At 49.5% G+C, this 461373-nt stretch carries 424 protein-coding genes, 13 tRNA genes and 2 other RNA genes (2 of these 439 only partly in view); 185 read left to right on the forward strand and 254 right to left on the reverse strand.

Annotation, left to right across the window (positions count from 1 at the left end):
* Together gltB and AC5SV9_RS04610 are read left to right on the forward strand one after the other, a co-directional pair.
* Positions 1-4398, forward strand: the 3' portion of a protein-coding gene (gltB, locus tag AC5SV9_RS04605; RefSeq protein ID WP_475146682.1) for a glutamate synthase large subunit. The gene continues 63 nt to the left of window position 1, outside the view; only the last 4398 of its 4461 coding nucleotides appear in the window; its start codon lies off the left edge, out of view; it ends in the stop codon at positions 4396-4398.
* A 9-nt stretch (positions 4399-4407) separates the two neighbouring features.
* The gene (locus tag AC5SV9_RS04610; protein WP_475146684.1) at positions 4408-5820 is read left to right on the forward strand and encodes an FAD-dependent oxidoreductase; all 1413 of its coding nucleotides are present in this window, start codon (positions 4408-4410) and stop codon (positions 5818-5820) included.
* An 85-nt stretch (positions 5821-5905) separates the two neighbouring features.
* Here the strand turns inward: AC5SV9_RS04610 and AC5SV9_RS04615 are convergent, their stop codons facing one another.
* The gene (locus tag AC5SV9_RS04615) at positions 5906-7414 is read right to left on the reverse strand and encodes an alpha/beta hydrolase family protein (RefSeq protein WP_475146686.1); all 1509 of its coding nucleotides are present in this window, start codon (positions 7412-7414) and stop codon (positions 5906-5908) included.
* A complete protein-coding gene (locus AC5SV9_RS04620) occupies positions 7411-7626 on the reverse strand; it encodes a hypothetical protein (protein ID WP_475146688.1) in 216 nt (71 codons plus the stop codon). Before AC5SV9_RS04620 ends, AC5SV9_RS04615 begins: the two co-directional genes overlap by 4 nt.
* 182 nt (positions 7627-7808) lie before the next feature.
* Here AC5SV9_RS04620 and AC5SV9_RS04625 point away from each other — a divergent pair, with 182 nt between their 5' ends.
* From AC5SV9_RS04625 to rraA, 3 genes are read left to right on the forward strand one after another with little or no spacing between them, the layout of a single operon-like run.
* Positions 7809-8201 carry a GntR family transcriptional regulator gene (locus AC5SV9_RS04625; RefSeq protein ID WP_475146690.1) on the forward strand — a complete coding sequence of 131 codons (393 nt, stop codon included), beginning with the start codon at positions 7809-7811 and terminating at the stop codon, positions 8199-8201.
* On the forward strand, positions 8198-8944 hold the full coding sequence (locus AC5SV9_RS04630) for a hypothetical protein (protein ID WP_475146692.1): 747 nt from the start codon (positions 8198-8200) through the stop codon (positions 8942-8944). Before AC5SV9_RS04625 ends, AC5SV9_RS04630 begins: the two co-directional genes overlap by 4 nt.
* Before the next feature lie 54 nt (positions 8945-8998).
* On the forward strand, positions 8999-9481 hold the full coding sequence (gene rraA / locus AC5SV9_RS04635) for a ribonuclease E activity regulator RraA (protein WP_475148319.1): 483 nt from the start codon (positions 8999-9001) through the stop codon (positions 9479-9481).
* A gap of 41 nt (positions 9482-9522) precedes the next feature.
* Here the strand turns inward: rraA and AC5SV9_RS04640 are convergent, their stop codons facing one another.
* Together AC5SV9_RS04640 and AC5SV9_RS04645 are read right to left on the reverse strand one after the other, a co-directional pair.
* On the reverse strand, positions 9523-10068 hold the full coding sequence (locus tag AC5SV9_RS04640; RefSeq protein ID WP_475146694.1) for a redoxin domain-containing protein: 546 nt from the start codon (positions 10066-10068) through the stop codon (positions 9523-9525).
* Positions 10069-10079: 11 nt separating this feature from the next.
* Positions 10080-10661 (reverse strand): NAD(P)H-dependent oxidoreductase, encoded by a 582-nt coding sequence (locus tag AC5SV9_RS04645; protein ID WP_475146696.1) that lies wholly within the window; start codon positions 10659-10661, stop codon positions 10080-10082.
* A gap of 209 nt (positions 10662-10870) precedes the next feature.
* On the opposite strand from AC5SV9_RS04645, the gene AC5SV9_RS04650 reads away from it, so the two are divergent.
* A complete protein-coding gene (locus AC5SV9_RS04650; RefSeq protein ID WP_475146698.1) occupies positions 10871-11152 on the forward strand; it encodes a winged helix-turn-helix transcriptional regulator in 282 nt (93 codons plus the stop codon).
* Positions 11153-11186: 34 nt separating this feature from the next.
* Here AC5SV9_RS04650 and ccoG read toward each other — a convergent pair whose 3' ends face one another.
* Positions 11187-12548 (reverse strand): cytochrome c oxidase accessory protein CcoG, encoded by a 1362-nt coding sequence (ccoG, locus tag AC5SV9_RS04655; protein WP_475146700.1) that lies wholly within the window; start codon positions 12546-12548, stop codon positions 11187-11189.
* Between the two features lie 162 nt (positions 12549-12710).
* Here ccoG and AC5SV9_RS04660 point away from each other — a divergent pair, with 162 nt between their 5' ends.
* The gene (locus AC5SV9_RS04660) at positions 12711-14114 is read left to right on the forward strand and encodes an aminotransferase-like domain-containing protein (RefSeq protein WP_475146702.1); all 1404 of its coding nucleotides are present in this window, start codon (positions 12711-12713) and stop codon (positions 14112-14114) included.
* A 138-nt stretch (positions 14115-14252) separates the two neighbouring features.
* Here AC5SV9_RS04660 and AC5SV9_RS04665 read toward each other — a convergent pair whose 3' ends face one another.
* Positions 14253-15023: an SDR family oxidoreductase gene (locus tag AC5SV9_RS04665; protein WP_475146704.1), complete on the reverse strand. Its 771-nt coding sequence runs from the start codon at positions 15021-15023 to the stop codon at positions 14253-14255.
* Between the two features lie 94 nt (positions 15024-15117).
* Here AC5SV9_RS04665 and AC5SV9_RS04670 point away from each other — a divergent pair, with 94 nt between their 5' ends.
* Positions 15118-16029 carry an AraC family transcriptional regulator gene (locus AC5SV9_RS04670; RefSeq protein WP_475146706.1) on the forward strand — a complete coding sequence of 304 codons (912 nt, stop codon included), beginning with the start codon at positions 15118-15120 and terminating at the stop codon, positions 16027-16029.
* 45 nt (positions 16030-16074) lie between these two features.
* On the opposite strand, the gene AC5SV9_RS04675 is transcribed toward AC5SV9_RS04670, so the two are convergent.
* Complete coding sequence (locus tag AC5SV9_RS04675) at positions 16075-16449, reverse strand: nuclear transport factor 2 family protein (protein WP_475146708.1); 375 nt, start codon at positions 16447-16449, stop codon at positions 16075-16077.
* Positions 16450-16586: 137 nt separating this feature from the next.
* Here AC5SV9_RS04675 and AC5SV9_RS04680 point away from each other — a divergent pair, with 137 nt between their 5' ends.
* From AC5SV9_RS04680 to AC5SV9_RS04695, 4 genes are all read left to right on the forward strand, one after another.
* Positions 16587-16808, forward strand: coding sequence for an addiction module protein (locus AC5SV9_RS04680; protein WP_348685885.1), 222 nt, complete (start codon positions 16587-16589; stop codon positions 16806-16808).
* Complete coding sequence (locus AC5SV9_RS04685) at positions 16805-17101, forward strand: type II toxin-antitoxin system RelE/ParE family toxin (protein ID WP_475146710.1); 297 nt, start codon at positions 16805-16807, stop codon at positions 17099-17101. The genes AC5SV9_RS04680 and AC5SV9_RS04685 overlap by 4 nt, the downstream gene beginning before the upstream one ends.
* Positions 17102-17540: 439 nt before the next feature.
* Positions 17541-19154, forward strand: a complete 1614-nt coding sequence (gene gapS1, locus AC5SV9_RS04690; RefSeq protein WP_475146712.1) for a GapS1 family protein — start codon at positions 17541-17543, stop codon at positions 19152-19154.
* A gap of 119 nt (positions 19155-19273) precedes the next feature.
* Positions 19274-19993, forward strand: coding sequence for a hypothetical protein (locus AC5SV9_RS04695; protein ID WP_475146714.1), 720 nt, complete (start codon positions 19274-19276; stop codon positions 19991-19993).
* A gap of 32 nt (positions 19994-20025) precedes the next feature.
* Here AC5SV9_RS04695 and AC5SV9_RS04700 read toward each other — a convergent pair whose 3' ends face one another.
* On the reverse strand, positions 20026-20679 hold the full coding sequence (locus AC5SV9_RS04700; protein ID WP_475146716.1) for an RES family NAD+ phosphorylase: 654 nt from the start codon (positions 20677-20679) through the stop codon (positions 20026-20028).
* Between the two features lie 755 nt (positions 20680-21434).
* Here AC5SV9_RS04700 and AC5SV9_RS04705 point away from each other — a divergent pair.
* Positions 21435-22190: an alpha/beta hydrolase gene (locus AC5SV9_RS04705; RefSeq protein WP_475146718.1), complete on the forward strand. Its 756-nt coding sequence runs from the start codon at positions 21435-21437 to the stop codon at positions 22188-22190.
* A gap of 149 nt (positions 22191-22339) precedes the next feature.
* Here the strand turns inward: AC5SV9_RS04705 and AC5SV9_RS04710 are convergent, their stop codons facing one another.
* The 6 genes from AC5SV9_RS04710 to AC5SV9_RS04735 form a co-directional block, all read right to left on the reverse strand.
* Positions 22340-23245 carry an acyl-CoA thioester hydrolase/BAAT C-terminal domain-containing protein gene (locus AC5SV9_RS04710; protein ID WP_475146720.1) on the reverse strand — a complete coding sequence of 302 codons (906 nt, stop codon included), beginning with the start codon at positions 23243-23245 and terminating at the stop codon, positions 22340-22342.
* A gap of 348 nt (positions 23246-23593) precedes the next feature.
* On the reverse strand, positions 23594-23908 hold the full coding sequence (locus AC5SV9_RS04715; protein WP_475146722.1) for a helix-turn-helix transcriptional regulator: 315 nt from the start codon (positions 23906-23908) through the stop codon (positions 23594-23596).
* Positions 23909-23962: 54 nt separating this feature from the next.
* Positions 23963-24241, reverse strand: a complete 279-nt coding sequence (locus AC5SV9_RS04720; RefSeq protein ID WP_475146724.1) for a hypothetical protein — start codon at positions 24239-24241, stop codon at positions 23963-23965.
* Positions 24242-24340: 99 nt separating this feature from the next.
* Positions 24341-24889 carry a hypothetical protein gene (locus AC5SV9_RS04725; protein WP_475146726.1) on the reverse strand — a complete coding sequence of 183 codons (549 nt, stop codon included), beginning with the start codon at positions 24887-24889 and terminating at the stop codon, positions 24341-24343.
* The gene (locus AC5SV9_RS04730) at positions 24886-25590 is read right to left on the reverse strand and encodes a DUF4386 domain-containing protein (protein ID WP_475146728.1); all 705 of its coding nucleotides are present in this window, start codon (positions 25588-25590) and stop codon (positions 24886-24888) included. The genes AC5SV9_RS04725 and AC5SV9_RS04730 overlap by 4 nt, the downstream gene beginning before the upstream one ends.
* 180 nt (positions 25591-25770) lie before the next feature.
* Entirely contained in the window at positions 25771-26706 is a 936-nt protein-coding gene (locus AC5SV9_RS04735; RefSeq protein WP_475146730.1) for a helix-turn-helix domain-containing protein, read from the reverse strand.
* 122 nt (positions 26707-26828) lie between these two features.
* On the opposite strand from AC5SV9_RS04735, the gene AC5SV9_RS04740 reads away from it, so the two are divergent.
* Positions 26829-27227 carry a rhodanese-like domain-containing protein gene (locus AC5SV9_RS04740; RefSeq protein ID WP_475146732.1) on the forward strand — a complete coding sequence of 133 codons (399 nt, stop codon included), beginning with the start codon at positions 26829-26831 and terminating at the stop codon, positions 27225-27227.
* Between the two features lie 8 nt (positions 27228-27235).
* Here the strand turns inward: AC5SV9_RS04740 and AC5SV9_RS04745 are convergent, their stop codons facing one another.
* From AC5SV9_RS04745 to AC5SV9_RS04760, 4 genes are all read right to left on the reverse strand, one after another.
* Entirely contained in the window at positions 27236-27811 is a 576-nt protein-coding gene (locus tag AC5SV9_RS04745; RefSeq protein ID WP_475146734.1) for a dienelactone hydrolase family protein, read from the reverse strand.
* A gap of 102 nt (positions 27812-27913) precedes the next feature.
* Positions 27914-29371, reverse strand: a complete 1458-nt coding sequence (locus tag AC5SV9_RS04750; RefSeq protein ID WP_475146736.1) for a serine hydrolase domain-containing protein — start codon at positions 29369-29371, stop codon at positions 27914-27916.
* Between the two features lie 96 nt (positions 29372-29467).
* A complete protein-coding gene (locus tag AC5SV9_RS04755) occupies positions 29468-30385 on the reverse strand; it encodes a winged helix-turn-helix domain-containing protein (RefSeq protein ID WP_475146738.1) in 918 nt (305 codons plus the stop codon).
* Between the two features lie 106 nt (positions 30386-30491).
* On the reverse strand, positions 30492-31022 hold the full coding sequence (locus AC5SV9_RS04760) for a hypothetical protein (protein WP_475146739.1): 531 nt from the start codon (positions 31020-31022) through the stop codon (positions 30492-30494).
* A gap of 218 nt (positions 31023-31240) precedes the next feature.
* On the opposite strand from AC5SV9_RS04760, the gene AC5SV9_RS04765 reads away from it, so the two are divergent.
* On the forward strand, positions 31241-32662 hold the full coding sequence (locus AC5SV9_RS04765) for a hypothetical protein (protein WP_475146741.1): 1422 nt from the start codon (positions 31241-31243) through the stop codon (positions 32660-32662).
* 18 nt (positions 32663-32680) lie between these two features.
* Here AC5SV9_RS04765 and AC5SV9_RS04770 read toward each other — a convergent pair whose 3' ends face one another.
* Positions 32681-33466 (reverse strand): substrate-binding periplasmic protein, encoded by a 786-nt coding sequence (locus AC5SV9_RS04770; protein WP_475146743.1) that lies wholly within the window; start codon positions 33464-33466, stop codon positions 32681-32683.
* Positions 33467-33788: 322 nt separating this feature from the next.
* On the opposite strand from AC5SV9_RS04770, the gene AC5SV9_RS04775 reads away from it, so the two are divergent.
* The 3 genes from AC5SV9_RS04775 to AC5SV9_RS04785 all read left to right on the forward strand — a co-directional run bounded on the left by AC5SV9_RS04775 (position 33789) and on the right by AC5SV9_RS04785 (position 35256).
* A complete protein-coding gene (locus AC5SV9_RS04775; RefSeq protein ID WP_475146745.1) occupies positions 33789-34322 on the forward strand; it encodes a lipocalin family protein in 534 nt (177 codons plus the stop codon).
* A 214-nt stretch (positions 34323-34536) separates the two neighbouring features.
* Complete coding sequence (locus AC5SV9_RS04780; protein ID WP_475146747.1) at positions 34537-34974, forward strand: OsmC family protein; 438 nt, start codon at positions 34537-34539, stop codon at positions 34972-34974.
* 63 nt (positions 34975-35037) lie between these two features.
* Positions 35038-35256 (forward strand): hypothetical protein, encoded by a 219-nt coding sequence (locus AC5SV9_RS04785; RefSeq protein ID WP_475146749.1) that lies wholly within the window; start codon positions 35038-35040, stop codon positions 35254-35256.
* 15 nt (positions 35257-35271) lie between these two features.
* Here the strand turns inward: AC5SV9_RS04785 and AC5SV9_RS04790 are convergent, their stop codons facing one another.
* Positions 35272-35709 carry a MarR family winged helix-turn-helix transcriptional regulator gene (locus tag AC5SV9_RS04790; RefSeq protein WP_475146751.1) on the reverse strand — a complete coding sequence of 146 codons (438 nt, stop codon included), beginning with the start codon at positions 35707-35709 and terminating at the stop codon, positions 35272-35274.
* A gap of 102 nt (positions 35710-35811) precedes the next feature.
* Here AC5SV9_RS04790 and AC5SV9_RS04795 point away from each other — a divergent pair, with 102 nt between their 5' ends.
* Positions 35812-36027, forward strand: coding sequence for a hypothetical protein (locus AC5SV9_RS04795; protein WP_475146753.1), 216 nt, complete (start codon positions 35812-35814; stop codon positions 36025-36027).
* Here AC5SV9_RS04795 and AC5SV9_RS04800 read toward each other — a convergent pair.
* Complete coding sequence (locus AC5SV9_RS04800) at positions 36020-36187, reverse strand: hypothetical protein (protein WP_475146755.1); 168 nt, start codon at positions 36185-36187, stop codon at positions 36020-36022. The two genes, AC5SV9_RS04795 and AC5SV9_RS04800, sit on opposite strands and share 8 nt — an antisense overlap.
* A gap of 202 nt (positions 36188-36389) precedes the next feature.
* Here AC5SV9_RS04800 and AC5SV9_RS04805 point away from each other — a divergent pair, with 202 nt between their 5' ends.
* Positions 36390-37406, forward strand: a complete 1017-nt coding sequence (locus tag AC5SV9_RS04805) for an RDD family protein (protein WP_475146757.1) — start codon at positions 36390-36392, stop codon at positions 37404-37406.
* A gap of 246 nt (positions 37407-37652) precedes the next feature.
* Complete coding sequence (gene putA / locus AC5SV9_RS04810; RefSeq protein ID WP_475146759.1) at positions 37653-41468, forward strand: bifunctional proline dehydrogenase/L-glutamate gamma-semialdehyde dehydrogenase PutA; 3816 nt, start codon at positions 37653-37655, stop codon at positions 41466-41468.
* Between the two features lie 59 nt (positions 41469-41527).
* Here putA and AC5SV9_RS04815 read toward each other — a convergent pair whose 3' ends face one another.
* Positions 41528-43552, reverse strand: coding sequence for a spermidine synthase (locus AC5SV9_RS04815; protein WP_475146761.1), 2025 nt, complete (start codon positions 43550-43552; stop codon positions 41528-41530).
* A gap of 183 nt (positions 43553-43735) precedes the next feature.
* On the opposite strand from AC5SV9_RS04815, the gene aceK reads away from it, so the two are divergent.
* The 3 genes from aceK to AC5SV9_RS04830 are packed head-to-tail and all read left to right on the forward strand — an operon-like array spanning position 43736 to position 46824.
* Positions 43736-45487, forward strand: a complete 1752-nt coding sequence (gene aceK / locus AC5SV9_RS04820) for a bifunctional isocitrate dehydrogenase kinase/phosphatase (RefSeq protein ID WP_475146762.1) — start codon at positions 43736-43738, stop codon at positions 45485-45487.
* A gap of 38 nt (positions 45488-45525) precedes the next feature.
* Complete coding sequence (locus AC5SV9_RS04825) at positions 45526-46368, forward strand: NAD(P)H-hydrate dehydratase (RefSeq protein ID WP_475146764.1); 843 nt, start codon at positions 45526-45528, stop codon at positions 46366-46368.
* Between the two features lie 3 nt (positions 46369-46371).
* Positions 46372-46824 (forward strand): YaiI/YqxD family protein, encoded by a 453-nt coding sequence (locus AC5SV9_RS04830; RefSeq protein WP_475146768.1) that lies wholly within the window; start codon positions 46372-46374, stop codon positions 46822-46824.
* Here the strand turns inward: AC5SV9_RS04830 and AC5SV9_RS04835 are convergent.
* Complete coding sequence (locus tag AC5SV9_RS04835) at positions 46814-48454, reverse strand: methyl-accepting chemotaxis protein (RefSeq protein WP_475146770.1); 1641 nt, start codon at positions 48452-48454, stop codon at positions 46814-46816. The genes AC5SV9_RS04830 and AC5SV9_RS04835 overlap by 11 nt on opposite strands.
* A 219-nt stretch (positions 48455-48673) precedes the next feature.
* Positions 48674-49585: a pseudouridine synthase gene (locus tag AC5SV9_RS04840; RefSeq protein ID WP_475146773.1), complete on the reverse strand. Its 912-nt coding sequence runs from the start codon at positions 49583-49585 to the stop codon at positions 48674-48676.
* Between the two features lie 176 nt (positions 49586-49761).
* On the opposite strand from AC5SV9_RS04840, the gene AC5SV9_RS04845 reads away from it, so the two are divergent.
* The 3 genes from AC5SV9_RS04845 (at position 49762) to hxpB (ending at position 51965) form a co-directional block, all read left to right on the forward strand.
* Positions 49762-50496 (forward strand): methyltransferase domain-containing protein, encoded by a 735-nt coding sequence (locus AC5SV9_RS04845; RefSeq protein WP_475146774.1) that lies wholly within the window; start codon positions 49762-49764, stop codon positions 50494-50496.
* A gap of 68 nt (positions 50497-50564) precedes the next feature.
* Positions 50565-51254, forward strand: coding sequence for a tRNA-uridine aminocarboxypropyltransferase (locus tag AC5SV9_RS04850; protein WP_475146777.1), 690 nt, complete (start codon positions 50565-50567; stop codon positions 51252-51254).
* Between the two features lie 27 nt (positions 51255-51281).
* Positions 51282-51965 (forward strand): hexitol phosphatase HxpB, encoded by a 684-nt coding sequence (gene hxpB, locus AC5SV9_RS04855; RefSeq protein WP_475146778.1) that lies wholly within the window; start codon positions 51282-51284, stop codon positions 51963-51965.
* Here the strand turns inward: hxpB and AC5SV9_RS04860 are convergent.
* A complete protein-coding gene (locus AC5SV9_RS04860) occupies positions 51917-52699 on the reverse strand; it encodes an alpha/beta fold hydrolase (RefSeq protein WP_475146779.1) in 783 nt (260 codons plus the stop codon). The genes hxpB and AC5SV9_RS04860 overlap by 49 nt on opposite strands.
* An 18-nt stretch (positions 52700-52717) precedes the next feature.
* A complete protein-coding gene (locus AC5SV9_RS04865) occupies positions 52718-53731 on the reverse strand; it encodes a M14 family zinc carboxypeptidase (protein ID WP_475146781.1) in 1014 nt (337 codons plus the stop codon).
* Between the two features lie 182 nt (positions 53732-53913).
* Here AC5SV9_RS04865 and AC5SV9_RS04870 point away from each other — a divergent pair, with 182 nt between their 5' ends.
* The 4 genes from AC5SV9_RS04870 (at position 53914) to AC5SV9_RS04885 (ending at position 57255) form a co-directional block, all read left to right on the forward strand.
* Entirely contained in the window at positions 53914-54963 is a 1050-nt protein-coding gene (locus AC5SV9_RS04870; RefSeq protein ID WP_475146783.1) for a sensor histidine kinase, read from the forward strand.
* Positions 54963-56045 (forward strand): sensor histidine kinase, encoded by a 1083-nt coding sequence (locus AC5SV9_RS04875; protein WP_475146785.1) that lies wholly within the window; start codon positions 54963-54965, stop codon positions 56043-56045. Before AC5SV9_RS04870 ends, AC5SV9_RS04875 begins: the two co-directional genes overlap by 1 nt.
* Positions 56032-56766, forward strand: a complete 735-nt coding sequence (locus AC5SV9_RS04880) for a LytR/AlgR family response regulator transcription factor (protein WP_134056903.1) — start codon at positions 56032-56034, stop codon at positions 56764-56766. Before AC5SV9_RS04875 ends, AC5SV9_RS04880 begins: the two co-directional genes overlap by 14 nt.
* A 147-nt stretch (positions 56767-56913) precedes the next feature.
* Positions 56914-57255 (forward strand): DUF3718 domain-containing protein, encoded by a 342-nt coding sequence (locus AC5SV9_RS04885; RefSeq protein WP_475146787.1) that lies wholly within the window; start codon positions 56914-56916, stop codon positions 57253-57255.
* Between the two features lie 44 nt (positions 57256-57299).
* Here the strand turns inward: AC5SV9_RS04885 and kdsA are convergent, their stop codons facing one another.
* The 6 genes from kdsA to hemA form a co-directional block, all read right to left on the reverse strand.
* Positions 57300-58148 (reverse strand): 3-deoxy-8-phosphooctulonate synthase, encoded by an 849-nt coding sequence (kdsA, locus tag AC5SV9_RS04890; RefSeq protein WP_475146789.1) that lies wholly within the window; start codon positions 58146-58148, stop codon positions 57300-57302.
* Positions 58149-58190: 42 nt separating this feature from the next.
* Positions 58191-58571, reverse strand: a complete 381-nt coding sequence (locus AC5SV9_RS04895; RefSeq protein ID WP_475146790.1) for a SirB2 family protein — start codon at positions 58569-58571, stop codon at positions 58191-58193.
* A 51-nt stretch (positions 58572-58622) separates the two neighbouring features.
* Positions 58623-60182 carry a DUF3369 domain-containing protein gene (locus AC5SV9_RS04900; protein WP_475146793.1) on the reverse strand — a complete coding sequence of 520 codons (1560 nt, stop codon included), beginning with the start codon at positions 60180-60182 and terminating at the stop codon, positions 58623-58625.
* A 95-nt stretch (positions 60183-60277) separates the two neighbouring features.
* Entirely contained in the window at positions 60278-61111 is an 834-nt protein-coding gene (gene prmC / locus AC5SV9_RS04905; RefSeq protein WP_475146795.1) for a peptide chain release factor N(5)-glutamine methyltransferase, read from the reverse strand.
* Positions 61112-62203: a peptide chain release factor 1 gene (gene prfA, locus AC5SV9_RS04910; protein WP_134056913.1), complete on the reverse strand. Its 1092-nt coding sequence runs from the start codon at positions 62201-62203 to the stop codon at positions 61112-61114.
* A gap of 18 nt (positions 62204-62221) precedes the next feature.
* Positions 62222-63469 (reverse strand): glutamyl-tRNA reductase, encoded by a 1248-nt coding sequence (gene hemA, locus AC5SV9_RS04915; protein WP_475146798.1) that lies wholly within the window; start codon positions 63467-63469, stop codon positions 62222-62224.
* A gap of 89 nt (positions 63470-63558) precedes the next feature.
* Here hemA and lolB point away from each other — a divergent pair, with 89 nt between their 5' ends.
* The 6 genes from lolB (at position 63559) to ychF (ending at position 68529) form a co-directional block, all read left to right on the forward strand.
* A complete protein-coding gene (gene lolB, locus AC5SV9_RS04920; RefSeq protein WP_475146800.1) occupies positions 63559-64167 on the forward strand; it encodes a lipoprotein insertase outer membrane protein LolB in 609 nt (202 codons plus the stop codon).
* Positions 64164-65009 carry a 4-(cytidine 5'-diphospho)-2-C-methyl-D-erythritol kinase gene (gene ispE / locus AC5SV9_RS04925; RefSeq protein WP_475146802.1) on the forward strand — a complete coding sequence of 282 codons (846 nt, stop codon included), beginning with the start codon at positions 64164-64166 and terminating at the stop codon, positions 65007-65009. Before lolB ends, ispE begins: the two co-directional genes overlap by 4 nt.
* Positions 65010-65088: 79 nt before the next feature.
* Positions 65089-66024 (forward strand): ribose-phosphate pyrophosphokinase, encoded by a 936-nt coding sequence (locus AC5SV9_RS04930; RefSeq protein WP_240783744.1) that lies wholly within the window; start codon positions 65089-65091, stop codon positions 66022-66024.
* Positions 66025-66188: 164 nt separating this feature from the next.
* Positions 66189-66794, forward strand: coding sequence for a 50S ribosomal protein L25/general stress protein Ctc (locus AC5SV9_RS04935; protein ID WP_331924134.1), 606 nt, complete (start codon positions 66189-66191; stop codon positions 66792-66794).
* Positions 66794-67396 (forward strand): aminoacyl-tRNA hydrolase, encoded by a 603-nt coding sequence (gene pth / locus AC5SV9_RS04940; RefSeq protein WP_475146804.1) that lies wholly within the window; start codon positions 66794-66796, stop codon positions 67394-67396. The genes AC5SV9_RS04935 and pth overlap by 1 nt, the downstream gene beginning before the upstream one ends.
* A 41-nt stretch (positions 67397-67437) precedes the next feature.
* On the forward strand, positions 67438-68529 hold the full coding sequence (gene ychF / locus AC5SV9_RS04945) for a redox-regulated ATPase YchF (RefSeq protein WP_475146806.1): 1092 nt from the start codon (positions 67438-67440) through the stop codon (positions 68527-68529).
* Between the two features lie 73 nt (positions 68530-68602).
* On the opposite strand, the gene AC5SV9_RS04950 is transcribed toward ychF, so the two are convergent.
* Positions 68603-69928, reverse strand: a complete 1326-nt coding sequence (locus AC5SV9_RS04950) for a methyl-accepting chemotaxis protein (protein ID WP_475146808.1) — start codon at positions 69926-69928, stop codon at positions 68603-68605.
* Positions 69929-70225: 297 nt separating this feature from the next.
* Between AC5SV9_RS04950 and AC5SV9_RS04955 the strand changes: the two genes are divergently transcribed.
* From AC5SV9_RS04955 to AC5SV9_RS04970, 4 genes are all read left to right on the forward strand, one after another.
* A tRNA-Met gene (locus AC5SV9_RS04955) sits at positions 70226-70302 on the forward strand.
* 20 nt (positions 70303-70322) lie between these two features.
* Positions 70323-70407: transfer RNA gene (locus AC5SV9_RS04960), tRNA-Leu, on the forward strand.
* Positions 70408-70437: 30 nt separating this feature from the next.
* Positions 70438-70512 (forward strand) — tRNA-Gln (locus AC5SV9_RS04965).
* A gap of 51 nt (positions 70513-70563) precedes the next feature.
* Positions 70564-70638, forward strand: a tRNA-Gln gene (locus AC5SV9_RS04970).
* Positions 70639-70952: 314 nt separating this feature from the next.
* Here AC5SV9_RS04970 and AC5SV9_RS04975 read toward each other — a convergent pair.
* Positions 70953-72131 carry an FAD-dependent oxidoreductase gene (locus AC5SV9_RS04975; protein WP_475146809.1) on the reverse strand — a complete coding sequence of 393 codons (1179 nt, stop codon included), beginning with the start codon at positions 72129-72131 and terminating at the stop codon, positions 70953-70955.
* Between the two features lie 159 nt (positions 72132-72290).
* Between AC5SV9_RS04975 and AC5SV9_RS04980 the strand changes: the two genes are divergently transcribed.
* The 4 genes from AC5SV9_RS04980 to ppiC all read left to right on the forward strand — a co-directional run bounded on the left by AC5SV9_RS04980 (position 72291) and on the right by ppiC (position 75748).
* Positions 72291-72923 carry a peroxiredoxin-like family protein gene (locus AC5SV9_RS04980; RefSeq protein WP_475146812.1) on the forward strand — a complete coding sequence of 211 codons (633 nt, stop codon included), beginning with the start codon at positions 72291-72293 and terminating at the stop codon, positions 72921-72923.
* 185 nt (positions 72924-73108) lie between these two features.
* Complete coding sequence (gene aguB, locus AC5SV9_RS04985) at positions 73109-74005, forward strand: N-carbamoylputrescine amidase (protein WP_134056938.1); 897 nt, start codon at positions 73109-73111, stop codon at positions 74003-74005.
* On the forward strand, positions 74006-75127 hold the full coding sequence (aguA, locus tag AC5SV9_RS04990; RefSeq protein WP_475146814.1) for an agmatine deiminase: 1122 nt from the start codon (positions 74006-74008) through the stop codon (positions 75125-75127). It abuts the gene before it with no gap.
* Positions 75128-75469: 342 nt separating this feature from the next.
* The gene (ppiC, locus tag AC5SV9_RS04995) at positions 75470-75748 is read left to right on the forward strand and encodes a peptidylprolyl isomerase PpiC (RefSeq protein WP_475146817.1); all 279 of its coding nucleotides are present in this window, start codon (positions 75470-75472) and stop codon (positions 75746-75748) included.
* A 9-nt stretch (positions 75749-75757) separates the two neighbouring features.
* Here ppiC and AC5SV9_RS05000 read toward each other — a convergent pair whose 3' ends face one another.
* The 3 genes from AC5SV9_RS05000 to AC5SV9_RS05010 form a co-directional block, all read right to left on the reverse strand.
* A complete protein-coding gene (locus tag AC5SV9_RS05000) occupies positions 75758-76459 on the reverse strand; it encodes an RES family NAD+ phosphorylase (RefSeq protein ID WP_475146819.1) in 702 nt (233 codons plus the stop codon).
* A gap of 8 nt (positions 76460-76467) precedes the next feature.
* On the reverse strand, positions 76468-76866 hold the full coding sequence (locus AC5SV9_RS05005) for an MbcA/ParS/Xre antitoxin family protein (protein WP_475146821.1): 399 nt from the start codon (positions 76864-76866) through the stop codon (positions 76468-76470).
* Between the two features lie 137 nt (positions 76867-77003).
* Positions 77004-78254: a DEAD/DEAH box helicase gene (locus AC5SV9_RS05010; protein WP_475146824.1), complete on the reverse strand. Its 1251-nt coding sequence runs from the start codon at positions 78252-78254 to the stop codon at positions 77004-77006.
* Here AC5SV9_RS05010 and AC5SV9_RS05015 point away from each other — a divergent pair.
* From AC5SV9_RS05015 to AC5SV9_RS05025, 3 genes are read left to right on the forward strand one after another with little or no spacing between them, the layout of a single operon-like run.
* Positions 78248-78370, forward strand: coding sequence for a hypothetical protein (locus AC5SV9_RS05015; protein WP_475146825.1), 123 nt, complete (start codon positions 78248-78250; stop codon positions 78368-78370). The genes AC5SV9_RS05010 and AC5SV9_RS05015 overlap by 7 nt on opposite strands.
* Positions 78367-78642, forward strand: coding sequence for a GIY-YIG nuclease family protein (locus AC5SV9_RS05020; RefSeq protein ID WP_475146827.1), 276 nt, complete (start codon positions 78367-78369; stop codon positions 78640-78642). Before AC5SV9_RS05015 ends, AC5SV9_RS05020 begins: the two co-directional genes overlap by 4 nt.
* Positions 78635-79537 carry an AEC family transporter gene (locus tag AC5SV9_RS05025; protein WP_475146829.1) on the forward strand — a complete coding sequence of 301 codons (903 nt, stop codon included), beginning with the start codon at positions 78635-78637 and terminating at the stop codon, positions 79535-79537. Before AC5SV9_RS05020 ends, AC5SV9_RS05025 begins: the two co-directional genes overlap by 8 nt.
* Here the strand turns inward: AC5SV9_RS05025 and AC5SV9_RS05030 are convergent.
* Together AC5SV9_RS05030 and AC5SV9_RS05035 are read right to left on the reverse strand one after the other, a co-directional pair.
* The gene (locus AC5SV9_RS05030; protein ID WP_475146831.1) at positions 79534-79710 is read right to left on the reverse strand and encodes a type II toxin-antitoxin system antitoxin; all 177 of its coding nucleotides are present in this window, start codon (positions 79708-79710) and stop codon (positions 79534-79536) included. The genes AC5SV9_RS05025 and AC5SV9_RS05030 overlap by 4 nt on opposite strands.
* 8 nt (positions 79711-79718) lie before the next feature.
* The gene (locus AC5SV9_RS05035) at positions 79719-80576 is read right to left on the reverse strand and encodes an SPFH domain-containing protein (RefSeq protein WP_475146833.1); all 858 of its coding nucleotides are present in this window, start codon (positions 80574-80576) and stop codon (positions 79719-79721) included.
* Positions 80577-80725: 149 nt separating this feature from the next.
* Here AC5SV9_RS05035 and AC5SV9_RS05040 point away from each other — a divergent pair, with 149 nt between their 5' ends.
* Positions 80726-82000 carry a mechanosensitive ion channel family protein gene (locus AC5SV9_RS05040; RefSeq protein ID WP_475146835.1) on the forward strand — a complete coding sequence of 425 codons (1275 nt, stop codon included), beginning with the start codon at positions 80726-80728 and terminating at the stop codon, positions 81998-82000.
* 38 nt (positions 82001-82038) lie between these two features.
* Here the strand turns inward: AC5SV9_RS05040 and acnA are convergent, their stop codons facing one another.
* Entirely contained in the window at positions 82039-84756 is a 2718-nt protein-coding gene (acnA, locus tag AC5SV9_RS05045; RefSeq protein WP_475146838.1) for an aconitate hydratase AcnA, read from the reverse strand.
* A 143-nt stretch (positions 84757-84899) separates the two neighbouring features.
* A complete protein-coding gene (tyrS, locus tag AC5SV9_RS05050; RefSeq protein WP_475146841.1) occupies positions 84900-86102 on the reverse strand; it encodes a tyrosine--tRNA ligase in 1203 nt (400 codons plus the stop codon).
* A gap of 148 nt (positions 86103-86250) precedes the next feature.
* Here tyrS and AC5SV9_RS05055 point away from each other — a divergent pair, with 148 nt between their 5' ends.
* Entirely contained in the window at positions 86251-87603 is a 1353-nt protein-coding gene (locus AC5SV9_RS05055; protein ID WP_475146842.1) for a peptidoglycan DD-metalloendopeptidase family protein, read from the forward strand.
* A gap of 61 nt (positions 87604-87664) precedes the next feature.
* Here the strand turns inward: AC5SV9_RS05055 and AC5SV9_RS05060 are convergent, their stop codons facing one another.
* The 7 genes from AC5SV9_RS05060 to AC5SV9_RS05090 form a co-directional block, all read right to left on the reverse strand.
* On the reverse strand, positions 87665-88795 hold the full coding sequence (locus AC5SV9_RS05060) for a sodium ion-translocating decarboxylase subunit beta (RefSeq protein ID WP_475146845.1): 1131 nt from the start codon (positions 88793-88795) through the stop codon (positions 87665-87667).
* Between the two features lie 19 nt (positions 88796-88814).
* On the reverse strand, positions 88815-90599 hold the full coding sequence (gene oadA / locus AC5SV9_RS05065) for a sodium-extruding oxaloacetate decarboxylase subunit alpha (RefSeq protein ID WP_475146847.1): 1785 nt from the start codon (positions 90597-90599) through the stop codon (positions 88815-88817).
* 12 nt (positions 90600-90611) lie between these two features.
* A complete protein-coding gene (locus tag AC5SV9_RS05070) occupies positions 90612-90854 on the reverse strand; it encodes an OadG family protein (protein ID WP_475146849.1) in 243 nt (80 codons plus the stop codon).
* A gap of 268 nt (positions 90855-91122) precedes the next feature.
* Positions 91123-91668 carry a PqiC family protein gene (locus AC5SV9_RS05075; protein WP_475146850.1) on the reverse strand — a complete coding sequence of 182 codons (546 nt, stop codon included), beginning with the start codon at positions 91666-91668 and terminating at the stop codon, positions 91123-91125.
* Positions 91665-93332 carry an intermembrane transport protein PqiB gene (pqiB, locus tag AC5SV9_RS05080; protein WP_475146852.1) on the reverse strand — a complete coding sequence of 556 codons (1668 nt, stop codon included), beginning with the start codon at positions 93330-93332 and terminating at the stop codon, positions 91665-91667. Before pqiB ends, AC5SV9_RS05075 begins: the two co-directional genes overlap by 4 nt.
* Positions 93310-94611: a PqiA/YebS family transporter subunit gene (locus tag AC5SV9_RS05085; protein WP_475146854.1), complete on the reverse strand. Its 1302-nt coding sequence runs from the start codon at positions 94609-94611 to the stop codon at positions 93310-93312. Before AC5SV9_RS05085 ends, pqiB begins: the two co-directional genes overlap by 23 nt.
* Before the next feature lie 149 nt (positions 94612-94760).
* Positions 94761-95990 carry a glycerophosphodiester phosphodiesterase family protein gene (locus tag AC5SV9_RS05090; RefSeq protein ID WP_475146856.1) on the reverse strand — a complete coding sequence of 410 codons (1230 nt, stop codon included), beginning with the start codon at positions 95988-95990 and terminating at the stop codon, positions 94761-94763.
* Positions 95991-96212: 222 nt separating this feature from the next.
* Here AC5SV9_RS05090 and AC5SV9_RS05095 point away from each other — a divergent pair, with 222 nt between their 5' ends.
* Entirely contained in the window at positions 96213-98507 is a 2295-nt protein-coding gene (locus tag AC5SV9_RS05095) for a TonB-dependent receptor domain-containing protein (RefSeq protein WP_475146858.1), read from the forward strand.
* Positions 98508-98632: 125 nt separating this feature from the next.
* On the opposite strand, the gene AC5SV9_RS05100 is transcribed toward AC5SV9_RS05095, so the two are convergent.
* The 8 genes from AC5SV9_RS05100 to AC5SV9_RS05135 form a co-directional block, all read right to left on the reverse strand.
* Positions 98633-98709: transfer RNA gene (locus AC5SV9_RS05100), tRNA-Arg, on the reverse strand.
* Between the two features lie 62 nt (positions 98710-98771).
* A tRNA-Arg gene (locus tag AC5SV9_RS05105) sits at positions 98772-98848 on the reverse strand.
* A 10-nt stretch (positions 98849-98858) separates the two neighbouring features.
* Positions 98859-98948: transfer RNA gene (locus tag AC5SV9_RS05110), tRNA-Ser, on the reverse strand.
* A 165-nt stretch (positions 98949-99113) separates the two neighbouring features.
* Positions 99114-99314 (reverse strand): carbon storage regulator CsrA, encoded by a 201-nt coding sequence (gene csrA, locus AC5SV9_RS05115; RefSeq protein WP_475146861.1) that lies wholly within the window; start codon positions 99312-99314, stop codon positions 99114-99116.
* Positions 99315-99618: 304 nt separating this feature from the next.
* Complete coding sequence (gene alaS, locus AC5SV9_RS05120) at positions 99619-102237, reverse strand: alanine--tRNA ligase (protein WP_475148321.1); 2619 nt, start codon at positions 102235-102237, stop codon at positions 99619-99621.
* A 31-nt stretch (positions 102238-102268) separates the two neighbouring features.
* Positions 102269-102706: a regulatory protein RecX gene (locus AC5SV9_RS05125; protein ID WP_475146862.1), complete on the reverse strand. Its 438-nt coding sequence runs from the start codon at positions 102704-102706 to the stop codon at positions 102269-102271.
* Positions 102707-102717: 11 nt separating this feature from the next.
* The gene (locus tag AC5SV9_RS05130; RefSeq protein WP_475146865.1) at positions 102718-103440 is read right to left on the reverse strand and encodes a DUF2189 domain-containing protein; all 723 of its coding nucleotides are present in this window, start codon (positions 103438-103440) and stop codon (positions 102718-102720) included.
* A gap of 113 nt (positions 103441-103553) precedes the next feature.
* Positions 103554-105596, reverse strand: coding sequence for a S46 family peptidase (locus AC5SV9_RS05135; RefSeq protein WP_475146866.1), 2043 nt, complete (start codon positions 105594-105596; stop codon positions 103554-103556).
* Positions 105597-105784: 188 nt separating this feature from the next.
* On the opposite strand from AC5SV9_RS05135, the gene AC5SV9_RS05140 reads away from it, so the two are divergent.
* Both AC5SV9_RS05140 and AC5SV9_RS05145 read left to right on the forward strand, forming a co-directional pair.
* Complete coding sequence (locus tag AC5SV9_RS05140) at positions 105785-106273, forward strand: TIGR00645 family protein (RefSeq protein ID WP_475146869.1); 489 nt, start codon at positions 105785-105787, stop codon at positions 106271-106273.
* A gap of 32 nt (positions 106274-106305) precedes the next feature.
* Positions 106306-109896: a hybrid sensor histidine kinase/response regulator gene (locus AC5SV9_RS05145; protein WP_475146871.1), complete on the forward strand. Its 3591-nt coding sequence runs from the start codon at positions 106306-106308 to the stop codon at positions 109894-109896.
* A gap of 21 nt (positions 109897-109917) precedes the next feature.
* Here AC5SV9_RS05145 and AC5SV9_RS05150 read toward each other — a convergent pair whose 3' ends face one another.
* The 13 genes from AC5SV9_RS05150 to AC5SV9_RS05210 form a co-directional block, all read right to left on the reverse strand.
* Positions 109918-110676, reverse strand: a complete 759-nt coding sequence (locus AC5SV9_RS05150; RefSeq protein ID WP_475146874.1) for a substrate-binding periplasmic protein — start codon at positions 110674-110676, stop codon at positions 109918-109920.
* A 128-nt stretch (positions 110677-110804) separates the two neighbouring features.
* The gene (gene metH, locus AC5SV9_RS05155) at positions 110805-113426 is read right to left on the reverse strand and encodes a methionine synthase (protein ID WP_475146877.1); all 2622 of its coding nucleotides are present in this window, start codon (positions 113424-113426) and stop codon (positions 110805-110807) included.
* Positions 113426-114490, reverse strand: coding sequence for a homocysteine S-methyltransferase family protein (locus AC5SV9_RS05160; RefSeq protein WP_475146879.1), 1065 nt, complete (start codon positions 114488-114490; stop codon positions 113426-113428). The genes metH and AC5SV9_RS05160 overlap by 1 nt, the downstream gene beginning before the upstream one ends.
* Before the next feature lie 15 nt (positions 114491-114505).
* Positions 114506-115432: a homoserine O-succinyltransferase gene (locus AC5SV9_RS05165; protein WP_475146881.1), complete on the reverse strand. Its 927-nt coding sequence runs from the start codon at positions 115430-115432 to the stop codon at positions 114506-114508.
* A 123-nt stretch (positions 115433-115555) separates the two neighbouring features.
* Complete coding sequence (locus tag AC5SV9_RS05170; protein WP_475146884.1) at positions 115556-116479, reverse strand: DUF2167 domain-containing protein; 924 nt, start codon at positions 116477-116479, stop codon at positions 115556-115558.
* 272 nt (positions 116480-116751) lie between these two features.
* Positions 116752-117303 (reverse strand): glutathione peroxidase, encoded by a 552-nt coding sequence (locus AC5SV9_RS05175; protein ID WP_475146885.1) that lies wholly within the window; start codon positions 117301-117303, stop codon positions 116752-116754.
* Positions 117304-117388: 85 nt separating this feature from the next.
* Complete coding sequence (locus AC5SV9_RS05180; RefSeq protein ID WP_475146888.1) at positions 117389-119440, reverse strand: TonB-dependent receptor; 2052 nt, start codon at positions 119438-119440, stop codon at positions 117389-117391.
* 10 nt (positions 119441-119450) lie between these two features.
* Positions 119451-119963 (reverse strand): hypothetical protein, encoded by a 513-nt coding sequence (locus AC5SV9_RS05185; RefSeq protein WP_475146891.1) that lies wholly within the window; start codon positions 119961-119963, stop codon positions 119451-119453.
* A complete protein-coding gene (locus AC5SV9_RS05190) occupies positions 119963-121021 on the reverse strand; it encodes a hypothetical protein (protein WP_475146893.1) in 1059 nt (352 codons plus the stop codon). The genes AC5SV9_RS05185 and AC5SV9_RS05190 overlap by 1 nt, the downstream gene beginning before the upstream one ends.
* A gap of 56 nt (positions 121022-121077) precedes the next feature.
* Positions 121078-121560, reverse strand: a complete 483-nt coding sequence (locus AC5SV9_RS05195) for a cadherin-like domain-containing protein (protein ID WP_475146896.1) — start codon at positions 121558-121560, stop codon at positions 121078-121080.
* A 10-nt stretch (positions 121561-121570) separates the two neighbouring features.
* Complete coding sequence (locus AC5SV9_RS05200) at positions 121571-123151, reverse strand: DUF4331 domain-containing protein (protein ID WP_475146898.1); 1581 nt, start codon at positions 123149-123151, stop codon at positions 121571-121573.
* Between the two features lie 112 nt (positions 123152-123263).
* Positions 123264-123941: an anti-sigma factor gene (locus AC5SV9_RS05205; RefSeq protein WP_475146900.1), complete on the reverse strand. Its 678-nt coding sequence runs from the start codon at positions 123939-123941 to the stop codon at positions 123264-123266.
* Entirely contained in the window at positions 123938-124492 is a 555-nt protein-coding gene (locus AC5SV9_RS05210; RefSeq protein WP_475146901.1) for a sigma-70 family RNA polymerase sigma factor, read from the reverse strand. The genes AC5SV9_RS05205 and AC5SV9_RS05210 overlap by 4 nt, the downstream gene beginning before the upstream one ends.
* A gap of 175 nt (positions 124493-124667) precedes the next feature.
* Here AC5SV9_RS05210 and AC5SV9_RS05215 point away from each other — a divergent pair, with 175 nt between their 5' ends.
* Together AC5SV9_RS05215 and AC5SV9_RS05220 are read left to right on the forward strand one after the other, a co-directional pair.
* Positions 124668-125708, forward strand: coding sequence for a glutathione synthetase (locus tag AC5SV9_RS05215; RefSeq protein ID WP_226767656.1), 1041 nt, complete (start codon positions 124668-124670; stop codon positions 125706-125708).
* Positions 125709-125793: 85 nt separating this feature from the next.
* On the forward strand, positions 125794-125988 hold the full coding sequence (locus AC5SV9_RS05220; RefSeq protein ID WP_134057028.1) for a PA3496 family putative envelope integrity protein: 195 nt from the start codon (positions 125794-125796) through the stop codon (positions 125986-125988).
* Between the two features lie 51 nt (positions 125989-126039).
* Here the strand turns inward: AC5SV9_RS05220 and fabB are convergent, their stop codons facing one another.
* Positions 126040-127254, reverse strand: coding sequence for a beta-ketoacyl-ACP synthase I (fabB, locus tag AC5SV9_RS05225; RefSeq protein WP_475146906.1), 1215 nt, complete (start codon positions 127252-127254; stop codon positions 126040-126042).
* Between the two features lie 174 nt (positions 127255-127428).
* Here fabB and mnmC point away from each other — a divergent pair, with 174 nt between their 5' ends.
* From mnmC to AC5SV9_RS05245, 4 genes are all read left to right on the forward strand, one after another.
* Complete coding sequence (gene mnmC / locus AC5SV9_RS05230) at positions 127429-129276, forward strand: bifunctional tRNA (5-methylaminomethyl-2-thiouridine)(34)-methyltransferase MnmC2/FAD-dependent 5-carboxymethylaminomethyl-2-thiouridine(34) oxidoreductase MnmC1 (protein WP_475146909.1); 1848 nt, start codon at positions 127429-127431, stop codon at positions 129274-129276.
* 33 nt (positions 129277-129309) lie between these two features.
* Complete coding sequence (locus tag AC5SV9_RS05235) at positions 129310-129945, forward strand: response regulator (RefSeq protein ID WP_475146911.1); 636 nt, start codon at positions 129310-129312, stop codon at positions 129943-129945.
* Positions 129938-130363: a response regulator gene (locus AC5SV9_RS05240; protein WP_475146914.1), complete on the forward strand. Its 426-nt coding sequence runs from the start codon at positions 129938-129940 to the stop codon at positions 130361-130363. The genes AC5SV9_RS05235 and AC5SV9_RS05240 overlap by 8 nt, the downstream gene beginning before the upstream one ends.
* 69 nt (positions 130364-130432) lie before the next feature.
* A complete protein-coding gene (locus tag AC5SV9_RS05245) occupies positions 130433-130765 on the forward strand; it encodes a hypothetical protein (RefSeq protein ID WP_475146915.1) in 333 nt (110 codons plus the stop codon).
* 13 nt (positions 130766-130778) lie between these two features.
* Here AC5SV9_RS05245 and AC5SV9_RS05250 read toward each other — a convergent pair whose 3' ends face one another.
* Positions 130779-131648 (reverse strand): flagellar protein MotY, encoded by an 870-nt coding sequence (locus AC5SV9_RS05250; RefSeq protein ID WP_475146918.1) that lies wholly within the window; start codon positions 131646-131648, stop codon positions 130779-130781.
* Positions 131649-131777: 129 nt separating this feature from the next.
* On the opposite strand from AC5SV9_RS05250, the gene rnt reads away from it, so the two are divergent.
* Positions 131778-132458: a ribonuclease T gene (gene rnt, locus AC5SV9_RS05255; RefSeq protein WP_475146921.1), complete on the forward strand. Its 681-nt coding sequence runs from the start codon at positions 131778-131780 to the stop codon at positions 132456-132458.
* A 61-nt stretch (positions 132459-132519) separates the two neighbouring features.
* Here the strand turns inward: rnt and AC5SV9_RS05260 are convergent, their stop codons facing one another.
* Positions 132520-132861, reverse strand: coding sequence for a Grx4 family monothiol glutaredoxin (locus AC5SV9_RS05260; RefSeq protein ID WP_475146924.1), 342 nt, complete (start codon positions 132859-132861; stop codon positions 132520-132522).
* A 240-nt stretch (positions 132862-133101) separates the two neighbouring features.
* Between AC5SV9_RS05260 and sodB the strand changes: the two genes are divergently transcribed.
* The 4 genes from sodB (at position 133102) to AC5SV9_RS05280 (ending at position 138676) form a co-directional block, all read left to right on the forward strand.
* Positions 133102-133686, forward strand: coding sequence for a superoxide dismutase [Fe] (gene sodB, locus AC5SV9_RS05265; protein WP_226767649.1), 585 nt, complete (start codon positions 133102-133104; stop codon positions 133684-133686).
* Positions 133687-133912: 226 nt separating this feature from the next.
* A complete protein-coding gene (locus AC5SV9_RS05270; RefSeq protein ID WP_475146927.1) occupies positions 133913-135835 on the forward strand; it encodes a PrkA family serine protein kinase in 1923 nt (640 codons plus the stop codon).
* 21 nt (positions 135836-135856) lie between these two features.
* Positions 135857-137125 (forward strand): YeaH/YhbH family protein, encoded by a 1269-nt coding sequence (locus AC5SV9_RS05275; RefSeq protein WP_475146929.1) that lies wholly within the window; start codon positions 135857-135859, stop codon positions 137123-137125.
* 30 nt (positions 137126-137155) lie between these two features.
* Positions 137156-138676, forward strand: a complete 1521-nt coding sequence (locus AC5SV9_RS05280; RefSeq protein ID WP_475146931.1) for a SpoVR family protein — start codon at positions 137156-137158, stop codon at positions 138674-138676.
* 2 nt (positions 138677-138678) lie between these two features.
* On the opposite strand, the gene AC5SV9_RS05285 is transcribed toward AC5SV9_RS05280, so the two are convergent.
* On the reverse strand, positions 138679-139644 hold the full coding sequence (locus AC5SV9_RS05285; protein ID WP_475146932.1) for a sensor domain-containing diguanylate cyclase: 966 nt from the start codon (positions 139642-139644) through the stop codon (positions 138679-138681).
* Between the two features lie 2 nt (positions 139645-139646).
* Positions 139647-140663, reverse strand: coding sequence for a response regulator (locus AC5SV9_RS05290; protein WP_475146934.1), 1017 nt, complete (start codon positions 140661-140663; stop codon positions 139647-139649).
* 130 nt (positions 140664-140793) lie between these two features.
* On the opposite strand from AC5SV9_RS05290, the gene tpx reads away from it, so the two are divergent.
* On the forward strand, positions 140794-141414 hold the full coding sequence (gene tpx, locus AC5SV9_RS05295) for a thiol peroxidase (protein WP_475146936.1): 621 nt from the start codon (positions 140794-140796) through the stop codon (positions 141412-141414).
* A gap of 165 nt (positions 141415-141579) precedes the next feature.
* Positions 141580-142047 carry an Hsp20 family protein gene (locus tag AC5SV9_RS05300; protein ID WP_475146939.1) on the forward strand — a complete coding sequence of 156 codons (468 nt, stop codon included), beginning with the start codon at positions 141580-141582 and terminating at the stop codon, positions 142045-142047.
* A gap of 78 nt (positions 142048-142125) precedes the next feature.
* On the opposite strand, the gene adk is transcribed toward AC5SV9_RS05300, so the two are convergent.
* The 10 genes from adk to AC5SV9_RS05350 all read right to left on the reverse strand — a co-directional run bounded on the left by adk (position 142126) and on the right by AC5SV9_RS05350 (position 154388).
* On the reverse strand, positions 142126-142770 hold the full coding sequence (gene adk, locus AC5SV9_RS05305) for an adenylate kinase (protein WP_134057060.1): 645 nt from the start codon (positions 142768-142770) through the stop codon (positions 142126-142128).
* 507 nt (positions 142771-143277) lie between these two features.
* Positions 143278-145212: a molecular chaperone HtpG gene (gene htpG / locus AC5SV9_RS05310; RefSeq protein WP_475146941.1), complete on the reverse strand. Its 1935-nt coding sequence runs from the start codon at positions 145210-145212 to the stop codon at positions 143278-143280.
* Between the two features lie 117 nt (positions 145213-145329).
* Positions 145330-145932 (reverse strand): recombination mediator RecR, encoded by a 603-nt coding sequence (recR, locus tag AC5SV9_RS05315; protein WP_475146943.1) that lies wholly within the window; start codon positions 145930-145932, stop codon positions 145330-145332.
* Entirely contained in the window at positions 145932-146258 is a 327-nt protein-coding gene (locus AC5SV9_RS05320; RefSeq protein ID WP_134057066.1) for a YbaB/EbfC family nucleoid-associated protein, read from the reverse strand. The genes recR and AC5SV9_RS05320 overlap by 1 nt, the downstream gene beginning before the upstream one ends.
* Before the next feature lie 113 nt (positions 146259-146371).
* Positions 146372-148495: a DNA polymerase III subunit gamma/tau gene (dnaX, locus tag AC5SV9_RS05325; RefSeq protein WP_475146946.1), complete on the reverse strand. Its 2124-nt coding sequence runs from the start codon at positions 148493-148495 to the stop codon at positions 146372-146374.
* A 46-nt stretch (positions 148496-148541) separates the two neighbouring features.
* Positions 148542-149090: an adenine phosphoribosyltransferase gene (gene apt / locus AC5SV9_RS05330; RefSeq protein ID WP_475146948.1), complete on the reverse strand. Its 549-nt coding sequence runs from the start codon at positions 149088-149090 to the stop codon at positions 148542-148544.
* 236 nt (positions 149091-149326) lie between these two features.
* Complete coding sequence (locus AC5SV9_RS05335; RefSeq protein WP_475146950.1) at positions 149327-150088, reverse strand: HvfC family RiPP maturation protein; 762 nt, start codon at positions 150086-150088, stop codon at positions 149327-149329.
* A 4-nt stretch (positions 150089-150092) separates the two neighbouring features.
* Positions 150093-150944 (reverse strand): HvfB family MNIO-type RiPP peptide maturase, encoded by an 852-nt coding sequence (locus tag AC5SV9_RS05340; RefSeq protein ID WP_475146953.1) that lies wholly within the window; start codon positions 150942-150944, stop codon positions 150093-150095.
* Between the two features lie 56 nt (positions 150945-151000).
* Positions 151001-151372, reverse strand: coding sequence for an HvfA family oxazolone/thioamide-modified RiPP metallophore (locus AC5SV9_RS05345; RefSeq protein WP_475146954.1), 372 nt, complete (start codon positions 151370-151372; stop codon positions 151001-151003).
* Positions 151373-151577: 205 nt separating this feature from the next.
* Positions 151578-154388 (reverse strand): TonB-dependent receptor, encoded by a 2811-nt coding sequence (locus AC5SV9_RS05350; protein ID WP_475146956.1) that lies wholly within the window; start codon positions 154386-154388, stop codon positions 151578-151580.
* A gap of 451 nt (positions 154389-154839) precedes the next feature.
* Between AC5SV9_RS05350 and dinG the strand changes: the two genes are divergently transcribed.
* From dinG to AC5SV9_RS05370, 4 genes are read left to right on the forward strand one after another with little or no spacing between them, the layout of a single operon-like run.
* On the forward strand, positions 154840-156879 hold the full coding sequence (gene dinG / locus AC5SV9_RS05355) for an ATP-dependent DNA helicase DinG (protein ID WP_475146957.1): 2040 nt from the start codon (positions 154840-154842) through the stop codon (positions 156877-156879).
* A gap of 12 nt (positions 156880-156891) precedes the next feature.
* On the forward strand, positions 156892-157674 hold the full coding sequence (locus AC5SV9_RS05360; protein WP_273023819.1) for a sulfite exporter TauE/SafE family protein: 783 nt from the start codon (positions 156892-156894) through the stop codon (positions 157672-157674).
* A complete protein-coding gene (gene priC, locus AC5SV9_RS05365; protein ID WP_475146959.1) occupies positions 157674-158213 on the forward strand; it encodes a primosomal replication protein PriC in 540 nt (179 codons plus the stop codon). Before AC5SV9_RS05360 ends, priC begins: the two co-directional genes overlap by 1 nt.
* 4 nt (positions 158214-158217) lie before the next feature.
* On the forward strand, positions 158218-159156 hold the full coding sequence (locus AC5SV9_RS05370; protein WP_475146962.1) for a histone deacetylase family protein: 939 nt from the start codon (positions 158218-158220) through the stop codon (positions 159154-159156).
* Here AC5SV9_RS05370 and AC5SV9_RS05375 read toward each other — a convergent pair.
* Positions 159127-160224 (reverse strand): tryptophan 2,3-dioxygenase family protein, encoded by a 1098-nt coding sequence (locus AC5SV9_RS05375; RefSeq protein WP_475146964.1) that lies wholly within the window; start codon positions 160222-160224, stop codon positions 159127-159129. The two genes, AC5SV9_RS05370 and AC5SV9_RS05375, sit on opposite strands and share 30 nt — an antisense overlap.
* A gap of 126 nt (positions 160225-160350) precedes the next feature.
* Here AC5SV9_RS05375 and AC5SV9_RS05380 point away from each other — a divergent pair, with 126 nt between their 5' ends.
* The 5 genes from AC5SV9_RS05380 to AC5SV9_RS05400 all read left to right on the forward strand — a co-directional run bounded on the left by AC5SV9_RS05380 (position 160351) and on the right by AC5SV9_RS05400 (position 165051).
* On the forward strand, positions 160351-160611 hold the full coding sequence (locus AC5SV9_RS05380; protein ID WP_134057092.1) for a late competence development ComFB family protein: 261 nt from the start codon (positions 160351-160353) through the stop codon (positions 160609-160611).
* On the forward strand, positions 160608-160784 hold the full coding sequence (locus AC5SV9_RS05385) for a YbaM family protein (protein ID WP_475146966.1): 177 nt from the start codon (positions 160608-160610) through the stop codon (positions 160782-160784). Before AC5SV9_RS05380 ends, AC5SV9_RS05385 begins: the two co-directional genes overlap by 4 nt.
* 141 nt (positions 160785-160925) lie before the next feature.
* On the forward strand, positions 160926-162278 hold the full coding sequence (locus AC5SV9_RS05390) for a site-specific integrase (protein ID WP_475146968.1): 1353 nt from the start codon (positions 160926-160928) through the stop codon (positions 162276-162278).
* A gap of 785 nt (positions 162279-163063) precedes the next feature.
* Positions 163064-164503, forward strand: coding sequence for a hypothetical protein (locus AC5SV9_RS05395; RefSeq protein ID WP_475146970.1), 1440 nt, complete (start codon positions 163064-163066; stop codon positions 164501-164503).
* 128 nt (positions 164504-164631) lie between these two features.
* Positions 164632-165051, forward strand: coding sequence for a hypothetical protein (locus AC5SV9_RS05400; RefSeq protein ID WP_475146973.1), 420 nt, complete (start codon positions 164632-164634; stop codon positions 165049-165051).
* A gap of 536 nt (positions 165052-165587) precedes the next feature.
* On the opposite strand, the gene ffs is transcribed toward AC5SV9_RS05400, so the two are convergent.
* From ffs to AC5SV9_RS05415, 3 genes are all read right to left on the reverse strand, one after another.
* An RNA gene (ffs, locus tag AC5SV9_RS05405) (signal recognition particle sRNA small type) lies at positions 165588-165684 on the reverse strand.
* 79 nt (positions 165685-165763) lie between these two features.
* Positions 165764-167389, reverse strand: coding sequence for a methyl-accepting chemotaxis protein (locus tag AC5SV9_RS05410; protein ID WP_475146975.1), 1626 nt, complete (start codon positions 167387-167389; stop codon positions 165764-165766).
* A 125-nt stretch (positions 167390-167514) separates the two neighbouring features.
* Complete coding sequence (locus tag AC5SV9_RS05415) at positions 167515-168420, reverse strand: DUF3014 domain-containing protein (protein ID WP_475146977.1); 906 nt, start codon at positions 168418-168420, stop codon at positions 167515-167517.
* A gap of 64 nt (positions 168421-168484) precedes the next feature.
* Here AC5SV9_RS05415 and AC5SV9_RS05420 point away from each other — a divergent pair, with 64 nt between their 5' ends.
* Both AC5SV9_RS05420 and AC5SV9_RS05425 read left to right on the forward strand, forming a co-directional pair.
* A complete protein-coding gene (locus AC5SV9_RS05420; RefSeq protein ID WP_475146980.1) occupies positions 168485-169639 on the forward strand; it encodes a patatin-like phospholipase family protein in 1155 nt (384 codons plus the stop codon).
* A gap of 122 nt (positions 169640-169761) precedes the next feature.
* A complete protein-coding gene (locus AC5SV9_RS05425; protein WP_417703320.1) occupies positions 169762-170661 on the forward strand; it encodes a GGDEF domain-containing protein in 900 nt (299 codons plus the stop codon).
* A gap of 2 nt (positions 170662-170663) precedes the next feature.
* Here AC5SV9_RS05425 and tilS read toward each other — a convergent pair whose 3' ends face one another.
* From tilS to rpsB, 18 genes are all read right to left on the reverse strand, one after another.
* Positions 170664-171959, reverse strand: coding sequence for a tRNA lysidine(34) synthetase TilS (gene tilS / locus AC5SV9_RS05430; protein ID WP_475146983.1), 1296 nt, complete (start codon positions 171957-171959; stop codon positions 170664-170666).
* Positions 171960-172061: 102 nt separating this feature from the next.
* Positions 172062-173018: an acetyl-CoA carboxylase carboxyl transferase subunit alpha gene (gene accA, locus AC5SV9_RS05435; RefSeq protein WP_475146986.1), complete on the reverse strand. Its 957-nt coding sequence runs from the start codon at positions 173016-173018 to the stop codon at positions 172062-172064.
* Between the two features lie 17 nt (positions 173019-173035).
* Positions 173036-176506 carry a DNA polymerase III subunit alpha gene (gene dnaE / locus AC5SV9_RS05440; RefSeq protein ID WP_475146989.1) on the reverse strand — a complete coding sequence of 1157 codons (3471 nt, stop codon included), beginning with the start codon at positions 176504-176506 and terminating at the stop codon, positions 173036-173038.
* Positions 176503-177102, reverse strand: a complete 600-nt coding sequence (gene rnhB / locus AC5SV9_RS05445; protein ID WP_475146991.1) for a ribonuclease HII — start codon at positions 177100-177102, stop codon at positions 176503-176505. The genes dnaE and rnhB overlap by 4 nt, the downstream gene beginning before the upstream one ends.
* On the reverse strand, positions 177080-178243 hold the full coding sequence (gene lpxB / locus AC5SV9_RS05450) for a lipid-A-disaccharide synthase (RefSeq protein WP_475146993.1): 1164 nt from the start codon (positions 178241-178243) through the stop codon (positions 177080-177082). The genes rnhB and lpxB overlap by 23 nt, the downstream gene beginning before the upstream one ends.
* Complete coding sequence (gene lpxA / locus AC5SV9_RS05455; protein WP_475146995.1) at positions 178243-179034, reverse strand: acyl-ACP--UDP-N-acetylglucosamine O-acyltransferase; 792 nt, start codon at positions 179032-179034, stop codon at positions 178243-178245. Before lpxA ends, lpxB begins: the two co-directional genes overlap by 1 nt.
* Complete coding sequence (fabZ, locus tag AC5SV9_RS05460) at positions 179015-179467, reverse strand: 3-hydroxyacyl-ACP dehydratase FabZ (protein ID WP_475146996.1); 453 nt, start codon at positions 179465-179467, stop codon at positions 179015-179017. The genes lpxA and fabZ overlap by 20 nt, the downstream gene beginning before the upstream one ends.
* Before the next feature lie 2 nt (positions 179468-179469).
* Positions 179470-180534: a UDP-3-O-(3-hydroxymyristoyl)glucosamine N-acyltransferase gene (gene lpxD / locus AC5SV9_RS05465; protein WP_475146998.1), complete on the reverse strand. Its 1065-nt coding sequence runs from the start codon at positions 180532-180534 to the stop codon at positions 179470-179472.
* Positions 180534-181052 carry an OmpH/Skp family outer membrane protein gene (locus AC5SV9_RS05470; RefSeq protein ID WP_134057115.1) on the reverse strand — a complete coding sequence of 173 codons (519 nt, stop codon included), beginning with the start codon at positions 181050-181052 and terminating at the stop codon, positions 180534-180536. Before AC5SV9_RS05470 ends, lpxD begins: the two co-directional genes overlap by 1 nt.
* A gap of 24 nt (positions 181053-181076) precedes the next feature.
* The gene (bamA, locus tag AC5SV9_RS05475) at positions 181077-183566 is read right to left on the reverse strand and encodes an outer membrane protein assembly factor BamA (protein ID WP_134057117.1); all 2490 of its coding nucleotides are present in this window, start codon (positions 183564-183566) and stop codon (positions 181077-181079) included.
* 26 nt (positions 183567-183592) lie between these two features.
* Positions 183593-184948 carry a sigma E protease regulator RseP gene (gene rseP, locus AC5SV9_RS05480; RefSeq protein ID WP_475147001.1) on the reverse strand — a complete coding sequence of 452 codons (1356 nt, stop codon included), beginning with the start codon at positions 184946-184948 and terminating at the stop codon, positions 183593-183595.
* On the reverse strand, positions 184948-186141 hold the full coding sequence (gene ispC / locus AC5SV9_RS05485) for a 1-deoxy-D-xylulose-5-phosphate reductoisomerase (RefSeq protein WP_475147002.1): 1194 nt from the start codon (positions 186139-186141) through the stop codon (positions 184948-184950). The genes rseP and ispC overlap by 1 nt, the downstream gene beginning before the upstream one ends.
* Positions 186141-187004: a phosphatidate cytidylyltransferase gene (locus tag AC5SV9_RS05490; RefSeq protein ID WP_475147004.1), complete on the reverse strand. Its 864-nt coding sequence runs from the start codon at positions 187002-187004 to the stop codon at positions 186141-186143. The genes ispC and AC5SV9_RS05490 overlap by 1 nt, the downstream gene beginning before the upstream one ends.
* Positions 187005-187009: 5 nt before the next feature.
* A complete protein-coding gene (uppS, locus tag AC5SV9_RS05495) occupies positions 187010-187774 on the reverse strand; it encodes a polyprenyl diphosphate synthase (protein WP_475147006.1) in 765 nt (254 codons plus the stop codon).
* Positions 187775-187913: 139 nt separating this feature from the next.
* The gene (gene frr / locus AC5SV9_RS05500) at positions 187914-188471 is read right to left on the reverse strand and encodes a ribosome recycling factor (RefSeq protein WP_475147007.1); all 558 of its coding nucleotides are present in this window, start codon (positions 188469-188471) and stop codon (positions 187914-187916) included.
* A 60-nt stretch (positions 188472-188531) separates the two neighbouring features.
* On the reverse strand, positions 188532-189272 hold the full coding sequence (gene pyrH / locus AC5SV9_RS05505; RefSeq protein ID WP_226767624.1) for a UMP kinase: 741 nt from the start codon (positions 189270-189272) through the stop codon (positions 188532-188534).
* 120 nt (positions 189273-189392) lie between these two features.
* Positions 189393-190265 carry a translation elongation factor Ts gene (tsf, locus tag AC5SV9_RS05510; RefSeq protein WP_475147008.1) on the reverse strand — a complete coding sequence of 291 codons (873 nt, stop codon included), beginning with the start codon at positions 190263-190265 and terminating at the stop codon, positions 189393-189395.
* A gap of 105 nt (positions 190266-190370) precedes the next feature.
* Positions 190371-191099, reverse strand: a complete 729-nt coding sequence (rpsB, locus tag AC5SV9_RS05515) for a 30S ribosomal protein S2 (RefSeq protein WP_134057133.1) — start codon at positions 191097-191099, stop codon at positions 190371-190373.
* 321 nt (positions 191100-191420) lie between these two features.
* On the opposite strand from rpsB, the gene map reads away from it, so the two are divergent.
* From map to dapD, 3 genes are read left to right on the forward strand one after another with little or no spacing between them, the layout of a single operon-like run.
* A complete protein-coding gene (gene map / locus AC5SV9_RS05520) occupies positions 191421-192209 on the forward strand; it encodes a type I methionyl aminopeptidase (RefSeq protein WP_475147010.1) in 789 nt (262 codons plus the stop codon).
* 15 nt (positions 192210-192224) lie between these two features.
* A complete protein-coding gene (gene glnD, locus AC5SV9_RS05525) occupies positions 192225-194852 on the forward strand; it encodes a bifunctional uridylyltransferase/uridylyl-removing protein GlnD (protein WP_475147012.1) in 2628 nt (875 codons plus the stop codon).
* A 6-nt stretch (positions 194853-194858) separates the two neighbouring features.
* A complete protein-coding gene (gene dapD / locus AC5SV9_RS05530) occupies positions 194859-195683 on the forward strand; it encodes a 2,3,4,5-tetrahydropyridine-2,6-dicarboxylate N-succinyltransferase (RefSeq protein ID WP_475147014.1) in 825 nt (274 codons plus the stop codon).
* A gap of 83 nt (positions 195684-195766) precedes the next feature.
* Here dapD and AC5SV9_RS05535 read toward each other — a convergent pair whose 3' ends face one another.
* Positions 195767-195961: a hypothetical protein gene (locus AC5SV9_RS05535; RefSeq protein ID WP_134057141.1), complete on the reverse strand. Its 195-nt coding sequence runs from the start codon at positions 195959-195961 to the stop codon at positions 195767-195769.
* A gap of 212 nt (positions 195962-196173) precedes the next feature.
* Here AC5SV9_RS05535 and cysZ point away from each other — a divergent pair, with 212 nt between their 5' ends.
* Positions 196174-196935, forward strand: a complete 762-nt coding sequence (gene cysZ, locus AC5SV9_RS05540; RefSeq protein WP_475147016.1) for a sulfate transporter CysZ — start codon at positions 196174-196176, stop codon at positions 196933-196935.
* On the opposite strand, the gene AC5SV9_RS05545 is transcribed toward cysZ, so the two are convergent.
* From AC5SV9_RS05545 to AC5SV9_RS05555, 3 genes are read right to left on the reverse strand one after another with little or no spacing between them, the layout of a single operon-like run.
* Complete coding sequence (locus AC5SV9_RS05545) at positions 196932-197381, reverse strand: flavodoxin (protein ID WP_475147018.1); 450 nt, start codon at positions 197379-197381, stop codon at positions 196932-196934. The two genes, cysZ and AC5SV9_RS05545, sit on opposite strands and share 4 nt — an antisense overlap.
* The gene (truC, locus tag AC5SV9_RS05550) at positions 197378-198175 is read right to left on the reverse strand and encodes a tRNA pseudouridine(65) synthase TruC (RefSeq protein WP_475147021.1); all 798 of its coding nucleotides are present in this window, start codon (positions 198173-198175) and stop codon (positions 197378-197380) included. Before truC ends, AC5SV9_RS05545 begins: the two co-directional genes overlap by 4 nt.
* Complete coding sequence (locus tag AC5SV9_RS05555; RefSeq protein WP_475147022.1) at positions 198172-198492, reverse strand: YqcC family protein; 321 nt, start codon at positions 198490-198492, stop codon at positions 198172-198174. The genes truC and AC5SV9_RS05555 overlap by 4 nt, the downstream gene beginning before the upstream one ends.
* Before the next feature lie 110 nt (positions 198493-198602).
* Here AC5SV9_RS05555 and AC5SV9_RS05560 point away from each other — a divergent pair, with 110 nt between their 5' ends.
* Positions 198603-198902, forward strand: coding sequence for a DUF3301 domain-containing protein (locus AC5SV9_RS05560; RefSeq protein WP_475147024.1), 300 nt, complete (start codon positions 198603-198605; stop codon positions 198900-198902).
* Here the strand turns inward: AC5SV9_RS05560 and AC5SV9_RS05565 are convergent.
* The gene (locus tag AC5SV9_RS05565; protein WP_475147026.1) at positions 198895-199212 is read right to left on the reverse strand and encodes an Mpo1-like protein; all 318 of its coding nucleotides are present in this window, start codon (positions 199210-199212) and stop codon (positions 198895-198897) included. The genes AC5SV9_RS05560 and AC5SV9_RS05565 overlap by 8 nt on opposite strands.
* 20 nt (positions 199213-199232) lie before the next feature.
* Positions 199233-199883 (reverse strand): GNAT family N-acetyltransferase, encoded by a 651-nt coding sequence (locus AC5SV9_RS05570; protein ID WP_475147028.1) that lies wholly within the window; start codon positions 199881-199883, stop codon positions 199233-199235.
* A gap of 136 nt (positions 199884-200019) precedes the next feature.
* Here AC5SV9_RS05570 and AC5SV9_RS05575 point away from each other — a divergent pair, with 136 nt between their 5' ends.
* Positions 200020-200247, forward strand: a complete 228-nt coding sequence (locus AC5SV9_RS05575) for a DUF2789 domain-containing protein (RefSeq protein WP_226767617.1) — start codon at positions 200020-200022, stop codon at positions 200245-200247.
* Positions 200248-200291: 44 nt separating this feature from the next.
* Here the strand turns inward: AC5SV9_RS05575 and AC5SV9_RS05580 are convergent, their stop codons facing one another.
* Positions 200292-200654 (reverse strand): DUF3192 domain-containing protein, encoded by a 363-nt coding sequence (locus tag AC5SV9_RS05580; RefSeq protein WP_134057161.1) that lies wholly within the window; start codon positions 200652-200654, stop codon positions 200292-200294.
* A gap of 176 nt (positions 200655-200830) precedes the next feature.
* Here AC5SV9_RS05580 and AC5SV9_RS05585 point away from each other — a divergent pair, with 176 nt between their 5' ends.
* Both AC5SV9_RS05585 and AC5SV9_RS05590 read left to right on the forward strand, forming a co-directional pair.
* Positions 200831-201118: a hypothetical protein gene (locus tag AC5SV9_RS05585; RefSeq protein ID WP_475147030.1), complete on the forward strand. Its 288-nt coding sequence runs from the start codon at positions 200831-200833 to the stop codon at positions 201116-201118.
* Between the two features lie 4 nt (positions 201119-201122).
* Positions 201123-201902 carry a Zn-ribbon-containing protein gene (locus AC5SV9_RS05590; RefSeq protein ID WP_475147032.1) on the forward strand — a complete coding sequence of 260 codons (780 nt, stop codon included), beginning with the start codon at positions 201123-201125 and terminating at the stop codon, positions 201900-201902.
* Here the strand turns inward: AC5SV9_RS05590 and syd are convergent.
* A complete protein-coding gene (gene syd / locus AC5SV9_RS05595; RefSeq protein WP_475147034.1) occupies positions 201887-202438 on the reverse strand; it encodes a SecY-interacting protein in 552 nt (183 codons plus the stop codon). The genes AC5SV9_RS05590 and syd overlap by 16 nt on opposite strands.
* Positions 202439-202496: 58 nt before the next feature.
* Between syd and queF the strand changes: the two genes are divergently transcribed.
* The 8 genes from queF (at position 202497) to AC5SV9_RS05635 (ending at position 210819) form a co-directional block, all read left to right on the forward strand.
* On the forward strand, positions 202497-203354 hold the full coding sequence (gene queF / locus AC5SV9_RS05600; RefSeq protein WP_475147036.1) for an NADPH-dependent 7-cyano-7-deazaguanine reductase QueF: 858 nt from the start codon (positions 202497-202499) through the stop codon (positions 203352-203354).
* A 432-nt stretch (positions 203355-203786) separates the two neighbouring features.
* Positions 203787-205343, forward strand: a complete 1557-nt coding sequence (locus tag AC5SV9_RS05605; RefSeq protein WP_475147039.1) for a GGDEF domain-containing protein — start codon at positions 203787-203789, stop codon at positions 205341-205343.
* A 29-nt stretch (positions 205344-205372) separates the two neighbouring features.
* A complete protein-coding gene (gene ppnN, locus AC5SV9_RS05610) occupies positions 205373-206731 on the forward strand; it encodes a nucleotide 5'-monophosphate nucleosidase PpnN (RefSeq protein WP_475147041.1) in 1359 nt (452 codons plus the stop codon).
* Positions 206732-207541, forward strand: coding sequence for a flap endonuclease Xni (gene xni / locus AC5SV9_RS05615; RefSeq protein WP_475147044.1), 810 nt, complete (start codon positions 206732-206734; stop codon positions 207539-207541).
* Between the two features lie 2 nt (positions 207542-207543).
* Positions 207544-207972 (forward strand): DUF3192 domain-containing protein, encoded by a 429-nt coding sequence (locus AC5SV9_RS05620; protein WP_475147047.1) that lies wholly within the window; start codon positions 207544-207546, stop codon positions 207970-207972.
* The gene (locus tag AC5SV9_RS05625; protein WP_475147049.1) at positions 207956-209317 is read left to right on the forward strand and encodes a hypothetical protein; all 1362 of its coding nucleotides are present in this window, start codon (positions 207956-207958) and stop codon (positions 209315-209317) included. The genes AC5SV9_RS05620 and AC5SV9_RS05625 overlap by 17 nt, the downstream gene beginning before the upstream one ends.
* 202 nt (positions 209318-209519) lie before the next feature.
* Positions 209520-210527, forward strand: a complete 1008-nt coding sequence (locus AC5SV9_RS05630) for an isocitrate dehydrogenase (RefSeq protein WP_475147051.1) — start codon at positions 209520-209522, stop codon at positions 210525-210527.
* 67 nt (positions 210528-210594) lie between these two features.
* Positions 210595-210819: a VF530 family protein gene (locus AC5SV9_RS05635; RefSeq protein WP_475147053.1), complete on the forward strand. Its 225-nt coding sequence runs from the start codon at positions 210595-210597 to the stop codon at positions 210817-210819.
* A 17-nt stretch (positions 210820-210836) separates the two neighbouring features.
* Here AC5SV9_RS05635 and AC5SV9_RS05640 read toward each other — a convergent pair whose 3' ends face one another.
* The 8 genes from AC5SV9_RS05640 to AC5SV9_RS05675 form a co-directional block, all read right to left on the reverse strand.
* Positions 210837-211403, reverse strand: coding sequence for a nucleoside deaminase (locus AC5SV9_RS05640; RefSeq protein ID WP_475147055.1), 567 nt, complete (start codon positions 211401-211403; stop codon positions 210837-210839).
* A 47-nt stretch (positions 211404-211450) separates the two neighbouring features.
* A complete protein-coding gene (gene gpt, locus AC5SV9_RS05645; protein WP_475147056.1) occupies positions 211451-211921 on the reverse strand; it encodes a xanthine phosphoribosyltransferase in 471 nt (156 codons plus the stop codon).
* Between the two features lie 33 nt (positions 211922-211954).
* Positions 211955-212656, reverse strand: a complete 702-nt coding sequence (gene deoD / locus AC5SV9_RS05650) for a purine-nucleoside phosphorylase (protein WP_475147059.1) — start codon at positions 212654-212656, stop codon at positions 211955-211957.
* A gap of 9 nt (positions 212657-212665) precedes the next feature.
* Positions 212666-213880, reverse strand: coding sequence for a phosphopentomutase (locus AC5SV9_RS05655; RefSeq protein WP_475147061.1), 1215 nt, complete (start codon positions 213878-213880; stop codon positions 212666-212668).
* A gap of 235 nt (positions 213881-214115) precedes the next feature.
* Positions 214116-216281 (reverse strand): prolyl oligopeptidase family serine peptidase, encoded by a 2166-nt coding sequence (locus AC5SV9_RS05660; protein WP_475147063.1) that lies wholly within the window; start codon positions 216279-216281, stop codon positions 214116-214118.
* Positions 216282-216424: 143 nt separating this feature from the next.
* Positions 216425-216500, reverse strand: a tRNA-Phe gene (locus AC5SV9_RS05665).
* A gap of 19 nt (positions 216501-216519) precedes the next feature.
* A tRNA-Thr gene (locus tag AC5SV9_RS05670) sits at positions 216520-216595 on the reverse strand.
* A gap of 65 nt (positions 216596-216660) precedes the next feature.
* Positions 216661-216736: transfer RNA gene (locus AC5SV9_RS05675), tRNA-Phe, on the reverse strand.
* Positions 216737-216965: 229 nt separating this feature from the next.
* On the opposite strand from AC5SV9_RS05675, the gene AC5SV9_RS05680 reads away from it, so the two are divergent.
* Complete coding sequence (locus tag AC5SV9_RS05680; protein ID WP_475147065.1) at positions 216966-219728, forward strand: hybrid sensor histidine kinase/response regulator; 2763 nt, start codon at positions 216966-216968, stop codon at positions 219726-219728.
* Positions 219729-219928: 200 nt separating this feature from the next.
* Here the strand turns inward: AC5SV9_RS05680 and AC5SV9_RS05685 are convergent, their stop codons facing one another.
* Both AC5SV9_RS05685 and AC5SV9_RS05690 read right to left on the reverse strand, forming a co-directional pair.
* Positions 219929-221536 (reverse strand): endonuclease, encoded by a 1608-nt coding sequence (locus tag AC5SV9_RS05685; protein WP_475147067.1) that lies wholly within the window; start codon positions 221534-221536, stop codon positions 219929-219931.
* Positions 221537-221712: 176 nt separating this feature from the next.
* The gene (locus AC5SV9_RS05690; protein WP_475147070.1) at positions 221713-223308 is read right to left on the reverse strand and encodes an isocitrate lyase; all 1596 of its coding nucleotides are present in this window, start codon (positions 223306-223308) and stop codon (positions 221713-221715) included.
* Between the two features lie 228 nt (positions 223309-223536).
* Here AC5SV9_RS05690 and AC5SV9_RS05695 point away from each other — a divergent pair, with 228 nt between their 5' ends.
* Positions 223537-224475, forward strand: a complete 939-nt coding sequence (locus AC5SV9_RS05695; protein WP_475147072.1) for a LysR family transcriptional regulator — start codon at positions 223537-223539, stop codon at positions 224473-224475.
* A gap of 300 nt (positions 224476-224775) precedes the next feature.
* Here AC5SV9_RS05695 and aceB read toward each other — a convergent pair whose 3' ends face one another.
* Positions 224776-226380 (reverse strand): malate synthase A, encoded by a 1605-nt coding sequence (gene aceB / locus AC5SV9_RS05700; protein WP_475147073.1) that lies wholly within the window; start codon positions 226378-226380, stop codon positions 224776-224778.
* A 239-nt stretch (positions 226381-226619) separates the two neighbouring features.
* Here aceB and AC5SV9_RS05705 point away from each other — a divergent pair, with 239 nt between their 5' ends.
* Together AC5SV9_RS05705 and AC5SV9_RS05710 are read left to right on the forward strand one after the other, a co-directional pair.
* The gene (locus tag AC5SV9_RS05705) at positions 226620-227273 is read left to right on the forward strand and encodes a DUF2726 domain-containing protein (RefSeq protein WP_475147076.1); all 654 of its coding nucleotides are present in this window, start codon (positions 226620-226622) and stop codon (positions 227271-227273) included.
* A gap of 212 nt (positions 227274-227485) precedes the next feature.
* Positions 227486-227680, forward strand: coding sequence for a hypothetical protein (locus tag AC5SV9_RS05710; protein ID WP_134057204.1), 195 nt, complete (start codon positions 227486-227488; stop codon positions 227678-227680).
* An 81-nt stretch (positions 227681-227761) separates the two neighbouring features.
* Here AC5SV9_RS05710 and AC5SV9_RS05715 read toward each other — a convergent pair whose 3' ends face one another.
* Entirely contained in the window at positions 227762-229315 is a 1554-nt protein-coding gene (locus AC5SV9_RS05715) for a methyl-accepting chemotaxis protein (protein WP_475147079.1), read from the reverse strand.
* Positions 229316-229536: 221 nt separating this feature from the next.
* On the opposite strand from AC5SV9_RS05715, the gene AC5SV9_RS05720 reads away from it, so the two are divergent.
* The 4 genes from AC5SV9_RS05720 to AC5SV9_RS05735 all read left to right on the forward strand — a co-directional run bounded on the left by AC5SV9_RS05720 (position 229537) and on the right by AC5SV9_RS05735 (position 233159).
* Complete coding sequence (locus tag AC5SV9_RS05720) at positions 229537-230874, forward strand: DUF4397 domain-containing protein (RefSeq protein ID WP_475147083.1); 1338 nt, start codon at positions 229537-229539, stop codon at positions 230872-230874.
* Positions 230875-230891: 17 nt separating this feature from the next.
* Entirely contained in the window at positions 230892-231578 is a 687-nt protein-coding gene (locus AC5SV9_RS05725) for a response regulator (RefSeq protein ID WP_475147086.1), read from the forward strand.
* Positions 231579-231589: 11 nt separating this feature from the next.
* Positions 231590-232687 carry a sensor histidine kinase gene (locus tag AC5SV9_RS05730; protein ID WP_475147089.1) on the forward strand — a complete coding sequence of 366 codons (1098 nt, stop codon included), beginning with the start codon at positions 231590-231592 and terminating at the stop codon, positions 232685-232687.
* An 88-nt stretch (positions 232688-232775) separates the two neighbouring features.
* Positions 232776-233159, forward strand: a complete 384-nt coding sequence (locus AC5SV9_RS05735) for a response regulator (protein ID WP_134057214.1) — start codon at positions 232776-232778, stop codon at positions 233157-233159.
* Between the two features lie 61 nt (positions 233160-233220).
* On the opposite strand, the gene AC5SV9_RS05740 is transcribed toward AC5SV9_RS05735, so the two are convergent.
* On the reverse strand, positions 233221-235143 hold the full coding sequence (locus tag AC5SV9_RS05740; protein WP_475147091.1) for a phytase: 1923 nt from the start codon (positions 235141-235143) through the stop codon (positions 233221-233223).
* Positions 235144-235156: 13 nt separating this feature from the next.
* Positions 235157-237940: a TonB-dependent receptor gene (locus AC5SV9_RS05745; RefSeq protein WP_475147094.1), complete on the reverse strand. Its 2784-nt coding sequence runs from the start codon at positions 237938-237940 to the stop codon at positions 235157-235159.
* A 205-nt stretch (positions 237941-238145) separates the two neighbouring features.
* Between AC5SV9_RS05745 and AC5SV9_RS05750 the strand changes: the two genes are divergently transcribed.
* From AC5SV9_RS05750 to AC5SV9_RS05765, 4 genes are all read left to right on the forward strand, one after another.
* Positions 238146-239042, forward strand: a complete 897-nt coding sequence (locus tag AC5SV9_RS05750; protein ID WP_475147096.1) for a GGDEF domain-containing protein — start codon at positions 238146-238148, stop codon at positions 239040-239042.
* Positions 239042-240073 (forward strand): helix-turn-helix transcriptional regulator, encoded by a 1032-nt coding sequence (locus AC5SV9_RS05755; RefSeq protein ID WP_475147098.1) that lies wholly within the window; start codon positions 239042-239044, stop codon positions 240071-240073. Before AC5SV9_RS05750 ends, AC5SV9_RS05755 begins: the two co-directional genes overlap by 1 nt.
* A 26-nt stretch (positions 240074-240099) precedes the next feature.
* Entirely contained in the window at positions 240100-240975 is an 876-nt protein-coding gene (locus tag AC5SV9_RS05760; RefSeq protein WP_475147100.1) for a metallophosphoesterase family protein, read from the forward strand.
* A gap of 110 nt (positions 240976-241085) precedes the next feature.
* Entirely contained in the window at positions 241086-242123 is a 1038-nt protein-coding gene (locus AC5SV9_RS05765; protein ID WP_475147103.1) for an SPM autocatalytic domain-containing protein, read from the forward strand.
* A 19-nt stretch (positions 242124-242142) separates the two neighbouring features.
* On the opposite strand, the gene AC5SV9_RS05770 is transcribed toward AC5SV9_RS05765, so the two are convergent.
* The 3 genes from AC5SV9_RS05770 to AC5SV9_RS05780 form a co-directional block, all read right to left on the reverse strand.
* A complete protein-coding gene (locus AC5SV9_RS05770) occupies positions 242143-243225 on the reverse strand; it encodes an AI-2E family transporter (protein ID WP_475147106.1) in 1083 nt (360 codons plus the stop codon).
* A 69-nt stretch (positions 243226-243294) separates the two neighbouring features.
* On the reverse strand, positions 243295-244533 hold the full coding sequence (locus tag AC5SV9_RS05775) for a DUF819 family protein (protein WP_475147108.1): 1239 nt from the start codon (positions 244531-244533) through the stop codon (positions 243295-243297).
* A gap of 117 nt (positions 244534-244650) precedes the next feature.
* Positions 244651-245001, reverse strand: a complete 351-nt coding sequence (locus AC5SV9_RS05780; protein WP_397470951.1) for a HopJ type III effector protein — start codon at positions 244999-245001, stop codon at positions 244651-244653.
* A 180-nt stretch (positions 245002-245181) separates the two neighbouring features.
* Between AC5SV9_RS05780 and AC5SV9_RS05785 the strand changes: the two genes are divergently transcribed.
* Together AC5SV9_RS05785 and AC5SV9_RS05790 are read left to right on the forward strand one after the other, a co-directional pair.
* Complete coding sequence (locus tag AC5SV9_RS05785; RefSeq protein WP_475147111.1) at positions 245182-246561, forward strand: AlkA N-terminal domain-containing protein; 1380 nt, start codon at positions 245182-245184, stop codon at positions 246559-246561.
* 3 nt (positions 246562-246564) lie between these two features.
* Entirely contained in the window at positions 246565-247014 is a 450-nt protein-coding gene (locus AC5SV9_RS05790; RefSeq protein ID WP_475147113.1) for a methylated-DNA--[protein]-cysteine S-methyltransferase, read from the forward strand.
* Positions 247015-247042: 28 nt separating this feature from the next.
* Here AC5SV9_RS05790 and AC5SV9_RS05795 read toward each other — a convergent pair whose 3' ends face one another.
* Positions 247043-247579, reverse strand: a complete 537-nt coding sequence (locus AC5SV9_RS05795) for an outer membrane beta-barrel protein (RefSeq protein ID WP_134057235.1) — start codon at positions 247577-247579, stop codon at positions 247043-247045.
* A gap of 223 nt (positions 247580-247802) precedes the next feature.
* Between AC5SV9_RS05795 and AC5SV9_RS05800 the strand changes: the two genes are divergently transcribed.
* The 11 genes from AC5SV9_RS05800 to AC5SV9_RS05850 all read left to right on the forward strand — a co-directional run bounded on the left by AC5SV9_RS05800 (position 247803) and on the right by AC5SV9_RS05850 (position 262196).
* Entirely contained in the window at positions 247803-248690 is an 888-nt protein-coding gene (locus AC5SV9_RS05800; protein WP_475147116.1) for a pirin family protein, read from the forward strand.
* A gap of 81 nt (positions 248691-248771) precedes the next feature.
* Positions 248772-249482 carry a 5'-methylthioadenosine/S-adenosylhomocysteine nucleosidase gene (gene mtnN / locus AC5SV9_RS05805; protein WP_475147119.1) on the forward strand — a complete coding sequence of 237 codons (711 nt, stop codon included), beginning with the start codon at positions 248772-248774 and terminating at the stop codon, positions 249480-249482.
* Between the two features lies 1 nt (position 249483).
* The gene (locus AC5SV9_RS05810; protein WP_475147121.1) at positions 249484-250461 is read left to right on the forward strand and encodes a cobalamin biosynthesis protein; all 978 of its coding nucleotides are present in this window, start codon (positions 249484-249486) and stop codon (positions 250459-250461) included.
* Between the two features lie 144 nt (positions 250462-250605).
* Positions 250606-255087 carry an EAL domain-containing protein gene (locus AC5SV9_RS05815; RefSeq protein WP_475147124.1) on the forward strand — a complete coding sequence of 1494 codons (4482 nt, stop codon included), beginning with the start codon at positions 250606-250608 and terminating at the stop codon, positions 255085-255087.
* Between the two features lie 110 nt (positions 255088-255197).
* Positions 255198-256046 carry a DMT family transporter gene (locus AC5SV9_RS05820; RefSeq protein WP_475147127.1) on the forward strand — a complete coding sequence of 283 codons (849 nt, stop codon included), beginning with the start codon at positions 255198-255200 and terminating at the stop codon, positions 256044-256046.
* An 88-nt stretch (positions 256047-256134) separates the two neighbouring features.
* Entirely contained in the window at positions 256135-257568 is a 1434-nt protein-coding gene (gene miaB / locus AC5SV9_RS05825; RefSeq protein ID WP_475147130.1) for a tRNA (N6-isopentenyl adenosine(37)-C2)-methylthiotransferase MiaB, read from the forward strand.
* A gap of 45 nt (positions 257569-257613) precedes the next feature.
* A complete protein-coding gene (locus AC5SV9_RS05830; protein WP_475147132.1) occupies positions 257614-258615 on the forward strand; it encodes a PhoH family protein in 1002 nt (333 codons plus the stop codon).
* The gene (gene ybeY / locus AC5SV9_RS05835; RefSeq protein WP_475147133.1) at positions 258615-259076 is read left to right on the forward strand and encodes an rRNA maturation RNase YbeY; all 462 of its coding nucleotides are present in this window, start codon (positions 258615-258617) and stop codon (positions 259074-259076) included. The genes AC5SV9_RS05830 and ybeY overlap by 1 nt, the downstream gene beginning before the upstream one ends.
* A 32-nt stretch (positions 259077-259108) precedes the next feature.
* Positions 259109-259981: a CorC family transporter gene (locus AC5SV9_RS05840; protein WP_134057251.1), complete on the forward strand. Its 873-nt coding sequence runs from the start codon at positions 259109-259111 to the stop codon at positions 259979-259981.
* Between the two features lie 4 nt (positions 259982-259985).
* Entirely contained in the window at positions 259986-261542 is a 1557-nt protein-coding gene (gene lnt / locus AC5SV9_RS05845; protein ID WP_475147136.1) for an apolipoprotein N-acyltransferase, read from the forward strand.
* Positions 261543-261617: 75 nt separating this feature from the next.
* Positions 261618-262196, forward strand: coding sequence for a GNAT family N-acetyltransferase (locus tag AC5SV9_RS05850; RefSeq protein ID WP_475147138.1), 579 nt, complete (start codon positions 261618-261620; stop codon positions 262194-262196).
* A 16-nt stretch (positions 262197-262212) separates the two neighbouring features.
* Here AC5SV9_RS05850 and AC5SV9_RS05855 read toward each other — a convergent pair whose 3' ends face one another.
* Positions 262213-264606, reverse strand: a complete 2394-nt coding sequence (locus AC5SV9_RS05855) for a Lon protease family protein (protein WP_475147141.1) — start codon at positions 264604-264606, stop codon at positions 262213-262215.
* A gap of 147 nt (positions 264607-264753) precedes the next feature.
* On the opposite strand from AC5SV9_RS05855, the gene AC5SV9_RS05860 reads away from it, so the two are divergent.
* From AC5SV9_RS05860 to AC5SV9_RS05875, 4 genes are all read left to right on the forward strand, one after another.
* Positions 264754-265029 carry a hypothetical protein gene (locus AC5SV9_RS05860; RefSeq protein WP_475147144.1) on the forward strand — a complete coding sequence of 92 codons (276 nt, stop codon included), beginning with the start codon at positions 264754-264756 and terminating at the stop codon, positions 265027-265029.
* Between the two features lie 107 nt (positions 265030-265136).
* Complete coding sequence (locus AC5SV9_RS05865; protein WP_475147146.1) at positions 265137-265760, forward strand: HvfX family Cu-binding RiPP maturation protein; 624 nt, start codon at positions 265137-265139, stop codon at positions 265758-265760.
* Complete coding sequence (locus AC5SV9_RS05870; RefSeq protein WP_475147148.1) at positions 265753-266403, forward strand: sigma-70 family RNA polymerase sigma factor; 651 nt, start codon at positions 265753-265755, stop codon at positions 266401-266403. Before AC5SV9_RS05865 ends, AC5SV9_RS05870 begins: the two co-directional genes overlap by 8 nt.
* Positions 266396-267097 (forward strand): DUF3379 family protein, encoded by a 702-nt coding sequence (locus AC5SV9_RS05875; RefSeq protein WP_475147151.1) that lies wholly within the window; start codon positions 266396-266398, stop codon positions 267095-267097. Before AC5SV9_RS05870 ends, AC5SV9_RS05875 begins: the two co-directional genes overlap by 8 nt.
* Positions 267098-267102: 5 nt before the next feature.
* Here AC5SV9_RS05875 and pnuC read toward each other — a convergent pair whose 3' ends face one another.
* On the reverse strand, positions 267103-267672 hold the full coding sequence (pnuC, locus tag AC5SV9_RS05880) for a nicotinamide riboside transporter PnuC (protein WP_475147153.1): 570 nt from the start codon (positions 267670-267672) through the stop codon (positions 267103-267105).
* Between the two features lie 42 nt (positions 267673-267714).
* A complete protein-coding gene (locus AC5SV9_RS05885) occupies positions 267715-268416 on the reverse strand; it encodes a ZIP family metal transporter (RefSeq protein ID WP_475147155.1) in 702 nt (233 codons plus the stop codon).
* Between the two features lie 307 nt (positions 268417-268723).
* Between AC5SV9_RS05885 and AC5SV9_RS05890 the strand changes: the two genes are divergently transcribed.
* The gene (locus AC5SV9_RS05890) at positions 268724-269455 is read left to right on the forward strand and encodes a PEP-CTERM sorting domain-containing protein (RefSeq protein ID WP_475147157.1); all 732 of its coding nucleotides are present in this window, start codon (positions 268724-268726) and stop codon (positions 269453-269455) included.
* 54 nt (positions 269456-269509) lie between these two features.
* On the opposite strand, the gene AC5SV9_RS05895 is transcribed toward AC5SV9_RS05890, so the two are convergent.
* The 7 genes from AC5SV9_RS05895 to AC5SV9_RS05925 all read right to left on the reverse strand — a co-directional run bounded on the left by AC5SV9_RS05895 (position 269510) and on the right by AC5SV9_RS05925 (position 276721).
* Entirely contained in the window at positions 269510-270205 is a 696-nt protein-coding gene (locus tag AC5SV9_RS05895; protein WP_475147160.1) for an aspartate/glutamate racemase family protein, read from the reverse strand.
* Between the two features lie 99 nt (positions 270206-270304).
* Complete coding sequence (locus AC5SV9_RS05900; RefSeq protein WP_475147162.1) at positions 270305-270655, reverse strand: putative quinol monooxygenase; 351 nt, start codon at positions 270653-270655, stop codon at positions 270305-270307.
* A gap of 47 nt (positions 270656-270702) precedes the next feature.
* Positions 270703-272157, reverse strand: coding sequence for a sodium:proton antiporter NhaD (gene nhaD / locus AC5SV9_RS05905; RefSeq protein ID WP_475148324.1), 1455 nt, complete (start codon positions 272155-272157; stop codon positions 270703-270705).
* An 80-nt stretch (positions 272158-272237) separates the two neighbouring features.
* Entirely contained in the window at positions 272238-273692 is a 1455-nt protein-coding gene (gene nhaD / locus AC5SV9_RS05910) for a sodium:proton antiporter NhaD (protein ID WP_475147164.1), read from the reverse strand.
* 62 nt (positions 273693-273754) lie between these two features.
* Positions 273755-274609, reverse strand: a complete 855-nt coding sequence (locus AC5SV9_RS05915) for a universal stress protein (RefSeq protein ID WP_475147167.1) — start codon at positions 274607-274609, stop codon at positions 273755-273757.
* 45 nt (positions 274610-274654) lie between these two features.
* Complete coding sequence (locus AC5SV9_RS05920; RefSeq protein ID WP_475147169.1) at positions 274655-276139, reverse strand: SulP family inorganic anion transporter; 1485 nt, start codon at positions 276137-276139, stop codon at positions 274655-274657.
* A 99-nt stretch (positions 276140-276238) separates the two neighbouring features.
* Positions 276239-276721, reverse strand: a complete 483-nt coding sequence (locus tag AC5SV9_RS05925; RefSeq protein ID WP_475147172.1) for a zinc ribbon-containing protein — start codon at positions 276719-276721, stop codon at positions 276239-276241.
* A gap of 135 nt (positions 276722-276856) precedes the next feature.
* Between AC5SV9_RS05925 and leuS the strand changes: the two genes are divergently transcribed.
* From leuS to AC5SV9_RS05995, 14 genes are all read left to right on the forward strand, one after another.
* Positions 276857-279448: a leucine--tRNA ligase gene (leuS, locus tag AC5SV9_RS05930; protein ID WP_475147174.1), complete on the forward strand. Its 2592-nt coding sequence runs from the start codon at positions 276857-276859 to the stop codon at positions 279446-279448.
* A 1-nt stretch (position 279449) separates the two neighbouring features.
* A complete protein-coding gene (locus AC5SV9_RS05935) occupies positions 279450-279929 on the forward strand; it encodes an LPS-assembly lipoprotein LptE (protein ID WP_475147176.1) in 480 nt (159 codons plus the stop codon).
* A 16-nt stretch (positions 279930-279945) separates the two neighbouring features.
* Positions 279946-280995 (forward strand): DNA polymerase III subunit delta, encoded by a 1050-nt coding sequence (gene holA, locus AC5SV9_RS05940; RefSeq protein ID WP_475147178.1) that lies wholly within the window; start codon positions 279946-279948, stop codon positions 280993-280995.
* Entirely contained in the window at positions 280988-281623 is a 636-nt protein-coding gene (gene nadD, locus AC5SV9_RS05945) for a nicotinate-nucleotide adenylyltransferase (protein ID WP_475147180.1), read from the forward strand. The genes holA and nadD overlap by 8 nt, the downstream gene beginning before the upstream one ends.
* Positions 281624-281685: 62 nt before the next feature.
* Positions 281686-282006 carry a ribosome silencing factor gene (gene rsfS, locus AC5SV9_RS05950; protein ID WP_134057294.1) on the forward strand — a complete coding sequence of 107 codons (321 nt, stop codon included), beginning with the start codon at positions 281686-281688 and terminating at the stop codon, positions 282004-282006.
* Between the two features lie 6 nt (positions 282007-282012).
* Positions 282013-282483 carry a 23S rRNA (pseudouridine(1915)-N(3))-methyltransferase RlmH gene (gene rlmH, locus AC5SV9_RS05955; protein ID WP_134057296.1) on the forward strand — a complete coding sequence of 157 codons (471 nt, stop codon included), beginning with the start codon at positions 282013-282015 and terminating at the stop codon, positions 282481-282483.
* Positions 282484-282485: 2 nt separating this feature from the next.
* On the forward strand, positions 282486-284354 hold the full coding sequence (mrdA, locus tag AC5SV9_RS05960) for a penicillin-binding protein 2 (protein WP_475147182.1): 1869 nt from the start codon (positions 282486-282488) through the stop codon (positions 284352-284354).
* Positions 284347-285465 carry a rod shape-determining protein RodA gene (gene rodA / locus AC5SV9_RS05965; protein WP_475147185.1) on the forward strand — a complete coding sequence of 373 codons (1119 nt, stop codon included), beginning with the start codon at positions 284347-284349 and terminating at the stop codon, positions 285463-285465. The genes mrdA and rodA overlap by 8 nt, the downstream gene beginning before the upstream one ends.
* The gene (locus tag AC5SV9_RS05970) at positions 285465-286283 is read left to right on the forward strand and encodes a septal ring lytic transglycosylase RlpA family protein (RefSeq protein WP_475147187.1); all 819 of its coding nucleotides are present in this window, start codon (positions 285465-285467) and stop codon (positions 286281-286283) included. The genes rodA and AC5SV9_RS05970 overlap by 1 nt, the downstream gene beginning before the upstream one ends.
* Positions 286284-286327: 44 nt before the next feature.
* Positions 286328-287485, forward strand: coding sequence for a serine hydrolase (locus tag AC5SV9_RS05975; RefSeq protein WP_475147189.1), 1158 nt, complete (start codon positions 286328-286330; stop codon positions 287483-287485).
* Between the two features lie 112 nt (positions 287486-287597).
* Positions 287598-287879 carry a DUF493 family protein YbeD gene (gene ybeD / locus AC5SV9_RS05980; RefSeq protein WP_134057305.1) on the forward strand — a complete coding sequence of 94 codons (282 nt, stop codon included), beginning with the start codon at positions 287598-287600 and terminating at the stop codon, positions 287877-287879.
* Between the two features lie 49 nt (positions 287880-287928).
* On the forward strand, positions 287929-288636 hold the full coding sequence (gene lipB / locus AC5SV9_RS05985) for a lipoyl(octanoyl) transferase LipB (protein WP_475147192.1): 708 nt from the start codon (positions 287929-287931) through the stop codon (positions 288634-288636).
* A complete protein-coding gene (gene lipA, locus AC5SV9_RS05990; protein WP_226767564.1) occupies positions 288629-289594 on the forward strand; it encodes a lipoyl synthase in 966 nt (321 codons plus the stop codon). Before lipB ends, lipA begins: the two co-directional genes overlap by 8 nt.
* An 82-nt stretch (positions 289595-289676) precedes the next feature.
* Positions 289677-290033: a PilZ domain-containing protein gene (locus AC5SV9_RS05995; RefSeq protein WP_226767563.1), complete on the forward strand. Its 357-nt coding sequence runs from the start codon at positions 289677-289679 to the stop codon at positions 290031-290033.
* Positions 290034-290050: 17 nt separating this feature from the next.
* Here AC5SV9_RS05995 and AC5SV9_RS06000 read toward each other — a convergent pair whose 3' ends face one another.
* The 17 genes from AC5SV9_RS06000 to rlmE form a co-directional block, all read right to left on the reverse strand.
* Entirely contained in the window at positions 290051-291223 is a 1173-nt protein-coding gene (locus tag AC5SV9_RS06000; protein ID WP_475147195.1) for a hypothetical protein, read from the reverse strand.
* A complete protein-coding gene (gene nlpI, locus AC5SV9_RS06005) occupies positions 291210-292115 on the reverse strand; it encodes a lipoprotein NlpI (protein WP_475147196.1) in 906 nt (301 codons plus the stop codon). The genes AC5SV9_RS06000 and nlpI overlap by 14 nt, the downstream gene beginning before the upstream one ends.
* Positions 292096-294225 carry a polyribonucleotide nucleotidyltransferase gene (gene pnp, locus AC5SV9_RS06010; RefSeq protein WP_226767560.1) on the reverse strand — a complete coding sequence of 710 codons (2130 nt, stop codon included), beginning with the start codon at positions 294223-294225 and terminating at the stop codon, positions 292096-292098. The genes nlpI and pnp overlap by 20 nt, the downstream gene beginning before the upstream one ends.
* Positions 294226-294402: 177 nt before the next feature.
* Positions 294403-294672 (reverse strand): 30S ribosomal protein S15, encoded by a 270-nt coding sequence (gene rpsO, locus AC5SV9_RS06015; RefSeq protein ID WP_134057319.1) that lies wholly within the window; start codon positions 294670-294672, stop codon positions 294403-294405.
* Between the two features lie 109 nt (positions 294673-294781).
* Positions 294782-295714: a tRNA pseudouridine(55) synthase TruB gene (truB, locus tag AC5SV9_RS06020; protein ID WP_475147199.1), complete on the reverse strand. Its 933-nt coding sequence runs from the start codon at positions 295712-295714 to the stop codon at positions 294782-294784.
* The gene (rbfA, locus tag AC5SV9_RS06025) at positions 295714-296145 is read right to left on the reverse strand and encodes a 30S ribosome-binding factor RbfA (protein WP_134057323.1); all 432 of its coding nucleotides are present in this window, start codon (positions 296143-296145) and stop codon (positions 295714-295716) included. The genes truB and rbfA overlap by 1 nt, the downstream gene beginning before the upstream one ends.
* 68 nt (positions 296146-296213) lie before the next feature.
* A complete protein-coding gene (infB, locus tag AC5SV9_RS06030; protein ID WP_475147200.1) occupies positions 296214-298898 on the reverse strand; it encodes a translation initiation factor IF-2 in 2685 nt (894 codons plus the stop codon).
* A gap of 25 nt (positions 298899-298923) precedes the next feature.
* Positions 298924-300420 carry a transcription termination factor NusA gene (nusA, locus tag AC5SV9_RS06035; RefSeq protein ID WP_475147202.1) on the reverse strand — a complete coding sequence of 499 codons (1497 nt, stop codon included), beginning with the start codon at positions 300418-300420 and terminating at the stop codon, positions 298924-298926.
* Positions 300421-300451: 31 nt separating this feature from the next.
* On the reverse strand, positions 300452-300907 hold the full coding sequence (gene rimP, locus AC5SV9_RS06040; protein ID WP_417703458.1) for a ribosome maturation factor RimP: 456 nt from the start codon (positions 300905-300907) through the stop codon (positions 300452-300454).
* Positions 300908-301182: 275 nt separating this feature from the next.
* Positions 301183-301259 (reverse strand) — tRNA-Met (locus tag AC5SV9_RS06045).
* A gap of 74 nt (positions 301260-301333) precedes the next feature.
* A tRNA-Leu gene (locus AC5SV9_RS06050) sits at positions 301334-301418 on the reverse strand.
* Between the two features lie 14 nt (positions 301419-301432).
* Complete coding sequence (secG, locus tag AC5SV9_RS06055) at positions 301433-301762, reverse strand: preprotein translocase subunit SecG (protein WP_134057331.1); 330 nt, start codon at positions 301760-301762, stop codon at positions 301433-301435.
* Positions 301763-301764: 2 nt separating this feature from the next.
* Entirely contained in the window at positions 301765-302517 is a 753-nt protein-coding gene (tpiA, locus tag AC5SV9_RS06060) for a triose-phosphate isomerase (RefSeq protein WP_475147204.1), read from the reverse strand.
* Between the two features lie 82 nt (positions 302518-302599).
* Positions 302600-303934 carry a phosphoglucosamine mutase gene (glmM, locus tag AC5SV9_RS06065; RefSeq protein WP_475147206.1) on the reverse strand — a complete coding sequence of 445 codons (1335 nt, stop codon included), beginning with the start codon at positions 303932-303934 and terminating at the stop codon, positions 302600-302602.
* A gap of 3 nt (positions 303935-303937) precedes the next feature.
* Positions 303938-304771: a dihydropteroate synthase gene (gene folP, locus AC5SV9_RS06070; RefSeq protein WP_475147207.1), complete on the reverse strand. Its 834-nt coding sequence runs from the start codon at positions 304769-304771 to the stop codon at positions 303938-303940.
* Positions 304772-304860: 89 nt separating this feature from the next.
* The gene (gene ftsH / locus AC5SV9_RS06075; protein WP_475147209.1) at positions 304861-306780 is read right to left on the reverse strand and encodes an ATP-dependent zinc metalloprotease FtsH; all 1920 of its coding nucleotides are present in this window, start codon (positions 306778-306780) and stop codon (positions 304861-304863) included.
* Positions 306781-306838: 58 nt separating this feature from the next.
* Positions 306839-307468, reverse strand: a complete 630-nt coding sequence (gene rlmE, locus AC5SV9_RS06080) for a 23S rRNA (uridine(2552)-2'-O)-methyltransferase RlmE (RefSeq protein WP_134057341.1) — start codon at positions 307466-307468, stop codon at positions 306839-306841.
* An 83-nt stretch (positions 307469-307551) separates the two neighbouring features.
* On the opposite strand from rlmE, the gene yhbY reads away from it, so the two are divergent.
* Positions 307552-307848, forward strand: a complete 297-nt coding sequence (gene yhbY, locus AC5SV9_RS06085) for a ribosome assembly RNA-binding protein YhbY (RefSeq protein WP_134057343.1) — start codon at positions 307552-307554, stop codon at positions 307846-307848.
* On the opposite strand, the gene AC5SV9_RS06090 is transcribed toward yhbY, so the two are convergent.
* The 6 genes from AC5SV9_RS06090 to AC5SV9_RS06115 form a co-directional block, all read right to left on the reverse strand.
* Positions 307845-308240 carry a hypothetical protein gene (locus tag AC5SV9_RS06090; RefSeq protein WP_475147210.1) on the reverse strand — a complete coding sequence of 132 codons (396 nt, stop codon included), beginning with the start codon at positions 308238-308240 and terminating at the stop codon, positions 307845-307847. The genes yhbY and AC5SV9_RS06090 overlap by 4 nt on opposite strands.
* A 163-nt stretch (positions 308241-308403) precedes the next feature.
* Complete coding sequence (gene greA, locus AC5SV9_RS06095) at positions 308404-308880, reverse strand: transcription elongation factor GreA (protein WP_134057348.1); 477 nt, start codon at positions 308878-308880, stop codon at positions 308404-308406.
* On the reverse strand, positions 308877-312098 hold the full coding sequence (gene carB / locus AC5SV9_RS06100; RefSeq protein ID WP_475147213.1) for a carbamoyl-phosphate synthase large subunit: 3222 nt from the start codon (positions 312096-312098) through the stop codon (positions 308877-308879). The genes greA and carB overlap by 4 nt, the downstream gene beginning before the upstream one ends.
* Before the next feature lie 30 nt (positions 312099-312128).
* Positions 312129-313259 (reverse strand): glutamine-hydrolyzing carbamoyl-phosphate synthase small subunit, encoded by a 1131-nt coding sequence (gene carA, locus AC5SV9_RS06105; RefSeq protein ID WP_475147215.1) that lies wholly within the window; start codon positions 313257-313259, stop codon positions 312129-312131.
* Between the two features lie 196 nt (positions 313260-313455).
* Positions 313456-314265 (reverse strand): 4-hydroxy-tetrahydrodipicolinate reductase, encoded by an 810-nt coding sequence (gene dapB, locus AC5SV9_RS06110; protein WP_475147217.1) that lies wholly within the window; start codon positions 314263-314265, stop codon positions 313456-313458.
* A gap of 100 nt (positions 314266-314365) precedes the next feature.
* Complete coding sequence (locus AC5SV9_RS06115; RefSeq protein WP_475147220.1) at positions 314366-316237, reverse strand: MFS transporter; 1872 nt, start codon at positions 316235-316237, stop codon at positions 314366-314368.
* Positions 316238-316405: 168 nt separating this feature from the next.
* On the opposite strand from AC5SV9_RS06115, the gene AC5SV9_RS06120 reads away from it, so the two are divergent.
* Positions 316406-317728: a Na+/H+ antiporter NhaC family protein gene (locus tag AC5SV9_RS06120; RefSeq protein ID WP_475147222.1), complete on the forward strand. Its 1323-nt coding sequence runs from the start codon at positions 316406-316408 to the stop codon at positions 317726-317728.
* Between the two features lie 58 nt (positions 317729-317786).
* On the opposite strand, the gene AC5SV9_RS06125 is transcribed toward AC5SV9_RS06120, so the two are convergent.
* The 3 genes from AC5SV9_RS06125 to dnaK form a co-directional block, all read right to left on the reverse strand.
* The gene (locus tag AC5SV9_RS06125; RefSeq protein WP_475147223.1) at positions 317787-318587 is read right to left on the reverse strand and encodes a M48 family metallopeptidase; all 801 of its coding nucleotides are present in this window, start codon (positions 318585-318587) and stop codon (positions 317787-317789) included.
* Positions 318588-318690: 103 nt separating this feature from the next.
* Positions 318691-319833, reverse strand: a complete 1143-nt coding sequence (gene dnaJ, locus AC5SV9_RS06130) for a molecular chaperone DnaJ (protein ID WP_134057362.1) — start codon at positions 319831-319833, stop codon at positions 318691-318693.
* Positions 319834-319896: 63 nt separating this feature from the next.
* Entirely contained in the window at positions 319897-321810 is a 1914-nt protein-coding gene (gene dnaK, locus AC5SV9_RS06135; RefSeq protein WP_475147225.1) for a molecular chaperone DnaK, read from the reverse strand.
* Positions 321811-322036: 226 nt separating this feature from the next.
* Here dnaK and luxS point away from each other — a divergent pair, with 226 nt between their 5' ends.
* Positions 322037-322546, forward strand: coding sequence for an S-ribosylhomocysteine lyase (gene luxS / locus AC5SV9_RS06140; protein ID WP_475147227.1), 510 nt, complete (start codon positions 322037-322039; stop codon positions 322544-322546).
* A 26-nt stretch (positions 322547-322572) separates the two neighbouring features.
* Here luxS and AC5SV9_RS06145 read toward each other — a convergent pair whose 3' ends face one another.
* From AC5SV9_RS06145 to kduD, 20 genes are all read right to left on the reverse strand, one after another.
* A complete protein-coding gene (locus tag AC5SV9_RS06145) occupies positions 322573-324207 on the reverse strand; it encodes a diguanylate cyclase (protein WP_475147229.1) in 1635 nt (544 codons plus the stop codon).
* Positions 324191-326590, reverse strand: coding sequence for a PAS domain-containing protein (locus tag AC5SV9_RS06150; protein WP_475147231.1), 2400 nt, complete (start codon positions 326588-326590; stop codon positions 324191-324193). Before AC5SV9_RS06150 ends, AC5SV9_RS06145 begins: the two co-directional genes overlap by 17 nt.
* Before the next feature lie 117 nt (positions 326591-326707).
* Entirely contained in the window at positions 326708-329443 is a 2736-nt protein-coding gene (locus AC5SV9_RS06155) for an FAD-binding and (Fe-S)-binding domain-containing protein (protein WP_475147232.1), read from the reverse strand.
* Positions 329444-329572: 129 nt separating this feature from the next.
* Positions 329573-329953: a VOC family protein gene (locus tag AC5SV9_RS06160; protein WP_475147233.1), complete on the reverse strand. Its 381-nt coding sequence runs from the start codon at positions 329951-329953 to the stop codon at positions 329573-329575.
* Between the two features lie 3 nt (positions 329954-329956).
* Complete coding sequence (pelA, locus tag AC5SV9_RS06165) at positions 329957-332317, reverse strand: pectate lyase (RefSeq protein ID WP_475147235.1); 2361 nt, start codon at positions 332315-332317, stop codon at positions 329957-329959.
* The gene (locus AC5SV9_RS06170) at positions 332317-335346 is read right to left on the reverse strand and encodes a TonB-dependent receptor (protein ID WP_475147237.1); all 3030 of its coding nucleotides are present in this window, start codon (positions 335344-335346) and stop codon (positions 332317-332319) included. Before AC5SV9_RS06170 ends, pelA begins: the two co-directional genes overlap by 1 nt.
* Positions 335347-335506: 160 nt before the next feature.
* Positions 335507-337126, reverse strand: coding sequence for an NADP-dependent glyceraldehyde-3-phosphate dehydrogenase (locus AC5SV9_RS06175; RefSeq protein WP_475147239.1), 1620 nt, complete (start codon positions 337124-337126; stop codon positions 335507-335509).
* A 478-nt stretch (positions 337127-337604) separates the two neighbouring features.
* Positions 337605-338561, reverse strand: coding sequence for a sugar kinase (locus AC5SV9_RS06180; protein ID WP_475147241.1), 957 nt, complete (start codon positions 338559-338561; stop codon positions 337605-337607).
* 11 nt (positions 338562-338572) lie between these two features.
* Positions 338573-339229, reverse strand: a complete 657-nt coding sequence (eda, locus tag AC5SV9_RS06185; protein WP_475147243.1) for a bifunctional 4-hydroxy-2-oxoglutarate aldolase/2-dehydro-3-deoxy-phosphogluconate aldolase — start codon at positions 339227-339229, stop codon at positions 338573-338575.
* Complete coding sequence (locus tag AC5SV9_RS06190) at positions 339229-340698, reverse strand: mannitol dehydrogenase family protein (protein WP_475147245.1); 1470 nt, start codon at positions 340696-340698, stop codon at positions 339229-339231. The genes eda and AC5SV9_RS06190 overlap by 1 nt, the downstream gene beginning before the upstream one ends.
* 169 nt (positions 340699-340867) lie before the next feature.
* The gene (uxaC, locus tag AC5SV9_RS06195) at positions 340868-342292 is read right to left on the reverse strand and encodes a glucuronate isomerase (protein ID WP_475147246.1); all 1425 of its coding nucleotides are present in this window, start codon (positions 342290-342292) and stop codon (positions 340868-340870) included.
* Positions 342293-342339: 47 nt separating this feature from the next.
* A complete protein-coding gene (locus AC5SV9_RS06200) occupies positions 342340-343896 on the reverse strand; it encodes a UxaA family hydrolase (protein ID WP_475147248.1) in 1557 nt (518 codons plus the stop codon).
* A gap of 198 nt (positions 343897-344094) precedes the next feature.
* Positions 344095-345540: a glycoside hydrolase family 28 protein gene (locus tag AC5SV9_RS06205; RefSeq protein ID WP_475147249.1), complete on the reverse strand. Its 1446-nt coding sequence runs from the start codon at positions 345538-345540 to the stop codon at positions 344095-344097.
* A gap of 168 nt (positions 345541-345708) precedes the next feature.
* Positions 345709-346743 carry a LacI family DNA-binding transcriptional regulator gene (locus tag AC5SV9_RS06210; protein ID WP_134057392.1) on the reverse strand — a complete coding sequence of 345 codons (1035 nt, stop codon included), beginning with the start codon at positions 346741-346743 and terminating at the stop codon, positions 345709-345711.
* A gap of 10 nt (positions 346744-346753) precedes the next feature.
* Complete coding sequence (locus tag AC5SV9_RS06215) at positions 346754-347539, reverse strand: IclR family transcriptional regulator (protein ID WP_134057394.1); 786 nt, start codon at positions 347537-347539, stop codon at positions 346754-346756.
* Positions 347540-347565: 26 nt separating this feature from the next.
* Positions 347566-348861, reverse strand: a complete 1296-nt coding sequence (locus AC5SV9_RS06220) for a TRAP transporter large permease (RefSeq protein ID WP_475147251.1) — start codon at positions 348859-348861, stop codon at positions 347566-347568.
* Positions 348861-349361, reverse strand: a complete 501-nt coding sequence (locus tag AC5SV9_RS06225) for a TRAP transporter small permease (protein WP_475147252.1) — start codon at positions 349359-349361, stop codon at positions 348861-348863. The genes AC5SV9_RS06220 and AC5SV9_RS06225 overlap by 1 nt, the downstream gene beginning before the upstream one ends.
* Entirely contained in the window at positions 349354-350361 is a 1008-nt protein-coding gene (locus AC5SV9_RS06230; protein WP_475147255.1) for a TRAP transporter substrate-binding protein, read from the reverse strand. The genes AC5SV9_RS06225 and AC5SV9_RS06230 overlap by 8 nt, the downstream gene beginning before the upstream one ends.
* A 98-nt stretch (positions 350362-350459) precedes the next feature.
* Positions 350460-351302: a 5-dehydro-4-deoxy-D-glucuronate isomerase gene (gene kduI, locus AC5SV9_RS06235; RefSeq protein ID WP_134057402.1), complete on the reverse strand. Its 843-nt coding sequence runs from the start codon at positions 351300-351302 to the stop codon at positions 350460-350462.
* Positions 351303-351328: 26 nt separating this feature from the next.
* A complete protein-coding gene (gene kduD / locus AC5SV9_RS06240; protein ID WP_226767531.1) occupies positions 351329-352087 on the reverse strand; it encodes a 2-dehydro-3-deoxy-D-gluconate 5-dehydrogenase KduD in 759 nt (252 codons plus the stop codon).
* A gap of 372 nt (positions 352088-352459) precedes the next feature.
* On the opposite strand from kduD, the gene AC5SV9_RS06245 reads away from it, so the two are divergent.
* The 3 genes from AC5SV9_RS06245 to AC5SV9_RS06255 all read left to right on the forward strand — a co-directional run bounded on the left by AC5SV9_RS06245 (position 352460) and on the right by AC5SV9_RS06255 (position 358616).
* Complete coding sequence (locus AC5SV9_RS06245) at positions 352460-355222, forward strand: TonB-dependent receptor (protein ID WP_475147257.1); 2763 nt, start codon at positions 352460-352462, stop codon at positions 355220-355222.
* Between the two features lie 115 nt (positions 355223-355337).
* Positions 355338-357803 carry a DUF4861 family protein gene (locus tag AC5SV9_RS06250; protein ID WP_475147259.1) on the forward strand — a complete coding sequence of 822 codons (2466 nt, stop codon included), beginning with the start codon at positions 355338-355340 and terminating at the stop codon, positions 357801-357803.
* Between the two features lie 54 nt (positions 357804-357857).
* Entirely contained in the window at positions 357858-358616 is a 759-nt protein-coding gene (locus AC5SV9_RS06255; protein ID WP_475147260.1) for a rhamnogalacturonan acetylesterase, read from the forward strand.
* A 255-nt stretch (positions 358617-358871) separates the two neighbouring features.
* On the opposite strand, the gene grpE is transcribed toward AC5SV9_RS06255, so the two are convergent.
* Positions 358872-359444, reverse strand: a complete 573-nt coding sequence (gene grpE / locus AC5SV9_RS06260; protein ID WP_348686473.1) for a nucleotide exchange factor GrpE — start codon at positions 359442-359444, stop codon at positions 358872-358874.
* Positions 359445-359474: 30 nt separating this feature from the next.
* Entirely contained in the window at positions 359475-360506 is a 1032-nt protein-coding gene (gene hrcA / locus AC5SV9_RS06265) for a heat-inducible transcriptional repressor HrcA (protein WP_475147262.1), read from the reverse strand.
* 127 nt (positions 360507-360633) lie between these two features.
* Here hrcA and nadK point away from each other — a divergent pair, with 127 nt between their 5' ends.
* The 3 genes from nadK to AC5SV9_RS06280 all read left to right on the forward strand — a co-directional run bounded on the left by nadK (position 360634) and on the right by AC5SV9_RS06280 (position 363703).
* The gene (nadK, locus tag AC5SV9_RS06270) at positions 360634-361515 is read left to right on the forward strand and encodes an NAD(+) kinase (protein WP_348686469.1); all 882 of its coding nucleotides are present in this window, start codon (positions 360634-360636) and stop codon (positions 361513-361515) included.
* Positions 361516-361611: 96 nt separating this feature from the next.
* Positions 361612-363285, forward strand: coding sequence for a DNA repair protein RecN (gene recN / locus AC5SV9_RS06275; protein WP_475147265.1), 1674 nt, complete (start codon positions 361612-361614; stop codon positions 363283-363285).
* 67 nt (positions 363286-363352) lie between these two features.
* On the forward strand, positions 363353-363703 hold the full coding sequence (locus AC5SV9_RS06280; protein ID WP_273022988.1) for an outer membrane protein assembly factor BamE: 351 nt from the start codon (positions 363353-363355) through the stop codon (positions 363701-363703).
* 59 nt (positions 363704-363762) lie between these two features.
* On the opposite strand, the gene AC5SV9_RS06285 is transcribed toward AC5SV9_RS06280, so the two are convergent.
* Together AC5SV9_RS06285 and AC5SV9_RS06290 are read right to left on the reverse strand one after the other, a co-directional pair.
* A complete protein-coding gene (locus AC5SV9_RS06285; protein ID WP_273022986.1) occupies positions 363763-364110 on the reverse strand; it encodes an RnfH family protein in 348 nt (115 codons plus the stop codon).
* Positions 364103-364546 carry a type II toxin-antitoxin system RatA family toxin gene (locus tag AC5SV9_RS06290; RefSeq protein ID WP_475147268.1) on the reverse strand — a complete coding sequence of 148 codons (444 nt, stop codon included), beginning with the start codon at positions 364544-364546 and terminating at the stop codon, positions 364103-364105. The genes AC5SV9_RS06285 and AC5SV9_RS06290 overlap by 8 nt, the downstream gene beginning before the upstream one ends.
* Before the next feature lie 106 nt (positions 364547-364652).
* Between AC5SV9_RS06290 and smpB the strand changes: the two genes are divergently transcribed.
* The 5 genes from smpB (at position 364653) to AC5SV9_RS06315 (ending at position 370363) form a co-directional block, all read left to right on the forward strand.
* Positions 364653-365135 carry an SsrA-binding protein SmpB gene (gene smpB, locus AC5SV9_RS06295; RefSeq protein ID WP_134057427.1) on the forward strand — a complete coding sequence of 161 codons (483 nt, stop codon included), beginning with the start codon at positions 364653-364655 and terminating at the stop codon, positions 365133-365135.
* Between the two features lie 142 nt (positions 365136-365277).
* Positions 365278-365638, forward strand: a transfer-messenger RNA (tmRNA) gene (ssrA, locus tag AC5SV9_RS06300).
* Positions 365639-365888: 250 nt separating this feature from the next.
* Positions 365889-367046, forward strand: coding sequence for a hypothetical protein (locus tag AC5SV9_RS06305; RefSeq protein ID WP_475147271.1), 1158 nt, complete (start codon positions 365889-365891; stop codon positions 367044-367046).
* Positions 367047-367077: 31 nt separating this feature from the next.
* Complete coding sequence (locus tag AC5SV9_RS06310) at positions 367078-367962, forward strand: MlaA family lipoprotein (RefSeq protein WP_475147272.1); 885 nt, start codon at positions 367078-367080, stop codon at positions 367960-367962.
* Positions 367934-370363: an efflux RND transporter permease subunit gene (locus AC5SV9_RS06315; protein ID WP_475147273.1), complete on the forward strand. Its 2430-nt coding sequence runs from the start codon at positions 367934-367936 to the stop codon at positions 370361-370363. Before AC5SV9_RS06310 ends, AC5SV9_RS06315 begins: the two co-directional genes overlap by 29 nt.
* Positions 370364-370423: 60 nt before the next feature.
* On the opposite strand, the gene AC5SV9_RS06320 is transcribed toward AC5SV9_RS06315, so the two are convergent.
* The gene (locus AC5SV9_RS06320; protein ID WP_475147275.1) at positions 370424-370843 is read right to left on the reverse strand and encodes an organic hydroperoxide resistance protein; all 420 of its coding nucleotides are present in this window, start codon (positions 370841-370843) and stop codon (positions 370424-370426) included.
* A gap of 184 nt (positions 370844-371027) precedes the next feature.
* Here AC5SV9_RS06320 and AC5SV9_RS06325 point away from each other — a divergent pair, with 184 nt between their 5' ends.
* Together AC5SV9_RS06325 and AC5SV9_RS06330 are read left to right on the forward strand one after the other, a co-directional pair.
* On the forward strand, positions 371028-371516 hold the full coding sequence (locus AC5SV9_RS06325; protein ID WP_397471703.1) for a MarR family winged helix-turn-helix transcriptional regulator: 489 nt from the start codon (positions 371028-371030) through the stop codon (positions 371514-371516).
* 276 nt (positions 371517-371792) lie between these two features.
* A complete protein-coding gene (locus tag AC5SV9_RS06330; RefSeq protein WP_475147277.1) occupies positions 371793-372605 on the forward strand; it encodes a PEP-CTERM/exosortase system-associated acyltransferase in 813 nt (270 codons plus the stop codon).
* On the opposite strand, the gene AC5SV9_RS06335 is transcribed toward AC5SV9_RS06330, so the two are convergent.
* Positions 372602-373102, reverse strand: coding sequence for a DUF1543 domain-containing protein (locus tag AC5SV9_RS06335; protein WP_475147279.1), 501 nt, complete (start codon positions 373100-373102; stop codon positions 372602-372604). The genes AC5SV9_RS06330 and AC5SV9_RS06335 overlap by 4 nt on opposite strands.
* A 168-nt stretch (positions 373103-373270) precedes the next feature.
* Here AC5SV9_RS06335 and AC5SV9_RS06340 point away from each other — a divergent pair, with 168 nt between their 5' ends.
* Complete coding sequence (locus AC5SV9_RS06340) at positions 373271-374638, forward strand: sensor histidine kinase (protein ID WP_475147280.1); 1368 nt, start codon at positions 373271-373273, stop codon at positions 374636-374638.
* Here AC5SV9_RS06340 and AC5SV9_RS06345 read toward each other — a convergent pair.
* On the reverse strand, positions 374628-375884 hold the full coding sequence (locus AC5SV9_RS06345; RefSeq protein ID WP_475147283.1) for an ABC transporter permease: 1257 nt from the start codon (positions 375882-375884) through the stop codon (positions 374628-374630). The genes AC5SV9_RS06340 and AC5SV9_RS06345 overlap by 11 nt on opposite strands.
* Positions 375878-376570 carry an ABC transporter ATP-binding protein gene (locus AC5SV9_RS06350; protein WP_475147284.1) on the reverse strand — a complete coding sequence of 231 codons (693 nt, stop codon included), beginning with the start codon at positions 376568-376570 and terminating at the stop codon, positions 375878-375880. Before AC5SV9_RS06350 ends, AC5SV9_RS06345 begins: the two co-directional genes overlap by 7 nt.
* Positions 376571-376641: 71 nt before the next feature.
* Here AC5SV9_RS06350 and AC5SV9_RS06355 point away from each other — a divergent pair, with 71 nt between their 5' ends.
* Positions 376642-377202: a DUF3299 domain-containing protein gene (locus AC5SV9_RS06355; RefSeq protein ID WP_273022968.1), complete on the forward strand. Its 561-nt coding sequence runs from the start codon at positions 376642-376644 to the stop codon at positions 377200-377202.
* Positions 377203-377247: 45 nt separating this feature from the next.
* Here the strand turns inward: AC5SV9_RS06355 and AC5SV9_RS06360 are convergent, their stop codons facing one another.
* A complete protein-coding gene (locus AC5SV9_RS06360; RefSeq protein ID WP_475147286.1) occupies positions 377248-377805 on the reverse strand; it encodes a ZrgA family zinc uptake protein in 558 nt (185 codons plus the stop codon).
* Between the two features lie 128 nt (positions 377806-377933).
* Here AC5SV9_RS06360 and AC5SV9_RS06365 point away from each other — a divergent pair, with 128 nt between their 5' ends.
* The 3 genes from AC5SV9_RS06365 to AC5SV9_RS06375 are packed head-to-tail and all read left to right on the forward strand — an operon-like array spanning position 377934 to position 382251.
* Positions 377934-379463 carry a cryptochrome/photolyase family protein gene (locus AC5SV9_RS06365; protein ID WP_475147289.1) on the forward strand — a complete coding sequence of 510 codons (1530 nt, stop codon included), beginning with the start codon at positions 377934-377936 and terminating at the stop codon, positions 379461-379463.
* Entirely contained in the window at positions 379460-380743 is a 1284-nt protein-coding gene (locus tag AC5SV9_RS06370; protein WP_475147290.1) for a DASH family cryptochrome, read from the forward strand. The genes AC5SV9_RS06365 and AC5SV9_RS06370 overlap by 4 nt, the downstream gene beginning before the upstream one ends.
* A complete protein-coding gene (locus AC5SV9_RS06375) occupies positions 380740-382251 on the forward strand; it encodes an FAD-binding domain-containing protein (protein WP_475147292.1) in 1512 nt (503 codons plus the stop codon). Before AC5SV9_RS06370 ends, AC5SV9_RS06375 begins: the two co-directional genes overlap by 4 nt.
* Before the next feature lie 6 nt (positions 382252-382257).
* Here the strand turns inward: AC5SV9_RS06375 and AC5SV9_RS06380 are convergent, their stop codons facing one another.
* Together AC5SV9_RS06380 and glnB are read right to left on the reverse strand one after the other, a co-directional pair.
* On the reverse strand, positions 382258-383154 hold the full coding sequence (locus AC5SV9_RS06380; RefSeq protein WP_475147294.1) for a M28 family peptidase: 897 nt from the start codon (positions 383152-383154) through the stop codon (positions 382258-382260).
* A gap of 110 nt (positions 383155-383264) precedes the next feature.
* Positions 383265-383603 (reverse strand): nitrogen regulatory protein P-II, encoded by a 339-nt coding sequence (glnB, locus tag AC5SV9_RS06385; protein WP_226767508.1) that lies wholly within the window; start codon positions 383601-383603, stop codon positions 383265-383267.
* Between the two features lie 149 nt (positions 383604-383752).
* On the opposite strand from glnB, the gene nadE reads away from it, so the two are divergent.
* On the forward strand, positions 383753-384580 hold the full coding sequence (nadE, locus tag AC5SV9_RS06390) for an NAD(+) synthase (protein ID WP_475147297.1): 828 nt from the start codon (positions 383753-383755) through the stop codon (positions 384578-384580).
* Between the two features lie 83 nt (positions 384581-384663).
* Positions 384664-385167: a GspH/FimT family pseudopilin gene (locus AC5SV9_RS06395; protein WP_475147300.1), complete on the forward strand. Its 504-nt coding sequence runs from the start codon at positions 384664-384666 to the stop codon at positions 385165-385167.
* Here the strand turns inward: AC5SV9_RS06395 and AC5SV9_RS06400 are convergent, their stop codons facing one another.
* The 19 genes from AC5SV9_RS06400 to murJ form a co-directional block, all read right to left on the reverse strand.
* The gene (locus AC5SV9_RS06400; protein WP_475147302.1) at positions 385168-385572 is read right to left on the reverse strand and encodes a type IV pilin protein; all 405 of its coding nucleotides are present in this window, start codon (positions 385570-385572) and stop codon (positions 385168-385170) included. It lies immediately after the preceding gene.
* Positions 385573-386646, reverse strand: coding sequence for a hypothetical protein (locus AC5SV9_RS06405; protein WP_475147303.1), 1074 nt, complete (start codon positions 386644-386646; stop codon positions 385573-385575).
* Position 386647: 1 nt separating this feature from the next.
* Positions 386648-387019: a hypothetical protein gene (locus AC5SV9_RS06410; protein ID WP_331922478.1), complete on the reverse strand. Its 372-nt coding sequence runs from the start codon at positions 387017-387019 to the stop codon at positions 386648-386650.
* A 9-nt stretch (positions 387020-387028) separates the two neighbouring features.
* Positions 387029-387982: a PilW family protein gene (locus tag AC5SV9_RS06415; RefSeq protein WP_475147306.1), complete on the reverse strand. Its 954-nt coding sequence runs from the start codon at positions 387980-387982 to the stop codon at positions 387029-387031.
* A gap of 2 nt (positions 387983-387984) precedes the next feature.
* Complete coding sequence (pilV, locus tag AC5SV9_RS06420; RefSeq protein WP_475147308.1) at positions 387985-388476, reverse strand: type IV pilus modification protein PilV; 492 nt, start codon at positions 388474-388476, stop codon at positions 387985-387987.
* Between the two features lie 75 nt (positions 388477-388551).
* Positions 388552-388965 (reverse strand): type IV pilin protein, encoded by a 414-nt coding sequence (locus AC5SV9_RS06425; RefSeq protein ID WP_475147309.1) that lies wholly within the window; start codon positions 388963-388965, stop codon positions 388552-388554.
* A gap of 8 nt (positions 388966-388973) precedes the next feature.
* A complete protein-coding gene (locus AC5SV9_RS06430) occupies positions 388974-392414 on the reverse strand; it encodes a pilus assembly protein (RefSeq protein WP_475147310.1) in 3441 nt (1146 codons plus the stop codon).
* Positions 392415-392424: 10 nt separating this feature from the next.
* Complete coding sequence (locus AC5SV9_RS06435) at positions 392425-392940, reverse strand: pilus assembly PilX family protein (RefSeq protein WP_475147312.1); 516 nt, start codon at positions 392938-392940, stop codon at positions 392425-392427.
* Between the two features lie 2 nt (positions 392941-392942).
* Positions 392943-393911: a PilW family protein gene (locus AC5SV9_RS06440; protein ID WP_475147314.1), complete on the reverse strand. Its 969-nt coding sequence runs from the start codon at positions 393909-393911 to the stop codon at positions 392943-392945.
* Entirely contained in the window at positions 393908-394324 is a 417-nt protein-coding gene (pilV, locus tag AC5SV9_RS06445; protein ID WP_475147317.1) for a type IV pilus modification protein PilV, read from the reverse strand. The genes AC5SV9_RS06440 and pilV (AC5SV9_RS06445) overlap by 4 nt, the downstream gene beginning before the upstream one ends.
* Before the next feature lie 9 nt (positions 394325-394333).
* On the reverse strand, positions 394334-394936 hold the full coding sequence (locus AC5SV9_RS06450) for a GspH/FimT family pseudopilin (RefSeq protein ID WP_475147319.1): 603 nt from the start codon (positions 394934-394936) through the stop codon (positions 394334-394336).
* A gap of 123 nt (positions 394937-395059) precedes the next feature.
* The gene (locus tag AC5SV9_RS06455) at positions 395060-395767 is read right to left on the reverse strand and encodes a LytR/AlgR family response regulator transcription factor (protein ID WP_475147322.1); all 708 of its coding nucleotides are present in this window, start codon (positions 395765-395767) and stop codon (positions 395060-395062) included.
* On the reverse strand, positions 395764-396798 hold the full coding sequence (locus tag AC5SV9_RS06460; RefSeq protein ID WP_475147324.1) for a sensor histidine kinase: 1035 nt from the start codon (positions 396796-396798) through the stop codon (positions 395764-395766). The genes AC5SV9_RS06455 and AC5SV9_RS06460 overlap by 4 nt, the downstream gene beginning before the upstream one ends.
* A gap of 92 nt (positions 396799-396890) precedes the next feature.
* Positions 396891-397820 carry a 4-hydroxy-3-methylbut-2-enyl diphosphate reductase gene (ispH, locus tag AC5SV9_RS06465; protein ID WP_475147325.1) on the reverse strand — a complete coding sequence of 310 codons (930 nt, stop codon included), beginning with the start codon at positions 397818-397820 and terminating at the stop codon, positions 396891-396893.
* A gap of 3 nt (positions 397821-397823) precedes the next feature.
* Positions 397824-398261: an FKBP-type peptidyl-prolyl cis-trans isomerase gene (gene fkpB, locus AC5SV9_RS06470; protein ID WP_475147326.1), complete on the reverse strand. Its 438-nt coding sequence runs from the start codon at positions 398259-398261 to the stop codon at positions 397824-397826.
* Positions 398258-398746 (reverse strand): signal peptidase II, encoded by a 489-nt coding sequence (lspA, locus tag AC5SV9_RS06475; RefSeq protein ID WP_134057499.1) that lies wholly within the window; start codon positions 398744-398746, stop codon positions 398258-398260. Before lspA ends, fkpB begins: the two co-directional genes overlap by 4 nt.
* Entirely contained in the window at positions 398746-401574 is a 2829-nt protein-coding gene (ileS, locus tag AC5SV9_RS06480) for an isoleucine--tRNA ligase (protein ID WP_475147327.1), read from the reverse strand. The genes lspA and ileS overlap by 1 nt, the downstream gene beginning before the upstream one ends.
* Positions 401571-402542 carry a bifunctional riboflavin kinase/FAD synthetase gene (gene ribF, locus AC5SV9_RS06485; protein ID WP_475147329.1) on the reverse strand — a complete coding sequence of 324 codons (972 nt, stop codon included), beginning with the start codon at positions 402540-402542 and terminating at the stop codon, positions 401571-401573. Before ribF ends, ileS begins: the two co-directional genes overlap by 4 nt.
* Positions 402543-402591: 49 nt before the next feature.
* Positions 402592-404166, reverse strand: coding sequence for a murein biosynthesis integral membrane protein MurJ (gene murJ / locus AC5SV9_RS06490; RefSeq protein WP_475147331.1), 1575 nt, complete (start codon positions 404164-404166; stop codon positions 402592-402594).
* Positions 404167-404341: 175 nt separating this feature from the next.
* Between murJ and rpsT the strand changes: the two genes are divergently transcribed.
* Positions 404342-404611, forward strand: coding sequence for a 30S ribosomal protein S20 (gene rpsT / locus AC5SV9_RS06495; protein WP_040551604.1), 270 nt, complete (start codon positions 404342-404344; stop codon positions 404609-404611).
* A gap of 49 nt (positions 404612-404660) precedes the next feature.
* Here the strand turns inward: rpsT and AC5SV9_RS06500 are convergent, their stop codons facing one another.
* Together AC5SV9_RS06500 and AC5SV9_RS06505 are read right to left on the reverse strand one after the other, a co-directional pair.
* Complete coding sequence (locus tag AC5SV9_RS06500) at positions 404661-404966, reverse strand: ArsR/SmtB family transcription factor (RefSeq protein WP_475147334.1); 306 nt, start codon at positions 404964-404966, stop codon at positions 404661-404663.
* A 120-nt stretch (positions 404967-405086) separates the two neighbouring features.
* A complete protein-coding gene (locus tag AC5SV9_RS06505; protein ID WP_475147337.1) occupies positions 405087-405458 on the reverse strand; it encodes a response regulator transcription factor in 372 nt (123 codons plus the stop codon).
* Between the two features lie 130 nt (positions 405459-405588).
* Here AC5SV9_RS06505 and AC5SV9_RS06510 point away from each other — a divergent pair, with 130 nt between their 5' ends.
* The gene (locus AC5SV9_RS06510) at positions 405589-406920 is read left to right on the forward strand and encodes a M20/M25/M40 family metallo-hydrolase (protein ID WP_475147338.1); all 1332 of its coding nucleotides are present in this window, start codon (positions 405589-405591) and stop codon (positions 406918-406920) included.
* Between the two features lies 1 nt (position 406921).
* On the opposite strand, the gene AC5SV9_RS06515 is transcribed toward AC5SV9_RS06510, so the two are convergent.
* Positions 406922-407326: a hypothetical protein gene (locus AC5SV9_RS06515; protein WP_475147340.1), complete on the reverse strand. Its 405-nt coding sequence runs from the start codon at positions 407324-407326 to the stop codon at positions 406922-406924.
* A gap of 141 nt (positions 407327-407467) precedes the next feature.
* Here AC5SV9_RS06515 and AC5SV9_RS06520 point away from each other — a divergent pair, with 141 nt between their 5' ends.
* Entirely contained in the window at positions 407468-407818 is a 351-nt protein-coding gene (locus tag AC5SV9_RS06520; protein ID WP_475147343.1) for a hypothetical protein, read from the forward strand.
* Between the two features lie 73 nt (positions 407819-407891).
* Positions 407892-408470 (forward strand): DNA endonuclease SmrA, encoded by a 579-nt coding sequence (gene smrA / locus AC5SV9_RS06525; protein WP_134057513.1) that lies wholly within the window; start codon positions 407892-407894, stop codon positions 408468-408470.
* 299 nt (positions 408471-408769) lie between these two features.
* On the opposite strand, the gene AC5SV9_RS06530 is transcribed toward smrA, so the two are convergent.
* Both AC5SV9_RS06530 and AC5SV9_RS06535 read right to left on the reverse strand, forming a co-directional pair.
* A complete protein-coding gene (locus AC5SV9_RS06530) occupies positions 408770-409360 on the reverse strand; it encodes a GNAT family N-acetyltransferase (RefSeq protein WP_475147344.1) in 591 nt (196 codons plus the stop codon).
* A complete protein-coding gene (locus AC5SV9_RS06535; protein ID WP_475147346.1) occupies positions 409361-410281 on the reverse strand; it encodes a 2-hydroxyacid dehydrogenase in 921 nt (306 codons plus the stop codon).
* An 89-nt stretch (positions 410282-410370) separates the two neighbouring features.
* Here AC5SV9_RS06535 and AC5SV9_RS06540 point away from each other — a divergent pair, with 89 nt between their 5' ends.
* From AC5SV9_RS06540 to AC5SV9_RS06565, 6 genes are all read left to right on the forward strand, one after another.
* Positions 410371-411156 carry a UDP-2,3-diacylglucosamine diphosphatase gene (locus AC5SV9_RS06540; protein ID WP_475147348.1) on the forward strand — a complete coding sequence of 262 codons (786 nt, stop codon included), beginning with the start codon at positions 410371-410373 and terminating at the stop codon, positions 411154-411156.
* A gap of 93 nt (positions 411157-411249) precedes the next feature.
* Complete coding sequence (gene olsF, locus AC5SV9_RS06545) at positions 411250-412956, forward strand: bifunctional ornithine lipid synthase OlsF (RefSeq protein ID WP_475147349.1); 1707 nt, start codon at positions 411250-411252, stop codon at positions 412954-412956.
* A 178-nt stretch (positions 412957-413134) separates the two neighbouring features.
* The gene (locus AC5SV9_RS06550; RefSeq protein WP_475147351.1) at positions 413135-414526 is read left to right on the forward strand and encodes a DUF3300 domain-containing protein; all 1392 of its coding nucleotides are present in this window, start codon (positions 413135-413137) and stop codon (positions 414524-414526) included.
* Positions 414527-414657: 131 nt separating this feature from the next.
* Positions 414658-415356 (forward strand): OmpW/AlkL family protein, encoded by a 699-nt coding sequence (locus AC5SV9_RS06555; RefSeq protein ID WP_475147353.1) that lies wholly within the window; start codon positions 414658-414660, stop codon positions 415354-415356.
* Positions 415357-415451: 95 nt separating this feature from the next.
* Positions 415452-417308 (forward strand): GNAT family N-acetyltransferase, encoded by a 1857-nt coding sequence (locus AC5SV9_RS06560; protein WP_475147355.1) that lies wholly within the window; start codon positions 415452-415454, stop codon positions 417306-417308.
* Positions 417308-418225: a histone deacetylase family protein gene (locus tag AC5SV9_RS06565; RefSeq protein ID WP_475147357.1), complete on the forward strand. Its 918-nt coding sequence runs from the start codon at positions 417308-417310 to the stop codon at positions 418223-418225. Before AC5SV9_RS06560 ends, AC5SV9_RS06565 begins: the two co-directional genes overlap by 1 nt.
* Positions 418226-418235: 10 nt before the next feature.
* Here the strand turns inward: AC5SV9_RS06565 and AC5SV9_RS06570 are convergent, their stop codons facing one another.
* Entirely contained in the window at positions 418236-419036 is an 801-nt protein-coding gene (locus AC5SV9_RS06570; RefSeq protein WP_475147359.1) for a M15 family peptidase, read from the reverse strand.
* Positions 419037-419173: 137 nt separating this feature from the next.
* Positions 419174-423067, reverse strand: coding sequence for a phosphoribosylformylglycinamidine synthase (gene purL / locus AC5SV9_RS06575; RefSeq protein WP_475147360.1), 3894 nt, complete (start codon positions 423065-423067; stop codon positions 419174-419176).
* A gap of 153 nt (positions 423068-423220) precedes the next feature.
* On the opposite strand from purL, the gene mltF reads away from it, so the two are divergent.
* The gene (mltF, locus tag AC5SV9_RS06580; protein ID WP_475147362.1) at positions 423221-424651 is read left to right on the forward strand and encodes a membrane-bound lytic murein transglycosylase MltF; all 1431 of its coding nucleotides are present in this window, start codon (positions 423221-423223) and stop codon (positions 424649-424651) included.
* A 201-nt stretch (positions 424652-424852) separates the two neighbouring features.
* Here mltF and tadA read toward each other — a convergent pair whose 3' ends face one another.
* Positions 424853-425341, reverse strand: a complete 489-nt coding sequence (gene tadA, locus AC5SV9_RS06585; RefSeq protein ID WP_475147364.1) for a tRNA adenosine(34) deaminase TadA — start codon at positions 425339-425341, stop codon at positions 424853-424855.
* A gap of 195 nt (positions 425342-425536) precedes the next feature.
* On the opposite strand from tadA, the gene AC5SV9_RS06590 reads away from it, so the two are divergent.
* The 4 genes from AC5SV9_RS06590 (at position 425537) to AC5SV9_RS06605 (ending at position 427070) form a co-directional block, all read left to right on the forward strand.
* The gene (locus tag AC5SV9_RS06590) at positions 425537-425767 is read left to right on the forward strand and encodes a hypothetical protein (RefSeq protein WP_475147366.1); all 231 of its coding nucleotides are present in this window, start codon (positions 425537-425539) and stop codon (positions 425765-425767) included.
* A 3-nt stretch (positions 425768-425770) separates the two neighbouring features.
* Positions 425771-425986 (forward strand): phage shock protein B, encoded by a 216-nt coding sequence (locus AC5SV9_RS06595; RefSeq protein ID WP_230819320.1) that lies wholly within the window; start codon positions 425771-425773, stop codon positions 425984-425986.
* Between the two features lie 80 nt (positions 425987-426066).
* Positions 426067-426507: a zinc uptake transcriptional repressor Zur gene (gene zur / locus AC5SV9_RS06600; protein WP_134057545.1), complete on the forward strand. Its 441-nt coding sequence runs from the start codon at positions 426067-426069 to the stop codon at positions 426505-426507.
* A gap of 98 nt (positions 426508-426605) precedes the next feature.
* Complete coding sequence (locus AC5SV9_RS06605; protein ID WP_475147367.1) at positions 426606-427070, forward strand: chemotaxis protein CheX; 465 nt, start codon at positions 426606-426608, stop codon at positions 427068-427070.
* Between the two features lie 14 nt (positions 427071-427084).
* Here AC5SV9_RS06605 and AC5SV9_RS06610 read toward each other — a convergent pair whose 3' ends face one another.
* The 21 genes from AC5SV9_RS06610 to tsaE form a co-directional block, all read right to left on the reverse strand.
* Positions 427085-427597, reverse strand: coding sequence for a hypothetical protein (locus AC5SV9_RS06610; protein ID WP_475147368.1), 513 nt, complete (start codon positions 427595-427597; stop codon positions 427085-427087).
* 74 nt (positions 427598-427671) lie between these two features.
* The gene (gene alr / locus AC5SV9_RS06615) at positions 427672-428751 is read right to left on the reverse strand and encodes an alanine racemase (protein ID WP_475147370.1); all 1080 of its coding nucleotides are present in this window, start codon (positions 428749-428751) and stop codon (positions 427672-427674) included.
* A complete protein-coding gene (gene dnaB / locus AC5SV9_RS06620; RefSeq protein WP_134057553.1) occupies positions 428751-430133 on the reverse strand; it encodes a replicative DNA helicase in 1383 nt (460 codons plus the stop codon). Before dnaB ends, alr begins: the two co-directional genes overlap by 1 nt.
* Before the next feature lie 177 nt (positions 430134-430310).
* Complete coding sequence (rplI, locus tag AC5SV9_RS06625) at positions 430311-430763, reverse strand: 50S ribosomal protein L9 (RefSeq protein ID WP_475147371.1); 453 nt, start codon at positions 430761-430763, stop codon at positions 430311-430313.
* Between the two features lie 19 nt (positions 430764-430782).
* Positions 430783-431010 carry a 30S ribosomal protein S18 gene (gene rpsR, locus AC5SV9_RS06630; RefSeq protein ID WP_008218940.1) on the reverse strand — a complete coding sequence of 76 codons (228 nt, stop codon included), beginning with the start codon at positions 431008-431010 and terminating at the stop codon, positions 430783-430785.
* Between the two features lie 11 nt (positions 431011-431021).
* Positions 431022-431327, reverse strand: coding sequence for a primosomal replication protein N (gene priB / locus AC5SV9_RS06635; protein ID WP_475147373.1), 306 nt, complete (start codon positions 431325-431327; stop codon positions 431022-431024).
* A 10-nt stretch (positions 431328-431337) separates the two neighbouring features.
* Entirely contained in the window at positions 431338-431715 is a 378-nt protein-coding gene (gene rpsF, locus AC5SV9_RS06640) for a 30S ribosomal protein S6 (protein ID WP_134057559.1), read from the reverse strand.
* A 133-nt stretch (positions 431716-431848) separates the two neighbouring features.
* Positions 431849-432580: a 23S rRNA (guanosine(2251)-2'-O)-methyltransferase RlmB gene (rlmB, locus tag AC5SV9_RS06645; protein WP_475147375.1), complete on the reverse strand. Its 732-nt coding sequence runs from the start codon at positions 432578-432580 to the stop codon at positions 431849-431851.
* Positions 432581-432760: 180 nt separating this feature from the next.
* Complete coding sequence (gene rnr / locus AC5SV9_RS06650; protein ID WP_475147377.1) at positions 432761-435127, reverse strand: ribonuclease R; 2367 nt, start codon at positions 435125-435127, stop codon at positions 432761-432763.
* A gap of 66 nt (positions 435128-435193) precedes the next feature.
* Positions 435194-435814: a tetratricopeptide repeat protein gene (locus AC5SV9_RS06655; RefSeq protein WP_230819325.1), complete on the reverse strand. Its 621-nt coding sequence runs from the start codon at positions 435812-435814 to the stop codon at positions 435194-435196.
* A gap of 68 nt (positions 435815-435882) precedes the next feature.
* Positions 435883-437217 carry a S41 family peptidase gene (locus AC5SV9_RS06660; protein ID WP_475147379.1) on the reverse strand — a complete coding sequence of 445 codons (1335 nt, stop codon included), beginning with the start codon at positions 437215-437217 and terminating at the stop codon, positions 435883-435885.
* Positions 437218-437314: 97 nt separating this feature from the next.
* Positions 437315-438610, reverse strand: a complete 1296-nt coding sequence (locus AC5SV9_RS06665) for an adenylosuccinate synthase (RefSeq protein ID WP_475147381.1) — start codon at positions 438608-438610, stop codon at positions 437315-437317.
* A 130-nt stretch (positions 438611-438740) separates the two neighbouring features.
* The gene (locus AC5SV9_RS06670) at positions 438741-439904 is read right to left on the reverse strand and encodes an aminotransferase class V-fold PLP-dependent enzyme (protein ID WP_230819328.1); all 1164 of its coding nucleotides are present in this window, start codon (positions 439902-439904) and stop codon (positions 438741-438743) included.
* A 65-nt stretch (positions 439905-439969) separates the two neighbouring features.
* A complete protein-coding gene (gene hflC, locus AC5SV9_RS06675) occupies positions 439970-440851 on the reverse strand; it encodes a protease modulator HflC (RefSeq protein WP_134057574.1) in 882 nt (293 codons plus the stop codon).
* Between the two features lie 3 nt (positions 440852-440854).
* Positions 440855-442003 carry an FtsH protease activity modulator HflK gene (gene hflK / locus AC5SV9_RS06680; protein ID WP_230819330.1) on the reverse strand — a complete coding sequence of 383 codons (1149 nt, stop codon included), beginning with the start codon at positions 442001-442003 and terminating at the stop codon, positions 440855-440857.
* 40 nt (positions 442004-442043) lie between these two features.
* Entirely contained in the window at positions 442044-443339 is a 1296-nt protein-coding gene (gene hflX, locus AC5SV9_RS06685) for a ribosome rescue GTPase HflX (protein ID WP_475147382.1), read from the reverse strand.
* 17 nt (positions 443340-443356) lie between these two features.
* Positions 443357-443614: an RNA chaperone Hfq gene (gene hfq / locus AC5SV9_RS06690; protein WP_134057579.1), complete on the reverse strand. Its 258-nt coding sequence runs from the start codon at positions 443612-443614 to the stop codon at positions 443357-443359.
* Between the two features lie 90 nt (positions 443615-443704).
* Positions 443705-444634 (reverse strand): tRNA (adenosine(37)-N6)-dimethylallyltransferase MiaA, encoded by a 930-nt coding sequence (gene miaA, locus AC5SV9_RS06695; protein WP_475147385.1) that lies wholly within the window; start codon positions 444632-444634, stop codon positions 443705-443707.
* Positions 444631-446340: a DNA mismatch repair endonuclease MutL gene (gene mutL / locus AC5SV9_RS06700; protein ID WP_475147387.1), complete on the reverse strand. Its 1710-nt coding sequence runs from the start codon at positions 446338-446340 to the stop codon at positions 444631-444633. Before mutL ends, miaA begins: the two co-directional genes overlap by 4 nt.
* 2 nt (positions 446341-446342) lie before the next feature.
* The gene (locus AC5SV9_RS06705) at positions 446343-447653 is read right to left on the reverse strand and encodes an N-acetylmuramoyl-L-alanine amidase (protein WP_475147389.1); all 1311 of its coding nucleotides are present in this window, start codon (positions 447651-447653) and stop codon (positions 446343-446345) included.
* Positions 447640-448110 carry a tRNA (adenosine(37)-N6)-threonylcarbamoyltransferase complex ATPase subunit type 1 TsaE gene (gene tsaE, locus AC5SV9_RS06710; RefSeq protein WP_475147392.1) on the reverse strand — a complete coding sequence of 157 codons (471 nt, stop codon included), beginning with the start codon at positions 448108-448110 and terminating at the stop codon, positions 447640-447642. The genes AC5SV9_RS06705 and tsaE overlap by 14 nt, the downstream gene beginning before the upstream one ends.
* Before the next feature lie 187 nt (positions 448111-448297).
* Here tsaE and queG point away from each other — a divergent pair, with 187 nt between their 5' ends.
* Entirely contained in the window at positions 448298-449425 is a 1128-nt protein-coding gene (gene queG, locus AC5SV9_RS06715) for a tRNA epoxyqueuosine(34) reductase QueG (RefSeq protein ID WP_475147394.1), read from the forward strand.
* On the opposite strand, the gene AC5SV9_RS06720 is transcribed toward queG, so the two are convergent.
* The 3 genes from AC5SV9_RS06720 to orn form a co-directional block, all read right to left on the reverse strand.
* Complete coding sequence (locus tag AC5SV9_RS06720; RefSeq protein ID WP_475147396.1) at positions 449394-449600, reverse strand: DUF1289 domain-containing protein; 207 nt, start codon at positions 449598-449600, stop codon at positions 449394-449396. The genes queG and AC5SV9_RS06720 overlap by 32 nt on opposite strands.
* Positions 449601-449721: 121 nt before the next feature.
* Positions 449722-449797: transfer RNA gene (locus tag AC5SV9_RS06725), tRNA-Gly, on the reverse strand.
* 66 nt (positions 449798-449863) lie between these two features.
* Positions 449864-450415, reverse strand: a complete 552-nt coding sequence (orn, locus tag AC5SV9_RS06730) for an oligoribonuclease (RefSeq protein WP_134057592.1) — start codon at positions 450413-450415, stop codon at positions 449864-449866.
* Between the two features lie 111 nt (positions 450416-450526).
* Between orn and rsgA the strand changes: the two genes are divergently transcribed.
* Genes rsgA through AC5SV9_RS06745 form a run of 3 tightly spaced genes read left to right on the forward strand, consistent with a single transcriptional unit; the run spans position 450527 to position 453154 of the window.
* Positions 450527-451561, forward strand: a complete 1035-nt coding sequence (rsgA, locus tag AC5SV9_RS06735; RefSeq protein ID WP_134057594.1) for a small ribosomal subunit biogenesis GTPase RsgA — start codon at positions 450527-450529, stop codon at positions 451559-451561.
* A 32-nt stretch (positions 451562-451593) separates the two neighbouring features.
* The gene (gene asd / locus AC5SV9_RS06740) at positions 451594-452451 is read left to right on the forward strand and encodes an archaetidylserine decarboxylase (RefSeq protein ID WP_475147400.1); all 858 of its coding nucleotides are present in this window, start codon (positions 451594-451596) and stop codon (positions 452449-452451) included.
* Position 452452: 1 nt separating this feature from the next.
* A complete protein-coding gene (locus AC5SV9_RS06745) occupies positions 452453-453154 on the forward strand; it encodes a glycerophosphodiester phosphodiesterase (protein WP_475147402.1) in 702 nt (233 codons plus the stop codon).
* A 60-nt stretch (positions 453155-453214) separates the two neighbouring features.
* Here AC5SV9_RS06745 and AC5SV9_RS06750 read toward each other — a convergent pair whose 3' ends face one another.
* Positions 453215-453607, reverse strand: coding sequence for a MerC domain-containing protein (locus AC5SV9_RS06750; RefSeq protein ID WP_226767461.1), 393 nt, complete (start codon positions 453605-453607; stop codon positions 453215-453217).
* A 172-nt stretch (positions 453608-453779) separates the two neighbouring features.
* On the opposite strand from AC5SV9_RS06750, the gene AC5SV9_RS06755 reads away from it, so the two are divergent.
* Together AC5SV9_RS06755 and AC5SV9_RS06760 are read left to right on the forward strand one after the other, a co-directional pair.
* On the forward strand, positions 453780-454088 hold the full coding sequence (locus AC5SV9_RS06755; RefSeq protein WP_134057601.1) for a primosomal replication protein PriC: 309 nt from the start codon (positions 453780-453782) through the stop codon (positions 454086-454088).
* Positions 454089-454170: 82 nt separating this feature from the next.
* Entirely contained in the window at positions 454171-454422 is a 252-nt protein-coding gene (locus AC5SV9_RS06760; protein WP_134057603.1) for a hypothetical protein, read from the forward strand.
* On the opposite strand, the gene AC5SV9_RS06765 is transcribed toward AC5SV9_RS06760, so the two are convergent.
* The 3 genes from AC5SV9_RS06765 to AC5SV9_RS06775 all read right to left on the reverse strand — a co-directional run bounded on the left by AC5SV9_RS06765 (position 454423) and on the right by AC5SV9_RS06775 (position 457154).
* Complete coding sequence (locus AC5SV9_RS06765) at positions 454423-454953, reverse strand: DUF3016 domain-containing protein (protein WP_134057605.1); 531 nt, start codon at positions 454951-454953, stop codon at positions 454423-454425.
* Positions 454954-455175: 222 nt separating this feature from the next.
* Complete coding sequence (gene groL, locus AC5SV9_RS06770; protein WP_134057607.1) at positions 455176-456813, reverse strand: chaperonin GroEL; 1638 nt, start codon at positions 456811-456813, stop codon at positions 455176-455178.
* Positions 456814-456863: 50 nt separating this feature from the next.
* On the reverse strand, positions 456864-457154 hold the full coding sequence (locus AC5SV9_RS06775) for a co-chaperone GroES (protein ID WP_331922611.1): 291 nt from the start codon (positions 457152-457154) through the stop codon (positions 456864-456866).
* 292 nt (positions 457155-457446) lie between these two features.
* Between AC5SV9_RS06775 and AC5SV9_RS06780 the strand changes: the two genes are divergently transcribed.
* The 4 genes from AC5SV9_RS06780 to accC form a co-directional block, all read left to right on the forward strand.
* Positions 457447-459216 (forward strand): protein-disulfide reductase DsbD, encoded by a 1770-nt coding sequence (locus AC5SV9_RS06780; protein WP_475147405.1) that lies wholly within the window; start codon positions 457447-457449, stop codon positions 459214-459216.
* A 222-nt stretch (positions 459217-459438) separates the two neighbouring features.
* Positions 459439-459897, forward strand: a complete 459-nt coding sequence (gene aroQ / locus AC5SV9_RS06785) for a type II 3-dehydroquinate dehydratase (RefSeq protein WP_475147407.1) — start codon at positions 459439-459441, stop codon at positions 459895-459897.
* Positions 459898-459917: 20 nt separating this feature from the next.
* A complete protein-coding gene (accB, locus tag AC5SV9_RS06790; protein WP_134057615.1) occupies positions 459918-460373 on the forward strand; it encodes an acetyl-CoA carboxylase biotin carboxyl carrier protein in 456 nt (151 codons plus the stop codon).
* Between the two features lie 16 nt (positions 460374-460389).
* A protein-coding gene (accC, locus tag AC5SV9_RS06795) for an acetyl-CoA carboxylase biotin carboxylase subunit (RefSeq protein WP_417707042.1) crosses the window boundary here: on the forward strand, positions 460390-461373 show its 5' portion. Its footprint extends 360 nt past the window's final position; only the first 984 of its 1344 coding nucleotides appear in the window; its start codon is at positions 460390-460392; the stop codon falls past the right edge of the window.

Raw genomic sequence — 461373 nt, forward strand, 5'->3', positions numbered from 1 at the left:
GAGGGCGCGGCCAGCCACAGGATAGTCAGAACAGCGATAAATGGTCTGGATCGGATGCAACATCGCGGCGGTATTTCTGCCGATGGTAAAACCGGTGACGGCTGTGGCCTATTAATGCAAAAACCCGACAGTTTCTTCCGCGCTATCGCAGAAGAGAACGGCTGGAATCTGGCGAAGAAATACGGCGTCGGTATGATTTTCTTCAGCCAGGACCCGGTAAAAGCAGCGCTGGCAAAGAAAATTATCGAGCAGGAAATTGCCCGTGAAACCTTAACACTGGTTGCCTGGCGTGCAGTGCCTATAGATAGCAGTGTATTGGGCCCGCTGGCACTTAGCTCTATGCCGGCTATTTCACAGGTTATTGTCAATGCGCCACATGGCTGGGGCGATCACGATTTAGAGCGCCGCCTATACATGGTGCGCCGCCGCATTGAAAAACAGCTTGCTGACGATGCCGACTTTTATATTCCGAGCTTCTCATCACTGGTTACCGTATTTAAAGGCCTGATGATGCCGGCCGATTTGCCGCGCTATTATCTCGATTTAGCCGACATCCGCATGGAAACGGCCATTTGCGTATTCCACCAACGGTTTTCAACCAATACTATGCCGCGCTGGCAGCTGGCACAGCCGTTTCGCTTTTTAGCTCATAACGGCGAGATCAATACTATTACCGGTAACCGGCAGTGGGCGCGCGCGCGCCAGTACAAGTTTGCCTCGCCGCTGCTGAGCGACTTACAGGATGCCGCACCTTTTGTCAGCCAAAGCGGCTCAGATTCCAGCTCGCTGGACAACATGCTGGAGCTGTTATTAGCCGGTGGTATGGATTTATTCCGTGCTATGCGTTTATTAGTGCCGCCTGCCTGGCAAGGCAACCGCGTAATGGACGACAACTTAAAAGCCTTCTACGAATTTAACTCCATGCATATGGAGCCGTGGGACGGCCCGGCTGGTATCGTGATGACTAACGGTCAGCATGTAGCCTGTAACCTTGACCGCAATGGCCTGCGTCCTGCGCGCTTTGTGATTACGCGCGATAAGTTAATTACGCTGGCCTCCGAAGTGGGCATCTGGGATTACACGCCGGATGAAGTGGTTGAAAAAGGCCGCGTTGGCCCGGGTGAAATGCTGGCGGTGGATACTACCAGCGGTGAGATCTGGCGCTCAGATAAAATCGACGCCGATTTAATGGCGCGCCACCCATACCGTGACTGGCTGAACAACAATGTGCAACGGCTGGTACCGTACGAGCAGTACGAAACCGACCTTATCGGTAAGCGGGTGTTTACTGACAACGAAATGCTGACTTATCACAAGCTGTTTAACTACAGCTATGAAGAAATCGATCAGGTAATGACAGTACTGGCCAAAGACGGCCAGGAAGCCGTCGGCTCTATGGGTGATGACACGCCAATGGCGGTGTTATCACGTAAACCACGCACCTTATATGATTACTTCCGTCAGCAGTTTGCGCAGGTAACTAACCCACCGATTGACCCTTTGCGCGAAGCGCATGTTATGTCACTGGCCACCAGTATCGGCCGCGAACACAACGTATTTAAAGAAACCGCCGGTTACGCCCGTCGTATTCAGTTTGAATCGCCGGTGATGATGTATTCCGACTTAAAACAGCTCAAGCAAGCCGATGAGAAGTATTACAAACATCAGATCTTCTCACTGAACTTCGACCCGGCAAGTTTCAGCCTGGAACAAGCCGTCAGCAAACTATGCGAAGACGTTATCAGCGCCGTGCGCGACAACAACGTGGTGCTGGTGATGCTAACCGATCGGCGTATCGAGCAAGGCAAACTGCCAATACCGGCTGCGATGGCCGTTGGTGCCGTGCAGCATGCGCTGGTGAATGCCCAGCTGCGCTGCGACTCAAACATCATTGTTGAAACCGCTACCGCGCGCGATCCGCATCACTTTGCCGTGCTGATTGGCCTTGGCGCCACCGGTATTTACCCGTTCCTGGCCTATGAAACAGTTGAGCAACTGGTAGAAAAAGGCGTTATTACCCTAAGTGCGCGCCAGGCTGTACTGAATTACCGTAAAGGCATTAACAAAGGCCTGTACAAAATTATGTCGAAAATGGGCATTTCAACAGTGGCCAGCTACCGCTGTTCTAACCTGTTTGAAGCCGTCGGCATCGACAAAGCCGTGATGCGCCAGTGTTTTGCCGATATCCCATCGCGCCTCGGTGGTGCCGGTTTTGAAGATTTCCAGCAGGATATTCAGCAGCTGGCTAACGTGGCCTGGCTTAAGCGCAAGCCGCTGAATCACGGTGGTTTGCTTAAATACGTGCACGACGGCGAGTACCATGCCTATAACCCGGACGTGGTGCAAACGCTGCAAAAAGCCGTGCGCTCAGGTAAATACGAGGATTATCAGCAGTATAGCCGCATTGTGAACCAGCGCCCGGTAGCACACCTGCGCGACTTGTTTAAGTTAAACACCGTCGCAGCAATACCGCTGGAGCAGGTTGAAACTGAAGATAAACTTTACCCGCGCTTTGACAGTGCCGCTATGTCCATCGGTGCGCTTAGCCCCGAGGCGCATGAGGCCTTAGCCATTGCGATGAACCGCTTGGGCGGGCGTTCTAACTCGGGCGAAGGCGGTGAAGATCCGCGCCGCTTCGGCACCGAGAAAAACTCGAAAATTAAACAGGTGGCGTCCGGCCGCTTTGGCGTGACACCGCATTACCTGGTTAACGCTGAAGTGATTCAAATCAAGGTAGCGCAAGGTGCCAAGCCTGGCGAAGGTGGCCAGCTGCCAGGTGAAAAAGTTACCGCTGAAATTGCCCGCCTGCGCTATTCAGTGCCGGGTGTCACGCTGATATCACCGCCGCCGCACCACGATATTTACTCAATTGAAGATTTAGCCCAGCTGATTTTCGATTTAAAGCAGGTAAATCCGCAAGCGCTTGTATCAGTAAAACTGGTATCAGAGCCCGGCATCGGCACTATCGCCACCGGCGTGGCCAAAGCCTACGCTGACCTTATTACCGTCTCCGGTTACGACGGTGGTACCGGCGCCAGCCCACTGACCTCAGTGAAATACGCCGGCAGCCCGTGGGAGTTAGGTCTGGCCGAAGTGCATCAGGCGTTGGTAGAAAACGGCCTGCGCGATCGCGTGCGCCTACAGGTAGATGGTGGTTTAAAAACCGGCCTCGATGTCATAAAAGCCGCGATTTTAGGTGCTGAAAGCTTCGGCTTTGGTACCGGCCCTATGGTGGCGCTGGGTTGTAAGTTTTTGCGTATCTGCCATTTAAATAACTGCGCCACTGGCGTTGCCACGCAAGACGCGACGCTGCGCCGCGATCACTTTACCGGCCTGCCGGAAATGGTAATGAACTACTTTAAGTTCTTAGCCTGTGAAGTGCGCGAGCTGATGGCACAACTGGGTGTGACTGAGCTGACCGAGCTTATCGGCCGCACCGATTTATTAAGCGTTAAAGACAGTGAAACGCAAAAGCAGGCGCGGCTGGATTTGACGCCCATTCTGCAAGCCAGCGGTGTGCAGTCTGATAAAGCGCTGTACTGCGTGCAGAACAACAAACCGTTTGACGAAGGCAAGCTAAACCAGGAATTGCTGGCCCGCTGTGAGCAGATGGTACTGAATAAAAGCGGCGGCCAGTTAAGCGTCAATATCCGCAATACCGACCGCTCAGTAGGCGCGGCGCTGTCTGGCTTTATTGCCCGTCAGCATGGTAACCAGGGTATGGCCACCGACCCTATACGTATCCGCTTAAACGGCACCGCCGGCCAGAGCTTTGGCGTGTGGAACGCTGGCGGCCTGCATATGTCACTGCAGGGCGATGCCAACGACTACGTTGGTAAAGGCATGACCGGCGGTATGCTGGCCATTTACCCGGCCAAGGGCGCTACTTTTGCCAAAAACGGGTTTACCATTGCCGGTAATACCTGTTTGTACGGCGCTACCGGCGGCAGGCTTTATGCTGCCGGTAAGGTTGGCGAGCGCTTCGCGGTGCGAAATTCCGGTGCGTTGGCCGTGGTAGAAGGCACCGGCGATAACTGCTGCGAATATATGACCGGCGGTGTGGTCGTCGTGCTCGGTTGCACCGGTGTAAACTTTGGCGCCGGTATGACCGGTGGCTTTGCCTATCTGTTGGATGAGCAGGACGATTTAGCGCTACGCCTAAACCCGGAGCTGGTCGAAGCACTGGATGTCAGCACGCCTATACTGCAGGAGCACCTGCGCAGTTTGCTACACCAGCACCTGGAAGAAACCGGCAGCGACAAAGCGCAGAAGATCTTAAACGACTTTGGCAGTTACTTAAGCAAATTCAAGCTGGTAAAACCCAAAACCAGCGATGTAAACACCTTGCTGGGACACCGCGCACGCTCGTCAGCCGAGCTGCGGGTACAGGCGATGTAGGGAGACGTTATGGCACAGAATGTATACCAGTTTATTGACGTAAAACGGATTGATCCGCCAAAACGCTCACACCACGAACGCACTATCGAGTTCGTGGAAATTTACCAGCCAATGACCCACACCCAGGTGGAAGGTCAGGCCGACCGTTGTCTTGATTGCGGCAACCCCTACTGCGAATGGAAGTGCCCGGTGCACAACTATATTCCGCAGTGGTTAAAGCTGGCTAACGAAGGCAAAATTATTGAAGCGGCTGAACTGTCGCACAAAACCAACAGCCTGCCAGAAGTGTGCGGCCGGGTCTGCCCGCAGGATCGCTTATGCGAAGGCGCCTGTACGCTAAACGAAGGCTTTGGCGCGGTGACCATCGGCAGTATTGAAAAGTACATTACCGATAAAGCCTTTGAAATGGGCTGGCGACCGGATCTGTCCGCCGTGGTAAAAACCGAGCGCCGCGTCGCGGTGATCGGTGCCGGCCCGGCCGGCCTGGCCTGTGCCGACGTGCTTGTGCGTAACGGCGTCACACCAGTGGTATTCGACCGCTATCCGGAAATCGGTGGCTTGCTTACCTTTGGTATTCCGCCATTTAAATTGGAAAAAAACGTACTAAAACTGCGCCGGCAAATCTTTAGCGAAATGGGTATCGAGTTTCGCTTAAACACTAACGTCGGTGTCGATGTCAGCTTTGATAGCTTATTGAGTGAGTATGACGCGGTGTTTTTGGCCCTTGGCACTTACACGCCTATGAAAGGCGGTTTAGCCAATGAAGATGCACCGGGCGTGTATGAAGCACTGCCGTTTTTAATTGGCAATATCAATAACCTGATGGGCTGGCAGACAGAGCATCCGTTCGTTAGCTTAAAAGATAAAACCGTAGTGGTATTAGGCGGTGGCGACACGGCGATGGACTGCGTACGCACTTCCATTCGCCAGGGCGCAACCAAAGTCAGCTGCGCCTACCGGCGCGACGAAGCCAATATGCCAGGCTCACGTAAAGAAGTACAAAACGCGCGCGAAGAAGGCGTCGAGTTTTTGTTTAACCTGCAGCCGCTGGGTATCGAGGTTAACGCTGAAGGTAAAGTGATTGGCGTTAAGGTGGTCACCACCCAGATGGGCGCACCGGATGCCAAAGGCCGCAGAAGCCCCGAGCCGGTGCCGGGTTCTGAACAAGTACTGCCCGCTGATGCTGTGGTAATTGCCTTTGGTTTTCAGCCAAGCCCGCCACAGTGGTTAGTCGATATGGGTGTTGAGCTCGACAACAAAGGCCGGGTTGTTGCCAGCGAGCAAAGCACTTATGCGATGCAAACCAACCAGCAGAAAATCTTTGCCGGTGGCGATATGGTATTAGGTTCAGATTTGGTAGTTACCGCCATCGCCCAGGGCCGTAAGGCCGCCGAAGGTATACTGGATTATCTGCAGGTGTAAAGCTGCAGGCTAAAGCAGGCAAACCGGTTGCTAATCCATTGTTTCGCCCGGGCTGTTATACATCGACAGCCCGTTGCTTTAAGCTTTAATGGTGCTCAGAAGCATTGACGCTGGTCACCTGTAGCAACCAGTCAGCAAGATTGCTCAGTAACGTCGGCGATAATGTCTGAGTGATATTGGCATATTCATCCCAGCGCCCGGTGTTTGCTTGCTGAAACAGGTGATTTAGCCCTTGCAACCGGAGCAACTTATATTGGTTGTTTTTCGCAGCCTGCAGTGCATGCTCAATGGCGGTAAGATTTATCTCAGCATCCAGCTGCCGGTCTTTGCTGCCGTACACCACCAGCGTTGGCAGCCTCGTCTTACTTAGCCACGTATAGGGATCATGCTGCTGAAAATAGCGAAACCACGCATTTTGCAATTCAGCCAGTCGCTCTGCGGATAAGGCCCCGCCCCCCAAAGGAAGAAGTTGCTGCTTAATTTCTTCGGGTAAAGCCTGCCACTGCGTTTGATAATACGCCTTAAGCTCTGCTGCCTTCGGCGCTTCCGGCCTTGCCGCAAGCTTATTCATATTGGTATAGATTGTGGTCGCATGTCTTACTGTTGTTTCAGTTAAACCCTGCGAAACAAGCAGGCGTTCAAACTGATTAGCTGACACTTCTGCGCCGGTTACGCCAGGGGCTGCCAGTAGCACCAGAAAACTGACCCCAGACTGCTGCTGCGCAACCACTGGCGCAATCAGCCCTCCTTCACTGTGGCCGATTAAGCCAATTTGATCGGCACGAATGTCTGCCCGCTGTTGTAAATAGCGCACTGCAGCGCCAACGTCACCGGCGAAATCCATACTGGTCGCCTGAAAAAATGTTCCGCCCGATTTGCCAATCCCCCTATCGTCAAAGCGCAGCACCGCAAAACCTTGCCGAGTTAAGTAGTCAGCCATTACCAAAAATGGTCTGTGACCAAGTAATTGCTGATCTCTGTCCTGAGGGCCCGAACCTGAAATTAACACCACCGCAGGCACAGCGTGTAATGTATTGGCCGGCCTGGTAAGCGTGCCAGCCAGTTGAATACCCGCTGCAGCGTTGTAAAAACTGATTTCCTCTTCAATATACGGATAAGGCTTTACCGGATCCTGTGGTTTGCGCTCTTCCTGTTGCTGGCGGCTCAGAATCAAATCAAAAGCCTGGCCGCCTTGTTGCCACTTGCCTTGTATTTGCTGAGAAGCCTGCTGGTACTCGCCAAGATAAATAGCCTGTGCAGCTTGTATTTCCAGCTCGACATGTTGTTGCTTAACGCTGACCCGGCTAACAGGAATGCCACTAGCCCCCTGGTCAATGCTGTCCATTGTCGCGTGATATTGCTGGTCCTGCTCACGGCTAACATTAAAGCGCAGCCGCAACTGGCTGCTACCAACCTGCAGCGTTCCAACCCAGGCACCCTGCAAATCAGGTTCTGCCGCGGTTTCAGCCTGAACGGGCAGCAATAGCATGCTCAGCGACAAGCAACCTGACAGCGCGACGCTTTGTATCTTTTTGCTTTTTAAGCTGCATAAAATTAAATGCATTCTTTTAAGGCATAGCTGCAGAGTGTTCATTTAAGCTCCTTGTCGGTTTCGCTTAAAGTCGTGCAGCACTTCTGCCGCCGGCACAGGCGGTTTTGTAACAGGCAATTGCTGCAGCACCACAATGCAATGGCACAAAATAACCAGTTTTGAGATTGCTCAGTATCACGGAATAACCAAGCCAGCAGCAGAATAATCGCAGCCCAGAGCATGCTGTGCAGCACATTAACAGATAGTTTTTTCATCAATATTCCCTCATGACTTACCGCAGTGCGGCAGTTAATGGTTTATCTAAAACACTTTATTTATCCAGAGCACTTAGCCCACACGTACCACTAGGTTAAGTAGTACATGTTGCTGGCAGCCTAACATCGGTGTACTATTAGATCAAGTAGTACAATAGAAATCAGAATTTAGTGGGGGAAATATGGAAATTCTGATTGATACCGACAGCACAGAACCGATTTTTGCGCAGCTGATCAACCAGATTAAGCAATTGGTAAGCGCAGGAAATTTGGAGCCTGGCTTTCAGTTACCCTCTATTCGCCAACTGGCTGCCGATTTGGGAATTAATCAAAATACTGTTGCCAAAGCGTATAAGTTACTGGAACGCGACAAAGTTATTGTGGGTAAAGGCTATCGCGGAACTTTTATTCATTCTCAGGCACAGCAAAACTGCCTGATTGATTACAGTCAGCAAGCCCGGCAACTGATGACAACCACCATTGTACAATTGCGGGATCTTGGTCTGACTGACTCTGAAATTCGCCTGCAGTTTGCTGAACTGATCAAAGAAAGAACGCTAATGGAGGCCTTATGACCATAATGCATATAGCGATAAATGTGATCTTTGCGCTGCAGTTGGCACTGCTGTCTGCGGTGTTGCCTCGCCGTTGCCAGAAGCACAAGCAGCAGCCAGACAAGCCGCTTCTACAGCTGTGGTTTAAATGGATAAACCGGCTGGTTCTACTGACAGGTTCGATTTTATTGTTGGCGCAGATATCTGGCTGGATCGTTTTTAACTTAGCTATATTATTGGGCTTCACCAGCCTGCAAGTCTTATTATTGCTGGCACAGCGGCAATGGCTGCAACCGGCGCCAATATTACCAACACAACGCAAAGCCAGTTTACAACGGCGCCGGGTGCTGGATTATCTGTCCCCAGCCGACCGGGTAATGTCAATAAGTGCCGTGCTTGTCGTCCCGCTTTTAGCAAGCGCACTGACATTTACCGGCCACTGGCCAATGGCTATAGCAAAGTTATGGCAGTTAACCACGGTGGGTTTGCTAACCAATACCGCGCTATTTTTCGCAGTGTATTTCACGGTGTTTCGCAAGCGGCGTAACTTTCACGACCCGGATAACCAAACGCTCCTGACGCAACGTAAAGTAAACCAATATCTGAGGGCGATTATAGGCTTTAATATGCTGCTGTTGCTATTTTTGCTGCTGGGCGCATTTCAAACAAAGCCGGAACTGCTGTATATCTTACTTAGTCTGTCATTGCAGCTAATGCTGCTAAAAACCGGGCAGCGGCTGCCTGCCGGCAAGTTAGCCTATTGACAGGCAAAAACAGTTACGGCCACAGTGAACACAAAATTCAGTAAGAGGTTAATGATGCAACCGTTTACCCTACCCGACCTCTGCGACACTCACGCCGATAACATTCGCGTAGCCGAGCCTATCTTTCACAACTACGGTGGCAAAGCCGCCTTTGGCGGGCAAATTGTCACCGTAAAATGTTTTGAAGATAACTCCAAGGTTAAGCAGTTAGTCGCCACACCGGGCCAGGGTAAGGTGTTAGTGGTCGACGGTGGCGGTTCAAAACGCCATGCGCTACTGGGCGATATGGTGGCCGGGCAAGCGGCCCAAAACGGCTGGGAAGGCATTATTATCAACGGCTGTATTCGCGACATCGACGAAATACGCCAAACGGCGCTTGGCGTGCAGGCACTGGGTATTCACCCGATGAAAACCGACAAACGGGATTTGGGTGATATCAACTTAACGGTCACCTTCGCCGGGGTAGATTTTATCCCCGGCCAGTTTGTTTATGCAGATAATAATGGTGTGTTGGTGGCGACTAAAGCCCTGCTTTAGACATAGTGCTAAGTATTAACAGAACCGAAGTCGCGCTTCCATCAGCGATGCATACCGCGGATAGGATAGTTGTTATCAGGGTTCCGTATCCAGGCAAGGCCGTTAACTAAAGTAGTCAAATCCGGCCTTACAAAGGGGTTATTGGAGATATCAATAACCTGGATTCTGCCCTCTGCGTTCACGACAAATAAACCCGGCTCGGCAAACGGATGGTCGGTTTCCTGTGGCGAACGCGGATCAGAGATAAACAGCCCCAGCGCTTTCATTTTGTCAAGCGTCAGGCCATAAGCGATTGAGAAAGAAACCTTTAACTGCTCCAGATGCGCTTGCAGCTGCGCTTTACTGTCACCCGACACGGCAACAATATCCACCTTAATGTCCGCCAGGCTCTCTTTGACTTGCTCTAATGCAGTTAAATAGCGTGTGCACATTGGGCAATGCCGGCCGCGATAAACCACTACCAATTGCCAGTCGGCTCTCGGCTGTGGCTTACCCAATGTTACAGTTTCACCATTTAGCAAGGTTGCAGTTATTTCGGGAAACACACTGCCAGGGTGCAGTTTTTCGGTGTAAGTTGCTGCTTTCATCCTATACCTCCTTAGAAGTTTGCGTTCAGGTGCAACTCAAACCGCTGCAGATCGTTTTCAACATCAGCATTTTTCATCACATCAAAACAGGCGAAGGTTGGCAGTGCTGTCATACCAAAGAACTTAAAGTTCATATGCATCGGGAACAACAAGTCATCAACACTCTTGCCATCAAAGAATTCTGTAGCGTCATTAAATGACTCGGCAGGTGCGTTAAAGGTTAACGACAGCATGTATTTTGTGTTCTTAAGCGTACCGCCCCGGCCGTAGTTTGCCTTGGGGTTATCCTGATGGCGCCCATCACCATTACATAAGGGTCCGCCCATACCTGCGGTGTATACCTCATCCATGTATTTCTTAAATGACCAGGGCACCCCCATCCAGTTAACCGGAGTTTGCAGTAGTACCACATCTGCCCATTGATGGTTCTCAAGCTCTTGCTCAATATTAATCTCATCTTTAATGGTCACCACCCGCGTGGTATAGCCTTTGCCTTCTAGTAGCGCTACTGCGTTATCTGTCAGCGTGGCGTTTAGGCGACCTTGCGCAAATGGGTAATAATGGTGCGCGTTAATAATTAATACGTTTTTCATACAGCTAACTCCGTGATGTAAATTTAAACTGGGTCATTAATTAACTGTGGTATATAATAGTTACCTGAAAACATTTTTCAATTAGTATACTTTTAGTAACCACCACTGGGGGGCGAGAATTTATTTTGGAAAGTGAAGTAAAAACAGATAGTAAAGGGCGAAAAAAAGTTTTAAACGCCTGCATGGAGCCTTGTGCGATTGAGAAAGGCATGCGTTTAATCGGCGGTAAATGGACAGGTTCTATCATTTACCATTTAAAAGACGAGCCAGTACGGTTTAACGATTTAACCCGTATGTTAGGCGGCGCCAGCAAGAAAATGATCGATCAGCGCCTTAAAGAGTTAGAAGCGAACAATATGGTGATGCGTAAAGTGGTTTCAACGCGGCCGATAGGCGTCACCTATGAGCTAACCGAATTCGGCCGCTCAGCATTGCATATACTCGAGCAGCTTCGGCTCTGGTCTGCGTCTCATAATGTTGAAGTGAGTTAAGTCTACAATTCTCTGTAATCTCCTGCTTGCAAGCTCAGCGAACATGATAGAAACGGCTGGCGGCACTGACACTGTTACCATGCTCTTTATCAGTAAGTTGCAATGCAAAAGCTGTATAAACTTCTGCCGCCTGTTCGGGCATAGCAATACTGATAATATGTTGCCGCTGCTCGGCCGGTTTCAGCGTTATCTGTTTAGCGCCTTTGAGCTCAGCGCCTGCCAGCCCGTCGATGCTCAGCTGATAGTGGCGTGGTTGTTGTGTTTTGTTACTCAGCGTCAGGGTAAAGGTATTTTCGGTCAGGCCGTCGCTGTTAACGCGGTACATCGCCTGGCGATCACGGCTGATACTCAGCTCAGTGTTTTGCCATTGATACGCCCAGGCCGCCATAGCCAGCACTGTTAGCAAGATGGCGCTGCCATACCCCAAATGTCGCTGCCATCCCGTTTGTGTTGATACTTCGCCCTGATAACGTATAAGCCCAACAGGATAGTTGAACTGGCGCATAGTCTGGTCGCACGCATCGATACACAAGCCACAATTAATACACTCGTACTGCATGCCGTGGCGAATATCGATACCCACCGGACACACCTGTACACATAGCTGGCAGTCGACACAATCGCCCATTGCCGCCGGTTTTTCGCTGTTGCGTTTACGCGCCCCGCGTTGCTCGCCCCGCTGTGCATCGTAAGCCACAATTTTGGTCGCCGGTTCAAACATGGCAGACTGAAAACGGGCATAGGGGCACATATGCAGGCACATTTTTTCGCGGATAAGCCCGGCGTTTACGTAGGTACACAGCGCGAAAAACCCTACCCAGCCGTACACGGTGCCAGAGCTGTTAAGGCTGAAAAAATCAGCATACAGGCTACGGGCCGGCACAAAATAGGCGATAAAAGCCAGCGAGGTGAGTAGTGACAGTAGCAGCCAGCTGCTGTGTTTCAACAGCTTTTTACTCAGTTTTGCGCCGTGCCAGGGCGCGTTGTCCAGCGCTTTACTTTGATTATGGCTACCTTCAATGCGTCGCTCCAGCCAGACAAACATTAACGTCCAGACAGTCTGCGGACAGGTATAGCCACACCAAATCCGGCCATAGAGTTTGGTTAGATAAAACAGCGCAAAGGCGGCCAGCGTAAACAACAGAGCAAAAATTAAAAAGTCCTGTGGCAGCAATACCCGGCCAAAAATATATAAACGCTGCTGCGCGGCATCCAGCTGAATGGCCTGCTGCCCCTGAAAATTAAGCCAGGGCAGGCAGACAAATAACAACATCAACACCGTGTTAACGCTGCGACGAATAAACTGAAAGTAGCCTTTTTGCTCGCGGATATAAATTTTACCGCTACTGTCTTTGGTTGAAAAAATAATCTGTTCGGCGGCCGGGCGTTGTTGCATAGAATGACCTGTATTGTGACAACAATATGCTGCACACACCTGCGCATCGAAGCGCTGTGATGGTGTGACGTAAGGGCTGCCAGTGTAACGAGCAGACAAAAGCCAATACAGATACAAAATTTTAAATTAAAATAGATACAGTTGTATTATCCAGAGGCAAGCATGGCAAAGGACTTTCGTTATCAGCAGCTAACACAGCAGTTGCAACAGTTGCTGGCACAAGGTCATTGGCAGCCATCAGAACGCCTGCCGTCAGTCAGAGCCTTGTGCAGACAATATCAATTGTCATTAGCCACAGTGCAGCATGCGCTGCATCAGTTGGAAGCACTGGGGTTAGTCGAGGCCAGAGCACGTTCCGGTTATTATGTGCGTCAACCGCTGTCTGCCGTTTCGGCCACCAAACCTGAGTCTGCACCCACCAGCCCCACACCGGTAACGGTACCGGAGTTATTTGTGGACATTATGAACCGCAGTGCCGCCTTTGATATTCAGCCAAAGGGGCCTGTTGTTAACCTGCCGCATTTAACCTTGCTGCATCGCTTATTAAGCCGCACTTTACGCCAGCAAGGGTCGCGCTACGCGCTGCACTACGACGAGCCAACCGGGCTGTTGGCACTGCGCGAGCAATTGTCACTGCATTATCGCCACTATGGCTTAGCGCTAAAAGAAGACCAGCTATGTATTACCGCAGGCTGCCAGCATGCGCTGTTTTTAGCCTTACAGGCGGTGTGTCAGCCCGGCGATATTGTCGCTGTGGAGCATCCGGCGTTTTATGGTGTACTGCAGTTGTTGCAGCAACTGCAGCTGCAGGTACTGGAAATTCCCACTCAGCAAGACGGCTTAGATACCGCGGCACTGGAGCAGGCACTTAGCCGCTGGCAGGTAAAAGCCTGTGTGGTCACCCCAGCCTATGCCACCCCGACTGGTGCCTGTATGTCACCGGCAAAGCAGCAACATATAATCGCATTAGCGGCACAATATGATTTGGCGGTTATTGAAGATGATATCTATGGCGATCTGGGCTTTTACCAGCGCCCGCCCCCGCTTAAAAGCTTAGATACCGAGCAACGGGTGATTTTATGCAGTTCGTTTTCCAAAGCATTGTCGCGGGATTTACGCATAGGCTGGATTGCCGCTGGCCGCTGGCATGAAAAAGTAGCGCGCTTAAAACTTGTCAGCCAGTTAGCGGGCAGCCAAAGTGTGCAGCAGGCATTAGCATTATTTTTAGCTCAGGGCCATTACAAACGGCATTTGCAGCACTATCGCAACCAACTGCAGCACCAGCGTGATCAGTTGCTTAATGCTTTACAGCTCTACTGGCCAGATGCGCGCTACACCGTGCCACAAGGCGGGCTAGCATTATGGTTAGAACTGCCAGGCCAGCCTAATTGCACCGAAGCTTACACCCACTGTTTGCAACAAGGCATCGTGCTAACCCCGGGTGAGTTATTCTCCAGTAGCGGGCAGTTTCAGCATTTTTTACGGCTTAGCTTTACCAACCCGATGATTGGCAGCCGATTAACCGCCCTGCAAAAGCTAGCCGGGTTGTTGCGCAACAAACATTAACTGCATCTGGTCGTTTATTACGCCTAATGCCGGTAGATAATCTTTACCGGCTGATGGTCTAAAAATATCTCAATTGCTGCCTGCGTAGCGGCTTCAAAAGAACTTTCGTTAACTAAGCTCAACTACCCATATTGTTTTTTAACTGCAAAAGGGAGATTGTTGTTGCGATTCTTCTAACCACAGTTTTGCATCTTCACCGGCTGACGAGTAAAACGGCGTATTTTGATCGATTGCGATAGCAAAGATGGTACTCGCCACATCTTTAGCATAAGTCACGGGCGAGTTTGTTTTACCTGCCATTTGAACAAAGTCATTCACCATTTTGCCGTACGCCGGATCATCCATCCCTGCAAAATATGCTCGCGCAGTTTCCCCGAATTTTGTTTCAGGTGAACGTCCGGGCAGTACAACATGTACCCGAATACCGAAAGGCTTAGCTTCTATCGCCAGGGCCTCACTCCACGCGTTAAGCGCCGCTTTACTCGCACGATAGAGGCCAATTAATGGCATCGCCTTGGTTGTTACCGACGAAGAAACATTGATGATCACCCCGCTGCCTTGTTGGCGCATCAGCGGAAGAAACCGTTGAGTTAATGATAATGTTCCCAGCACGTTCGTGTTCATTAACTGTTGTGCGGTCGCTAAGGGTGTCAGCTCAACCGGCACCGGTGCACCAAAACCCGCGTTATTGACCAAAACGTCAATATTTTTAACCTCTTGCACCAAGCTATCAATACTGCTGGTAGAAGTAATATCTAAAGGCAGCAGCGTTAAATTATCGCTCTCTGGTAATAGTGATGGGTCGGGCTTTCTCATTGTGGCAATGACGTGCCACCCCTTTTCTAAAAAAAATTTGGCTGTTGCAAGCCCAAAACCGGATGAGCAACCTGTAATCAGTACTGTAGACATATTTTTTCCTTGCTGTTGACCAGAATGGCGATCATAGCCAGCAGGGATTGGATTTAATATAATCTAAAATCCGAATATATTTAGAGATAGTCCATTGTCTGATCCTTTAACCGATATTGTCGCTTTGCTAAATCCCAAGCCTTCACATTCAAAACTCGTTGAAGGTGCGGGTACCTGGCGCATTGTCCGGGAGGCCGGAGGTGAGGCGTTTTTCTGTGCGGTATTAGCAGGCGAATGCCTGATCAATATCAACGGCGAAGGGCCCCAATTGCTGGTTGCCGGTGATTTCCTTTTGATACCCGCCGCTTATTCATTGGAAAACACAAATACAGGGTTAGAGCGTACGTCTGACATTACTATGCCGACAATGGTTGCAAATAACCATGTGAGAATTGGTTCACCAAATGCAAAGCCAGACCTTCTGATGTATTTAGGTCATTGCGATTTTGACACTCAGGACAAGCAACTGATCCTATCGTTGCTACCGAAAGAAATATTAATTAAAGAACAGCCGCGATTTATAGCGTTGTTCGAACTTCTTTTAGATGAAAGCAAAGCAAGACGACCAGGTAGAGAGGTCGTTTTGGTGCAACTTTTACAGTTGTTATTGATTGAGTCACTGCGGGGGCATAATGGTGTGTTCGAGTCTGCCGGGGTACTGGCAGGCCTGCAACATGAAAAGATCTCGTTGGCACTACATAATATTCACGAAAAACCAAGTTTCAATTGGCAAGTAACGTCTCTTGCCAGTCAGGCATCCATGTCCAGATCATCTTTTTTCGCGACCTTTAACAAGGTCGTGGGTATGCCACCTATGCAATACCTTCTCTTCTGGCGTATGTCTTTGGCCAAAAAGGCTTTGTTGTGCACTGCAGACAAGCTTGAGCAGATTGCTTTTCAAGTTGGATATCAATCAGCTAGCGCATTTCATGTCGCGTTTAATAAATACGTAGGGATGCCACCCGGTGCGTTTAGAAATCAAAATCGAGGTTTAAACAACAGCTAATTTGCACTAGCTCCGCCCCATTTTCTGGTGGCGGCTACGCCTTTTTCAAAACGGCTCACATGCGGTGCCTTGGTGAAAAATCATCTGCCAGTGTTCATCATTCAAACGATAGAGTGAACTGCGCACTGAGTAGCTGACAATATCACTTTCTGCGCGCTGTATGGTGGCGCGGTACGTAAGCTGTGCCAGGCTATCGGCCAAAACCTTGCAGTTAAAATCTTGCTGGGTAATCAGCGGCGGCTTTTCAGTGGGCAAACGTTCCAGCACATCCGCTTTACCAAAACAGCGGCCACTGGCACCAATTTCATAAAAATCATCGGCTAAATAGCGGTTAAGTAGCTCGGCAGACAAACGCGTAGCGGGATGAACCCGCAGTTGTTCCAGTTCAATTAATTGCTGTTTAAGGGTGCCGTTGTGCACTTTTAAAGGCCTCTGCCCGGTTATAGGGTTATCGATTCCAAGCAATATGCCATAGAGACCCAAAGCAAAACAGCAGGTTTGAGTTATCCAGTCGCTGTTGCTATGCTCCAGTCAGGTTAGCAACTACGGCCAGTTTTATGATCACCACTGAACAAATTAAACAGCTTTCTACCGCCGAGAAATTACAAGTGATGGAAACGTTGTGGCAAGAGCTTACCGCTGAAGGCACCGACCAACTGGCTTCCCCCGCTTGGCATCAGCAAGCGTTGCAGCAGACAGAAAATGCGGTTAGAGAGGGTGACGAAGTAACGCACGACTGGGAGCTGGCCAAAAACAGTTTACGTAATAAATTCCGATGAAAATTAAGGTTCTCACTGCTGCAATAAACGATCTGGAAAATGGCCGTTTGTTCTATCAACAGCAAGGAGAGCATCTTGGTGACTACTTCCTGGACGCCATCTTTAGTGATATTGATTCTTTAGTTATTTACGCCGGTATTCACCAGCAGGTTTTTGGCTATTACCGAATGCTGGCACATCGTTTTCCTTATGCAATTTATTACAAAATGCCAAAGCCGGATGAAGTGGTAGTGTGGCGAGTGTTGGATATGCGGGCTAAGCCCGCAAGGGCAGCTAAAAGCCTGGAGTCCTAGCGCTTAGTTGGCAGGCGTGCAAGTACATCGTCTTTACGAAAACAGCGGCCGGTAGCGGCGATTTCATAGAAATCATCAGCCAGATAGCGGTTTATCAGACAAGTGGGTGACAGGCTGCACCAGCAGTTGTTCCAGCGCGATTAATTGCTGTTTAATGGTGTCGCTATGCAATTTTAAAATCTCCGCTAATGCCAGGCTGTTCAAAACACCAAAACGTTGATATCAGCGCATACGCCCGAACAGCAAAGGCAAAAGGCAAGACCTGACCCTGAGGGTCCATATGACCGCGGCGATAACCTCGATTAGAATTAAGATTTTACTCGGCATGGCATTCAGTTTTATATCTTGTGTTTAAAGGCTTATATCACCATAAATGACCCAATGGTATTGGAATAATTTCGATATTTGAACACGGTTAAGAGCAGCATGGGTGTGATGTGTGAAACTACTGACTATACAGAACAGACAAACTTACGCAGAAGCCGCTCATAAAATAAGAGCCGAACTCGCAAAATTTGCAACATCATCTGTCATTGAGTTAGTGATCCGCATGCTTCATGAGAAACCAGAATGGGGAACGCGACATATCCCCATGCCATGGTTACTTTGCCAGATTCTGGAGATTGCTTTTGAAATAACACCAGGCAAGTATGCAAAGCCAGCAACGCTCTCAGGTATCAATCGAATAGCCCAAAAACTGTTTGATCTTCAGGATATTGCATTTAAGAGCAATCATCGTGATTTGATGATTGATTTCAGGAGGATAATTGTTAGCCAGTTTCGTTTTAGCGGCTCACTGGCGCGACATGCCGTTTTTATGGACCGCTTTTATTCGATCTTGTTTATGCAAGATGGAAAGAAAAGCTTCAACCGAGCTTTTCAGAAAGAAACAGGTCTATCACTGGAGACTTTTGCTCTTCTATCAAGCTACCTAATGGCCAAAACAATCGATGAACAAAAGGTATTCGTTTACTTTGAGGAAATTGTGTCAGATTTATTTGGTGGAGTAGAGCTAAAAGACATTGCCAGATTTCTTCGACTGATTGGCGGTACCATTGAAGAGCTTCAGTTACTTGTAAAAGAGGTAAGAAATCAAGGGCGGGTATTTCACGCATCTGAAACTTTTGAAGAACCGGTATTGATTTCAAAGCCAGTGATCCTGTTCTCAGATGGTATAGCGACCGCTCACCCATGCGTACTTGCAATAGGCTTGTCAGAATTTGTGATGAGGCTTTTAAAAGAAAAGATGCCTGACTTTAAGAATAAATTCACCAAACTATTTGAGCGATATGTTAAGGAAATTTTCGACGACAACGGTATTAACTACACGCATGAACGAGAGATCCAAAGTTGGTACAAAACACCAAACGAGGTGGCAGCAACTGATTTTCTGTTACGAAACGGGGGCGAGTCGCTATTTGTAGATGTTAAAGGAGTTGAACCCAAACAGGTTGTATTAACGTCAAGTGATGGCCGGCTGATTAAAGACCGCCTTAAGGATGCTCACATTAAGGCAATCTCTCAGATATCGGAGTGCGCAAAGAAACTTGCAGAGCTATCCGTTATTTCTGGAGATGTGGAGCAAAGGTATGGGCTCATTATTACACACATGGATTACTTCATTCTTGATGCAAGTACATTGCTCTCTTACGTTGGTGACTCTGGGACGAAGACTAGTGAAATGCTTGATAGCTGTATGAAGGCCAATCACATACTGTTCTGCACCATTGATGATTGGGAAAAATGTCTGGCTGTGTGTGTTGATGCCGGCTTGTCAGTTCTTGAATTCATGAAATTTTGTGTAAGCAGGCAAAAGATAGGTACATCAAGGCGATTCACTTTTGATATGCATGTAGATGACTTTGCTACGGAAAAAGGAATTAGAAGAAGGCTCGATAACAATTGGTCTTCCGCATATAAGTCACAAATGGAAGCAGAGTTAAGAAAAGTGACATCAACGTCAAAAGTGCTGTGGAGAAACAAAGAGTCTTTCATACAGCAAGGTGGCTTAACTTACATTTGTAATGAATTAAAGAGAATGTGCGACGTTTAGAACGTACTTCTCGTTCTGCATGGAACGATAGAAACGCTCCCCCCTTTTTCAAAGTTGACAATTTACCAGTGCATGGTACTATTAAATCGTCAATAGAAAAGCAATACAGGTTTAATAATATGCATAGCACTACTCAGGCGAAAGCCTCAATGCGCACCAACGTTGCGAAAGGCAACCAGGTTAACGTCGGTGATTCGATGTTACATGACGCAGCTGAGAAATTACTGTGTTTTGCGAAGAGAAATCCAGCTGCAGAGTTGCTTGCCATCAGAATGTTAAACAGCATTTCAGAATATGTCCTGCCAACACTTAACGAGAATCCAACGAGGATTCAGAAGTTGGCAGGTGTTACTGATGCAACCCTTAGTGAAGAACTTCTCACCCTGGTGCGAATTGAGTCTGCCCGGAACAAGGCTGAGCAGGAAAGGATTGAACGCAGACTAAATGCAACCAAAGCCTTTTATAAGCGTATTGAAGAGAACGGTGGTTTGTACAAGGTTGGTGAGGTGGCTAATATGACTGGCCTGTCACGCCAAGCTCTGAATAATCAGCGTTCTAAAGGAAAAATTCTGGCCATCCAAAATGGCCATGATTATTTTTATCCAGGTTTTCAGTTTGATAATGGCAAAAAGTTGCAGCAGCTGGAAAGCTTACTATCACTAATGCCTGATGATATTTCTGATGCAGCTAAAATTGGCTTTTTTCTGGCTGAAATCGATTTGCCGGATGGGAAAAGAAGAACGCCTGCTGATGCCCTTAAAGATGCATCACATAAAAGTGAGGTCATCAATTATTTGAAGACCAAAGCGTCTGAGTTTAGCCGCCATGTTGCGCCTTAGTCGATAAAAAAGCCCCTTTCGGGGCTTTGTTTTTAACGATCGTTTATCACAGTTATACCAAGCTTTTTGTACAGCAAATCTTCACCATCCAGGCCAGAATAGGGGCACTTAAAGTGACTAACCGGAGTTAGTGATACCCCTTTTAGGGCTCCAGCTGAGCACGGCGGATCGAATAATGCTATACATTCCCCATTTAAAAGATGTCGGCCTGGGTATTTTAAACCATGCATGCCCAGCTCCGAACTATCCGCAACAAACTGGCTAATTGCCTGGTTCAGTTCGCGGTCAACACCTGTCAGCTCATCGAGTTTGACCCCGATATGTGGCATTAGGGCGCCGATGTCCAGAAGAGTAAGTGGGATGCTTACCTCCACCTCTGCCACACAGCGTTTATCAATGTCGGACCGCGTCCAAATCGATTGACCTCCGTAAACGTTTTGCAAAAACGTTTCAGCCATAGCGACTTCCGGCTTTTCGGCCAGATAGCAAGTGCCGTGACTTAGCGAATCGTAACGTCCCATGTTGGCTGGGTCCGTTGGCTTATAGAAGTGAAAGTGTTGCGTATACTGAGAGCCTTGCACCCTGTACAGCGTCGCCCCAACTTCAAGCGTAACGGTTGGTAAAAGTGATGCGCTTTTTAGCGCGTGCAATTTTTTAAGTATCATTGATCCTCTTGTTTTGCTCATAGAAATGTAGCTCCTTGTTAAATATGTATAATTTTTTCATAAGCTTACCTATTTGATATTGCTTAATGACCTATGCCGGTTATTAGCCGACGGTTTACCCCCGCAAAGAAAACGGGGGCATTGCGATATTACCTTTGTTTGCGACAAATAGCGTAAAAATATGCACTTGTAAGATGACGCCCGTTCGGAAATAAATCGGTCACCATCTATTTAGTGAAGTAGTAAAAGTGGATGCGGAAAAAACGCGAATTTAAGAAAGTTTTTTTATTTTTTTAAATTAACGTCCGTAGTGGACATTGATAGCTTAGTGCAATGGCTAGTTTATTGCGGGTTATAGGATTGATGGGACTATCGCTTCAACTTGATTACTCGGAAGGTGTTATGAGTACTGCACTGACATTAAAAGTTAGAAGCCAATTACCTGCAGCATTAAATCATGCAAACTCCGGGGGTCATGCAAACTCCGGGGGTCAGGTCTTGCCTTTTGCCATTCAACACACTTCCGTTATATCTGCCCCATAACAACTACCACTTTTACCTTAAATCTAAACACCGTCAAGCATTTAAATCGGCTAATTCTTTTAACTGCTTCGCTGTGCTTTGCCAAGATTAACCGCAGCAGAAGCCATGCTGCCATTTTGGCGCCGGAGAAAACCAACCAACTGCTGATTTAATGCTGATATTGATAGCCATTTGATTTACCCCCGCTATCCGCTAAGCTGCTTTACACCCTTTCACCTACTACCGGACAGACCATGCGTATGCTGCTTACTGTTGCAGGCTATGTACTGGCGGGCTATTGCCTGCTGTGCTTATTTCTGTATTTGCTGCAGCGGCAGTTAATTTATTACCCGGTAGCAGCACAGTTGCCACCAACTAAGCCGCTGGTACTGCAACAAGCCGGTGCCACTGTGCTGGTTAGCCAACAGCCGCGCGATAGCAGCCAGGCACTGTTGTATTTTGGCGGCAATGCCGAGGATGTCAGTGTGTCATTGCCGGAATTTGCTGCGGCTTTTCCCGAGCATGCCATTTATCTTATGCACTACCGCGGTTATGGCGGTAGTTCCGGCAAGCCATCAGAGCCGGCACTTATCGCCGATGCGTTGGCGCTGTTTGACCAGCTACAGACTAAACATAGTGCTATTACGGTCATTGGCCGCAGCCTGGGCTCTGGCGTTGCGTTACAACTGGCGGCGCAGCGTAAGGTCGCGCAACTGGTGCTGATAACGCCGTTTGACAGCCTGAGCGCACTGGCACAGCGGCAGTTTCCGCTCTTTCCGGTTAAGTGGTTGCTAAAAGATACTTATAGATCCGCCGACTATGCGCCGGCCGTTAGCAGCCGCACGCTGGTGCTAGTGGCAGAGCAGGATGAAATTATTGGCCGGGCCCACAGCGAGGCGCTGTATCAGGCCTTTACGCCAGGCGTTGCTACATTGCAAAGCTACAGCGGCAACCACAATAGCGACCTGGCTGCCAGCCAAATTGCCGCCTGGCTGGCTACTGCGCCATAAAAACTTAAGGGTCTGCTCTTGCTTTTTGCCACCTAAAGAAAAAGGGGCGGAGTTAATAATCACCATCTCTTACGCAAATCACTGAGACATAATGGATTAGCTAAACCTACCTTTAATTGTCTCCGCCCCTTTATGCTTATCCTTGTGAATTACCGCTGCGATGCTGTTAAAAACACGATAATCTCATCCTGATATTGCCGGGCAAGCCCGCCATGGCCAGCGCCAGCTATTTTCATATGCTGATATCGGTGAGGATACTGATGTTGCTGCAGCCGCTGAATAATCCTGTCAGACATTTCACTGGATGGCCACAGTTCATCAGCTGTGCCTGAGATAAGTAACACGTCGGCCTGCATCTGCTGCACCGGGATCAGCGCTTGCTGGTAAGCCTGCTCATTTTGCATGGCCATTTCATAGCCCTGGCGAATATTTCCCTGCAGCAGCGGCAGTGCCGACCGCAAGCTAAAAGGCACAAAAGCAATGGCTTGGCCCTGCCAGCTCCAGGACGAACTGGTGCTATACCACTCTGGGCTGGCAAACACTACGTCACTACCGACCACCGCAATTACAGTGCTGATTTGCGCCGAACGACTGGCGAGTAATAAGGCTAACTCTGCCCCTTTTGACACGCCCAGCACGGACAGTTTTGCACCATCAACGGCAGGATTGCTGCGGCTGTGCTCAATAGCAGCGAGTACGCCGCTAAGTTCAATCCGGTCCAGGCCAGACGGAATACCCGGCAAACCAAAATAGCCGATAACCAATAGCGCAAAACCTGCATCCAGATACGCCTGCCGTTCGGCCTCTCTGCGGGCATTGGTGAGGCTCATCCCACCTTCCGAGCCGCCCAAAAATACCAACAGCGGTGCTGGGTTGTCCGCACTTGCCGTTGCGGGTAAATACAACTGGCGTTGTACCTTGCCCTGGTTAGACAGCGGCACAAACCGGGTAATTAACTGCGGCAGCTGACTGCATAGCAACAACAGCGCGAGTAACACAAGCGCTATCGTTTTGAGTTTTGTTAATTTTGATGCACCGGGTAATTTAGAAAGCACAAGTCAGCACCTACGCGATTAAACTTCGCGTCTATTGTTTGTTAACGCCAGTCGGGAAAGTAGTGCTTGTTATCATCAAAGTTGGCTGACAAATGTCAGATGTTCGCCAGCGCCAGACACGGGAATCGCTTAAGATAGTTGCCCTTTAACGTTTGCGCCTTTCACTATCATCCACAGGCTAAGTGATAACTCCCCTACCAACACCGGCAGGAGAAAAAGGGGGCGGAGACAATTAAATCAGAATTAGATAATTTTATATTTCAATCACTTGAACGAATAGCGGTGATTATTAGCTCCGCCCCTTTTCGCGAACCTACACCTCAGCCCATATCGTTTAACTACAGCAGCTTACGCCACTGATTTGGCAATGTTCTGCGCCACAACATAGGCTTTGTATTGGGCGTCAATTTTAAAAAAAACCTCTACCGGCGCGTTATAAACCCGCTTTATCTTGGTTGCCAGCTCAATGCTTAACTCACTTTCGCCGTTGATAAAACGGGTGATGGTCGATTTGGCAACGTTAAGATCACGGGCTGCGTCGGCTGCTGTCAGGTTTTTACGCTGCAGATAGCGTTTAAAATGCGCACCGGCCGCTTTTGGCGGGCCAATCAGGCCCATCTCGCGCAGGTTTTCACTGCTTAGCAATTCAGTATTGTTTGTCATTTCATCTATTACCTTAACGTTGAAAATAAACAGCGAATCTTATGCAGACATAGCTTAGCCATAGCGAATAACCTCTATCATCAGCATGTCTTCTCCCTCGCTTTTACCCAGCAAACCCGCTACCACAAACTGAAAATTTTCTTTTATCGACACACTAAAACTGTTGCCCTCGATAACCATGTCGCCTAACAAGATTTCCTTGGCCTCCTGCAGTGAAATTGCATTGACCAGAATATCTATCACGTCAGTTACCTCCTCCCTGGCAAGTGATGGCAGGCTGCTAATTGCCGCAGTTGTGCTGGCCTCTTTTCCTGGCTTAATAACTACCTGCAATAAACACCTCCCTGTTGATCATTACACAGCGATGTCACCATTCTAGACGCAAGTTGCGCAACCCGCAACTTGCATCTAGAACATTTGCAGCCAGTCGTCCTATTGGGGTTGTGCTGGCGACGCTCTGTATTTACGCCAGCCTATCACCACACGGATGATGACAAAACGGCTACAACAGGACATAAGCGCTAACGCGGCAGCGATGAGCAGCGGCAGTATACCGCCGAAGGTGAATGTCATCGCCGCCACAAAGCCGCTGATATAGTGCAGCCGGTACAGCGGAAACAACAGGGCACAGGGCAGTAAGCTGAAAAAAAGTAACGTAGTGAGTGTCATATACCCCATTGCGAAACTAGCAGCAAACACTGCGCCGTAGCAGGCGGCGCCAATAAGCCCCGGCAATAAGCTAACAGGGACTGTTGCAAGACGGGTGATATGCGCTGGTTGTAACTGAGCATATTTTGCCAGCGCTAAGCCCAGCAGCGGTAAAGTGATAAGTTCAAACCAGTTTGAAATAGCCGGCAGCGTAGCGTCATTGAGTAAATGATGGCTTTGTACCCCACCAGACAAGTATTCCATCGTCAGATGCATAGCCGCCAACAGCAAGGCTACCAGCGGTAACCACAGTGAAACCCGGTAAGCTCTCATTGTGCCAGCCCTTTAACGTTTGCACCTTTTACTATCATCCACAGGCTAAGTGACAACTCCCCTACCAATACCGGCAACATGATCCACGGGAACAGCATAACGGCCAGATCGGGCGCCAATAGCAGCGCCAGCGTATTGACCACATAACAGACTCCGGCAAGGCCCAGCATCAGGCCGAGTAGTTTGGGGAAAAACTGCGATTCAATAATCAGATAACTGCGGATAATACAGGCTATTGCAAAAAACAGCAGGCCAATGGCAAAGCCGTAGCCGTGTAGCTGTACCGCCAGGTAGGCTAAGGCGTCGCGCTGCTCTGCTGAAAAGGCAGCTAAATATGCGCCACTACCTGCCAGCAGCAGTGGCACCACCAGCGTGAGTTTATTAGCAACCAGCATGGCAGTTTGAATAAGGTTAAAACCGGTGGCGGCTAAATTAAGTGCGGCATTTACCCGCTTGAATAGCAGATAAAACAATACGATGATCGGAATGTCTAACAGCTGCATACACAAGTCGGCGACGATGCCGCTGCGCCAGAGTGTGCTTGCTGCGCCAATGTGCGCGGCGGTTGCATTGGCATCACCGGCAACAACCAGGCTGCCACGTATCAGTGTTTCAGCAAACAACCCTAAAGCGATTATCAGTAAATAACAACAGCCTGCAAACCGCACATAGCCCTGTGACACCGCAGTAGCTGAGCTCATCTTGTATGCATCCTTGTTGGTAGAATAATTTGGCGCCGCAGAAGCAGCGTTCAGGCGACATGATGCTGCACCGAAAAATCGTTTTTGCCTACAGGGTTATTGTTACAACTGATGTCTGCCCCTTTTGATTTCACTTTGGCACCGGAGAAAACCAACCAGTTGCAGATCCAATGCTGATATCTAACTGCCACGAAAGGTATTTTTATACTGCATTGGCGATATCGCCAGGTATTTTCTGAAGTTATGCCTAAGCGTTACCGCATTGTCAAAGCCGGAGCGGGCGGCGATTTCGTCGATGGACAGTTCACTTACCTCAAGCAGCGATTTGGCCACTTCCAGCTTGCGCTCGTTTAGCCATTGCAGTGCTGTCATGTTGTAGTTTTTAGTAAACTGCCGGTCGAAGGTGCGCCTGGTCATACTGGCTTTTTTCGCGATGTCATCAATAGTGAGTGCGCCAGACAGGTTGTTGGTTGCCCAGTCCAGCGCTTGCGAAATAGCGGTTTTGCTCAGTGCCACCGGTTTTTCGACAAACTGCGCCTGACCACCACTTCGATGGGCCGGCAGTACCAGCCGCCTGGCTACGCTGTTGGCACAGTGATAACCAAAGTCGCGGCGAATAACTTCTATGCCTAAATCAATGCCTGCAGCGCTGCCGGCAGAGCAGCCGATCACGCCGTCATATTGGTACAAAATATTGTCTTTATAGCGGATATGCGGGAAGCGCTGTTTAAATTGCGCGGCATAACGCCAGTGCGTGGTGGCAATGCGGTTATCTAATAAACCTGCCGCCGCCAGTAAAAATGAGCCGGAGCAAAAGCTGATGATGCGACCGCCACGCTGATAGTGTTCCAGCAAAGCGCTAATCAACTTTGCCTCAGGTTGCAGTGTTCTCACCGGAAAGCTGGGTATCACCAGCAAGTCTGACGGCGGCAAGCTATCTACCCGCTCGCACAACAGTGCGCTACCGGCCAGGCCGCTATAGTGCTGGCATGATAGCGAAACGATTTGCGTACTGTACCAATTGCTAAATTCTGGTCGCGGCATGGCAAATAACTCTACCGCACAGCCGAGTTCAAATAATGACAATTGTTCGGTTAATAGAATGGTTACCCTCATGCGGCAGTTATCTCAGATAAATTATGTCTTGATATTATCGGAGATTGTCTATTTAGACAATTTCGCAAAATCGGCACACCACTGATAATGCAGACGCCAACCCACAAGATCGGAGACAAAACATGCATTCAACAGTTGTAAGACCTAAGCCAGCAACTAGTGCAGAAGCACTGGCACATTTTCAACGTTTAATGACATTTGAAACAGACTGCTGGGATGTGCACTACGCGCTCAACAATAAGCTGCAGGACTTTGTGCTGCTTGACGTGCGCGCCTTAGATACGGCAAAAACAGGCTATATTGCCGGGGCAACATTACTGCCCTACCCAACCATTAATGAAGCCAGCCTGAGCCACTATCCTGACGACACGGTGTTTGTGGTGTACTGCGCTGGACCACACTGCAATGCGACCGAGAAAGCCGCGATAAAGTTAGCTCGCTTAGGTCGCCCGGTGAAAAAAATGATTGGCGGTGTAACAGGCTGGCTGGATGAAGGCTTTGAGCTTGTTAATGATGTCTAATGCCATACTCAGGCTGGTACAGTTGCAAGACTATGCAGCAGTGCCAGATACTGCTGATACCCCGCCTCAGCAAAGGCTTGTGATGCCGGATTGATAAAACCATGGGCGTAAGGTGTGCTGATGGCAGCGACGCCCTGCTGTTGTAACTGCCGGCAGATATCGGCCACGGCAAAATGTGGCTCGCTGTGGCCAAAAATCACTTGTGTAGCTACTTGCGGTTTAAGCGCCAGATGCGGGTGGATTTGGCCGGGGTAAAACAGTATCGCCTGCTTAAGTTTGCTGCTTTCAGTAGCTGCTAAGGCGCGCCACAGCGCAGTGGCGCCGGCGCTAAAACCGATGGCCAGATCAAACGGCTGTGAGCTGTGTTGCAGTGCCTGTGCGGCCAAAGCGGCATAGGCATCATGGCCGCATATGGCAGTATAAGCAGCATAAGCCTGCGCTTCATCGGCAAACTGCTGCGCTTTGCCCTGATAAGGGTCAACAAGGTGCAGCGTAGCGCCGCTCTGGCGTAAGTCGGCCAGCAAACGATCGAGACCAGAACATAAGCCGAAGATATCGCTAAGCACTAATACAGACCTTGCCACTTTTACTCCTTAGATTTAACCAAACATTAAAGCCAAAGCACCGGCTTTATATTCGCCGCCTGGCGACGCTGGTGATGGCTGTTGTTAGCATTGCTATCGGCGCTATTGATTGGTGTTTTCGCCATCGAACAGCGTTACCGAGTAGGTTTGATGTTTGCCGGTGTCCAGCCTGTAGTGTGCCTGTGCGCCGTTAAGGGTGGCAATACCAACATTGTTTATAAGCAGCAGGCGTTCGCCCTGTGTGGTGCTGTAAGCAAACACCGGCCAGTCGACGCCTGTACGTTTACCGGCGTTAAAGCCGTTTACCCACTGTGCGTAGTCGGTTTCATTGTCGCTCAGCTGGCAATAGCTGCTGTTACAGGCAATAGCGCCGCTTAGCGTTTGGTGTTTATTAGCAATACGATAGCTATGATTGGCCAGTGGCAACGGTTGGGCGTTATCGAGGTAAAGGCCAGCTAAGGCAAAGGCTAACTTATCCATCGACACTACCCAGTTGCTGTTGGACAAAATAGCGATGCTGAGATCTTGCTGTGGATAAACCGCCAGAATAGCGCGGGCACCGGGGGTTGAACCGGCATGATGATACACGGTTCTTTGTTGCTCATCTTTGGCAATACGCCAGCCAAAACCCACCTGATAGCGACTGTCGCTAACGATACTGCCATCTTGCAGGGTTGCCGGGCTAAACAGTAATTGCTGCAGTGCTGGTTGTTGCCTGGCTTTTTGCAGCACCGCGGCGCCAAAATAGGCTAAATCTGTTGCGCTGGCACTTAGCCCGGCGCCAAAGGCACTGTAGGACATTTCACCGAAGGCAAGTTCACGCGCACCGCCGGGCTCTAGCTCATACAACTTGCTGCTGTTTTTGTGTAGCTGATGGATATTCTCCACCAAAGGTGTGGCTTTACCGCTCCAGCGCGCAATAAACTGCGGTACCGAGCTGGCTAAAGGTTGCTGCGTGATCTTTTCGTACAAGGCACCAGCCAGCGTATAGCCGTGCGTTGAGTAGTGATATTCCGTGCCGGGGCGGGAGATTAGATCACGGTTTTTCAGTGTAGTAACGGCGGCCATAGCTGAGCGGTAGTGGCTATCGTAAATATCGGCATCTTTTAACTGGTAATGCGGCATGCCCGAGGTATGCGCAAGTAACTGCCGCAGGGTAATAGCTTGGTATTTCTGTGCCAGCCCGGGGTAATAGCGGCCAATTGCCGCGTCCGGGTCCAGCTGCTTAGTAAGCACCAGCTCCGCCAGCATAGTGGCCCCCACTATCTTCGATACACTAGCCAGGCGAAATAGCGTGTCGGCATTGACGCTCTGCTTAGCGGCGACATCAGCATAGCCGCTTGTAGTGGCTGCCAACAACTTGCCCTCGCGCACTACGGCAACTGAAAAGCCGGGCACGGCAGTCGTGTGCTGCAGCGCATTGACCACGGCAGTAAGCTGTTGCTGGTATACCGACGCTTTGCTATCCAGAGGGGATTTAACTGAGGTTGTGCTCGAGGTTGTGCTGGCAGATGCCAACGGCAAACCCAATACCCAAACCATCACTATCAGACGTTTCATATCATGCTCCTTTTTTTCAAGCATTGGGCATGATGCTTAGCTAAGGCGCCAGTTAATAAGGGTTAGGCTTAGTTATGTTTGGTTATGCAGCGCCCGCTAAGCTGGGTTAGCCAGCGCGCGCAGCGCAGGCCATATAGGGTGCAGTGGCTGTTCGCGCTGCTCTTTGCTCAGGTAAAGCTTACCCGATGCCAGTAGCTGTTCAATGCCCTGCAGGTGCGATGCCAACAGTTGCATTAGCGCTTCTTCTGAGGCGGGGTCAATGCTGTCGGAGCGCAGCACCGTGGCCGTTGTCGGTTCAATGATACTAAGGGTAACGATAGCGCTGTTATTTACCGCAACGATGTCAACATAGCTGATAAGCGCAAGCCGGTCTTTTCTTGCCTGCAGTGGCAGTGCCGTATCGGCACGCTGGCGCGACAATATCAGCTGGATATTGCCTGTTGCAGCGGCCTGGTTAAGCTGCTGCTGCCAGGCTTGATAAATGGCTTGCGCACTTGTTGGCATCTGCTCTGGTGCTATGTTTGACCACAGTGCAATACGATTACTGCTTATCGCCTCAGGTTTAGGCGGCCAACTCAACATCGCCGCTGTGAACAACATTAGGGCAATCAGCAGCGCTGCCGCGAACAGCAGTGGTTTTTGTCGCAGGCTATAACGCCTGCCTGATGCAGGAACTGCAACATCGGTTGCTACAGCGGTATCAGTTTCAACATTAGACCGGGCAATCAGTAAGCGATAGCCCTCGCCCCGCACCGCCTGTATCGTTAAGCCGGTGATTGATGATTGCTGCAAGGCTTTTCTTAGCACAAACACCCGTTGTTTTAACGTCTCCGGGCTGACATGCTGTTTGGGCCATACTGCAGAAGTTAGCTCGCTTACCGACACCAGTTGCTCAGGCTGTTGTGCCAGAGCGTGCAGTAATTTAAAGCTAAGCGGATTTAAACTCAGTGTTTGCTGATCTTTGCTGACACTAAATTCCCGTTCGTCAAATATCAGTGCTTCAACTGCGTTCATAGCCTATCCACTGTCTTACTTACAATATCCGCATTATTAAACATCAATTCCCGCCGATGGCAAAGCAGCTAACTTAACGCCATTTGCTAACTACTGTGTAGTAGTACTAGCGGTTGCTATAGATTTTGTTGGCTTCATAGGCTTCCAGCTCCAGCGGTGAATTGTCATAGCCGTATGTCAGTAAGTCAGCAAAGTGCCGGGTAATCACCTGCTCTAAGCTGGCACGCTCTATTTGCAGCACATGCACCAGCTCGTGTGCCAGTCTGGGCGTATTGAGCGGATAGTCTTTTCTGACATATATCGAATAGCCGAACACCTGAGCATTATTAATAATGCCGTCGCCAATAAAGCCGGTGGCTTCACCGACTAACTTCAGCATAGGGTTATGGTATGGAAAGGGCACAACATCAACATATACCAGCCTGACCTTTTCTGGCTGCTTAATGCCAATTTCTGCCGCCAGGGCTAACTGTTCAGCACTGAGCGGATCACCCAGCTGTAAACCGGCAACTTCTGTGTCACTGGCCCAGTCAATGTACTGCGGCAGAATAAAGGCCGAGATAAGATGTTGATGAAACAGAATAATGCCGCCAACCAACACCACCAGCAGGGCCAGCATCATTTTTAATTTACTCATAGGGGTAACATCCAAACTGTTAAAGCGACATGATGCTGCACTGAAAATATGATTTTGCCCATTCACTTATTGTTACAACTCATTTCAGCAATAACGGCTGTAACGTATTCTGGCTGACAGGCTTTTTGTCTGATATCGAATTTGCGGCAACACTTCGCTTAAAGATCGCTTACATTGCAGCGCTGGCGTGTGCTTATTGTTTTTTACGCTAATATGAAATGTTTAAGTGGCAGCAGGAGGTCGCCACTAAATTACATCAGTTTTTTGCGTTAAACATTGCCGATATTCAGGGAGGAATTATGCCTATTAAACACATCTTAGCTTTGGGCTGCGCATTACTTTTAACAACCGCCTGTACCTGTAAACCTGAAGCTGAATCCGAGTTTGCTGCCAGTGAAGCCAGCTTACGCACTGATGGCGCTATTACCCAACAGTTTCATTCGGTGATTTACTACCCTGACGAACTGTCACTGCAGTTTCCCGGTTACATTGTCGGGGTAGAAAAAGTGCGTGTGGCTAAGATTTCTAACACCCCCAAAGAAGTTATCCTGACTACTCAGGTGCCAAATAACGATAACAGCGCCGAAGAATTATATGACTTGCTGATTGACCAAAAAACGATGCTGGTTACCCATATTATGCGCAACCAGCCGCAGGAAAACTGTGCTATCTACAGTGCCTATACGTCCAGCGACAGCAATAAGTCAGAGCATTGCCAGCAGGAAAACCGCTTTGAAGGTAATTTGTATCAGCAAAGCTGGCAGGCGATGGCCGCGCTGCGACAGAACCTTGAGGCTGACATTAGCGCTAAAAAAGCCACACCCGATCTAACTGATGACTATACCCACATTTTTGTGTTGGTGATGGGTTGGAACACCGATCAGGAAGAAGCAGTACGCAACTTTAATTCAATTCTCGGTAACCTGCAAAAGGCTTCAAAAGGTGAGATGAGGCCGTTGTTTATCGGTTTAACCTGGCCAAGTTTATGGTCAAGCAGCTTTATCGACCCGCTGGCCAAACTGTTCAGCTACCCTAACAAAGCAAATGATGCAGATGAGGTGGGCCTGAGCTGGCTTGGAGTCTTGCTACATCAAACCATTAAAGGCTTGGATGTGGCAAAAACCATTGTTGTCGGCCACAGCTTTGGCGCCAGAGCGACATCGATGGCAACCTGTGTCGGGCCTGCCATAACACCAGATGGCACCATGTTAGCGCGCAACAACATAGATTTACTGGTGAGTCTGCAGGGGGCTTACTCAATTTCCCGTTTTTACCCGGACAGAGGCATTGAAACCCCGCAGTATCAGTATTGCCGGCAGGCCGCCAGGGTGCTGCTGACGTCATCTATCCGCGACACCGCTATGGACACCGGCATTTGGGCCCCCTTTGTCGGCAATGAAACCACGTACACAACATACTGCGAAGATAAAATTGAAGACAACTTTAGTTGTCACAAGGTAGGCTCAACGGGCACTTACAGCTTTGGTGACATAAAAGAACGCTTTGTCTATGTAAATGCTGACGAGCTGATCCGCTATATTGCTTATAAATCCGGTGGTGGTGCGCACAGCGATATCTACCGACAGCCGATGGCTGACTTGCTCTGGAGTGCAATTTCAGCTTTGGCACCGGCTAAATAAGTCTAAACATCTAAGCCGTCACGGGCAGCTCAGTTGTTGCTGCGACTGCGCTGCCCTGGCTTCAATTTCGCTGATCATCGAATCAGCGTATTCGCCCTGATATAAACGTCTGAACTCGCCTTGCAGCACCAGTTTATTTAGCGCGCACTGCCAGCTGTTGACAATACTATCGTCTACGGCTTTGGAAAATGCGATATACATTTCGATGTTTTTCAGCGGATAAACCGGCTGTAAATCAAAGCCGGCGTTTTGTAATTCAGCTAAGCGTTTAGGCGTAACATCGTCGTGCATTGCGATTAAATCCGCACGGCCTATCTGCAGCATTTTATAGCAATCGCCAGCCTGTAAGCTGAGGATCAGGTTTTTGTCGATAACAAAGCCAAGCGAAAACAACTCGTTGACGATACTGTTATTGCGGGTTTCGCATGCCACATGGTTTTCCAGTAAATCAGCCAGACTGGCATTTTCGGCCACCGTGCCACGTTGGGCGTAGAGGTTGACGGAATACAGTTTAATCGGGCCGACCCATTTAAATTTGTTCTCGCGCTCGGCAGAGCGGATAGTGTCGTAAACCATCACATTGTCACTGCTTACGGCTATAGCGTAGGCACGTGCCCAGGGCAGGATTTCTATTTTTGCCGTGTCACTCAGTTGTTGCTGTATCGCCTTAACCAACTGGGTAGACATACCATACACCTGGCCATACTTGTCTGTTAAGCGCCCACGGCCGCTTGGCTCGGTAATAATACGTAGTTCAGCCTTCTGAGCGGTTTCACTGCCGGCTGCCTGTGTGGTTAATGGCATAAAAATGAGGAGTAGCAGTGCTGTGATAAACAGTCCCGGCCATGTGATGTAACAGTCCGTATTATTCACCTAAAGCTCCCAACATAACGACACAGCATTAACGGCAACACCACTATTGTAGAGGAAAAGCGTTAATCAAGCTGAACTTAACACGCCATTTGTAGCCTTTTTTAACGCAGTTACTGCATTGATTTTGATGCCAGCCTGATAAACAGCAGGCCCGTGTTGGCTGCCGGGTTATGTAAAAAATCGCGCCTAACCTGATACAAAGCCGCAGATAGTGCGTAGTGTCATGAGTGTTTAAACCGAAAAAGGAGCTGCAATGAGAACCGCTGTTTACCCTGTTTTGATATTTATTCTGCTCACTACCCTGCCCGGCTGCACCGGCAAGCCAGATAACGTGACGCCGGTGAGCCCCTTTACGCTGGAACGTTATCTTGGTCAGTGGCATGAAATTGCGCGGCTTGATCACCGCTTTGAGCGTGGCTTAACGGATGTAACAGCGAACTACAGCCTGCGTGAAGATGGCGGTGTAACAGTAATAAACCGCGGCTTTAACAGTGAGGATAACGAATGGCAGCAAGCTGAAGGTAAGGCCTACTTTGTGGGTGACTCTAACACCGGCGCGCTTAAAGTGTCTTTCTTTGGCCCGTTTTACGGTAGTTACAATGTGGCGCGCTTAAGCGACGATTACAGCATGGCGTTGGTGATCGGGCCGTCGCTGGATTACGCCTGGTTGCTATCACGCAGCAAAGCACCGCCAAAAACGCAGTGCGATGCCTTTATGCAAACCGCTACCGATTTAGGTGTTAAGCCACAGAGCTGGATTTGGCTGCAGCAGTGTGGCGCAAAATAACCCGGCGGGAACATTGCTGACAGTCTGTGCTGTCAAACCTGCAACTTTTACAAATTACACTCGCCGGCATGAACACCTTACAGGGCTGACTAACGGCTGTGTTGCTGCAAGCGCCGCTATGACGCACTGTTGCCGGGTTGGAACAGCTCTTGCTGTACTCTTTAGCAGAATTAACCGCCACAACCGGCGAATGTTAAGTAAGAAGGAGGACCAGATGGCAATTATCAATTGGGCAACGGCAAAATATGAAGGCCTGGGTAAAGACGGCAAAGGTCAGGTGTCTACCCAATCAGGCGCGCTGCAGCATCAACCTTACGGTTTTAACACCCGGTTTGAAAATAAGGCCGGCACCAATCCGGAAGAACAGATAGCTGCCGCTCATGCATCCTGCTTTACCATGGCACTGTCTTTTGCTTTGGCCAAACAGGGCTTTAGCAAAGGTACACTCGAATCGAAAGTGGACATTACGCTGGTAAAAGACGGTGATGGCTACACCATTACCAAATCAGAAATCCGTCTGGATGCGAAAGTACCCGGTATCAGCGGTGAAGACTTTGAGAAAACTGCGGTAGAAGCCAAATTAAACTGCCCGATATCCAAGCTGTTAAACTGCGATGTGACGCTTGATATCACCTCATTCGACGGCAATTAAGCCCACCGCGCCTGCAATGCAGTACGCTGCTTTGCTGGCGCACACAACCCGGAGACCAAGCAGATGACAGCAGACTCCTCAAAGCAGAACAGCCACAGCATTGCCAGATACGAAGCATTAAAAACGGCGATAGCTAACAATGAAGTACAGCGGATAAAAGAGTTGCTGGCTGACCAGTCGATGCAGCCACTGGAAAAAGACTATCTGCTGGACTTAGCCCGGCTGGACGATAACCGCACTATCATAGCCCTGCTTGAAGCCGTGCCGGTGCACAAAGAGTAGTGGCGCCAACATAATTTATTTTTCAGCGCTAACCAGGTTCTGGTACATCTGCGCCAACACTGTTGCGGCCTGGTGCTGCTGCTGTAGCGTTATGCCTGTCAGCATTTTACCGGCTATGCCGCGCTTTTTAGCTTTTAGCTCTGCTGCCAACTGTTCCCCTGCTGCTGATAACAACAGCTGTTGACGCCGGCCATCGGCTGGATCTGGTGTACGTTGCAATAAGACTGCTTGTTCTAAATCGTTTACCAGCCGGGTAATTTGCGCCTTATCGCGCCGTAGCATCTGTGCCAGCTGCTGAGCACTAATGCCTGGTTTTGCCGCCAACAGCAATAACAAACGGCTGTGCATAGCGCTAAGCCCCGGCAACTCGGGTGCCAACTGCTGAAAAAACTGGCTGCGAAGCTCAGCGGTTAACTGCTGCAACTGATCGAGAATATCCTGCTGTTTGTTCATTACCTTACCCCTACGCCATCAACATAGTTGACATAGTCAACAAAAAGATTAACAATAAAGTTGATTATATCAACCAATATAGTAAAAGCCAGTCAGGAGTTAATGATGTCTGATATTCATATCTGCCCAACCTGTAATGCCAGAGCCAAAAAAGTTCACACCGCCGACAGCCAGGACTATCAACTAAAAGCAGTGCAGGATGATGATGCATTCGCCAAAATTAACCAGCTAAAGCAAATGCTGGAAAAAGAAAAAAGCCGCAATGCCGCATTGAAGGAAAAAATTGCTTCACTGCAGGCGTTAGCTCTTTTTACCTGAAAAATGTGACCACCAGCGCCACTAAGCCGGCAATGCAGAAAACAGGGATCAGCAGCACCACGCCGGCGATAGCTATACCGGTGATCAGATCCGGGTAATTAAAATGGCTGATACAACCACTGTTACCACCACCAAAACTCAGGCACAGATCAGCAAACACTGCGGCACACCCCAGCCATGCAAGGCCAATAAATAACGTCAGCAGCCAATAAAAGCCTGCGCTTTTCTTTTTCTTAGTTGTCGGTTTAATGGCTTATCTCCTGCTGTCTCCGCCTCAATTCAGCCAGACAGTATTTCACATTGCTTTGCACTAACCGTATAGTTAAAGTAATTTCAATTCAGCCGGTTAGAGTAAGCATACTATGAGCATCCAGCAACCTGAAAACAACCCAGGCATTACCGAAATATCGCCGGATACCTTTGTCGATAGCAGCGGTCATCAGTTGGATGAACATCAGGTACGCGCTGTTGTTACCCCTCATGTGTTTGCGGTAGCGCCCGAACTGATCGGCAAACCTCTGGCAAAACCTGCGCGCCGGGGCGTTGCCATGGCGATAGACGGTTTTTTTATTGCAGCTTTGACGTCCGGCAGCCTGATTTTTGTACTGCCTATGCTGGCATATATTGCCTGGGCGCGCTGGAAGGCAGCTAAAACCGGTCAGATGGCACTGTTGCTGACGGCAGGCTTACTGATGTTTATCAGCAATAACTGGCTGCCTTCGCTACCAGCGAACAATAACGTTAAGCAATTTACCACCAGCGCTTTGTTTGCTGCGAATGCGCTGAAAATGTCGCAGGATAGCTGCGATATCGTGTGTGCAGAAGATCAGCTGAACTTACTGCTGCCCCAACTGCATGCAGCCACGCTGACAGAAGCCGAGCAAAAAGAAATACTGCAGGCACTGCTTGATGCCAGCAACGTTGAAGATGACAGCAAAGTATCGCTGTACAAACAAGCGGTCAGGCAGCTGCAAGCCGGGCCGGCCACTAACACTGCGGCTATTACCGGCGCGGTTACCCCCGAGGCTGACATCACAGCGTCGTGGTGGCAACGCTTACAGCGCTCTGATCACAGTATTCTGAAATGGATCCAGGGTATTTTATCTGATCTGGGTATCGGCTTTGGCTGGGCGATAGGCTATTTCACGTTGTTTATCGCCTGGAACAACGGTCAGACTATCGGCAAAAAGCTATGCGGAATCCGAGTTGTGCAACTGGACAACAAGCCACTGTCACTGTGGGGAGCCTTTGGCCGTCAGGGCGGCTACAGCGCTGGCTTTGCTACCGGTTTGCTGGGCTTTTTGCAGATATACTGGGACCCAAACCGTCAGGCAATACAGGATAAGCTGGCCGATACGCTGGTACTGCGGGAGAAATAGTCCTTAGCCTGCGATCAGCGCGACATAGAATAAACTGCCGCTGTGTTAGTTTTCCGGGCTGACACAGGTTAACAATTCACGGCGACTTTGAAAAAATACCGAACTTTATACCGATAAAACACACATAACCCATGTGATTTACTGTTTTTACACCAAATTACACTAGCCTATTTTGTCGTATTTTCTTTAGTATGCGCGAAGTAACCCCATGTTAACCCGGCGTAGCGCCTAGGCGTTTATGCCCCTATGACAGGCCGACTTATGTTATTTGATGCTGATTTGACCACCTCTTGCCCGTTACGGCAGAAAATCCGTAACCATTACCGTATCGATGAAAACAGTGTGATTGATTTGCTGTTGCCGCTGGCAGAAGTCGGCGTGAAAGCCCGCAGCCGGGCATGGGAACGGGCGCGGCAGATGGTTAAAACGATCCGTAAAGAGCAAGACGGCCAGGGCGGCATAGATGCCTTGCTAAACGAATTTTCGCTGTCGAGCGAAGAAGGCGTAGTACTGATGTGTCTGGCTGAAGCCCTGCTCAGAGTACCCGACAGCGATACGCAGGAGCTGCTGATCCGCGACAAACTGGTCAAAGGCGACTGGAGTGCGCATTTGGGCACCAGCGAGTCGTTATTTGTTAATGCCTCGTCCTGGGGCTTGCTGATCACCGGCAAAATGGTCAGTTACAGTGACAAAAACAAAGCAAAGCAATTTGGCATCCTGAAAAAAGCTATTGGCCGCCTTGGTGAACCGGTGATCCGCCGCTCGGTAAACTATGCGATGAAAATTATGGGCAAGCAGTTTGTCATGGGCACCAATATTGATGATGCGATAGAACGCGCTGCCGACACAGAGAAAAAAGGCTATGTCTACTCTTACGACATGCTGGGCGAAGGTGCCCGCACGATGGAAGATGCCGAGCGTTACTACCAGCATTACTTAACAGCCATACATGCTATCGGCAAAGCCGCTGACGGCCGCGGCCCGGTAAAAAGCCCCGGTATTTCAGTTAAGCTGTCAGCTATTCATCCGCGTTATGAATTTAGCCACCGCGAGCGGGTGATGTCAGAGCTGTTGCCAAAACTAAAAGAGCTGGTACTGGTAGCCAAAAGCTATGATATTGGCTTTACCGTTGATGCCGAAGAAGCAGACCGGCTTGATTTGTCGCTGGATATCATTGAAGCAATCTACAGCGACGACGCGTTGGGTGACTGGGGCGGCTTTGGTCTGGCGGTGCAGGCGTATCAAAAACGCGCGCTTTTTGTTATCGAGTGGCTGGTGCAACTGGCCAGACGGGTAAAACGGCCGCTGATGGTGCGGCTGGTAAAAGGGGCTTATTGGGATACCGAAATCAAAACCACCCAGCAAAAGGGCCTTGACCATTACCCGGTATTTACCCGCAAAGCTTCCACCGACGTGTGCTACAAAGCCTGTGCTATCAAGCTGCTGGAAGCGCGTGACGTTTTATACCCACAGTTTGCTACCCATAATGCCTATACCGCCGCAACCATATTAGAAGTTGCCAAAGGCGACCACACTGGCTTTGAGTTTCAGCGCCTGCACGGCATGGGCGAATCCTTATTCGATCAGATTGTCAGCAGCGAAAAAATTCAGTGTCGCGTTTATGCACCAGTGGGTGAACATGAAAACCTGCTGGCTTATCTGGTGCGACGCCTGTTGGAAAACGGCGCCAACTCGTCTTTTGTTAATGCTATTGTCGATACCCGCCAGCCGGTAGAAGCGCTGCTGCCTGATCCGGTCGAAACCTTGCAGGGCCTGCGCAATAAGCACAATACGCAGATAAAGATGCCTATTGATTTGTACGGCGATGAACGGGCCAATTCAAAGGGCCTGGATTTAACCGATGTCAATACGCTGCTGCCGTTTAAAGCCAACCTCGATAACTGGCTACGCCAGCACGCGCGGAGTGAACAGCAACTGCCAGACGACGCTATGGCTGTACGAAACCCGGCTAACCAGCAGCAAATTATCGGCGCGGTGCGCCTGCACAGCCGTGAAGATATGCAAAAGATGCTAAAACAGGCAGATGAAGCCTTTGCCAGCTGGTCGCAAACCAGTATTAACCAGCGCGCCAATTTACTGCGCCGTATTGGCGATAGCCTGGAACGTCATCACGACGAACTGGTGGCCATTTGTATTAAAGAAGCCGGCAAAGTCGCGCAGGATGGCATAGACGAAGTACGTGAAGCCGTCGATTTTTGCCGCTACTATGCCGCCCGGGCTGAAGAGCTGGCGCAAGACGAGCGCTTTGAGCCACGCGGCGTGGTGCTGTGTATCAGCCCGTGGAACTTCCCGCTGGCGATTTTCCTCGGCCAGGTTGCCGCAGCCATTGTTACCGGCAATACCGTTATCGCCAAACCGGCCGAGCAAACCAGCCTGATTGCACTGCGCGCGATAGAGCTGATGCATAACGTAGGTTTACCCGAGCACGTGGTGCAGGCCGTATTGGCCCGCGGTGCTGATGTGGGTGAAACCCTGTTGCCTGACCCTCGTATTCAGGCGGTGATGTTTACCGGTTCAACCGATACCGGTAGCTTAATCTCCCGCACCTTAGCGCAGCGCAATGATATTCAGGTGCCGCTAATCGCCGAAACCGGCGGCCAGAACTGCATGATTGTCGACTCTACCGCCCTGCCCGAGCAGGTGATTGACGATGTGATAAGCTCTGGCTTTCAAAGCGCCGGCCAGCGCTGTTCAGCGCTTAGGGTACTGTTTATTCAGCAGGACGTTGCCGATGGTATTATCGACATGCTAAAAGGCGCACTGGCACAGCTGCAGGTTGGCGATCCGGCGCTGTTAAGTACCGATGTGGGCCCGGTAATTGACAGCAAAGCCCTGAAAACCCTGCAGCAACATGCTGAAGACATGAAAGACAAAGCCACTTTATTGTATCAGTGCAAGCTACCTGAGCAAGGCAACGACGGCTTTTTCTTTGCACCACGTTTGTACGAGATAAAAGATTTATCGGTGCTAAAACGTGAAGTGTTCGGCCCCTGCGTGCATGTGATCCGCTACAAAGCCAGCGAACTGGACAAGGTTATGGACCAGATAAATGGCACCGGTTACGGCCTGACAATGGGTATTCACTCGCGCATTGAAGATCGCTGTGATTATTTGGCTAAAATGTCGCGCGCCGGCAATGTCTATGTTAACCGCAATATGATCGGCGCTATTGTTGGTGTGCAGCCTTTTGGTGGCCGCGGTTTATCTGGCACAGGCCCCAAAGCCGGTGGCCCGAACTATCTGCTGCGGCTGGTAAAAGAGAAAGCGTCGCCGGAAAACGTACAGATGACCAACTTAAGCCCGGACGAGCTAAACCGGCACAACAGCCCGGACGCAGAAAAACAGGTTGCTCAGTTAATGGCAAACTCGTTACGCGACGAAAAAACCTGGCGCGCTACGCCACTGAACGACCGGGTATCGGCGCTGCGCCAGTTACTGGCCAAAATAGCCACTGTCGATATTATTGATGAGCTGGCAGATGATTTGGCACTGACGCTGGCAGATGCCCGCGCCCAGCTGAACCGGCTGGAAAAATATATGCGTAAAAGCACCGAGCTGCCCGGGCCAACCGGTGAGTCGAACACCCTGCATATCGAGCCTCGTGGCTGTGTGGTGTGCTACGCCGATAAAAGCACCTCGTTTAATTTCTGGGCTATTTCGATTATCACCGCTTTAGGGGTGGGTAATACCGTCATTACCGTTGCGTCCGAACTGTTTTATGAAGAAGCCAACGCCTTTAAAAATAAGTTTCTGGCAACCGGCGTGGCAGAGGGCGTATTTCAGGTCGCCAAACCCGAACAACTGCAGGCTATTCTGGCGCATCCGCATTTGGCCGGGGCTGTCGTTGCCGCACGCTCATCCAGGTTTGGCTACTTCAGCCAGCAACTGGCAGAGCGCGACGGCGCAATTTTGCCGGTGATCAGTGCCGAATATTATGACACGCTGATCAAACGTCTGGTGACGGAGAAAACGATCAGTGTTGATACCACTGCATCAGGCGGTAATACCTCACTGATGACGATGGTGGAAGACGACGAGTAACAGCCAACCCCGAATCAGGCCACCTTTATCGGGTGGCCTTTTGCACTGTCTGTCAGGCGTTATTTTAGTACCTGTAGTAAGTTACTGTGCTGATCTGTCCAATTAACTGCAGTGTGCGCCGGCGTAAGCCAACGGCTTAAGGCCTGCTGTACCTGCGGCTGTTGTATAAAGCGCTGATTATTCGTCAGCAAAACCCAATGAGCAGCAGGATCAATGCCCTGTGCCGGAGTAGCAATAAAATACGCCTGCAACCCCAGACTCGCAGCCTGGTTTCGCAATAATCCGGTTAAATCCAGATAGTTATTCGACACGTGCACGGCCAGCACACCATCGCTGTGTAAATGATGCCAGTACAACTGCATAGCTTCCAGCGTAAGCAAATGCTGCGGAATGCTGTCGCTGCTAAAAGCATCCAACACCAATACATCAAACTGCTGGCTACCAGACGCCAACTGCGCCTGTAGCATTAATCTGGCATCCCCCTGCACAATGTCAACTGTGGCCTCACTGTCGCTGAGGTAACTGAAATGCTCTGACGCAACTTTAATGACCGCCGGGTTCAGCTCGTAAAACACCATGCTATCGCCAGGCTTGCCGTACACGGCTAATGCGCCGGCGCCCAGCCCAACCAGACCAAATTTACGCTGCTGCAACTGCTGCGCACTGCGTGTCAGGGCTGCCGGTAAAAAGTGCTCTAATGCCAACGCGGCGCCGGTGCCGGCTCGATAATAACTTTGCGCTTCAAGTGACAAAGGGGCGGCCAAATACTGCGCACCATGGCTGGTAGTACCATCAATTAAACGCCGCTGCATAGCGCCGTTCAGGCTGATGTCCCGCACACTCAGGCTACCGTAAAAATTGCGTTCAGCATAAACGTTGTGCCGGCCAGGTTGCCACTCCAGCGCCAGCACACTTAATGTAAACAACACAGCGCCACTTAACCACAGCGCCTGCTGCCAGCGCCGCGTACCCTGCGCAGCTGGCCATAGCAGCAAATAAATAGCCAGCAGTACCAGTAAAAATTCCCACTGCCGGGTAAACAACAGCGGCGCCAGCAAATTAACAACCAGGCTACCCAGAGCGCCACCTGCAGCCAACAGCAGGTAATAGCCGGTTAAGCCACGCGGCTCTGGCTTTAGCCGCGCCAGCTCGCCATGACATAACATACAACCACTGAACAGCACCAGCAGATACAATAACAGCTGCGAGATTAAATCAAACTGACCGCCCAGATAGAACAGCAGCAGGCCAAACACCATACTCAGACAGAACAGATAGCGCCACAGCCCCCGCTGGTACCAATGCGGCTTATTAAATACCAGGATATAGCTGAGTAAATACAAACACAGCGGCACGACCCATAAAAAAGGGATAGGTGGCACGTTCTGAGTAAGTTGCTGCGTTACCGCCAGTAATAACACTACGCCACTGGCCGACAACAATAGCCAGCGAGCAGCAGCCGGTTGACGCAACCTTGCCTCACCGGCCCGATACGACGGCGCTAACACCGCCAGATGCCGCCACATCAAGCCCAGGCAGCAAGTTGCAAACACCACAAAACCCGACACCCAATACAAGCGTTGTTCAGACAGCAACAAGCCCGGTTCAAGCAAAAATGGATAGGCCAGCAAACCACCCAAAGAGCCGATATTTGACAACGCATACAAGCGGTAAGGTGACGCAGTACTAAAACAGCCGGCAAACCAGTGCTGTAGTAAAGGCCCTGTAGCCGACAGCAAAAAATAAGGTAGCCCTGTGGTAAACAGCAGAAACAGCAATACCGCCAGTAATGGCGGCAGCGTGCTAAAGGCACTGACATCCGGCTGGTACAGCAGCGGCAAACTTAATAGCGCCAGCAGTAATAACAGGCTGTGTAGCCGGCGCTGTGCCAGCGGTGACAGAAAACGGCACACAGCATGGGCATAAGCATAACCGGCCAACAGCATAACCTGAAAAAACAGCATACAGGCGGTCCATACTGCGGCCCCCCCACCCAAATATGGCAGCAGCTGTTTGGCCAGCATCGGCTGAATTAAAAACAACAATGCAGCACTTAAAAATATGGTCAGGGCAAACAAGGCCACAGCACGCTCCGGAACAATCAACAGCAAATAAGGGCGCCAAGCCTATACAAAGGGCGCTGTGCAGGCAAGTGGCAGGGGGAAATACGTATTGCGGTTGCTCACAGTGTTACTGGCATTTAACGGCTTTCCTGATTAGAGTACGCTAACCGGGCAGCAGCCAACACGTTAATCACAGGCCACTATATGAGTCAGGCGAAGCAAATTGCCGACATTATTTTAAAAGGTTTCCGCCGTCACTTTAGTTTGTTTCAGGCTATCACCGCCAAAGCCAAGCAGCGCTTTGAACTGGCCGACTGGCGTGCGTTTCAGCAGGACAGCTCTGAGCGCATTTCGTTTTACGACAGGCGTGTGACGGAAGCAATAGCACATCTGGCGACAGAGCTGCCAAAACAATGTCTGGATGAAACCTTGTGGCAGCAAGTGAAGCAGAACTATATGGAATATCTGGCATTTCATCCGCAGGCTGAACTGGCTGAAACCTTTTATAACTCAGTATTCTGTCAGCTGTTTGAACGTAAGTATTTTCATAACCAGAATATTTTTGTCGAGTCGACATTAAATAAAACCCATTTGCCCGCCCCGGTGGCCTCGGTGTACGACAGCTACTTTCCGGCGCAGGATGGCTTAAAGCAAACACTGCGGAATATTTTGTCCGGTTTTGGTTTTATTACACCCTTTATTGACCTGGACCGCGATATCCGGCTGATTGTTAAAAGCTTTATGGCACAGTCAAGCCATGGCCGCCACCCGGTTTACCAGATCCGTTTTGATATTTTAAAGTCGGTATTTTACCGTAATAAAGCAGCTTATATTGTCGGGCGGGCGGTCACCCCGGATGGCCAGCAGCCCTTTATTATTCCACTGTTACACCGCGAAGGCGCCGGTTTATACATTGATACACTGGTGACAGATGCGAAACAGATGACCATTATTTTCGGCTTTTCACGTGCTTATTTTATGGTGGAAAACCAGGTGCCATCGGCACTGGTGCATTTTTTACGTGAATTGCTGCCACATAAAACGCTGGCCGAGCTATACGCCAGCATAGGCCTGCATAAGCAGGGCAAAACCGAGTTTTACCGCGAGTTGTTAAACCATTTGGCCAACAGCAAAGATCAGTTTGTTGCCGCGCCCGGTATCCGCGGCATGGTGATGATGGTGTTTACGCTGCCATCGTTTCCTTATGTATTTAAGGTTATCCGTGACAAATTTGCCCCCAGTAAAGAGTTTGGCCGCGATACCGTAAAAGCGCGCTATCAGCTGGTGAAACAGCACGACAGAGTGGGCCGCATGGCCGACACGCTGGAATATTCCTACGTGGCGCTGCCCCGGCACAGGTTCTCGGCCGAGCTGTTGGATGAGCTGCAACAGGTTATTGGCCAGTCACTTAGCTTTGAAGATGATTTAGTGGTGATTAAACACCTGTACATAGAGCGGCGCATGATCCCGCTTAATCTGTATCTGGAAAACGCCTCCACAGATGAAAAAGCCCACATCATGAACGACTATGGCCTGGCGATTAAACAGATGATCGCTGCCAATATCTTTCCCGGCGATATGCTGCTGAAAAACTTCGGCGTAACCCGGCATAAACGGGTAGTGTTTTATGACTACGACGAAGTGCAGTACCTGCTGGATGTGAATTTCAGAAGCTTTCCCAAAACAGACAACTATGAAGATGCAATGTTTGCCGAAGGCACTGTCTGCGCCGCGCCTGGCGATGTATTTCCGGAGCAGATGGCAACCTTTGTTACACCGCAGCCACAGATCCGTGAACTATTGTTTAGCCAGCATCCTGAACTGCTCGATGCTGCCTATTGGCGGCAGAAGCAGGATAATATTCGCCACGGTGTGGTAGAGGACATCTTCCCCTACCCTGATAACATCCGTTTTTACCATCAGTATCAGGATGACAGCACAGGCGACAGGCACTAGGGTTAACAGATACCGTCAGCCAGAAGGATAAATGCCTAATGAGCCGAACAACTCAAACTGTCGATGCACAGTGGCTAAAGCGTTTACTGCCAAAGCGCCCCGCTCAGGCCCACAAAGGTTACTTTGGCCACGTGCTGGTGATTGGTGGCGACCATGGCTACGGCGGCGCAGCTATTATGGCTGCGCAAGCTGCAGCACGCAGCGGTGCTGGCCTGGTCAGTTTATACACCCGCCAGGAGCATATCAGCGCCATGTTAAGCCGCCAGCCAGAGGTGATGGCTAATCACCAGCATTTTACCGCTATGCTGGACCGCGCTACGGTAATTTTGGCCGGGCCGGGGCTTGGCCCTGACAGCTGGGGCAAGGCATTGCTGGCACAACTGCTTGCTTGTAATAAACCGCAGTTACTCGATGCCGATGCCCTGAATTATCTGGCCACGCTTAGCACGGCTGAGCAACAACAGCTGCAACATGACAACCGTGTGCTGACACCCCACCCGGGTGAGGCCGCACGTTTACTTAACTGCCCCACTGCAGCAATTGAACACGACAGAATAGCGGCTGTACAACAGCTGCAACAACAGTTTGGTGGCACAGTATTACTAAAAGGCCGGCACAGCCTGATTGCCGGGCCAAAACAGCAACTGGCCAGACTCAGCTGTGGCAACCCAGGCATGGCAAGCGGCGGTATGGGAGATGTGCTATCCGGTATTATTGCCGCGCTGTTGGCCCAGGGCTTAAACAGTTTTGATGCAGCGGCTTTAGGTGGCTGGCTACATGGCAGCGCGGCAGATCAGCTGGCAACAGAACGGGGCGAGCGCGGCTTGCTGGCAACTGATATACTGCTGCCGCTGCAAAAGCTGCTAAACGGAAAAACCTGACAGATGAAAATATACGTTGATGCCGATGCCTGCCCGGTGGTGATCAAAGACATTATCTTTCGCGCCGCCGAGCGCAAACAAATCAGCACTATACTGGTTGCTAACCAGCTGATCCGGGTGCCGCCATCGCGCTTTATTTCTGCGATTACCGTTGCCAGTGGCTTCGACGAAGCCGATAACGAAATTGTGCGCCGCTGTGAAGCAGGTGATTTAGTCGTCACGGCTGATATTCCGCTGGCCGCAGATGTACTGGCCAAAGGCGGTTTTGCCCTGAACCCGCGCGGCGAAATGTACAGCAACGATACCATCAAACAAAAGCTGACCATGCGCGACTTTATGGACACCCTACGCGGCAGCGGTGTGCAAACAGGCGGCCCGCCGCCACTTAACCAGAGCGACAGGCAAGCCTTTGCCAATAAACTGGACACCTTACTGCAGAAGCATGCTAAACCCTGAAGCGCCCAACCTGATTACTGACCGACTGCACTAGCTGTCGCACACGCGAACCGTCATTACCGGTTTCACGTGCAATATCAGACAGCTCATTTGCGTTCTGGCTAATACCATTAACTGTCTGATTAACGTGCTCCGCTACTGTTGATTGCTGCTCGGTTGCCGCGGCAATCTGTATGGCCATATCGTTAATGTTGGCAATACCGGCCACAATATGATCAAGATAGCCGCTGGCAGATTCAGCATGCTGTTCGGTTTGAGTCACCTGGCTTTTCGCATTATTCATCGCCGAAACAGCCTGGCTTACACCATTTTGCAATCGGCTAATCATATCGTGGATGTCTTTGGTCGATTGCTGTGTGCGTGACGCCAGCGTGCGCACCTCATCGGCAACTACCGCAAAGCCCCTTCCGGCGTCGCCAGCCCTTGCGGCTTCAATAGCAGCATTCAGAGCCAATAAATTGGTTTGTTCAGCAATACCGCCAATCACTTCAAGCACCGAAACAATATTACGGCTTTCAACTTCCAGATTGCTGATGGCCTGCACCACCTGCTCAATATCCCTTGCCAGCACACTGATTTGCTGCATCGACTGGCGAATAACTTTACCTGAGCTGTCTGCAGCACTGTTGGCTTCTTCAGTCGCGCCACTGGTCAATGAGGCATTACTGGCTATTTCCTGCACCGCGTGCTGCATTTGATGAATGGCTGTCAGCACCTGTTCAATATGCATAGTTTGCTCACCCGCTTTACTGCTGGTAAGTTCGGTTTTGACTGCAATATTGCTCGAGGCCTGTTCAAGATCTGTCAATTGCTGTTGCACTTCGCGCATCATGGCTTGCAGCGTACTGATAAAATCGTTGGTTCTGGCTGCAACATCACCAATTTCGTTACTGCCGCTGACTGGCAGGCGACGCGTAAGATCGCCGCCAACACTGGCCAGTTCACTTACCATGCTTTTTAACTGCGTTAGCGGTTTAACAATCAGGCTTGGGCTGAACACTATGGTCACAATAGCGATAGCGATGGCAATCAGCATCAGCAAAATGGTCAGTGTTTTTTGCTGGCTGACATAGGCCGATAACTCTTTGCCTAACACAACAGCCCGGTTATCGATGCGCTCACCAAGGCCATTGTATTCATCCCGCAAAGTAGAAAAAGCAGCACTTTCGCTACCTTCAATTAAAGCACGGGCTTGCTCGGTGTTGCCTTGCTGTGCATATTGCATTGATTGCCTGGCCAAATTCAGCCAGTTATCAAACACTTTGCTAAATTCTGCATCAGCCATCACCCTGACGTCATGTTCACGCACCAGCGCTGATGCTTTATTCATGCGATCCAGCGCCTGCTTCACATTGTCGTCGAAATCTTGTATAGCAGCGTCCACCTGACGCCCCTGCGAACTTAATAATACATATTCCCGCATGGCAAGTTCAGCCTGATACAGATCGCGGTCGGCATTTAATACCGCCGTGGTAGCCGGTGTCAGGTTATTGATGGCGATATCAGTTTGCGCAATCACACCGTTTACCGTGACCAGGCTTTTAATACCCACCACAGCAATCAGAAGTGACAATAAAATAATAGGTAATGCAATTTGCAATTTAACAGACATGTTTTTCAGGCTGGTCATAATCTATCTCACTCTAAGACAACGATGTAATCCAGAGAGTACTCAGACTCTGTAATCCTGTTAGCATAGTTGAGTTTTTTGTACTTGCCCGTAGTGACGCCTTAATTTTGATTTTTATAGAAAAAAATAATTCTGTACTGTTTTGACTACAGCTTTGGCTACAGCGTAGTTCAAGGCGTTAAGGCATTTTTTACCCGGCGCTTAGAAATTGGAAATTGCTTAATATGTCACTCCCGTCAGCAACGCCAATTGCTGCTGACTAGTGAAAACCTGCAGCGAGTTAGTCACGGGGTCGATAAAACTTAAGGTTTTGGCAAGTAGTTGTAATGGTTTATCAAACTGTGGCGGGCGCTTCGGCTGCAGTACCGGGTAGTAATTGTCATGCAGAATGGGCATCCCCAGGCTGAGCATATGCAAGCGCAGCTGATGGGTTTTGCCACTATGCGGTGTCAATTCAAACAGACCGAGCCCGTCAGTTTGCTGCAACAGGCTGATATCCGATACCGCATTCACCTCTCCCGGCACTATCTCATTAATAAAAGCGGGCTGGCTTTTTTCAATACGGTTGGCAATATGCCATTTTACCGGCAGTGTGGCATTGCAGAGCGTCGGGGTTAAACGGGCTACAGCCTGATAGCTTTTGCTGATGTTACCCTGACTAAACAGCTGATAATACGCTGGCCGGCTGTCTGCATTGACAGAAAACAACACCAGGCCTGCTGTGTCACGGTCCAGCCGGTGCACCGGCACTATATCGTCAAGCCCCGTATCGCGCTTCAAACGCGCCAGTAAGCACTCATTAACATATTCCCCGCCTGGCGTTACCGGCAGAAAATGGGGTTTGTCCGCCACTAGGATATGGTTGTTCTGATACACAATACTGTGCGTAAACGGGATAACAGGTTCCTTTGTTACTTCACGATAGTAACAAAGGCGTTTGCTGGCTTTAAACGGGGTATCAACGGTAATGGGCTCACCACCAAACCAGTGTACTTTGCCGGCAAGGATCCGCTCTTGCCAGACAGATTCGGCGATATAAGGAAACTTTACAGCTAAATAGTTTAATACCGTGGCCCAGCCTTCATTGTCGGCCGGTAAGGTTATTTCCGATGGTTTAGTTGCTATTGACACCCAAACTCCGCAGCAGCTGAAAGCGGCCAGTTTAGCACAGAAGCTCTGCCACAGGTGAGCGCAGCAATATCGCACCGCCTGCCACATTTTCACGTCCGGCCACACCAATCTGCTGCTGCACTTGTTTGCAGACAGTCACGCTGAGTTAGTTTCCCGACCAACAAGGCAGCAAACTTATGTACCGTACATTATTAGCAATAACCCTAGTGTTGTCTCATGCCCATCTGATGGCATGCGAGCTTAAACTTGATGATGCCACGCGCAGCGACGCCGATAAAAAACGTGATGCGAGCAGTTTACCCTGTGAGATGGCAACATTATTACCTCTGCATCAGGGGGATACGGTCTTGGATTTACTCGGGGGCGGCGGCTATTTTAGTGAATTGCTGGCGCAACAGGTCGGTAAAACCGGCAAGGTTCTGCTGCATAACAACAAGGCCTATTTACCCTATGTCGACAAGCAACTTGAAACCAGGCTGGCATTGAACCGGTTAAGCAATGTTGAGCGACTGGATGCCGAAGTGGACGCATTACCGCTTAAACCTGACAGTATTGATGCGGTGTACTTTATTATGGGTTATCACGATATGTATCATGTCAGTGATGGCTGGCAGATAAACCCGCAGCAACTGATGAAACAAATATACGCAGCCCTGAAACCCGGTGGCCGTATGTTGGTGGTAGATCACAATGCGGCGGCGGGTAGCGGAGTTGACGCGGCGCAAGAGTTACACCGGATTGAAGCCGCTTATGTCAGCAAAGAGCTGCAAGGTTTTGGTTTTAATCTGGTCACGGACAGTACTGTACTTACCAACCGCAATGATGACTACAGCAAGTCAGTATTCGATCAATTGGTTCGCGGCAACACAGATCGCTTTGTCCTGGTGGTAGAAAAACCCGCTGCGCAGTGATACAAGCCAATTGCCCTTGCGCAAAAAGTGGCTAAAATAGCGCCCTGTCAACTGAATGCGGGGCGCTTGTGTCACATCTCAATTCTGTACTATCGCTTCGCGCTCGCGAACTTGCCAACGCCACGCGGGTATTTAATGCCCGTGGCAGTAAAGTAAAACGCTGTGACACGTGTTTACTACCAAGAACAGACTGTATCTGCGCTGCACGGCCCGACGTTATCAGTAAAAGTGCATTTTGTTTTATTATGTACACCGGTGAATGTTATAAACCCAGTAATACCGGCCGTATTATCGCTGATGTCATCGCTGATAATCATGCCTATGTTTGGGACAGAACCCGGCCTGATCCTGCTATGCTGGCGTTATTAGCCGATGACAACTACGCGCCTATAGTGGTGTTTCCACAGCAATATGCAGAACCCGAGCGCTGCATTAACAGCCCGCAGGAATCAATGGCAATACAGCAAGGTAAAACGCCACTGTTTGTTATGCTGGACGGCACCTGGCGTGAGGCGAAAAAAATGTTTAAAAGCCCCTATCTGGCGACAATGCCGGTGCTGGGCATTCAACCGCAGCAGGCATCGAGCTATGCGCTGCGCGAAGCAGCGCATTTGCACCAATTGTGTACCGCAGAGGTGGCGATTGAAGTTCTAAAACTGGCCCAAGATTTGGCGGCTGCCACAGCTTTGCAACAGTATTTTGCTACTTTTCGCAGTGCCTATATTGCCGGTAAACCACATTTGAGCCTGACAGACTGATTCAGGCCAAACGCTAACGGGAGCATTATGATCCAGGCAGTTATTTTTGATATGGACGGTGTGCTGATTGATTCAGAGCCGATGTGGCAACAGGCCGAGCTTGAAGTGTTCAGTAGCCTTGGCGTAACCATTTGCCCACAGCGGCAGCAACAAACTGTCGGTATGACCACCAAAGCGGTAACAGCGCACTGGTATCAGCAGTCGCCGTGGTCGACCATGTCTCTGGATGAAGCAGAGCAAGCCGTTTTGCAACAGGTTGCTGCGCAAATTACCCAAACAGGCGTGGCTAAAAATGGTTTGCTGCGCTTGTTGGACTATTTGCGTCAGGCAGAGTTGCCGGTAGGCCTGGCCACCAACTCGCCTGGTTTTTTAATGGATACCACACTACAGAAATTACAGATCCGGCCGTATTTCAACACCTGCTGCAGTGTTGAAATGGTCACCAAAGCCAAACCCGCACCGGATATTTATCTGCTGGCCGCAAAAAATCTGGGCGTGGCACCAGAACACTGCCTGGTGTTTGAAGACTCTTTCACCGGCATGACTGCCGCCAAAGCCGCCGGTATGAAGGTTTGCGCCTTACCAGCCGAACACGACTGGCACCACAGTAAATTTGATGCTGCCGATATGAAACTGCGCTGCCTGAGTGAACTGGATTTCAATCAGTTAAATCTGCGCTCTGTACTGTCAAATGAGCGTAGCTGCTGCTGATACTGCTCTACCAACCAGGCCGCGTCATCAAGCGGTAAATCGTGACCGGCCCACGGGTGCTGTATATGGTGCGCCTGCCAGTGGCGGGCTAAATCGGCACTGCATTGTGGGCTCACCAGCCGATCCTGCATACTGCTGATAAGCAGCAGCGGGCATTGTGGCTTCGCGGTTACCTTAAAGCGGCTGGCCGCCCATAACTGGCGCAGAACATTAGCGCTGCTGACCGGACACTGCTGCTGCCAGCGCCACCAATCAGGCAAAATATGTGAATGCTTAGCCGTGTTATTGCTGGTTAATGCCAGGATCAGCTGCTCACGCTGCATGGCGCTGGCAAACAGAGTACTTACTATGCGCGGATAGTTGCGCCAGTTTAGCCGCCGGTAAAAGGGCGACAAGGGCCTGGCACTGCTGTTAATCAAGGTAAGGGATGCCACTTCTTGCGGATAGCTAAGTGCCCAGTCCAGCGCCAGCATTCCGCCAAGCGAAATCGCCAGCAGGTGCACCCGGCCACCGAATTGCGGTTCAACCAGCAGTTGCTGACGCACCGACTGGCGCAGTGCGCTGATATGACACGGCGAGCGCTGCTGAAAAAGCTCACCGCAACCGGCAAAATCCAGACTAAGAACCGGGTTCGGTAATGCCGCCTGCAGCAGCGGTTTAAACTCGCCCCAATGGCGCTGCTCGCGCATTAAGCCGCGGATCAACAGCACAGGCGTGGTATCAACAATGTGCATCGTTGCGCCCCTCTGCATTTAATACCACAACGCTTTCGCCTCGGCTGACAGCGCGTCAGCGTTGGCCAGCGGTAACCAGTTCTGATAAGACATAGTACTGTTAATCAAAAAATTAATCAGGATCAGATGGCTACGCAGCACCCGTTTTACCCGGTGCGGTTTGACCGGATGGAACATGCCGAGTGACGACAGTAATTGAAACGGGTTCTTACGCACCCAGTTCCACGAACCCATCTCCAGCGTCAGCGGCAACATAGTGCTCTGTTGCGCCTGAGCTAGATCGTACAGATAGTCCCACAAATCGCCATGACACAGATAATGCTGCGACTGCGGCTCAAAAATGTAGTTCTGGTGCGGATAGCTTTGGAACAGCAACTGCCGTAAGCGGTACATTTCGGCCAGATGGGCTATCGGCTGCCGCTTGCTTTTAGCATAAGGAAACCATAACCGGTCTGTCGTCCCAAAGCCGGAATGACAATCCAGCACCAGCGAAAACGGCCTGTCGAACAACTCACGCTGAATAAAATCAACCAGCGCCTGACTTTCAGCTTCCATGCGCGCTGCATTACCGCGATGCCACGGAATCGCCCGGCTTATCCGCTGCCCGCCTACCAGCCAGGCTGCACCTTCAGTGCAGTCGACCGGGGCATTACGCATTAAATCGACACTGTTGCCATTAGCGCGCCAGCCATTGGCCATGCCTGCCGGGTTTAGCAGCGGAATAAAGTAGATACAGCAATGTTCCAGCGTGTGCTGCAGACATAAGTCCCAGGGTAAGCGGTTCAGCAGTGTTTGCAGGTAAGCCAGTACTACCTGCGTACCAATGCGTTCCAGGCCGTGTACGCCACCGACAAGCACAACAGCGGGCAGCGTTTTATCCTGCTTGCCAAGCGCCAGGGCATACACCGGCAGCTTTTCTGTCATGTGTGGCACTTTTGTCAGCACTTGTGTACGCAGCTGCGCTGGCGCCTGCTCAATCATCTGTTGCAACTGCAACAGCTCTGGCAGCATAGTGTCAGTCTCGCTATACAACCGTTGTGCTCCGGGTAATGAAATTTATATGACAGCATACCCGACCTGCCTGGCGCGAAAATGGCAGTTTTATGAATATTCACAACAGCTTTGCCCCGGATTTTCATCCGGTTATCCTGCGCTTAGCACAAAAACACTGTCGTCGCTTATACTAAACCTCAAGTTATCCACCGGTGCGCGTTATGCCCTTTATCAGCCTGAGTAAGTTATTGCGCTTTAACCTGTACTACTGGTGCGCCATTTTCAGCCTGGGACTACTCAGTTCCTGGCATAATGCCCTGATACATAACAAAGAATTTGAGTGGCGCTACCTACCCACTATGCTGGCCAGCGAGATGGTGGCCATGCTGCTGACGGCTATCGTAGTGGTATGGTCTTACCGGAGAATCCAGCAACAATTCTTTGCTAACTGGCAATTGCTTGCCGGTGTGGCGCTGGTAGCGCTGATTTATATACCGGCAGAAAACGCTTTCTGGATGGTATTGTGGGATAAAGACATTATCGACATGCGTATGCTGATTGGTAATCTGGATACGTCCGTGCTGGCATTTTTTGTCTGGGCAGCCTGTTATCTTACCGTGCTGATTAACCAGCAGCAGCTGGCTCGCGAGGCCGAAACCAGCCAGCTCAGCCAGAAAATTCAGCAACTGGAACTGCAGGCATTAAGCCATCAGTTAAACCCGCATTTTACCTTTAATGCGTTAAATTCAGTCTGCGCACTACTGGAAGCAGAGCGCTACGATGATGCTGAAATCATGTCGGAACAACTGGCCACCTTTTTACGTTATTCGCTGAGCAAGTCACCGGATAGCCTGGTACAACTGGCAGACGAATTATCGGCCATCAATGCCTATCTGCAGCTGCAGAAAACCCGCTTTGGCGACAAACTGAAGGTCAACTGGCAAATTGATGAGTCTTTAAAGCGACAACGGATCCCTGCGCTGCTGCTGCAACCTCTGGTAGAAAACGCCATCAAGTATGCCGTCGCCACCCGCCAGCAAGGTGCCACTATTACTATCGGTGGTACACGCCGGCAAAATAGCCTGCATCTGCAGGTGTCTGATGACGGCCCGGGTTCTGAGCTGGCCGCACCGGCGCAAAGTTCAGGTGTTGGCCTGGAAAATATCCGTAACCGCTTGCTGCAACACTTTGGTGCCGACGCCCGGCTGGATATCGGGGCTACACCGCAAGGCTTTACCGTAGATATCAGCTTACCCTGGCAGAGTGCCTGATGGCAGTAATAAATCTTTCAGCTTCCAGAGTCGGTCATTTCTGGTACTGGCACACCATGTTCTGGCTCAGCTACCTGTTGGTGAAGTTTATTCACCTCGCCGTACTGGTGCCACTGCAAAATGAAGCAGCCTGGCCTTATCTGTGTATATACAGCCTGATAACACTAATACATTTTACTGTTACCGGTTTGCTCGGCCAGTACGAATTGCAACAGCCCCGCCCATTCCGGCAGCAGCTTCGCCGGTTACTGGCGGTATTATTGCCGCTGTGGCTACTGATGGTAGTGCTGCGTCAAAGCCTGATTATGGCTTATGCGTCAGAGACAATGACAGATGTCAGTTCACCGCTTAAGTATCTGCAGGCGTTTTCGCTGGTGCTATTACCCCTTGCCGGCTGGCTGGCGGTATTTATGCTGATAAAAAGCAACCAGCTATATTACAGCGGCTTTTTAAAACAGCAGGAACTGGCCAGGCAGGCACGGCAAGCCCGGCTTAAAGTGCTGCGCTATCAGCTTAACCCGCACTTTATGTTTAATACGTTAAATGCGCTGAATGCGCTTATCGTGCAGCGAAGTGGGCTGGCGGCGGAGCAACTGATTGAGTACTTATCAACTTACCTGCGCCATTCACTGAAGAATCAGCATGACAACTTTATCCCGCTGCAGCATGAGCTGGATGCGTTATCGGCTTATATGGCCATTCAGCAAATCCGCTTTGGCCAGCGACTGCAGTTAAACTGGCAGTTACCGGCCAAAGTGCCGGCACTGAATTTCCCACCGCTGTTGCTGCAGCCGCTGGCAGAAAATGCTATTCAATACAGTGTTGCAGAGCTAAGTGGTGCCGTGCTGCTGCATATTGATGTTCGCGTGCAGGACAACAAGCTACAGATCACATTGGCGCAAGAGGGCGCCACCGCTGAAGGCGGCTGGCCTGATACGCAGCGCCCCACAAACTTACTTAATCTGGCCGAGCGCTTGCAGCTATTGTTTGGTGACAAAGCGCACTTGCTGCTAAGCCAGAGTGAAAATGGCTTCTACAGCCAGATTAGTTTACCGACGGAGGCCCTGGATGGCAGCGCTTAATGTAATTATCGCCGACGACGAACCTTTAGCAATCAGCAACTTAAAAGCGAAGCTGGCAGTATACCCCAACCTTGACATTGTCGCTTGTTTTGACAATGGCGACGACACCCTGGCATTTTTGCAAACAGCAACAGACATAGATCTGGTGTTTCTCGATATTCAGATGCCCGGTATCAAGGGTATTGAAATTTTAAAACAGGCTGGCAAAGCCTCGGCGATGACGCCACCACTGTTTATTCTGGTAACAGCTTATGAGCAGTTTGCGTTCTCAGCCTTTGAGCACTTCGCTTTTGATTATCTGCTCAAGCCGGTATCGCGCCAGCGTCTGGCGCAAACACTGCTTGATGCCAGAACAGCACTGGACAAACAACCTGTTGCAGCAACACCCAGCCACAAATTAACCTTTAAAACCGGCGCGTCAACGCTGCTGCTGGATGATGTTGAGATCTTACTGATTGAGGCTGCCGGCAATTACATGTGTATTCACACGCTAAACGAGACAGTGGTGATCCGTGAAACGATGAAAGAATTGCTGCAGCGTCTGCCGGAGCAGTTTGTTCAGGTACACCGTTCGACCTTGCTTAACCTGCATCATGTGCACAAAGTTCAGCCACACAACAATGACTACCAGTTTATTCTGACTAACGGCAAATTGGTCAGTGCGTCAAGACGCTACAAAATGAACTGGGCGCAGCAGCTGAGCGCACTGCCACAAAGCTGAATTCACCGGTTATCCCTACCCGGCGCCGCCTTATCACTTAGTACCATCGGCGCCACCTCTTACCCCAACGCAGCGGCCACAGCCCCTGCTCCCTGCCAGAATATCGTTATGGCAAACGCCATGTTTCCCACAGCAGAGGACAGCACAATGAAAACCGCAATTTTATTCGCAGTATCTCTGGCAGGCGCCAGTTTGGCAGTACCGGCAACAGCCGGCGATTATCAGAAAGGAAGTTATATCTACAACGCGCTGGTACAGGTTTGCAGCGAAACAGCTGATGACGATCGCCTGGGGTTGAATAAAACCCTGAAATCGTACCGTATCAGTAAACAGGCCGCGATAGAGAAAGTTGTTTGCAATGGCCAGCAACTAATGGATTTTGCCCGCGCCAATCAGGCGGTAAAAGTTGCCGCTATGCTTCAGCCTTACGAAGATCGCATTAAAGGTAAGGTGACCATTCAGGATGTAGCTGCATCAGCAGCTAACTAACGGGGTAAAGGGGACAGCTAGTATATGCTGTCCCGCCTTTATAATCAGTTCGCGGCGGTATCAAGCGGCGCAAAGCTTTTGACTAAATCGTCTACTGCCTTCATTTGCAGCAAATAATCTTCCAGTTTGGCCAGCGGCAACGCACAGGGGCCGTCACATTTTGCCTGATTCGGATCCGGGTGTGCTTCAATAAATAATCCGCCCAACCCCAGCGCCATGCCCGAGCGGGCCAACTGCGCCGCCTGCGCCCGACGACCATCGGCAGAGCTTTCCCGGCCGCCTGGTTTCTGTAGCGCGTGGGTGGCATCGAAGATCACCGGTCCATATTGCTTCATTTCATCCATGCCCAACATATCAACAACCAGGTTGTTGTAACCAAAGCAGCTACCACGCTCACACAAGATAACCTTGTCGTTACCGGCCTCTTTAAACTTGGTAATAATATGGCGCATTTCATGCGGTGCCAGAAATTGTGGCTTTTTCACGTTGATCACCGCGCCGGTTTTCGCCATGGCTACGACCAAATCAGTCTGACGCGCCAAAAACGCCGGCAACTGGATCACATCAACCACTTCAGCAACCGGTGCAGCCTGAAAAGGTTCATGCACATCCGTAATAAGCGGTACGTCGAAGGTCTGTTTAATCTCCTGAAAAATCTTCAGGCCCTCGTCCATGCCCGGCCCACGGTAAGAATGCACTGACGAGCGGTTAGCTTTGTCAAATGATGCTTTGAACACATAAGGAATACCCAGCCTGGTAGTCACTTCTTTATAGTGCTCGGCAATACGCATAGCTAAATCACGCGATTCCAGCACATTCATGCCACCAAACAGAACAAAGGGCAGATGGTTAGCCACCTGCGTGGTGCCAACCTGAATAATTTGCGCAGTCATAATGTATCTCAGTTAAATAGCAGGCAAATCGCCTGCAAAATCTCATAGAGCGGATAAAAATACCGCTTGTTTGGTAATCGCTACCCTTGCAGCCAGCCCAAGCCAGCCCAGAGCGCCTAAAAAGCAAATCCAGCGGATAGCAGCGGTACGGCCTTTAAATGCCATCACGCCCAGTGCAATGTAGGCCAATACAGCAATCAGCTTTTCTGTCAGCCAGGTGTGCACAAACGGGTACTGTTGTAACGTCAGCATCAGCATCACTGCGCTGATTAACAACAAGGTATCAATCACATGGGGCGCAACTTTAAAAAACTTGCGCTGCAGCAACGCAGCAGGTTTCAAACTCATTGCATAGCGCAGCAGGAAAAAACTCACACTTAACGCCACCATTAACAGGTGAAAATGCTTATAAGCCATATACATAAACACTGATCCTTTCATATCAAAAAAACAGCCAGCATAAGCTGGCTGCAGTTACTCATCGCTGTCCGGGTATTTTTGCAGTATTGCCTCCAGTTTGTCGACCCGGCTTTTAAATATTTCTACCAGTTTGGGGTCAAACTGTTTACCCGATTCTGCCACTATCAGTGTCATCACCTGCTCAAGTGGCCAGGCGGATTTATAGCAGCGCCGGTGCCTTAAAGCATCATACACATCAGCCAGTGCGGCTATACGGCCATATATATGAATGTCTTCGCCTTTTTTGCCGGCTGGATACCCGGTGCCGTCCCATTTTTCATGATGGTCCTGCGCAATCACAGCGCCAGCCTGAATAATCGGCCGCTTAGAGTCTTTAAGGATCTCATACCCTATACTGGCATGAGTTTTCATCACTTCCCATTCCTGGCCGTGCAATTTGGAAGGCTTATTTAAAATGCCATCCGGAATACCTACCTTGCCTACATCATGTAAAGGCGCTGCAAACATCAGCCTTTCGGCTTCTTCCTCAGACAAGCCATAGGCTTTGGCCAGATCGTAACAGATAAACGCCACGCGTTTTACGTGATTACCGGTTTCAATCGAACGGTGCTCTACAGCTTCACTTAAGCGGTAAACAATCTCACGCTGGGTATCTTCTATTTCATGCTGCAGTTGCACATTTTCATAGGCTATCTGCACATTTTGCGAGAACAGCTCGATAAGCTTTTTCTGGCTCTCGCTGATAACACCGGGTAAACCTGAGATATACAGCAGCGAGCCGTGGGTAAACTTACTGGTGCAATACGCCACCAGATAATTATCACGATACACTATACCGCGCGATTTCAGCGCTGTCTCAAAAGCATCCAGCAGCTCAGGTGCTAATACTTCCTGCACTGGCTTGCCTTCTTTACTTTCAAACTCGCCCTGACCGGCAAATACCACCAATTTGTGCGGATCGGCCACTTCACCGCTGATATTACCGGCCACCAGCGATGAGCTGACGATTAACGCATCTTCGCCACAGCCCAGTATTGATGTGAGTTGCTGCAATACACCATCAATAAACTGCTCCATCGAGTGCGATGAAAATAAGTCCGCTGAAGCGTTAATAATTTTTTCCAGCCCCATGCGGCTTTGTTCCAGCGACAGAATGTCGCGGTAGGAGCGCAGGCTGGACATGATCACCGTGAACAGTTTCTGTGCTGTCAGTTCGGTTTTGGATTTGTAGTCATTGATATCGTAATTAATGATGACCTGCCGCTCCGGTGCCTGCCCCGGCTGGCCGGTACGCAAAATAATACGTACGTGCTCGTTGTGCAGCTGCTCGCGGATATAACTGGCCACCAGCAAACCGGCGTCGTCGGTTTCCATCACCACATCCAGCAGCATAACAGCAGCATCAGGATGCTGTTCAATCAGCTTTTTCGCTTCGCTGCCGGAATAAGCACTGAAAAACGTCAGATTTTTGCCCTGAAATGTAAAATCACTCAGCGCCAGTTTGGTCACAGCATGCACTTCAGGCTCATCATCAACAATCAGCACTTTCCAGCTGCCATGCACAGCGGGTTCAACGTGTTCGGGTTCTTCAGCAAACAAAAATTCATCATTCATCCGCTTTTCCTTAGCGCTTATTCTGAATAAATCTCAGTGACTAAGTTATATGCCGGATCACGAACGCGGTCAAAGGAAACTGCTAAAAACAGCGCTCAGCCGCGCCAGTGGCCACCACTGATACGCCAGTTGTCGCCGTAATCACGCTTCGAGCAAACCTGGTCAAAACCAGCCTGCTGCAGCAACACCCTTACTGCATCAGCCTGATCATAACCATGCTCCAACCATAGCCAGCCGTTCGGGTTCAGATAACGGCCTGCAATAGAGACAATGTGTTTGATATCAGCCAGGCCTTGATCTGCCGCAGTAAGCGCGCTTAGCGGTTCAAAGGTTAATGCCGCCAGATGCGGGTCGATAGGGTCAATATAGGGGGGGTTACTGACAATTAAGTCAAACCGCTGCGCGCCAAGCGCGCTAAACCAATTACTTTGAAGTACCCGGCAATTATCAAGTTTAAGCGCACTGCGGTTATGTTCAGCCAGTGCGACGGCCTCTGCGATATAGTCGACGGCCGTTAGCTGCCAGTCTGGCCTGTTATGCGCCAGCGCCAGTGCAATCGCGCCGGTGCCGGTGCCTAAGTCCAGTACCTTTGCCTGCCGCGGTAATGCCAGACTAAGCGCCTGCTCAACCAGAATTTCGGTATCGGGGCGCGGGATCAGGGTTGATGGCGACACAGCTAACCGTAGATCAAAAAAGTGCCAGTAACCAAACAGATACGCCAGCGGCTGGCCCTGCTGGCGTTTTCTGACAATATCGTTCAGTTGTGCCAGTTCGTTAGCAGTCAACTGCCGCTCCGGATAACTGTACAGATAACTGTTACTGACTTGCAGCACATGGCTCAGGCATAAACGTGCGTCGATGTCCGGCGTTTGGCTAAGCACAGCAAACTGCTGCTGTGCCTGTTTAAGCCAGGCTGCTAACGTCAGCACTTAGCGGTTCTCGTCAGCCAGCGCTGCCAGTAAGTCGGCCTGATGCTCTTGCTTTAATGGCTCCAACACCTGATCCAAATCACCCTCCATCACTTCGTTTAAACGGTAAATTGTCAGGTTGATGCGATGGTCAGTTAAACGGCCTTGCGGGAAGTTATAGGTGCGGATCCGCTCAGAGCGATCGCCACTGCCCACTAACGAGCGCCGGGTCGACTCTTCTGCCAAGCGGCGTTTTTCATCTTCAGCGGCCTGAATACGTGAGGCTAACACGCTCATGGCGCGGGCGCGGTTTTTATGCTGCGAGCGCTCGTCCTGACATTCCACTACTATACCGGTTGGTAAGTGGGTGATACGGATAGCAGAATCGGTACGGTTAACGTGCTGACCACCGGCACCGGAGGCGCGGTACGTATCTACTTTTAAATCGGCCGGGTTAATTTCAATCGCTTCACTTTCCGGAATTTCCGGCATGATTGCGACAGTACAGGCCGACGTATGCACCCGCCCCTGCGACTCAGTCGCTGGCACGCGCTGTACGCGGTGACCACCCGATTCGAACTTCAGCGTACCGTAAGCGCCTTCGCCCTGCACACTGGCAATAATTTCCTTATAGCCACCATGTTCACCATCACTGGCACTGATCACTTCCAGCTTCCAGCGCTGCTTTTCGGCAAAGCGGCTATACATCCTGAATACATCGCCGGCAAAAATAGCAGCTTCGTCACCACCGGCACCGGCACGGATTTCGAGGAAACAGCTGTTATTGTCGTTAGGATCTTTAGGCAGCAACAATATTTGCAGCTGCTGATCCAGCTGTTCGATACGCTCTTTTGCTGCTTTATATTCTTCCTGCGCCATTTCGCGCATATCAGGATCACTGTCTTTTTGCATTTCTTCAGCAGAGGCTAAATCTTGCTGTGCCTGCTGGTAATCAGCAAAAGCTTTACTGATATCTTCCAGTTGACTGTATTCCTTAGACAACTCGCGGAATTTAGTCTGATCGCTAATCACAGATGCGTCGCTCAGCAGCGCCTGCACTTCTTCATAGCGCTCTGCCAGCCCTTCCAGCTTGCGGTATACCGATTCTTTCATGGTGTTTTATGTGCCTGATTACAGATCTAACAAAGTGTTGATCAAAGTTTGTTTATTCAGTTCATCATCCTGACCTAACTGGCGGATGGCTTTTGTCGGGCTATGCATCAGCCTGTTAGTCAGTTTGGTTGACAGCTCTGACAGCACTTTTTCGGCGTCTTGCCCGGCGTTTAACTGGTTTACCGCTTTTGCCAGTAAGTCGGTGCGCACCAGCTCACAACGCTGACGGTAATCGCGCACCCAGTCAACACTGCCCTGCAGTGTCAGCCACTGTGCAAATTCAGCCGCACCCAAACTTATCATCTGCCGTGCCTGCTCTGCTGCCTGCTGCCGGTTATTCAGATTTTGCTCTACAATCGACTGCAAGTCGTCAACGGTATACAGATAAGCATCTTCAAGCTCAGTCACCTGCTGCTCAATATCGCGCGGTACGGCCAAATCAACCAGAAACATCGGTTTATGCTTACGCTGTTTTAGTGCCTGCTCCACCATACCTTTACCCACTATGGGCAAGGTGCTGGCGGTAGAGCTTATCACCACATCGGCCTCGGCCAACTGGCTTGGTACCTGAGCCAGTGTTATCGCGGCAGCATTAAACTGCTGGGCCAGTTGTACAGCACGCTCATAAGTGCGGTTAGCGACAACCAGGCTGCCGGAGCCGTGCTCCTGCAGGTGTTTTGCTACCAGTTCAATGGTTTCGCCCGCGCCTATCAACAGCACCTTTACTTTACTCAGATTACCGAAAATCTGCTTTGCCAGACTGACTGCCGCGAAGGCTACGGACACAGCATTAGCACCAATATCAGTTTCGGTGCGCACCTGCTTTGCAACAGCAAAGGTTTTCTGAAACAGACGTTCAAACTGCGGATTAACGGTGCCGGCACTGCGCGCCTGATTATATGCCTGCTTTACCTGACCTAAAATTTGCGGCTCGCCCAGTACCAGTGAGTCCAGTCCGGAAGCCACTTGCATTAAATGCTCTGCTGCGGCATTGTCCTGGTGTAAATACAGGTGTGGCTGCAGTTCAGTACCATCCAGCGCATGAAATTGCGCCAGCCAGGCAATTACCTGTTCCGCTTGGGTAGCTGTGCCGTTAAAATACAATTCGGTGCGGTTACAGGTAGATAAAATCACCGCATCTGAAATACTGGTTAAGGTCGTCAGCTCACGTAAGGCTTCCGGCAACTGCTCAGGCGCAAAAGCGACTTGTTCGCGCAAGGCCACGGGCGCCGTTTTATGATTAATGCCAAGAGCGAAAATGGCCATCACCTGTATGTTCAGAATTATCAGGGGGCGAATTGTACAAAAAGCCCCAACTTAATAAAAGCTAAGAAAGCTAAGCGAAGGACTTTAGTGTGGCCCAGCCTATTTTACGCCCGTTGTTCGTCAGTATTTTTCTTCTGTGGTTAAGTGGCTGTAGTGTGCTGCAACACCAGCATCCGGCCGAGCCACCGCTTACGATGTCAGAACGTGAGCAAAAATTAACCGCAATGCAGCAGTTCAGTCTGCAGGCCAGTGTCGGTGTAAAAAGCCCGGCTGAATCAATAAGCGGCAACCTGCGCTGGCAACAGCAAAACAACGCTGAATATCATGCCAGGCTGAGCAACTTTCTTGGTATCAGTCTGTTTGAGCTGACACAGGACAACAGCGGCAGCGAGATCCAGATCAAAGGTGAGAGTTACCGCGCTTCAGATACCAGCACCCTGCTATTGCAATTATCCGGCTGGTCGATGCCATTACAGGATATGCCGCTATGGCTACGCGGCTTGCCCGGTAGTAATGGCCGCGATGTCCAGCGTGATGACTATGGCCGCATAGTGTCGTTTAACCTGACAGACAGCACCGGCATTATCTGGCAGCTTGAATACCAGAGTTTTTTCAACGACAGCCTGGCCTTGCCTAAACGTATCGTCCTTAGCAGCAGCGATAGCCAGATTAAAGTGGTAGTAAGGAGCTGGCAATGACAACGATTACTTTGCCTGCCGTGGCGAAACTGAACCTGTTTTTACATATTACCGGCCGCCGGGCGGATGGTTACCATAACCTGCAGACACTGTTTCAACTGCTTGATAGCGGCGATGAACTAACCTTCACTTTACGTGAAGACAGCAACCTGGTGCTTGCCTGCAATGATACTGCCCTGGTAAACGAGCAGAATCTGGTGCTACGCGCGGCGCGTATGTTGCAGCAATACAGCAATTGTCCAAAAGGCTGCGATATCTATCTGGATAAACAGCTACCAATGGGCGGCGGTTTAGGTGGAGGCTCCTCAGATGCCGCCACGACACTACTTGGCCTGAACAAATTATGGCAGCTGGGTCTTAGCAATGATGAATTGGCAGCGCTAGGGCTGAAACTGGGCGCCGATGTACCGTTATTTGTGCGTGGTTTTAGCGCTTTTGCCGAAGGCGTCGGCGAAAAATTACAGCCGGTAGATTTACCCGGGCATGTTTACCTTGTCGTTACACCAGATTGTCATATCAGCACCGCTGAAATATTCCAACACCCTGATTTAATTAGAGACACACCATGCATCAACGCAGAGCAGGTGTTAACAGCACACTGGCAAAATGATTGCCAGCCACTGGTCGAGAGGCTCTACCCTATTGTTGCAATAACCTTACAGTGGTTGGTAGAATACGCGCCGTGTCAAATGACGGGTACTGGCGCCAGTGTGTTCGCCGCATTCCCGGACCAGACCAGTGCTCAGCATGCCCTGGCGCAATTACCACCATCCTGTCGTGGTTTTATTGCAAAGGGGGTCAACCAGTCGCCTGTGTGGGCTGCGTTGGCAGATACCGAATAAGTAACTGCAGCGGTGCTATTGCCGCTGTGAATTGATAAACCGGACTCAACACTGCCCTGAGGATCCTACCGTGCCTGACATGAAGGTTTTCGCTGGTAACGCCATACCAGAACTCGCAAGTAAAATCGCCAGCCGCCTGTATATCAAACTTGGAGATGCCGAAGTCGGCCGTTTCAGTGATGGGGAAGTCAGCGTTCAGATTAATGAAAACGTGCGTGGTTCTGATGTCTTTATTATTCAGTCTACCTGCGCACCAACCAACGATAACCTGATGGAACTGATTGTGATGGTAGATGCACTGCGCCGCGCGTCTGCCGGTCGTATCACAGCAGTAATGCCATACTTCGGTTATGCCCGTCAGGACCGTCGCGTGCGTTCAGCCCGGGTGCCTATCACCGCTAAAGTGGTAGCTGATTTCTTATCCAGCGTTGGTGTAGACCGTGTTTTAACAGTAGATCTGCATGCTGAGCAAATTCAGGGTTTCTTCGATGTACCGGTAGATAACGTATTTGCCAGCCCTGTGCTACTTGACGATATGCGCAAAAAGGCCTTCACCTCGCCTGTAGTCGTATCGCCGGATATCGGCGGTGTAGTGCGTGCACGTGCCATTGCCAAACTATTAAACGACGCTGATTTAGCCATTATCGATAAACGCCGGCCAAAAGCTAACGTCGCTCAGGTTATGCATATTATTGGTGATGTAAAAGATCGCGATTGTATTATCGTTGACGACATGATCGATACCGGCGGTACTTTATGTAAAGCCGCTGAAGCGTTAAAAGAGCAAGGGGCAAAACGTGTATTTGCCTATGCTACACACCCGGTGTTTTCAGGCACTGCGGCGCAAAACATCGCCAACTCAGTAATTGACGAATTAATTGTGACTGACACTATCCCGCTGACAGCAGAGATGAAAGCGGTAAGCAAAGTACGTCAGCTGACATTAAGCGAAATGCTGGCAGAATGTATCCGCCGTATCAGCAACGAAGAATCTATCTCTTCAATGTTTGACTAAGCAAAGCTTTTGCGAGAAGGCGCCGATTGGCGCCTTTTTTATTTTGGCTAAGGTTGTATTTGCAGCATTCAGGCACTGGTGGTAATATGTCGCGCCCCTGAAACGGGGCATCCAGCCTGAGACTGGTCGCAAGTCTTGGGATACTTAAATTTTTGGAGTACATCATGTCTGATGCAATCTTTACATTAAATGCAGAAGTCCGTACTGACTCGGGGAAAGGTGCGAGCCGCCGCCTGCGTCACGAAGACAAAGTTCCAGCCATCATTTACGGTGGTAGCAAAGCCCCTGTTTCTATCACCTTAGAGCACTCTAAGCTGTTAAAAGCACAAAGCTTCGAAGCGTTTTACTCGCACATTCTGACTATCAAAGTGGGCAAAGAAGACGTTAAAGCTATCGTTAAAGCGATGCAGCGTCACCCGTTCAAGCCACGCATTATGCACGTTGACTTCCAACGCGTTGAAGCTGGCCATGAACTGCACACTGTAGTGCCTGTTCACTTCGTTAACGAAGAAGCAGCCGTTAAGAAAGGTGGCGTAGTTGTTCACGCTGCTAACGAAGTAGAAATCTCTTGTCTGCCGAAAGACTTACCAGAGTTTATCGAAGTTGACATGAGCGATGTTGAAGTGGGTGCTCACCTGCACTTATCTGACATCAAAGCACCAAAAGGTGTAACTTTCGTTCAATTAGCGAAAGGTCAGGACTTAGCCGTTGTTTCTGTGAACAAACCAGCTGGTAAAGCAGCTGACGCAGAAGAAACTGCCGCTGAGTAATGTCTGATAAGACTCAATCAGCCATACAGTTGATTGTGGGCCTGGGTAATCCAGGCCCGGAATACAGCCAGACCCGGCATAATGCTGGCGTCTGGTTTGTTGAACAACTGGCACGAAGCTTTAACGTCAGTTTAAAAAGCGAACCGAAATTCTTCGGTCATACCGGCAAGTTCGTTGCTGCCGGGCAAGAGTTCAAACTTCTTATTCCCTCCACCTTTATGAACCTAAGCGGTAAAGCCGTCTTGGCGATGACGCAATTTTATAAGCTGGCACCGGAAAACATTCTGGTGGCGCACGATGAGATGGCACTTGACCCTGGCATTGCCAAATTTAAATTAGGTGGCGGTCACGCCGGGCACAATGGCCTGCGCGATATTATTTCCCGTTTTGGTAACAACCAGAACTTTTACCGTTTGCGCTTAGGTATTGGCCATCCGGGCCACAAAGATAAAGTTACCGGCTATGTTTTGGGTAAAGCCCCGGCCAGTGAGCAAAAACTTATCGAGCAAACGATAGATGAAGCAGTATCATGCTTTGACATTTTGGCCAAAGATGGCCTGATTAAAGCACAGAACCGCTTACACAGTTTTAAAGCCGGCTAAACCTAGCCGCCGTTACTTACAGCACGCAAAGGATACAAATTATGGGTTTCAAATGTGGCATCGTCGGCTTACCAAACGTAGGCAAATCCACGTTGTTCAACGCCTTAACTAAAGCAGGCATTGAAGCGGCTAACTTTCCGTTCTGTACTATCGAGCCTAATACCGGCGTAGTACCGGTACCCGATCTGCGTTTAGACAAACTGGCCGCTATCGTGAACCCGCAGCGCGTGCTGCCAACCACAATGGAATTTGTTGATATTGCCGGCCTGGTAAAAGGCGCGTCAAAAGGCGAAGGTTTAGGTAACAAATTCCTGGCTAACATCCGCGAAACGGATGCCATTGGCCACGTAGTACGCTGCTTTGACGATGAAAATATTATTCACGTTGCCGGTAAAATTGACCCGGCTGATGATATCGACACTATCAATATGGAATTGGTACTGTCTGATATGGACAGCACAGAACGGGCGATTTTGCGCGTTAGCAAAAAAGCTAAAGGCGGCGACAAAGACGCTAAAGCCGAAATGACAGTGCTGGAAAAAGTAAAAGCCCACTTAGAGCAAGGCTTAACATTGCGCCAGCTGGAACTGGATAAAGACGAAAAGGCATTAATTGCCTACATGAACTTCTTAACCATCAAGCCAACCATGTATATCGCCAACGTGACAGAAGACGGTTTCGAAAATAACCCGTACTTAGATATCGTTAAAGGCATCGCAGACAAAGAAGGCGCCATTGTAGTACCGGTATGTGCGGCTATCGAATCTGAAATTGCTGAGCTGGACGACGATGAAAAGGCTGAGTTTATGGCAGATATGGGTCTGGAAGAGCCCGGTCTTAACCGTGTTATCCGCGGCGGTTATTCACTGTTAAACCTGCACACCTATTTTACTGCTGGTGTAAAAGAAGTCCGCGCCTGGACTGTTGCTATTGGTGCGACTGCGCCTCAGGCGGCTGGTGTTATTCACACCGACTTTGAAAAAGGCTTTATCCGCGCTGAAGTAGTCGGTTATGACGATTTCGTACAGTACAACGGTGAAGCTGGTGCTAAAGAAGCCGGTAAATGGCGTTTAGAAGGCAAAGACTACATCGTAAAAGATGGCGATGTGATGCATTTCCGTTTTAACGTTTAAAAGTTGTTACCTCTCTGCTTAACGCAGAGAGGTTCCCCCGCTCATTGTTACGTCACTTGTTGTTACGACAGCCTTACTTCGCAATCTGATTGGCAAATTGTGACACCGCAGCAACCACTTTCTGTGCTGCTTCCTGAATATCGTCAATCGTTAATCTGGCCTGGTTTACCAGCTCCGTGACATCTTTCGCACGCGTCTGGCTTGATTCGATAATATCTACCGCGCTGCCGGAGAGTTGCTGGTTGCGGCCAACCACCTCAACAATTTCTACAGTAGCAGCACTGGTTCGCGATGCCAGCTGGCGAACTTCATCAGCGACTACAGCAAAGCCCCTGCCCTGCTCACCGGCACGAGCCGCTTCTATTGCTGCATTTAATGCCAATAGATTGGTTTGATCGGCAATACTACTGATGCTTTGCACTATGTTACCGATAACCTGCGATTGTTTAGCCAGATCATTGATATTCTCTACTGCCGTTATCATTTGCTGCTCGAGCTGCCCCATCCTTGCCGTCATATCGTTCATAACGTCAATACCACGCCTGGCACTGCTATCTGTAGCTTTGGACGTATCAAAAGCCACCTGAGCCGCAGCAGAGACTTTCTGCTCCTGTTCTACCTGCTCAGTTATCACAGTGGCAAACTTCACCACTTTGTAGTACTTACCTGTCGCATCTGCTATTGGATTGTAAGACGCCTCCAGCCATACATCTCTGCCTGCCCGGTCCAGCCTGTTAAAACGCTGGGCAATAAACTGGCCCTGACCAAGTTTTTGCCAGAACTGCTGATATTCTTTACTACCCGCAACGTCAGGCGGGCAGAACATGCGGTGGTGCTTGCCTTTTATATCTTCCAGGCGATAGCCCATAGCCCCTAAAAACAAATCATTGGCAAAAAGCACATGGCCATCAACATCAAACTCGATCATCGCGGTAGAGCGTTGAATCGCTTTAATCATGCTTTCATACTGCTGCGACGCATCGATGGTTCGGGTCAGGTTATTGGCAAACACTTCAAAATGGTCCAGCTTATTGTGTTGATCCAGCACAGGTGACACTACAGCCCTCAGCCACAACTGCTGAGACAAGTTATTTTCTATCTGCCAGGCACCGACCCAAAACTTATTACTGTTCAAAGCATTACACATTTTTTTGTAGTGTTCGGTATTGCGCAGCAACACTGGAACCAAATCTGCCATATTGCGGCCAAGTAATTGGCTCTGTTCCAACTGTGTTTCTTTGCTGAAGTTGCTGTCAGCTGCTTTGATAATGCCGTTGGTATCCAGTATCAGATACATCAATTGCCCACTGAAACGCTCGTTAGCCTGCTTAAGCAGCGTAATTTCTTCTTTAAGGCGAGCATTTTCTGCTTTTAAACTACTTCCAAACCAGCCCAACATAGGCTCTCCTGATATAAATTACTGCAAATATTCAGATTGCAACCCAGCGCTGTTTAACGTGAAGCAAGCTCATTTAGATCACTATACCAGAAACTAAATTTGCTAGGGCAGTACAAGCTGCAAAGCTTGTCTGAAGGATAATCAGGTGATTAAGCAATTAGTTTTGTTTAAATTCATAGCAGCATGAGTAAAAAAACAGCAAACAAACATAAGTTATGATTAAGCTGGTAAAAAACGGTTGACGCTATAGGGGCAGTTCTGGATAATACGCGCCACTTGCTTAGGTCAAGTTAGCGTGGCTACATAGCTCAGCTGGTTAGAGCACAGCACTCATAATGCTGGGGTCGCAGGTTCGATTCCCGCTGTAGCCACCACTTTAACTTTACCTGTGCATGCGGGGATGGCGGAATTGGTAGACGCACTGGATTTAGGTTCCAGCGCCGCGAGGTGTGAGAGTTCGAGTCTCTCTCTCCGCACCACTTTTAAAGTGGATGCACACAAGTTTTTGCAGGGGCGTAGCCAAGCGGTAAGGCAGCGGGTTTTGATCCCGCCATGCGTTGGTTCGAATCCAGCCGCCCCTGCCATTAATTTATAGGTTGTGTGGTTTTGAAAACGACATGACACGCCCGTTTTGCAGGGGCGTAGCCAAGCGGTAAGGCAGCGGGTTTTGATCCCGCCATGCGTTGGTTCGAATCCAGCCGCCCCTGCCATTAAACAGTAAAACCCAGCTAAGGCTGGGTTTTTGCTTTTCAGTGCTTCATCAATTCAAAAGCATTTCTAATTTAGTTAACTTTTGCCGATTACAACATCTTCTGTGCTCACCGCAGCAACTCTCAAATGCTACCGCATTTGCTCAGACACTCTGCGGCTGCGCCAAAAGAGTTCTAATCTGCTACTGAGAGAAGGTTGGAACCCTGCAGAGCGCAGCCATAGAGTGTCTGAGTCCTGCCGCAGGCATAAGGACGAGTTGCTATGGCGAGCACGGCAGGCGTTGCAACCGTATCGCTAAGCTAATAATACCGACTTATTCCGACCCCACTGCATAACGCGCGACCAGCGTTTTAAGCTGCGTGCTGCGTGCTGCAACATTGAGTGTCAATTGCCGTAACGTACGCAGCGGCGCGATATCATTGCCAAACACCTGATAGAACCCGTCCATAGCACTCATCATCAGCAGGTTTGCCGGCTTACGTTTGCGCTGATAGCGCTGCAGCAGCTGCTCGCTACCGATATCACTATTATGGCGCTGCGCATCAATGATCAGCTCTGTCAGCAGTTTGGCGTCGGCAAACCCCAGATTAACGCCCTGTCCGGCTAACGGGTTAATAGTATGAGCGGCATCACCAGCCAGCACGACACGGCCGGCGTAATAACGGTTAGCGTCCATCCGCGCCAGCGGAAACCAGCTACTGGCCACAACGTCTACCGCACCTAATTGTGCGGGAAAAGCCTTAAGCAAATCCTGTGTTAACTGTGCCGGGCTAAGTTTAGCCAACTGTTTTACTTTAACAGCGTCTTCGTACCACACTACTGAGCCCTGCTGGCCATTTAACGGCAAAAAGGCTTTAGGCCCGCTTGGCGTAAACTGTTGCCAGGTGACATTCTGTTGTGGGTAAGGCGTATTTACCAGTGCAACCAGGCACGCCTGACGATATTGCCAGCCATTAGTGCCGATACCTGCTAACTGACGCAGCTTTGAGTTGGCGCCGTCTGCAGCAATCACCAGCTTAGCGCTCAGTGCTTCACCGGTATCCAGTGTTATTTCTGCCTGTGCTGCAGTTTGCATTAGCGCAGTAACCGTCGCAGGGCAAAATGTGGTGACATTGGCATTGAACTGCTGCCACAGCGCCAGCTGCAACAGGTTGTTCTCCACTATATGGCCAAGATGGCTACGCTTGATGTCAGTAGCACTAAACGTAACAACACTGTCGGGTTGCTCAAATGCCTGCAAACGCTGATACGGACATACACGCATTTTCTCAAGCGCTTGCCAGGCTGCAAGTGACGTCAGCCAGGCTTCACTGGCCAGGTTGATTGATGATACGCGTAAATCCGGTGCACTGGCGGCATCAAAGGCTACCGGGGACTGTTTTTCTATTAAAGCCACCCGCAAACCGGCCTGACTAAGTGCCACGGCAATAGCCGCCCCCACCATGCCACCGCCAACGATACTAATATCAAACTGCTGCACTGTCGTAGTCATAACATTTTGTCTTGTGAAGAGTTAATCGTATTGTACGCTAGGGTCAGTCAAAAAAGAAAACCACTGGCGCCACAGTTAAAAGTTTACATTTTTGTTGAAAGCAAAATCGGGTTTGCCCTGTCTGTGTTATCTGTTCATCTGACAACAAGGACATACTCCATGAAACGTTATCCTATTGCTGCCTCGGCAATATTGTTCAGCATCAAACTTATGGCGGCACCTGCTATTGCCAATGCGCCAGAGCAGGTCACTCCGCTGTTAAACGGCCTGAACATACCGCAGGTCAGCTTAACTGCGGCTGATGGTAAAACCGTTGCACTACAGCAACTGGTGCAGCAAAAACCCAGTGTGCTGGTGTTTTACCGCGGCGGCTGGTGTCCCTATTGCAATGCACAGCTTGCATCACTTCGGGAGATTGAGCCTGTACTTGAAAAACTCGGTTATCAGTTAATTGCCATAACGCCGGACAGTGTGGCATCTATCAATAAAAGTCTGAAAGACACTGGTGGCCAAAAGCTGAACTATACCTTGTTGTCAGATAGTCATTTCAGCGCCAGCAGTGCCTTTGGCCTGGCCTATTATCTGGATGACAAAACCGCAGCAGCCTACAAAGGCAAACTGGGCAGCCTAATCACCACCGAAGCGGGCACTGAAAAAGTTGTGTTACCAGTACCTGCGGTGTATATCGTTAATACCCAAGGTGAGGCGCTGTTTAATTATGTGCACATCAACTACAAAACCCGTTTACACAGTGAGTTATTGCTAAAAGCGGCTGAGTTAGCGCTGCAATAAACTCTGCAATTTTCAGGTTGTCTCTCACCTGTTCACAGCAGCAGACAAACTTAGTGTTTGTGCTGCTGTTTTTTTACTTAAAAGCGTTGACGACAGCATAAAAATACGGCATTTTTCGCGCCCTGTTTGGCAAGCGTTATATCTGATGCTAGCCTGTTGGTTTTACCCTGTGCCGGAGATGACTGATGCGTAATGTAACTGTTGCTGCTACCCAAATGATTGGCGGCTGGAATGTCGATGAAAACATTGCCCGTGGTGAACGTTTAGTACGTGACGCCGCAGCAAAAGGCGCACAGATCATTCTGCTGCAGGAGCTGTTTGAGCGTAACTACTTCTGTCAGAAGCAAAAACCAGAGTATCTGGAATTTGCCACTACAGTGGCAGAAAACAAAGCTGTGGCGCATTTTACTAAAATAGCCAAAGAGCTGAATGTGGTACTGCCAATCAGCATATATGAGCGTGCGGGCCACTGCCTGTATAACAGCGTAGTGATTATTGATGCTGACGGCGAAAATCTGGGTACCTACCGTAAAAGCCATATTCCAGACGGCCCCGGCTACAGTGAAAAGTACTATTTCACGCCTGGCGACACAGGTTTTAAAGTGTTCGATACCAAATACGCCCGTATCGGCGTGGGTATCTGCTGGGATCAGTGGTTTCCGGAGTGTGCACGCAGCATGGCACTGATGGGTGCAGAGCTGCTGTTCTACCCAACCGCTATCGGCAGCGAACCACACGACCCAACGATCAGTTCGCGCGATCACTGGCAGCGCACGCAGCAGGGTCATGCGGCAGCAAACTTGACACCGCTTATCGCGTCAAACCGTATTGGTACTGAAACCGAAGGCGACTACCATATTACGTTCTACGGCAGCTCTTTTATTGCGGATGCGACAGGCGCCAAAGTCCAGGAAGCCGGTGAAACCGAAGAAGCTGTACTGGTACACACTTTTGATTTAGATGCCGTTGCTGCTACCCGTCGCGCCTGGGGCATGTTCCGCGACCGCCGCATTGATTTATACGGTGCCGTGCTGACCAAAGACGGTGAAACCAAGCAACCTAAAACACAAGGCGGTAATTAAGTGGCGTTTCGTAATTTAAGCTCTACTCCACGCGCCGATGGTTTTAGCATGCCCGCTGAGTGGGCAACACATAAACAAACCTGGATGGTATGGCCTGAGCGCACTGATAGCTGGCGCTTAGGTGCTAAACCGGCGCAGCAGGCGTTTGTTACTGTGATTAAAGCCATCGCCGGTTTTGAACCGGTTACCGTAGGTGCCTCGGCAGCGCAATATGCTAACGCCTTGGCGCAGCTGACCGATGCGGGCACAAAATTCCCTATCCGCGTGGTGGAGATTTCCAATAACGACGCCTGGTGCCGTGATACCGGCCCAACCTTCGTGACCAACGCAGCCGGTGAAGTACGCGGTATCGACTGGACGTTTAACGCCTGGGGCGGTTTAAACGGTGGTTTGTATTTCCCGTGGGACAAAGACGACCAGGTTGCCAGTAAAATTCTCGGCATTGAGCAGTTGCCACGTTACCGCACTGAAGGTTTTGTACTTGAAGGTGGCGCTATTCATGTTGATGGTGAAGGCACGCTGCTAACCACAGCCGAGTGTTTGCTGAACAAAAACCGTAACCCGCATTTAAGCTGTGAGCAGATTGAACAGCAGATGCGCGATTATCTGGGCATCGATAAAGTACTGTGGTTAGAAGACGGTATTTTTAATGATGAAACCGATGGCCATATCGACAATATGGCCTGCTTTGTTAAGCCGGGCGAAGTGGTACTGGCCTGGACGGATGACGAATCTGATCCGCAGTATGCCCGCAGCAAAGCGGCGCTGGATTACTTAGAAGCCGCTACCGATGCCAAGGGCCGTAAGCTTAAGGTACATAAGCTGCCGGTGCCTGCGCCGATTATGGCTAAAGCAGAAGAATACGCCACGGTAGATGCAACGATGAGCGCTATTCCACGCGAGGCTAATGCCCGGCTGGCTGGCTCATACATTAACTTTTATCTGTGTAACGGCGGCTTAATACTACCGACTTTTGATGACCCGAATGATAAAGTGGCGGCAGAAATTCTGCAAAGCCTGTATCCACAGCATAAAGTGGTTACTGTGCCGGGGCGGGAAATTCTGTTAGGTGGCGGTAATATTCACTGTATTACCCAACAGCAGCCCTGCGGAACAAAGTAACAAGTGCATAGTTCCACAAGGTAACAACACACAGGGACGCCGTGGATCCGTCCATGGAGGGTTACAAGCTCCTTCCATGGAGCTTGCCCTACCGGGCTGCTGCTCAGTTCAAATTCGTTCCAGACGAATTTGTCTCTGCGGCCTCCATGCCGCAGACGCCCTGTTTAGTTGTTACCTTGTTTTACCGATGGCACGGTCTAACCTTGCGTAGGTTAGAACTCCATTTTTGTTGCCACAGAGTGTTTGAGAGAGCACGTAAGCAGCGAAAGAGTTGCTGTGGCAAGCCAAAATGGATGTTGTAACCGTAGCGGTCTTTTAACTCTAAATGTGAAGAGTAAAACGATGTCCAAAGCCTGCGCCTTACATATACTGGTAAAAACCCGCGAAGAAGCGGAAAAACTGAAACAGCAATTAGCTAAAGGCGCTGATTTTGGCAAGTTAGCCAAGCAGCATTCGCTGTGCCCGTCGGGCAAAAAAGGCGGAGATTTAGGCGAGTTCCGTAAAGGCCAAATGGTAAAAGCCTTTGATGATGCCGTGTTCAAAGGCCCGGTATTGGAAGTTCAGGGGCCGGTGAAAACCCAGTTTGGTTTTCACCTGATCAAAACCCTGTATCGCAACTAGCTTAGCGGCTTATTCACTGCAACTGATAATCTTATTTATTGCACTGATACAGCCATTTTGCCAAATCATCTCATAATGAGCGCTTTGTACCATTTTGGTCACATAGCGCGGGCTGAACAAGCCCCAACATACTGCACCGCTGCTACGCACTGAATGATATTGCACACCGGCACTGCCAGTGCCGCGTAGCTTTAACCCCAAAGCTTGAGCCGCTGCATAATCGTCTTTCGCATAGATGGCATCGGTGCTTGGCAAAACCGTCAAATCTGCCAGCGCAACATTGCAAAACTCACAGCTTAAAGCACGAAATATAAAACGCTCGTACGCCAGCTCAGGTACCTTAGACCAGTACTTGTTCTGGTGGTAGGCCACCTCGCTAATAGCAGTTTTAACGGTATCGGCCAGATACAGCACACCAAAACGTCCGTCCGAAAAGCGGCTGCCAGAGGGGCTGACATGGGTAAAAGGCGCAACGGCATAAGAGCAACCTGCAATACCAAACGGAATGTCACTGCCTGGCAACAGGCTCAGGTTGCCAGCCATTGCTTTTAATCTGGGGTTGGTTAGCGCTTGCAACGCAAACAGAGCGTCAAACTCATCAGCATCAGCCACATCGTCAAACACTGACTGCGGCGGATATTTCGAATTAATCAGCCGGAAGCACTTTTGCTGTTGTATTTTCACATCAGCCAGCGTTGGAGCAGTTGGCACAGCCTTTATCACCACAGACCACCGCGTAACGCATCAATATGCTTATAGGTTTCATACAGCGCAGAAAACTGACCGCTGCTGATAACATCGAGCGGGCTCTGGCCATTAAAATAGGGATTGTGGTTAGACATTGCCATAAAACCGTACAGGTTTTGCGGGTTATCAAACAGCAACCGCAAGCTGCTATGAATATTCAGCAGATAGCTTATACGCTCTAACTGGTCCTGTGTCAGGCTGGCGCTGCCAGGGTCATTACGGTACTTATAATACGCGGCTTTGGATATCTGCAAAATACGTTGTATCTGCTCAGCAGAGCAGCGCCATTTATCCAGAATGGCAAATACCGTTTTTAAACCGGTCGCCGCTATCTGTCGTTGGCTTTGCTTATCAGACTGAACGAGCTGCATAACAACCTCTGTCACTCACACTAATAGTATTAGTGTAGACTAATTATGACATTTGGTCTATTAAGAGATTTTAAGCGATAAAAAAAGCAGACCGGATTGTCTGCTTTAGATTGCCAGCCCTGAGGCTGACTCTGTAGTTAGGCTTTACCCAACGCTTTTGCTCTGAGCTTAGCTTTGAGCGTGCCCTTCTTCATTGGTTTTTTGGCCTTTTCACCGTGGCGGGCCTGAGCTTGCTCGGGCGTAACATAATCAGGGTCATGTTCATAACCGGGCAGCACTGTCGCTGTGATCACCTGCTGAATTAACCGTTCAATATCCTGCAGCGCCTTAATTTCTTCCGGCGTGATAAGTGTTAATGCCACCCCACTGTTGCCTGCCCGGCCTGTGCGGCCAATACGATGTACGTAATCTTCCGGAACCTGCGGCAAGTCATAATTCACCACATAGGGTAATTCGTTAATATCAAGCCCGCGTGCGGCGATATCGGTTGCGACCAAAACCCTTACGCTGCCGCTTTTAAAATCATCCAATGCTTTAGTGCGTGCACCCTGGCTTTTATCACCGTGAATAGCAGCGCATTTTAAACCGTCTTTTGCCAATTGTTTCGCCAGACGGTCAGCCCCATGCTTAGTACGAACAAACACCAGCACCTGCGGCCAGTTATTTTTGCCAATAACGTGCGATAGCAGCTCACGTTTACGATGACGGTCTACCAGATAAGCCAGTTGTTCTACCCGCTCTGCAGCGGCATTGGTGGCTGCAACTTCAATCAGCTGCGGGCTATTGAGCAGCTCATCGGCCAGTTGTTTTATTTCATTTGAATAGGTTGCTGAAAATAATAGTGTTTGTCGTTTCTCTGGCAATTTAGCCATAATGCGTTTGATATCGACAATAAAGCCCATATCCAGCATACGGTCAGCCTCATCCAGCACCAGCACGTCCAGCGCTGATAAGTCGACCGTTTTCTGATGCAGGTGGTCAATCAGGCGACCTGGTGTCGCGACCAGTATGTCCAGCCCCAGCTCGGCTTCATCATACTGTGGCCTTATCGACACACCACCGTAAAACACGGCAGAACGCATATTCAGGTACTGGCTATACTTGCGCACATTATCATACACTTGCTGCGCCAGCTCTCGGGTGGGCGTTAAAACCAGCACCCGTACCTGGTTTGCAGCTACGACCTTTGGTGCATTGAGCATTTGCTGCAGCAGCGGTAAAGTAAAGGCGGCTGTTTTACCTGTACCGGTCTGAGCACCAGCCAGAACGTCTTTACCCGCTAAAATGACCGGTATACTTTGCAGCTGCACCGGCGTAGGCGATGCATAACCCTGCTCTGTCAGAACGCGTAAGATGGGCGAAGCCAGTGCGAGAGATTGAAATGACATTAAAATTCCTGATTTACCTAACCGTGGCCCGTGCTGTCAGGCGTATTTATCTGTATAACGCCAATAGCAAAGCGCGCAGTATAACAGAACAGCGCCGGGCGGAGTTAGTGTGGTGAGTAACTGGTATTTGTATATGGTGCAAACCGCTGCGGGGCAATTATACACCGGTATCAGTAGGGATCCGGCACGGCGCTTACGCCAGCATAGCGGCGAAATAACAGGCGGCGCTAAAGCGCTACGTGGCAAAGGCCCTTTAACACTGGTATTTCAACAAACTTTGCCAGACAAAAGCAGTGCGGCAAAAGCCGAATATCAACTGAAACAGCTACCCAGAAGCGCCAAGCTGGCACTGGTTGCTGAGTATAACCGAAGTGAGTCTGATGGATAATTTTGTTCTGATCCTGGCCTATCTGATAATAGGTGTTTTGCTGCGCCGTCTGCCATCAATGCCACAAAACAGCGGTATAGCGCTGAATATGTATGTACTGTATGTTGCCTTACCGGCGTTAATCTTAAAAAACGTACCCCAGCTACAGTTCTCTGCTGAACTGCTGATCCCGGCGGTTACGCCCTGGTTTTTGCTGCTGATCGTGGTGGCAACGGTACTACTGCTAAGCAAATGGCTGAACTGGCCACGCGAGGTAACCGGAGCATTGTTAATAGTGCTGCCGCTTGGCAACACGTCATTTCTCGGCTTTCCGATGACGGCTGCATTATTTGGCGACGCCGCTATGCCCTATGCTGTGGTGTATGATCAAATCGGCTCTTTTATTGCGCTTGCAAGCTATGTCACGATTATTGCGGCTTTGTACAGCCCGACGGCCGCCAAACCAACGTTTAAAGGCATAGCAGTCAAAATCATTACTTTCCCTTCATTTATTGCTCTGGCACTTGGCTTGCTGCTGCGCGGGTATGACTATCCGCCCATTATCACACAACTGATTGATAATCTGGCGGCGACGCTGGTACCGGTGGTGATGGTCGCAGTCGGTTTTGCTTTAACGGTTAAATTCAGCAAAAGTGAAGTTGCCCCGCTGTTAAGCGCACTATCAATTAAACTTGTGATGATGCCTTTATTAGCAGCAGCGCTGTGGCTAATACTTGGTTATCGTGGTGTGGCGGTGAATATCAGTATTTTTCAGGCCGCGATGCCACCTATGATCTCCGCCGGGGCTATCGCTATTATGGCCGGGCTCGCGCCCCGGCTGGTCAGTGGCATTATCGGCCTGGGTATATTGCTGGGCTTGCTGACGTTACCTGTAGTGTCGTGGCTGCTGCATTAGTCGTCTTTGCGACTCTCATCAGCAGCAGCTGGTAAACGACCGGCTTTTTTCAGCGCATCATGCAGCAGATATTCAATCTGTCCGTTGATGCTGCGAAACTCATCATCTGCCCAGCGCTGCAGGGCGCTGAGCATTTTCTCATCAATACGTAACGCAAAGGCTTTCTTTGCCACAACAACCCCTACTGGTACAAACTACCGGTATTCACTACCGGCTGAACATGATGATCGCCACATAATACCACCAGCAGGTTACTGACCATAGCGGCTTTGCGCTCACCATCTAAATCAATAACATTTCGCTCTGACAAACTCTGCAAAGCGGTTTCAACCATACCCACGGCACCTTCGACAATTTTTTGCCGGGCCGCTACGATAGCGGCTGCTTGCTGACGCTGCAGCATGGCGCTGGCAATTTCAGCGGCGTACGCAAGATGGCTTATGCGCGCTTCCAGCACCTGCACCCCGGCTTTGTTTAACCGCGCCTGTATTTCCTGTTTCAGCAGTTCTGTCACTTCATCAGTACTGCTGCGCAAACTGATGGTCTCATCATTACCGGCGTCGTAGGCATAACTAGAGGCTAAATGGCGGATAGCAGACTCGCTTTGAATACTGACAAAGTTCTCATAGTTGTCTACCTCAAATACCGCCTCAGCACTATCGACCACTTTCCATACCACTACGGCAGCAATTTCAACCGGGTTACCGGCGTTGTCGTTTACCTTCATTTTGCTGCTTTCAAAGTTACGTACCCGAAGCGAGACCTTTTGTTTGCTGTAAAATGGGTTAGCCCAGCGCAAGCCGTTGTTCAAGTCTGTACCCACATAGCGGCCGAACAACTGCAATACTGCAGACTGATTCGGATGCACCATATAAAACCCAAACCAGCAGACAAACACCGCTATGACCAATAACAAAGCAACGGGTTTGAGTATGATCGGTAGCAACGCTATACCGGCAATACCCACTATTTTTAGCATCAGCAACACGCCTATCATACCCAAACCATTTCTGCTGTTAATCATTCGTTCCTTCAACATACCCACACCCTCAATGTGATATCAATTTAATATCATATTAGTGCTATTTTTAGAAAGTGCAAGTTTTAACCGCTGTGGCCGGCAGCAATTTTCTGCTAAGGTAAACGCATTAACATAAAACACCTGAGTGACTTATGTCAGGACAGATAATGACCTGGTGGCAAGATGTTGTCACACAACTGCAGCAGATTACGTTCTGGTATCAGCTGTTGGCTATTGCAATATGTCTGGTGCTGGCATTACTGATAAACCGGGTCTGGGGCCGACGCCTTAGCGACAGTGGTGGCCAGGGCTTACGCCATGTTGCACTTCGCAGCTCGCACCGCATTCTGCTGCCTTTTAGCATGGCCGCTTTATTAGCGCTCAGTCGTGAGCTGCTGCAAACCTATGAACTGCCGCAACAATTGCTTGCACCCCTGATACCCGTGGCGCTGGCGCTGGGGCTGATCCGGTTACTGGTGTACATCTTACGTAAAGCCTTTCTGTCCAGTCCGCTGGTCAAATCAGCTGAACCGGTAATTGCTGTGGTTATCTGGTTGCTGGTGGTACTGCATCTGACTGGCTGGCTAACGCCTCTGCTGACCACTATGGATGCGCTGGCATTCAATCTTGGCGAAACCCGGCTATCACTGCTTGGTACGGTAAAGCTGGTGCTGGTGATTATTCTCGCTTTTACGCTGGCCTTGTGGCTGGCAGAGCTGCTAAACCAGCAAATGAAGAAAAACCGCCACATCAGCCCGAGCATGCAGGTCGGTTTTAGCAAGTTCAGCAAGTTTCTGCTGATCACCATCGCCTTTTTAGTAGCACTGAATGCCGTTGGTATTAACCTCAGTTCACTGGCGGTATTTGGCGGCGCCTTAGGTGTAGGCCTGGGTTTTGGCTTACAGCGTATCGCCTCTAATTTTATCAGTGGTTTTATTCTGGTATTGGACCGCAGTGTAAAACCGGGCGATGTGATTTCTGTCGGTGAAAACTTTGGCTGGGTGCATGAGCTCAAAGCACGTTATGTCGTGGTGCGAAACCGCGAAGGTGTTGATACGTTAATACCCAATGAGAACCTGATCACCTCAGAGGTGATTAACTGGAGTTATGAAGACCGCAATGTGCGGGTGAAGATTCTGGTGCAGGTAAGCTACGAAGATGACCCCGAGCAAGCCATGGCGCTGATGCTAAAATGCGCGCATATATCTAAGCGGGTATTGGATACACCAGAACCGACGGTGATGCTAAAAAGCTTTGCCGACAGCGGTATTGAACTTGAACTGCGGGTTTGGATAGCCGACCCGGAATACGGTGCAGACACGGTAAAATCAGATATCAATGTTGCTATCTGGCGCGCTTTTAAACAGGCCGGTATTACTATTCCTTACCCACAACGTGACTTACATATTAAATCCGGCCTGTCATTGCCCAAGGCTGAGTAATAAATAACGGGCGCCTGCCAAAGCAGGCGCCCGCTCTGTTACGCCTCTCCTATCATACGGCGCAATACATACTGCAAAATACCACCGTGCTGGTAATACGCCAGCTCATTGCCAGTATCAATACGGCAATGCACATCAACTTCCTGTTTAGCACCATCCGGATAGGTGATCACCAGCTGCAGCTTTTGCCGCGGTTTTAAAGCAGACAAACCGCGCAGCGTAAAACTTTCTTCACCGGTCAGCTTTAACGTTTTGCGATCGGTACCGGCCAGGAATTGCAGTGGCAATACACCCATACCTATCAGGTTTGAGCGGTGTATACGTTCAAACGATTCGGCAAGTACGGCTCGGACACCCAGCATCAAGGTGCCCTTGGCTGCCCAGTCGCGTGATGAACCTGTACCATACTCCTTGCCTGCTACCACAATCAGCGGTATCTGCTGTTGCTGATAACGCATGGCTGCATCAAAGATTGGCATCTGCTCACCGGACGGATAATGCCGGGTAACGCCACCTTCTGAACCCGGTACCATTTCATTGCGAATGCGTACATTTGCAAAAGTGCCGCGCACCATCACTTCGTGGTTACCGCGGCGCGAACCATACGAGTTGAAATCTTCCTGCTTCACCCCATGCTCCCGCAAATACTCCCCTGCCGGGCTACTGGCTTTAATAGAGCCCGCCGGTGAAATATGGTCTGTCGTCACCGAATCACCTAATACAGCTAGTACACGGGCTCCCTGAATATCGGCTACCGCTTTAGGTTTTCTTGCCATGCCGCGGAAAAAGTCCGGATGACGGATATAGGTAGAATCAGGCCAGGCATAGGTCTTCGCTTTTGGCACATCTATCGCCTGCCAGCTTTCATCACCTTCAAACACCTGAGCGTACTCCGCACTGAACATGCTGCTTTGAACTTTGGCTACCGCGTCTGCAATTTGCTGACTGTCCGGCCAGATATCTTTTAAATAGACATCGTTACCCTCTTTGTCCTTGCCAAGCGGTTGATGGCCCAGATCAATATTTACCGTACCGGCTAAAGCGTAAGCCACCACCAACGGCGGCGATGCCAGCCAGTTTGATTTCACCAACGGGTGAATGCGGCCTTCAAAGTTACGATTACCTGACAATACCGCAGATACATTCAGATCTGAGGCGACAATAGCCTCTTCTATCGGTTTAGCCAGTGGGCCGGAGTTACCGATACAGGTAGTACAACCGTAACCCACCAGATGAAAACCCAGTTGCTCAAGTGACGGCATTAACCCGGCTTCCTCTAAATAACGGGTAACCACTTTAGAACCGGGTGCCAGTGAACTTTTTACCCAAGGCTGACGTTTTAGCCCTTTAGCAACAGCATTCTTCGCCAGCAACCCTGCCGCCATCAGCACACTTGGGTTGGACGTATTGGTGCAAGAGGTAATGGCCGCGATAACCACCGCATGATTATCCAGCCGGATACGCTCGCCATTAAAGTCGAAACTGCGGTCAACAACAGGTGCATCAGTCTGACCACCGCCCTCGTTTAGCAGCTCAGCATCACGCTGCTGACTGACCTTTTTCTCTTGCGCAATGGCGGCATCACAATGCTGTTTCAACTCGGTCAGGGTAACTTTATCCTGTGGCCGCTTCGGCCCTGCCAGCGATGCCACCACCGTATCTAAATTAAGATGCAGAGTGTCGGTAAACACCGGTGTTTCGCCGCTTTTACGCCATAATCCCTGCTGCTGACAGTAGGTTTTCACTCTGGCAATCAGCGCATCATCCCGGCCTGTTAGTTTCATATAATCCAATGTCACCTGGTCAACCGGGAAGAAGCCGCAGGTGGCACCATACTCGGGCGCCATATTGGCAATAGTTGCCCGATCTGCCAGCGCCAGCTGGTCCAGACCATCGCCAAAAAATTCGACAAACTTACCTACCACGCCATGCTTACGCAGCATTTGCGTTACAGTCAGTACCAGATCGGTTGCCGTAATGCCGGGCTGCAGCTTACCGCTGAACTCAAACCCCACCACTTCAGGAATAATCATCGACACCGGCTGTCCCAGCATCGCAGCTTCGGCTTCAATACCACCGACACCCCAGCCCAGAATGCCCAGCGCATTTATCATAGTGGTGTGCGAGTCAGTGCCGACCAGGGTATCGGGATAGGCCAGAGTGCCGTCATCGGTTTGCTCTGCCCAGACACTCTGCCCCAGGTATTCCAGGTTTACCTGATGGCAGATACCTGTGCCAGGCGGCACAACCCTAAAATTACGAAATGCTTTGGCGCCCCAGCGTAAAAAGGCGTAGCGCTCGTAGTTTCGCTGCATTTCAATATCAACGTTCTGCTTAAACGCTTGCTCAGTAGCATACTTGTCAACCATGACAGAGTGGTCTATCACCAGATCAACCTGAGAGAGTGGGTTGACCTTATCCGGATCTTCGCCAAGCGCAGCAACTGCGGCACGCATAGCGGCCAAATCAACCACTGCCGGTACGCCGGTAAAATCCTGCATTAATACCCGCGCCGGGCGAAAGGCTATTTCACGGTCAGAGGTGCCGGTTTTCTGCCAGTTCACCAGCGCCTGAATATCGTCTTTCGTGACGGTATCGTCATCAAGATTACGCAGCAGGTTTTCCAATAATATTTTCAGGGAAAACGGTAAACGGTTGATATCGCCAAAAGTCTCTGCTGCTTTTTTCAGACTGAAAATATGATAAGGCTTCTCATTGACCAGTAGTTCACTGGCAAAAGGGTTGCGCTTTGACATGACTTACCTCGTGCTGATTGTAATTTACTCAAGTGTAGTTCATCAGCTATACAGTACGAGGGATTAACGGTGGATGACTGGCTAAGCGGGATGCGCAGCAACTGTACAGCTGCTACGCTAATTATTTATAAAATAAAAGAATTTTAAATCAGGCTGATTTTAGCAAACTTACGCTTACCAACCTGATAAATGGCTTCGCTGCCTTTGGCAATGTCCAGTTTAGTATCTTCTACCTTAGTATCGCCATTTAGCTTAACGGCACCTTGCTTGATCATACGAATGGCTTCTGAGGTACTGTCCACTAAGCCGGCTTCTTTTAGCAGGTTTGCGATAGGCATGCTGTCACCGTCACAGCTGACACTCAGTTGTGGAATATCATCCGGCAAGGCGTTTTTACTAAAACGTTGAATAAAATCCTGATGCGCAGCGTCTGCCGCAGCCTGATCATGAAAGCGGGCAATAATTTCTTTTGCCAGCTCAATTTTTACATCGCGTGGGTTGGCACCTGCTGCCACCTGTTGTTTAAGTGCAGCAATGTCTTCCAACGCCCGGAAGCTCAATAAATCGTAGTAGCGCCACATCAGCTCATCTGATATCGACATAATTTTGCCAAACATATCGTTGGGCGCATCGGTAATGCCGACGTAATTGCCCAGAGATTTTGACATTTTCTGTACGCCGTCTAAGCCTTCCAGCAGCGGTACCATCATCACCGTTTGCGGGCGCTGACCTTCATCTTTTTGCAGCTCTCGGCCCATTAACAGGTTAAAACGCTGGTCGGTACCACCCATTTCGACATCGGCCTGCAATGCGACTGAATCCCAGCCCTGCACCAAGGGGTACAAAAACTCGTGGATAGCAATAGACTGGTTGTTGGCATAACGCTTTTTAAAATCGTCCCGTTCCAGCATCCGGGCAACGGTTTGCCGGGCCGCCAGTTTGATCATGCCGGCAGCACCTAACTCGTTCATCCACTCCGAGTTAAACGCTACCCGGGTTTTGGCCGGGTCCAATATTTTAAATACCTGATCTTTATAAGTCTGGGCATTGGCCAGTACTTCTTCGCGGGTTAACGGTTTACGGGTAACATTTTTACCGGTTGGGTCACCAATTAAACCGGTAAAGTCACCGATCAGAAAAATAACCTCGTGCCCAAGCTGCTGGAAGGCCCGCAGTTTGTTGATAAGCACGGTATGACCAAGGTGCAAATCAGGTGCAGTCGGGTCAAAGCCAGCCTTTATTTTTAACGGCTTACCTTCTTTTAATTTGGCAATTAGCTCATCTTCCAGCAGAATTTCTTCGCAGCCGCGTTTTAATTCAGCTAAAGCCAGCTCCCAATCCGCCATTTTTCTCTCCTGATTTTTCACCTGATTGTGCAAACAAACCGCATTCTATAGCATGTTCAGCCTTGGGGAAACGCACAAAAGTCTGGTGTCGGGCAAAAAAACCGTATATGCTCGGTTTTTGTGCGTTTCCTAAGCCCAGACTGGTATTATGCGACAATTTATCACTAAAATTCCCACTCAACACCGCGTCTTGATTGCTGCAACTTCGGTGTTTTTATCCGTTATTTTATTATTCCCGTCAGAACAGGCTTCCGCTTCCAAAGGTAGTAAGAGCGACAGCCTGGAAATTGGCAAACGTTACAGCCTGAACGTTCCGCAACAGGAAGATGTAGTAGATCAAGAGCAGGCCATTGCTGACTTACCAGCCCTGCCGGAAGAAGATTTATCATTAAACTGGTCGGTACTGCAGGTACAAAAAGGCGATGCTTTATCTGCACTGTTTAAAAAAGCCAATGTCAGCCAACAGGTGATGCTGGATGTGCTGGCACTGGGTAACAGCGTGAAAACCCTGACCCGTTTATTCCCGGGTGAGCAGCTGGAGTTTGGCCTCAATGCACAGGGTGAATTGCAGGAACTGCGCTACGCGCTGAATCATCTGAGCACTTTACGTATCAGCCGTACTAACGACGGCAGCTTTATTGCTGAAGAGCTGAAAAAAGAAGTCGAACTGCGCAGTCAGTTTGCCAACGCAGAGATCCGCAGTAACTTCTGGAGTGCGGGTATTGAAGCCGGATTAACCGAAGCGCAGATCATGAGCCTGGCTGGTATATTCGGCTGGGACATCGATTTCGGTCTGGATATCCGTGCCGGAGACAGCTTCAGTGTGCTATACGAAACCCAGTATGTTGACGGAGAGTTTATCAGTAACGGCAATATCGTTGCGGCACAATTCTCTAATCAGGGCCACTTGTATCAGGCGGTCCGCCACACAGATGGCAATTACTATAAACCTGATGGTGCCAGCATGCGTCAGGCGTTTTTAAGAGCACCGGTCAGCTTTCAGTATGTAAGTTCTAACTTTAACCCGAAGCGTCTGCATCCGGTACTGAAAACGGTAAGGCCACATAACGGCGTTGACTATGTAGCACCGGTTGGCACCCCTATTATGGCTGCAGGTGATGGCCGGGTAATCGCATCAGCCTACAATAATTTAAATGGTAACTATGTGTTTGTGCAGCACGCTAACAATATCGTGACTAAATACCTGCACTTATCCAAGCGTCTGGTTGCCAAAGGTGACAAAGTACGCCAGGGCGAAGCTATCGGTCGTTTAGGCAGCACAGGCCGTGTTACCGGCGCTCACCTGCACTATGAGTTTTTGGTTGCCGGCGTTCACCGTAACCCCAGAACAGTAAAATTGCCGCAGGCCACACCATTACAAGGCCCGGAAAAGAATTTGTTTACCGCACAGGCACAACAAATTCTGGCGCAGTTACAAACCAATGAGCGGGTACTACTGGCAAAAACAGCTGATACACCGGTCGCTACTGCAGCACCTTAATCTCCTTTAGCAATAAAAAAATCCCGGTTAATGCCGGGATTTTTTTATTGCCGTTAATATATTAGCCAACCAGTGCCAGCAAGATACCTGCCGCGACAGCAGAACCTATCACGCCTGCTACGTTAGGGCCCATTGCATGCATTAACAGAAAGTTATGCGGGTTCGCCTCAAGCCCTACTTTGTTCACTACCCTGGCCGCCATCGGCACTGCCGAAACGCCTGCTGCGCCAATTAGCGGGTTGATAGGGTCTTTTGAAAACTTCCCCATCAGCTTAGCCATCAGTACACCTGATGCGGTGCCAATAGCAAATGCCACCGCTCCCAACACCAGTATGCCCAGAGTTTGTAACGTCAGAAATTTATCCGCGCTAAGTTTTGACCCTACTGCCAGACCAAGGAAAATAGTCACAATATTAATAAGCTCATTCTGCGCGGTTTTACTTAGCCGCTCGACGACACCACATTCACGCATCAGGTTACCCAGACAGAACATACCTATTAACGGTGCTGCGCTTGGCAATAACAGCACTGTCAGCAGCAACACTGCCAATGGAAACACTATCTTCTCTTTTTTACTGACAGCGCGTAGCTGTATCATCTGAATATTACGCTCGGCATTGCTGGTTAACGCGCGCATGATAGGCGGCTGAATGATTGGCACCAACGCCATATAAGAGTAGGCAGCAACTGCTATAGCCCCCAGCAGATCAGGCGCCAGCCTGGACGCAAGGAAAATAGCAGTCGGCCCATCCGCCCCGCCAATAATGGCGATGGCAGATGCTTCTTTCATGGTAAAACTTAACCCCGGCACTGCATTAAGCGCGATAGCACCCAGCAACGTTGCAAAGATACCAAATTGTGCAGCGGCACCTAGCAGCAACATTCTCGGATTAGCGATCAAAGCGCTAAAATCAGTCAGCGCGCCCACGCCCATAAAAATCAACAGAGGAAACACACCGGTACTGATACCCGCCTCATAAATCATATACAGCAGGCCACCGGGTTCCCCCATGCCCGCCAGAGGGATATTGGTCAGCACAGCACCAAAACCTATTGGCAATAGCAGTAATGGCTCAAATCCGCGGGCAATCGCCAGGTAAAGCAGTAAAAATCCGACCAGCATCATCACGACCTGACCGGCAGTAAAATTCATCAGGCCGGTTGACGCAATTAAGGTTGCAACAGCATCCATGGAAAGTCCTCAGTCAAATTTAGTCAAAGCTAATCAGCACATCGCCGGTGCTAACTGAATCACCTGCCGCCACATGGATATTGGCGACAACGCCATCAGATACTGCCCTGACTTCAGTTTCCATTTTCATTGCTTCCATTATGATCACTATGTCACCACGTTTTACCGCCGCACCGGCTTTAGTGACTATTTTCCAGATATTACCTGCCAGCGGCGCATTCAGTGTGGAATTACCGGTCACAGAAGCACTGGCGGGAATATTCTCTTCTACCACGGGTTTGACAGAACTTAAGGCGCCGCCCGCAGCCACTTCAACCTCATACACCTTACCATCTACCCGCACGCTGTAGCTTGCAGGGCCATTTTGAGGTGCTTTAGCGTTGCTTGGTGCAGCAGCCTTTTGCTCTGAGCTGTCATTATCAGGTGCAGGTTCAAACGCTGCGGGGTTATCACGGTTTTTAAGAAACTTCAGCCCAACCTGTGGGAATAACGCATAGGTCAGCACATCATCGAGCTGTTGCTCAGCCAACCTGATACTTTCAGTGCCCGCCAGACTGGTCAGTTCCTGCTGCAGTTTTTCCAGCTCTGGTTCAAGTAAATCTGCCGGTCGGCAGCTAATGGCTTCAGCACCGTCCAGCACCCGCTGTTGCAATGCAGTATTCACCTTCGCGGGTGTAGCACCGTACTCACCTTTGAGCACCCCGGCCGTTTCTTTAGTAATGCTTTTATAACGCTCGCCTGTCAGCACATTCAGTACCGCCTGGGTACCAACAATCTGTGACGTGGGGGTAACCAGAGGTAAAAAGCCCAGATCTTCACGCACATGCGGGATTTCTTTCAGAACGGCGTCTAACTTGTCCAGTGCACCCTGTTCTTTGAGCTGACTTTCCATATTTGTCAGCATACCACCAGGTACCTGCGCCAATAAAATACGGGCATCAACACCTTTGAGTGAGCCTTCAAACTGCGCATACTTTTTCCGAACATCGCGAAAATAGGCTGCGATTTCAGCCAGTAACTCCATATCCAGCCCAGTATCACGGGATGTGCCTTCCGTGATAGCAACCATGGTTTCGGTGGCACTGTGGCCATAGGTCATACTCATCGATGAGATAGCGGTATCCAGCATGTCAATACCCGCATCAATCGCTTTCTGGTAGCTGGCCGTGGACAGACCAGTAGTCGCATGGCACTGCATTGCCAGTGGAATACCGGTAGCTTCCTTAATACGCGACACCAGCTCTTCACAGTCATAAGGCTTGAGCAAACCCGCCATATCTTTGATGCAGATTGAATGACAGCCCATGTCCTCAAGCTGCCGCGCCATATCAACCCACATATCAATGGTATGCACCGGGCTGACGGTGTAAGAAATAGTACCCTGAGCATGAGCCCCCACTTTTATTGCCGCCTGCACAGCCGTTTGCAGATTACGGATGTCGTTCATTGCGTCAAATATGCGAAATACATCAACCCCATTTTTATGGGCGCGCTCAACAAACGCTTCGACCACATCATCAGCATAGTGGCGATAACCCAGCAAGTTCTGGCCACGAAGCAGCATTTGCTGCCTGGTATTCGGCATGGCTTTTTTCAGCTCACGGATACGGTGCCATGGGTCTTCTCCCAGGTAACGGATACAGGCATCAAAGGTAGCCCCGCCCCAGGATTCCATTGACCAGTAACCCACTTTATCCAGCTTAGCGGCGATCGGTAACATATCGTCCAGACGTAAACGGGTGGCCAATAACGACTGGTGCGCATCACGCAACACCAGTTCTGTCAGTAATAATGGCTTACTCATTGAGGCATCCTTTTATTGTTTTTGGCGATGCTGGTGCACAGCAGCGGCAATAGCGGCAACGATAGCCGGGCTGGTACCGCTGCTACTGCCGGCGTCGATACGGTTCGCTTTTTCAACAAGCTTTACCGGAAAGTAGCGCAACATAAACGCACTTATCAGTTGCACGATAAATACCAGTAATAGCAGGAAGGCAAATACCGCCACCATTCCTATAAACATCAGATTGGCGGCTTCCAATAACAGTTGCGCGACCATAGTGTCTCTCCATCAGTTATCCGCACTAAGTTGACTGTTCGGCATAAACTCTTCAGCTTCTCTGAACGATAGCAGCTTAAACTGAAATCAGCAGGCAGACTGTGCATTATGCGCAGTTAATCGCCGCCGGCTAAATAAAACCCGGTGATAACTACTATTTACCCGAACAATTTGCATAATTTACACACAGTACACGTAAAGACACTCAAATGTCTAGCCATCCACAAATCGATAGCAGTGACATCACAGCTATCGATGTAAAATGAAATTAGCTTTCACTGGTAAGTTGTTGCGCGATTTGCTCGCTAAGCTGCTGTACACACTGAGCAAGTGCACTAACAAGGGCTGGATAGCCATCATCGGCCAGAGGTACCCGGATGGAAAAACTTTCAGTCGTATTTACACTGCTGACAACAAAGCGACCGCTGGCAATAGCGTAACCGTCTTCCTGACCATGAAAACGATCCAGCTGCACAGTCACTTTTATCGTATCAGCCGAAGGTTGCATAACCGCCATGTACTCTGGCAGTGCCGTTTGCAGCCGGCTGCGCAGCTGACGTTGCAGCTGGTGATCTAGTGCTTCAGCCCATAAATGCTGCCGTGCCATCACCAGCTCTACATCAGATACCTGTAAAACCAGCCCGCGACCATTCAGATAGCTTGCTACCTGCACCGGCTCAATATACAGCGTTTGGGTTGAGTTACTATTAACGCTGCCTGTTACAGTGGTAAGCGGCAACTGGTAAAAGGTTGTTTGTGGCTGACTGCTGCAGCTGCTTAGCAGAAGTATCATCGCTGTGGCTAACCATCTCATTGCTCTGCCCTCTTCGGCTGTGGATCTGCAGCAATATCCGCTTCGAATATCAAAGCATTACTTTGCTGATTTAATGTCTGTAATACAGGCTGCAATTCGCGCAGCACCTGATCTAACGTTTGTAAACTGCTGTCCATACGCTCATATGCCGGGGCCCCGGGGCTAACGCCTGCAAGCATGCGCTGCAGTTCCTGCAAACTCTGCTGCAGCTGAGCCGGTAACTGTTGCAACTGCGGATTAGCGATGAGTTTATCCAGCTGAGCGACCATTTTGGCAGCGTTCTGCATCAATGCATCTGTACTTTGCATCGTCTGCTCGCTTTGCACTAATAGCTGCTCTACCGGTAAATTATTGATTTTATCCAGTGCCATCAGCACCTTTTGTTCTATGTTACTCAGCCCGCTGCGGGTGGTTGGCAGCATCGGATAGCCGGCGCTTTGGCTCAGTGCTAATTGTTGTGCCTGCAGTGCCTGTTGTTCAATATCCGGGGCAGAATCTTCGCTAACGTCTAAATCTATATAAAGCGCCCCGGTTAGCAGGTTGCCGGTTTTTAACGCTGCATGCATACCGCGTTGCACCGCTTTGTCCAGCTCTTGCCGCAGTTGTTTTAATGTCAGGTTTTCATATAAACGGCCCGCTTCAATGCGGATCAGCACCGGAATGCCCTGCTGCAACGACACCTCGAAGGGTTTATCAATCGAAAAGAAAAATGGCACACTGGTGACGGTTCCAACCCGCACGCCGCGATACTCGACCGGAGCGCCCGGTTTCAAACCGCGCACCGACTCATCAAAAAACAGTAAGTACTCAACAAACTCGTTGTACAAACCGTCCTGGATACTCTGTTTATTCGGAAACAACTGAAACTCTGAGCCATCCGCCACAGCACCGCCAGCTGGCCAGCCTTGCATCAGGTCAAAACTGACACCTCCGCTTAACAACGTCGTGGCCGAACCTACATCAACCTGCAAACCTTCTGCTGACAGATCGACAGAAAAACCGCTGCTAAGCCAAAACCGCACATTCTCAGATACCAGCACATCGAAAGGCTCTCGGATATATAACTGATAAAGCGTACGCCGTTGTGACAAGTCAAATTCGCTGTGTTCGACAGTGCCGACTTCATAGCCACGGTACAGCACAGGATCGCCAACCGCCAGACCGCCGGTTTCAGCGGTAGACAGCACCACCCTGATGCCGGGCGCATCAGCAGGGGCCACTGGCGGCGAATCCAACAGCTGATGCTGTAACTGCTGCTTGTCTGAATCGCCCGGTTGCAACTCAATGTATACACCAGATAGTAAGGTATTTAACCCAGTGATCCCGCCACGCCCCACCTGGGGTTTCACCACCCAAAACCGTGAGTCTTCGTTTAACAGATCGGTAATGGCCGGTTTCATCCGGGCTTTAATGATGACCTGTTTTAAGTCATGGCTCAGCTCCACTGACACCACTTGGCCAACGTCAACACTGCGGCTTTTAATTTGTGTCTTGCCGGCAACAATACCCTCTGCGTCGGCTGTCAGCAGCGTCAGCAAAGCGCCTTGTTGCTGATAATGGTTATACAGCATCCAGATACCGATCAATACGGCTGCAATGGGCACCACCCAAATCGGTGACCATTGCTTTATCCGGTTAACCTTAGCACTCGTTTGTTGCGTCAAATCGGACTCCCTTTTGCTCAGTCAGTGGATCCCACAACAGCCTGGGGTCAAAACTCAGTGCTGCCAACATCGTCAGAATTACCACAGCAGCAAATACTAATGCCCCCACACCGGGATACACACTCATCAATAAATCAAACCTTACCAACGCTGCCATAATGGCTACCACAAGCACATCGACCATAGACCAGCGGCCAACCCAATCAACCAAACGGTATATCTGTGAGGAATAGCGCTGACGCCGGTGCTGTGGAATGGCCGTTAAATAACATAACCAGAACATCACCACGATTTTCACTACCGGCACAATAACACTGGCGACAAGGATAATAAGCGCGACCGGGTAAGCCCCGTCCTGCCACATCAGTACCAGCCCACTAATAATAGTTGAATCAATGGTCTCACCAAATGAAACGGTTCGCATAATAGGCAGCAGATTGGCAGGGACATAAAGTAGCGTCGCAGCAATCAATAATGCGATAGTGTTCTGGATACTGCCACGCTGACGCAACCTGACCCGGCTGTGACAACGGCTGCAATGTGTCTGGGCTATCGGCACCATTGCAGTGCAGACTTTACACAGTTTTAATTGCTGCGCCATGCCGGGTCTGCCGGCACGCGCCCTTACCTGTGGCGCAGGGCAAGGAGCGATCTTCGACCAGAGCTCGCGTCGATCTATTACCTGAAACGCTCTAAGGTGCAGCAAACAAAATAAACAGAACGCCCAGAAACTTGGCCCCAATGAAATATCCGCATCCGCCACCAGTTTCACAAAACTGATGATCAGCCCCATCAGAAAAATATCCACCATGCTCCAGGGTTTCAGCATATACAACACCCTGGCAACCCATGTTCTGGCAGGTAATGCGTACAGCATACCAAGCTTCAGGTACAAAATAGCACTCATGCATACTGCAGGTATCAGCTGGATCAACAGCCAGATCAGAATCGCCAACCATTGATGATGCTCGCTGAACAACACCGACGAGGTATCAAAAAAATGCATCTCATTGCTGTTACCGGCAGCAAACATACTGACAAAGGGGAACAAATTCGCCAACAGCAGCATAAAGAGTGCAGAACCGGCATACAGCACCGGTCGGACTATTGGTTCAGGGTGGCGCGCATCAAGATGGTGGCCGCAGCGAATGCAACTGGACTCTTCACCTGGTTCCAACTGTGGCACCTGCTGCACCAGATCACAGTGCGGACACAAGGTCAGCTCAGGCGTAAAATCCGCGGCGGTTTGAGTGGCAGCATCGCTGGTGATTGATGTCACGTTCTGGCTTATCCGTGGTTATACCCTAGGCGGTTTTACCAGTACAAAGCTGAACCCTGCCTGAGTATAAACACCGCATTGAGGTGACAATTTATAGCATAATCACAACTACTTAGCGATGAAGAAAGCCGACGGCGGCGCGCAATATATTATTCAGGCACCAGCAGACAATTCGCATAAAACGTGGTAGTACCGGGCCAGTCAGAGAACACGCCGATAACACCAACATCCTGTGCCAGCACATGTAACACCTGTAATATAGCACCGTCATCCCTCGCCAGCAGCGGCAACGACTGATAATACCAGTCGGGGCCTTTAGCCAGTGGGGCCGAGCGCTCCAGGCTCCAGGCTATGATGTTCAGCCCGGCTGCTCTGGCCGCTTTGGCATACTCAGTCGGTACTATAGCTCCGTCCTGTTCACGCAATAATACCCACAATGGCGGCGCAATAATATTTAACCCAGCGGCTTTCAGTGCTGTCATAGAGGGTTGCCAACTCTGAGGCTGCTGCGGATCAAACTCCGGCTGTTCATAGCGCTCGTCAAGCCATACGGCCTGACGACCGAATTCTGGTTCATGTTCAAGCCAGTACAGAATATCCTGCCAGTTAAATGACTGCAGATAAACCTGAGATGGTGCGACACCAGCGGCTTTGTATTCATCAACCAACTGCTGTGCATAGTGCTCAGAGGTGAATTGTTGCTGAAATGGCATCGATACCTCAGGCTGTTTCAGCTCTGGGATCATTTTCACGCCCTGCTGCTTAAACAACGCTATACTCTGCCGGTGCGTCAATGGCGCTGCGCACTGACTGTATAGCTCACTGCGCCATGCGGGAGTACCGGCGACGTAATCTTCAACCAGCACCGCCGCCGGGTTAACACCGTCCATTTTCGCGCACAGCTGGCTAAACTCGTCAGACGTAATATCGCTGGTACAGCAACGGGCGTTTGCTACGCTGCCTGTTGCCGGGTCGGCTGGCGTAAAAGGTGTGCTGCATTTTGCTGCCAGTTCAGGCCGCAGCAGGATATCAGTGGTTTGATGCAGATCACACTGTGCATGCCGGCAAACCAGTTTTAAATCCGCGGTGAAAGTAACATCACATTCAGCGATACCTGCCCCCATATCAATAGCAGCCTGGTAAGACGCCCGGCTGTGCTCGGGAAACATGAGCGGGGCCCCCCGGTGTGCCAGCGAAAACTCACTGCGGTAAAATGGCTGTTGACGGCAAGCTTCCAACTGCTGCTTCAACTCTCCTTCCGGTAGCTGTGATAGCAGATACAGTGGCCTTGGGCCTACTTGCGCCAGTGTCTCTGTCGCTTTAGGCGTTACCTGGCATCCGCCAAGCAGCATCCCCAGTAAAAAGATTAGGTATCGCATACAGCTCCTGCTCTGAATTAAGACTAACCAGCCCGCTAACACTACTGTCCTGTTGTGACAGCGCTATGAACCCCGCCAGTCAAGTCATAAAAGCAAAACATTATTTACACATTAACTACATCTAGAAGTCACGCTAATTACACACTCGCTCTGCACAATATGCCGCCGTCGGAAGCTCATCCGACCATAACGATAATATAATCAAAGTTAGGGAGAATAATTGTGCGTCACTTCAGGCTTAAAGCAACCACATTGGCAATAGCGGGTATTCTATCGACGCCGCTGCTTGCTCAGCAGAGCAATACCAGCGAGAACATCAACAACGAAAGCGATATTGAAGTATTGTCAGTCGTTGGCAAACGGGTCAGCTACGCTAACAACAGCACAGATAACAACACTAAGCAGCTGCAACCTGCTATCGGTAATGTGTTGGATTTGGTCGACTCGTTACCGGGTGTAAACGTTGGCCAGGGCGATGCATTTGGCGGCGATGATTATACCACTACCATCAGTCTGCGCGGCTTTGTCATTGACCGGGCAGATCAGCAACTGGGTATTACTGTTGACGGTGTTCCCAACGGCGGCTCAGCCTATGCCGGCGGTAGCAAAGCCAATCGGTATCTGGATAGTGAAAATACGCAGTATGTTGAAGTTGGCCAGGGGTCTGCTGATATCGCATCAGCGTCACTGGACGCTCTGGGCGGCACACTGAATTTTGTCAGTAATAATCCTTTGGCAGAAAAAGCGGCTAAAGCCGCGTACAGCAGCGGTAGCAACAACGCCAGACGTTACTTTGCCCGTTTTGATACCGGCTTGCTGTTTGACCACACTACTGCCTACTTTAGTTTATCCGACAGTTTCGCCAATCGCTGGATTGGCAGCGGTAGCAATGGCGCAACTGAGCGGCTGCATGCGGAAGCGAAAAGTATCACTGAGCTGGAGAAAGTTCGTATTACGGCACGTTTATCCTACGATGACGCTAACGAAGACAACTATGATTACCGCTCACTTGAGCAGTTCAGACAAAACCCATATTGGGATGGCTTAACCAGTGCCTGGACCGGCGATCCGGACATTGATCAGAACTTTGCTGAGGCTTGGTCTACACTACGTGAAAATACCTTGCTGTATGTAAAAACTGAATTCGATATCACCGAACAGCTGGAAGCTGATATTACCCCTTACATGCACTGGCAAAGTGGCCGTGGTGACTGGCTGCCGCCATATCAGGTTTATGCTGTTGACAGCAATGGTCAGCTGATCAGCAAAGGTAACGGCGCTGAGCGTATCACCTATAATTATATCGATGCCAACGGCAGACCTGTACTGGAAACGCCGGCAGATGTCAGTGATTTGACGCGCGTATCCTCCTACCGCCATACCCATTATGAGAAACAGCGTTACGGCGTAACGGCCAATCTGCAATGGACATTGGCACAACACCAGATCCGGGCGGGCATTTGGCTGGAGCAGCAAGAACGCAGCCAAATCCGCGACTGGCATAAAGTCATCGACCCTAAGGTATATCATTACTTCGACCAGACACCTTACTGGGTACAGTTTGATGATGATTACGATCAGGATGTCGTGAAGTACTATCTGCAGGACCAAATCACTTTCGGCGACTTACAGCTTAACCTCGGCCTGCAGCAATATCTGATTGATATTAACCGCACCGATAATTTTGATGTAAGCAACAATGGTAAGCTGGACAGTGATTCTGATCTGCTGCCAAGCCTGGGTCTGATATACCGTTTAACCGATACGCTGGAAGCCTTTGCCAGTTACTCAGAAAACTTCAAAGCTATCCCGGACACTATTTTAAATACAGCCGGACAGGATTTCGCACAGCTAGAAGCAGAAACTGCTGACAACTATGAACTGGGTCTGCGCTACTTCGGTGAAACGCTTAACTTGTCGGCTACCTATTACAGCGTCGATTTTAATAACCGTATCACCCTTCTGGCTTATGAAGAAATTGATGACCTGCCGGATTACCTGACCGAACTGGATGGCACCTTTGTCAACGTCGGCGGTGTTGAGTCAGACGGCTTCGAAGCAAGTCTGGATTGGCGCTTTGCGCAAAACTGGTCTTTCACCTCGTCACTGACTCTGAATAACTCAGAGTACAGCGAGACGATTAACGGCTATCGCGCCGGAGATAAAGTTGCCGCTATACCAGAACAAATGCTAGCCAGTGCGCTGCATTACCATGATGGCCACTACAGAGCCGGTATCAGTGCTAAATATACCGGTGAATACTACGGCGCAGCCAAACGCAGTACCAGCGGTGACGTGAGTGTCTGGAACCGTGATAACCTTCCGTCATCCGTTATCTGGAATGCTTACTTTGGTTACCAGCATGATCTGGGCAACAATGCTATGTTCCGCAGCGTAGACCTGGCGCTGACACTAAACAACATTACAGATAAAGCTTATATCAGCGGTGGCCAGGAAGGTGCTTACTTGCTAGGAGCAGACCGCACAGTCAGCTTTAGCGTCGCGCTGAGCTTTTGACGATACTCTGACTTCAGACCTTTTTTAATAGCAACGCTATGGTTTCGCCATAGCGTTTTTCTATGACTTTTTCAGGCACAATAAAAAACCCGCTGCAGTGTTACCTGAAGCGGGTTCTTCGTATATGGCGGACGCAGGAGGATTCGAACCTCCGACCGCTCGGTTCGTAGCCGAGTACTCTATCCAGCTGAGCTATGCGTCCGGGATGAAACAGATTTTAGCACACTATTTATTAAGCACTGTGTCGGTGCTGCCCATATCAGATGGCGGACGCAGGAGGATTCGAACCTCCGACCGCTCGGTTCGTAGCCGAGTACTCTATCCAGCTGAGCTATGCGTCCATCTGAAAAATGGCGGAGAAAGAGGGATTCGAACCCTCGATAGAGTTTCCCCTATACACCCTTAGCAGGGGTGCGCCTTCAGCCACTCGGCCATTTCTCCGCGCTGTGTTGCGGCGTGTATATTAATGTCTCAGGAAAATAAGTCAAACAATTTTTGGAACTGAAAAGCGCGTTTGCCGACCTTTTAAGCAATTCGCCGGAATTAAGTCATAAAACGTACAAAAACGGCATAAATCATCGGCAAAACACAGAGATGACGCGAAATTTACTCATCGTCACCATAGGTTGAATCAGGTGAGCCTTTTTCGGCCTGAATCCGCATGTAGATTTCTTCACGATGAACAGATACTTCTTTTGGCGCATTGACACCAATACGTACCTGATTTCCTTTTACTCCCAATACGGTGACAGTGACCTCATCACCAATCATCAGTGTCTCACCAACACGACGAGTAAGAATTAGCATTCGTTTGCTCCTTGTTCCTTTTACCCAGCATGATACACACCGGTGTCTACACTAAAGCGCCGTATCATAACTCAGCTACTTAGCTGATTAAAAGTCAGGCGTTTAAATAATTAGCACTGCCAGACGGCATTTTGACGACTTAACACTAATATTGTAACAATCTGCCAGCTTGCGTCGGCAAATACGCGATATTTGCACACGCCCGTAAGGTCAACTCCCTGCCTGACAGCATCTGTCAACCCTGCTGTTCCTCTATTAGTAAAGAAGGGCGCTGGCGCCCTTCTTTATAGTAGATTTAAGCAGTTTAGCCCAATTTTTCTGCGACAAGCTTTTTTGCTGCCGCCATCACCGCTGGTAATGCTGCAGTATCCGAGCCACCGGCTTGCGCCATGTCCGGCCGGCCACCGCCTTTACCGCCTAATTGCTCTGCGGCCCAGCCAACCAGTTGGCCCGCATGTACTTTACCCGTCAGATCGGACGTTACACCGGCAATCAGGCTGATTTTGTCGTCATTTACTGTGGCAAGCAAAATCACGCCTGAGTTCAGTTTATTTTTCAGTTCATCGAGCATAGTGCGTAACGCTTTAGGCTCCGTTGCCGGCAGTTGTGTTATCAGCACTGTTGCCCCGGCCACATTCTCTGCCTGCTCCAATAACGAAGCACCTGCCTGACTGGCCAGTTTAGCTTTTAACTGGTCAATTTCTTTCTCCAGCTGCTTGCTGCGCTCCAGTGCCTGCTGCACACGCTCGCTGATACTGAACAGGTCGCCTTTTAGCGCACTGGCTACACTTTGTGCCTGCTGCTCCAGCTGCTGTACATAAGATACCGCGCCGCTGCCGCTAACAGCTTCAATCCGTCGTACACCAGACGCAATACCACCTTCAGAGACAATCTTGAACAAGCCAATATCACCTGTGCGGCTTACGTGAGTGCCGCCACACAGCTCAATTGAAAACTCGCCCATGCTCAGTACGCGCACTTCGTCGTCGTACTTTTCACCAAACAGCGCCATTGCGCCGGCAGCTTTCGCCTGCTCAATCGGCATCAAGCGGGTTTGCAGCGCATTGTTGTGTTGAATTTGCTCATTAACCATTTGTTCAATAAGGCGCAGCTCGTCGGGCTTTACCGCCTCGAAATGGCTAAAGTCAAAGCGCAAGCGTTCTGGCCCCACCAAAGAGCCCTTTTGCGTAACATGTTCACCTAACACTTTACGCAGGGCGGCATGCAGCAAATGGGTGGCAGAATGGTTCTGTTTGATGGCTGCACGGCGGGCGCTGTCAATTTGCGCATCCACCTTGTCGCCAACTTTTATGCTACCCGCGACACTACCTTTGTGTGCAAAAGCCTTACCCAGCTTTATCGTGTCTTGCACGGTAAACACAGCGCCACTGGCCAATGTCAACGTGCCGGTATCCCCCATCTGACCACCTGACTCAGCGTAGAAGGGGGTAGAATCCAGCACCAGCATAGCCTGCTGACCATCCTGCACCGCCTGTACAGCTTTGCCTTCGACCAGAATTTCCACGATCTGTGCATTTCCAAATTCATGCTCGTAACCGGTAAACTCTGTTTGTTGCGCTGATGTCACAGCCGCATTGTAATCTGCGCCAAAGTTTGACGCCTGTTGTGCCCTTTTACGCTGCTCTGCCATAGCCGCATCAAAGCCAGCCTGGTCTATGGTCAGATTACGTTCACGTGCCACATCATTTGTCAGGTCAACCGGGAAGCCGTAAGTATCATATAACTTAAAGACCAGCTCGCCAGGCAACTCGGTACCCTGCAGGCCAGCCAGCGCTTCTTCTAAAATGGCTAAGCCGCGTTCCAGCGTTTTGCCGAACTGCTCTTCTTCCAGCTTCAAAATCTTTTCCACCACAGTCTGTTTTTCTGCCAGTTCAGGGTAAGCGTCTCCCATTTGAGCTACCAGCGCTGCAACCAGTTTGTAGAAAAACGCACCTTTAGCGCCTAACTTGTTACCGTGACGCACTGCCCGGCGCACAATACGGCGCAGCACATAACCGCGGCCCTCGTTTGAGGGTTGAACGCCATCAACAATCAGGAAAGCACAGCTACGGATATGGTCTGCTACCACGCGCAGTGATTTATCACTCAGATCCGTTGCCCCGGTCGCTTCCGCGGCAGCTTTGATCAGTGCAACAAAGGTGTCAATTTCGTAGTTGCTGTGCACATGCTGTAAAATGGCCGCAATCCGCTCCAGCCCCATACCGGTATCGACGCTGGGCTTCGGCAGTGGCTCCATCTTGCCATCGCTATGGCGGTTAAACTGCATGAAGACGATATTCCAGATCTCGATATAGCGGTCACCGTCTTCTTCCGGTGAACCCGGAGGGCCGCCCCAGATATGCTCGCCATGGTCATAGAATATTTCGGTACATGGACCGCACGGGCCGGTATCCCCCATAGCCCAGAAATTGTCTGATGCATAGGGCGCGCCTTTGTTATCGCCAATACGGATAATGCGCTCAGCCGGTACGCCGACTTCTTTTAACCAGATGTCGTATGCTTCATCATCGGTTTCATACACCGTCACCCAGAGCTTTTCTTTCGGTAACTTCACGACAACCGTCAGAAACTCCCAGGCATAGGCAATAGCATCACGTTTGAAATAATCGCCAAAACTGAAGTTGCCCAGCATTTCAAAAAAGGTATGGTGACGGGCGGTATAGCCGACATTTTCCAGGTCGTTATGCTTGCCGCCGGCCCGCACACAACGCTGGGCTGAGACAGCCCGATTGTAGCTGCGCAAATCCTGGCCCAGAAATACATCTTTGAACTGCACCATACCGGCATTGGTGAATAATAATGTGGCATCGTTACCCGGGATCAGCGAACTGCTGGGTACAATTTGGTGCTGTTTGCTGGCAAAAAAGTCTAAAAAGGCACGCCTGATACTGGCCGATGTCATTGTCATGAAAAAAATCCTGTCCGCTTCGGTTTTACTCTGTTTGATTCATCGCTATTTGAATCTGTTCGTTGCTAAAACCACGGCGCTGCATATATGCCATGCGTTTTAGCTTTTCTTTATAATCAGTTACTTCACTTTGTCCGTACTTTTTCTGGTACTGCTGGCTGGCCATGGCAAACCAGTCAATTTCCAGCTTGGTGGCACATTGTACCACCTGCTCTTTGGCTATCTGCTGTTGCCGGCATTCCTGCACAATGTAATTCAGGCCGTAACCTTTACCGGCCCGGCTGCGCACCAACATCTGCAGAAAACGGTTCTGATCCAGATAATTTTCGCGCTTGCACCAGGCAATAACCAAGGCGATATCTGCCGGGTCACCGCCCTGGCGTCCCAGCCGCAGGCTGAGCTGATTTTCACTGTAATCGCGCCGGCTTAACCAGTTCAATGCCATACGCTTAAGCTCAGCCATATCCGCCAAAATTATACTTCCAACACTGCGTCGTCAGTAGCTTTGACTTGCAACGCAAAAAATTCATTAAAGGATAAAAAGAATGCGATATTTAGCACCGGCACAACGACAAGCAGCCCGATAAAGTACGTAGGCATGGTAAGCATTATCAGTACCAGACTCAAGAGAAGGAAAACCATTAGCGGGATAATATTACGCCAGCACGCAACGAAGCTCGCTTGCATAATAGCCAACAAACGGCGCTCTTTAAGAAAATAGGCAATAGCAACTGCATAGGCAAATATCATCCATACCAGTACAAAGCCTGTGACGAACAGAAATACCAGCGACATTTGCAGGTTGTTGTCCTGTTGCTGCTGCATCAACACCATAGCAAGGCTGCTAAGTGGAATAGACGCCAGCATATTAAGCCCGGCAAGCCGGATAAACACGGCGCGACAGCCGGCTTCCTTTAACGGCGCAAATAACCCTATAAATTGCATCGTCTGCTGGCTTTGTATGGCTACTACGCTTTTATAAACCCCAGCGGTGAGAAACGGATTTAGTAAAATACCAATAACAGCGGTGAACGGATGGATTTGTCCCAGTAAGGCTACAGCACCCAGGGTAATGAACATCAGCACCCAGTTCAATGGCGCTTTTACAAAAATAGTCCAGGCTTGCTTAAGCCAGTTGATGGATGCCAACACCGGTGCCCGGCGCACAATTAATTTTATCCGAAACTGCTTGTCCACATCCTCTCCACAAGTCAGACGCATTATCTGCTAAACGTTAAAGAGGTTAATAATACTGGAAATCAGGCTAAATGCAGAGCGTTGAATACTAATGAGTGCGATAACTGCCCGGATTAGTGTACTGGCAATAATTCAGCCAGTAACGCTTTTGCTGTTCCGCTTTGTTGCAGCTGCCAAATAATAAACCGGCTGTCGACATGCACAGAGCGGCTCAGTGCGGCGTCGTAGTGCCAGTCAGCCAGCAGATTTTCCTGCACACCAGCAAACATGATGCCGACAAGCTCCCCTTTCGTATTAAAGGTAGGCGCGGCACCATAATCACTGCAGCTATCGATACTGCTTAAAAAATTAACCGCAATGCCGGGTACCTGGGCAACACTGTCCGAGGAATCGACGTCTTGCTGGCGTTTCAGATAACTTTGCAGGCTGCTAAAGGGTTGATGCCAAACAGCATCCATCGGGCTATAACCACTGACACGCCCTATGCTAAAACGCAGTGCACCGTTCGCCTCTGCATAGGTCGCTTTGCCCCTGGCATCATTATATGCCAGCAACACTTCCATGACTGCAGCGCGGACACTGTCCAGTTCTGCTTTTAACTCTGCGCGATCTTGTGCAAGCTGGATGGCAGTACCATGCATCGCCACGGAAAAACTTATCAGCGGATCACCGCTTTGCTGAAACTGCTCGGCGCTGCGTTCAAGCCAACCCAGACGTTTTGCCGGTTCGGTCAAAGAGGTACCACGATACATAGCAGATAACTTATGCCGCACAATTTCGCGGTTAAAACCATCGCTTAGCGCAAAATACTGATCTAATGCCGGCAAACGCTGAGTTTCAGGCAACTGTGAGTACTGGCTCAGGAAGTGCAGTGCCAACTCCATGTCAACCCTGGCGTCGAAGTGTGCGTCCAGCTCGGATAATTGCTTACGCAAACGCTCTGTCTGCTGCTTGTCTGGCAGCAATGCCAGTTTATACAGCTGATTAGCCAATGCCGGTAACTGAGCATACTTCAGAAAACCCAGCGCCAGGTCGCGCTGAGCAGCAGCTTGCTGACGCTCCAGTACCTGCTGCAAGCGGTCTAACACAGGCCCGTATAACTGCTGCCTTACCGGACTGCTGTTTATCCACTCCACTACAGCATTTCGCCGCTGCTGCTTCAATGTCAAAAGAGAACTGCGCTGGTAATGCGCCAACAAAGCGCTCACTGTTTCAGCTTGCTGCTTTAATTCTGCCAGTGTTGCAGCATATTGTTCAGCCCGATCACTCCCTGCCGGTGCCAGCTGCTCGATAACGGCAACGGCCTGCTCAAAATACTCAACTGAACGCGGGTACAATAATTCAAAGTTAAAACGTATCTCAGCTTCAGTAGCATAACGCTGACTGGCAGACGAGAAACCCGGTGAGATCACCAGCTCATTTTCTGTTACCCCCTGACGCGACAAGCGGGCAAACTCAGACTGATAGGGGATATTCGTACTGGCATAAGCGCCGTCGTTCGGAGCTCCGGCAACATAAGCCCTTAATAACACATAGTCCTGGCTGTACCGCGGCCAACTGCGCTGCGGCATTTGCTCTGCTGATGCTGGCCGGTATACCAGACGCAGGTCGCGCAGCACTTTGTAGCGGATCAGATAAAACTCCAGTCCGTGATGCAACGAGACTACCTCGCAGCGATAATCACTTTGCTGCTGACAATCACTTACCATAGCGGTTTTCAGCTGCTGCAATTTAACACTGCGCTGCTGTGGTGTAGGCTCGGTATTCAGCTCGCGGTTAATGGTTACTGTTACATCTTGTGTCTGCTGTGGTAACAACAGCTCAAGATTGGCAATCGGCAACTCTGTGTCATGGCTTTGTGCGACAAACTCTTTGCCATCGGTAGCGCCAAGATAAGCCGCTACACAATGATAGCTGGTGATTAAAAGACCGGTTGCGGACACAAAGGCAGTACTGCAATTACCCAGTTTTCCGCTTGTACGCTGTATGTGCGACAACGGCAAACCATGTGGCGCGTCACCTTTTACAAAAGAAAAGCCACGCAGTGCATCGCTACCCTGCTCAAGCTGACGCTGCAGCCAAAAGCCTTCTTCTGCGCGGGCATTTACCCAGCAAAGAGACACAGCCAGCAGAGTGCAACTTAGTATTTTCTTCATAACAAGGTATCGCTCATTCATCTGGCGCAGACGCTACCATATTCTGACTTACTGTCAGCAGTGATTGCGGTAAAACGCCGGAATTTGCGGTAACCGTACACGTTCAGACGCAAGAAAAACCTTGGCCAGAGCTTGATCTCTGAGGCGATGACCGCATAATACAGCGACTGGACAAAACAGGTGCTGTTATGGAAAATTTTCTGGAAAAACTGATGTATTCCTCGCGCTGGATTATGGCGCCCATTTACCTTGGTCTTAGCCTGGCATTAATTGCGCTGGGTATAAAATTCTTTCAGGAAATCTTTCATATCCTGCCCATTATTCTTAGCATGAAAGAGGTTGAGCTGGTTCTGGTTGTGTTGTCGCTGATAGATATTGCTTTAGTTGGCGGCCTTATCGTTATGGTGATGTTCTCCGGGTATGAAAACTTCGTTTCACGCCTTGATTTAGAAGGCAATGACGACAAGCTAAGCTGGTTAGGCAAACTGGATTCCGGCTCACTAAAAAACAAAGTTGCAGCGTCTATTGTCGCTATCTCGTCAATCCATCTGCTGAAGGTATTTATGAATACCGAAAGCATCGCCAACGATAAGATACAGTGGTATTTACTAATCCATATAACCTTTGTGTTGTCTGCTTTTGCGATGGGCTATCTGGATAAAGTTCTGCGCAAATAAAAACTAACGCGCACCCGAACGGAATCAAACGGGTGCAACGCAAATTACAGCTGTGCAAACAAGAGGTGAGCATAGTGCTAACATTTATTCAGTCATACTGGCGCTATTGTGTGTTGCTGATAATGCTGAGCTGCCAGACTATTGCGGCTCAGCAATACGGCACTCCGCTGCTGAGTAACTTCAAACCAAAAGACTACAATGGCGGCACTCAGAACTGGGCAGTCGTTCAGGACCATCGCGGCGTGCTCTATGTTGGCAACAACGTAGGGGTGCTCGAATATGACGGTGCCAGCTGGCGTATGATACCAACCCGCAACAAAGCGGTTGTCCGTTCACTGGCGCTAGCCGCCGATGGTAAAATATATGTGGGTTCTAAAGGAGAGCTGGGTTACCTCGACACCAGCAGCACGCAAGGTACCCGGTATGTTTCACTGCTGGAGCGTATTCCGGCTGATTACCGCAACTTTCAGGACGTGCGCCAAACTTTTGCCACGCCGCAAGGCATATACTTTGTTAGCCGCAGTGCCATTTTTTTGCTGACGCCACAGCAAGTTAAAGTCTGGACAACCAGTAGTGCCTTTCACAAAGCATTTTATCTGCAGGAACGGCTGTTCGTCAGGGAAGAAGGCCGGGGGTTGTTGCAATTGCTCGACGGAGAGTTCAGCGCCGTGCCGGGCGCAGAACGTTTCGCTGATACCAGCGTATTTATGCTTGAACCCTTTGATGCTCAAACACTGCTGGCGGGCAATCGTGAGGGTGAACTGTTTTTGCTGACCGAGAACGGTAGCCAGCGTTGGCATACCGAGATAGATGACGCGCTCAAGCAAGCTTCACTGTACAGCGGCATCCGACTGAGAAACGGCGATTATGCCCTTGGTACTACTGAGGCAGGCCTGTTTATTCTGACAGCTGATGGCAAGTTAAAAAGCCACATCACCACAGCTCTGGGATTGGTCGATCAGAATGTCAGGGCGTTGTATCAGGACCACCAGCAAGGCTTATGGCTGGCGCTTGATCACGGACTTAGCAGGATAGATCTGTCTGCAGCCATCTCGTATTACAGTGATGCCAGCGGCCTGCAAGGCAATGTGCTGTCGCTTTATCAGCATCAGAACATACTGTACGCCGGTACCAGCCTCGGTTTATACCGGCGTAATGCGCAAAACCGCTTCGAGCCTGTGAGCCAGATACAAAAACAAACCTGGGATTTTATCAACTATCAGCAGCAGCTGCTTATCGCAAACAGCAAAGGCGTTTATGCGCTTGAGCAAGGCGATGTCACTCTACTTCGGCGCTCAGAACTGGCAAGTAAAGTGTTATATCAGTCATTGCGCAACCCACAGCGCGTTTATATCGGTTTGCAAAATGGCCTGGCGAGCATGCGCTATGAACAGGGACGCTGGCTTGATGAAGGCCGGGTTCCCGGTGTTCAGGGTAACCTGAACAGTATTCTGGAAACGCCGGATGGTGAGCTTTGGTTGGGGACTTTAGCGCATGGTGTATACCGCCTAACGCTGCCAAGCCAGTGGCAGGGCGGCAATTCCGTGCCTTTGCCTATCAAGCGTTTTAGCAGTAATGAAGGCCTGCCCAGCAATAACCGAAATAGCGTCTACTGGTACAAACAGGCGTTATTGATTGCAACGGTCGCCGGTTTCTATCGTTTTGATGAACAGCAACAACAATTTACATTGGACCCTCAGTTATCTCAGGCCTTTACAGACTCTCAGCCCTGGGTGCGTGATCCGCAAACCGATAAGAACAATAACTTATGGCTGTTAACCTGGGATAACGATACCGGCAGGCGTCAGGCCGGCGTGTTGTTTGCAGACAGTGCAGGTTTTTATCGCTGGCAGGCGTCGGCGCTAAAACCCTTGCAGGATATTCCACTGGATACGCTGTTGATAGACGAGCAAAACGTGATCTGGTTTGGCGGTGCAGAAGGCATATTCCGGTTTGCGATAAATGAGCATCGTAATCTGCCGCCCAAGCCGCCTTTACTGCGCCAACTAAGTACGCTTGATGGCCCAGCAGTCTACAGCGGTGGCGCCTTACCCAATAGGCTGAAGCTTGGGCCTGACAGCACAGCGCTGCGCTTTGAATATGCCAGCCCGAACTTCAGCCACTTATTTCAGCCCCAGTTTCAGGTCAAACTGCAGGGATACGATAAAGACTGGTCGCTGTGGAGTAATGAGCTGTACCGTGACTACACTAACCTGGCACCGGGAGACTATCAGTTTATGGTGCGCAGCCGCGATCACCAGGGTAATCTGCAATTGTCTGATCAGCTCAATATCTACATCGCGCCCCCCTGGTATTTCAGCACAGCAGCCTGGGCCGGCTATGTACTGCTTTGCGTATTGTTGATATATATTTTGCTGAAATGGCGCACTTATCACTTAACGCAGGAAAAATACCAGTTAACCCGGCTGGTGGAAGAGCGTACAGCACATCTGCAGCAAACAATGGCGCAGTTACAACAGGCGAAACAGAGTGCTGAGTCTGCTGCACAGGCCAAAAGTGAGTTTCTGGCTAATATGAGCCACGAGTTGCGTACCCCACTCAACGCAGTGCTGGGGTTTTCCCAATTGGCCCAGCAAAGTGAAGACCCGGCAACGCAACAGAGCTACCTCGATAAAATTCGGGCATCAGGCAGAATTTTACTTAGCATAATCAACGACATACTTGATTTCTCTAAGATTGAAGCCGGCAAACTGGCACTGGAGCAAGCGTCATTCAGCCTGCGGGAAACGCTGACACAGGTCGTCGATATGTTCAGTGCGCAAATTTCGCAAAAAGGCCTGCAGTTTGTGTTGCAGCTTGAACACGATGTTCCGGATAAGCTGACTGGCGATGCCCTGAGACTGTCACAAGTACTGATTAACCTGCTAAGTAATGCCGTAAAGTTTACTGAGCAGGGTGACATTACACTTAGCGTTTCAGCTGAAGCCGTAAAAGACCGTTACCAGCTGCTATTTGCTGTGACCGATACCGGTATAGGCATCAGTGAACATCAGCAACAGCAATTGTTTACCGCTTTTAATCAGGCTGACAGTTCAATCAGCCGCAAATATGGTGGTACAGGCCTGGGTCTGACGATTTGCCAGCGTCTGGTCACACTGATGGGGGGCAAACTCAGCGTCAGCAGCGCCCCCGGCCAGGGTAGCAAGTTTAGTTTCAGTCTGATGTTTGATATTGCTGAGGCTGCAGATCTGCCAGCCGAAACAGTCGCGCCGACCCTCACCACCAGTGTGACAACGGGCAAACATACGATTTTGTTAGTAGAAGACAATTACTTTAATCAGGCATTGGCACAAATTATTCTGCAGAAGCTTGGTTATACAGTGGTACTCGCCACCAGCGGTGAGCAGGCACTACAGTGCCTGGCAACACAGGCGGTATCGCTGGTACTGATGGACATAGAAATGCCGGGCATTGATGGTTTTGACACGACAAAACAGCTACGTCAATTGCCCGGGCTTAGTAAATTGCCTGTTATCGCCATGACAGCACACAATTCTGATGCTGCACGGCAAGATGCCAGCCAGGCACAGATGAATGAGCTTATCAGTAAACCTATTGATGCCTCAGAACTGGCTGAGCTGCTGCGTAAATGGCTGAACTGACAATTTTGCCAGCATTACAGCTCAGTAACTGTCTGTTGGCCCGTCACAATAAAAACGGTTAGGTAGCTGCTGGTTTAGCTGCATAAAATAGCTCATTTGCAGCTGCTGATACCAATTATCCAGCACAACACTCAGCAGAGCCTTGTCAAAGCTACGCTGTAACGCTGGATCACGGAAGGCTGCACGATACAAGGTGGCATCAAACAACTCATGCACCGTTACTGCAGCAGGCATCGCTGAATTCTGCTGGTGAAAGGTAAAAATATTGCGATCAAGCACTATCGCCGCTGCCCGTCCCTGCAGCAACATTTCAACCTGTGCCCGCTGATCCACCGTTTCCTGATAGCTTTTGTTCTGCAAAACGGCGTCGCGATAATCCGCGCCGAGCACTTTACTGGCCCCCTGAAAGGCGATCACGGCCTTACCCGCCAAATCAGCCGGGTGCTGTATCGTCAGCTCGTCGCTGCTGCGGCTTACCACGACGTTTTGGTAGCGGATATAAGGTTGGGAAAAAAATACGCCCGGCTCATCGGCGGTCATCGGCTGTAAAGTGGCCACATCACCATTACCACTTTCCAGTAAAGCCCGGATACGGGAGTTAGGTACAAAGACAAATACCGCTTCATGCCCCATCCGGCGAATAACCTCACGCAGCAGCTCCAATTCATAACCACTGACTGTCTCAAGCCGGATATAAGGCGGCTTGTTTTGCCCCACCAATACATTCAGCGGTGCAGCGCTTAACCGGCCGCTGCACAACACTATTAAAGCTAACATCATCCATTTGCGCATCGACAACGACTCCAGCTTTGTTTTGTTAAAGCTTAGACCGTTTTACCTGACAGCATGGATAAATTTCAAGTTCTTCCCGAAGGAAGAAACAAATAGTTATGATGCTTTACAACAACTTAACCAAGGTTCGGTGCCAGCCAGCTTTGTGCCTGTTGCTCGTTCCAACCCTTTTTCTGTGCGTAGTCGTTCAGCTGATCCGCACCGATTTTACTGACGGTAAAATACTTACTGTCCGGATGGGCGAAATACCAGCCACTTACCGCAGCCCCCGGCCACATGGCATAACTCTCGGTCAATTGGATGCCGGTTTGCGCTTCGACATCCAACAACTGCCATAACGTGCCCTTTTCTGTATGCTCCGGACAGGCCGGATAACCCGGTGCGGGTCTGATGCCCTGATATAACTCCCGGATCAGCTGCTCGTTATCCAGATTTTCGTCGGCGGCATAGCCCCAATACTCGCGCCGCACTTTTAAGTGCAGGTATTCGGCCAGGGCTTCGGCTAAACGATCGGCCAGGGCCTTTACCATAATACTGTTGTAATCATCATGTTCAGCAGCAAACTTGGCGGCGAATTCATCGGCACCAAAGCCGGTACTAACAGCAAAGCCTCCGATATAGTCTTTTACGCCACTATTGGCCGGCGCGATAAAGTCGGCAAGGCTGTAATTGGGCGCGTTATTGCGAAGTTGTAGCTGCTGACGCAGGTTATATAGCCTTGTTTTTTCTTTAGTTCTACTCTCATCGGTGTACACGATAATGTCATCGCCGTCGCTGTTGGCCGGAAAAAAACCAAACACTGCTTTGCCTTTCACATGACCTTCGCTAATCATCCGGTCCAGCATAGTATTGGCATCTTTAAACAGCTTACGCGCTTCCAGCCCTACTTCGGCGTGGTTCAAAATTGCCGGATACTTACCCGACAACTGCCAGGTTAAAAAGAATGGCGTCCAGTCAATGTAATCACGTAGCACAGTCAAATCGACGTTCTGCCACAAGTGCACCCCGCCTTGTTTTGGCGCAGGTGCCACGCGGCTCACATCGAGCTGGAAGCGATTTGCTCTTGCCTGTTCCAGGCTGAGCAGTGTTTGTCCGGGCCTTGAGCGCGCATGCTGCTCGCGGGCAATTTCATATTCGTGCTTGATACGCGCCAGGTAATCGGCTTTGCTACCCTCACCAATAAGCGATTGCACTACCGATACGCTACGGGAAGCATTAGGTACATACACCACGCCATGATTGTAGTTAGGCTCAATTTTTACCGCGGTATGTGCTTTGGACGTTGTTGCTCCGCCAATCAACAGCGGTTGGGTATAGCCCAGCCGGGTCATTTCTTTGGCGACATGCACCATTTCATCCAGTGATGGCGTAATCAGGCCGGATAAACCTATTACGTCTACGTTATGTTCTTTAGCTACCCGTAATAATTCGGCACAAGGTACCATCACACCCAGGTCAATAACCTCAAAGTTATTGCACTGCAGCACCACGCCGACAATATTCTTACCAATATCGTGTACATCGCCTTTTACCGTTGCCAGCAGTACCTTACCCTGCGCCTGGCCACCGGCTTTATCCTGTTCGATATAAGGTTGCAGATAAGCCACCGCTTTTTTCATTACCCGCGCCGATTTCACCACCTGCGGTAAAAACATCTTACCTTCGCCGAATAAATCCCCGACTACATTCATGCCGTCCATCAGCGGACCTTCAATCACATGCAGCGGTTTTTCCGCCTGTTGCCGGGCTTCTTCGGTGTCCTGCTCAATAAAATCAGTGATACCTTTTACTAAGGCATGCTCCAGCCGCTTATTTACCGGCAGGCTGCGCCAGGCATCATCAGCTTTTTCGGCAACACTACCATCGCCTTTAAACTGGGCTGCAATCTCCAGCAGGCGCTCGGTTGCATCATCGCGGCGGTTCAGAATCACATCCTCTACCCGCTCACGCAACAACGCAGGAATGTCGTCATAGACCGCCAGCTGTCCGGCGTTAACAATACCCATATCCATGCCGGCAGCAATGGCATGGTACAAAAACACCGAGTGAATAGCCTCGCGCACCGCGTCATTGCCACGAAACGAAAACGACACATTAGATACACCGCCGGAAATTTTGGCATGTGGGCAAAGCCGCTTTATCTCGCGCGTTGCTTCAATAAAATCGACCGCATAGTTGTTATGCTCTTCTATACCGGTGGCGACAGCAAAGATGTTTGGGTCAAAAATAATGTCTTGCGGCGGAAAGCCAATCTGGCTGGTCAGAATGTGATAAGCGCGCTGACAAATTTCTACTTTGCGCGCCTTAGTATCGGCCTGGCCGGATTCATCAAACGCCATTACGACAACGGCGGCGCCATAGCGGCGTAACAGCCGCGCCTGATGTAAGAATGGCGCTTCGCCTTCTTTTAGTGAAATGGAGTTCACCACGGCTTTGCCCTGAATGCATTTCAGTGCAGCCTCGATGACTTCCCATTTGGATGAGTCAACCATTATCGGTACGCGGGCAATATCTGGCTCTGCAGCCAAAAGTTGCAGATAGCGCACCATTGCAGCTTTGCTATCCAGCATCGCTTCATCCATATTGATATCGATGATTTGCGCGCCATTTTCAACCTGCTGCCTTGCTACATCAAGCGCGGCTTCATAGTCGCCGTTTAAAATCAGCTTTTTAAATTTTGCCGAGCCGGTAACGTTGGTCCGCTCGCCGACATTGATAAATCTGGCTTGTTGTTGCATCACCACTCCAGAGAAAAGGCTTCAAGGCCGGCTAAATGAAAACTGTGCGCAGGTGCTTTGGGCTGACGAGGCGGCGCTGCTTTAACCGCCAGAGCTATCGCTTTGATATGCTCTGGCGTCGTACCGCAGCAGCCGCCGACAACGTTCAGAAACCCCTGCTTTGCCCAGTCGGCAATTTCAGCGGCCATCTCCTGTGGCCCCAGGTCGTATTCACCAAACTCATTGGGTAAACCTGCGTTGGGGTGCACCGACACAAATGCTTCTGAAACGCCGGACAGCGTTTCTACATAGGGGCGCAATAAATCTGGCCCTAATGCGCAGTTAAGGCCAAAACAGACCGGTTCAACATGCGCAAGGCTGTGATAAAACGCTTCTGTAGTCTGGCCCGACAAGGTTCGGCCAGAGGCATCGGTAATGGTGCCGGAAATCATTACCGGCAACTTAACGCCGACCTCATCAAATACCTGCAGTACCGCAAAAGCGGCGGCTTTGGCATTTAAGGTATCAAAAATGGTTTCAAGCATAATGATGTCAGCACCACCCTCAATCAGTGCTCTGGTAGATTCCGTATAGGCATCAACCAGCTCTTCAAAACTGACATTGCGAAACCCGGGGTCGTTGACATCCGGTGAGATAGACGCTGTGCGGTTAGTTGGCCCAAGCACACCAGCAACAAAGCGCGGCTTGTGTGGCTCAAGTGCAGTTATCTCATCACAGACTTTACGCGCCAAAGCGGCAGACTCGCGGTTTACCCGCGCCGACAAGCTTTCCATCTGATAGTCTGCCATAGCAATGCAGGTGGCATTAAAGCTGTTGGTTTCAACAATATCGGCGCCAGCCAGTAGATACTGACGGTGAATATCTGCGATTAAATCCGGCTGCGTCAGCACCAGCAAATCGTTGTTGCCTTTGACATCGCAAGGCCAGTTGGCAAACTCACTACCGCGGTAATCGGCCTCCTGCAGCCGGTGCTGCTGGATCATCGTGCCCATGGCACCATCCAGAATTAAAATTCGCTTTTCGAGCAACTGACGGAACTGCTGCGGGGTTAGTCTTGCTGTCATAACATGCTCTTTATCTTAGGCGCCGCGACCAATCTGACTTAACTCAAATGGTGTGGCCTGATATACATAGTAGTTCAGCCAGTTGCTGAATAGTAAAAAGGCGTGGCTTTGCCACAGTTTTTGTGGCCCTTGCATAGGGTCATTATTGCGATAGTAATTTTCCGGCAGCTTAGCTGTAACGCCAGCAGCCAGGTCACGCTGATATTCATCATCCAGCGTCGTTAAATCATATTCCGGGTGACCGGTAACAAATACCCGGCTACCACTGCTGTTTTGCAACAGGTAGGCACCTGTTACATCGGCCTCAGCCAGAATATGTAAGTCATCATGTTGCTGGTATTTCTGTTTGGGCACCTGGGCATAACGTGAATGAGGCACTAAGAATTCATCATCAAAACCGCGCACCAGTGGGCACAGTGGCTGGGTCACCTGCTGCCAGTAAACCCCAGACAGCTTTTCGCCGCGAATTTCGCGCTGCAAGCCATAGTACTGATACAGCGCCGCATGTGCTGCCCAACACAAAAACAAGGTGGAGGTTACATTATTATCAGCCCAACGCAGAATATCGCCAAACTGCGCCCAGTAGGTAACGTCTTCATAATCTACCAGTCCCAGTGGCGCTCCGGTAATAATCAGGCCGTCATACTTTTGCTGCTGCACTTCTGAGAAGTAGCGGTAAAAACAGTTGAGATGGCTCGGCGGCGTGTTTTTACTGACATGATCATCAATGCGCAGCAAGTCGACGTCTACCTGCAACGGGCTATTCGCCAATAACCGCAACAGCTGAATTTCAGTCGCAATTTTATTGGGCATCAGGTTTAAAATCGCAATTTTAAGCGGCCGGATGTCCTGCGACTGCGCCCGGCTTTCGGTCATCACGAACACATTTTCTGCCGACAGGGCTTCTACCGCCGGCAACTGATCGATCACTTTAATAGGCATAGCCACATCCGCTTAACTGACATAGCCGCTATGTTGCTTAAATTAGCGCGCCAAGTCAACTTCTATACGTTTAGATGGCCAAATAGATTAACATTATGGCTGTGCCTAAATATGACCAACTGATCAGTTCGGCGTTTTCGGTTGTGTTTTCCTGGCAAATAGTTTACGCAGTAATGCACCAATCCCGAGCACAATAAACACACCAAATTTCTTTAAAAACACCAGTGCCAGCGCCAAGAAGCCGGTTTTCGCCAGCACTTTACCGGCGACTAATGCTCCCAAACCATAAGCGGCAACCTGATCCAGCTCCGGGTTAAAATCAGCGTACTGAGCACCGCTATCAAATTCGGCCAGGGCCAGTACCGAATCCAAATTCTGATTAATTTGTGGCAGCTGTTCCATACCGGCGATAAAATTCAGTACCAGTACCCCTTTACGCCCCAGTACGCGAATATTGTAATTCAGCGTATTAACGTCATTGTCGCCAAATTGAATTTCCTTAGCCCAGTGCAGCTTATGCTGCGCCTGATCATAAAATGGCTTTGCGGCCCAACCGACTAACGCGATTGGCTCGTAACCATGCTCTACCCGCTCTTTGCTGGCTTCTGCTGTATCCTGCTGCATCTGTGCTAACAATTCTGTGTAGTCAATATCAGCAGCATCGTCATCCGATACATAACCGTCCTGTTCGTATTCGACAGTAACTGCCCATGACTCGGCGTCAAACGGGGTAAAATTAGCCGGAAAAATCATGCCCAGTACATTTTGTCCCGGAGGGTTGCCCCACACATCAACCAATACTGTTTCGGCATCTTTTGCTGATAAAAAGTAAAACTCATCAGGGATATTCAGTGTTGCATCCGTTCCCGGCAGGCTGATCCTGCCCTGATTTTTCTGCAATGATGCCAGGATTTGACCGGCCCATTCCTCGTATTCTGCTTGTTGCTGTGTAGTTTCGTCCTGTGGGACAACTGTTTCTTCATTACTGGCATAAGCAATTGGTGCCAGCAACATGAAGCAAACGGCAAAAATATGTGTCAGTTTCATTATGCTTCCTTCTGAGCGAAGTTATTCCATCATGGTAAAAAGGCAAATTGGGTAACGAGCAGCGCCAGATAGAATGTCGCTGTTTTTATTAATAAATTCAAATTTTTATTCGAAGCAAGCCTGAGTAATATGATAAAAATTGCTGCAATCAGCTTTAACGGCAGGGGTAATGCGATATGGCGGATGCCAGGGTTTCAGAAAGAATGGCAGCATAGGTTGATACGCTGCCATTATTGTTTACAGACTAAACGCTAGTTTTTGCAGTAATAAGGTTATTTACCTGCCAGCATACTTTCCAGCTCAGCGATAAACTCTTTATCGTCCGGCTTAGTACGGCTGCCAAAGTGTTTCACGGTCTGCTCATCACTACTCACCAGGTACTTATTAAAATTCCAGCTCGGTGTTTCACCGGTTTTGGCAATCAGCGCTTTAAATACCGGGTTAGCGTCATCACCTGTGACTTTAGAACTGGCAAACATAGGAAATTTTACGCCATAGGTTAAATAACACACTTCAGCCGTTTTACCGGCATCGTCATATTCCTGTTTAAAGCTGTCGGAAGGAAAGCCCAGCACCACTAAACCTTTGTCCTGATACTTCTGGTACAGCGCTTCCAATGCATCAAACTGCGGTGTAAAGCCACACTTGCTTGCGGTATTTACCACCAGCACAGTTTTGCCTTTAAAGCTGTCACATAAATCGACGCTTTCCCGGGTATTCAGTTGCTGCATGGAATGGCCGAGAATTTCACCGCATTGATTTGCCATCACCGGCGCGGCAAGCACTGATGTGATAATCGCCATAGCGCTTAATAGCTGTTTCATTGTTATCTCCTGTAAGGGCTCACTGTTATGTTGCCAGTTCATTACGTACGCTAAGCTTAAACCGATCTGTACCAAAGCGACAGGCTTAAAACTGATACCGTATTGTCAGGCGGGCACTGCGGGGTTCCATCGGATGAGAATGCCTGTCCTCCACCCCCTCTGCCGGCTCATCAGTAAGACGAGAAGCATAAAAATAATCAATGTCGCTGTCATTGCTGTCGAGCAGGTTTAGCAGCTCAAACCCCAGTTGCCAGTTTTGCCATTGATACTGGTAGCCGCCATTTAGCACGGTGCTGGTGCCGGAGCGCTGGCGGTTATAGCTGTCCAAAGTGCGCTTGCCAAAATGTCGCAGCCGTAAACTCAGCTGCCAGGGCGAGTCTGCTTTATAAATCACACCTAAGCTGGCAACTACCGGCAAAGCACCATCTACATAATCGCCCTCTTCAGGGCTACTCTGAGAAAACCGTGAGCGCGTCAGCGCAAGCTCAGTATCTATGCTCCAGTTGCTGTTAAACCAGTAATACGCTGCTACTTCTACGCCGAAGCGCCTAGACGCACGGCTGGGTTCGTTTGTACCGGCATCACCGACATACAGCAGCTCAGAATCCATCTCCAGATACCATAACGCAATAGAGGCATTGAGCGCACTGTAGTCAAAAAAGCGCAGGCCAAGTTCAGCACCATTGCTACGGACCAGCAGGTTAACCGGCGCCACACTGTCACCACTAACCGGGTCGACTGTCGTCGTTGCGCCGCGGGCATCATTCGAGTGAAAACCTTGTCCGGCATTGATGTAAGCCTGCCAATTCGCGGCAAACTGATAACTCAGCCCCGTTTTCAGCGAAGCAATACCGTCAGAGGCACTACCACCATTCATAGCCAGATCACTGGCCACGTCAGCGTCGACATAATCGTAACGGATACCTAAATGCGCATTCCAGTCACTGTTCAGTTGCAGCGTAGTTTGGCTGAACAACGCCACGGAGCTCTGTTCAACGGCATCTGAACGGACCAAACTTAAACGCTGCCGCTTTGCCGTGTTGTAAAGCCCTACCTCAGCGATATCATCATAGCGCAGCTGTATGCCGGCGACATGCTCCACCGCAAATTCGCCAACCTGATGATGCCAGTGATGGCTTAACTCACCACCATATATCCACCTGTCATCGACCTGTTCAAACTGATCGCCGTTGACCGGATCATTAAGGAAATAAGTAAAATTGGACCAAAGATCCATTTTGGCCTGTATTGCATAAGCATTCCACTGCCAGGCATCGCTGTACCAGCTGGCAGAAAGGCTATAGCGTGAACTGTTGCCACCCAAATCAGTATCCAGAGAGCCAAAGCTGTCAATTAATCCCTGTACTACTGCCCGCTGTGGTATTTGATCTGCTGAATTCCAGCTATTGTCATAAGCCATCATTGTCAGCGCTAACTGGCCCGCGCCCACATTCTGACTGTATCGAGCCAGCAAATTTACTTTATCAACGTTTTCGTCGACATCCGTCCAGGGCCCGTTATATTGCTGCAACTCTGCTGCCAACAGCATGTTGCCCTTGCCTGCAGCGGAACTACCTTTGCCAAGCAGGCGGCTGTAGCCATGTTGCCCCAAAGTCAGTGCTGCCGTTTTGCTGGTGCGGTTTTGAATACCAAAGCGTGCGGTACCCGCTGAGGAAAAGTCGCCGCTATTAGCATGGTAAGCACCTTTCTGATAATCAATCTGTGCGATAACCTCGGGCATGATGAAGTTTAAATCGGTATAGCCCTGGCCATGGCCGTGGCTGCGCATATTAACCGGCATACCATCAACATAAGTGGCGAAATCAGTGCCGTGGTCCAGATTAAAACCACGCAAAAAATACTGATTCGCTTTACCGCTGCCGCTATGCTGTGTTACCACCATGCCGGGAATAAACTCCAGTACTTCACCAGTTCGCAGCAAAGGACGGTCGGCAATTTCGCTGTTACCAATAACACCTTCAGACGCCGAACTGGCCAGGCCCAGCAAATCGGTCTGCCGGCCTTTAATAGTAATTTGCTCCATCATGTGGGCAGATAAAGGGTCAGCTATCACCTGAGATAATGGCGCTATCGACAAAAGCGTCAGACTGAGCGTGCTGAACGGGAGATATTTCATTAAAGCTTCCTTAGCGACTAGCGGCCGGATAATGTGGTGCTCTGGCGGACAAAACGGCAGTTGTTTTCTCTCCCGGTACCTGCCACGACAACAGCAATTTATGGCTGGTATCATATTCAGACAGGGCCAGGTAACTTAGCTGCCAGTTGTCAGGCTGCGGACAATCAACCTTTAGTGGCAATAGTAAGTACAGATCGCGCTGCAGCCGTTGTAATTGCCATTCATTGCTGGCTAGCGTAGTAACCCGGCACGGCTGCTCTGCACTGTTAAATGCAAGATGCTGATCAACGTAGCGCTGTAGCGCCAGCTCACTGTCCATCACTTGTTGCCAGCTAATCTGTTCATCATGTTCGCCGGGGATCAAGCGGGCTTTAGCTAAATCGTGTAACGCAACTTTCCATAGCACAGCAGGCTGCCCGTTAAAAACTGAGACTTCCATATATGCGGTGCTGAAGGTATGCGCGATAGCGCTGCCAGGCATCAGCAATGCGGCTAACAGCTGACAGATTGCGGTGAGTCTCATCAATAAACTCCTTTTACGGCATTTTCGCTTAATTTCAGTAAGCGCAGATCATCCGGCTCTTTTGCGGTCTGGTAATTCACGGTAGCCCAATAAAGCGCTGCTTTTGCATCATGTTTGAGCCGTAAAAAATAGTGCACCAAATCTGCAGCATGATCGGCATCCCCTCTGGCAAGGCGCAACTCGATGCGCTCTGTCAACAGAGCATGATAAGCTCTGCCCGCTCCAAGCTGGCGCTCGGCTAACGTTAAGCGCAGTAATAAACCATCTGACAGGCCATGTTGTTGATAAACGCGTGACAACCGCTGGTATACCGGCTTTGCATCATTCAGCTGCAGACTAAGGTCTGCCCATTTCAGCCATAAACTGGTCGGGGCATTTTGCAGTATGGGTGTTAGCCATTGCCGTGCATCCGAGACCTGCTGTAGCTGTTCTGCTTGCTCGGCTAATATTCCTCTTAACCAGATATCCAGCTCTGAAGTCAGCCGCTGACGTTGCCACAGTTCTTGCAGCGCTGCATAACTTTGTGCCCAACGACCACTGCGCCCGGCCACTTCGTAGCTGCACACAGAAAACAAAAAAAGATCCTGCTGCCACAGCCGGTTACAAGCCTGCTGTGCTAACACTTGTTCATTCTGGGCCAGATAAATGCGTGCAGCCATCAGACTGGCTTGCTGATGATGCGGTGTTGCAGCAAATACTTTATTTAAACTTTGCATAGCCTGCGAAAACTGGTGCTGCTGTTGCTGTAAATCGGCCTGTAGCAGCAGATAACGAACCGAGCCTGTCTGGCTCACAGCGTGCAACAATTCATCCGCCCGGTGAAACCAGTCGTCATAACCCGGCTGCCTGGCCCCCTGAAGATACAACCCTGCCAGTTCAAGCCGTATATTGTCTTCGGGATGACGCCCCAGTTGTGCCGACAACTGTTGCATTGTTGCACTAAGGGGTAACACCGGTTGCAGTTGAAGTGTCGAATCTGATGACGGTTTAAAAGGCGCTGCGGCAACTGATAAACTCAGTAGGCACAGCATCGTTAAAGTGATACGGATAATACGCATAGCATACTCTTAAAAGTAAAAACGCAGAGCAGTAATACCGCTCTGCGTTTGGCAGGTTAAGGCCCGGTCAGAAGATCTGCGTAGTCTGAAGTGCTGGTCGCATCCTGGGTAAAATCGCGACCATTAACGCCCAGGGGCAAATGCTGTTCTGTTTGCGCAAAAGCAGCGCGGCTATAACTGAGAAACGACACTACCGCCACCGCAATATCCACAGTAACCTGCCCATTTGTGGTCAACTCGCCATCAGACACGGCCACGGTGAAACTGTCGCTGCCAGTGAAGCTATTATTGGGTGTATAGGTAAAGCGGCCGTCTGCGCTTAACATCAGCCCACCATTTTGCGGCGGTGATGCCACGCTAAACGTCAGACTGTCGCCATTAGTATCGCTGGCACTAATCTTGTCCATTACCGGGACATCTGTTTCAGTGACAAAGTTGTTGGCACCCAACTCCGGCGCGACGTTAGGCTGGTCTGAGTCGTTACATCCGCTCAGAAACACAGCCAAAACGAAAGCTGTACTCGCAGCTAATCTGTTCATGGTATCCCCCTTAATTTGGTGAACCGGCAAGCGGTGTTAACAGATAAGGAAAGCTGCTATTGAACATGCTGGCATTGACCGGTGCACCATCAGTAAAAGGTACGTTACCAACAGGTGCATCCTCGGGTGCACAATAACCTAAGTTAGTTGGCGTACCATTTACCGGAATGTCATGACACAAAGCCCCCATCACTACTCGCAACGCGATATCAACCACATCATCACCCGGGCGGCGACCATTTGGAAAACCTGCTAAATCATCTCCGGCAACACCAAAAGCTGACTGCATCTGCATCGGTTTAGCGGTGATAGCAGTGTTTAGCCGCAGCATTTCTGACGGTGTAACTGTAGCCAACTGGTTGACACCCTCTACGCCGGTTAAAAAGGCATTAACTAAATCCAGTCGGGGAAAATTTGCAGGTGCCAGATCGGTAATATCGGTTCCCAATGTCGCATTTACCGCATCTTTAAACAGAATATTCAATAAAGCAGGCAAGCTTGGATGTGTTACATAGTCAGCGAACTGCCCGTCATCTACCGGCTGGCTGCTATTAAATTTATCTTTATCAGCCAAACCGATAACCAATTCATTAACCAATGGAGTACTCAGCCTGGATACCTGCACCAAGGCTCCACCATTGACTTCAGGCCGGCTCAGGCTGGCATTAGGATTGAGAATACGAGCCTGAGGCAAACTGGCGGTAGTCCATGCGCCTATCACACCATTACCGTTTCCCGTCAGACAGGCTTTTGGCACTTCAATCGCCAGAGCTGTTACATTTTTAGTGGCTAAATCATCATTCGCACTGCTTTGGGTAATGCCGCCGGGAAACCCTGCCCCATCGCCCGCCCCCGGCGCGCTGTCACCCTCAACCGGAACATAATTCACCAGATCGAAGGTTTCCCCCAGATTAACTACAAAGGGGTCTTTGCGCTGGCCAACAAAAACACGAGCCTTCGACTCACAGCCAGGTATTGCAACGTTGTAGACATATTGATCTGCATAGGCCTGATAAGCGCTGGCGCTGTTGAAGGTTTTGTTACCCACATAATCGTAGGGTTTGGTGAAAGTTGTGGCGCCATCTGGCGACAGCATGGTACTGGCGGTACCGCTTTGTAACTCCAGGCTATAGTTTTCAATAAAATTAAGTGCTGCTGCATTGTCGGCACTTATCGCGCCGACATTTTTTAGCGGCACAGCGACCATTCTCTGATTGTCGGCAGGGCCTATCGGTAATTTTACGCCCATGCCTTCGTTGGCCAGCGTGCTGGAAAAGCGAAAATTAAAACTGATGTCAGCCTTGGCATCACCATCATTGTCGATATGAATACTGTAAACAGCCTGGGGATCCATCGCGAAATAATTCGGCCCACCGTAGGCGTCCTGCAATGGAATGTAATTAGCGATTAACGACACATAGTCATCTCGGCCAGCTTCATAACTATTGAACAGATAAAAATCAGTAGCATCCAGTGTTGGCATACGTGTGATGTTTGGAGCCTCACGATGACTCGACGCCTGAACATCGCTACTTAGTGTTACCACGCTCAGCACCGAGCTAACAGCCAGAAAAAGCATTGTACGGTTCATTTCTCTTATCCTTCAGTTTAAGTTGCCACCAAGTAACGACTCACTGAACGAACCGGATGCACTAAAAATAAAAATAAAAAAACCGCCGTAGCGGTTTTTGTTTTCTTAAGCGTTAAAGCGTAACAATTTGGGCAGTAAACAGCACAGGTCCGGTCGGCGCACCGGTTGCTGAACCGCCCCTAGGCTCCAGGCTTACCGCTAACGCCGCGATCGGCAAGCCTTCAGCTGCCTGTGGCCAGGAGAGTTCGCGCTGACCTTGCTGCGGCAGCAACCCTAAAGATACTGGCGCCTGCCCGTTTGCTGGCAGCATCCAAAGCTCATAGTCATTGGCCGCCTCTGCGGCTACGTTAGCTGTAGCCTTTACCATCAATGTCTGTCGTGCTTTGCTAATCAACCACCAGGCTTTAGCATCAGGGCTTTGGATCACAGCAATATCTTGCTGTGGCATGCTGCTAAGCATTGGTTTTAGCATCACCACCGCCAATGCGACAGAAGCAGCAAGAGCCAGGCCAAGCCAGGCAGAACGGTATAAAACAGGCCGAGCACTAACCGTTGGCGCAACCCAGCCCAATCGCTGCTGGATACGTTGCCAAACGGCGGGATTTGGTGGTGTTGGAGGTAAGCTTTCAGCCAGCGGATTAAGATGCTGTTCCCAGCGCCATACCGTGTCCCGAACGGCAGGGCTGGACATCATCAGTTGCTGAAAGCGCCTGCGGGCGCCGCCACGCATAGCCCCGAGAATAAAATCGACTGCCAGAGCGTCGAGTAGTTCCTGTTGCTGATACTTCATGCTTCCAGGCACCTCTTTAACTGCGTTAAACCACGCCTAATCCAGCTTTTTACTGAGCCAAGCGGCGAGCCGGTATGGGCCGTAATTTCCTGATGGCTCAGCCCGTTAAAGTAAGCGAGTTGAATAGACTGCCGGTGTTCATCAGTTAACCCCTGCATACAGTCGTCCAGCTTAACCTTATCCCGGACCAAGCCGATGGCCTCCCCCGGCTGTACCTCTTCTGCAGCTTCGTCCGGTAATTCTTCACTTAAATCCAGATGTTCAGCTTTTACCCGGCGGGATTTAAGCAAGTCCAGTGCCCGGTATCGGGTGATACTAATCATCCAGCTCATCACGCTACCTTTTTCAGCGTGATAATCCCCCGCATTGTGCCAAATACGGACATAAGCGTCCTGCAACACATCTTCAGCCCAATCATTGCGCCGGAGTAAGTGCAGACTAACTGAAAAGAGCTTGCCTGACGTGGCCTGATACAACTGCTCAAAAGCCTGCTTATTGCCTTGTGCGGTCGCAAAGAGCCATTGGAGTAATTGTTGTTGTGACTGTTCCATGCTGTACCCTGTGATGATGTCCTGAACCTAATACGCCGGACTTGATTAGTTGGATGCAAGCCAGCGCAGATTAATACAAATTTCACGTGTGTTTTTTTACCGCTAAGCTATCATCCGCTTCCTTTTTCCGGCGGCTCTTTTATGCTTAGCCAACGATATTAATGCAGAGAACGTTATGCGAATTTGTTTTCTAATGTACTCGTGGGACAAAGTTTACCCCGACGGCGACAGCACTATCAGGATGATCCACGAGGCGGTGAGTCGTGGCCATACGGTTGCTATTACGCATGCGACTAACCTGACAGTGCGCGACAGCATTGCACAGGCGTTTTGCAAAGTGTTTGTCAAAGGGCAGAAAATCTCCAGTAATATTGCGAGTTTTTACCGCAATGCACAGTTTAACCAGCAGAAGCTGCCACTGGCGGCCTTTGACGCTATTTTCATCCGGCTGAACCCGCCGCTTGACCCCATAGTGCTGAACTTTCTGGACTCGGTGCGCGAAGACACCTTTATCATGAACGATTTAGATGGTGTTCGTATTGCTAACAATAAAATGTATACCGCATCTTTACATGATCCGGATAACGAATTTATCCCGGTAACCCATGTTTCAAAAGATAAAGATTATCTGGCGCGGGTACTGGCTGAATCGCCAAATGATAAAATGGTGTTGAAGCCGCTGAACGGCTACGGCGGCAAAGGCGTTATTTTGCTGGAAAAATCTGCCGCACAAAGTGCCCGCTCACTGCTGGATTTTTATATCGGCGATCAGGAACGTGGCAATTACGTCATTCTGCAGGAATACGTTGAAGGCGCCGAGCTTGGCGATATCCGTATTCTGATGCTCAACGGCAAAGCCATCGGGGCAATGCGCCGCATTCCGCCGCCGGACGACGTACGCTCCAATGTGCATGCCGGCGGCAGTGTAATCAAATACCAGCTGACCGAACGGGAAAAGCGGCTTTGCGCGCACATTGGCCCCAAGCTGGTACGTGACGGCTTATTTTTTGCCGGCATTGATGTGATCAACGGCAAACTGATTGAAGTGAATGTGATGAGCCCCGGCGGCATCGCCAGAATCAACCGGCTGAACGGTGTCAGATTGCAAGAAAAAGTAATTGATTTTATTGAACATATGGTTAGCACCAAGTCGCATTTGTCACCGCGTAAGCAGGTTTTCAGACCGTTGCTGACAGAGGCAGAAGCGCTTAATTGAAAATTTTTATCGTCTTTAAAAAAATAATTCACTGTTTTTAACCGGTAAATCTCGGTAAATAGGCAAAAAAATCTGAGGTGCGCTTATGTCACAGGTAGAAAGCAACGAGTTTGAGTTGGAAGATTTATCAGAAGACAATGAAATTATAAAAGAACTATCGCCCAAGGACAGTAAGGCCAAACAAAAGCTTGAAGCCCGCCGGCGTATCGATGATTTACTGGAGCAAAAACGTTTGCGCCAGTTGCTGGATGACTGGGATCTGGAAGACGATGAAGCATAAAAAAACGGGCGCTTATAGCGCCCCTTTTTTTTATCTGCAACTCATGCGTACTTAGCCACGGTATTTTTGCATCACCAGCGTGGCGTTGGTGCCACCAAAACCAAAGCTGTTAGACATTACCGTATTCAGTTCAGCTGCTTTAGCAGCAGTCACTATATTCAAGCCTTTCGCAGCTTCGTCCAGCTCGCCAATATTGATAGAAGGCGCAATAAAGTTATGCTTCATCATCAGCAGCGAGTAAATAGCTTCATGCACACCGGCAGCACCCAGCGCGTGGCCAGTCATAGCTTTGGTCGCACTGATAGCAGGTGATTTACCGGCAAACACCTGCTGAATAGCCCCCAATTCTTTCACATCGCCAACTGGCGTGCTGGTACCATGGGTATTGACGTAGTCCACTTCCGCGGCCACGCCCTGCATCGCCATTTGCATACAGCGCACAGCACCTTCACCACTTGGGGCTACCATATCAAAACCATCGGAAGTTGCACCGTAACCGACGATTTCAGCATAAATGGTCGCGCCACGAGCCAGAGCATGTTCCAGCTCTTCAACCACCACCATACCGCCACCGCCACTGATAACAAAACCATCGCGGTTTGCATCATAAGTACGGGACGCAAGTTCCGGCGTGTCGTTGTACTTAGTTGACAGTGCGCCCATGGCGTCAAACTCCATTGCCAAAGTCCAGTGCACTTCCTCACCGCCACCGGCAAAAATAACGTCCTGCTTGCCAAGTTGGATAAGCTCTACCGCATGGCCGATACAGTGCGCACTGGTAGCACAAGCCGAGCTGATTGAGTAATTCACGCCTTTAATTTTAAAGGGTGTTGCCAGGCAGGCAGAACAGGTACTAGACATCGTTTTAGGTACCGCGTAAGGGCCGACACGTTTAACACCTTTCTCACGCAAAATATCAGCGGCTTCTACCTGCACTTTTGATGAAGCGCCACCAGACCCCGCTACCAGACCAATGCGCGGATTAGAGATTTGCTCTTCAGTAAAACCGGCGTCCTGCATTGCTTCCTGCATCGCAAGATACGCATAGGCAGCTGCATCGCCCATAAAACGCATTGCTTTACGGTCAATATGCTCTGCCGGATCCAGTTTGATATTACCCCATACCTGAGAGCGCAGTCCCAGCTCAGCAAACTCTTCAGAACGCGTAATGCCAGAGCGTCCAGCTTTTAATGACGCCAGCACTTCGTCTTTGTTATTGCCGATACTGGAAACAATACCAATACCTGTGATTACTGCTCTTTTCATGCTAACTCCCACAGACCGGGCCACTGCCGGTACCTTTAAAATAATACTGTGCGTCATTGTACGGACTTTGTGACCGAAAGTGGTCAGCTTTCAGCGCACACTTGTACTCTGTTTCCAATTCTGCGGTAGCTTAAGGTAAACTACAAGCCGAATTTTGTTGTGGATCCGCAGTCTATGTCCGAGCTTAGCAACGCTAAAATACACTTTAATGAACAGGGTACGCCGGTAGCTTCTGACTTTGACGACGTCTATTTTTCTAATGACGGCGGTATGGCAGAAACGGACTACGTATTTCTGCGGCATAATGGTTTACCACAGCGTTGGCAAAGCCATACCGGCAAAGCCTTTCATATCATTGAAACCGGTTTTGGCACCGGCGCTAATTTTTTACTCAGCTGGCAACGTTTTCGTCAGCATCGGCAGCAGTTCCCTGCATCGACCTGCCAGCGCCTGTACTTCAGTAGCTTCGAGAAATTCCCGTTAAGCTTAAATGATCTGACCCGCGCACTGGCTATACACACTGAACTGTCAGAGCTGTGCCAGCTGTTGCTGGCTGCGTATCCGTTGCCATTAAGTGGTTGTCACCGAATGAGTTTTGACAACGGCAGTGTAATACTGGATTTGTGGCTTGGTGATGTAAACACCTTACTGCCAGAAATTAGCAGCCGTGCTGATGCGATTTATCTTGATGGTTTTGCGCCAAGTAAAAATCCCGACATGTGGCAACCTGAGTTATTTACCAATTTAGCCAGACTCAGCCACAGCGGTACCAGTGTCGCCACCTTCACTTCTGCCGGTCTCGTCAAGCGGGGGTTGCAACAAGCCGGGTTTACCCTGGCTAAAGTAAAAGGCTTTGGCAGAAAACGCGAGATGTTAACAGCCCGGATGGAGTTATCTGCTGCGCAACCCGAACCTGAAACGCAGGAGGTAACGATTATCGGCGGTGGTATAGCCTCAATGTGTACTGCTCTGGCGCTGATCCAACGTGGTATTGCAGTACACCTGATTTGCGAAGATGACAACGTCGCCGCCCAAGCGTCGCAAAACCGCCAGGGCGCGGTTTATCCTAACCTGCATGCTAATCTGACACCGGAAAGCCAGCTCCATGCGCTGGCCTTTTTATATGCCAGGCAGTTTTACCAACGCTGGTTTAGCTGCGGTTTAGATTTCGCAATGGACTGGTGTGGGTTATTGCATCTGGCCACCAATGAGCAGTTGCAGCAGCGCCAGCAAAAGCTAATCAGTAAAGCGCTGTGGCCAGACTCGCTTGTCAGGGCGGCAACTGCAGACCAGGCTTCAGTTATAGCCGGGTTACCCGTTAGCCACAATGGCATCTACTATCCACTGGCTGGCTGGCTCAGTCCGCAGCAGTTTTGTCAGCAGGCATTTTATTTTCTGCAGCAGCAAGTCAAGTTCCGCGTTAGCCTGAACTGCCATGTTGCCGCGCTCACCCGCCAACAAGACGCCTGGCTTCTCACAACCAACACAGGCGAAATCAGCGCAACAAAATTAGTGCTGGCTTGCGGCAGTAAACTGGCAAATTTTGACCAAAGTAAAGTATTACCACTGAATAAGATCCGCGGCCAGGTCAGCCATGTTAAACAACACGCAATGGCACCACTTAAAACCGTGCTATGCCATAAGGGATACATCACACCACAGTGGCAGGGCCTGCATTGTATCGGTGCTACTTTTGACCGCTTATCAGCAGAGCCGGTAATAACCGAACAGGATGATCAGGAAAACCTGCAGCTGGCAAAGGCTCAGCTACATCACCCAGAGTGGCTTGAAGACGCTGAAATTACCGGTGCTGCAGCGGCATTCAGGGCAACCCTACCTGATCATTTGCCAGTTGTCGGCACAGTAACAGAGCAGCCCGGCCTTTATCTGTTTGGTGCTTTAGGTGCCAGAGGTATTATGCTGTCACCTTTGCTGGCCGAATTACTGGCTTGCCAAATTTGTGCAGAACCTCTACCGTTGAATCTGTCACTTATTAACAGGCTAAGCGCAAACCGGTTCTAGCCTGACGCTGTTGTTGCGTTTACAGAGGCGACTATGAGCCAAACAAAACAGATACTGATAGCCGAAGACGATAACTTTATGCGCACTTTGCTTGAAGCTCAGTGCCGAAACCTTGGTATGCAAACCAAAGCGGTGCCCGATGGCGCAGAAGCCGTCACCGAAGCATTAAGTTATCAGTATGACATCCTGTTGATGGACATTCAGATGCCGGTCTGTGACGGTCTCACCGCAATGCACATGTTAAGGCGGCTTGGCTACGACAGGCCCATTTTTGCGATGTCCGCCGATGACATTGCAGACAGCGGTTTTAACCAGGTGCTACCCAAACCCGTGGATATTCAGTTGCTGGCGGCTCTGTTGCAACAAACCCCGCAGCATAAATCTGTGGCCTTGGTGCTGGATACTGAACTGACCAAGTTGTTTTATCAGAATCTGCAGCAGCTGAGCATTGAATTCAACCAGGCGTTAAATACCGGACAACGCGAAACCTTGCGTCGGATCTGCCACAAAATTAAAGGCGGAGCCGCCAGCTTTGGTGAAGCGACCCTCGCTGAACTGGCTGACAATCTGCAGCAACAGTTGCTTTCTGACGCCCCGATGGACGACCTCAAACACAGCTGCCAGTATTTTGCTGAATTTATTCAGCAGTTTGGAGACCGTAATGCGTGAGCCAAAGATTTTACTGGTTGACGATGTAGACTACAGCCGACAACTGCTACGTAACAACATCATGGCTTTGACCAGCAGTAAGCTGCTAAAGCACACTACATTCAGCTTTTTTAACGCGCATAATGCCTCGTCGGCACTAACGATGTTCAATATGCAACCACCGGATTTAGTCTTTCTCGACATCGAGCTGCCAGACAGCTCTGGTCTGGAGCTGCTGAAAAAGTTTAAGCAAGAACGCCCGGAATGCTTTGTTGCGATGATCAGTGGCTTTAGCACATTGGAAAATGTGCAACAAAGCATAGCAGCCGGCGCCGCGACCTTTATTGTTAAACCCTTTAGTGGCGATAAAATATTGTCTGCAATGCGCTTATTTGAAAAACGCACTCAGCCTCAGCCTGTGCAGCTCAATACAATATAATCTTGCGGCGCACTGGAGAAAAATTTGTTAAGGTAGATAAAACAAAGCAAATTAAAATAAGGAAATATCATGCGCTTAGTGGCTTTTCTGAGTGTGGCTTTTATCCTTTGTGGCTTTTCAACTAAAAGCTATGGCAACGACTTTTATCAAATCCCGGTACCGGCCGATGCACGGGAGTTTGCCCGTCTGGATAACAAAATGCCTGCAGTGCTGAGTTTTTTCAGCCAGCAAAGTGAATCAGCCCTGCGTGATTATTATATTCAACAGCTTGGACAGCCAGAGATGGCCCAGCAGAATTATGGTCGCGAACAGCTGTATTTTACCGTGAACGGTAACCGTGTACGCATTCTGATCTCAAGCCGGGATGAGTGGCGCCAGGTCGATATTATGGTGCAAAACTGAGCCGGCAACCGGCTCAGGGTTTAGTCAGCTGCAAAACCACCCGGCGGTTCTTTTTGCGCTCTATAGCCGTATCGTTGGGCGCAACGTGCCGCCGTTCGCCAAAGCCTTCGACCTGCACCCGCTCTTCACTCAGTCCTGCTGCCACAAAAAAGCTTTTCACTTTCTCCGCCCGCTTCACCGACAATTGCTCGTTCATCCAACGGCCGCCATAACTGTCGGTGTAACCCTGAATTTCAACAAAGTCTATTTCGGGATCATATTTCAGGTATTCCGCGATCTGAGCAAGCCTGCGTTCAGACTCCCGGGTTAGCTGATCGCCACCACTTTCATAACTTAGCACGGTAAACGCAATATCATCAAAACTGTAAGGCAGAAGCTTAGACACGCAGACATTAAACTTCTGATAGGTAGATAGAAATTGCACAGGATTCATCGCTGCAACCACTTTATCGTACGGGCTGTACCAATCGCTAAAATAGAATGTCGGGCTAAAGCCATGCTCCAATTCGGTCAGCAATGTCCAGGCTGTTTTCTTTGGTAACTCGCCGTTATATTGCTTCAGCAGCTGCATGCTGGCGACGGCCTTAGCAGGCTCGCCCGGGCGCCAGGACGGCGGCACAGACAGCACTTCAGCCAGCGCATAACTGTCTGGCAAACGTAGCATCTGCAATTCAAAATCCAGATTCAGCCCTTTGCTGGCCACACTGCGAAAAACCGCCTGACCAAATTGCGGTATTTCATGCTGTAACTGGCACTCTACCGGCGAGTTTTTACTTAACAACCAGCTTGACTGCTCAATCGCGGCAGAATATTGACGCAATTGTGGCTGTGACAGCGCCACAGTAGATGTTATCAGCGCACTAAGCGCTATACAGGTTCGCATAATCCGGCTTCTCATTACACTAAACAACTCTTTGCCATTCCTGTCATAAGCTAGCAAGCACTGTGCCGCAACAAGACGCTGACACATTTTTTTGGCATAATAGCCGCTGATTTATTAAATGGCGATGTTATGACACAACCTAGTTCTCTGCTTGCACAACGTTTTCGCGGCTACTACCCGGTAGTTATCGACGTGGAGACGGCAGGCTTTAATGCAAAAACCGATGCGCTACTGGAAATCGCAGCCACGTTGCTGGGTATGAATGACAACGGCGAACTGATCCCACAGCAAACACTGCACTTTCATGTCCAGCCATTTGAAGGTGCAAATCTGGATGCAAGCTCACTGGCATTTAACGGTATAGACCCGTTTAATCCTTTGCGTGCAGCTGTAACAGAACGCGAAGCCATTACCGAAATTTGCAAAGCCGTGCGTAAAGCACAAAAAGACGCGGGGTGTCAGCGCAGTGTTATTGTTGCGCACAATGCCGCTTTTGATCAGGGTTTCTTTAATGCTGCGGTACAAAGGCTGAATTTCAAACGGTCGCCATTTCATGCTTTTGTATCCTTTGATACCACCAGTTTGTCAGCACTGGCGCTGGGCCAAACAGTGCTGGCTAAAGCCTGTCAGACAGCTGGCATAGCCTTCGACAACAAAGAAGCACACAGTGCTTTGTATGATACCGAGCGCACAGCAGAACTATTTTGTTATATCGTTAACCGCTGGCAGCAGTTGGGAGGATGGCCATTGGCTAATTTGCCGTGTGCCGGGGCCGAAGACGACAATCCAGAGACACTGGATGCAGTGTAGCCATGTCTGTTGATCCGATAAAAAAGCCACGTTATAGTGGCTTTTTTTATCGATGAACGGGTTATTCTGCCGCAGTGTCTGTTTCGTGTTTGGCAGCGGTTTCTTTGATTAAGGGTTGTAACTCTCCGCGTTGAAACATTTCCAACACGATGTCACAACCACCTATCAGCTCGCCTTCAACCCATAACTGTGGGAACGTTGGCCAGTTTGCATACTTTGGCAACTCAGCGCGAATATCCGGGTTTTGCAGAATATCAACATAAGCAAACTGCTCACCACAGGCAATCAGTGCCTGCGACGCTTGCGCGGAAAAGCCACAGCTCGGAAACTTCGGCGAGCCTTTCATAAATAACAGAATCGGATTCTCAGCAATTTGCTGCTTAATTTTATCTAATGTTTCCATCACTACCTCACAACATAAGCATTTTCAGACTGGCAGATATTTTACGCTGTTATGCAACTTCTGGCACTTGAGATCCAGGAAAAAATCCCCATCTCCATCGCAACGACCCGACGCTCTGCTCAACACAGTTTCACTACACCCAGGCAGGCCGTCACCACCACTGTAAAACTTGAGTATTTTAGTCAGGTTTTGTAGTCTACGCTATGCAGACAACATAAACAACGTCAATGGAGAACAACTATGGCCTTTGAATTACCAGCTTTACCTTATGCAAAAGACGCGTTAGCACCTCACATTTCTGCTGAAACGCTGGAATACCACTATGGTAAACACCACAATACCTATGTTGTAAAATTAAATGGCCTGATTGAAGGTACACCTTTTGCCAGCAAGTCTCTGGAAGAAATTGTCCGTACCTCTGAAGGCGGTATTTTCAACAACGCGGCTCAGGTGTGGAACCACACTTTTTACTGGCACTGTCTGTCACCAAATGGCGGCGGTGAGCCAACAGGTGCTTTAGCTGACGCCATCAATGCCAAGTGGGGTTCTTTTTCTGCATTTAAAACTGCCTTTAATGACAAAGCAGTAAACAACTTCGGCTCAAGCTGGACCTGGTTAGTGAAAAAATCTGATGGTAGCCTGGACATTGTTAACACCAGCAACGCCGCAACCCCATTAACTGACAAAGATCTGACGCCGGTCATGACTGTCGATCTGTGGGAACACGCTTACTACATTGATTACCGTAATGCGCGCCCTTCATACCTCGAAGCGTTTTGGGCATTAGTAAACTGGAAGTTCGCCAGCGAAAACTTCAGCAAGTAATATATCACCTGTACAAACCCGGCAACTGCCGGGTTTTTTGTCCGTATAGCTTTACAACTATGTCCGCAACCGCAATAAAACCATTTCGCACCCACTACCGTAGCTTAAAAAGAAAATTGTAGATATTTCTGTCAATTAGTCAGGCGGGAATGCGCTTTACTGTCTAACCTTAGAGGAACAGCTTGGCTGCTACCCTTATCTGATGTTTACAAAGCTGGAGGTGCGTATGAGTATTTTTGAGCACTACAAATCTCGTTATGAGGCTGCAAAAGAAGAAGAATATACCATCCAGGAATTCCTGGCCTTGTGCAAAAGCGACAAGAGTTGTTACGCCAGCGCTGCTGAGCGCCTTCTGCTGGCCATTGGCCAGCCTGAGCTGATTGACACCGCTCAGGATCCCAAGTTAAGCCGGTTATTTTCAAACAGAGTCATAGCACGCTATCCGGCATTTTCTGAATTTTATGGTATGGAAGATGCTATTGAGCAAATAGTGTCGTACCTTAAACATTCCGCGCAGGGCCTGGAAGAGCGCAAACAGATTTTATACCTGCTTGGTCCGGTCGGTGGCGGTAAATCTTCACTGGCAGAAAAACTAAAACATTTAATGCAACAGGTGCCTATTTACTATTTAAAAGGCTCACCGGTGTACGACCATCCGCTATGCCTGTTTGATGTAACCGAAGACGGTAATATCCTGCAGCAGGAGTATGGCATTCCCAAACGTTATCTGCGCAACATTATGTCTCCCTGGGCCAGTAAGCGTCTGCACGAATTTAATGGCGACATCAGCCAATTCAAAGTCGTTAAAAAATACCCTTCTATTTTGGATCAACTGGCTATTGCGAAAACCGAGCCGGGTGATGAAAACAACCAGGACATTGCGTCACTGGTTGGTAAAGTCGACATCCGCAAGCTGGAACATTTTGCCCAAAACGACCCTGATGCATACAGCTATTCAGGCGCCCTGTGCCGTGCCAATCAGGGCTTGATGGAATTTGTCGAGATGTTCAAAGCGCCTATTAAGGTGCTGCATCCGCTGCTTACAGCTACTCAGGAAGGTAACTATAACGGAACCGAAGGTTTGGCCGCACTGCCTTTCGACGGCATTATTCTGGCGCACAGTAACGAATCAGAATGGCAAACATTCAGAAACAACAAAAACAATGAAGCCTTCCTTGACCGGGTGTATATCGTAAAAGTGCCTTACTGCCTGCGGGTTAGCGAGGAGATGCGTATTTATCAGAAACTGCTCGAACACAGTGAACTCAATACCGCGCCCTGCTCTCCGGGAACGCTTATTTCACTGGCTCAGTTTGCCGTGCTATCACGGCTTAAAGCGCCGGATAATTCCAGTATCTATTCGAAAATGCGTGTATATGATGGCGAAAGCCTTAAAGATACCGATCCTAAAGCCAAATCTTATCAGGAATACCGCGACTATGCCGGTGTAGACGAAGGGATGACAGGCTTGTCCACCCGCTTTGCGTTTAAAATCCTGTCACGGGTATTTAATTTTGACAGTACCGAAGTTGCCGCTAACCCGGTGCATTTGTTCTATGTACTGGAGCAACAGATAGAACGCGAACAATTCCCGGCCGATGTAGCAGAGCGTTATCTGGAGCATTTAAAAGGTTACTTAATTCCCAAGTATATCGAGTTTATTGGCAAGGAAATTCAGACCGCGTATCTGGAATCCTATTCTGAGTACGGGCAGAACATTTTTGACCGTTATGTGATTTATGCCGACTTCTGGATCCAGGATCAGGAATACCGTGACCCGGAAACAGGTCAACTGTTTGACCGCGCCGCACTGAATGCCGAGCTGGAAAAAATTGAGAAACCCGCTGGCATCAGTAACCCGAAAGATTTTCGCAACGAAATCGTTAACTTTGTGCTGCGGGCAAAAGCGAAAAACAACGGCAAAAACCCCACCTGGACCAGCTATGAGAAATTACGTACTGTCATTGAGAAGAAAATGTTCTCCAGTACAGAAGAGCTGCTACCGGTAATTTCATTTAACGCCAAGACGTCGACAGATGACCAGAAGAAACACGATGATTTCGTCAACCGGATGATGGAAAAGGGTTATACCCGCAAACAGGTAAGATTGCTGTCTGAGTGGTATCTGCGTGTTCGTAAGTCGCAGTAACGCAGCTTGGCCGGAGGCAGTATGGCACACTTTATAGACAGACGGTTGAACGGCAAGAATAAAAGCGCGGTGAACCGCCAGCGCTTTATTCGCCGCTATAAGCAACAGATAAAAAAAGCGGTGTCGGATGCAATCAGCAACCGCAGTGTTACCGATATCAGTAGCGGCGAAAGTGTGACGATACCGAGTAAGGATATTAGTGAGCCGCTTTTCCATCAGGGTAAAGGGGGGCGGCGACAAATCGTGCATCCCGGCAATGATCAGTTCAGTCAGGGGGACAGGATAAAACGCCCTCAGGGTGGTGCTGGTGGCGGTTCAGGTCAGGGCGATGCCAGTGCAGATGGCGAAGGCACAGACGACTTTGTGTTTTCTATCTCTAAAGATGAGTATCTGGATTTACTGTTTGAAGATCTGGAATTACCCAATCTGAAAAAAAACCAGCTGGATAAACTGGTACAGTACAAAACAGTCAGAGCCGGTTATCGCTCTGAAGGCGTCCCCAGTAACATAGATATCGTTCGCTCATTACGGGGTTCATTGGCTCGCCGCGTCGCAATGACAGCAGACAAAAAAGCCCGTTTACGCGAGTTGGAACAGCAACTTGCCGCTATTGAACGTGAGCCGGTGCCGGATCAGCAGCAATTGCGTTTACTGCTTGAAGAAATAGACGTGACAAAACACCGTATAGCGGCTGTGCCCTTTATTGACAGCTTTGACCTGCGGTTTCGTAACTTCCAGAAACGGCCAGAACCTACCAGTAAAGCCGTCATGTTCTGTCTGATGGATGTGTCTGGCTCTATGGATCAGGCCACCAAGGATATGGCCAAGCGCTTTTATATTTTGCTGTATTTGTTTTTGAGCAGAAGCTACAAAAATGTCGAAGTGGTGTATATACGCCATCATACCCAGGCGAAAGAGGTGGATGAGCAAGAGTTCTTCTACTCACAGGAAACCGGCGGCACCATTGTCTCCAGCGCGGTCAAACTGATGTACGAGATAGTGCAGGAACGTTACAACCCGGTAGAGTGGAATATTTATGCCGCTCAGGCATCAGACGGTGACAACTGGACCGATGACAGTGCCCCTTGTGCAGAAATGCTGGCGACGAAGCTACTACCACTGCTGCGCTACTATGCCTATATAGAAATTACGCCCAGAGCCCATCAGAGCTTGTGGCAGGAATACGAAAAGCTGCTGCCGGTGTACGATAACTTTGCTATTCAGCATATTCAGGATGTCAGCGATATTTACCCTGTGTTTCGCGAACTATTCAAAAAACAGGCAGCGTGAATACATCTACTGATTGCAGTGAGGATTGATATGGCCAAAGCAAAACTAAAAGCAGTTCAGTGTTTACCTGACGGCCCGGATTGGACCTTTGACCTGCTGGATGCCTACCATCAGGAGATCGCCAGAGTCGCTGAACTGTACCATCTGGATACTTACCCCAATCAAATCGAGGTAATAACCGCTGAGCAAATGATGGATGCCTACTCCAGCGTTGGCATGCCGCTTGGATACCATCATTGGTCTTATGGTAAAAAGTTTATTCAGACAGAGCAAAATTACAAACGTGGTTACATGGGTCTGGCGTATGAGATTGTGATCAACTCCAACCCCTGTATTGCCTACCTGATGGAGGAAAATACCATAACAATGCAAGCGCTGGTGATGGCGCATGCCTGTTATGGCCACAATTCATTTTTTAAGAACAACTACCTGTTCAAAACCTGGACTGACGCCGGCTCAATTATTGATTATCTGTTATTTGCCAAACACTATATCAGCCAATGTGAAGAGAAATATGGCATAGCCGAAGTAGAAGATATGCTCGACTCCTGCCATGCGCTGATGAACTATGGCGTAGATCGCTACAAGCGGCCACAAAAAATATCACTTGATGAAGAGCAGAAACGGCAGCAAGAGCGTGAAAGCTACCTGCAATCTCAGGTAAATGATCTATGGCGCACTATACCGGTAAAAAGTGCACAGACCACAGAATCTATCGCCCGCTTTCCAGCTGAACCACAGGAAAACATTTTGTACTTTATCGAAAAAAATGCGCCCCTGCTAAAGCCCTGGCAGCGTGAAATTGTGCGAATTGTGCGGAAAATCTCGCAGTATTTTTATCCGCAAAAACAAACCCAGGTAATGAATGAAGGCTGGGCTACATTCTGGCATTACACCATACTGCAGCACCTGTATGACGAAGGTAAAGTAAGTGACCGTTTTATTCTGGAAGTACTGCACAGCCATACCAATGTAGTGGCGCAACCCGATTACAACAGTAAGTATTATTCTGGTATCAACCCCTATGCGCTGGGCTTTGCCATGCTTACCGATATCCGCCGTATATGTGAGCATCCAACAGCAGAAGATAAAGAGTGGTTTCCGGATCTTGCTGGCAGTAACTGGCTGGATACACTGCATTTTGCCATGCAGAACTTCAAAGATGAGAGCTTTATCAGTCAGTATCTGTCACCCAAAGTGATCCGCGATTTTCATTTATTTGCCATTGTTGACGATGATGAAGCGGCCAGCCTGGAAGTGGCCGCCATTCATAATGCAGAGGGTTACTTAAAAATCCGGCAGATGTTGTCGCAACAATATAATCTCAGTCAACTGGAGCCGAATATTCAGGTCTACAATGTCGACTTTAATGGTGACCGTTCGCTGACACTGCGATATGTGCCTCAAAACCGTATACCACTGGCGCAAAGTCAACAACAGGTATTAAAACACCTGCACAGGTTATGGGGGTTTACCGTGTATCTGGAACAATTAAATGACGATGGCAGTACTGAGCTACTTGCCAGTTGTCCTGAGCAAGGTACGCTGTGATGCTATTCATCGGCGTGATAGCGTGTCACCTGATTACGGCCATTGGCTTTTGAGCGATAAAGCGCCTTATCTGATGCCTCTATCCATTGCCGGTGTTCCTTCATCTCTGCGCTGTATTGGGCAATGCCCAGACTCAGTGTCACTTTTATCTTATGTTCGTTGTAATTAATCAGCATAGCTTCAACAGATTGCCGTAACCTCTCAGCCAGTACAGCAGCATCGTCAAGTGCAGTATCAACCAACAGCACCGCGTATTCTTCGCCACCATAACGCCCGGCAATATCAGTTGCACGCAATGTCTGGCGCACCGCCTCTGCAATCGCCTGAATAACAACATCTCCGGCAGCATGACCGTAGGTATCGTTAATGCGTTTAAAATGGTCAATATCACACATCAGTAAAGTACTGGTATGGGCATAGCGCTGTAACCGTTTAAACTCCTGGATCAGGTTTTCTTCCCAATGTCCCCGGTTAAACAGCTGGGTTAAAAAGTCAGTTTTTGTTAGCTGCTTAAGGCGCCCGTTCATCGATTCCAGCTCGATACGGCTAACGGCTACGTCCGTCACATCATAAATAATAAAACATAAGTGGGTGACCTGGCCGCGCGCATCTGACAACGGAAAGATGGTGCTGTTCTGATACATGTATTCAGCGCTACCGGTAATAGGACGATAGTTACGAAACTTAAAAATATAAGGTCTTTGCTCCCAAATCGTAAAGGCACGATTTTTTAGCAAAATCACCGGGTCACACTTACGTCTTAGCCAGTCTTCATCAATCTCAGAGAATAAATCAAACAGATAACGATCACGAACCTGACGCGGCGTTAAACCGCTGTGATTCTCCATAAAGCCGTTCCATACCTGAATACGATAATCACAGTTCAAAACCACTAGACCTACGTCCACCGTCTGAAACATATCCATCAGCCAATGAACTTCTGAAACATCTACCTGGGCTTGTGACATCCTTACTCCTCCAGCAGAAACGCAACTTTATAATTCAGTGTTTTCAGGCTGTCCTCGGTAAACAGTAACAGCAAATCACAGCTAATATTATAGTTTTCAATACCATAGCTCAATTCAATTGCTAACGTTTTACGCCAGCGTCTGGCATTGGCTTTAATCAGTTCACTTACCGTAGCATGCTGCCCCAGCACAACCGGGTGTCCCTGGCTAAAGCTCATGTCAATTTGTTCAGCTAAGCCTTTTAGCACAGCACCAATCAGGATATTGGCAATGTCCATCAATAACTCAAGTTCAATTTTTACCGTTAACTCCCCCTGATAGTTCATCAGGCGGGCAATATCTTTAAAGCTTGAGTCAGTTAGGATCAGTAAGGCTTCGCCAGAGACTCCACCACCAATAAAGCCCTGACACACCGCAGACGTTGTAGTTTCATGTTCCACCGACGCCAACGCCATGTGTAACTCACTGACTTCAATTAAATTGACGTTTGGAATGGGTAACTTAACGAACACATTGAGCAAGCGTGCTAATAGATCACCTGCTTGTCCCATAGCCACATTGGTTAGCTCTTGCAGCACATCACGCATCTCGGCGCTAAGCTCTGCCGACGCTGTTGGTGCTACCCTCTTTTGTTCAGCCTCGGGCAATGGAGGGGTTCTGACCGCGTGTAGCTGCATCAGCTGCTGTAATTTAGCACTGTCTACCGGTTTACGGATAAAATCCAGCGCCCCCAGACTTTTCACCCGTTCGAACGCTTCAGGCTGAACATCACCCGACACTACAACAACATTCAAATCCAGCTGTCGATTTCGCAGCTCTTGTAGCACCTGATAACCGTCCATCACCGGCATATTCAGATCCAAAAACAGCCAATCAATACGCTGCTTTAACAGCGTATCTAAGGCTTCGGCGCCGTGGCCGGCAAAAAACAGGCTCGCTTGCCACTCCTGTGGTAGTATTCTGGCCAGCTGTTTACGAGCCAAATTAGAGTCATCACAAATTAGTACCGCTGTTGTCATCGGCATCTCACTTCATAGAGGCTTGATTTCAGTCTAGACTGAAATCTCTGGTTCGGGCATAAACAGCAAAAAATATGTTGTGTTCCAGCGTATTACTTTTAGTGCATTCAATCTTAACAGGAGCTGTATCATGTCAGCGTTCACACGTCTCTATACTACCACTGTTCTGGCTGCTGCTTTAACAAGCTTCAGTTTTACTGCCTCTGCTGTGGATTTACAAGCCCGTTTACCGGAACGGTTGAGCCAGGTAAAAGCAGGAGAGCAACATGTTGTCCTGCTTGGTAATAAAATTAGTGCAGGTGCCAAAGCGCCGGCTTTCAAAGTTGTCGACGGCAGTTTTAAAACAGTCACGCTGGCTGACTTTAAAGGTAAAACCGTGATGATCAGCGTGGTGCCTAGTATAGATACTGGCATTTGCTCATTGCAAACAAAGCGTTTTAACGCTGAAATTGCCGCTTTGCCACAGAATGTTGTACTGCTAACAATAAGTACTGATTTACCTTTTGCACAGAAACGTTATTGTCAGCAAGAACAAATAGATAAAATGCTAGTGTTGTCAGACGCTGTCTGGCGGGATTTTGGCAGTAATTATGGTTTACTGATCAAAGATATGGGCCTTCTGGCACGGGCTGTTTTGATCATCGACGAAAACGGTAAACTGGCATATCAGCAACTTGTACCAGAACTGGCGCAGGAACCCGACTATACCGCAGCACTGGAAGCTTTAAAAACACTGACCAATAAAAGTTGATATAAAAAACTTGTTTTCACCGCTTGAAAATTTTCAGACCAGCCTTATTAACTAGTCAGGTGGCCGGATACGGCACCTGGCAGCAACCGGCGTAATGCCGGTTAAGTTAACAGCCCGTTCAACCGAAGGGCAACAAAACACCTTTTTGCTAATGAGGAATTGGTTATGACAAATATTGATTTAACTCCATTTTACCGCTCTTTTATCGGCTTCGATCACCTGGCTAATTTAATGGATGCCGCTGCACGCAATGAAAAGCAGCCAGCATACCCACCTTACAATATCGAAGTCACCGGTGAAGATCAGTACCGTATTACTATGGCTGTGGCTGGTTTTGATGAGCAGGAGCTGAGCATTGAAACTGAACACAATACTTTACTGGTTAAAGGCCAGAAAGCAGGCAAAGACGAAGGCCGCCGCTTTGTTCATCAAGGCATAGCGGAGCGAAACTTTGAACGCAAGTTCCAACTATCAGACTACATTAAAGTAACCGGTGCCCATATGGCACATGGTCTGTTGCATATTGAGTTGGTACGGGAAGTGCCTGAGGCACTAAAACCGCGTAAAATCAGCATTGGCAACAGTGCAGCTCAGACCGGGGCGCAATTGTTAAATGCAGAGAAAGTCGCCTGAGGTTTAACCTTACTTTAAATAAAAAGCCCTGATATTTCAGGGCTTTTTATTTATCTCTTTTTTTATCTGAGCGTTGTTCTAACTGAGCAAACTCACCAGCTCACTGGTTACTGCATCGACAGCCTTAGTACCATCAATATGGTGATAGCGGGTGTTACCGGCTTCGGCTTCAGCACGATAGTAGCCAACTAAAGGTTCAGTTTGTTCATGGTAGATAGCTAAACGCTTACGCACGGTTTCTTCAACATCATCAGGCCTGATAACAAGCTCTTCGCCAGTAACGTCATCCTTACCTTCAGCTTTTGGCGGGTTATAGCGGATATGGTATACGCGGCCTGATGCAGGGTGAACACGACGCCCACTCATACGCTCAACGATCACTTCATCCGGTACATCAAATTCAATAACGTGATCAATCACTATGCCTTTTTCTTTCATTGCATCAGCTTGCGGAATAGTGCGCGGAAAGCCGTCGAGCAAAAAGCCTTTGCTGCAATCAGGTTGGGCGATACGCTCTTTCACCAGTCCGATAATAATGTCATCTGATACCAGCTGTCCGGCGTCCATTACCTGCTTCGCTGCTAAACCAAGCTCGGTACCGGCCTTAATTGCAGCCCGCAGCATATCACCGGTAGAAATTTGTGGAATGCCATATTTACTCATCAGAAACTGAGCCTGAGTTCCTTTACCGGCACCCGGGGCACCCAACAAAATTATGCGCATAGCAACACCCTCATGTCTTGGGATTGATCCATTAATAATAAAGGCAGGATCTTTACACAATGTGCAGCCTGAAACAAGAAATTTGTCTGTCAGCGTTAACTGGTCTGGCTATTTCACTGGTCTTTAGTCTTACAGCTATTAAAAGACCGCATTCACTGCGTTTTTTGTTGTCAAAGCAGTAAAAAGCGCAGTTAAGTGCGGCGGGAACTGTGCGGTCTATCGACTAAAGTTGTAAATCGTTATAGGCAGCTCCTGACAGTATGCCATTAGGGATTTCCAACTACATTAACCAGATACATGTTTGCCAGAACAATGCTATGACGATTGTGTAGGCTCATCAGCTTTTTTATTTACCGTCAGGCATGCATTGTCCACGTAGTTCTCATAGAGCGTTGTGGCGGGTATAGGAGATTGAACAGGTTAAGAAGGTAAAACTTACTAAAAAACAATAAACTGTAGTAACTGAATAAGGTTCAGGCACAGCAAAGCTGTGCCTGAATTAAAGACTTACTTAGCCAGAGATAATAACAGGCCGTTTAAACGTGAGACAAAACTTGCCGGATCTTTCAGGTTGCCACGCTCTGCCAGCAACGCCTGATCAAACAAGACTTCAGCCCACTGTTTGAACCTGTCTTCATCCTGCTCTTCAGCTACATGTTTTACCAGCTGATGTTCAGGGTTAAGTTCAAAAATAGGTTTAACATCAGGTACCTTTTGCCCTACTGACTCCATCAGTTTGATCATCTGGGTACTCATATCAAACTCGTCAGTGACCACACAAGCCGGGCTTTCAGTTAGACGATGGCTGACTTTAACATCTTTCACCTGCTCACCCAGCGCGGTTTTAAACCGGCTTAATACGTCCGCAAACGCCTGTTCAGTCTCAGCCTGAGCTTTCTTCGTCTCTTCATCATCCAACTTGGATAAATCCAGCCCACCCTTGGCCACAGAGCGCAGTTTTTTACCATCAAACTCGGACAGGTGCTGAACCAGCCATTCGTCGATACGGTCAGATAACAGCAGTACCTCAAGGCCTTTTTTCTTCAGAACTTCCAGGTGAGGGCTATGCTTCGCTGCTGCATAACTGTCGGCAACGATGTAATAAATCTCATCCTGCTCCTCTTTCATCCGGCTGACATACTCTGCCAATGCCACATTTTGCGTACTATCATCGTTATGGGTTGACGCAAAGCGCAGTAAAGCCGCAACCTGCTCTTTGTTCGCCATATCTTCAGCCGGGCCTTCTTTCAATACCTGGCCAAACTCATTCCAGAAAGTCTGATACTGCTCGGCGTCTTTACTGAGTTTCTCCAGCATTTTAAGCGCACGGCTGGTACAACCCTTACGCAATGCCTGAGTGACTTTCGTGTCCTGCAGTATTTCACGCGACACGTTCAGAGGCAGGTCGCTTGAATCCAGTAAACCTTTGATAAAACGTAAATAACTAGGCATGAACTGTTCAGCATCGTCCATGATAAACACACGCTGCACATATAATTTCAGGCCATGCTGTGCATCACGGTTCCACATATCAAAAGGTGCTTTCTTCGGCACATACAACAAACTGGTGTAGTTATTGTTACCTTCAACCTTGTTGTGGCTCCAGCTTAGCGGCTCGCTCCAGTCGTGCGAGATGTGCTTATAAAACTCTTGATACTCTTCATCACTGATATCAGATTTATCCCGGGTCCAAAGCGCAGTGGCTTTGTTTACTGCCTGCCAGTGGCCAGGCACGGCAGCGATTTTCTCACCATCGGCGCCATCACGTTCAGGCTGCTCTTCCTGCCACAGCTCTACCGGAATACTGATATGGTCAGAATATTTGGTAACGATACTTTCTACTTTCCAGCGGCTTAAAAACTCGTCTTCACCTTCACGCAGGTGCAACACGATATCTGTACCACGGCTATCTTTACTGATAGGCGTAATGCTGTAATCGCCCTCACCGGCAGATTCCCACTCAATCGCTTCATTCGCCGCAGCACCGGCTTTGCGGGTACGTACTGTTACTTTATCGGCCACAATAAATGCAGAGTAAAAACCCACACCAAACTGACCAATTAATTTAGAATCTTTGCTTTGGTCGCCAGACAATTGCGAGAAGAACTCTTTGGTGCCCGATTTTGCAATAGTGCCCAGGTGGCTTATCACCTCTTCCTGAGTCATACCAATACCGTTATCACTGACTGTTAAGGTCCGGGCTTTTTCATCCAGGCTTATACGTACGCGCAGCTCGCCATCATCGCCGTACAAGCTGCCGTCAGACAGTGCCAGAAAGCGCAATTTGTCTGCAGCGTCGGAGGCATTCGATACCAGCTCGCGCAAGAAAATTTCTTTATTGGAATACAGTGAATGGATCATCAGCTGCAGCAGCTGTTTCACCTCGGCTTGAAAGCCGTGTGTTTGTTTCTGGCCGGCTGAAGTGGCTGTAGTATCACTCATTGTGCTAATCCTCGAACATCAAAGTTTGACTGTTTTACATCAGGCTGCATCACGCAGCCGAACACTGACAACTAATATGGGGAGAATTAACCGGATTTCAAGCAAGGTTTTAACAGTTTAAAACGCTTTGCGGCCACTAAAAGCATGCGAGAGTGTGGTGCCATCGACAAATTCCAGCTCACCACCTACCGGAATGCCTTGGGCTATGCGCGATACTTTTACATTTTGCCGGTGACAAAGCTCGGCAATATAAAAGGCTGTAGCATCACCTTCCACTGTGGGGTTGGTTGCCAGGATCAGTTCCTGCACCTTGTCGTCTGCAAATAATTGCTGCAATTTGTCCAGGCCTAAATCCTGCGGGCCTATACCATCGAGCGGTGACAAATAGCCTTGTAAAACAAAGTAGCGCCCACTGAACTGACCGGTTTGCTCTATAGCCAGCTGATCAGCCGCTGAACCAACCACGCAGATAATACCATCTTCTGCCCTGGTAGGGTCTGCGCAAATAGGACACAGGTCTGTTTCACTGAATGTACGGCACTGCTGACAATGGCCAACTTTAGTCATAGCAGCATTAAGCGCAGCGCCAAGCTGCAAACCACCTTCGCGGTTGCGCTCAAGCAATGCAAATGCCATGCGTTGCGCAGATTTAGGCCCTACGCCGGGTAAAACACGCAGGGTATCTATCAATTGTTGCAGCAGTGGCGTAAAACGGCTCATCAGAATGGCATTTTCATACCAGGAGGCAACTGTAAGCCGCCTGTCACTGCCGCCATCCTTTCTTTGCTGCTCTCATCAACGCGACGCACAGCGTCATTGATTGCCGCAGCTATTAAATCTTCCAGCATGTCTTTGTCATCCTGCATCAGGCTATCATCAATGCTGACACGGCGTACATTGTGGTTACCCAGCATCGTCACCTTAACCAGACCAGCACCAGCTTCACCTGTTACTTCCATAGCGGCGATTTCGGCCTGTACTTTCTGCATTTTTTCCTGCATGGCTTGCGCCTGCTTCATGATATTGCCCATACCGCCTTTAAACATAGCTTTATACCTGCTGTAAAATTAAGTTTGCCTGACAGCACGACTGTGCTGCACTTTAACGGCGACAAGATAATAACTTCGTCGCCAAATTACAAGTTGTGCGAATTAGCACATCAATTCACTGTGATGGTGTCAGTCAGCACTTGCGCATCAAACATTTGTTGTAACTGCAGTACTTTTTCATCCTGCTGCAACAGGCGGCTGACATAAACCAAGCGTTCCTGCACAATTCTCTGCTGAATAGACAGCGGGCTATCCGGTACTTCAGGTTGATAACTAATATTTATCTCAAGCGGCTGATTAAAACTTTGCTGCAGCACCTGTTGTAATTTAGTTCTGAATGCCATGCTATCAAGGTGCTGCTGGCTCTGAGCCACCGTCAGGTTCAGCACATTACCTTTTAGCTGCATAGCGGCATTTAACAGAAACAGCCGGCTTAAACCGCCGGTATCCAGTGTCTCAACGCGGGCCGCCCAGGCATCAACCTGCGCAGCATGCCGGACAGAAAAATTTTGTTCGTTAATGCTGCCATCAAACTGCTCTAGCTGAACCTGTTGTGGTGTGTCAGTGTATTGCATATCCTGTTCATACTGCTGCCACAAGCCGTCTGTTGCCGCCATATCATACTCTGGCATATCGGCGTCATCCGCCGGATAACTATCCTGATCATAACTGGCCGCGCTGAGCTCTGGCAGCACTACCTCAGCTGTCTGCGACTTTGCAAGACTGAGAGCATCAGCCGCTGGTGCTGGTGCTGGTGCTGGTGCTGAAGCATATTGCACTTCTCTCACCTGCGTCACATTTTGTTTCGAACCGGCTGCCACAGCTGTGGCCAGACTTAGATCGCCGGTCTCTGTCGGCGCCTGCTGGCGCTCAGACTTTTTTGCCGGTGAAGCTGCGGTTACCAGAACACCACGTCGTGCCATAATACGGGCAGTAACCGGGTCTATCCCTTCGACATTCTCTGGTTTTGCTTCAGCTTGCACTGACTGCGGGATGGCAACTGACGTTGAGCTATTGGCCGGACTTTCGCTGGCCGGCGTGTGGGTATTTTCAGGGCGTGCGGTTTTTACTACAGCTTCAGCAGCAGGCTGTAACGCCACTTCTGCCGGAGCGACTGACGCCTTTGCGGCTGAAGGGGCAACTTTCTGCTGCGTCTCTGGCGCAAACGCCATTGCCCGTAACAACGCCATTTCCAGTCCCGTTAACGGATCTGGTGCATACGGCAGTTCTTTCTTACCGCTTATTAATAATTGATAGTAAAGTTGCACCTGTGCCGGAGCCAGTTTTTCTGCAAGCTGCATTACATAATCTTGCTGTGCAGAAAAAGCTGCAGCGCTTTGGCTAAACTGACTTAATGCCGTTAAATGCAGCAGCGCCAGCATATCGTCCAGCACCTGACTGAAATGGCTGTGTTGCTGTACCAACGCTGCCAGCTGGATTTGCAGCTGTGCTGCATCCTGCGCGATAACCGCCTGCAACAACAGTTGCGCCCAGCTTTGATCCAAAAAGCCGAGCATGTTGCGCGTGGTTTCTACAGTGATATCTGCATTGCTTTGTGCAATGGCCTGATCGGTTAAACTCAGAGAGTCGCGCAAACTGCCTTTAGCTGCGCGCGCCAACATCGTTAATGCTGCCGCTTCAAAAGGAATATGCTCCTGCTCCAGCACATACGCCAGATGCTGTTCAATTTGCGAAGGGCTAAGCGCCAGCAAGTTAAACTGCAAACAGCGTGACAGTACCGTTATGGGCAATTTCTGTGGGTCTGTTGTTGCCAGTAAAAACTTAACGTGCGGTGGCGGCTCTTCCAACGTTTTAAGTAAGGCATTAAAGCTGTGTTTGGACAGCATATGCACTTCGTCAATCAGATACACTTTAAAACGGCCACGGCTGGGGGCATATTGCACGTTATCCAGCAGATCGCGTGTGTCTTCGACTTTAGTTCGCGATGCCGCATCGATTTCCATCAAATCGACAAAGTTACCCGCGTCAATCTCGACACAAGCGCTACACTGGCCACAAGGCGTAGCGCTTATGCCCTGTTCGCAGTTTAAACTCTTAGCAAAAATACGCGCTATGGTGGTTTTACCAACACCGCGGGTACCGGTAAACAGATAGGCGTGATGCAGCCGGTTATTGTTCAGGGCATTGCTAAGGGCATTTTTGACATGCTCCTGCCCAACTAACTGGGCAAAATGCTGCGGACGCCACTTGCGTGCTAATACCTGATAACTCATAACGGCTGCTGATGTCTTAGTAGTTGTATGCAGAGACAGACTAAACTTATTCGCCGCTATACTCAACCAAACTAAGGATATTTAATCCGGCTTGCTCCAGCCGTTTAACACCACCCAGTTCAGGCAGAGCAATCACAAAAGCCGCATCATTTACCGTACCACCTAATTGCCGTACCAGTTTGACCGTTGCATCAATGGTACCGCCAGTTGCCAACAAGTCATCAACTAATAATACTTTGTCGCCACTGCTGATAGCATCTGCATGCAGCTCCAACGCATCTTCACCGTATTCAAGCTGATAGCTTTGAGAGATACGCTGCCGTGGCAGTTTCCCTGGTTTACGTACCGGCACAAACGATATTCCCATCGCATAAGCCAGCGGTGCACCGAAGATAAAACCACGCGATTCTGTGCCGACAATCTTAGTAATGCCTTTATCTGCATAATACTGGCAGAAGGCATCAATAACCTTTTTGAAACTTGGGCCATCCTGCATCAGGCTGGTGACGTCACGAAACACGATACCCGGTTTGGGATAGTCTACGACCTTCTTAATGACCTGTTTTAATTCAAGCGCTAATGCCTGCTTATCCATATCAGAAACCTTTTGTTAAGCATCCCTTATGGGACAAAAAAGCCGCCCTCAGGCGGCCTTCATATTCTTACCGTGTGCCTTATGTCAGGATCTGAAACCAGCGCACTATCGGTGCCAAACACAGTAAAGCCACAAACACTGCTACCAGGGCCAGAAACTGCCACAGGTTAAACGAGTCTTTAAAATTTTCGCCTGCCATTGCACTACTCTTCTGTTATCAGCGGATTTAAGGGCGCTTATGGTAATGAATTTTGCTCCGCTTGAAAAGACATCAACACGCCTTTTGCGGCAAAGCTCTGCATAACACTGATAGCACCCTGCCATAACTGTTGCTGACTAAACTGCGGCAACATCGGTTGCAGCTGCTGTACCAGCTGTTCCAGTGTAGCACCTGGTGCTTGCTGTAGTTGCTGTAACAGTGCGGCCGTAAGTTGATTAATTAAAACAAATCTCACTTCATCTTCGCTGTCTCGGTACAACAGATAACATTGCGCATCCCCTGCCGACGTTGGCTGAAAGTCGATGTTTATCCGGTGCACTTCATAAGGGTAAGCCAATACTAGCGCCAGCTCAGATAGCTGCAGCGCGACTGAGGCAACTTGCTCTGCCGGTATAGGTTGTTTCTCCGCAGCACAGATTTTTGTTGCTAAATACAACTCTGCCCATTCGTAATGTGCCAGTTCCAGCATAAACACCGGGTCTTCCGCGCTTAACTGATAATCCTGCTGCAAATAATGTAAAAAGTGCTCGGCAATGTGCAAAAAATAAGGGCTGGAGCAAGAATACTGCATAAAAAACTGTCTTACTAACAGCTCCCAGGCTGCCGGTTGATATAACGACTTCAGCACCGGAAAAGCGTTAGCGACAAAACTCTGTACGTTGTTAAATAGCAATTCGCGGTATACCACCATTCTCCGCTCGTCGACACCTGAGGGCACAGACAACTCAGGATCTCTTACCGCGGCGACAAAAGCGTGCTGCACTTGCTGAAATAGCATCAGATCAGGCCCTCAATACAACATTTTCTGACGTTTCGCCCTGCAACTCTTTAATTTGTCTGAGCTCTTCACACAACACATTCAGCTGTGGAATATTGAAGTCTCGCTCTAACAATGTCGGCTTAACACCATGCTGCTGATAAGCCATTTGCAATAGCTGCCAAACCGGGTCTGCCACAGCAGCGCCGTGTGTATCAATCAGTAAATCATCTGCCTCTTTAAAGTGGCCGGCTATATGATAATAAGCAATGCGTGACGACGGCATTGCCCGTAAAAACTGCTCCGCGCTATAACCGTGGTTGACTGAATTGACATAAATATTATTTACATCGAGCAACAACTGGCAATCCGCTTCCTGTAATACCGCCAGCGTAAATTCCTGCTCTGACATCTGCTGCCCGGGTGCTGCATAATAGGACACGTTTTCCAGTATCAATGGCTGTTCGAGAATATCTTGTACCTGACGTATCCGTTTAGCAACATAGTGAACAGCTTCCTGCGTAAAAGGAATAGGCATCAAATCATATAAATGACCACTACCAGAGCAATAGCTCAAATGTTCACTGTACAGGCTAATGTTATGCTGCTTAAGAAACTGCTTTACTTGCCGGATAAATATCACGTCAAGCGGATCAGGGCTGCCAATTGAAAGAGAAAGGCCATGACAGATAAAGCGATGCTGCTCCGTTAACTGGCTGAATTTTCGCTGTAGTCTGCCACCAAATGGGATCCAGTTTTCCGGTGCCACTTCAAAAAAATCGATTATGGCAGGCTTAGCCGTAAGTATGTCATCAAGCATTTCCCGGCGCAGCCCCAACCCGGCCCCCTGCAATACCTGCGGGCTCAGTTTACTCATACACATCCCCACCAAACAAAAGCCTGCTAAGAGCAGGCTTTATCTATCCGGCTAGCTTAAACGCTACCACCACATTTCGCTTCGCCGCACTTGCCTTCTTTAGACTTCTCTTTGCCTTTGCTTTCACCGCATTTGCCTTCGCCACATTTACCTTCTTTCATCTTTTCGGCTTTGGCTTTCATCTTCTCTTCGCCGCATTTGCCTTCACCACACTTGCCTTCTTTGGCTTTTTCACCTTTGGCTTTAGCTTTATCCTCACCACATTTGCCTTCACCGCACTTACCCTCGCTAGCAGCCATTTCGTAACCCGAGGCCAGATCCACAGCCGTAAAAGGGTTAGCATTAGCACTGCCCGCAACTGCTGCCAGTGAACCCAATACCAAAGCGCCAACTGTCATTGCTACACCTGAATGTTTTATTGCTTTCATTTTTCCACCTGTTGAAATTACCAATTGCCAATAAACAGACCTGCTGTCCGTAAATTTTATTTCATAAATATTATAACTATTTGCAATGTCTTGGCCTTGGCATCCGTGCTGAACTAAATCGGAAAAGTAAGACTGTACGAAAAAAAAAGCCACCTCATTTCTAAGGTGGCCCATTCTTATATGACTTGTCTACCTCTAACTGATATTAGAACTTGAAGTCAAAGCCGGCATAATATGTACGGCCGAAAGCATCAGTATAACGGGGATCGAAACCAACTTGGTGACCTGCACCACCAGAACGAAGTGACAGTGGAGGAGCTTTATCAAACAAGTTATTAACTCCTAACAGTAACCCCATGTTATCCATGATATTGTACTGAATCTGGTAGTTCACAGTAACATAACTTGGAACGTCAAGCTGCATATCTACGCCTGGGCCTGTAATGCTGCCTAAGCGAACCGTTCTAGAACCGGCAGTCTGGAACTGATCCTCATAACCTGAACGGTAACGAAGAGTAGCACTGTGAGTAAAATCACCATGCGTTAACGTGCTGATGATATTCGCAGTAGTTCTAAATACTACAGAGTTATCATCACCAAACGCACCTAAGCTTGAAATCCAATCGTCTGTGGTACCTGGACGAGTATATTCACTTTCAGTAATATAAGTACCAGCAAACGTTGTAGAAAGACGACCAAAAGACAGATCATTTCCTACTGTCAAATCCCAGTCAAAACCTGAGTTTCTCGATTTACCAACGTTAACAGCAGAGAAAATGATAGCAATTTCTTCTTCGCCGGTACCCTTATTTACTTTAGTAGAGAACAAATCTCTGTAACGAACTGGATCAGCCATAATCTGCGCTTCAGTTACTGAAGCGACCAGGTCTTCCAGATCTATAGTCCAGTAATCCAGCGAGAAACTGAAGTCATTACTTGGAGCATAAACAAAGCCTAACGTATATTGCTCAGATTTCTCTGGCTTCAGATTTGGATTACCTTGGTTATAAGCCTCATACTGCTGCCTTGATGTTGGACACAATGCAGCTAACGGATCTGAAGTGCCTGCAAAAGGACATAGATATGAATCGCTGGTCACGCCAAACTCAACGCGAGGACGTCCAATGCCCAACATTGAAGGAGCTTTAAACCCAGTACCTGTTGAAGCGCGCAGCAGCAAATCTTCAGTCACTTGATAGCGTAATGACAGTTTGTATGTTGTATCGTTTACAGAATCATTAATTTTCGCTGAGCCAGGGCCAGCGACACCATTCTCATCATATAAGAAATCACTAGTGATGGCACCAACGTTATCGTAACGGACAGCTCCACTCACTTCCAGATTATCGATAACAGGAACAATCAACTCTAGAAAAGCACCATATGTATCGCGCTCCAGATCGTACTCCGTACCTGTACCAATACCTAACAACAGATCTTGTTTGTTCGCTGGAGCTAGTGAGTTCACAAAGTGAGTATTACGGAACTCAGCACCTGCCCCTAAATAAACATCACCCGCTGGCAATTCGAAAACAGGCATTGACGCTTTTACATCAACCGCATTAACTTCCGTGGACGAATTCTCCCAAGCACCGGCATAATCGGTTGCAGCTAAAAGCTGTCTTGCTTCGTCACTCAGTTGATCCGGCGTAGTAAAAATGTCAACCGCACCTGACCCCATCAACGTTACAAACTTCTCAAAATCTGGGTAGCCACCTACGATATTCTCGTCAGCATCGTTTTTAGAGTAAGTATAAGCTGCGGAATAATCTATATCCCCTGCTACACCCTCAATACCTGCGACAATATGAGTAGATTTTGTATTCCACTCGTTAGCACGATTCCCTAACGGCAGAGCTCGCCACTGAGCATCAACCCTGGTTAAACCTGCCAGCTGCTCAGCTGTTAAATACGGTTTGACCCACTCATTTGCCAAAGACGAATCTGTTGGGATGGTAAAGAAACCAGTCGCATTAGGTGCAATCCGAGTTTTCTGCGAATAATCTGAATACATAACATCAGTGAACAATTTAATGTCATCAGTTAATTTAAAATCAACGCCGACCATCGCAGAAGTTCGCTCTGACTCTGGGAAAATTTCAATTGTGCTGGTGTAGTCAAATTGACACACATCTTCAACCCTGAAATTGTTAGGCGCACAACTACCGTTTTTCTTCAGGTAAGGGTTAAACACCACATTCTTCGTGGTGCCATCAGCGGCAGTATAAACAGCACGTGCGTTACCTGGAATCGCATTTGGAGACCCAGCAACATAATAATAGTCGTTCCCGTTACGGCTAAATGGAATAATACCTGACTTACCAAATTCCCGTTGCGACGCTTTTAGTTGTTCTTGGCTATCATGAGATAAAGAGAATAGAACATTAAAGCCATCTGCGTCCAAGTCGCCAAAACCACCTGTGAACGCCATGTTGTAACCATCACCGCCATCTTCTTGAGGACGACTATAACGACCAGTTAACTGGAAGTCTTGCATGTCATCTTTAGTGATAAAGTTCACAACACCAGCAATCGCGTCTGAACCATAAATTGCAGAAGCACCATCAGTCAGCACTTCAACCCGCTCGATTGCTGCAAGCGGAATGCTGTTTAAGTCGATCGTGGAACCTGACCCCCGCGGAGCCAAGCGACGACCATTTATCAATACCAACGTATATTCTTCACCCAAACCGCGTAATGACGCTGTTTTCAAACCACCGCCACCGCCGCCAACTGAATCCGCGTCAGTAGTAAACCCCTGCATTGAAGGCAGAGATTGAATTAAATCACCGGCACTAGTAAAACCTGAGCGGTCAATGTCCGCTCGAGACAATACCTGGACAGGCAACGCACCTTCTAAATCTGTGCGTTTGATACTTGAACCAGTAACCTGAATACGCTCAACTTTCGCGACTTCGTCTTGTTCTGCCGCCACAGAGCCAAAAGCAGCCATCGACGCAGTGCCAAAAACCAACGCTAACCGCACGGCTTTGCTTAATTTATTATTTGTATACATGTATTTCTCCCTGGACCACTATCTAGTGATTCTATTTTTAACAGTTTCCAACCTTTTAAGGCGATTGGCACTCCATTCATCTCGGATAACCTCCGATTTGTCGCCCCTCGATAATAAACGTAATTTTTCGGCAGGGTCAACTGCTTTTAAGGAACTATTTGCTATTTATATATGCGTGTATTCAATCATCAAGAATCTGGGGTTGTATTATGCTTGCCCCGCCCTTCAGACGTTCAAGCAAACTCACACTATTAGCGATCTGAGATATACCCTGATAAAAAGCACACTTTACATTTATCAAATAAATCGTAAATAAATACTTACAGCAGTAAATCCAGACTTTCCGCTTTTCGAATAGTGTAGCCCTTCCTTAATTAATTGATGAGCTTGCTTTGCCAGCTTGGTAATTTCTGTATACAATCGAACAACTGTATAAAAATACACATTGAACATGCTTAGCGATCAGTTAAAAAGCCAGATCCGTGCTATCCACAACCGGATAAAAAGCAGCCTGCCCAATTACCAGGCGCGGGCCGGGCAGAATCAACTGGTAGCGGAGATTGCCAAAATTTTGGCAGGCACCTATCACCGGCATGAGCGTATTGGCCTGATTGAAGCCGGTACCGGCACCGGCAAATCGCTGGCATATATGCTTGCCGCCATTCCCTATGCCTTGTCACAGAAAAAAAAAGTGGTCATTGCGACTGCGACCGTTGCATTGCAGGAACAACTGGTAAACAAAGACCTGCCGTTTTTTCAACAGCACAGCAAACTGTTATTTGAGTTTTGTCTGGTTAAAGGCCGCCAGCGCTATGCCTGTATTGAACGCTTGCGCCAACAACAAAAACACCCTGAGCTGTTTGCAGCAGTATCTGATGATGTTGTCGATTGGCAGAAACTGTCCGACAACTGGCAGCAACGTCTCTGGCTTGGTGACAGAGACACCTTACCAGCCCCGCTTACAGATAGTATGTGGCAGCGTATTGTCGCTGATCCACTGCATTGCCATAAACATGATAAACGCCATTTGCATTGTCCCTTTCATTTGGCGCGTGCAGAAATCGAGCATGCCGATGTACTGGTAGTGAACCATGCTTTGCTACTGGCGGATCTGGCCAGTGGTAACAGTGTGCTACCTTCTCCGGATGAGACACTTTACATCATAGACGAAGCACATCACCTGCCCGATATCGCCAGAGACTATTTCGCCGCGCAGGCACAGCTAACGCATAACAGTGTCTGGCTAGAAAAAGCAGGCAAACTGGTGCAGCAACTGATTGCCGTTTTACCTGCGACAGTGATGAAAGAGCTGCTGCGTTTTGACGACAGTTGTAATGAACTAAACAGCCTGCTCAAGCCAATTGAAAGATGTGTGACAGAATTTACGCCGCGCTGGTTCAGTGAAAAAACTGAGTATCGCTTCAGTGATGCGGCGTTGCCCAAACTGTTTCAGCAACAGGCGGAACAATTGTCACAAGTCAGTCAGAAAGCGTTGCTGCAACTGGACAAAATTCAGCAGCAGCTACAAGAGAACAGCTCCGAGAAGCAGCTTTCAGTCAAGCAAAGTCTACCTATGCTGCAGGAGTTGAGTTATTTACGGCAAAAAATCGAGCAACAACAAGCACTGTGGCAGCTTTATGCCGTCGAGCAACAAAAAAGTGTGCACCAGGCACGCTGGGTAGCGTTGCAAACACCAGGGCAACATATTATCGGCCATGCTTGTCCGCTTGGCGTCGCCGGTAAGTTGGAGCAATTACTGTTTAACGACGCCTTTGCTGTCATTTTATGTTCTGCCACTCTCACTGCCCTGAACTCATTTCAGTACATCAGGTACGACTTAGGTTTGACTCAGTTTGAAGGTGTAAAGACGCTGCAGGTTACGTCGCCATTTGCCTACGCCGAAAAAGGCCAGATTATTATTCCCAAAATGAATACTGAGCCAACAGAGAAAGCCTACACTGACGAGCTGGCAGCATTGCTGCCTCAGTACCTGCCTGATAACGAGGGTAGCCTGGTGTTATTTGCATCCTATTGGCAAATGCAGCAGGTTGCAGAAATGCTAAGGAAAAAAGGCTTTTCGCTGTTAGTGCAGGGCGAAGCATCCAGACAGGCGCTACTGCATTTGCACGCCGAAAACTGTAAACACGGTAAGCGCAGCATCTTATTTGGCACCCAAAGCTTCTCCGAAGGGCTGGACTTACCGGGGAAATTGCTAACCAATCTGGTGATCACCAAGCTACCCTTCGCGGTGCCAACCTCGCCGTTGGAAGAGGCGCTGGCAGAGGCAATAAGCCGCAAAGGTGGTAATGCCTTTGTACAGTTAACTATTCCGGCTACTGCGAAGAAACTGGTGCAGGCCTGTGGTAGACTGCTGCGCCAGGAACAGGATGAAGGCAGAATTATCATTCTGGACCGCCGACTGGTAACTAAGTCTTACGGCCCGGCTATGCTGAATGCTTTGCCGCCGTTTCGTCGTAATATCGAGTATTAACAGGAAGACATTTTGGCCACAGAACTGGTTTTAGAGCCATCAATCTGGCTGTTGTTGTGCGCCGTCGCTTTTAGCGCGGGTTTTATCGATGCAATAGCCGGCGGCGGAGGCCTGCTTACAGTGCCAGCATTGCTAACTGCCGGCTTGCCACCACATGTGGTACTGGGTACGAATAAACTGGCAGCAACCTTCGGCTCTTTTACCGCATCATTGACCTATTACCGCAAGCGCCTGTTTAACCCCCGCTATTGGCGACGCAGCCTGATTTTTACTGCTGTCGGTGCCATACTGGGCACACTGCTGGTTGATATGATAAGCAAAGAGGCATTAGAGAAAATTCTACCGCTGTTGATCCTGCTCGCCGCTATCTACACCCTGTTTAACCGCATGCAGCCAGACGACAGACTGCAGTTGCCTGAACAAAATAATAAACTGTTCTGGCAACAGCGCTTGCAGGGACTCACGCTTGGCCTTTACGACGGCATCGCCGGGCCAGGCGCTGGTGCATTCTGGATGGTATCAACGATGGCGTTGTATCGTATTAATCTGTTACTCGCCAGCGGCGTTGCCAGAACGATGAACTTTATCAGTAACGGCTTTTCACTGGTGGCTTTCATCGCTTTGGGTCATGTTAACTTTATGCTTGGCATTACCATGGGGCTCTGCCTGATGCTGGGTGCATGGCTTGGCGCCCATTCAGCCATCAGGTTCGGTAGCCGTTTTATCCGCCCGGTGTTTATTTGTGTGGTAATCGCGATTGCTGTGCGTTTGGCCTGGCAAGCCTGGAGCAGCTGATGGACTTACTTGAAACGCTGGCAGAACAGCTGAAAACCCTGCAGCAACAGGCGCAGCAGATAGATGCAGCACCAGCTAGCGGTAAACCACAGAACTGGTTCGATTCTACACTTTTCAGCTGCCGTTCAATCGCGCTGGCCGACTATGTCGCCGAAGCGCAGCGTAACCTGGTTTCGTTACGCCGCAACCAACTTAGTGATGCAAGCCGGCTACGCCTGGTTCAGCGCCTGAGCGAACAAACCGCTGCCATCACCCAGGCTTTTCGTAATACCAAAATACGCCGCAAAAATGGCAGTAAAACCACTAAAGTTAAAGCAGTGCTGACGCAGATCAGCGCCAGCAGCCAGCAACTGTATCAGCAACTAAGTGATATACAGGAATTTGAGCGGCGTCTGCTGGACATGATCCATCTGGCTGAGCGTGATACCTCTGCTGATGGCGTGCAACGTACACTGGCACTACATGCACGCCTGGGACGCTGCCGCAAAGCGTTATCTGAGACAGAACGACAGATCCAGGATCTGGAACGGCGGAGCTGACACAATGCTGTCCCCATTGCCTGCTATGTTTTATCACCCTTGCTACAGCGAGCTGGTACTGCCGCAGCAACACCGCTATCCAATCCAAAAATACCGTACTTTGTACGAAGAACTCCTGAATTTAGGCGTTCCGGCAGGTGCATTTAGCCAATCCACGCCGATAAGTATTGCCGAGCTGGCAGCGTTTCATTGTCCCTATTATATTAACAGCTTGTACGATGGCAGTATCGATGCCAAAGCGATGCGGCGTATTGGCTTCCCATGGACAGCGCAATTATTTCAGCGTTCACTGTGTTCACTCGGCGGCACGTTGCAAACTGTACAAGCGGCGCTTGAAGCAGGCATAGCGCTGCATCTGAGTGGTGGCTATCATCATGCCTTCTACGCCGAAGGCTCTGGGTTTTGTCTGTTCAATGATTTAGTCGTGGCGGCAAAAACTATGCTACGCCGTGGACTGGATAAAATATTGCTGGTTGATCTGGATGTGCATCAGGGTGATGGCTCAGCAGCTATGCTGGCAGACGAACCCCGGATAATCAGTTTTTCAGTACACTGTGAAAAGAATTTTCCGTACCGTAAACAACCATCAGACTGGGATATCGGCCTGCCACCTGACTGCACGGAACAACATTATCTGGAAGCCGTGCAGCAGAGCCTGCATACCTTGATACGCTGGCACAAACCGGATTTGGTCATTTATGATGCTGGCGTGGACATTCACCAAAATGATGAATTGGGGCTGCTGGATATCAGCACTGAGGCCATTTTTCAACGCGATTATCTGGTACTGCAAAGCTGCGTTGCTGAATCGATACCTGTTGCGGCGGTGATTGGAGGCGGCTACCAGCGCAACATCAATGCGCTGGTACAGCTGCATTTGCAGCTGTTTAAAGCGGCTTTTACGTTATGTGGCTCAGACTTCGCCGGCAAAATAGAAACCTAGCCGCCGTTTCACCTGAGCCGGCAGTACCGGCAAATCCGCTTTTGGCAGTAAAAACGTTGCCATATTAAACAGGTCAGTGAAGATACGGTTTTTCTCAGTAGTTCGCTTTAAATAATCATGTCCTGACGAACCACCAGTGCCTATTTTTGTTCCAAGCATCCGCTGTACCATCATAGCGTGTTTATAGCGCCATATTGTTAACAACTCATCTATTTCTGTCAGGCAGGTCAGTAGCTGAAACGGCAGGTTAAATACCGGCTCTTCCTGGTACAAGCTGATAAACAAGGCTGACAACATGGCACGTTGACTGAGACGGAAACTACCATCCTGCTGCAACTGCTGGTATTTGTCTTTGTCCAGTAAAGCCGCAAACTTTAAAGCGGTACGTTCTATTTCTGCCAGTTGCAGTTCGCGCTCATGCTCGGCTATTTGCTCAATAGCCTGCACTGTACTTTTATCTTCTGCCAGCATCGCGTCGGTCGCCTGCTGATACATCTGCCAGAAGCTGAAGTTCTCCAGTTCAAGAAACGGCATCCGCTCCAGCCATTTTTCAATGCGCTCAAATAAGCTGGGCTGATGCTCTAACTGCTGCAAAAAAATCCGATCCTGTTCATTCAGCCGGCTGTAAAAAGAGTTTTTATCAAAATCGATGCGAAAATCACTTTTCAACCCTAAACCGATTTCCAACATTTTAAACTGTATACTCTGAAAACCGGATGCGGGTACCAGGTAATCCCGGAACGACATAAAGTCCTGCGGTGTCATCGTTTCCATCACACCGATCTGCTGAGTAAGCAGTTGCTGAATAGTAATGATCCGCTTTAGTTTGTGCACTATACCGGTTAGCTGCTCGTCTTTTACCTCTTCAGCTGCAAATACCTGCATTACAGCTTTCAGTTCATGCAAAATTTGCTTAAACCATAGCTCATACACCTGATGCACAATAATAAACAGGGTTTCGTCATGTGCTTCGTCAGCGTATTTTGCGCTTTCTGGCGCTTGTGCAGTCAGTAGCTTGTCCAGTTGCAGGTAGTCGCCGTAATAGCAAGGAGTCGTATTTTTTTGCATTGCTGTTCTTCTGTAGTGGCTCTGTCGCGCATTGTAGCAGTCAGTTAGGCTAACTCAATCTTTCAGTGGTCTTTTCGCGTAAAGCTGATTATGCTTTGCCAGAGCACACACCATACAGAGGTAAATATGAAGCTGGACGATGACATCCATAACTATTACGAAAAACTGACGCTGGATCATATTGTTGAGCTGGGTTTAGACAAAGAAAAGGACACAGAATATCTGGCAGATTTGTGTTGCATTTCATTAAACCTGCTGCCGCCGCGTTATATTCGCTATGAGGTAGACATGGCATTTTATCTGCCACAAAGCGAACGCTTCGAGATGCAAATGAAAGTGCGCGAGGCTGTATCAAGAGCAAGGCAGTTTCTGGATGGAAACCCGTGAACAAACCGCTTGATCAGGCGCCTGAACATGTAAAACTGGCAGTGGATTTAATTATGCTGCTGGAGCAGCATCAGTTGGATACGGAAACGGTGTTACGGGCGCTAACCATAGTACAACAGGATTTTGTAAAAAAGCGGGATTTGGGTGGCAACCCCACCAGTCGCACTAATTAGCTAATGTAGATGCCTAAATGTGTCCCCTAAGACACTTGCGGATTCCTTGTGTAGCGTGGCTTCCGCTAGAATCTCAAGGGGGTTAACACAGAACAAGTAAATCATCTCATATCATCAATTGTGATACTGAGAGTGATACCGATGCCACTTAAAACCCCCAAATACACATCTCTTCGAAACAAGACATATTGGCTCCATCTTAAACTACCTGGTGCGCTATTTAAGCAAACAGATTTAAATTCACAGCTAGTACGTTGCACCCTTAATACGCAAGATCCATCTAAAGCAGGATCTCTTGCTCAAATACTGGTATTCAAATTACAAGAGTACTTCAAGTCCGTTGCCGCTTTAGATATTAGTAAGTCGTCTATAGACCAAGTAATAGAAACTACTTTAGTAAGTCTCGGTGAAGTGAAAACGATGTCTGTTGCGAAAGTGCAGAGACCTACTACGAGAGATTTATCACTAAGTGCTGCATTCGAGCTTTACTTCAACGAAATGACAAGTGCAGGTATGTGGCGAGTCAAAACGCAATGTGATTGCCGTGCAGCATTAAATAATTTCGTTGAGCTAATGGGTGATATTGGACTCTCAAGTATTAACGCTGCTGTCTGTCGAGAGTTCAAATCTAAACTGATGCGTTATCCGCTCAACAAAGCCAAATCTACAGAATTGATGAATCAGTGTGTTAATAAGCTAATAGAATCTGGTTCCGTATATCCGATTATCAGTACTACGACAGTCAATAACCAAATCCGGAAGATAAACAGTTTCTTTAACTGGCTCATTAAGCAGGGTTTACTACAAAGCAATCCAATAGCAGGGATGAAGATTAAGCAGAAAGTATCATTGAAAGCAGCAAGAGCATCTTTCACGGAAACAGACTTAACAGCACTCTTCTCTACTCCTCTGTATTCCAAGCATGAGTTTCTACATGACTATCAGTTCTGGTTGCCGCTGCTAGCACTTTATAGCGGAGCAAGAATAGAAGAGTTGTGTCAATTACATATCGCTGACATTAATATCAATGATCCTTTCCCACATTACAGAATCAGCGATTTATTTGAAGGACAACACATTAAAAACAACAGTAGCCGTAGAGTTGTGCCAATACACCCAGAACTAATGGAGTTAGGATTCGCTAATTTGATAAGCGACAAGAAAGCCAAAGGCCAGACCAAACTTTTCGGATATTTAGTTCCACAGAGACAACAACTAGGGCATAAACCAAGCCAATGGTTTAGCAGGTATAAACGGAAACAAGGTATTAATGATCCTAGAAAGGTGTTCCATAGTTTTAGACATACAATGGTCGATAGAATGAAGCAAATTAGAGCACAGGACTATGAGATTAAATCTCTTTTAGGACATCAGCATGGTTCGGTAACGCATGACATTTATGGGTCTATCGATACTCCTATCGACTCTGTTTATGAGACAGTATCGAAGCTAACCTTTAAAAGTGAATTAGCATTGGTCAAACCTTGGGAATAGGTATTCTTTGTTTGAAGTGGTGTAACACTATAAATCTCCATCACTTCAAGATTAGGAGTGAAGCGGATACCTACTGATTTACTTGTTCTGTGTTAACCCCCTTGAGATTCTAGCGGAAGCCACGCTACACAAGGAATCCGCAAGTGTCTTAGGGGACACATTTAGGCATCTACATTAGCTAATTAGTGCGACTGGTGGGGTTGCCACCCAATAGCTCCATAAGCCTTACAGACCATATTTAACAAGCATTTCATCTCGGTTCACTGCTTTAGTATCACAGTCTGGTATCACACTTCAATTAATAGTTCTGTAATCCCTAAACTCGTAGCGCCACTTAGCCCTTACCCAAAGCTCCTGTATGCAACGCTAATGACTTGGAATTTCACAGGCTACTATCCCATTACTTTTCCCCTAAAAGATCCCATAGATCAACAGGGTTATCTGTAAGCGATTTATTACTGGTACATTGAGCCATAGGGACATTGGGGGGATGCCAGGGGGTTTAGTTCAAGGTAAGCATTTTAATAAATTTTAAACTACCCAACAGGCTCTTAAAGGCATGTGGAAAGAGTAAATGAACAAGTCTCCTAGTAATGCAGCAGGAAGCTGAAGGTATTATAATATCTACTTATTTGTATTCTGATATTAATAACATGCTTGTTCATGTATATCTGATATACCAAGTAAACAGATAGCCTGCTTCGATTACTCTAGGTTCCTTTAGGTCTTTTAGGGATTAGTTGTATGAAGAATGCATCACTAGAATAATTAAACAGGATGCATGTATGCCTTCGATAGATAATAACTCCGTTCCAAATACCGATTCGGATAGCTTACCTGCTCTAGAATTATCGCAATCTCTAGGATATAGCCGTCAAGCAAACTTCAACTGGATATGTACACATCCTGATTTTGACAATGCCATCAATTTGTTACTTGAGGAGCTTCTGGACTGGTATGTTTCCAGCGGGCATAGTTCAAGAAGTTTTAGACGTGCAGACAACCTGAACATGCTTAAACGTATTGTTTCGGATTTATATGTTTGTTATCTTTTAGATCCTTCCCGCTGGATTTCAATATCGTTTTCAAATAGTTACTATTCTATAGATACACGGTATCAACCCAAATTTGGTAGTGCTGGTTCAGCGCGTAGGGTCAGAGATTTCTTAGTAGAACGACGTTATATGACAGTGCATTCCGGTTTCTACAATCATGAGAATGGGACTGGGCGTTTAACTAGAATTAAAAGTACCGAGCAATTAGCGATTCTACTAGAAGCATTTAGTCTTGCAGACTTCTTCAAATCCCCAGAATCTGAAACTGTTTTATTGAAAGATACATCCAAAAGACTAATCGATTATGCTGACAATGAGACTACAAGATCTATCAGAGATGACCTAGCAACTATTAACGCTCACCTACGGAATGCTTGGATAGATATCCATGTGTCTGATGCAGTCTTTGTAGATTGGATTAGTGAACAGAGAGCACCTGACTTTTCTAGAAAGAGCTTAACTAGAATTTTCAATAATGGTTCGTTTGCAGAAGGTGGACGTTTCTATCACGGATGGTGGCAAGAGATTGATAGCAACTATAGGTCTTCAATAACTATCAATGGTGCTCCTACTGTCGAGCTAGACTATTCCGCAATGAATGCAGCGTTGCTGTACGCTGAAGCCGGTCTATCCTTACCTACTCAAGATCCATATTCTATCGATCAGTTTTCGAGAGCCGTAGTGAAGCAAGCATTCATTACTATGTTAAACACTGGTTCAAGGGCTGCTTGTATAAGCTCTGTGTTTGATCGTTACAGAGACTCTTTAAGCCGTCAACAGGTAATAGAATTGCTCGAACAAATAGAAAGCAGTCATACCCCTGTAAGTGATTACTTTTATACAAATATAGGATTAAGGCTTCAAAATACAGATTCGAATATTGCTAATAGGGTAATGCTTAACTTGTCTAGTGCAGGTGTAATTGCTTTACCTGTTCATGATAGTTTTATCGTTGAGAGGCAATATACCGACCTACTTCGAAGCACTATGATTGAATGCTTTGCTCTAGAAGTTAGCGGTTCAGTTCAAGTCACTGAAGAACAAGCTGACACCATTCTTGTTCCTGATTTGGTTCTAACTTCAGTAGAAGACTCATTAGCAGCGTTCGAAACATCGATATCACAGTACAGCATGTATATGCACCGTAGAGCACAGCACGAAACATATTAATGGTACTGTGACAAAGTTAATTAAGTTATTAGAATTACTGACATTAGTGTCGGTTAATTTCTCTTTTAGTAATATTTTAGTGTGTTAAAGTGGTTTGAAGAGTTACCAGTGATTCATAAGGAAATGTTGTGAAAGATAAATTAGCATTAATTTCAGGTGTTTGTGTATTCTTACTGGGGCTGTTGTTGTTCTCAATGCTATCTTCTAAAGCTGGTTTTCCAATTTATTCTGGATATAAAGATGAGATATTAACTTTCTTCTCAATGGTTCTGTCTTATCTAGTAGCTAACAGAGTGTTCTATTGGGTCTTATATGGTCAGATCAGAAATAGCTTGCCGAAGCTATCTCAAATTGCTTGGAATCTTCAGTTGAGAGTAACAGTAGTAATTACAGTTATTCTGTTTCCAATAGAGTTATATGCACCTAGCTGGTTGTTTCGAGTAGTGCTGGTATTAATTGCTGGCTTAGCTCTTGCCTATGGATTGAACAAGTATCACGAAGCGAAGATTAGATTTCAGGAAGGTGAGAAGGCTACCCAAATCAACTAATCCCTAAAAGACCTAAAGGAACCTAGAGTAATCGAAGCAGGCTATCTGTTTACTTGGTATATCAGATATACATGAACAAGCATGTTATTAATATCAGAATACAAATAAGTAGATATTATAATACCTTCAGCTTCCTGCTGCATCACTAGGAGACTTGTTCATTTACTCTTTCCACATGCCTTTAAGAGTCTGTTGGGTAGTTTAAAATTTATTAAAATGCTTACCTTGAACTAAACCCCCTGGCATCCCCCCAATGTCCCTATGGCTCAATGTACCAGTAATAAATCGCTTACAGATAACCCTGTTGATCTATGGGATCTTTTAGGGGAAAAGTAATGGGATAGTAGCCTGTGAAATTCCAAGTCATTAGCGTTGCATACAGGAGCTTTGGGTAAGGGCTAAGTGGCGCTACGAGTTTAGGGATTACAGAACTATTAATTGAAGTGTGATACCAGACTGTGATACTAAAGCAGTGAACCGAGATGAAATGCTTGTTAAATATGGTCTGTAAGGCTTATGGAGCTATTGGGTGGCAACCCCACCAGCCACATCCCGGCACATACGTCATAAACTGTGGCTGCTTCCTTCCGGACCTGACCAGGTTCGCCTACTAGTATTGCGAGAGGACCAATGGGGCTACCATTGCGCTGCTGAACCATCAGCAGGCGCGCATTATGCTTAAAAGCGGGCTGCGTTGCAAGAGCACAGCGCACTAAACCTTGAACGCAGAAGCCTGATTTTGCAGCTTCGCTGCCAGTTGCGCCAACATATCACTGGCCTGTGCACTCTGCCTTGAACTGTGGGTGACTTCCGCAATGCTGATAGTAAATTCACTGATATTTTTACTGATGTCTTCCGCAACTATCGTTTGCTGCTCTGTGGCGGTAGAAATTTGTACATTCATATCCACAATGCTGGTGACTGAGTCTTTAATCTGTTCAATAACCGTTGCAGCCCCTTTAGCGTTTTCGACACTCGTATCAGCGTAACCGCGTGATTCATCCATAGAGCTGACGGCCTGGCGGGAAGAAGATTGCAAATTATCAATCATACCTTTTATCGACTCAGTGGCATTTTGTGTATTAGTGGCCAGCTGACGTACTTCATCAGCTACCACAGCAAAACCCCGGCCGGCATCTCCGGCCCGGGCAGCTTCAATAGCGGCATTCAGTGCGAGTAAGTTTGTTTGTTCTGCGATAGTACGGATAACTGCCAGCACCTGAGTAATTTTGCCTGATTCATCATTTAGGTTACTGATGACAGAGCCGGTGTCGGTCAATGTCAGTGAAAGCTGCTCAATAGAGCGCATGTTTTGCATCACTTTGTCATAGCCACTTTGCGAAAACCCATCTGCTTCATTTGCCTTTTCCGAGGTACGCAGTGCGCTGGATGCAACCTCCTGGATCGCTGCCGACATCTGTGTAACGGCGGTTGCAATCAGGTTGGCTTTTTGCTCCTGCTCCATTGCCGTATTACTGACCTGTTCGCTTATAGAGCTCATTTGTTCCGACGCTGCTGCTAACTGCGTAATGGCCTGCCCCAGCTCATTAAAAAACTGCTGCAACCGCTGTAGTGTGGTATTCAACGCTACGGAGGTAGCGGCAATTTCGTCTTTACCCTGTACCTGAGCCCGGTTACGTAAATCCAAATCGTTGCCAACGCTGACGATGCAGTGCTGTAACAAATGCAATGGCCGGTGAATAGAGTGATAAATCAACCATCCCAGCAAAGCCAGGCAAACAAACACGACTAACAGCACCAGCATAAATATCCACTGGAAACTTTCGTATTGTTTATGTGCCAGCTGGCGAAACTTATTGGCTTCGCTCAGTTGTAACATGATTAACTTGTCCAAAGCTGCACTCAGCGGGTCTGCCATCTGATACAACGCTTTATTGAACTTTTCCGGGCTATCCTGCATCAGGCTGCCGTCGTTTAATCTGTTTTGGTATTGCCCTATTGCCGTTAAAAATGGCGTGAGCTGCCGCTCAGCGTCCTGCAGCAACTGTTGCTCTTCACTGGTGAGTTCAGTTTGTTTGTAATCACGCCAGGCTGTTTCAGCTGTGCTTAATGCCTGAGCAAGGCTATCACGGGCGTCATTCGCACTGATGATGTTACTGCGGTATTTATGCAACGTATCCACTATGGTTACGGCGTAAGCATCCGATACTTGCTTAATTTGCTGCAGTGGTTGTACGCGGTCCAGATAAAGGCTGTTTATACCGAGGTTCAGCTGCCGCATCTCCTGCAACGCTACCAGTGTTACCATCACAAGAACGACTAAAGGCACCGCAGCCAATACAGCTAAGCGGCTTTTTACTGAATAGTTGTTTAACATAAAGTGCTCTGCCAGATAATTACATAACAATTATCAGCATAGGCGGTTTTTTTAATGGTCGGAGTAAAAAGTACTGCTTAGCTAAGCACGCAGCGGCAGCTATTTTGCCGCTGCGTGTTAAGTGGCTAGTTTTGGGTAAGCAATGCGCGGTATTGCTGTAACAGTGCTTTGATCTTTCTCTGGTTATCAGGCCCCAGCCGGATCATTTGCTTTTGCGCCGGTGGCAACTGCTCTATTGCCGGGTCGGCAAAAATGTACACCACTGCCGGACGCTCAAGTGCCAGCGGATAATTGACGTCTGGTGTGGCCAGCAGCTCATCAATCGCTTCGATCAGCTTATTTTTAAATAACTGGTCGGGATAGCCCAGCTCCGCATACGCCTGCTGCAGCAGCGGTTCATACCGGTTGAACAGCGTAACAAGTTGTGCAGGTTTGACGCTTTCTAACAACTGAACATAAGGCTGATAGCGTATGAAGCTTGCTTCATCCAGTTGCGGCTTCGCCCCGTCCCCGACGGTAAATTTCTGCTCCAGCGGTTGCAACACAGCACTTCCTGCCGCCAATTGTCCCTGCGCAATATTATCTACCTGCACGGCAAAACTGCGCAGCATGTCTTCAGTAACAAACAATGAGGCAAGCCCCGGACGCCAGTCCAGAGAAAGTAAGCGCTGACGCACTTCAGTGTCTGAGTCATCCAGTGACGGAATAGCAGGCTCAGGTGCAACCGTTGTCTCCGGCTCTACTTCTGTAACAGGTTCAGTGATATCGGTTTCAGGTGAGGTTTCTGCCACTTCGGTTACCGGTTCGGGTTCCGGCTCTTGCTGCACAGGCTCATTAACCACTGGTGGCATCAGGTTCACCGGCGGCGCCACTGTCTTCTCTTTGGCAAACATCAACCAAAGCGCAATAAGGATGACAATAACAACGCCTGCTATAGCTAATAGGTACAACTGCTGATTTTTGCTTGGTTCCTGTTCTGCCATGACAACCTCGATAACGGACTGGTAGGGTAATACGATTAAGCATTGCATTCTGCAATGATTCCAGCAATATACTAGCAATGAGCCTGTAGTCTGGAAAAAGTTCAACTTCGTTATGCCTGAAGACAATAATAAAGCCACCCCGAAAACTGCGTTGCTGCTAACCGGCGGGGGTGCACGAGCAGCTTATCAGGTGGGGGTGTTAAAAGCGATTGCGCAGCAGTTCCCGCGTAGCAGTAAATTGCCCTTTCAAATTATCAGCGGTACCTCGGCCGGTGCAATGAACGGCATTGCGATGGCTTGCTATGCGTCCTGCTTTCATCTTGGTGTAAAAAAGCTGGAATGGATCTGGCGTAATTTTCGCACCAGCCAGGTGTATTATGCCGACTATTTCAGGGTATTCAGGCAGTTACTGCGAGGGATGTTCAGCGCTTTTCAGGCTGATTATGCCAATAAACAACCCGTCAGTTTGTTTGATAACAAACCTCTGCGGCAAATGCTGAGTAAGGTGCTGGATTTAAAGCGCATAGACCGTAATATCATGGGTGGATATCTGTCCAGCGTGTCAGTAACGGCTTCTTGCTACAACAATGGCGACTCGATCACTTTTTTCCAGTCTGACAATGCTGTGGAATGGCGCCGCGCCAAGCGCTGTGGCCAGCGTACTCTGCTTGGCGTTCATCACCTGATGGCCTCTGCCGCTATTCCACTGGTGTTTCCCTCGGTACGTATTCATCAGCAGTACTTCGGCGATGGTTCTGTTAACCAGTTGGCTCCGCTTAGTGCCCCCATACATTTAGGGGCGGATAAAATTCTGATTATCGGGGTGGCTGATCCGCGAAAAAATGAGCCCAACCAACGCATGCTACACCATCCGGATCTGGCAACCATAGCAGGCCATTTACTTGATACGGTGTTTACTGACAGTCTGAACTCTGATCTGGAACGTATGCAACGGGTCAACAATACCATCAGCACGATGCATGAGCACGGCGTTAAAACCGATTTAAAACCAGTACAAAGTTTGCTGATAAACCCAAGCCAGAACTTTGGCCAGATTGCCAGTGAGCATTTTTTGTCGCTGCCGCTGGCTGTGCGGACCATATTAAGAATGACCGGTATCCGCCAGCACTCAGACTCCAGCCTTGCCAGTTATCTGCTGTTTGAGCAGCGATACACCCGCAGGTTGATTGAACTCGGTTACAACGATGCCATTGCGCAAATGGATAACATACTGCAGTTTCTTGCACCGTCGGATGTGGAAAAATAACACCGTAGTCAAAGCTTTGACTGTACCGGCACAAACCAGTCATATCTAACTGAAAAATATCATAATTAACATATTGGCCTGTTATTTGCTTTCTAAAACCAACGCAATAATGGGCCATGATTATGGAATACCTGCTAGTACAAGATGTCGCTTTAAGTACAGCTCCCAGCTACGCCGCCGTAACTAAGTTACAAAGCTGGCCGCAGCTGCCGGAATGCACTGAGCAAAGCCTGGTAAGCCAGTTACAAACCACTTTGGATATTCAGCAGCAGCTAAATATTGTGTCGATGGCGGCCGGCAAAGTTTTGCCGCTGTCATCACTGACGGTTAAAACCGCTGTAGGAGACTTTACTGCCAGTGGGTCCTGCGCGGCCGATTTTGAGTATAAAAGCGTGCTGGTGCTAAACCAGCAATGCCTCGCTGAGCTTATTTACCAAAGCGACTACGCTTTTACACCGATGATCCAACGCGAGCTGTTATTACTTGAAAGCGAGTGGCTGTTTGCTTTGCGTAATGCATTGGTCGTCAGCCGGCTGCAGCAAATGGCCTTGAAAGACACCTTAACAGGCCTGGGCAACCGTCGCTTTTTTGACGACAGCTTTGAGAAAACAGTGCAACTGGCAAAACGTCATAATGATAGCTGTGCACTGATCCTGCTTGATCTGGATAATTTTAAGCAAGTCAATGATAATGCGGGTCACAGTGCCGGTGATGAGATCCTGCTTGCCGTTGCCGATACGCTGCGTGATATGCTGCGCTGCACTGACAGTTTATTCCGTTTTGGCGGGGATGAATTTGCAGTTCTGCTGTCGGGTCAAGACACCGGTAGCGCCGAACTGGTTGCCAGACGGCTGGTCAGAGCAATTAATCAGCACCACCGCTGTCAGCAACACAATGTCAGCGCCAGTGCTGGTTTAGCACTGCTAAAACCCGAGCAAGACGGCAAACACTTGTTTGCGGCGGCCGACAGTGCCCTGTATGCGGCAAAAGAAGCGGGAAAAAGCACGGTAAGGGTAGCCTAGGGCTAACGCTGCCAGCTGCACCAGCAACTGGCCTGTTCAGGCGCTGCGCTGCTGGCGTAGCCTGCCACAGCAACTATCTGCCCGTCAACCATCAGCAGCGGTACACGTTGCCGCTCCCACGGCGGCACCTGCCATAACTTAAACCATTGCTTTAGCGGTTTCGTTATGGTCGAACCGGCAGGTTTAAAACGCTGACTAAGCTTGCTGAACCCCCACTGCCCCGATGCTACTCCGAGAGGCAATGCGCCATCTTTATAGCCAGATGAGAAGTCCAACTGACCACAACCGGCAGGTAATGTAACCGAGCCTTCGGATTGCCAAAGCCCATTTTCTGTTGGTTGTTCTACCCCGGCCTCTGTCAGCAGATACAAAGCGCCAGCAAAACGGCGCAATTGGTACTGTGCCAACACTAAAACCGGGCTGGCATCTTCACGTGCGTTTATCATGTCCCGCTTTAAGGTGTCGAGCCATTGTGTCTCAGGATTCAGGCCGTAGCCCAATAGCCAGCGCCGCAGCACCAGATCCTGTTGTAATGGCACAAACTGAATTAGCTCAGAGAGTAAAAGACGGTTGCCACGCTGACAAAGTAGCAACGCGTTATCGGTGTAATAGTCGGCTAACTGCTGCAAATTCGCTACATGCTGCATACTGCGCATCGCAGTATGTGCAAAGTGCGGCCAGCGCTGGCACAAAACAGGCGTCAGTTGCTGGCGTATGAAATTACGGTCAAACCGCATATCGCTATTGCTGTCATCTTCTATCCATTGCAGCTGGTGCTGCATGGCGTAGTGCTGCAACTCACGGCGGCTAAACGCTAGCAGCGGCCTGCTGATAACGCCGGCAGCGAAATCACGCTGCTGCGCTATGCCACTGAGACCAGCCGGCCCGGAGCCACGTTTTAACGCCAGCAGAAGGCTCTCCAACTGGTCGTCGCTATGATGTGCTGTCAGCAGTATATGCTTATCTGAACTGATAAATTCTGCCAGTGCCTGATAGCGTGCTTCGCGCGCTTTATGCTCCAGGTTATCCCGACCGGCAATATTAACTTTGCGCATCGCAAAGGCTACCTGCAGTCTGGCACATTGCGCCGCACAAAATTCTGCCCAGCTGTCCGCGTACTGACTGATACCGTGATGGACATAAACAGCGCTTAACGTAAATGGTTGCACTTGTCTGGTTTGTGCCAGCAGATGCAGCAATACCATAGAATCCAGCCCGCCACTTAATGCCAGCACCAGCTGGTTATCCGGGCGTAGCGTTAAGGTCTCAATAATATAGCTCGAGTTCAGTTCAGGCATATGGGCGTTAATTCTGTTGGCCGGACAATATCAAGTCAGCTCAGGCTAGCATAAAATAAAAAGCCAGTGCAGAGGCACTGGCTTAGAACGGCGTCACACAACTTAACAGTAGCCGTAAGACATCAAACGCTTATAACGCACATCCAGCAACTCTTTCTCGCTCATTTTCTGCAGTTTCTGCAAATCACGCAGCAATGCCTGCTTTAACGTTTGTGCCATCTGTTCGGGCGCACGATGTGCCCCGCCCAAAGGCTCGGGGAACACTTCATCGATAAGCTTAAGCTCTTTGATACGCTCAGCGGTAATACCCATCGCATCTGCAGCCAACGGCGCCTTCTCTGCACTTTTCCATAAAATAGATGCACAGCCTTCAGGTGAAATCACCGAGTAAGTACTGTACTGCAGCATATTCACTTTGTCGCCTACGCCAATTGCCAGAGCACCGCCAGACCCACCTTCACCTATTACAGTACAGATCACCGGCACCTTAAGCCCGGCCATCACTTTCAGGTTGCGGGCAATCGCTTCAGACTGCCCCCGCTCTTCGGCGCCGATCCCAGGGTAAGCACCCGGCGTATCGATAAAAGTAATAATCGGCATTTTAAAGCGTTCGGCCATTTCCATCAGCCTTAACGCTTTACGGTAACCTTCCGGGCGCGGCATACCAAAATTACGCTTTATTTTTTCCCGGGTATCACGACCTTTCTGATGGCCTATTACCATCACCGGAATATCGCCCAGCCGGGCCGTACCACCGACAATAGCCTGATCGTTTGCAAAAGTGCGATCACCGGCTAAGTCGTCAAAATCGGTAAACATATGCCGGATGTAATCCAGCGTATAAGGCCGAAGTGGATGGCGGGCTAACTGTGCCACCTGCCAGGCTCCCAGTTCAGCAAAGATTTTTTTGGTCAGGCCAAGACTTTTTTCTTTTAGTTTGTTTATTTCTTCTTCCAGGCCCAGATCGTAATCGCCGTTACGGCTGACGTTACGTAATTCGTCTATTTTTGCTTCAAGTTCAGCAATAGGTTGCTCAAACTCTAAATAATTCAGCATCATCGACTGTCACTACCTAATTAATTAAATTCCAGTTCTATTGTTGCCAATTGTTTTAACTGGTGCAACAAAGCATCGGCCGGTGTCACCCACCACTGCGTTCCTAATTGCAACATCACTTCGCCTTCCTGGCGCTGATAACGCAGCTTCACCGGCACAGTACCTGCTTTAAACTCGCCCAGCACCTGCTGCAATCTTTGCAGGTAATTGTGGTCTATTTGCGGCGATTGTACAGTGATATTCAACGATCTCAGAGATTTTTCCCGAACCTGAGTAATCTCGCTGACATCGCGGCCGGTCATTGTAAGGCCACCGTTAAAATCATCAAAGCTGACCTGTCCCGTTATTACCAAAATACGGTCTTTTTGCAGCTGTTGCTCAAAGGATTCCAGCAAATCGGGGAAAAATCGTACATCCAGCCGGGCTGACTTATCATCCAGCGTCACAATAGCCCAGCGCCGGCCCTTTTTGTTAATCATGATCCGCACCGACACGACTAAACCAGCTACTGTAACACTTTGATCTTTCTTAGTGGGTTGCAGCTCTACCAGGCGGCAATTGACATAACGGGGGATCTCATCAAGATAGCGGTTTATCGGGTGTCCGGTTAAATACAGCCCCAAGGTTTCACGCTCACCTTCCAGCCATACTTCATCCGCCCAGGGTTCAACCTGTTTAAATGCGGCAGCGGCATGCTCTGGCTCCGGACTTAATAAGCCGAATAAATCATCCTGCCCTACCGCCTGGGCTTTAGCATGTTGCTCAGCGGCTTTCATTGCCTCTTCCAGTGTTGCAGAAAGTGCGGCTCTGTGCGGCCCTAACCTGTCCATTGCACCGGACAAAATCAGCTTTTCAATCACACGACGATTCAGTTTCTTTAAATCGACTTTAGCGCAAAAATCGAATAAATCGGTAAAAGCGCCGTGTTTGTTGCGCGCCTCTAAAATAGCGTCAATCGGGCCTTCACCCACACCTTTTATTGCGCCGATACCATAAACAATATGGCCCTGCTCGTTCACCGTGAACTTATAAACACCGGCATTGACATCTGGCGGAATAAGTTTGAGTTTCATCCGCTCGCACTCATCGACCAGGGTGACAATTTTATCGGTGTTGTCCATATCAGCCGACATTACTGCTGCCATAAACTCGGCAGGGTAATGTGCTTTCATCCACAATGTCTGATAAGACACCAGCGCATAAGCGGCAGAGTGAGATTTATTGAACCCGTAACCGGCGAATTTTTCCACCAGATCGAAAATTTTCATCGCCAGATCAGGGTCAATACCATTGTTGGCGGCACCTTGTTGGAAGGTGTCCCGCTGCTTGGCCATTTCCTCCGGCTTTTTCTTGCCCATAGCACGGCGCAACAAGTCTGCACCACCAAGCGAGTAGCCAGAGAGTACCTGCGCTATCTGCATTACCTGTTCCTGATACAGGATAATGCCGTAGGTTGGCTCCAAAATAGGTTGCAACGATTCATGCTGCCAGGTCGCATCCGGATATGAAATTTCTTCGCGGCCACGTTTTCGGTCGATAAAGTTATCTACCATGCCCGATTGCAGAGGGCCGGGCCGGAACAACGCCACCAATGCGATCATGTCTTCGAAACAGTCTGGCTGCAGACGGCGAATAAGATCTTTCATACCACGTGATTCCAGCTGGAATACCGCTGTGGTATCCGCTTTCATCAGCATGTCGTAACTTTTCTTATCGGTCAGCGGTATGCTGTTAATATCAACCAGCGGCTTGCCTTCACGCGTTAAGCGGGCATTAGCCATGTTCACAGCCCACTGCAAAATGGTCAGTGTCCGCAAGCCCAGGAAGTCAAATTTTACCAGGCCGGCATATTCAACGTCGTTTTTATCAAACTGGGTAACCGGGTTGTTACCTTCGTCATCGCAATACAGCGGAGAGAAATCGGTAATTTTGGTTGGCGCAATAACCACTCCACCGGCGTGTTTACCGGCATTACGGGTTACGCCTTCAAGCTGACGTGCCATATCGATCAGGTCTTTTACTTCCTGATCCTGCTCGTACAACTCTGGCAAGCGCGGCTCTTCTTTAAACGCTTGCTCCAGCGTCATACCTGGCGTAGGCGGTATCAATTTAGAAATGCGATCGACGAAACCATACGGATGGCCCAATACCCGGCCAACATCACGGATAACAGCTTTGGCCGCCATGGTACCAAAGGTAATAATCTGCGACACCGCTTCGCGGCCGTACATATCAGCCACGTGGTCAATGACTTCGTCACGCCGGTCCATACAAAAATCGACGTCGAAATCAGGCATTGATACCCGTTCAGGGTTCAGAAAACGTTCAAATAGCAGATCGAATTCCAGCGGGTCCAGATCGGTAATTTTAAGCGCGTACGCCACCAGTGAACCGGCACCCGACCCCCGTCCCGGCCCGACCGGAATGTCGTTGTCTTTACTCCACTGAATAAACTCCATCACCACCAGGAAGTAGCCCGGAAACCCCATCTGATTGATAACGTCCAGCTCTATCTGCAAACGTTCATCGTATTCAACACGTTTTTGCTGCCGTATAGTTTCATCCGGAAATAACTGTACTAAACGATCTTCCAGACCTTCGCGCGATTTCATCACCAAAAAATCAGCATCGGTCATACCGCCAGTCGGGAATGCCGGCAGAAAATATTCACCAAGACGAATAGTGACATTACAGCGTTTGGCTATTTCGACCGAGTTTTCCAGCGCTTCGGGTAAATCAGCAAAGAGCTGCTGCATTTCCTGCTCAGATTTCAGGTATTGCTGATCGGTGTAGTTTTTCGGGCGGCGCTTGTCATCCAGTGTAAAACCATCATGAATAGCAACGCGTATTTCATGGGCCGGAAAATCCTCTGGCTGCAAAAACACCACTTCGTTGGTCGCGACCAGCGGCAAGTCATGCTGCTCTGCCAAGGTTACGGCTTTCTGAATGTATAGCTCTTCATCGGCGCGACCAGTGCGGATGAGCTCCAGATAAAAACGGTCCGGAAAATATTGCTGATAAAAGGCCGTTAATTCATTTACCGACTGCTGATTTTCTTTCAGTAATGCCTTGCCCAGTAAACCGTCTTTACCAGCCGATAGGATAATGACACCCTGCGCATACTCGGCCAGCCAGTCGTGCTCTATCTGAGGTTTATCATCGACATGCCCACGCAGATAAGCTTTAGAAATAAGCTGGCTTAAATTCTGATAACCAGTGTTATCTGCCGCCAGCAGTAACATGCGGCTACTTTCACTGCCAAACAAAGGGTGCTGCACGTAGCAGTCAACGCCTACTATGGGCTTAATTCCGGCATCGTGAGCTGTACTGTAAAAGCGCACCAGGCCACAAAAGTTCATTTGGTCCGTCAGTGCCAATGCTGGCATATTCAGCTTCTGCGCAGCTTTAACGATAGGTTTGACCTTGGCGACACCGTCTACCATCGAGAAATCGCTGTGTACACGCAAATGAATAAATGCCGGGTTACTCATATGCTTTGCTGCTCCAGTACCAGCCTGACAGGTTTAAAACTGCGCCTGTGCTCAGGTAACACACCATACTGTGCAATAGCTGCCAGGTGGGCGGCAGTGGGGTAACCTTTGTGGTCAGCAAAACCAAACTGCGGGTGTTGTAGATGCAATGCCTGCATTTCTTCATCACGCGCCACCTTGGCTAAAATAGAGGCAGCACTGATTTCAGGTACCAGCAAGTCGCCTTTAATAACAGCAGAAGCAGGTACGCCAAATTCAGTGGTACGGTTACCGTCAACCAACACCCACTCCGGCTGAATGGCTAAAGCCGCTACGGCACGGCGCATAGCCAGCATGGTGGCATGCAATATGTTCAGCTGATCGATTTCTGCCGGTTCTGCCCTGCCCAGTGCCCAGCACAACGCTTGCTGTTTAATTTGGGCTGCCAGTTCATTACGACGTTTTTCGGACAGTTTTTTTGAATCTGTCAGGCCGGCGACAGGCCTGGCCGGGTCCAGAATAACAGCAGCCGTCACCACAGCACCAATAAGCGGGCCGCGGCCAACTTCATCTACACCACAAATTAGCCTGACGTCAGGTCGCTGGTACAACATCATCGTTCACTACCTGTAAAATAGCCTGCGCTGCTTTTACGCTGGCGTCGCATTTTATGCGTTGATGAATGTCCCGGTATTGAAGCAGCAGTGACTGCCGATCAGCAGATAGCAACGGCAGCATAGCGGAACTGAGCGCCTGTGGTGTTACCTCATGCTGCAATAACTCTGTGACCATGCCGTGCCCGGCCAGTAAATTAGGCAAACTAAAATGTGAAAGCTTCACCAGGCGTTTGCCAATCTGATAAGTCAGCCAGTTTGCACGGTACGCAACGACCATCAGGCATTTAGCCAACATGGCTTCTAACGTTGCTGTACCCGAAGTAATAAAAGTCGCATCTGACGCCAGTAAAACCTGGCGCGCCTGTCCGGTAAACTCTCTGATCAGCAAACCAGGTGCCATTTGTTGCCTAATGGCATTGAACTGATCAGCCTTGCTCGAAGTCACCATGTTAGTTACAAACTGCAACTGCGGTATTTGCTGCTGCAGCAATAATGCCGCTTGAAGAAAATCCGGTGCCAGCAATTTAATTTCGTTAGTGCGGCTACCAGGCATAATAGCCAGCACCGGTCTTGCGGGATCAAGCCCCAGCTCAACTTTAGCCTTGGCTTTGTCGACATCCAGCGGCATATTATCCGCCATCGTATGGCCAACAAAGGTACAGGGTATCTGATACTTATCGTAAAAGGCTTTCTCAAACGGTAACAATGACAACACCATATCCGTTGCCGCTGCAATTTTAAAAATACGTTTATGTCGCCAGGCCCAGACAGACGGGCTGACGTAATGTACGGTTTTAATCCCGGCCTGTTTCAGTTTAAGCTCTACCGGCAGGTTAAAATCGGGCGCATCGATACCAACAAAGACATCGGGCTTATCCGCCAACAGTGCGGCCAGGATTTCACGCTTCACCTGCAGTAAACGTGGCAAGCGGCCTAGCACTTCAACAATGCCCATTACCGCCAGCTCTTCCATGTCAAATAACGCGGTAAACCCCAAAGCCTGCATCCGAGGCCCGCCAATACCATAAAACACGGCATCCGGATGCTGCACTTTAAGCGCAGTGATAAGGTCGGCACCTAAAATATCGCCGGAGTGTTCCCCGGCGATAATGGCTACTTTCAGTGGTTTATCCGCCGGCATCAGCGCACTATGCCTCTGCTGGCGTTGGCTATGAAGTCAGTAAACAGTTTAAGCTCCGGCACCTCTGCTGCTTTTTCTTCCAATGCTGTCAGCGCTTCAGCTACGGTCTGACCTTTACGGTACACTTCTTTGTAAGCACGGCGTATTTCCAACAGCGCTTCGCTGCTATAGCCGCGGCGTTTCAAGCCTTCGGTATTAATACCGGCAGGTACACAAGGAGCACCGTGCACCATCAGATATGGCGGGACATCTTTTAATACTATAGAACCGCCACCACAAAACGCGTGGGCACCGATATGTACAAACTGATGCACACCGGTCATGCCGCCCAGAATAGCCCAGTCACCTACATGAACGTGCCCGGCAGCCTGAGCACCACTGGCGAAGATGGTGTAATCACCAATCACGCAGTCATGAGCAATATGAGTGGTGTTCATAAACAGATTATGGCTGCCAATAATGGTTTTACCCTGATCCTGAATAGTACCACGGTGTACTGAACAGCCTTCACGAAACACATTGTAATCACCGACAATCAGCTCGGTTGGCTCACCTTTATACTTCTTGTCCTGACAATCTTCACCGATACTGGCAAACTGAAAGAAGTGGTTGCCTTTGCCGATAGTGCTAGGACCTTTAATCGCAACATGCGATTCCAGAACGCAATCATCGCCAAGCACAACATTAGGGCCGATATAACAAAACGGACCAACTTTTACATTATTGCCAAGCTTAGCACTGGCATCAATTACCGCCGTTGGATGGATCACGTTAGAGTTCTCTTCTGGCACACATCAGCTCAGCCGAGCAGACAATCTGGCCTTCAACTTTCGCTTCGCCGTAAAACTTCCACATGTTGCGGCGCTCTTTCAGAAACTTCACTTCCAATACCATTGTATCACCGGGTATTACCGGCTTTTTAAAACGTGCTTCGTCAATCGCAGCAAAAAGATACAATTCGTTTTCAGACCGCTCTGTCACCGTTTTAAAACCCAGAATACCGGTAGCCTGTGCCAGCGCCTCCAGTATTAATACACCTGGGAAAATGGGCATACCGGGGAAATGCCCGGTAAAAATAGGCTCATTCACCGTGACATTTTTTATTGCCGTCAGGCTTTCACCCGGCGTGTAATCCAGCACCCGGTCGATTAGCAAGAATGGATAACGATGTGGCAATAAAGCCATAATTTCCTGGATTTGCAGGCTGTTAAGTTGGTTAGCCAAAGCTATTCCTCTGTCTGGTGGTCAGCGTTTTGTGCCGGAAGCACAGTGGCAAGCTGTTTTTCAAGTTGCTTAACCCGCTGATATAGTTGATCTATTTGTCGTAACTTAGCCGTGTTTTTACGCCACTCTTGATTCGTGGTGGCAGGAATACCCGACGAGTATATGCCTTTTTCTGTGATCGGCTTCATAACCATTGCCATGCCAGTGATATTAGCACCGTCACAAATTTCCATATGACCGTTAATAACCACTGCGCCACCTATTATACAGTAGCGTCCTATTTTGGTGCTGCCCGCAACAACAGTACAACCGGCTATAGCGGTATGATCGCCTATTTTTACGTTATGAGCAATCTGGCATTGGTTATCAATAATGACGTTATTACCAATGATGGTATCTTCTACCGCACCGCGATCTATAGTCGTATTGGCGCCAATCTCTGTATCGTCGCCCAAAATGACAGTGCCGGTTTGCGGGATCTTCAGCCAGGTGCCACGCTCGTTGGCAAAGCCAAAACCATCAGCGCCTAACACCGCGCCACTATGAACAATACAGCGCTGACCAATACGTACGCGATGATATACCGTGGCGTTAGCCCATATTTTGCTGTTGTCTGCAATGCTGGCCTGTTCGCCGATAAAGCATCCAGCGCCTACCTGGACATTGTTGCCAAGTTGCACGCCGGCTGATACCACAGCATTGGCGCCAATGGAGACGTTATCGCCAAGTACTGCACTGCCGTCAACGACAGCTGTAGGATGAATACCGCAAGCAACCGCAGGTGTATTGTCCAGCAACTGCGCAACACGAGCGAAAGCCGTATAAGGATTTGCAACCACCAGCGCAGCCACACCTGGGGCTACAAAAGAAATGTCTTCCTGAGTAATCAGCACCGCAGAGGCTGCAGTTTCTGAAAGAAATTTTCGATATTTACTGTTTGAGAGAAAACTGATTTGCCCTGATTGGGCATTTTCCAGTGTCGCAGTAGAAGTAATTTGGCAATCTGCATCACCAATCAGCTGAGCGCCTAAGCGCTCAGCCAGTTCAGAAAGAATAAAACGTGCCATTATTTTGCTTTGCTTACCTGAGCAACAACTGCTTCAGAAATATCAAACTCAGGCTTGGCATATACTGCAGCGCCAGAGTTTAATACCATATCGAACTTTTCACGCTCAGCCACTACATCAATTGCGGCTTTAATCAGCGCTAACACTTTATTGCGTTCCTCAGCCTGACGGGTACGGATTTCTTCATCCAACGGACGAGCCAACTGCTCATACTGCTGGCGCTGGCTGGTTACAGTAGCTTTGAGCTCTTCCTGCTGTTTTTCGCTCATTGTCGGGCCATCGCGGCGCAACTTCTCAATGTTGAAACCGATGTCTTTTTCCAGCTTACCAACGGCTTCAATACGCTGGGCAAACTCATTTTTAATCGTTTCCTGCATAGCTGCTGACTGAGGGATTTTAGCGGCAACCGCCTGAACATCAACATAAGCAATTTTCATTTCTTTAGCGGCAACAGTGCCAGCCATCAATAAACCTGCAACCAGAATCATTGCCGATTTTACTGCACGCATATTTAACATCTTTTATTCCCTATTTTTTCTAATCTAGAATGTTGTACCAATATTGAAACTAAAGTTCTCTTGTAAATCACCTTCCTGCTTTTTAATGATTTTTGCCAGGCTGAAGGTGAGCGGGCCCATAGGCGAAATCCACTGTAAAGATACACCAGCTGTCGCCCGAAACAAACCAGCATCTGAATAATCTATCAGCTGCGGTTGTTGCTGGCTGGTCTGAATTTGCCGCAGACCATTGTACCGATTAATATCAAACTCGGTATCCCAGACGTTACCGGCATCAACAAACAGGCTGGTTCGTACTGAGTTACGGTAGTCATCACTTAAAAACGGCGTTGGTGTGATAAGCTCCAATGTTAACACTGCCAGCGCATTACCACCTATCGAGCGTTGCGACACTTGGTAGCTGTCATTTTCCGGACCACTTGGGTAACTGCCTGCACCTGTGCCGCTACCAGGTAAGCCTGGTACTGAGTCAGCATAGCGGTAAATAGCATGCGGACCGATAATACGGCTTTCAAAACCACGCAGATTCTGGCCACCGGCGTAATAATTTTCAATAAATGGCAGGGTATAATCATAGCCATTTTTGTCGCCGTAGCCGTTGCCATAACCCAGTTCTATTTTCGACAGGAATGACCAGGCGTGGTCATTGCTCAGCGGAATATAATTACGCGCTTCGAAAGACGTTTTAAAGAACTGCAAATCAGAGTTCGGGGTGCTGGCTTTAATGCTGGCACCTAAGTAATGACCTGCGGTGGGGAACAAGCCCCGGTTCAGCGTACTGCGAACCCAACCTGCAGTTAACTCATAGTTGGTAAAGTGGTATCCACCATCCGGATTCTGTGCATCCAACAAGACTGCCCGGAAGTGGCGTAGCTGATCGTACTCGTTGATCGAGTTGATTTTGTTAACGACGTAGTTAGCACCGAAGTTTAACCGGTTGTATTCGTTAATTGGGTAGCCTACGTTGGCACCAAAACCATAACGCGTCTGGTTATACGCTTCCAGGTTAGAAGATGCACTGCTGTAGTCAACATCGGAGTAGAATACCTGGCCACCCAGGCTGACACCATCCAGCGTGAAATAAGGATCGGTGTACGTCATGCTGATAGATTTTTGATACTTATTGGTATTTAGGCTAATGCCGGCGCTGTTACCGGTACCAAAGAAGTTCTCTTGCTGCACGCCAATCTGGAACGACAACCCCATATAGTTACCGTAAGAAATACCTGCATTGAAGCTACCTGATGGCTGTTCTTTTACCGTAAAGGCAACATCAATCAGGTCGTCTTCGCCAGCAACCGGCAGCGTTTCAAACTCTACGCTTTCCATATACGGCAGACGCTGAATACGGTTTTTGGATAATTCCAACGCATCATTAGACAGCCAAGCACCTTCCATTTGCCTTAGCTCACGGCGTAACACTTCATCTTTAGTGGTGGCGTTACCTTTCATATCAATACGGCGCACATATACACGTTTGCCCGGATCAACGCTGATCGTCAGCTCCACTTCTTTGGTGTCATCATTAATTTGCGGGATAGTACGCACTTTAGAATTAGCATAGCCAAAACGCGCCAGCAACTTAGCAATACTTTCTTCGGTGTAGGTCACTAAAGCACCGTTATACAGCTGACCTTCCTTTAACGGCATAATTTTGGTGATAAAGTCTTCCTGGCCAATCAGGTCACCAACAAACTTAACGCCTTTAATGGTATATTTTTCGCCTTCAGTCACGTTAAGTGTGACATATACCGATTCTTTATCCGGGCTGACCGACACCTGTTCAGAGTCGACTTTAAAGCGTAAGTACCCTCTGTCGAGGTAGTAGCTGTTAATCTTTTCAATATCGCCCTGCAGGGTTTGCTTCTGATAACGGTCGGATGACATAAAACGCCACCAGGGCAAGTCTTGTTTAGATTCTATATCCTGCAGTAGTTCTTCATCGGAAAACAGCTTGTTACCAACGATATTAATTTGACGAACTGAGGCTGGATCACCCTCTTCGAACTTGATTTTCAGGTTTACCCGGTTACGAGGCAGATACGTTACTTCAATATCTACCTTCGCCTGATATTTACCAACACCGTGATAGAATTCTGTCAGGCCATTTTCAATACTCTTTAGTATTGTCTTATCCAGAGGTTCGCCCACTTCGACCTTATTACCAGACAAGCTTTCTGTCAGTTGGTCTTCTTTAATATCTTTATTACCATCAAATTCAATCGCATTGATTGTAGGGCGTTCACGCAACCGATAGATAACAGTATTGCCATCACGAAAAACTTTTATATCGTCAAAGTGACCCGCAGCATAAAGTGTACGGATACTGCGTGACAGATTAAATTCTGTAATAGTATCACCCACGTTAAAGGGCAAATTATTCAACGCCGCACCCAGCGCCACGCGTTGCAGGCCTTCTACCTGAATATCCTGAACCGTAAAAGATTCTTCAGCGAGCACCGAGCTACTGGCAGAGGCAAGTAACATCGCAGCTACTAATCGTTTAATTGTCATTATTTGAACTACTTATGATTAGTTATTTACAATCGAGAAATATCGTTGAGCAGCGCAATTCCCATTAACGTCAGCAGGATTAGCGCTCCAAACCGGAAACCTATTTCCTGCGTCTTTTCAGAGACAGGTTTACCACGCATTAGTTCCAGCAGCATATACATTAAATGTCCGCCGTCCAGCACCGGTAATGGCAGCAAATTAATGACGGCTAAGTTAACACTTATCAGCGCCAAAAACGATAAAAAAGCAACCAAACCTATACTGGCTGTGGTGCCGGCACCTTGTGCAATCGAGATAGGGCCGCTAAGGTGCTTGACGGATACATCGCCGGTGACCAGCTTGCCTATCATGGAAAAGCTCAGCCGCGTTAACTGCCAGGTATGCGCCAACCCTGCGGTAATCGCATCAAACACACCATAGCGCTGGGTATACAACACGCCTTCAGGCCACTCACTGACTTTGGGTGACACCCCCAGAATACCTTGTGAGAAACCATCTTTGGTTTCAATCCGTCCGGGCGTTACCTGTAATTCAAGCTCGCGGCCATCACGCAGCAACATGATATTAAGCGGCTGCTCCGGTGAGTTACTGACAATGGTTTGAATTTGTGTCCAGTTATCGATGAGCTCATCATCGATACGCACAATCTTATCGTCAACGAGGATACCGGCTTTTTCCGCCGCAGAGTCTGGTGCAACTGTTGCAATGTCAGTCAATGCCTGCGGCCGGGCTAAGTTCAGCCCGAGGCTACTGAACACGCTTTGTTTTTCTGGGTCAAAACGCCAGTTGCGGGTATCCAGCACCACGCTATGCTCTTGCAGCGTAGCAACATCTTTCAGGCCTACGGTAATACTGTCGCTACCAATTTGCTCTACCAGTAGCAGATTCACACTACCCGCATCCGTTGCAGAATGTTGATTCACAGACACGATCTGCTGCTGCGCTGTTACGCCAGCCTGTGCTGCAATCGACTGTGGCTCAATTGACGCAATGACCGGGCGCATCGTTTGCACCCCGAGCATGTACATCAGCCAGAGTGCAAACACGGCAAAGATGAAATTGGCAGCAGGGCCGGCAGCGATAATAGCCATGCGCTGCCAAACCGTTTTATGGTTGAAAGCCAGATCTTTAAACTGTGGCAGCACCGGATCTACGCGTTCATCCAGCATTCGCACATAGCCACCAAGCGGAATAGCAGCAATAACAAATTCTGTTCCCTGTTTATCCCGCCAGCGCAGTAAAGCCTTACCAAAACCGATAGAAAAACGCTTTACCAGCACGCCATTTTTACGGGCGACCCAGAAGTGACCGAACTCATGCACTGTGATCAGCACACCCAGCGCGACGATAAACGACAGTAAATTCCAGATCGCACCGGACATCAGGACAAATTCCTCAGTTGTTGTTGGGCATGCACTCTAGCCTCATTATCAAGCGCCAATATATCATCCAGCGTGCTGACACGGAAGCCAGTGTATCTGCTAAGACTTAGCGCATTAACGCGTGCAATGTCAGTAAAGCGAAGCTTGCCAGCTAAAAAAGCTGCGACAGCAACCTCATTTGCGGCATTCAAAGCTGTGGTGGCCCCTTGGCCGTCTGCGCAGGCAGTCATTGCAAGATAAAGATTGGGGTAACGCTCAGGCTCAGGCTCTGTGAAAGTAAAATCACGCATTTGCTTAAAGTTAAGCGGGGAAACCGGGCTGGAAATACGCTTTGGGAACGCCAGAGCGTGGGCAATCGGAGTACGCATATCAGGCTGGCCTAACTGCGCCAGTACCGAGCCATCGGTGTACTGCACCATGGAATGAATAATGCTTTGCGGGTGGATAACCACTTCGATATCGCTGGCCTGACAGTTAAACAGCCAGCGCGCTTCAATAAACTCCAGGCCTTTATTCATCATAGTGGCACTGTCGACAGAAATTTTATGTCCCATGCTCCAGTTTGGATGTGCAACCGCCTGTGCCGGTGTAATAAACGGAAATTCAGCTAAAGGAGTATGCAGAAAAGGGCCACCACTGCCGGTCAGCAACAATTTACCGATGCCGAAGTGTTGGATCTTTTGATCGTGGGTATGCTGCTGTAGAGCAGCAGGCAGACATTGAAAAATAGCATTATGCTCGCTGTCTATCGGCAGCAAGGTTGCCCCATGTTGCGACACCTTACTCATAAACAGCTCACCGCTCATTACCAGCGCTTCTTTGTTGGCCAGTAATACTGTCTTACCCTGTTCAACCGCAGCCAGTGTCGGTAATAAACCTGCCGCCCCCACAATAGCTGCCATCACGATGTCTGCATCTGCGTGTGCGGCCAGTTGGCACAGGGCATCAACGCCTGTTAATACTTCAGTTGGGCAACCTGCCAGCTTTAGCTCAGTTGCCAGCGTCTTAGCGGCTTGTGCATCCAGCATAGCGGCATAACGCGGTTTGAATTGCAGGCATTGCTGCAATAGTTTTTCGTACTGGCTGGCCGCGGTAAGCGCCAGCACCTGATAAGCCTCAGGATGTGCGGCAAGCACAGATAAAGTACTGACACCAATAGACCCGGTAGAGCCCAGGATCACCACATTACGCATCAGTAAAAGCCGCCATACAGTGCCACGATAATAGCAAACAGTGGTGCCGTAGCCGTCAGGCTGTCGATCCGGTCAAGGATGCCACCATGGCCAGGCAGAAAAGCGCCACTGTCTTTTTTACCTGCCACGCGCTTAAACATGCTTTCAGTTAAGTCACCAAATACCGACAATACCGTCAGCAACAACGCCGAAACATACCAAATACCGGTTTGAGCGGGCCAGTTTTGCAGCCATGCCACGACCGTTACAACCAATGCGACCAGCGCCAAACCACCAAGCATCCCTTCAACTGTTTTACCCGGGCTGACTTTGGGCAGCAATTTATGTTTGCCAAAAGGCTTACCGACAATATAGCCACCTATGTCGGCTGCCCACACCAGCGCCAGCAGACAGAAAATTAGCCAGGCCCCGGTAAAATTCGATGCGGTGTAATCAGTTGAACGGATAAACAGTACCGCTACCCAGGCCGGTATTAACGTTAACCACCCCATCAGCGCCTTACCCCAGTCACTTCCCGCCCACAATTTTTGGCTTTTGGGGTAAGTTAATACCAGTACTATCGCCAGTACCCACCAACCAATACCTGCCAAAAGTAACGTGCTTAACAATACATTTTGCTCTACAGGCCAGTGCAGTGGCGCTGGCCATTGCCAGTAAAGCAGAGCGAAAATAATGGCCGTAAGTATGACATATACCCCGCGCATAGCGTTGCTGGCAAGACCACACAAGCCACTCCATTCCCAGGCACCCAGTAAAAATGCCGCAGAAATAAACAATGCAAACCCGGCTAACGGCAAATAAAAAACCGCCATCAGTGCCAGAGGCGCCAGAATCAGCGCAGTGATTACCCGTTGTTTAAACAATATCGTTATCCTTTAGCTTGCAGCGCCAGTTGCCGGACTTGTTCCCCAGTGCAGCCAAAACGCCGCTCACGGTTGACAAAAGCCGCTATTGCTTCAGAAAACACCTGCTGATCAAAATCAGGCCACAGTGTTTCTGTAAACCATAGCTCGGCGTAAGCTGCCTGCCACAGTAAAAAATTGCTGATGCGTAAGTCTCCGCCGGTACGGATCAACAAATCCAGTTCAGGTTGGTCATGCATTTGTACTTGCTTAGCAAATAGCTGCTCGTCTATCTGCTGCGCATCTAACACGCCCTGACTAACTTGCTTTGCCAACTCCCGGGCAGCATTAACCATATCCCAGCGTCCACCGTAATTGGCAGCAATATTTAGTGTCAGCGCAGTGTTATCAGCTGTAAGTTGTTCTGCCTGAGCAATACTGGCACGTAATTTATCGCTAAATGCTGATAAATCACCAATAATTTTTAACCGCACATTGTGTTTATGCAGTGTTTTCACTTCACTTTGCAACACCATCAGAAACAGTTGCATCAGTGTTGATACTTCATCTTCCGGACGGCGCCAGTTTTCACTGCTAAAAGCAAATAATGTCAGCGACTGTATACCCAGTTCCCGACAAAAACTCACACTGCGGCGTACAGCTTCTACGCCTTTTTTATGGCCCCAGACCCGTGGCTTTCCCTGGCGCTGCGCCCAGCGGCCATTGCCATCCATAATAATTGCCACGTGTCTTGGCAAACTGTGCGCTTCGAGCTGCGTCATTGCAGTCATAGGTGTGCTCTGTCCTTCCACAGACCAATCAGACGACCTCTGATTGATCTTGTTGCCATGCAAAATAAAATGCCAAATAGAAAAAAGCGCCGTAAAGCCCGAGCGTCACGACGCTAATTCTGTAACATGGCAGTGTAATTTACACTTCCATTAACTCTTTTTCTTTCTCCGCTAATACTTCATCAATCCGCTTGATAAAGCTATCGGTGATTTTCTGAATTTCATCTGTCGCGCGGCGCTCGTCATCTTCACTGATTTCTTTATCTTTTTGCAGTGATTTTAAATCAGCGTTGGCGTCACGACGGATATTACGCACCGCAACACGGCCGCCTTCAGCTTCATTGCGCACCAGTTTCACCAGGCTCTTACGGCGCTCTTCAGTCAGCGGTGGCAGTGGTACACGGATAACGGTACCGGCAGACATTGGGTTTAAACCTAAGTCTGATGCCATAATGGCTTTTTCTACCGCAGCAGTCAGGCTCTTATCAAATACGGTGATAGCCAGCGTACGGGCATCTTCTATTGACACGTTACCCACCTGGCGCAGAGGCGTATCTGCGCCGTAATAAGACACCATAATACCGTCAAGTAAGCTGGGGTGAGCGCGACCAGTACGTACTTTGGTTAACTGGCCTTTGAGCGCTTCCACGCTTTTTTCCATCCGTACTTTGCTGTCTTTAATAATGTCGTTAATCACGATCTATATCCTTTTTTATTCGTTGCAACTGTTCACAGATGCAGTACCAAGCCAGGTAGTTTACTGTAAATTTTCTGCGTGGTCGATTACTGTGCCTTCCTGCTCGCCCATAATCACGCGTTTTAAGGCGCCGGCTGTGTTCATATTAAACACACGGATCTGCAGATTGTGATCCCGCGCCAGTGTAAATGCAGCAAGGTCCATTACTTTCAATTCTTTTTCAAGCACTTCAGTGTAAGTTAACTGATGATATAATGTCGCCGTTGGGTCTTTTACCGGGTCTGCGGAGAATACACCATCTACTTTAGTGGCTTTTAATACAGCATCTGCTTCAATTTCAATACCGCGCAAACAGGCAGCAGAATCGGTGGTAAAAAACGGGTTACCGGTACCGGCAGAAAAAATCACCACCCGGCCTGACTTTAACAAACTAATGGCCTCAGCCCAGCTGTAGTTATCACACACACCGTTTAATGGGATAGCGCTCATCATTCGGGCATTAACGTATGCACGGTGCAAAGCGTCACGCATTGCCAACCCGTTCATTACTGTCGCCAGCATGCCCATATGGTCGCCGACTACACGGTTCATACCGGCTTTGGCCAAACCTTCGCCGCGGAAAATGTTGCCGCCACCAATAACGATACCCACCTGCACACCCAGTTCAACCAGTTCTTTGATTTCCTGCGCCATTCTGTCGAGCACTTTAGGGTCAATACCAAAGCCTTCTTCCCCCATCAGCGCTTCGCCACTGAGTTTTAGTAATATTCTGCGGTAAGTCGGTTTTGGGTTCGTGCTCATGACATCCTCGTAGTACTGGATAAAGTTAGGAATGTTGCGGATAAAAAAACCGCGGCTCAGTCAGTAAGACTGAAAGCCGCGGTTATTCTAGCGTTTTTTGCCGTCAGGCAGAAGAATAAATTACTTCTTAGCGGCTGCGATTTGTGCAGCTACTTCTGCAGCGAAGTCTTCTTCTTTCTTCTCGATACCTTCACCTACTTCTAAGCGGATGAAAGAAACAGCTTTCGCGCCGTTTTGTTTCAGGAATTCACCGGTAGTGATAGACGGGTCTTTCACGAACGGCTGACCTGTTAAGCTCACTTCGCCAGTGAACTTGCTCATACGGCCTGCAACCATCTTTTCAGCGATTTCTTTTGGCTTACCAGAGTTAACCGCGATATCGATTTGGATTTCGCGCTCACGCTCTACCACTTCAGCAGAAACGTCTTCAGGGTTAACATAACCTGGGTTGTTAGCAGCAATGTGCATCGCTACATCTTTAGCGATCTCTTCGTTACCGCCTTCCAGCACAGCTAATACACCGATACGGCCTGAGTGCACATACTGGCCGATTACCGAGCCTTCAACAACAGCAGCACGACGTACATTGATGTTTTCACCGATTTTCGCAACTAAAGTTGCACGGGTATCTTCAACTGAAGTGCCGTTTAAATCAGCCGCTAAAATAGCTTCTGCAGTGAACAACTTGTTAGCATGAGCTAAATCAGCAACAGCGTTAGCAAACGCCAGGAAGCTGGCATCACGGGCTACGAAGTCAGTTTCACAGTTAAATTCGATAGCTAAACCTAAACCGTTCGCTACGCGAGTAATAATGGTACCTTCAGCGGCAATACGGCCAGCTTTCTTGGCAGCTTTGGCCAGACCACTTTTACGCATGGCATCGATTGCTGCTTCGATATCACCAGCAGTCTCTTCCAATGCTTTTTTACAATCCATCATGCCAGCGCCAGTGCGCTCGCGAAGTTCTTTTACTAAAGCGGCAGTTACAGCCATGGGAGCTTCCTCGTAATAATTCTGGTTGGACAAACAGGGGCCTTGGCCCCTGTCGCAATTTTGCACTGTTTAGCGCAAGCTTAGCCTGCGCTAATGACAGAGAAATTACTCTGCTTCAACGAAGGCTTCGGCTTCAGCCTGTACTTCGATGTTTTTGTCACGACCTTCCAGGATAGCCTGACCTACAGCACCCAGGTATAACTGGATAGCGCGGATCGCGTCATCGTTACCTGGAACTACATAGTCAACGCCTTTTGGATCAGAGTTGGTATCAACGATAGATACAACCGGAATACCCAGGTTGTTAGCTTCTTTGATCGCAATGTGTTCATGGTCAGCGTCGATCACGAACAGCACGTCTGGCAAGCCGCCCATGTCTTTAATACCGCCTAAGCTCTTTTCCAGCTTATCCATTTCACGGGTACGGTCTAAAGCTTCTTTTTTCGTCAGCTTGTCGAAAGTACCGTCCTGGCTTTGCGCTTCCAGATCTTTTAAACGCTTGATTGACTGACGTACTGTTTTCCAGTTAGTCAGCATACCACCTAACCAGCGGTGGTTTACGTAGAACTGATCAGACTTAATTGCAGCTTCTTTGATAGCTTCAGAGGCAGCACGCTTAGTACCTACGAACAGGATTTTGCCCTTTTTCGCAGCAACTTGCTGAATGAATGCCAGTGCATCGTTCATCATAGGAACAGTTTGTTCCAGGTTGATGATATGTACTTTGTTACGCGCGCCGAAAATGAATGGCTTCATTTTTGGGTTCCAGTAACGGGTTTGGTGACCGAAGTGCACGCCCGCCTGGAGCATGTCGCGCATAGAAACTTTTGCCATGATTTAAATTCCTGTATAAGGGGTTAAGCCTCCATGTATCCCATATGCCGACCCTGGTCTGACTGTGTTTCAGTGCAGAGCAAAGCACCCCGGAATATGTGTCGATACATGTGTGTTTTGTTTACGTTACGCCCATTAAGCAGGCTTTGGGTCTAACTAAGAACAAAATGGTTCTGTAATAGACTGCAAAGCGATTTGCTAATTTGCGGCGCGCTTTATACCATAGACACCTTACAAACACAATCAAATGTGTATTTTTACAGCAGTACAGCAGGCTCAAAGCACTGCAGGTATTGGCTAAGTATTACGAAGAGAGCAGGCATGACAGCAACCATCAAAACCCCGGCAGAAATTGAAAAAATGCGTGTAGCAGGCCGGCTTGCCGCCGACGTGCTGGAAATGATCGAACCCTATGTTAAAGCCGGTGTCACCACCGATGAGTTGAATACTCTTTGCCACGATTATATCGTCAACGAGCAGCAGGCCATTCCGGCGCCGTTGAATTATCACGGCTTCCCCAAATCTATCTGTACGTCTGTCAATCAGGTAATTTGCCACGGCATCCCGGCCGATAAGAAGCTCAAAGAGGGCGACATCATTAATATTGACATTACTGTCATTAAAGATGGCTACCACGGCGATACCTCTAAGATGTTTGTGGTAGGAAAGCCTAGCATTATGGCAGAGCGCTTGATCCGCATAACACAGGAATGCATGTACCTGGGCCTTAAAAAAGTGAAAAACGGTGTGCGTCTGGGTGACATTGGCCATGTTATTCAGCAACATGCCGAAAAGCACAGTTACTCTGTGGTGCGTGAATACTGTGGCCATGGCATAGGGGCGGTATTCCACGAAGACCCACAAGTGCTGCACTACGGCAGACCCGGTACCGGTGAAGTGCTGAAAACAGGTATGTGCCTGACGATAGAGCCGATGATTAACGCCGGCGGCCGCCACAGCAAGTTGCTGGCCGATGGCTGGACAGTAGTGACGAAAGATCGCAGTTTATCTGCCCAATTTGAGCACACTATTCTGGTGACGGACACCGGCTGCGAAATTTTAACGCTGCGCAGCGATGACACCATTGAGCGCATTTTAACCGCAGAATAATAACGGAGTAGCAGTATGAGCCAGGCGGTAACCTATAGCAAAGCGCTTCCGGACAGTTACAGCCTGGACAGCTATAAAAAGCATTTTGCCGATTTCCAGGACTGGTTAGGTAAAAGTTTCTCTCAGCATCCGGTCAATGTACTGGTTAAAGCCAGAGCCCGCTTTATCGACGATGTACTGGTGCAGCTGTGGCATCAATTTGGCTTACACAAAAGTAAAGATTTAAGCCTGATTGCGGTTGGCGGTTACGGCCGCGGCGAACTGCACCCGTGCTCTGATATCGACTTACTGATCCTCTCTGAAGGAAAGCTATCGGCATCGCAGCGGGATGCTATAGGTCAGTTTATTACGCTGCTGTGGGACTTACGGCTTGAAGTGGGCCACAGCGTACGCACCGTCAAAGAGTCGGTCAAACTGGGCAAAGACGACATAACCATCGCCACTAATCTGTTGGAAATGCGCCTGCTCACCGGCAATAAGGCTTTGTTTGAGCAGTTGCAGCATGAAGTCAGTAAAGACGGCTTCTGGACCAGTCAGGCGTTTTTTCAGGCCAAACGCCATGAACAACAGCAGCGCCATGCCCAGTATCATGGTACAGCTTATAACCTGGAGCCAAATTTAAAAGCCAACCCTGGTGGCCTGCGTGATATTCAGACCATCGGCTGGGTAGCCAAACGTCACTTCCAAACCCGCACCATGCGCGAACTGGTGGCTTACCAGTACCTGACTGAGGATGAATATCAGGAACTGATGGAATGTGAAGCCTATCTTTGGCAGATGCGCTTTGCACTGCATATGGAAGCCGGTCGCAATGAAAACCGTATTCTGTTTGACTATCAACCCGCTGTAGCAGAGCGGCTGGGCTTTGGCGCCGATGGCAAAGCATCAGTAGAGCGGATGATGAAGCGCTTTTTCCGCACCGTACAACGTGTCAGCGAACTGAACGAAATGCTGCTACAACATTTCGACGGCAGCATTTTAAACCACAAAGAGAAAGTCAAAACGCTGATCCTGGATGACTATTTCGAGCTGCAGGGCCACTTAATTGTCGCGCGTGATAATGCCGTGTTTGCAAGGCGCGATAACCTGCTGCGGCTGTTCTGGCATATCGCCAACAACTCTAATATCACCGGTGTGCATTCCTCAACCATGCGTTTAATCCGCCAGGTACGGCGCCGTTTGATGGGTGATTTACAAGACTATGAGGCCTGCCGCCAGCTGTTCCTGGCCATTATCCGCCACCCTCGCGGTATGGACAAAGCCATTACACTGATGCACCGCTACGGTGTACTGGCCGCCTACCTGCCACAGTGGCGCAACATTGTTGGCCAGATGCAATTTGATTTATTTCATGCTTACACGGTAGATGAACACACTCACCGCTTGCTGAAAAATCTGTATAAGTACACGCTGAGTGAGCATGAAAGCGAGTTTCCGCTGTGCAGTGATATCGTCAAAAAAATGGAGAAACCTGAGCTATTGTATCTGGCCGGGATTTTTCATGATATTGCCAAAGGCCGTGGCGGCGACCACTCTGAGCTTGGCGCCATGGATGTACGCGAATTTGCCAAATTGCACAAACTCAGTGATTTTGACAGTAAGCTGATTGCCTGGCTGGTTGAACATCACCTGCTGATGTCGGTTACAGCACAAAGGCGCGATATTCACGACCCGGCCGTGGTCGCCGAGTTTGCCGAGAAAGTGCGCGACGAAACCCGGTTGAATTACCTGTACTGCTTAACACTGGCTGATATCCGCGCGACCAACGACAACCTATGGAACGACTGGAAAGGATCCTTGCTGCGTGAGCTGTTTCTTGCCACGCAAAAAGCGTTTCGCCGTGGTCTGGAAAAGCCGATGGACCTGCGCGATCTGATCCGTGAGAATCAGAATGAGGCCATGCCACTGCTGCTGAAGCAAACCTTTAGCGAAAGTGAAATCCTGCATTTATGGAGCCGGATTAAAGCGGACTACTTTGCCCGCTACAGTGCGCGGCAAATCGCCTGGCACTGCGAACATATACTACGGCATAAAAGCCCGGATGAACCTCTGGTATTGATAAGCAAGGCCCCCATCCGCGGCGGTACCCAGGTGTTTATTTATACTAAAGATCAGCCGAAATTATTCGCCCGGCTGGTGGCTGCACTGGACAGCAAAAAAGTGAACATTTTTGACGCCCAAATCATGACCAACAAAGATGGCTATGCGATGGATACCTTCGTCATTCTCGAACAAAACGGTGAAGCAGTAAACTCGCCGTCTCGCCAGCAAAGCATAAAACGGGCGCTGGAATTATTTATTGCCGGTAAACCGGATCTATCGCGGCAAAAAACCCGATTATCCCGCCAGATGCGGCAGTTTAATGTACCACCTAAAGTCGTTTTTCTGCCCGGTAATACCAGTAAGCGCACGATGATAGAGCTAGCCGCACTCGACACCCCAGGCTTACTGGCCAATATCGGTGAAGTATTTCAGCGCTGTGATGTTAACATTCATGCCGCCAAGATCACGACCATCGGTGAGCGTGCCGAAGACTTTTTTATGATTTCAAATAGCGACGATCAGGCCCTTACTAATGAGCAGCAAAGCGCATTGAAACGGGCACTTATCGAGCAACTATCTCAGCAAACAGAAGGCAATTAATACATTATGTCAGAGTTAAAAAGCATTATTGAGAGCGCATTTGAGCAACGCGCCGACATTACCCCAACTAGCGTTAGCAGCGAAATTAAGCAGGCCGTAGAAACGGCACTTAGCATGCTGGATAACGGCACAGCACGGGTAGCAGAGAAAATTGCCGGTGAATGGGTCGTGCATCAATGGTTAAAAAAGGCCGTACTGCTATCGTTCCGAATTAATGACAATCAGGTGATGGATGGTGCTGAAAACCGTTTCTTTGACAAAGTAGCAATGAAATACGCCAATTACAGCGACGCTCAGTTCCGTGCTGACGGTGTACGCGTGGTTCCTCCTGCAGCAGTACGCCGGGGCAGCTATATTGCTAAAAACGTTGTACTAATGCCGTCATACGTCAACATCGGAGCCTATGTTGGAGAAGGCACTATGGTCGATACCTGGGCGACAGTCGGCAGCTGCGCGCAAATTGGCAAGAATGTGCATTTATCCGGCGGCGTTGGAATTGGGGGGGTGCTCGAACCGTTGCAGGCTAACCCGACCATTATAGAAGACAACTGCTTTATCGGTGCCCGCTCTGAAGTCGTTGAAGGCGTTATCGTTGAAGAAGGCGCGGTGTTATCCATGGGCGTGTACATAAGCCAAAGCACCCGCATTTATGACCGTGAAACCGGTGAAATCAGCTATGGACGCGTGCCGGCAGGTGCCGTAGTGGTGCCGGGTTCTATTCCCGCCAAAGATGGTACTCACAGTTTATATGCCGCCATCATTGTGAAAAAAGTAGACGCGCAAACCCGCGCAAAGGTCGGCATCAATGCGCTGCTACGCAGCGTAGAGTAAAAATAAATTACACCACATCACTTAAATGCAAAACGGCAGCTTCGGCTGCCGTTTTTTATACGGTAGTCACGCTAACGGCTGACTTAGCCAATCACCATCAATACGCCATAACCAACCAAACCAACTAACGCAAACATGGAGTATTCAAGGCGCTTTTCGAAACGTTTTTCCGGGCCAACTTCAGCTGGCACTAACAGCGCAGAGACCAGACAGGTTAAGCCTGCCAGTAAAAACAGTGTCGTTAAGCCAAATACCAGCGCAGAACCTAACATTGCCATATCTCACCTTTATCTGAAGTTATTATTACCGCCGTATGCACTAGCACGGCCAAAAACGGACGCATTCTAGCACAAAAACCGCCATCATATGCCAGCACTGTGTTGCCGGTGTTATATTCTGTTACCAAAAAAGCCGCTCTGGTGGCACCGGCAACGGTTGGCACATCGTATACTGACCACTAAGTTGTAGCAGTTTTCTACCGGGGTAACTAATGTACTACTTTTTTCGTGGCTTAAGTTTGATCCACACCAAGGGTTTGAAACGTTTTGTGTTGGTACCCTTAAGTATCAACCTGGTGTTATTCTCTTTTGCATTTTATTTTTTACTGCAACAAGTTAATGCACTGGTTGCAGCGGTACAGCAATATCTGCCCTCGTGGCTGCACTGGCTTGAGTATTTACTGATCCCTCTGGGTGTGATGACGCTGGTTATAGGCCTGGCTTATAGCTTTACCATGGTAGCCAATTTTATTGCCGCCCCTTTTAACGGCCTGTTAAGTGAAAAGGTTGAGGCACATTTATCCGGCAACACACTGCCAGATACCGGTATCAGCAGTTTTATCAAAGACATGCCACGGATGCTGGGCCGTGAGTGGCAGAAGCTTTTGTACGCGCTGCCGCGTGCTATTATTCTTTTTATCCTGTTTCTGTTTTTGCCGGTGGTAGGCCCCATTTTATGGTTTTTGTTTACCAGCTGGCTGCTTGCTATTCAATACGTGGATTACCCTTACGACAACCATAAGATAGATTTTCGTACTATGCGCCAACAGCTGCGTAATCAGCCGGGTAACAGTTTTGCCTTCGGCGTTACTGTCAACATCGCCTGTATGATCCCGCTATTTAACCTGTTTGTAATGCCCATTGCGGTATGTGGCGCAACGGCGATGTGGGTTGACCGGTTAGCACTGCAGAATGACCCGGCACTTAAAGCACCGGGCGCCAGGGCTTACAATAAACTGGATAAATATTGCTAGCCCAGAGCAGTAAAATGCTGCTTCAGCCATGGCAAGGCTATTGTTTCAGGTTCCAGCGTTTCACCGGCGTCGATACGCAGCATCGGCGCCAGCTCGCTGCCCTGAATTTCCTGCAATAATGCCTGTAATTGCTCGCCTGCACCGCAAAACGTGTCGTAGCTGCTGTCACCTAATGCAATTACCGCAAATTGCTTGCCGGTTAGCAGTGGAAAGCGGTTTTGCACATCAAGATAGAACGGCAACAGGTTATCAGGAATATCGCCCTGCCCCGTTGTCGAGCTAATCACCAGCCAGATATCGGCATTAAAACTCAGTACATCATCAAGCTTCGCTTCATTAAACAGCATTGTCTGATAGCCCAGCTCTTTTAGCAGTGCCTGCGCCTGTTCGCCAACATACTCGGCGGCGCCATACACAGTACCTACAATTAGCGCGACTTTGGTCATGTTTTCTCCGTAAAAAGCGCAGCAAACTGCTGCTGATAATATGCCTGCTCTGTCGGCCAGCCAAAGTTGGCAAACAGCGGCTCAAGCCCGTTAAGACCCGCTGACAGACATAAAGGTTCGCCGGTTACCGGATGCGGCAATTGTAGCTGCTTTGCCACTAACATCAGGCGGCGACAATTAAAGTGTTGTTTAAACAGCGCATTATGCTTACCGTCGCCGTGGCTGGTATCACCAACAATCGGATGACGCAAATGAGCCAGATGCCGGCGCAGCTGATGTTTGCGCCCTGTCAGCGGTTGCAGCGCCACTAAAGAGTAACGCGCAGCAGGGTATTTACTGACCGGGATCGGCAGCTCAATCTGGTGCAATGGCTGATAACGGCTAACAGCTTGCTGAGGTGCTTTATCATCACGGCTAAACTTATCGGCAATTTTATCCAGTTCCTCTTTCAGCGGATAATCCAGCTCGCCTCCTTGCATTAAAAAGCCGCGCACCACCGCCAGATAATACTTACGCCAAAGCTGCTGTTCCTGCTGCTGACCGAGTAGCCGGGCAACATCGGCAGATAAGGCGAACAGCAATACACCAGAGGTCGGCCTGTCCAGCCGGTGTACCGGAAACACATGTTGGTTAATCTGATCACGTAGTGTCTGCATAACAAACACAGTTTCATGTTTATCTAAAAACGAGCGGTGCACTAACATGCCACTTGGTTTATCGACTGCAACCAGATACTCGTCCTGATACACAATATTAAGCGGTGCATTAAGCACAAAAGGCACAGCTGAACTCATGGCGTCCCCACTGCATAGGTGTCGATACGGGCAATAATCATGAGTAAGGCCGCTACCCTTTCACCGTGCTGTTTAAATGCTTCTTCTGCTATTGGCAGGATGCCAATTTTGCCGGGTAAACTTAATCTGGCATCAACTAATGCCTGCATTCTGGGCAGAAAAATAAACTGTAACCATTGTTCTAAAGGTAAGGTGTCAACGCAAAATGGCAGCGTACTGGCCAGCGCCTGAGTATCAGGCGGCGAAGTACTCCATAATTGCTGCTGTTTTAATTCTGCTTCAAGGGCATTTAGCAGCTGTTGTATTGTATCAGGCATAGCATCCTCTTTATCAAGCAGGCAGTTTACCATAAGCGAAGATCGCAGCCAGCCCTTGCAAAGCGCGTTGGCAGTCAGCATTATCTGCCGATAGCGATGAGGAGTATGATATGGGGCCGGTGTTACTGCTGCTGTTTATCAGCAGTATTTGTTATTTATTCTGGATGCAGCGCAAACAGGATGAACGCGCATTTGTTATTGCCCGACAATTGTGTCAGCAACAACAGTTGCAGCTGCTTGATTGCGGCCGTAGCGGCCACAGCGTAAGAAAAGTTGATGGCAGGTTACGCTTTATTACCGTCTATCAGGTTGATTTTAGCGGTGATGGCGAAAGCCGTTATCAGGCTGAATTGTTGCTCAGCGGCATGCGACTGGCAGCATTTAATCTGCCGGCATACCGTATTAATTAGCCGGCAGCTTATATTTGAGCTGGCCGGTCAGAAAGTCTTTTAACATGACCCAGTCTGCGGCCAGACTGTATAACGGGTGCTTAAAGGTTGCAGGCTTGTTATGTTCAAAGGCAAAATGCCCGACCCAGGCAAAACCGTAACCAATCAGCGGTAACAGCCATAACCAACGCCATTGCTGAGTCCATAAGGCATATAACAGCACTATAATCACCAGTGCACTGCCAATGTAATGCAATGCCCGGCACACCGGATGACGATGCTCACTTAAATAGTACGGGTAAAACTGGGCAAAACTGCTGAATTTACTCATAGGCTGGCGTTACCTGTTTGTTAGTTTTGGGGTTGCTGTCGCTGACGGAACATCAGCGTACCGCTTACCGTGTTAAACGCCAGCTCGGTGACGGCCTGATATCTGTCATCTGCGAAAAATGCTTTGTACTTCTCCAGTGTCACAAACACACCTATACCGGCTGATGATTCATCTTTATCAACAATAGAGTCAACAGCATGGATGAGGTAATGCCCCAGCCCCAGATGCTGCTGCTTGGGAGCAACAGCAATAAACGCCAGCATGTGGTAACGCTGTGCCGGCATAGCGGCATGAATTTTCTGCTCTTTCTCCAGCAACTGCTTTGTTGATACATAACCGGCTGTCAGCAACATTTTTAACCGCCAGTGCCATAACCTGCTGCTACCGATACCCGAATCTGGTTCAATGACGCAGGCAACGCCAAATAACTGCTCCGCCTGAAACAGCCCGACTATTGGCTGCTTTGCCTGCCAGAAGGTATTCAGTTCCTCACGTATTGCAGCCCTTAAACGCTGCTCGTAGTCAGCCTTATCAGCGCGGAAGATCTCCATAAACAACGGATCATCATAATAAGATTGATACAGTAAAGATGCTGCTAGTTTCAGTTCATCTGCACTCAGTAAAACGGCTTTTAACCGATCCAGCGCTATGGTATTCAATTCAGCTAACATACAGGCCCCGGTGATATTGTTGTTTTTTTATCCACAATAGCAGTAAGGTTTGTTGTTGCCAAGCAGGCAGTCGCAGCAAAACGAAGTTGGATTGACTAAGCTAAAGAACCCGTGACACACCTTAAAGGAGGAACACATGGACACCTCAGAACATTCATTAAGAACGCTTTTTGCGCAGCTCGGCCTGGAAAATAACGAGCAAGCGATGGCGCAGTTTATCCGCCAGCATAAATTGTCGCCCGGCACCGCTATCCAGGATGCGCCATTCTGGAACCAGGCCCAGGCCAGCTTCCTACGCGAGTCACTGAAACAAGATGCAGAATGGTGCGAAGTGATTGATGAGCTAAATACACTAATGCATTAAATAGCCATGCCTCAGCAGCATCGCCGCTGCTGAGGCATGCACGGTTACAGATACTGATAAGCTTTATCGCCCCAGCCCGTTAAGCGATTTTGTTTAAACACCAAGGGTGTACATTCATCTTTTGTCGTTTTGCCGTCGCTTTTCTGATGATGGGTACGGTAAAACAGTACCTGCACTGTTTCACCATCTTTATTAAATGATTCAGTAAAGTCCGGCGTGCCAAGCAAGGTGCGGATATCTTCAGCACTCATCTGCAATGTCAGCTTATTGATTTGTTCCTGATTATAGCGCTGCGTTTTCTTCCAGCTGCTATCATCACGTTCGAAGTCGTGGTCGCCACCTACTGCTACTACACATCCTGATAAGGTTACTGCCAGAGCCGCCGTAACAAATACTTTTGCTAACATAATGATCTTCCTGTGTTGTTATGATTAAAGGGCCATCAACTTGACCGCAGCCAACAACAGCAAAGACTATGCCACCGATAAAAACCTTTGAAAACAATTAATTAAAAAACAGCAGCTATCGCCATGCTGAAAACAGTGGTAAATTCCACTAATAGTTAGTCAAACAGGCAAATAACATGACCGACGCGGTACAGTTACTGCAACAGGTTGCAGCAAAGTTGCAGCAAGAAGGCAAAACACCTAGCCTGGCATTGTTCCGGGCCCGCCTGGCCGGGAGGCTGGCACCGCAGCAACTATTTGCGGCATACCAGCATTGGCGTAATAACCCGGTATATGCTGACGATGCGTCTGATCTGCCTGAGCAGACAGATATGCAGCAGAATGAACCCCACGCTGAGGACATCACTGCCCGGCTACAACGTATCGAGGCTAAACTGGACCTCTTGCTCAGCAAGCTGGAGTAACAACATGTATCTTGCTGAATTAAGCTTTAAAATCATTGCCGACACCAACTTTGACCAGGCAGAAGCAGCCATCCGGCGTTATATCGAAGCGCTGATTTTTAATGGTCAGGTATTGGGACGTGAATTCCCCACGGCCTGGCAGCAAGACAGATTCAACAGCAGGGTCGTATTGCCAGCAGAAGATGCACTGCAGCAGCCGTATCACAGCCAGCGCGGCAATACAGCGCTTGACCAACTGGCCAGTGCGGGACTGGCTTACCCACAATGGCAAATACTGGGTATGGACTTGATGTCATCTCATACCGATCCCTGCCTGAACAGTGATTACTATATTTTGTACAGTCGCTTTAACGAAACCTGCTCACCGCTGCGCTGTGGTGAACACTTTGCTCCGGTCCCCTTATACAAATTGTCTGCGCTTACCGATGATCATGAGCAATTAATCCGCTGGCAACTGCAGTATCAGGCGCTGGATGAGATTCAGATGCAGCAAAATCGGGTATTGCATAAAAGCGCAGAACGTAGCCTGCAGCAGCTTAACAGTAAACTGAATCAGCAAGGGCGCGCTCTGGCCCGTCGTATTGAACGTATCAGTCTCACGCCGGTGTTTTATGCTTTGTACAGCGGCAGCAGCGATAACTGTGCAACCGAAGCCGGTAAAAGCTGCCCCGGCTGTAGCGGTGACTGGCGCTTAAGCCAACCTTTGCATGGTATATTTGATTTTAAATGCGTTAGCTGCCGTTTAATCAGCAATATAGCCTGGGATTGTCAAAGCCCGTCGTAACTGCATGGTTGCAGTGCGGCAATAAAATCGGCCAGATTATCAGAGAGCTTTTCTGTAACTTCCTGACCAACATGTTCAAGATACACCTCGCCCGTGCTGTTTAATACCGACAGCAGAATATCGTCATCTTCTGTTGTGGCAAAAAACACGGTTTCCCGCTGTTTCAGACGCCGCTTCATAATGACATGGCCGATGATATTTTCCTGTAACCGCTTTACATCGTCTTCGTTCCACACCATCAGCAGCATCAACTTACCGCGCTGATGCAAGGCAGATAAACCTGCGCCATAGTAAAGCTGGTAGAAACGCTTGATGTCCTGATGCAGCGTTAACTCAAGTGCCTGTTCTACATTGCGATAATCAGCCGGTTGCTGTTGCAGAACAGGTTGCCACTGCACGGAATTATTTTGTATCGCACCGAGCTGACAAGGAGACGGGCTGTCCGGATCGCACCAGGTCAGTAAAGATTGTTGATTCTGCTTGTACCAAGTCACGGCTTGCTGCACAAAATGGGTGTAATTGCTCTCTAGCGCCACGCGATCTTCCATCAGACTTTATGATAAACTTGCGCCATTGTAACGCCAAAGCAAAGCGATGACATCAACAGACATGACAAGCCTTAACTCAGATTTACTTGCCGGGCTCAGCCTGGGTAAAGCCACCGCCTACGCCGATAAATATGATGCCAGTTTATTGCAAGCTGTGCCGCGCAGCCTCGGACGGGACGATATTGGCCTGGACGCCACTGCTTTACCTTTTGTTGGCCAGGATATCTGGCACGGTTATGAACTGTCATGGCTAAACGCTAAAGGCAAACCTATGGTGGCGCTTGCGACTTTTGTCGTGCCGTTTGATTCGGCCAATCTTATCGAATCCAAATCTTTTAAACTGTATCTGAACAGTTTTAATCAAAGCCGGTTTACCGATTTGGGCCAGGTTTACAAGCATCTGCAGCAAGATTTATCTGCCTGTGCCGGTAAGCCGGTTAAAGTCAGCCTGCACAACGTTAATGAAATTACCACGTTTCAGCCGACCTGGATCCCAGGCCGCTGTATTGATGATTTAGACATTGAAATTAACCAGTACCAGTACGATGCCAGCCTGCTACAACTGCAACCTGATGCAGATATCACTGAAGAGCGCTTACACTCACATTTATTAAAATCTAACTGCCTTATCACCTCACAGCCTGATTGGGCCAGTGTGTATATCCACTACCGGGGCAAAGCACTGGATCATGAGGCACTACTACGCTATCTAATCAGCTTTCGCAGCCACAATGAGTTTCACGAACAGTGCGTTGAGCGTATTTTTACTGACATCTGGCTACGCTGCCAGCCGTCTTTTTTAGCCGTTTACGCCCGGTACACACGTCGTGGCGGGCTGGATATAAACCCATGGCGTGCCAGTGAACCTTGTAAACCTCCGGCTATCCGCCTCAGCAGACAGTAAAATGTAATATTACACCTCAGCTTTCACAAAAAAGCACAACCAGAGGCATAAATCAGCTTAAACAAGGTAAAAACGTGATTAAACCGGGTACTTTCAGAAGAAAAACTGAAAACACATAAGAAACATTACAAACCAACTTTCAATATGGCGACATTTCTGGTTAAATGTGCAGCGTCTGAGGGAAAATCAGACGTGAGTTCCAACAAGGAATGCTGATTATGTTTAACCTGACCTCTACTGAAGAACAATCATGGTTACCTTACTATCTGTGTAAGAAGTAAACCTGAATAAAAACATTCCCTACTATGACGGGCCTTTTGGCCCGTTTTTTTTGTGCAAAAGTCTTATTTGAGTACAAACAGTGATCGCTTTTGCAGCGATAGTCGATATACTTAAGATTAAACATGTATTTAACGAAATGGTTGATGGTTGATGCCCTTGCAGGACGACACTAAACAACAACTAACTGATGCCCTCAAAGCCCGTAAAGCGCTGGAAGATACTTATGAAGCGCAATTTAAAATACTGGCTTTATTTGTTTCCAGATTGTCTCTGGCATGCAAAGGCGTAGACGTTGACCTGGATAACCGGCTGGCGAAATTACGCACTGAATTAAACCGCGGTACTGATCTGGAAAAATTGCTGCCTTTTATTGAAGGCACCAGCGAAAACCTGAAACAGTTAGAAGCAAAACACCAGCTTGACGTACAAAAAGTGCAGCGCGGCCTGACAGAAGCAGGCAAACTTCTGCAAAAACAGAAAGGTTTACCAGACCAGCTAAGGCGAGACTTAAGAGAACTGCTGGGCAAAGTTGAAAGCCCCTCAGCGACCGTACATGCATTTTTACCCCACCTGAATGACTTAACCAGGCTATACCAACACGCACTGGAAGCGAAGCAACAATTAACCAGCGACTGTGCAGATGATGACCGCTACAGCCATATTTGCCGCCAGATTAGTGTCGAGCTGACAAACCTGCTCAGCGAGCTGGCCTTTGCCGAAGATAGCGCAGCAGAGATGGATAAGATCCGCCATAGTTTGCTGGAAAAACTACCTATCGACGCCCTGCTCGAAGCTTGCCTTAAAACGATCGGCATTATTATCAACAGCATCAACCGGGAACGGCAATCAGCAGAACATTTTCTGTTGAAGTTAAATGATGCGTTGTCCAGCGTACAACAAACCGTTGTTTCATCACTAAGCACTTCTTCTGCGCTAAAAGAGCGCATGCAGGTACTGAATCAGCAAATTGAACAGCAGATTGTTCACCTGGGCGCCGCCAGCGAGAAAGCCACATCACTTGAACAGTTAAAAACGCTGGTGAGTGACAAGCTGTCTGCAATTACCAGCTCGCTGCGTGAAAAAGATCAATTGGAGCAGCAAGAACGGCATAACCTGCAGCTGACACTTGGTGACATGGAGCAGCGGTTACATGAACTGGAAAGCGAAGCGTTAACCTTTAAAAAACGTATTTCAGATCAGAGCTTTCGCAGCTTACAAGACGCCCTTACCGAGATCCCGAACCGTGCTGCATTTGATGAACGTTACCAGTTGGAGATTAAACGCTGGCAGCGTTATAAGAAGCCACTTTGCGTGGTATTGGCAGACGTTGACCATTTTAAAAGCATCAATGACAACTACGGCCACAGTGCTGGCGATAAAACACTCAAAGTTATAGCCAAGACGCTAAAATTAAACCTGCGTGAGACCGATTTCATCGCCCGTTACGGTGGCGAGGAATTTATTATTCTGTTTCCTGAAACATCGCTGGCAGAGCTTGAGGTACCGTTGAATGCTTTGAGAGAGAAAATCAGGAAAATCCCGTTTAAATTCAAAAATGTCAGTGTTCCTATCACGATTTCATTCGGCGCAACACAATTTGGTATAAAAGATACCAGCCGCAGTGCGTTTGACCGTGCAGACGAAGCCTTGTATGAAGCCAAGAGATCGGGCCGGGACAAAGTCATTTTAAAACCCGCCAGCGAGTAGCGGATTTTATCACTATTTAAGGAGCACATATGCATGTGCAGCTAAACCCGTTAGGGTCTATGGATCTGTTATCACAATTAGAAGTAGACCATTTAAAGCAAAACACCCAGCAAGAGGCCTTCCGCCTGTTTCGTAACTGCTGCCTTGCTGTATTAAACGTAGGCAGCCACACAGACAGTTCTGCAGAAATATATGAGCAATACAAAGACTTTTCAGTCAACCTGATTAGCCGTGAGCGCGGTATTAAAATTGAATTGTTCAACCCGCCACAAAGTGCTTTTGTTGATGGCCAGATAATAAAAGGCATACATGAGCATTTGTTTGCAGTGTTAAGAGATATTTTGTTTTACCACAGCCGCCTGCAAAGCAATAAAAGCTGGCTCGATTTAAGCCTCGGCCCACACATTACCCATACAGTATTTGATATTTTGCGTAACGCCCGGGTTATTGATGCCAGTAACGAACCCAATATGATTGTTTGCTGGGGTGGCCACTCGATTAATGAAACCGAATACAAATATACCAAAGAAGTAGGTTATGAGCTTGGCCTGCGCGGCATGGATATTTGTACCGGCTGCGGCCCGGGAGCCATGAAAGGGCCAATGAAAGGCGCCACCATAGGTCATAATAAACAGCGCCGCAGCAGTGGCCGGTATCTGGGGCTGACCGAGCCGGGAATTATTGCAGCAGAGCCACCAAACCCTATCGTCAATGAGCTGGTAATACTGCCTGATATCGAAAAACGGCTGGAGGCCTTTGTCCGGGTGGCACACGGTATAATCGTTTTTCCAGGCGGTGCCGGTACCGCAGAAGAATTGTTATATCTGCTTGGTATCATGCTGCATCAGGATAACAGACAGCAAACATTGCCGGTTATTTTAACCGGACCGAAACAGAGTGAGGCTTATTTCCGTGAAATTGCCAGCTTTATTGAGAATACGCTCGGCAAAGAAGCACTGGACTTGTTCGACATTATTATTGATGACGCCCCCGCTGTGGCGCGTAAGCTCAAACTTGGCGCGGCAGAAGTCAGGCATTACCGTAAATCGGTAGGAGATGCTTACCACTTTAACTGGACCCTGCAAATTGAACCCGGGTTCCAGCAGCCTTTTATCCCGAATCATCAGAACATGGCCGCACTGGACTTGCACCCGGAACAAGACAAAGCAACACTGGCGGCTAACCTGCGCCGTGCCTTTTCCGGTATTGTTGCCGGTAACGTAAAAGACGAAGGCATTAAAGCGATACGCCAACATGGTCCATTCCAGATAAGCGGTGAACCCAAACTGATGCAAATGATGGACACGCTGTTACAGGCTTTTGTTGATCAGGGCAGGATGAAATTGCCTGGCAGTAAGTATATTCCGTGTTATCGGGTTGTGCGCTAGATGGCTCATTTACTGCTTATTGATGCTTTGAACCTGATACGGCGTTTATATGCCGTGCAGGAGCGGCCTTACCTGCCGTTGCCGGATGACGTGGCCGAGAGCACAAAAGCACAGATAGTCCGCAATACAGAAAATATGCTGCGTCAGGCGCTGACCAGACTGCAGCAGGAATTATCCCCAAGCCATGCGCTGCTGGTATTTGATGGCCGTGACAGTATGTGGCGAAAAGCCCTGTATCAGGACTATAAAGCTAATCGTAAACCCATGCCGGCGATATTGGCTGGTGCGCTGGAAAACCTGCAACAGGTTGCAAAAAAAATCGGCATAAACAGTGTTCAGCAAGCCGAGTATGAAGCCGACGACATTATTGCCTCTGTTGCAGTAAAAATGGCGCAACATGAGCAACAAGTGACGATTGTTTCAACCGATAAAGGCTTTTTACCGCTGCTCGAGCAGAATATTCAGATTTATGATGCTTTTGCCCGTCAATTTCAAAATAAAACAGATGTGCAGCAAAAATTCGGCGTTAGCACTACCCAATTGGTAAGGTACTGGAGTCTGGTGGGTGACAGCACCAACAATATTCCCGGCGTAAACGGCATTGGCCCAAAAGGCGCACACGATTTACTGGCATTGGGAGCTACGCTGACTGATGCGCTGGAGCATCCGGATTGTCACAAAAAACTGCGCGAAAAAATTTTGCAGCATAAAGAGCAAATTAAAATTTTTATGCAAATTCTGACATTAAAGACGGATGTTCAGCTGGGGCTAAACCTGCAGGAAATGCGTATTGTCCCGCAGGAAGAATGAATATGCAGGCAAACATTCAGCGTCTTACCTCACACTTTCGTATCAGCAAACTCAGTGGCTTTATTTTAGGCGTGCTGATTTATGTGCTGCTGACTCTGGCGGTACTGTTCTGGTATCAGGATGATGTAGAGCAAATGACCTGGGCTGACCGCGAAGTGTTTAATCATAAAATCATCAGTCAATATACGCTGAGCAGCGGTATTAATCAGCAGCAGGTACTGGATCGGCTGGGCTCGCCAGATATCACGGTAGCGAAACAGCAAGGCAATACGTTATATCAGGTATTATATTACCGTACACACCGCGACACCCCCGATGGCATTACCACTACAGCAGAGTGCACTGCGCTGCTGTTTAAAAACAGACAGTTAATTGCAATAGGCGAGTCAGCAGTATTGCAGTATCAGGCTGTGCGTGGCAGTGCAGACTAAAGTTAACACATTCAAACAATACCAGGCGCTGGTATTACAAAGTTCCCGCTATCTGAGTACCCGCTCAGAACCCGATACCGCCTTGAAATTGAGCACGCAGCTAACGGCGATACGTTTGTCACTAACTGAAAACTGTGCGCTGTTACTGCAAACTGAAACCGACATGCCTGCCGCAGTGCAGCGCATCGAAATCATATTATTGCTATGCAGGCATTATCAACTGCCGGAAAAGGCTCAGCAGCTTGCCGTGCGGGCCGGGTTTTGCAGCGTATTGTGCCAGGCCATGCCTGAGCAGGCACAAAGCGCCAGATGGCAGGCTTACCCTGCCCTTTTATCCGCGCACATACTAAAACAAAGCCATCAAAGCAGTAGTCTGCGGTTAATACTGGCCGGATGTTACCCGACTGAGCGCAAGGTTGCTTACTGGCTGCAAAATCCTCTTAGCTTGATCCTGACGCAGGCAGAGTATCTGAGCAGCCAACCGCTACCTCTATCGCAGCAGATAGGCCTGCGCATCGCGTTGACAAAAAGCGACTATGAAATTGCTCTGCTCAGACAGCTACTACAGCGCCTGGGCCAGCCGGACAATTCAGACCTTGCGCCAAGCACTGAAAATTTCTGCGCTGCTTCCCGCTTCGCAGAGTTATACGACGCTGAAACAAAGCAACTGGAACAGTATCTGCAACAACAGCCAGAGCTGGCAGCTCCGGTTCTGGCCAGAGCCAGTCAATTAAACCGGCAACAGCAACAGATAAACAATTTGCATCTGGCGCTGAACTTGCTTGGCAGGCAGCAGATCCCCTTTATTCTGGCTGAAGCCGAGTTACATTATCAACTCACCAGGCTGAAAAACCCATCACATGCATTATGGCACCAGTTCAGTATATTACTGGCACATGCTCTTCGCCTGCTCTGTATAGAGCAGCACTCAGACGCGTATTGGCAGGCGTTATCACTTTGCCTGTGCGCGCCGCTCTGGTTTAGTAGCAATGGCTACACCAGCCTGATGCTGGGAACGCAGCGGCGCGGCAATACAGAAGATTTTACTGACAGCCTTTATCGCCAGCAAAACTGTCACGCCCAGGTGTCAGATTTACTGTGCCATTATCAACTTACAGCATGGCAACAGCCGGTAACGCAATGGCTGCATGGCGTGGCTCCCCAAGCTGACCAAAAAGCACAGGCGCTATCATATGCCTGGCACAGCTGCAAAGTATTGCTACTTGCTGATGACAGTGAGCCGCTGAAACAGCCACTTCTGCCGGCAGTAGAAGATAAACAGCATTGGCTGACGCAACTGGCTGCCAGCTGCAACTGTCACTGCCCACTGACCTTGTCGTTGTAGTTTTATTACAACATTCATTTACGTTATACAGGGTATAACTGAGATTTCTGCGCCTGCTTCGTAGCAAACTGGCGTAATGTGCCGAAAAATGCTATATTCTGCGCCGTTTTCAGGCCCGCCAGAGGCCGTTTTCAAACAAGTACGTCTGATTAAGTACGTCGAATAACTACGACCCGAATAATTACGACAGCTAAGGATCCCCATGAGCAAACAAACTATTACTGTCATTAAAGGCGATGGCATTGGCCCGAGCATTGTTGAAGCTGCTATTCAGGTATTGGATAAAGTTGGCTGTGATTTTGACTATGAATATGTAGACGCCGGTTTAACCGCACTGGAAAAAACCGGTGAGCTTTTACCACAAGCCACACTGGATGCAATTGCCCGCAACAAGATCACGCTAAAAGGTCCGTTAACCACGCCTGTTGGTGAAGGTTTCACGTCAATTAACGTAACCTTACGTAAGAAATTCAACCTGTATTCTAACGTGCGCCCGGTGATCTCATTCAAAGGCACCAAAGCCCGTTATGAAAATATTGACATCATTACCATCCGCGAAAATACCGAAGGTATGTACTCAGGACATGGCCAGGTCGTGTCTGCCGATGGTTTAGTTGCAGAAGCCACCAGCATCGTTACCCGAGAAGGTGCAGAACGTATTGCGGTATTTGCTTTTGAAACAGCCCGGCGCGAAAAACGCAAAAAAGTTACCATCGTGCATAAAGCCAATATTCTGAAATCAACCTCTGGTTTATTTCTGAAAACCGCGCGCGAAGTTGCTACCCGTTACCCGGATATTGAAGCGCAGGAAATGATTGTTGATAACGCCTGTATGCAACTGGTGATGAACCCGCAGCAGTTTGACGTTATCGTGACCACTAACCTGTTTGGCGACATATTATCAGATTTATGTGCTGGTTTAGTCGGTGGCCTGGGTATGGCCCCCGGCGCAAACATTGGTGCTGACTGCGCGATTTTTGAAGCTGTACATGGCAGTGCACCGGATATCGCAGGTAAAAACCTGGCTAACCCAAGCTCTGTTATTCTGGCATCTATCCAAATGCTGGAGTATCTGGGTATGCAGGACAAAGCAGAGAAAATCCGCTCAGCACTGGCTGATGTGATTGCTACCGGCGACCGCACAACCCGCGATTTAGGTGGCAGCTTCGGTACAACCGACTTCACTGCCGCAGTATTAGAGCGCCTGTAAGCAAAAATTTTGCTAGCATAGCCACCTTCGGGTGGCTATTTTTTTATGCTGAGTTAAGGATTCCGATATGACGCAAGCCAATAATCCGCTGCATGGTTTTACGCTGGAGCAAATTGTCACGGCACTGGTAGACCACTTTGGCTGGCCTGGGCTGGCAAAACAGATTGATATCAACTGCTTTAAACAGGATCCTTCGGTAAAAAGCAGTTTAAAGTTTTTGCGTAAAACGCCCTGGGCACGGCAAAAAGTTGAAGACCTGTTTGTCGCCCAAAAGCTGTATCAGCAGCGTTGATACAGCCTGCCCGGGCTTCAGCCGTTGTATATGGTGCCACCACCGCCAAGATAGTGCTGCAGTACATCGTTCGCTGCATCGCGCTGCACTAAGCGCACAACCTCGACCCCGGCTTGCTGCAAATAGGCATAGCTGCTGTCAAATACCGGGCCTTCATCAAACCCTATTGCCCGGGCATCTTCTGCCGTGGCGGCACATACCAGGCGTTTTACCCCACTCCACAGCGTGCCGCCCAGACACATAGCGCAGGGTTCACAAGAGGTGAACAACTCACGCTTCACCCCATCGGCTGACAAACTAAAACTTTGCACTTTATGCTCTGCCAGCATGATGGCCATCATTTCACCATGGGCAGTAGAGTTATGCAGTGGCATCACGCGGTTTACGCCAACACTGACCAGCTTACCGCTATTCATGTCAAAAATGGCACTGCCAAAAGGGCCGCCGGTTGCGCGTAGTACATTCTGGCGGGATAACTCTACGGCCACGGCCATCTTCTCATCGTCACTGTTGTAGACCTTGCTCCAGTCAACAACTTCGTCTACCCAGCCAGGTAAATCCAGCATAACCTGATGCTTGTTCATTTATGTTCCTCAAAAAAAAGCCCGCAACAGCGGGCCTGATTAGTCTGTTACTTGTCGGCCAGCGGTTTACTGTATGCCAGTTCCATATCCCATGGCAGTTGGATCCAGGTATCCTGTTCAATATCGGTAATATAATGATCAACCAGCGGTTTACCCTGAGGTTTGGCATACACCGTCACAAAACAGGCTTTAGGAAAATGCTCTCTCAGCGCTTTGGCAGTTTCACCGGTATCGACCAGATCATCAACAATCAGCAGTTTCTTATCATCCTGCAGGCTGGCATCTTTAAGAATACGCAGACTGCCCTGCTTATCATGTTCGTAGCTGGCGACACAGATACTGTCAACCACACGAATGTTCAGCTCACGCGCTAAAATTGCAGCAGGTACCAAACCACCGCGGCTTACCGCCACTATCGCGTTGTATTCTTTACCCAGCAGCTGATGCGCCAGCTCTTTAGTTGCCCGATGGAAAGCTTCCCACGACACATAAAACATTTTATTGGTTGATAGCGACATAATGTCTGTCCTGCAAAATCGGTTAATCGGAAATTATAAACAACCCAATGCCACTTCGACCATTTCGTTAAAACTGGTCTGGCGCAGTTCAGCACTTAATGCCTCGCCGGTGCGGATATGATCACTAACGGTAAAGATCGCCAGCGCATTGATACCATACTCGGCGGCAACACCATACAAGCCAGCAGCTTCCATCTCTACTGCAAGTACGCCATATTTCTCCAGTGTATCAAACAAGGTTTCACTCGGGTTGTAGAACAGATCAGAGGTAAACACATTACCCACTTTGACATTAATATCTTTAGCGCGCGCGGCAGCAACGGCTTTCTCCAGCAAATCAAAGCTGGCAATTGCAGCAAAGTCCATACCGGCTAGCCGGTTACGGTTTACACCTGAATCCGTGCTGGCACCCATACCGATGACCACATCTCGCACTTTTACAGATAAAGGTAAACCACCACAGGAACCGATACGGATGATGTTTTTCACGCCATAAAACTTTACCAGTTCAGTGGCATAGATAGACATAGACGGTACGCCCATCCCTGAACCCAGCACACTGACAGGTTTACCGTTATAGGTACCGGTATAACCAAACATATTCCGTACGGTATTAACACACACCGCATCCGTTAAAAAGGTTTCAGCAATATGCTTGGCACGTAACGGGTCGCCAGGCATTAATACAGTTTCAGCAAAAGCGCCCTCTGGCGCATTAATGTGCGGAGTAGCCATAGAGGTCTCTTAGTTAATTTTATTTTTAAACGAATCGCCGTACGCCATAGCGTCCAGCCCAAAATAATCGGCCAGCGTCTGGCCTATATCGGCAAAGCTCTGACGCTCACCTAAATCGGTTGCCTGCATGCCGGGTTTATACACCAGCACCGGAATATATTCACGCGTATGCTCAGTGCCCTGCCAGGTAGGGTCGCAGCCATGATCAGCAGTCAGCAATAACATAGTGTCAGCATCACAGGCCGCCATCAGCTCAGGCAGGCGCCGGTCAAAATATTCCAGCGCTTCACCATAGCCGATTGGGTCGCGCCGATGGCCAAAGTTCTGGTCAAAATCAACCAGATTGGTAAAAACGATACTGTTATCACCCTGCTTTTGCATCTGCGCCAGCGTCGTGTCAACTAAGGCTTCCAGACCCGTCGCTTTTAGGCTCTGGCTGATGCCCTGATGAGCATAAATATCAGCAATTTTACCGATACTAATAACCTCGCCACCGGCCGAGGTCAGCTTATCCAAAACTGTCGGTGCCGGCGGCAATACGGAATAATCGCGCCGGTTACCGGTACGGGCATAGTTTGCCGGGCTATCCCCGGTAAAAGGGCGCGCTATCACCCGGCCAATGTTGTACTTATCCAGCAGTTCGCGCGCAACCAGACAAAAGTCCAGTAGCTTTTGTAAACCAAAGTGCTCTTCATGTGCCGCGACCTGAAATACGCTGTCTGCCGAGGTATAACAAATTGGCATACCGGTGCGCACATGCTCATCCCCCAGCTTTACCAGAATATCGGTACCTGACGCGTGGCAATTGCCCAGAATTCCCGGCACACCGGTGCGCTGACAAAGCTCGCTTATCAGCTCTGTTGGAAAACTATTGGTTTTGTCAGAAAAATATCCCCAATCAAATAACACAGGCACACCTGCAATTTCCCAGTGCCCGCTTGGTGTGTCTTTACCGCTGCTGAGCTCTTTGGCGTAACCGTAAGCACCTAAAATCTTTTGCGCGTCTGCAATGTCGGCTTGCTTACCGCCTGAGGCAGCTTGAGCTGCTTTTACCAACCCAAGGCCCGCTAGGTTAGGCAACGCCAGTTGACGGCCTTTTTGCTGCTGGAACACCCGGGCAATGCTGGCAAAGGTATTGGCGCCAGTGTCGCCAAACTTGTCTGCATCCGGCGCATAGCCGATACCAAAACTGTCTAATACCAGGATCACTGCTTTTCTCGCCATTACCCTGCTCCTGTGTTGATCTGTGATTTTTACTCATGTGTCGCTGTTACGTCTGACCACATTGAACCATCAAGTGTTCAGCGACTCACTGCGCATCACATTTTAAAAAAGGGCACGCAGTGTAAATCGAAGTTCGCCGCTTTACAATATAACAACAGCTTTGCGCATCACTTACCGGTAAAAAACACCTATAAAAAACCCGCCAAAAGCGGCGGGTTTTCCGGCTTATCATACGTTACGGCAACTGCTTGTAACCCATGTTATACAGCGTAAAACTAAAAATATCTGCCATTTGCTCAATCTGTTTTGATACCGGCGTACCGGCACCATGACCGGCATTGGTTTCAATACGAATAAGCTGCGGGTTAGGACCGGCATCTTTCTGCTGCAACTCAGCAGCAAACTTAAATGAGTGCGCAGGCACTACACGATCATCGTGATCTGCCGTTGTCACCATCGTGGCCGGATAAGTAACTCCGGCTTTTACGTTATGTACCGGCGAATAACCGCGCAGATAGTCGAACATTTCTTTGCTTTGCTCGCTGGTGCCATAGTCGTAAGCCCAGCCTGCTCCGGCTGTAAAAGTATGATAGCGCAACATATCCATGACCCCCACTGCTGGCAGGGCCACTTTCATCAGCTCAGGCCGCTGTGTCATCACGGCGCCCACCAACAGGCCGCCGTTTGAACCGCCACGGATAGCCAGCTTGTCTTTTGATGTATAACCCTGTGCCTGCAGATACTCGGCAGCAGCGATAAAATCATCAAACACGTTCTGTTTTTTCAGCTGGGTACCGGCATCATGCCAGGCTTTACCATACTCACCGCCACCACGCAGGTTAGGCACGGCGTACACACCACCCATTTCCATCCACACGGCATTAGGAATATTAAAACCCGGAGTCAGACTAACGTTAAAACCACCATAACCGTACAGAATCGTTGGGTTAGTACCATCACGTTTCAGACCTTTTTTATAGCTGATTAACATAGGCACCTTAGTGCCGTCTTTTGAGGTGTAAAACACCTGCTCAGACACATAGTTATTACTGTCAAAGTCAGCACCGGATTTATTGTAAATATCTGAGCTGCCTGACTCAGGTGCAAAGCTGTAAATCGTTTGCGCAGTGGTGTAGTTGGTAAAAGTGTAATACAGCGTCTTATCTTCTTTTTTACCGCTGAAGCCACCAACACTGCCAAGCCCTGGTAACGTAACATCACGTACCAGCTTACCGCTGTAATCGTATTGCTGTACTTTAGCGATGGCGTCAACCATATATTCGGCAAAAATATAACCGCCACCGGTTGATACGCTCAGCACGTTATCTGTTTGCGGGATCACATCAACCCAATGCTCTGGTTGCGGTTTAGCGGCATCTACCGCAACGACTTTCTTGTTCGGTGCGTTTAAGTTAGTGACCAGATACAACTTACTGCCATCGTTATCGAGTAAATCGGTATCTGAATCAGTGTGATCTAAAATTGTCACCAGCTCACTGCCTGGCTTGGTCAGGTCTTTCAAAAACAGTTTATTACCCGACGTTGATACAGCAGCAGAAATCAGCAGGTAATGGTCATCTTCTGTTACCGAAGCACCGACATAACGGTGTTTTTGCTGCTCTGTCGCGCCAAAAATGACGGCATCGTCTTTTTGTGGTGTACCAAGCTTGTGGTAATACAGTTTATGCTGGTCCGTTTTAGCTGACAGCTCACTGCCATCCGGTTTGTCGTAACTTGAGTAATAGAAACCTTCATTGCCAAACCAGCTAATGCCGCTGAACTTCACATCTACCAGTTCCGGCTCCAGTTGTTGTTTGGTTTCAACATCGATAACAATAATTTTGCGCCAGTCACTGCCACCTTCAGAAATAGAATACGCCAGCTTTGAGCCATCTTTGGAAAAACTTACTTCCGCTAACGAAGTGGTACCGTCGCTGCTGAAAGTGTTAGGGTCAAGGAATACTTCGCTGCTGCCGTCGTCCAGTTGCCGGTACAACACATACTGATTTTGCAAGCCGTCATTTTTATAGAAGTAGGTATATTTACCTTCTTTAAACGGCGCCGTGACTTTTTCATAGTTCCAGGATGCAGCCAGCTTCTGTTTAATCTGTTCCCGGTACGGAATTTGTTCAAGGTAACCGAACGTCACCTTATTCTGTGCTTTTACCCAGGCTTCTGTCTCTGCACTGCGATCATCTTCCAGCCAACGATAAGGATCGGCAACAGTCTGCTCAAAATAGGTGTCCACCACATCACTTTTAGCTGTTTGCGGATAGCTTAAAGGCGTTTTTACTGTTTCAGTCATAGTCATCGCATTGGGTTCAGTTGCTGATTGAGTGTTGGATTCACTGCCGCAGGCTGCCAGTAAGGATACAGCCAGGATACTTAATACGTGTTTCATCAATGAAATTCCCTGTTTCTTGTTGTTTTATCGCGACCGAGCTTAACAAAGAAGCGTCGTTTTGCCTATTTCTGCCCGGCGCATTTTCTGGGGTATTTGGCGGGAAACAAAAAGGCCTGTCGTAAGACAGGCCTTTGTGTTTATGGTGCCCAGACCCGGAATCGAACCAGGGACACGCGGATTTTCAATCCGCTGCTCTACCGACTGAGCTATCTGGGCAAAACTGTGTGACGCAAAATGGTGCCGCTTATCCGAGTCGAACGGATGACCTACTGATTACAAGTCAGTTGCTCTACCAACTGAGCTAAAGCGGCAAGTTGCATCGTGGAAAAAGCTGTTGAAATCTGCTACGTTACAACAACTTTAGCACCTGAACTGATGGTGCCCAGACCCGGAATCGAACCAGGGACACGCGGATTTTCAATCCGCTGCTCTACCGACTGAGCTATCTGGGCAACGCGGGTCGTATTAAACGGATTTTACGATCTTAAGTCAACAGATATTTTAGAACCGGCAGTGCGTTAGCTTATAAGTTGAGCAATACGAATAAAACCTCAGCACACCGCCATAAAATGGTGTCGAACAAAGCGCACAATAAAGCCACTACCTAACGGGCCAAAAGTTGTTAAAATGCCCGGCAAATTGTTCTGCTTGCAGCATAAACAATCAAAAATTGGACCACTAATGAAAAATACGTCGTTTAGTAAACCGATCTTTAAACGTCTGGTACTGATGTGTGTACTCACACTCGCAGTGCAGGCTGCACTTTTTATGCTACTGAGTAAGCCCGACCCCAACTTTGCAGAAAAGCAGTTAGAACGGCTGGTGGCAGAAACAAAGCTGGTCAGCCGTGCGGTCGCCCCTTTGCTGCGCCGCAATGATATCAGCGCCACTGAGCAGGTACTGTTTCAAACCCGTAATGGTGATGCGAGCCGTGCACTGTATCTATACCACCATAGTGAGCGGGGTGACACTGAGCTTATTGCCAATACCAATAATGTGCAGGGCTATGTGCCGCAGCCGCAATGGCAGGAAATTGCCGAGCAGCAAAATGGTTATCTGATTGTTCATCAGCTGGTGGCGCTGGGCGAGCAGCAAAATGCGCTGCTGATCTATGTGCAACAGCCCGATATCAAACCGCTGTGGCCATATGCGGCGGTGTCTGTTGCCAGCCTGTTACTGGGTTTACTGTTAAGTGGTTTCTTCGCCTCTGCAATATCCGGTTTCTTCAGTCGCCGTATTAAACCGCTGTTGCAAGGCACCAGTCAGGCATTGGAAAAAGAGCAGTTCAATGCCAGCGTGGATAGCCATGCTCAGGACAGTTACGGTGTGCTGGGCAGTTATATAAACCAGCTATTTCGAAAAATAGAACAAACTCAGGAAGCATTGGCGGCATCAGAGCAAAACATTAAAACGCTCAGACAGGAAGTCGACACCCGTATTAAAGAGCGCACCGATGCATTGGAAACCGCTAAGCTGACAGCCGAAAAAGCCAATGAAGCCAAATCAACCTTTCTGGCAACAATGAGCCATGAAATCCGTACGCCGATGAACGGCATTATCGGTACCATAGATTTACTGCGAAAAACCCAGCTATCAACCTCACAATTTCGTATGACCGATACAGTGCGCGAGTCATCCTTTTCCTTGCTGCGCATTCTTGACGACATTCTGGATTTCTCAAAAATTGAAGCCGGTAAACTGGAGCTGGAAACTATCCCGTTGTCCCTGGTTGATATCATTGAGGCGGTAGGCCGGATTTTAGTTTCAGTGGCTTATCAGCGGCAAATTGATTTAAAAATGTTTGTCGACCCACGCATACCTGACGGTTTGGTCGGCGACCCGGTGCGCTTGCGGCAGATATTGTACAACCTGGCCGGCAATGCCATTAAGTTCACCCAGACCACACCGGAAAAAACCGGCCTGGTGATAATCAAAGCCGAAATGCTGGAAGAAAATATGGATTTCAGCCAAATCCAGTTCAGCATTGTTGATAACGGCAAAGGCATGACTCAACGTCAGATCAGCTATGTTTTCCAACCCTTTAACCAGGCAGAAGGCTCTATTACCCGTAAGTTTGGCGGCACCGGCCTGGGTTTATCTATCTGCCAGCGCCTGGCCACGTTAATGTATGGCGATATAAATGTGCAAAGTCAGGTTGAGCAGGGAACAGAGTTCAGGGTACGCATCCCCATGCGCCGCTCTGATGAAATTCAGTATCTGGATAAAGAGCAGCTTAACGATATTCATCTGTGCCTGTTCACGACAGATTTGCATAACCAAACCCATTTAAGTGCGTATTTTGAATATGCAGGTGCAGAACTTGATGTAGCCAACAGTTTTGAAGCTCTGCTGCAAAAAGCACAAACGATGAAACCGCTGCCACCCAAGCAGGCTGCAGTCTGGGTGTTAGATGCAACTTATGAGCAAATCTCGGCCAATCAGATAGAACAGTTGCAGCAGCTGCCAGCCATGAGCCAGGTGCAGTTTGTTGTGATCACCAATCAGGTTGAGCTGTCTGAGCGCAGTACCGATAGGGTTTACTACCTGCACAGCTCGCCTATCTGCCGCAGCCACTTGTATGACGCTGTGCTAATAGCGGCTAAGCGTAAAGCTAAACCCATTTATGCCGGTGAAAAAACGATTACCGCCAAAGCGCCGTCTATAGAACAAGCCAGAAAACAAAAACGCTTAGTATTGCTGGCGGAAGACAACCTGATGAATCAGCGCGTGATTGTTGATCAGCTAAATGCGCTTGGCTACGCCGTCGAGGTTGCTGATGATGGCGCAATAGCGCTGGAAAAATGGCGCCGCTTCCACTATCCATTAATCCTGACCGATTTACATATGCCCAATATGAGCGGTTATGATTTAGCCAGCACCATCCGCAAGGAGAGCCTGCATTTGAGCGAAGGTGCTGAGTTTACCCGCATTATTGCAGTGACAGCTAACGCGCTCAAAGGCGAAGAGCAGAAGTGCCTGAGTATCGGTATGGATGGATATATTACCAAACCTGTTGAACTCGATACTTTGGCCACGATGCTATCACGCTGGTTACCTCATCAGGCCGACCCAATGAAACCCGGCGTCGCATCGACTGACACGGCGCAGCCCCCCTCGCCAATCTGCTTTACCACTATTGCTAATTTTCTCGGCAATGACCCGGCTAAGCATGAAGAACATCTGAACTACTTTGTCAGACATGCTGCAGATTTACTGCAGAATTTGCATCTGCATGCTGATAATCAGGACCGTAGTAATGTCCGGGCCGTCGCGCATCAGTTTAAATCTGTCGCCAAGAGCGTCGGCGCAATCAGTTTAGCCGAGCAAGCACTAAAGCTGGAAAAAGCCGCTGAGGAAAGTGATTGGCCAGTGATTAACGAGGATATCCGTCTGATGCAGGAGAAGTATCAGGATGTGGTCGCCTATGTGCAGCAGCGTTATTAGCAATCACAGTAAAACGCCAGCTTAGCTTAAAGTCAGTAAGTTGAGCGTCCGGCTGCAGTCGGTTTGCCCACACCAACACGCCGTGAACCCAGTCCCTGGGGGCTCCTCTCAGCCCATCCAGGGCTGAGACGGTTGGCTTAGGACAGACCGACTCAGCTTAAATACTCAGCATTGCAGCTTAGCCGGCGTTTTCATGGCTGTTAGTTGCCCCAAATTGCGCTGACAAACTGCGGATAGTCGACAAAAGGGTTACGGTTGCCCTGGTACTGATAGGCTGCATCATTGCGGTCACGCTCTTTCTGACTAACAGGATCCTGCACATGCCACTGCTTCAGCAGCTGCAACAACCAGCTTTCGAATACCTGAGTCGTAGTACCGTTCAGTGCGGCATTGGCTTCACTGCTGTTACCCTGCCAGTTTGCTAACCGGTCCTGATAACGGGTTGCCATATAAAAATAAGCCCGGGCAATGTCACCCTTAAACTCATCAATGGGCTCGAACACTGTACCACTGTACCCACTACTACTTAATGCATTGCCTAGTTTAGAGCCGTTTGTCGAGATATAACTGGCCGTACCGACTTTGCCATACGGAAAGCTGCTGCGTTTGGAGTTAACAAAACCGTCGGTGGCAAAAATATGGTGTACATCAGAGTTCATCGGCTCGACTGCACCGCCAAACCAGCTGCGTGGAAATGAGTGCTCACGGTTGTAGCAATCTGCCTCACTATTATAACTGCCGCACTGGTTCACCGTTGCCGCGTACTGATATCCATCCGCCCCGCCGGGATTCTCTGAGTAGATATCTAAAATACTGCCATCCTGTTCATAGTAAGTATCCAGCTCGTACATGCTGTAAAAAGTCCACAACGCGCTATACCCCTGAGCACTGTGGTTTTTGATAATATTATGTAGGGCGGTTTTTAACGTATAGCCCGTTAAACCGGCTGCAGCCGCATAGTAGGCATCTAAATCATCGCTGCCATCACCGGTGCCAAGGCTAAAGTTATGCTTCTTAGTGCTGGTAAAACTGCCACCACTAAATATGTCTGCGCCATTCAGGCTTAGCTGATAACTACCATTACCATAACTGCAGCAGATACCGTCACCGTAACTGTCGCTTATGGTGAACGCATAATCACCATCGCTCAGGCACCACTGTTCACTGAAGCTGCTGTCACTGGCATACCCCGCCCCGGCATAAACTTGTTGATTATTGCTGTCAGCCAGCTGCCAACTGGTTTCAGCACCATAGTTGTCGGTCGTCAGCTCAAATGTCAGTGTATTTGCATTGCAACTGCTGCCTGGCGGCGTTGATGTAGCAGAGGGCTGGAAGTCATCCACATACACCAGTTCACTGCCATCAAAGCCGGCGACATCATAAAACCGTAAGCCAACTTCAATAGTGCCGTTAGTGGTCGCTGTGTAATTGAAGCTTAGTGTTTGCCATTGGCCTGTCAGCGCTTCATTCGAATAGCCCTGATAACCATCAACATACAGCCGTGCTCTGACATGCCCCTCGGTGTGATACACCGACACACTAAAAGGGTAACTTTGTCCGGCGCTGACGGTTACTGCCTGACGCAAATCAGTCGCCGCCTGATCAGTGGTATTGACGGCCACAGCCGCACTGTAATTGCCTGTGAGTTTAATACCGGTAGAAGGTGTCAGCGTAATACCACTGTCGATCAGGTTCCAGCCCGCCGGGATATTGGCTGACCATTGGTCAAAACCGCCATTTTCAATATCAGCTCTGGCGGCTGTCGCGCTGACAGCAAGCAAGCCAAGCAGGTAAAGTATCTTTTTCATCGCAACGTATCCTGTGATTAAGGTTAGAACAAGCACCACTCCAGATACACTATTGCAACATTTTTGTATAAAAACAGCGTTATGATGAATTATTTATGAAATAAAAAAGGGCAGCCACTGGCTGCCCAACTGTCAGTTACCTGACCACGTAGCGTAAATTGTTTTCAGCTAACGACTTAAAACTGGTTCATAGTGTTGTGCGTGCCCCCGGCTTTTAATGCTGCTTCACCGGAGAAATATTCTTTATGATCATCACCGATGTCTGAACCTGACATATTCTGGTGTTTAACACAGGCAATGCCCTGGCGGATCTCTTTACGCTGTACACCTTCAACATAGCCCAACATACCGGCCGCACCGAAGTACTCTTTTGCCAGATTGTCGGTTGACAAAGCCGCAGTATGGTAAGTTGGCAAAGTGATCAAGTGATGGAAAATACCCGCTTCACGTGCCGCATCAACCTGGAAGGTACGGATACGGTTGTCCGCTTCCTGCGCCAGCTCTGTTGTATCGTATTCGGCGCTCATCAGCTGTGCACGGTCATAAGCCGATACATCTTTGCCATCCGTTTTCCAGGCATCAAACACCTGCTGGCGGAAATTCAGCGTCCAGTTAAAGCTTGGGCTGTTGTTGTATACCAGCTTGGCCGACGGTACCACTTCACGAATTCGGTCGACCATCTCTTTGATCTGGCCAATATGCGGCTTCTCAGTCTCGATCCATAGTAAATCTGCGCCATGCTGCAGCGAAGTAATACAATCCAGCACCACGCGATCAACACCACTACCCTGTTTAAACTGGAACAAGCCGCTGGCTAAGCGCTTTGGCTTTAATAACTTGCCGTTGGCTTTCACCACAACATCGCCGTTAGCGATATCATCTGCCCCGTTGATTACATCGCCATCGAGGAAGCTGTTGTATAAATCGCCCAGATCGCCTGGCTTATTAGTCACCGCGATTTGCTTGGTTAAGCCGGCTCCCAAAGAGTCGGTGCGGGCCACGATGATGCCGTCATCTACACCCAGCTCGAGGAAGGCGTAACGGACCGCATTAATTTTTGCCAGGAAATCAGCATGTGGCACTGTCACTTTGCCGTCCTGGTGTCCACACTGTTTCTCATCCGATACCTGGTTTTCAATCTGAATGGCACAGGCACCCGCTTCAATCATTTTCTTCGCCAGCAGGTAAGTGGCTTCTTCGTTACCAAAGCCGGCATCAATATCGGCAATAATCGGCACCACATGGGTTTCAAAGCTATCAATTTTGCTCTGCACTGCTGCCACTTTGGCAGCATCATTGCCTGCTTTAGCGGCATCCAGCTCACGGAACAAGCCACCCAGCTCCCGCGCATCAGCTTGCTTTAAAAAGGTATACAGTTCTTCAATCAACGCGGGGACAGCCGTTTTCTCATGCATCGACTGATCCGGCAACGGGCCGAAGTCTGAGCGCAGCGCCGCAATCATCCAGCCCGATAAATACAGGTATTTTCTTTTAGTCGTGCCGAAATGTTTCTTAATAGCGATCAGTTTCTGCTGACCTACGAAGCCATGCCAGCAACCTAAAGACTGCGTATATTGGCTGCTGTCAGCATCGTAAGCGGCCATATCTTCGCGCATCACTTTGGCGGTATATTTCGCAATATCTAAACCCGTGTTAAACCGGTTTTGCAGTTTCATTCGTGCAGCTGACTCCGGGTTTATCGCGGCCCAGGCCTCGCCATTCTGCTGACGTAACTGTGCGATTTGTTGTATTGCATCTTGGTAAGCTGACATAGCAGTATCCTCTTCTTGCTTATTGCCCGGCTTGCCGGACGCTGACTGTTCCCAGGCTGATGTGTTACCTGTTGCATTACACTATAGGTTTCATTTTTATAATTCATAAAGGTGATTTTTGTGATGCTGGCCATTCATACGATTAATACTAAAGGTGGCTTGACGCTGGCCTGCCGGCTAATGCTATGATTCAGTCAAATTATGAAAGCTGGTGGGAATATTTAAGTAATGAATATCAATAAAATGGATTTAAACCTGCTGGTTTACTTAGATGTCTTACTGCGCGAGAAGAATGTTACCCGCGCCGCAAATCAGCTTAATATCACTCAACCGGCGATGAGTAATGGCTTAAAACGGCTGCGTGATTTACTGAATGATCCTATTTTAGTGCGCACATCAGATGGTATGGTGCCGACAGAACGGGCACGTGAACTGGCACCTGTGGTACGTGGCGTTTTATTGACGCTGGAAGAAACCCTGCAACCGAACAAAGATTTTGAGCCTCAGAACAGCCAGCGCGTGTTTCGCATTATGGCCAGCGATTACGCCGCCTCAACGTTGATCCCCGCACTGCTGAAAAAAATGCGGGTGCAGGCACCTAACACCAGTCTGGATATTATGACCCCCTCCGATGTGACTTTTCACGATGTCGAAAATGGCAAAGTGGATATGGCAATTAACCGTTTTGACCAGCTGCCGCAATCGTTCCATCAGAAAACCGTCTGGCGCGATAGCTTCTCCTGCCTGATTAATGCGCAAAACCCGGTACTTAAAAATTTCAATCTGGACAGTTACTTAAAAGCGCAACATATCTGGGTTAGTAAAACCGGCTTTGGCGTTGGCGTGGGCATGGATCCGAAAGATGTACAAAAATTAGGCTGGGTAGACGAAGCGCTGGCAAAACTGGGCAAACAACGCAGTATTTCGGTATTTACCCGCAACTACCATGTAGCAATGCATTTGGCGGTCGGCATTGATTTAATTGCCACTTTGCCCAGCCGGGCGGCTAAGTTGTATGACAAAGATCCGACAATGGCTATTATGGACCCACCGTTTGCCATACCGTCAATTGAGCTGAAAATGATTTGGAGTCCGCTACTGCATCAGGACGCCAGCCATATCTGGTTTCGCCGGCTGATTGTTGAAACAGCAGACGAGCTGAATTAAGCCTACCTAACAGGGATAAAACCTTTTTTGAATGAGTCGGGGAGTGTCTGAGCCCTGCCGTAGGCATAAGGGCGAGTTGCCCCGGCGAATGAGGAAAAGTGTTTTGTCCCGCTGTTTTGCAGAGGATGTGCTGCAACACCCGCCTTGGCTCGTCACAGCAACTCGCTCGCGCTTGCGCACTCACTCAGACACTCTGTGACGACCAAAACGGGGTTCCAGCCCCTCCTGCCCAGCTAAAAGTGCAGCAAACAAAAAAGGCGCTGTCAGCAAGTCAGCGCCTTTGGCTTGGTTTACTCAGGTTTAGTCAAGTAACTGATAGGCTGGCAGGGTTAGAAAATCTACCAACTGATCAGAAGTCGTGATATCCAACAGTAAAGTTTGCGCCCGGTCGAAGTTTTGCTCCGCCCATGTTGCCTCGCCTACCTCTGCTTTCACCACTTTTGCCTCTTCCTCCAACATAGAAGCAAATAAGGCTTTGGTAATCAGCTTACCGTTACTTAAGCTCTTACCATGTTTAATCCACTGCCAGATAGAGGTACGGGAAATCTCCGCAGTGGCGGCATCCTCCATCAGGCCATAAATCGGCACGCAGCCTTTGCCACTGATCCAGGCAGCGATATACTGCAGCGCTACGCGAATATTGGTGCGCATGCCCTCTTCTGTGCGCTCACCATCACAGGGCGCCAGCAACTGCGCTGCGCTGATTTCTTCATCTTCCGCACGGCTTACGTCTAGCTGATTCTGCTTACCACCCGCTAAATATTTATCGAACACCGCATTTGCCGTTGCTGCAAGCCCCGGGTGCGCCACCCAGGTACCATCATGGCCATTACTGGCTTCCAGCTCTTTATCGGCGGTGACTTTGGCCAGAATTGCAGCATTTTGCTCAGCATCTTTGGCCGGAATAAAAGCTGCCATACCGCCCATCGCCAGCGCCCCACGTTTATGACAGGTTTTTACCAGCAAGCGGGAATAAGCATTCAAAAATGGCTGTTTCATCGTTACCACCTGGCGATCAGGTAGCACGCGGTCAGCATGATTCTTTAACGTTTTGATATAACTAAAAATATAATCCCAGCGGCCACAATTTAGCGCCACGATGTGGTCACGCAACATATACAGAATTTCATCCATCTCGAACACAGCCGGCAGAGTTTCAATCAGTACCGTTGCCCGCACGGTACCAACTGGCTGGCCGAACTTTTGCTCTGTATAACGGAAGACATCATCCCACCATTTCGCTTCCAGATGGCTTTGCAGCTTAGGCACGTAGTAATACATTCCTGTGCCGTTACTTAGCCGGGTTTGATAGTTATGCAGGAAATACAGCGCGAAATCCATCAAGCCGCCGGGAATTTGTTCACCATCTACCAGCAAGTGTTTTTCCCACAGGTGTAAACCGCGCACGCGTGCGATTAACAGCGCCGGATCGTCTTTTAAAGCATACCGCTTACCAGTTTGCGGATCGGTGTAGCTGATAATGCCAAGGTTGGCATCACGCAGATTGATCTGACCTTCTATCACACCACTCCAACTCGGTGCCTGTGAGTCTTCAAAGTCGGCCATAAATACTTTTACGTCCGCATTTAACGCATTGATGATCATCTTACGATCAACCGGCCCGGTTATTTCAACTCTTCTGTCCTGCAAATCAGCCGGGATGGCAGCAACGCGCCAATCTGACTGGCGAATATTGGCTGTATCAGCCAGAAAATCCGGCAACTCGCCGGCGTCATATCGTTGCTGTACTTGCTGGCGCTCTGCAAGCAATTGCTTAAGCGCCGGCCGGAACTCACGTGTCAGTTCCACCAACAAGGCACAGGCCTGCTCTGTTAAAATAGTGTCGTATTCGGTTGTCAAAGGCGCATTGATGGATAATCCGGCACGGCTGATGCTTGTTGTCATAATATTGTCCTTGGTTACCGCCACAGCAGCGTTTTTTGCACACTGCCGGGCTTATCAGGGGTACGCACTAACTATAAGCGCTTTTCAACTATAAAATGTATCAATGCAGGCAATGCCAGCCATTCGGCACATAAATAACATAACCGGCCAACAAGAAGAAATATTGGCACAAGTTGTGCTTAGTTATCACTGTGTTGCGATATACCTGACACCGAGTCAAATTTCTGTCGGAGGTAAGCATGGAATATGTCCTGCTGTTGATTTTATTATTAGTTGTTGTGGTAGCTATGGTTGCCAGCCGCTTTATTGACAGTGGTAACCCTTTCCCGGTACAGAAGAAAACCAGTTTATTCAGTCCGGTTGAAAGGTCATTTATGCAGCTGCTGGAAAAAGCCGTTGGCGGTGAATATAAAATTCTGAACCGGGTTAAGCTGGCTGATATTATGGAATTAAAAACCGGTATCAGTGATAAAAGCCGCGGTAATACGTTAACGAAGTTAAATGGCAAATATCTGGATTTTGTACTGTGCGACCCTAACGATCTGAGCATAGTCGCGGTACTGGATTTAGTTAACAACACCAGCAAAGAAGGCCACAAAGCCGTACCTGACTGGTTTGTAAATGGCGCTTTGGATGCCGCAGCTATCCCTTACTTACGGATGAAAATTAAAGCTGGCTACACAGCAGCTGATATACAGGCGGCGATAGCATCGAGGCTTGGCAAACCTGTTGCCAAACCAGAGCCAATGTTTAAAGGATTAGTGAAAAAAGGACCAACCCGGCCGGTCCGCTCTTTGAAACCGGCAGTGGACAGCGGCAACAGATTGCCGGTACCTGCTTTGTCACATTCACAGATTAAAGCGCAGCAGACTGCGCTGATACAGGCTTCTTAACGCACATGGAGAAATGAGTCACTCCGCGCTAAGTTGGAATGCCGCCCGCTGCAACGGGCGGCATTTTTTATTTATAAGCCCTAAACAGCTCAGGTCGTAAAATAGCTATGCCGATACCTGCTATTTTTTCACTGGCAAAAAAATAAAATAATTTACTAAAGTAAACTCTTACTCCGCCGTTACAGTGTTGAGGAATTGGCATAGGAGGTACTATGAGTCAATCCGTTGGCGCTGCGGCATCAAACCAGGGCTATGAAGTACTGGGGGCTGTAATGGCCAAAAAGCAGCAAAACCAGGAAGCTAAAATGGCGACCATGCTGGTACAAAGTGCTATGCAATCGGTTGAGCAGGTACAGGCTTCATCCCCTGTAGGTAACCTGGGACAGAATATCAATATCACCGTGTAACAGTGGTGTGGATATAAGAACAAAGGCCAGCATTCAGCTGGCCTTTTTATCGTTTAGCACAACACAATTCTGCTGCGGTTTTTAACGGGCAAACCTGACAACCAATTCATGCAGTTCATTTGATACCAGTTGCAACTGCTTAATACTGTCAGCTGAATTGCCGGCTTCTGTCAGGCTATTGTTAGCCAGGCTGGAAATATTCACGACCTGCTGATTCACTTCCTCTGCCACGTTAGCTTGCTCTTCAACCGCAGCCGCCATTTGAATCGACATATGGGCGATACTGCCAACGGCATCTGAAATGCCATTTAGCATTTCTTCGGTTTCTTTTACCCTGCTCAACCCGGCGTCCGCACCTGTGGTACCGTTTTGCGCCACCCTGACAGCGTTATCCGCCCTACTGGTTAAATCACTGATAATTTGATGAATTTCCTTGGTTGAATCCTGAGTACGCTGTGCCAGATTTCGCACTTCATCCGCCACAACCGCAAAGCCGCGGCCTTGCTCACCAGCCCTTGCCGCCTCTATCGCAGCGTTAAGTGCCAGTAAATTAGTTTGCTCGGCTATTTGTTCTATCATTTGCGCCACCGACGCAATCTTTTTCGTTTGCTCAGACACATCTTTCACCGAGTTACTGATATCGTTCACGGTTTGCCGCAACTCTTCTATAGCTTTACGTGTTATCGTCGCGGTCTGTCTGCTGCGCCCCGCCAACTCATTAGATTGCTCGGCCCGTTCTGCGGTTTCCTGCACATGCTTTGACACTTCAGCAATAGTGGTCGTCATCTGATGCATGGCGGTAGCCGCTTGTTCGGTTTCCTGCTGCTGGCGCTGGATCAGTTTCATTGACGATTTGGCCAGTTCAAGCCCCAGATCAGATTGCTCTGATACACTCTTGGCGGCATCTTCCATCCGGCTCAGCACTGCAGCAAGGTGGGCTCTGGAACTCATCACAGCGACTTTTAGCTCACCTACATCAGGCTTGTCATCAGTAAAGGTTTTCACCGCCAGCTCATGCCGGAACGAGTTTGCCAGTAAGGTTTTAACACTGTCGAGTGCGTTTTTCTTGCTGTAGTTAGCCCAGCCGGCGTAACACAATAACGCCAGCACCATGGTAATCAGGGTTAAGCCGGTAAAACCGTTGAAATACAAAACGGCAGCTAACAGCAAAACAGCGGCCAGAGCCATGTTGGGAAAGCCAAGATGAAAATTGCGCGAGCGGAACTTACCCTGATTAATAGCACTGTACAGTTTTTCCGCCCGCTTAATGTCTTCACGCGACGGACAGGAACGAACTGACTCATACCCCACTACTTTTCCGGCTTCAGTAACAGGGGTGACATACGCATCTACCCAGTAGTAGTCACCATTTTTACTGCGGTTTTTTACCAGCCCCATCCAGGGTTTACCGGCTTTTAAATGCTCCCACATGATTTTGTAAGCCAGAGGCGGCATATCCGGATGACGAACAATATTGTGTGGCTGACCGATTAACTCACTTTTACTAAAGCCACTTATCGCGATAAACGCATCATTACAATGGCGGATATTGCCATTAAGGTCAGTATTAGAAATCAGTTTCTGGTTTGGCGGAAAAGTACGTTCGGTGTTAGTCACCGGCATATTGCGACGCATAAGAATGAGCTCCCTGCTGTTCCTTTTTGAACCTGAATTCTAAAAGTAGCAACAGTTCACAATAAGGCAATGAAGATTAAAGAATAAAGTCACTTATTGTTAAAACAATAAATGCATTGAGGTTAAGAAAGGTTAAGCCGGGTAAAGCTGAGTAAAGCCCGGAACTGTTCGGTATTTCAGCCTTCTTAGCGCTGATTCAGTACTTAATGTGATGAGGCTTTATGCGTATTGTTATACTTTGTTTCCCGCTTTTAGCAGCACTGGTGTTGGCCGGATGTGGCAGCAGCGGTTCAGATGATACTTCTGCAACTTATACCAGCAGCTATATTCAGCTATATAACGGCTCGGCTAACAGCACTTCAACCCGTTTAACGCTTACCGACAGTAACGACAGCAGCTATCTAGCAGGCAGTGCGACCTACACCGATACCACAACTCTTGTGAGCTACGCTGCCGGCACTTATGATATAGCGTTAAGCCGGCTTAACAGCGCCGGAGATGACGTCAGCATACTGGAAGACAGTATTGAGCTTAAGCAGAGTTATAAGCACTTGCTACTGCTGGCCGGTGACTACGCCAGCCCGGATTTGCTGAGCCTGGCTTTTTTACGTGATGACAGCCTGACAGACAGCTTTAAGTTGTATGTCGCCAGCTTACTAAGTGCAGACAGCGCTTATGATGTCTATATCAGTGATTCGGATGCCAGCTTTGCTGACGCCAGCCTGGTCGCAACCGTAAACTATCAGCAAATCAGTGAGCCACTTGAGTTCACGCTTGGCAGCTATATCATTTACATTACCGAAGCTGGCAGTAACGATGTGATCTTCACCTCATCCAGTTATAGCTTTAGTTATCTGACAGAGTACGTGTTGGTTCCACGTATAGCATCAGGCCCGTTGCAAGGTAACATCGCGGTAGACGTAATTAACAATACCACTACGGTTACACACCTGACTGACATAGCAGCAACAGCGCAGTTCAGGTTATATAACAGCGTAGACAGTACCAACCCCACCGATATCTATCTGAACAACAGTATTGCTTTTACCAGTCTGGCACATGATACGTTCAGTGACTACCTGCAACTGGACGCCGCAGATTACCGCTTATCAGCCACAGACCTGGAGGGCAATTCGTTACTGAAAAATGCACTACTGACGCTGAACCAGGGCGAGAGTAAAGCAGTAGTATTATTTAAAAACAGTAGCGCAGTAGTAAGTTCGATAGTGGTTGAAGAGAGTAACCTGCCGCAGATTTATGATTTTGATATCAGTGTTGTGAATGTCATTACAGACTACCCTTCATTAAGCCTCTACTTTGTTCAGCCAAACGAAACGATTGATACCACTGAGTATTACATTACCTCATTGAGCCAGGGCGCCCATACCGACATCAATTTGCCGGACGGCGAATACCGTATCTTACTGGTATATACCGATGACAATAAGAACAAAGTGCTACTGGCAGAGTCAGAGTCTGAACAGTTCGTTGCTGGCCGTAATTACCTTCTGGTCGCTGAACCAGACGCGGCTGACTATAAAATAAGTTTATTACATTAAAAGTATCTGAGGATATCGTGACCCGGTTATTGCTTATTGATGATGATGTTCAACTGACATGCTTGCTGGCAGAGTACCTGAAAAAAGATGGCTTTGACGTTACTGTACATAACAGCGCCATGACCGGGCTAGCCTGCCTACGCCAGAATAGCTTTGATCTGCTGATCCTGGATGTCATGATGCCGCTAATGGATGGTATAACCCTGCTCCGGGAAATAAGACATAGCAACGGTATTCCGGTGATAATGCTGACTGCCCGAGGTGATGATCTGGATAAAGTTGTCGGACTGGAGCTGGGTGCGGATGACTATGTTGCCAAGCCCTGTTTACCACGTGAGTTAACTGCCCGCATAAAAGCTATCTTACGCCGGGTGCAGCATCAGCAACAGTACACAGAATTGCAATGTGGTGAGCTCAACATCCGCTCGTCCAGCCGCACCGTGTACCTGCAAAAGCAGAAAATTGAACTAACGGGGGCTGAGTTCAGCATCCTGTATTTGCTGGCACAAAAAGCCGGGCAAATCATCAGCAAAGCAGAGCTGTCTGAGCAGGCACTAGGTAAGCCACTCAGCAGTTTCGATCGCAGTATCGACGTTCACATCAGCCACATCAGGCAGAAACTTGGGCCAAGACCTGAAGGCCGGCAATGGATCACCGCAGTACGTGGTAAAGGTTATCAGTTCATATACTCTGCTTTTTCATAGAGATTTACAGCATGCAACGACTATTCTGGCGTTTTTTTCTGGTGTTCTGGGCCACGCTGCTGATGGCGATAATGTTAGTCCGGCTTACGTTTGTCTGGCAGGATGACCTGCATATGCGCCCACCCGGCTTCACTATGCAGCCGCCACATGCCGAGCTGAATATGCCGCCTGAGCGTATGCCGCCACCACCTTTTTGGCGCAGACCATGGCTGCATCTGCTACTACTGCTCAGCGCCAGCGTTGTATTTAGCTGGCTGCTGGCCCGCTATATTGCAAGACCGGTACAACAACTGAAACAGGCACTGGCCGGGTTAGCCAGCAATAAATGGCAAACTCAGCTTGGACCTGAGCTGACCGCACGACGTGATGAGTTTGGCAGTTTAAGCACAAACTTTAATAAGATGGCTGCCCAGGCAGCCGAAGCCATCGCGTCTCAGCGCCGTTTACTGCATGATGTATCCCATGAACTTCGCTCGCCACTGGCCCGTATTCAAATACTAAGTGGTTTGGCTGGCCAATCACCGGCTGACGCTGAATTGCTGATACCCAAAATTGAGCAAGAAGCAACCAAACTGGATTTGCTGGTTGCCAAAATTCTGACATTTTCAAAACTGGAAGATGGCACTGCAGAGCCTGAACATATTGATGTTGACCTTACTGATCTGGTTGAGTCAATTTGTGAAGATGCAAGGCTTGAAGCCGGTGCCAGCCAGAAATCATTGTGGTTACAGCTTAGTCCTGTTGCCAATATTAAAGGTGATCCGTCGCTGCTATACAGCGCAATAGAAAACGTGATCCGCAATGCGGTAAAATACACCCCCGCGTATTCAGAAGTGAGTGTCAGCCTGCAGCAACATGGACAACAGTTGAGCTTGCAAGTGTGTGATCAGGGGCCCGGAGTGCCAGAGCAACACCTTGACCGGCTGTTCACACCGTTTTTCCGCGCCCACAGCAGCCATAATGGCATTGGCCTGGGCCTCAGTATTGCCAAACGCGTAATTGAAGCTTGCGGCGGCAGCATTACAGTCAACAATATTGTGCATAATGGTGCGATCGCCGGTTTCAAAGTTGTTATTACTTTTAGTGTAAGTTCATGGTCTGTTCAGTAACACCGGCTAAACTCAACAGCTATTTTTTGTACCTGTATTTTTATGCGTTACACTGTAACGCATGCGGTAAAATTACAAAGGACCTGTCATGACCCAACAACAGTGCTCAGTACTGATTATTGATGATGCTTATACAGTACGCGAGTACTTACGTCAGACCCTGCTACACCTGGGTATAAGTAATATTCATGAAGCCGCCAATGGCAAACGGGGCTTGCAGGTATTTGGTGAAAAGCAGCACGATCTGGTCTTTCTGGATATCGAACTGCCTGATATCAATGGTCAGCAACTTCTGCAGCAAATTAAAACAAAAGCCGATAAAACCCATGTGGTTATGGTCACAGCGCACAATTCCGTAGAAAACGTAAAAAGCAGCATTGCGTCCGGCGCCAGTGGTTTTATCGCCAAACCTTTCTCGCCGCAGAAGATTAAGAATATTGTCGAACGCTGTTTAGCTGCAAAACTGAATTAGCGGGCATTAGAACAGGCCGCATATCATTGCGGCCTGTTTGTTTCTGGCATTAGTAATCAAATCAACGTAACTGCTGCAGAATATGCTGCCAGGGCACAAACTTCAGGTTTTGCCCCTGCTCTGGCATCCGGTTGCGGCCATCCTGCACAATCAAAGCGCCCTGTTCAAAACCCGGCCCCAGTGAGCGGGTGGTCACCTCCAGCCCATCGGTTTCTGATGTACCATCTATACCCAGTAGCGGGTTAGTCGTTATACGAAAGCGCAGTCGCTCGGTATAGGGTGCTACAGCATCATACACAACGTAGCTGTCATTGCCCTGACTCGATACCACCAGATAGCGCTTATCACCATGGTGTGCCAATGCAAGCCCTTCAACGTCGTCGACCAGGCGCTCGCCATCAACCAGAATGATCTTCTCACCCTCGCTGCCAGCAGCGTAATTCGCGGCAAAACGCCAGATACCGGCATCCTCTTCACCGACAAACAATTCTGCATTGAGATCATCGGCTACGCATCCTTCCGGTTGCGTTGGCACTTTAAGTGTACGCACCAGGTTGCCCTGCCAGTCTGTGCCTTTGGCGTCTATCTGATACTGCTCAATAACACCGGACTTGTCATTTACAAACACAAATACCGTTTTATCTTTTGTGTCCTGGTACAGGCACAAGCCATAAATATCTGTCAGGCCGGTATGCACCTTGCCCGCATCATGCAGTTTGCCCGAGGCGTCAATGGCAAACAGTTGCAGGCTATTGTCATCACGTGAGCTGGCTGCAGCAATATCGTGTGGCTTACCGTGCCAGTTCAGACCATAACGGACATCCACATTATTCAGGCGGCCAACTGCTAATTGCTGTACCCGCTTACCCTGCATGTTGTAGACATCAAGCCCGGCGCGTTTATCGGTTGCCAGAATAAGGCTTTGCGACGCCACGGCAGGGTGATGCCACACCGCCGGGTCATCAATCACATCACCGCGCTGACTTGCCGCCTCAGTCTGCACAGTAGGCTGAACCTGTGCGATGGCAGGCTTGCTGAGCTGAAACAACGCCGTATCCAACCTAAACGGCACCTGCTGCACTGCAGCTACAGCTTCACTGCTGACATAAGCCAGTAATGTTGTCTGTTGCTGGCTTACCGATAAATTACCGGCTTCTTCAAGTGCCCCCAGTACAGTACTGCTCAGTACTTTGCCTTCTTTGCTCAGATGAAGCAGCCGGGCAGGCTCCTCTTCCAGTGCCAGCACAGTTGAATCCGGTAATACCGCCAGCGCTTTTACTTCACCCTGCAACTGACCAAAAGGCTGATTAACCTGAACCAGACTGCGGCCTTCATCGGCTTCCGGTTCTGCCTGATAGCGCCAGATAGCCCGGTCTGCTTCAGCGATATACAAATTGCCCGAGTGATGGTCAACCGCACAGGCGGTGCTGTCGTAAGGTACATTCAGCTCACGAATGATCACTGGTTGAGCTAACCATTGCTGTTGCTGCTGTAACAGCAACTGATCTGCACCGCCACGACCGCCAAGCAGAAACAGGCTCAGTTGCTGATTTTCGCTGCTGCGATAAAAGCAAATATCCTCTACCACCCGGCTACTGACAACGTGCTGTTGCAACAACACCAGCGGCTGGGCAGCCGATGGCATCAGATGCCACAGCATCAGGCTGTTGCTGTCTGACTCCATGGCTGCCAGCAGCGCATCATCTGGCCCCAATGTCTGCAATGCTACGCGGCTGAACTTACCACTTTGCCGGGCAATCAGTTTATCTGCTTTTTGCACACGTAATTGCGCAGCATCTGTCATCAGCTGATATTGCTCATCAGCCAGTGTCACGTTCAGATAGTGGCTGGCGCTCACTGACAGTGCTGTCACGCTTTTCTCATCGTTTCTGTCTGTAGCCTGATTACTGCTTTGGCAGGCGCTTAATGCAGCCGCAAGCAGTAACGATACACCAGCTAAGCTAAACTTATTATTCAAAGACATAACCTACCCTTTATTACCAGTTAGTGATCTGTACACCCAGCACAAAAGTGCGGCCGTACTGTTCATACTGGAAGTTGTAAGCTTTACTGCCGGTATAGGCGTAATACGGCTCATCGTTTAAATTCACCACGTTGAAATACAACTGCATACCACGCTGGAACGTCCATTTAGCGGTAAAATCGAGCTGCAGATGGTCATCGGAATACACATCATAAGCTGCATCTGTCACATCACCGACTTCGGCTAAGTACTTAGATTTATAATTGGCTGCCAGGCGCAGGCTGATGGTGTCAGTCTCATAGCCCAGGCTCAGGTTAGCGGTCTTATCTGACTGACTGGGCAGTGCGACTTCGCGGCTAAATATACTGCCGTCGTCGAACCATTCAATATCTGCCGCAGAATCTGTCAGCGTCAGGTTGGCGGATAACAGCAGGTTATCCAGCCAGTTTCCAAAACCGGATACTTTATGTATGGCGTTAAGCTCAAGGCCATATAAATCGGCCTTACCACCATTGACATAGGTTTCTGCTTTAGCAAAGTCTGCATAGTCGCCTCGTCCGGCTAAATCCGCCTCATAAATGAAGTTATCAATCTGCTTGTAAAACAGCATCGCAGACAACACTCCCAGTTTATCGGCGTAATGTTCAATCCCCAAATCAACGTTGTTGGTTGTCAATGCCTTTAATGCCGGGTTACCGAAACTGGCTTCGAGCTCATCATCGTCCTCTTCCAGGATAAACGCCGGGGCAAGCTGTTCGAAGTTGGGTCGCACCAGACCTGTACTAAAAGCGGCACGCACGATACTATTTTCAGATAAGTCGTAACGGCCAACTACTGCTGGCAGCCAGTAGCCTTTACTACTTTTTTGCCGGTTTTCGCTGAAGACTTCGTTGATATCATCATAACGTGTTCCAGCAGCATCACGTTGCTCGTGCTCGTAACGCACGCCACTAATCAGTTGCCAGTTATCACGCTCCCACTGCGCCATCAGATAACCTGCACTGATGTCTTCATCTACCTGATAATCATTAATACGTGATTCTACTTCATCAACATAATCTTCACGGCTAAGTGTGCTTACCAAGCGGTAAATACTGCCGCTGTCTATAGCGCCGCCCATAGTACCCAGGCCATAATCAACCGTTGTATTACTGTAGTCACTCATACTTAGCGCGCTGATGCCCGCATCCTCAAAATCTTCAAATAGCCAGACATCTTCGGCAGCTTCTTTTTCCCGCTGGCTGAATTTGGCGCCGGCTTTAAGCGTCACGCTACCGCTGGATTGAATAATTTCACGGCTCAAATCAAACTTGATATTGCGCTCGGTTTCCTTGGTGTAGGTATCGCCCATCTCGACTTCTTTTAGCGCATATCCCTCTGTCAGATAAGCTTCAGCCGGAGCATTAAGACGGATAATCTGTTCACCGGTAAAGCCAACACCTTCATCAAACTCCTGTTCGAAATCGGCAGCCGCGATGTTAAAAGGTGTGTCTTCATCGGCTTTGCTGGCACCGGCCTCTAACTGCCAGTGCCAGTTACCATGGGTTTGTTTAGTACCCAGCACAATGGCGCTGATACTTTGTGTTTCTTCACGCTGCTTTAATGAACGGATAAGTGCTGCTTCACCGCTAGCGCCGGCAAATTGCGGCTCAGACAGCTCCGCCACCAAAGCCTGGCGCTGTTCGTTGTCACTAAAACGGCTATACAAAGAACGCAGATAATATTCGTTGTGGCTGCCCGGCCGGTAATCCATATTAAGCGCCAATCCCAACCGTTCACGGGTAATGCTGTAGTCCCGCAGCTCAAATTCTTCCAGGCCGTCGTCAAAGTCCCAACTGCCGCCGGTTTCTACGTTTTCTGAGCCAAACTTACGTTCAGCATAACTTGCTGCAATGGCAACCCCCAGGCTGTCGGTCTCGCCGCCTGCATCCAGTATTTTGCTGAATACACCAGAGAGTTTAGGGCTGGTTTTGCTTTGCTGCTCGTTATAACCCGCTTCTGCGGTAACCGAGTAGAAATCATCGCTGCGATCAAAGGCAGATAAGCTCTTAATTTCGACAGTACCACCAAGCGAGCCGGCAGCCATATCAGGTGTTAAGGTTTTATTGACTTCAACCGACTCCAGCAGATCAGATGGGATGACATCCAGCGCTACCGCCCGCCGGCCTGCTTCCGGTGCTGCCAGTTGGGTACCGTTATAGGTTACCGCGTTGTAATCCGGCGCTAAGCCACGCACTCTGACAAAACGGCCCTCGCCCTGATCCCGCTCTACCGATAAACCGGCAAGGCGCTGTAGTGCTTCGCTGACGTTGCTGTCCGGAAATTGCCCCATCTCGTCAGTACTGGCAACGGTGACAATGCCGCCAGCGTTGCGCTGACGGTTCAGCGCCTTACTGACCGCGCCTGACTGACCCACTACTTCTATGTGCTCTACGCTGTCGCTGGCTGACAATAGCTTAATATCACCCAGCTGTTGTGTAGTATCTGCCACCGTTAGCACCCGTGTTTCCGGCATAGCGCCAAGATAATTCACCAGCAAGGTATAAGTACCCGAGGGCAGCTGATTAAACTGAAAACGGCCATCGGCAGAGGTAGTGCGGCGCAGCTTAAGCTCCGGAATACTCACTTCAGCCCCGGTCAGCAGATTACTGCGGTTATCGGTAATACGGCCCTGTACATCAGCATCGGCCAATGCCGGTACTGAAAAAGCACCACAAGCTAACATCACTGCGCAAGCCAGCAGGCTTGGTTTTTGTTTTATCAACCGGCGTTGGGTATGGCAGACATTTGACATCATATAAACAGCTCTCAGTTTGCAGGTAATAATGATGGGCTAAAGTTTGCATCAGCTGTATGACAAAACGCCGTTGGTTAACACAGCTCACTGCACGCTACTGACCCGGGTCAGCAAAGCGCATCCCCCGCCGTAGCAGCCCTGATCCTGTCATCTGACTGTCATACTGCTTACCGACAATGGCGTTTTTGTTCCTGCGGTCAGTTTCATGTGGCGATTACACCGGTATAAGTTAGTTTTCAGCGTTTTACTGCTACTTAGCGCGTTGCTGATGGCCGTGTCATTCGGCAGTTTAAAACCGGTACAACTGTTTGATACGCTTGATATCTTAGGTGAAGGCACTACCCTGTTGGTGGCCTGTTTGTGGCTTGGGCTGATTATCAGCAGCCGCCCGGCGGGCCCGGTCACTGAATGGCTGTACTACGGCAGCTTACTGTTAATGTATTCTTACTTTCTCGACCTGCTGGACGAGTTCATCCGTTACCCGGATACGCTGCGCCTGATGAGCTGGCTGGAATCCTTGCCTGCACCGGTTGGCATGCTGTTACTGACATACGGACTGGTCGGCTGGCACCGTGAGCAGCGCTCAATTGACCGGCAGTTACGGGGCAGAGAGTTGTTTCTACGCGACCACCATTTAATCGACCCCCTGACCCAACTGTACGGTGCCGACTATCTGCATGCTGTGCTGGCCCGTGAAATAGCGTTACACCGCAGTCAGCACAAGCCGCTCAGCCTGTTGCTGCTGGACATTGACGATTTTTCCGGTTTTAACCGCCGCTGCGGTATTGCCGCCGGTGATAATTATCTGGGCCAGTTGAGTGAGTTGTTATCCAGTCAGCTGCGCCACAGTGATGTGATTTGCCGCTACAGCGGCGACCGTTTCGTCGCAGTATTGCCTGATACCAGTGACGTGCAGGCACAGATTATGCGACAGCACTTACAACAGCATCTGAGTATACTTTGCAAAGACGACAACCAGCCACAGCTGACGCTGGTATGCAGTAATGTAAGCCAGAGCAGTGCGGCAGCTGCGTTACAGGCAGCATTAAATGCCGTAACCACTGCGCGCCGGCATGCCCCCCTGACAGTGCAGAACGCCTGATGCTGCCACGCCATTTCAGCTATCAGGATAAAATACTGTTGCTGCAACATGGCTGCACTGATCTACTCTACCTGGCTCAGCGCCGCGGTGCCCTGCTGCATAAATTGCTTAGCGGTACCTCAATATTTGAGCAGGATATCCAAAAACCGCATGGCCGGTTACATCATGCCGACTGGCTTAAGCTGCTGCAAAACTGCCAACAGCAACTGAACAGCCCGGAACTACCGTTCCTGCTTGGCACCACGTTGCTGCACAACCGCTACATCTCAGTAAGTCAGTGCCTGCTGTACGCCGCCGATCTGAAACAAGCATTAAGTCAGCTGCTCTATTTCCGTCATCAGCTATTTCCTGGCATCTATGTTCAGCTGTATCGCAGACAACAGGGTATTGTGCTGGAATTCAACACCGGCCTGACTCTCGGCCAACAACACAGCACCGCCATGACTGTTTTATTTTCACTGTTACTGAGCCTGATTAAACTTCAGCTCGGTAGTAGCCGTGGTATCAGTGCACAGTTAAAACATCAGCCACCGGCGCTGGCGTTACCCTATCAGTTGCACTGGGGCTGTGCAGTCAGTTTTAATCAGCCTTGCGACAGTTTATTGATTGAGCATCATCTCTGGCATCAGGCCTTTTCTGCTGCAAATCCAGCTAAATTTGCAGCGGCCAGACGCACCTGCCGGCAGCTGAATCGTATATTGCCGCGCCAACGCGGCTTGCTGGAGCATATTTGCCAGCTGCAACGGCGGGCACTGCCAGCCTTACTCAGCCTTGAGCAAGCCGCACAACAACTCGGCGTATCTGCCAGCATGCTAAAGCGCCAGCTTAACTTACACAAAACCAATTTTGCCCAGCTGTTAGATAGCGTGCGACGCGACGCCGCCCGCCAACTGCTGCAACAAGGGTGTTACTCCAATCGCCAGTTAGCCTGCAAGCTTGGCTATTCCGACGAGCATAACTTCCGCCGGGCGTTTAAGCGCTGGACCGGCCTAATTCCCAGCAGCTTTAAAGATCTGCAGAACAGCCACTAACCCATTTTTGATCTTCAGGAGATAACATGAAAGCCATTTTGCTTTGCTTATTTTTTGCCTTTGCCGGCGCCAGCGTTGCCGGAGATATAGACCCGTCTGCATCAACGCAGACTGTATTGCGCTTTGCTGTGCTGGGCGATGCCGAACCTAAACCTGAACCGCAGTTTCCTAATCTGGCGGCAGCTGTTGCAGACATCAACAAACTGGCACAGCAGCAAAAAATTGACTTTGTTGCCGGTATTGGCGATATCGCGCACAAAGGCAGCCTTATCCAGTACGAAAACGCAACGCCTGTCCTGCAACAGCTTACTATGCCATTTTATCCGATCATGGGTAATGAAGAGCATGGCAGCACAGTTGAGCGCTTTATGCAGTTTGCTAACACGTGGAATAAAGGCAAAGTTACGCTGACCTCACCAAGCTATGTGCTCGAATTTGAAGACGTTGCACTGGTGTTTGCCTCACCGGACCACGGCCGCGATTTCAACGACAGTGGTATAGCGTGGATAATGCAGCAGATAACACAACTGCAACCCAAGCCTGTCTTGCTACTGGTACATGGCGCCCAGACCGGCGTTTATCCGGAGAATGCAGAAAAAGGCATCCGCCATCAGGGATTTAGTGACGTCATAGCGCAGCCAAACCTGGCAGCGGTCATTTCCGGCGACCTGCATATGGGCATGGACAGGGTGATGCATTCAAAACAGTTGGGAACCGTGCATTATCTGCACATACCGGCACTGGAGCGGACAAAAATTCCGGATGAGAGCCACCATACCGCGATGTTCAGGGTGTTTTCGTTACAAAGCAACGGCCTGATGCAGGTTGAGACCTACCAGACCGGCGTACAACAGCCATTAAAGCGTCATGCTTACCAGTTCAATTTACCAGCCAGCAAGTAACTTAATTCCCCTGTCTGTTCAGTCAGTTAACAGACAGGGCTAAAAAACTGCTCAAGTTTTAACCAATAGCTCCGATAACAAGCTAACAGAAAAACCTTGTGGAGCAGACGATGGAGATTACATCCGCTTCGCAACAGTTTGCGGTTGCCGAACAGAAACACCTTGCTTATAGTCGCAAACAGCAGTTACTAAGCAAAAACGAACAACACCCACTCCGCACAAGTGCACCAGCCAAACCAGCCGTTGCAGCTGTTCAGCCGCAACCGGTTGTCAGTAGTCAGGCAGAAGATATCGCCGAAGCGCAGGACGACGAACAGGTATTTAACGCCTTCCAGACCGTCGGTATGGTCAAGCGTATTCTTGCCCAGCTCAGTAAGCATACCGGCGACTGGCTGGATAAACCGCTGACGGCAGAATTTTCGGCAAAAGACCTCGACAGCTTCTCGTTTAGCTCAGAAATAACTACACAGTCAATTTGGCTTAGCAGTAGTCAAAGTCAGCAAAATACTGAGCAGCAATGGCTTGCCACTGAGCAGTGGGAGTTTGGCTATCAGGCTGTACAAGCCAGTTTCAGCGGCGCGCTGACACTGAAAAACGGCGAAAGCATCAGCTTCGCGCTGGATTTTAGTATGGAGCTCAGCTGGGCCAGATACAGCTACACCGAGCAACCTGTGCAGGACCCGTTACTGGTCAGCTTATCGGGCGAGCCAGTACAGCTAAGCACAGACAGCAGCGAGTTTGACTTGTTTAGCGACGGTAAGAAGATTCAACTGCCACAGCTGGCTGCCCGGCAATACTATCTGGCATATGACCGTAATCAGGATCAGCAGATAAATAATGGCACTGAACTGTTTGGGCCCAGTACCGGACAGGGCTTCACGGAGCTGGCCGGGTTTGATGACAATGCGAATGGCTTTATCGACCCCGGTGATGATATCTGGCAGTACCTGTATCTGTGGCGGCCAGAGCAAAGCTTGCTCAGTATGCAGCAGGCTAAATTAGGCGCTATTTCTATTGAGTCCGCAGCGACACCTATGCCGCTGCATAATGCCGATAATACTCTGGCTGGCCAGCTGCAGCGCAGTGGTCTGGCGTTTATGACAGACGGCAAACCTGCACTGGTACAGCAAATTGATTTAGTGGTGTAAAGCAACAACAGGATAAGACTTAGCTCTTATCCTGTTGTTCCAGAAAGTCTTTAAACTCTACGGTATAAAGTTTCAGTAGCACCAGCGTCAGAGCAAAGATAATTGGGCCGTAAATCAGGCCAATCAAACCAAACAGCTGGATACCGCCCAGTAGCGACAGAAACAGCAGCAAGGTATTCATACCGCCACTGCCCTGCATCAGAATAGGCCGCAAAAAATTGTCGATAGACCCCACGACTATTGCGCCCCACAGTGCCAGAAACAGCGCCCAGGGCCAGTCGCCGGTCAGCAGCAGATATAAGCTGGCGGGCACCCAGATAAGCGCTGTGCCAATGGCCGGAATTAACGACGCAAATGCCATCATCGTGCCCCAGAACAAACCGGGCAAACCAACTATCGCCATAGCAATACCACCGGCAATCCCTTGTGCTATCGCGGTTAAAAAAGACCCCATAACGGCAGAGCGTGCTACCGCTTTTGCCTCAGCTAACAAGGCATTCTCCTGTGAGCGAGACAATGGCAGCACCCAGTACAGCGTATCGACAATTTTTTCGTGATCGCGCAGCAGGAAAAATAAAATAAACAACATCAGCATAAAGCCAAGGATCAAGCCGGTGATATCGCCGACCAGCTTGGTGCTCAGATCCAGCAATTCTTTACCAAAACCACTGGCAAATTCCGTTAACCGCTGAATAATACTGGCCGCGCTGATTTGCTCAGTTGGTAACACCTGATTGATTTGCTCTAACGCACTTTGCAAAAACGGATGCTGTAACAGCTGCTCGGCGCCGCCGCCATCAAGCCACTGATAGCTTTGCTTGGTAAAGGTCACACCCTGGTTGACTATCGCCATAAACACCAGCGATGCCGGTACCAGGATCACCACAACCAATAAGGCGCAGGATATAATGGCGACCAGATTCGGCCGGCCCGGGATCTTTTGTTCGATATACTGGTGTACAGGAAAACACAGTAACGACAACACGAATGCCAGCACTATGGCTCCCACATAAGGCGCCACCAATAAATAACTGCTGTAAAGCGCCAGCAACAGCGCAATAATCAGGATCCAGTGTCGCATGCCGGCTTCAAACTTTGTCATACTTGCTCCCTGTTAACAGGCTGCGTTATAGCGCAACCTGCTGCAATATCAAGCTGTTAAAATGCTGCACTATGGCGCGACCTGCTGCAATATCAAGCCACAAATATAAGCACCATAGGTGCCTAAACCGTAGCCCAGAACCGCCAGTAACACGCCTACCGGTGCCAGAGACGGATGAAACGCCGCGGCCACTACCGGTGCGGATGCCGCACCGCCAACGTTAGCCTGGCTGCCTACCGCCATATAAAACATCGGCGCCTTGATTAATTTTGCCACCAGCAGTAGCAAGCCTGCGTGCACTGCCATCCAGACAATACCGACTAAGAACATCAGCGGATAATCCAGAATCGCGGTAACGTCCATATGCATACCAATGGTCGCTACCAGAATATATAAAAAAGCAGAGCCAACTTTTGACGCACCGGCCGCTTCGAGATTGCGCACCCGGGTTGCCGACATAATTAAGCCCAGCGTCGTTGCAATAACCACCAACCAGAAGAAACTGCTGGTTAAGCTGTAAATTGCCAGCTGCGGTGCCACCCTCTCAATCCAGGGCGCGATAATATCAGCCAGAAAGTGCGATAACCCTGTCACACCAAAAGCTACCGCTACGATCAGCATAATATCGGTCAATGTAGGAATACGCGCATTTTCTGCTTCATATTTTTCAATCTTTTTGCGCAGGTGCACTATGCCTGAGGTATCAGCGCCGTTTTTACGGTCAAAGTACTCAGACCGGCTGGCAATAAACAGTAACACCGCCATCCAGACGTTTGCCACCAGCACATCAACCGTGATCATCACCGAGAAAATGCTGCCATCGACTTCAAACACTTCTTTCATGGCGGCCTGATTGGCACCGCCACCTATCCAGCTACCGGCAATTGTCGTCATACCGCGCCAGACATCCCCACCCAACTCCTGCGGGAACATATACCCCATTGCTAACAACGCCAGCGGACCACCAATCACAATACCGGCAGTACCGGTTAAGAACATGATCAATGCCTTAGGGCCAAGACCAAGAATGGCTTTAAAATCAACACTTAGCGTTAACAATACCAGGCTGGCTGGCAGCAGATAACGCGACGCCATTTTGTATAACGACGAGCCTTCGCCATCTATAATGCCAAAACTGTTAAATAGCGATGGAATGAAGTAGCACAGCAGCAACGCCGGCACATAGGTATAAAAAGCTTTAAAAAAGCGGTTATCACTGTGACTGGTATAAAATACGGCGCCTAGAATGACCGCCATTAAACCAAGTACTACGGCATCATTGGTGATAAGTACACTGGATTCTTGCATAGGGGACCCTGAAAAATAGATTGTTATTGTCAGCACAAACGGCTGTCAAAATAACACAGGGCTTTGGCTTCGCAAAGTCAGGCAGGATAAGCCGCACCGGATCTGCGCTGACACACCTCACGGCTGCGGTGTTTTTTCCTGCAATGCCAGCTGGGTAAATTCAACGCCACCCCAGCCAGTGCGGATGAAGTTGCGGATGTTCTGATGGTCGTCGGCTTGCGGCGTTTCCAATACTTGGCGGTAATAATCGCCAAACAGGTGTAATGTCTGCGGCTCAGATAACTGATGCAACAGGCCAAACGCCAGTATCTTGCATGAGCCGTTATTCTCACCGGCAGCATTGTGCAAATCACCGTTTTTAAACGCTGTCGGCGTGAACTGATACAGCGCATCAATCAGGCTGATGCTCTGCTCAAAACTGATGCTTTGCGGTTCAACACTCAACTGAATAAAAAACTGCTGCAACATACTGAATTCCTGCCAGGCTCTGATAACGGAAGAATGCGCTGATACTAAAGGCAGTGCAATCACTTCGCAATACCACCAAGGTCGCAAAAACATTAATTTACTATTCAGTACCGGATCCGGCCAGTATCATGGGCTGACATTGCTATACTGCGTCTAAATTCACACTACATCAGGTAAAACATGTTATCTGCCTCTATCTGCCAGCAAGCCAGGCTGGCACGCGATGCCCGTTTTGACGGTTTGTTTTTTACCGCGGTTAGCAGCACCGGCATTTATTGCCGGCCGATTTGCCCGGCCCGAGCGCCGGCAGAGCAACATGTCAGTTACTACTTTAGCGCGGCAGCAGCCAGTGCTGCTGGCTTTCGTCCTTGTCTGCGCTGCAGGCCAGACAGTGCACCAGGTTCTGCCGCCTGGCAAGGCACCCAAACTACCTTGCAACGTGCGCTAAGGCTGATTGATGAAGGTGCACTGCAGCACCACACACAAGAGCAGCTGTCACAGCGTTTGGGTATTAGCGAGCGTTATCTGCGCAAACTTTTTCAGCAGCAACTTGGCGTTGCGCCTAAGCAATATGCCTTAATGCAGCAAGTATTGTTTGCAAAAAAACTCCTGCATGAAACCACATTGCCGGTGGCTACTGTTGCCTTTCAGTCTGGTTTTAATAGTCTGCGACGCTTTAACGATGCCTTTAAGCAACAGCTGCAGCTTACGCCGGCCAGTATCCGCCGTCATCGCAGTGCTGCCGGCGATATGACGGAACTGGAGCTGAGCTACCGTCCACCGCTGGCATGGCAGCGCATGCTGGATTTCTGGCAACTGCGCACACTGCATGGCATAGATTGGGTAGATGGCAACAGCTATGGCCGAACGTTTAGCTGGCAGCAACAAGCAGGATGGTTTGATATTACGCCGCGCACTGATAGCAGTTTAACTCTAAAACTTCACTGGCCCGGCAAGCAGGGCTTGTTTCATCTGGTACAACACCTGCGCCGTTTACTTGATTTAGATGCCAATATGCTGCAAATAGAGCAGCAGCTGCAACGCCACCCGTTATTTACTGGCAGAATCATCAATGGTTTGCGCATACCTGGCGTCTGGGATAGCTGGGAAGCAGGCGTCCGCGCAGTGCTTGGCCAGCAAGTGAGTGTGGCGGGCGCCCGCACTCAGCTCAACCGCCTGGTAGAAGCGTTAGGCCAGGCGGTCGCCGGGGATAAAAAGCTGTTTCCAAGCCCAGCTGCGGTGGCGCAAAGCGATTTGCAAATGATCAAGGTGCCGCAAGCCAGACGGGACACCCTAAAAGCGCTGGCTACCTTTGTGTTACAGCAGCCTGACGCAGCACCTGAGCAGTGGCAGCATATTAAAGGCATCGGCCCCTGGACGATAAGTTATGCCAGGTTGCGGGGCTTATCTGACAGTGATGTCTGGCTTGGCGGCGACCTTGGGGTGCAAAAAGCCCTGGCGAAAAACGCCGGCACAGGCTCATCTGCATTGGAGCACAACAGCCTGGCACCATGGCGTAGCTACGCCACTTTCCAGTTATGGTTTAGCTTAGGAGACTAACGCATGTATACCCAGTATATCGACAGCCCGCTGGGCCCGGTAAAAATTGCAGCGTCATCGGCGGGGATCTGCGAAATCCGCTTTGTCAGCAACAAAGCGCCAGAGCAACGTTCTGCGTTGACTGAACAGGCAGCACTGCAGCTGAATGATTATTTCAGCGGCAATCTGACCCGTTTTAGCCTGCCACTGGATGCTGCTGGCACGGAATTTCAGCGCAGGGTCTGGCAGGCACTATGCAGGGTACCTTTTGGTACCACCTGCAGCTATGCCACCATTGCCGGTGATATCAATAATATTAAAGCCGTGCGGGCTGTCGGCGCGGCCAACGGCCGCAACCCTATAGCAATAGTGGTGCCTTGCCACCGCGTGATTGGTGCCAACGGCACCTTAACTGGCTATGCCGGCGGCCTGGATAAAAAAGCCTGGCTGCTAAAACACGAACAGCGCCGTTAGGCGCTGTTGTTTTATCTTGAACATTGCATCAGAACTGATAAGACACACCAAAGCGGAACTCATTTTTGGTGTCGCCGCTGTTCAGCGCGATATTGCTGCGAATAGCCCAATCCGGACTTAAATAGAACGCGATACCGCCCGCTAAACTGCCATGATCATCACCGATAGAATGATAAGCAGCCTCTGAATACAACTCTACCTGAGGTGTTAACGGATGACGTAAACCCACACCAGCATAACCACCTGTATCGTCGGCATCACCGGAAGCATTTTCAATGCCCGCCAGTACGTAGGTTTGCGTAGTTGGTGAGAAATCCAACTTAAAGCCGGTAAGATAGTTCACACCAGCCTGCACAAAATTTACGTCAAACGGGCCTTCAGACAGACGGGTATAAGTACCCTCTACTACCCAGTTACCATCCAAACGGTAAGAACCTTCAATATAAGGGCCATCACCACCGGCATCGGTATAACCGGCGCCAACATAGTCCCATTTAATATTGGCCTGTGCGCCAGCAGCAAACATGGTTGCAAGAATACCTGCTAATGCGTAAGACTTTTTCATATTGTTACTCCTTGTTTTCCCTGTATCAGAGAATTCCCTGTACCAGAGATTTTGGGTATTGCTTAGTTTGTTTGATGGCAGCTTAGCGGTGGCGAATTAACACTGGCTGAACTGTATAACAGCCATAAAATTCTATTTTATCGAAAGTTAATGGGTTAATTATGCAATTTTCATTTGGTTTGGCTTAATGCTTAATAGTAAAAACCACTTTTGGGAGGTCATTATGACAGCGAGAGTTTTACAACGCCTTATTCCTTCAATTGCGGCCTCAGACGGCGCCGGCGTAAAAATAAAACGTAGCCTGGGGCAAAACCCGCACACCAGACTGGACCCGTTTCTGATGCTGGACTTTTTTGGCTCAGACAAAGCTGGCGACTACATTAAAGGCTTCCCTCCGCACCCGCATCGTGGTTTTGAAACCGTTACCTATATGCTGGATGGCCATATGCTGCACGAAGATCATCTGGGCAACCAAGGCCACCTGAAATCAGGTGGCGTGCAATGGATGACAGCCGGCCGGGGTATTATCCACTCTGAAATGCCACAGCAAGAAGCCGGGCTGATGCAAGGGTTCCAGCTTTGGCTTAATTTACCGGCAAAAGAGAAAATGAAAGCCGCAGCTTATGTTGATATCGCCCCTGAGCAAATCCCGCAGATTAAGCTGCAGCAAGGCAGTGCCAAAGTGATTGCCGGTACCCTGCAAAGCGGTAACCTGCAGCAAAACGGACCGATTCAGGGCCTGACGACCGATCCGCAGTATTATGATCTGCAGTTGGAAGCCGGCCAGAGCATTAGCCTGCAACTGCCGGTAACACATAATGCCTTTGTTTATCCTTATGCTGGCCAGGTACTGGTACAGGATGATAAAGAACAGCGTAAAGTGCCCGAGCACAACGCTGGTGTGCTGACCCATGGCAATACGCTGACACTGGTAGCAGAACAAAGCTGTCGCGTGCTGGTACTGGCAGCCGCCCCTATCGATGAACCCGTAGTTCAGTATGGCCCTTTTGTGATGAACAGCATGGCGGAAATAGAGCAGGCTATCAGCGATTATCAGCAGGGTAAGCTGACGGGTGATACTGCTGCAACGACCATCCAACTGGCACAATAACAGTGGATAACGCCATGAAAAGCGGGATTTTACCGCCATGGCGTTTTATACTAGCAGCTTTGTAATGACAGAGACTGCAACATGCAACAGATTGGTATTATTGGCGCCATGGAGCCGGAGGTGGCGCTGCTGCGCCAGCAAATTAATAATGTTAGCTGCACCGAACTGGGTGGCTACAGCTTTTACAGCGGTGAACTGGCGGGTGTTCAGGTGGTACTGGTGCAATCCGGTATTGGTAAAGTGGCATCGGCGCTGGCCACTGCACTGCTTATCCAGCATTTTAAGCCTACTGCAGTTATCAATACCGGCTCAGCCGGTGGTTTTGACCCTGAGTTGAATGTCGGTGATATCGTGATCAGCACAGAGGTGCGTCATCACGATGTTGACGTAACCGCTTTTGGCTATGAAATGGGCCAGGTACCACAAATGCCACCTGCTTTTACTGCACACCCTGAATTAATAAGTGCTGCAGAGCAAAGCATTCAGGCGCTGGGATTTTGTAACACGAAAAAAGGCCTGATCGCCACCGGCGATAGTTTTATCTGCGACCCGGCGCGTATTGCTATTATTCGTCAGCAGTTCCCAACGATGCTGGCGGTAGAAATGGAAGGTGCAGCCATAGCACAAGTGTGTCATATGCTAAAAACACCTTTTGTTGTGATCCGCAGTTTGAGCGATATTGCCGGCAAAGAGTCGCCGCAATCTTTTGAAGCCTATCTGGAAGTGGCTTCAAAAAACAGCTCTGCGATGGTGCTGGAGCTGCTGCAACGCCTGAACGGAGTAACACTGTAATATGCCGTGGCCGTATGGCATAACCTGGCCATCAGAGCTATCAGCACATCCTGCCATCTTATTGCTGGTCGTGCTGGTGTCCAGGTTAATTCCTATGCCAGCGGCGTACCACCCGTTAATGCTGTTTCGCTATTTTGCCCAGCAGTTGGCAGCCAAAGTTAACCCCGATCCGGGTCGGCCACGACAACAGCTGTATATTTCAGGCAGCTTGGCATTATTGGTCGCCTGGCTGCCTGCTATGGCGCTGCTGTACAGCCTATATCAGTTTTCAGAGTTGCCGCTGGTGCTTGACGCCCTGCTGTTGTACGCAGGTCTGGACTGGTACAGCACGCAGCAACAGGCCAAAATGATCCAACAGCGTCTGCAGACCGGCCAGCTAACGTTAGCCCGCGAGCAGGCGAAATCATTGCTGTGCCGCAAAACGACAACATTAAGCGAAATGGGTCTGACGAAAGCGCTGCTGGAAAGCATCACACTGCGCTCTGCCAGTCATTTTGTCGGGGTCTGTCTGGCATTTTTGCTGGCGGGCGGGCTTGGTGCTCTGGGTTACAGGTTAGTGACAGAACTGCAGCAACAATGGAACCCTAAACGTGACCAATATCGTTATTTTGGCGCACCAGCCTCGGCATTGGCAGTACTGCTAACCGCTATTCCAAAATTTATCAGCAGCCTGTTGTTGGCTATACAACACGGTGTGCTGCGCAGTTATCAGCTCTGCCGGGCAACACGCCGCTTTAACATTAACCGATACTCTTTCTGGCTGCTGTGCTGTGCCAGTGCAGCGCTACGGCGCAGCCTCGGCGGGCCAGTGTATTACAGCGGGTTGAAACAGCAGCGCAGTAAAATTTTACAACCAAACGAACCAGTGGTGACGGACATCCAACGCGCCGTCAGCATATTGCAGTTCTCCCATCTGTACCTGCTGCTGGTAATTGCCGGCGGTAGTTTGCTGCAATTGGTCTGGCAACTGAAACAGTAAAATTACGTCTCTAACAGCACTGGACAGTCAGGCCATCTCGTTATATGTTTTGCCACTAACCACAGATGTAGCGCCAATAAAATTAATAAAGCTACAACAGGAGTATCAGTGAATTTTTTGCCGCACTTTTTGCGCTGCCTGAGTATGTATTTGTTACTTGTGGTCTGCAGCACTACTGCTGCGCCGCTGCTGCGGCCGTTGACACCAGACCAGGGCTTATCCCAGGGCTCAGTACGTGATTTGCTGCTGGACAAAGACGGCTTTCTTTGGCTGGCTACCGACGGTGGCATTAATCGCTACGACAGTACCAGTCTGAACCATATCAACGCTGAAGGCTATCAGCTCAGAGAGCTGCCATTTAGTAAATTACTGCAAGATTCAAGCGGCAGGCTGTGGGCAGCGTCAGCCCATGCCGGTATCTATTTATTTAACCCTGCTACTGCGGTATTCGAACTGTTTATGCCGATGCCTGTGCCTGCGAATAGTGAACAGGCCGGAGCACACAGCATTATCTCGCTATTGGAATATGATAAAGACACCCTGCTGTTTCTGATGGACGATGCGTTATACCGTCTGCCGCTTTCCACTGCTGCACCAGAACAGCTTTTCAGTTTGTCGGAGCAAGGGGTGAAAAACGGCTGGCTGCGTACGGCTATTGTTGCGGATGGCAATGTGTTTATTGGTGGCTTTAATGGCCTGTATTTTCTCGAGTATGCCAGCAAAAAAACGACTCTGCTGCCCCATCTGACACCCGCTATGACAGCGGCAGAAAACACCAATCATGCTGATCAAAAGCACGTTAAGTATCTTGAAGTGAAATATGGCCGTATCTGGGTTGGGACAGTGGAAGGTTTGTACAGCATCGCCATTGCCGACATACAGCAGTATTTGCAACACCAAAGCCGTTATACACCGCAACAGCATGTGCCGCGGCACAATATATGGCAACTGCTGTGGCAAAATGAGCAAGCCTTGCTGGCTACAGAGCAAGGTTTATATCTGTTTAATCCTTCAGACAACAGCATTAGCCAGCAACTGCAACTGACGCAAAGCGGTCTGGGGCTGTTTGATGATAATATCCTTGATATCGTGGCTGACAACTACGGCGGTTACTGGCTGGCTTCACGTAACGATGGTGCTTACTACTGGCACCCCCGTAGTAGCGCATTCAGCAATATCACCCGTCAGGCAGACAGCAATAACAGCCTCAGCAGTGAAAAAGTGTATACACTGGCCCTGGCCGGGGATAGTACGCTATGGGTTGGTACCAGTAACGGTCTTAATCGTGTTGATCTGACATCAGGCGAGATTACACCGTATCTGGTCAACAACGATACTAAAGCTATCTGGCACAGCGGCACTATACTCAACATATTCCCTGACGAAACAGACCTGCTCTGGCTACAAACTTCGGCCGGGCTGCGCCTGTTTGACGCGGCCCAAAATGAACTCAGGCTACCACCGGGTAATAATGATACCGATAAACGCCTGTTAGCATCAGCAGTTAGCTTTGCGTACCGTTTTAAATCGCAGTTTTATTTCAGCATCGACAAAGCTTTTTATCGCTATCAGCCAGACAAAGGTGAGCTGGAACCTTTACCCGAACTGGATCGTGCGTTTAGCAATCTGATATTTGGCGGCTTTATCGGGGAAACAGCTCAACCTGGTCAGCTGCTGATATCCGCTGCAGATCAGCTGTGGGTATACGATACTGCACGGCGCCAGGTTCACCTGATATATCAATACCCCAAGTATCAACCAGAACTTAACCGTCAGGCGGATGCGATGGTTATTGATAACAACGGGATATTATGGGTTGGTTTTGCCGGCCATGGCGTGATGGGATTTGACCAGCAGACGCTGCAACTGAAACATACTCTGGCCACAACTGATAATGCCTACGCATTACAACGCGACAACGAAGGCTATATCTGGTTTTCGTCACATAAGGGGTTATTCCGGCTTGATCCGGCGTCACTGCAGGCCGAGCACTTTACCAAAGCTGATGGCCTGCCCACACATGAATATAATGGCGCTGCCTCTGTCAAACTGCCTGAAGGCAAACTGGCATTTGGCAGTATGCGTGGCGTCACTGTGGTTGACACGGCAACCTTAGCCACCGAGAACCGTAAGCCAACTGCTGTCATCACCGGCATCAGCACCCAAACCGGTAAACAGCTGCAGCTGCATGGTAATCTGAATGAACACCATGTTGATTTGTCGTATCAGGATTTAGGTATCGAGCTGAATTTCAGCAGCATGAACTTTCGCGATGCGCATAAAATGCAGTATCGGTTCTGGCTGGAAGGGACTCAGGAATTACGCTATCCGGTGCAGCACAGCAGCAAAGTGGTATTTCCGCAGCTAAGCCGAGGCAACTACATTTTTTATGTTGTGGCCTTATCTCCGACTAATGGCCAGGAGAGTGAACCAGCCAGAATATTTTTGCACGTGTCAGCCAACCCCTGGTTCTCAGCCTGGTCACTACTGGCCTATCTGTTACTGTTGCTAACAGCAGGTGGTTACCTGCTTGCACTTCGGCGTAAACAACATCGCCTTATCAGCCAGGCTCACCGCAAAGTGCGCTTAAGCGAACAGCGGCTGAAACAGGCACTGGCATCTGTGGACAGTGGCGCCTGGGAATGGCAGGCTGATACCAACTTATTCTACGCCTCCAGAGTACAGCAGATGCTTGGCTACCCGGAAAATATGAATCCGATGACGTTGTCACAGCATGAAGCTCTGATACACCCTGATGACAAAGTCAATTACACAGCACAATGGCAACGCTTTATACAGCAACCGGAGCAAAGTTTTGATTGCACCTACCGCATGCAGCATCGGGACGGCCACTGGCTCTGGTTCCGGGATATCGGCAAGGTCACAGAGCAAGATGAAGATTCAGCTGTACGTCGTGTGTTGGGTACCTTCAGTAATATTACCGAAACCCGGGCCAGCCAGGAAAAAGCCCGCCTGTTTGGCGAAGCTTTTCAACAGACCCGTGACTGGGTAGTGATTCTGGATCAGCAACAGCGTGTTATTGCCGCCAATCAGTCTTTCGCCACCGCTTTTGGCAGCCTTGAACAATACATCGACCAGCCGCGCACCCATCACCTTGGTATCAGCCTGGTCCGACGACGCTTTTACACTAAATTGCTACGCAGTATGCAAAGCGGTCAGCACTGGCAGGGAGAAGAGCTGGTTATTACACCTGACGGCCGTGAACGGCCGACGCTAATTAATATCAGCGCTATAGGTGAGCAACAACAAACCTTCTTTGTATTGGTCTTTACCGATATTACCGCACAGAAAATGGCGGAAGACGAATTGCGTTATCTTGCCAATTACGATGCCTTAACCGGTTTACCTAACCGTGCCTTGCTGATGGACAGAATATATCATGGTATCGACCAGGCAAGGCGCGATCGGCGTAGCTTGGCATTGTGTTTTATTGACCTGGATAAGTTTAAGCAAATTAACGACTCGCTCGGCCACGACATTGGTGATCTGTTGCTAAAAGAAGTCGCCAAACGGCTGACCTCAACACTTCGCGACAGTGATACGGTAGCCCGCTTAGGCGGCGACGAATTTGTCATCCTGCTTGAAGGCTACAAAAATGATGACAATATCAGCCATGTTGCACGAAAAATGCTGACAGTGGTAAGCGAACCCATGCAATTGGGCACCCATATCGTTGGCGTGTCCCCCAGTATTGGTATTGCGGTTTACCCGGAAGATGCGGTAAATGCCACCGAACTGCTAAAACATGCAGACGTGGCGATGTATCACGCGAAAGAAGCCGGGCGGAATAACTTCCAGTTTTTCACCGCCGAAATGAACGAAAAAGCCCATATGCGGCTGGCACGTGAAACACGCCTACGTAACGCATTACATAACAACGAATTTGTTAACTTTTACCAGCCGATAATCAACAGCCAGACCAACCGCATAGTCGGTGCTGAAGTATTACTGCGCTGGCAAAGCAATGAAGGGCTGATTTCACCAGCTGAATTTATTCCGTTGTCAGAAGAGTTGCGGTTAATTATCAAGATGACACAACAGCTGCTGGAGCGCGCGCTGGCCGATCTGAAAAAATGGCATGACAGTGGCTACCAGTTGTATTTGTCGGTCAATCTGTCCACGCAGCATCTGGAGCAACCCTCACTGGCTGAGCATACCCGCAACCTGCTGCTGAAATATGACTTACCGGCCAGCTGTCTGCGTTTTGAAGTAACAGAAAGTGCACTAATGCGCGATCACCGTAGCGCGATAGATACCATGCTGGCGTTAAGTGAATTGGGCATACAGCTGGCGCTGGACGATTTCGGTACCGGCTATTCATCGCTGAAATACCTGAAAGAGCTACCGATCGACGGCATTAAAATTGACCGCAGTTTCGTGCAGGACATTGGTATCGACAGCAGTGATGAAACCATCATCGAAGCCATGCTGAGTATGGCAAATAGTTTGGGCATGTATTGTGTGGCAGAAGGTGTGGAAACCGAGCAGCAACTGGCATTTTTCAGCAGACGCCAGTGTTACCTTATTCAGGGGTATCTGTTCGCGAAACCAATGCCGGAGCAGGATATGTTTGCTTTTTTACAGCAAGAACACGCCAGCCACTGACCACTCTGCGCCAGGTTGTACTGGCGCTGAGATAACTTTTCAGCCACTCATGCCAGCCCGGTTTACTACTCTGGTATACTGAGCCACCCCAGAACGCCACCCGGATTGTTATGCTGTCGCCCCTCGTTAAAGGAGCCTTGCTGTTACTGCTGGCTGAAGCCTGCTTCGCCGGTATCGGTGCCATTGTTAAATTCACCAGCGGCACAGCGTCTGAAGCCCAGGTGGTATTCTTCCGTAATTTCTTTGCCCTGCTCTTGATGCTGCCGTTTTTATATAAACACGGCTTTGGCCTGCTAAAAACCACGCGCTGGTATCTGCATTTAAGCCGGGCGCTGACCGGTATTATTTCGATGTACTGCTTTTTCTATGTACTGGCCCGCCTGCCTCTGGCGCAGGGTATGCTGGTATTGTTGTTATCGCCTTTTATCGTACCGGTTATCGCCCGTTTCTGGTTAAAAGAGCGCCCCAGCCGGCTAACGCTGTTCAGTATTGTGCTTGGTTTTATCGGCGTATTGCTGGCGTTACCTGCTAACTACGGTAGTGCCGAAGCCGTATTGCTGGTAGGGCTGCTGTCGGCCGTGCTGGTTGCGGTGACCAAAACTACTATCCGCTATATGTCTGATACTGAACCCGCAGTGCGTATTGTATTTTACTTTTCGCTACTGACTGCCGTGCTGTCTGCCATTCCACTGCCCTTTTACTGGCAGCCCCTCAATAATGAGGTCTGGCTGGCGTTTACCGGCATGGGTGTGTTAGCCGCCATCGGCCAGTTAGCAATGACACGCGCCTATGCTGTAGCCCCTGCCAGTGATATCGGCATGTGGACCTACAGCAGTGTTATTTTTGCCGGCCTGTTTGGCTATCTGTTCTGGCAGGAGCCGGTCAGTGCCGCCTGGTTTGGCGGTGTGCTGGTGATTTTCTATGCCGGCTATATCAGTACCCGGCAAAGATTGTTCTGAGGCGTTGACGCCAAAGCTGGCAACCCGAAGCCGAACAGGCTAAAATACGCTCCTTTTTTCGATGTGACAAGACAGGTAACAACACGCAATGGGCAAAAAGCTGCACATTAAAACCTGGGGCTGCCAGATGAACGAATACGATTCATCTAAAATGGCAGACCTGCTGGATTCTACTCATGGCTACACGCTGACAGAGGAAGCCGAAGAGGCAGACGTTATTCTGCTGAACACCTGCTCTATCCGTGAAAAAGCGCAGGAGAAAGTATTCCATCAGCTGGGACGCTGGCGTCCACTGAAGGAGAAAAATCCGGATCTGGTAATCGGTGTTGGCGGCTGTGTTGCGTCACAGGAAGGTGCCGCCATCCGTGAACGTGCGCCTTATGTTGATATTGTCTTTGGCCCGCAAACGCTGCACCGTCTGCCGGAAATGATCAATGCCGTACGTGGCTCCAAATCTCCGGTAGTGGATGTATCTTTTCCTGAAATCGAAAAGTTTGACCGCTTACCCGAGCCAAAAGCCGAAGGCCCGACCGCCTTTGTGTCTATCATGGAAGGCTGTTCAAAATACTGCACTTTCTGTGTCGTACCCTATACCCGCGGTGAAGAAGTCAGCCGTCCGTTGGACGACGTGTTATTTGAAATTGCGCAGCTAGCTGAGCAAGGCGTGCGCGAAGTTAACCTGCTGGGACAAAACGTTAATGCCTACCGCGGCGAGAAGTTTGATGGCAGCATCTGCCACTTCTCCGAACTGTTGCGTCTGGTGGCAGCGATCGACGGTATTGACCGTATCCGCTACACCACGTCACATCCGGTTGAATTTACCGACGATATTATCGAAGTGTACCGCGACGTGCCCGAACTGGTTGATCACCTGCATTTACCGGTACAAAGCGGCTCAGACCGTATTTTGAATCTGATGAAACGCGGCCATACCGCATTGGAATACAAAGCACAAATCCGCAAACTGAAGCGTATCCGGCCTAACCTGAGCATGTCATCTGACTTTATTATCGGCTTTCCGGGTGAAGAAGATGCAGATTTTCAGGCTACGATGGAGCTTATTCAGGCGATAGATTTTGATATGAGTTTCAGCTTTATCTACAGTGCACGCCCGGGTACGCCTGCAGCTGACTTGCCGGATGACATATCTGAAGACACCAAGAAGCAGCGGCTGTATATTCTGCAGGATCGCATCAATCAACAGGCACTGCGCATTGCGCGGGGCATGCTTGGCACTGAGCAGCGTATTCTGGTAGAAGGGCCGTCAAAGAAAAATATCATGGAACTGACCGGCCGTACCGAGAACAACCGGGTAGTGAACTTTGAAGGCTCACCTGAGATGATTGGGCAGTTTGTTGATGTGCGGGTAACGGATGTGTTTAGTAACTCATTGCGCGGTGAACTTATCCGCACTGAAGCCGATATGGGCTTACGCCGCGATACCGCACCACAGCAAATTCTGGCACGGCAAAAAGCCGAACCTGTGGCCGACACACTTGGTGTAACAACCTTTATTCCTTAATTTATCCGGGGGCTATACAGCCCCCTTTTATTCAGAGGCAGGCATTTGAGCACCCCTTTACACACGGCAGATTTAACCCTCGAAGACGCAGATAGCAGACGATTAACCCTGTTGTGCGGACCTTTTGACGATAACCTGAAGCACATAGAACGGCGCTTACTGGTAGACATCAGCCATCGCGATAACCAACTGAAAGTAGCAGGCCCGGCCGATAACGTAGCCGCCGCCCTGGATGTGCTGCAGCAGTTGTATAGCGCGACTTCTGCCCCGGGTGCTGAACTTACACCGGAACAGGTGCATTTGCTGATCAGTCAGAATTACGACATTCAGTATCAGCAACAGGACGGTGAACGCCAGGATTTCAGCCTGAAAACCAAAAAAGGCCTGATAAAACCACGCAATCCAAACCAGGCAGCTTATGTCGCCAATGTTATAAAACATGATGTCTGTTTCGGCGTAGGCCCGGCCGGTACCGGTAAAACCTATCTGGCGGTAGCCTGTGCAGTTGATGCACTGGAGCGCAATCTGGTCAGGCGTATTATTCTGACCCGTCCGGCCGTCGAAGCCGGCGAAAAGCTCGGTTTTTTGCCAGGCGACTTAGCTCAGAAAGTCGACCCTTACCTGCGCCCGTTATACGACGCTTTATTTGAAATGCTCGGCTTTGAAAAAGTCGAAAAGTACCTCGAGCGTGGCATTATCGAAATAGCGCCGTTAGCCTATATGCGTGGCCGTACACTAAATGATGCGTTTATTATTCTGGATGAGAGCCAAAACACCACTGTTGAACAAATGAAGATGTTTTTAACACGGATTGGGTTTAGCTCTAAAGCCGTGATCACCGGTGATATTACCCAGGTCGATTTGCCGCGCGGCCAATATTCCGGTTTGAAACATGCGATTGATGTTCTCAGTGACGTGGAAGAAATCAGCTTTAATCACTTTACCGCAAAAGACGTAGTGCGCCACCCCATAGTGCAGCGCATTGTCATGGCTTATGAAGCACATGAAGCCGCTAAACTGGCCGCCACTGCAGCAAAAGGTGAGTAATGGCCATAATCCTTGATCTGCAGCTGGCGTTTGACGCGCCGGATCTGCCAACCGAAGTACAATTTCAGCAGTGGCTGGACGCGGCTGTGTTGCCGTTTCAGGCGGAAGCAGAAGTGACAATACGCATTGTGGGTGACGCTGAAAGCCAGCAGCTTAACTTCGATTATCGTGGTAAAGATAAGCCCACTAACGTGCTGAGTTTTCCTTTTCAGTGCCCGCCGGGTGTTGAACTGCCTCTGCTTGGCGATTTAGTCATCTGCGCCCCTGTCGTTGCAATGGAAGCACAGCAGCAAAATAAAACACTCAGCGCACACTGGGCCCATATGGTCGTGCACGGATGCTTGCATTTACTTGGTTTTGACCATATAAATGACAACGATGCTGAGCAAATGGAAGCTGAAGAAGTGACCATTTTGCAGCAACTTGGCTTTACTAACCCCTATTTGTTGGATGACGAATAGGTTTTTTTATTTTTTGGAGTAATAGTTCACCCATGAGTGACGACAATCCCCACTCTAGTCGCGGTTCTGCCGGTAAATCCTGGTTAGATCGGATCGCCAGTATTTTTAACGCAGAACCACAGGATATTTCAGATTTACAGGATATCATCAGTGAAGCGCAAGCACGCAGCCTGATTGATAGCGATACCAAAAGCATGCTGCAAGGCGTACTGGAGGTTTCCAATATGCGGGCCCGCGATATCATGGTGCCGCGCTCGCAAATGGCTACCATTGATATCGACGATACGGTAGCCGATATGCTGCCGATCCTGATGGAAAACAACCACAGCCGTTATCCGGTAGTCAACGAAGATAAAGATCATATCGAAGGCATTTTGCTGGTAAAAGACTTACTGCAATTCGCACTTGACCCTAATGTTACCGACTGGCATCTGCGCGACCTGCTGCGCCCGGCCGTCATCATCCCGGAAAGCAAGCGCGTTGATGCGCTGCTAAAAGAATTCCGGCAGAAACGCTACCACATGGCTATTGTCGTCGATGAATATGGCGGCGTTTCTGGTCTGGTTACCATTGAAGATATTCTTGAACAAATTGTCGGCGAAATTGAAGATGAGCACGACGATGAAGAAGAAAACGATATCAAGAAAATGGCATCCCGCGTTTTCCAGGTCAGTGCGCTGACACCACTGGATGAGTTTAACGAAACTTTCAACACTACCTTTGACGAAGAAGATGCCGATACCATAGGCGGTATAGTGCTGCACGCTTTTGGCCACATGCCGGCACGTGGCGAGAGTATTGAACTGCAAGGCCTGACATTTAAAGTCAGCAAAGCCAACAGCCGACGTCTGGTACAGTTGCAGGTTATCCGCGCTAAAGAACCGGTTGAACCTGAGGAAAGCTGACATCTTGCCCGTAGTAGCCGCTAAGCTAAAAGCCCTGTTGCCCTATGCGCTGCTGATCCTGGCAGGTGGTTTAACTACGCTGGCATTTGCTCCCTATACCCTGTGGTGGCTGCCATTGCTGACACAAGCTTTGCTGGTGTTTTTCGTGCAGCGAGCGACGTCAGCCAAGCAAGCTTGCCTGTACGGTTTCAGTTATGGCTTAGGGTGGTTTGGCGTGGGTATCAGCTGGGTGCATGTCAGCATCGACCAGTTTGGTGGCCTGCCGCTGGCTGGCAGCCTCGGCCTGATGGCTTTACTGGTTAGCTACCTTGCGTTGTTTCCACTACTTGCCAGCGCGCTGAGCTACCAACTGCGCCTGCAGCGCATAATGCCGCTATTGTTTGCTGCCAGCTGGACGCTGGCAGAGTGGTTGCGCAGCGTAATGCTAACCGGCTTTCCGTGGCTGTCACTCGGCTATAGCCAGACCTCTGCCGGCCTTAAAGATTTAGCCCCTCTGATTGGTGAAACCGGTATCAGTTTTGTGCTGGCTTTTTCAGCCGCAGCACTGGCACAGCTGACGTTCAAGCAAAAGCCACTTGCCCGCTACAGCTATGTTATTGTTTCTGGTATTATTTTCGCTGCAAGCCCACAGCTGACGGCATTCAAAGGCTGGCAAGATACCGATAAAACCCTGTCCGTATTGCTGGTTCAGGGCAATATCAAGCAGGAGCTGCGCTGGGCGCCCGAGCAGGAATGGCCAACGATGCTCAAATACATGGATTTAACCCGGCCGCATTTTCAAACTGATCTGGTGATCTGGCCTGAAGCGGCTATACCACAGCTGGAACCTTTAGCTGAAAGTTATCTGGATAATCTGAACCGCGCGGCTTTATATGCCAACACTGCGGTTATCAGCGGCATTCTCGATTACAACTTTAAAACCCAGCAAGCCTGGAATAACCTGATTGTGCTGGGCAAACGCTACCCTGATTCAACCGACGGTGACTATTTTTACGGTCATGGTAACCGCTACAGTAAACACCACTTGCTGCCAGTCGGTGAGTTTGTGCCAATGGAAGACTGGCTGCGTAAACTGGCACCTATCTTTGATCTGCCGATGAGTTCATTCACCCGCGGCAGTTATGTGCAGCCAAATCTGGTGGCCAATGGCTATCATATTCTGCCGGCTATTTGCTTTGAAATTGCCTTCCCCGAACAGATTGCAGCTAATATGACAGCAGATACCCAACTATTACTGACCGTCAGCAATGACGCCTGGTTTGGCGACAGTATTGGCCCGCTACAACACATGCAAATAGCGCAAATGCGCGCACTGGAATTTGGCCGGCCGCTGCTGCGTGCCACTAACAATGGCGTAACAGCGACCGTCAATGCGGCAGGCGAAATCAGTAAAGTCGCCCCCCAGTTTACTGAAGCTGTGCTTACTGACACCGTGCGTTTAACTGAAGGTGCGACGCTTTACTCTCAATGGGGAGATAAACCGCTGTGGCTACTGTGTTTCCTAATTATCGGTGGTGCATTTCTCATTCGTTGGCGGACAATGTTCAAAGTTCAGCGGTAATTTGTTAACAATCTGCTTGAGAACAGCACAGAGTCCGGTAGACTGAATTTATGCTTCGCTTTGTTGGCATTGACCATGACCTTACTGCACAACATCAGCCGCACTTTACAGCGCCGCCGCAACTCGACCTGGCATGCGCTGGGCTATGATACCACTGTCCGGCCAGAGCGGTCTGATGATCGCAGCGCCATAGAAAGTCTCACCTGCCAGGCATTTAATGGTGATAGCGAAGCCCGTCTGATCAACACACTGCGTGAGCAATGCGCGGGGTGCATTTCACTGGTTGCAGAGCAGCACGGTAATATTGTTGGCCACATACTGTTTTCACCGGCGACACTGGATAATTATCCTGACACCAGGCTGATGGCGCTGGCGCCAATGGCTGTTAGCAATGTTTTGCAACATCAGGGGATTGGCTCAGCGCTGGTGCGGGCTGGCCTGAAGTTATGTAAAGAACAAGGTGCAGCAGCAGTCGTTGTGCTGGGGCACCCTGCATATTACCCACGTTTTGGTTTTACCGCGGCCAGCAGGTTCAAGATCAGTTGCCCATGGCAGGTACCAGACAACGCTTTTATGCTACTGGAACTTGAAGCAAACAGCCTTAAAGGCAAAAGCGGCCAGGTGACTTATCAGCACGCTTTTGCTCAGCTGTAGCCATACAAGTTGTCAGTTAATTATCATCAGAGGCACCGTTCACGATATCGGCAATGTCAGACAGCCGTTGCAGTGCGCGGCCATTGACTGACTTTTTCGGGTACAGGCCACGGCTGCTCTTTTCGCCGGCTTCTACGCCAGTCAGCAGCGTCAACGCCTCATCAACAGTTTTGACGATATAGATATGAAACTTATGCTGTTTTACGGCCTGTGTTACGTCGTCATTCAGCACCAGGTTAAGCTGGTTGCTGGCGGGAATGATCACGCCCTGATCGCCTGTTAAGCCACGGCTCTGGCACAAGCGGAAATAACCTTCGACCTTTTCGTTAACACCACCGATAGCCTGTACCTGGCCGTGCTGATTGATCGAGCCGGTCACCGCCAGGCTTTGCTTGATTGGGATATCCGTGATGGCAGAAATCAGTGCACATACCTCTGCCAGCGAAGCACTGTCACCATCAATATGACCGTAACTTTGCTCCATGGCGATATTGGCTGACAGGGTTAGTGGAAATTCGCGGGCGTATTTGGCGCCAAGGTAACCGGTCAGCAGTAACACCCCTTTAGAGTGAATTGCTTTACCCAGTTCCACTTCACGCTCAATATCAATAACGCCACTGGAGCCGGCAAAAACTGTAGCACTAACACGCGCCGGCGTGCCAAAAGCAGTATCACCAATTTCCAGCACCGTCAGGCCATTTACCTTACCTACAGCAAGACCGTCTGTGTCTATCAGGATCTGACCTTCCTGGATATCCTCCAGAAACCCTTCACTGATGCGGCCAGTTCTGTGCTGCTTACCTTTTAGTGCCTGTTGAATATGTTCTGCATTCAGGCTATTACTCAGCTTCTGTCCGGCATAAAAACAGGCTTCCCGCACCAGTTCGAGTACATCAGCAAAACGTGCTGACAACTTGCGTTGATGCTCGGCCTGGCGAAAACTGAACATCAACAGTTGCTTCAGACCGTCGGCCGTCAGTTCTTCAATATTCAGCTGTTGCATCTGAGCCCGAATTTGCATTGCCATGTAGCTGATGGTTTGGGTGTTGTAAGGCAGATAGTGTTCAAAATCGGCTAATACCCTGAACAGCTCATTAAACTCATCATCAACATCCTGGATCAGGTAATACAGGTCCCGAGAGCCCAGCAGCACTACTTTGACATTCAGTGGTATTGCCTTAGGCGTAATGATGGTGGAATTGGTTACAGCATGTTCAGACAGCGTATCAATCAGCAACTCACCGGATTTCAGCGCCAGCTTCAGTGCATCCCACAGCGCAGGCTGCGTTAACAGGCGATCGGCATCCAGAATGAGATAACCGCCATTAGCACGATGCAAGGCCCCGGGGCGGATCATCCGGTAATTGGTATAAAGAGCACCGCTGCTGGAATTGTACTCTACCCTGCCAAACAAATTGCCATAGCTGGGGTTTGGCTCAAATACTATTGGCGCCCCCGACATACTTTCAAAATGTACCAACACGTTGGGTACAAACTCTTCGATAAAAATCTCGCGGTTGTCGCTTTCTTCCTGCTTGTCGGTATCTGATTCGTCCGGTAACAGCTCCAGTACCGCTTTTACCAGATGGCTGCGCATTTCACGAATGTAGCGCAGCACGCCGAGCTCAGAAGTATAATCATGTTCCAGTTGTTTCAGCAGCGGTTTAATTGCCTGTTCTATCGTGTCTTTACGCAGTGCGCGCATCCCTTCCGACACTTCGCGTTTCCACTGCGGTAACTCAAGCAACTGCTCGTTTAAGATGGTCTCGAGCTCGCCGACCAGTGCATAAAAATACTGCCGCTGCTCTTCTGTTAGTTTAGAAAATTCCTGGTCATCCAGTGGCTTACCATCAATAATCGGCGAAAAACTGACAGCACCGTTTTCTTCATACAGCACAACATTTTTTTCAAGCGCCTTTTTCTCAACCAGTTCAATCGCCTGTTCGTACTTATCATCAAAAGCACGGGCTATGGCTTTTTTCTTACGCTGGTAGCCCGGGTTATCAAAGGCTGCCGGAAAGGTATCCAATAACTCATCGATCAGGGCTTCAATGCGTTTAACCAATATCTTGCCTTCGCCGGGCAGCAGACGCAGCGTATTGGGCACGCGTTCATCTTCAAAATTGTTCAGGTAGCACCATTCATCCGGTGTGGCTTTCTCGCTGGCGGCCTGCTGCAGAATATCCTGTACCAGCGTAAAGCGCCCCAGCGCCGGTTCCCCCATCACGTACAGGTTATAGCCGGGCATATCCATGCCAACGGCAAACGCCAGTGCCGATTTGGCTCTGTCCTGGCCAATAAAGGCGGGGATAAGCTGCTGTGGCGACAACGCCTGCTTAATCAGTTTATTGTCCAGTTGCGGGCCAAGCTGATGCACCGTCAGTGCCAGGGGATGTGGATGTTGGGTCATGTAATACCTTAGCGTAACCAACTGTTATGGCGGGTATACTAGCAAAAAGCAGCTTAGCTGTACTGGTCAATTTCATCGTTTTACTAAAGAAATACCCCCTGTTGTCGATACAGTGTTTACCAAGGCATAGATAACACGGGGCCAATTATGAAAGAAACTTACCGCTTAGAGAGGATCCGCAACCTGGGTGTTCGTTTGCAGGAGCTGGAACTGGTTTCTTTATCACCGGGTAAATCCTACGCCAGTGCCGCCCTTAACTTTTTGTTTGCAGACCATGAGCTGGAACGTCCTAGCGGCCTGCCACTGGAACACACGTTAAAAACGCTGGGTGAAGCCATCATAGCCAAACGCAAAGTGCGCTTTACTAACCTGGATGCAGATGCTGTAATCGATTTTTTCTGCCGCCTGTATCGCGTGCACTAAGCCACTTTAGCCCCGCCCCCGGCGCAGTAAATTCATACTGCGCTGAAATATTTCTGCACTGCCGCCGTTCTTATAGCAAAGTTATTGATTTTATCACTCAGGTATCTATGCAGACTGTTATATCGCTGTACCAGCGTGCCGTGGCAAAAAGCCAGCATTTATCCGGCTTTGCACCTTTTTTACTGCGGCTTTATCTGGCGCCGGTTTTATTGCAGGCCGGCTGGAACAAATATCAGCATATCGATGACACTATCGCCTGGTTTGGTAACACAGAATGGGGCCTGGGCTTACCGGTACCGGCCCTGATGGCAACCCTTGCCATTGCCGCTGAAATGCTGGGAGCTATCTTACTGTTGTTTGGGTTATTCACCCGTCTGGTCAGCATTCCACTGATGGTAACCATGCTGGTGGCGATCTTCGCCGTACACTGGCCAAATGGCTGGCTGGCGATTGCCGATAGCAGCAGCTGGCTGGCAAACGAGCAGGTTGTTAACTCGGCGCAGCAGCTCAGTGCAGCCCGCAACATATTGCAGGAGCACGGTAATTACGACTGGCTGACCAGCAATGGCAGCATTGTTATCCTGAACAATGGTATTGAGTTCGCTGCTACCTACTTTTTAATGCTCGTCAGTCTGTTTTTTAGCGGTGGCGGCCGCTATACCAGTGTCGATTATTACCTGATGCGCAAAGTACCGGGTCAGCGAACTGTACCGGAGCTACAACATGGGTGAGCTACATTTTTTGCCAGCACAACGAAATAACGCTAGGCTGGCAGCAGAATCAACCAAAGATAACAGGCCGATGGCTGAAAACTCTGCAACAACACTGACAAGCAATAACGCTGCAGTGGTAGCCTTTGACAACAGTGGCAGCAAAACCAAGCGTTATGAGCAGCTGGTGCAGCTGTATCATGCTGATGTATACCGCTATGGCTATTGGCTGTGCAAAGACCCGGATATAGCCCAGGATCTGGTACAAGAAACCTTTCTGCGGGCCTGGAAAAGCCTTGATAGCTTGCTTGATGCCGGTGCTGCCAAAGCCTGGTTAATCACGATAGTACGGCGGGAAAACGCCAGGCGCTTCGAGCGGCGTCAGTTTGATTATGATGATGCAACCGAGCAGGAAAGCCTGCCCGATACCAGCCAGACCAGTGCCGAACAGGACTGTGATAATGACACATTGCGCCGCCATATGGCGGCATTAGCTGAAGAATACCGCGAGCCTTTGGTATTGCAGGTTCTTGGTGGCTTTAGCAGCGACGAGATAGCCGCTGTGCTGCAATTGAATGTAAACACCGTTAACACCCGGCTATTCCGGGCGCGTAAATTACTGCGCGACAGCCTGATGCAACAAGGGGGATCCAGCCATGGATAACACTGAATTACGCCGTATTTTAATGGCAGATCCTTTTAGCACTGAGCCAAAAGTACTGGCCGCAATTGCCAACGACAACGACCTGCGCAGTTTTGCCTGTGAATTACAGCAACAGCAGCGCCAGTTAGAAGATGCACTACATATCCCGGTACCGCCGATGCTGGCAGAGCGCTTGTTGCAGATACCACAGCAACAGCAAAAGCCACGCCGTAACTGGTTTACACCGCTGGCGATGGCGGCCAGTATTGCTGTAGTTTCAGTATTAGGCTTACAACTTTACTACAACAGCTTTGCAACAGATTTAGGCGGTCATGCTCTGGCCCATGTTTACCATGAAGAAAACTACCTGCTAAAGCATGCACAAGTGCAGCCGGTCAGTGCAGTAAATCTGAAACTTGCAGACTTTGATGCCAGCCTGCAAGACTGGCAGGACGACATTATTTATGCCCGTTACTGTACCTTTCAGGGGGTGCGCTCTTTGCATCTGGCAGTAAAAACCGACAGCGGCTATGCCACGATCTTTGTGGTACCCAAAGAAGTTGAGTTGGCCTTTAAAGCACAGTTTGCCGATGAACGTTATCAGGGCATCACTCTGGCTATGCCTAAAGCAAACGTGGTCATCGTCAGCAGTAACGCCACTGATTTGCAGCAGCTGCCGCAGAAACTGCAGGATAAACTCATTTTTTCAGCCTAACCGGCTTAGTCCTGTGTAAGGCTGGCATTGCGTAACCTACGCCACAGGTATAAGCCGTACCAGGCGTTAAACCAGAAGCCAATATAGACGATAGCGGTCAGCTGTAACTCACGCGAAAAATACAGCGGTACCGCTACCGTGTTCACAACAAGCCAGAACCACCAGGTTTCGAGTTTGCGGTTCATCAATAAAAACTGCGCAATCACGCTGAACATCAAAATAGCGGAATCAATAAAGGGGGCATAGGCATCCGTCATGCTGTGTAATATGTAGCCGTACAGCAACGTTACCAGTGCTGCCAGAGCGCTGTAGCCCACCAGACGCCACAGTGGCGTATTCGTAACCTGTTTGACGCCGCTTTGCCGGCCCCATTGATACCAGCCTATGCAGTTGGTGGCGACGAAGAACAGCATCAGCAGCACCTCAGCATAAAGTTTGACCTGATAAAACAGTGCGGAAAACAATAGGCAACCAATAATACCCAGCCACCAGGTATGAATGCTATTGCGCGCTGCCAGAAATACAGCCAGCAGATAAAACCCGTTCGCCGCATACTCCAGATATGCTGTTTCCATGCCATTATCCTGTAAATAACGTTGTAAACCTAAGCAACCAACCTATTGATGTGCCAGCATAAAGCCTGTCATACCGAGCATAAACCCCAGCACTGTGCCCATTGGTGGGCCCCAGTGACGCGCCAGCTTTACCTGCGGTGCCATATCCTGAAACACCGAATACAGGATACCGCCGGCGGCAAATAGCATCATCGCACTCACTATGACCGGCTGCTGCTGTAACCAAACATAACCGACAAGGCCGGCAGCCGGGCCAAGTAGCGCCATAGCGCTGAAACTGATGATCAGCCGCCATTTAGAGCCATCAGAGGGGTTGAGCTCCCGGTAAGCATTAAAACCTTCGGGTAGATTTTGTAATGCAATAATACCGGCTAATAAGATGGCTGTATTAGGATCTGCACTAAACGCGGCACCAAGCGCAACCGATTCCGGGATAAAATCTGCCAGCATTGCCGCGAGCTGACTGGCCGGCGTATTGGCTTTTTTCAATATAATATCCAGCAGCATAAAGCCAAAACCACCGGCAACAAACCACAGCGCTGCGGGTATAACCGCCTGATGCTTTATGCCTTCAGGCACCAGTACCAAAGCAACTGCAGATAACAGCGCACCGGCACCAAAGGCCAAAACACTGTGGCGAAACTCTTTTTCCAGCCAATGTGGCCGGATATGCTCAACGGCAGCCAATAACGCACCAGCTGGCATCGCCAGGCCGGCAGCAAAGGTGCAGAGTATAATTATCAATAAAGTATCCAGGCCCTGCCCTCAACGCTATGCGAAACCGTGGTTAACAACCTAACCATTTTTACCAAGTCTCGCAATGCTTGCTTTATCGGGTTGCACATCACGCACACTCAATACCGTCAAAAAAGTTTACACACATCAACACCATTGATTATAACTAAATGAATTTAAACAAAAATAATACAGGCACGCTTTTTGCTGACGTTGCGCAATTGTACAGACATTAACATTTATTCATGGAGAGAAAAAATTGAAGTTACTTAAAACAATACTATGCGCTACTGGTTTAATGGTCTCTAGTGCAGCAATGGCCGGTCCGATTTTAATTATTAATGGTGCAAACCAAACTACTGAACCAGGTACTACCTCAGCGCTGACAGATAACCTTAAAACCTTACACGAAGCCGTTGGCAACACAGTAACTATCGTTGACGATCTGCTGGGTGATTTATCTTCTTACGCTCAGGTATGGGACGTACGCTTTTTCAATGCCGCAGCCTTGGACAGTATCGACCAGACAGCCTACAGCAACTATCTGGTAAATGGTGGTGGCTTGTTTTTGATGGGCGAAAACAGCAATTTTATGGAACGGAATAACTCAGTACTGTCGCTAATCTCCTCTCTGGGTGGCGGCGATCTTGGCTATAACGATTGCTCTGATGGTACTCAGATGGTACATGCACCTTTTACCGGCCCGAATGATGTGTCTGAGGTTAATTACGCTGCGTCGGGCTGTTTTAATAATAAAGGAACCGGTCAGTGGATCACGTCGAGGGCTGACGGCTCTGTCGGTTCAGGTGTCGCCTTTACTGCTGGCAGCCTGGCTAATGCTATGGCTGGTGCCTTGACAACAATCCTGGATGTGAATTTTATGATGAACGACTTTGATCTGCCTAATTCACAACAATTGACGAAAAACCTGATTGCTTTTGTGGGTGAGCAAACTGAGAATCCATCTAATCCGGTACCGGCACCTGCCAGTATTTTTATTCTGGGCAGCGCTCTGGTGGCGTTAAGATTACGCCGTAAACAAAAGTAAACCGCTAGCCTGGTTGTAAGCCGCCGGTCAGGGCGGCTTTTTTATGCCTGCCGCTTAGCCTTTTAATGCCCTATCTACTGCTGCTTCGGCATGTAGCAGTGTGGTGTCAAATAACGGTACTGCCGCATCCGCTTTGCCTACCAGCAAACCAATCTCTGTACACCCCAGAATTATCGCATCCACACCTTGCCAGGCTAGCCCTGCCATCATACGCCGCACTGTCTGTTTCGACTCCGGGTTAATAATCCCCTGACATAACTCCTGATAAATAATCTGATGCAGACTATCGCGTTCGGCGTCATTTGGCAGCAGTACTTCTATGCCATATTGGTCATTCAGATATTCACGGTAAAACGGTTGTTCCATGGTAAATTTAGTACCAAGCAAGCCTACCCGGCTAAAACCGGCCTGTTTAACCGCCATAGCCGTTGCGTCGGCAATATGCAGCAGAGGAATGCTTACCGCTGCTTCAATGCTGCCGGCAACTTTATGCATAGTATTAGTACACAACACAATAAAATCGGCCCCGGCCAACTCTAGCGAGCGAGCCGCATCAGCGAGCATGGCACCGGCGGCGTTCCAATCGCCGGCATGTTGTAAACGCTCGATATCGTGAAAATCAACGCTATACAAAATACACCGGGCGGAATGTAAACCACCCAACTGCTGTTTCACGCCTTCGTTTATTGCCCGGTAGTAAGGAATGGTCGACTCCCAGCTCATACCACCAATCAACCCTATCGTTTTCATAATTTGCTCGTCGGTGCACTTAAAAGTACTAAGCTAGCATAGTACTTTGCAAAAAAAACCCTGCAATGCAGGGCTTTTTGTTTCTAGCAGAATCAGGCTTCAGCTTAATGCAGGCGCATCGAAATTGGCTGGCTCGTCGCTGTAAATGCATACGTTCCAGTCCGCTGCCAGGCCGTCTTCGGCTAAGCAGTAGGTTTCAAAGAAGTGCTTTATCTCAGCGCGCTGGCAGTGCGCTTCAAAGCTTGACAAGTCGGCCCAGATTTCGTTAAAGGCAATAGGAAAGCTTTTGCCTTCAGCAAAAGGGCTTTCTATCTGACGTGTCACAATGTACTGCAAACAGCCGTCTTCACGGTTACTGTTTGGTTCCAGGCTCTGCAGCACTTGAAACAATTCATCGGCCTTGCCCGGTTTGGGCAGAAACTGAGCAATACAATACACTTTTTTAGACATCTGTTCCCCCGACACGGTGCTATCGGTTGATAGCACCTTATTCTTTATTAATGAGCGGCAGCGCTGCTGAACACATCAAATAAATGCGCATTCAGGTATAAATGGGTAACAACACTGGCACCGTAGCCCAACAGTATCACCGGCGCCCACTTTAAATGACCGGCGAAGGTGTAGTAGCCGCGTGCCTGCCCCATTAATGCAACGCCCGCAGCAGAACCAATAGACAATAAGCTGCCACCAACACCGGCAGTTAGTGTAATCAGCAGCCACTGACCGTGTGACATTGCCGGCTCCATCGTCAATACAGCAAACATCACCGGAATGTTATCCACCACAGATGACATTAAACCTAAAATAACGTTCGCAAATGTCGGATTACCGCTGCCATACAAACCGACTGACAACATTTCCAGATAACCGATATAACCGAGGCCACCGACACACATTACCACGCCGTAGAAAAACAGTAAGGTGTCCCATTCGGCGCGGGCAATACGGTTAAAGACATCAAATGGCACTATTTGGCCCAGCGCGCGAATACGCTCTATGTCGCCTTCACGCTCTGCCATCGCTTTTTTCCGTGCCAGTGAGCCGGGCAGCGTTTTACGCAGAAAGAAGCCAAAAAACTGTAGCAGGCCCAGCCCTGTCATCATGCCAAGCACAGGCGGTAAATCCAGCCAGGAGTGATATAACACCGCCAGCGCAATAGTGGCCAAAAACAGCGTTAGAATGCGCAGCGCACCGCGTTTGAGTTCAACATCTTCCTGCAGCGCAGCCGGGTAACGCCGTTCAACAAAAAAGCTCATGATAATGGCCGGTACCAGGTAGTTCACTACAGCCGGAACAAACAGCGTAAAGAATTCATTAAAAGTAACAATACCCGCCTGCCATACCATCAGCGTGGTAATATCGCCAAACGGAATAAAGGCGCCGCCGGCATTGGCTGCAACAACGATATTAACGCAGGTAAGATTAATAAAACGTTTGTCGCCTTCGGCAACTTTCATCACCACCGCGCACATCAGCATAGCGGTGGTCATGTTGTTGGCAAAAGACGAAATAACAAATGCCAGAACACCACTGATCCAAAACAGTGTCCGATAGCTGAAACCACGGCGTATCATCCAGGCCCGTAATGCATCAAACAACCGCCGCTCTTCCAGTGCGCTGATGTAAGTCATCGCGACCAGCAAAAATAGCATTAATTCTGCGAACTCAAGCAAAGTGTGCCTGAAAGCGTCCGACGTTACGCCAGGAATGCCCTGCTGCATATATTTCCAGGCAATAAGCGCCCAGATAATACCAGCTGCGACCAGCACCGGTTTGGATTTACGTAAATGAAGTTTCTCCTCGGCCATGACCAGCAGGTAAGCCAGGCCAAACAACACCAGAGAAATAATACCCACAGGGGCTAACGTAAGGTTAAGGCTGCCAGTTTCGGCAAAAGCAACAGGAGAGAATAACGCGCACAACAACAGGTACAGCACAGACTGCTTCACAATTTTTGTCCTCAGTTCTGAAAGAAACCCGCCCGGCGGACACCGGACGGCACATTATAAAACACTTTGATTAGAATATTTACTCAGCCGACAGTAAAAACTGAAAAACTTGCGCTGTTAAGCCATAAGTGCACCAGAATACTGGCAACATAGCCGAGAAAAATGGCTGGCGCCCACTTCAGATGGCCGGCAAATGTATAGTAGCCACGGGCCTGCCCCATCAGCGCCACACCCGCTGCGGAGCCGATAGACAATAAACTGCCCCCGACACCCGCCGTTAACGTGATAAGTAGCCACTGGCCATGTAACATTTCCGGCTGCATTGTCAGCACCGCAAACATCACCGGAATATTGTCAACCACAGCCGACACCAACCCCAGCATCACGTTAGCCCAGGACGCATCCCATTGTGTGTACAAAACATCAGACAACATCGCCAGATAGCCAATAAAACCAAGGCCGCCAACACACATGACTACACCGTAAAAAAACAACAACGTATCCCATTCAGCACGGGCGACGCGGCTGAACACATCAAAAGGCACCACCTGCCCCAGTGCCCGTATCCGTTCTTCATCGCCCACCCGCTCGGCCAGCGCTTTTTTACGCGCCAGAGAGCCCGGCAGAGAAACCCTTAAGAAATAACCAAAAAACTGCAGGTAACCCAACCCAGTCATCATGCCCAGCACCGGAGGCAAATGCAGCACCGCATGGCAGGCTACCGCCGTAGCGATAGTCAACAGAAATAACGCCAGAATACGCAGCGCGCCGCGTTTAAGCTCAACATCCTCCAGCACTGCCGATGGCTTACGATTTTCGACAAACAGGCTCATCAAAATCGCCGGTACCAGAAAATTGACCAGCGATGGGACGAACAGCGCAAAAAACTCAGCGAAGTGCAGTAATCCGGCCTGCCATACCATCAGCGTAGTAATGTCACCAAAGGGGCTGAAAGCACCGCCTGCGTTAGCGGCAACCACAATATTGATACAGCACAGATTGATAAACTTTTTGTCGCCTTCAGCAACTTTCATGACCACAGCGCACATCAGTAATGCCGTAGTCAGGTTGTCAGCAACCGGAGAAATGACAAAAGATAATGCACCGGTTAGCCAAAACAGCTGGCGGTAGCTAAAGCCTTTGCGGATCATCCAGCTGCGCAGCGCATCAAACAGCCGCCGCTCTTCCAACGCATTGATGTAAGTCATCGCCACCAGCAAAAATAACATCAGCTCAGAAAACTCAAGCAAAGTGTGCCGGAATGCAGCTTCAGACGCAGCCGGAAAACCCGCCTGCACGTACTGCCAGCCTATCAAAACCCAGATCACACCGGCGGCCACCAACACGGGTTTGGATTTACGCAGATGAATTTTCTCTTCAGCCATAACCAGTGCATAAGCCACGACAAAAATCACGATGGCGATATATCCGGTCAGGCTATGTGCCAAATCGACCTCCCCCACCGCGGCATGTACCGGCATGACCAACAGGCAAAGTAGCAATACCAGACTGTACAGGGATCCTTGCTTTTTCCACATAATCACAACATCCAGGTTAAGTTACAGGAACAAAAAACCCGGCTGATAGCCGGGTTTCGTAGTTAACGTAAAATCAGTAATGAGCACTTCGCCTTACAGATCATCGCAGTCGTCGTGCTGCCGACGATAAACTGCCGGATACGGGAGTGGCCATAAGCCCCCATAACCATCAGGTCAATCACATGTTCCTGCTGGTATTGGTTTAATGCGGTTTCCGGCTCACCAGCCACAATAGCGGTTTTTGTCTCAAAAGCGGCGCTTCGTAAAATTTCTGCAGCGGCCTCCATTTGCACTCTGGCGGCTTCAACATCGGCACCTACCATCACCAGGTGTACCGGCAGCCCCTGCACCAACGGGCTGGCAGCCAGCATTTGCAAGCCCTTCAACGCTGTGGCACTGCCATCATAAGCAAACATAATGCGCTGCGGCACTTTATAACGTTGCTGCGTGAGTAACACTGGCTTTTGAATACTGCGTATAACCCGCTCTACATGCAACCCCATATGACCATGCGCTTTTGCACTGCTAAAACCCCGCTTGCCTAACACCAATAACCGGGTTTCATCTTCCAGCTCTGCCAGAGTTTCAATAAGCTGCCCATGGCGTAAGCGTTCATCTACCGCTTTAACACCAGACTGCTCTGCCCGCGCTTTAGCGGCATCTAAGATACTGCGCCCACGCTGCAATGCCAGCTTACTGTGTTTTTCATCCAGCTCGGCCAGCTGCTGTAACAACAGCTCTTGCGAGCCAAGCCCAATGCTGCCGCTTAGATCAGGTGTATGGGTATGTTGGGCTTTATCCAGCACATGCACTACAGACATCGCACTGTCCAACGCTTTTGCCGCCCATACTGCATAGTCACATACCGCTTCAGCATAAGGGGAGGCGTCAATACAGGCTAAAACTCTTGTTGTCATTATTCTGCTCCTTAGTCGGTATTGTTTGCTGTTGCAGCTTCTGGGTCAGTGGCCCATCAGTTTGTCGACGACGTCACTTTTATTGTGCACAGCGAACTTATCTACCAGTGTCGCGCTGGCTTCATTCAGGCCCAGCAGCTCCACTGCCGTGCCTTCACGGCGAAACTTTAACACCACCTTGTCCAGCGAGCTGATTGCGGTGATATCCCAAAAATGGGCCCGGCTTAAGTCAATCTGTACCCGTTCAACGGCTTCTTTAAAATCGAAGGCGGCGACAAATTGCTCTGCAGAGGTAAAAAACACCTGCCCGACCACCTGATAGCTGCGCTGATGGCCATCGTCTGACAACGTTGAGCCTACATACAACACTTTGCCGACTTTGCTGGCAAAAAACAGCGCACTAAACAGCACCCCAACCAATACACCGTAGGCCAGGTTGTGCGTAAATACTGTCACCAGCACAGTGGCAACCATTACCACGCTGGAACTGGCCGGGTTGGTACGTAAGTCACGGACAGAGCCCCAGTTAAAGGTACCGATGGACACCATAATCATAATGGCAACCAATGCCGCCATCGGGATCAGGCCAACCCAGCTGTCCAGAAACACAATTAAAATCAGCAGGAAAATGCCGGCCAGTAATGTCGACAACCGGGTGCGGCCACCCGATTTTACGTTAATTACCGACTGACCAATCATCGCACAACCGGCCATACCGCCAATTAAACCAGACCCTATATTGGCAATACCCTGGCCGACACACTCACGGTTTTTATCACTGCTGGTATCGGTTAAATCATCCACTATAGTGGCTGTCATCAAAGATTCCAGAATGCCCACCACGGCCAGCGCTAAAGCATACGGGAAAATAATTGTCAGGGTATTCAACGTTAGTGGTACGTCCGGCCATAAAAACACCGGCAAGCTATCAGGTAGCTCTCCCATATCGGTCACAGTGCGGATATCCATACCAAAATACAGTGCCAGAGCAGTCAGCACCAAGATACAGATCAGCGGCGATGGCACAGTGCGCGTGACATACGGAAACAGATAAATAATGGCCAGCCCCAGTGCCGTCATGCCGTACACCAGCAGCGAACCATGCTGGCCGCTTAGCTCTGGCAACTGCGCCATAAAAATCAGAATTGCCAGTGCATTAACAAAGCCGGTAACCACCGAACGCGACACAAAGCGCATTAAATCACCCAGTTTAAGCACGCCAAAAATAATCTGCAGTACACCGGTTAATAAGGTTGCAGCCAGCAGATACTGCAGACCGTGCTCACGTACCAGGGTCACCATCACCAACGCCATAGCCCCGGTTGCGGCAGAAATCATGGCCGGCCGGCCACCGGCAAACGCCGTGATAACCGCAATACAAAATGAGGCATACAACCCTACTTTAGGGTCAACGCCGGCAATAATAGAAAAGGCAATGGCTTCCGGGATCAGCGCCAGCGCCACAACTAATGCAGAAAGCACATCGCCACGCAGGTTCGACAACCAGTGTTGTTTTAAATAAGTCAGCATCAAAGGTGAGATTCAGTAACGATAATGGCCGCGCATTCTAGCAAAAAAACCAACGCTCTGCCCACCGTTTAAACAATAATGCCCCGCTACAACCTGCGCTTATACTGGCAGGCCTTCCCGGAAAAACTGCACACCGCCACAATGACTGCAAGCCAATAACGGTGCCGGATGTGTGTAGTCGATATGTGTCAGACACTTCTCACAGCGGTAGCGCCCCATACCAACCATTTCACCTTGAAAATACACCCCTTTATGTCTGAAATCCTGCGTCAGTTCCTGCCATTCCAGCTGGCTTTTATCAGTAATATTACTCAGCTCCTGCCACAACGCTTCAGGCCACAGCGATGGTATGTCATCATCAGGTTGCTGATCCTGTGTTTCAACATACTCATGCCACTGCCTTTTAAAAGTTTCGATAAACAGCTGTGTTTCATAGGCGCTCAGTTCTTTGCCGGCTTTTGCATAAGCTTTAAGCTCTGAGACAAAATCGACCATGTTATTTAATTGCTGCTGCTGAGCCTCGCGCAGGGTGTGATTAAACTCGTTTAACCAGCGCTGATACTTCTTTACAAAATCGGCCATAGCCCCTCCATTGGTTTAAAACCAGTATAGACAATACGCTGCTTGTTGTTGTCAAAACGGCTCTGCGGTATGCTATAGCCACTTTTTTGCTGCTATCAACGCAGCCGTATTAACCCCCTTTTCCGGAAGACCTGAATGCAAGAACAATATAACCCGCAGCAGATTGAAACTGCTCTGCAGCAGCAATGGGAACAGACCAGCGCTTTTAAAGTGACTGAAGATGCGAATAAAGAGAAGTTTTACTGCTTGTCTATGTTTCCTTACCCAAGCGGGCGATTGCATATGGGCCATGTGCGCAATTACACCATCGGTGATGTTGTCAGCCGCTTTCAGCGTATGCAGGGCAAAAACGTTATGCAACCTATGGGCTGGGATGCGTTTGGTTTACCGGCCGAAAACGCTGCAATAAACAACAAAACGGCACCCGCTAAGTGGACCTACGAAAATATTGATTACATGCGTAACCAGCTAAAACGGCTGGGTTTTGGCTACGACTGGAGCCGTGAACTGGCGACCTGTAAACCAGAGTATTACAAGTGGGAGCAATGGTTCTTCACTAAACTGTATGAAAAAGGCCTGGTTTACAAAAAAATGGCCACGGTTAACTGGGACCCGGTTGACCAGTGCGTATTGGCCAATGAACAGGTTATTGATGGCCGGGGCTGGCGCTCAGGTGCTTTAGTAGAACAGCGCGAATTAGCGCAGTGGTTTATCCGTATTACCGCTTATGCCGAAGAGTTACTGCAGGATCTGGATCAGCTGGACGGCTGGCCTGAGCAGGTTAAAACCATGCAGAAAAACTGGATTGGCCGCTCAGAAGGGGTAGAAATCCGCTTTGACATTGCCGGCAGCAGCGATAGCCTAACCGTTTACACCACCCGTCCGGACACCCTGTACGGTGTTACCTATGTCGCTGTAGCAGCGCAGCACCCGCTGGCACAGCAAGCCGCGCAGTCTAACCCGGCACTGGCAGCCTTTATTGAAGACTGCAAAGGCGGAAAAATGGCCGAAGCAGAACTTGCCACTATGGAGAAGAAAGGCTGTGCGACCGGTATTTATGCCGTGCATCCGCTGACCGGTGAACAGGTACCGGTGTGGGTCGCTAACTTTGTACTGATGGACTACGGTTCAGGTGCTGTGATGGCTGTACCCGGCCATGATCAGCGCGACTACGAATTTGCCGGTAAATACAACTTAGCCGTCAAGCAAGTAGTGCGCCCGGCGGCTGACGCCCAGTTGGAATGTGATTTAACCAAAGCTGCTTTTACCGAAAAAGGCGTACTGATTAACTCTGCAGAGTTTGATGGTGCAGACTTTGAGACGGCTTTTAACGCGATCGCTGCCAAGCTTGCGGCGATGGGCCGTGGCGAAGTTAAGGTAAACTACCGTCTGCGCGACTGGGGCGTATCGCGCCAGCGTTACTGGGGTGCGCCTATCCCGATGTTAAACCTGGCGGATGGTAGCCAGGTACCGGTGCCAGAAGATCAATTACCGGTGCGACTGCCCGAAGATGTGGTAATGGATGGCGTCACGTCGCCCATCAAAGCAGACCCGGAGTGGGCCAAAACGACGTACAACGGCAGTGAAGCTTTTCATGAGACCGATACCTTCGACACCTTTATGGAGTCCAGCTGGTACTATGCCCGTTACTGTAGCCCTGACCATGATAAAGCCATGCTGGACCCGTCAAAAGCCAACTACTGGCTGCCGGTCGACCAGTATATCGGCGGTATCGAGCACGCTATTTTACACCTGCTGTACAGCCGGTTCTTCCACAAGCTGCTACGGGACGTCGGCCTGGTGCAATCGGATGAGCCTTTTAAACGCTTGCTGTGTCAGGGGATGGTGCTGGCGGAAACCTTCTACCGTGACACGGAAAACGGCGGCAAACAGTGGTTCTCGCCGCAGGATGTCAGCGTAGAGCGTGATGACAAAGGCCGGGTTGTTAAAGCCATATTAAATACTGACGGTCAACCAGTTGTGGCATCCGGCATGAGCAAGATGTCGAAATCGAAGAACAATGGTATCGACCCGCAAAAAGTTATCGATCTGTACGGTGCCGATACTGTGCGTCTGTTTATGATGTTTACCGCACCACCAGAGCAAACGCTGGAGTGGTCAGACTCAGCAGTAGAAGGTGCACACCGGTTTATTAAGCGTATTTACACGCTGGTCAGCGATTTTGCTGGCGCAGGTAATGTTGGCAAACTGGATATCACTGCACTGAATAACGAGCAAAAAACATTACGCCGTGAGCTGCATAAAACCATCGCCAAGGTATCGGATGACATTGGCCGCCGCTACACCTTTAACACCGCCATCGCGGCGATTATGGAGCTAAGCAACAAGCTGCAAAAAGCCAGCCTGGCCACAGAGCTTGACCGCGCAGTAATGAACGAAGCTGTATTGGCTCTGTTGCAAATGCTGAACCCTATTACGCCGCATGTGGCACAGTATTTATGGACACAACTGGGCCAGCAAACCGGTATTGAGCAAACCCCCTGGCCAGTGGCAGACGACACAGCCATGGTAGAAGATGAAAAACTTGTAGTAGTACAGGTGAATGGCAAAGTCCGTGGCAAAGTAACCGTTGCCGCTGATGCTGATCAGGATACAGTACTAAGTACTGCTCAGGCCGACGAGAACGTAAGCCGTCACCTCGAAGGTGTTAGCATACGTAAAGTGATTTACGTACCGGGTAAGCTGCTTAATCTGGTGGTGGGCTAAGATGGCCCGCTTCAGCGTAGTTCTGGCCCTGCTTGGCAGCCTGCTGCTAAGCAGCTGCGGCCTTCATTTGCGTGGCGATCTACCGCTGAGCCACTTTCCGGCCATGTATATCCAGAGCCAGCGTCACTCTGAGCTGGCCGCACTGGTAGCCGAGCGGTTAGAGCGTAATAAGGTGGAATTGCTGCAAAGTTACCAGCAAACCGCGCCTATGTTGCAGCTGATTGACGATACGCTGGAGCGGCGCACCTTATCATTGTTTCCAAATGGTCAGGTCGCCGAATACGAATTGATTTATAAAGTTCGTTACGCGCTGACGATGCCCAACGGCGAGCCGCAGCAGTACCAGTTTGAACTGTTCCGTGATTACCAGGACGACCCGAATCAGGCTTTAGCAAAAACCAAAGAGCTGGAGCTGATGCTGGCAGAGCTGCGTCAACAAGCGGCCAACCGCATTATGCGTCAATTGGCCAGGCTGCACTGATGCAACTGGCACGCTGATGCAGAAGCTGTATGCCAACCAATTACCACAACACTTAAGCGGTACGCTGGCGCCTTGTTATCTGCTGTTTGGCGATGAACCACTGCAAAAGCTCGAAGCAATAGATGCAATTCGGGCAACGGCAAAGACACAAGGCTACACTGAACGCATCAGTCTGACTGCTGATGCGCAATTTGACTGGAATTTGCTCAGTAACGAATTACAGGCCATGTCGCTGTTCTCAGAGCGGCGTCTGATTGAACTCGAACTGTCTCAGCAAAAATTATCTGCTGCGGCAAATGATGCCCTCAAAGCGCTGCCTCAGCAGTTGCATAGCGACATTATTTTGCTGATCCACGGTGAGCGCAGCCACAGTGATGTCAGCAAACTGGCGTGGTTTAAACAGTTACAAAATCAGGCTGTTCAGATCCCTGTTTATGCCCTGGACGAGAGGCAGAGCCAACAGTGGCTACGTGAGCGCGCCCGTCAGTTAAAGCTGCAACTTAGCAGTGATGCCTTAGCATTGTTGCAGCAGCACTGTGCCGGTAATTTGCTGGCCGCCAGACAGGAGCTGGAGAAACTTACACTGGCAGATCTGCCGCAACCACTGGATGCCACTGTGTTGGCGCAGTTTCTGGCGGATCATTCCAGCTTTACTGTGTTTCAGCTGGTCGATGCCATTTTACAGGGGCAGGCTGATGAGGCGCTGCACCGGCTGCAGCGGCTGTGTCAGCAGGATACTGAGCCGGTGATTATTGCCTGGCAACTACAAAAAGAAGTGCTGCAACTGCGTCAACTGCAGCAGGCCGGCCAATGGCAACAGAATATCAACGAGCTTTATAAAAGCCTGGCAATATGGCCTAAGCGCCAGCCACTGTATCAAAATGCGCTAAAACGTTTATCTCTGGCCTGGCTGGATTATTTACTGCAGGAACTGGCGGCATTTGACCGGTTATACAAAGCAGGTCAGCTTGATCACACTGATGTTGCACTGGCGCATTTAGTGACGCTGTTTGTCAAACCCGTGCCCAAAGCGTTTTCGCTACAACAACAGGCCGTTTATGACTAAGCATATCGGTATTCTGGGTGGTACCTTCGACCCGGTTCACAACGGCCATATTAGTTGTGCCGATTATGTTCAGCGCCAGTGTAGCCTCGACACAGTCAGACTAATGCCCTGTCATCTGCCGCCACACCGCGCTACGCCGGGTGTCAGTGCAGAGCAGCGTGCTGCCATGGTACAGCTGGCAATTGCCGGTTACCCCAAACTGGCGCTGGAACGGCTTGAACTTGATAAGCAGAGCCCCTCATACACCGTTGACAGCCTGCAGTTGCTGCACCAGCGCGAGCCAGACAGCCGCTTTTACTTTATTATTGGCATGGACTCGCTGTGTTATTTCCGGCAGTGGAAAAACTGGCCGCTTATCTTAAAACTGGCTCATCTGCTCGTCTGCGAACGCCCGGGGTATCAGGCAACCGATGGTGATGCACCGTTTTTACTGCAGCAATATGGCGTGGACGATATGGCAGCGCTGCAACAATCAACAGTGGGTGGCATATTGCTGCTGGATAACCCGCTATCTGCTATCAGCGCGACAGATATTCGCTGCCAACTACAGCACAACAGAGCAGCCAGTAGCGCTTTAGATCCTGCCGTATTGAACTATATTCAGTTACAACAACTCTATCAGGCGTAAGAGCTATCACCACGCCCAAACTATGCTAAAATAGCGCCTTTTTAATGCGCAGAGGAATCAGGGTGCAGACAACCGAGCTGGTAAGTTTTATTCAGGACAAAATCGACGATATGAAAGGCCGTGATATCGTGGCTATAGACGTACGTGGAAAATCCAGCGTCACTGAATTTATGATAGTGTGCTCAGGCACATCTAACCGCCACACCAAATCTATCGCCGATTATGTTGCCGCCGAAGTGAAAAAAGCAGGCATCGCAACATTGGGTATAGAGGGCCAGAGCTCAGGCGAGTGGGTATTATTAGATCTGGACGATGTAGTAGTGCACGTAATGCTGGAAGAAAGCCGCAGTTTTTATCAGTTGGAAAAGCTTTGGAGCGCCTAAGCCGGTATGAAGTTAATACTGATTGCTGTTGGTAGTAAAATGCCTGCCTGGGTACAAAGCGGCTATGAAGAATACGCCCGCCGCTTTCCCAGAGATTTAGCACTGGAACTGATTGAGATCCCGGCAGGTAAACGCGGCAAAAATGCTGATATAAAACGCATCCTGGAGCAGGAAGGCGAAAAAATGCTGGCCGCCGTTCCCCGGGGCAGCAGAATTGTCACGCTGGAAGTAACGGGCGACAATTGGAGCAGCCCGCAACTTGCGACGCGTTTGACGCAATGGCAACTTGATAGCCGTGATGTCTGTTTACTGGTTGGTGGTCCGGAAGGGTTGGCACCGGCCTGTATCGCCGCCAGTGAAGAGAAATGGTCTTTATCGGCCCTGACGTTACCCCACCCTCTGGTTCGCGTTGTATTGGCTGAAAGTCTGTACCGCGCCTGGAGCATCTGTACTAATCACCCGTACCATCGCGAGTAAAGATGTTAAAAAAGCGCGTTGCCATTCAGGATTTTGCTGCCGAAGCCCGACTGTTTAACCGCAGGGCCGTGGTAGCAATGCTGATAGTGGTAGTGTTGTTTTGTCTCATCATCTTTAATCAATACCAGCTGCAGGTCGTATCGTATCAGGATTACCAGACCCGTTCCGAAGGTAACCGCATCAAGGTAGTCCCCATGGCGCCTAACCGCGGCCTGATTTATGACCGCAGCGGCATTTTACTGGCTGAGAATAAACCGGTCTTTTCATTAGAATTGGTACCGGAACAAATCAAGGACATGGCCGCGACGCTGACCAGCCTGTCAGAACTGATTGAACTTAGCCCTGAACAGACAGAAAGTTTTTTAAAACAGGTAAAAGCCCAGCGTCGTTTTAACAGTATTGCACTGAAAGAACAGTTAGATGACACCGAAGTTGCTATCCTGGCAGCGAATCAGCACAGGTTTCCCGGTGTGACCGTGGAGGCCCGCTTAAGCCGGCATTATCCGTTCGGCGATTTATTTACCCATGCTTTAGGTTATATCGGCAAAATAAATACCCGTGAGCTACAACAGCTGGATGCAGATGGTGAAGCAGCAAACTACGCTGCCAGCCGCGATATTGGCAAAATTGGCCTGGAGCGCTTTTATCAACGCGAGCTGCACGGCACCATGGGTTATCAGGAAGTAGAGGTGAATAACCGTGGCCGGCTTATCCGGGTACTGCGCTCTGTGCCTGCGGTATCCGGACAAAATATACATCTGGGCCTGGATGTCGGTTTGCAGCTGACAGCGCAGCAAGTGCTAAAAGAGCAGCGTGGCGCGATAGTGGCAATGGACCCGCGTGATGGGGCGATACTGGCGTTTTACAGTAACCCAAGCTATGACCCGAATTTATTTGTGCACGGTATCAGCTCTGCCAACTACAGCGCACTGCTGAATTCGCGTGACCGGCCGTTAATTAACCGCGTAACACAGGGCACCTACCCACCGGCCTCGACAATTAAACCGCATCTGGCCCTGCTGGGGCTTGAAACCAACACTATCACGCCGGCAACGAAAATATGGGATCCGGGCTACTTTATGTTGCCGAACAGTGATCACCGCTTTCGCGACCATCTGCGCTGGGGCCACGGCTGGGTTGATGTGTACACCGCTATTATGAAAAGCTGCGATACCTTCTTTTATGAGCTTGGCATTAAGTTGGGGGTCGATCGTATCTCAGATTACATGAGCAAAATGGGCTTCGGTGAAAAAACCGGTATCGATATTCTGGAAGAAAGCAGCGGCATTATGCCGTCCCGGGGTTGGAAAAGGGCGCGTCATAACCAGCCCTGGTATCCCGGCGATACAGTGCCTCTGAGCATTGGCCAAAGTTACTGGACGACTACACCATTACAGTTAATTGTGGCGACCTCTGTCATTCTAAATCAGGGTAAATTACCTACTCCGCATCTGGTCACCGCCTTTAGCGATGATAAAAACAAAACTGAGCACGCCCCGGCTCTGCAACCCGTAATTGAAGTGGTAAAAGAAAGTAACTGGCAAATTGTGATGGATACGATGCACCGCACCGTTAAAGATCTTGGTGGCACGGCACACAGAGCTTTTATCGGTGCCAGTTATGACGCTGCAGGCAAAACGGGTACTGCGCAATTAGCGGCTATCGCTCAGGATGCAAAATATGATGCTGAGGCGATTGACGAGCGGCTGCGCGACAATGCGATGTATATTGGTTACGCACCTTATGATAACCCAAGCATCGTTATAGCAGTAGCGCTGGAAAACGCCGGTGGTGGTGGCAGCAATGCCGCGCCGATAGCACGCCAGATGCTGGACTATTACTTCACAGCCGGGGTGAACAGCGATGAATGAGCAGTTTAATGAAAATGCCAGACGCAGCAGGCTGGCGATGTTTCATATAGATGGCCCGCTGCTGCTTGGGTTACTGGCCCTGATGGGCTTTGGCCTGACCATCCTGTACAGCGCTTCCGGGCAGAATATTGCAATGATGGAAGCGCAGCTGGTGCGCCTTGGTGTGGCACTGGCGGTGATGACTGCTATTGCCCAGGTCAAGCCCCAAACATTAAAACGCTGGTCGTTACCGCTGTTTCTGGCAGGGCTGGCACTGCTGGTCGCAGTATTACTGGTAGGCCATGTCGGCAAAGGCGCGCAGCGCTGGCTCGATTTAGGCTTTATGAAGTTTCAACCGTCTGAAGTGATGAAACTGGCAGTGCCCATGGCAGTTGCCTGGTTTATCTCATCGCACAGCCTGCCCCCCAGATTATGGCACCTGTTGGTTGGCTTTATGATGTGCGCGGTCCCAACGTTACTGATTGCCAAACAACCTGATCTGGGCACATCTATTCTGATTGCAGCCGCCGGGGTGTTTGTCTTGTTTATGTCCGGCATGAGCTGGCGCATTATTGCCTTTGTTGCGGCCGTTATCTCAGCGTTTTTACCAGTGCTTTGGTTATTTCTGATGCATGATTATCAGCGCCAGCGCGTGCTGACTTTCCTTAACCCGGAAAGTGATCCGCTCGGTTCAGGCTACCATATCATTCAGTCCAAAATAGCTATCGGCTCAGGTGGGCTTGAAGGTAAAGGTTATCTGCAGGGCACCCAATCGCAACTCGAGTTTTTACCTGAACGCCATACTGACTTTATCTTTGCCGTTATCAGTGAAGAAATCGGCTTGTTAGGGGTGCTGGTACTGTTAAGCTTGTACCTTTTTATTATTGGCCGTTGTATGTTTATCGCCAGTCAGGCTCAGGATAATTACAGCAAATTGGTGGCAGGCAGCTTCACACTGACGTTTTTTGTGTATGTTTTTGTCAATATTGGCATGGTTTCAGGATTACTGCCCGTTGTCGGTGTGCCGCTACCTCTGATAAGTTATGGTGGTACATCGATGGTGACACTGCTGGCAGCTTTTGGTGTAATAATGTCAGTGGGCACACACAAACGAATTTTGGCAGCGCCTTGATGAAGTATATTCTTTTAACCTTATGCAGTGTTTGTCTTCTGGCCTCTTGCAGCAGTAAACGACAGTACTCGGCCAGTAGCTCAGACGAACCGAATGCCGGCCGCTATCATCAGCAAAAGGACAGTATTCCTCAGCGCCTGCCTACGTTACTGGAAATGACAGACCCAACGCCGCAGGCTGAACCACTCAGCCGTGGCGGTAACAAGCCTTACAATCTGTTTGGGCAAAATTACACCCCCATGGTCGGTGCGACGCAACATGCAGAGGTTGGTATAGCTTCATGGTATGGCAATAAATTTCATGGCCACCTGACATCTAACGGCGAAACCTATAATATGTTCGGCATGACGGCGGCGCATAAAACTTTGCCCCTGCCTTCGTATGTCAGGGTGACTAACCTGGATAATAAACAAACAGCTATTGTCCGGGTAAATGATCGCGGCCCGTTTCATCGCGATCGCATTATTGACTTGTCATACTCGGCAGCCAGTAAACTTGGCATGTTGCAGCAAGGTACAGCCAGAGTTCAGCTCGAGCTGTTACAGTCGCCGGCAATGTTGGCACAACTGCAAACGGCAGAGCCTGAACAGTGCTTTATTCAGGTATTTGCCAGCAGTGACAACAATAAACTGCAGCAATTGCAACGGCAGTTGAAGCAGCAACAGGCGTTGCCAACAGAAATTCGTCCGGCCAGCGGAATTTTTCGTCTGCTGGTTGGTCCTACAACCGATAAACAACAAGCACAGCGCTGGCTTACCCAGCTAAAAGCAGGAAGCTTCCCGTCGGCTTATTTTTCCGACAGCCGGTTGTGTAGTTAAACGTTATTAACCTTCACTTTCTATAAAATAAAAGAACAGGTCTCATGAATAGTTATTGCCATGTTTTCTCCGTCGCCGCCCTTACATTCGCCAGCATCAGCCTGACTGCACAAGCTCAGAGTGTCACGCCACAGCCGCCGGAAGTTGCAGCAAAAGGACATATCCTGATTGATTTCGACACCGGCAAAGTGCTGGCAGAGAACAACGCCGATATGTCACTGGCTCCAGCCAGCCTGACCAAGATGATGACCAGCTACGTCATTGGTACCGAACTTAAAAACGGCAATATTACCAATACGGACATGGTTACCATAAGCAAGAATGCCTGGGCAAAAAACTTTCCTGGCTCGTCACTGATGTTCATTGAAGTCGGTACGCAGGTATCTGTAGCTGATTTAAATAAAGGCATTATTATTCAATCAGGTAACGATGCTTGTGTCGCGATGGCAGAGCATATTGCCGGCAGCGAAAGCGCTTTTGTCGATTTAATGAATGCCCATGCCCAGCGTCTTGGTATGCACAGCAGCCGGTTTGGTAATGCTCACGGCTTACCAAGTGCGGAAAACTTTACTACACCACGGGATATGGCCATTTTATCTGCCGCCATGATCCGTGATGTACCAGACGAGTATGAAATCTACTCGCATAAAGAGTTTAGCTATAACAACATCAAGCAATACAATCGTAACTCCTTGCTGTGGGATCGCAGCCTTGATGTTGATGGTATTAAAACCGGTCATACAGACGAAGCAGGATTTAGCCTGATTACCTCAGCAACGCGCGACGGTATGCGGCTTATCTCTGTTGTCATGGGTACAGCCAGCGAACAGGCACGTGCGGCTGAGAACAAAAAGCTGTTAACTTACGGTTTTCGCTTTTTTGAAACCATTACGCCCTATCAGGCAGGCGAACAGTTTGCTGAACAGCGTATCTGGCAAGGCGATAAAGAAACGATCCGCTTAGGTATATTACAAGCGGTACAGATCACGATACCACGCGGCCAGCGTAAAAACCTGCAAGCTGACTTCACCTTGAATCAGGAACTTATCGCCCCCATAACCAAGGGCCAGCAACTTGGTACTGTTTACTTAAAACTTAACGATGAAGACATTGGTACTTACCCGTTAGTGGCGCTGGAAGATATCGCCGAAGGTGGTTTTTTCAGCCGTATGATTGACTATATCAAGATGCAATTTAATTAATCCGGCACCACATTAGCTTTTCGCTACTAAGTCCCGGCATTGTCCGGGACTTTTTGTTACAATTAACCCTGTTTAATCAGGCCAAAGCCTGCAGTGCGATAGTGAGAGTAAAATGGCACACGAAGTAAAGAACACCAAGTTTGATGAATATCTGGAGTTTCCTTGCCAGTTCAGTTTTAAAGTACTTGGGCTGGCCGATGATGCATTGGTTGATCAGGTCATGGCAGTAGTGCGCCAGCACACTGATGCCGGTGATTATAGCCCGGCCGTAAAACCCAGCAGCAAAGGCAACTATCACTCTGTATCAGTCAGTGTTACCGTCACCAGCAAGCAGCATATCGAACTGCTGTACACTGAGCTTGGCAAAATAGAGCTGGTACGCTACGTACTGTAAGATACGACCTGTTTCCAGGCCATTCGTATTCAGCGCATAAGGCAGTATAATGCAAACCGAATCAGTACAAGCCGAAGATACAGTGACCGCAGGAGCCGACGTGACCCGGCAGTTGTTAATAAGAGAGCTGGGCACAGAGGACTACACCACCGTATGGCAAGCCATGCAGCAATTTACTGATCAGCGTAATGAGCAAACGTTAGATCAGTTATGGCTGCTTGAGCATCAGCCAGTATTTACCCAGGGCCAGGCCGGAAAAGAAGAACACCTGCTGTTACCCGGCGATATTCCCGTTGTCAGAGTAGACCGCGGCGGCCAGGTAACATACCACGGCCCGGGCCAGTTAGTGGTTTACGTACTGCTGGATCTGAAACGTCGCAATCTGGGTGTTCGCGCCCTGGTTACATTGCTTGAGCAAGTACTGATTGAGCTGCTGGCTGCATATGGTATTACAGCGTATGCCAAGGCAGATGCGCCTGGTGTTTATGTGAATGAAGCCAAAATTGCATCGCTTGGCCTCAGAGTGCGTAAAGGCTGTACCTTTCACGGCCTGGCACTGAATGTAGATATGGATTTAAGCCCGTTTTTACGCATTAACCCCTGTGGTTATGCCGGCATGCAAATGATCCAATGCAAAGATTTAGGCGGCCCGCAAAGTGTTGCAGAGGCCAAACAACGAATAGTGCAGTGTTTTCAGCGGCAACTGAATGTAGCAACACTGCAGCACACCACAGGGTTAGACTGGCAAAATGACTAAAACTGCACGTATGGAACCAGGCGTAAAACTGCGTGACGCAGATAAAATGGCACTGATACCGGTAAAAGTACTACCTACTGAACCGGATCAAATGCTGCGCAAACCAGAGTGGCTTAAAATTAAGCTACCGAAAAGCTCTGAGCGTATTGACCAGATAAAAGGTGCGTTACGTAAGCATGGCCTGCATTCAGTATGTGAAGAAGCCGCTTGCCCTAACCTGACAGAGTGCTTTAACCACGGTACTGCTACCTTTATGATCCTGGGCGCTATTTGTACCCGCCGCTGCCCGTTTTGTGATGTTGCGCATGGCCGGCCATTACCACCCAGCGCTGAAGAGCCGGAAAAGCTGGCGTTGACCATCCGTGATATGAAATTGAAATATGTGGTGATCACCTCAGTAGACCGCGACGACCTGCGCGATGGTGGTGCCCAGCATTTTGCCGACTGTATTACCGAAATCCGTAAGCACAATCCAGCAATTAAGATTGAAGTACTGGTACCAGACTTTCGTGGCCGCATGGACACTGCGCTGGATATCCTGACGCAAACGCCACCAGATGTGTTTAACCATAACCTGGAAACAGCACCGCGCTTGTATAAGCTGGCTCGGCCAGGAGCAGACTACAAGTGGTCACTGCAACTGTTAAAACGTTATAAAGCTGCCCATCCTAATGTGGCGACAAAATCGGGCCTGATGGTAGGTTTAGGCGAAACTACCGAAGAGCTGATTGAGGTATTAAAGGATCTACGCGAACACGATGTCGATATGCTGACTGTTGGCCAATATCTGCAACCAAGCAAACACCACCTGCCGGTAAAACGTTATATGCCACCGGCCGAGTTTGACGAGATCAAACGTATTGCTTATGAGCTGGGCTTTAAACACGTCGCCAGCGGGCCTTTCGTGCGCTCCAGCTACCACGCAGATCGTCAGGCCGCGGGTGAAGACATCGGCTGATATCAGGCTTTTGAATAGTTACCAGCGGCTGTTCTTTTAACTGAAAGCCGCTATGCTTCTAACAGCATCATTGGGGGACACGATGGACAACAGACGTTTTAGCCGGGTCAGTTTTAAAGGCTTTGCTCATCTTGATATCGGTAGCCACAGCTTAAGTACCGAAGTGCTGGATTTATCACTGCAAGGCGCCCTGATTAAAAAGCCGGAGCAATGGCCACCTTCTTTACCAAAGCTGATGCAACTGCGTATTCAGCTAAATGATTTACCGGTTGAGCTTACAATGAAAGTGAGCGTTGCGCATGAATCCGGCAATGTCGTTGGCTTGCACTGCGAAAAAATTGATATCGAAAGTGTATCCCACCTGCGCCGATTACTGGAGCTGAACCTGGGCGATGCCGAGCTGCTGAGCAGAGAACTTTCCGAACTCAGCGAGCACTAGACGCCTTTTAACAGTAGTCAGGGAGCCAGGGCCTGTGCTGCCTCAGCGTAGCCGAGCATTGACGCCTGCTGCATAAATTGTTGCCACTTCTGCCAGTCTTGCCGCTGCCGCGCCAGATAAGCAAAATAATACTGCACCGGCATCAATTCTTCCGGTTGGTGCAGCATACGCTGCATCAGCTGAAAATAGTGATCAGGTAACGGCAATTCATAGAACCGCATAACATTATCTTCTGCAATGACTCTGTACGCCTGCATATTAACTGCCTGGCAGGTATCAACGGCGGTAAGAACAGGCGTCTTGGTCAGGTTCCAACGCTGAACGTAAGCCTCAACATCTGTCGCCAACACCAGATTAGGATGTATCTTACCCGGGCGGCATACTTCTTCTGCCGTAGCGTGCGCCAGCGCATACTCATCAATAAAGCCTAAAATATGCATAAATTCATGCCGAAGTAATGCGATGTCTGCGTTATCCGGCAGCTGCAGGATACCATTGTTATAACTAGCCTTACCGCGGCCGGCAATCACAATCAACTGACTGAAACTGCCCTCAGCAACAAGCGCATCCAATACCGGATAGTTACACTGCAACAAAGTGTTGCTGTCTTCAGAGCATGCCAACGCCGGGCTGTTCACCCTGTGTACTGGTAAAAAGCATACCGGCAACTGCGACAGTTGCCTGTCTTGCTGCCAGAGCTGTAGCAATTGCTGCCAGGTGTTCACACCTGCTTGCTGCGTAACCACTGGCTGCAATGATAACGCACAGCCTGCTGCTGATGTTAATCCGCTAACAACGGGGGCATTGTCTGGCCACAGCCCCAGTTCTGAGCGCTGTTCAGGCTTTACTATCCCTGCATCAATCGTACCGGCTTTTATCTGCTGTTGTAGCCAGGCAGCGGTAGCCAGCTTGCCCTGTTGACGCTGTTGCAACTGTAAGGCATGCTCCAGTGCAGCGACATTGCCAAGGCTTGCGGCCTGCCGGAACCACTCTAAGGCAGCATCATACTCACCACGGGCAAGTCGCTCAGCGGCAAGTTGCATGGCAATCGCCGGTTCATGCCTGGCCTGTTTCATCAACTCTGATTGGTCAGGGGTTTGGGGCTGACAAGCGCTAAGCAGCAAAAAAGCAAAAAAGCCGGTAAACCGGCTTTTTAAATAATAGGGCGTGATAAGCTCAGGGCTCTTCATACTCGTTAACAGTTTCTGCCTCGCCACGCAATCTGGCCATTTCCAGTCTGGCATAGCGGTGCTCAACAAATTCAAATACATTCGTTGCCAATACCTGCTTATAGTATTCAAGCGCCTTTTCTGGCTCGCCATGGCTTTCATGCCATTTTGCCAGGTAGAAATACACTTCGCATAACCGCTCTGCCAGCAGTTGCTGACTAGACAGGTCTTTAAGCACGCTATCGAGCAATGCTTTTTCAGTCATCTCACCGGCCAGAAAACGCACTATGTTGGTCGACCATTCGGCCTGATCCAACGCCTGCATATTCTGTTTCAGCTGGTTGATAGCAGCGTCAGCTGACAGTTCGCTTTGCGCCAGATATAACCAAATCATACGGTAAGCATCCGCTGGCTTTAACGCCAGGAAACGCTCAAAATCGGCAACAGCCAGCTCAGTCTTATCTGCATAATACAAAGCAATACCGCGGTTTAAATAAGCAAACTCATGCTCTGGTGCCAGTTCTAATGCAGAATCAAAGGCTTCAAAAGCTGAATTAAAATCGCCACTGACCGTATGATGAATACCGACGAAGTTGTAGGCATCGGCCATATCAGGCTTTAAACGTAACGCCCGCATAAAGTCCAGCCGGGCCAGCGTGCGCAAGCCAACACTGTCGTACATGACGCCACGGTCATAGTACAACTGAGCAGACTGCTCTTCTGATAATTCGGCGCGATACAGTATTTCACTTAACCGCGCTATAGCCAGCTCAGTGCGATACGACACCGCCAGTGGTTCTGGCGTAAGCCAGTTAACAGCCGGAGGCTGTGCTGCACAGCCTCCGACCAGAGTAGCCAGCAGCGCCAGAGGCGCTACCCGGCTTAGCAGCCTATCAGGCATTTTCTTCAGCATTGGCAGACTCAGTAGCTGGCTTGGCATTCGCTTCTTTAATGCTCAAACGAACACGGCCCTGCTTGTCAACTTCCAGTACCTTAACAGCAACCTTCTGGCCAACAGTTAAGTGCTCAGATACATTATTTACACGCTCATCAGAGATTTGTGAAATATGTACCAGACCATCTTTACCTGGCAACACATTAACAAAAGCACCGAAGTCTACGATACGTACAACTTCACCCTGATAAATAGCGCCAACTTCAATTTCAGCAGTAATAGCATTGATCTTATCAATAGCAATTTGCGCCGCTTTCGCTGTAGTGGCGGCAATTTTAATGCTACCGTCATCTTCCAGCTCAATTGTTGTGCCTGATTCTTCAGTGATTTGACGGATCACAGCACCACCTTTACCGATAACTTCGCGGATTTTCTCCGGGTTAATCTTCATGGTGTAGATACGCGGTGCGTATTCAGACATCTCTTCGCGGTGACCGCTGATCGCCTGATCCATCACGTTCAGAATATGCAGACGGGCCGCTTTAGCTTGCTTAAGCGCAATCTGCATGATTTCTTTGGTAATACCGTCGATTTTGATATCCATCTGCAGTGCAGTGATACCTTCAGACGTACCGGCAACTTTAAAGTCCATGTCACCTAAGTGGTCTTCATCACCTAAGATGTCTGACAGTACAACGAAATCGTCGCCTTCTTTAACCAGGCCCATAGCGATACCGGCAACAGACGCTTTAATTGGTACACCGGCATCCATCAGTGCTAAAGATGAACCACATACAGACGCCATTGAGCTTGAACCGTTTGATTCAGTGATTTCAGATACGATACGTACTGTGTACGGGAACTCGTTGAAATCCGGCATAACTGCCTGTACACCACGTTTAGCTAAACGGCCGTGGCCGATTTCGCGACGCTTAGGCGAACCGATCATACCGGTCTCACCTACTGAGTACGGAGGGAAGTTATAGTGCAGCATAAAGGTATCGGTTTTTGCACTTAATAAGTCATCAACCGTTTGCGCGTCACGGGCTGTACCTAAAGTAGCCGTTACCAGTGCCTGCGTTTCACCACGGGTAAACAGGGCAGAACCGTGAGTACGCGGTAATACGCCTGTCATCACGCTTAAACCACGGATCATTTCCGGGTCACGGCCATCGATACGCGGTTCACCTTTGGTAATACGCCCACGTACAACTTTTGATTCCAGGTTGTGGAAAATTTCGCCCACTTCTAACAGATCAAGTTTTTCGTCTTCGGCCAGCTCTGCAGTTAACTTTTCTACTAATGCTGCTTTGATTTCGCCGATACGCTCGTAACGTTTAGCTTTTTCAGTGATACGGTACGCATCGCCTAAATCGGCTGTAGCAATGGCTTCGATTTTTTCGATCAGCGTGACGTTTTTAGCAGGTGCCTGCCAGTTCCAGGCTGGCTTAGCAGCGTCAGCGGCAAACTCTTTGATAGCGTTAATGGCTGTCTGCATTTGCTCATGGCCATACACCACTGCACCTAACATCACGTCTTCAGACAGAATACCGGCTTCTGATTCAACCATCAGCACCGCGCCTGCTGTACCGGCTACCACTAAGTCCAGCTTAGAGGTTTTCAACTCTTCTTCTGATGGGTTCAACACGTACTGGTTATTGATATAACCAACGCGCGCAGCACCGATAGGGCCACTGAATGGAATACCTGAAATGGCTAAAGCTGCAGAAGTACCGATCAGTGCCACGATATCCGGCTGAATTTCTGGCTGTACCGATACAACAGTCGCTACAACCTGTACTTCGTTAGTAAAGCCTTCCGGGAATAATGGACGGATTGGACGGTCAATCAGACGGGCAATCAGTGTTTCGCCTTCTGAAGGACGACCTTCACGCTTGAAGAAACCACCTGGAATACGGCCGGCGGCGTACATTTTTTCCTGATAATTTACCGTTAACGGGAAGAAATCCTGGCCTGGCTTGGCTTCTTTTTTGCCCACTACCGTTACTAATACTGACGTATCACCCAGGCTGGCCAGAACTGCGGCATCTGCCTGACGGGCGATTACGCCGGTTTCAATAGTAAAAGTATGCTGGCCGAACGGGAATGATTTTACGATGGGAGTCACGTGTTTGTTTCCTTTACTTAATCGCCTAATTGCGATGTCATTTTTGTCGTTTAATACGGTGCTAGTATACTCTGTAACCAAAGCACAAAGATAGTTCAGTCAATCGTTAACTTTGGATAAAAAATAGTCTTATGTATAAAAAAAGGGGCTTAAAGCCCCTTTTTAACTGAATGCGAATTAACGGCGTAAGCCTAAACGCTCAATCAGAGTTGCGTAACGGCTCTGGTCTTTACCTTTTAAGTAGTCCAGCAGCTTACGACGCTGACTAACCATACGCAGCAGACCGCGACGTGAGTGGAAGTCATGCTTGTGCTGAGCAAAGTGACCTTGCAGGTGGTTAATAGAAGCAGTTAACAGAGCAACCTGTACTTCTGGTGAACCTGTGTCGCCTTGCTTAACAGCGAAGTCAGCAACGATTTTTGCTTTATCAGCAGCGCTTAAAGACATATTTAACTCCAAATGTGAGTGAACTAAAGTCAGGGAATTGCCGATCACTCATCCAGCAAGCCCAAAAAACCGCGCGATTATAGCACTTTGGGCTATTTTTACAACTGCTTTAACTGCCCGATAACGCGGCAGTATTCAGTAACCGCCGCGAACTGAGGATGCCATCTTCTACCTGGCCAATACCAAAAAAGCTGTCATCCGGTCCATGTAATTTTACCGCTGCAATATCAGCCATACTAATCTGGCAACTCTGGCCATGTTGCAATCTGTGCTGCTCGGCCTGAGTCAGTTTCAGTTTTACCATATCCCGAATACCTGCATCCATCGGCAACAGTAAATCATCCATAGCGCTAAAGTCGCTACTCTGATGGCTCTGCTCTGCTAATGCATCAAGCTGTGCTGGGGTTACCATTTGTTCTGCATGGAATGGCCCCACCTGGGTACGGTGCAACTTTGACACATGCGCGCCACAGCCAAGCAGTTCACCTAAATCGTCGATCAGTGTGCGAATGTAAGTTCCTTTGGAGCAATGCACGACAAAATCGGCACTGTCACCGTTAAGCACTAACAGTTCAAAGCGGAAGATGCTGATTGGCCGTGCTTCCCGCGGCACTTCTATGCCCTGGCGGGCATAGCGATACAGCGGCTGGCCCTGATATTTCAGGGCAGAGAACATGGTCGGCACCTGCTGAATGTCGCCGCGAAATGCCTGCATCGCCCGCTCCAACTCTGCCGCGCTGAAATTCACCGGTTTTTCACTGATGACCTCGCCTTCCGCATCACTGGTTGTCGTACGTATGCCAAATTTCGCAGTCACCTGATAGGTTTTATCGGTATCAAGCAAAAATTGGCTAAACTTAGTTGCTTCACCAAAACAGATTGGTAATAGCCCAGACGCCATAGGATCAAGGGCACCGGTGTGACCGGCTTTTTGCGCCTGATATAACCAGCGTACCCGCTGTAAAATTCCGTTGCTGCTGACTTCAAGCGGCTTATCTAATAACAGAATACCGTTTAGCGCACGGGCATTTTTCCGCGCCATCAGTTCGCTTGCTCGTCACTGTCTTGGTTGTCAGCATCTGCCGGTGGCTGACCTGATTCTGCCCGACGTCTGTCATCTTCTGCCCGGGCATTGCTAACCAGATTTGCCATCCGGATGCCTTCATTCAACGACTCGTCAAAGGCAAAACGGATATGCGGCACAATACGGGTCTGAATACGTTTACCAATCAGGCTGCGAACAAAGCCTGAAGCATCATTCAGAATTTTTAAATTATCCTCAACCTTATCATCAGCCAGACCTAAGAAGGTGACGAAAACCTTAGCATGTGACAGGTCCCGCGATACTTCCACATCAGACACTGTGATCATAGTGTGCAAGCGCGGATCTTTAATTTCGCGCTGCAGGATCACCGCCATTTCTTTCTTCATTTGTTGCGACAGTCTGTCGACCCGCGAAAATTCTTTATTCATAATATTTTCCAATGCCTGTTACAGACAAAACAGGGGCCCTAGGCCCCTGTTTTCTAACTGCGTGTGTATTACAGGGTGCGCTCTACCTGTACCACTTCGAACACTTCAATTTGGTCGCCTTCGCGAACATCATTGTAGTTCTTCACGCCGATACCACACTCGAAACCGTTACGGACTTCGCTAACATCATCTTTGAAGCGACGTAATGATTCCAGCTCGCCTTCAAAAATAACCACGTTGTCACGTAATACGCGAATTGGCGCGTTGCGTTTAATAACACCTTCAGTAACCATACAGCCGGCAACTGCACCGAACTTCGGCGAGCGGAAAACATCCCGTACCTGTGCCAAACCAATGATCTGCTGTTTAAATTCTGGTGCCAGCATACCAGTCATGGCAGCACGCACTTCATCTAACAGCTCGTAAATGATGCCGTAGTAACGTAAATCAAGGCCTTCATCTTCTACCAGTTTACGTGCTGAGCCATCTGCCCGGACGTTGAAACCAATAATAATCGCAGAGGATGCAGCAGCCAGTGTGACGTCAGTTTCAGTAATACCACCGACACCGCTACCGACAATCTTCACTTTTACTTCATCAGTAGACAACTTCATCAGTGATTCGGTAATAGCTTCGACAGAACCTTGTACGTCGGCTTTTAACACGATATTCAGCTCAGACACGTCACCTTCAGTCATGTTAGCAAACATGTTTTCCAGTTTAGATTTCTGCTGACGTGCCAGCTTAACATCGCGGAATTTGCCCTGACGGTACAACGCAACTTCACGTGCTTTACGCTCGTCTTTAACAACAGTGACTTCATCACCGGCCTGAGGTACACCAGATAAACCTAAGATCTCAACCGGGATAGACGGACCTGCAGTCTTGATTTCTTTACCGTTTTCATCGCGCATCGCACGAACACGGCCATATTCAAAACCACAGAGTACGATTTCGCCTTGTTTCAGCGTACCTTCCTGTACCAGGATAGATGCTACCGGACCACGGCCTTTGTCCAGACGGGACTCAATAACCACACCGCGTGCCAAACCATCTTTAACCGCTTTTAATTCCAGCAGCTCAGATTGGTTCAAAATCGCTTCAAGTAAGTCATCAATACCCATACCCGACTTCGCAGATACCGGCACGAATTGTACATCGCCACCCCACTCTTCCGAGATAACGTCATACTGCGACAACTCGTTACGTACGCGTTCAGGATCTGCCTCTGGCTTGTCCATCTTGTTAACCGCGACGACTAACGGTACGCCAGCAGCTTTCGCATGCTGAATGGCTTCTTTGGTTTGCGGCATTACACCATCGTCAGCTGCAACAACCAGAATAACGATATCGGTAGCCTTGGCACCACGTGCCCGCATTGACGTAAACGCCGCGTGGCCTGGTGTATCAAGGAACGTCACCATGCCACGTTCAGTTTCAACGTGATAAGCACCGATATGCTGGGTAATACCACCCGCTTCGCCTGCAGCCACTTTCGCTTTACGGATATAGTCCAGTAAGGACGTTTTACCGTGGTCAACGTGGCCCATCACCGTAACAACCGGTGCGCGAGGCTCCAGCTCACCCTGACCTTCGCGATCAGACATTACGGCTTCTTCCAGTTCATTTTCTTTGGTCAGCGTAAACTTGTGGCCCATCTCTTCACAGACAATCGCCGCCGTTTCCTGATCGATGACCTGGTTGATAGTCGCCATGGCGCCCATCTTCATCATCACTTTAATGACTTCTGATGCCTTAACAGCCATTTTAGCGGCCAGCTCAGCAACAGTGATGGTTTCACCAATTTTCACTTCGCGCTCAACCGGCTGCGCAGGTTTATTAAAGCCATGCTGCATACTGGTTGGTGTTTTTTTCTTCTTCACATGACGGTTAGCGCGGTTAAACGCCTCTTTGTCATTGGCATCATCTTTTTTCTTGCCTTTGACCACTGGCGCTTTCTTACCTGCACCACGACGGCCGGCACGCTCTTCTTTAGCGTCGACTTCGTCTTCGGCCTGCTTAGCAAACTCATTACTGGTCAGGTGATAATCATCAGTATCGGCCGGCTTAGCTTTTTCTTCCTGCGCCCAGCGCTCGCTGTTTTCTTCTGCCAGTTTACGTGCTGCTTCGGCCTGTTTAGCCGCTTCTTGCTCCAGCTTACGTAAAGCCTCTGCTTCCTGCTGCTGACGAATACGTTCTGCTTCTTTGCGTGCTTCTTCTTTCGCAGCACGACGCGCCGCTTCTTCCGGGTCGTCTTTTAGCAACTGCGCTTGTTTGGCTTCATCGCGACGTTTAGTTTCTGCGGCTTTGCGTTCAGCTTCTTCTTTTGCCTTAGCTGCTGCAACTTCTTTCGCCTTACGCTCAGCTTCCTGACGCGCCTGTTCCGCTTCTGCTTTGGCTTTTTCTTCCGCCAGACGGGCTTCTTCCTGCGCTTTTAGCGTCGCTTCATCGACCATAGGTTTTTTCACGTAAGTCTTTTGCTTACGTACTTCTACCTGGATCTCACGGTTACGCCCTGCACCACCGGACACACTCAGTGTTGTTTTCTCTTTACGCTTCAACGTCAAACGTGAAGGTTCAGCGGTATGACCGCCATGCTGGGCACTTAAGTGATCCAGCAAAGACTTTTTCTCTTCTTCGCTGACCATTTGTCCGGCTGTTTTACTGATACCGGCATCAGCGAATTGCTGCACTAACCGTTCAACAGTAGTACCGACATCACTGGCTAGCTTTTCTATAGTGACTTCTGCCATTTGTGTTGTTACCTCCGTTGACTACTTAATTTTCTTCGCTAAACCAAACGATGTTACGGGCTGCCATAATCAGGTCGGCGGCTTGTTGTTCCGACATGGTGGCAATTTCCAGTAAATCATCGACACCCAGCTCAGCCAGGTCGTCTAACGTGGTTACCCCTTTACTGGCCAGAACATAGGCCATATGGGTATCTAATCCTTCCAGCGCTAACAGCGCTTCGCTTGGCTGTGCGCCTTCAAGTGATTCTTCACTTGCCAGTGCCCGAGTGGTTAATACCGCTTTAGCCCGGCCACGCAGCTCTTCAACTGTCTCTTCGTCCAGGCCATCGATGCTTAGCAGCTCGCTAACCGGTACATAAGCTACTTCTTCCAGCGTTGAGAAACCTTCATCAACCAGCACATCGGCAAAATCTTCATCAATTTCCAGTGCATCCATAAAGATCTGGCGCACTTTTGCCGATTCTTCCTGGTGCTTCTGTTTCATTGCCGAAACTGACATTACGTTCAGCTCCCAACCGGTAAGCTGGCTGGCTAAGCGAACATTCTGGCCATTACGGCCAATCGCCATTGCCAGGTTGGCGTCTTCCACCGCAATATCCATGGAGTGCGCGTCTTCATCAACGATGATAGATGCCACTTCTGCAGGTGCCATAGCATTAATAACAAACTGCGCGTCATTATCATCGTACAGCACGATATCAACACGCTCACCGGCCAACTCATTTGATACGGCCTGTACCCGTGAACCACGCATACCTACGCAGGCACCAACAGGGTCTATGCGGCGGTCATTGCTTTTCACGGCAATTTTGGCACGGGCACCCGGGTCACGTGCTGCACCACGCAGCTCTATCATTTCTTCACCGATTTCCGGCACTTCAATGCGGAACAGCTCTAGCAACATTTCAGGCCGTGACCGGCTTAAAAACAGTTGCGCGCCACGGGCCTCTGGTTTTACTTCAAACAATAAAGCGCGAATACGATCGCCCGGCCGGTAAGTTTCCCGTGGTAACATTTCGTCACGGCCCAACATCGCTTCTGCGTTGTTGCCCAAATCGACAATGATACTATCGCGGTTGACCTTTTTCACCACACCGGTAACCAGCTCGCCCACCTGGTCTATATAAGCTTCAACGACCTGTGACCGCTCAGCTTCACGTACCTTCTGCACGATAACCTGCTTGGCCATTTGCGTTGTGATACGGTCAAATTCAATTGAGTCGATTTGCTCTTCGTAATAGTCACCAATCTGAACTGACGGGTCATCATACTGCGCCGCAGATAATGTCATTTCACGGAACGGGTGTTCTTGTACCTGATCATCCGGTATAACCTGCCAGCGACGGAAGGTTTCGTAAGCACCGGTTTTACGATCTATGCTGACGCGAACTTCAATATCACCTTCGTTTTTCTTTTTTGTCGCTGCCGCCAATGCAAACTCCAGCGCCTGGAAAATCTTTTCCCTTGGCACTGACTTTTCGTTAGAAACTGCATCAACAACTAATAATATTTCTTTTGCCATTGTTTGTTGCCTCGCTTTGCCCCGGTACCGATTAAAAAACCGGTACCACGTTTGCTTTATCTACGTTGTCCATCAGCAAACGATAGGGTTTGCCATCTACTTCCACTATCAACATATCGTCTTCAATAGCTGTTAGTACGCCTTTAAACTTACGCCGGCCATCCTGCGGGATGGCCAGTTTAACTTCTACTTTTTGCCCTACTACAGCGGCAAAATGTGCTGGTGTAAATAATGGCCGGTCAAGACCCGGTGAAGAGACTTCCAGCAAATACTCATTACTGATCGGATCTTCAACATCCAAAATAGCGCTGACTTCACGGCTAACTAATGCACAGTCATCCACATTGACACCGTCAGCGTGATCTATGTACAGCCGTAACGTTGAATGACGGCCAGCCTGAACCAGTTCCAGGCCCAACAGCTCAAAGCCGGTAGCCTCTACAGTAGGCAACAGCAGCTCTGTCAGCGTTTGTTCTTGCTTAGTCAATGCGACCTCCGGAAAACCTGCTTTGCTACGCTGAAAACTGTAGCAACAGCAAATAAAAAAAGGGCCTTTAGCCCATTACTGCGTAAAACTGAGTCTGCAGATACGAAAACGCCCCGAACTAGCGGGGCGAATGGGCATCTAATCAACCTGCATATCGCCAATGCAAGCTGAAAATCTAAATCACTTCCGCAGAAGCTGGCTGTTCAGTCACTCTGAATTTACAGGGCGACCTGACAACCGACAGTAGCCTAACAAAAAATGTTGCACTGTGAATTTGGTTGCGGGAGCCGGATTTGAACCGACGACCTTCGGGTTATGAGCCCGACGAGCTACCAGGCTGCTCCATCCCGCGTCCGTAATTGGCGCTTATTATATAGCGCTGACTGGCTTATCGCAAGCATTGCCCGGGCAAACTGCTGATAAATTTGGTGCCGAGAGCGGGACTTGAACCCGCACGTCCGAAGACACTACCCCCTCAAGATAGCGTGTCTACCAATTTCACCACCTCGGCTGAATATAATTGGATTAATTACCTACAGGGATATCGCTGGCGTCATCTTTTTTCTGTTCAACCTGTTCAGTAGCAGGCACTTCTAAATTCTGCCACTCATCAACTTTTTTGCTCTGACCAGCACTGTAGTTACCCAGCACTATGCTCAGTACAAAGAAAATGGTAGCCAGAATAGTGGTTGTTTTGGTCAGGAAGTTACCTGTACCCGATGAACCAAATACCGTCGCTGATGCACCGGCACCAAAAGCTGCCCCCATGTCCGCACCTTTACCGTGCTGAATTAACACCAGACCGATCAGTGCCATGGCGACTAACAGATAAACTACAATCAAAATTTCGTACATGCTTATTCCTTTGCACCTTTTGTAACTGCAAGGCAAATTTGCGCAAATTCTGCAGGTTTCAAGCTTGCGCCGCCTACAAGAGCACCATCAATGTCGGCCTGGTTGAATAACGCAGCACAATTTTCTGCATTAACACTGCCGCCATACAATAATTTTACCCGATTTGCAGATTGCGTATCATATTGCTGCAGATGCAGCCTGATAAACGCATGTGTCGTCTGTGCCTGCTGCGGCGTCGCCGACTCACCTGTACCTATGGCCCAAATGGGCTCGTACGCAATCACTGATTTCGCCAGTAATTCGGGCTGCGAAGCATACACCGCATCAAGTTGCCGCGCAAGAACCTGCTGTGTTTTTTCTTGTTGCCGCTGCTCTAGTGTTTCGCCGATACACAGCACTGGTGTCAGGCCGGCATCTACTGCCGCCGCCAGCTTGGCAGCGATTAACCCGTCACTTTCAAAATTCAGTGTACGCCGTTCAGAGTGCCCCACAATAACAAAGCGAGCTCCCGCTTCGAGCAATAAATCTGCACTGAGCTCACCAGTGAAAGCTCCTGCTTTCTCATGGCTGATGTTTTGTGCGCCCAGTGAGAAATTACGCTCTGCACTAAAACGGTTAATCAACGTCGCTGGCGGACATACCAACACCTCGGTCTCGGACAAACTTAAGCTTGCCAGTTCCCGCGTTATTTCCTCGACCAGTGCGGCAGAACCATTCATTTTCCAGTTCGCAGCTATCAGGGGAGTACGTTGCATGCAGTTCTATCCCGTTATAAGACCGGCGCGATATTAACTAACCGCGCCAGCGCAAACAAGTGAAAGTGGCGTATTTCGACAATCAACTGGCTATTTTTACCGCAGCGGCGATCCGTTCGGCATACTGACGCACCGTATCTTCATGCTCTCCTTCAACCATAACGCGGATTAAAGGTTCAGTACCGCTCTTACGAATGAGCACCCTGCCACTACCGTTAAGTTCCGCTTCAACCTGAGCAATGACCTGTTTTACATGCTGTTTTTCAAGCGGCGCAGTACCTTTTTCAAATTTTACGTTCACCAGTACCTGTGGCAGCTTATGCATACCATGACTGAATTCAGCCAGCGACATTTTGGCTTCGATCATTGCCGCCAGCACCTGCAAAGACGCAATAATGCCATCACCGGTACAGGTATGATCCAAATTCAGTACATGACCGGAGTTTTCACCGCCAATGCGCCAGTTTTTCTCCCGCAGTAGCTCCATCACATAACGGTCTCCTACTGCACTGCGGGCAAATGGAATGTCCAGCTCTTTTAACGCCAGCTCCAGCCCAAGGTTACTCATCAAGGTGCCAACCACCCCACCTTGCAGTTTGTGCTGTGCTTTTGCTGCGCGGGCAATAATATAGACTATCTCATCACCGTCGATGACGCGGCCATTATGGTCAACCATCATCACACGGTCACCGTCACCATCGTATGCAATACCCAGGTCGGCTTGCTGCTCAAGCACTGTTTTTTGCAATAAGTCGGTATGAGTAGCACCACAGTTAGCATTGATGTTAATACCGTCCGGGCTGGCACCTATTACCACAACATCGGCACCTAGCTCTTTAAATACGGAAGGAGCAATATGATAAGTCGCACCGTGAGCGCAATCGATAACAATCTTCATACCACTTAACGACAGATGGTTTGGTAGATGGCTTTTACAAAACTCTATATAACGGCCGGCGGCATCTTCAATTCGCTGCGCCTTACCAAGTTTTTCTGAGCTTTCACATACCATCGGCTGTTCCAGCTCATGTTCAATAGCTAATTCCACTTCATCTGGCAGTTTAGTGCCATCAGCTGAGAAAAACTTAATACCGTTATCGTAATACGGGTTGTGCGATGCACTGATAACAATGCCCGCCTCAGCCCTGAATGTGCGGGTCAGATAAGCCACAGCAGGCGTCGGCATCGGACCTAACAAACGCACGTTGATGCCAGCAGCAATTAGCCCTGCTTCAAGCGCAGTTTCCAGTAAGTAGCCAGAAATGCGGGTATCTTTACCAATCAATACTTTACGGGTGCCACGCTGTGACAACACCCGACCGGCAGCCCAGCCAAGTTTCATAGCAAATTCAGGCGTAATCGGAAACTCGCCGACTTTTCCCCGAACACCGTCTGTACCAAAATATTTTCTACTCATCCTTTATGCTCCATACTGCATTGCAGTCACAACCCTGACCGCCTGCACACTTTCTTTAACATCGTGCACACGAATAATCTGTGCACCTTTTAATGCTGCAATAGTAGCGCAGGCTATACTGCCTGCCAAACGCTCATTCACCGGCACATTAAGTAACTGGCCAATCATCGACTTGCGCGACATTCCAGCCAGTACCGGATAACCGAGCCCGATCATTTGCTCCAGGTTTTCCAACAGCACGAAGTTATGCTGCAGACTTTTACCAAAACCAAACCCCGGGTCGAGAATAATGTTCTCTTTACGGATCCCTGCGTGTTCACACTCTTTGGCACGTTGCAGTAAAAATTGCTGCACTTCAGCTGTAACGTCATTATATGTTGGCGCATGCTGCATACTGCGGGGCGCGCCTTGCATATGCATCAGGCAGACTGGCACCTGTGCAGTCAGGGCAACCTGCAATGCACCTGGCTCAAGTAGTGAACGCACGTCATTAATAATATCCGCACCGGCCTGAATGGCCGCTGACATCACAGCAGCTTTGCTGGTATCAACAGAGATAGCACAATCAAAACGTTGACGTATAGCGGCAATAACCGGCACTACTCTATCCAGCTCTTGCTGTTCAGAAACGTCAGCCGCCCCAGGCCGGGTCGACTCTCCGCCGATATCCAGGATCCCGGCGCCATCTGCCAGCATGCGCTCAGCCTGACGTAACGCATCGGTAAGATGCTGATGTTTGCCACCGTCGGAGAAAGAATCCGGAGTGACGTTTAGAATGCCCATGACGACAGGCCGACGCAGATCCAGTTTGCGCTGGCGGGGTAAATTTAGTTGCATAGCTGACTCCCGCGAATACTGACTCACAGCTAAAAATAAACCCCGGTAAAAACCGGGGCTTGTGTTAATGATATGTGGCTAAACCGGTATTAATGCAGGTTGCCTTCTGAAGGTTTAGCCGGGCCTGCAGATTCTTCCTGACGTGTTTTGGTGTCAGGTTTGTCATCTGAGCCAGGTTTATCTCTGGGCTCCCAGTTTTCTGGCTGGCGCACTTCCCGACGAGCCATCAAATCATCAATTTGTTTGGCATCGATGGTTTCATACTTCATCAGCGCGTCTTTCATCGCGTGTAGTATGTCCATGTTCTCTTCGATGATGCTCTTGGCTCTGTCGTAGTTACGGTCAATGAAATCACGGATCTCTGCATCAATGGCTTTAACGGTATCTTCTGACATATGTTTGTTTTTAGAAACAGAACGTCCCAGGAATACCTCACCATCCTCCTCAGCGTACAGTAACGGGCCTAATTTTTCTGAGAAACCCCACTGCGTAACCATTTTTCGGGCTAAATCTGTTGCACGCTCAATGTCATTAGACGCACCGGTGGTCACCTGTTCAAAACCGTAGATCACCTCTTCAGCGATACGGCCACCAAACAGTGAACTGATCATGCTTTCCAGGTGACGCTTGCTATGTGATACCCGGTCCCGCTCTGGTAAATACATAGTCACACCCAGCGCACGACCGCGCGGAATAATACTGACTTTGTACACGGGATCATGCTCCGGTACCAAACGGCCAACGATGGCATGGCCTGCTTCGTGGTACGCAGTCATTTCTTTTTCTTTCTCTGTCATCACCATAGAGCGACGTTCTGCGCCCATCATGATCTTATCTTTGGCTTTTTCAAATTCGTCCATCGATACCACACGACGGTTACCACGCGCTGCAAACAGAGCGGCTTCATTAACCAGGTTGGCTAAATCAGCACCCGAGAAACCCGGTGTACCACGCGCAATAACAGAAGGCTCAACACCTTCCGCCAGAGGCACTTTACGCATATGCACTTTCAGAATTTGCTCACGGCCTTTGACATCCGGTAACCCAACCACAACCTGACGGTCGAAACGGCCCGGGCGTAACAGTGCAGGGTCAAGAACATCCGGACGGTTAGTCGCAGCGATAACAATAATACCTTCGTTACCGTCAAATCCATCCATCTCCACCAGCATTTGGTTTAATGTTTGTTCACGCTCATCGTGACCACCGCCTAAACCCGCACCGCGCTGACGGCCTACGGCATCAATTTCGTCGATAAAAATAATGCAAGGTGCCGCTTTTTTCGCTTGATCAAACATGTCACGCACACGTGATGCGCCGACACCAACAAACATTTCAACGAAATCAGAGCCTGAAATAGTGAAGAACGGTACCTTAGCTTCACCGGCGATCGCTTTTGCCAGCAAAGTTTTACCTGTGCCCGGTGGGCCAACCATTAAAATACCTTTCGGGATCTTACCGCCCAGCTTCTGGAAGCGTGAAGGATCGCGCAGATAATCTACCAGCTCAGAGACTTCTTCTTTAGCTTCGTCACAACCGGCCACATCGGCAAAAGTCGTTTTAATCTGGTCTTCACCCATTAAACGCGCTTTGCTTTTACCAAACGACATCGCACCTTTGCCACCGCCGCCTTGCATCTGGCGCATAAAGAAAATCCAGACGCCGATAAGTAACAGCATTGGGAACCAGGAAATAAAAATGGTTGCCAGCCAGCTGCTTTCTTCCGGCTTAGTGCCATACGAGCTCACTTCATTTTTAATCAGATCATCCAGCAGTTTTTCGTCATAACCTGTTGGGATCACGGTTTCAAAGCGCTCACCACTGCGTTTAACGCCGGTGATCACTCCGGAGCGTTCCACCTTAACTTCGCGGATCTGCCCCTGATTTACCTCTTTGATAAACTGAGTGTAACTGGTTTGCCGCTCAGCACTGTCACCAGGACCAAAGCTGTTGAACACCGACATCAGTACGACGGCGATCACTAACCAGACAATCAGATTCTTTGCCATGTCACTCAAGGTTATAACCTCTTTCTTACCAAAATTAGATAATTACCCGACTACTTTACTAGACTTTAAAGCCGGTAGCCACGATATATGTCTCACGTGACCGCGCACGTGACGAATCGGGCTTACGTATTTTTACTGTGGTGAATGCCGAGCGTACATCTTTTAAAAACTGCTCGAAACCATCGCCCTGAAATACTTTGACCACAAAACTGCCATTTTGCTTCAACACTTTTTGACACATATCCAAGGCCAGCTCCACCAGATAAATAGACCGGGCCTGATCTGTTGTGTCATTACCACTCATATTCGGCGCCATATCAGACAATACCACATCTACGTTCTGTCCGTTAATCCGGCTCAGTAATGCCTCTAAAACTGCCTCTTCGCGAAAATCACCCTGCAAAAAGCTGACACCGTTAATCGGATCCATCGGCAAAATATCACAGGCAATGATAGTGCCATTGTTACCTACAACACCAACGCAGAACTGTGACCAGCTGCCGGGCGCAGAACCCAGATCGACGACTGTCATGCCTGGCTTTATCAGCTTGTCTTGCTGATTAATTTCTTCCAGTTTAAATGCTGCGCGGGAGCGTAAACCGAGCTTCTGTGCCTTTTGTACAAAGTGGTCGTCAAAATGCTCTTTCAACCAGCGGGTTGAACTGGCAGAGCGTTTTTTCTTGGTCATGCTGTCACTCTTAATTAGTGTTATGCGATAGATGGCGCTACAATAGCGCAAATTCAAGCGTTATCTGCGGAAATAGTCATTTTATGAGTTTAACCAATAAACAGAAACAATTTTTAAAAGCGAAAGCACATGAGCTTAAGCCCGTCATCCTGCTTGGCGGTAACGGCCTGACAGAAGGCGTGGTTGCTGAAATCGAAGTCGCGCTTAATTTTCATGAGCTTATCAAAATTAAAGTGCCAACCGAAGACCGGGAAGAAAAGAACCTGATCATGGACGCAATAGTACGCGAAACCAAAGCTGATAAAGTGCAGGTAATCGGTAAAACCTTAGTACTGTTTCGCCAAAGTGAAGATAAAAAGATTCAATTGCCCCGCGGCTAATTAATATAACCGGCAGCCCGCAATAAAGCATAGGCTGCCAAGTCATCTTCAGCTAAACGGCTGACAAAACCTTCGGGTTTTTCCATCTCAGTTGTCTTAATAAACTGCCACTGCAGCATCTTGTCATCTGGTAGCAATGTTACTGCGTACATTAACTTGCGCTGATAGCACCACAGGGTGTTATCTTTTAATAAAGAAAATACCTCTGCCGGGCTCATTCTCCAAAGCCTGGCATCAAGAATACATGCCCAATCGCTGTTTATTACCGGTTGCACCAATAACCGCATCTGGCGCACATATTCCCTGGCATCAACCAGAGTCCAAACACCGAAAGCGGTCACCCGTAACACCCGGTCTGTTAGTTCAAGCGAAAATGGCTTGCTATGCTTCATAGGCACCTCGTCACTGACTTGGTTAATGTAACGAAGAATCCGGTTAAAATTGATCTGACCAGTAATGCAATTAAAGCCATAAGGCCGCTAACCTGGCACAGGGCATGATTCGGGCTGATAAAAAAGCCGGCTATTTAACCGGCTTTTTAGGGTGATGGTTGTGTCAGATATACTCAATCTCTGTGATTTCGTACTCCACTACCCCTTTAGGCGTAGTGATGTTGACGACGTCATCTGCTGATTTACCAATCAAGCCACGCGCAATCGGAGAATTTACTGAAATCAGGTTGTTCTTAATATCTGCTTCATCGTCACCTACGATACGGTAGGTCACTTCTTCTTCAGTATCCAGATTTAAAATGGTCACGGTAGAGCCAAAGATCACCTTACCCGTGTTAGCCATTTTGCTGATATCAATAATTTGTGCGTTCGACAGCTTGGCTTCGATGTCCTGAATGCGGCCTTCGATAAACCCTTGCTGTTCACGCGCAGCATGGTACTCGGCGTTCTCTTTCAGGTCGCCGTGCTCACGCGCTTCAGCGATTGCCTGGATCACCGCCGGCCGTTTCACTGATTTTAATTCATTCAGTTCAGTGCGCAGTTTTTCTGCGCCCTGCACTGTCATCGGAATTGCACTCATCCGTTTACTCTCTTATGTAATTCCTGCACCGAGGCCACACTTTCAAATGCACTGGCGGCATTTGACTTCACAGTAGCAAAGGCAGCATTCAACGTCGTGGTGTAGTTAGCTTTGTGCTGCAGGGCGCCACGACGGATGACTTTAGAGTCTTCAATTGCCTGGCGGCCATCCGTAGTGTTGACAATATAGCTGTACTCACCGTTTTTAATACGGTCCAGAATATGTGGCCGGCCTTCAAACACCTTGTTCACTACACGGCACTCTACACCAGCAGCTTGTAAGGCTTTGGCAGTACCTCCGGTAGCGTCCAGTTCAAAACCTTTTTCTACCATGCGCTTTGCCAGCTCAATTACGCGCACTTTATCGCTGTCGCGCACTGAAAGCAAGGCTCTGCCACCTGTTGGTATTAAAGTACTGGCGCCCAACTGGCCTTTGGCAAAGGCTTGTTCGAAGGTATCACCCACGCCCATCACTTCACCGGTAGAGCGCATTTCAGGGCCTAAAATAGGATCAACGCCCGGGAACTTGTTGAATGGAATAACCACTTCTTTTACCGAGAAAAACGGTGGAATAATTTCTTTAGTCACGCCTTGCGCAGCCAGTGACTTACCTGCCATACAGCGTGCGCCCACTTTAGCTACGGCAACACCAGTCGCTTTTGACACGAAAGGCACGGTACGCGCGGCACGTGGGTTAACTTCTATTAAGTACACTTCGTTATCTTTCACAGCAAACTGGGTATTCATTAAGCCCACAACGCCAAGTTCCAGCGCCAGCTTACGTACCTGTTCACGCATCACATCCTGGATTTCTTTGCTCAGGCTGTGCGGGGGCAATGAGCAGGCTGAGTCACCAGAGTGTACACCGGCTTGCTCGATGTGCTCCATGATGCCACCGATAACGACTTCTTTGCCGTCACAAATGGCGTCGATATCCACCTCTATGGCGTCATCAAGGAAGTTATCCAGCAGCACCGGCGAGTCATTTGATACGCTAACCGCTTCGGTCATATAGCGGCGTAAGTCCTGCTCATCGTATACAATTTCCATGGCACGGCCACCCAGTACATATGACGGGCGCACAACCATTGGGAAACCAATTTCCGGTGCTTTGGTAATCGCTTCCTCTAAGCTGGTAACGGTAGCATTTTTTGGCTGTTTCAGGCCTAAACGCTCTACCGCCTGCTGGAAACGCTCACGGTCTTCGGCACGGTCGATTGCGTCAGGTGAAGTACCAATAATTGGCACGCCGTTCGCTTCCAGGGCGCGGGCCAATTTCAGCGGCGTCTGGCCGCCGTATTGCACGATAACGCCTTTAGGTTGTTCTTTGCGGACAATTTCCAGCACGTCTTCCAGCGTAATCGGCTCGAAATACAGCCGGTCTGAGGTGTCGTAGTCAGTAGAAACAGTTTCCGGGTTACAGTTAACCATAATGGTTTCGTAACCGTCTTCACGCAGTGCCAGTGCGGCATGTACACAGCAGTAATCGAATTCGATACCCTGACCGATACGGTTCGGGCCACCGCCGATAATCATAATTTTATCGCGGTTAGTCGGTGCTGCTTCGCACTCTTCATCGTAGCTGGAATACATATACGCCGTGTTAGAGGCAAACTCGGCAGCACAGGTATCTACGCGTTTATAAACCGGGTGCAGCTTATAACCGTGGCGTTTTTTACGCACTTCGTTTTCGCTGACGCCCAACACATCGGCAATACGCTTATCAGCAAAACCTTTGCGCTTTAACCGTTTTAACCGTGCTTCATCCAGTGCTGCGAAACCGTCTTTTGCCAGCGATTGCTCTTCTTTGATCAGATCTTCAATTTGCACCAGGAACCAGGGGTCAATCTTGGTCAGCTGGAAAATCTCATCCATGCTCATGCCAAAACGCATGGCGTCGGCAATGTACCAGATACGGTGTGAACCTGGCTCTTTCAGCTCGCGGATAATTTTATCTTTGGCTTCCGGTAACGTGATATCGATCACCGGATCTAAACCACATACGCCAATCTCAAGGCCGCGTAGTGCTTTTTGCAGCGACTCTTGCTGATTACGGCCAATCGCCATCACTTCACCGACAGATTTCATCTGGGTGGTTAAGCGGTCATTAGCGCCGGCAAATTTCTCGAAATTAAAGCGTGGCACTTTAGTCACCACATAATCGATACTTGGCTCAAACGATGCCGGCGTTTTGCCGCCGGTAATATCGTTGGCCAGTTCATCTAAGGTATAACCAATCGCCAGCTTAGCCGCTACTTTGGCAATAGGGAAACCGGTCGCTTTAGATGCCAGCGCAGACGAGCGTGATACGCGCGGGTTCATCTCAATAATCACCATGCGGCCATCTTCCGGGTTAATACCAAACTGTACGTTTGAACCACCGGTTTCAACACCGATCTCACGCAGTACCGCCAAAGAAGCGTTACGCATGATTTGATATTCTTTATCGGTTAATGTTTGCGCCGGTGCTACTGTGATAGAGTCGCCGGTGTGTACGCCCATAGGGTCGAAGTTTTCAATCGAGCAGACGATAATGCAGTTGTCGTTTTTATCCCGCACTACTTCCATCTCGTACTCTTTCCAACCGATTAACGACTCATCGATCAGCAGCTCTTTAGTGGGTGATAAATCCAGGCCACGGGTACAGATTTCTTCAAATTCTTCTTTGTTGTAAGCAATACCACCGCCTGAGCCGCCCATGGTGAAAGACGGGCGAATGATACACGGGAAGCCAATGTCTTCCAGTACCTGATAGGCTTCTTCCATCGAGTGAGCTAAACCAGCACGCGGGCACGCTAACCCGATAGAACGCATGGCTTTATCAAAGCGGCTTCTGTCTTCCGCTTTATCAATAGCGTCAGCAGTGGCTCCGATCATTTCGACATTGTATTTTGCCAATACACCATGACGCTCTAAATCCAGTGCACAGTTCAGTGCAGTCTGACCACCCATGGTGGGTAAAACCGCACAGGGGCGCTCTTTCTCAATAATCTTTTCCACTACCTGCCAGTGAATAGGCTCGATGTAGGTAGCATCAGCCATTTCCGGGTCAGTCATAATGGTGGCCGGGTTAGAATTCACCAGAATAACGCGGTAGCCTTCTTCTTTTAATGCTTTACAGGCCTGAGCGCCTGAGTAGTCGAACTCACAGGCCTGGCCGATAACGATAGGGCCAGCACCTAAGATCAGAATGCTTTTTAAGTCGGTACGTTTTGGCATTGCTGCTATATCTCCGTAATTCGTGTTTGCTTAGGCTTTGGCTTGTTGCATCAGCTCGATAAAATGGTCGAACAGCTCAGAGGCTTCGTGCGGCCCCGGACTGGCTTCAGGGTGGCCCTGAAAACTGAATGCCGGTTTATCCGTGCGGTGTATGCCCTGTAAAGTGCCGTCAAACAACGATTTATGGGTAGCGCGTAAATTAGCCGGTAAGCTGGCTTCATCTACCGCGAAACCGTGGTTTTGTGCGGTAATTAGTACGCGTTTGGTGTCCAGATTCTGCACCGGGTGGTTACCACCGTGATGGCCAACCGGCATTTTCACCGTCTGAGCACCGCTGGCTAAAGCCAGTAACTGATGGCCCAGACAAATACCAAACACCGGAATCTCAGTTTCTAAAAACGCTTTGATCGCTTCAATCGCATAGGTACAAGGTGCCGGGTCGCCAGGGCCGTTGGATAAGAAAATACCATCCGGATTCATCGCCAATACATCTTTCGCCGACGTTTGCGCAGGCACCACTGTCAGCTTACACCCGCGGTCAACCAACATGCGCAGAATGTTGCGCTTAACACCGTAGTCGTAAGCTACAACATGAAACTTCGCGTTGTCGGGCGTGCTATGGCCTGCGCCCAGCGTCCAACTGCCTTCAGTCCATTGATAAGGTGCTTTTACCGTGACTTCTTTGGCCAGGTCCATACCAGATAATCCAGGGAAGCCTTTCGCCAGTTGCAGCGCTTTGGCTTCATCCAGGTTATCGCCGGCCATTAAGCAGCCATTTTGTGCACCTTTTTCACGTAAGATTCGGGTTAACTTGCGGGTATCGATGTCGGCGATGCCGAGAATATTGTTTTGTGTTAAATACTGACTAAGGGAAAGTTGGTTACGGAAATTACTGGCAAGAAGAGGAAGGTCTCGGATTATCAGGCCTCTGGCCCAGATTCTCCCGGATTCTTCGTCTTCTGTATTGGTACCGGTATTGCCAATATGTGGATAAGTGAGAGTAACGATCTGTTCTGCGTATGAGGGATCAGTCAATATTTCCTGATACCCGGTCATTGAAGTGTTAAACACCACTTCACCTACAGAAACTCCTTCAGCGCCAATGGCTGTACCGCGAAATACGGTGCCGTCTTCCAGTACGAGCAGGGCGGACTTAGTCAAGATAACCTCCAAACAGCAAAAAACGGGCGAAAACTAACACTGTTTTACAACCCGTTTTGACCCAAAATGTGATACCCGATTTGCCTTGGGCAAACCTGCTTATTTTAGGCGATTAGAGGAAAATTAGCTACGTTTTTTTTGAATTTTATTATAAATGACAACTTTATCGCTTTTTTAACCTTAATAGTGCAAAAATCTAGCTTAACTGTGCCAAACCTAACACTTGTTGCATGGAATAAAGTCCGGGCTGTTTATTTTGCAACCACAGAGCAGCTCGCAACGCACCTTGGGCAAAGGTCGATCGGCTTGATGCTTTGTGGGTTATTTCCAGCCTTTCACCTAAATCAGCAAATAAGGCGGTGTGGTCACCAATAATATCGCCGCCGCGCACAGTCGCAAAGCCTATAGTCTGTTGATCACGCTCACCAGTCATCCCCTCGCGCCCATATACTGCTACCTTAGCTAAATCACGGTCCAGCGCTTTAGCAATGCTGGCACCAATCGCCATGGCGGTGCCTGAGGGAGCATCTTTTTTAAAGCGGTGGTGAGCCTCAATAATCTCAATATCTGCAGTTTGTCCCATCACTTTAGCGGCCGTTTGCACCAAATGCAGCAACAGGTTAACACCGACACTCATATTGGGTGCCCAAACAATAGGAATGTGCTCGGCTGCCTGCTGTATCTGCTTGTATTGCGCATCACTCAGGCCGGTAACACCAATGACCATCGCTTTTTTCGCAGCAACTGCAAGCCTCAGATGCTCCAGCATAGGTTCAGGCATAGTAAAATCGACCCAGATATCCGCTTTACTGACACTTTCGGCTGCGGTCGCAGTCAGCGGCACGTTAACTTTACCGCAACCTGCCAGTTCGCCAGCATCAACCCCAATCAGCTCAGAGCCAGCACGAACAGTGGCAGCGGTAAGGTTTAACTGTTGCTCTTTGGCAACACTAACCAGGGAGCGGCCCATACGGCCGTTGGCACCAAAAATTCCAATTGCAGGCATAATCTGACCCGGTATAAACATCGCAAGGACGCTATTAGAGCAAAAGCTGCCGGTTGAAGAAAGAAAAATAGCCATCTTAATGGCTATTTTTCTTTACAGACTACGCTGCATCACCCCGCAATAACCGCACCTGTCGCTCCAGCTCAGCGGCGTTAGCCGCAGAGGCCGGTAATGCATCGCTGGCGTGCAGCTTTATTTTAGACCAAAACCGGCCTTTAAACTTAAATGCGCCACTGCCGTGATGGCTGAAAAATGAGCCCCATAGCCCCTGCAGTGCCATCGGTACAACCGGCACCGGCGTTTCTGTCAGAATACGTTCAATGCCGGGTCTGAAACCATCTATCTCACCGGTTTTTGTCAACCGGCCTTCCGGGAAAATACATACCAGATTGCCCTGTTCCAGCTCGCGTTTAATGCTGGCAAATGCTGCTTCGTACACCGCCTCGTTCTTTTGCTTACTGCAAATCGGGATGGTTTTGGCGGCTTTGAACAACCAATTGGCTACCGGCAAATCGTAAATGGCTTTCTCCATGACAAAGCGAACCGGCCGGCGTACCGCTCCGCCTATCAACAGCGCATCAACATAACTGACATGGTTCGCAACCAGCACTGCCGCTCCGTCGGACGGAATATGCTCCAGGCCACGGCTTTGTACCCGGTACATCGTATGGCTGAGCAGATAAATCACAAAACGTAGTGCAAATTCCGGTACCTGACTAAATACATACAGGGCGACGACGGCATTCATAATCGCAAGTACCAGAAAATATTCAGGGATGGCCAGATCCAGTAGCGATAAGAACACGATGCCAGCAATAGCACTGCCCACCATAAATAACGCGTTAAAGATATTATTTGCAGCAATAACCCGGGCACGCTGAGATGGCTCAGCCCGTTGCTGTAATAAGGCATACAAAGGGACGATAAAGAGGCCACCAAACACACCTATCAGCGTCAGGCTCAACAGTACCCAGCTGCCGGACGCAGTGCTAAGAAACTGGACCAGATTAAGCAATTCAGGTCCGCTCAATGAAGGACTGCTGACATACAGGCCAATACCAAACACTGTTAAACCGATAGCGCCTATCGGTACTATGCCAAGTTCAACCCTATCGGCAGATAGCCGCTCACACAACATAGAGCCGATGCCAACACCAACGGAAAATGCTACCAACAGTGCAGTCACCACAGTGTTATCGCCTGCCAGCACCGTTTTAGTAAAATTTGGGAACTGCGTTAAGTAGCTGGCACCCAAAAACCAGAACCAGCTTATTGCCATCACCGACAAATACAGTGTCCGATTCTGATAACAAATACTGACAGTCGCTTTAGTTTGCTGCCAGGGCGCAAAACGAAAGCGTTCAGCGCCGCCAATCTCACCCACTGCCGGTATTTTCCGGCTGCATAAATAGCCCAGTACTGAGAACACGACAACAACAGCGCCAATCCACAGCGGTGCATTTGCCAGCCCAACCAGTAAGCCACCCGTAATGGTGCCCAGCAAAATAGCAACAAAGGTGCCCATTTCCACCCAGGCATTGCCCGCTAACAGTTCCTTTTCCGTTAACAGCTGCGGCAAAATGGCGTACTTTACCGGCCCGAAAAAAGCCGACTGAGCCCCCATCAGAAACAGTACGCCTAACAGCAACAGATACTGCTGAAAGTAGAATGCCAGCGCTGCCAGCATCATCAGCCCAATTTCCAGCAGTTTCAGCGCCCGGATTAGCTTGGTTTTGCATACGGCATCGGCCAGAGAACCTGCTGTTGCAGAGAACAACAGGAACGGCAGAATAAACAACCCCGCCGCCAGATTCATGGTTAAGTCGGTATCCCACGGCAATGCATTCGCGGCAGTAAACGCCAGTATCAGCATCAGCGCGTTTTTAAAGACGTTATCGTTAAAAGCGCCACTGGCCTGGGTTAGGAAAAACGGCAAAAACCGGATGGAAGCTATTAAATTGCGCTGTGACATAACCACTCCGTTGCAAAACTCCGTATAAAACAGTTGCCAGCATAATCAACTCAGGTAGCTTATACCAGAGGACAAAATAACAAGCGCAAATTGACAGGACGTCTAGCCATCTATATATTGCGCAACCCATAAGGCTGAGTCACAGCCAGATTTTTATAAGGTCACGTTATGAACCAATCTGCTCCGGCGGCCAAAGGGGCAAAACGCTCATTGCTGCCATTGTTGTTTTTCGTAGCACTGTTTCTGGGTACCGGGCTGTACCTGCAAAGCCAGGATGTCGCCTATGCTTTTTATCAGCTCCCTGGCCATGTCGCTATTATTCCGGCACTGATCCTGGCTGTCTGGTTACATCGTGCGCCGCTGCAGCAATCAATTGATGTGATGGTGAAAGGTGCGGGTAACAGCAACATTATTACCATGTGTATTATTTACCTGCTGGCGGGTGCGTTTGCCAGCGTGGCAACGGCCACCGGCGGTGTAGATGCAGCTGTTAATGCAGGCCTTAGCCTGATACCAGCGCCCTGGTTATTACCCGGTTTGTTTACTATCGCAGCCCTCATCTCAACCGCTATGGGTACCTCTATGGGTACCATAGGTGCGCTGGCACCTATCGCTGTGGGTCTAGCCCGTCAGGCCGGGTTAGATCCGGCACTGGTAGCCGGCGTATTGTTAAGCGGTGCCATGTTTGGTGACAACCTGTCAATTATCTCAGATACCACTATTGCATCTACCCGTACTCAGGGTGCCCGCATGGCAGATAAATTCCGTGAGAATATCAAGATAGCCCTGCCGGCAGCGTTACTAACGCTGGTTCTTTATGCGCTGCTGGCAAGCGAAGGCGCGCCGATAGAAACAACCGCCGTTAACTGGACCGGTGTAGTGCCTTATGCGGCGATTTTAGTGCTGGCTGTTGCGGGACTGAATGTGTTTCTGGTGTTATTGCTGGGTATCGCGCTGGCTGCCCTGCAAGGTGCCTGGTTTGCCGATTATGCACTGGCCGGCCTGGGTAAAGATATTGCTACTGGTTTTGCTAATGTGCAGGAGATATTTATTCTGGCGATGCTGGTCAGCGCCTTGAGTGAATTTATCAGGCAGCAAGGCGGTTTACAGTGGATTGCAGACAACATTCAACAGTTAGCCAGCGGCTTAAAGCTGGCAGGGAACAAAGCACAGCAGCTGGCTATTGCTGCACTGGCCTTTATCAGTAACCTGTGTATTGCCAATAATACTGTTGCTATAGTGCTTACCGGCGATGTTGCCAAGACGCTGGCACAGCAGCATCAGATCACACCCCGGCGCAGCGCCAGCTTGCTGGATATTTTTGCCTGTATCAGCCAGGGCCTAGTGCCTTACGGTGCTCAGGCATTGCTATTAGGTGCCAGTTTCAGTATTTCTCCCTGGCAGGTGGTAACACAAAGCTATTATTGTCTGCTGCTGTTAGTGATTGCCGTACTGACAATACTGCTGCGCAAAACAACCACTTCACACTAACCTGTTCTGAGCTGACCGCCTCACGTTAAGCTGTTGAAGCGGTTCGCTGGTATAGGCGTTAACGTGAGCACTTTGGTAAAGCCGATCCGGCTTTACGCTCATTAAAGGTTTTCATCGCCTCCGGCATTTTCGCACGTAGATCCTTGATGCGCGTTTCCGGTAACGGGTGAGTTGACATAAACTCCGGCGTACCACCACTGCCCGCTGCCGCCATGTTTTGCCACAGATTAACTGCCTGACGCGGCTCAAAGCCAGCCTTAGCCATTAAATCCAGACCAATGATATCCGACTCAGATTCATGCGCCCGGCTAAACGGCAGCGCTACACCATACTGAGCACCCAAACCAAAGGCTGTCATCAGTTCCTGTTGGTATTTCACACCATAGGCTTTTAAACCGGCATCACCCAGCGCCAATACCGTCTGCAGCGCCTGATTAGTGGATAAGCGCTCGTTACTGTGCCCCGCGATAACGTGACCAATTTCATGCCCGACCACGGCAGCCAGTTGGTCCTGATTTTCAGCGACTTTTAATAAACCGGTATAAACACCGATTTTGCCGCCGGGCAAAGCAAAGGCATTGACCTGTTCAGACTCAAACACCACAATTTCCCAGTTTTGCGCCCTTAAATTTTCAGGTGTTACTGCCAGCAAATTATTGGTCACGCAATTAACATAGCTGTTGGTCTTGGCATCTTTGCTGATTGGCGTTTCTTCCTTCATGCTGTCAAAGGTCTGGGCCCCCATTTTGCTCAGCTCAGTGTCACTGAACAGCATAATCTGGCGCCGGCCGGTTGGAGACTGCGCACAGGCAGCAATGACAAGGGCGCAGGTAGCGGTGATAAACAGCTTTTTCAACATGAATATTTCCTTTTCTGTAGCCAAAACGTGGTTTTACAACACTTAGCTTTATTGTATCCCTGAAATAGCAAAAAACCACCCGTAGGTGGTTTTTCGTTTCAGATTAACTGGTTAGATCATCAAAAAACTTTTTCACACCATCAAAAAAGCCCTTCGATTTTGGCCGGTGCTTGGCTTCACCATCGCCCGCCATACTGTCATCGAGCTGACGCAGCAGATCTTTTTGCTTCTCGCTCAGGTTAACCGGTGTTTCAATAACCACTTTACACACCAGATCACCTACGCCGCCACCGCGTACAGACTGCACGCCTTTGCCGCGTAACCGGAACATCTTGTCAGTTTGCGTCTCAGCAGGTATTTTCAGCTTCACCCTGCCATCCAGTGTCGGCACATCAATTTCACCACCCAGCGCAGCGATGGTAAAACTCAGCGGCACATCGCAATACAGGTTATTACCGTCACGTACAAATATCGGGTGTTCTTTAACATGTACCTGTACGTACAGATCGCCTGCTGGTGCACCGTGCATACCGGCTTCACCTTCTCCGGTTAAACGGATGCGGTCACCAGTGTCAACACCTGCCGGAATTTTCACCGACAATGTCTTGGTTTTCTCTACGCGGCCTTCACCGTGGCACTTAGTGCATGGTTCCGGAATGATCTTACCGCGACCATTACAGGTAGGACAGGTTTGCTGCACAGCAAAAAAGCCCTGACGCATAGTCACCTGGCCAGCACCATGACAGGTTGGGCAGCTTTTGGCTGAAGTGCCTTTTTTTGCACCTGAGCCATCACACACGTCACAACCCACCATCGTCGGCACTTTAATATCAACCGACTTACCGCGAACCGCCTCTTCCAGGCTTAGTTCAAGGTTGTAGCGCAGATCTGAGCCACGCTGAGCGCGTGACTGCCCGCGACGACCGCCACCACCAAAAATATCGCCAAACACATCACCAAAGATATCGCCGAAATCAGCACCACCAGCACCGCCGCCAAAACCACCGGCACCACGGTTTGGGTCTACCCCGGCATGGCCATAACGGTCGTAGGCGGCACGTTTTTGCTCGTCTGATAATACTTCATAGGCTTCCTGGACTTCTTTAAACTTCTCTTCCATGGCCTTATCGCCCTGAGTGCGGTCAGGGTGAAATTTCATGGCGAGGCGTTTATAAGCCTTTTTGATGTCTTTATCGTCGGCGCCTTTAGCAACACCTAGTACTTCATAATAGTCACGCTTGGACATACTTCTCGCTCAGTGCTTCTTAAGTTACAAGGCTGCAGTATACTGCAGCCTGGTTAAACCGACTTACTTTTTGTCGTCTTTGACTTCTTCAAACTCAGCATCAACTACGTCGTCGTTGCTACCAGACTGTTGCTGGCCTGCTTCGGCTCCGCCTTGTTGCGCTTTCGCCTGAGACGCTTCCATCAGCTTCTGAGAAGCCTGGATCAGCGCCTGAGATTTCTCGTCAATCGCTGCTTTATCACTGCCTTTTAATGCAGTTTCCAGCTCTTTAATTGCTGTTTCAATCTCTTCTTTGTCGTTAGACGCTAAGCTGTCGCCCACTTCTTCCAGCTGTTTACGGGTCGCATGTACCATCGCATCAGCCTGGTTACGGGTTTGTACCAGCTCTTCAAACTTCTTGTCTTCTTCTGCGTGCGCTTCAGCATCACGTACCATGGCCTGAATTTCTTCATCAGACAGACCAGAGTTGGCCTTGATAGTGATCTTCTGCTCTTTGCCAGTATCTTTATCCTTGGCAGAAACATGCAAAATACCATCAGCATCCAGATCGAAGGTGACTTCGATTTGCGGCTCGCCACGACGACCGGCGCGGATACCTTCCAAGTTAAACTGACCCAGTGACTTGTTGTCAGACGCGCGTTTACGCTCGCCCTGCAGCACATGAATAGTCACGGCAGACTGGTTGTCTTCAGCCGTTGAGAATACCTGCGATTTCTTGGTTGGGATCGTGGTATTTTTCTCAATCAGCGCTGTCATCACGCTGCCCATGGTCTCGATACCCAGCGACAGCGGCGTTACGTCCAGCAGCAATACGTCTTTTACATCACCCGACAGTACCGCACCCTGAATAGCAGCACCAACAGCAACAGCCTCGTCCGGGTTCACGTCTTTACGTGCTTCTTTACCGAAGAAAGCAGATACCGCTTCCTGTACTTTCGGCATACGGGTCTGACCGCCCACCAGGATGATATCGTCAATCTCGCCAACGCTTAAGTCAGCATCTTTCAGTGCCTGCTTCAGCGGCTCTATAGTGCGCTGGATTAAATCTTCAACCAGTGACTCTAACTTAGCACGCGTTACCTTGATGTTCAGGTGTTTCGGGCCTGACGCATCCGCCGTGATGTACGGCAGGTTAACTTCAGTCTGAGAGGCTGAAGACAGTTCAATCTTCGCTTTTTCAGCAGACTCTTTTAAACGCTGCATCGCCAGCGGGTCGTTACGCAGGTCAATGCCCTGCTCTTTCTTGAACTCTTCAACCAGATAGTTGATTAAACGGTTGTCGAAGTCCTCACCACCTAAGTGCGTATCACCGTTGGTTGCCAGTACTTCAAACGTCTGTTCGCCGTCTACATCATCAATTTCAATGATAGAGATATCGAAAGTACCACCACCTAAGTCATATACTGCAACCTTGGTGTCGCCTTTCTTTTTATCCATACCATAAGCCAGTGCTGCTGCTGTTGGCTCGTTGATAATACGTTTTACGTCTAAGCCAGCGATACGGCCGGCGTCTTTGGTCGCCTGACGCTGCGCATCGTTAAAGTAGGCCGGTACCGTGATAACGGCAGCTGTCACCGCTTCACCTAAATAGTCTTCAGCGGTTTTCTTCATTTTTTTCAGCACTTCAGCTGAAATTTGTGGTGCAGCTAACTTTTTGCCTTTAACTTCAACCCAGGCATCACCATTATCTGCTTTAACAATGGCGTAAGGCATGATTTTAATATCACGCTGTACTTCTTCGTCTTCAAAACGACGACCAATTAAGCGCTTAATTGCGAACAAGGTGTTTTTCGGGTTAGTTACCGCCTGGCGTTTTGCCGGCTGGCCAACTAATACTTCACCGTCTTCGGCGTAAGCAATAATTGAAGGTGTAGTACGGGCACCCTCAGCGTTTTCTAAAACGCGTGGTTTATCACCGTCTAACACTGCCACACATGAGTTAGTTGTACCTAAGTCAATACCAATAATTCTGCCCATAACTGCTCTCCACTTAATATTCTGAACAATTAAAAATTGTGTTGAGGCATTAGTGGGGATTAGCCCTGTTCCATTCAAGGTTATTAAGAGAAAATTTTTACTTTAACGCATAAAAGCAGGGCTTTAGCCGTTGTTTGCCGGTTTTCACGCCGAAAGCGGTTAACTTATACAAGCTGACCTGACTATAATAGCCATTAACTGATGCATTCAATATAAGGGCTTTGTTATGCCATTACTCGATAGCTTTACCGTAGACCACACCATTATGAAGGCGCCAGCTGTGCGCGTAGCAAAGAAAATGAATACGCCAAAAGGCGATGCCATTACGGTGTTTGATTTACGTTTTTGTGTACCGAACGAAGAAATTCTGTCAGAGAAAGGTATTCATACGCTGGAGCATTTATTTGCCGGCTTTATGCGTGATCATTTAAATGGCGATGATGTGGAAATTATCGATATTTCACCTATGGGCTGCCGCACCGGCTTCTATATGAGTTTAATTGGCACCCCGGATGAGCAGCGCGTGGCTAAAGCCTGGCAGGCAGCGATGGACGATGTGTTAAAAGTGGCCAGCCAGAATGATATCCCTGAATTGAATGTCTATCAGTGTGGTACAGCGCAAATGCACTCGTTAGATGAAGCCAAGCAAATTGCGCAAAATATTCTTAACCGCGGCGTCGGCGTTAACCGCAATGATGAGCTGGCTTTACCGGAAGAAATCCTGAAAAAACTGTAATTGCACCTGCAACCGGCCGTACCAGCTTATGCTGTATAGCATTTTATCTGGTTACGGCCGGCGGCTTTTGCCTGATACAGGGCTTTATCTGCCGCAGCAATCATACTGGCAGCGCAATCAAAGACCTTGTCACTACTTGATACCACGCCTGCCGAGAAAGTACAGCTAAACTGCTGATCGTCGGCATTAAAATGCAAAGCAGCAAAAGACTGCAAAATTTGCTCTGTTAACTGACAGGCCTGCTCGGTAGGACAATCAGGCAGTACCAGCAAGAACTCCTCCCCACCATAACGCCCGGCACGGTCAGTTTTGCGGATACGCTTACGCAGCAATGTCGCCAGCGCAGTAATGACAATATCGCCGGTAGCGTGGCCGTAGGAATCATTAACGCGCTTAAAGTGGTCAATATCCAGCATGACAATACTCAGTGGGCTATTGCTGCGCTCGGCGCGCATAAATTCCATATTGGCAGCATCTTTAATCGCAGCATGCTTTATCAGCGATGTCAGACTGTCTTTCTCAATCAGATTTTTCAGCTGTAAGCTACGCGCCAAGCGAACTTTCAACGCCTGAGTCAACTGCACATCGTCGATTGGCTTGGTAATAAAATCGTCGGCACCATAGGACATAGCACTAATTTGCAAAGATTTATTCTGCTCAGACGATAGAAACACAATAGGGATCCGTTTCAAGCTGCGGTACTGGCGCAATACGCCGGCAATTTCAGCGCCGGAATATTCTGGCATATAAATGTCCATCAGGATCAAATCCGGTTGAAACTGCATCACTTCTTCAATGATGTTGTCAATTTTGTTGCTAATACGGGCCTCAATACCCACTTGTGTCAGCACCAGCGCATAGTGCTCGGCCAGCAGTTTATCGTCATCGACAATATACACTTTGCCGCTGCTGGCACTGTAATCGAGTAGTTCACTGATGTGAGTAATAAGTTCCGGAACATTGACCGGCGTAAAGAACACGCCCTCGGCACGCAGCTGCGCAATACGGATACGCATGGTAAAGCAATCATTATCGGCCAGCACAATTAAACGGCTTTGCTGCTTTGCCAACTCGTTCAAAAGCCAGGTCTGTTTAAATAGTGACTCGCCAGTACTGAGGGTTGTCGTACTAAATACAATAGCCGGCGTCTGTTCTCTTAACTTTGCTGCCAATTGGGCGAACTGATTAAACACCTGAACCTGCAAACCAAAACCCTGTAACTGAATACGGATTTCTTCTGTCAGTGGCTCGTTGTCAAGCAACAACCAGACACTGCTTCTGGCAACAGCCTGCAGCTGAACATAACCACCATTTTGCTCAGCAGCTTGCATAGCCTGCATCACTGCACGCTCAAACTCACGTATCAGGTTCAACAGCTCTGGCATTGCCTGCTCTTGCTCTGCAACCGCGCGCTGTTGCACCACCCGTGCTAACTGCTCAATCTGTCTGGCCATAGCGCCAAGCATACTGTAGCCAAAAGTACCACAGGCCCCCGCCAATTTATGGGACTCACCAATCACTGTGCGTAGCCTGACAGCGTCATCATCTGCCTGCATCGCTTCTGACATCGCCGCCGCACGCTGCGGCAGGCTTTCAGCAAAGCGTTGCCTTAACTGATTAAAAGCCGCGGACAAATCGGTTTTATTATTGGGTGTTTTCATCTGATGCCCTGTCAACTGCTTTCCCTGGCTTACTGTCGGCATGCAGTGGCAGCGTAAAATAAAATACTGATCCCTGGTGCAATACAGAACTAAACCCTATAGTTCCGCCCATTTGCTCGACCAGCTCTTTACAGATGGCCAGCCCCAGGCCTGTGCCTCCGCTTTGTCTGCTGCTGGACCCATCGGCCTGGGCGAAACGTTCAAAGATCCTCGGCTGAAACTCACTGGCGATGCCAATACCTGAATCATGCACTGCTATACGAACCTGATCGGACTGCCTGTCAGCGGTAATCTTTACCGTGCTGTTTTTACCGGAAAACTTAATGGCATTCGACAACAGGTTTGTTACCACCTGCTGCAGCCGAAGCTTATCTGCGGTAATTTTCAGCTCTGGCGTAACATCGCCAAGATGCAGGTTCACGGCAAACTGACTGGCATAAGGCTGTAGGTTATTTACGGCATATTCCAGCTCTTTCGCCACTTCTACTGCCAACAGGTCAAATGGCATTTTTCCGGCGATCAGCTTTTCAATATCCAGCAGGTCATTGATAAGCTGAGATAATCGCTCGCTATTACTGTGCGCAACCTGTAGCAGCTTGCCCATGTTCTCAGGCACCTCCCCCAGAGTACCTGCGTTCACCAGCCCCAGAGCCCCCTTGATCGATGTTAACGGCGTTCTTAATTCATGACTGACTGTTGAAATAAACTCATCTTTCAATTGTTGCAGTTGCATCCGTTCAGTAACGTCCTGCACCGAGCCGATAAGTACATGCTGCTTAGTGTCAGACGGTAACATCCGCGCCAGCTCATGCACCCAGCGGATAGAGCCATCCGGGCGGATGATACGGTGCACAACATCATGAATACCTGTCTCACGGGCAGTTTTCTCGCTTTGTTCAATTAAGCGCCAGTCATCAGGATGCACTGTGCTTTTAAATAAGGTGGCGCTGGGATTTACAGCGCCTTCATCAAAGCCAAAAATCTGATAAATTACCGGCGACCACCATAGCTCACCGGTCTCAAGATTTGCCTGCCAAAAGCCAATTAACGCGTTTTCGCTGGCAGTATTAAGCCGCTCCCGTGCCAGTTCCAGCTCCTGATTTACCTTTTCCAGCTGCAGGTAATACTGCTTTGTTTCAGTAATATCCTGAATATACCCATGCCAGAGCGTGCTGCCATCCGGCATCCGCTCAGGTACAGCCCGGCCCGCCAGCCAGGACAGAGCACCATCATCGCGGTACACCCGGTATTCATGCTGCCAGATGCTTAACTCCCGGCTGGACAACTCTATACTGGCAGCCAAAGCGGGTAAATCAGCGGCATACAGTTTAGCGAACACTAAACTGGCATCATCTTTTACCTGCTCCGGCGTCACACCATATATCGCTTGCAGCGCAGCGCTGGCATAGGGAAACGCAGCACGACCATCGGGCCACTGCTGATACTGATAAACGACACCGGGCAGCTGAGACGTTAGCGTGATCAGCTGCCGTTTTAGCCGCTTTTCTTCGCTGATATCCAGAATAAGACCATCCAGAAAACTTAACTGACCATTGTCATCAAACTCAGCTTTGCCGCGCTCTTCCACCCAGCAGATATGCCCCCGTTTATGGACAACCCGGTATTGCAACACCCAGCTTTGCTTCAACGCTATGGCTTCCATCACCAACTGATCTAACCGCTCTCTGTCGTCCGGATGGATTACACTAGCGTAGCTGCGCACTTTATTATTAATAAAATCACTGGCAGGATAGCCGGATAACGGGTCGATACCACCGCTCATATACAGCATGGTCCATTCAGAGTCTGCTTTGCAGCGGTAAGTGATGCCGGGAATATTTGCCACCAGGCGTTGAAACTGGTCGCGGCTGGCCGCCAGCTCCTGCTTAGCTTGTTCCTGCTGGCGGTCTTGGATTTCTTGCTCAACAGCAGCACCAAACTCGCGCAGTATAGTGCGCTCTTTCATCGTTAGTTTGCGCGGTTCGCTACTGATAACACACAAAGTACCGATGCGCTGGTTAGCGAATGTCAGCGGGATACCGGCGTAAAAGCGGATACAAGGTGCACCGGTCACCAACGGGTTATCCGTAAAGCGGCTATCAGTCCTGGCATCGGTGACTTCAAAAATATCATCATCGAGAATGGCATAGCCACAAAAGGAAATATTGCGGCATGTTTCGCAGGCATCCAGCCCCTGACGCGATTTAAACCACTGCCGGTCTTTATCCACCAGTGAGATCAGCACGATTTCGGCTTCCAGGCACTGTTGCACCAAACGGGTTAAGCGGTCAAACCGCGCCTCACCGGGCGTATCCAGTAATTCAGCAGTGTTCAAGGCAGCCAAACGCTCAATTTCGTTGTGTGGTATCGGTGCCTGTTGCATAACCCCATTCCCTTCTGGCCGCCGGCCATGTTAGTTGATGTGATACAACGTCAGCCGGTTTGCGTCAAGTGAGTTAAGCATATCAGCATTTAACGCGCTAATTCAGTTTATTAGCGCTTAGCTACTACAGCGGTCCAACAGATAAATAATATGTTGGTATTCAAAACCGGCGTGACGGGATAAACCAATCTCACAGGTGCGGCTGGTTGAAACACCTTGTGAGCAAGCGCTTACCTGCTGCTTTAAACCAGATAATGCAGAGGCATTGAGTTCGGGCAAAACAAAACCTTTGTCACCGGCAAAACCACAGCAGCTAATACCCTCTGGTACCACAACCTTGTCAGTGCAGGCTGCCAGCAGCTGCTTCAGCTTGTCGCCATGCCCCAGCTGATTGGCGCTACAGGTTAGGTGTAATGCGACCGGCTCGCTGAGCTTGGTGAAACTCAGCTTTGGCAGCACGTTTTGCAGCAAAAAATCGACGCTGTCGACAATATTTAACCGGCTGTCCAGCTTTCCCTGCAGTGTCAGGCTGCACGGACTGGTATCGGAGAATACCGGTAGCTCACCGTTATGGGTAACCTGCAACAGCCACTGTTGCAATTGCTGCTGCTTCTGGCTGGCGGCAGTAAACTGCCCTTTAGACTGAAACGGCATGCCGCAGCACTGACTGTCTATACCCTCTGGCACAATTAACTGGTAACCGGCTTTTGCCAGTAAGTCTGTACTTACCTGCAGTAAACTACGTTTATCGTTACTCTCAGCCTGCGGCGCCATCACCCGGCCGCTGCAACCGGCAAGGTAAATAATGTGCTGCAGTCCCGGCTTCGCCGTTTTTACCTTAGCGTAATTTGCCGTTGGCATAGCTTTGTGCCAAAACGGTAGTAACGCACTCACCATTCTGCCGGCTGTTAAGCCTAACCGCGCCATCATTGATACAGCAGCAAAATGACGGGCGGTAAAAGCCGCCAGTGCCTGCCAGCGCTGATTCTTTCTGCCCCGCAGTTGCCGGGTTAAATCGCCGGTATTAATCCCGACCGGGCAAGCCGTGCTGCACATGCCACAGGCGGCACAGGTATCGTTACCCTGATAGGCATAAGATTGTTCCAGCGCGACCAGGCGCTTCGGATCATCACCACTGTGGCTTAAACGCGAAATTTCCCGCTGGGTCACAATACGCTGCCGTGGTGTCAGTGTTAATTTTCGCGACGGGCAAACCGGCTCGCAAAAACCGCATTCTATGCATTTATCCACTAAAGGATTGGTGGCCGGTAATGGCTTTAAGTTCTGCAAATGCAACCGGGGGTTATGGCTTAGCACTACATCAGGGTTAAGAATATTGGCCGGGTCGAGCAGCTTTTTCAGCTGCCACATAAGCTGGTAGGCCTCCTGGCCCCATTCCAGCTCGACAAAGGGTGCCATATTACGGCCGGTGCCATGCTCGGCTTTTAACGAGCCGCCAAATTCGCCAGCCACCATGTTGGCAACTTCCTGCATAAAGGCCTCGTAGCGGGCAACCTGAGTGGCATCATCAAAGCCCTGGGTAAAGACAAAGTGCAGGTTACCTTCCAGCGCATGGCCAAAGATAATGGCTTCGGTGTAGTAGTACTTATCAAACAGCTGTTGCAACCTCGACACGCCTTCGGCAAGTTGTTCCAGCGGAAAAGTGACATCTTCAATAATCACCGTAGTGCCAATTTTGCGCACGGCGCCTACAGCCGGGAAAGTGCCTTTGCGAATAGCCCACAGCTGATTATACACGCCAGGATCCGTGCTGAAATCGACCTGCTGCTCAAGCTCAAACGCCTGCATCACGCTGCGGATATGATCTAGCTGCTGTAGAAGCAGGCTGTTACTGGCGGCTGTACTTTCAATCAGCAGTGCACAGGCATTCTCTGACAGGCGCTTTACCCAGGCAGGCAAACCGGCTTTGTTTTCTACCGAGCGCAGGCTGCGCCGGTCTAACAACTCCACAGCTGAAACGGGTGCCGATTTCAGTACCGTTACCGCGCGGCAGCAGCTTTCAACCGTCGGAAACACTAACAGGCCGCTCGCCCGGTGCGGATAATCTGGCACAGTGTTGTACGTCACTGCGCTGATAAAACCCAGACAGCCTTCAGATCCAACCATCAGGTGGGTCAGAATATCTATCGGATCGGTATATTCAGTTAATGCATTAAGTGAAAAGCCGGTGGTGTTTTTTAGCCGGTATTTATGCCGGATTTTATGACATAGTTCAGGGTTACTGCGTGTCTGCTGGCCAAGCTGCGCCAGTTCAGCCAGTAAACCGGCATGGCTTTGCCGGAATGACGCCACGCTTTGTGCATCTTCAGTATCCAGCACAGTGCCATCAAACAGCACCAGACGCATTGCCGACAGGGTATTAAAGCTGTTGTGCGCGGTGCCGCAGCACATACCACTGGCATTATTGGCAACAATGCCGCCAATTTTGCAGCTGTTGATCGACGCCGGATCGGGGCCTATTTTACGCTGAAATTTGGTTAATGCCTGATTTGCCGCAGCGCCGATAACCCCCGGCTGCAAGCGGATTTGCTCGCCAAGTCCACGCACCTCACGCTGCTGCCAATTCTCGCCCAGCACCAGAAGCACAGAGTCCGTCACAGCCTGGCCAGATAGACTGGTCCCCGCAGCGCGAAATGTCAGTGGAACCTGATACTCGTTTGCCAGTTTTAGCAGCGCCACGACTTCGGCTTCACTTTCAACGCGCAGCACCAGTTTGGGCAGTAAGCGATAGAAGCTGGCATCCGTACCATACGCCAGAGTAGCAACCGGATCGTCAAAATAGCGCTCAGCCGGAATAAGCTGTTTAACGGCCTGAATAAACTGCGGCTGCATGCAAACCTCTGGCGGTAACTTAGTTAGATAAGATTAACCGATAATACGGTATTCCCCGCCAGCTTGCATAATTTTTTTGCATCAACTAAAACTTTATGAATAATTTATTCATAAACTAAACCAATGCTATTAGCTGGCAGCTCCACGACGACATAACTGTAGCGCCAGGCCCCAGGGGTCGCGTAGCATGGCCAAGTGTGAACCATCACTAAGGTGCACATCTGTAACGTGGCTCGCGCCAGCGGCAATCAGGCGGGTGCTGTCGGCAACCGGATCCGCTGACACCAACGCCAGGTGCAAAATAAGTGGGTCCATTGCGGCATAGTCGGGTACCTGATCAGCCGGGTTGCAGTAAATTTCAATCATCATCACCCCGGTGTCATCCGACAAAAAGTGTGTTTGTGCCGCATCATTCAATGCCCGTTTTAAACCAAAGCCCAGATGCTGCATATACCAGCTGGCCATCAGCTTGGGGTCGGCAACGTTAAAAGCGACGTGTTCAATACGCATAGTTCAAGGCTCCGTTATCTGGCGGCTTTCAGGGATAAAACCTCTGAGCCAGCTATCAATATTGTTATCGGGAATATTAAGCGAGCGCTGCACAGGCGTAATACGTGGATATCCGCCAACCTGCTGCTGACTGTCGATGATGCGGCTGTTACCGTCCTGCGCCTGCTGCAAAATACGCTGATCTATGCTGTCGCGCTGCCAATATCTGGCACCGGCCTGGTTTAATACCCGCGCTTCAGTTGCACCTGCCGTTGTTGCAATTAAACCTTGCGGCCATACCGGTGGCGATTTCAGCAAATGAATAACGCCCTGGGTGTCATACATCGGCTGCTGACGCAGGTTAAACGTCAGATTATCTGAGATATAAGCATCGCCACGGTCAGACACCAGCGCTAAATCAGAGTACGAATCCAGACCATAACGCAGCACATTGCCGACCACCGCAACCCGAGGATTTTGCGGTTTGATAGCACTGTTTAGCCATTCGCGTTCAACAAGCCCCAACTGCACCGCCGCGTTACCGGCATTGATAATCAGATTATTAACCACAACACCTGTGCTGAAGGCTTTGAAATAAGGGTTGCGTCTGTCATTACTGACAAACAGGTTACCGATAAACGCTACCTGCTGCACATTATCATGCACCAGCGCGCCTTTGCTGTGTTTACCTTTAATATGGGTAGCGTAGTCGAGCGCTTCGGCCAGAATATTGTTACGGAATGTCACATGCTTAGCCGTTGCTGACGGGCCTTGATCACGTGGCCCTGAGGCTGACACCAGCTCATCTGTTGCCCAGCTGACTGAGTTGTGCTCAACCAGCACATTGCAGGCATCTTTGCCTGTTACCGCTATGCCGTCGGTATCCCAGCCAGCGCGTTTATCAAGGCCGGCGTCACCGGGGCGAATGTGCAAATGCCGCACTATCACATCATGGCTGACAATACGCAGCCCGCCTTTAATTAAGGTAATGCCGGGGGCCGGTGCAGTTTCACCGGCAATAGTAACAAAGGGCTGCTCTATGCTCAGGTTCGAGCGCTCAAGATCGATAACCCCTGCCACCTCAAACACAATAATGCGCGGGCCGGTTGTTGCCAGTGCTGCTGCCAGCGAACCCGGCCCGCTACGGTTAAGGTTGGTCACTTTCAGCACGGCCCCGCCTTGACCACCTGCGGTGTCCAGGCCGAAATTGCGGCAATGCTTACCAGAGCTGAGCCAGGCTGCATAAGCCTGAAGAAAGTCTGCTGCGACACTCTGATACCAGCCATAACCACGCTGACGCTCCAGCGACAACCGGCTGACATCCGGGTACGTTTGGCCGTCACGGTCAAAAAATACCGCTTCGCCGCTTTGTAAATCATAGAAACGCGACCAAATCACGCTGCCCGGGCTGTCTTTCAGTGACAAATAGCCTTGCTCGTCCCGGTAGCGGATTTTTCCGTTGATCTGATGTTGCCGCAGCCAGTGCGCGCCAGCTGCCAGGCTGGGGGCTACCCCCGGATAATCCGGCACCGTTTGCAGCATCAACAAGAGTAACTTAGCGCTTTCAGAACTAACCAGCGACGCCTGCTCAAATTTTCGCGCGGCTACCGGCCCGCCGTTTAGCGGATGGTGCTGCGCGCCCCACACGCTTAGCTGCCCTTTCACCTGCACCTGATTTGCCAGTAGCCAATCAACCGCGCGGTAAAAAGCTGCCTTTGCTGCCTGCTTGCTGCTATCGGTTACCATGGCAAACCGCTTATCATGCGCAACTTGCCAAAGCAGCGTCATCAGCTGATACATAGCATCATCATTCAGCGTTATGGCATCGTGATAACCGCCACGCAATGGATACGACTGGGCAAAACCGCCATTGGGGTACTGAGCCTTTAACACCAGCGTAATGCCACGCTCAATAGCCGCTGTTATCCTTTGCCGCAACGCCTCTGATGCATCTGGGTAGTAATCAGCCAGCCACTGCAACTGCGTGCTGGTGGCATCGTTATCAAAGGTAGGCACGTAGTCCGGCTCTGAGCCGAAATGCTGGCCTGCTTGCCTGGCAATCCGCATATCAGTGCGCTTGCTCCAGCCGCCAGACGGGGTTTGAAAGCTCAGCACTGCTTCTGCTTCAAGCTCTGTGCTGATGCCAGTTAAACCAAAGTCGTGATGTTTTATTGCACTAAGCAGCGCTGATTGGCTGCTTTGCTGCAGTTCAAACTGCAGCTGCTGCTTGTCGTGCTGCATTAACTCAGCCGATTGCTGCATATATTGTTGCCAGACCAGGGGCAAATCTTGCCCCTGCCAATAACTGGCCGCCCGGACGGGCGACCACGGCAGCACACACAAGCAGAGCAGCAAACTGCCAATCTGAGCGTATGTGCCTGACATCAGAAAGAACCCCGTACACCGAGTAAGTATTGTCGTCCTGTAAGTAAATACTCATAAGGCCGCGGGGTATATACATCGCTCCATTGGGTATTGGCAGCGTTAGTCAGGTTAATGGCTTCAAAGCTGAACGACAGGGTCTCACTGAATTTATAACGGGCAGAAAAATTCAGCTGAGCTTTATCATCAATACCGCGACCAAATAAACCTTCATCACGGTACTTATTCAAATACTCTTTGATATAACGCTCGCGGAAATTATACGAAAAACGGGCACTGAATTTCTCGTACTCATAGTACAAGGTAGCATTGTAAGTACGTTTTGACGTTTCCTCAGCCATTAGTGTCACTTGCTCGCGGCTAAGCGGGTCCGTTACATCTTGCTCATAATCAATCAGCGTCAGGTTAGTTTGCAGACCAAAGCGATTAAAAGGTTCCGGTAACATGGTAAAAGGCTGTTGATAAATAAACTCTAAACCTTTTACGGTTTCACCCGGTGTATTAATCAGTTGTGATACATCCCAGGTCACAGTAGCCGGATCTCTGTCACCAATGTCGATACCTAATTGCGCCAGTTGTTGTGCACTCAGCACTTCTTGTCGCGTACCCCTGCTCAGGCCAGTCATATCCTTATAGAAGAAGGCTACAGCCAGTAGTGCTTCGTCGTCGAAATACCATTCCAAGCCCAGATCAAGCTGATCCGCCTCATAAGGCCGCAACGTTGGCCCCGCACCTAATTGTATCGTTGCGGTATCATTATTGGCGCTGCTTGGACGGGTGACTTTAATGGCTGAGGCCAGATCACTTAATGGTGGCCGGGTAATGGCTTTAGATAAGCTAAAACGCCCTACCAGGTCATCAGTAATGTCATAGGCTAAGTTCAAACTTGGCAGGAAGTCCTTGCCTTCACTTACCGTATAACGCCAGTCATAGCCGCCCGCAAAGTTAACCCCTTCGCCACGGCCTGCGGTGTAGCCATCAGCATAAATATGATCAAGGTTAATAATGCCGGAGGTGTTTTTATTATCCAGGTAACGGCCACCGATATTTCCGCGCAGCTCGCGCCCTGCCAGTTCTAAACGGAAATCCAATTGCAGGTAAGCACCGTTAACCCGCTCTTCAATATCATAGGTACTGTTATAGCGCTCTTTGGCTACAAAAAACGCTTCATTGCTAAAAGCGTTATACACTTTGCCATAGTCGGTGGTTAACCAACTGCCGGCAGATAACGTAGAATTAGCAGGCACTGAGGCGGCATTACCAAAATACTGCCCGGCTTGCGATAAGGTTAGCGCATAAAGATTTCCTGCTGTGCGGCTGGCATCAAGCTGTTGCACCATTACCTCGGCAATTTCTCCGCTGGTGCGGTTGGTTTCCGTATTCAGTGTGCGCCAACCATTATCACGCTGAACATTAGCAGTATTAAAAGTTCGGTGATTCAGGCCCCACTTTACGGTGTATTGCTCATTCAGCTCATAAGTAAAATGCAGTGACACATTCTTATTCTCACTGCCAATTTGCTGGCTGCGGTTACGCACTAAACCTAAGCTGTATAAATCAGGGTTTAGCATCAATTGCTCTAACTCTGCCTTGCTATAGCTACTTCCAAAGGCCTGAGCCGGGGCAAAAGCAAAAGCCGGCATATTTACATTCATGCTACCACTACCAATTGCTGTGCCACTTTGGCCAATCAAGCTTATCGGGTCGATAGCACTGTCGTAGCTATAAGCAAAGGTAGAGTCGAAACTGTCCAGCGCAAAGGTGCGCTGATAAGGAATATCCAGATCAGACTTTCCCATGCCAAGCAGAAAGTTCACCTTTAGCCGATCATTCAGATACCAATCACCACTTAGCGTAAATTGCTTAAAGGTAGAGTTTGATACGTCCTGCCGCGCTTCTGAGCGGATAGGTACACCGGAAAAGGTACCTGCGACAATCGTATTATTACCATCTACGATCAGGTTTTCCGCGTATATGTCCGTTTGGCTCGATACGTTATTGCGGATCAAGGCTGAATACTGGAATTCATCCATTGTATTATCCAACGCGGCATACAGCACATCGAAGTTCAGTGTTAAATCATCTATAGGTCGGTATTGAAACGCCGCAGTAATACCCAAGCGCTCTTGCTGCTTATTAAAAATAGAGTAACGCGGCAATCTCGGCAGCCAAAGCCCTTCCATATTTTCATTGGTATACACACCTTTAGGTAACAGCTGGGTAACAGGAGCGGCAGTAAGTTTATTTTCGCTGCCATCAACAGCCCACGCAGGGTTGTTAACCGTCCAGCGACCGGTTGTTACACCTTCACTTTGTACCAGGCCTTCTGAATAAGCCGCAGAAACCAGCACACCAAACTTATTGTCCCAGTTTTGGCTAAACATTAACGAAGCGCGTGGCGTCACCTCTTCTGCTACATCGTTGTATCGGGCGTTCAGGTTGTAGGCAAACTTAGTATCCTGATATTGAAATGGCCGCGCCGTTTGCAAATTTACATTACCGGAAATACCACCATCTTCTAATTCTGCCGACAGGGTTTTATTGATATCAATTTGGGTAAACAGCTCTGAGGCAAAAACGTTAAAGTCAAAAGCCCTGCTTTTGTTAGAACCACCGGCAGCATCGGTAGCGGCACCGGCAGACGCTGATTCCATACCATTAATCGTGGTTTTAACGAAAGTAGCGCCCAGGCCACGTAAACTTATTTGCCGTCCTTCACCGGCATCTTGTTCAATGGCAATACCGGGTACCCGCGCAAGGCTGTCAGCCACGTTTAAATCGGGGAACTTGCCTAAATCCTCTGCCAATATTACCTCTTTGGAACCTACCGCATCGCGCTTAGCCATCAGCGCCACATTTAAACTACCCCTGAAACCAGAAACTTCAATAATCTCAATATCATCTGTTTTAGTTGCAGTTTGTGTTTCTGCTTCCTGCGCTGCAGCACCTGACGGCAGTGCTAAAGTAAACGTCGGAGATAATGCCAGCATAACAGCAGCAGCCAGCTTGTGATGTTTAACGACTTTATTCATATACCCTGTTGTCCTTTTTTATTGTTTAAGTGACTCCGGTGTGCCTGGCAAGGTCCCAGTCTGACAACTGCTAACCCGCCAATGCCACCGGTAGCAAAAGCAGGTAAATTTTAAATAATTTAAATAGCCGGGATGCGGCTAACTAAAATCCTGTAACGCATCAAAACAAAAAGTCCGTTGATAAAAAGTGCGAGCTGCGGCTTTTGACCATCTGCTTCACAAAATCTATATCGCCCTGCTGATACTTCGCCGCCACCAGTGTTGGCGTAGAAAATTGCCGTAGCGCATCCACCACCGACAAGGTGCCTTCGGCAGAATCTTTGCGGCCGTTAAACGGAAAGCTATCCGGCCCACGCTGGCACTGGCTGTTAATATTAATGCGGCCAACCTGGTTAGCAAAAATATCTACCAGCTCACCCACCTGCTGCGCATCTTGGCCAAAAATACTCAGCTGCTGACCAAAGTTAGAGTTCACCACATAATCGATGACATCGTTGACATCATCATACGGTACCACTGGCACCAAAGGGCCAAATTGCTCTTCACTGTAAAGGCGCATACTGCTGTTTACCGGATACAACAGCGCCGGCATAAACAGCGATGCAGCAGTTTCACCAGCGCCGGGGTTTTGCAGTTTGGCGCCTTTATCTAAGGCATCCTGTAGCAGCTCAGTTAAAAATGCGGTTTTACCCGGCTCCGGCAGCGGGGTTATCGCCACACCGTCTTGCCACGGCATACCCGCTTTCAGTTCGCTGATGGCGGTTGATAATTTATCGACCAGCTCAGCCGCGCGGCTTTGATGCACAAACAAAATTTTAAGCGCGGTACAGCGCTGGCCGTTAAAAGACAAGCTACCGGCTACGCACTCTTTTACCGTGCGCGCCATATCGGCGTCAGGCAGAATAATGGCCGGGTTTTTCGCATCCAGCCCCAGTACAGCGCGTAAGCGATGCGGTTTGGGGTGCATGCGTTTTAAATCACTGGCACCTTTATTAGTACCGATAAAGGCAAATAAGTCGATTTTGCCGCTTTCCATCAATACGCCCACCGTTTCGCGGCCGCGGCCATAAATGATGTTAATGACGCCCGGCGGAAAGCTTTGCAAAAACGCCTGCAGCAGCGGCTGAATAAGCAGCACGCCGTATTTAGCCGGTTTAAAAATCACGGTGTTCCCCATGATCAGCGCTGGTATTAACGTGGTAAAGGTTTCATTTAGCGGGTAATTAAACGGGCCCATACACAGCGCCACACCAACCGGCACACGGCGGATTTTACCCAGGCTGCCCTGTTCAATAATAAAATGGCTGGCGTCACGGTCTTGCTGCTTTAATGCGTCGATGGTATCGCGGATATAGTCGCAGGTACGATCAAACTCTTTAGCCGCATCGGGGTAGGTTTTGCCGATTTCCCACATCAGTAGACGAATAACTTCATCACGCTGTTGTTGCATCAAGCCCAGAAAGGTTTCGACGTGTTGAATACGTTCCAGCACCGCCATCGTTGGCCAGGCACCGCGGCCTAAATCATAGGCTTTAACGGCACTGTCGAGTGCTTTTAATGCAGTATCCGCATCCAGCAGCGGGGTATGCCCGAGTACCACTTGCTGTAATTCATCGCTGTGGTCACTGCGCAGATACACCGGGCTGACAACCTGGCTTAGCTCGCCACGCCACTTTACTAACTCGCCATTTAACAGGTATTCCCGCTGGGTAATAACGGCGTTATGGGCAAACTGTGCCGGAATATCCGCCGCTCGCGGAAAAACGCTTACTAAACTCATGCCTTACTCCTTTGCTAACAATTAATTGCCTTGGTTGTTAGTCAGGGTCAGATGCGACGCTTGCCCGGCTTAGGCCGGATCTTGTTATTCTTGCTACATATCGTTGCAGGCTTCACAGTTAAGGGAGCGCAAAGACGTCGTAAATACGTCCCTGTAGACTTATAAACTGCTTCCTGCAATTTGCCCTTCGGGTGGCTACGCCATGCAAATTCGTTCCCAACGAATTTGTCTCTGCTGCATCCTTGCGGCAGACGCTTTGCTATACCCTTAACTGCTTCGCTTGGATATTTCAGTGACTCATCAATCATCCGTTTTGCTTTGGGCTAGCGGCGTTAACGAAAGTCAGAACCGATTTGCTCTAAGCTGACCGTTGGAGCCCTGGACGGGCGGAAACGAGCCTACAGGGACGTATTCACGGCGTGTCAGTGTGAGCAAACCGGTTCGGACCGAAGCCACAAGCCCTAACCAGCAACGCTGTTTACTTTGCAAATACCGACGGCCGGTTTTGCGCCCAAAAGCCATTAAAATGATCTTTACTGACGATTGCGCCGGTATGCTCAACCACAAACCCTGCCAGACGCGCAGCGAACTTCACTGCATGCTGCGGTGCTATACCGCCTAAACGTGCAGCTAAGTAGCCCCCGTTAAAGGAATCACCGGCAGCGGTGGTATCTACCACCTTCTTCACAGCATGTGCCTGAGCAGTAAAGCTTTTTTGCTGGTAGCGTCCATTGATACCGTTTTTGCCATCTTTAACGATGATTTCTGCTACACCCAGCTCAACGAGCTGCTCAACCACATCATTGGTGGTCTGGGCACCAAACAGAACTTTGTGATCATCCAGCCCCGGCAACGCTACGTCGGCCAAGCTATAAGCCTGAATAAAGGCTGCCTTGGCATTATCAGCATGCGGCCACAATGCCGGGCGGTAATTCGGGTCGAATACTATCTGGCTGCCGCTGGCTTTTAACTGCTGCACCAACTCAAACAACTGAGCCCGGTCACTATCAGATAAAATCGCCAGCGTGATACCAGAGAAATAAAACATGTCGCAGCCTTGCAGCGCAGAAAAATCCAGCTGCTGATTAAAGCACTGCAGCGTTTGCTTAGCCGAAGAGCTATCGCGCCAGTAAACAAAACTGCGCTCACCAAAAGCATCGGTATTGATCATGTACAAGCCCGGCCGGGCCGTTTTGGTGCGCAGCATCAGGCTGGTGTCAATTTTCTCCCGCTCTACTGCACGCACCAGCTTATCGCTGATAAGGTCAGTACCTACGGCGGTGAAAAACTGCACATCAACTGGCACTTCGCTGGTTCGTTTTAAGTACACGGCTGTGTTGAATACATCACCGGCAAAGTTCTGGTGATAAACGTTATCGACCAGCTGATATAACTCGACCATGCACTCGCCCATAATGACAATACGTTTGCTCATGCTGCTGCTCCTTAAGCTGCGGTTTTAAGCTGGCGGGCGATAGCGCTTGCGGCGCGGGCCAGCTCGCTTATTTGGCCCCATTGCTGGGTTTTCACCAGATTAGCCGGAGTTAACCATGAACCGCCAGCAACAAACACGTTAGGCAGCGCTAAAAAATCGGCCAGGTTATGCTGGCCAATACCGCCGGTTGGGCAAAACCGTACCTGCTGAAACACACCGCGCAGCGCTTTTAACATTTCGATACCGCCGGACAAATGCGCCGGGAAAAACTTCACTTCAGTCAGGCCGTACTCATAGGCCATGGCAATTTCAGACGGCGTTGCTACCCCAGGCGCAAATGGCAAACCGGTTGCGATCATTGCCTCTAACAATTGGGGCGTGCTGGCCGGGCTAACCAGAAACTGGGCACCGGCATCTTTACAGGCTTTAGCATCAGCGGCGGACAACACAGTACCGGCACCGACCAGCAAATCAGGCAACGCGCTACGGATAGCGGTCACTGCGGCAAGTGCCTGGTGGGTGCGCAGCACCACTTCAACTGAGCCGACACCGCCATCGGCCAGGGCTTTGGCAATCGCGACGGCTTCTTCGGGTGTATCTGCCTGAATAATGGGTAATAGAGCCGGGCCCCTGATCACAGATGACAATAACGGGGGTAAAGACGACATCAGGCTTCTCCTGCAAAAGCGGCCAGCGCAGCAGCCGGCCCGGTAACTAATTGTTGATAGGCAGCGCGCACTGCCGGGAAAAAAGTCTTATTCAGGCTCAGTTCGGCCGGGAATACAGCATCAACCGCCAGAAACAGCGCCACATCGGTATCGGCCTGGCCGGTACACTGGGCAGCAACGGCAAGTAAAGGCTCAGCCAGAGGGTCGACCAGTTTTTCGTTATCTTTATAACGCTTCACAATAAAACGGCACCAGGCGGCAATGGCAAACGCCAGTTTATCGACAGGCTTACCCGCAGCCAGGTTGTCGCGAATGGCTGGCAGAACGCGCATTGGCAATTTTTGTGAGCCATCCCAGGCAATTTGCGCCAGCAAATGCCGGATGGCCGGGTTACGAAACCGCGCTAATATATCGTTGCTGTACTGCTGAACATCCAACTCAGCCGGTGGTGTGAATGACGGCATCAGCTCATCGCCTATCATTTGCTGAATAAACTGCGTTAGCACCTTATCCTGCATGGCATCAAATACGGTTTCATAGCCAAGCAAACTGCCAACATAAGCCAGCGTGGAATGCGGCGCATTTAACAGCCGCAGTTTGGCTTTTTCAAAAGCACTGACGTCCTGCGCATAAATCACACCGGCTTGCTGCCAGGCTGGCCGGTCGGCCGGTAAAATGTCTTCTATCACCCACTGCACAAAAGCTTCGCGCTTGATAGGCCAGTTATCCGTTACGCCCAGCACCTCTGCTACCTGTGCTTTAATTGCATCATCTGTTGCCGGGGTAATGCTGTCGACCATGGTACAGGGGCTAATCAGTTGCTGGCTTAACCAGTTTGCGATAGTCGGGTCTTTTTGCTCTGCAAATGCGATCAGCGCGCTACGCAGTTTATGGCCGTTGTCGGTCAGGTTGTCGCAGCTTATCACGCAAAACGGTGCGATATTGGCCTGAAACCGCGCCGCCAGTGCAGTAAACAATAAACCAATAGCGGTAACCGGTTGCTGGTTTCCTGTTAAGTCTTGCTGTATCTGCGTATGGGCTAAGTCGAGCTGACCACTGCCATTTAGGCAATAGCCTTTTTCGGTAATGGTCATGGTAACGTATTTAGTGCTGGCAGCCGTTAAACGCGCCAGTACTTGTGGGTATTGTTCGCTGGCAATAAGCACTTCCTGTACTGCACCTATCACCTGATAGCTTTGGACTGCGTCCAGCACCGCCAGCGTATACAGGCCATCCTGCGGGGTCAGCGCCTGGCTGACGTCGGGCGATCGCATAGATACGGCACTTATCGCCCAGTCGCCACCATATTGCAGCGCCTGTTCGGTGTACCAGGCCTGATGGCCGCGGAAAAAAGCGCCGGGGCCTAAATGTACAATGCCGATTTTAGGTTTGTGCTCTGCCAACCGGTAAGCCGGTAGCGGCAATTTGCCGTCTAATGCTGGCAGTGTTTGATTATTTAGTTGTGCCATAAAATGCGATTATCCAATTTATGCTGTTCTGGCTTCGCTCAGTAACAACACACAAAGACGCTGTGAACCCTTCCGTGGGAGCTCCTCTGCCGCTTCCATGCGGCAGACGCTTTGTTTAGCTGTTACTGAGCTGCGCTTGTGATATTGATGAAATTACCTACCAAGCACGTTACTTTAGCTGATACGCTTTCTTTACCAGACCGTACGTCAGCTCATACGCCAGCTCGCCGGCTTCTTCTTCGGTTAAACGGTGTTCAGCGACTAAACCTGCCAGGAAGCGGCAGTCGATACGCCGTGCCACGTCGTGCCGGGCCGGGATCGACAGGAAAGCACGGGTGTCATCGTTAAAGCCCACAGTGTTATAAAAACCGGCCGTTTCCGTTACCTGATGGCGAAAGCGCAACATGCCTTCCGGGCTGTCGTGGAACCACCAGGCCGGGCCCAGCTTCAACGCTGGGTAATGGCCGGCCAATGGTGCCAGCTCGCGGGCATAGGTGGTTTCATCCAGCGTAAACAGAATAATATTCAGGCTGGCTTCGTTGCCGTATTTCTGTAGCAGCGGTTTTAGCGCCTGTACATATTCGGTCGGGCTTGGGATATCCGCGCCTTTATCCGCACCAAAACGGTCGAAAATAATCTTGTTGTGGTTGCGGTGCGCGCCGGGGTGAATTTGCATGGTCATGCCATCTTCCAGGCTCATGCCAGCCATTTCGGTCAGCATCTGGCCGCGGAACAACTCGGTATCGGCTCTGCTGGCTTTACCACTTAAACAGCGCTGAAATAACGCTGCGGCTTCTTTCATCGGTAAATCAGCGGTCAGTGCCGTTGGGTGGCCATGATCTGTTGCCGTTGCGCCGTGCTCACGGAACACTGCACGGCGTTTACGCAGCGCCGCCAGGTAACCTTGCCAGCTTTGCGTATCTTCACCGGTAATCTCGCCCAGTTTGGCGACATTAGCCGCAAAATCAGCCCGGTCAGCATCGACCACATCATCGGGGCGGAAGGTGGTAATAACCCGGGTTTCAAAGCCTGTGCCTTTTAATTTGGCATGGTGTTTTAAATCGTTCAGCGCGCCTTCGGTAGTGGCGATAAGCTCGATATTAAAACGCTGCAGTAAAGCACGCGGTTTAAATTCAGGCTTTGCCAACTGCGCGTTAATACTGTCGTAGTAATGATCAGCGGTTTCTTCGCACAGGGTTTCGGTTAAACCGAATACATCGTGAAACACTGTGTCCAGCCAGATGCGCGATGGCGTGCCGCGAAACAGGTAATAGTGTTTAGCGAAAATATGGAATATTTTGCGGTAATCGCTTTCCACCACAGCGCCGTCTTTACGGCGGATACCTAACTCTTCGAGCTTGATACCCTGGCTGTACAACATGCGAAACACGTAGTGATCCGGCAGCAGTAACAGCGCAGTGGCGTTATCCCAGTTGGCGTCTTCAGCGAACCAACGTGGGTCGGTATGGCCATGCGGGCTGACTATCGGCAAGTCTTTAATTTGCTGATATAAACGCCGGGCGATATCGCGCACCACAGGATCAGACGGAAATAACCGGTCCGGGTGCAGTTCTAAGCGACGACTTTGTGCCATATTGATGTCCTGTTTCTTAAAGTTGTTAAATTCAATAAATTCAGCGTTTACAGCGTGACGCCGTTTTTCCAGATCGCAATTTCACGGTTGTCCGACACTTCATTACGTGTCGCTTTACCTGATGCCACGTCAATCAGATAACGGAAAAAGTCATGACTGAACTGCTGCGCATCCTGGCCTTTTTTCAGCAAGCCACCGGCGTCGAAATCTATCCATTGGGGCTTGCGGGCCGCCAGTGACGAGTTTGACGAAATTTTCACCGTCGGTGCCGGAAAGCCAAGCGGTGTGCCGCGTCCGGTGGTAAATAGCAGTAACGTAGCGCCGGCAGCAGTCAGCGCAGTAGATGACACAGCATCATTACCCGGGCCTTCCAGCAGCGTCAGGCCGCTTTGGCTGGCAGTATCACCGTAGCGGATCACCTGATTCACCACCGCCGAGCCACCTTTTTGAATAGCACCGAGTGATTTTTCTTCCAGTGTGGTTAAACCGCCGTCTTTGTTACCCGGACTGGGGTTTTCATACACCGGCTGTTTGTTATCGATAAAGTACTGTTTAAAATCGTTCACCAGGCCAACAATGTCGTCAAACACGGTTTCATCTTTGGCGCGGGCCATAAACACCTGCTCAGCACCAAACATCTCCGGTGTTTCTGTCAGCACCACTTTGCCGTTTGCGGCTGCCACTAAATCGGCTATACGCCCGACCAGCGGGTTAGCGGTTAAGCCGCTTAAACCATCAGAACCGCCGCATTTCATACCAACCACTAAATCAGACACCGGGCACAGGCTGCGCTTATCCTGGCGCATTTGTGTTACCAGCTCAGCAACCGCGTCCAGCCCCTGCTCAATTTCATCTTCTACCTGCTGCGCATTAAACGAGCGGATACGGTTCAGGTCGACACCGGGGCTGGCAGCCAGAAGCTTACTTAACTGGTTATTTTCGCAGCCCAGGCCCATTACCAGTGCGCCACCGGCATTCGGGTGCTGAATAAGGCCGGCCAGTAAACGGCGGGTGTGATCTAAATCATCGCCCAGTTGCGAGCAGCCAAACGGGTGGGTAAAGGCATAAATACCGTCGATATCATTGCTATACAGTTTGCGAGCCTGCTCGGCTACCCGCATAGCGGCACGGTTAACGCAGCCTACGGTATTAATGATCCACAGCTCATTGCGGGTGCCCACTTTGCCGTTGGCACGGCGGTAACCCATAAATTCGGTCGGCAAGCCTGATGGAAACGCCAGCGGCTGCGCCTGACAACCGTCATAGCGGTAATCAATCTGGCCGCTTAGCTTCGTTGCCAGGTTATGCGAGTGAATATGCTCGCCGGCTTTGATATCGCAGGTTGCGGCGCCAATGGCGAAACCATACTTCACTACTGCGTCGCCTTTGGCGATGTCGGTAAGAGCCACTTTGTGCCCGGCAGGAACCGCCTGTAATGCCGTTACTGCCGCAAAAGGTTCCGGCAATGGCGCGCCCTGTAGCAAAGGTTGCAATGCCACCACGACGTTATCGCGTGGGTGCACCTGCAGTACCTGCAGCTGCTCACCAATATCGGCTGGTGCATCTAATATTGTGCTACAGCCTGGTTTCTGTTCTGTGCTCATAGTTAACCTTCCTGCCCCTTGTCTAGCGGTGGCAAACCGGGTTTGATAAATTCGATGTTAGGGCGCTACGCAGGTGGAAACCGGCTTGCCCTAAACCAACCGTTGACGGCATGGATGCCGGAATCGAGCCTACAGGGATGTATTCACGGCGTGTTGGTGTGGGCAAACCGGTCTTCGCCCCAGCAGCTGCAGCCGCACTCATAGCGTTAATACCTCGCCATTCAGGGTTATATCTACCTGGTCAATCTTCGCCACATTCTCCAGTACACCGACACTGGCGGCTTGCTTAAACTCAACGTGATGCAGGCTGACACCGCTTATCGGTGCCCGCTCAAAGCCCCGCAGCAAAAAGGCACGCTCGGCTTTGTGTACCGTTAAATGGCTGATATGCAGATCTTTTACCTGCGGCAAATGTGAGCCGGCATCACCTTCTTCGTAGAAGAAGTTAATCACTATCGCGTCTTTTACTTCACCGATATCAATATCGCGGATAGCGATATTCTCAATTAAACCCCCACGCACCGAGTTGGTTTTAATACGGATGCCGCGCTGTAAATCCGGGCTGCTCATACGGCAACGACGGGCAAAAATATTGCGTGCCCCGCCGGAAATTTCACTGCCAAGCACCACGCCGCCGTGGCCGGCGCGCATAACACAGTCCTGGATCACCACGTTCTGAATTGGCGTTGCTAAACGGCGGCCGTCGTTATTACGGCCCGATTTCAGTGCAATACAGTCGTCACCGGTGTCGAATAAACAGTTTTCAATCAGCACCCGGTTGCAAGACTCCGGGTCACAGCCATCTGAGTTGGGGCCGAAGCTGACACAGTTTACGCCGCGAACTATCACATCATCAGACAGCACAGGGTTAATCAGCCAGAACGGTGAGTTACGTATCGTCACGCCTTCAATCAGCACCCGTTTACACCGGTACGGCTGAATAAACGGCGGGCGCAAAAAGTTTTGCTCAAATACCCGCTGAGCTACCGGTACACCCTGCTCTGCCATAGCAAATAACGGGTCACGGGTGTTGCTTTGGTCTGTTGCCGCATCTAACTGCCACGGCGTGTGTTTCCACTTACCTTTCCACGGCCACCACTGGGTATTACTGCCGTTGCCTTCGAGGATGCCTTCACCTGTCACAGCGATGTTTTCCTGCTCAAAGGCATAAATCAGCGGCGAGTAGCCCATCAGCTCGACACCTTCCCAACGGGTGTGTACGGCTGGCAGATAACGCTCTGGCTCAGCATAAAACGATAACACCGCATCTTTTTGCAGGTGCAGGTTTACATTCGACTTTAAATGTACAGGCCCGCTGTTAAAACGCCCGGCGGGTACCACAACCCGGCCTCCACCGGCTTCGGCACAAGCGGCAATAGCGGCAGTTATAGCCGCGCTGCTGTCATAATTCGGCTGCGCTTTGGCGCCATAAGCGGTAATAACAAAATCACGCTTTGCAAATTGGGTTGGCGCTATGCTGGCAATGATGTTATCTGCCTGCTGCCATAAGATGTTATCTGCCGCATCACTGTCTGCAGTGCTCATCACAGACGCTGTCGAACAGCCATTTAATGACCACAACGAAAGGCCGGCACTGGCCAGGCTCAGGGTTTTTAAATGTTGTCGTTTCAGCGTGTCTGTCATACGTCTCCCCGGCTTCTGTGCCATTGCGTTTTATTTGAGATTAACACCAGCTTATTGCTGTTAACTGTTACTATAATAACCAATTTGCCACCGGTGGCAAGCAATTGGACATTTTTTTTGCCAGCGGTAGCAAAAAAAACACCACAGTGGCGTTAGTGTGATGTCTGCTTAACTATCGGTGATATTGATTCTGGCGGTAGATTCACGCACAACCAGTGTTGGTGCCACTTTAGCCGCTACATTGCTGGCTGCTTTGTCGTTGTTTTCTATCGACATGATCATTTTACTGGTGGCCAGCAGTGCCATTTGCCGCACTGGCCTTTTAATCGTTGTCAGCGCCGGGATAACCCTCGAGGCCAGCATGTTATCGTCAAAGCCTGCTACCGATAACTGCTCTGGCACTTTAATGCCTAAACTGTGTGCCACTTTTAATACGCCTGCAGCCATTTGGTCGTTATTGGCGAAGATGGCGGTGGGAATATCCTGCCCCTGCAATAACTGACGCGCACATTCGATACCGGTCTCGTAGGTGTTATTGCCTTCTACTATCCAGTCGGGACGAATTTTTATGCCGTAGGCCGATAAACCAAGCTGAAAACCTTCCATCCGCTCGGTTGACGATTTATAGCGCTGCGGACCACTGATAAAAGCAATATGCTCATGACCCAACTGGGCAAAATAGCGTGCCATTTCGGCCGCTGCAGCGCGATCGTCTGACACGACAATATGTTTGGCTTCATCCAATGCTACTGAGCTTAAACGTACATAAGGGCTGCCAGACTCTTTCAGTGCCTGCGCCAGCAACTCTGATTCAGATACCGGCGGCAGCACAATGACGCCATCAAGCTTGGAGCGCTGCATAAACCGCAGACAATCCTGTACCAGGGTTTCACTGCGGTAACGACACGGGTGAACAACCAGCTCGTAACCGAGGTTAGAACACACCTCAAGCACCCCGCGCTGTACATCGTCCAGATACAGTGCATCGGGGTTATCATAAATTAATCCCAGCAAGTAAGAGCGGCTTGAGGCCAGCCCACGCGCCTGAGTGTTCGGTGAATACTTCAGTTCACTGATCACTTTTTCAACCCGGATACGGGTAGCCTCGCCAACACTGAGCGAGCCGTTAATTACGCGGGAAACGGTGCGTTTTGAAACGCCGGCAATCCGTGCAACATCGTTTATCGTGGCTTGTTTTTGCATAACTCTCATCTTATTGACCACGCGCACTGTTGGCGACCAGTTGCGGCCGGTAAGTGCTCAGTGCAATATCAATGGCCGTCTGTTTAACGCTGGCGATAAGATCGGTTTGCGTCTTTTTCGCGTACAGCGCAGACGGTCCGGTAATGCCTACCGCAGCAACAACAGTGCCCTGACTATTGCGTACCGGCACAGCCAGGCAACGCACATCTTCGTGGTATTCCATTTCGTCACTAGCATAACCGCGTGCCAGTACCCGCTGCAACTCTGTTATAAGTTGCTGCGGCTGAACTATGCTGTTCGCTGTGCGTTGTTTAAACAAGCCGGCCGCGGCCAAAGCCGGTAGTTGATCAAAATGATGAAATGCCAGAAACACTTTACCGGCTGCAGAGCAGTTAAAATCAGCGATGTTGCCAGGCCGGGCAGCCAGGCGCAGTGGGTTCGGGCTGTCGCATACTTCTACCAGCAAAGCCCCTTTGGCATGTGGCAAGGCCAGATGAGCAGTTAAACCCGTTGTCAGCGCCAGTTGCTGCAGCATGGGTAACGCCTGTTGCTGCAGACGCTGTGAACTTAACAGGCTAAGCCCCATTTTGAATAACTGGGCACCGGCCAGATAGCGTTTACCGTGTTTTTCCAGCACCTGCTCCTGACACAAGGTTTGCAAAATGCGAAATGCTGTAGTGCGCGGCACGGCCAGCCGCTGCTCCAGTTCAGATAAACTCAGGCCCTGATCCGATTCAGTCACCAGTGACAGAATACGGCAGGCATTGGCCAGATTAGGGATCACATAGCTTACCATCGCACCACTCCTGAGTTTATTTAACGTTAAAAACCAAACTGAGCCGGTAACCATTCACTTATCGCCGGTACATAGGTCACCAGCATCAGCACGACAAACATGGCCAGATATAACGGCATCAACGGCCGGATAATGGCTTCGAGCTTAGTTTTGGCAATAGCACAGCTGACAAACAGCACACTGCCAACCGGCGGTGATACCAGTCCGATAGACAGGTTAAGCACCATCATGATGCCAAAATGCAACGGGCTCATGCCCAGCTCGACCGCCACCGGTAAAAAGATCGGGGTAAAAATAAGTACCGCCGGCGTCATATCCATAAAGGCACCCACCAGCAGTAATATCAGGTTAATCATCAACAGAATCAGCAAAGGATTGTCGCTAAGCGCCAGCATGGCTGCGCTGATAGTCTGTGGGATCTGCTCATAAGATAAAATCCATGACATCGCCGATGACGTCGCAATCAGCGCCAGCACTATGGCAGTGGTTTCGGCAGATTTCATTAAAATAGCTGGCAGCTCGCTGGTTTTTACTTCGCGGTAAATACCTACTGCCAGCACCAGCGAATACACCACAGCAATAGCGCCGGCTTCTGTCGCAGTAAATACGCCGCTGACTATGCCGCCGATAACCAGAAAAATCATAAACAGGCTGGGGATGGCCGCACCGACCTTTTGCACCACCAGTTTAAGCGGCAAACGCGCGCCCACCGGGTAGCCTTTCAATCTGGCGTAACCAGCGCAGACCAGCATCAGTGCCACGCCAAGTAAAATACCCGGTAAATATCCGGCGATAAACAAAGCGGCAATAGACACCCCGCCGCTGGCTATCGCGTATACAATCAGAATGTTACTCGGCGGGATTAGCATGCCCGTTGTGGCCGCTGCAGCGGTAACTGCCGCGCTGTAGTTAATGTTGTAACCCTGTTTTTTCATCTCCGGCAACATAAAGCTGCCAATGGCCGATGTTGCCGCCACTGCTGAACCTGAAATAGCACCAAAAAACATGCAGGACACTACATTCACCAATGCCAGACCGCCTGGCAGCATTCCCACCAGCGCCATAGCACATTCAATCAGGCGTTTGGCGATACCGCCGCGGCCCATGATAAGACCTGACAGCACAAAAAACGGTATTGCCAGCAACGCAAAGCTGTTGATACCTCCAGCCATCCGCTGCGCCATGGTAGTCACCGCCGGCATCACATCGACGCTTAGCAGCATCGTCGCCAGCGTGGCCAGGCCGATACAAAATGAAATAGGTACGTTTAGTAGCAACAAGCCAAAAAAGACCAGCAGTAAAACCAGAATCGCCATTTCCATCAGTGCATCCCCTCAACCGGCTGCATTGGCTTATTCGCCGCCAGATAATACAACTGGCATACACCATAGAACGCGATCAACACCCCCGATAAGGGTACTGCAATATAGATATATGCCATTTTGATATTTAATGCTGCTGACATCTGATTCAGCTCGTAAGTCAGCGCGACCAGATTGCCGCCGCCAACCACCATTACTGCTATCGCAAACAGTACCACTGAGGTTGTCAGCACCATCGCCAGATGTCGCTGTACAGCCTTGGGGAATTTCTGCGTAACGATATCCAGCCCCAGGTGCACGCCGGTGCGATAGGCAAACGCCGCCCCGACCATGCCAATCCAGATCAGTAAGGTACGCGACAGTTCTTCGGTAATGGAGCTTGGGGCATTTAGCACAAAGCGCGAGATCACCTGCCAGCTTACCACCAGTACAATCGCGGCCATCAAAGCTGCCAGAAACCACTTCAGTACCGTATCAACGGCATGGACGACTTTAGTCATTGCTGGCCTCCTGCTTTGCGCCAATGTCAGCAATCTGCTGCAATAAAGGCCCGATATCGGTTTGTTTAAGGCTCTGATGAAAATCCGCCACCGCATCGCGAAACGGTTGTTTGTCCGGGTAAATCACCTGGATACCTGCGGCTTTTACTGCAGCCAGCGCATCGTCTGATACCTGCTGCCAGGCCGAGCGCTGATAAGCGATAGAATCGTTGGCTGCCTGTTGCAACCATTGTTGCTGCTGTGGTGTTAACCCCTGCCATACCGGCAGGCTGACTATCAGCACATCAGGCACTGAAGTATGTTCATCCAGCGTATAGTATTTGCTCAGTTCATAATGGCGCGACAGATAAAAGCTTGGCGGGTTATTTTCAGCACCATCGACCACACCTTGTTGCAGCGCGGTATAAAGCTCGCCCCAGTCTACCGGCGTCGCAGCGCCCCCCAGCTCTTCAACCATTCTGACTGCAGTCTGGCTGGCCAGCACACGGAATTTTTTACCGCGCAGATCGGCCGGGGTGTGAATTTCGGTATTGGTTGAATAAAAACTGCGGCTGCCAGCGTCGTAGTAGCCGAGGCCGCGTAAACGGGCGCTTTGTAATGCCATTAACAGCTCGGTGCCGGTTTTGCCGTTTAGTACCCGCCACAGATGGGCATTGTCATTAAAAATATACGGTACGCTGAATACACGCATCTGCGGTACAAAGCTTTCTACTGAACTGGCTGATACTTTAGTCATCGCCAGGCTGCCAATTTGCAACAGCTCTACCAGCTCGCGTTCATTACCTAACTGGCCGCCGCTATAAATCTCAATGCGCATGCTTCCATTTGAATAATGCTCCAGGCGCTCAGCCATCAGCACCATAGCTTTGTGCACCACATGTTCCTGGTCCAGCGCATGTGCCAGCCGTAATGTGGTTACCTCTTGCTGCGGCTTACAGCCTGCAAGCAGCGCAAGGCCAACCAGCAGCAGGCTGCATGCCTGCCGGGTGTAATTTCTCATAACTCGTCCTACCCTGTTGCGGGACTGGCATGTCTTACTGCATGCCTTAAATTAAAGCCTGCCGGAGGCAGGCACGTATTAACGTGTTACGGCTGCCGTTACTTCATGGCACTGGCCGGAAATTTATCCATATCGTGATAATCCAGGTTTTCACCGGCCATCCCCCAGATAAAGGCATAGTTACTGGTACCGCAGCCGCTGTGAATAGACCAGGCTGGCGATACCACGGCCTGCTCATTGGCTACCCAGATATGTCGGGTTTGCTGCGGCTGGCCCATAAAGTGGCACACTCGCTGATCATCGCCCAGGTTAAAATAGAAATAGGCTTCCATCCGCCGGTCATGCTGATGCGCCGGCATCGTGTTCCAGACACTGCCTGGCTTAAGCACGGTTAAGCCCATCTGCAACTGACAGGTTTCCACCACATCGTTAATCATTAACTGGTGAATAGCGCGCTCGTTCGAGGTTTCAAGTGCGCCCATCTGCAGCACGGTGCAGTTATCCATTGTCAGATGCTTAGTCGGGTAAGCATGGTGCGCCGGGGCCGAATTTAAATAAAACTTTGCCGGTTTAGCGCTGTCGCTGCTGTGAAAGCTGACATCCTCTGCGCCCATACCAACATACAGCGCTTCAGTGTTTTTAAGCGCGTACTCTTTGCCATCTACTTTCACGCTGCCGGTGCCACCAACGTTGATAATGCCCAGCTCACGGCGTTGCAAAAAGAATTGTGCTTTTAATGCCTCTGGTGCTTCAAGTTTAACCGGTGCCTTTACCGGTACTGCACTGCCGACAATAACGCGCTCATAGTGGGTGTAGCACAGCACCAGCTTGTCGGCCTGCATCAGGTTGTCGACCAGAAAATGCTGCCGTAACTCGTCGGTATCGTAGTGCTTCACATCATCCGGATGGGTCGGATAACGGCTCTCAAATAAAACAGTCATAAGTAACCTCGTTAAAAAGAATTCGTTTAGCGTGCCAACCAGCCACCGTCTACCGCCAACACGTGGCCGTTAACATAATCACTGGCACCGGAGGCCAGAAATACTGCGGCACCGGCTAAATCTTCCGGCTCGCCCCAGCGAGCTGCCGGTATGCGGGCAGTAATGGCGGCGTTGCGCTCGGTATCAGCCTGCAACGCCGCGGTGTTATCGGTACGAAAGTACCCCGGCGCTATCGCATTAACCTGAATATTGTGCTGCGCCCATTCATTGGCCAGTGCTTTGGTTAAGCCGGCAATGGCGTGTTTACTGGCGGTGTAAGCAGGCACCGTAATACCGCCGCTGTACGACAGCATAGAGGCAATATTGATAATCTTGCCGCTTTTGCGCTTTATCATCTCAGCACCCAGCCGCTGACTGAGTAAAAATGCGGAGTCCAGATTCACCGCGATCACTTTATGCCATTCCTTCATCGGAAACTGATGAGCAGGCGCGCGGAAAATGGTGCCGCCACAGTTCACCAGTATATCTACCGGCCCCTGCGCCAGCGCTTGCTCGGCCAGCTGCTCAACCGCAGCCTCATCGCTTAAATCGGCAGCCAATACCAACGCCTGGCCACCGGCCGCGGTAATTTTTGCTACCGTATCGCGGCTGCCTTCGCTGCTTGAACTGGCGCAAATCACTTTGGCGCCAGCCTCTGCCAAAGCAACGGCTATTGCCTGGCCCAAACCACGGCTGGCCCCGGTCACCAAAGCTGTTTGCCCAGCCAGAGAAAATAAGCTTGCCATAGGCTCTCCTGTTAGCTTATCGGGCCTGTTGCTACAGCAAAATTGTTCAAATATGGAACAATTTAAAAAATCAAAAATAGCAACAAACCTTTAAAATTAAACACTTAACTAAAAAAGGCAGCATCTGATTACAAAATGTAGCCGATTTCGCCTCTATCAATAATTGACAGATTTTAGTTGATGGTGTTAGCTTTTTGCCATCGGTGGCACAAAATTGCAAGTTTTTTTTGCCACCGGTAGACAAAGCATATAAGCTGAATACAAAACAAGCAAATCGACAGGGAGCAGACAACCTTTGCTCCGGAAAAATGAATAAGGCCGGGCACGACCCAGGCTAAGACAACAAGTCAGTTCAGGACGAGGTATACAGACATGGCTACTCGCAATACGCAATTCCGCCCCAGTAAACTGGTGCGCTCACTCACCCTGGCCGGGTTGGCAACGCTGCTTGGTGCAGCACCAGCGTTACAGGCCCAGCAAGCCGAGCAGCAACCAGCTCAGGTACAGGAAGAAGATATTGAAGTTATTACCGTTACCGGTGGTTTTCGTGGCAGTTTAGCCAGTGCTCTGAACCAGAAACGCTTTGAAACCGGCTCTACTGATACCATTAAAGCCGAAGATATTGCCGACTTCCCTGATCTTAACCTGGCAGAATCCTTACAGCGTATTCCTGGCGTGGCCATAAGCCGTGCCGCCGGTGAAGGCCGGCAAATATCAGTACGCGGCCTTGGCCCGGATTTCACCCGCGTACGCATTAACGGCATGGAAGCACAGTCTACCAGTGGTGGTACAGACCAGATTGGTGGTGCTAACCGTGGCCGGGGTTTCGACTTTAATACCTTCTCGTCTGACTTATTCAGCGAGCTGACAGTACGTAAAACCGCCTCTGCCAATATTGAAGAAGGCTCACTCGGCGCCACAGTCGATCTGCGCACCGCCCGCCCATTCGATTACGACGGTTTAACCTTTGCCGCTAACGTACAGGCCGGTTACAACGATTTATCTGAAGAGGTCGACCCTAAAGCCTCGTTTTTAGTCAGCAACATTTTTGCCGACGGTAAATTTGGTGCTTTATTCTCACTTGCAATGTCTGAACGTAATGTAAAAGACGAAGGTGCCAGTACAGTACGCTGGGCTGACGCAAATGACTTTGGCCGCTATCAGGGCAGTGCAGACGCGCCTGAATTGCAGGCGATAAATGATGCTTTTCGGCCACGTTTACCACGTTACGATTCATACACCCACAATGTTAAGCGCACTGGTGCAGCGGCAGCGTTTGAATTCCGCCCCAGCCTGGAAACCCGTTTTAACTTAGATATTCTGTACGCAAAAGATGACTCTACACGTCAGGAAGTATTTACTCAGGGCATCTTAAATGGCAGCAATACTCGCAATATGAACGTGCTGGATTACGAGATTGATAATACTAACACCGTGACTTACGCCGCTTTTGAAGATGCCACAGTGCGCAATGAAAACCGCTACGATGAACTGGGTACAGACTTTTTGCAGGTTAGCTTCAGTGCCCAGCATCAGCTAACCGACGATTTGAAAGTGGATGCCATGATTGGCCGCGCCAAATCAGAGTTTGATAACCCGATTCAAACCACGGTGGTAATGCAAAAAACCGGTGTCGATTTTAGCTATGATTACCGCGGTGGCAAACGCCAGGCACCAGAGTTATTGTTTGGGCAAGAGGTGTTTGAGGCAGATGGCTGGACAACGAACAGTGTGCGCCTGCGCCCTTTAGGTGCTGAAAACACCTTCGACACTGCCGCGCTTAACCTGGAATATATTTTGACTGAAAGCCTGACCCTACGCGGTGGCGTGCATTACAAAAACTTTGAATTTGAAACTTATGAAGCGCGCCGTCTTCCAGAAGACTCGGCGGGTATTGTGATGACACCGGATCTGATCATGAGTTATAACGCTGGTCTGGGTTCACAAGGGGCCTGGCTGGTACCGGATCTGGCAGCAATTGATGCCGCTTATGATATTTATAGTAACACCGGAGCCTTTGAAGTCAGTGCCCAAAACCGTCTGGCCGATAACTATAGCGCCGAAGAAAAAACCCTGGGCACTTACCTGCAGCTGGCATTTGAAACCGAAGTAGGTGATACCGTTATCCGCGGCGATATCGGCGGCCGCTATGTTAAAACTGACCAGTCTTCGACGGCGTGGGCGAAGCTTGGAGGCGCAGACCAGCAAATTACCGCCAAGCATGAGTACAGCGAGTTTTTGCCATCACTAAACCTGGTATTTGAACCGCTGGAAGATGTCATTATCCGTTTTGGTTACGCTGAAGTAATGGCCCGTGCCGGCCTTGGCAGTATTCGCCCGAACTCATCAGTATCGGTATCAGGCAGTGCACGCAGCATAAACGGTGGCAACCCGACGCTGGAACCAACCAAAGCCAAAACCTATGATTTAGGCTTAGAGCTGTACTTTGACAATGAATCACTGTTAGGTGTTGCCGTATTCCGTAAAGATATCGACAGCTATGTACAGGGCTTACGTCAAACCAAACTATTTACAGAGACCGGGCTACCGGTTGAAGCCGCTATTGAAGCTTGCAATGCTGGTCCGGATGGTTACGGTGCAAATTGTAACGAGAACATGCAGTGGGATACCACTACCCCGCTGAATGGCCCCGGCGGTAATCTGTATGGCTTTGAAGTGCAGTATCAGATGCCATTTACCTTCCTGCCAGAAGGCTGGGATCGCTTTGGCTTTATCGGCAACTACACCTATGTAAAAGCCCAGATGGATTACGTCAATACAGATGGCCAAATTCTGGCTACCCGTGATTTACAGGGCTTATCTGAATCTACCCGCAGCGCTACGCTGTACTATGAAGATGAAAAGTTCAGCGCGCGGGTGTCGTTAACCGACCGCTCGGATTACCTGACGAATGCACTGGGCCGTAATGGTAATGATATGGAAGGTACCAACGCCACCCGTAACATTGATGCCGCGCTGTCATATCAGCTTACTGAGAAGTGGAAAGTCAGCTTAGAAGCCCTTAACCTGACCGACGAAGTAGATGATCAATGGGTAGACTCAAGCGGCAACCGCTTAACTTACTACCATGCTACCGGTCGCCAGTATTATTTAGGTGCCCAATACAAGTTCTGATGTAACAAGGCCGCTATGCCCCGCATAGCGGCTGTATTTCTCCCGCTAAACGCAGAGCCACGGACGGCCCGTTTTTACCCATGATGGAGCAACAATGTGTAACAACAGGTATTTTATGGCCCGCATCCTTTTTGGCAAAACCTTGTTAAGCCTGAGTATAGCCACCCTTATCAGCGCATGTTCACAGCAAAACTCATCCCCTGCGCAAACTGATACCGCTGCTCAAAATAATATCGCGACATTAGGCCTGAGTAACCCATCTGACCACGCGCGAACCGATACTGTATTACTGCCTTACGCTGATTTAGGCATAGCACCGGCACAAGCTACCGCGCTGGTGGCGCAAGCCGGCGGCAATGTTATTGCGTCACAATTGATTGATCATAACGGCGATGGCGAAAAAGATACGTTACTACTGCAGGCAGAACTGGCTGCAGCAGCATCTCAGAGCATCACCATCAGCAACAACCCGGCGCTGTTTGCGGCCCAACAATTGCCCAAACGTACCCAGGCCGAAATTTCCCGTAAAACCGGCGGCCAGTGGCAAGGCGAAAAATATATCGGTGGCAGGTTTGAAAATGTGACTGAGGTCACGCCACCGCCGCAATATACCGATCATTCTGAATGGATCCGCTACGAAGGCCCGGGCATAGAGTCTGATAAAGTCGGCTACCGTATTTATCTGGACTGGCGTAACGGCTTTGATGTGTTTGGCAACAAAACCGGTGCACCGGTGCTGGACAAGGTTGGCCTGGATGGCTACGAGTCTTACCATCATATGGCGGACTGGGGCATGGACCTGCTAAAAGTTGGCAAATCGCTGGGTGCCGGCGGCTATGGCTACTGGGACGGCCAGCAGGTGCAGCTGGTGTCTAAAGTCAGCGGTCACACCGCGAAAGTGATAGAAAACGGCCCTTTATATTCGGCATTGCAAATTCAATACAAAGACTGGCAAATCGCCGGTAAAACGCTGCAACTGACGGCAGATTTGTCGATGACAGCGGGTAGCCGTCTGGTACATACCCGGCTGACAACCAGCGAAGCACTGGATAATGTTGCCGTCGGTCTGGTAAAACTGCCTAACACCACCTTATTACAGGGCAAGCTGGATATTCCTGGCCACAGCTGGACGTATCTGGCGACCTGGGGCGAGCAAACGCTTACCGGCGGTAACGACAAACTGGGTATGGCGGTGCTGTTTAAACGTGGCGACAACAAAGCCATCACCAGCGATGCCAGCAGTCATGTCGCCATTTTGGAGCCATCCGGCACCGAGCTGGAATACTATTTTCTGTCGGCCTGGGACGGCGAGCCCGGCGGTATTAAAACCGAAGCGGAGTTTGTCGCTTATCTGCAGCAGGAAGTGGAAAAACTCACACTAGCTCCGCGTAAGCAGTTAAAAACTACATTGTCGCAGCAGCAAAAAGCCGGCCCGATGACAGCGCAAAAGGCGCTTGATTGGAGCGAGCGCCTGGCTGCCAGCGAAATGCAGCGCCAGACCCCCTACTACGCTTATGGTGGCTGGGACTACGAACGCGGCCGGCCGAGTAAATGGGAATACACCACCGGGCTGCAATTGCAGGCGTACGATGACTTACTGCAACTACGGCCAAACCCAGAGTGGCAGCAAGTACTGACGGATGTTATCGATTCCTTTATTACTGCCGATGGCGATATCCGTACCTATAAACTGACGAATTTTAATATCGACAGTTTAAACACCGGCAATATGCTGCTGCGCGAGTATCAGCGTAATCCTAAGCCGCAGTATAAGCAGGCACTGGCGTTATTGCGTAAGCAGCTTGAGCAGCACCCGCGTACCAGTGACGGCGCTTTCTGGCATAAAAAAATCTATCCGCATCAGCTATGGCTGGATGGCGTCTACATGGGCATGCCGTTTCTGGCTAATTACACTACAGCGTTTGAACAAGGCCATGCATTGGATGAAGTGGTAAAAGAATTTACCATCAGCCGCGCCAAACTACGCGACCCGGTAACCGGGCTTTACTACCACGGCTGGGACGAAGCTAAAGCACAAAACTGGGCTGATAAAGACACCGGTCTGGCCAGTCAGTTCTGGGGCCGCGGTTTAGGCTGGCTAGCGATGGCACTGGTTGATGTGCTCGACACCATACCGGCAGATCAGGCAGAACTGCGCCAGCCACTGCTGGATATGAGTGCTGAGCTGGCTGCTGCGCTGGTAAAAGTGCAGGATGCCAAAACCGGTGTCTGGTATCAGATTTTGGACAAACCCAATGCCACCGGCAATTATCTGGAGTCTTCCGGCAGCAGCATGTTTGCCTACTTCTTTGCCAAAGGCGTGAACAACGGTTACCTGGACACACGCTATAAAGATACAGCGATAAAAGCCTATCAGGGCCTGGTAAACGAATTTGTACTGGTGCATACGGATAACAGTGTCAGCCTGACCAATACCTGCCAGGTCGCCGGCCTGGGCTTTGGCCGCGATGGCAGCTACCGCTATTACATGAGCGAACCGGTGATCCGTAACGATGCCAAAGCCAACGGCCCATTTATTATGGCCGGTGTACAAGTTGCGCGTTTACTCTCTGCTAACTGATTTCTTCCGGTGTATTCGGCCGGCATTTGCCGGCCATTTTTTTAAGGGAACAGCATGCGCTTACTACTTTCTTTGTTTCTAACCGGCCTGAGCCTGATATTGCCAGCTCAGGCGCAACAGCCTTCAACCGTTACACTACATCTGGTCGGCGACTCGACTATGTCGGATAAACCCAACCTGGCTTATCCGGAGCGTGGCTGGGGCCAATTGCTGCCAGAGTTTTTATTACCGCAACTTAAGGTGGTAAACCACGCCGCAAATGGCCGAAGCACACGTCGTTTTTTAAATGAAGGCCGCTGGCAGCTGCTGCTAAGTGAACTGGGTAAAGGTGATTATGTCTTGATCCAATTTGGCCATAACGACTCAAAACAGTCTGATCCAGAGCGCTTTGCCGACGCCGATACCGACTATCAGCGTTTTCTGAAACAGTTTATTACCGAGGTGCAGGCAAAAGGCGCTACGCCTATGCTGGCAAGCTCTATTTGCCGGCGTAACTTTGCCAGCGACGGTACGCTTAAACGCGATTTGGCCAACTATGCGAACGCGGCAGCCAAAGTTGCTACAGAAACACAGGTCAGCTTTTTTGACTTGCAGCAATTAAGCTGCGATTTTTGGCAGCAGCTGGGGTTAGCTAACAGCCAACCGTATTTTATTCAGGTACCGGCGGGTTTGTATCAGAAGTTTCCGGATGGCAAAACCGACAATACTCACCTGACCTTACAAGGCGCAAGCCGGGTAGCACAGTTTTTTGTGCAGGAGTTAAAACGTCAGCAACATCCACTGGCAAACTATGTTTACCGCGAGCTGTTATAGCCGTCGAATATACCTGATGAACCAGCGATATCGGTTTGTCCTAATCTAACCGTTGGAGCCCCGGACGGGCGGACAAATTCGTCAGGAACGAATTTGAACAGCTTCGCTGCCCAATAGGGGAAACTTCATGGATGAAGTTTATAAACGAGCCCCCAGGGATGGGTTCACGGCGTGTTAGCGTGGATAAACCGATTGTAGCAGGACTGCATGCAAACCTGCCTATACGACAGGTTTGCCCAGTCAGATTATGCCGGATTACTCTGGCGCTTTTGATACACCGACCATCGCCGGGCGTAGCAAGCGGCCATTTAATTCATAGCCTTTTTGCATGACAAAAGTTACGGTGTTTGGCGCCACATCAGCCGATGGCTGAATGCTCATAGCCTGGTGCAGCTCAGGGTTAAACGGCTGGCCTTGCGGATCAATCTGGTTTACGCCGAATTTGGCCACGGTATCCAGGAAGCTTTTCAGCGTCAGCTCTACACCTTCAACCACGCCTTTTAACGCCTCATCTTCGCGGTTAATAAAGCCCAGTGCACGCTCTAAGTTATCGACGACCGGCAACAAGTCACCGGCAAACTTTTCCAGTGCAAACTTGTGCGCTTTTTCAACGTCCAGGCTGGCACGGCGGCGGATATTTTCAGATTCAGCCTTAATACGCAGCATCACATCCTGTTGCTCTGCAACCTGCGCTTTGGCTTCAGCCAGCTCAGCTTCTAATTTCGCGATAATAGCCTGCTCACCGGATAACTCAACGGTATCAGCGTGCTCATTAGTTTGAGCGGTTTGTTCAGTGGTATTGTCGTTAGGCTGTTGTTGCTCAGTCATGCGTTACTACTCCCAAATTAAGTAGGTGTATTATGGGGATGCTTGGCGCCGATTCAAGTTTAAATTTAACTGACGGGCGCAAGCGTCCACCAGTGGAATGAGTCTGGCATAGTTCATGCGACGTGGGCCGAGTAAGGCAATGAAGCGTTTCGGTTGGATCTGGTAGCGCTGTGCAATCACGCTGACATTCGCCAGTTCAGCAAAGCCCGACTCTTTACCCAGCAACAACTTAGGCTGATCGTCCAGCGTTACCGACTGCAACAGCTGCACCAGGCCTTCAGGCCGCTCCAGCATCTGCATTACCTGCTGCAGCGCAGGGTTTTGCTGATATTCCGGAGTCAGAAGTAACTGATGCTGGCCGTAAATTAACGGCTGATGCTGCTGCAACTCATCTAAACTAAGCTGCCCTAACACCTTTTGCAGCAACTGCTGACACAAGGCAGTTTCGCCCCGCACTATGACCCCGAGCCGCTCGATACCATCCTGCCACTGCCCGCCACCGCCAAGCGCGGCATTCAGTAAACACAGCACCCGGCTTAAGGTGCTGCTATCAATTGCCGACTCACAATGCAGTACCCGGTGCAGAATATCGCCGTCTTCATCTATCACGACCAGCAATAACCGATCACTGGCAAGGCGCACCAGATCGATTTGCCGGACAATACGGCCATCGGCTTTGGGCGCACTGACAATAGCAACAAAGCCCGTCAGGTTTGTCAGCAACTGACCAACCTGCTGACACAATAGCGATACCGGTAGCTGCGGCACCAGCTTGCGCTGCAGCTCATTATTCCAGAAACCTGACAACGGCTGCAGCTGCAGCATTTTATCAATGAATAGCCTGATGCCCGCTGTGGTCGGTATTCTGCCGGCAGACGTATGCGGCGAGCGGATAAAGCCCTGCTGTTCCAGCAGCATCATGGTATTGCGAACTGTTGCAGAACTGACAGCCAGCTGGGCGTTATCGGCCAGCGCTTTGGACGACACCGGCTGACCATCCAGCAAATACTGCTCTACAATCAGCTTTAAAATCAGCTCGGGTCTGCTCAGGGTTAAGGTCATGCGCCATGCTCAATTCTATACTGTACTCGGATATGGGGGCTTCGCCTTACAATTCAAGCTAAAAACGACGCTAGTGTCCGCTTGCTGCTGTCGTTATACTGCAGTAACGCTTTGAAAGGAAACCGCTATGCAACATGCATTTACTACCGTTGGCCTGATTGGCAAACCCCACCACCAGGGCGCAAATAACACCCTGATGGCACTGTATGCTTTTTTACAGCAACAGGGTCTGAAAATCTATGTCGAAGAGCGGGTAGCGGAATCGCTGAATATCGCCGGTGTAGAAGTGCTGGATCTGGTCGAACTGGGCAAAAAATGTGACCTGGCAATAGTAGTCGGCGGCGATGGTAATATGCTGGGCGCGGCGCGGGTACTGGCGCGTTTTGATGTGGCGGTGCTTGGGGTAAACCGCGGTAACCTTGGCTTTTTAACTGATCTGGCACCAGAGAGCTTTCAGCAGCCACTGACTGAAGTTCTGGCCGGTAACTTTGTTACCGAAAAGCGCAACCTGCTGGAAATTTCTGTGCACCGTCACGGTGCTATTAAAAGTAGCAACAGCGCGGTTAACGAAGCAGTACTGCATGCCGACAAAGTCGCGCATATGATTGAATTTGAAGCCTATATTAACAACGAGTTTGTTTACAGCCAGCGCTCTGACGGCCTTATTGTCAGCACGCCAACCGGCTCCACTGCGTATTCATTGTCCGGTGGTGGCCCCATCTTAACCCCCGATCTGGATGCCGTTACACTGGTGCCGATGTTTCCGCATACCCTTAGCAGCCGCCCGCTGGTCGTCTCCGGTAACAGCGAAATTCGCCTCAAAGTAGCCAGCACTAACGATGCGCACCTGCAAATCAGCTGCGACAGCCACGTTATTCTGGCGGTGATGCCGGGTGACGATATTTATATCCGCAAACACCCTACACCGCTGCGGCTGGTGCATCCGCCGGGTTATAGCTATTTCCATGTCCTGCGTAACAAGCTGGGCTGGGGCAGCAAACTTTATTAAAACGCCCCCTTGCCAGTATCACAATTACTGTATAAAGTTACTGTATAAATAAACACTGTTTTTTATATCAGTAATTTTATTACACCGGAGCAACGCATGCTGTGTCATCTTCATATCAGTAATTTTGCTATTGTTCGCGCGCTGGAAATCGACTGGGCCAGCGGCATGTCTACCATTACCGGCGAAACCGGTGCCGGTAAATCGATTGCGATAGATGCGCTGTCGTTGTGTCTGGGTGAACGTGCGGATGCCGGTGTGGTGTGCCCGGGTGCAGATAAAGCAGATATCGTTGCCAGTTTTGATATCATTAAGTTAACTGGTGCGCAGCAGTGGCTGGCCGAGCAGGATTTAGCCATGGGCCACGAATGTATCGTGCGCCGGGTAGTCAGCAGCGAGGGCCGTTCGCGCGGCTATATTAATGGTGTTCAGGTGCCGGCCCAGCAACTAAAAGCACTAGGCCAGCATTTACTCAGTATTCATGGCCAGCACGCGCATCAGCAATTATTAAAACAGGATTACCAGCGCCAGCTACTCGATGCGTTTGCCGCTAACAGCAGCACGCGGGACGCGACCCGCAGTGCCTGGCGCGGGTGGCAGCAACTGCAACGTGAATACAGCGAGTTACAGCAGTCACAGCAACAACGCGATGCTCAGCGCCAACTGCTGGAGTATCAGGTAGCTGAACTGGATAACTTTGCACCACTGGATAACGAATACCCGCAGCTGGAAGCTGAACACAGCCGTTTAAGCCATGGCAATACCCTGCTTAGCCAAAGCCAGCAGTGCCTGCAGCTAATGTATGATGATGAGCAGCAAAACATTTATCAGGCACTATCGCAGGTAAGCGCGCAACTGGAGCAACTTACCGCACTGGATCCGGCACTTGGCAATGTTACCCAGATGGTCAGCGATGCGCTGGTACAAACCGAAGAAGCCAGCCGTGAACTGCGCCGCTATGCCGATAAAGTTGAGCTTGACCCGGAGCGCCTGGCGCAGATAGACGAGCGTTTAAGCCAGTGGCTGAACCTGGCGCGTAAACATCAGGTTAGCAACGAAGAGCTACCGGCATTGCATCAGCAATTGGCTGAGCAACTGGCCGCGCTGACTGGCAACGACAAACGCCTGCAACAGCTGTCAGCAGATATTCAGCAGGCAGAGCAACATTATATGGCGCAAGCTCAGCAGTTAAGCCAGCAGCGCCAACAAGCGGCAGAAGTGCTAAGCAATAAGATTAGCGCCAGTATGCATGAACTGAGCATGGCTAATGCCCGTTTTGCCATAGTGCTGCAGCAACTGGGTGCCGAACAGGCCAGTGCCAACGGTATTGATAGCGTGGAATTTCAGGTATCAACCAACCCGGGCCAGCCGCTGCAGGCGCTGCATAAAGTGGCATCGGGCGGTGAGTTATCCCGTATCAGCCTGGCAATACAGGTGATCCTGGCGGATAAAATTACTACCCCTACGCTGATTTTCGACGAAGTGGATGTGGGTATCAGCGGCCCGGTCGCAGCCGGTGTCGGCCGTTTATTACGCCAGTTGGGCGAATCGACGCAGATTATTTGTGTTACGCACTTACCTCAGGTCGCCAGTCAGGGCCATCAGCAATTGTTCGTTGAAAAATACACCGACGGCCAGGCCACTGAAACCCGCATGCGCCAGCTGAGCGATGACGACAGAATTAGCGAAATTGCCCGCTTACTGGCGGGGGAAAACATCAGTGCCAGTGCACTGGCAAACGCACGCGAACTTTTATGCGCACCGGCAGTCTGAAAGAAGGTTTTTCACCGCGCCAATCATAGGGTATGATGAGGCCATTATGTTTAAGCAGAAGTGACAGATGAAAGCAGTAATTCAGACTTTAGTACTGGTAGCAGGTTTAGTGGGTTTAAGTGCCTGTAGTAGTTGGGTGTATCGGATTGATATTCCACAGGGCAACTTTTTAGAGCAGAAAGACATTGATAAACTGCGCGTTGCAATGACCAAAGAGCAGGTAAAGTTTGTTCTGGGTACCCCTGTTGCCAGCAATGCTTTTGATAACGACACCTGGCACTATTTCTACGCACTGAAAAGCGGTAACGGTAACCACTTTGAGAAGCAGCTGATTGTCGAGTTTAAAGACAATAAGCTGCAGGATATTAAAGGCGACTTCGACAAGTCGGCCGACTTTAATACACCGCTGGATATTTAATACAGCACAGCCTGATATCTCATCAAGCATGACAATGAAGCCAGCGAAAGCTGGCTTTTTTATTCGCTGCTGGTTTTAGCTTCGTGCGGCCGGCCACCGGTTACTTTATCTGCCCGCCCCTCTTCTTTTGCTTTTTCGGCACGGCGGCGGCGTAAATCTTTCGGATCGGCAATCAGCGGCCGGTAAATTTCTATCCTGTCGCCTGCTTTTACCCGGTCGTCCAGCTTAACGGGCCGGCTCCAGACTCCTACTTTCTGGTTGCTTAAATCAATTTCACTGAACTGCTGCAAAATACCGCTTTGTTCAATGATTTGTTGCACACTGCTGTCCGGTGCGACATTAACCGTTAGCAAGCTTTGCCGCTCTGGCAGCGCATAAGCGACCTCTACGGTAATAAAATCAGCCATGCTGTTCTCCGTACACCTGCTTCGCCCGCTGCGTAAAGGCATTGACCATTGAAGCGGCAAGCTCTGAGAAAATTTTACCAAAGGCAAACTGTACCAGTTTACTGGAAAACTCAAACTCCAGTTTTAGCACCACCTTGCAGGCCGTATCACTTAATGGCTGAAACTCCCAGCCCCCACCTAAGCGTTTAAATGGCCCCTCTACCAGTTGCATACCAATACGCTGATGCGGATGTAAAGTATTGCGGGTGGTAAAACTATGGCCTATGCCGGCCTTGGAAACGGTCAATGATGCCACCATCTCAGTATCAGACTGACTGATAATACGGGCAGAGGTACAACCGGGCAAAAACTGAGGGTAGTCAGGTATGGCGTTGACTAAGTCAAACATCTGCTGTGCACTATAAAAAACCAGCGCACTGCGCTCAATTTGTGGCATACTCTCTCCCCTTTAAACTCGCCGCCGATTGTAACAGATTAATGCGCTGCAACAAGGCTTGAGCCACTGCCGTCACCCAAAACAGAGCTGCGAAATACAACAGATTATGAGTAAAAAACAAGCAAACAAAAACAAGAACGGTACCATAGCGCAAAACCGCAAAGCGCGGCATGAGTACTTTCTGGAAGACCGCTACGAAGCCGGCGTAGCCCTGCAGGGCTGGGAGCTGAAGAGTATCCGCGAGGGCAAGGTAAACTTGTCTGACTCTTACGTTATTTTGCACCACGGCGAAGCCTTTTTGCTGGGTGCACAAATTCAGCCATTAAACAGCGCTTCAACCCACGTGGTATGTGACCCAGAGCGCAGCCGTAAACTGCTGTTGCACAAACGCGAGCTTAACAAGCTGATTGGTTTGAAAGAGCGCGAAGGCTATACGCTGGTTGCCACGGCTATGTATTGGAAAGCCTGTTGGGTAAAACTGGAATTCCATTTGGCGAAGGGTAAGAAAAGCTTTGATAAGCGTGATGATATTAAAGACAGAGACTGGTCACGCGAAAAAGAACGGATGATGAAGCACTCTAAACGCTGAGTGCCCTTGAAACTTTAACAGCGTAACCCCATCTAAGGTTATGTCGTTAAAATGTGCTATCAGACAATGCTAGCTTGTGTAACCACAGTGAGCTGCGTACAATAGCCAAACACTGAAGTGTAAGTGTAACACCACAGAATTCGGGGCTGATTCTGGATTCGACGGGATTCACGAACTCTTAGGTGCATGCCGAGGTGAGGTAGGCCTCGTAAAAAAGCCTCAATTAAATAGTCGCAAACGACGAAACTTACGCAATCGCTGCCTAATAAGCAGTAGATAGCTCTTCCCCTCACGCATGCCTGTAAGCTGAGACTCTGGAAGATCACCCCTAACAGGATCGCGTCGCGTCTTCGCCTGGAGACAAAACGTTAAAACCAATCAGGCTCGCCCGACGATAGCCTGCCATTCGGCGCTCATAGGGTTAACTAAATGAATGTGCTAAGCATGTAGTACCGACGATGTAGGTTTTTCGGACGCGGGTTCAACTCCCGCCAGCTCCACCAAATAGCACAAGGCCAGCAGTGATGCTGGCCTTTTGTTTTCTGCCTGGCTGGCACTATGTCAGTTTTACATAGCCGGTGGGTAAAAATAGCCCACTGTAACAATACTTTAGCGCTGCGCCCTGCCCCACCTCAGATAAAACCACTAAATTTCAAAAGGTTACATTAACTACACAACTGGAATGATCTTTGCTGCGTAGTCTGAATAAGCTGCAAGCCAATAGCGGCGCATTAGTCAGGGCATACCAACAGCATGACATTAAACAAACCGGTCAAAATAACCATCGCCATTTTACTGCTTTTACTGGTAGCGCGCATCGCTGCGCCTGAAGCTATGGTGTGGTATGTCAATTCATTGCTGCAGCGCCAGCAGGGCATTAGCGGCCATGTGCAGGATATAGATTTAGCATTGTGGCGCGGTGGTTACGATATAAAGCAAATCGAAATTTTTCAGCACAATGACAAAGGCAAACTGCCGCTGTTTTCTACCGAGCGCCTGAGTTTACAGCTGTCGTGGGCCAAGCTGTTAAAGGGTGAAATTGTTAGCACTATGGCATTTTATAAACCGGTGATTATGGCGCTGGACCGTACAGATCAAACCGATATTACTGAAGATGCTGTGTTGGACGAACGTACCTGGATTGGCCTGGCAAATGACTTAACGCTGTTTTCTATCGATAAGCTGTCGCTGTATGACGGCCGTATTGAGTTTAACGCCATTGCCAAAGATGTGCTGGGCGAGCTGATTTTAAGCGACGTACAGGGCGAGGTACGAAATTTACATAACGACGCCGAGTCTGAGCTGCTAACCGACATCGACCTTGAAGGAACTGTTGGCGGCAGCGCGCCGTTTTTTATCCGCGGCAAGTTTAACCCTAACGTGAAAAAGCCCAGCTTTGATATCAATATGCAAATGGAAAAGCTGCCAACCAAAGTAACTGATAGCATTGTAAAAATTTATGCCCCTTTTGATGTTGAGGCCGGTGAGTTTGAGCTCGCAGCCGAACTGGCCAGTGATAAAGGCCAGGTGAATGGCTATGTTAAGGCTGGCATTTATCAGCTTGAAGTGTTCTCCTGGAAAGAAGATGTGGTTAACGATGTGATAAAAGGCGACGATAACCCGCTGCAGCTGTTTATTGAGGCACTGTCTGCGGCACTGGCCGAGCTGTTTGAAAATGATGATGAAAAACTTATAGCCACGCGCATCCCGATACAGGGTGATATTAGTTCACCGGATACCTCAGTGTTAAAAGCGATAGGTGGGCTGTTCTACAACGCTTTTATAAAGGCTTACCAGATGCGGGTGGAGGATATTATTGATTTCACGTCAGTGACATCTGACGATAAAGATAAAGCCGCTGCTAACAGCAGCGATAAAAAAGCAGCTTCAGATAAACAGAATAAACACTAAATGCAGTTAACTAACTGCGTTGGAGCACTCTATGACATCTAATACCACGCTTAGCCTGATACTGCTGTTGCTGTTAAGCGGCTGTGCCAGCCAACCGCAGACACCGCCTGAGGATAGCCCGGCACCGATAACCAGCCAGAGCACTGATGATAGTGCCAACACAGAGCTTACTGCCAGCGAACAGTTAAGCAGTGGTAAAACCGCCACTATTGAAACCTCGCAGGGCAGGATTGAAATTGAGCCCACCGTAGTTGATATGGCAGAGCGCGCCCCGGCGACAGGAGAAGAGCAGGCGCAGCAATACAACGACCCGCTGGAAGGCTGGAACCGCGGCACCTTTGCCTTTAACCACTTCACCTATACCTATGCCCTTATTCCACTGGCAAAAGGCTATGAATACATAACGCCGGCACCGGTGCGGGACAAAATAGGTAATGCGTTTAGCAATATACGTGAGCCACTGAGCATGCTGAACAACCTTGCGGCCGGTGAGTTAAAAGACGCCGGTACCAACCTGGGCCGCTTTCTGATTAACACCACCATTGGTATTTTGGGCTTATTTGACCCGGCAACCGCCTGGTTTGATTTACCAGAAGCTAAGCAGTCGGTAGCCGATACCTTAGCCGGTTATGGTGTCGCGCCAGGGCCTTATCTGGTGCTGCCTATTCTGGGGCAGAACAATGTGCGCGGCTCAACCTCGGTTGTCAGCGAATACCTGCTCGACCCGATTGGCCAGGTAACCAACCCGCCGGATACCTATTATCTGCAAGGGGTAGATGCTGTTGACAGCTTTAGCGGCCGCGCCCGGGTATATGAAGAGCTTTACCGCCAGGCAGAGGATCCTTATCTGTATTTTCGTAATCAGTTTTTACAGGGAGTAAAGCGCGATGACCACTTCAGCCAACCACAGCAGTAACACGCCGGTAAGCAACTGGCTGGCACAGCGCATATTACAGCTGCGTATTGCCATTTTGCTGCTGTTTGCCGTTTTACTTGCCGCTGCCGCAGTGTTTGTGCCGCAGTTTCGCATTGATGCTTCAGCTGATACCTTGCTGGTCAAAAACAATGCGCTGTACATTAAAACCCAGCAGGCCAATCAGCGCTTTTCGCCCGATGAGTTTATTCTGGTGGCTTATAAGCCACGCAACGGTGAAATTTTCAGTAGCCGCACTTTTACTGATCTGACCTGGCTGCGCGAGCAGTATCTGGCGTTATCCAGGGTACAAAGCGTGACGTCCATTCTGACAGTGCCGCTGCTTAGCGATGCCTCGGTGCTAACGTCAGACGCCGATGTTGCACAGCTCACCTGGCAAGAACAGCAGTTTTCACCGCAGCAGATGCAACAAATGCTGTCTGACCACCCTATCTTTACCGACCTGCTGATCAATAAAGCGCAAACCGCAACGGCGCTACAAATTGTATTTAAACCCGACCCTGAGCTTAGCGCGCTGGAGCAGGAAATCCTGGCGGTGCAGCAAAACAGCCTGCAGCGGCCATTGACCGCTGAAGAAGAGCAAAAACTGGAACAGCTACAACAACAAGCCGACCCGTTACGTCAGGCTTTGGTTAAACAGCGCCAGCAGGAGCTTCAGCAAATTAGTCAGATTAACCAGCAGGTAGCGCAGCAGGCTGAAACCTTTACCGGAGGCGCCTATGTAGTAGCGCAACATCTGGTCGATATTATCTCAAGCGATCTGACCGTATTTGGCAGCGCCATCACCGGTATTATCGCCGTGCTGTTACTCCTGTTATACCGCAGTATCCGCTGGGTGGTGTTCCCGCTTTTGGCATGCGCTGCCAGCGTCTGGCTAACACTGGGTTTGTTTGCCGTGCTGGATATTCGCGCCACTGTTATATCGGCCAATTTTATTGCGCTACAACTTATTCTGACGCTGGCGGTAATGATCCACCTTATTGCCACGTATCGTGAGGTAGCACGCAATAACCCGGATCACAGCCAGCAGCAGCGAATTATCAGCACCTTACAGCAAAAGCTGGCCCCTTGTTTTTATGCCACGGTAACCACCTCGGTTGGTTTTGGCTCGTTGGTTTTCAGCGGTATTCAGCCCGTGGTTGCCTTTGGTTTTATGATGCTGATAGCCATGCTTATCACTATGAGTGTCAGCCTGCTACTATTCCCTGCGCTGCTTAGCCTGCTTAACGCCCGTAACGAAACAGACGATTTTGCGTTTATCACTGCCGGTTTACAGGCTACCCGACGCCTGGTAGAGCGTGCGCCCTGGGCCTGTATAGTGGTGGTGTTGCTGCTTTTTTCACTGCTGTTGCCAGGGCTGATGCGGCTTAATGTTGAAAACAGCTTTATTAATTATTTTGCCAGCGATACGCAGGTGTATCAGGAACTTAGGTTTATTGATCAGGAATTTGGCGGCTCAACACCGCTGGATATTGTGATTAACCTGGAACCGGAAGACGGCGACAGTAACCTGCTGTTAAGTGCTAAACAATTTAATCAGCTGCATGTGGCACATGCTGCTGTAGCAGCCTTTGCAGCCAGCGGCAATGTCACCTCATTGGTTAACTTTACCACCCTGGCCCGTCAGCTTAATGACGACAAGCCGCTGACAGAATATGAGCTAAATTCAATTTACCGTCTGCTGGACGAGAAGGTCGCCAGCCAGTTGGTGGGCGCGTATCTGTCAGATAAACCGCTGCAAGCCCGCATTTCAACCCGCATTCAGGATACCACCGCCGGGCTTGACCGCGAGCAGCTGATGCAACAGCTGAACCAGGATTTACAAAGTGTCGGGCTTACACCGCAGCAATACAGCCTGACCAATTTGTTTGTGTTGTATCAGGACATACTGTCACGTTTATTCGATTCGCAAATTAAAACGCTGGGGCTGGTTTACTTAGCCATGGCGATACTACTGTTGCTGATATTCCGTAGCGTGAAAATTGCTGTTATTGCACTGATACCGAATGTGTGTACGACACTTGGCATACTCGGGCTGATTGGCTGGCTTGGCATACCGCTGGATATTATGACTATTACCATAGCGGCTATTGCGATGGGTATCGCTGTTGATGACACCATTCATTTCGTGCACAACTATCTTAAAGCACCGCCGGGCCAGGCGTTGCAAAATAGCTTTGCCCATACCGGCATTGCCATGCTGTTTACCTCTACGGTAATTGCGGCAGGCTTTGCTATTTTTGGCTTTTCCAGCTTCTTGCCCAGTGTTTACTTTGGCTTACTGACAGCAGCAGCCATGCTAATGGCGCTGGCAGCCGATTTAACCATACTACCGACGCTGCTAAGCCGTTTTGTGCAGCCTGCAGCTAACGAAAAGGCATAGTAGCACGGGTATAAAAGCAAAAAGCCGGCACCAGGGCCGGCTTATACAGCAACAAGCGAATTACACGTTTACATGTAAACGTACATCAACATTGCCGCGGGTTGCATTTGAGTATGGGCAAACATGGTGTGCTTTATTGACCAGTGCTTCTGCTGCGGCTTTATCCATACCTGGCAGGTTGATGAATAAATCGACATCCAGGCCAAAACCACCTTCAATTTTGCCGATCCCTACTTCTGCGCGCAGGCTCAGATCTTTTGGCAAAGCAACTTTCTCGCTACCAGCAACAAACTTCAGTGCACCGATAAAACAGGCTGAATAGCCTGCAGCAAATAATTGCTCAGGGTTAGTCGCACCGCCGGCGCCACCCAGCTCTTTTGGAGCAGCCAGTTTTACATCCAGCAAGCCATCGTTAGATTTAGCGGCGCCATCACGACCACCGGTTGACGTTACTACTGCTTTGTAAAGAATATCCATCATCGTTTCCTCAGTTAAGTTGATTATCAGAGAGCGTTGTATTCAGAGAACGGGTACATAGTAGCCTCAATAAATCTTGCACGCAAGATGTTTGCATATAATAAAAATAGCTATTCTATATTCAGCGGCACTATAAGGGTGTAGCTTAAGTTTGTTACACTAGCTGAAAATAATGCGGAAAAAGCCGATGAAACACACTTTACCGTTAGAGCAGCAGCTATGTTTTGCCTTATACAGTGCGTCAAATGCCGTGGTCAGACTGTACCGGCCTTTGCTGCAGCCATTTGATTTAACCTACCCGCAATATGTTGTGATGCTGGCGCTATGGCAGCAAGACAATATCAGCTTAGGTGAGTTAAGCAGCAAAACCCTTTTTGACTCCGGCGCGTTAACGCCACTGGTGAAAAAGCTGGAACAAAAAGGCTGGCTGCAACGTATAGCATCAAAGCAGGATGAAAGAGTAAAACATGTGGTGTTAACGGCCAGTGGCAAAGCGCTGCAAATACAGGTTGCCAGTGTGATGCCGGCGCTGCGCTGTCAAATTTCACTAAGTGATGAGCGGCTCATTCAGTTAAGACAGCTCGCCAGACAAGTTCAGCTTGATATTCAGCAACTTGAGCAATGTGCTGCCGGCCAGGCTACGCTATCTGATAAAAAAGCTAATATAACAGATTAACAGCAGCTGAATAACACTCAGTTACAATCGTTAAAAAAAGAAATTTTTTTCCTGGATTAAAATCAAACTGTTAGCCCAGCTTGGTTCTGCTATAGGGAAATCTGGCTATCCAGACGTTTGACCCCACCGCAATTCCCCCGCATAGTATTTGCGCCTGTGGTACTTCTGAAGAGTATCAGCTTACAAACCCAAGGATTGGCTTAGTCAGGCGCACTATAAATATTAATGCCAAACCGCCTGCTGATAACACAGCAGCTTAGATCTTTGGGGCGCTAAATGAGCTTACAATCTGTAGCCAGCTCGGCCGCTATTGCGACAGATCCTACCTGCGCAGCGCAGCCTGAGCATACAGCACATTCACTATCACATTATTTCCCGGATTATTTCCGTGCCATTCAGGCCAATACCGAGCCGTTACGCCAGGCCACTTATCAGCTCAGACATCAGGTTTATTGTGAAGAACTGCAGTTTGAACCCGAGCGGGCCGATGCACTGGAGTATGACGGTTATGATGAACGCGCAATGCATGTCGCGGTAAAACATATATTAAGTGGTTCATTAGCAGGTACGGTTCGCATCGTAACATCGCAGTTTAAAAATGAGCTGTTACCGATAGAGCATTATTTTGCCGGCAATTTTACCAATACCGTACTGGCACCGACTAATTTCAGCCGTCAGCATATCTGCGAAATATCCCGCCTGGCAGTGCCTGCAGCCATTCGCTGCCGGGTGCTCAGCGGGCAACCCTCACTTGAACGGGCTTGCAGTAAGCTGGTTGCCGTGGCGCTGTATCTGACCGCACAGATATTGTGTTTACGCGCCGGACGGATACATACCTATGTCATGATAGAACCGGCGCTTGCCCGTGCCCTGCGCCGGGTGGGTCTGCATTTTGTGCAGATAGGCGAACCGATAGCGTTCAACGGTATCAGGGCGCCCTATTACCTTGATGCCCGCACCACCAATGCCAGTTTAAGCCCGGAATATCTGCAGCTACGTGCCTTGCTGGAAAAACAGCTTTTTGATAACAGCAACCGGCCACAGATGACGCTATGCTACAGCGCGCCTGACGAGCCGGCGGTGCGTTAACCTATCACCTGATAGCCAGACCAGTCAGGGTGCATCGGCTGGGTCTGGCCAGACGGTGTCAGATGAATATACAAACCTTGTAACTGCTCCAGCGCAAAGCAATCATCTAATTCCAGCAGATCGTCTTTGTGCTGGCTGTCAGCATGGGTCAACAGGCGCTGTTTTGCCCTGGCCTTTGCCTCAACATTACTGGCCGCCACACACAACATGAATTCGTGCTGTTCGGCAATTTTATCCGGGTAGTATCCGCCAAAGTTGACGAAAAACAATTTCTGCTCACTGTGCTGCGGCGCGCTGTGCAAGCTGACACTGTAACCGTCTATATGCTGTATTTGCATATAGCTGTCGACATGTAAGCCTTTGATGGTGCCAAACCACTGCTGACACAGCAACGGATAGGTATCCTCTATTTTATCCGCGGCGACGAAGCGCACATCGTGCAGCTCAATATTGGCTCCTGGCGCTGTACCACCTATATAGACTAAAAACAGCTGCATAAGGTTCTCTGTATTCGTTAAAGCGCCTAGTATAGCCAGTTATCTAACCAGCGCCAACATAATGAAAAAACTCAATAAAATTTCGCACTTACCGTTATTAGATGCTATACATGTGCTTTCACAGGTGCAAAATTTGCCAAAACGTAATGTGGAGCACTAACGCAACCCATGCTTGCTAATTTACAGCACATTCTCTCCCAAATCAGCCGTAATCCTGACGTTGATAAAGGCGATTTAATGGCCAGCAACCGGGTTATTCTGAGTGCTATAAATCAGGCATTGGGCACCGATAGAGCAAGTGTCTGGCTATGGTCAGACGATCATTCACAAATGCATTGTACCTATTTACTTGATTGCGATACGCATCTGGCAGAACCGGACATTACCCTTACCCGGCATAATTTTCCGCGTTACTTCGCTGCATTGGATGAAGAGCGCAATATCGTCGCCGAGGATGCACATACGCATCCGCATACCAGCGAATTTTCTAAAGACTACCTTACCCCGTTACAGATTTTTTCCATGCTGGATACACCGATCCGCCACCATGGCGAAATGGTGGGAATTATCTGTATTGAGCATCGGGCAACAAAAAAATGGCGCGATGATGAGGTCGTTTTTGCCGGCTTTCTGGCTGACATCTATGGCCGGGCACTCAGTGCCTCTGAGCGCATAGGTTACCAGACAGAGCTCGAGCAACTTAACAGCTCACTGGAGCAGATTATCAGTCAGCGCACGCAGGAGCTGACGCAGTCGCTGGAGCAATTACAACAGACACAGCACCGGTTGATTGAAGTGGAAAAAATGGCCAGCCTGGGCCGGTTAGTCAGCGGTATCGCACACGAAATTAACACCCCGCTCGGCGTGGCGGTTACTGCTAACAGCCACGCTCAGGCCACCTTGCTTGAACTGGAGCAACTTTTTCACTCTAACCGGTTAACCCGTCAGCAATTCAGCCAGAGCGGCAGTACGATTAAAAACAGTATTACAATGGTCAACGCCAACTTGCAGCGAGCTGTCGATTTGGTAAACAGTTTTAAACAAACAGCAGCCACCGGCACCGAACAGAAAGCAGAGTGGCTGCAGCTTAACCGCTTTATTCCGCAAGTGTTAACCAGTATGGCGTCTGTACTTGAGCAGCATCAGGTGCAAATAGCGCTAAAGTTGCCAGCAGACTTAGAAGTGCAAAGTTTTGCCAGCCCGCTAGCGACGGTGTTAACGCGGCTGGTCGAAAATGCCTGTATTCATGCTTTCAGTAATCCACAGCAACGGCAAATAGTGATAAGTGCCAGTCTGAACAATCACAGCTGGCAACTGGATGTGGCTGATAACGGCCGCGGCATGACCAATGATGAGCTGACACGCGCTTTTGAGCCCTTCTTTACCACCCGCCGCAGCAGTGGCGCCAAAGGCCTTGGCCTGACACTGGTATTTAATCTGGTATCACATCTGTTGCAGGGAGAAGTCAGGCTGTTTAACACCGATAAAGGGTGTACAGTCAGTCTGACCCTACCTCTTACACTGGTTACAGCCTGACCGTCAGACCATCAGACAGCGTTTTACGATAAGCCAGCACACCAGGGACCATAGCCAGCAATACCGACAGCGCTATAATAGCCAACGCCCAGTACAGCGTGTTCAAGCGGATAATATTCAAACCGACAAACAAGCCAAAATCTGCTGCAAGTTTATCCTGTAACACCACCAGACTGACAAATAACAGCGCTGCGGCAGATAGCATAGACACCACTGTTACCAACAGCACTTCCAGCTGTACCAGCACAAATAAATACCAGGGATGTGCACCGGCGGCCCGCAGCACGGCCATTTCCCGCTGGCGCTGTTTCATGGACGCCAGCAGTGTAGTTATCATGCCAACCAGCGCAGCCAATAACACCAGCAAACTGATGACTAATAACAGGTTTTCAACCATACCCAGCATTTGCCACAGCTCAGCCAAAGCAACGCCTGGTAAAATAGCGGTCAGAGGTTCGTTTTTATATTCATTGATTTGCCGCTGTAACGTGAACGTTGCCATCCGCGATTTCAGCCCGACCATAAAAGCGGTAATCGACTTAGGGGTAAGATCCTGCGCCAGCGCCTGTTCCGCATTAAGCTGGCGCCCTGGCATTGGCGCGCCCTGTTGCCAGTCCAGGTGAATAGCTTCTATCGCCTCCAGACTAACGTGCACCGTCTGATCGACCGGCGTACCGGTTCTGGCCAAGATGCCCACTACAGTAAAGGGTTTATCTTTATGCTGACTAAAACTGACTGCACCAACGCCATGCGACAGTTCAATTTGCTGGCCAAGCCTGTAACCGAGCTTTTGCGCTACATCGGCACCGAGCACGGTTTCAAATACGCCGGAAAAAGCCGTCCCCTCTTTTAGCACCAAAGGCTGGCTGTTGGCATAACGGTAATACTGAAAATACTCGCCACTGGTGCCCATTACCCGGTAACCACGGTGTGAATCGCCAAGCGATATTGGGATACTCCACGCAATTTGTGGATGCTTGATAATGCGCTGATAACTTGGCCAGCTGATATTGGCGGTAGCATTGCCAATACGAAATACTGAATAAAGCAACAGATTAAGCTGCCCGGAGCGCGCACCTACAATAAGATCTGTGCCGGATACCGTACTGGTGAAGCTATTTTTGGCTTCAGTACGTAAATGATCGATACCCAGTAGCAACGCGATACTGATCGTCAGTGACAGCCAGGTCATCAGCACAGTGCCACGCCGGTTCCACAGGCTAAGCCTGGCCAGTTTCATTAACATGGCTGAACTCCTTGCGCCAGCTGCAGCATATCCAGCTGGTAATGAAAATACTGCTGCAGGCTTCTGTCATGGCTGACAAATACCACAGTACAGCTGTTCGCATCAGCCTCTGCCAGCATCACCCGCATAAATGCATCCCGGTTGTCGCTGTCCAGTGCCGAGGTTGGCTCATCGGCAATCAGTAACGTCGGCCGTGGCAACAAGGCTCTTGCAATGGCTACGCGCTGCTGCTGACCGACACTAAGCTCTGATGCCGGCTGCTGCCACAATGATTGCTGCAGGCTAAGGCGTTGTAACAACTGTTCAGCCCGGCTTAATGCCTCAGCTTTATTTTGCCCGGCAAAATGACTACTCAGTAAGGTGTTATCCAGCACAGACAGATAAGGAATAAGGTTCAGTTGCTGAAACACCACACCTATGTGCTTAGCCCGCAAGCTATCCCGGGCACCGCCGGATAATTTATGTAAAGCATGCCCGCTGATAAACAGCTCACCACTGACTGGCCGGGTGATACCACACAACAAGTTCAGTAAGGTCGTTTTACCGCTACCGGAAGCGCCGCGCACAAATAAGTGCTGGCCGCTGTGTAAAGTCAGTTCAGGCAGTGTCAGCTGCCAGCCACCGGGCCGGTAGTAAAACTGCACCTGTTTGAGATCAATGGCAGGAATTTTCGGCTTGTCAGTCACAGGCGTACTCAGTGTCATGTTATGATGTGGACGTTTTTTGCCATTATGCCAACTTAGGGGAGCAAGCTCCAATGCTACGGACGTTATCTGTTGCGTTATATATGACACTGGTCGCATGTTGTTCAACCGCCCTATTCTCGGCTTCGCTGCATGCCAGTGAAGCAGTGACTATTGAGTGGACAGATTTAATGCCGGAAGAAGATTTAAAAGCGCTGCAACAAATGCCTGAAGTTCAGCATGATTACAGCCAGCCTTCGCCGTTTGATGATAATTACCAGGGCGATGACCCGGCAGCGAAGCAGTGGCAGCAAATACTGAAGTCAGCCAAGGTGGTTGAAAAATATAACAATACAAAAATCCGGGTACCGGGCTTTATTGTACCGCTGGAATTTGACAGCGAGCAAAATGTTACCAGCTTCTTTCTGGTGCCTTATTTTGGGGCATGTATTCACGTGCCACCACCGCCGCCAAATCAGATGATTTTTGTAAGTGGTGCCAAGAACTTAAAAGCCGACATGATTTACTCGCCATTTTGGATAAGCGGTACCTTAACAACAGAAGTGATGACTCACGATTTAGGCCAGGCCGCATACAGCCTGAAAGCTGACAGTGTAGAAGAATATACCTACTAAACATTCTGTAACGTATGAACGGCAGCTCTGGCTGCCGTTTTTGCTTCAAAAACTGACAGTACTGTTTTGTAAGGTTGCTTCAGCCGCTCCCTGGCGCCCATTGATAATCCACTGCACCTCGATATGCTCCAACGTCGGCAGCAAACTAAACACATGCAGTTGCAACTGATTTAACCGGGCCGGACGCTGGCACAATAACAGATAGTTAGCATAAAAATCGGCATGGCCTTCGTTGGCGTGAGGCTCGGTCAGATCGGTACTGGCATCAGCCTGCGCCAGTTCACAATTCGCATCCTGATTCACACTAAACCAGTCTGCCTGGTTAAACACGGCAATGGCCGCTTCAACTTCCTGTTTTTGTTCGGCAGTTGTGGGCTTATGCTCAAACCCAACGACACTTTGCGCGGCAGATTCAAACGCCAGCTGCATCTCATTGCCCTCCAGTACCAGCGTTAACAGCGCCTTACCATGCACGTGGCTGCCCAAAGCCGTGAACTCGTCCGTGGCGTGGTCATGTTGATGTTCTTCAGCATCGGTATGGCCGAATGCTGTAAGCGGCAGAGCCGACAGCATCAAACTTAGTATTAGGGTTTTGTACTTCATTTGTATCTCCGGTGAGCAAACCTGCAATTGTTATAACATAACACAAAATTTTGCTGCGACGCTACATACTGATCCCTGGCTGCCCGCTGTCCGTACCAGCCTGCATTAAACTGCATACAGTGTATATCATGCCAAGACTGATAGTTGTATTGGGCGACCAGTTAAGCCCAGCATTAGCCAGCCTGCAGCAGCTGCAGCCAGATGACATTATTATGCTGGCCGAAGTAGGCCGGGAAGCCAGCTATGTGAAACATCACAAGCACAAAATCATCTTACTGTTCAGCGCCATGCGCCACTTTGCGGCAACCTTGCAACAGCAGGGATACCAAGTGTGTTACATCAAATATGGTAGCGTTGCCGGAATTACCAGCATGACAGATGCTGTGCAGCATGTACTGGCGCAGCATCCCGCTGTAACGACAGTCATCATTACCGAATGCGGCGAATATAGGTTGCAACAGGAAATTCTCAGCTGGCAGCAGCTGTTAGCTGTACCAGTGACGATCCTCAGCGACGACCGCTTTATCTGCGACCTGATACGCTTTGCCAAATGGGCCAAGGGTAAAAAACAGCTCAGAATGGAGTATTTTTACCGCGATATGCGCCGTTATACCGGCTTACTGATGCAAGGTGATAAGCCCGAAGGGGGTAAATGGAATTACGACAGCGACAATCGTAAAGCCTGGCCAGAACAGCAACAACCTGATGCGCCACTCAGCTTTGCTCCCGATGCCATTACAGCTGAAGTCGCTGAGCTGGTGCAGCAGCAATTTGCAGCCAATATGGGCCGCAGCGACAATTTTAGCTATGCAGTAACAGGCAAAGAGGCGCGCGCGGCGTTTTTACACTTTGTAAAGCAGCAACTGCCACACTTTGGTGATTACCAGGATGCTATGCGTCTTGAGCAACCGTTTTTACAACACAGTATCTGTTCCGCCTATTTAAACTGCGGCTTACTGGATGTGCGCTGGATGTGCAATAAAGTCCAGCAGGCCTATCAGCAAGGTTTGGTACCACTAAATGCGGCGGAAGGTTTTATCCGCCAGTTAATAGGCTGGCGCGAATATGTTCGGGGCTTCTACTGGCTGAAAATGCCGGCTTACAAACAACATAACGTCTTCAATGCCACGCGCCCGCTGCCCGGCTACTACTGGCACGGCAGTACTAAGATGCGCTGCATGCAGCAGGCGATAAAAAGCACTGTTGATCATGCTTACTCGCACCATATTCAGCGGCTGATGATCACCGGTAACTTTGCCCTGCTGGCAGGCCTGTCAGTCGATGAAATGACAGACTGGTATCTGGCCGTTTATGCCGATGCCTATGAATGGGTGGAATTACCTAACACCCTTGGCATGGCATTATTTGCTGATGGCGGCATGCTGGCGTCAAAGCCTTATGCGGCAAGCGGCGCTTACATCAACCGTATGAGCAACTACTGTAAACACTGCAGTTACAACGTAAAAAACACTACCGGGGCGGACGCATGCCCGTTTAATGCGCTGTACTGGGACTTTTTGCAACGTAATCAGCAACGGCTGTCGGCCAACCCGCGTCTGGCGCTAGCTTATGCAAACTGGCACAAACGTAGTGATGAAGACAAAGCCCACATTCTGGCCAAAGCCGCTCAGATACTCGATACGCTGGAGCAGTTATGAGTGTGGCTTTGATCCTGTTAAATGACACCTTGCGACTGCATGATAACCCGTTGTTGCATATTGCTGATGGCAGCAGCGCTAAAGCAGCTGTTATAGTGTTAAACCGGCCTGCATTCTTCGGCCAGCAATATGGTATCAAGCGCGCAAACCTGCAAAGACTGCAGCAACAACTATCCGTTATCCGCTCACTGAGCAATGCTCTGGCAGCGCGAAATATTGGCCTCATTACCCTGTTTGGTGATACGGCGCAGAGCCTGCTAAAACTGGCACAGCAACTGGGTGCAACGCGCCTGTACTGCGCCAAGCCGGTAGCGACCTATGAAAACGCTGCAATAGCCAGGCTGTCACAGCAGCTCAGTGTCACCATGCTCGATTGCAACTCCCTGCTCGGTACCACATCAGATCCCGGGTTGGCAAACCTGCCAGACAGCTTTACTGCCTTTCGTAAACAATACGAGCCATCGCTGCGGGTTGCTCTCCCAGTTGACACTGCCATGCCGGACGACACCTGGCTTACACCTGCTCAGACAGAGCGTTACAATGCTGACTTCACTCAGTTACTGCAACAGTACTTGCCGCAGCAGCTGCAGTTTAAAGCCAGCGAAGACGCGGCCATGACTCACCTGAAGCATTATATCTGGCAACAGCAGCATATTGTGCACTATAAAGACAGCCGGAATCAGCTGATTGGAAAACACTATGCAAGTTTTAGCTCTTCTGCACTGGCAGTAGGCAGCTTGTCGGTACGCTGGTTATGGCACGAAATTGAGCGTTTCGAGCAGCAAATCCTGGCAAATGACTCAACCTACTGGCTGAAGTTTGAGTTGCTCTGGCGCGAGTTCTTCCGTTGGCAATTCCGCAAATATGACGCTCGCTGGTTTAGCAAAGGCGGCATTCAGAGTCAAATCAACCTCACCGCGCCGGTATTGAACACCGACCAGCAACAGCATTTTCGTAACTGGTGCAGTGCGAATACCGGTAATGCCTTTATCGATGCCAATATGACCCTGTTAAATCAAACCGGCTTAATGAGTAACCGCGGCAGACAAAATGTTGCCAGTTATCTTATCCACGATTTGGGTATTGACTGGCGCCTGGGCGCAGCTTACTTCGAACAGCGCCTGCTGGATTATGACTGTGCCAGCAATTGGGGCAATTGGGCTTACATTGCCGGCACCGGCAATAGTCAGGCCCGCCACTTTAATGTGCAAAAGCAGGCACAACTTTACGACCCGGATGGCTGCTTTGTTCATGCAATAACGGGCGTGCTGGCATTATGACGGCTTTAGTCTGGTTTAAGCGAGATCTGCGAATTGATGATCACCAACCGTTTTATCAGGCTGCCCGCCATGGCGCCGTATTGCCGGTTTATATTATTGAACCTGACTATTGGCAGCAAAGTGATGTGTCGTTGCGACACTGGCAATTTATATCTGCCGCGCTTGTGCAGTTAAATACAAAGCTTCAGGCACTTGGCCAGCCTCTTTTAATCGCAAAGGGCCCAGCCAGCACTACACTTAGGTACTTATGCCAGCAATATGGTATCAGTGCTGTATATAGCCATGAAGAAACAGGTAACCTATGGACCTACCAGCGCGATCTTGCCGTAAAGCGTTTATTGCGAAGCCTGAATATTCCCTGGCATCAATACCGCCAGTTCGCGGTGTTCCGGCGCTTAAACAGCCGTGACAACTGGTTTACACTGGCTGATAACTGGCTCAAATCTGCAGTTACGCCCACTGTCAGCTCGCTGCCTTTTATCGTGCAGCCCGACTGGAACTTATCTGCGTTGGCGCCAACCCGCGCTACAGATCTGCCACTTTGCCAATCGTGGCAAAGTGCTACAGCCGCAACACAGACTAGCAACAGCTTTTTTGCTACACGCTGCAGCAGCTACCGCCAGCATATATCACTACCAGCACAGGCGGTACACAGCTGCTCCCGGCTTAGTCCTTTTATTAGCTATGGCATGCTTAGTCTCAGACAATTACAACAGCAAAGCTATCTGGCCATGAAAACGGCAAAAAAGCCGCGACACATACAAGGTTTGCAAGCGTTCTTCAGCCGGTTGCGCTGGCATTGCCACTTTATACAAAAGCTGGAGGATGAACCGGCTATTGAATTTTTTAACATGCACCGCGGCTTCGATGGCCTGCGTGAAACAGATTTTAACCCCACTTATTTCCAGGCCTGGAAGACCGGCACGACAGGCTATCCACTAATTGATGCAGCAATGCGTAGCCTGCTAGCCACCGGCTGGCTGCATTTTCGTGCCCGCGCTATGCTGGTCGCATTCGCAAGTTATCATTTGTGGCTGCATTGGCGGCCTGTTGCTTTGCATCTGGCCCAATGCTTTATAGATTACGAACCTGGTATCCACTATCCGCAAATTCAGATGCAGGCAGGTACGACAGGGATTAACCCAAACCGCATGTATAACCCGATAATACAAAGCCAGCAAAAAGATGCCAGAGGGTTATTTATCAGGCAGTGGTTACCGGAGCTTAGCTCAGTGCCTGACAGCTGGATCCACACCCCCTGGCTGATGCCGTTGTCAATGCAACAGCAACACGGCTGCCTGATAGGCCTTGATTACCCGGCGCCGGTGGTTGAATTGCAACAGGCTCAGCAAAGCGCCAGAGCCAAAATACGTCAGTGGTTAACGCAGCAGGATCATCTTCGCTGGCAACAACAACAGCAGGCTGTGTTTATCCGCCACGCCAGCCGAAAACGGCCGGTTGCGAATAAAACTAATAACGTTAAAAATCAGCTTAGTTTTAACTGGTAACCATGACTACTGGCCTTTTAGAACGGCTGGCGGCTGTTGTTCCAGCCATTGCACAGTGCGCCAGATGGCCTGCATGGCCGTCGCCAGAAAATTAGGGTCTATTTTTTGCCAGGTGTCTTCAGGGGTATGGTAATCAGGATGCTCGTGACCACCAAAAAATAAATAGCGGATGCCGGCACGGTGAAAAGGGCCGTGATCGCTGGCTTCTGGCCAGTCATAACGCGTATTGCTGCGGATAGCACGTGGTGGCCCACTGTGAGACAGAAACTGTACCTTACCAAACTCAGTACCCAACTGCGACATTAAAGCAGGATACCGCTTAGCTCCTGTCAGATATAGCCTGCCGCGCTTGCCTGCTCGCCCAATCATATCAAGGTTCAGGTTTAATACGATACTACTCAGCTCAACCGGCGGGTTGGCCACAAAAGCTTTGCTGCCGTAGAGGCCATTTTCTTCGGCATCTGTTGCCAGAAAGATATAGGAATAAGCCGGGCAAACTTCTGACAATCTGGCAGCAAGTTCAAGCAAGGCTGCAATTCCGGACGCATTGTCATCTGCGCCAAAGAATATTTTATGCCCTGTTTGTCCGAGGTGATCATAATGTGCACTGACTACAATGTACTGCTGTGGATAGCGGCACCCTTGCCGGTAAGCCAGCATATTAGTGCCAGTTTTTTCCTGCCAACCAGCGTAAGTAAAAGCATGCTGATATGCGTTGCCGAATGATTCAAGTTCTAAAGACTGATAGCGCTGACTGATAAAATGCCGCGCCATTTCAGCACCGGCTGAACCGGTTTCCCTGCCTTGCATCTCAGGGCTACTAAGCTGGCGGATATCATCCAGTATCTGACCATAAGACACCTGCATAATAAACAGCAAGGCAGTGCAGAACAGTCTTATCACCTTAATGCCTGCTTTGATATAACTTCAGTGCCTGCAGCTTAGCATCATAACGCTGGCGAGCCGCTTCTTCCGGAGCCAAGTCAGTTAGCCAATCGTACTTATTTGACTGTCTAAATCGCATCTTCATCTTCTTCGCCAGTGCGGATACGGATCACCCTTTCAACGTCAAACACAAAAATCTTACCGTCGCCAATGCGGCCGGTTTGTGCCGTCTTGATAATGGCTTCGATACAACGCTCTGTCTGTTCATCGGGTACCACAATCTCCAACTTCACTTTCGGCAAAAAATCCACCATATACTCTGCACCACGGTAAAGCTCTGTGTGACCTTTCTGGCGGCCAAAGCCTTTTACTTCAGTCACAGTCATGCCGGTGATACTAATATCAGCAAGCGCTTCACGCACATCGTCCAGCTTAAAAGGTTTAATGATGGCTTCAATCTTTTTCATTGCAATATCCGTCTGTTAGGCAGCGCAGTAAGCTGCAGTATAATACAAGGCTAAGCACTGTTCAGCTGTTAATCGCCAACAATCACTTGATCTGATACGGGTATAGCACGGTAAGATAGGCCTGTATTTTCAGCAGAGGCCCAAACAGGATGAACGCAGCACAGATTATCGCCGAAATGCGGGTATTGCCGCAGATAGACCCACAGTTCGAAATTCGCCGCCGCATAGACTTTATTAAACAACGGCTGACAGCTTCAGGCCTCAAAACGCTTGTGCTTGGCATCAGCGGCGGGATCGATTCGACAACTTGTGGTCGTTTAGCTCAACTGGCTGTCGAAGAATTAAACCACACTTCTGAGGACTATCAGTTTATCGCTGTGCGCTTGCCTTATGCTACCCAAAAAGACGAGGCGGAAGCACAACAGGCTGTCGATTTTATCCGCCCCTCTAAAGCGCTATCTGTCAATGTACAGCCCGGCGCAGATGCAATTCATCAGGCAACCTGGAGTGCTATGGCAGCACAGGGATTAGCCACCGCCTCTGACGCCCAGGCTGATTTTGCTAAGGGCAATGTTAAAGCCCGTACCCGCATGGTTATTCAGTACCATATTGCCGCATTAACCGGTGGTTTGGTATTGGGTACTGACCATTCAGCTGAGAATATCACCGGCTTTTACACTAAATGGGGGGATGGAGCCTGCGACATGGCGCCATTGTTTGGTTTAAGTAAACGTCAGGTACGGTTGATTGGCAAAACCCTTGGTGCCCCTGAAATATTGGTCGGGAAAACCCCGACAGCCGATTTAGAATGTATGGCGCCACAGAAAGCTGATGAAGCAGCGCTTGGCCTGACTTACGAGCAAATAGACGATTTTCTTGAGGGTAAACCGGTAGAAAGTGAAGTTAGCGATAAGTTGATTGGTATTTATTTGAAAACCCAGCATAAGCGGCAGGCTATTCCCACCATTTACGATTAACCGCAATTAAATTTAAAATAAAAGTTACATTTAATTAAAATAAACTATGCTTTTTGTCGGAGTCTTTCCGCAGGAAGCATAGTATGCAATCAACATCATCACAGGGTTTTAGCTTTCCAGAATTAATGGTGACGCTGGCGATACTGGTTATTTTTGCCACCACTGCAGTACCGGCTATGTCTGCTTTTATTGACCAACAACGTGCCAGTGCCTATGTCCGTCAATTTAGTCAACATTTGGCTTATGCCCGCGTTGCAGCCACAAGCAGCAACTTACCAGTAAGGGTCTGCCCGATGGCTGACGGAGCCTGTTCAGATCAATGGCACAGTGCCCCCGTGCAGCTGACATTGCAGTATCCTGATGCCAGCACGCAGTTACTCAAAGAGTTGCCTTCCGTCAGCACTGCCCACAAATTAAAATTCAGCCGCGATGCTATTACATTTCGCCGGGATGGCAGTTTGAATGGTTTTGAGAATGGCACTTTTATCTATTGTGGAAAAGAAGATGCGGAATGGCATTATACCCTTACAGTAAATCAGGCTGGTCGAAACAGGTTAAATAAGATTGCCTCACCCTGCCCTGAATGACTACTCCCAGCAATGCAGACTTTGCGGCTGCCCGGCATTTCGCTGCCCGATGTGGTTTAGAGTAAACAGTAAACAGTCTGCATCCGCCCGCTGTGAACCTTGCGCCTGCGCCGCCAACAGATATCCCTGACGACTATCGGTCAATGTCAACTCAAACCTATACCGCAGCCCAGCTTCAGGTAAACCAAGTGCCTGCAAATCTGCAGCATAATTACCATAATCAGCCAGATACTGCTCCTGTGCGTTAGCAAGCTGAAACAACTGAGTGATGGCTTGCGAACGATAACTTCGCAATACATGCTGCTGATAAGATGGATAGCAAATGGCAGCGAGAATGCCTAATATGGCAAGGCTTACCAGCAACTCGATCAGACTAAAACCAGCATATTTCTTCGCAAATAACATTTAATGGGCATCCTGCTCAGCCTGAAAAGTAGCCAACCTGAGAATACGCGGGAAGGGCTGATGATCAACAGCTGTTACACAATCAGCACAGCTGGCATCAATGGCCAACAGCTCAGTTAGCAGCGTTTGCTGTTGTGCGGCATGCTGCAAACTAAGAACCAGGCTTCCCTGCTCATTCTCAGTTAAAATCAAACTGCCCCGCCCCTGTTGAGTTATATCTCTGTTACGCCTGCTATAGACCAGGCCGGCATGATGAAGATGAAAAGCGTGCAACTGGCTTTGAGCATCATCGGTCAAAGAGCAGTCTGCGCCAACGGCAGTAGGCTGAGCGCCGGTAAGGTACACTACGCCAGCATAAACTTCTGGTTTAGCAATGACCCGCTGATTAAGCTTTACGTACCAACCTCCACCTTGTTGAATTTGCTGCCATAGCTGCTCTGCTATGCCATAGCGCGGTTCATCAGCATCCAGCTCAGTTCTGTCAGTTAAATCAGTCACTTGCCAGGGTGTGTCCCGTTGTTCAGTATGCTTAACCGCCAGCAGAATATCGCCTTGCGCAGCAGATCCGGTAACTAACAGCATGGTTTGCCGCCGCATGGCGCCCAAACCATCAGGCGCCAAAACTTGCACCAGCTGCAAAGGTTGGCGGAACACCGCCTCTGTCTCGCTGAAATCAGCCAGCAGCACTGGCTCAGAAAAACCACTGCGGTTCAATCTGACAAACCATAGTAATCCACTTACATCGACGACATAGACTGCATCCGTAATCCCGTCGTAATCCAGGTCTAACAGCACTGGCTGCGCTTTTATACTGCTGATTTGACCAGAAAAAGTTGGCCACTCTGATATCTGCCCAAGTAATGCAAAGCTTTCGGCACTGTGCATTTTTAACACACCATCTGCATCAGGTACCTGTAGCTGGACATTGTTACTCAGCAACACTTGCCGGGTACTTTGCGCGTCAGCCAATGAGGGCAACGTAGCCGCGACCGGCCCAGGTTCGTTTAAGTCACAGCCAATACTGATACCCGGCAACAACAGTGTGATAACCGCAATCAATCTGGACAGTGTCATATTAATTATCCTGCACGGCCAAATGCTGTTTCAGCATAATACTGCTGTAACCCGCGTAAAATTGGCGATTGTCAGAATACGTATCAGTACTGAGATAAAATACTTCACAGCGCAAAGCGCCGGCAGACCAACCCGCATACTGAGCCGGGCAGTCCGCCATAACCTCTGTAGGTACAGCGTTATCATCAGCCAGCGCAGTAGCCTGAGTGAAGTGTTGCTGTAATGCTTGCTGAGAGACCTGTAGTTGTTGCTGCCCCGCCAAAGCCGCTTTATGGCTGAGCTGGCTGATCAGCAAACTGGCCGTTACCAGTAATGTCATGACAAGTAAAAACACCAGTGCCAGTATCAGCACCATACCCTTCGTCTGCGTCATATTGTGCTCCTACAACGCTGCATTATTAAAATAAACACTGCTACTGATAAGTAGTCGCCGGTAATGGTCGCCAGGCGCCACAAACTGCTCAATCCCCATATCATAGCGCTGCTGATTGACATAGTGCTGATCCGGGTCGCGGGCACGCAGCAGTACATGATACTTCAGGCTCACGATTCTGCCGGAGCGCTGCGACCACAACTCTGCAGGCATTTGTCTGGTTGCAAGGTTAAAATTCAGCTTGCCATCAAAATCGCTATCTATGCCAAATTCAAAGTGCATGCGCTCAACGCCATCCAGCACTGAATCAGTACTGATCACCGCACTCCCGGCCTGGTTTCTTGTCAACCGTTTACGCATCAGAACAGGTATAGTCGCGCCATCGACCCGTTGTTGCTGTAAATAGAACACCAGATGCTGATAGGGAAAATATCCGTAACGCTCGTTCAGCATGGGGCTGCCACCGTCTACGAATCTGCTATGCTGCCAATCTGTTTCCAGATAAAACCTGTTCTGCCGCATATCACCCAGATCAGTCTTTGCCCCAATAAGCCGTTTTAACTGCAGCAACTCTGTCTGTGGTAGCGGGTTGGAAATACAGTTCAGCTGACGCCCGGCACCGGTTGTCTGCGCGTACAAGGTGACAAAATCCTGTGCCGGCTGAGGAAAACTGCCACTGTCCAGCAATTGCTCAACACAATCTCCTGCCGGTGCGGCAGGCATAGGAAAAGCAAGCGCGGCTAAGGGATCTGAGCGCCCTCCCCAAAAGCCAACATTCGCCAATTCATTTTGAAATAACGTCATGACTAATTGCGCATTTTGCTGCAACTCAGCCAGTTGGTTTGCTTGACGGGCAGAGCGACTGGCTACACTAAATGCAGTTACTGCCATGCCCATCAATAAAAGGCCCAGCAACATAGCTATCATTAGCTCGGTTAATGTAAACCCATTCTGATGCTTCATGCTTATTGTCCGCCGCCCTGAATGACAAAAGCACTGCGCCCTGTTGCTGCCTCACAACCCGACACAGCCGCAGAGATAGCGCCACGTTGCTGCCAACTTACCGCCAGCTGTAAAGCCCCGGCTTGTTGTTGCAGACAAAAAGCCGGGTTAAGCAAACTGGCACCAGCTGATGTTTGCAGGCTATGCGCCCAACTATTCAGTTGGGAAGCAGCAACCTGTTCGGCCGTACAGGCGTGGTCAAAATTACATGTGGGATCAGAAGGAAGTTCAGATTGACGGGTTATCTGTGGTCCAAGCATCGCGGCTAAACGCGGATTAGCACGAACCTCACTAAACAAGCCATGGCTTAATGCTATGGCCTGAGTACGCTGAATAGCATCCTGCAACTGGCGTAAGCTAAATGTCTGTGCAGCTAAGACACCAAGTAAGCCAACTTTTAAAATCAGTAAAGTAACCAGTACTTCGACTAAGCTGAATCCATGTTGTAACCGCATATCCGTATGCCAAAGGTTAAAATTAACCTTAAAGTTACAACATTATTTCAATAAATCAAATTTGGATTTAAAAAATCACCAACATTGCCGCACTACTGCCGCGTCAAAACCACCATTAGCACCTTTTCGTCCGGCTTGGTCAAGTGTTAACGCGCCACAACCATCACCAACTTGCGGGCCTAACGGCATCGCACTTAGCGTGTAAGTGCGTGCAGCCAAATCATTAAGAGCAAAGTTATAGCGGCCAGCAGCATCAGTAACACACTGCAATGCTGGTAGTTCAATGCCAGCATAACTAAATGCGGCCGTATAGCTGCGTTCCATAAACTGAGCCAACTCCGCTAAACATGCTACTGCCGCCGCACGGTTTGAACGTTGTACGTGGTTCTGATACGACGGATAAGCTATCGACGCCAAAATACCCATTATGGCTACCACTACCATCAACTCAATTAGCGTGATGCCTTTTTGCTTAGTATTACTGTTCATATAAATACTCATTGATTAGTTAACTCCCTCCATGACACCCGGCCTTGTAGAAAGCCTGGCTGCACATCAGTATCGGCTATGCGGGTATCTGCTAAACCGGTTACCAGCGTCGCGGTACCATCATCGTTTCTGAACACTGCAGGCTCACTTGGCATACCATCAAACCGCACTGCTGATACTGGTGTAACGTCACCATTAATGGTTAAACCATCAGTATTATCAAATTTATTGTCTTTGTTTCGATCAAAATAGGTGTAATTTAGCCTGCCACCGGTATAAGGATTAACTGACATGATCCAACCACTGCCCTGCGGGTTACATTCATTGTCACCCGGTGCCACCGTATTAATCACCAGGCTGTTACCCACTATTTGCGGCCGGTTCACTATGCGCTCCCGCTGGTCATCCAGGTTAATATACCAACCACGCAAATCGGCCATATCATAGGGTGCGCCAGCTTCAATAACGCGGGCGTCATCCTGCTGAGCGATGATATTACGTGGCTTTAATTCCGCTTTATTGTTAATTACTTCGCCATCTCTGATGCCATACCAGGTGTTGGCATCACTGCGCAGCGGATCTTCTGCCGATAGCATTTTCCCTGTACCGAAGAATACCCAAAGCTGGCCAGTTTCAGGTTGTGACGATAAAGACACGCCGCCGGTGATGGGTTGTGGAACGCCTGCGTCATCAACAGCAGTAAATAATGGCCGCTGTTCATAAGCGACCCCCCACATATCGGGGTTCTGATCGGACAAGTCAAACTTCCAGACATTCCCCTTTAAATCACCACCAAAAAACCAGTCCATATTGCCATCACTGTTTCTGTCCCAACCTTCTACCTGGCCCAGGCCATTTTCACTGGCACTGTCGGTAGTAATCGTTCGAATAACGCTACCATTTGCTAAATCGATTACTAACAACCCGGCTTTATTCGTACTGTTGTTATAACCAAACCCCACTACTGCGGCCCATTTGCCATTATTTAACCTGGCGATGGTAGGCTTACTAGTGGTAATACCTAACTCTGGAAAGTTCTTGTCCCACAGAATTTTGCCTGCACGTTCTTCCCCCGCCAACGCTTGCGGGTCTGTTACGTCAATAGCGAATAAACTATTACCACCGCGCCCTAAAGAACCTAGTAAAATAGAGCGCCAGTTACCATTAATATAAGTATCAGCTATAACAGGTGAACCATCGACGAAGTATTTATGCTTATAAGTAATACTGGCATAAGATGCTAAGTCAGCTTCTACAGTTAGCATTTTTTGCGGTACATAGGCCATTAATTCAGTACCGGTTTTACCATTAAAAGCGTGTAACATACCGTCATTGGCGCCAACATAAACAATGGGCTCCCTCGTTTTTTGCTCAGCCAAAAACGCTTGATAACTGCCTGCTCCTTCCCAATTGTAGCGCTGATAATCACGGTTAACTGCTGCAGCGACGTAAGCGGGTGATGAGTTAGCAATGTCACCTAACAGCGAACTACGCGGGCGAAATTGCGCATTGTTACCACTTTCTAACGTTTTATCACCACGCAAATAATTTACTAACGCATCTTTGCCGCTTAACGCATTCGCATCACCATTAACGTTAGTGGGTGTAAATACGGCAGCTACGCCATTTTTTCGCCCAAATAAAATATTCCGTTTATCCCACGCCGGAAAATTGGACTCCCACACTACGCCATCTAACTGATCAACATTTTTGGCCTTTAGCGAACCACTCCAGTCAGTTGAGTTCAAACTCCCCTGGTAGACAAAGTTTTCTGTTTGCAACGAGGTAGTAGTACCAGTAAGGTTTGACGCTGAAGCAACACGACCCGCAATGGAATTCAGGGTATTTTCCAGCTCAATGGCGAAAATATCTGGTTTTTCTGCAGTAAAGAAACCACCACGGCTGTTTAATGACGCATGCAGCAAGTCATCAATTTTCGCACTGTTTTTCGCGTCAGTGTCACCGGCAAAGGGGCTGTCCCAACTAATAACGGTTTTCGGCCCCACTGCATCAAATGCATTTTTGGGTACCACCTTACCCGTTACACCTAACCCCACACCAAAGGTGACCATATGCTGCCAGAATGCCGGGTTAACATAGAGATCGGAAGGCACATTATTAGCTAAAGTTGGACGTAGATCGTTTTTCCAGTATTTCATGGCAACATCTGCCAATGTTGTGCTGTTGCCATCAGAAAACGGGCCTACCGGTTCATATTTATAGTTTTCTCCAGAGTCTCCTTCCGGCCTTAGTATAGTTAGCCCCGGTGTACCATCTTGGTTACCAACGTTCGACGCAGTGTCGCCATCGGACCAGTAGCCATCTGTCATTAATATGGTAAAGTTCTGCCGGCAGGTAATATGATCCAACGTAGATTCGTTACCAGAACCTGGATTTAACCCCCAAGGGCCGCGACTATCTTCACGTGAAAAGTAACGGCCAGCAGCATCCAGCGCAGACAATAAAGGCGTGCCAGCAGCGGGAATATCTCGGGTGTACAAATCAGAGTAAAAGTTACTTTTTGCCGCGCCTTTAAACTCCCTAACACCCCGCACTATGACGCCGGTATTCACGCTATCAACGGAGGAGCTACCTTTATTAATGGCACCGAAACCAACGCGCATTTTTTCTGACTGATTAACAAAGGCCTGCCCTATGCCTCCACGGCTGGTCAGAATACGTGAGCGGTGATAGGTATACCAGTTAGCAAAATTCTGCATTTCCTGGTTGTAAGTACAAGTACCATTATTACAATCAGTCCGGCTGGTGCGGCCATGGCCGGTGTATGTAGGGGTACTGCTTTTAATTTCAACTTTGGTGTAGTTATCCCACTGCCATTCGCTTCCACCCTTGTGGTAAAAGTAGGTTGCGGGCCAGAAGCTCCGGTTGTTTGTGTCGTAACTACAGCTGCCATTGGAGCTACATTTATACCAACGGTTGCTGTTATATCGGCCATTATTGCGGGTTAAATCACGTGCCAGAGAGTTAACAGTAGTATCCGAAGGGCAAGTACCGGTATTTACCGGGTTATGCCAGGCACATGCAGGATTGACATTAGGAAAACTCGTCCCATCGGCTCTAACCCAGGGCTTATAGGTTACAGAGGGGTCATAATAACTTTTGTTTTGCTGTGCCGAACGCGTAAGAGCATTGTAAGGTTCGCCACTTTCTACTGTTGGAACATAGTTACTATAATCACTAGGGCCGTACACATTATTTGCCCGGGGAAAAATGTAACGTTTATCACCAAACACAATATCATCCGGTAACAATTCAAAGTGCATAGAACCTGAATCGTCAATAATAAACATTATATTAGGCGGCACAGCACTGCCGGTTTGCAGTGGCGTGTTTGAAATTTCAACGGCTGCATGCGCAGTTGCAACGCCAAACAACATTCCAGTCATAAAGGCTAAGCGAAATGACGGCATTAAATTACATATATTCATTAATACTTCCTCAGCGACGCCAAATGGTCTGCAACGTTACCTCTGCGCGGCCTTCGCTGGCCGGCACTCTTGCGGTAATGCGGAATGTCGGTTCTAAACATCCAATAGGAGGTGAAGTCGACTGATTACAGCCTGGAGGAAAAACCCAATCACCCATGTATTCAATAATATAGCTAGCCGGATTGGCAAATCCGTTATTCAAAGGAGGCGCCTGCACCCAGGTAACAACCTGCCCAGGCGTCCAGCGGTCGGGCTGCAAAGGGTTTGGAATATTGTAGATACCAGCATTATTAATCAGTGCCACCGGGCCACCCGGCAACGGCGCAGTCTGCAATAAACGCTCTGCGACGAGCAACGCCGCTTCAGCTTGCTGTAAGGCCAACTGCCGGTCATGTAAGTTTGCGGTCATCTGCTCTTGCACTGTAGTGCGCTTCATGGTGCTGACTGCCAATAACGTAATAGCCAGCAATAACAGTAAGCTGACAACTAACGCCACACCTTGTTGTTTCATGATGTTCGTTTGCATTATCACCTCAAAACTTGTCTGTTACGTAATGACACTAAAAAGCTAAAGGTTCTGACATCGTCCGGCACTTCAACGCCCTGCAACACAGCCGGATCTAGTGTTACCGTCACATTCACTGCGCTAACATCCCCCCAGCCTGCAGCTGCCGTAACTGCGGCAGCAGATTGAAACACGCCTGTTATACCGTTTAAGTATTGAAACTGTAAGTCAGACACGCCAAATAACACCTCTTCGTTAACCTGCGTATCTCCGAGCAAAGACGCACGATATAGTGATGACACATTAGGATCATCTATACTACGGGCAACAAACCAGGCAACCGATTCAAAACGCATAAACATGGAGTTCGCAGAAAAACCTCTGGGCTCGGCCAAGCCAGGTGCCCATACCAGTGGGTCGACAAAGCCCAGATTTGCATCACTGTTTAACCCGGCCAAAAGATGCGTCACTGTGCTGGCACCGGTTTCATTCACCTGAAAGATACTGGTGAGGTTATCATCACAAGCAATAGCCACTTCGCCAGCCTCGACTACAGAGTTAAGATTAAGATCAATAACACTACCGTTATAATTACTGATGGTATTACTGGCACCTGAGCCGTACATAACTCTCAGCATCTCGGTGTTGGCAAGAGGGGCCCGGCCGTTTACCTGAGGCACTGGCGCGGCAAACCCCTGAATGCCTCTGCCGGTAAACCAATCAGCCCATGCCGGGCGTACACCTGCAATGGCAATAGTGTTAGCTACCCGCATGCTGTTGGTGCAACCCGAGAAACCCGCATTGCGAATATCATGCGACATCAGCTGAAAACTTAATCTGGCGACAGTTTGTAAATCACTTAACGCACTGTTGGCTCTGCTGGTTGTCTGATTGGCAATAAAAATACCAATGGCACCACCCATTACCAACAAGCCAAGCGTCATCGCTATCATGAGCTCAACTAAAGTAAATCCTCGCGACATTTTTCTCATGGCATCACCTGGGTCACAATGCGGTTGGTCACGTTCAAGCGCTCATCACCCCAGCTGATCGTAACGGTATAACGGTCTCCCTCCCAGGACACTACTGGGCAGGCATCTTCTCGGGTGGCACGTTTTACGTCTTGCACCCAGGCTGCGGTGCCCAGAGCTTCGCTACCGACACAATCAGCGAATGCATAGACGCCTTGTTGCGCAGCCAAAGGATCCGTTTTTAACAATTCTGATAAGGTGTCGGTTAGAATTACAGCCATGGTTTTTTCCAGCGCACTATTGGTATTACGCATACTTGAGGTTTGCAAAGCTGCAACCCCTAACATGCCAATGCCTAACACAAGCACTGAGACCAGCACCTCTAGTAGCGATACACCACGCTGCTTAATAAGCCCTTTTAACGCTATTTGCATAAGTCCTCCTTATACCGGGTTATTCGGTTGTGGGCAGTTCTCGCCCGCCGAATTAGCGACGACCCTGGTACGTCCGCCTGACCGCATTTCAATATCACGAATATTCACCGGCATTTTAGTATTAGGCAAACATACGCGTAACACACCGTTTAGTGGGTTATTACCGTCACCACTTCTTAACAAGCCCTGCGGATTAAAACGTACTGAATGCCCTACGCCATTTACGAGGGCATTAGCCACATTATTGCTGGACATCATGACTGTCTGTTCTGACAGCATAATACCGCTGGCAACCGGTGTATTATCCACTACCCCTTGCACCATCCAGCCCTGCCAGCCAGCAGCAGGAGGCACTGTGCAGTTGATACCATCATTGCTGTGACAAAACACCATACTTTCGTTGCGTTTAATAGCTTCTGTTCTTGCCAACAATAACGCTGCAAGGATTTCGTTTGACTGGGCAGTAAGGCGATTATTGTTTACCAGATTAACAAAAGAGGGCACGGCCACACTTATCACAATCGCAAGCACCGCGACGGTGACCATCAGTTCAAGCAGAGTGAAGCCTTTCGCTGCCAGCCTCATATAGCCGGAAGTAGTTATTCTTGTCATGGCGTTTTAGTCTCTTGAATAAGATTAACGGAATCTCATCACTCGACTTTACATGAGTGCTAAAACAACACTAGTAGTTTATTGATAAGCGGTAATTTTGTCGGACTAACGGTAAGCTGCAAACTAGCAGATGCAACTTCTGATATTCGCAACTTCGCGCCGGCTCACTTCAAGCCGCTCCTCATAGCCATGCAACCTGACCCAATGCTTGTTATTGACACTGACCAGCCGGTCAAGATGGGTTTTATTAATCAGGGTACTGCGATGGATGCGCAGAAGTTGTTGCGGAAACTGCTGCAATAGCTGCACGAGACTTTGTTCAACAATAGCCTCGCCACCTTTATACACCATACGAACATATTTATCTTCCGCACTGAAAAAGAGCACATCTTTTAATTTAAGTTGCCGCTTTACCCCAGCCTGTGTATAGATAATTTTAGCCTCGGTATTTTTTTGCCGTTCAACATGTGCTTTAGTATACAAGCCAACCTTCTCCAGCGCCTGTTGCAAGCGTTCAGCAGAGACGGGCTTTAACAAATAATCCGCTGGCGCCGCCTTATAGGCATTCAAAGCGTGTTCAGGATGTGCTGTGACAAAGATAACCGCCGGCGGTGTCGGTAGCGCTAGTAACTCAGTGGCGAAATCTATACCATCTGTGCCTGGCATAGCAATATCAAGCAGCAAAACATCTGGCTGCTGGCTGTGCACTAAATCTATAGCCATCGCCGTATCACTGGCCTCACCCACCACCTCAAACCGGCTCAATTGTGCCATCAGGCGTTTTAACCTGGATCTGGCCAGCGGCTCGTCATCAACAATTAATATCTTCATTCTTCTGCCTGCTTCGGTAACACCAGCTTCACCCTAAAGCGCCCCTCACTGCTGGCACTGTGTAACTGAGCATCTATACCAAAATGTAACTGCAAGCGCTGACGAATATTGTCCAGCGCAATCCCGTTACCTCGCTGTTGCTGCTGTTCTTTATCGCCTAATGGGTTAGTAATAATAATGCTTACCGAACGACGGCTTTCCAACACCATAACATGGATTAATGCCCTAGCCTGGCTTTGCTCCGCACCATGGCGAACTGCATTCTCTAACAGTGGTTGTATGGTTAGCGCCGGCAGCTGCAACAGCGGTAATGGCTCTGGCAGATCCCACTGCAGCGCCATTCGCTGTCCTAACCGCCACTGTTCCAACGATAAGTACTGCGCCGACAGCATTAGCTCATCAGCCAAGCTAATCACCTGCCCTGCATTTAATGCCGCACGAAATAATGCTGATAGATTCAGCAGAGCTTGCTCTGCGTCATCGGGTGCCAGGTGAATAAGCTCTGCTACGGTATTTAAGCTGTTAAACAAAAAATGTGGCTCGATCCGAGCCTGTAAGGCATTAAATTCGGCCCGGCTTTGTGAGCGAACCTGTTGGCTGTGTTCGGTGTGAATAATAAAAAACTGAATAGCGATGACAGCAACAATGCCACTGATCATCATATTGGCTAGCACAAAACCGGTTAAACTGGCTGACAGCGACGGATGCAGCGCCTGCAACCAGGAGTGGGATATCAGGCTGACCACTACAGTGGCAATTTCAAACATAACCACACTTGCCAGTAGCAACCATACCGGCGCCAAACCATTAAGCCAGCGGCGTAACTGACACAAACACACTGTAGTCAACAGTGACACCCAATGCACAAACAAACTGATTAAGCCTAAGCGCTGTAAGGGGCCTGCCTGCATACCGGGTGCAAAGGCCAACACCACAGCGACAGCTTGCCCCAGTACGAGCAACCGCACTAAAAAATGACCACGGCACAGATAGGGCAGCTGTAAAGCAGGTAACGCCCATTGCAGGTTCATTTAGTGTTCCGCTATAGTTTTCAGTTAGCGCATACTACACTGGATAAACGCCCAAAGTTAAGCTTGGCTTGCCCAGAGCAAGCAAATATGGCTTAACGTAACTCTGCCGGTATAGCAAACACCACATTTTCTTCACGGCCGGGGTTTTCACTTACCGTCTTACCACCCCATTGCTGTAATTGCTTAACCACCTGCTGTACCAGCACTTCAGGTGCTGACGCTCCAGCGGTTACACCAACGGCCTGCACACCTTCTAACCAGGCTTGTTGAATATCAGCAGCAGTATCAATAAGGTAAGCAGTGCAACCCATTTTATCGGCCAGTTCGCGTAAACGGTTTGAATTACTGCTGTTCTTCGCACCCACCACCAGAAGCAAATCAGCTTTAGCGGCTAAATCACGCACGGCATCCTGGCGATTTTGCGTCGCATAACAAATGTCATCTTTGCGCGGCCCTTCAATATCAGGAAACCGCGAGCGCAGAGCATCTATAACATCTGCGGTGTCATCAACCGATAACGTTGTCTGGCTGCTAAAACACAACTGAGCCGGATTTTTAACAATGAGCGTTGCAACATCTTCTGCCGATTCAACCAGATAAATGCCACCTTCGGGGTTATCATATTGGCCCATCGTGCCTTCCACCTCAGGGTGACCGGCGTGTCCTATCAGAATACACTCTATGCCTTTACGACTGGCACGGGTAACTTCCATATGCACTTTAGTTACCAGTGGGCAGGTCGCATCAAATACCTTTAAACCGCGCTGGCGGGCATTTTCACGCACCGCCTGTGATACACCGTGGGCACTGAAAATCACAATATTGCCATCGGGTACTTCGTTTAGCTCGTCAACAAACACTGCGCCGCGCCGACGCAGGCCGTCTACGACAAACTTATTGTGTACCACTTCGTGACGCACATAAATAGGCGGCTCGTACAGCTCCAAAGCCCGTTCAACAATGCTGATTGCCCGGTCGACACCGGCACAAAAGCCACGCGGATTTGCCAGTAAAATGTCCATAAGTCAGCTTACCTGTACAATTTCAACACTGAATGTCAGTGTTTGCCCGGCCAGCGGGTGATTAAAATCTATGGTTACCGACTCGCCGACCACTTCGCGCACCAAACCCGGCATTTCTGAACCGTCAGGCATGGTAAAACCAATAATCATGCCCGCTTTCGCCGGTGCATCGGCAGAGAACTTGCTGCGGTCAACATAGTAAATATTGTCCGGGTTTGGCATGCCATAGGCATCTTCCGGTGCCAGCGTAAAATTTTTTTTATCACCGGCTTTCAGCCCGCTTAGCTGCGCTTCAAATGCAGGTGAAATACTGCCATCACCCATTTGTAACTTAGCGGGCTTGTTATGCACGCGGGTGCTTTCAGCAGCACTGCCGTCAGACAACTTTATATCAAAGTGAAAAATTACGGTGCTGTTGGCACCAATTACCGCTTCTGTCACTTTTTCACCTCGTTGTTGCTAAAACTGTCCCAGATTAATAGCGCGGCGCCAATACAGATGGCCGAATCAGCGATGTTAAACGCCGGATAATGCCAATTCTGGTAATACACATGCAGAAAATCGATCACGTAACCATAGATGCTGCGATCGATAAGGTTGCCAACTGCGCCGGCCAGTACCAATGCCAATGCCATATTCAACTTCAGCTGTGCTTTGTTGTTACGTGCCAGCCACACCGCCAGCACCACACTTATTGCCACAGCTATTAAGGTAAAAAACCAACGCTGCCAGCCACCGGCGTCACTTAAAAAAGAGAACGCCGCACCATAGTTACGTACATAAGTCAGGTTAAATACCGGCAGCAGTTCAATAGAATCGAACAGCTGCATATTGGCAATCACCACCTGCTTGGTCAACTGATCAACCAGTAACACCAAAGCAATCAGCCACCACAGGCGCCAGCCACTTTCTTTAAACAACGTCATTATGCAAATACCCGCTGCTCGCCTTCGCCATCAACGTTGGTTACGCAACGTAAACACAAATCAGCATGGGCAGCATTGGCGCCGACATCATGCCGGTGATGCCAGCAGCGGCTGCATTTAGCCGCTGTTGATGCCTGAACCTGCACCTGCAAGCCCGGTAGTTCTGTTGCTATTGCATCAGCTGGTGCAGTATCAGTGCTCACCTGCGCTGTTGACGTAATCAGTACAAAACGCAATTCGTCACCCAACTTGGCTAAGTCGCTGGCCAGTGCAGCAGAAGCGTACAGTGTCACTTCAGCCTGTAAAGAGGCGCCGATTTTCTCTTCGCGCCTTGCCGCTTCCAGTACTTTGTTAACCTCGTCACGTACCTGCAGCAACTGCTGCCAGAAGTTGTCGTCAAACTTACCGCCGGTTAAACCGCTAAAACCTGCATACCAAACGCCGGTAAAGACAAACTCGTCACGCGCCCCCGGTAGCTCCTGCCAGATTTCATGTGCAGTAAAGCTCATGATAGGCGCAATCCAGCGCACCATCGCTTCTGCGATGTGGTAAAGCGCCGTCTGACATGAACGACGGGCAATACTGTTAGTGTTAGCGGTGTATTGGCGGTCTTTAATCACATCCAGGTAGAAACTGCCCAGTTCAACGGTACAGAAGTTCATCAGCTTCTGACTCACCTGATGGAACTGATAGTTATCGTAGGCATCGACAATTTCCTGCTGCAATTTTGCAGCGCGGTTCACCACCCATAAGTCCAGTTCAACCATCTGCCCAAACGGCACTGCATCGGTTGCCGGGTTAAAGCCGTTCAGGTTTGCCAGTAAGAAACGGGCGGTGTTGCGGATGCGGCGATATTTATCAGCGGCCCGGTTTAAGATTTCATCCGACACTGTCATTTCTGATGTGTAGTCTGTTGTCGCTACCCATAAGCGCAGAATATCGGCACCCAGCTTGTTCATCACATCCTGCGGTGATACCACGTTGCCAAGCGATTTGGACATTTTGCGGCCATCACCATCAACGGTAAAGCCGTGGGTCAGCACCTGTTTATAAGGCGCTTTATGTTTAATACTGACACCTGTCATCAGCGATGACATAAACCAGCCCCGATGCTGATCTGAGCCTTCAAGGTATAAATCGGCCTGATCTGCGCCGCCAAATTCTGGCCGCACATCGACAACACAGGCATGCGTAACGCCGGAATCAAACCAGACATCCAGCGTATCGCTGACCTTAACGTACTGCTTAGCATCGCCACCCAGCAAGGTTTCGGCATCTAAATCAAACCAGGCCTGGATGCCGTCTTTTTCAACCAGCTGCGCCACTTTTTCCATCAGCTCAGCTGTATCAGGATGCAACGCACTGGTGTCTTTATCGACAAACAGCGCGATCGGTACGCCCCAGGTACGCTGGCGTGAAATACACCAGTCCGGTCGGCCGGCGACCATTTTTTCAATGCGCTGCTGGCCCCAGTCCGGGATCCAACGGGTCTGTTCAATTTGCTGTAGCGAAGTATTGCGCAGCCCGTGCTGCTCCATGCTGATAAACCACTGCGGTGTCGCGCGGAAAATAATCGGTGTTTTATGCCGCCAGCAGTGCGGGTAACTGTGCTTGTATGCTTTGTGTACCAGCAAGGCACCGGCATTTTGCAGGGCTTCAACGACGCTGTCGTTGGCTTTGAATACGTGCTGACCGGCAAATAACGGCGTATCTGGCAGGTAAACGCCATTGGCCCCTACCGGGTTCGCCACTTCAAGGTTATACAGTTTGCCTACAACAAAGTCTTCCTGACCATGGCCCGGCGCAGTATGTACACAACCGGTACCAGACTCAGTCGTAACGTGCTCACCCATAATCAGCGGCACATTAAAGTTATACAGTGGGTGTTTTACCTGTACCAGCTCAAGTGCCGCGCCTTTAGCAAACCCCAGGGCGTGGTAATGTTCAATGCCGGCACGCGCCATCACATCTTTTACCAGATCAGTCGCCACTATCAGCCGCTCAGCGCCTGACGGCCCCTGCTCTACCTGTACCAGGCTGTAATCAAGCTTGGCATTTAATGCCACAGCGCGGTTGGCTGGAATGGTCCAGGGTGTTGTCGTCCAAATCACCACAGACACTTTGCCATTACCGCGTTTGCCTTCGGGGTGATCAAAACGATCGACAGCTGACTCATCCACCAGCTCAAAACGCACATCAATGGCTGGTGACACCTTGTCCTGATATTCCACTTCTGCTTCGGCCAGCGCCGAGCCACAATCGGTACACCAGTGCACCGGCTTAAAGCCCTGCTGTAAATGGCCATTACCGATAATTTTACTCAGTGAGCGGATGATATTGGCTTCAAAGGCATAATCCATAGTGCGGTACGGGTTTTGCCAGTCACCCAGCACACCTAAACGGACAAAATCAGTGCGCTGTGCATCAATTTGTGTTGCCGCATATTCGCGGCACTTTTGTCTGAATTCTGCTGCAGTCAGCTTAGTGCCCGGTTTACCGTATTTTTTCTCAACCACAAGTTCAATCGGCAAGCCATGGCAGTCCCAACCCGGCACGAACGGCGCGTCAAAATCGTCCAGCGTTTTAGCTTTAACAATAATATCTTTCAGAATTTTGTTAACTGCATGCCCGATATGAATATTGCCGTTCGCGTAAGGAGGGCCGTCATGCAGAATAAAGGTTTTCTTACCTTTTTTTGCTGCACGGATCTTGCCGTACAGATCTGCTTCTGTCCATTTGGCCAGCATTTGCGGCTCGCGCTGCGCCAGGTTGGCGCGCATCGCAAAGGCCGTTTCCGGCAAATTCAGGGTATGCTTGTAGTCGCTCATCCGTTATGTTCCGTCTTATCAATAGTGGCATGGGTGGCTGTTGCCCCCTGCTGAAAAAATGTTTTTGCTGCTGTTACATCAGCTGCAATTTGTTGTTGTAACTCGGCCAGACTGGCGAAGCGCTGCTCGCTGCGCAGCTTATGCTGCAATAACACCTCAATCTGGCTGCCGTATAAATCACCTTTAAAATCAAACAAATGTGCTTCCAGTTGTTGGCGCTGCCCTTGTACCGTTGGTCTGTTGCCAATATTCGCTACGCCCTGAAAACGGCCAAACACTGTATTAGCAGTAATCGCATAAACGCCGGCAACCGGCAGCTTGCGGCGGTATAAAAACACATTAGCGGTCGGAAACCCAAGGTCCCGGCCTAATTTTCTACCGTGGCGCACCCTGCCAGTGAGGGCAAAAGGCCGCCCCAGCATCTCTGCTGCCAGCGTTAAATTGTCATCGGCCAGTGCCTGGCGGATCAAGGTGCTGCTAATACGCTGCTGTCCCAGTAATAAACTCGATGTGCTGCAAAGCCCAAACTGATGCTGCTCAGCTGCCAGCGCAAGCAGTTCAAAACTGCCGCTACGGTTCTTACCAAAGCGAAAATCATCACCGACGATCAGCTGCTCTACACCCAACTGTTTTAACAACAACTGCTGAATAAACTGCTCGGGCGCTTGAGCAGCAAAATCAGGCGTAAAGTGCACACACAGCAACCGGTCTACACCCAGCCCGGCCAGAGCAACATATTTCTCACGAAACCGGCTTAAACGGGCCGGCGCCGAATTACCGGCAAACAGCTCCAGTGGCTGGGGTTCAAACAACATAACACAGGAAGGCAAGTGCATCTGTCTGGCAATAGCAACAACCCTGGCCAACACAGCCTGATGCCCAAGATGCACACCATCAAAATTGCCGATAGTCAGCACACAACCGCGATGACGGGGCTGAATATTATGTAAGCCGCGTATTAACTCCATGCCTGCTGTTTTGCCCTCTGGTTACAAACCGCGCATTATAACCACTTAATTAATTGCTTTCAGCAACAGAATTGGCTTTAAAATGCGCCAACCTGACGCCCAGCAGCCATAACAGCGTAAAATATCCGACGATAGCGGACACGCACAGCAAGCTAAGCCGCCACACCTGGTGGCTGAAACTCAGCTGCACCCAACTGTTAAGCTCGGGTGTTTGCCAGTACAGCAACGCCGCCATCACGCCACTGGCAGCAACCAGTTTGGCCAGAAACCAAAGTGTTGTCTGTGTTAGTTGGTACACACCGGTGGTTTTTAAACCTCGGTACAGTAAAAAAGCATTTAAACTGGCCGACATCGCGGTCGCAAGTGCCAGGCCAACATAGCTTAAAAAAGGTGCCAACATCAGGTTAAAGGCCATATTCGCGACCATTGCAATGATCCCGATGCGTACCGGTGTTTTAATGTCCTGCCGGGCATAATATCCCGGCGCCAGCACCTTAATCAGCATATAACTGAGCAGTCCTGTGCTGTAAGCAATTAAACTATAAGACACCATCAGCACATCATGCTGGCTGAACTCTCCCCGCATAAATAGCAGTGCTACTATCGGCTGGGACAGCACCATCAGGCCAGCCATGGCGGGTATGCCGAACAACGCCACAAAACGTAACGACCAATCCAGAGTCTGGCTAAAACGGGCGGTATTCTCAGTGGCATGATGCCGTGACAAGTTAGGCAAAATAACGGTTGCAATAGCTATACCGAATAACCCGAGCGGAAATTCAATTAACCGGTCAGAGTAATACAACCAGCTGACAGCACCGGTCAGTAAGAAAGAAGCAATGACAGTATCAAGCAGTAAATTAATCTGGCTGACAGACACGCCGAACAACGCCGGTAGCATTAACTTTCTAATCTTCACCACATTATCGTCGCGCCACCCCCATTTTGGCCAGACCAGCAAACCAGCTTTGGCCAGAAACGGTAACTGAAACAGCAGTTGTACCACGCCACCAATAAACACGCCCCAGGCTAAAGCCAGTGCGGGTTCTTCAAGCGTGGGCGCCATATACACCGCGCATAAAATCATCGTGATGTTCAAAAAAACCGGCGTAAATGCAGCTACAGCAAAACGGTTGTAAGTGTTCAGTATTGCCCCTGAAAAAGCGACCAGACTAATAAACCATAAATAAGGAAAAGTAATTTTCAGCATCACACTGGCGAGTTCAAACTTATGTGCATCCGGGCCGTCATTTAACCATTCGACAAACCAACCCATACCAAACAGCATCGCAACCAAAGGCGACGCGATAACCCCAAACACAGTAACCAGCGTTACCACCACACCTAAACTGCCGGTAACTCTGGCGAGCAACAACCGCACCGCATCATCACCATGCTTGGCTTTAACTTCAGCCAGCACAGGCACGAATGCCTGCGAGAATGCACCTTCAGCAAATAAACGCCGCAGAAAATTTGGAATACGGTTGGCAAAAAAGAACACGTCGGCCGCAGCGCCTGCACCGACAAAGTTGGCAACAACTACGTCACGTACTAAACCCAGCACGCGCGAAATTAACGTCATAAAGCTGACAATAAGACCCGATTTCAATAACTTTGCCGACACGACAACTTCCTTCTGTAAGCCAGCGGCTATTTTGCCCCGTTAGCACAATAGATTACCAGTAGCGCGACAGATTAAAATCTGCGACTTTCCGGTGAAAGCATTTGACAACGGGCCATTAAATAGGCATATTATGCGGCCTTTGATGGGTCCGGTTTAGTTTTTTAGGAGTGTTACCTTGGCTAACATTAAGTCTGCTAAGAAGCGCGCAATTCAATCAGAAAAACGTCGTCAGCAAAATGCTTCACAACGTTCTATGATGCGTACTTTCATTAAGAAAACCTACGCAGCGGTATTAACTGCTGACGTAACTGCTTCTACTGAAGCATTCAAGAAAATGGTGCCTGTTCTGGATCGTATGGCCGCTAAAGGTCTGATCCACAAGAACAAAGCAGCACGTCATAAAGCTCGTTTAAATGCTCATGTTAAAGCATTAAGCGCTGCTTAAGACACAGTTCCAACAAAAAAGCCGGCTGATGCCGGCTTTTTTGTTGCTGTTATTTATTGTCATCAGAGCAATACAGTTTATGCAATAACGCAATCAGCGCTTCAGCCTCTTTGCTATTCAGGCTGTAATACACCGTTTGCGCAGCCTTGCGGGTTTTCACCAATTTATGCTGACGTAATAGTGCCAGATGCTGCGACAACGCAGACTGACTTAGCCCCAGCTTTTCATTCATCTCGCCAACGGATAATTCCCCATCTAACAAATGGCAGAGGATCAGTAAACGTCGCTCATTGGATACCGCTTTTAACAATTTCACTGCCTTGGCGGAATTCTGCAGCATATCCTGTAAATTCATTACACCTAACTCTATCTGACTGATTGGTTCAATATTACCGACTCAGGTATAAAGCGACAATAAAATGATTGTTATTTAACAAAGAATAACGATTTTTGCGATAACAGGGATAACGTAGGTTTAATGTAGCAAAGGCCTGACCAGACTATTTATACGGGTAGCCGTAAAGGGTTTGATAACAAAAGCACGGGCACCATTTTCCACAGCCTGCTTCAGATTTTCCACACTGGAAAACGCTGATACCATGAAAACAACAGTGTGCTGTTGCTGCAGTTTAATTTCTTTAAGTAGCTGATGACCGTTTATATCAGGTAAATGGATATCCAAAAAAACCAATTGGGGCTGATGATCGTCGAACAACTGCAGCGCGCTACGTCCGTCGGCAGCTTCGTATACTGATGTAATTCCCATCTGTTGCAATATCTGACTGATATAGCTGCGCACCGCGGCAACATCGTCAACAACTAATGCACTAAAAGGTGCTGTTGGCATAATCGCGTCCTTAACTGCCTGAATTCGTTCCATCTGACTATTTATCTTTTCTATCTGCTGACGCTGTGGGGCGGGCATAAAAGATGGTACAGTCCTGGGTACTGTATCAACAGCGGGATAAAATGAAAAGATGAAATTATGGCTGACACTAACCGCAGCAGCGCTAAGCTTTAGCACAGCAGCGAATAACCTGACATTTAACGACACCCTGGCTTACCAGTTGACTGAATCACTGACAGTTGAAGTTGGTCAGCGGTTGGCTGGCAGCGAAGCTGATGCCAGAGCAGTGGCCTGGGCAGAACGTACCTTTAAACAACTTGGTTTCGATAAAGTCTGGACAGAGCCGTTTACGATGCAGTACTGGGAGCGCGGTCAGGCCAGCCTGACCGTCAGCGAGCCATTCCGGCAGAATCTGGTGGTAACCGCGCTGGGTGGTTCTGTAGCCACGCCTTTTGACGGTATTAATGCTCAGGTAGCCATGTTTGACAGTCTGGAACAGCTTAAAGCAGCAGATCCGGCTCTGGTAAAGGATAAAATTGTCTTTATCAATAAGAGTATGGAAAAGGATAAACTTGGTAGCTTTTATGGCTCTGTTGTCGGTGCACGGGCGCAAGGTGCCGTCGAGGCTGCCAAGCTGGGCGCTAAAGCCATCATTATCCGCTCTGTTGGCACCAGCATCAACCGCTTTGCCCACACCGGCATTATGCGCTATAGCGATGACGTAACAAGGATCCCGGCAGCAGCAGTGTCGGTACCGGATGCGATGCAACTGGCCAGAATGCTTGCACGCCAACCAGAGCTGACACTACAGTTACAAATGCAGAATAAACTGCCTGGAGAAGTCACCAGTCACAATGTAGTTGCAGAAATTACCGGCAGCAAATACCCGGATGAAATCGTGCTGATCGGCGCGCATCTGGATTCATGGGATGAAGGCACAGGCGCTTTGGATGACGGTGCCGGTGTTGGTCTTGTTATGGCAACCGCCGCGTTATTAAAACAGCAAGCCCGCCCACAACGCACAATAAGAGTTGTGTTGTTCGGCAATGAAGAAGGCGGCCTGGTCGGCGCCCGGGCATATGCCGCTAAACATGCCAATAACCTGAGCAAGCATGTTTTTGCCTCAGAGTCAGATTTTGGTGCTGGCCGGATCTGGCGGCTTGATACCGGTTTTGGTGAAAAGTCGCTGGCATTTGCCAAAGCTCTGCAGCAAAAGCTGACAAGTTTTGGTGTAGAAGCCGGTAGTAATACCGCCTCTGGTGGCCCGGACGTGTCAGTACTAAAAGCTCAGGGCGTACCGGTTGTCAGCCTGCAACAAGATGGTACAGACTATTTTGACTATCACCACACCCCCAATGACACATTAGATAAAATTGATCCGGCCGCACTGCAGCAAAATCTGCAGGTATGGCTACACACAGTATCAGCTGTTGCAAACAGCCGGATCGATTTACGGAAATAACTCAGGCTCTTGAACGCAGCGGCCTTACTTTAACAGCTACGGGCCGCTGATGTTTACGATAACTGCTGCGCAGTAGCCATAGATGCACACCAATCACCATTAAAATCATCGCAAAAGGATAAAAATATACATTGTCGCTGCCTGTAAAAAGCATGACAGCGAGCATAAAGTAACTAAAAGGTAGCAGTTCATATAGCCAAAATGGCAAAACACCACCGTATTTTTCTCTGGCGTTTTTAATATCTGAGCGCCGGTTGTCTGAGCGTAGCACCCAAACCACAGCTCCAGCGCTTGCCATCAAAGCTCCGGCAACAAACGCCAGCACAGATTCAACACTTACCATCACGCCAATTCCGGCAGTGACATACGCATAAGGTAAAACTTCATATACTTTTTCTGGCCACATAACATCTTCCTTCCTTGTTCAGCTGCCGTTAAGTATAGAACACGTTTTTACACCTGTAATTTGCCTTGCAAAATTCATTAATTAAACTAATCCCAGAGAAGCAAAATTACTCAGTTGAGCGGCTCTTAAAGGCACCGCATAATGCGCAAAAATTATGCTGGCAAAGTGTTTAGTCTACCCAACGTCAATAGTCAGGAATGTAAAATGGAACATATTGTGTTCGATATCATCAGCTGGATAGGCTTAACAATCTGTATCGGTGCGTTCTTTATCAAGGACGTATTCTGGTTACGCCTGGCAACTTTGGTTGGCTGCAGCCTGCTACTTGTATATTACAGCCATATTGCAATCCCTCAGGGCGTGATCTCTAATTTATTAGTATTATTAATCAATGCTTACTATCTGGTTCGTTTTGCTCAAGCCCGTAAGACACAAAAAGCAGCAAACCATACTGCTGCGCCTGCCACCACCCTGACCACCCAAGCCGAGTAAGGCAGTCGCTGCTACTTTTGTCACATCAACAGGCGGGTTATAATTGCGACCCGGTAAGACAAGAGAGTGCAGTATGCAAGACGATGACCTAGATTTATTTCTGCAGGAAATGTCTGGCGTTAAACCTTTGTCTCAGGATGAGGTACTGCCAGAGCACAGCGAATTTAGTCCGACATTAGCGCAGCAAGCCCGGCGCAAAGCCGCTGAGCAGGAAATGGAATATGATCCAAACTACCTCAGCATGGAATATGTTGATCTGGTAAAACCGGATGAACCCTTTACCTATAAAAAAGACGGTGTACAGGATGGCGTGTATCGTAACCTGCGTCTTGGCAAGTACCAGTTAGATGCCACATTAAACCTGCTGGGCAAGAGCCTGACAGATGCCCGGCGCGAGCTTTTCTTCTTTATCGAAGATTGTCACAAGCGTGGTATTCGTACCTTACTGATTCAGCACGGTATGGGCCGAAACAGTAAACCGCATCCCGCCATATTACGCAGCTATGTATTTAAATGGCTGCCGCAGATGGCAACCGTACTGGCATGTAATACTGCGCAAAAGCAACACGGCGGCTATTCCGCAACCTATGTACTGCTGCAGAAGAATGCAGAGCAAAAGCGGGAAAACCGCGAGCGGCATAGAAAAGCTTAAACACAGATAAGCATCAGGGGAGCAAAGCCCCCCTGAGTCTCAGTCATTCCGTTTGACTATATTCAGTTTCCGCTATCCGCATAGCAGGCAGACAGCTTCGGCTTTGGTCAAAAATGCCGATAACGCCATTAAACAAACAACAATGGCGATTGCGGTAAAGCCAAAACCACGACTGGACGCTTTACTCATAACTAACCTCAGTGACACATTTTGTTATTTTAATTAGCAGCTTGGCTTAAGTTTCCTTAAACCGTCACTGAGTGTAGTTAAGTTGTAACAAAGTTACAATAACTGTGAATTTAACCAGTATTTTCAAGATGATACGACAGCGCTGAATAGACAAAATCCTGCGCCAGCAAACGGTTGTCATTCAGCTGTGGTAAAGCCTCATGCGTGATTTCAGTATGGGTCAGCACAAAGCCTGCCTGCTGGTAATTTTTCAATGCCGACGGATGATCTTCCGAGCAGGTATGTAACCAGATTTTGCGCCCTTGCCACTTAGCCGCCAGCATAATCGCCGAACGGGCTAAAGGCAGCCCTAACCCCTGACCAATGAATTGCGGCAACAAACCAAAAAACTTAATTTCGACGCTGTCATCTTGATGTTTTATCAGTTCGATATACCCTGCCGGCGTGCCTTTTACCCACAACAACCAAGTTCTGACCTGTTGTTGTGTCAGATAGTCCAGCCACTGCTGATAGTTCCAGCCTAAACGGCTGAACCAGCGCCAGCGCCCGCCTACAGCTCTGAACATAAACTGGCTCAGTTCCGGGCTGGCAATTTCCGCTTCTACCAGCTGCACCTGCTCTGGCCAATCTATCTGCTTGGGTACTTCACCTTCATAATGCAAGAACCAGGTTGTCACTTCTGTCAGATGCTGATCTGTCATTCAATATCCCCTGCTTAGATCAACCGGATTTAACAGCATTTCGCCGCGCTGGCTGCGACGGTAATTTTCGGCTATCTGCTGCACTACAGTGCTGACATTAGTCACCGCAGAGACATGCGGAGTAATTAGAATAGCGGGATGTAACCAAAATGGATGCTCTGCCGGTAAAGGTTCCTGCCGGAAAACATCAAGACACGCCGCCTGAACTTTGCCACTATCAAGCGCAGCTATCAGCGCTGCATCATCGACAATAGCACCGCGGGCAACATTGATAAAAATGGTACCTGTTTTTACCTGTTCGAAAAACATCTTATCAAGCAGGCTGTCTGTTTCTGCAGTTAGCGGCAGCAAACAAATCACAACATCTGCATCAGCGACTGCCTGGGCCAGTTCTGCCTGTCCGCTATAACACTTTACGCCAGTCATTTGTTTTGCCGTTCTGCCCCAACCGCTGACATGATAACCGGCAGCCGAAAAGTGCAGGGCAGCAGCGCCACCCAACTCACCGAGTCCCAGCACACAAATACTGCTTAGTTGCCGCGGGCTCTTAGGTTTCCAGAGCTGTTGCCGTTGCTGGCTACTGAACTGATCCAGCCTTAACCGGAAATGGTCTAACACACCGTCCAGATAGCGCACCATAGTGTCGGTCAGGCTACTATCTACTATCCGGGCTATTGGCAATGCTGGCAGCGTCGGATCAGCCAATATGGCATCGACCCCTGCACCAAAACATTGAATAGCTTTCAGGTTCGGCAACTGCGCCAAACTATCGGAAGGCTGCTTCCACACCACAGCAAACTCAACCTCATCAGCTGAGCCAATATCCGGCCAGATATCAATGCGGGTCCCGGGCAATGCCTGCGTCAGGCGCTGCTGTAAGTCGTCAAGTTTACGATCAGGGATGATCAGGGCAAGGCTCATAGGTCACCAAAGCTTAAAAAAAACGTCACACCAATGACACAGCAATTACTGATGCTGGTTGGCGTCTAAAGATAACATGGTACCGACTGATGCTGAACTGCCGCACCATCTTTTTATCTGACGTGCACCTGGGCTGCAAAGATTGCCAGGCCGATTATTTGCTGAGCTTTCTTGAGCAAAGCCAGGCCGACAAGATTTATCTGCTGGGCGACATTGTCGATCTGTGGGCCATGCGAAAGCAGGTGCACTGGACACTTAGTCAGAATAAAGTTGTGCGCTGCTTGCTGGACAAAGCCGAGCAAGGTGTCGAAGTGATCTATATTCCCGGTAACCATGATGAAGCCATGCGGCTTTATGCCGGCAAAAGCTTTGGCAATATCCGTATCGCACTACGGGAAAGCCACACCACGGCTCAGGGCAAAAAGTTATTGTTGTTACACGGTGACGAATTTGACAAAGAAGTGAATTTTGGCCGCCTGCATGCATGGCTCGGCGACAATCTTTACGATTTATTGCTGTTTTTAAATCGCTGGTACAACCGCCTGCGTCGCTTTACCGGTGGCAGCTACTTCAGTCTCGCCGCTTACATTAAAAGCCGCGTGCCCGGCGCGCAAAAAGCGATTGCCCGTTACCGGGCAGCTGCGGTAGCCAAAGCCAAACGCGCTGGTTTCGACGGCATTGTATGTGGCCATATTCATCATCCGGAAATTCGCCTGGAGCAAGGCATTATTTACTGTAATGACGGCGACTGGATAGACAGCTGTACTGCGCTAATAGAGCAACTGGATGGTAGCCTGGCGCTATATCACTGCACAGAGCAGGCAGCGAAAATTGCCGCCCTGCCGCTTGCTGCCAGCGATAAAAAGGCAGCGTAAAATTTCAGCAAACTGCCATAAAACCGACACCTGACTGTCATACAACCCCATTAGCCTGAGCGCAACACTACTGTAGTGCCAGCGGAGTTGATTATGATAAGTGTTGAACAGGTTCTTTCACAAAATCTTCCGGGCCTGACCGCCAAGCCCTGGCTATACAAGCCGGTTAAAGGGGCACTACGCCGCCTGCTGCATGAGCAGGATTTTATCGACTTTGCGCAGCGCTATCCGCATCTGCAAGGGCTTGAGTTTGTCGAACAGGTGCTGGACTACTTTAACTTTCGCTATTCGGTACGTGATAACGAAATTGAACGCATCCCGACTACGGGGCGCATAGTAATCATCGCCAATCACCCTATAGGTTCCCTTGACGGCCTGGCGCTGCTAAAACTGGTCAGCGATATCCGCTCCGACGTGAAAGTGGTCGCTAATCAGTTGCTGATGGCACTAAAACCTCTGCACAACCTGTTACTGCCAGTCAACAATATGAGTGGTGGCACTGAGCGGCGGGCGCTGGACAATATTCAGCAACATCTGGCAAATGAGGGGGCGCTGATTCTGTTCCCGTCCGGCGAGGTATCAAGACTGCGGCCTGAAGGGATCCGCGACGGCAAATGGCACAGCGGCTTTTTACGCTTTGCCAATAATGCTAAAGCCCCTATTCTGCCAATTTACATCGATGGCCGTAACTCTGCGCTATTTTATGGCGCCTCTATGCTGTACAAACCATTAGCAACCATGCTGCTGGTGCAGGAAATGTTTAAGCAACAGCGTAAGAAACTGGAAATGCGTATTGGTGAACAAATTCCGCATGAAGCTTTCGCTAATCTGGCTCTGGAAACGCAAGCCAAGGTTAAACTGTTTAAAAAGCATTTGTACCGGCTGGCTAAAGATAAAGCGCCGCTGTTCAGTACTCAAAGCGCCATTGCCCACCCGGAAGATCGCATAGTACTGAAAAAGTCGGTAGAAGCCTGCGAGCTGTTAGGCGAAACCGCAGATGGTAAGCAAATTTACCTGTACCAGCATCAGCAAAGCTCGCCGGTGTTGCGCGAAATTGGCCGGTTACGTGAATTTGCGTTTCGTGCCGTTGGCGAAGGCAGTGGCTTGCGCCGTGACATTGACCGCTTTGACAGCCACTACGAGCAACTGATTCTGTGGGATAAAGACGATTTGGAAATTGTCGGCGCCTACCGATTCGCCAATACCCGCAAAATTCTGGCCGAGCATGGTGCGGCCGGGCTTTATACCGCCTCGTTGTTTCAATTTGACAACAGCATGCAAAGCTATCTTGATGCTGGCCTGGAATTAGGGCGTAGCTTTGTGCAACCACGCTATTGGGGTAAACGCAGTCTGGAATACCTGTGGTATGGAATTGGCGCTTACTTAAAACGTAACCCGGATATTCGCTACCTGTTTGGTGGTGTCAGTTTATCTCACAGTTACCCACAGGCCGCCCGGGATCTGATGGTGTACTTTTACAGCCTGTACTTCAGTGATGGTAGTTGTACTGCCGTATCTAAACAACCTTATCAGCTACCGCAGGCTATTTTGGTGGAGCTGCAACAGCATTTCACCGGCAACGACTACCTTAGCGACTTTACACAGTTAAAACATTTGCTGGCGAACATGGGTGTCAGCGTACCGACTCTGTATAAACAGTACAGTGAACTGTGTGAGCCAGGCGGTGTGAAATTTCTGGCCTTTGGTACCGACCCTGACTTTGCAAACTGTGTGGATGGCCTGGTGCTGGTGGATATGACGATGCTAAAAGCCAACAAAAGAGCACGCTATATTGATTAACCATAGTATCCAACACCTTAGCTAAGCCATAAAAACTGGCAGCTTTTGCTGCCGGTTTTTGCTATGTAAAGGTTCAGTAAAGTTCAGTTTCAATTCAGCCCCGCCACCCTATAAGCTATACACTGTATAAAAAGCCGCCAGAGCAGTAATATCTGGTGGTGAAACGGAGGATAGCAAGATGAAATATCTGATGCTGCAAGTTGGCCGGTTGCTAAGTGCCGCCGTACTTTTACTCGGCACGGCGACAACAGTGCTGGCAGAAGACGATGCGCTGTCTCAGGCTGAGTTAGACCAAATGCTGGCGCCTGTTGCCCTGTACCCGGATACAGTGCTGACGCATGTGCTGATTGCTGCCACCTATCCGCTTGAAATAGTTCAGGCATCGCGCTGGGTAAAAGCGAACCCGGGCATAACAGGTGAAGACGCTGTGCGCGCCGTCGAAAGTAAAAGCTGGGATCCCAGCGTCAAAGCACTGGTCGCTTTTCCGCAATTAATTGAGCGTTTAAGTACTGATTTAGACTGGACAGAACAGCTGGGCGAAGCTTTTTTGGCCGATGAAACCCAGGTACTTGCCAGTATACAAACGTTACGAGAGAAGGCCTATGCCAATGGTTCACTGAACGATAATCAGCATGTGGTGGTTGAGCGCGAGCGCGACGTTATCGTCATTGAGCCAGCCCGGAAAGAAGTAGTATATGTGCCGGTGTACGATACCCGCGTGGTATACGGCGACTGGTGGTGGCCGTCATACCCGCCGGTGTATTGGCATACCGCAGGTGTTTACTACCGTAACAGCCCGTTTTACTGGGGCGTCAGCGTCAATGTAAGGCCCTGGTTTTACTTCGGTATCTTTGACTGGCGCCATCGCCATGTCGTAGTGCATCACCACTATTACCACACCCCGCCACGCTATTATCCTAAACGGCATAAACATTATGTTGATGCCCGCCGCTGGCAGCACAATACGGAGCACCGCCGCGGTGTGCATTACCGCCGTGAGCGCTTAAACCGCGAATACAATGCAGGTTATGGCTACCGCCAGCCAACACGTGAAAGCCAGGGCAAGGTTGTACATCAGCGTAGAGTGACGTCTGATCAGCGTGAACAGCATAACCAGTATCAACGCAAAACAGCAGAGCAAATACGCTTAACAAACCGCCAGTGGCAAAGCGACGACAGAAATCCGCGTCAGCACAACGAGGCTTTGCGCCAGCAACGTGAGCAGCGGCTGCGTACTACTGATATTCAGCGTAATGATCGACAGCCACAGCAGGTTCAGCAGCAACTGAAAGAACAGCGTCAGTATAACCCTCAGCGCGAACGCCCGAATCAGGTTGTCAGCACTGAGCAGCTGCGCCAGCGCCAGTCTCAGCAACGGTCTGAACGGCCGCAACACAAGGCAGAATCGCAACGCCAGGTGCAGCAACCAGGCCGGCAGTATCAGCAACCAACAGTGCAACAGCGCCAGCCGCAGCAGATGCAACAGCGTCAGCCAGCGCGTGAGTACCGGGCATCGACAAAAGAGAGCATGGTACAGCAGCGTGAACGGCCGGCCCGGCATATCGAATAAACGTCATTTTGTTGATATAAAACAAATTACGGGGCTGAAGTTATCGCAGCCCCGTTTTTTATTGATCCAGGCCAATATTCTTGCGCGACGAAAGCGGAAAATCACCTCAGACCTTATCTGTGGAGATTATTATGAAAACTGTTTTATCCGCGCTCACTCTGGCCACTTTACTCGCCGCTGCCCCTGCCTCAGCCGAATTCGGCATTAACGTCGGTGCTATTACGGTTGCACCTGATGACAGCAGCAGCAATTTAAATGTTGTCGAGCAGGTAGCAGGTTTGCCCGCAGGCTCCACCGCTGTTGGGGTAAACAGCAATACTCAGCTTGGCCTGACGCTTGATTATAAGTTCACCCCTAACTGGTCAGTACAACTGATTGCGGCTACGCCATTCAGCCATGATATTACTGTAAAAGGTTCAGCTATTGATGGGTTGAAAGTGGGTAGCACTAAACATCTGCCACCTACGTTGCTGGCTCAGTATCACTTTATGCCACAACACCAAACGTTCGACCCATTTATTGGTGTAGGCCTAAACTACACGGTATTCTTTGATGAGCAAATTGATGGTCAACTCGAAGGCGCGCTTGATAGCCTCGGAGTAACAGGCACGAATGATGTTGTTGGTTTAAAACTTAAAGACTCTTTCGGTCTGGCGTTACAGGCAGGTGTAAACATCAAGTTCAACGACACCCTGGGCCTACACCTGATGATCAGTAAAATGGACATCGATACAACGGGCCGGGTACAGGTTAACGGCAACACTATCCAGAGTGTTGATGTTGATATCGACCCCTATGTTGCGATGATTGGTCTGCGCTGGACCTTATAACCCAGCAATGAATCATGGTTAAGACTAAAGGCGACTGCATCAGAGTCGCCTTTTTGTTTTACACTGTTAAACAGACGATATGAGCCCGGCAGGTTATGACAAAGCAAATCGACAAACTTAACTGGCAACAGCTGTTAAAATCAGGCGACCGGATTTTTATCGGTTCTCATGCTGCCACACCTACAGCACTGATTGATAACCTGATAAGTAATGCCAGGCAGCTGCACGATATTGAAGTGGTGCAGGTGTATTCTCTGGCTGACAACAAATGGGCCGATGCCGAATATCAGCAGCTGTTTAAGGTTAACGCACTTTTTATTGGTGGCGACCAGGTGCGCCGGGCCGTGGCAGAAGGCCGCGCTGACTATACGCCATGCTTTATGTCTGACATCCCCTCTTTGTTCAGCGACGGCATTATTCCGCTTGATGCAGCGTTAATTATGGTTAGCCCGGCCGATGAGCATGGCTATCACTCACTCGGCGTATCGGTTGATATCGTCTCGGCCGCCGCCAGAGCGGCGAAAAAAGTTATCGCTCAGGTAAACCCGTCAATGCCAATCACCTATGGTCAGGCGTTTATTCACCGCGACCAGATAAGCGCCTACTATTATGCCGAGCAGCCGCTGGTACAAATGCCGCCGGTTAAACTTGACGCCGTAACTGAACGTATTGGCCAATATGTATCGTTATTGGTTGAAGACGGCGCCACTATTCAGATTGGCGTTGGCAAAATGTGTGATGCCGTACTGCGCTACCTTGGTAACCATAAAGATTTGGGGATCCACAGCGAAATGATCACCGATTCGATGATGGATTTGATTAAAAAAGGCGTAGTAACCAACCGGAAAAAAACCTTTCACCCCGGTAAAACAGTGGCCAGCTTTTGTGTCGGTAGTAAAGCGTTATACGATTTTGTGCACTGCAACCCGCATATGGGTTTCTACCCGAGCGAATATGTTAATTCTCCGGCCAATATTGCCCGTAACGATAATATGGTATCAATAAACAGCGCCATTGAAGTCGATTTAACCGGCCAGATCGTTTCTGACTCGATCGGACACTTGTTTTACAGCGGTATTGGTGGTCAGGTCGACTTCAGCCGGGGCGCCTCTATGAGTAATGGCGGCAAGCCTATTATTGCGCTGCCCAGCACCGCTAAAAATGGTACCGTATCGCGTATCGTCGCACATTTAAGCGAAGGCGCTGGCGTTGTGACCTCGCGCGGTCATGTGCACTACGTGGTAACAGAGTTTGGTGTTGCCTCGCTGCGCGGCAAAAGTATCCGCGAACGTGCACTGGAACTTATCCGCGTGGCTCATCCGAAGTTTCGTCAGCAATTGCTGGAGCAGATACGCCAGCACTTTTGGGTGCCGCATTATCAACTACATACGCCGACAGAAGTGCCGGAACTGGGCATTGTTGGCTTTAAAGAGCTCTCTATTGACGGCGAAGAATTTGATTTGCGTCCGCTTAACCCGTCAGATGAGCGCCGTTTGCAGGAGTTTTTCTACTCACATACCAAGGAAACGCTGCAACTACGCTACAGCGCAGTGCCAACCCAGATGAGCCGGGAGAAATCCTGCACGCTGGTTGGGGTCGATCAATCCAAAGATCTGGCATTGTGTATCGTGAAACAAAAAGGCTCCGCAGTACAAATTCAGGCAGTGGGCCGTTACTATCTGTTACCCGACGGCGCTGGTTGTGAAGTCGCCTTTGTTACACGAGAGAAGTATCAGGGCAAGGGTATGGCCAAACGCTTATTACAGGAGCTGATTATGATTGCAGAGCAACGTGGCCTGCAGAGTATGGTGGCTTTTGTCCGCGCCGAAAATAAAGCCATGTTAGCAGTATTTCAAAAAGCCGGCTTTGGCCGCTTACCCGGCGATGACCCAAGCGAAGTATACCTGCAACTGCCGTTGCCACGAGCCGGCAAAAGTGGAGAGAGCAGCTGATGGCCATAACCCTGTTCAGTCATGCCAGTTGCTACCGCCACCTGGCCGGTGATGACCACCCGGAGCAACCGGCACGCCTGAGTGGAATTAATGATCAGCTTATCCGCTCTGGCATGGAATACGTCGTGCAACAACGTGATGCAACCCCTGCCACCAAACAGCAACTGTATCAGGCGCACTGCAAGCTCTATGTAGATGAAATTTTCGCTAAAGAACCCGGCGACAGCCATATCTGGCTGGATCCGGATACGCAAATGATGAAGCACAGCCTGGAGGCCGCCTTGCATGCTGCCGGTGCTGGCATCAACGCCGTTGACCTTGTATTGCAGGATGCAAACCTGCAGGCTTTTTGCAGTGTACGCCCCCCCGGCCATCACGCTACCCGCGATCAGGCGATGGGCTTTTGTATTTTTAACAATGTGGCGGTCGCTGCCTTACATGCGTTGAAACAGCATGCCCTGGAGCGTGTGGTTATTGTTGATTTTGATGTGCACCATGGCAACGGCACCGAAGATATCGTCAGCGGCGATGAGCGTATTCTGTTTTGCTCGTCGTTTCAGTTTCCGCTCTATCCAAATACCGGCAATACAGCAAGCGCCGACAACATTGAAAACCTGCCACTACCCGCGTTGTGTAAACCGGCTCAGTGGCGTGAACAAATCACAGAGCACTGGCTGGCCCGTATTAACGACTTTAAACCACAGCTGATTTTGGTATCAGCAGGCTTTGATGGCCACCGTGAAGATGATATGGCGCAGTTTCTGCTGACTGAAGATGATTACCAGTGGATAGCACAGCAGCTAAAACAGCTAGCCGATGCGCATTGTGAAGGGCGGGTTGTGGCAATGCTGGAAGGCGGCTATGCCTTAAGCGCACTGGGCCGCAGTGTTGTAGCCTTTTTAAAGGGACTGATGTAGCGCGCCCTCGCTACAGCCTGGCAGCCTGCACATGCATCCAGTCATAGTTGCGGCTGCGTCCCAGGCTTACCCAGCCTTCATCCTCCCAGCACTGCCACCAGTAGTCGTAGTCAGAGCGGGCAAAAGCGGCTTTATTACTGCCCCACTTCAGCTGATTGTGTTCAGGATCAAAATCAAAGGCGATACCCCAACTATGAGTAGACAAACTGCTGCCCCCACGCCTGGCACGCAAGTTAAAACCGCCGCCGTATAAATCAAGCCGCAGTTGTTGCACGGCATCAAAACCGTAATACAACAGCACCTGCTCTAACACTTTTTGCACACTGGCCGCGACCTTTTGATGACACTGTGTTGCCAGTACTGTTGTTGACATGTCCCATGCTAACCGCATCGGGTATGGAAAGCTGACTTTAACCAGCTGCTCACCGGGGGCACCGAAAAAAGCTCTGAGTTCCTGCTCCCGGTCTAACGGCCAGTTATTAGGGTTTGCCGGCGTGCTGTAGCGATCACGCCAGGGGGGCGGTATTTTCTGATGTTGCTGTAGCCCAGCCAGTTGCTCTGCCGCATAAGATGTTTGCGGCCCCCACCAACCGTCAAGTAAACCGGGCTGCAATCCTGCCTGTTTACAACACAGCTGCAGACAAAGTACCGTCTGGCGCTGTGCTGGCCAACTCTGCCACCCTTCGGCCTGTGCTAATTCAGCACTGTGCTGCTGCAAATAGTGTTGTACGACGGCATGGCTATCACCAAGCTCGCGACTGTGACTGATATTAAGTGCATTCTTTAGAGAAAGTACAGCAAGTGTGTCCATGTTATTGCTGCCCGTAAAAGGTTAACGAGCTAAGTGTAGCTGCGCTATTTAGGCTTTGCCGGATAAATAAATGCCTAAAAAACAAAACCCTGCCGGAGCAGGGTTTTGTTTTTTAGGCATTTATTGCCAGTGCGCTTTTAGCCTAGCCAGACGCGGGCGTTGCGGAACATCCGCATCCACGGGCTGTCTTCCTGCCAGCCGTCCGGCTGCCATGAGTTAGCTACAGCACGGAATACCCGCTCAGGATGAGGCATCATGATGGTCACGCGGCCATCGGTAGTAGTCAGCGAAGTAATACCGGCGGCAGAACCGTTCGGGTTCTGCGGGTATTGCTCTGTGGCATTACCGTAGTGGTCAACAAACCGCATCGCTACAGTGCCGCTGTGGTTAGCTTTGGCAAATGCCTCTGATGAGGCAAATTCAGCGTGGCCTTCGCCGTGTGATACCGCGATTGGCATACGCGAGCCTGCCATGCCATTGAAGAATAATGACGGGCTTTGCTGAATTTCTACCAGACTGAAACGGGCTTCGAACCGCTCTGATTTATTACGCACAAAGTGTGGCCATAAATCAGCACCGGGGATCAGGCTCTTTAAGTTCGACATCATCTGACAGCCGTTACAGACACCCAGCGAGAAGGTGCTTTGGCGTGCGAAGAAATCGGCAAATTGCTGACGGGCAATATCGTTAAACAATACCGATTTGGCCCAGCCTTCACCGGCGCCTAACACGTCACCGTAAGAGAAGCCACCGCAGGCAACTAAGCCGTTAAAATCGGCAAGCTTGGCGCGGCCAGCCAAAATATCACTCATGTGCACATCCACCGCGGTAAAGCCAGCGCGGTTAAAGGCAGCCGCCATTTCAACATGCGAGTTAACACCCTGCTCACGCAGGATCGCGACTTTAGGTGCAGCGCCTTTTAAGATAAAAGGTGCGGCTACATCAGCATTGATATCAAAGCTCAGTTTAACATTTAAGCCAGGATCCGCTGCATCGGCTTTGGCCTCGAATTCCTGCTTGGCACCGGCCGGGTTATCACGAAGTGCCTGCATCTGGTAAGTGGTTTCTGCCCAGATACAACGTAAACGGGTGCGGCTATCGCTCAGCACCACTTTGTCGCCACGGCTGAATACCAACTCATCTTTGTTGTTAACGCTGCCGATAACATGGCTGCACTGCGCCAGATTGTGCTGCGCCAGCACTTGCTGCACGTAAGCCAGTTCACTGGTGCTTACCTGAATCACAGCACCCGGCTCTTCTGAGAACAGCACCGCCATATCATCATTGCCCAGGGCAGCAATGTCCGCATTGACACCGGCCTTACCGGCAAACGCCATTTCCGCCAGCGTAACAAACAAACCACCGTCTGAACGGTCATGATACGCCAGCAGTTTTTGCTCACGCGTTAGCTGCTGCACAGCGTTAAAGAAGTTAATTAACAGCTCCGGGCTATCCAAATCGACCGGTGTTTGGCCTAACTGTTTATACACCTGCGCCAGGCTGGAAGCGCCCAGCCGGTTCTGGCCCTGGCCTAAGTCAATCAGCAGCAGGCTGGTGTCGCCCTTATCTGTGCGCAGCTGTGGCGTCACCGTTTTACGGATATCTTCTACCCGGGCAAAGGCAGTGATGACCAAAGATAACGGTGCAGTAACCGCTTTATCTTCGCCATTTTGCTGCCACTTGGTTTTCATCGACATGGAGTCTTTGCCTACCGGAATAGTGACTTCCAGCGCAGGGCACAGCTCTTCGCCAATAGCTTTAACCGCAGCATACAAACCGGCATCTTCACCCGGATGACCTGCTGCAGCCATCCAGTTAGCTGATAATTTAACGCGTTTTAAATCACCAATGTCAGTGGCAGCAATGTTGGTAATGGCTTCAGCAACAGCCAGACGTGCTGACGCGGCAAAGTCCAGCAGTGCAACAGGGGTACGCTCGCCCATCGCCATCGCTTCGCCGTGATAAGTATCATAGCTGGCTGCGGTAACACCACAGTTGGCAACAGGTACTTGCCATGGGCCAACCATCTGATCGCGGGCCACCAGGCCTGTTACAGTGCGGTCACCGATGGTAACCAGGAAGGTTTTTTCTGCGATAGCAGGTAAGCGCAGCAAGCGCTCTGCTGCGTCTTTAATACTGACACCTGACAGCTCCAGCGCTTTCCCGGCAGAGGTCGCGCTTTTCACATCCCGGTGCATCTTTGGCGCTTTACCCAGTAATACACTTAGCGGTAAGTCAATTGGCGTGCTACCAAAGTGGGTATCGGTTAACGTTAAGTGCTGCTCTGCTGTGGCTTCGCCCACTACCGCAAAAGGTGCGCGCTCACGCTTACAGATCTGTTCAAACACCGGCATTTTATCCGCCGGTATCGCCATTACATAGCGCTCCTGCGATTCGTTACACCAGATCTGCAGCGGTGACATGCCAGGCTCATCGTTTGGCACGTTACGCAGTTCAAACTTACCGCCTACACCACCGTCATTAACCAGCTCAGGGAAGGCATTAGATAAACCACCAGCACCGACGTCATGAATAAATACTATTGGGTTATCGCTACCCAGCTGCCAGCAGCGGTCGATAACTTCCTGACAACGACGTTCAATTTCCGGGTTCTCGCGCTGCACGGAAGCAAAATCCAAATCTTCTGCCGACTGGCCAGACGCCATAGAAGACGCAGCACCACCGCCCAGGCCGATATTCATTGCCGGGCCGCCCAGTACCACTAATTTAGCGCCTACCGGTAAATCGCCTTTTTGCACGTGCTCAGCACGGATATTACCCAAACCACCGGCTAACATAATCGGTTTATGGTAACCGCGCACTTCCTCACCGTTATGGCTTGGCACTTTTTCTTCGTAGGTACGGAAATAACCGTTGATCGCCGGGCGACCAAACTCGTTATTAAAGGCTGCTCCACCTAAGGGACCTTCCAGCATAATATCTAATGCCGACACAATACGTTCAGGTTTACCAAAATCGGTTTCCCATGGTTGCTCAAAACCCGGTATACGCAAGTTCGACACAGAGAAACCTACTAAACCAGCCTTAGGTTTAGAACCAACGCCTGTTGCGCCCTCGTCACGAATTTCGCCACCCGAACCTGTAGCAGCGCCCGGATAGGGTGAAATGGCTGTAGGGTGGTTATGGGTTTCAACTTTCATCAGTACATGGATATCTTCATGGTGATACTGATAAGTATTGTTGCCTGGCTGGGCAAAGAAACGTCCTGCCGCTGAGCCTTCCATTACCGCAGCGTTATCTTTATAAGCTGATAACACATAGTCCGGCGTTTGCTCAAAGGTGTTCTTAATCATTTTAAACAGCGATTTAGGCTGTTGTACGCCGTCGATTGTCCAGTCGGCGTTAAAAATCTTGTGCCGGCAATGCTCTGAATTTGCCTGCGCAAACATATAGAGTTCAATATCGTTCGGGTTGCGGCCTAAGGTAGTGAAATTGTTAAACAGGTAGTCTATTTCATCTTCTGCCAGTGCCAGGCCCATTTCGTTATTGGCTTTGGCCAGAGCTTCACGCCCGCCAGTTATAATATCGACAGACGCAAGGGGTGCCGGCTGCGCTTTAGCAAACAAGGCTTCGGCCTGGGTCAGTTCGGTGAATACTGCCTCCATCATCCGGTCGTGCAGCAAAGCCGCAACCTGCTGCAGTTGTTGCTGGCTAAACCCGGCAGCGGCCTCAATATAATAAGCTATACCACGCTCTAAGCGTTTTACCTGCGTCAGGCCACAGTTGTGCGCAATATCGGTCGCTTTAGATGACCAGGGCGAAATAGTCCCTGGACGGGGAGTCACCAGCAGCATATGGCCGCGGGGTTCATGGCTGGCGATTGCCGGACCGTAAGTCAGCAACTTGTCCAGCGTGTGCTGCTGTGCGTCAGTTAATGCGCCGCTGACATCAGCAAAGTGCATAAACTCAGCATAGATATTGCTGACAGTTAAGCCACTTTGGGCGCATTGGTCGAGTAACTTCTGAATTCTGAAATCGGACAGTGCTGGCGCACCACGCAGGATCAACATAGGCTTTTTTTCCCGTGGGTTGAACAACGATGGAACCTGAAACAGGCGCGCCATTATAAAGAAATTTCTGCCTAAGTGGTATGAGTAAACACTGACGCCGAAGCAGAAGTTTGCTATAACAGCCGGGAATAAGGTGGTAAAGAGTGAAAATGCATGCGTAGAAGTGGCTACTGGCTACTGGTATTGATTTGGCTTACCGGCTGTAGTCCAGAACCACAGCAGAGCCAGCTTTTCGATATATATCAGAGAGATACTTTAAAAGTTGGCGTACTGCATGGCCCCACCAGTTACTATGTTGGCGTAGACGGCCCTACCGGTTTCGAGCTGGAGTTGAGCCAGGCCTTAGCAGATAAGCTGGGTGTCAAACTCGAGTTGTATCCGAGTTATCATCTGGACGAACTGTTGCAAAAACTCGAAACCGGCCAGGTTGATTATATCGCCGGCGGGTTAACACTGACCGAAATCCGTAAAGGTAAATACCGCTCTTCCCCTGCATACCGCTGGATTAATGAAGTGCTGGTGTTTAAGCAGGGTAACACCTGGCCACGCTCAGTAGATGATCTGACAGACACCATAGTCGTGGTAAAAGACAGTAGTCATGCGGAAACACTGCAGCAACTGGAACAGGACCATCCAACGCTGAAATGGCAACAAGACCCGACACTGGACGCCGAAGAGATCCTGCAACAGGTAGTAGACGGTAATATTGCTTACACGGTCACGGATTCTAATCAACTGGCGCTCAACAGGCGCTTTTACCCTAACCTGAGCATCGCTTTTACCGTGCGGGATAATCTGCCGGTAAGCTGGTTACTGGCAGATAATCAGGACGATTCACTGTATGCCGTTTTAATTGAGTTTTTCGGTGCCATGTATCAGGGCGGAGAGCTTATCGCCCTGGAAGACCGCTATTTCGGCCATGTGCAGCAATTCAATTACGTCGATACGCTCTCGTATATCGAAGCTATCGAGCAGACGCTGCCGACACTGAAACCCTGGTTCGAGCAATACGCCGGCGAGCTGGACTGGCGCTTACTGGCCGCACTCAGTTACCAGGAATCACACTGGGACGCCAAAGCAAAAAGCCCGACTGGCGTACGTGGTTTAATGATGCTGACCTTACCCACCGCTCAGCAAATGGGGGTAACCAGCCGGTTGGATGCGCAGCAGAGCATCCGCGGCGGCAGTCGCTATCTGCACCGGCTGGTGACACGCATACCGGAACGTATTCCGATGCCTGACCGGCTATGGTTTGCGTTAGCGTCTTATAATGTTGGCTGGGGTCATGTTGAAGATGCGCGGGTCCTTACCCAGCGTGACGGCGCCGATCCTGACAAATGGCTGGATGTAAAGCAGCGCCTGCCATTACTGCGGCAAAAAAATGTTTATCAGACAACTAAGTATGGTTATGCACGTGGAGACGAAGCGGTAACCTATGTTGATAATATACGCCGCTACTACGATACCCTTCTGTGGGTCGATGAGCGCCAGCAGGCAGAGCAACGTCTGGAAGAGCAGAAGCAGCGACTGACTGAGCAAAGCAGTACAGAAATCTTGCCACAGCCTCCCGCCGGCCAGGATTAACACACTGTTGATCCCAAAGCCTGTCGCCCTCATAGTAGCCGTTAATATCAGATAAAGGAGCGCCCATGCTAAAACGGAAAAAACCTCAGGTAAAAGCCAGGCGTCGTCGATTGTTAGATGTTGCAGCCAGCAGACGACGGATCAAACGCAACATAGCCGTCACAAAACTGCACCAACGTCGTCGTCATTACCTTGGCTTTTTTAATCAGCCTGAGGCTGAGTGCGTTTAAGCGCTTTATGCTCAGCTCTGCGCCGCTGAAAAAAGCCTGATAGCTGTGCTGCACATTGCTGCGCCAATACACCTGGAACAATTTCTACCTGATGATTAAAGCAGTGATGCTGCAACAAATTAAGTACGGAGCCGGCCGCACCGGTTTTCAAATCACTGGCACCAAACACGACTTTTTTAATTCTGCTGTGCACCATCACACCAGCGCACATGCTACACGGCTCCAACGTCACGTATAAGGTGCAATCGGGTAAGCGGTAGTTTCCAACCATAGCGGAAGCCGCACGTATTGCCTGCATCTCGGCATGGGCTGACGGGTCGTTCAGGCTGATCATCTGGTTCCAGCCTTCAGACAACAAAATGCCATCCTTCACCAGCACCGCCCCAACCGGCACTTCACCTTGCTCTTCCGCTTTGGCAGCGAGCTTGATCGCGTACTGCATCCAGTCTTCATCAGTCATATTGCTTTACAATTATTCGCTATACCCGACACCGAGTTTACCACTATATTCTGGTTAAATTGGCTAAACTTTTGTTTATTTGCCCGAAAAGCAAACCCAGCTAACAGCATAAACATTTGATTATAAACAGTTAATATGATTGGCATCTGATTTGCTAAGATTGCCAGACTAACAAACTAAAGAAGGAGCGTCTTTATGGATATCGGTATTGTCATCATAGTGGTAGTTGCCATACTCGGCGGTGTTGCTTACGATGCGATGAAAATGCGATATAAGTATCAACAACTGGCATCTGGCAAAGGTATTGATAAACTCGAGCAGGAAATCGCGGAGCTGAAACAACGCATCGCCATTCTGGAAGCCATAGTGACCGATAAATCTTATCAGATTAAAGATCAAATTAACCAGTTATCAAGGAGCAGCTAAAAAATGGGCGTGTTTGACATGATTGTTATTGTTGTGGTGTGTTCAATGGCGTTTGCCGCTTTTGACTCCTACAACAAGCACAAAAATAAAGCCGGCAGCAGCAAGGAAATGGATGAGCTGAAAGCAGAGCATGAGAAACTAAAGCAACGTATCGCCACTTTGGAAAGTATTGTTACTGACAAGTCTTATCAGCTAAAAGATCAGATCAACCGTCTGTAGACCTTGCAGTTTATTCCTGACAGCGTGGCAGTTAATGCCTGATATGGTACACTGCCGACAACTGCTGACAGGAGCAAATTATGTCGACGGAAACACTGGTCAACCGGGCCCGTACAATATGCGAACAAAATGGTGCCCGCTTTACGTCCATCCGGGAAAAAGTCTTTCGCCTGCTTGCCAACCTCAACGGCGGCATTGGCGCTTACGAGCTATTAGAACAGCTAAAGCAGACTGAACCCGGAGCCAAACCTGCCACCGTTTACCGTGCTCTGGAGTTTCTTACAGAACAAGGCTTTATTCACAAAATTGAATCAACGAATGCTTTTTTACTCTGTCATCATTTTGGCCAGCATCATCCGGCACAATTATTGATATGTGATCAGTGTGGCAATGTCACTGAATTGCACTCAGATTTGCTGCATGAGGAATTTAACCGCCAGGCAGTGGCACAGGGCTTTGTTATCAAGCACCAGACGATAGAAGCCCACGGCTTATGCAAAACCTGTAAGGCAAAACAATAAAACTTTTCCATATCAAGGATCTGGCTTGTTAATTCAGTAAAAGGTTTCTAATCTTAAACAAGTTGTAGCCCTGATACCGTATTCTGATAGGCGTAGACATGAATGTAGAATTTATAAACCCGTTTTTATCGTCTCTGGTCAATGTATTAAGTACGATGGCCAATACCACCATCACGCCGGGACAGCCCCGGATAAAAAAAGATGAAGTGGCCCGTGGTGATGTGTCCGGCTTAATCGGCATGGTTAGCCCACAAACCAAAGGCTCATTCTCTATTACTTTTGAAGAATCATTAGCTGTAGAAATTATGTTTCGTATGTTGGGCGAGCGGCCAAAAGGTATTACAGCGGATGTCACTGATATGGTTGGCGAAATAACCAATATGGTGACAGGTGGTGCCAAGCGTATTCTGGGTGAAAAAGGTTACGACTTCACTATGGCAACACCAGTTGTGGTATCGGGTAAAGGCCACACTATTTCACATAAATCCGAAGGTGCAAAAATTCTGATGCCTTTCGACTCCGACTTTGGCAAAGTACATATCGAAGTCAGCTTCGATAAGTAACTACCCGACGCCGGCTATAAAAAAATAGTCGGCTCCTGTTTCACAAACGCAGCATTGCGGTATTGTGCTATCACGTCTTTTGCAGCTTGCTCCGAACGCTCTTTACGCTCCCGGTTACGGTTTGCCTGCTCTATCAACGCTTCAAGTGCTTTGTTTAGCTGCGTCAACTTATCATCAAGCGCCGATAGCTTATTGTCACGTTCTACGCTGGCGGGTTGCTGTGCCAGCGCATCTTTCTCTGCTTCGGTCTCTTCTATCTTCTGCTGAATTTCATCGTATTTTTGCTTATCAAGCCCAATACGGTTTGCCAGCATTTGCTCCATCAACTGATCCAGAAATGCTTTTTGTTGCTCAGTCTCAGGCTCGGCAGGAGCCGCTGCCTTGCTGGCGTGAGCGGCAGTAGCGGCTGCGATTGCCGGTTTGGCGGCAATATCTTGCCGGCTGGCAAACGCATCCGCGCCATTCTCAGGCTTAAGCAGCTGATACTGTAGCTGGAAGTTGTTAATTGAAAGGCCTGACACTGTCATCACACATTCCTGCAAAATTTAATGCCATAGATGGTGAACACTTAAAGCAGAAAATGTGCCAGGCAGGGAAGTTATTATTCAGCGTAGCTAAACTGCACGCGGCTGGTGATATTACACAATAGCTCATAAGGAATAGTCTCTACCCTCTGCGCAAGCTGCTCTACCGGCAACTGTGGCCCCCACAGAATAACGTTGTCACCAACTGCAACGCTCTGCTGGCCGATATCAACAGTAATCATATCCATAGAGACACGCCCGACAACCGGCAAGCGCTGACCATTAATAACGACGTCGGCATTGTTACTGGCTGCTCGCGGGTAGCCATCACCGTATCCTATCGCGACAACGGCTAGCCGGGTGTCGTGTGCAGCTATCCAACTGCCGCCATAGCCTACTGCCTCACCGGCTTTAACATGCCGCACCGCGATAACACTGCTGCTTAAGGTCATTACCGGTTGCAAGCCCTGCGTATTGCCGCTGCCATCAGCCATTGGTGATACACCATATAACATCAGGCCAGGCCGCACCCAATCAGCGTGGCTTTGCGGCCAGTTTAAAATGGCAGCAGAATTAGCCAGTGACACCTCACCTTCTGTGTCTGCAATAGTCTGCCGGAACAGCTGCAATTGCCGCAGCGTAGCCGGGTTCGCCAACTCATCCGAGCTGGCAAAATGACTCATAAAACGGATTGGCGTTTGCACATTGGCACTTTGACTTAAGCACTGATGCAACTCATTAAATTCATCCGGGTAAATACCAAGCCGGTGCATACCGGAATCAACTTTCAACCAAACCCGTACCGGCGCATCCAACCTGGCAGCTACCAGTGCTGTGGCTTGCTCGCGGTGATGTATTACCAGCTGTAAATTAGACGCTACCACCTGCTGCAGCTCATCCGGGTGGAAAAAGCCTTCCAGCAGCACAATGGGTTTGGTAATACCACCAGCACGTAGCGCCAGAGCCTCATCAATGCGGGCCACACCCAGCGCATCAGCGTGCTTCAATGCCTGGGCCACGGCAAGCATCCCATGGCCATAGGCGTTGGCTTTTAACACTGCCAATACCTTGCTGGCAGGAGCCAATTGTTTTACCCGGGAAAAATTATGATTAAGGGCGTTAAGATTAATAATGGCCTGTGGCCGGCGGCTTTGCATTAATCTTCCTCGAAACGGGCGCTACCAGCATAGTTATCAAAGCGTGAATAACGGCCATGGAATGTCAGCCTCACGCGGCCTATCGGGCCGTTACGCTGCTTACCAATAATGACCTCGGCTGTGCCTTTATCCGGGCTGTCGTCGTTATATACCTCGTCACGGTAGATAAACATGATTAAGTCGGCATCCTGCTCGATAGAACCGGATTCACGTAAGTCGGAGTTTACCGGGCGTTTATCGGCCCGCTGTTCAAGTGAACGGTTAAGCTGAGACAGCGCCACTACCGGTACTTTAAGCTCTTTTGCCAGCGCTTTTAACGAACGCGAGATTTCCGCAATTTCCAATGTACGGTTTTCACTTAAGCCCGGTACTGTCATTAACTGCAAATAATCGACCATGATCATACTCAGGCCACCGTGCTCACGTGCTACCCGGCGCGCCCGCGAGCGTACCTCTGTCGGTGTCAGGCCCGAACCATCGTCGATATACATTTTGCCTTTGGTATTTAACAGCTCAATTGCTGACGACAAACGCGCCCAGTCTTCGTCTTCAAGCTGGCCGGTACGCACCTTGGTTTGGTCAATACGGCCTAAAGACGCCAGCATACGCATCATAATTTGCTCTGACGGCATCTCTAAGCTGAAAATCAGCACCGGCTTATCACTGGTGATAGCAGCATGTTCACACAGGTTCATCGCAAAGGTGGTTTTACCCATCGACGGGCGGGCAGCAACGATAATCAGATCCGATGGCTGCATGCCGTTGGTCATCTTATCCAGGTCGACGTAACCGGTAGAGACACCGGTGACACCATCGTGCGGCGAGCGGAACAGCTCGTCGATTTTTTCAATGGTTTTAGCCAGGATCGCATTGATAGGTTCCGGGCCTTCGTTGGCATTGGCACGCTGCTCGGCAATTTTAAATACCTTGGTTTCGGCAAAGTCGAGCAGCTCAGCCGACGTGCGGCCCTGAGTATCGTAGCCGGCATCAGCAATGTCGTGCGCGACTGAAATCATATCGCGTACCACGGCACGCTCACGCACGATATCAGCATAGGCCAGAATATTTGCTGCGCTGGGCGTGTTTTTGGCAATTTCGCCCAAATAGGCGAAGCCGCCCACATCGTCTAACTGTTGGTTGGCCTCTAAATCTTCAGAAACCGTAATAATGTCTATCGGGTGGCTGGATTCTGCCAGACGTGACATGGCTGCAAAAATAAAGCGGTGTGCTCTGAGATAGAAATCCTGCTCGACCACCTTCTCTGCAACACGGTCCCAGGCATCGTTGTCCAGCATTAAGCCGCCAAGCACTGACTGCTCAGCATCTATTGAATGGGGCGGCATTTTAACCGCAGCAACCTGCTTATCTTTTGTACTGCTCATAGCACCTGTATCAGTTAGCGAAAACAGCATAATGCTAACCTGCCACAGGCAGATAACAAAGCAAAGTAACAGAAATTTTTAACGGCTAGGCATCTGTGCCGGTGTGATGGCTATATCAGAGGATAAAACGGAGGTGATTGGAAAAGCGCACTGCAGCTGCAGTGCGCTTTCAAGCAATTAAGCTTCTGCGATTACCACAACTTTAACAGTTGCGATAACTTCAGCGTGTAACTGCAGGTCGATATCGAACTCGCCAGTTTCACGTAAAGTACCGTTTGGTAACTTCACTTCTGCTTTAGACACTGCAACACCGGCTTCAGTGATAGCATCAGCGATATCGCGAGTACCAACTGAACCGAACAGTTTGCCTTCATCACCAGCTTTAGAAGCGATAGTCACTTCACCCAGCGCAGCAACTTTAGCAGCACGGTCATTAGCAGCGGCTAAATCAGCAGCTAATTTAGCTTCTAATTCAGCACGACGGGCTTCGAATTTCTCGATGTTAGCCTTAGTAGCTGGAACTGCTTTACCCTGTGGGAATAAGAAGTTACGAGCATAGCCAGACTTAACAGTTACATTGTCACCTAAACCACCAAGGTTAGCGACTTTGTCTAACAGAATAATTTGCATTACTTATACCCCTTCTGTATTAGCTGTGTGAGTCGCTGTACGGTAACAGAGCCAGGTAGCGTGCGCGCTTGATAGCACGGGCTAATTGACGCTGATACTTAGCGCTGGTACCAGTAATACGGCTAGGTACGATCTTGCCGCTTTCTGTAACATAGTTTTTCAGAACAGCGGTATCTTTGTAATCAATCTCTACAGTGCCTTCTGCAGAAAAACGGCAGAATTTACGGCGACGGAAAAAACGTGACATTTGCCTGTCTCCTAACTTATTTGTTCAATGTGTTGTGCGTGCAGTACCAGCTTTGCCTGTCCACTGCGGCTTTGGTGCCGGTTTAAAAAACCGCTTACCTTAACCATGTTGCCCAACGTTAACGCTTTAGTATGTTGTGTCAGTTCAGTTCCGGTGAGTACCACCTGTATCCTGACATAAGCCTGGCGGTTTAAGCCGGCTTCCATCTGGCTACTGCGATGTTCCAGTGCCAGAACCGTATGCGGTATACCCGCCGGACTTTCGCTGTGCTCTGGTGCGCGACAAATTGTGCCTACCAGTACGGTGCAATTGTCCATTAACAACAACTTACTCTTCGTTTGATACTTGCTCTTCAGTTTCGCGAGGAGCACGCTCACGACGTTCTTCACGTACCTTAGCCATTGGTGATGGCTCAACTACGGCACTGTCAGTGCGCATAATCAGGTTACGTAAAACAGCATCGTTGTAGCGGAAGTTAGTTTCCAGCTCATCAATCACAGTTTGTGGCGCTTCTACGTTCATCAGAACATAGTGAGCTTTATGCAACTTCTGGATTGGGTAAGCCAGTTGACGACGGCCCCAATCTTCCAGACGGTGAATAGAACCACCCGCTTCTTTGATCGCGCCAGTGTAGCGCTCGATCATGCCTGGTACCTGCTCACTCTGATCAGGGTGAACCATAAAAACGATTTCGTAATGACGCATTGTAGCTCCTTACGGTTAGTAAGCCTCGGGGGAACTCGGCCGGGGTTCTCATGGAGGCAAGGAACGTTAAGTGTATGGCCGAAGGTCGCGTATTCTACGGATTTAGCGGGTAAATAACAAGCAGATATTTGGATTAGCTGCGCTGACGCACCGCTTCAAATAAGCAGATACCGGCGGCCACTGACACGTTCAGGCTGGATACGGTGCCAAACATCGGAATTTTCACCAGGCTATCGCAAGTTTCGCGCGTTAAACGACGCAGGCCTTCGCCTTCAGCGCCTAGTACCAGCGCTAACGGGCCTTTTAAATCAGCATCGTAGACTAAGGTGTCAGTTTCACCAGCGGTGCCGACAATCCAAACACCTGCATCCTGCAGTTCTCGCATGGTTCTGGCTAAGTTGGTAATCGTAATAAAGGGCACGCTTTCGGCAGCGCCACAAGCCACTTTTCGTACCACTGATGTCAGTTTCACTGAGCGGTCTTTTGGCGCAACAACGGCATGCACGCCGGCCGCATCAGCGCTACGTAAAATAGCGCCTAAGTTGTGCGGGTCGGTTACACCATCAAGAATTAGAATAAACGGCTTATCGTTTTCAGCCACAATAGCCGCTAAATCCGCTTCGTTGCCTGAGCTTTGTAAACGGGCTTTAGCAACTACCCCCTGATGCTGGCCACTGACCATATCATCCAGTGTTTTACGGTTACAGAACTGCACCGACACGCCATTTTGGCGGGCTAACTGAATGATCGGTTGCATGCGCTTATCGTCGCGATCTTTCATCACAAACAATTCCAGCACATCTTGCGGCGAACGCTGTAAAAACGCCTCTACCGCGTGAATACCGAATACCAGATCTGCGTTCATTGTTAGCCCTTGTTTCGCCAGTCAGAAAAATTGGTCGGCAGTTTACATTAGTTTAGATGATTAGCGAATCGGAATACTCTAAGCTGACCGTTGAAGGCATGGATGCCTGAATCGAGCCTATAGGGACATATTCACGGCGTGTCAGCGTGAGTATTCCGTTTTGCTAGTGGCTTACTACCATTATTTAGTCTTTCGCCGTGGCTTTTTCCGCGCGGTAATATTACGAGCTCCTTTAGGCTTGTCATCTTTTTTCACCGGTGCTTTGCCACTGCGGCTGCTACCGCCCTTACCCGCGCCTGCCTTGCCAGCTTTTGCCGCTTTGCCACTGGCCGCCAGTTTTGATGCCTTAATATCGGCTTTATTGACATAGCGCTTGGGTTCACCCACCAGCACTAAATCAATTTTTCGCGCTTCAAGATTAACGGCAGCCACTTTCACTTTGAGTAAATCGCCCATGCGATAGCTGACTTTACTGTGCTCACCGGTTAATACGTGGCGGTCAACGTCAAAGTGATAGTAATCGTTTTGCAGTGAAGTAACATGTACCAAACCCTCGATATACAGTTCGGTTAACCGAACGAATAAACCGAAGTTGGTGACCGTTGACACCACACCTTCAAACTCATCACCCAGATGGTCCTGCATATACTCGCATTTAAGCCAGTCAGCCACTTCACGGGTGGCATCATCTGCCCGGCGCTCTGTCATCGAGCACTGCTCGCCCAGAGGGGTAATTTCGGCCTCACTGTACGCCCGGGCACCAATCACTTTTTGCCCTTGTTTTGCCAGTATGGCTTTGATACCACGATGCAACACCAGATCCGGATAACGGCGAATTGGCGAGGTAAAATGGGCGTAAGCCTCAAGCGCCAAACCAAAGTGGCCCTGATTATCGCCCTGATACACTGCTTGTTTCATTGAGCGCAGCATAGTGGTTTCAATCAGTTCGCGGTCGGGCCGCTCGCCAATACGATTTAACAGCTCGGTCAGCTCCAGTGGGGTAGGCTCGTTTGGTAAGTCGGCTTCAATGCCCAGCTCGCCTAAAAAGCGGCGGAAGTTATCAAAGCGATCACCGTCCGGGCGCTCGTGCACGCGGAATAACGTATGAGCTTCGTGTTTTTCAATAAAACGTGCTGCCGCGACGTTGGCCATGATCATACATTCTTCAATGATCTTATGTGACTCAACCCGGTGTACCGGTACTATTTGTTCAATTTTACGATGGCTGTTAAAGATAAAACGGGTTTCAACCGTTTCAAACTCAATAGCGCCGCGCTGTCCACGCACTTTGGCGAGCTTTTTATACAGTGCGTACAACGTCTCAATATTGATCAGGTTAGCATCATATTGCTGACGCAGCTCGGGGTCGCCCTGCAGAATTTTATGCACTTTGTTATAGGTTAAACGCGCGCTGGAGTGCATCACCGCCTCATAAAACTGATAGCTCTCCAGTTTACCGTTGGCACTGATATGCATATCTGCAACTAAACACAGGCGATCAACGTGCGGGTTCAATGAACATAAACCATTTGATAACGCCTCAGGCAGCATTGGCACCACATGATCGGGGAAGTACACTGAGTTACCGCGCTCCAGCGCACTTTTATCCAGTGCTGTGTCTGGTTGCACATAGCTGCTGACATCAGCAATAGCCACCCACAGGCGCCAGCCACCGTTTTCTTTAGCTTCAGCATAAACTGCATCGTCAAAGTCACGCGCGTCTTCACCATCGATGGTAATCAGGCCCAACTGGGTTAAGTCAACCCGGCCCTGTTTAGCCGCTGCCGGCACCTCTTCACCATATTTGGCCACCTGCTTGAGCACAGCATCAGAAAACTCATGTGGGATCTGGTGATTACGGATAGCGATTTCGATTTCCATACCCGGCGCCATATGCTCGCCCAGTACCTCGATCACTTTACCCACAGCGTTAACGCGTTTTGACGGTCGCTGAGTGACTTCGGCCAGCACCACCTGGCCATGCCGGGCAGCGCCCTGCTCGCCATCAGGAATAACAATATCCTGTGAAATGCGCGGGTCTTCCGGCACCACCACGCCCAATGCGAAATCTTTATAGTAACGGCCTACTACCGGCTCAGTACGGGGTTCAAGTACACGTACAACACGGGCTTCAATTTTATCTTTAGCGGAAATGCTTTGCGCCGTGGCCAGCACCACATCGCCAGGCAGCAGGCGCTGCATTTCAAAATTAGGGATAAACCAGTCCGGCCCGCCTTGCTCCAGTTTTAAAAAGCCATAGCCTTCACGATGCCCAAGTACCGTGCCTTTAACCAGGTCCATATTATCGACCAGGCCGTAGCGGCGGTTTTTGGTGTAAATCAGCTGGCCGTCGCGCTCCATAGCCCGTAGCCGCTTTTTCAGCGCAAAAATGGCGTCATCATCTTTAAGCCCCAGCTCTTCAACCAGTTCATCAAAATAAGCGGGGTTTTGGCGTTTTTCGATATGCTCGAGAATAAATTCCCGGCTGGGGATGGGGTTTTCGTATTTTTCCTGCTCACGCGCAAGATGCGGATCATTTACCGTCATTAAGTTATCTTTTGCTTCCTAAATTGTGTTAAGTGTAACAGCTAAACCTGCCAATGAGTATGAACTTCATTTGACCGGTCTTTTAGCATTGGCAACTACCCGTGCTGGCATTTTCTTCGCCAGGGCTGAAAGTACCTGCTGAATTTGCTTATGTTTAGCACTATCAGCTGTTACTGCATTATGCAGCCAGCGATAGGTCTGCTCAAAATCTACCGGGCTACCGTTGCCATCAGCCAGGATCTGCCCCAACCGTAACTGGGCGTTTAAATTACCCAGCGCCGAGGCTTCCCGCAGATATACAATGGCTTTATCAATATCGGGTTGAACAAAACGGCCAATATGATAGTAACGTCCTACTTGTTCTAACCCTTCCGGCAACCCTTGCCCGGCAGCTTGCAACATTAAATCCCAGCCGCGTTCAACATTACGCGGCACGCAGACCGCATAGGCCAGCATATCACCGTATAAAAACTGGTAGGCAGGCAGCTGCATAATATCGGCTCTCGCTTCAATGTCATTGACCAACTGGCAATCATCGGCTTTGACCCGCTTTAAATGACTGTTAGTGCGGATAAGGGCCAGCAGTTCGTCCTGCGAATACAGCTGCACTGCTTCAAGCTCCTGAGCCACAGCCGGAACTGTTAGTACTAACATCGCTAACGCTAAGTAAACACCTTTAATCATCATCTACGCCTGAAAATTGTCAGTTGTACCTTATCGGCTACCTTAATCAGATATTAAGCAAGTTTTGCGCCTTAATGCTCGTCATTAACGGTCCAGGGCGCTAATACAGGCATTTGAGCAGGTAACGAGCGTAATGAGGCTGCCGATATTGCAGAAGTCGCGACATTGCTACAATTGCCAGTGCGAATGTATTGCAACGCCTCAGCATACAGCGGATCATCCGCTATCCCCCAGTCACCATTGATTTGTTCCGGCACCTGGCACTCTGGCTCCAACCCTTCAAAGTAATCCCCTTGGTCCAGGGCATTAACGGTCTGAAAGTTAATTGCAAACAGCACATAATTTCCTATTTGATCCGGCTGCTGACCAACCGGTTTGCCACAGGTCGTGCCCCCGATTTGTACGACATCAATAAAGGGTGACAACGCATTAATGACCAGCTCACTGGATGAGCAGCTACTGGCTGTTGTCAGAATAAACACCCTGTCCAGATTTAAACTGGTACTGCCGGCACCGAGCGAAAAAAGTGTAGTGTTATTTTTAGCAATGTTTTTATCGTTGTAACGGTATTTAACGAATACCTGCCCTTGCACATTACGCTGTGCTATCTGTGTGCTGAGCTGATTAGCAACACGAATTAAACCGCCGCCGTTATAGCGTAAATCGAGCACCAGCTCTTCAACTCCCTGTATAGCAAAATAAGCAAAAGCTTGTTGCAGCTCAGACTCGGACAACTCAATAAAGCTGTTAAATACCAGGTAACCAATCCGCTTGTTGTCTTGCTCTATCACTGAGCGGTGCAATACCGTATTGGTCGTGACATCACTTTTTATAAAGTCGGCACTGAGCTGGCTGCCGTCTGGTTTCTGCCAGATAAAGTTCCTTATTACACCATTCTCATTTGGGCCATATATATCTTCACTGCTGATAGTGCCTGCATCAAGCTGGCTTAGCCACTGTGAAACGCTGACACCTTCAATTTCAGTAATTTTATCGCCACGGCGCAAACCATTCTGGGCCGCAGAGCCATCATCATAAACAAAAGCGATTTGCAGGGCGCTGTTGTTATCAGCACGTACGCTGGAAAAACCAAACCCAAAAAAAGTGGCATTGATAAAGCGATCCTGATATTCCTGTGCTGTTAACACGAAACTGTATCGGTCTTGCGGCGCGGCCACAGCCTGCAGTAAAGCAGAGGGTGAAGCGTAATTATCAGGATTAATCGAGGCCGGTAAATCACGGTACCAAAGATAGTCCTGCTGCAGGGCACAAAACACCTGAGCATTAATATCATTACGCTGGCAAAGATTGACCGGCGCCGCCGTATTTCCTCCGCTGCTGCTGTTACCCCCGCCACCACAGGCGCACAGCAGACACCCGGTAAGTAACAAGATTATTGTCCGCATAATATGTAGCCCCGTGAAATTCTATGCTTATCAGCATAAGCAAAAACGCTGCCAGATGGCAGCGTTTTTATACGGGGTAAACTCTCGTTCAGATGTTTCAGCCAAATGGATGGCGTAAAACAATCGTCTGAACCCGGTCTGGTCCGGTCGACACTATATCAATAGGCACGCCAGTTAGTTGCTCCAGCCTGGTGATGTAGTCACGGGCCGCCTGAGGCAACTGCTCCAGCTTTTGTACACCAAAAGTACTCTCTGTCCAGCCCGGCATTTCTTCCAGCACCGGCGTAACCAGCTCGTAGCCTTCTGCAGCCAGCGGCGGAACATCAGTAACGTTACCGGCAGCATCTTTATAGCCAGTACAGATTTTCACGGTTTCCAGGCCATCCAGTACATCCAGCTTGGTTAAACAGAAACCAGAAATACTGTTAAGCTGAACCGCGCGCTTGACCGCTACTGCGTCAAACCAGCCACAGCGACGTTTACGACCTGTAGTTGCACCGAACTCATGGCCTTTTACACCTAAATGCTCGCCTACTTCACAACCCAGCTCTGTAGGGAACGGGCCAGAACCGACACGCGTCGTATAGGCTTTGACAATACCCAGCACGTAATCGAGGTAACGCGGGCCAAAACCGGCACCGGTGGCAACACCACCCGCCGTAGTGTTAGACGACGTTACATAGGGGTAGGTACCGTGATCGATATCCAGCAGTGTACCCTGAGCGCCTTCAAACATGATTTCCTGACCAGCCTTGCGGGCGCGGTCCAATAAATCAGTCACATCAACAACCAGTGGCTTAAGAATTTCGGCGATAGCCAGAGCGTTATCCAATGTGGTCTGATAATCCACTGCCGGAACTTTATAGTACTGCGTCAAAGTGAAATTATGCAGATCCATCACTGTTTTCAGTTTTTCTGCGAACAGTTCAGGATTAAATAAATCTCCCACACGTAAACCGCGACGGGCGACCTTATCTTCGTACGCAGGACCAATGCCTCGCCCGGTAGTGCCGATAGGTTTGTCACCACGTGCCAACTCACGCGCCTTATCCAGCTCTACGTGAAAAGGCAGGATCAACGGGCAGGCTTCACTTAACAGCAAACGCTCTTTTACCGGTACACCACGCTGCTCAAGCATACTCATTTCTTTTAAGAATGCTTCCGGGGACAACACTACGCCATTGCCAATTACGCACTTCACATTGGCGCGTAAAATGCCTGACGGAATTAAGTGTAATACGGTTTTCTCACCGTCGATAACCAACGTATGGCCTGCATTGTGGCCGCCCTGATAGCGCACCACGAAGCTTGCTTTATCTGTTAATAAATCGACAATTTTACCTTTACCTTCGTCACCCCATTGGGTGCCGAGCACTACGACGTTTTTGGCCATGGTTCCTACATCATGGAAAAAATTAGGCGGGGATTCTACCAAATTGGCAACTAAGTTTCAGCCGTCCGGACGAAAAAAAGCCGCTTTTTTTCAGCGGCTAAATTATTAGTTTTTATTCAACCAGTTAGATTTAACACTGTTTCAGACAACTTAAATCGTACTGTTCACTGTTGTGGTACAGCGCAAAACCAAAACGTAATCTGTCTCCCCGATAGTCGGTTTCAATGCCGTTTCGTTTAAGCATCGCGGCAAGTTCTGCGACCTCAGCCGGGTTGCCACAGCGAAATGTCAGAAAGTGGCCATGGTAATCCAAATTGTTTGTCAGAAGGCTACTGGTATGAAGTTTGCCATGCTGGGCTTCAGTCAGCTTCGCCAGAAATACCCGTTGCAACTGTTGTACGTATTGATGAATGCGCCCAACACTAATCCCCTGCTGTTTAAATAGCCGTAGTACGGCGTTTAGCCGGTACAGTGCAGAAAAATCCATCGTCGCACCTGCAAAACGGTAACCGTCTTCACTGTATAGTACGGTAGCAGATTTCTCTGCAGCTAAGGTGCCGAACTCAGCAAACCAGCCGGTGTATAGGGGCCGGTCAGTGCTGCTTAGTGGTACCGCCATAAAACAGCAACCTTCTCCGCCCTGAGCGTATTTGTAACTGCCAGCAAGATAAAATATCCGCTCAGCAATCGATGATAAATCTGTCGGCAGCGCCATAAACGCATGGTAACCATCAATTGCTATCATGGCATCGGTACATGCTGCCAGCTTCTGCACAAAGCCGGTTAAATCAGTTAGCGCTACACCTGAATTAAAAAATACCTGACTACAGAAGATAAAATGAGGCGAACGGGCTTCAGCGGCGGCGATAAATCGCTGCTCAAAAGTGGCATAAGGCTCGGTAGGGATCACTTCTATTGTTATGTTGTCGTACTCAGCTAAGCGTTTAACCTGACGGCTAAAGCTGTAAAATTCGCTGTCTGTTGTCAAAATATGTAACGGCTGGCGCAAATCAAAGCAGCTTAAAAGACGCATCACCAGTTCGTGTGTGTTAGGTGCAAACACTATCTGCTCGGGTTGTGGCAGCTGCAAAATATCTGCAATTAGTTGCTGGGTTTGTGGCACCTTCTCAGCAAAGATGTACTGCCACTTATCATCGACCAGCCGTGCTGTGTCATCCCAGTATTCCAGCATGGCGTCCCGGGTAACATCAGGCCAGTAATGGTGAGAATGGCAGGCAAAGTGTTGCTTGCCTGCATTAGCTTGCAGAAAACGCTGATAAAACTGTTGGTACATGGCTCCCCCCAATACCGTTACCGATAAAAAAGGCCCTGACGGGCCTTTTCATATTAGTTGCTGATTTAGTTCTGCACTTTATCTGACTTCATGTATTTGAAGAAGTCATTGTCAGGCTGCACCACCAACACATCGTCTTTGCTGTTAAAGCTTTTACGGTAAGCTTCCATACTGCGGATAAACGAGAAAAACTCGGCATTTTTGTTGTACGCGTCTGCATACACGTTGGCCGCTATCGCATCACCGTCACCACGCACCGTACGTGAGTTACGCTCTGCATCCGCCAACATTACCGTCACGCGCGCATCGACATCCGCGCGGATAATCTCCGCTTCTTCCATACCCTTTGAACGGTGCTCACGGGCTACTGCATGACGCTCAGCTTCCATACGGGCGAATATTGAGCTGCTCACTTCTTGCGGCAGGTTGATTTGCTTAACACGCACATCAACGACAGCAATACCCAGCTCTTTCGACGCTTCACCGGCCTGCTGTAAGGCACTTTGCATCAGTTGTGTACGTTCACCCGAGACAATTTCAGGAATAGTACGGGCACCGAACTCAGTACGCAAACCGTTATTAATGTACTGTTTCAGCAATACTTCCGCCTGAGCAGTATTACCACCGGTGGCCAGAAAGTAGGCGCCAAAGTCACTGATACGCCACTTAACATAACTGTCGACCAGCAAGTCTTTCTTTTCAGCCGTTACGAAACGGTCCTGTGCGTCATCCAGTGTCTGTACCCGGGCGTCTAGCTTACGTACTGTTTCAATCATTGGAAGTTTAAAATGCAGACCCGGCTCGTATACCACTACGTTTTGCTGAGCATCACGCTGGATTTTACCGAACTGGATAACAATGGCGCGTTGCCCTTCCGGCACCACGAACAGCGCCGACAAAAAGATAAACGCAATAACCACAATCAGCGCTATAGTGAAATTTTTCATCGGTTACCCCCTGCCACTACGAGTTGAGTTGCGACCGCTGTCACTGCGGCTCTGACTGTTGCTGTCAGTGCTGCTACGTGCCGGTAAAATTGGCGTAGCGTTAGACGGCGTAGTAGAGGAGCTATTTTGGTTAAGCATCTTATCAAGAGGTAAATACATAATATTATTGCCGTTTTTAACATCAACCAGCACTTTTGACGTATTGCTGTAAACCTGTTCCATCGTTTCCAGATACAGGCGATCACGCGTTACTTTAGGTGCAGCCAGATACTCTGGTAACAGCTTCTCGAAGCGGGCAACTTCACCCTGTGCTTTTAACACAATTTGCTGTTTATAGGCTTCGGCTTCCTGCATCACACGGTTCACCTGACCACGGGCACGCGGTTCTATTTCACGGGCATAAGCCTGGGCTTCCTGAATGAAGCGCTCCTGATCTTCCTGCGCTTTGATAGCGTCATCAAAAGCATCACGCACTTCTTCCGGTGGACGGGCATCTCGGAAGTTTACATCAACCAAGACAATACCCATATTGTATGGTTCGATAATGCCCTCAAGCTCCTGACGGGTATTCTGCCGCACCACTTCACGGCCACGGGTCAGGACGTCATCCATGATAGAGTGTCCGATAACATAACGCAGCGCTGCATCGGTTGCCTGATGCAAGCTGTTGTCAGCATCGACAACAGAGAATTTGTACTGCCGAGCGTTGAACACCCGGTACTGGATCTCAAATGTTACCCGTACCAGATTCTGATCCTGCGTCAGCATAAAGCCGTCACTACGCAACGTCCGTACGCTGGTAACATCTACCGGCAACACGGAATCAATAAAAGTAGGTTTCCAGTGAATGCCCGGGCCAACTTCACTGTGGTACTCACCAAAACGCAGCACCACACCGCGCTCAGACTCTTTAATGGTGTAAAAGCCACTGAACGCCCAAACCAATGCTGCAACAATCAGGATCAGCACAAACGCAGCTGACGCTCCGCCACTACTGCCACCACCAGATGACTTACCACCGCCGAAAATGCCGCCGAACTTTTTGCCAAAGTTACGAAACACTTCGTCTAAATCAGGAGGCCCCTGATCACGACCACCCTGCTTCCAGGGGTCGTTATTTTTTCCGTTATTGCCGGGCTCATTCCAAGCCATGCTGTACTCCGTTTTAAGTTGCAAAATAAAGGTTAATGTATCAAATAACCGGCGTGCTGACGATATAGTTTTCCAGTTTACCCTGCGACTGCTTCACCGCCCTTGACCATGCAGCCTCACTCAGCCTTAATCTCAGGGCACAATTACCCTCATCGTCAAACTGTTCCGTGACGATGCAGTGCTGCTGATGAAAATGCGCCCGCCAGGAAGACAGCGAAGGTGGTAGCGTTAACGCCACATCAATATACCGTTCAGACAACAATGCTGTGATGGCTTGCTGCAGCAAATCAAGTCCGGCGCCAGATATCGCAGAGACATATACGGCAGATGGCAGTCCTGCTTCGTTATACTCTATACGCGCAGGCTGCTGAAGCAGGTCAATTTTATTAAATACCAGCAACTGCGGCAGCTGGTCAGCATCAATTTCCGCCAAAACCTGTGCAACCTGTTGCATATTGTGGTCTTTGCGGGGGTCGGCAACATCAACGACATGCAGTTGTAAATCAGCATCGCGGGTTTCCTGCAGCGTGGATTTAAATGCAGCAACAAGATCATGCGGCAAATGCCGGATAAACCCAACAGTGTCGGCCAGAATAATGTCACCAACACCTTTCAACTTTAATTGCCGCAAAGTAGGGTCAAGCGTTGCAAATAGCTGGTCAGCCGCATATACACCGGCGTTGGTAAGGCGATTGAATAAAGTTGATTTACCGGCGTTGGTGTAACCCACTACAGATACCACCGGCACTTCTGCGCGCTGGCGTGCACGACGCCCTTGCTGGCGCTGAGTTTCCAGTTTTGCCAGTTTTGTCTGTAAAGCTTTTACACGCTCTCGCAGCAGACGGCGGTCGGTTTCCAGCTGGGTTTCGCCCGGGCCGCGTAAACCGATCCCCCCTTTTTGTCGGTCAAGACTATCCCAGCCTCTTACAAGACGCGAAGCAAGATGCTGCAGCTGAGCTAGCTCTACCTGCAGCTTTCCTTCATACGTCCTGGCGCGCTGGGCAAAAATGTCGAGGATCAGACTGGTACGGTCAATAACTCGGGCCAGACATAAACGCTCAAGGTTACGTGTTTGTGCCGGGCTAAGCGCATGGTTGAAAATCACCACCGTCGCCTCTGTCTGGCTTACCAGATCTGCAGTTTCCTGAGCTTTGCCGGAACCGACAAAAAACTTAGGATCGGGTGCACTACGACTGGCTGTCAGTACCTGAACTGTTTCAACACCAGCTGACGATACCAGCAACTTGAGCTCGCTCAAATCCTCGCTGGTATGCTGCTGCGAAAAGTTGACATGGACAAGGATCGCTTGTTCCGGAATTACGCTAGTATCAGACAAGCGAAAGACCCCTGCTATTATTCCGTGTCGTCTTCGTCACCCTGACCATTACTGTGACTAACCATAGTATTGACGGCACGGGCCGGTACTACAGTTGAGATGGCATGTTTATAGACCATCTGACTCACGGTATTTTTCAGCAGAATGACAAATTGATCGAAAGACTCGATCTGCCCCTGAAGTTTAATTCCATTCACCAAATAAATTGATACCGGGATACGTTCCCGTCTCAAGGTGTTTAAAAATGGATCTTGTAAAGATTGGCCCTTTGCCATGTGCCGCTTTCCTTTTTTAATTAGTCCGACTTATATAGGTATTATTTTTTTTATTTCAAGTTGTTAAAACGTATTTTTTATCCAGCTTGTTTAGCTTAGCGAAGATAAAACCGCTTGCAAGTTTTCCGCCATGGGCGCGTCACTTTTCAACCAGTTAAGCTGTGGCCAACCCCGTAACCAGGTCAGTTGTCGCTTGGCTAATTGCCGGGTAGCCGCTATGCCCTTTTCTGTCATTTCAGTGTAGCTGCATTCACCATCCAGATATTGCCACATCTGGCGGTACCCGACGCAGCGCACAGAAGGTAAATCCGGGTGCAAATCGCTACGCTGTTTCATCAACCTGACTTCCTGCTCAAAACCTGCAGCAAGCATTTGTTCAAACCGCAGTGCGATACGCTGATGCAACACTGCACGCTCTTGTGGTGCAATAGCGAATTGGTGCACAGGAAACGCAAAAGGTTCCCCTTTTTCTGCAGTAAGCTCCGTTAAACTTCGCCCGGTCACTCTGTATACTTCCAGCGCGCGTCCTATCCGCTGCGGGTCGTTCGGATGTATCCGCTTTGCCGAAACAGGATCTACCTTGCTAAGCGCTTCATGCAACGCGGCCCAACCAGCTGACGCAGCTTCCTGTTCCAATTGCGCCCTTACCTCCGGGTCAGCCTCAGGTAGTGGCGAAATACCCTCGAGTAGGGTTTTAAAGTACAGCATCGTTCCGCCAACCAGGACCGGAATGTTACCACGATGTTGAATTTCAGCAATCAATCTGAGCGCATCAGCCCTGAAATCTGCCGCAGAATAGCTTTGCGCCGGGTCACGGATATCAATTAGATGATGCGGTGCAACCGCCAGTTCTTCAGCCGTGGGCTTCGCTGTACCAATATCCATGCCGCGGTAGATCAGTGCACTGTCTACACTGATCAGCTCAGATGGCAAGCGCTGATATAGCTCTGTTGCCAGAGCCGTTTTTCCCGACGCCGTAGGCCCCATCAAAAAAATAACCTGATCTGTTGCCGGTTTCATTGTTTCGGCTCCGTCAGTGAATTTAGCGTCGCTTCTAGCTGCAAAGGTGCGCTTACCCACCACTCTGGTGCCGACAACAGTTGTGGTGCAGATTCTAACATTGCGCCAGCTGATACCCTATTAGCATTAAGTAGCATAGACAATAAATGGTGGCAAAGATCGTCAACGGGCTGCAGGCACAGCTGCTGTAACCACTCACCAAGCCACTGACTAACCACCGTGTTACGTAACCAGAGCGGTACCGCCCTTACAATAAGTAGCTGGTCAGTCAGTAACATATCAAAGCCTAAACGGTTAAATTGCTCAGCTCTATCTGTTAACAAACGGCATTGCTGCGCATTTAATGTTATCCGTTGCGGTAGCAGCAATGGCTGAGAGGGCTGACGCTGGGCAGAAAAATAGGCGACAAGTGTTGGCAGCAAATCAATGACGACTATATCGTCGCCACCCTGTAACAAAAGGTACCTGTTTTTTGTAATCAGCAGCGGGCTTTGTGTAATCGCTGGCATCGGGCTAGCAGCCTGCGTAGTTGCGGCTAAGCTCTGGCTGCTTTGCCAGTATGATAACTCTTGTTTTACAGCGGTATCTGACGGGCGTCTGTCGGCAGTGTAAGTACTGCGACTATTACCAGATACAACATGCCGATATGGCTGAGCGGGGGGCTCCTGAACCGTTAAACCCGGTTGCGAAACAGCGCGGCTTGCAGGCGTAAGCTGCGTGAGAGCATCGGTTAATGCCGATACCACAAAATCATGGATCAGCCGGGCCTGATGAAAACGTACTTCATGCTTCGCCGGATGAACGTTTACATCCACCTGACGCGGTTCCAACTCCAGATAAAGCACAAAGGCCGGTTGCTGATCTGACGCCAGCGTATCGCCATATGCCTGGCGGATAGCATGATTAAGCAATTTATCCCGCATCATCCGGCCGTTAACGTAACTATACTGGCAGTGCAGCTGAGCTGAGCACGCTTGCGGATGCACCAGCCAGCCCCATATTTTTACGTCACCGTACTGGTTTTCAATAAAAGCCGCATGTTCGGCAAATACCCGGCCACATAACGCAGCAACCCTTTTCTGCCGCTGCTCCTGCGTCAGAGCTGCTTTTAGCCGCCGCACTTGCTGCCCATTATGGCTTAACAACCAACTAACATCATAACGGCTTAACGCCAGTCGCTTGACCAACTCATCAATGTGACCAAATTCGGTTTTGTCGGTGCGCAGAAACTTTCGCCTGGCTGGCGTGTTAAAAAATAAATCCAGCACTTCAATGCTAGTGCCATCTGGATGAGCAGCAGGGCGCACTTCAACCTGCATATCCCGGCCTTCAGCACTGGCTTGCCAGGCCGCACTCTGCCCGGGTGTTTTCGACGTCAATGTCAGGCGCGATACCGAACTGATACTGGCCAGCGCTTCGCCACGAAAACCCAGGCTACAAATCGCTTCCAGATCATTCAGATCGGTAATTTTACTGGTAGCGTGCCGGCTTAATGCCAATACCAGCTCTTGCTCGGCGATGCCGCTGCCGTTATCACGTACACGGATAAGCTTGCTACCACCTTTTTCAATCTCTATTTCAATATGATCTGCGCCAGCGTCCAGGCTATTCTCTACCAGCTCCTTCACCACTGACGCCGGGCGTTCAACAACCTCGCCTGCCGCAATCTGGTTAGCCAGCTGCGGTGGCAGTATACGGATCGGCATAATTATGGGATCCGTAGTGTCTGGCCGACACGAATACTATCGGAGGTGAGTTGGTTTACTGAACGTAAATCATCTACGGATACGTTGTAGCGCTGTGCCAGCAAAGATAACGATTCGCCGGCGCTGACACGATGCTCACGTGAACGGTGCTGAGCAAATAACGAATCTGCAGGCGGCGACTTCTCGAAATGCCGCTTTAGTGCACTAAATAACGATTGTGCCAGCTTGGCCTGATGGCCGCCGGATTTAAGTAGCTTTTCTTCCTGAGGGTTAGAAATAAAGCCGACTTCAACCAGAATCGAAGGGATGTCTGGCGCTTTAAGTACCCCAAGACTGGCAGCCTGGGGTTCTTTTTTATGCAAATAAGCAATTTTGTCCAGCTCTTGCAGCACCTCATTGGCAACCTGATATGCGGTCACCATGGAATGGTTCATCGACAAATCTAATACGGTTTGTGCCAGATAGCGCTCATTGGCCGAATCTTTAATAATTTCGGCTACGCCGCCCAGCAGCTCTGAGTGGCGTTCTGTTTGTTCCAACATCCGACCGACTTCTGTCGTTGCCCGGCGTAGTGACAGCACCCATACCGACGCACCGCGCGGTTGCGGTGACGTAAAAGCATCAGCATGAATAGAGACCAGCAAGTCAGCCTGCTGACCTCTGGCAATTTCGGTACGTTTATTAACATGGATATAGTAATCGTTGGTACGCACCATCATGGCTTTCATACCTGGCTGGGCATCTATCAATCTGGCCAGTTGTTTTGCGATAGGCAGCGTTATATTTTTCTCGTAAAAGCCACTTGGGCCAATAGAACCTGGGTCCTCTCCACCGTGCCCGGCATCAATCGCCACAACAATGTCGCGTGCCGCCCGGATAGCCACAGGTGGCGCAGGTTGCGCCGGGTTGTTGTCGGGTAAATCGACAACCAGACGATGACCGTAAGGCGGGGTCGGTGGTAACGCAAAAACATTGGCATTAGCCGCCCGGGTTAAGTCCAGCACGATGCGCATTTTATTACCGTTGCCGCTGCTACGGATGCTTTTAATCAATGCCGACTCACCGGAGACCTGCGGTAAACTGCTCCCGCCTTTCGTGTTACTCAGGTCAATGACCAGACGATCTGGTTTATCCAGCGTAAAGCTTTTATGTTCTGGCGCAGTTGCCATATCAAACACAACACGAGTGTTGTCAGGAGATGGCCACACCCTTACGCCCTGCACCTGATTCACCGCAGCGGCAGAAAAACTGCCAATGCTCAACAGCAGTAGCAAGTAGCCTCTGACTTTTATGTAATAATTATTCTGCATCATCCGTTAAGGCTTTTATTATGTTGGCACCAGCGTCAGTATTAGCGCTTACTGAGACATGCCTGTGCTCTGCTTCAAAAACTAAGTGTATGTCGAGATCCGGCACAGGTAAATAACCCTGCCCCTGCTCTGGCCATTCAATCAGACATAACGTATCGGCGCGGAAATAGTCTCGGATCCCCATAAACTCCAATTCCTCGGCATCACGCAGACGGTACAGGTCAAAATGAAACACCGTCATAGCAGCCAGCTGGTATGGCTCAACCAGCGTATAGGTCGGGCTTTTCACTGTGCCTTTATGCCCCAACGCCTGTAGCAGCCCCCGACTGAATGTGGTCTTTCCTGTACCTAAACCGCCGTGCAAAAACAGTGTCATACCAGGTTGAATATGCTGGGCTACCCGCTCAGCCAGCAATAAGGTTGCCGATTCATCCTGTAATACTCGTTGATATTGTGTCACCGGCCACCACTCTTATGTTGCTGCTGTATAAACAGCACTATGTTAACAAATTAATCAACTTCCGGGCCAGTAAAACCGTACGCTGCAGCTAAGACCGCCACTAAAAAAGCAAGTTCCGGCATAACTAGGCGTTATCGTGACAGTTATGGTAGATTGTGCCGTCTTTATCAGGGGGTTCTAGACATCTATGGATTACGCCGAACTGGCTGAAAAAATTAAACTCTGGGCTCAGCAGCTTGGGTTTGACCAGCTGGGCATAACAGATGTCAGCCTGCCTGACGCTGAACGTCAGTTGCAAAAGTGGCTGGACGCCGGTTACCACGGCGAAATGGACTACATGGCAAGCCATGGTATGTTGCGCGCGAGACCGGCAGAACTGGTACCGGGCACTCTGCGGGTACTAAGTGTACGGATGAATTACTTACCCAAAGGCGCCGGCTTTGCTACCAACCTCGCGGATCCATTGCAAGCTTATATCAGCCGTTATGCACTTGGGCGTGATTATCATAAGCTGATCCGCAACCGCCTGAAGCAGCTTGGTGAACGCATTAATCAGCATGTCGCCGAACTGGGATATCGGCCTTTTACCGACTCAGCACCTATTTTGGAGCGGCCGCTGGCGCAAAAAGCTGGCCTGGGCTGGGTTGGTAAACACAGTTTATTATTAAACCACGAAGCCGGCTCATGGTTTTTTCTCGGGGAGTTGCTGGTAAACCTGCCACTACCGACAGATCAGCCTCATGACGGTGATTGCGGCAGCTGTGTCGCCTGTATTACCAGTTGCCCTACCGGCGCCATTGTAGAACCTTATGTCGTTGACGCCCGGCGCTGTATTTCTTATCTGACCATAGAATTAAAAGGCGCCATACCGGAAGAATTCAGACCTTTGCTGGGAAACCGCATCTACGGCTGCGATGATTGCCAGCTGGTTTGCCCGGAAAACCGCCATGCCCCGCTGTCGATAGAAGGTGATTTTCAGCGCCGAAAACAGTGGCAAAGCCAGAGCCTGCTCAGCCTGTTCAACTGGCAGGAACATGAGTTTTTAAGCAACACCGAAGGCAGTGCTATCCGCCGTATTGGCTTTGAACGCTGGCAACGTAATATTGCTGTGGCACTTGGTAACGCGCCCTATCAGCCAGAGATTGTACTGGCGCTACAGGCCAGATTAGGCAGTAGCAGTGAATTAGTTGCTGAGCATATTCAGTGGGCACTTAATCAGCAAAAACGTAAAAGCTGGCAAGCGGAATCACTGTTGCCCCGTAGCACAGAACGCCTGGTCAGAATTATTCAGAAGGGCTTACCACGCGACGCCTGATCATTTGCACCTCATCCCGCTGTTTCTGGCGGGTTGCAGCTAACTGCACAATTTGTGCCCTTCGCACTGCAGAGGCTGTGTGCCATTCCAGTATTTCTTGCAGCAGGCGTCCGCAGCCAATACAACAGTCTTGCTGATCAAGGCAGCAGTTTCGAATACAAGGTGAGTCAGTCATAGCAACCGATGTGCTGTGCTACATGCAGTAACTATATCGCATATAACAATCTGCAGATGAAAAATATTCAGATAACAAAAAACCGCAGCTTGCTTACACAAGGTGCGGTTTCTGTCGAATTTGGAGCGAGTAACGAGGTTCGAACTCGTGACCTCGACCTTGGCAAGGTCGCGCTCTACCAGCTGAGCTATACTCGCATCATCAGACGTTGTTGCGTCGTGATGGCGCGCATTTTACAAAATCAGTTAGCTTATGCAAGTACTTTATTGCGGTAATTTGAAAAAATGCTGTCGATAGGTCACTAATTCAGCAATTGACTCACGAATGTCGTCTAAAGCCAGGTGACTGCCTGATTTTTGCACTTTCTTTGTTACCTCAGGGTGCCAGCGTTTTGCCAACTCTTTTACAGTGCTGACATCTAAATTGCGGTAATGGAAAAACGCTTCCAGCGCAGGTGCATATTCCACCAGAAAACGTCTGTCCTGCCCAATGCTATTGCCGCACATCGGCGATTTACCGGCAGATACATACTGGCTTAAAAATGCGATCGTCTGCTGCTCGGCTTCTGCCAGTGAAACGTTGCTGGCACGGCAACGTGCCGTCAAACCACTTTTACCATGCTGTTCTACACACCAGGCGCTCATATTATCCAGCACATCATCAGGCTGCTTGATAGCAAATACAGGCCCTTCCGCCAGAATATTCAGATTGCTGTCGGTCACTATCGTTGCCATTTCCAGAATAACGTCGGTTTTCGGCTCTAACCCCGTCATCTCAAGGTCAATCCAGATTAGGTTATTATCATTTACACTCATCAAAAGCCCTTACGCAGCATGCTGCTTTGTTCATTTACAGAATACAGGTATCATACACGCCCTAAGCTTAGCAGTAATAGCACCCTTTTTATCAGAGCGAAAACAGCACCAGTGACGAAGAAAAAGCATCTCACCCAGCGTCAACAACAACGCATTGCCGACAATGCCAGTAAAAAGCTGCGTGCAGGCAAGAATAAAGGGGTCGAAACTGTTGATGACGCCAGCTTTAGCGCAGCAGAAGCTGGCCTCGTCATAAGCCGTTTTGGTCAGCATGCTGATGTCGAAGATGCTAATGGCGCCGTGACCCGCTGCAATATGCGCCGCTCGGTGGCATCATTAGTCACCGGCGACAAGGTAGTCTGGCGCAGGGCATTACAGCAGACGGGTGGTGTTGATGGTGTCATTGACGCGGTAGAAGAGCGCAGCTCAGTTTTATTACGGCCAGACTTTTATGATGGCTTAAAACCCGTCGCGGCCAATATTGACCTGATGATTATTGTCTCTGCCATCTTACCCGTGCTGTCGCTGAATATTATCGACCGCTATCTGGTTGCCGCAGAAATAACCGGTATCAAGCCATTGCTGGTCATTAATAAAACGGATTTGCTCAGCGCAGAGCAAAAACATGCTGTAGAGCAACAGTTGGCACAGTATGAAAAGCTTGGCTATAGCTTTGTTATGGTAAGCGCTAAAAGCGGCGAAGGTATGCCAGAGTTACTTAATTACCTGCACAGCGGCACCAGTATCTTCGTTGGCCAGTCAGGTGTCGGCAAATCATCACTGATGAATAGCCTGATGCCTGGCCTGGAAGCACAAACCCAGGAGGTTTCGCAAAATTCAGGTCTTGGTCAGCACACGACAACTGTATCGAGACTCTATCATTTACCAGAAGGCGGGGATTTGATTGACTCTCCGGGTATTCGTGAGTTTGCGCTGTGGCATTTAACGGCTGAGGAAGTGACACGGGGGTTCGTAGAATTCACGCCCTGGCTTGGACGTTGTAAATTCAGAGACTGCAAACATATTTCTGATCCCGGCTGCGCCATTCAACATGCCGTTGAAAGCGGTGATATCCTGCATGAACGTTACGACAGTTATCTGAAAATTCTTGCCAGTATGGCGCAAGATAAACCCAGTTACCTGTAACTTGTTTTTTGACAATTTTAATCGAGACCAAGATGGATAATTTAAAAATTACCCTGCAATACCTGATGCCAAAACACCTGATATCACGCCTGGCCGGAAAAATAGCCAGCGCCAGACTTGGCTGGTTTACCCACTTTTTAATAAATCGTTTTATCAAAGCCTACGGCATTAATATGAGCGAAGCTCAGTTTGAGCGGGCACAGGACTATGCCACATTCAACGAGTTTTTTACCCGTCCGCTAAAAGACGGTATACGCCCGCTGGCGACAGAAAGTAATGTTATTGCCCACCCTGTAGATGGCTGTATCAGTCAGCTCGGCCCTATTGTTGAAGGTAAACTGGTGCAGGCAAAAAACCATGACTACTCTTTACAAAGTTTGCTCGGCGGCGATATTGCCACTGCAGCTCCTTTTCAGAACGGCGACTTTGCGACTATTTATCTGGCGCCAAAAGATTATCATCGCATCCACATGCCGGTTAGCGGCACGCTGCGGCAAATGATCTATGTGCCAGGCGAGCTGTTTTCAGTAAACCCATTAACTGCTGAAAACGTGCCTGACTTATTTGCCCGTAACGAGCGTGTCGTAACCATTTTCGACACTGAGCTTGGCGCTATGGCCTTGGTATTGGTCGGCGCAACTATAGTAGCGAGTATTGAAACAGTTTGGGCCGGTACAGTAACACCACCGGCCGGTAAAAATATATTCCGTTGGACCTACCCTGCCCATGGCAAAAATGCCATAACGCTGGAAAAAGGTGCCGAAATGGGCCGCTTTAAATTAGGTTCAACAGTGGTATTGGCATTTGCTGCTGATAAGCTATCTTTCTTAGACGACCAGAAACCAGGCTCGGTAACCCGCATGGGTGCACCTTTTGCAAAGCTGAAATAATATGCAGATCATTGCTCACCGCGGCGCCAGTGGCGAATACCCTGAAAATACCATGCTGGCAATAGAACAAGCCATAGTTCAGGGTGCCGATGCTATCGAGCTGGATGTATTCGCAGTACAGGGTGAGCTGATCGTCATTCACGACCATCATTTACAACGCACTACCAATGGTAAGGGCAGCATTTACCAGTATAGTGTTGAGCAGCTGATGCAGTTTGATGCCGGTAAGGGTGAGCGTATTCCTGCTTTATCGCAGGTTTTGCAACGTCTGCAGCAGGCCTCACAGTGGCTCAATATTGAATTAAAAGGCGCTGATACCGTCACGCCACTATTGAGGCTACTGGACAAAGCTGAAGAAGAGTATAATTTCGACAGCAAACGGTTACTCATTTCGTCATTTAACCATCATTTACTGGCTGAAATAAAACAGTCGAGGCCTAAACTTAAGCTTGGTGCTCTTACCGCCTCGATGCCGGCTGATTATGCCAGTTTCGCGCAAAAGCTGCAGGCTTATTCAGTTAACTGCGATGTCAGCTTTATCAATCAGGCATTCGTCAACGATGCCAAAGCGCGTGGTTTAAGAGTGTATGTTTATACGGTAGATCACACAGATGACATCCAGCGTATGCAGCAATACGGGGTTGACGGAATCTTCACAAACTATCCCGGTGCCAGCCGGCAGTTTCTGGCGACAATTAAATAAGCTTGCCGCCTTAAACTCAAAAATCCCGCCACGGCGGGATTTTTTAGTTTAAGGCTCTGCTTAGTGATCATCTTCACAGCTGTTGCAGCTGTTACAAAGCCGCATATTCATAATATGCGCCAGTACCACCAGCGTTGCACCAACCATCAATACAGCATGCTCGTATTCATGGCCCCAGACATCTTTTTGCCAGTAAATAAAACCACCGAGAAATAATGAATAAAACGGATAAAGCTTGCGATGGTAACGATGAAAACCAATAAACAGTGTGATGAAGCCCAGCACCATAGTAATCAGTAATACAATTCTCTCAAACGCATGGTTATGACTTGCCGTTAAACCCAGTAAAGGCAACAGTGGCAGAATAACAGGCAGCATAATGCAGTGAATGGCACAAAGCGACGTCACTGTGATACCCACTTTATCGAATACGCTTCTTACTGTTGCTAACACTTTGCTTACTCTGAAAGCCTATGCTGAATAAACGAGATAATATAACAAAACACTTATTAAAGGAATGGGCGAGGATAAAAATAACCTCCGGCAAAGCTGGCTGGCCGACATAAGCTGAATACCACTGCAGCTTATGGCATAATGGCGCCACTTTTTATGGCTTGGTCAATCTATGGACGCTTTACTAAATCAGCTTGATGACAACTTAAAAGAATTATACCGCAAGGCGCTGGATGCCGACGCGTTACTCGACAACCTGCAACAACAAGGTCATGGCAAGCACCAACGTATTTTTGCTGATAACACGCTGTTTCAGGCATCGAGCAATCGCTTTATGCCTTATCTGGCCGAAACCGCAGAGCAGGTTGCGGCTATGAGGCAAAGCCAGCAGTTTAACACCGCAACTTTGCAGCGCGTCGTCAAGCAGTTAAAACAGTTGCACCAGACATTAGCTGAATTCCGCACTGTTATAACCAAATGAAATACACACCTCATTTTGTTCAAAAAACGATCTAACGGAGTTTCTGCGCTACACTAATCTAAAGAGATAATTGGAGGTGCCCATGTCTGCATTAAGTAGTACGGCATTGACCAGCAATCAGATAGCCGTCAGGCCAAATCAGGTACTTGAACGTACTGCAACCGCGTCTGCAGTACCGATAGGTTCAGCTTCACCGGCAACATCTGACACTGACACCGAACCACAGCGTGAAAGTGTAAGAGTAAGCAGCACTATTGGCCGGGCAGCTTCTGCCGGGCAACTAAGCCGGCAGGAAGCCGTCGACATTTACCGGCAAATTGCCAGTTTACTGTAATTACTGGCTAACCTTCGGCAGAGCCTGTGCATATTGCTCTACTTTAGGCTGCAACTCTTTGCTGAACCAGTCTTGCAGCATTTGACGCTCGTAGCGGAATTCATCAGAATTACTCACTGAATTGAGCGTCTGCATAAAGCCCATATCACGCAGTTTTTCCTCTGCGCTGGCGACTTCCTCACCATGCTTATCACGCACAACATAGCTGAATTTAATAGCCGGGGAGTAAATATCTTTCACGACACGCAGCGGATTACCCGCGCCACCGGCAAAATAATCAACATCACCAGCCAGATCTAAATCTGTTACCGTGACTTCCCATTTATATCCTTCTGGCAGCTTATTTGCCAGCTCTGCAAAAAAACCATCAAACTTTTTCAACACCCGCTCGCGGTAAGCCTTACGTGTATCATTAGCCGGGCGGATATCAGTAAATTTTTCCGGTTGTTGCCACTGCACAGAAACTTCACCTGCGTATGCAGTACCAACAGTGAAGAAGCTCAAACCACATAAAAGTAGTATTTTACGCATAACTCATCTCCTGTATCTGCTGAGGCTTCACGCCTGTAACGCCTTTAGAGCCGATTCGCTGGTATAAGTTTAATGTTAGTATCAACTATACCGCTAACAGCCGCATAACCGCTAAAGTGTTTTGTATAAAAATGTAGCCATTTTGCCTGATTACCTGTGCTGAAAAAGCAAAACCCCGGCATAAAGCCGGGGTTTATTAGTAAGTAAGCACTTACAGCAGCATCACATCATGCCGCCCATGCCACCCATGCCGCCCATGTCAGGCATTGCAGGAGCATCAGCTTTTGGCAGTTCAGTCACCATCGCTTCAGTGGTGATCATCAGAGAACCCACAGATGCCGCAAACTGCAGCGCAGAACGCGTTACTTTGGTTGGGTCCAGAATACCCATTTCCAACATATCGCCATACTCGCCGCTTGCTGCATTGTAACCATAGTTACCATTACCTGATTTAACCTGGTTAACCACTACTGATGGCTCGTCACCGGCGTTATCAACAATTTGACGCAGTGGCGATTCCATTGCACGCAGGGCAATCTTGATACCGTGGTTCTGATCTTCGTTCGCACCACGCAGGTCAACTAACTTGGCCGCCACACGCACCAGAGCTACACCACCGCCAGGCACTACGCCTTCTTCAACCGCAGCACGGGTCGCGTGCAGCGCGTCTTCTACGCGGTGTTTTTTCTCTTTCATTTCGATTTCAGTAGCCGCACCCACTTTGATAACTGCCACACCGCCAGCTAACTTGGCCAGGCGCTCTTGCAGTTTTTCTTTATCATAGTCAGATGTTGCTTCTTCAATTTGTTGACGGATTTGCTTCACACGACCATCAATAGCGGCCTGCTCGCCTGCACCATCGATAATGGTAGTGTTATCTTTAGTGATAACCACGCGCTTCGCTGTACCTAGCTCTTCCAGACCCGCTTTTTCCAGCTCCATACCGATTTCTTCAGAAATCACCGTACCGCCAGTCAGGGTAGCGATATCCTGCAGCATCGCTTTACGACGATCACCGAAGCCCGGGGCTTTAACAGCAGAAATTTTCACGATACCGCGCATGTTGTTTACTACCAGTGTCGCTAAGGCTTCGCCTTCAACATCTTCAGCGATAATCAGTAAAGGCTTACCAGACTTGGCCACACCTTCCAATACCGGCAGTAATTCACGGATGTTAGAGATTTTCTTATCAACAGTCAGGATATACGGGTTGTCCAGTTCTACCTGGCCTGCTTCCTGGTTGTTGATGAAATACGGCGACAGGTAACCACGGTCGAACTGCATACCTTCAACCACGTCCAGCTCGTTAGCTAAACCCTGGCCTTCTTCAACTGTGATAACGCCTTCTTTACCTACTTTGTCCATCGCTTTAGCAATGATCTGACCAATTTCATCGTCAGAGTTTGCAGAGATAGTACCTACCTGCGCAATGGCTTTGCTGTCAGCACATGGCTGAGACAGTGCTTTTAATTCTTCAACCGCAGCAACAACAGCTTTGTCGATACCACGTTTTAAATCCATTGGGTTCATACCGGCTGCAACCGCTTTAACACCTTCGTTGATGATGTTTTGCGCTAATACTGTTGCAGTAGTGGTACCGTCACCGGCTTCATCGTTGGCTTTAGAAGCAACTTCTTTCACCATCTGCGCGCCCATGTTCTCGAACTTATCTTCCAGCTCGATTTCTTTGGCTACAGATACACCGTCTTTAGTGATAAGTGGTGCGCCAAAAGATTTGTCCAGAATCACGTTACGGCCTTTAGGGCCCAGCGTAACGCGTACTGCGTTTGCCAGAATATTTACGCCTTTGAGCATTTTGTTGCGGGCTTCATCGCCAAAACGTACGTCTTTTGCTGCCATTTTTCTAATCCTTCAATTCAGTTAATGCTAAATACAGTTCGTGGTTGGAATTAGTCCAGAATCACACCCAGGATATTTTCCTCTTTGGTGATCACGTATTCCTGACCATCAATTTTTTCGGTGCGCTCTACATAAGCGCCGAACAGTACTTTGTCGCCAACTTTTACATCTAACGGTTTTACGTCACCGTTTTCCAGAACACGGCCATTCCCAACTGCGACCACTTCACCGCGGGTTGATTTTTCCGCCGAAGCGCCAGTTAAGACGATGCCACCAGCTGATTTGCTCTCAGCTTCTAAACGTTTGATGATGACACGATCATGTAATGGACGAATATTCATGCTCTATCTCCTAAAGCTATTTTTGTGTTTTAACATGGGTGTTAAATTGTCTGCTCGGTATATGGGGCACCCGGAAAAAAAATCCAAGGGGGTATGGCAAAATTTCTTAGCGCCAACACACACAAACAACTTATATTTGCCGAAGCTGAAATAATCCGTAGCAGTAACAGGTCTGTGCTTAGGTGCAAAATGTCGCACCAACTGAACAAATCAAGGTTTGTCGCTGTATAACACAGCACCAATAGTGCTAGGCTGAGGCCGCGCCGGATTGTCAATGAGGAAGTATAGGCTGATGTACAAACTATTTTTTCTACCCTTTATGCTGTGGTGCTTATTGCTACCCCAGGCACAGGCACAGCAGAACTCAGTGCTCGATAGCCTGTTAAAACCTGCTGACAGCTTTTTGCCAGTTGAGCAGGCTTTTGTATTTGACTTTGTTCAGCAGCAAGATGAACTGGTTGTCAGCTGGACCATAGCCGATGGTTATTACCTGTACAAAGACAAAATAAAACTCGGCGGTGTCGCGGTCAGTTTCTCTCACCCCACTTACCCGGCGAGCATGCAGATAGAAGACGAGTTTTTTGGGGTTAGTCAGGTGTATTTTCATCAACTGACTCTGCGTATACCACTGACCGATATCAGCGACGACGCGGTATTCAAAATTCAATATATGGGCTGTGCAGAAGCAGGCTTGTGCTACCCACCGGTAACCAAAGAGCTACCTCTGCTATCACAGGAAAGCCCCAAACAAAATGGCGCAGCACCAATACCGAACACTAACACCGTACCGGTATCCAGTCAGAATAGCCTGGCTGAAACCCTGACGGACGGTGCCAGCCTGGCTACACTGGCCGGCTTCTTTCTGTTAGGTATTGGCCTGGCTTTTACACCCTGTGTATTTCCAATGTACCCGATCCTAACCAGTATTATTGTGGGTCAGGGCACTCAGCTGTCTAACAAGCGTGCCTTTACGCTGTCATTATCCTATGTGCAGGGTATGGCTGTTACTTATTCATTATTGGGCTTAGTCGTCGCCAGCCTGGGCGTAAAGTTTCAGGCTTATATGCAGCATCCGGCAGTACTAATTGTCGCCAGCATCATCTTTGTTCTGCTTGCGCTGTCTATGTTTGGCCTGTTTAACCTCAGCCTGCCGTCCAGTTGGCAGGAAAAAGTCAGTAACGTCAGCAATAAACAACAGGGTGGCTCGCTAAAAGGCGCCTTTACTATGGGCGCGTTATCCGGCCTTATTGCATCTCCGTGCACGACTGCGCCACTTTCTGCGGCGTTGTTATATGTGGCACAAAGTGGCGACTTACTGTTAGGTGCTATTACGTTATATATTCTGAGCCTGGGTATGGGCCTGCCTTTGTTATTACTTGGCAGCTCTGGCGGCAAACTGTTGCCCAAAGCCGGTAACTGGATGAATGCAGTAAAAACGACCTTTGGCTTCTTGTTATTAGCGGTGCCACTGCTGCTGCTCGATCGCATCGTAGATTTTAGCTACGTGCTGCTTGCTGGCACAGCATTACTACTGGCCTTTGTAGTCTATCTGTTCCGGGTGGTATTCAGCTTACAACACCCGACTGCCAAAGCTGTGGTTTTAATGCTGGGTCAACTGTTGTTATTCGCTGGTCTGTATTTCAATATCACGCATTGGTGGCCGGTGACGCCGCCAGCAGCTGGCGCCACTGTTGCCACAGAAAATAAGGGTTTTGACACAGTGTCTACGCTGGAGGATTTACAACAGCGCGTCGCCCAAAACAACGGGCAATACACGCTGGTCGATTTATATGCCGACTGGTGTATTGCCTGTAAGGAATTTGAACATCTGACCTTCCCGAAGCCGCAGGTACAGGAACAAATGCAGAAAATGCAGCTGCTTAAAGTCGATGTAACCAGAATGACACGCAAGGATCAGGCGCTACTGGATCATTACCGCGTTTTAGGTTTGCCTACTTTACTGGTGTTTACTCCAGAAGGTGAAGAGCTCACCCAGGCCCGTATCACCGGCTTTATGAACGCCGATGACTTCGCTAAACACCTGCAACAAGTTCAACAATAACCCGCAAAAGCGGCGCTAGCTGTCAGCGCCGCTTACTCTCACCAGCACTCTGGCTGATAAGACCAGTATTTTGCTGCCATTTGTCACGATTTCACTATAATAAGGCGCTATTGTTAAGCCAACGGCTCTGCTTACGAGATAAATTCGTCAAACAGATGCAATTGCACCTTAGCTTTGGCAAGATAGTGCCGGATCACAACAATTAGCGGGAATAACGCACAAATGGCGGCAACTTATCGCATTTTAGTCTTAAATGGCCCCAACCTGAATATGCTCGGCGTACGTGAACCGGCAGTTTATGGTTCCGCCACCTTGCAGGATATTATTACCGACCTGACGGAACAGGCAGCGGCAAAAAGTGTCGAACTGACACATTTACAATCAAATGCCGAACACGAATTGGTGACAGCCATTCAACAAAGCCTGGGACAACAGGATTATATTCTGATTAATCCCGGTGCTTTTACCCACACCAGTGTAGCTATTCGCGATGCCCTGCTGGCAGTGGCAATACCCTTTATTGAAGTGCATTTATCTAATGTGCACGCGCGCGAAAGTTTTCGCCGGCATTCATATTTATCTGATATCGCCAGAGGAGTGATCTGTGGTCTTGGCGCCAGAGGTTATCAATACGCCCTTGATGCGGCGGTATCAGCATTACAAACAACCAAACAGCAATAACTCAATCAGGCTAAAAAGACATGGATATTAGAAAGATTAAAAAATTGATCGAACTTTTAGAAGAATCAGGTATTTCTGAGCTTGAAATCACTGAAGGTGAAGAATCAGTACGCATCAGCCGTAATGGTCCGGTACAGCAATTTGCACCAATGCAGCATTATGCACCTGCGCCACAACACGCCGCTCCGGTTGCTGCACCTGCAGCCGCTGCTCCGGCAGTGGAAGCCCCTAAAGCCATCAGCGGCCATGTAGTGAAGTCACCTATGGTAGGTTCGTTCTACCGTGCCGCATCGCCAACTGCGAAAGCTTTCGTAGAAGTAGGCCAGAGCGTCAAAGTTGGCGATACGCTGTGTATCGTTGAGGCGATGAAAATGATGAACCAGATCCAGTCTGACAAAGCAGGCGTGGTAAAAGAAATTCTGGTAGAAAACGGCGAGGCGGTTGAATTCGACCAGCCACTGTTTGTGATTGAATAACGCAAAAGGCAGACTGATGCTAGAAAAAGTACTGATTGCCAACCGCGGCGAAATTGCACTGCGTATCTTACGCGCGTGTAAAGAGCTGGGTATCAAAACGGTTGCGGTGCACTCCACCGTAGACCGTAATCTTAAGCACGTATTGCTGGCCGACGAAACCATTTGTATCGGCCCTGCACCCTCACCACAAAGCTATTTGAACATTCCGGCGCTGATTGCCGCCGCTGAAGTCACCAACGCTCAGGCGATCCATCCGGGTTATGGTTTCTTAGCGGAGCGTGCTGACTTTGCCCAACAGGTAGAGGAAAGTGGTTTGATTTTTATCGGCCCGCATCCGGAATCTATCCGCCTGATGGGTGATAAAGTGTCAGCCATTGAAGCGATGAAGAAAGCCGGTGTTCCCTGTGTGCCGGGTTCTGATGGTGCTGTCGGTGATGATGCCGAGACCAATAAAGCTATCGCGAAACGCATCGGTTACCCGATTATCGTCAAAGCTGCCGGTGGCGGCGGTGGTCGTGGTATGCGTGTGGTGCGTAGCGAAGAAGAGCTGGTCAGCTCTATCGAGATGACTAAAGCAGAAGCGAAAGCCGCCTTTGGTAACGACATGGTGTACATGGAGAAATTCCTGGAAAACCCACGTCATATCGAAATTCAGGTATTAGCTGACGGTCAGGGTAATGCCATTCACTTAGGTGAGCGTGACTGTTCAATGCAGCGTCGTCACCAGAAAGTGGTAGAAGAAGCCCCTGCACCGGGTATTACCCCAGAGCTGCGCGCCTTTATCGGTGGTCGCTGTGTTGATGCCTGTAAAGTGATGAACTACCGCGGTGCCGGCACCTTCGAGTTTCTGTTTGAAAACGGCGAGTTTTTCTTTATCGAGATGAACACCCGTATTCAGGTAGAGCATCCGGTAACTGAAATGATCAGTGGCGTCGATCTGATTAAAGAGCAGCTGCGTGTTGCCTCAGGTATGCCGCTGACCATTAAGCAGGAAGATATC

The organism is Rheinheimera sp. ATLC3, assembly GCF_059429535.1.

What these genes read in the sequence shown, in the direction of transcription:
- AC5SV9_RS04610 (WP_475146684.1), top strand. Translation starts at nt 4,408, where the DNA reads ATGGCACAGAATGTATACCAGTTTATTGACGTAAAACGGATTGATCCG.
- AC5SV9_RS04615 (WP_475146686.1), bottom strand. Translation starts at nt 7,414, where the DNA reads ATGAACACTCTGCAGCTATGCCTTAAAAGAATGCATTTAATTTTATGC.
- AC5SV9_RS04620 (WP_475146688.1), bottom strand. Translation starts at nt 7,626, where the DNA reads ATGAAAAAACTATCTGTTAATGTGCTGCACAGCATGCTCTGGGCTGCG.
- AC5SV9_RS04625 (WP_475146690.1), top strand. Translation starts at nt 7,809, where the DNA reads ATGGAAATTCTGATTGATACCGACAGCACAGAACCGATTTTTGCGCAG.
- AC5SV9_RS04630 (WP_475146692.1), top strand. Translation starts at nt 8,198, where the DNA reads ATGACCATAATGCATATAGCGATAAATGTGATCTTTGCGCTGCAGTTG.
- rraA (WP_475148319.1), top strand. Translation starts at nt 8,999, where the DNA reads ATGCAACCGTTTACCCTACCCGACCTCTGCGACACTCACGCCGATAAC.
- AC5SV9_RS04640 (WP_475146694.1), bottom strand. Translation starts at nt 10,068, where the DNA reads ATGAAAGCAGCAACTTACACCGAAAAACTGCACCCTGGCAGTGTGTTT.
- AC5SV9_RS04645 (WP_475146696.1), bottom strand. Translation starts at nt 10,661, where the DNA reads ATGAAAAACGTATTAATTATTAACGCGCACCATTATTACCCATTTGCG.
- AC5SV9_RS04650 (WP_475146698.1), top strand. Translation starts at nt 10,871, where the DNA reads ATGCGTTTAATCGGCGGTAAATGGACAGGTTCTATCATTTACCATTTA.
- ccoG (WP_475146700.1), bottom strand. Translation starts at nt 12,548, where the DNA reads ATGCAACAACGCCCGGCCGCCGAACAGATTATTTTTTCAACCAAAGAC.
- AC5SV9_RS04660 (WP_475146702.1), top strand. Translation starts at nt 12,711, where the DNA reads ATGGCAAAGGACTTTCGTTATCAGCAGCTAACACAGCAGTTGCAACAG.
- AC5SV9_RS04665 (WP_475146704.1), bottom strand. Translation starts at nt 15,023, where the DNA reads ATGTCTACAGTACTGATTACAGGTTGCTCATCCGGTTTTGGGCTTGCA.
- AC5SV9_RS04680 (WP_348685885.1), top strand. Translation starts at nt 16,587, where the DNA reads ATGATCACCACTGAACAAATTAAACAGCTTTCTACCGCCGAGAAATTA.
- AC5SV9_RS04685 (WP_475146710.1), top strand. Translation starts at nt 16,805, where the DNA reads ATGAAAATTAAGGTTCTCACTGCTGCAATAAACGATCTGGAAAATGGC.
- AC5SV9_RS04695 (WP_475146714.1), top strand. Translation starts at nt 19,274, where the DNA reads ATGCATAGCACTACTCAGGCGAAAGCCTCAATGCGCACCAACGTTGCG.
- AC5SV9_RS04700 (WP_475146716.1), bottom strand. Translation starts at nt 20,679, where the DNA reads ATGAGCAAAACAAGAGGATCAATGATACTTAAAAAATTGCACGCGCTA.
- AC5SV9_RS04705 (WP_475146718.1), top strand. Translation starts at nt 21,435, where the DNA reads ATGCGTATGCTGCTTACTGTTGCAGGCTATGTACTGGCGGGCTATTGC.
- AC5SV9_RS04715 (WP_475146722.1), bottom strand. Translation starts at nt 23,908, where the DNA reads ATGACAAACAATACTGAATTGCTAAGCAGTGAAAACCTGCGCGAGATG.
- AC5SV9_RS04725 (WP_475146726.1), bottom strand. Translation starts at nt 24,889, where the DNA reads ATGAGAGCTTACCGGGTTTCACTGTGGTTACCGCTGGTAGCCTTGCTG.
- AC5SV9_RS04730 (WP_475146728.1), bottom strand. Translation starts at nt 25,590, where the DNA reads ATGAGCTCAGCTACTGCGGTGTCACAGGGCTATGTGCGGTTTGCAGGC.
- AC5SV9_RS04735 (WP_475146730.1), bottom strand. Translation starts at nt 26,706, where the DNA reads ATGAGGGTAACCATTCTATTAACCGAACAATTGTCATTATTTGAACTC.
- AC5SV9_RS04740 (WP_475146732.1), top strand. Translation starts at nt 26,829, where the DNA reads ATGCATTCAACAGTTGTAAGACCTAAGCCAGCAACTAGTGCAGAAGCA.
- AC5SV9_RS04750 (WP_475146736.1), bottom strand. Translation starts at nt 29,371, where the DNA reads ATGAAACGTCTGATAGTGATGGTTTGGGTATTGGGTTTGCCGTTGGCA.
- AC5SV9_RS04755 (WP_475146738.1), bottom strand. Translation starts at nt 30,385, where the DNA reads ATGAACGCAGTTGAAGCACTGATATTTGACGAACGGGAATTTAGTGTC.
- AC5SV9_RS04760 (WP_475146739.1), bottom strand. Translation starts at nt 31,022, where the DNA reads ATGAGTAAATTAAAAATGATGCTGGCCCTGCTGGTGGTGTTGGTTGGC.
- AC5SV9_RS04765 (WP_475146741.1), top strand. Translation starts at nt 31,241, where the DNA reads ATGTTTAAGTGGCAGCAGGAGGTCGCCACTAAATTACATCAGTTTTTT.
- AC5SV9_RS04770 (WP_475146743.1), bottom strand. Translation starts at nt 33,466, where the DNA reads ATGCCATTAACCACACAGGCAGCCGGCAGTGAAACCGCTCAGAAGGCT.
- AC5SV9_RS04775 (WP_475146745.1), top strand. Translation starts at nt 33,789, where the DNA reads ATGAGAACCGCTGTTTACCCTGTTTTGATATTTATTCTGCTCACTACC.
- AC5SV9_RS04780 (WP_475146747.1), top strand. Translation starts at nt 34,537, where the DNA reads ATGGCAATTATCAATTGGGCAACGGCAAAATATGAAGGCCTGGGTAAA.
- AC5SV9_RS04785 (WP_475146749.1), top strand. Translation starts at nt 35,038, where the DNA reads ATGACAGCAGACTCCTCAAAGCAGAACAGCCACAGCATTGCCAGATAC.
- AC5SV9_RS04790 (WP_475146751.1), bottom strand. Translation starts at nt 35,709, where the DNA reads ATGAACAAACAGCAGGATATTCTCGATCAGTTGCAGCAGTTAACCGCT.
- AC5SV9_RS04795 (WP_475146753.1), top strand. Translation starts at nt 35,812, where the DNA reads ATGATGTCTGATATTCATATCTGCCCAACCTGTAATGCCAGAGCCAAA.
- AC5SV9_RS04805 (WP_475146757.1), top strand. Translation starts at nt 36,390, where the DNA reads ATGAGCATCCAGCAACCTGAAAACAACCCAGGCATTACCGAAATATCG.
- putA (WP_475146759.1), top strand. Translation starts at nt 37,653, where the DNA reads ATGACAGGCCGACTTATGTTATTTGATGCTGATTTGACCACCTCTTGC.
- aceK (WP_475146762.1), top strand. Translation starts at nt 43,736, where the DNA reads ATGAGTCAGGCGAAGCAAATTGCCGACATTATTTTAAAAGGTTTCCGC.
- AC5SV9_RS04825 (WP_475146764.1), top strand. Translation starts at nt 45,526, where the DNA reads ATGAGCCGAACAACTCAAACTGTCGATGCACAGTGGCTAAAGCGTTTA.
- AC5SV9_RS04830 (WP_475146768.1), top strand. Translation starts at nt 46,372, where the DNA reads ATGAAAATATACGTTGATGCCGATGCCTGCCCGGTGGTGATCAAAGAC.
- AC5SV9_RS04835 (WP_475146770.1), bottom strand. Translation starts at nt 48,454, where the DNA reads ATGACCAGCCTGAAAAACATGTCTGTTAAATTGCAAATTGCATTACCT.
- AC5SV9_RS04845 (WP_475146774.1), top strand. Translation starts at nt 49,762, where the DNA reads ATGTACCGTACATTATTAGCAATAACCCTAGTGTTGTCTCATGCCCAT.
- hxpB (WP_475146778.1), top strand. Translation starts at nt 51,282, where the DNA reads ATGATCCAGGCAGTTATTTTTGATATGGACGGTGTGCTGATTGATTCA.
- AC5SV9_RS04860 (WP_475146779.1), bottom strand. Translation starts at nt 52,699, where the DNA reads ATGCACATTGTTGATACCACGCCTGTGCTGTTGATCCGCGGCTTAATG.
- AC5SV9_RS04870 (WP_475146783.1), top strand. Translation starts at nt 53,914, where the DNA reads ATGCCCTTTATCAGCCTGAGTAAGTTATTGCGCTTTAACCTGTACTAC.
- AC5SV9_RS04875 (WP_475146785.1), top strand. Translation starts at nt 54,963, where the DNA reads ATGGCAGTAATAAATCTTTCAGCTTCCAGAGTCGGTCATTTCTGGTAC.
- AC5SV9_RS04880 (WP_134056903.1), top strand. Translation starts at nt 56,032, where the DNA reads ATGGCAGCGCTTAATGTAATTATCGCCGACGACGAACCTTTAGCAATC.
- AC5SV9_RS04885 (WP_475146787.1), top strand. Translation starts at nt 56,914, where the DNA reads ATGAAAACCGCAATTTTATTCGCAGTATCTCTGGCAGGCGCCAGTTTG.
- kdsA (WP_475146789.1), bottom strand. Translation starts at nt 58,148, where the DNA reads ATGACTGCGCAAATTATTCAGGTTGGCACCACGCAGGTGGCTAACCAT.
- AC5SV9_RS04895 (WP_475146790.1), bottom strand. Translation starts at nt 58,571, where the DNA reads ATGTATATGGCTTATAAGCATTTTCACCTGTTAATGGTGGCGTTAAGT.
- AC5SV9_RS04900 (WP_475146793.1), bottom strand. Translation starts at nt 60,182, where the DNA reads ATGAATGATGAATTTTTGTTTGCTGAAGAACCCGAACACGTTGAACCC.
- prfA (WP_134056913.1), bottom strand. Translation starts at nt 62,203, where the DNA reads ATGAAAGAATCGGTATACCGCAAGCTGGAAGGGCTGGCAGAGCGCTAT.
- hemA (WP_475146798.1), bottom strand. Translation starts at nt 63,469, where the DNA reads ATGGCCATTTTCGCTCTTGGCATTAATCATAAAACGGCGCCCGTGGCC.
- ispE (WP_475146802.1), top strand. Translation starts at nt 64,164, where the DNA reads ATGACAACGATTACTTTGCCTGCCGTGGCGAAACTGAACCTGTTTTTA.
- AC5SV9_RS04930 (WP_240783744.1), top strand. Translation starts at nt 65,089, where the DNA reads ATGAAGGTTTTCGCTGGTAACGCCATACCAGAACTCGCAAGTAAAATC.
- AC5SV9_RS04935 (WP_331924134.1), top strand. Translation starts at nt 66,189, where the DNA reads ATGTCTGATGCAATCTTTACATTAAATGCAGAAGTCCGTACTGACTCG.
- pth (WP_475146804.1), top strand. Translation starts at nt 66,794, where the DNA reads ATGTCTGATAAGACTCAATCAGCCATACAGTTGATTGTGGGCCTGGGT.
- ychF (WP_475146806.1), top strand. Translation starts at nt 67,438, where the DNA reads ATGGGTTTCAAATGTGGCATCGTCGGCTTACCAAACGTAGGCAAATCC.
- AC5SV9_RS04950 (WP_475146808.1), bottom strand. Translation starts at nt 69,928, where the DNA reads ATGTTGGGCTGGTTTGGAAGTAGTTTAAAAGCAGAAAATGCTCGCCTT.
- AC5SV9_RS04975 (WP_475146809.1), bottom strand. Translation starts at nt 72,131, where the DNA reads ATGACTACGACAGTGCAGCAGTTTGATATTAGTATCGTTGGCGGTGGC.
- AC5SV9_RS04980 (WP_475146812.1), top strand. Translation starts at nt 72,291, where the DNA reads ATGAAACGTTATCCTATTGCTGCCTCGGCAATATTGTTCAGCATCAAA.
- aguB (WP_134056938.1), top strand. Translation starts at nt 73,109, where the DNA reads ATGCGTAATGTAACTGTTGCTGCTACCCAAATGATTGGCGGCTGGAAT.
- ppiC (WP_475146817.1), top strand. Translation starts at nt 75,470, where the DNA reads ATGTCCAAAGCCTGCGCCTTACATATACTGGTAAAAACCCGCGAAGAA.
- AC5SV9_RS05005 (WP_475146821.1), bottom strand. Translation starts at nt 76,866, where the DNA reads ATGCAGCTCGTTCAGTCTGATAAGCAAAGCCAACGACAGATAGCGGCG.
- AC5SV9_RS05015 (WP_475146825.1), top strand. Translation starts at nt 78,248, where the DNA reads ATGACATTAAAATTCCTGATTTACCTAACCGTGGCCCGTGCTGTCAGG.
- AC5SV9_RS05010 (WP_475146824.1), bottom strand. Translation starts at nt 78,254, where the DNA reads ATGTCATTTCAATCTCTCGCACTGGCTTCGCCCATCTTACGCGTTCTG.
- AC5SV9_RS05025 (WP_475146829.1), top strand. Translation starts at nt 78,635, where the DNA reads ATGGATAATTTTGTTCTGATCCTGGCCTATCTGATAATAGGTGTTTTG.
- AC5SV9_RS05035 (WP_475146833.1), bottom strand. Translation starts at nt 80,576, where the DNA reads ATGTTGAAGGAACGAATGATTAACAGCAGAAATGGTTTGGGTATGATA.
- AC5SV9_RS05040 (WP_475146835.1), top strand. Translation starts at nt 80,726, where the DNA reads ATGACCTGGTGGCAAGATGTTGTCACACAACTGCAGCAGATTACGTTC.
- acnA (WP_475146838.1), bottom strand. Translation starts at nt 84,756, where the DNA reads ATGTCAAAGCGCAACCCTTTTGCCAGTGAACTACTGGTCAATGAGAAG.
- tyrS (WP_475146841.1), bottom strand. Translation starts at nt 86,102, where the DNA reads ATGGCGGATTGGGAGCTGGCTTTAGCTGAATTAAAACGCGGCTGCGAA.
- AC5SV9_RS05055 (WP_475146842.1), top strand. Translation starts at nt 86,251, where the DNA reads ATGCGACAATTTATCACTAAAATTCCCACTCAACACCGCGTCTTGATT.
- AC5SV9_RS05060 (WP_475146845.1), bottom strand. Translation starts at nt 88,795, where the DNA reads ATGGATGCTGTTGCAACCTTAATTGCGTCAACCGGCCTGATGAATTTT.
- oadA (WP_475146847.1), bottom strand. Translation starts at nt 90,599, where the DNA reads ATGAGTAAGCCATTATTACTGACAGAACTGGTGTTGCGTGATGCGCAC.
- AC5SV9_RS05070 (WP_475146849.1), bottom strand. Translation starts at nt 90,854, where the DNA reads ATGGTCGCGCAACTGTTATTGGAAGCCGCCAATCTGATGTTTATAGGA.
- AC5SV9_RS05075 (WP_475146850.1), bottom strand. Translation starts at nt 91,668, where the DNA reads ATGAGATGGTTAGCCACAGCGATGATACTTCTGCTAAGCAGCTGCAGC.
- AC5SV9_RS05090 (WP_475146856.1), bottom strand. Translation starts at nt 95,990, where the DNA reads ATGCGATACCTAATCTTTTTACTGGGGATGCTGCTTGGCGGATGCCAG.
- csrA (WP_475146861.1), bottom strand. Translation starts at nt 99,314, where the DNA reads ATGCTAATTCTTACTCGTCGTGTTGGTGAGACACTGATGATTGGTGAT.
- alaS (WP_475148321.1), bottom strand. Translation starts at nt 102,237, where the DNA reads ATGACATCGGCCAGTATCAGGCGTGCCTTTTTAGACTTTTTTGCCAGC.
- AC5SV9_RS05125 (WP_475146862.1), bottom strand. Translation starts at nt 102,706, where the DNA reads ATGGCTGAGCTTAAGCGTATGGCATTGAACTGGTTAAGCCGGCGCGAT.
- AC5SV9_RS05135 (WP_475146866.1), bottom strand. Translation starts at nt 105,596, where the DNA reads ATGAAGAAAATACTAAGTTGCACTCTGCTGGCTGTGTCTCTTTGCTGG.
- AC5SV9_RS05140 (WP_475146869.1), top strand. Translation starts at nt 105,785, where the DNA reads ATGGAAAATTTTCTGGAAAAACTGATGTATTCCTCGCGCTGGATTATG.
- AC5SV9_RS05150 (WP_475146874.1), bottom strand. Translation starts at nt 110,676, where the DNA reads ATGATGTTAGCTTTAATAGTGTTGTGCAGCGGCCGGTTAAGCGCTGCA.
- metH (WP_475146877.1), bottom strand. Translation starts at nt 113,426, where the DNA reads ATGCAACAACAAGCCAGATTTATCAATGTCGGCGAGCGGACCAACGTT.
- AC5SV9_RS05160 (WP_475146879.1), bottom strand. Translation starts at nt 114,490, where the DNA reads ATGACAGCAAGACTAACCCCGCAGCAGTTCCGTCAGTTGCTCGAAAAG.
- AC5SV9_RS05165 (WP_475146881.1), bottom strand. Translation starts at nt 115,432, where the DNA reads ATGCCTATTAAAGTGATCGATCAGTTGCCGGCGGTAGAAGCCCTGTCG.
- AC5SV9_RS05170 (WP_475146884.1), bottom strand. Translation starts at nt 116,479, where the DNA reads ATGAAACTGACACATATTTTTGCCGTTTGCTTCATGTTGCTGGCACCA.
- AC5SV9_RS05175 (WP_475146885.1), bottom strand. Translation starts at nt 117,303, where the DNA reads ATGAAACAGCTATTAAGCGCTATGGCGATTATCACATCAGTGCTTGCC.
- AC5SV9_RS05180 (WP_475146888.1), bottom strand. Translation starts at nt 119,440, where the DNA reads ATGAAATATCTCCCGTTCAGCACGCTCAGTCTGACGCTTTTGTCGATA.
- AC5SV9_RS05185 (WP_475146891.1), bottom strand. Translation starts at nt 119,963, where the DNA reads ATGAGACTCACCGCAATCTGTCAGCTGTTAGCCGCATTGCTGATGCCT.
- AC5SV9_RS05190 (WP_475146893.1), bottom strand. Translation starts at nt 121,021, where the DNA reads ATGCGTATTATCCGTATCACTTTAACGATGCTGTGCCTACTGAGTTTA.
- AC5SV9_RS05195 (WP_475146896.1), bottom strand. Translation starts at nt 121,560, where the DNA reads ATGAACAGATTAGCTGCGAGTACAGCTTTCGTTTTGGCTGTGTTTCTG.
- AC5SV9_RS05200 (WP_475146898.1), bottom strand. Translation starts at nt 123,151, where the DNA reads ATGAACCGTACAATGCTTTTTCTGGCTGTTAGCTCGGTGCTGAGCGTG.
- AC5SV9_RS05205 (WP_475146900.1), bottom strand. Translation starts at nt 123,941, where the DNA reads ATGAAGTATCAGCAACAGGAACTACTCGACGCTCTGGCAGTCGATTTT.
- AC5SV9_RS05210 (WP_475146901.1), bottom strand. Translation starts at nt 124,492, where the DNA reads ATGGAACAGTCACAACAACAATTACTCCAATGGCTCTTTGCGACCGCA.
- AC5SV9_RS05215 (WP_226767656.1), top strand. Translation starts at nt 124,668, where the DNA reads ATGCGAATTTGTTTTCTAATGTACTCGTGGGACAAAGTTTACCCCGAC.
- AC5SV9_RS05220 (WP_134057028.1), top strand. Translation starts at nt 125,794, where the DNA reads ATGTCACAGGTAGAAAGCAACGAGTTTGAGTTGGAAGATTTATCAGAA.
- fabB (WP_475146906.1), bottom strand. Translation starts at nt 127,254, where the DNA reads ATGAAAAGAGCAGTAATCACAGGTATTGGTATTGTTTCCAGTATCGGC.
- mnmC (WP_475146909.1), top strand. Translation starts at nt 127,429, where the DNA reads ATGTCCGAGCTTAGCAACGCTAAAATACACTTTAATGAACAGGGTACG.
- AC5SV9_RS05235 (WP_475146911.1), top strand. Translation starts at nt 129,310, where the DNA reads ATGAGCCAAACAAAACAGATACTGATAGCCGAAGACGATAACTTTATG.
- AC5SV9_RS05240 (WP_475146914.1), top strand. Translation starts at nt 129,938, where the DNA reads ATGCGTGAGCCAAAGATTTTACTGGTTGACGATGTAGACTACAGCCGA.
- AC5SV9_RS05245 (WP_475146915.1), top strand. Translation starts at nt 130,433, where the DNA reads ATGCGCTTAGTGGCTTTTCTGAGTGTGGCTTTTATCCTTTGTGGCTTT.
- AC5SV9_RS05250 (WP_475146918.1), bottom strand. Translation starts at nt 131,648, where the DNA reads ATGCGAACCTGTATAGCGCTTAGTGCGCTGATAACATCTACTGTGGCG.
- rnt (WP_475146921.1), top strand. Translation starts at nt 131,778, where the DNA reads ATGACACAACCTAGTTCTCTGCTTGCACAACGTTTTCGCGGCTACTAC.
- AC5SV9_RS05260 (WP_475146924.1), bottom strand. Translation starts at nt 132,861, where the DNA reads ATGGAAACATTAGATAAAATTAAGCAGCAAATTGCTGAGAATCCGATT.
- sodB (WP_226767649.1), top strand. Translation starts at nt 133,102, where the DNA reads ATGGCCTTTGAATTACCAGCTTTACCTTATGCAAAAGACGCGTTAGCA.
- AC5SV9_RS05270 (WP_475146927.1), top strand. Translation starts at nt 133,913, where the DNA reads ATGAGTATTTTTGAGCACTACAAATCTCGTTATGAGGCTGCAAAAGAA.
- AC5SV9_RS05275 (WP_475146929.1), top strand. Translation starts at nt 135,857, where the DNA reads ATGGCACACTTTATAGACAGACGGTTGAACGGCAAGAATAAAAGCGCG.
- AC5SV9_RS05280 (WP_475146931.1), top strand. Translation starts at nt 137,156, where the DNA reads ATGGCCAAAGCAAAACTAAAAGCAGTTCAGTGTTTACCTGACGGCCCG.
- AC5SV9_RS05285 (WP_475146932.1), bottom strand. Translation starts at nt 139,644, where the DNA reads ATGTCACAAGCCCAGGTAGATGTTTCAGAAGTTCATTGGCTGATGGAT.
- AC5SV9_RS05290 (WP_475146934.1), bottom strand. Translation starts at nt 140,663, where the DNA reads ATGACAACAGCGGTACTAATTTGTGATGACTCTAATTTGGCTCGTAAA.
- tpx (WP_475146936.1), top strand. Translation starts at nt 140,794, where the DNA reads ATGTCAGCGTTCACACGTCTCTATACTACCACTGTTCTGGCTGCTGCT.
- AC5SV9_RS05300 (WP_475146939.1), top strand. Translation starts at nt 141,580, where the DNA reads ATGACAAATATTGATTTAACTCCATTTTACCGCTCTTTTATCGGCTTC.
- adk (WP_134057060.1), bottom strand. Translation starts at nt 142,770, where the DNA reads ATGCGCATAATTTTGTTGGGTGCCCCGGGTGCCGGTAAAGGAACTCAG.
- htpG (WP_475146941.1), bottom strand. Translation starts at nt 145,212, where the DNA reads ATGAGTGATACTACAGCCACTTCAGCCGGCCAGAAACAAACACACGGC.
- recR (WP_475146943.1), bottom strand. Translation starts at nt 145,932, where the DNA reads ATGAGCCGTTTTACGCCACTGCTGCAACAATTGATAGATACCCTGCGT.
- AC5SV9_RS05320 (WP_134057066.1), bottom strand. Translation starts at nt 146,258, where the DNA reads ATGTTTAAAGGCGGTATGGGCAATATCATGAAGCAGGCGCAAGCCATG.
- dnaX (WP_475146946.1), bottom strand. Translation starts at nt 148,495, where the DNA reads ATGAGTTATCAGGTATTAGCACGCAAGTGGCGTCCGCAGCATTTTGCC.
- apt (WP_475146948.1), bottom strand. Translation starts at nt 149,090, where the DNA reads ATGGATAAGCAGGCATTAGCGCTTGAATTAAAACAGGTCATTAAGAAG.
- AC5SV9_RS05335 (WP_475146950.1), bottom strand. Translation starts at nt 150,088, where the DNA reads ATGCTATTTCAGCAAGTGCAGCACGCTTTTGTCGCCGCGGTAAGAGAT.
- AC5SV9_RS05340 (WP_475146953.1), bottom strand. Translation starts at nt 150,944, where the DNA reads ATGAGTAAACTGAGCCCGCAGGTATTGCAGGGGGCCGGGTTGGGGCTG.
- AC5SV9_RS05345 (WP_475146954.1), bottom strand. Translation starts at nt 151,372, where the DNA reads ATGAAAGCAATAAAACATTCAGGTGTAGCAATGACAGTTGGCGCTTTG.
- AC5SV9_RS05350 (WP_475146956.1), bottom strand. Translation starts at nt 154,388, where the DNA reads ATGTATACAAATAATAAATTAAGCAAAGCCGTGCGGTTAGCGTTGGTT.
- dinG (WP_475146957.1), top strand. Translation starts at nt 154,840, where the DNA reads ATGCTTAGCGATCAGTTAAAAAGCCAGATCCGTGCTATCCACAACCGG.
- priC (WP_475146959.1), top strand. Translation starts at nt 157,674, where the DNA reads ATGGACTTACTTGAAACGCTGGCAGAACAGCTGAAAACCCTGCAGCAA.
- AC5SV9_RS05370 (WP_475146962.1), top strand. Translation starts at nt 158,218, where the DNA reads ATGCTGTCCCCATTGCCTGCTATGTTTTATCACCCTTGCTACAGCGAG.
- AC5SV9_RS05375 (WP_475146964.1), bottom strand. Translation starts at nt 160,224, where the DNA reads ATGCAAAAAAATACGACTCCTTGCTATTACGGCGACTACCTGCAACTG.
- AC5SV9_RS05380 (WP_134057092.1), top strand. Translation starts at nt 160,351, where the DNA reads ATGAAGCTGGACGATGACATCCATAACTATTACGAAAAACTGACGCTG.
- AC5SV9_RS05390 (WP_475146968.1), top strand. Translation starts at nt 160,926, where the DNA reads ATGCCACTTAAAACCCCCAAATACACATCTCTTCGAAACAAGACATAT.
- AC5SV9_RS05395 (WP_475146970.1), top strand. Translation starts at nt 163,064, where the DNA reads ATGCCTTCGATAGATAATAACTCCGTTCCAAATACCGATTCGGATAGC.
- AC5SV9_RS05410 (WP_475146975.1), bottom strand. Translation starts at nt 167,389, where the DNA reads ATGTTAAACAACTATTCAGTAAAAAGCCGCTTAGCTGTATTGGCTGCG.
- AC5SV9_RS05415 (WP_475146977.1), bottom strand. Translation starts at nt 168,420, where the DNA reads ATGCAATGCTTAATCGTATTACCCTACCAGTCCGTTATCGAGGTTGTC.
- AC5SV9_RS05420 (WP_475146980.1), top strand. Translation starts at nt 168,485, where the DNA reads ATGCCTGAAGACAATAATAAAGCCACCCCGAAAACTGCGTTGCTGCTA.
- AC5SV9_RS05425 (WP_417703320.1), top strand. Translation starts at nt 169,762, where the DNA reads ATGGAATACCTGCTAGTACAAGATGTCGCTTTAAGTACAGCTCCCAGC.
- tilS (WP_475146983.1), bottom strand. Translation starts at nt 171,959, where the DNA reads ATGCCTGAACTGAACTCGAGCTATATTATTGAGACCTTAACGCTACGC.
- accA (WP_475146986.1), bottom strand. Translation starts at nt 173,018, where the DNA reads ATGATGCTGAATTATTTAGAGTTTGAGCAACCTATTGCTGAACTTGAA.
- dnaE (WP_475146989.1), bottom strand. Translation starts at nt 176,506, where the DNA reads ATGAGTAACCCGGCATTTATTCATTTGCGTGTACACAGCGATTTCTCG.
- rnhB (WP_475146991.1), bottom strand. Translation starts at nt 177,102, where the DNA reads ATGATGTTGTACCAGCGACCTGACGTCAGGCTAATTTGTGGTGTAGAT.
- lpxB (WP_475146993.1), bottom strand. Translation starts at nt 178,243, where the DNA reads ATGCCGGCGGATAAACCACTGAAAGTAGCCATTATCGCCGGGGAACAC.
- lpxD (WP_475146998.1), bottom strand. Translation starts at nt 180,534, where the DNA reads ATGGCACGTTTTATTCTTTCTGAACTGGCTGAGCGCTTAGGCGCTCAG.
- AC5SV9_RS05470 (WP_134057115.1), bottom strand. Translation starts at nt 181,052, where the DNA reads ATGTTAAATATGCGTGCAGTAAAATCGGCAATGATTCTGGTTGCAGGT.
- bamA (WP_134057117.1), bottom strand. Translation starts at nt 183,566, where the DNA reads ATGACAATTAAACGATTAGTAGCTGCGATGTTACTTGCCTCTGCCAGT.
- rseP (WP_475147001.1), bottom strand. Translation starts at nt 184,948, where the DNA reads ATGTCCGGTGCGATCTGGAATTTACTGTCGTTTATCGTCGCGCTGGGT.
- ispC (WP_475147002.1), bottom strand. Translation starts at nt 186,141, where the DNA reads ATGCGTAATGTGGTGATCCTGGGCTCTACCGGGTCTATTGGTGTCAGT.
- uppS (WP_475147006.1), bottom strand. Translation starts at nt 187,774, where the DNA reads ATGACTGCAATGACGCAGCTCGAAGCGCACAGTTTGCCAAGACACGTG.
- pyrH (WP_226767624.1), bottom strand. Translation starts at nt 189,272, where the DNA reads ATGAGCACGAACCCAAAACCGACTTACCGCAGAATATTACTAAAACTC.
- tsf (WP_475147008.1), bottom strand. Translation starts at nt 190,265, where the DNA reads ATGGCTGTAACTGCCGCTTTAGTAAAAGAACTTCGCGAGCGCACTGGC.
- rpsB (WP_134057133.1), bottom strand. Translation starts at nt 191,099, where the DNA reads ATGGCAAAAGTTTCTATGCGCGACATGCTCCAGGCGGGCGTGCACTTC.
- map (WP_475147010.1), top strand. Translation starts at nt 191,421, where the DNA reads ATGACAGCAACCATCAAAACCCCGGCAGAAATTGAAAAAATGCGTGTA.
- glnD (WP_475147012.1), top strand. Translation starts at nt 192,225, where the DNA reads ATGAGCCAGGCGGTAACCTATAGCAAAGCGCTTCCGGACAGTTACAGC.
- dapD (WP_475147014.1), top strand. Translation starts at nt 194,859, where the DNA reads ATGTCAGAGTTAAAAAGCATTATTGAGAGCGCATTTGAGCAACGCGCC.
- AC5SV9_RS05535 (WP_134057141.1), bottom strand. Translation starts at nt 195,961, where the DNA reads ATGGCAATGTTAGGTTCTGCGCTGGTATTTGGCTTAACGACACTGTTT.
- cysZ (WP_475147016.1), top strand. Translation starts at nt 196,174, where the DNA reads ATGTACTACTTTTTTCGTGGCTTAAGTTTGATCCACACCAAGGGTTTG.
- AC5SV9_RS05545 (WP_475147018.1), bottom strand. Translation starts at nt 197,381, where the DNA reads ATGACCAAAGTCGCGCTAATTGTAGGTACTGTGTATGGCGCCGCCGAG.
- truC (WP_475147021.1), bottom strand. Translation starts at nt 198,175, where the DNA reads ATGAGTTCAGCTGTGCCTTTTGTGCTTAATGCACCGCTTAATATTGTG.
- AC5SV9_RS05555 (WP_475147022.1), bottom strand. Translation starts at nt 198,492, where the DNA reads ATGCCTGATACAATACAACAGCTGCTAAATGCCCTTGAAGCAGAATTA.
- AC5SV9_RS05560 (WP_475147024.1), top strand. Translation starts at nt 198,603, where the DNA reads ATGGGGCCGGTGTTACTGCTGCTGTTTATCAGCAGTATTTGTTATTTA.
- AC5SV9_RS05565 (WP_475147026.1), bottom strand. Translation starts at nt 199,212, where the DNA reads ATGAGTAAATTCAGCAGTTTTGCCCAGTTTTACCCGTACTATTTAAGT.
- AC5SV9_RS05570 (WP_475147028.1), bottom strand. Translation starts at nt 199,883, where the DNA reads ATGTTAGCTGAATTGAATACCATAGCGCTGGATCGGTTAAAAGCCGTT.
- AC5SV9_RS05575 (WP_226767617.1), top strand. Translation starts at nt 200,020, where the DNA reads ATGGACACCTCAGAACATTCATTAAGAACGCTTTTTGCGCAGCTCGGC.
- AC5SV9_RS05580 (WP_134057161.1), bottom strand. Translation starts at nt 200,654, where the DNA reads ATGTTAGCAAAAGTATTTGTTACGGCGGCTCTGGCAGTAACCTTATCA.
- AC5SV9_RS05585 (WP_475147030.1), top strand. Translation starts at nt 200,831, where the DNA reads ATGACCGACGCGGTACAGTTACTGCAACAGGTTGCAGCAAAGTTGCAG.
- AC5SV9_RS05590 (WP_475147032.1), top strand. Translation starts at nt 201,123, where the DNA reads ATGTATCTTGCTGAATTAAGCTTTAAAATCATTGCCGACACCAACTTT.
- queF (WP_475147036.1), top strand. Translation starts at nt 202,497, where the DNA reads ATGACATCAACAGACATGACAAGCCTTAACTCAGATTTACTTGCCGGG.
- AC5SV9_RS05605 (WP_475147039.1), top strand. Translation starts at nt 203,787, where the DNA reads ATGCCCTTGCAGGACGACACTAAACAACAACTAACTGATGCCCTCAAA.
- ppnN (WP_475147041.1), top strand. Translation starts at nt 205,373, where the DNA reads ATGCATGTGCAGCTAAACCCGTTAGGGTCTATGGATCTGTTATCACAA.
- xni (WP_475147044.1), top strand. Translation starts at nt 206,732, where the DNA reads ATGGCTCATTTACTGCTTATTGATGCTTTGAACCTGATACGGCGTTTA.
- AC5SV9_RS05620 (WP_475147047.1), top strand. Translation starts at nt 207,544, where the DNA reads ATGCAGGCAAACATTCAGCGTCTTACCTCACACTTTCGTATCAGCAAA.
- AC5SV9_RS05630 (WP_475147051.1), top strand. Translation starts at nt 209,520, where the DNA reads ATGAGCAAACAAACTATTACTGTCATTAAAGGCGATGGCATTGGCCCG.
- AC5SV9_RS05635 (WP_475147053.1), top strand. Translation starts at nt 210,595, where the DNA reads ATGACGCAAGCCAATAATCCGCTGCATGGTTTTACGCTGGAGCAAATT.
- AC5SV9_RS05640 (WP_475147055.1), bottom strand. Translation starts at nt 211,403, where the DNA reads ATGAACAAGCATCAGGTTATGCTGGATTTACCTGGCTGGGTAGACGAA.
- gpt (WP_475147056.1), bottom strand. Translation starts at nt 211,921, where the DNA reads ATGTCGCTATCAACCAATAAAATGTTTTATGTGTCGTGGGAAGCTTTC.
- deoD (WP_475147059.1), bottom strand. Translation starts at nt 212,656, where the DNA reads ATGGCTACTCCGCACATTAATGCGCCAGAGGGCGCTTTTGCTGAAACT.
- AC5SV9_RS05655 (WP_475147061.1), bottom strand. Translation starts at nt 213,880, where the DNA reads ATGGCGAGAAAAGCAGTGATCCTGGTATTAGACAGTTTTGGTATCGGC.
- AC5SV9_RS05660 (WP_475147063.1), bottom strand. Translation starts at nt 216,281, where the DNA reads ATGAAACACGTATTAAGTATCCTGGCTGTATCCTTACTGGCAGCCTGC.
- AC5SV9_RS05680 (WP_475147065.1), top strand. Translation starts at nt 216,966, where the DNA reads ATGAAAAATACGTCGTTTAGTAAACCGATCTTTAAACGTCTGGTACTG.
- AC5SV9_RS05685 (WP_475147067.1), bottom strand. Translation starts at nt 221,536, where the DNA reads ATGAAAAAGATACTTTACCTGCTTGGCTTGCTTGCTGTCAGCGCGACA.
- AC5SV9_RS05690 (WP_475147070.1), bottom strand. Translation starts at nt 223,308, where the DNA reads ATGTCAGCTTACCAAGATGCAATACAACAAATCGCACAGTTACGTCAG.
- AC5SV9_RS05695 (WP_475147072.1), top strand. Translation starts at nt 223,537, where the DNA reads ATGAATATCAATAAAATGGATTTAAACCTGCTGGTTTACTTAGATGTC.
- aceB (WP_475147073.1), bottom strand. Translation starts at nt 226,380, where the DNA reads ATGACAACAAGCATCAGCCGTGCCGGATTATCCATCAATGCGCCTTTG.
- AC5SV9_RS05705 (WP_475147076.1), top strand. Translation starts at nt 226,620, where the DNA reads ATGGAATATGTCCTGCTGTTGATTTTATTATTAGTTGTTGTGGTAGCT.
- AC5SV9_RS05710 (WP_134057204.1), top strand. Translation starts at nt 227,486, where the DNA reads ATGAGTCAATCCGTTGGCGCTGCGGCATCAAACCAGGGCTATGAAGTA.
- AC5SV9_RS05715 (WP_475147079.1), bottom strand. Translation starts at nt 229,315, where the DNA reads ATGCGTCGCAATATGCCGGTGACTAACACCGAACGTACTTTTCCGCCA.
- AC5SV9_RS05720 (WP_475147083.1), top strand. Translation starts at nt 229,537, where the DNA reads ATGCGTATTGTTATACTTTGTTTCCCGCTTTTAGCAGCACTGGTGTTG.
- AC5SV9_RS05730 (WP_475147089.1), top strand. Translation starts at nt 231,590, where the DNA reads ATGCAACGACTATTCTGGCGTTTTTTTCTGGTGTTCTGGGCCACGCTG.
- AC5SV9_RS05735 (WP_134057214.1), top strand. Translation starts at nt 232,776, where the DNA reads ATGACCCAACAACAGTGCTCAGTACTGATTATTGATGATGCTTATACA.
- AC5SV9_RS05740 (WP_475147091.1), bottom strand. Translation starts at nt 235,143, where the DNA reads ATGTCTTTGAATAATAAGTTTAGCTTAGCTGGTGTATCGTTACTGCTT.
- AC5SV9_RS05745 (WP_475147094.1), bottom strand. Translation starts at nt 237,940, where the DNA reads ATGATGTCAAATGTCTGCCATACCCAACGCCGGTTGATAAAACAAAAA.
- AC5SV9_RS05750 (WP_475147096.1), top strand. Translation starts at nt 238,146, where the DNA reads ATGTGGCGATTACACCGGTATAAGTTAGTTTTCAGCGTTTTACTGCTA.
- AC5SV9_RS05755 (WP_475147098.1), top strand. Translation starts at nt 239,042, where the DNA reads ATGCTGCCACGCCATTTCAGCTATCAGGATAAAATACTGTTGCTGCAA.
- AC5SV9_RS05760 (WP_475147100.1), top strand. Translation starts at nt 240,100, where the DNA reads ATGAAAGCCATTTTGCTTTGCTTATTTTTTGCCTTTGCCGGCGCCAGC.
- AC5SV9_RS05765 (WP_475147103.1), top strand. Translation starts at nt 241,086, where the DNA reads ATGGAGATTACATCCGCTTCGCAACAGTTTGCGGTTGCCGAACAGAAA.
- AC5SV9_RS05770 (WP_475147106.1), bottom strand. Translation starts at nt 243,225, where the DNA reads ATGACAAAGTTTGAAGCCGGCATGCGACACTGGATCCTGATTATTGCG.
- AC5SV9_RS05775 (WP_475147108.1), bottom strand. Translation starts at nt 244,533, where the DNA reads ATGCAAGAATCCAGTGTACTTATCACCAATGATGCCGTAGTACTTGGT.
- AC5SV9_RS05780 (WP_397470951.1), bottom strand. Translation starts at nt 245,001, where the DNA reads ATGTTGCAGCAGTTTTTTATTCAGTTGAGTGTTGAACCGCAAAGCATC.
- AC5SV9_RS05785 (WP_475147111.1), top strand. Translation starts at nt 245,182, where the DNA reads ATGTTATCTGCCTCTATCTGCCAGCAAGCCAGGCTGGCACGCGATGCC.
- AC5SV9_RS05790 (WP_475147113.1), top strand. Translation starts at nt 246,565, where the DNA reads ATGTATACCCAGTATATCGACAGCCCGCTGGGCCCGGTAAAAATTGCA.
- AC5SV9_RS05795 (WP_134057235.1), bottom strand. Translation starts at nt 247,579, where the DNA reads ATGAAAAAGTCTTACGCATTAGCAGGTATTCTTGCAACCATGTTTGCT.
- AC5SV9_RS05800 (WP_475147116.1), top strand. Translation starts at nt 247,803, where the DNA reads ATGACAGCGAGAGTTTTACAACGCCTTATTCCTTCAATTGCGGCCTCA.
- mtnN (WP_475147119.1), top strand. Translation starts at nt 248,772, where the DNA reads ATGCAACAGATTGGTATTATTGGCGCCATGGAGCCGGAGGTGGCGCTG.
- AC5SV9_RS05810 (WP_475147121.1), top strand. Translation starts at nt 249,484, where the DNA reads ATGCCGTGGCCGTATGGCATAACCTGGCCATCAGAGCTATCAGCACAT.
- AC5SV9_RS05815 (WP_475147124.1), top strand. Translation starts at nt 250,606, where the DNA reads ATGTATTTGTTACTTGTGGTCTGCAGCACTACTGCTGCGCCGCTGCTG.
- AC5SV9_RS05820 (WP_475147127.1), top strand. Translation starts at nt 255,198, where the DNA reads ATGCTGTCGCCCCTCGTTAAAGGAGCCTTGCTGTTACTGCTGGCTGAA.
- miaB (WP_475147130.1), top strand. Translation starts at nt 256,135, where the DNA reads ATGGGCAAAAAGCTGCACATTAAAACCTGGGGCTGCCAGATGAACGAA.
- ybeY (WP_475147133.1), top strand. Translation starts at nt 258,615, where the DNA reads ATGGCCATAATCCTTGATCTGCAGCTGGCGTTTGACGCGCCGGATCTG.
- AC5SV9_RS05840 (WP_134057251.1), top strand. Translation starts at nt 259,109, where the DNA reads ATGAGTGACGACAATCCCCACTCTAGTCGCGGTTCTGCCGGTAAATCC.
- AC5SV9_RS05850 (WP_475147138.1), top strand. Translation starts at nt 261,618, where the DNA reads ATGACCTTACTGCACAACATCAGCCGCACTTTACAGCGCCGCCGCAAC.
- AC5SV9_RS05855 (WP_475147141.1), bottom strand. Translation starts at nt 264,606, where the DNA reads ATGACCCAACATCCACATCCCCTGGCACTGACGGTGCATCAGCTTGGC.
- AC5SV9_RS05860 (WP_475147144.1), top strand. Translation starts at nt 264,754, where the DNA reads ATGAAAGAAACTTACCGCTTAGAGAGGATCCGCAACCTGGGTGTTCGT.
- AC5SV9_RS05865 (WP_475147146.1), top strand. Translation starts at nt 265,137, where the DNA reads ATGCAGACTGTTATATCGCTGTACCAGCGTGCCGTGGCAAAAAGCCAG.
- AC5SV9_RS05870 (WP_475147148.1), top strand. Translation starts at nt 265,753, where the DNA reads ATGGGTGAGCTACATTTTTTGCCAGCACAACGAAATAACGCTAGGCTG.
- AC5SV9_RS05875 (WP_475147151.1), top strand. Translation starts at nt 266,396, where the DNA reads ATGGATAACACTGAATTACGCCGTATTTTAATGGCAGATCCTTTTAGC.
- pnuC (WP_475147153.1), bottom strand. Translation starts at nt 267,672, where the DNA reads ATGGAAACAGCATATCTGGAGTATGCGGCGAACGGGTTTTATCTGCTG.
- AC5SV9_RS05890 (WP_475147157.1), top strand. Translation starts at nt 268,724, where the DNA reads ATGGCCGGTCCGATTTTAATTATTAATGGTGCAAACCAAACTACTGAA.
- AC5SV9_RS05895 (WP_475147160.1), bottom strand. Translation starts at nt 270,205, where the DNA reads ATGAAAACGATAGGGTTGATTGGTGGTATGAGCTGGGAGTCGACCATT.
- AC5SV9_RS05900 (WP_475147162.1), bottom strand. Translation starts at nt 270,655, where the DNA reads ATGTCTAAAAAAGTGTATTGTATTGCTCAGTTTCTGCCCAAACCGGGC.
- nhaD (WP_475147164.1), bottom strand. Translation starts at nt 273,692, where the DNA reads ATGTGGAAAAAGCAAGGATCCCTGTACAGTCTGGTATTGCTACTTTGC.
- AC5SV9_RS05915 (WP_475147167.1), bottom strand. Translation starts at nt 274,609, where the DNA reads ATGACAACAAGAGTTTTAGCCTGTATTGACGCCTCCCCTTATGCTGAA.
- AC5SV9_RS05920 (WP_475147169.1), bottom strand. Translation starts at nt 276,139, where the DNA reads ATGCTGACTTATTTAAAACAACACTGGTTGTCGAACCTGCGTGGCGAT.
- AC5SV9_RS05925 (WP_475147172.1), bottom strand. Translation starts at nt 276,721, where the DNA reads ATGGCCGATTTTGTAAAGAAGTATCAGCGCTGGTTAAACGAGTTTAAT.
- leuS (WP_475147174.1), top strand. Translation starts at nt 276,857, where the DNA reads ATGCAAGAACAATATAACCCGCAGCAGATTGAAACTGCTCTGCAGCAG.
- AC5SV9_RS05935 (WP_475147176.1), top strand. Translation starts at nt 279,450, where the DNA reads ATGGCCCGCTTCAGCGTAGTTCTGGCCCTGCTTGGCAGCCTGCTGCTA.
- holA (WP_475147178.1), top strand. Translation starts at nt 279,946, where the DNA reads ATGCAGAAGCTGTATGCCAACCAATTACCACAACACTTAAGCGGTACG.
- nadD (WP_475147180.1), top strand. Translation starts at nt 280,988, where the DNA reads ATGACTAAGCATATCGGTATTCTGGGTGGTACCTTCGACCCGGTTCAC.
- rlmH (WP_134057296.1), top strand. Translation starts at nt 282,013, where the DNA reads ATGAAGTTAATACTGATTGCTGTTGGTAGTAAAATGCCTGCCTGGGTA.
- mrdA (WP_475147182.1), top strand. Translation starts at nt 282,486, where the DNA reads ATGTTAAAAAAGCGCGTTGCCATTCAGGATTTTGCTGCCGAAGCCCGA.
- rodA (WP_475147185.1), top strand. Translation starts at nt 284,347, where the DNA reads ATGAATGAGCAGTTTAATGAAAATGCCAGACGCAGCAGGCTGGCGATG.
- AC5SV9_RS05970 (WP_475147187.1), top strand. Translation starts at nt 285,465, where the DNA reads ATGAAGTATATTCTTTTAACCTTATGCAGTGTTTGTCTTCTGGCCTCT.
- AC5SV9_RS05975 (WP_475147189.1), top strand. Translation starts at nt 286,328, where the DNA reads ATGAATAGTTATTGCCATGTTTTCTCCGTCGCCGCCCTTACATTCGCC.
- ybeD (WP_134057305.1), top strand. Translation starts at nt 287,598, where the DNA reads ATGGCACACGAAGTAAAGAACACCAAGTTTGATGAATATCTGGAGTTT.
- lipB (WP_475147192.1), top strand. Translation starts at nt 287,929, where the DNA reads ATGCAAACCGAATCAGTACAAGCCGAAGATACAGTGACCGCAGGAGCC.
- lipA (WP_226767564.1), top strand. Translation starts at nt 288,629, where the DNA reads ATGACTAAAACTGCACGTATGGAACCAGGCGTAAAACTGCGTGACGCA.
- AC5SV9_RS05995 (WP_226767563.1), top strand. Translation starts at nt 289,677, where the DNA reads ATGGACAACAGACGTTTTAGCCGGGTCAGTTTTAAAGGCTTTGCTCAT.
- AC5SV9_RS06000 (WP_475147195.1), bottom strand. Translation starts at nt 291,223, where the DNA reads ATGAAGAGCCCTGAGCTTATCACGCCCTATTATTTAAAAAGCCGGTTT.
- nlpI (WP_475147196.1), bottom strand. Translation starts at nt 292,115, where the DNA reads ATGCTGAAGAAAATGCCTGATAGGCTGCTAAGCCGGGTAGCGCCTCTG.
- rpsO (WP_134057319.1), bottom strand. Translation starts at nt 294,672, where the DNA reads ATGTCTTTAAGCGCTGCTGATAAAGCAAAAATCGTTGCTGACTTCGCT.
- truB (WP_475147199.1), bottom strand. Translation starts at nt 295,714, where the DNA reads ATGGCGCGGAAAAATGCCCGTGCGCTAAACGGTATTCTGTTATTAGAT.
- rbfA (WP_134057323.1), bottom strand. Translation starts at nt 296,145, where the DNA reads ATGAATAAAGAATTTTCGCGGGTCGACAGACTGTCGCAACAAATGAAG.
- infB (WP_475147200.1), bottom strand. Translation starts at nt 298,898, where the DNA reads ATGGCAGAAGTCACTATAGAAAAGCTAGCCAGTGATGTCGGTACTACT.
- nusA (WP_475147202.1), bottom strand. Translation starts at nt 300,420, where the DNA reads ATGGCAAAAGAAATATTATTAGTTGTTGATGCAGTTTCTAACGAAAAG.
- secG (WP_134057331.1), bottom strand. Translation starts at nt 301,762, where the DNA reads ATGTACGAAATTTTGATTGTAGTTTATCTGTTAGTCGCCATGGCACTG.
- tpiA (WP_475147204.1), bottom strand. Translation starts at nt 302,517, where the DNA reads ATGCAACGTACTCCCCTGATAGCTGCGAACTGGAAAATGAATGGTTCT.
- glmM (WP_475147206.1), bottom strand. Translation starts at nt 303,934, where the DNA reads ATGAGTAGAAAATATTTTGGTACAGACGGTGTTCGGGGAAAAGTCGGC.
- folP (WP_475147207.1), bottom strand. Translation starts at nt 304,771, where the DNA reads ATGCAACTAAATTTACCCCGCCAGCGCAAACTGGATCTGCGTCGGCCT.
- ftsH (WP_475147209.1), bottom strand. Translation starts at nt 306,780, where the DNA reads ATGGCAAAGAATCTGATTGTCTGGTTAGTGATCGCCGTCGTACTGATG.
- rlmE (WP_134057341.1), bottom strand. Translation starts at nt 307,468, where the DNA reads ATGACCAAGAAAAAACGCTCTGCCAGTTCAACCCGCTGGTTGAAAGAG.
- yhbY (WP_134057343.1), top strand. Translation starts at nt 307,552, where the DNA reads ATGAGTTTAACCAATAAACAGAAACAATTTTTAAAAGCGAAAGCACAT.
- AC5SV9_RS06090 (WP_475147210.1), bottom strand. Translation starts at nt 308,240, where the DNA reads ATGAAGCATAGCAAGCCATTTTCGCTTGAACTAACAGACCGGGTGTTA.
- greA (WP_134057348.1), bottom strand. Translation starts at nt 308,880, where the DNA reads ATGAGTGCAATTCCGATGACAGTGCAGGGCGCAGAAAAACTGCGCACT.
- carB (WP_475147213.1), bottom strand. Translation starts at nt 312,098, where the DNA reads ATGCCAAAACGTACCGACTTAAAAAGCATTCTGATCTTAGGTGCTGGC.
- dapB (WP_475147217.1), bottom strand. Translation starts at nt 314,265, where the DNA reads ATGCCTGCAATTGGAATTTTTGGTGCCAACGGCCGTATGGGCCGCTCC.
- AC5SV9_RS06115 (WP_475147220.1), bottom strand. Translation starts at nt 316,237, where the DNA reads ATGTCACAGCGCAATTTAATAGCTTCCATCCGGTTTTTGCCGTTTTTC.
- AC5SV9_RS06120 (WP_475147222.1), top strand. Translation starts at nt 316,406, where the DNA reads ATGAACCAATCTGCTCCGGCGGCCAAAGGGGCAAAACGCTCATTGCTG.
- AC5SV9_RS06125 (WP_475147223.1), bottom strand. Translation starts at nt 318,587, where the DNA reads ATGTTGAAAAAGCTGTTTATCACCGCTACCTGCGCCCTTGTCATTGCT.
- dnaJ (WP_134057362.1), bottom strand. Translation starts at nt 319,833, where the DNA reads ATGTCCAAGCGTGACTATTATGAAGTACTAGGTGTTGCTAAAGGCGCC.
- dnaK (WP_475147225.1), bottom strand. Translation starts at nt 321,810, where the DNA reads ATGGGCAGAATTATTGGTATTGACTTAGGTACAACTAACTCATGTGTG.
- luxS (WP_475147227.1), top strand. Translation starts at nt 322,037, where the DNA reads ATGCCATTACTCGATAGCTTTACCGTAGACCACACCATTATGAAGGCG.
- AC5SV9_RS06145 (WP_475147229.1), bottom strand. Translation starts at nt 324,207, where the DNA reads ATGAAAACACCCAATAATAAAACCGATTTGTCCGCGGCTTTTAATCAG.
- AC5SV9_RS06150 (WP_475147231.1), bottom strand. Translation starts at nt 326,590, where the DNA reads ATGCAACAGGCACCGATACCACACAACGAAATTGAGCGTTTGGCTGCC.
- AC5SV9_RS06155 (WP_475147232.1), bottom strand. Translation starts at nt 329,443, where the DNA reads ATGCAGCCGCAGTTTATTCAGGCCGTTAAACAGCTTATTCCGGCTGAG.
- AC5SV9_RS06160 (WP_475147233.1), bottom strand. Translation starts at nt 329,953, where the DNA reads ATGCGTATTGAACACGTCGCTTTTAACGTTGCCGACCCCAAGCTGATG.
- pelA (WP_475147235.1), bottom strand. Translation starts at nt 332,317, where the DNA reads ATGTCAGGCACATACGCTCAGATTGGCAGTTTGCTGCTCTGCTTGTGT.
- AC5SV9_RS06170 (WP_475147237.1), bottom strand. Translation starts at nt 335,346, where the DNA reads ATGAATAAAGTCGTTAAACATCACAAGCTGGCTGCTGCTGTTATGCTG.
- AC5SV9_RS06175 (WP_475147239.1), bottom strand. Translation starts at nt 337,126, where the DNA reads ATGAGTTTAGTAAGCGTTTTTCCGCGAGCGGCGGATATTCCGGCACAG.
- AC5SV9_RS06180 (WP_475147241.1), bottom strand. Translation starts at nt 338,561, where the DNA reads ATGAGCAAACGTATTGTCATTATGGGCGAGTGCATGGTCGAGTTATAT.
- eda (WP_475147243.1), bottom strand. Translation starts at nt 339,229, where the DNA reads ATGTCGTCTTTACCCCCGTTATTGTCATCTGTGATCAGGGGCCCGGCT.
- AC5SV9_RS06190 (WP_475147245.1), bottom strand. Translation starts at nt 340,698, where the DNA reads ATGGCACAACTAAATAATCAAACACTGCCAGCATTAGACGGCAAATTG.
- uxaC (WP_475147246.1), bottom strand. Translation starts at nt 342,292, where the DNA reads ATGGCACAAAGTCGTCGCTTAGAACTGCACCCGGACCGGTTATTTCCG.
- AC5SV9_RS06200 (WP_475147248.1), bottom strand. Translation starts at nt 343,896, where the DNA reads ATGAGCACAGAACAGAAACCAGGCTGTAGCACAATATTAGATGCACCA.
- AC5SV9_RS06205 (WP_475147249.1), bottom strand. Translation starts at nt 345,540, where the DNA reads ATGACAGACACGCTGAAACGACAACATTTAAAAACCCTGAGCCTGGCC.
- AC5SV9_RS06210 (WP_134057392.1), bottom strand. Translation starts at nt 346,743, where the DNA reads ATGCAAAAACAAGCCACGATAAACGATGTTGCACGGATTGCCGGCGTT.
- AC5SV9_RS06215 (WP_134057394.1), bottom strand. Translation starts at nt 347,539, where the DNA reads ATGGTAAGCTATGTGATCCCTAATCTGGCCAATGCCTGCCGTATTCTG.
- AC5SV9_RS06220 (WP_475147251.1), bottom strand. Translation starts at nt 348,861, where the DNA reads ATGGAAATGGCGATTCTGGTTTTACTGCTGGTCTTTTTTGGCTTGTTG.
- AC5SV9_RS06225 (WP_475147252.1), bottom strand. Translation starts at nt 349,361, where the DNA reads ATGACTAAAGTCGTCCATGCCGTTGATACGGTACTGAAGTGGTTTCTG.
- AC5SV9_RS06230 (WP_475147255.1), bottom strand. Translation starts at nt 350,361, where the DNA reads ATGAGAAATTACACCCGGCAGGCATGCAGCCTGCTGCTGGTTGGCCTT.
- kduI (WP_134057402.1), bottom strand. Translation starts at nt 351,302, where the DNA reads ATGACTGTTTTATTTGAGAGCCGTTATCCGACCCATCCGGATGATGTG.
- kduD (WP_226767531.1), bottom strand. Translation starts at nt 352,087, where the DNA reads ATGGCAAGCTTATTTTCTCTGGCTGGGCAAACAGCTTTGGTGACCGGG.
- AC5SV9_RS06245 (WP_475147257.1), top strand. Translation starts at nt 352,460, where the DNA reads ATGGCTACTCGCAATACGCAATTCCGCCCCAGTAAACTGGTGCGCTCA.
- AC5SV9_RS06250 (WP_475147259.1), top strand. Translation starts at nt 355,338, where the DNA reads ATGGCCCGCATCCTTTTTGGCAAAACCTTGTTAAGCCTGAGTATAGCC.
- AC5SV9_RS06255 (WP_475147260.1), top strand. Translation starts at nt 357,858, where the DNA reads ATGCGCTTACTACTTTCTTTGTTTCTAACCGGCCTGAGCCTGATATTG.
- grpE (WP_348686473.1), bottom strand. Translation starts at nt 359,444, where the DNA reads ATGACTGAGCAACAACAGCCTAACGACAATACCACTGAACAAACCGCT.
- hrcA (WP_475147262.1), bottom strand. Translation starts at nt 360,506, where the DNA reads ATGACCTTAACCCTGAGCAGACCCGAGCTGATTTTAAAGCTGATTGTA.
- nadK (WP_348686469.1), top strand. Translation starts at nt 360,634, where the DNA reads ATGCAACATGCATTTACTACCGTTGGCCTGATTGGCAAACCCCACCAC.
- recN (WP_475147265.1), top strand. Translation starts at nt 361,612, where the DNA reads ATGCTGTGTCATCTTCATATCAGTAATTTTGCTATTGTTCGCGCGCTG.
- AC5SV9_RS06280 (WP_273022988.1), top strand. Translation starts at nt 363,353, where the DNA reads ATGAAAGCAGTAATTCAGACTTTAGTACTGGTAGCAGGTTTAGTGGGT.
- AC5SV9_RS06285 (WP_273022986.1), bottom strand. Translation starts at nt 364,110, where the DNA reads ATGGCTGATTTTATTACCGTAGAGGTCGCTTATGCGCTGCCAGAGCGG.
- AC5SV9_RS06290 (WP_475147268.1), bottom strand. Translation starts at nt 364,546, where the DNA reads ATGCCACAAATTGAGCGCAGTGCGCTGGTTTTTTATAGTGCACAGCAG.
- smpB (WP_134057427.1), top strand. Translation starts at nt 364,653, where the DNA reads ATGAGTAAAAAACAAGCAAACAAAAACAAGAACGGTACCATAGCGCAA.
- AC5SV9_RS06305 (WP_475147271.1), top strand. Translation starts at nt 365,889, where the DNA reads ATGACATTAAACAAACCGGTCAAAATAACCATCGCCATTTTACTGCTT.
- AC5SV9_RS06310 (WP_475147272.1), top strand. Translation starts at nt 367,078, where the DNA reads ATGACATCTAATACCACGCTTAGCCTGATACTGCTGTTGCTGTTAAGC.
- AC5SV9_RS06315 (WP_475147273.1), top strand. Translation starts at nt 367,934, where the DNA reads ATGACCACTTCAGCCAACCACAGCAGTAACACGCCGGTAAGCAACTGG.
- AC5SV9_RS06320 (WP_475147275.1), bottom strand. Translation starts at nt 370,843, where the DNA reads ATGATGGATATTCTTTACAAAGCAGTAGTAACGTCAACCGGTGGTCGT.
- AC5SV9_RS06325 (WP_397471703.1), top strand. Translation starts at nt 371,028, where the DNA reads ATGAAACACACTTTACCGTTAGAGCAGCAGCTATGTTTTGCCTTATAC.
- AC5SV9_RS06330 (WP_475147277.1), top strand. Translation starts at nt 371,793, where the DNA reads ATGAGCTTACAATCTGTAGCCAGCTCGGCCGCTATTGCGACAGATCCT.
- AC5SV9_RS06335 (WP_475147279.1), bottom strand. Translation starts at nt 373,102, where the DNA reads ATGCAGCTGTTTTTAGTCTATATAGGTGGTACAGCGCCAGGAGCCAAT.
- AC5SV9_RS06340 (WP_475147280.1), top strand. Translation starts at nt 373,271, where the DNA reads ATGCTTGCTAATTTACAGCACATTCTCTCCCAAATCAGCCGTAATCCT.
- AC5SV9_RS06345 (WP_475147283.1), bottom strand. Translation starts at nt 375,884, where the DNA reads ATGTTAATGAAACTGGCCAGGCTTAGCCTGTGGAACCGGCGTGGCACT.
- AC5SV9_RS06355 (WP_273022968.1), top strand. Translation starts at nt 376,642, where the DNA reads ATGCTACGGACGTTATCTGTTGCGTTATATATGACACTGGTCGCATGT.
- AC5SV9_RS06360 (WP_475147286.1), bottom strand. Translation starts at nt 377,805, where the DNA reads ATGAAGTACAAAACCCTAATACTAAGTTTGATGCTGTCGGCTCTGCCG.
- AC5SV9_RS06365 (WP_475147289.1), top strand. Translation starts at nt 377,934, where the DNA reads ATGCCAAGACTGATAGTTGTATTGGGCGACCAGTTAAGCCCAGCATTA.
- AC5SV9_RS06370 (WP_475147290.1), top strand. Translation starts at nt 379,460, where the DNA reads ATGAGTGTGGCTTTGATCCTGTTAAATGACACCTTGCGACTGCATGAT.
- AC5SV9_RS06375 (WP_475147292.1), top strand. Translation starts at nt 380,740, where the DNA reads ATGACGGCTTTAGTCTGGTTTAAGCGAGATCTGCGAATTGATGATCAC.
- glnB (WP_226767508.1), bottom strand. Translation starts at nt 383,603, where the DNA reads ATGAAAAAGATTGAAGCCATCATTAAACCTTTTAAGCTGGACGATGTG.
- nadE (WP_475147297.1), top strand. Translation starts at nt 383,753, where the DNA reads ATGAACGCAGCACAGATTATCGCCGAAATGCGGGTATTGCCGCAGATA.
- AC5SV9_RS06395 (WP_475147300.1), top strand. Translation starts at nt 384,664, where the DNA reads ATGCAATCAACATCATCACAGGGTTTTAGCTTTCCAGAATTAATGGTG.
- AC5SV9_RS06400 (WP_475147302.1), bottom strand. Translation starts at nt 385,572, where the DNA reads ATGTTATTTGCGAAGAAATATGCTGGTTTTAGTCTGATCGAGTTGCTG.
- AC5SV9_RS06405 (WP_475147303.1), bottom strand. Translation starts at nt 386,646, where the DNA reads ATGACACTGTCCAGATTGATTGCGGTTATCACACTGTTGTTGCCGGGT.
- AC5SV9_RS06410 (WP_331922478.1), bottom strand. Translation starts at nt 387,019, where the DNA reads ATGACGCAGACGAAGGGTATGGTGCTGATACTGGCACTGGTGTTTTTA.
- AC5SV9_RS06415 (WP_475147306.1), bottom strand. Translation starts at nt 387,982, where the DNA reads ATGAAGCATCAGAATGGGTTTACATTAACCGAGCTAATGATAGCTATG.
- pilV (WP_475147308.1), bottom strand. Translation starts at nt 388,476, where the DNA reads ATGCGGTTACAACATGGATTCAGCTTAGTCGAAGTACTGGTTACTTTA.
- AC5SV9_RS06425 (WP_475147309.1), bottom strand. Translation starts at nt 388,965, where the DNA reads ATGAACAGTAATACTAAGCAAAAAGGCATCACGCTAATTGAGTTGATG.
- AC5SV9_RS06430 (WP_475147310.1), bottom strand. Translation starts at nt 392,414, where the DNA reads ATGAATATATGTAATTTAATGCCGTCATTTCGCTTAGCCTTTATGACT.
- AC5SV9_RS06435 (WP_475147312.1), bottom strand. Translation starts at nt 392,940, where the DNA reads ATGCAAACGAACATCATGAAACAACAAGGTGTGGCGTTAGTTGTCAGC.
- AC5SV9_RS06440 (WP_475147314.1), bottom strand. Translation starts at nt 393,911, where the DNA reads ATGAGAAAAATGTCGCGAGGATTTACTTTAGTTGAGCTCATGATAGCG.
- pilV (WP_475147317.1), bottom strand. Translation starts at nt 394,324, where the DNA reads ATGCAAATAGCGTTAAAAGGGCTTATTAAGCAGCGTGGTGTATCGCTA.
- AC5SV9_RS06450 (WP_475147319.1), bottom strand. Translation starts at nt 394,936, where the DNA reads ATGACAAGAATAACTACTTCCGGCTATATGAGGCTGGCAGCGAAAGGC.
- AC5SV9_RS06455 (WP_475147322.1), bottom strand. Translation starts at nt 395,767, where the DNA reads ATGAAGATATTAATTGTTGATGACGAGCCGCTGGCCAGATCCAGGTTA.
- AC5SV9_RS06460 (WP_475147324.1), bottom strand. Translation starts at nt 396,798, where the DNA reads ATGAACCTGCAATGGGCGTTACCTGCTTTACAGCTGCCCTATCTGTGC.
- ispH (WP_475147325.1), bottom strand. Translation starts at nt 397,820, where the DNA reads ATGGACATTTTACTGGCAAATCCGCGTGGCTTTTGTGCCGGTGTCGAC.
- lspA (WP_134057499.1), bottom strand. Translation starts at nt 398,746, where the DNA reads ATGACGTTGTTTAAAGAAAGTGGCTGGCGCCTGTGGTGGCTGATTGCT.
- ileS (WP_475147327.1), bottom strand. Translation starts at nt 401,574, where the DNA reads ATGAGCGACTACAAGCATACCCTGAATTTGCCGGAAACGGCCTTTGCG.
- ribF (WP_475147329.1), bottom strand. Translation starts at nt 402,542, where the DNA reads ATGGAGTTAATACGCGGCTTACATAATATTCAGCCCCGTCATCGCGGT.
- AC5SV9_RS06500 (WP_475147334.1), bottom strand. Translation starts at nt 404,966, where the DNA reads ATGAATTTACAGGATATGCTGCAGAATTCCGCCAAGGCAGTGAAATTG.
- AC5SV9_RS06505 (WP_475147337.1), bottom strand. Translation starts at nt 405,458, where the DNA reads ATGCCAACAGCACCTTTTAGTGCATTAGTTGTTGACGATGTTGCCGCG.
- AC5SV9_RS06510 (WP_475147338.1), top strand. Translation starts at nt 405,589, where the DNA reads ATGAAATTATGGCTGACACTAACCGCAGCAGCGCTAAGCTTTAGCACA.
- AC5SV9_RS06515 (WP_475147340.1), bottom strand. Translation starts at nt 407,326, where the DNA reads ATGTGGCCAGAAAAAGTATATGAAGTTTTACCTTATGCGTATGTCACT.
- AC5SV9_RS06520 (WP_475147343.1), top strand. Translation starts at nt 407,468, where the DNA reads ATGCGCAAAAATTATGCTGGCAAAGTGTTTAGTCTACCCAACGTCAAT.
- smrA (WP_134057513.1), top strand. Translation starts at nt 407,892, where the DNA reads ATGCAAGACGATGACCTAGATTTATTTCTGCAGGAAATGTCTGGCGTT.
- AC5SV9_RS06530 (WP_475147344.1), bottom strand. Translation starts at nt 409,360, where the DNA reads ATGACAGATCAGCATCTGACAGAAGTGACAACCTGGTTCTTGCATTAT.
- AC5SV9_RS06535 (WP_475147346.1), bottom strand. Translation starts at nt 410,281, where the DNA reads ATGAGCCTTGCCCTGATCATCCCTGATCGTAAACTTGACGACTTACAG.
- AC5SV9_RS06540 (WP_475147348.1), top strand. Translation starts at nt 410,371, where the DNA reads ATGCTGAACTGCCGCACCATCTTTTTATCTGACGTGCACCTGGGCTGC.
- olsF (WP_475147349.1), top strand. Translation starts at nt 411,250, where the DNA reads ATGATAAGTGTTGAACAGGTTCTTTCACAAAATCTTCCGGGCCTGACC.
- AC5SV9_RS06550 (WP_475147351.1), top strand. Translation starts at nt 413,135, where the DNA reads ATGAAATATCTGATGCTGCAAGTTGGCCGGTTGCTAAGTGCCGCCGTA.
- AC5SV9_RS06555 (WP_475147353.1), top strand. Translation starts at nt 414,658, where the DNA reads ATGAAAACTGTTTTATCCGCGCTCACTCTGGCCACTTTACTCGCCGCT.
- AC5SV9_RS06560 (WP_475147355.1), top strand. Translation starts at nt 415,452, where the DNA reads ATGACAAAGCAAATCGACAAACTTAACTGGCAACAGCTGTTAAAATCA.
- AC5SV9_RS06565 (WP_475147357.1), top strand. Translation starts at nt 417,308, where the DNA reads ATGGCCATAACCCTGTTCAGTCATGCCAGTTGCTACCGCCACCTGGCC.
- AC5SV9_RS06570 (WP_475147359.1), bottom strand. Translation starts at nt 419,036, where the DNA reads ATGGACACACTTGCTGTACTTTCTCTAAAGAATGCACTTAATATCAGT.
- purL (WP_475147360.1), bottom strand. Translation starts at nt 423,067, where the DNA reads ATGTTGATCCTGCGTGGTGCGCCAGCACTGTCCGATTTCAGAATTCAG.
- mltF (WP_475147362.1), top strand. Translation starts at nt 423,221, where the DNA reads ATGCGTAGAAGTGGCTACTGGCTACTGGTATTGATTTGGCTTACCGGC.
- tadA (WP_475147364.1), bottom strand. Translation starts at nt 425,341, where the DNA reads ATGACTGATGAAGACTGGATGCAGTACGCGATCAAGCTCGCTGCCAAA.
- AC5SV9_RS06590 (WP_475147366.1), top strand. Translation starts at nt 425,537, where the DNA reads ATGGATATCGGTATTGTCATCATAGTGGTAGTTGCCATACTCGGCGGT.
- AC5SV9_RS06595 (WP_230819320.1), top strand. Translation starts at nt 425,771, where the DNA reads ATGGGCGTGTTTGACATGATTGTTATTGTTGTGGTGTGTTCAATGGCG.
- zur (WP_134057545.1), top strand. Translation starts at nt 426,067, where the DNA reads ATGTCGACGGAAACACTGGTCAACCGGGCCCGTACAATATGCGAACAA.
- AC5SV9_RS06605 (WP_475147367.1), top strand. Translation starts at nt 426,606, where the DNA reads ATGAATGTAGAATTTATAAACCCGTTTTTATCGTCTCTGGTCAATGTA.
- AC5SV9_RS06610 (WP_475147368.1), bottom strand. Translation starts at nt 427,597, where the DNA reads ATGACAGTGTCAGGCCTTTCAATTAACAACTTCCAGCTACAGTATCAG.
- alr (WP_475147370.1), bottom strand. Translation starts at nt 428,751, where the DNA reads ATGCAAAGCCGCCGGCCACAGGCCATTATTAATCTTAACGCCCTTAAT.
- dnaB (WP_134057553.1), bottom strand. Translation starts at nt 430,133, where the DNA reads ATGAGCAGTACAAAAGATAAGCAGGTTGCTGCGGTTAAAATGCCGCCC.
- rplI (WP_475147371.1), bottom strand. Translation starts at nt 430,763, where the DNA reads ATGCAAATTATTCTGTTAGACAAAGTCGCTAACCTTGGTGGTTTAGGT.
- rpsR (WP_008218940.1), bottom strand. Translation starts at nt 431,010, where the DNA reads ATGTCACGTTTTTTCCGTCGCCGTAAATTCTGCCGTTTTTCTGCAGAA.
- priB (WP_475147373.1), bottom strand. Translation starts at nt 431,327, where the DNA reads ATGGACAATTGCACCGTACTGGTAGGCACAATTTGTCGCGCACCAGAG.
- rpsF (WP_134057559.1), bottom strand. Translation starts at nt 431,715, where the DNA reads ATGCGTCATTACGAAATCGTTTTTATGGTTCACCCTGATCAGAGTGAG.
- rlmB (WP_475147375.1), bottom strand. Translation starts at nt 432,580, where the DNA reads ATGAACGCAGATCTGGTATTCGGTATTCACGCGGTAGAGGCGTTTTTA.
- rnr (WP_475147377.1), bottom strand. Translation starts at nt 435,127, where the DNA reads ATGACGGTAAATGATCCGCATCTTGCGCGTGAGCAGGAAAAATACGAA.
- AC5SV9_RS06655 (WP_230819325.1), bottom strand. Translation starts at nt 435,814, where the DNA reads ATGATGATTAAAGGTGTTTACTTAGCGTTAGCGATGTTAGTACTAACA.
- AC5SV9_RS06660 (WP_475147379.1), bottom strand. Translation starts at nt 437,217, where the DNA reads ATGCGGACAATAATCTTGTTACTTACCGGGTGTCTGCTGTGCGCCTGT.
- AC5SV9_RS06665 (WP_475147381.1), bottom strand. Translation starts at nt 438,610, where the DNA reads ATGGCCAAAAACGTCGTAGTGCTCGGCACCCAATGGGGTGACGAAGGT.
- AC5SV9_RS06670 (WP_230819328.1), bottom strand. Translation starts at nt 439,904, where the DNA reads ATGTACCAACAGTTTTATCAGCGTTTTCTGCAAGCTAATGCAGGCAAG.
- hflC (WP_134057574.1), bottom strand. Translation starts at nt 440,851, where the DNA reads ATGAAAAATTTCACTATAGCGCTGATTGTGGTTATTGCGTTTATCTTT.
- hflK (WP_230819330.1), bottom strand. Translation starts at nt 442,003, where the DNA reads ATGGCTTGGAATGAGCCCGGCAATAACGGAAAAAATAACGACCCCTGG.
- hfq (WP_134057579.1), bottom strand. Translation starts at nt 443,614, where the DNA reads ATGGCAAAGGGCCAATCTTTACAAGATCCATTTTTAAACACCTTGAGA.
- miaA (WP_475147385.1), bottom strand. Translation starts at nt 444,634, where the DNA reads ATGAAACCGGCAACAGATCAGGTTATTTTTTTGATGGGGCCTACGGCG.
- mutL (WP_475147387.1), bottom strand. Translation starts at nt 446,340, where the DNA reads ATGCCGATCCGTATACTGCCACCGCAGCTGGCTAACCAGATTGCGGCA.
- AC5SV9_RS06705 (WP_475147389.1), bottom strand. Translation starts at nt 447,653, where the DNA reads ATGATGCAGAATAATTATTACATAAAAGTCAGAGGCTACTTGCTACTG.
- queG (WP_475147394.1), top strand. Translation starts at nt 448,298, where the DNA reads ATGGATTACGCCGAACTGGCTGAAAAAATTAAACTCTGGGCTCAGCAG.
- AC5SV9_RS06720 (WP_475147396.1), bottom strand. Translation starts at nt 449,600, where the DNA reads ATGACTGACTCACCTTGTATTCGAAACTGCTGCCTTGATCAGCAAGAC.
- orn (WP_134057592.1), bottom strand. Translation starts at nt 450,415, where the DNA reads ATGAGTGTAAATGATAATAACCTAATCTGGATTGACCTTGAGATGACG.
- asd (WP_475147400.1), top strand. Translation starts at nt 451,594, where the DNA reads ATGGATAATTTAAAAATTACCCTGCAATACCTGATGCCAAAACACCTG.
- AC5SV9_RS06745 (WP_475147402.1), top strand. Translation starts at nt 452,453, where the DNA reads ATGCAGATCATTGCTCACCGCGGCGCCAGTGGCGAATACCCTGAAAAT.
- AC5SV9_RS06755 (WP_134057601.1), top strand. Translation starts at nt 453,780, where the DNA reads ATGGACGCTTTACTAAATCAGCTTGATGACAACTTAAAAGAATTATAC.
- AC5SV9_RS06760 (WP_134057603.1), top strand. Translation starts at nt 454,171, where the DNA reads ATGTCTGCATTAAGTAGTACGGCATTGACCAGCAATCAGATAGCCGTC.
- AC5SV9_RS06765 (WP_134057605.1), bottom strand. Translation starts at nt 454,953, where the DNA reads ATGCGTAAAATACTACTTTTATGTGGTTTGAGCTTCTTCACTGTTGGT.
- groL (WP_134057607.1), bottom strand. Translation starts at nt 456,813, where the DNA reads ATGGCAGCAAAAGACGTACGTTTTGGCGATGAAGCCCGCAACAAAATG.
- AC5SV9_RS06775 (WP_331922611.1), bottom strand. Translation starts at nt 457,154, where the DNA reads ATGAATATTCGTCCATTACATGATCGTGTCATCATCAAACGTTTAGAA.
- AC5SV9_RS06780 (WP_475147405.1), top strand. Translation starts at nt 457,447, where the DNA reads ATGTACAAACTATTTTTTCTACCCTTTATGCTGTGGTGCTTATTGCTA.
- aroQ (WP_475147407.1), top strand. Translation starts at nt 459,439, where the DNA reads ATGGCGGCAACTTATCGCATTTTAGTCTTAAATGGCCCCAACCTGAAT.
- accB (WP_134057615.1), top strand. Translation starts at nt 459,918, where the DNA reads ATGGATATTAGAAAGATTAAAAAATTGATCGAACTTTTAGAAGAATCA.